The organism is Micromonospora sp. NPDC002389 (assembly GCF_040296095.1).
Taxonomy (GTDB): Bacteria; Actinomycetota; Actinomycetes; order Mycobacteriales; family Micromonosporaceae; genus Micromonospora.
Genome location: NZ_JBEOWP010000008.1, coordinates 1 through 323,862, shown reverse-complemented (window position 1 = coordinate 323,862; position 323,862 = coordinate 1). Strand labels below are relative to the sequence as shown.

285 protein-coding genes, 5 pseudogenes and 2 riboswitches are annotated in these 323,862 nt (G+C 72.5%); of the genes and pseudogenes, 123 read left to right on the top strand and 167 right to left on the bottom strand.

From position 1 onward, the window contains the following. The coding region (locus ABT008_RS18135; RefSeq protein WP_350697371.1) for a hypothetical protein at positions 1-233 on the bottom strand (233 nt) is incomplete at its 3' end. A gap of 154 nt (positions 234-387) precedes the next feature. Between ABT008_RS18135 and ABT008_RS18130 the strand changes: the two genes are divergently transcribed. After that, entirely contained in the window at positions 388-1,155 is a 768-nt protein-coding gene (locus ABT008_RS18130) for a PIG-L deacetylase family protein (protein WP_350697370.1), read from the top strand. A gap of 54 nt (positions 1,156-1,209) precedes the next feature. Here the strand turns inward: ABT008_RS18130 and ABT008_RS18125 are convergent, their stop codons facing one another. The 7 genes from ABT008_RS18125 to ABT008_RS18095 all read right to left on the bottom strand — a co-directional run bounded on the left by ABT008_RS18125 (position 1,210) and on the right by ABT008_RS18095 (position 5,970). Beyond that, complete coding sequence (locus tag ABT008_RS18125; protein ID WP_131057497.1) at positions 1,210-1,638, bottom strand: DUF2267 domain-containing protein; 429 nt, start codon at positions 1,636-1,638, stop codon at positions 1,210-1,212. Between the two features lie 468 nt (positions 1,639-2,106). Further along, the gene (locus ABT008_RS18120) at positions 2,107-2,505 is read right to left on the bottom strand and encodes a TraR/DksA family transcriptional regulator (RefSeq protein ID WP_350697400.1); all 399 of its coding nucleotides are present in this window, start codon (positions 2,503-2,505) and stop codon (positions 2,107-2,109) included. 123 nt (positions 2,506-2,628) lie between these two features. Then, positions 2,629-3,270, bottom strand: a complete 642-nt coding sequence (locus ABT008_RS18115; protein WP_350697369.1) for a nucleoside/nucleotide kinase family protein — start codon at positions 3,268-3,270, stop codon at positions 2,629-2,631. Between the two features lie 150 nt (positions 3,271-3,420). Beyond that, complete coding sequence (locus ABT008_RS18110) at positions 3,421-4,032, bottom strand: winged helix-turn-helix domain-containing protein (RefSeq protein ID WP_350697368.1); 612 nt, start codon at positions 4,030-4,032, stop codon at positions 3,421-3,423. A gap of 338 nt (positions 4,033-4,370) precedes the next feature. Beyond that, a complete protein-coding gene (locus ABT008_RS18105; protein ID WP_350697399.1) occupies positions 4,371-4,814 on the bottom strand; it encodes a winged helix-turn-helix domain-containing protein in 444 nt (147 codons plus the stop codon). A 132-nt stretch (positions 4,815-4,946) separates the two neighbouring features. After that, a complete protein-coding gene (locus ABT008_RS18100) occupies positions 4,947-5,444 on the bottom strand; it encodes a rhodanese-like domain-containing protein (protein ID WP_350697367.1) in 498 nt (165 codons plus the stop codon). A 64-nt stretch (positions 5,445-5,508) separates the two neighbouring features. Next, the gene (locus tag ABT008_RS18095) at positions 5,509-5,970 is read right to left on the bottom strand and encodes a cysteine dioxygenase (RefSeq protein WP_350697366.1); all 462 of its coding nucleotides are present in this window, start codon (positions 5,968-5,970) and stop codon (positions 5,509-5,511) included. A 143-nt stretch (positions 5,971-6,113) separates the two neighbouring features. Here ABT008_RS18095 and ABT008_RS18090 point away from each other — a divergent pair, with 143 nt between their 5' ends. Next, a complete protein-coding gene (locus ABT008_RS18090) occupies positions 6,114-6,509 on the top strand; it encodes an ankyrin repeat domain-containing protein (protein WP_350697365.1) in 396 nt (131 codons plus the stop codon). Between the two features lie 9 nt (positions 6,510-6,518). On the opposite strand, the gene ABT008_RS18085 is transcribed toward ABT008_RS18090, so the two are convergent. The 4 genes from ABT008_RS18085 to secA2 form a co-directional block, all read right to left on the bottom strand. Then, positions 6,519-7,286, bottom strand: a complete 768-nt coding sequence (locus ABT008_RS18085) for a class I SAM-dependent methyltransferase (RefSeq protein ID WP_350697364.1) — start codon at positions 7,284-7,286, stop codon at positions 6,519-6,521. A 106-nt stretch (positions 7,287-7,392) separates the two neighbouring features. Beyond that, positions 7,393-7,896, bottom strand: coding sequence for a DUF2231 domain-containing protein (locus ABT008_RS18080; protein ID WP_350697363.1), 504 nt, complete (start codon positions 7,894-7,896; stop codon positions 7,393-7,395). Positions 7,897-7,967: 71 nt separating this feature from the next. Further along, a complete protein-coding gene (locus ABT008_RS18075; RefSeq protein WP_350697398.1) occupies positions 7,968-8,708 on the bottom strand; it encodes an ANTAR domain-containing protein in 741 nt (246 codons plus the stop codon). Between the two features lie 183 nt (positions 8,709-8,891). Continuing rightward, positions 8,892-11,186: an accessory Sec system translocase SecA2 gene (gene secA2, locus ABT008_RS18070; protein ID WP_350697362.1), complete on the bottom strand. Its 2,295-nt coding sequence runs from the start codon at positions 11,184-11,186 to the stop codon at positions 8,892-8,894. Positions 11,187-11,533: 347 nt separating this feature from the next. Here secA2 and ABT008_RS18065 point away from each other — a divergent pair, with 347 nt between their 5' ends. From ABT008_RS18065 to ctaD, 3 genes are all read left to right on the top strand, one after another. After that, positions 11,534-12,520, top strand: coding sequence for a glucosyl-3-phosphoglycerate synthase (locus ABT008_RS18065; protein ID WP_350697397.1), 987 nt, complete (start codon positions 11,534-11,536; stop codon positions 12,518-12,520). 138 nt (positions 12,521-12,658) lie between these two features. Beyond that, complete coding sequence (locus ABT008_RS18060) at positions 12,659-13,384, top strand: ATP-binding protein (RefSeq protein ID WP_350697361.1); 726 nt, start codon at positions 12,659-12,661, stop codon at positions 13,382-13,384. Between the two features lie 87 nt (positions 13,385-13,471). Next, a complete protein-coding gene (ctaD, locus tag ABT008_RS18055; protein WP_350697360.1) occupies positions 13,472-15,472 on the top strand; it encodes an aa3-type cytochrome oxidase subunit I in 2,001 nt (666 codons plus the stop codon). A gap of 89 nt (positions 15,473-15,561) precedes the next feature. Here the strand turns inward: ctaD and ABT008_RS18050 are convergent, their stop codons facing one another. The 4 genes from ABT008_RS18050 to ABT008_RS18035 form a co-directional block, all read right to left on the bottom strand. Continuing rightward, a complete protein-coding gene (locus ABT008_RS18050) occupies positions 15,562-16,428 on the bottom strand; it encodes a SigB/SigF/SigG family RNA polymerase sigma factor (RefSeq protein ID WP_350697359.1) in 867 nt (288 codons plus the stop codon). Between the two features lie 218 nt (positions 16,429-16,646). Next, the gene (locus ABT008_RS18045; protein WP_350697396.1) at positions 16,647-18,068 is read right to left on the bottom strand and encodes a hypothetical protein; all 1,422 of its coding nucleotides are present in this window, start codon (positions 18,066-18,068) and stop codon (positions 16,647-16,649) included. Between the two features lie 76 nt (positions 18,069-18,144). Then, positions 18,145-19,230 (bottom strand): thiamine pyrophosphate-binding protein, encoded by a 1,086-nt coding sequence (locus tag ABT008_RS18040; RefSeq protein WP_350697358.1) that lies wholly within the window; start codon positions 19,228-19,230, stop codon positions 18,145-18,147. Beyond that, positions 19,223-20,341, bottom strand: a complete 1,119-nt coding sequence (locus ABT008_RS18035; RefSeq protein ID WP_350697357.1) for a baeRF2 domain-containing protein — start codon at positions 20,339-20,341, stop codon at positions 19,223-19,225. Before ABT008_RS18035 ends, ABT008_RS18040 begins: the two co-directional genes overlap by 8 nt. Positions 20,342-20,489: 148 nt before the next feature. Here ABT008_RS18035 and ABT008_RS18030 point away from each other — a divergent pair, with 148 nt between their 5' ends. Beyond that, on the top strand, positions 20,490-21,029 hold the full coding sequence (locus ABT008_RS18030) for a hypothetical protein (RefSeq protein WP_502890445.1): 540 nt from the start codon (positions 20,490-20,492) through the stop codon (positions 21,027-21,029). Positions 21,030-21,032: 3 nt separating this feature from the next. Here ABT008_RS18030 and ABT008_RS18025 read toward each other — a convergent pair whose 3' ends face one another. Further along, positions 21,033-21,380, bottom strand: a complete 348-nt coding sequence (locus ABT008_RS18025; protein WP_350697355.1) for a DUF3817 domain-containing protein — start codon at positions 21,378-21,380, stop codon at positions 21,033-21,035. A gap of 101 nt (positions 21,381-21,481) precedes the next feature. Between ABT008_RS18025 and ABT008_RS18020 the strand changes: the two genes are divergently transcribed. Next, positions 21,482-22,960, top strand: coding sequence for a glutamate-cysteine ligase family protein (locus tag ABT008_RS18020; RefSeq protein WP_350697354.1), 1,479 nt, complete (start codon positions 21,482-21,484; stop codon positions 22,958-22,960). Between the two features lie 86 nt (positions 22,961-23,046). Next, the gene (locus tag ABT008_RS18015; RefSeq protein ID WP_350697353.1) at positions 23,047-24,081 is read left to right on the top strand and encodes a hypothetical protein; all 1,035 of its coding nucleotides are present in this window, start codon (positions 23,047-23,049) and stop codon (positions 24,079-24,081) included. 7 nt (positions 24,082-24,088) lie between these two features. Here ABT008_RS18015 and bla read toward each other — a convergent pair whose 3' ends face one another. The 4 genes from bla to argG all read right to left on the bottom strand — a co-directional run bounded on the left by bla (position 24,089) and on the right by argG (position 28,248). Then, on the bottom strand, positions 24,089-25,015 hold the full coding sequence (gene bla / locus ABT008_RS18010) for a class A beta-lactamase (RefSeq protein ID WP_350697352.1): 927 nt from the start codon (positions 25,013-25,015) through the stop codon (positions 24,089-24,091). A gap of 114 nt (positions 25,016-25,129) precedes the next feature. Then, positions 25,130-26,104, bottom strand: a complete 975-nt coding sequence (locus tag ABT008_RS18005; RefSeq protein ID WP_350697351.1) for a hypothetical protein — start codon at positions 26,102-26,104, stop codon at positions 25,130-25,132. A gap of 213 nt (positions 26,105-26,317) precedes the next feature. Next, the gene (locus ABT008_RS18000; protein ID WP_350697350.1) at positions 26,318-26,641 is read right to left on the bottom strand and encodes a hypothetical protein; all 324 of its coding nucleotides are present in this window, start codon (positions 26,639-26,641) and stop codon (positions 26,318-26,320) included. A gap of 158 nt (positions 26,642-26,799) precedes the next feature. After that, positions 26,800-28,248, bottom strand: coding sequence for an argininosuccinate synthase (gene argG / locus ABT008_RS17995; protein ID WP_350697349.1), 1,449 nt, complete (start codon positions 28,246-28,248; stop codon positions 26,800-26,802). A 141-nt stretch (positions 28,249-28,389) separates the two neighbouring features. On the opposite strand from argG, the gene ABT008_RS17990 reads away from it, so the two are divergent. Then, on the top strand, positions 28,390-29,388 hold the full coding sequence (locus ABT008_RS17990) for a hypothetical protein (protein ID WP_350697348.1): 999 nt from the start codon (positions 28,390-28,392) through the stop codon (positions 29,386-29,388). On the opposite strand, the gene ABT008_RS17985 is transcribed toward ABT008_RS17990, so the two are convergent. Further along, a complete protein-coding gene (locus tag ABT008_RS17985) occupies positions 29,354-30,271 on the bottom strand; it encodes a LysR family transcriptional regulator (RefSeq protein ID WP_350697347.1) in 918 nt (305 codons plus the stop codon). The genes ABT008_RS17990 and ABT008_RS17985 overlap by 35 nt on opposite strands. An 81-nt stretch (positions 30,272-30,352) precedes the next feature. Here ABT008_RS17985 and ABT008_RS17980 point away from each other — a divergent pair, with 81 nt between their 5' ends. The 3 genes from ABT008_RS17980 to ABT008_RS17970 all read left to right on the top strand — a co-directional run bounded on the left by ABT008_RS17980 (position 30,353) and on the right by ABT008_RS17970 (position 34,138). Beyond that, positions 30,353-31,330, top strand: a complete 978-nt coding sequence (locus ABT008_RS17980) for a DMT family transporter (RefSeq protein WP_350697346.1) — start codon at positions 30,353-30,355, stop codon at positions 31,328-31,330. 136 nt (positions 31,331-31,466) lie between these two features. Continuing rightward, positions 31,467-31,982, top strand: coding sequence for an NUDIX domain-containing protein (locus tag ABT008_RS17975; protein ID WP_350697345.1), 516 nt, complete (start codon positions 31,467-31,469; stop codon positions 31,980-31,982). Positions 31,983-33,169: 1,187 nt separating this feature from the next. After that, positions 33,170-34,138: a hypothetical protein gene (locus ABT008_RS17970; RefSeq protein ID WP_350697344.1), complete on the top strand. Its 969-nt coding sequence runs from the start codon at positions 33,170-33,172 to the stop codon at positions 34,136-34,138. A gap of 38 nt (positions 34,139-34,176) precedes the next feature. Here ABT008_RS17970 and treZ read toward each other — a convergent pair whose 3' ends face one another. Genes treZ through glgX form a run of 3 tightly spaced genes read right to left on the bottom strand, consistent with a single transcriptional unit; the run spans position 34,177 to position 40,321 of the window. After that, the gene (gene treZ / locus ABT008_RS17965; RefSeq protein ID WP_350697343.1) at positions 34,177-35,901 is read right to left on the bottom strand and encodes a malto-oligosyltrehalose trehalohydrolase; all 1,725 of its coding nucleotides are present in this window, start codon (positions 35,899-35,901) and stop codon (positions 34,177-34,179) included. Further along, positions 35,898-38,201, bottom strand: coding sequence for a malto-oligosyltrehalose synthase (treY, locus tag ABT008_RS17960; protein WP_350697342.1), 2,304 nt, complete (start codon positions 38,199-38,201; stop codon positions 35,898-35,900). Before treY ends, treZ begins: the two co-directional genes overlap by 4 nt. A gap of 2 nt (positions 38,202-38,203) precedes the next feature. Beyond that, positions 38,204-40,321, bottom strand: coding sequence for a glycogen debranching protein GlgX (gene glgX, locus ABT008_RS17955; protein ID WP_350697341.1), 2,118 nt, complete (start codon positions 40,319-40,321; stop codon positions 38,204-38,206). 324 nt (positions 40,322-40,645) lie between these two features. Between glgX and ABT008_RS17950 the strand changes: the two genes are divergently transcribed. The 4 genes from ABT008_RS17950 (at position 40,646) to ABT008_RS17935 (ending at position 46,365) form a co-directional block, all read left to right on the top strand. Next, positions 40,646-42,049, top strand: a complete 1,404-nt coding sequence (locus ABT008_RS17950) for a glycosyltransferase family 4 protein (RefSeq protein WP_350697340.1) — start codon at positions 40,646-40,648, stop codon at positions 42,047-42,049. 630 nt (positions 42,050-42,679) lie between these two features. Beyond that, on the top strand, positions 42,680-43,336 hold the full coding sequence (locus ABT008_RS17945; protein WP_350697339.1) for a response regulator transcription factor: 657 nt from the start codon (positions 42,680-42,682) through the stop codon (positions 43,334-43,336). 131 nt (positions 43,337-43,467) lie between these two features. After that, on the top strand, positions 43,468-45,591 hold the full coding sequence (locus tag ABT008_RS17940) for a M14 family zinc carboxypeptidase (RefSeq protein WP_350697338.1): 2,124 nt from the start codon (positions 43,468-43,470) through the stop codon (positions 45,589-45,591). Between the two features lie 93 nt (positions 45,592-45,684). Continuing rightward, positions 45,685-46,365, top strand: coding sequence for a fasciclin domain-containing protein (locus ABT008_RS17935; RefSeq protein ID WP_350697337.1), 681 nt, complete (start codon positions 45,685-45,687; stop codon positions 46,363-46,365). A 77-nt stretch (positions 46,366-46,442) separates the two neighbouring features. On the opposite strand, the gene ABT008_RS17930 is transcribed toward ABT008_RS17935, so the two are convergent. From ABT008_RS17930 to ABT008_RS17900, 7 genes are all read right to left on the bottom strand, one after another. Next, complete coding sequence (locus ABT008_RS17930; protein WP_350697336.1) at positions 46,443-47,726, bottom strand: citrate synthase; 1,284 nt, start codon at positions 47,724-47,726, stop codon at positions 46,443-46,445. Between the two features lie 307 nt (positions 47,727-48,033). Continuing rightward, on the bottom strand, positions 48,034-50,103 hold the full coding sequence (locus tag ABT008_RS17925; RefSeq protein ID WP_502890448.1) for a sulfatase-like hydrolase/transferase: 2,070 nt from the start codon (positions 50,101-50,103) through the stop codon (positions 48,034-48,036). A gap of 130 nt (positions 50,104-50,233) precedes the next feature. Then, on the bottom strand, positions 50,234-51,736 hold the full coding sequence (locus ABT008_RS17920) for a class I SAM-dependent methyltransferase (RefSeq protein ID WP_350697334.1): 1,503 nt from the start codon (positions 51,734-51,736) through the stop codon (positions 50,234-50,236). A 9-nt stretch (positions 51,737-51,745) separates the two neighbouring features. After that, positions 51,746-51,895, bottom strand: coding sequence for a hypothetical protein (locus tag ABT008_RS17915; protein ID WP_191088694.1), 150 nt, complete (start codon positions 51,893-51,895; stop codon positions 51,746-51,748). A gap of 241 nt (positions 51,896-52,136) precedes the next feature. Next, on the bottom strand, positions 52,137-53,579 hold the full coding sequence (locus ABT008_RS17910; protein WP_350697395.1) for a sensor histidine kinase: 1,443 nt from the start codon (positions 53,577-53,579) through the stop codon (positions 52,137-52,139). A gap of 17 nt (positions 53,580-53,596) precedes the next feature. Continuing rightward, positions 53,597-54,343, bottom strand: coding sequence for a response regulator transcription factor (locus ABT008_RS17905; protein ID WP_350697333.1), 747 nt, complete (start codon positions 54,341-54,343; stop codon positions 53,597-53,599). An 85-nt stretch (positions 54,344-54,428) separates the two neighbouring features. After that, positions 54,429-54,653, bottom strand: coding sequence for a DUF8847 domain-containing protein (locus ABT008_RS17900; protein WP_350697332.1), 225 nt, complete (start codon positions 54,651-54,653; stop codon positions 54,429-54,431). Positions 54,654-54,821: 168 nt separating this feature from the next. On the opposite strand from ABT008_RS17900, the gene ABT008_RS17895 reads away from it, so the two are divergent. The 3 genes from ABT008_RS17895 to ABT008_RS17885 all read left to right on the top strand — a co-directional run bounded on the left by ABT008_RS17895 (position 54,822) and on the right by ABT008_RS17885 (position 57,534). Beyond that, entirely contained in the window at positions 54,822-55,766 is a 945-nt protein-coding gene (locus tag ABT008_RS17895) for a serine/threonine-protein kinase (RefSeq protein WP_350697331.1), read from the top strand. 53 nt (positions 55,767-55,819) lie between these two features. After that, entirely contained in the window at positions 55,820-56,239 is a 420-nt protein-coding gene (locus ABT008_RS17890) for an OsmC family protein (protein ID WP_350697330.1), read from the top strand. 425 nt (positions 56,240-56,664) lie between these two features. Continuing rightward, positions 56,665-57,534, top strand: coding sequence for a hypothetical protein (locus ABT008_RS17885; RefSeq protein WP_350697329.1), 870 nt, complete (start codon positions 56,665-56,667; stop codon positions 57,532-57,534). 85 nt (positions 57,535-57,619) lie between these two features. Here the strand turns inward: ABT008_RS17885 and ABT008_RS17880 are convergent, their stop codons facing one another. The 4 genes from ABT008_RS17880 to ABT008_RS17865 form a co-directional block, all read right to left on the bottom strand. Next, entirely contained in the window at positions 57,620-58,066 is a 447-nt protein-coding gene (locus ABT008_RS17880) for a response regulator (protein ID WP_350697328.1), read from the bottom strand. A gap of 59 nt (positions 58,067-58,125) precedes the next feature. Then, the gene (locus ABT008_RS17875; RefSeq protein WP_350697327.1) at positions 58,126-58,485 is read right to left on the bottom strand and encodes an STAS domain-containing protein; all 360 of its coding nucleotides are present in this window, start codon (positions 58,483-58,485) and stop codon (positions 58,126-58,128) included. A gap of 77 nt (positions 58,486-58,562) precedes the next feature. Beyond that, entirely contained in the window at positions 58,563-59,624 is a 1,062-nt protein-coding gene (locus ABT008_RS17870; RefSeq protein ID WP_350697326.1) for a cobalamin B12-binding domain-containing protein, read from the bottom strand. Next, positions 59,621-61,144, bottom strand: a complete 1,524-nt coding sequence (locus ABT008_RS17865) for a PP2C family protein-serine/threonine phosphatase (RefSeq protein WP_350697325.1) — start codon at positions 61,142-61,144, stop codon at positions 59,621-59,623. Before ABT008_RS17865 ends, ABT008_RS17870 begins: the two co-directional genes overlap by 4 nt. A 499-nt stretch (positions 61,145-61,643) precedes the next feature. Between ABT008_RS17865 and ABT008_RS17860 the strand changes: the two genes are divergently transcribed. Together ABT008_RS17860 and ABT008_RS17855 are read left to right on the top strand one after the other, a co-directional pair. After that, a complete protein-coding gene (locus tag ABT008_RS17860) occupies positions 61,644-61,994 on the top strand; it encodes an STAS domain-containing protein (RefSeq protein WP_350697324.1) in 351 nt (116 codons plus the stop codon). Between the two features lie 70 nt (positions 61,995-62,064). After that, positions 62,065-62,412: an STAS domain-containing protein gene (locus tag ABT008_RS17855; RefSeq protein WP_350697323.1), complete on the top strand. Its 348-nt coding sequence runs from the start codon at positions 62,065-62,067 to the stop codon at positions 62,410-62,412. 70 nt (positions 62,413-62,482) lie between these two features. Here ABT008_RS17855 and ABT008_RS17850 read toward each other — a convergent pair whose 3' ends face one another. Next, positions 62,483-62,785 carry a hypothetical protein gene (locus ABT008_RS17850; RefSeq protein WP_350697322.1) on the bottom strand — a complete coding sequence of 101 codons (303 nt, stop codon included), beginning with the start codon at positions 62,783-62,785 and terminating at the stop codon, positions 62,483-62,485. A gap of 230 nt (positions 62,786-63,015) precedes the next feature. Here ABT008_RS17850 and ABT008_RS17845 point away from each other — a divergent pair. Next, positions 63,016-63,660 (top strand): annotated as a pseudogene (locus ABT008_RS17845) (DUF2267 domain-containing protein); the annotation flags it as partial. 42 nt (positions 63,661-63,702) lie between these two features. Here ABT008_RS17845 and ABT008_RS17840 read toward each other — a convergent pair. The 5 genes from ABT008_RS17840 to ABT008_RS17820 form a co-directional block, all read right to left on the bottom strand. Beyond that, positions 63,703-65,004 carry an NAD(P)/FAD-dependent oxidoreductase gene (locus tag ABT008_RS17840; RefSeq protein WP_350697321.1) on the bottom strand — a complete coding sequence of 434 codons (1,302 nt, stop codon included), beginning with the start codon at positions 65,002-65,004 and terminating at the stop codon, positions 63,703-63,705. 126 nt (positions 65,005-65,130) lie between these two features. After that, positions 65,131-65,418 (bottom strand): DUF6510 family protein, encoded by a 288-nt coding sequence (locus ABT008_RS17835; protein ID WP_350697320.1) that lies wholly within the window; start codon positions 65,416-65,418, stop codon positions 65,131-65,133. Between the two features lie 12 nt (positions 65,419-65,430). Next, positions 65,431-66,153, bottom strand: coding sequence for a ferredoxin reductase (locus ABT008_RS17830; protein WP_350697319.1), 723 nt, complete (start codon positions 66,151-66,153; stop codon positions 65,431-65,433). A gap of 8 nt (positions 66,154-66,161) precedes the next feature. Continuing rightward, positions 66,162-66,761 carry a sulfite oxidase-like oxidoreductase gene (locus ABT008_RS17825; protein WP_350697318.1) on the bottom strand — a complete coding sequence of 200 codons (600 nt, stop codon included), beginning with the start codon at positions 66,759-66,761 and terminating at the stop codon, positions 66,162-66,164. A gap of 40 nt (positions 66,762-66,801) precedes the next feature. Beyond that, positions 66,802-67,818 carry a TerC family protein gene (locus ABT008_RS17820; protein WP_350697317.1) on the bottom strand — a complete coding sequence of 339 codons (1,017 nt, stop codon included), beginning with the start codon at positions 67,816-67,818 and terminating at the stop codon, positions 66,802-66,804. Positions 67,819-68,082: 264 nt separating this feature from the next. On the opposite strand from ABT008_RS17820, the gene ABT008_RS17815 reads away from it, so the two are divergent. Continuing rightward, on the top strand, positions 68,083-69,249 hold the full coding sequence (locus tag ABT008_RS17815) for a CaiB/BaiF CoA transferase family protein (RefSeq protein WP_350697316.1): 1,167 nt from the start codon (positions 68,083-68,085) through the stop codon (positions 69,247-69,249). Position 69,250: 1 nt separating this feature from the next. Here ABT008_RS17815 and ABT008_RS17810 read toward each other — a convergent pair whose 3' ends face one another. Continuing rightward, positions 69,251-69,658, bottom strand: a complete 408-nt coding sequence (locus tag ABT008_RS17810) for a DUF2267 domain-containing protein (RefSeq protein WP_350697315.1) — start codon at positions 69,656-69,658, stop codon at positions 69,251-69,253. Positions 69,659-69,800: 142 nt separating this feature from the next. Here ABT008_RS17810 and ABT008_RS17805 point away from each other — a divergent pair, with 142 nt between their 5' ends. Next, positions 69,801-70,073 carry a DUF2795 domain-containing protein gene (locus ABT008_RS17805; protein WP_350697314.1) on the top strand — a complete coding sequence of 91 codons (273 nt, stop codon included), beginning with the start codon at positions 69,801-69,803 and terminating at the stop codon, positions 70,071-70,073. Between the two features lie 268 nt (positions 70,074-70,341). On the opposite strand, the gene ABT008_RS17800 is transcribed toward ABT008_RS17805, so the two are convergent. The 4 genes from ABT008_RS17800 to ABT008_RS17785 are packed head-to-tail and all read right to left on the bottom strand — an operon-like array spanning position 70,342 to position 73,525. Continuing rightward, complete coding sequence (locus ABT008_RS17800) at positions 70,342-71,004, bottom strand: HhH-GDP family DNA glycosylase (protein ID WP_350697313.1); 663 nt, start codon at positions 71,002-71,004, stop codon at positions 70,342-70,344. A 44-nt stretch (positions 71,005-71,048) separates the two neighbouring features. Further along, on the bottom strand, positions 71,049-72,017 hold the full coding sequence (locus ABT008_RS17795) for a pirin family protein (protein WP_350697312.1): 969 nt from the start codon (positions 72,015-72,017) through the stop codon (positions 71,049-71,051). Positions 72,018-72,049: 32 nt separating this feature from the next. Beyond that, positions 72,050-73,123: a hypothetical protein gene (locus tag ABT008_RS17790; RefSeq protein WP_350697311.1), complete on the bottom strand. Its 1,074-nt coding sequence runs from the start codon at positions 73,121-73,123 to the stop codon at positions 72,050-72,052. Between the two features lie 57 nt (positions 73,124-73,180). After that, on the bottom strand, positions 73,181-73,525 hold the full coding sequence (locus ABT008_RS17785) for a MazG-like family protein (RefSeq protein WP_350697310.1): 345 nt from the start codon (positions 73,523-73,525) through the stop codon (positions 73,181-73,183). Between the two features lie 111 nt (positions 73,526-73,636). Between ABT008_RS17785 and gdhA the strand changes: the two genes are divergently transcribed. Then, positions 73,637-74,974 carry an NADP-specific glutamate dehydrogenase gene (gdhA, locus tag ABT008_RS17780; RefSeq protein WP_350697394.1) on the top strand — a complete coding sequence of 446 codons (1,338 nt, stop codon included), beginning with the start codon at positions 73,637-73,639 and terminating at the stop codon, positions 74,972-74,974. A 114-nt stretch (positions 74,975-75,088) separates the two neighbouring features. Here the strand turns inward: gdhA and ABT008_RS17775 are convergent, their stop codons facing one another. After that, positions 75,089-76,204 carry an erythromycin esterase family protein gene (locus tag ABT008_RS17775; RefSeq protein ID WP_350697309.1) on the bottom strand — a complete coding sequence of 372 codons (1,116 nt, stop codon included), beginning with the start codon at positions 76,202-76,204 and terminating at the stop codon, positions 75,089-75,091. Between the two features lie 52 nt (positions 76,205-76,256). Next, positions 76,257-76,646, bottom strand: coding sequence for a MerR family transcriptional regulator (locus ABT008_RS17770; RefSeq protein ID WP_350697308.1), 390 nt, complete (start codon positions 76,644-76,646; stop codon positions 76,257-76,259). A 63-nt stretch (positions 76,647-76,709) separates the two neighbouring features. Between ABT008_RS17770 and ABT008_RS17765 the strand changes: the two genes are divergently transcribed. Next, positions 76,710-77,306, top strand: coding sequence for an NADPH-dependent FMN reductase (locus tag ABT008_RS17765; RefSeq protein WP_350697307.1), 597 nt, complete (start codon positions 76,710-76,712; stop codon positions 77,304-77,306). A gap of 103 nt (positions 77,307-77,409) precedes the next feature. Here the strand turns inward: ABT008_RS17765 and ABT008_RS17760 are convergent, their stop codons facing one another. From ABT008_RS17760 to ABT008_RS17750, 3 genes are all read right to left on the bottom strand, one after another. Beyond that, the gene (locus tag ABT008_RS17760; RefSeq protein ID WP_350697306.1) at positions 77,410-77,928 is read right to left on the bottom strand and encodes a hypothetical protein; all 519 of its coding nucleotides are present in this window, start codon (positions 77,926-77,928) and stop codon (positions 77,410-77,412) included. Positions 77,929-78,040: 112 nt separating this feature from the next. Further along, complete coding sequence (locus ABT008_RS17755; RefSeq protein WP_350697305.1) at positions 78,041-79,825, bottom strand: DUF4012 domain-containing protein; 1,785 nt, start codon at positions 79,823-79,825, stop codon at positions 78,041-78,043. A 70-nt stretch (positions 79,826-79,895) separates the two neighbouring features. Continuing rightward, the gene (locus tag ABT008_RS17750; RefSeq protein WP_350697304.1) at positions 79,896-81,155 is read right to left on the bottom strand and encodes a glycosyltransferase family 4 protein; all 1,260 of its coding nucleotides are present in this window, start codon (positions 81,153-81,155) and stop codon (positions 79,896-79,898) included. A gap of 162 nt (positions 81,156-81,317) precedes the next feature. Between ABT008_RS17750 and ABT008_RS17745 the strand changes: the two genes are divergently transcribed. Further along, on the top strand, positions 81,318-81,872 hold the full coding sequence (locus ABT008_RS17745; RefSeq protein ID WP_350697303.1) for an arsenate reductase/protein-tyrosine-phosphatase family protein: 555 nt from the start codon (positions 81,318-81,320) through the stop codon (positions 81,870-81,872). Here ABT008_RS17745 and ABT008_RS17740 read toward each other — a convergent pair. Next, positions 81,853-83,319 (bottom strand): tyrosine-protein kinase domain-containing protein, encoded by a 1,467-nt coding sequence (locus ABT008_RS17740; RefSeq protein ID WP_350697302.1) that lies wholly within the window; start codon positions 83,317-83,319, stop codon positions 81,853-81,855. The two genes, ABT008_RS17745 and ABT008_RS17740, sit on opposite strands and share 20 nt — an antisense overlap. Before the next feature lie 366 nt (positions 83,320-83,685). On the opposite strand from ABT008_RS17740, the gene nhaA reads away from it, so the two are divergent. Continuing rightward, positions 83,686-85,014 carry a Na+/H+ antiporter NhaA gene (gene nhaA, locus ABT008_RS17735; RefSeq protein WP_350697301.1) on the top strand — a complete coding sequence of 443 codons (1,329 nt, stop codon included), beginning with the start codon at positions 83,686-83,688 and terminating at the stop codon, positions 85,012-85,014. An 18-nt stretch (positions 85,015-85,032) separates the two neighbouring features. Here the strand turns inward: nhaA and ABT008_RS17730 are convergent, their stop codons facing one another. The 9 genes from ABT008_RS17730 to ABT008_RS17690 form a co-directional block, all read right to left on the bottom strand. Next, positions 85,033-85,311 (bottom strand): hypothetical protein, encoded by a 279-nt coding sequence (locus tag ABT008_RS17730; RefSeq protein ID WP_350697300.1) that lies wholly within the window; start codon positions 85,309-85,311, stop codon positions 85,033-85,035. Beyond that, entirely contained in the window at positions 85,308-85,670 is a 363-nt protein-coding gene (locus ABT008_RS17725) for a DUF1622 domain-containing protein (RefSeq protein ID WP_350697299.1), read from the bottom strand. Before ABT008_RS17725 ends, ABT008_RS17730 begins: the two co-directional genes overlap by 4 nt. Before the next feature lie 46 nt (positions 85,671-85,716). Beyond that, positions 85,717-86,304 (bottom strand): TMEM165/GDT1 family protein, encoded by a 588-nt coding sequence (locus ABT008_RS17720; protein ID WP_350697298.1) that lies wholly within the window; start codon positions 86,302-86,304, stop codon positions 85,717-85,719. A gap of 246 nt (positions 86,305-86,550) precedes the next feature. Continuing rightward, entirely contained in the window at positions 86,551-87,516 is a 966-nt protein-coding gene (egtD, locus tag ABT008_RS17715) for an L-histidine N(alpha)-methyltransferase (RefSeq protein WP_350697297.1), read from the bottom strand. Then, positions 87,513-88,301, bottom strand: a complete 789-nt coding sequence (gene egtC, locus ABT008_RS17710; RefSeq protein ID WP_350697296.1) for an ergothioneine biosynthesis protein EgtC — start codon at positions 88,299-88,301, stop codon at positions 87,513-87,515. Before egtC ends, egtD begins: the two co-directional genes overlap by 4 nt. A gap of 22 nt (positions 88,302-88,323) precedes the next feature. Beyond that, on the bottom strand, positions 88,324-89,658 hold the full coding sequence (egtB, locus tag ABT008_RS17705; RefSeq protein WP_350697295.1) for an ergothioneine biosynthesis protein EgtB: 1,335 nt from the start codon (positions 89,656-89,658) through the stop codon (positions 88,324-88,326). Further along, a complete protein-coding gene (egtA, locus tag ABT008_RS17700; RefSeq protein ID WP_350697294.1) occupies positions 89,655-90,890 on the bottom strand; it encodes an ergothioneine biosynthesis glutamate--cysteine ligase EgtA in 1,236 nt (411 codons plus the stop codon). The genes egtB and egtA overlap by 4 nt, the downstream gene beginning before the upstream one ends. Positions 90,891-91,033: 143 nt before the next feature. Continuing rightward, entirely contained in the window at positions 91,034-91,795 is a 762-nt protein-coding gene (locus tag ABT008_RS17695; protein ID WP_350697293.1) for a hypothetical protein, read from the bottom strand. A gap of 16 nt (positions 91,796-91,811) precedes the next feature. Then, a complete protein-coding gene (locus tag ABT008_RS17690) occupies positions 91,812-92,420 on the bottom strand; it encodes an RNA polymerase sigma factor (protein WP_350697292.1) in 609 nt (202 codons plus the stop codon). 499 nt (positions 92,421-92,919) lie between these two features. Here ABT008_RS17690 and ABT008_RS17685 point away from each other — a divergent pair, with 499 nt between their 5' ends. Further along, positions 92,920-94,278, top strand: coding sequence for a serine/threonine-protein kinase (locus tag ABT008_RS17685; RefSeq protein ID WP_350697291.1), 1,359 nt, complete (start codon positions 92,920-92,922; stop codon positions 94,276-94,278). A gap of 97 nt (positions 94,279-94,375) precedes the next feature. Then, the gene (locus ABT008_RS17680) at positions 94,376-95,638 is read left to right on the top strand and encodes a nucleotide sugar dehydrogenase (protein ID WP_350697290.1); all 1,263 of its coding nucleotides are present in this window, start codon (positions 94,376-94,378) and stop codon (positions 95,636-95,638) included. Between the two features lie 193 nt (positions 95,639-95,831). Here ABT008_RS17680 and ABT008_RS17675 read toward each other — a convergent pair whose 3' ends face one another. From ABT008_RS17675 to ABT008_RS17655, 5 genes are all read right to left on the bottom strand, one after another. Next, positions 95,832-98,267 carry an ABC transporter permease gene (locus ABT008_RS17675; protein WP_502890444.1) on the bottom strand — a complete coding sequence of 812 codons (2,436 nt, stop codon included), beginning with the start codon at positions 98,265-98,267 and terminating at the stop codon, positions 95,832-95,834. A gap of 47 nt (positions 98,268-98,314) precedes the next feature. Further along, entirely contained in the window at positions 98,315-99,106 is a 792-nt protein-coding gene (locus ABT008_RS17670) for an ABC transporter ATP-binding protein (protein ID WP_350697289.1), read from the bottom strand. A 132-nt stretch (positions 99,107-99,238) separates the two neighbouring features. Then, positions 99,239-99,922: a response regulator gene (locus ABT008_RS17665; RefSeq protein WP_350697288.1), complete on the bottom strand. Its 684-nt coding sequence runs from the start codon at positions 99,920-99,922 to the stop codon at positions 99,239-99,241. Continuing rightward, the gene (locus tag ABT008_RS17660; RefSeq protein ID WP_350697287.1) at positions 99,919-101,166 is read right to left on the bottom strand and encodes a sensor histidine kinase; all 1,248 of its coding nucleotides are present in this window, start codon (positions 101,164-101,166) and stop codon (positions 99,919-99,921) included. Before ABT008_RS17660 ends, ABT008_RS17665 begins: the two co-directional genes overlap by 4 nt. A gap of 43 nt (positions 101,167-101,209) precedes the next feature. Then, positions 101,210-101,905: a DUF305 domain-containing protein gene (locus ABT008_RS17655; RefSeq protein WP_350697286.1), complete on the bottom strand. Its 696-nt coding sequence runs from the start codon at positions 101,903-101,905 to the stop codon at positions 101,210-101,212. A gap of 141 nt (positions 101,906-102,046) precedes the next feature. On the opposite strand from ABT008_RS17655, the gene ABT008_RS17650 reads away from it, so the two are divergent. The 4 genes from ABT008_RS17650 (at position 102,047) to ABT008_RS17635 (ending at position 106,159) form a co-directional block, all read left to right on the top strand. Next, the gene (locus ABT008_RS17650; protein ID WP_350697285.1) at positions 102,047-103,501 is read left to right on the top strand and encodes an LVIVD repeat-containing protein; all 1,455 of its coding nucleotides are present in this window, start codon (positions 102,047-102,049) and stop codon (positions 103,499-103,501) included. 206 nt (positions 103,502-103,707) lie between these two features. Continuing rightward, a complete protein-coding gene (locus ABT008_RS17645; RefSeq protein WP_350697284.1) occupies positions 103,708-104,922 on the top strand; it encodes an ArsB/NhaD family transporter in 1,215 nt (404 codons plus the stop codon). A gap of 144 nt (positions 104,923-105,066) precedes the next feature. After that, positions 105,067-105,807 carry a hypothetical protein gene (locus ABT008_RS17640; protein WP_350697283.1) on the top strand — a complete coding sequence of 247 codons (741 nt, stop codon included), beginning with the start codon at positions 105,067-105,069 and terminating at the stop codon, positions 105,805-105,807. Continuing rightward, on the top strand, positions 105,800-106,159 hold the full coding sequence (locus ABT008_RS17635; RefSeq protein WP_350697282.1) for a winged helix-turn-helix domain-containing protein: 360 nt from the start codon (positions 105,800-105,802) through the stop codon (positions 106,157-106,159). Before ABT008_RS17640 ends, ABT008_RS17635 begins: the two co-directional genes overlap by 8 nt. A gap of 39 nt (positions 106,160-106,198) precedes the next feature. Here the strand turns inward: ABT008_RS17635 and ABT008_RS17630 are convergent, their stop codons facing one another. The 4 genes and pseudogenes from ABT008_RS17630 to ABT008_RS30480 all read right to left on the bottom strand — a co-directional run. After that, positions 106,199-107,809 (bottom strand): asparagine synthetase B family protein, encoded by a 1,611-nt coding sequence (locus ABT008_RS17630; protein ID WP_350697281.1) that lies wholly within the window; start codon positions 107,807-107,809, stop codon positions 106,199-106,201. A gap of 2 nt (positions 107,810-107,811) precedes the next feature. Next, on the bottom strand, positions 107,812-108,783 hold the full coding sequence (locus ABT008_RS17625) for a DUF5715 family protein (protein ID WP_350697280.1): 972 nt from the start codon (positions 108,781-108,783) through the stop codon (positions 107,812-107,814). Positions 108,784-108,886: 103 nt separating this feature from the next. Next, positions 108,887-109,513, bottom strand: a complete 627-nt coding sequence (locus ABT008_RS17620; RefSeq protein WP_502890443.1) for a DUF8189 domain-containing protein — start codon at positions 109,511-109,513, stop codon at positions 108,887-108,889. Continuing rightward, positions 109,410-109,946, bottom strand: a pseudogene (locus ABT008_RS30480) (DUF8189 domain-containing protein); the annotation flags it as partial. The gene ABT008_RS17620 and the pseudogene ABT008_RS30480, both read right to left, overlap by 104 nt. 149 nt (positions 109,947-110,095) lie before the next feature. Here ABT008_RS30480 and ABT008_RS17615 point away from each other — a divergent pair. Further along, the gene (locus tag ABT008_RS17615) at positions 110,096-111,265 is read left to right on the top strand and encodes an ISAs1 family transposase (RefSeq protein WP_350697278.1); all 1,170 of its coding nucleotides are present in this window, start codon (positions 110,096-110,098) and stop codon (positions 111,263-111,265) included. Between the two features lie 157 nt (positions 111,266-111,422). On the opposite strand, the gene ABT008_RS17610 is transcribed toward ABT008_RS17615, so the two are convergent. The 3 genes from ABT008_RS17610 to ABT008_RS17600 form a co-directional block, all read right to left on the bottom strand. Beyond that, positions 111,423-112,109, bottom strand: coding sequence for a hypothetical protein (locus tag ABT008_RS17610; protein WP_350697277.1), 687 nt, complete (start codon positions 112,107-112,109; stop codon positions 111,423-111,425). A gap of 380 nt (positions 112,110-112,489) precedes the next feature. After that, positions 112,490-112,861 carry a hypothetical protein gene (locus tag ABT008_RS17605; protein WP_350697276.1) on the bottom strand — a complete coding sequence of 124 codons (372 nt, stop codon included), beginning with the start codon at positions 112,859-112,861 and terminating at the stop codon, positions 112,490-112,492. Between the two features lie 2 nt (positions 112,862-112,863). After that, entirely contained in the window at positions 112,864-122,769 is a 9,906-nt protein-coding gene (locus ABT008_RS17600) for a LamG-like jellyroll fold domain-containing protein (RefSeq protein WP_350697275.1), read from the bottom strand. Between the two features lie 591 nt (positions 122,770-123,360). Here ABT008_RS17600 and ABT008_RS17595 point away from each other — a divergent pair. Then, on the top strand, positions 123,361-125,391 hold the full coding sequence (locus ABT008_RS17595) for a tachylectin-related carbohydrate-binding protein (protein WP_350697274.1): 2,031 nt from the start codon (positions 123,361-123,363) through the stop codon (positions 125,389-125,391). Between the two features lie 54 nt (positions 125,392-125,445). Here the strand turns inward: ABT008_RS17595 and ABT008_RS17590 are convergent, their stop codons facing one another. Together ABT008_RS17590 and ABT008_RS17585 are read right to left on the bottom strand one after the other, a co-directional pair. Then, on the bottom strand, positions 125,446-126,051 hold the full coding sequence (locus ABT008_RS17590) for a response regulator (protein ID WP_350697273.1): 606 nt from the start codon (positions 126,049-126,051) through the stop codon (positions 125,446-125,448). Then, positions 126,048-127,211 carry a sensor histidine kinase gene (locus ABT008_RS17585; protein ID WP_350697272.1) on the bottom strand — a complete coding sequence of 388 codons (1,164 nt, stop codon included), beginning with the start codon at positions 127,209-127,211 and terminating at the stop codon, positions 126,048-126,050. The genes ABT008_RS17590 and ABT008_RS17585 overlap by 4 nt, the downstream gene beginning before the upstream one ends. A 133-nt stretch (positions 127,212-127,344) precedes the next feature. Here ABT008_RS17585 and ABT008_RS17580 point away from each other — a divergent pair, with 133 nt between their 5' ends. Together ABT008_RS17580 and ABT008_RS17575 are read left to right on the top strand one after the other, a co-directional pair. After that, on the top strand, positions 127,345-128,232 hold the full coding sequence (locus ABT008_RS17580) for a hypothetical protein (protein WP_350697271.1): 888 nt from the start codon (positions 127,345-127,347) through the stop codon (positions 128,230-128,232). A 104-nt stretch (positions 128,233-128,336) separates the two neighbouring features. Beyond that, on the top strand, positions 128,337-130,034 hold the full coding sequence (locus ABT008_RS17575) for a DEAD/DEAH box helicase (protein ID WP_350697270.1): 1,698 nt from the start codon (positions 128,337-128,339) through the stop codon (positions 130,032-130,034). 242 nt (positions 130,035-130,276) lie between these two features. Here ABT008_RS17575 and lon read toward each other — a convergent pair whose 3' ends face one another. Then, a complete protein-coding gene (gene lon / locus ABT008_RS17570) occupies positions 130,277-132,613 on the bottom strand; it encodes an endopeptidase La (RefSeq protein ID WP_350697269.1) in 2,337 nt (778 codons plus the stop codon). Between the two features lie 266 nt (positions 132,614-132,879). Between lon and ABT008_RS17565 the strand changes: the two genes are divergently transcribed. Continuing rightward, positions 132,880-133,224: a histone-like nucleoid-structuring protein Lsr2 gene (locus ABT008_RS17565; protein WP_350697268.1), complete on the top strand. Its 345-nt coding sequence runs from the start codon at positions 132,880-132,882 to the stop codon at positions 133,222-133,224. Between the two features lie 72 nt (positions 133,225-133,296). On the opposite strand, the gene ABT008_RS17560 is transcribed toward ABT008_RS17565, so the two are convergent. After that, positions 133,297-134,574, bottom strand: coding sequence for a hypothetical protein (locus ABT008_RS17560; protein ID WP_350697267.1), 1,278 nt, complete (start codon positions 134,572-134,574; stop codon positions 133,297-133,299). Between the two features lie 267 nt (positions 134,575-134,841). After that, positions 134,842-135,750, bottom strand: a complete 909-nt coding sequence (locus ABT008_RS17555) for a PDDEXK family nuclease (protein WP_350697266.1) — start codon at positions 135,748-135,750, stop codon at positions 134,842-134,844. Between the two features lie 78 nt (positions 135,751-135,828). On the opposite strand from ABT008_RS17555, the gene ABT008_RS17550 reads away from it, so the two are divergent. The 3 genes from ABT008_RS17550 to ABT008_RS17540 all read left to right on the top strand — a co-directional run bounded on the left by ABT008_RS17550 (position 135,829) and on the right by ABT008_RS17540 (position 137,921). Then, positions 135,829-136,554, top strand: a complete 726-nt coding sequence (locus ABT008_RS17550; RefSeq protein WP_350697265.1) for a helical backbone metal receptor — start codon at positions 135,829-135,831, stop codon at positions 136,552-136,554. Positions 136,555-136,814: 260 nt separating this feature from the next. Then, entirely contained in the window at positions 136,815-137,375 is a 561-nt protein-coding gene (locus tag ABT008_RS17545) for a hypothetical protein (protein ID WP_449952734.1), read from the top strand. A 165-nt stretch (positions 137,376-137,540) separates the two neighbouring features. Further along, positions 137,541-137,921, top strand: coding sequence for an FKBP-type peptidyl-prolyl cis-trans isomerase (locus tag ABT008_RS17540; protein WP_176094397.1), 381 nt, complete (start codon positions 137,541-137,543; stop codon positions 137,919-137,921). Between the two features lie 102 nt (positions 137,922-138,023). Here the strand turns inward: ABT008_RS17540 and ABT008_RS17535 are convergent, their stop codons facing one another. The 5 genes from ABT008_RS17535 to pdhA all read right to left on the bottom strand — a co-directional run bounded on the left by ABT008_RS17535 (position 138,024) and on the right by pdhA (position 144,225). Then, positions 138,024-138,374, bottom strand: a complete 351-nt coding sequence (locus tag ABT008_RS17535; protein ID WP_131057440.1) for an STAS domain-containing protein — start codon at positions 138,372-138,374, stop codon at positions 138,024-138,026. A gap of 193 nt (positions 138,375-138,567) precedes the next feature. Beyond that, positions 138,568-139,827: a L,D-transpeptidase gene (locus tag ABT008_RS17530; protein WP_350697264.1), complete on the bottom strand. Its 1,260-nt coding sequence runs from the start codon at positions 139,825-139,827 to the stop codon at positions 138,568-138,570. A gap of 579 nt (positions 139,828-140,406) precedes the next feature. Continuing rightward, a complete protein-coding gene (locus tag ABT008_RS17525; protein WP_350697263.1) occupies positions 140,407-141,981 on the bottom strand; it encodes a dihydrolipoamide acetyltransferase family protein in 1,575 nt (524 codons plus the stop codon). A 67-nt stretch (positions 141,982-142,048) separates the two neighbouring features. Then, positions 142,049-143,062, bottom strand: a complete 1,014-nt coding sequence (locus ABT008_RS17520) for an alpha-ketoacid dehydrogenase subunit beta (RefSeq protein ID WP_350697262.1) — start codon at positions 143,060-143,062, stop codon at positions 142,049-142,051. Then, the gene (gene pdhA, locus ABT008_RS17515; protein ID WP_350697261.1) at positions 143,062-144,225 is read right to left on the bottom strand and encodes a pyruvate dehydrogenase (acetyl-transferring) E1 component subunit alpha; all 1,164 of its coding nucleotides are present in this window, start codon (positions 144,223-144,225) and stop codon (positions 143,062-143,064) included. Before pdhA ends, ABT008_RS17520 begins: the two co-directional genes overlap by 1 nt. A gap of 164 nt (positions 144,226-144,389) precedes the next feature. On the opposite strand from pdhA, the gene ABT008_RS17510 reads away from it, so the two are divergent. After that, positions 144,390-144,836, top strand: a complete 447-nt coding sequence (locus ABT008_RS17510; protein ID WP_350697391.1) for an Lrp/AsnC family transcriptional regulator — start codon at positions 144,390-144,392, stop codon at positions 144,834-144,836. A 7-nt stretch (positions 144,837-144,843) separates the two neighbouring features. Here ABT008_RS17510 and ABT008_RS17505 read toward each other — a convergent pair whose 3' ends face one another. Further along, positions 144,844-145,815, bottom strand: a complete 972-nt coding sequence (locus ABT008_RS17505) for a DNA polymerase domain-containing protein (RefSeq protein ID WP_350697260.1) — start codon at positions 145,813-145,815, stop codon at positions 144,844-144,846. 107 nt (positions 145,816-145,922) lie between these two features. Continuing rightward, positions 145,923-146,012: riboswitch (ZMP/ZTP riboswitch) on the top strand. Positions 146,013-146,030: 18 nt separating this feature from the next. On the opposite strand from ABT008_RS17505, the gene ABT008_RS17500 reads away from it, so the two are divergent. Next, the gene (locus ABT008_RS17500; RefSeq protein ID WP_350697259.1) at positions 146,031-147,467 is read left to right on the top strand and encodes a glycine hydroxymethyltransferase; all 1,437 of its coding nucleotides are present in this window, start codon (positions 146,031-146,033) and stop codon (positions 147,465-147,467) included. 53 nt (positions 147,468-147,520) lie between these two features. Here the strand turns inward: ABT008_RS17500 and ABT008_RS17495 are convergent, their stop codons facing one another. Together ABT008_RS17495 and ABT008_RS17490 are read right to left on the bottom strand one after the other, a co-directional pair. Next, positions 147,521-147,772 (bottom strand): hypothetical protein, encoded by a 252-nt coding sequence (locus ABT008_RS17495; RefSeq protein ID WP_350697258.1) that lies wholly within the window; start codon positions 147,770-147,772, stop codon positions 147,521-147,523. Between the two features lie 121 nt (positions 147,773-147,893). Beyond that, positions 147,894-148,154, bottom strand: coding sequence for a hypothetical protein (locus ABT008_RS17490; protein ID WP_117228080.1), 261 nt, complete (start codon positions 148,152-148,154; stop codon positions 147,894-147,896). A gap of 161 nt (positions 148,155-148,315) precedes the next feature. On the opposite strand from ABT008_RS17490, the gene ABT008_RS17485 reads away from it, so the two are divergent. Beyond that, entirely contained in the window at positions 148,316-148,720 is a 405-nt protein-coding gene (locus ABT008_RS17485; RefSeq protein ID WP_350697257.1) for an MmcQ/YjbR family DNA-binding protein, read from the top strand. Between the two features lie 299 nt (positions 148,721-149,019). Here ABT008_RS17485 and ABT008_RS17480 read toward each other — a convergent pair whose 3' ends face one another. From ABT008_RS17480 to ABT008_RS17400, 17 genes are all read right to left on the bottom strand, one after another. Continuing rightward, positions 149,020-149,277 carry an excalibur calcium-binding domain-containing protein gene (locus ABT008_RS17480; RefSeq protein WP_350697256.1) on the bottom strand — a complete coding sequence of 86 codons (258 nt, stop codon included), beginning with the start codon at positions 149,275-149,277 and terminating at the stop codon, positions 149,020-149,022. 449 nt (positions 149,278-149,726) lie between these two features. Then, positions 149,727-150,290: a GNAT family N-acetyltransferase gene (locus tag ABT008_RS17475; RefSeq protein ID WP_350697255.1), complete on the bottom strand. Its 564-nt coding sequence runs from the start codon at positions 150,288-150,290 to the stop codon at positions 149,727-149,729. A 125-nt stretch (positions 150,291-150,415) separates the two neighbouring features. After that, positions 150,416-151,387 carry a glycine betaine ABC transporter substrate-binding protein gene (locus ABT008_RS17470; RefSeq protein ID WP_350697254.1) on the bottom strand — a complete coding sequence of 324 codons (972 nt, stop codon included), beginning with the start codon at positions 151,385-151,387 and terminating at the stop codon, positions 150,416-150,418. Positions 151,388-151,482: 95 nt separating this feature from the next. Then, positions 151,483-152,073: a GTP-binding protein gene (locus ABT008_RS17465; RefSeq protein ID WP_350697253.1), complete on the bottom strand. Its 591-nt coding sequence runs from the start codon at positions 152,071-152,073 to the stop codon at positions 151,483-151,485. Beyond that, a complete protein-coding gene (locus ABT008_RS17460) occupies positions 152,057-152,491 on the bottom strand; it encodes a DUF742 domain-containing protein (protein WP_350697252.1) in 435 nt (144 codons plus the stop codon). Before ABT008_RS17460 ends, ABT008_RS17465 begins: the two co-directional genes overlap by 17 nt. Further along, complete coding sequence (locus tag ABT008_RS17455; RefSeq protein WP_350697251.1) at positions 152,488-152,913, bottom strand: roadblock/LC7 domain-containing protein; 426 nt, start codon at positions 152,911-152,913, stop codon at positions 152,488-152,490. The genes ABT008_RS17460 and ABT008_RS17455 overlap by 4 nt, the downstream gene beginning before the upstream one ends. Next, a complete protein-coding gene (locus ABT008_RS17450) occupies positions 152,903-155,371 on the bottom strand; it encodes a sensor histidine kinase (RefSeq protein WP_350697250.1) in 2,469 nt (822 codons plus the stop codon). The genes ABT008_RS17455 and ABT008_RS17450 overlap by 11 nt, the downstream gene beginning before the upstream one ends. A 425-nt stretch (positions 155,372-155,796) precedes the next feature. Next, a complete protein-coding gene (locus ABT008_RS17445) occupies positions 155,797-155,979 on the bottom strand; it encodes a hypothetical protein (RefSeq protein WP_350697249.1) in 183 nt (60 codons plus the stop codon). A 230-nt stretch (positions 155,980-156,209) separates the two neighbouring features. Continuing rightward, complete coding sequence (locus ABT008_RS17440; protein ID WP_350697248.1) at positions 156,210-156,554, bottom strand: antibiotic biosynthesis monooxygenase family protein; 345 nt, start codon at positions 156,552-156,554, stop codon at positions 156,210-156,212. Further along, the gene (locus ABT008_RS17435; RefSeq protein WP_350697247.1) at positions 156,554-157,852 is read right to left on the bottom strand and encodes a beta-ketoacyl synthase N-terminal-like domain-containing protein; all 1,299 of its coding nucleotides are present in this window, start codon (positions 157,850-157,852) and stop codon (positions 156,554-156,556) included. The genes ABT008_RS17440 and ABT008_RS17435 overlap by 1 nt, the downstream gene beginning before the upstream one ends. Then, entirely contained in the window at positions 157,849-159,123 is a 1,275-nt protein-coding gene (locus ABT008_RS17430; protein ID WP_350697246.1) for a beta-ketoacyl-[acyl-carrier-protein] synthase family protein, read from the bottom strand. Before ABT008_RS17430 ends, ABT008_RS17435 begins: the two co-directional genes overlap by 4 nt. Then, positions 159,120-159,518 carry a cupin domain-containing protein gene (locus tag ABT008_RS17425; RefSeq protein WP_131054094.1) on the bottom strand — a complete coding sequence of 133 codons (399 nt, stop codon included), beginning with the start codon at positions 159,516-159,518 and terminating at the stop codon, positions 159,120-159,122. Before ABT008_RS17425 ends, ABT008_RS17430 begins: the two co-directional genes overlap by 4 nt. After that, positions 159,511-160,278: an SRPBCC family protein gene (locus tag ABT008_RS17420; protein ID WP_350697245.1), complete on the bottom strand. Its 768-nt coding sequence runs from the start codon at positions 160,276-160,278 to the stop codon at positions 159,511-159,513. The genes ABT008_RS17425 and ABT008_RS17420 overlap by 8 nt, the downstream gene beginning before the upstream one ends. Then, a complete protein-coding gene (locus ABT008_RS17415) occupies positions 160,275-161,654 on the bottom strand; it encodes an acetyl-CoA carboxylase biotin carboxylase subunit (RefSeq protein WP_350697244.1) in 1,380 nt (459 codons plus the stop codon). The genes ABT008_RS17420 and ABT008_RS17415 overlap by 4 nt, the downstream gene beginning before the upstream one ends. 11 nt (positions 161,655-161,665) lie before the next feature. Then, entirely contained in the window at positions 161,666-162,244 is a 579-nt protein-coding gene (gene accB, locus ABT008_RS17410; protein ID WP_502890447.1) for an acetyl-CoA carboxylase biotin carboxyl carrier protein, read from the bottom strand. A gap of 254 nt (positions 162,245-162,498) precedes the next feature. Continuing rightward, positions 162,499-164,187, bottom strand: a complete 1,689-nt coding sequence (locus tag ABT008_RS17405; protein WP_350697243.1) for an acetyl-CoA carboxylase carboxyltransferase subunit alpha — start codon at positions 164,185-164,187, stop codon at positions 162,499-162,501. Continuing rightward, positions 164,184-164,510, bottom strand: a complete 327-nt coding sequence (locus ABT008_RS17400) for a TcmI family type II polyketide cyclase (RefSeq protein WP_131056042.1) — start codon at positions 164,508-164,510, stop codon at positions 164,184-164,186. Before ABT008_RS17400 ends, ABT008_RS17405 begins: the two co-directional genes overlap by 4 nt. A 307-nt stretch (positions 164,511-164,817) precedes the next feature. On the opposite strand from ABT008_RS17400, the gene ABT008_RS17395 reads away from it, so the two are divergent. The 5 genes from ABT008_RS17395 (at position 164,818) to ABT008_RS17375 (ending at position 169,260) form a co-directional block, all read left to right on the top strand. Beyond that, a complete protein-coding gene (locus ABT008_RS17395) occupies positions 164,818-165,621 on the top strand; it encodes an AfsR/SARP family transcriptional regulator (protein ID WP_350697242.1) in 804 nt (267 codons plus the stop codon). A gap of 132 nt (positions 165,622-165,753) precedes the next feature. Continuing rightward, positions 165,754-166,101: a TcmI family type II polyketide cyclase gene (locus ABT008_RS17390; RefSeq protein ID WP_350697241.1), complete on the top strand. Its 348-nt coding sequence runs from the start codon at positions 165,754-165,756 to the stop codon at positions 166,099-166,101. Between the two features lie 14 nt (positions 166,102-166,115). Next, positions 166,116-167,465 carry an FAD-dependent oxidoreductase gene (locus ABT008_RS17385; protein WP_350697240.1) on the top strand — a complete coding sequence of 450 codons (1,350 nt, stop codon included), beginning with the start codon at positions 166,116-166,118 and terminating at the stop codon, positions 167,463-167,465. 218 nt (positions 167,466-167,683) lie between these two features. Next, positions 167,684-168,847 (top strand): helix-hairpin-helix domain-containing protein, encoded by a 1,164-nt coding sequence (locus ABT008_RS17380; protein ID WP_350697239.1) that lies wholly within the window; start codon positions 167,684-167,686, stop codon positions 168,845-168,847. A gap of 206 nt (positions 168,848-169,053) precedes the next feature. Beyond that, complete coding sequence (locus ABT008_RS17375; RefSeq protein ID WP_117228195.1) at positions 169,054-169,260, top strand: hypothetical protein; 207 nt, start codon at positions 169,054-169,056, stop codon at positions 169,258-169,260. 309 nt (positions 169,261-169,569) lie between these two features. Here ABT008_RS17375 and ABT008_RS17370 read toward each other — a convergent pair whose 3' ends face one another. From ABT008_RS17370 to ABT008_RS17350, 5 genes are all read right to left on the bottom strand, one after another. Beyond that, positions 169,570-171,246, bottom strand: coding sequence for a right-handed parallel beta-helix repeat-containing protein (locus ABT008_RS17370; RefSeq protein WP_350697238.1), 1,677 nt, complete (start codon positions 171,244-171,246; stop codon positions 169,570-169,572). 171 nt (positions 171,247-171,417) lie between these two features. Beyond that, complete coding sequence (locus ABT008_RS17365; protein WP_350697237.1) at positions 171,418-173,511, bottom strand: APC family permease; 2,094 nt, start codon at positions 173,509-173,511, stop codon at positions 171,418-171,420. Positions 173,512-173,516: 5 nt separating this feature from the next. Beyond that, a complete protein-coding gene (locus ABT008_RS17360; RefSeq protein ID WP_350697236.1) occupies positions 173,517-173,912 on the bottom strand; it encodes a hypothetical protein in 396 nt (131 codons plus the stop codon). A 257-nt stretch (positions 173,913-174,169) separates the two neighbouring features. Continuing rightward, positions 174,170-174,940, bottom strand: coding sequence for a DUF5995 family protein (locus ABT008_RS17355; RefSeq protein ID WP_350697235.1), 771 nt, complete (start codon positions 174,938-174,940; stop codon positions 174,170-174,172). A gap of 82 nt (positions 174,941-175,022) precedes the next feature. Next, on the bottom strand, positions 175,023-177,908 hold the full coding sequence (locus ABT008_RS17350; RefSeq protein ID WP_350697234.1) for a helix-turn-helix transcriptional regulator: 2,886 nt from the start codon (positions 177,906-177,908) through the stop codon (positions 175,023-175,025). A 137-nt stretch (positions 177,909-178,045) separates the two neighbouring features. On the opposite strand from ABT008_RS17350, the pseudogene ABT008_RS17345 reads away from it, so the two are divergent. Next, a pseudogene (locus tag ABT008_RS17345) lies at positions 178,046-179,284 on the top strand (adenylate/guanylate cyclase domain-containing protein); the annotation flags it as partial. A gap of 732 nt (positions 179,285-180,016) precedes the next feature. Here the strand turns inward: ABT008_RS17345 and ABT008_RS17340 are convergent. Both ABT008_RS17340 and paaI read right to left on the bottom strand, forming a co-directional pair. Next, complete coding sequence (locus tag ABT008_RS17340) at positions 180,017-180,583, bottom strand: dienelactone hydrolase family protein (RefSeq protein ID WP_350697390.1); 567 nt, start codon at positions 180,581-180,583, stop codon at positions 180,017-180,019. A 166-nt stretch (positions 180,584-180,749) separates the two neighbouring features. Continuing rightward, positions 180,750-181,112, bottom strand: a pseudogene (paaI, locus tag ABT008_RS17335) (hydroxyphenylacetyl-CoA thioesterase PaaI); the annotation flags it as partial. Between the two features lie 250 nt (positions 181,113-181,362). On the opposite strand from paaI, the gene ABT008_RS17330 reads away from it, so the two are divergent. After that, entirely contained in the window at positions 181,363-182,121 is a 759-nt protein-coding gene (locus tag ABT008_RS17330) for a class I SAM-dependent methyltransferase (protein ID WP_350697233.1), read from the top strand. Positions 182,122-182,148: 27 nt separating this feature from the next. On the opposite strand, the gene ABT008_RS17325 is transcribed toward ABT008_RS17330, so the two are convergent. Continuing rightward, positions 182,149-182,484: a hypothetical protein gene (locus tag ABT008_RS17325; protein WP_176094417.1), complete on the bottom strand. Its 336-nt coding sequence runs from the start codon at positions 182,482-182,484 to the stop codon at positions 182,149-182,151. Between the two features lie 85 nt (positions 182,485-182,569). After that, positions 182,570-183,847, bottom strand: coding sequence for an MFS transporter (locus tag ABT008_RS17320; protein ID WP_502890446.1), 1,278 nt, complete (start codon positions 183,845-183,847; stop codon positions 182,570-182,572). Between the two features lie 179 nt (positions 183,848-184,026). On the opposite strand from ABT008_RS17320, the gene ABT008_RS17315 reads away from it, so the two are divergent. The 19 genes from ABT008_RS17315 (at position 184,027) to yidC (ending at position 201,273) form a co-directional block, all read left to right on the top strand. Then, complete coding sequence (locus tag ABT008_RS17315) at positions 184,027-185,013, top strand: LacI family DNA-binding transcriptional regulator (protein WP_350697231.1); 987 nt, start codon at positions 184,027-184,029, stop codon at positions 185,011-185,013. Between the two features lie 215 nt (positions 185,014-185,228). Then, positions 185,229-185,981, top strand: a complete 753-nt coding sequence (locus ABT008_RS17310) for an LppM family (lipo)protein (protein WP_350697230.1) — start codon at positions 185,229-185,231, stop codon at positions 185,979-185,981. A gap of 84 nt (positions 185,982-186,065) precedes the next feature. Further along, on the top strand, positions 186,066-186,401 hold the full coding sequence (locus tag ABT008_RS17305; protein WP_131054723.1) for a hypothetical protein: 336 nt from the start codon (positions 186,066-186,068) through the stop codon (positions 186,399-186,401). Positions 186,402-186,413: 12 nt separating this feature from the next. After that, positions 186,414-187,025: a glycine zipper family protein gene (locus ABT008_RS17300; RefSeq protein WP_350697229.1), complete on the top strand. Its 612-nt coding sequence runs from the start codon at positions 186,414-186,416 to the stop codon at positions 187,023-187,025. Further along, positions 187,022-187,711 (top strand): carboxypeptidase-like regulatory domain-containing protein, encoded by a 690-nt coding sequence (locus ABT008_RS17295; protein WP_350697228.1) that lies wholly within the window; start codon positions 187,022-187,024, stop codon positions 187,709-187,711. The genes ABT008_RS17300 and ABT008_RS17295 overlap by 4 nt, the downstream gene beginning before the upstream one ends. Before the next feature lie 22 nt (positions 187,712-187,733). Beyond that, complete coding sequence (locus ABT008_RS17290) at positions 187,734-188,990, top strand: phage tail sheath family protein (RefSeq protein ID WP_350697227.1); 1,257 nt, start codon at positions 187,734-187,736, stop codon at positions 188,988-188,990. A 2-nt stretch (positions 188,991-188,992) separates the two neighbouring features. Continuing rightward, positions 188,993-189,472: a phage tail protein gene (locus ABT008_RS17285; RefSeq protein ID WP_350697226.1), complete on the top strand. Its 480-nt coding sequence runs from the start codon at positions 188,993-188,995 to the stop codon at positions 189,470-189,472. A 1,216-nt stretch (positions 189,473-190,688) separates the two neighbouring features. Further along, entirely contained in the window at positions 190,689-191,255 is a 567-nt protein-coding gene (locus tag ABT008_RS17280; protein ID WP_350697225.1) for a hypothetical protein, read from the top strand. Then, positions 191,255-191,998, top strand: a complete 744-nt coding sequence (locus ABT008_RS17275; RefSeq protein WP_350697224.1) for a CIS tube protein — start codon at positions 191,255-191,257, stop codon at positions 191,996-191,998. The genes ABT008_RS17280 and ABT008_RS17275 overlap by 1 nt, the downstream gene beginning before the upstream one ends. Then, entirely contained in the window at positions 191,995-193,590 is a 1,596-nt protein-coding gene (locus tag ABT008_RS17270; RefSeq protein WP_350697223.1) for a phage baseplate assembly protein V, read from the top strand. The genes ABT008_RS17275 and ABT008_RS17270 overlap by 4 nt, the downstream gene beginning before the upstream one ends. Beyond that, a complete protein-coding gene (locus ABT008_RS17265) occupies positions 193,590-193,928 on the top strand; it encodes a hypothetical protein (RefSeq protein WP_350697222.1) in 339 nt (112 codons plus the stop codon). The genes ABT008_RS17270 and ABT008_RS17265 overlap by 1 nt, the downstream gene beginning before the upstream one ends. Further along, the gene (locus ABT008_RS17260; RefSeq protein WP_350697221.1) at positions 193,925-194,389 is read left to right on the top strand and encodes a GPW/gp25 family protein; all 465 of its coding nucleotides are present in this window, start codon (positions 193,925-193,927) and stop codon (positions 194,387-194,389) included. Before ABT008_RS17265 ends, ABT008_RS17260 begins: the two co-directional genes overlap by 4 nt. Then, positions 194,386-196,974: a putative baseplate assembly protein gene (locus ABT008_RS17255; RefSeq protein WP_350697220.1), complete on the top strand. Its 2,589-nt coding sequence runs from the start codon at positions 194,386-194,388 to the stop codon at positions 196,972-196,974. The genes ABT008_RS17260 and ABT008_RS17255 overlap by 4 nt, the downstream gene beginning before the upstream one ends. Beyond that, positions 196,955-197,545 (top strand): phage tail protein, encoded by a 591-nt coding sequence (locus tag ABT008_RS17250; protein WP_350697219.1) that lies wholly within the window; start codon positions 196,955-196,957, stop codon positions 197,543-197,545. The genes ABT008_RS17255 and ABT008_RS17250 overlap by 20 nt, the downstream gene beginning before the upstream one ends. Continuing rightward, on the top strand, positions 197,542-198,459 hold the full coding sequence (locus ABT008_RS17245) for a hypothetical protein (protein WP_350697218.1): 918 nt from the start codon (positions 197,542-197,544) through the stop codon (positions 198,457-198,459). Before ABT008_RS17250 ends, ABT008_RS17245 begins: the two co-directional genes overlap by 4 nt. A 142-nt stretch (positions 198,460-198,601) precedes the next feature. Next, on the top strand, positions 198,602-199,057 hold the full coding sequence (locus ABT008_RS17240; protein WP_350697217.1) for a hypothetical protein: 456 nt from the start codon (positions 198,602-198,604) through the stop codon (positions 199,055-199,057). Positions 199,058-199,072: 15 nt separating this feature from the next. Next, entirely contained in the window at positions 199,073-199,843 is a 771-nt protein-coding gene (locus tag ABT008_RS17235; protein WP_350697216.1) for a hypothetical protein, read from the top strand. A gap of 47 nt (positions 199,844-199,890) precedes the next feature. Continuing rightward, a complete protein-coding gene (locus tag ABT008_RS17230; RefSeq protein ID WP_350697215.1) occupies positions 199,891-200,172 on the top strand; it encodes a DUF6412 domain-containing protein in 282 nt (93 codons plus the stop codon). A 171-nt stretch (positions 200,173-200,343) separates the two neighbouring features. Then, complete coding sequence (gene yidC / locus ABT008_RS17225) at positions 200,344-201,273, top strand: membrane protein insertase YidC (protein ID WP_350697389.1); 930 nt, start codon at positions 200,344-200,346, stop codon at positions 201,271-201,273. Between the two features lie 64 nt (positions 201,274-201,337). On the opposite strand, the gene ABT008_RS17220 is transcribed toward yidC, so the two are convergent. Genes ABT008_RS17220 through ABT008_RS17205 form a run of 4 tightly spaced genes read right to left on the bottom strand, consistent with a single transcriptional unit; the run spans position 201,338 to position 206,899 of the window. Then, entirely contained in the window at positions 201,338-203,668 is a 2,331-nt protein-coding gene (locus ABT008_RS17220) for a beta-xylosidase/alpha-l-arabinosidase (protein ID WP_350697214.1), read from the bottom strand. A gap of 60 nt (positions 203,669-203,728) precedes the next feature. Further along, positions 203,729-204,589 carry a carbohydrate ABC transporter permease gene (locus tag ABT008_RS17215; protein WP_131054785.1) on the bottom strand — a complete coding sequence of 287 codons (861 nt, stop codon included), beginning with the start codon at positions 204,587-204,589 and terminating at the stop codon, positions 203,729-203,731. Position 204,590: 1 nt separating this feature from the next. Beyond that, positions 204,591-205,595, bottom strand: a complete 1,005-nt coding sequence (locus ABT008_RS17210) for a carbohydrate ABC transporter permease (RefSeq protein WP_350697213.1) — start codon at positions 205,593-205,595, stop codon at positions 204,591-204,593. Then, a complete protein-coding gene (locus ABT008_RS17205; protein ID WP_350697212.1) occupies positions 205,592-206,899 on the bottom strand; it encodes an ABC transporter substrate-binding protein in 1,308 nt (435 codons plus the stop codon). Before ABT008_RS17205 ends, ABT008_RS17210 begins: the two co-directional genes overlap by 4 nt. Before the next feature lie 139 nt (positions 206,900-207,038). On the opposite strand from ABT008_RS17205, the gene ABT008_RS17200 reads away from it, so the two are divergent. Beyond that, on the top strand, positions 207,039-208,046 hold the full coding sequence (locus ABT008_RS17200) for a LacI family DNA-binding transcriptional regulator (protein WP_350697211.1): 1,008 nt from the start codon (positions 207,039-207,041) through the stop codon (positions 208,044-208,046). A gap of 151 nt (positions 208,047-208,197) precedes the next feature. Then, positions 208,198-209,226, top strand: coding sequence for a hypothetical protein (locus ABT008_RS17195; RefSeq protein WP_350697210.1), 1,029 nt, complete (start codon positions 208,198-208,200; stop codon positions 209,224-209,226). A gap of 54 nt (positions 209,227-209,280) precedes the next feature. Here the strand turns inward: ABT008_RS17195 and ABT008_RS17190 are convergent, their stop codons facing one another. From ABT008_RS17190 to ABT008_RS17180, 3 genes are read right to left on the bottom strand one after another with little or no spacing between them, the layout of a single operon-like run. Continuing rightward, positions 209,281-209,742 (bottom strand): hypothetical protein, encoded by a 462-nt coding sequence (locus ABT008_RS17190; RefSeq protein ID WP_350697209.1) that lies wholly within the window; start codon positions 209,740-209,742, stop codon positions 209,281-209,283. After that, positions 209,717-210,385, bottom strand: coding sequence for an RNA polymerase sigma factor (locus ABT008_RS17185; protein WP_350697208.1), 669 nt, complete (start codon positions 210,383-210,385; stop codon positions 209,717-209,719). Before ABT008_RS17185 ends, ABT008_RS17190 begins: the two co-directional genes overlap by 26 nt. After that, positions 210,382-211,686 (bottom strand): S8 family peptidase, encoded by a 1,305-nt coding sequence (locus tag ABT008_RS17180; protein ID WP_350697207.1) that lies wholly within the window; start codon positions 211,684-211,686, stop codon positions 210,382-210,384. The genes ABT008_RS17185 and ABT008_RS17180 overlap by 4 nt, the downstream gene beginning before the upstream one ends. A gap of 182 nt (positions 211,687-211,868) precedes the next feature. Between ABT008_RS17180 and ABT008_RS17175 the strand changes: the two genes are divergently transcribed. Further along, positions 211,869-214,493: a CHAT domain-containing protein gene (locus tag ABT008_RS17175; protein ID WP_350697206.1), complete on the top strand. Its 2,625-nt coding sequence runs from the start codon at positions 211,869-211,871 to the stop codon at positions 214,491-214,493. Between the two features lie 10 nt (positions 214,494-214,503). Here ABT008_RS17175 and ABT008_RS17170 read toward each other — a convergent pair whose 3' ends face one another. The 6 genes from ABT008_RS17170 to ABT008_RS17145 are packed head-to-tail and all read right to left on the bottom strand — an operon-like array spanning position 214,504 to position 220,420. Then, positions 214,504-215,415: a DUF6807 domain-containing protein gene (locus ABT008_RS17170; RefSeq protein WP_350697205.1), complete on the bottom strand. Its 912-nt coding sequence runs from the start codon at positions 215,413-215,415 to the stop codon at positions 214,504-214,506. After that, positions 215,412-216,044, bottom strand: coding sequence for a hypothetical protein (locus ABT008_RS17165; protein ID WP_350697204.1), 633 nt, complete (start codon positions 216,042-216,044; stop codon positions 215,412-215,414). Before ABT008_RS17165 ends, ABT008_RS17170 begins: the two co-directional genes overlap by 4 nt. Next, complete coding sequence (locus tag ABT008_RS17160; protein WP_350697203.1) at positions 216,028-216,912, bottom strand: carbohydrate ABC transporter permease; 885 nt, start codon at positions 216,910-216,912, stop codon at positions 216,028-216,030. The genes ABT008_RS17165 and ABT008_RS17160 overlap by 17 nt, the downstream gene beginning before the upstream one ends. Continuing rightward, the gene (locus ABT008_RS17155) at positions 216,912-217,895 is read right to left on the bottom strand and encodes a carbohydrate ABC transporter permease (protein ID WP_350697202.1); all 984 of its coding nucleotides are present in this window, start codon (positions 217,893-217,895) and stop codon (positions 216,912-216,914) included. Before ABT008_RS17155 ends, ABT008_RS17160 begins: the two co-directional genes overlap by 1 nt. 31 nt (positions 217,896-217,926) lie before the next feature. Then, positions 217,927-219,270 (bottom strand): ABC transporter substrate-binding protein, encoded by a 1,344-nt coding sequence (locus ABT008_RS17150; protein ID WP_350697201.1) that lies wholly within the window; start codon positions 219,268-219,270, stop codon positions 217,927-217,929. Between the two features lie 19 nt (positions 219,271-219,289). Further along, the gene (locus tag ABT008_RS17145) at positions 219,290-220,420 is read right to left on the bottom strand and encodes a LacI family DNA-binding transcriptional regulator (RefSeq protein ID WP_350697200.1); all 1,131 of its coding nucleotides are present in this window, start codon (positions 220,418-220,420) and stop codon (positions 219,290-219,292) included. Positions 220,421-220,656: 236 nt separating this feature from the next. On the opposite strand from ABT008_RS17145, the gene ABT008_RS17140 reads away from it, so the two are divergent. The 8 genes from ABT008_RS17140 (at position 220,657) to ABT008_RS17105 (ending at position 233,681) form a co-directional block, all read left to right on the top strand. Then, positions 220,657-221,985 (top strand): Gfo/Idh/MocA family protein, encoded by a 1,329-nt coding sequence (locus tag ABT008_RS17140; protein ID WP_350697199.1) that lies wholly within the window; start codon positions 220,657-220,659, stop codon positions 221,983-221,985. Positions 221,986-222,009: 24 nt separating this feature from the next. Beyond that, entirely contained in the window at positions 222,010-223,440 is a 1,431-nt protein-coding gene (gene uxaC, locus ABT008_RS17135) for a glucuronate isomerase (RefSeq protein ID WP_350697198.1), read from the top strand. Further along, positions 223,437-224,738: an enolase C-terminal domain-like protein gene (locus tag ABT008_RS17130; protein WP_350697197.1), complete on the top strand. Its 1,302-nt coding sequence runs from the start codon at positions 223,437-223,439 to the stop codon at positions 224,736-224,738. Before uxaC ends, ABT008_RS17130 begins: the two co-directional genes overlap by 4 nt. Next, positions 224,729-226,219, top strand: a complete 1,491-nt coding sequence (locus tag ABT008_RS17125) for a mannitol dehydrogenase family protein (RefSeq protein WP_350697196.1) — start codon at positions 224,729-224,731, stop codon at positions 226,217-226,219. Before ABT008_RS17130 ends, ABT008_RS17125 begins: the two co-directional genes overlap by 10 nt. After that, positions 226,216-227,466: a Gfo/Idh/MocA family protein gene (locus ABT008_RS17120; protein WP_350697195.1), complete on the top strand. Its 1,251-nt coding sequence runs from the start codon at positions 226,216-226,218 to the stop codon at positions 227,464-227,466. The genes ABT008_RS17125 and ABT008_RS17120 overlap by 4 nt, the downstream gene beginning before the upstream one ends. Positions 227,467-227,680: 214 nt before the next feature. Next, positions 227,681-229,039 carry a pectate lyase family protein gene (locus ABT008_RS17115; RefSeq protein WP_350697194.1) on the top strand — a complete coding sequence of 453 codons (1,359 nt, stop codon included), beginning with the start codon at positions 227,681-227,683 and terminating at the stop codon, positions 229,037-229,039. Between the two features lie 76 nt (positions 229,040-229,115). Further along, on the top strand, positions 229,116-230,678 hold the full coding sequence (locus tag ABT008_RS17110; RefSeq protein WP_350697193.1) for a pectate lyase family protein: 1,563 nt from the start codon (positions 229,116-229,118) through the stop codon (positions 230,676-230,678). A gap of 156 nt (positions 230,679-230,834) precedes the next feature. Beyond that, positions 230,835-233,681, top strand: a complete 2,847-nt coding sequence (locus tag ABT008_RS17105; RefSeq protein ID WP_350697192.1) for an AAA domain-containing protein — start codon at positions 230,835-230,837, stop codon at positions 233,679-233,681. Between the two features lie 37 nt (positions 233,682-233,718). On the opposite strand, the gene ABT008_RS17100 is transcribed toward ABT008_RS17105, so the two are convergent. Then, positions 233,719-233,958 carry a winged helix-turn-helix domain-containing protein gene (locus ABT008_RS17100; protein WP_350697191.1) on the bottom strand — a complete coding sequence of 80 codons (240 nt, stop codon included), beginning with the start codon at positions 233,956-233,958 and terminating at the stop codon, positions 233,719-233,721. A 323-nt stretch (positions 233,959-234,281) separates the two neighbouring features. Between ABT008_RS17100 and ABT008_RS17095 the strand changes: the two genes are divergently transcribed. Both ABT008_RS17095 and ABT008_RS17090 read left to right on the top strand, forming a co-directional pair. Then, positions 234,282-234,560 (top strand): DivIVA domain-containing protein, encoded by a 279-nt coding sequence (locus ABT008_RS17095; RefSeq protein WP_350697190.1) that lies wholly within the window; start codon positions 234,282-234,284, stop codon positions 234,558-234,560. Beyond that, the gene (locus ABT008_RS17090) at positions 234,557-234,850 is read left to right on the top strand and encodes a hypothetical protein (RefSeq protein ID WP_350697189.1); all 294 of its coding nucleotides are present in this window, start codon (positions 234,557-234,559) and stop codon (positions 234,848-234,850) included. The genes ABT008_RS17095 and ABT008_RS17090 overlap by 4 nt, the downstream gene beginning before the upstream one ends. 26 nt (positions 234,851-234,876) lie before the next feature. Here the strand turns inward: ABT008_RS17090 and ABT008_RS17085 are convergent, their stop codons facing one another. Further along, a complete protein-coding gene (locus ABT008_RS17085; protein ID WP_350697188.1) occupies positions 234,877-235,830 on the bottom strand; it encodes a DUF559 domain-containing protein in 954 nt (317 codons plus the stop codon). 276 nt (positions 235,831-236,106) lie between these two features. Here ABT008_RS17085 and ABT008_RS17080 point away from each other — a divergent pair, with 276 nt between their 5' ends. Then, on the top strand, positions 236,107-236,931 hold the full coding sequence (locus ABT008_RS17080) for a phosphohydrolase (RefSeq protein WP_350697187.1): 825 nt from the start codon (positions 236,107-236,109) through the stop codon (positions 236,929-236,931). Positions 236,932-237,168: 237 nt separating this feature from the next. Here the strand turns inward: ABT008_RS17080 and ABT008_RS17075 are convergent, their stop codons facing one another. Next, positions 237,169-237,654 carry a MarR family transcriptional regulator gene (locus ABT008_RS17075; protein WP_350697186.1) on the bottom strand — a complete coding sequence of 162 codons (486 nt, stop codon included), beginning with the start codon at positions 237,652-237,654 and terminating at the stop codon, positions 237,169-237,171. A 63-nt stretch (positions 237,655-237,717) separates the two neighbouring features. On the opposite strand from ABT008_RS17075, the gene ABT008_RS17070 reads away from it, so the two are divergent. The 3 genes from ABT008_RS17070 to ABT008_RS17060 are packed head-to-tail and all read left to right on the top strand — an operon-like array spanning position 237,718 to position 240,960. Next, positions 237,718-238,920, top strand: a complete 1,203-nt coding sequence (locus ABT008_RS17070) for an FAD-dependent monooxygenase (RefSeq protein WP_350697185.1) — start codon at positions 237,718-237,720, stop codon at positions 238,918-238,920. Beyond that, positions 238,913-239,446 carry a hypothetical protein gene (locus ABT008_RS17065; RefSeq protein WP_350697184.1) on the top strand — a complete coding sequence of 178 codons (534 nt, stop codon included), beginning with the start codon at positions 238,913-238,915 and terminating at the stop codon, positions 239,444-239,446. Before ABT008_RS17070 ends, ABT008_RS17065 begins: the two co-directional genes overlap by 8 nt. Continuing rightward, positions 239,443-240,960, top strand: coding sequence for a multicopper oxidase family protein (locus ABT008_RS17060; protein ID WP_350697183.1), 1,518 nt, complete (start codon positions 239,443-239,445; stop codon positions 240,958-240,960). The genes ABT008_RS17065 and ABT008_RS17060 overlap by 4 nt, the downstream gene beginning before the upstream one ends. 10 nt (positions 240,961-240,970) lie before the next feature. Here ABT008_RS17060 and ABT008_RS17055 read toward each other — a convergent pair whose 3' ends face one another. Then, the gene (locus tag ABT008_RS17055) at positions 240,971-241,537 is read right to left on the bottom strand and encodes a hypothetical protein (RefSeq protein WP_350697182.1); all 567 of its coding nucleotides are present in this window, start codon (positions 241,535-241,537) and stop codon (positions 240,971-240,973) included. A gap of 162 nt (positions 241,538-241,699) precedes the next feature. On the opposite strand from ABT008_RS17055, the gene ABT008_RS17050 reads away from it, so the two are divergent. Both ABT008_RS17050 and ABT008_RS17045 read left to right on the top strand, forming a co-directional pair. Continuing rightward, positions 241,700-242,497: an SAM-dependent methyltransferase gene (locus ABT008_RS17050; RefSeq protein WP_350697181.1), complete on the top strand. Its 798-nt coding sequence runs from the start codon at positions 241,700-241,702 to the stop codon at positions 242,495-242,497. Between the two features lie 165 nt (positions 242,498-242,662). Further along, a complete protein-coding gene (locus ABT008_RS17045; protein ID WP_350697180.1) occupies positions 242,663-242,881 on the top strand; it encodes a hypothetical protein in 219 nt (72 codons plus the stop codon). Here the strand turns inward: ABT008_RS17045 and ABT008_RS17040 are convergent. Both ABT008_RS17040 and ABT008_RS17035 read right to left on the bottom strand, forming a co-directional pair. Continuing rightward, positions 242,817-243,602 carry a DUF4184 family protein gene (locus ABT008_RS17040; protein ID WP_350697179.1) on the bottom strand — a complete coding sequence of 262 codons (786 nt, stop codon included), beginning with the start codon at positions 243,600-243,602 and terminating at the stop codon, positions 242,817-242,819. The two genes, ABT008_RS17045 and ABT008_RS17040, sit on opposite strands and share 65 nt — an antisense overlap. A gap of 140 nt (positions 243,603-243,742) precedes the next feature. After that, positions 243,743-245,083, bottom strand: coding sequence for a CE1 family esterase (locus ABT008_RS17035; protein ID WP_350697178.1), 1,341 nt, complete (start codon positions 245,081-245,083; stop codon positions 243,743-243,745). Between the two features lie 249 nt (positions 245,084-245,332). Here ABT008_RS17035 and ABT008_RS17030 point away from each other — a divergent pair, with 249 nt between their 5' ends. Then, a complete protein-coding gene (locus ABT008_RS17030) occupies positions 245,333-246,511 on the top strand; it encodes a hypothetical protein (RefSeq protein ID WP_350697177.1) in 1,179 nt (392 codons plus the stop codon). Between the two features lie 139 nt (positions 246,512-246,650). Further along, entirely contained in the window at positions 246,651-247,865 is a 1,215-nt protein-coding gene (locus tag ABT008_RS17025) for a S8 family peptidase (RefSeq protein ID WP_350697176.1), read from the top strand. 96 nt (positions 247,866-247,961) lie between these two features. Here the strand turns inward: ABT008_RS17025 and ABT008_RS17020 are convergent, their stop codons facing one another. The 4 genes from ABT008_RS17020 to ABT008_RS17005 are packed head-to-tail and all read right to left on the bottom strand — an operon-like array spanning position 247,962 to position 252,900. After that, positions 247,962-250,211, bottom strand: a complete 2,250-nt coding sequence (locus tag ABT008_RS17020; RefSeq protein ID WP_350697175.1) for a xanthine dehydrogenase family protein molybdopterin-binding subunit — start codon at positions 250,209-250,211, stop codon at positions 247,962-247,964. 2 nt (positions 250,212-250,213) lie between these two features. Further along, entirely contained in the window at positions 250,214-251,410 is a 1,197-nt protein-coding gene (locus ABT008_RS17015; RefSeq protein WP_350697174.1) for an XdhC family protein, read from the bottom strand. A 39-nt stretch (positions 251,411-251,449) separates the two neighbouring features. Continuing rightward, a complete protein-coding gene (locus tag ABT008_RS17010) occupies positions 251,450-252,439 on the bottom strand; it encodes an FAD binding domain-containing protein (protein WP_350697173.1) in 990 nt (329 codons plus the stop codon). Beyond that, positions 252,439-252,900, bottom strand: coding sequence for a (2Fe-2S)-binding protein (locus tag ABT008_RS17005; RefSeq protein ID WP_350697388.1), 462 nt, complete (start codon positions 252,898-252,900; stop codon positions 252,439-252,441). The genes ABT008_RS17010 and ABT008_RS17005 overlap by 1 nt, the downstream gene beginning before the upstream one ends. 462 nt (positions 252,901-253,362) lie before the next feature. Between ABT008_RS17005 and ABT008_RS17000 the strand changes: the two genes are divergently transcribed. The 3 genes from ABT008_RS17000 to ABT008_RS16990 all read left to right on the top strand — a co-directional run bounded on the left by ABT008_RS17000 (position 253,363) and on the right by ABT008_RS16990 (position 256,931). Next, positions 253,363-254,061, top strand: a complete 699-nt coding sequence (locus ABT008_RS17000) for a hypothetical protein (protein WP_350697172.1) — start codon at positions 253,363-253,365, stop codon at positions 254,059-254,061. A 127-nt stretch (positions 254,062-254,188) separates the two neighbouring features. Then, positions 254,189-256,324 carry a sensor histidine kinase gene (locus ABT008_RS16995; protein WP_350697171.1) on the top strand — a complete coding sequence of 712 codons (2,136 nt, stop codon included), beginning with the start codon at positions 254,189-254,191 and terminating at the stop codon, positions 256,322-256,324. Then, entirely contained in the window at positions 256,296-256,931 is a 636-nt protein-coding gene (locus tag ABT008_RS16990) for a response regulator (RefSeq protein ID WP_350697170.1), read from the top strand. Before ABT008_RS16995 ends, ABT008_RS16990 begins: the two co-directional genes overlap by 29 nt. 45 nt (positions 256,932-256,976) lie before the next feature. Here ABT008_RS16990 and ABT008_RS16985 read toward each other — a convergent pair whose 3' ends face one another. Further along, positions 256,977-257,543 (bottom strand): AAA family ATPase, encoded by a 567-nt coding sequence (locus ABT008_RS16985; protein ID WP_350697169.1) that lies wholly within the window; start codon positions 257,541-257,543, stop codon positions 256,977-256,979. Positions 257,544-257,613: 70 nt separating this feature from the next. After that, positions 257,614-258,492, bottom strand: coding sequence for a hypothetical protein (locus ABT008_RS16980; protein WP_350697168.1), 879 nt, complete (start codon positions 258,490-258,492; stop codon positions 257,614-257,616). A 140-nt stretch (positions 258,493-258,632) separates the two neighbouring features. Here ABT008_RS16980 and ABT008_RS16975 point away from each other — a divergent pair, with 140 nt between their 5' ends. Then, positions 258,633-259,817, top strand: coding sequence for an MFS transporter (locus ABT008_RS16975; protein ID WP_350697167.1), 1,185 nt, complete (start codon positions 258,633-258,635; stop codon positions 259,815-259,817). Between the two features lie 19 nt (positions 259,818-259,836). On the opposite strand, the gene ABT008_RS16970 is transcribed toward ABT008_RS16975, so the two are convergent. The 3 genes from ABT008_RS16970 to ABT008_RS16960 all read right to left on the bottom strand — a co-directional run bounded on the left by ABT008_RS16970 (position 259,837) and on the right by ABT008_RS16960 (position 263,308). Beyond that, positions 259,837-261,696, bottom strand: coding sequence for a copper resistance CopC family protein (locus ABT008_RS16970; RefSeq protein WP_350697166.1), 1,860 nt, complete (start codon positions 261,694-261,696; stop codon positions 259,837-259,839). A gap of 118 nt (positions 261,697-261,814) precedes the next feature. Next, positions 261,815-262,543 (bottom strand): hypothetical protein, encoded by a 729-nt coding sequence (locus ABT008_RS16965; protein ID WP_350697165.1) that lies wholly within the window; start codon positions 262,541-262,543, stop codon positions 261,815-261,817. Between the two features lie 36 nt (positions 262,544-262,579). After that, on the bottom strand, positions 262,580-263,308 hold the full coding sequence (locus ABT008_RS16960) for a DUF2470 domain-containing protein (RefSeq protein ID WP_502890442.1): 729 nt from the start codon (positions 263,306-263,308) through the stop codon (positions 262,580-262,582). 32 nt (positions 263,309-263,340) lie between these two features. Here ABT008_RS16960 and rpsD point away from each other — a divergent pair, with 32 nt between their 5' ends. The 4 genes from rpsD (at position 263,341) to ABT008_RS16940 (ending at position 266,765) form a co-directional block, all read left to right on the top strand. Next, positions 263,341-263,949 (top strand): 30S ribosomal protein S4, encoded by a 609-nt coding sequence (gene rpsD, locus ABT008_RS16955; RefSeq protein WP_350697163.1) that lies wholly within the window; start codon positions 263,341-263,343, stop codon positions 263,947-263,949. A 130-nt stretch (positions 263,950-264,079) separates the two neighbouring features. Then, positions 264,080-264,385, top strand: coding sequence for a DUF6403 family protein (locus ABT008_RS16950; protein ID WP_350697162.1), 306 nt, complete (start codon positions 264,080-264,082; stop codon positions 264,383-264,385). Next, on the top strand, positions 264,382-265,743 hold the full coding sequence (locus tag ABT008_RS16945) for a hypothetical protein (RefSeq protein WP_350697161.1): 1,362 nt from the start codon (positions 264,382-264,384) through the stop codon (positions 265,741-265,743). The genes ABT008_RS16950 and ABT008_RS16945 overlap by 4 nt, the downstream gene beginning before the upstream one ends. Beyond that, positions 265,740-266,765: a hypothetical protein gene (locus tag ABT008_RS16940; RefSeq protein ID WP_350697160.1), complete on the top strand. Its 1,026-nt coding sequence runs from the start codon at positions 265,740-265,742 to the stop codon at positions 266,763-266,765. The genes ABT008_RS16945 and ABT008_RS16940 overlap by 4 nt, the downstream gene beginning before the upstream one ends. On the opposite strand, the gene ABT008_RS16935 is transcribed toward ABT008_RS16940, so the two are convergent. Next, positions 266,706-268,226, bottom strand: coding sequence for a DUF2207 family protein (locus ABT008_RS16935; RefSeq protein WP_350697159.1), 1,521 nt, complete (start codon positions 268,224-268,226; stop codon positions 266,706-266,708). The two genes, ABT008_RS16940 and ABT008_RS16935, sit on opposite strands and share 60 nt — an antisense overlap. Next, on the bottom strand, positions 268,226-268,822 hold the full coding sequence (locus ABT008_RS16930) for a LemA family protein (RefSeq protein ID WP_350697158.1): 597 nt from the start codon (positions 268,820-268,822) through the stop codon (positions 268,226-268,228). Before ABT008_RS16930 ends, ABT008_RS16935 begins: the two co-directional genes overlap by 1 nt. Positions 268,823-269,050: 228 nt before the next feature. Between ABT008_RS16930 and ABT008_RS16925 the strand changes: the two genes are divergently transcribed. Further along, entirely contained in the window at positions 269,051-271,084 is a 2,034-nt protein-coding gene (locus ABT008_RS16925; RefSeq protein WP_350697157.1) for an NAD(+) synthase, read from the top strand. A 169-nt stretch (positions 271,085-271,253) separates the two neighbouring features. Beyond that, complete coding sequence (locus ABT008_RS16920) at positions 271,254-271,670, top strand: cold-shock protein (protein WP_350697156.1); 417 nt, start codon at positions 271,254-271,256, stop codon at positions 271,668-271,670. Positions 271,671-271,673: 3 nt separating this feature from the next. Here the strand turns inward: ABT008_RS16920 and ABT008_RS16915 are convergent, their stop codons facing one another. The 6 genes from ABT008_RS16915 to ABT008_RS16890 all read right to left on the bottom strand — a co-directional run bounded on the left by ABT008_RS16915 (position 271,674) and on the right by ABT008_RS16890 (position 278,548). After that, positions 271,674-272,552, bottom strand: a complete 879-nt coding sequence (locus ABT008_RS16915) for a metallophosphoesterase family protein (protein ID WP_350697387.1) — start codon at positions 272,550-272,552, stop codon at positions 271,674-271,676. 75 nt (positions 272,553-272,627) lie between these two features. Further along, the gene (locus ABT008_RS16910) at positions 272,628-273,305 is read right to left on the bottom strand and encodes a hypothetical protein (protein WP_350697155.1); all 678 of its coding nucleotides are present in this window, start codon (positions 273,303-273,305) and stop codon (positions 272,628-272,630) included. A gap of 90 nt (positions 273,306-273,395) precedes the next feature. Next, positions 273,396-274,949: an MFS transporter gene (locus ABT008_RS16905; protein WP_350697154.1), complete on the bottom strand. Its 1,554-nt coding sequence runs from the start codon at positions 274,947-274,949 to the stop codon at positions 273,396-273,398. A 91-nt stretch (positions 274,950-275,040) separates the two neighbouring features. Next, a complete protein-coding gene (locus tag ABT008_RS16900) occupies positions 275,041-277,332 on the bottom strand; it encodes an FtsX-like permease family protein (RefSeq protein WP_350697153.1) in 2,292 nt (763 codons plus the stop codon). Next, entirely contained in the window at positions 277,329-278,021 is a 693-nt protein-coding gene (locus tag ABT008_RS16895) for an ABC transporter ATP-binding protein (RefSeq protein WP_350697152.1), read from the bottom strand. Before ABT008_RS16895 ends, ABT008_RS16900 begins: the two co-directional genes overlap by 4 nt. Then, on the bottom strand, positions 278,018-278,548 hold the full coding sequence (locus ABT008_RS16890; RefSeq protein ID WP_350697151.1) for a PadR family transcriptional regulator: 531 nt from the start codon (positions 278,546-278,548) through the stop codon (positions 278,018-278,020). Before ABT008_RS16890 ends, ABT008_RS16895 begins: the two co-directional genes overlap by 4 nt. Positions 278,549-278,849: 301 nt before the next feature. On the opposite strand from ABT008_RS16890, the gene ABT008_RS16885 reads away from it, so the two are divergent. Then, positions 278,850-281,672, top strand: coding sequence for a M36 family metallopeptidase (locus ABT008_RS16885; protein WP_350697150.1), 2,823 nt, complete (start codon positions 278,850-278,852; stop codon positions 281,670-281,672). 162 nt (positions 281,673-281,834) lie between these two features. Continuing rightward, a complete protein-coding gene (locus ABT008_RS16880) occupies positions 281,835-283,982 on the top strand; it encodes an amylo-alpha-1,6-glucosidase (RefSeq protein ID WP_350697149.1) in 2,148 nt (715 codons plus the stop codon). A 20-nt stretch (positions 283,983-284,002) separates the two neighbouring features. Here ABT008_RS16880 and ABT008_RS16875 read toward each other — a convergent pair whose 3' ends face one another. Then, entirely contained in the window at positions 284,003-284,623 is a 621-nt protein-coding gene (locus tag ABT008_RS16875; RefSeq protein ID WP_350697148.1) for an L-threonylcarbamoyladenylate synthase, read from the bottom strand. 84 nt (positions 284,624-284,707) lie between these two features. On the opposite strand from ABT008_RS16875, the gene ABT008_RS16870 reads away from it, so the two are divergent. Next, a complete protein-coding gene (locus ABT008_RS16870; RefSeq protein WP_350697147.1) occupies positions 284,708-285,106 on the top strand; it encodes a hypothetical protein in 399 nt (132 codons plus the stop codon). 112 nt (positions 285,107-285,218) lie between these two features. Here the strand turns inward: ABT008_RS16870 and ABT008_RS16865 are convergent, their stop codons facing one another. The 3 genes from ABT008_RS16865 to ABT008_RS16855 all read right to left on the bottom strand — a co-directional run bounded on the left by ABT008_RS16865 (position 285,219) and on the right by ABT008_RS16855 (position 287,559). Continuing rightward, positions 285,219-285,539 (bottom strand): amphi-Trp domain-containing protein, encoded by a 321-nt coding sequence (locus ABT008_RS16865; protein WP_350697146.1) that lies wholly within the window; start codon positions 285,537-285,539, stop codon positions 285,219-285,221. Positions 285,540-285,637: 98 nt separating this feature from the next. Continuing rightward, the gene (locus ABT008_RS16860; protein ID WP_350697145.1) at positions 285,638-286,342 is read right to left on the bottom strand and encodes a YoaK family protein; all 705 of its coding nucleotides are present in this window, start codon (positions 286,340-286,342) and stop codon (positions 285,638-285,640) included. Between the two features lie 119 nt (positions 286,343-286,461). Continuing rightward, complete coding sequence (locus tag ABT008_RS16855; protein WP_350697144.1) at positions 286,462-287,559, bottom strand: hypothetical protein; 1,098 nt, start codon at positions 287,557-287,559, stop codon at positions 286,462-286,464. Positions 287,560-287,783: 224 nt separating this feature from the next. On the opposite strand from ABT008_RS16855, the gene ABT008_RS16850 reads away from it, so the two are divergent. Next, positions 287,784-289,085 carry an AI-2E family transporter gene (locus ABT008_RS16850; protein ID WP_350697143.1) on the top strand — a complete coding sequence of 434 codons (1,302 nt, stop codon included), beginning with the start codon at positions 287,784-287,786 and terminating at the stop codon, positions 289,083-289,085. Positions 289,086-289,106: 21 nt separating this feature from the next. Here the strand turns inward: ABT008_RS16850 and ABT008_RS16845 are convergent, their stop codons facing one another. Continuing rightward, positions 289,107-289,622, bottom strand: coding sequence for an acyl-CoA thioesterase (locus ABT008_RS16845; RefSeq protein ID WP_350697142.1), 516 nt, complete (start codon positions 289,620-289,622; stop codon positions 289,107-289,109). A gap of 92 nt (positions 289,623-289,714) precedes the next feature. Beyond that, a complete protein-coding gene (gene metE / locus ABT008_RS16840; protein ID WP_350697141.1) occupies positions 289,715-292,015 on the bottom strand; it encodes a 5-methyltetrahydropteroyltriglutamate--homocysteine S-methyltransferase in 2,301 nt (766 codons plus the stop codon). Positions 292,016-292,136: 121 nt separating this feature from the next. Further along, positions 292,137-292,349: riboswitch (cobalamin riboswitch) on the bottom strand. Between the two features lie 165 nt (positions 292,350-292,514). On the opposite strand from metE, the gene ABT008_RS16835 reads away from it, so the two are divergent. From ABT008_RS16835 to ABT008_RS16795, 9 genes are all read left to right on the top strand, one after another. Continuing rightward, positions 292,515-293,603, top strand: coding sequence for a FecCD family ABC transporter permease (locus ABT008_RS16835; RefSeq protein WP_350697140.1), 1,089 nt, complete (start codon positions 292,515-292,517; stop codon positions 293,601-293,603). 24 nt (positions 293,604-293,627) lie between these two features. Next, positions 293,628-294,614, top strand: a complete 987-nt coding sequence (locus ABT008_RS16830; protein ID WP_350697139.1) for an ABC transporter substrate-binding protein — start codon at positions 293,628-293,630, stop codon at positions 294,612-294,614. Continuing rightward, a complete protein-coding gene (locus tag ABT008_RS16825; protein WP_350697138.1) occupies positions 294,611-295,396 on the top strand; it encodes an ABC transporter ATP-binding protein in 786 nt (261 codons plus the stop codon). Before ABT008_RS16830 ends, ABT008_RS16825 begins: the two co-directional genes overlap by 4 nt. Then, positions 295,393-296,088 (top strand): class I SAM-dependent methyltransferase, encoded by a 696-nt coding sequence (locus tag ABT008_RS16820; protein WP_350697137.1) that lies wholly within the window; start codon positions 295,393-295,395, stop codon positions 296,086-296,088. Before ABT008_RS16825 ends, ABT008_RS16820 begins: the two co-directional genes overlap by 4 nt. A 200-nt stretch (positions 296,089-296,288) precedes the next feature. Then, the gene (locus ABT008_RS16815) at positions 296,289-297,335 is read left to right on the top strand and encodes a LacI family DNA-binding transcriptional regulator (protein ID WP_350697136.1); all 1,047 of its coding nucleotides are present in this window, start codon (positions 296,289-296,291) and stop codon (positions 297,333-297,335) included. A 36-nt stretch (positions 297,336-297,371) separates the two neighbouring features. Then, complete coding sequence (locus ABT008_RS16810; protein WP_350697135.1) at positions 297,372-298,967, top strand: FAD-dependent oxidoreductase; 1,596 nt, start codon at positions 297,372-297,374, stop codon at positions 298,965-298,967. Between the two features lie 20 nt (positions 298,968-298,987). Continuing rightward, positions 298,988-300,268 (top strand): ABC transporter substrate-binding protein, encoded by a 1,281-nt coding sequence (locus ABT008_RS16805; RefSeq protein WP_350697134.1) that lies wholly within the window; start codon positions 298,988-298,990, stop codon positions 300,266-300,268. A gap of 8 nt (positions 300,269-300,276) precedes the next feature. Next, positions 300,277-301,224, top strand: a complete 948-nt coding sequence (locus ABT008_RS16800; protein WP_350697133.1) for a carbohydrate ABC transporter permease — start codon at positions 300,277-300,279, stop codon at positions 301,222-301,224. After that, a complete protein-coding gene (locus ABT008_RS16795) occupies positions 301,214-302,056 on the top strand; it encodes a carbohydrate ABC transporter permease (protein WP_350697132.1) in 843 nt (280 codons plus the stop codon). Before ABT008_RS16800 ends, ABT008_RS16795 begins: the two co-directional genes overlap by 11 nt. Positions 302,057-302,102: 46 nt before the next feature. On the opposite strand, the gene ABT008_RS16790 is transcribed toward ABT008_RS16795, so the two are convergent. Next, positions 302,103-303,110, bottom strand: coding sequence for a hypothetical protein (locus ABT008_RS16790; RefSeq protein WP_350697131.1), 1,008 nt, complete (start codon positions 303,108-303,110; stop codon positions 302,103-302,105). A gap of 430 nt (positions 303,111-303,540) precedes the next feature. Between ABT008_RS16790 and ABT008_RS16785 the strand changes: the two genes are divergently transcribed. Beyond that, positions 303,541-304,575, top strand: coding sequence for an LCP family protein (locus tag ABT008_RS16785; RefSeq protein ID WP_350697130.1), 1,035 nt, complete (start codon positions 303,541-303,543; stop codon positions 304,573-304,575). Between the two features lie 5 nt (positions 304,576-304,580). Here ABT008_RS16785 and ABT008_RS16780 read toward each other — a convergent pair whose 3' ends face one another. From ABT008_RS16780 to ABT008_RS16730, 11 genes are read right to left on the bottom strand one after another with little or no spacing between them, the layout of a single operon-like run. Further along, positions 304,581-305,435, bottom strand: coding sequence for a TylF/MycF family methyltransferase (locus ABT008_RS16780; RefSeq protein WP_350697129.1), 855 nt, complete (start codon positions 305,433-305,435; stop codon positions 304,581-304,583). 31 nt (positions 305,436-305,466) lie between these two features. Then, positions 305,467-307,389 (bottom strand): hypothetical protein, encoded by a 1,923-nt coding sequence (locus ABT008_RS16775; protein ID WP_350697128.1) that lies wholly within the window; start codon positions 307,387-307,389, stop codon positions 305,467-305,469. After that, positions 307,389-308,603 carry a glycosyltransferase family 4 protein gene (locus ABT008_RS16770; protein ID WP_350697127.1) on the bottom strand — a complete coding sequence of 405 codons (1,215 nt, stop codon included), beginning with the start codon at positions 308,601-308,603 and terminating at the stop codon, positions 307,389-307,391. Before ABT008_RS16770 ends, ABT008_RS16775 begins: the two co-directional genes overlap by 1 nt. Beyond that, on the bottom strand, positions 308,603-309,544 hold the full coding sequence (locus ABT008_RS16765) for a glycosyltransferase family 2 protein (protein ID WP_350697126.1): 942 nt from the start codon (positions 309,542-309,544) through the stop codon (positions 308,603-308,605). Before ABT008_RS16765 ends, ABT008_RS16770 begins: the two co-directional genes overlap by 1 nt. Next, entirely contained in the window at positions 309,544-310,845 is a 1,302-nt protein-coding gene (locus ABT008_RS16760) for an O-antigen ligase family protein (protein ID WP_350697125.1), read from the bottom strand. The genes ABT008_RS16765 and ABT008_RS16760 overlap by 1 nt, the downstream gene beginning before the upstream one ends. Beyond that, positions 310,842-312,002: a glycosyltransferase gene (locus ABT008_RS16755; protein ID WP_350697124.1), complete on the bottom strand. Its 1,161-nt coding sequence runs from the start codon at positions 312,000-312,002 to the stop codon at positions 310,842-310,844. The genes ABT008_RS16760 and ABT008_RS16755 overlap by 4 nt, the downstream gene beginning before the upstream one ends. Next, positions 311,995-313,332, bottom strand: coding sequence for a glycosyltransferase family 2 protein (locus ABT008_RS16750; protein ID WP_350697123.1), 1,338 nt, complete (start codon positions 313,330-313,332; stop codon positions 311,995-311,997). The genes ABT008_RS16755 and ABT008_RS16750 overlap by 8 nt, the downstream gene beginning before the upstream one ends. Further along, positions 313,329-314,183 (bottom strand): class I SAM-dependent methyltransferase, encoded by an 855-nt coding sequence (locus tag ABT008_RS16745; protein ID WP_350697122.1) that lies wholly within the window; start codon positions 314,181-314,183, stop codon positions 313,329-313,331. The genes ABT008_RS16750 and ABT008_RS16745 overlap by 4 nt, the downstream gene beginning before the upstream one ends. Then, the gene (locus tag ABT008_RS16740) at positions 314,183-315,031 is read right to left on the bottom strand and encodes a class I SAM-dependent methyltransferase (protein ID WP_350697121.1); all 849 of its coding nucleotides are present in this window, start codon (positions 315,029-315,031) and stop codon (positions 314,183-314,185) included. Before ABT008_RS16740 ends, ABT008_RS16745 begins: the two co-directional genes overlap by 1 nt. Continuing rightward, positions 315,028-316,587, bottom strand: a complete 1,560-nt coding sequence (locus ABT008_RS16735; protein WP_350697120.1) for a lipopolysaccharide biosynthesis protein — start codon at positions 316,585-316,587, stop codon at positions 315,028-315,030. The genes ABT008_RS16740 and ABT008_RS16735 overlap by 4 nt, the downstream gene beginning before the upstream one ends. After that, the gene (locus tag ABT008_RS16730; protein WP_350697119.1) at positions 316,580-317,617 is read right to left on the bottom strand and encodes a sugar transferase; all 1,038 of its coding nucleotides are present in this window, start codon (positions 317,615-317,617) and stop codon (positions 316,580-316,582) included. Before ABT008_RS16730 ends, ABT008_RS16735 begins: the two co-directional genes overlap by 8 nt. Positions 317,618-317,919: 302 nt before the next feature. Here ABT008_RS16730 and ABT008_RS16725 point away from each other — a divergent pair, with 302 nt between their 5' ends. From ABT008_RS16725 to ABT008_RS16695, 7 genes and pseudogenes are all read left to right on the top strand, one after another. Next, positions 317,920-318,912, top strand: coding sequence for a GDP-mannose 4,6-dehydratase (locus tag ABT008_RS16725; protein ID WP_350697118.1), 993 nt, complete (start codon positions 317,920-317,922; stop codon positions 318,910-318,912). A gap of 290 nt (positions 318,913-319,202) precedes the next feature. Continuing rightward, complete coding sequence (locus ABT008_RS16720; RefSeq protein ID WP_350697117.1) at positions 319,203-319,346, top strand: hypothetical protein; 144 nt, start codon at positions 319,203-319,205, stop codon at positions 319,344-319,346. Next, positions 319,343-319,897, top strand: a complete 555-nt coding sequence (locus ABT008_RS16715) for a hypothetical protein (protein WP_350697116.1) — start codon at positions 319,343-319,345, stop codon at positions 319,895-319,897. Before ABT008_RS16720 ends, ABT008_RS16715 begins: the two co-directional genes overlap by 4 nt. After that, positions 319,887-321,527: a glycosyltransferase gene (locus tag ABT008_RS16710; protein ID WP_350697115.1), complete on the top strand. Its 1,641-nt coding sequence runs from the start codon at positions 319,887-319,889 to the stop codon at positions 321,525-321,527. The genes ABT008_RS16715 and ABT008_RS16710 overlap by 11 nt, the downstream gene beginning before the upstream one ends. Next, positions 321,515-322,372 carry a choice-of-anchor P family protein gene (locus ABT008_RS16705; protein WP_350697114.1) on the top strand — a complete coding sequence of 286 codons (858 nt, stop codon included), beginning with the start codon at positions 321,515-321,517 and terminating at the stop codon, positions 322,370-322,372. The genes ABT008_RS16710 and ABT008_RS16705 overlap by 13 nt, the downstream gene beginning before the upstream one ends. A 3-nt stretch (positions 322,373-322,375) precedes the next feature. Continuing rightward, positions 322,376-323,548: a non-hydrolyzing UDP-N-acetylglucosamine 2-epimerase gene (gene wecB / locus ABT008_RS16700; protein WP_350697113.1), complete on the top strand. Its 1,173-nt coding sequence runs from the start codon at positions 322,376-322,378 to the stop codon at positions 323,546-323,548. A 166-nt stretch (positions 323,549-323,714) separates the two neighbouring features. Then, positions 323,715-323,862, top strand: a pseudogene (locus ABT008_RS16695) (type I glutamate--ammonia ligase); the annotation flags it as partial.

Sequence of the window (323,862 nt, the reverse complement as noted above, 5' to 3'; positions counted from 1 at the left end):
CTGCCGTCCGCCCCACCGTCGTGCTGGCCCGGAGTGGCCCCGCCGTCGGCCGGACCCTCGGCGCTGCCGTCCGCCCCACCGTCGTGCTGGCCCGGAGTGGCCCCGCCGTCGGCCGGACCCTCGGCGCTGCCGTCCGCCCCACCGTCGTGCTGGCCCGGGGTCGCTCCGCCGTCGGCCGGACCTTCGAGCCCGCCGCCGCTGGTGGTCTGCATGTCATCGTCGTTGAGTGGCATCGTGCTCCCTCGGATCAACCCGCCCCCGCCGTTGGTCGGGTGCGTCGTGCGGCGGGTGTTACCCCGCGCCCGATCTTCTCTAACCACACTGCACCCCACCGTAGACGCCGGAACCGGTCCACACGTGCCGTTCCTTGGTGCGGCGGGTGGCAGGATGGACGGACCCGACCGGATGGAGGTGCCGATGGACACGCCGTTGACCCCGGTGACCGAGGACTGGCAGCGGGCGCTGGCGATCGTGGCGCACCCGGACGACCTGGAGTTCGGTGCCGCCGCCGCGATCGCCCGCTGGACCGGCCAGGGCAAGCAGGTGGTGTACTGCCTGGTGACCAGCGGCGAGGCGGGCATCGACGGGATGGCGCCGGAGCAGGCCCGCACGGTACGCGAGCAGGAGCAGCGCGTCTCGGCGGAGCTGGTCGGCGTGGACGTCGTCGAGTTCCTCGGTCTGCCCGACGGGATCCTGGAGTACGGCGTACCGCTGCGCCGGGAGCTGGCGGCCGTGGTGCGCCGGCACCGCCCGGAGATCGTCATCACGAACAACTTCCGGGAGACCTGGGACGGCGCGGTCACCCTCAACCAGGCCGACCACATCGCCGTGGGTCAGGCCACGCTGGACGCGGTCCGGGACGCCGGCAACCGGTGGATCTTCCCGGAGCAGTTGACCGACGGGGTCGAGCCGTGGGGTGGCGTACGTCAGGTGTGGGCGGCCTCGTCGCCGCGCTCCGAGCACGGGGTGGACACCACCGAGACGTTCGCGCAGGGGGTGGCGTCGCTGCAGGCGCACGAGGCGTACCTGACCGGGCTGGGTGACGGCAGTTTCGACGCCGAGGAGTTCCTGGAGGGCGGGGCGCGGCCGGTGGGGAGCCGGTTGGGCGTGCGCTACGGCACCTCGTTCGAGGTGTTCCACTTCGACCTCTGGTAGCCGACCGGCCCGCTCCACGCGGGGTGGGGCGGGCCGGTGCTGCCGGTGCACGGGTCAGGGCATGATCCGGGCGAGGTCGTCGGGCATGGTGTCCTTCACCTCGTCCCACTCGCCCTGGGTGATGTGCCGGCGCAGGGTGTCCAGCACCACCTGGACCACGCGCTCCGGGCCGCCCTGCACGTCGTACGGGAAGCCCTGACGGACCTCGTACAGGAAGTCGTCCCGGTTCAGCTTGATCGGAACGTCGGAGGGTTGCCAGCCCTCGAAGTAGATGCCGCGCACCACCATCGGCAACTGGGCGGAGAACTCCACGCTCTCCTGCACCGGCATCCGGTCGCGCAGCAGGTGCAGCACCGTGCGCAGCGCCGCGTACGACTGGTTGCGCTGCTCCTTGGGCCACCCGTACGCCTGCTCGATGTCCTTGAGGATCAGGATGGTCTTGTCCATCGAGGACTCGACCGCCGACTCGAACCGCTCAGACATCAGTCCACCCCCGTAGGTCGGTTTCCCACCGTCGGTCGTCGTGCCGTCGCGGCGGCCCCACCGGACCGCCCCGGTGCCGTACCGGGCTGCTCCCGGCTCGTGGCGCCCGCCGGGCCTGGCCGGACGCGCCGACGACCCGCAGCACCGCGCCCTGTCGCCGCTGCCGTACCACCTGAGCCGTCATCGCCCACCACCCCCACGGTGTCGCCGCCTTCCACCTTCACCCCCACCCTCCCCACCTCGCGGGTGACCCACCCTCACCCCCACCGGATGAGCCCCGCCTCCCGCCCGAGTTGATCAAGAGGTTTCGGCCCTGCTCCCGCACTCGGCAGGTCCCAAACTTCTTGATCAACAGGGTGTGGGTGGGGTGGGTGGGGTGGGGTGGGTGGGGTGGGGTGGGGTACCCACCTTGATCTCGCCCATCGGTGGGGTCCCCGCCGCGTCCCGGACCGACCGGTCGCCGTCGGCTCAGGCAGCCCGACGCTCGCGGGTCTGCTTGCAGGTCACGCAGGTGGTCGCCGACGGGAAGATCTCCAGCCGCTCCACCGGGATCGGCGAGGTGCAGCCCTCGCAGAAGCCGTACGTGCCCTCGGCGAGACGCGTCAGCGCGTGCTCGTACTGGGCGCGCCGGTCGAGGATGGTCCGCAGCAGTGACTGCGCGGTGTCCCGCTCGGCGGTCTTGGTGCCGCTGTCGGCCTGGTCGTCGCCGGCGGTGTCGCCCACCTCGACCAGCCGCAGCACGTGGCTCTGCTGCACCGCCTGCTCGTACTCCGCGGACAGCTCGTCGTGGCGGGCCTGCAGGGAGAGTCGGATCTGGTCGATCTCCGCCTGGGATCGGCCCGTGCCGACCGTGTCGTGGACGAGCATCGCTGCCTGCCTTTCCTGAGCCTCGTCAGTCATCGCGGGCGGAAGGCTCCCCACCCGGTCATACCGCCCAGGCGAGGACTCCCGGGCGCCGTGAGCCCCGCGAGTACCCAGCACGTCAGCAGGTCAAACCGAGTGGTCGTCGGATTCCACGATCGCGGGACGGCGCGGGTCGTCGGCCCGCACCACCAGGTCGGCGAAGTCGGCGGGGGCGACCTCGTCGGCGTACCGGTCGAACGCGGGCAGCGTCCAGGCCAGGTCGGGGTCGGTACGGCGGCGCAGCGCGCCGGGCGAGAGTTCCAGGTGGACGACGACGTCGAAGGGCAGTCCGCCGCCGAGCAGGAACGCGCCGCTGACCAGCACCACCCCGCCGGGCGGCAGCGTGACGTAGTCGGCGCGGCTGGCCCGGTCGGCCCGGGCGTCCCAGAGCGAGGGCAGCAGGCGGCCGGTGCCGTCCGGCCCGGCCGGGTCGAGCACCTCGCGGCGCAGGCCGGCCTCGTCGACCCAGCCCTCGTAGTAGGCGTCCGGATTGGTCCGTCCGCGCTCCAGGCGTACCGAGGCGGGGCGGAGGAAGTCCTCGGCCCGGACGTGCAGCACCGGGCGGCCGAGGGCGCGCAGCGGGTCGATCAGTGCGGTGGCCAGCTCGTCGGGGCGGGCAGCGGGAGCGCCGTCCAGGGCCACCCGCAGCCGTCGGGTCGGCGCGGCGGAGGCGAACCGTTCGGCCAGTTCGGCGACGAGCAACTCGGGCGAGACCGGACGCACACGCATCCGACCATCGTGCCCGGTCGCCGTCGGGGTGTTCGGCGCGACCCGGCCGGCGGTCGTGCTGCCGGGTCGGGGTTCGTCGGTGACGGCAGTGCCGTCGAGGTCCCGGCGGGGGGAGGTCGAGGTCCGGCGAGAGCGACGACGCGGTCGGGGTCAGGCGGTGCGGTCGAGGGTGACGCGGGCGTCGTCGGCGAGGCGGTAGCCGACGCCGTAGACGGTGGTGACCAGGGGTACGTCCACACCGACCTTGCCGCGCAGCCGGCGTACGTGCACGTCCACGGTGCGGACCCCGGCGTGCTCGTAGCCCCAGACCGCGTTGAGCAGTTGGAGTCGGGTGAACACCCGGCGGGGGTGCGCGACCAGGTGCAGCAGCAGGTCGAATTCCAGCCGGGTCAACGGCAGCGGCTCGCCGTCGCGCAGCACCGAACGGGACGAGGCGAGGATGTGCAGGGTCGGGATGGTCGGGGCGATCTGCCGTGCGGGCGCGCGGCCGGCGGGGACGCTCTCGGTACGCCGCTCCGGCACCACCGGCGGGCTGGCCACGATCGTCCCCTCGCCGCGTTCCAGTAGTTCCCGCGCCGCGTCGAGCAGCCGCCGGGCGGCCGGTGTCAACGACTCCTCGCAGACCAGCGGAATGGACAGCGTGACGGTGAGGACCGGTGTGGAGGAGTTGGCCGGACGCCGCTGACCGCCGGGCGGGCGACCGGGAACCGCAGGTTGGGACGTATGCCATCCGGCGCGCGACGATGCGGGGCTGACCGACATGGTCCTCCTTGGCTGGTCCGGGCTTTCCCCACGGCCCCGGGACGCCGCCTTGTCGATGCTTCCCGGCGCTCGTGCGAGGGTCAAGGGGCGGCTGCGTTGCATGAATGTGACAATTGACCGACACTTCGGAGCCGACCGCTCGCTCTGCGTACGAGGCCAGTTGATTACAGCAGAGTCGCAAAGTTGACCTGATGCGGGGGTGGCTGCCGGCTTTCGCATTCCCCCGATGGTGTGACGCGTCTCGACGCCACGAGAGGCGAGCCCACCACCGTCACGCGTACGGGACAGACCGGTGCGGCGCGTCCCGTGGCAGGACACGCCGCACCGGTCGGTCGGGCTCACCGCTGGACGGTCACCCGGGCGTCGTCGGCGAGGCGGTACCCCACACCGTGGACGGTGGTCAGCAGCGGCGTGTCGACGCCGAGCTTGGCGCGCAGCCGGCGCACGTGCACGTCGACGGTGCGGGCCACCGCGTGGTCGTAGCCCCAGACCGAGTTGAGCAACTGGAGGCGGGTGAACACCCGGCGCGGCCGTTCGGCGAGGAAGAGCAGCAGGTCGTACTCGATGCGGGTCAGCGGGACGTCCCGGTCGCCCTGACGCACCCGGCGTGGCCCGGTGAGGATCTGCACGGTCCGCGGGTCCTCCACCACGGTGGGCCGCTCGACGCCGTCGTCGCCCGACACCCGCCCCTCGCCCGACTCGGCGAGCTCACTCAGCAGCTCCAGCAGGCGGTTCAGGCGGGGGCTCGCGGCCGCCGAGGCGAGGTCGACGGTGATGGTCAGGGTCGGCCCGGTGCGCTGCCGCACCAGCCGAGCGCGGTTCGTGCGGCCGGGCGGAGACTGGCGCGGGCTGATCGCGACGACGGACATGGTGGCCTCCTGGGGACTACCGCCACGCCGGGTGGGCGTGGATGTTCAGCGGAACGCCCGGCCGGCGGTCGCCGGGGACGCGAGGGCGGACGGTCTGGTGGGCGGAGTGGGACCGAGCACGGGCAGTCCGGCGATCCGCCAGGCGGCGAACCCGCCGATCACGTCGGTCGCCCGGTGCAGGCCGATGTCCTGCAGCGCGGCGGCGGCCAGCGACGAGGTGTAGCCCTCCTGGCAGATCACGACCACCGGCACGTCGTACCCGACGGCCTGCGGCAGCCGGGCGGCGCAGCGGGGATCGAAGCGCCACTCCAGCACGTTGCGCTCGACGATCAGCGAGCCCGGCACGGTGCCGTGCGCGGCGCGCTGGGCGGCCGGGCGGATGTCGACCAGCAGGGCACCGGTCCGGTACGCCACGTGGGCCTGCTCGGGGTCGAGCCGGTCGAGTCGGGTGCGGGCGGCGGCCAGGATCTCGTCGATGCCCCGGGAGCCGGGGGGCGGCACCGACGCCGGACAGCGGGCGGCGACGGAACGGTTCTGCGACATCATCGGTTCCTTCCAAGGGGTACGCGGCCGGGTGCACGTTCGGGTGGCGACGCGGCGTGGGTGATCACCATGCCACGCCGGCCTCGGCCACCTCGGCGACGAGCAGCCGGCCCTGTGCGAGGCGATAGCGGGTCATCCGGCGCAGGGCCGGACGGTAGACGTGGACGCTGACCGCGGGGTCGGCGTGCCGGTTGGTCACCACGTGCACGTGCCGGGGCCCGAAGCGTCGGCCGGAGCCTGCGGCGAGCAGGTGCGGGCGCAGCCGCCCGCCGCTGACCGTCTCCTCGGTCAGGACACCCGCCGCGACCAGGAAGGCGCCGGAGGAGCCGCCGTGGTCGTGCAGGTCGGTGCCCTGCCCGGGCAGCCAACTCAGCGCCCACACCTCGTGATGGGAGTCGGCGTCGAGTCGGGCGTACCACCGGGTGGTCGGGTCGAAGCGCAGCGGCACGGGCCAGCTCGCGGTGTCGGCGGCCCACCGCCGGGCGACGGCGAGCAGGTCCGGCTCGGTGACGGGCAGAGCAGACATGGGACCTCACGAACGGTCAGCGGTGCGGATACCGGACCAGTCTAGACGGCAAACCCTATAGGTTTAGTAGGTAATCCTACATGTTGGGACGCGGATACGGACCGCGCCGAGCGACGCCGTGGCCCCACCACTAACCTGTACCGGTGAGCGAGGAACTCGACGCCGAGACCCTGGAGTTCGCGCACCGGATGTTCGACCTGGCGCGCGACGGCGCGACCACCGAACTCGCCGGTTACGTCGACGCGGGGCTGCCGGTCAACCTGACCAACGAGCGGGGCGACAGCCTGCTGATCCTGGCGGCGTACCACGCCCACCCGGAGACCGTCGCCGCCCTGCTGGACCGCGGCGCCGACTTCTCGCGTACCAACGACCGGGGTCAGACGGCCCTGGCCGCGGCGGTGTTCCGCAAGAGCGGCCCGGCGGTCCGCGCGCTGCTCGACGCCGGCGCGGACCCGGACGACGGCAACCCGTCCGCCGTGGAGACGGCGCAGTTCTTCGACCTGCCGGAGATGCTCACGCTGCTGCGCCCGACAGCCTGAGCCGACGGGTCAGGCCGCCGGGCGGGTCGCCTCGACGAGGAAGCGCCGGGCGTACGCGACGAACGGGCCCTCGGCCTGGATCCGCGCGTGCAGGCGGGCCAGCGCCGGCCGGTGCGCCGCCACGGTGAAGCCGGGTACGGTCCAGACCACCTTGCGCAGGAACCAGACCACCGCGCCGATGTCGTGGAAGACCGTCCGCAGTGTCGCCTCGCGCAGGTCCACCACGGTCAGACCGGCCGCGCGGGCCTGCGCGACCGCCTGCTCCGGATGCCGGTACGCCGGTGGCGGCAACGGCCCGAGGACGGCCTCGCTGAGTTCGCGTACCGTCCCGGGCCCGATCTGCTGCGACAGGAACGTGCCGCCCGGTCGCAGCACCCGCGCCACCTCCGGCCAGTCGGTCCGCACCGGATGCCGGCTGACCACCAGGTCGAAGCTGCCGTCGGCGAAGGGCAACGGCGCGTCCGGAGTCACCGCCACCACGGTCGCGCCGAGCGGGCGCAGTTTCTCCCGGGCCACCGCCACGTTCGGCGGCCACGCCTCGGTCGCCACCAGCCGTCGGGGCGGACGCGGCACCTCGGCGAGCACCTCTCCCCCGCCGGTGTCGACGTCCAGCGCCGCGTCGACCGTCGCCATCCGCGCCGCCACCAGGCGGGCGTACCCCCAGGGTGGACGCTCCTCGGTAGCCCGCCCGGCCAGCCAGTCGAAGCCCCACCCCTCGACCGGGGCGGACTCGCCGTCGGCGACCAGTTCCTCGAAGCTCGCTGCGGTGGACACCATCGGGCCAGCGTCCTCGGACCGGCTCCACCCCGGCAACCTGATTAGAGATGTAAGCAGGGGTCCCCTGCTATGCACCAGGCGTTAGCAGGGGACCCTTCCTTACATCTCAGTACGGGCGGGGGCGGACCACCTCGACGGTGGGTGCGTCCACGCCGCGCAGGCCGTCGAAGCCGGGCGCCGCCGCGCTGGCGGACTCGAAGTGGCGCATCAGCCGCGAGCCGAGGTGCACGCCGACACCGCCGATCGCCAGCGCGACCACCTCGACCACCAGCAGCGCGGGCGCCGCGCCCCGGTTCGGCGCGTCGGCCCGGACCAGGCAGGAGATCAGGAACAGCCCGGCCATGCCGGCGTTGACCAGGTTGAAGGTGATCGCGGTGCGGCGGACCCGGTCCGGCGGCACGTCCCACAGGTCGACCATCCCGGCGATCGCGGTCAACGCCGCCGCCACCAGCGCGGCCACCGCCGTCCAGTAACCGACCTCACCGAGGAAGACCGGACCGCCGACCACGTCGGCAAGGTCGAAGATGGTCGCGCAGACGAAGAGCCCGTACGGGAACGTCACCAGCATCGGTTGGATGGGGTGCCCCTGCACCCGCAGCCGGCTCTGCATCGATTCCCCCCTGGGTCGGATCAGCCGTCAGTCCAGGGTGCTACCCGGGTGACAGTCGGGCGAAACGACGCTCAGTTGTCACGCGGTCGGGAGACGGTGCTGACCAGCCGCTCAGCGACCTCCCGCAACGGGATGGACAGCGACGAGGCGGCGCTGCGCAGCACCTCGAGGGCGTCCTCGGCCGGGCAGCCGCGCTGCGTCATGATCACTCCGACGGCATGGCCGATCACGCCGTCGGCCAGCAGCGCGGCGTCCTGTTCACCGACCAGCGCGGCGCGCCGCTCCCGCTCGCGGACGGCGGCCAACAGCAGGCCGGCGTGCTCGGCGAGCAGCATCGCCGTCAACTGGTGACCGGTGGAGAGCACATCGGACTCCCCCGCATAGAGGTTGACCGCCCCGATCACCTGCTCGTCGATGTCGACCGGCGCGGAGATCACGCCGTGCACGCCGAGTTCCCGCGCCCGGGGCGTCCAGTCCGGCCAGCGGGACTCGGCGTCGAGGTTCTCGGCACCGACCATCTCCCGACGGCGGATCGCCTCCATCGCCGGGGTGTCCGGGCCGTAGCTGAGGTCGTCCAACCCTGCGAGCGGGGCGTCGGAGGCGGCCACCCCGGCGGGCTCGCCGGCCCGCAGCGCGGTGAAGCCGCACCAGCTCACCCCGGCCAGAGCGTCACGGGTGATGCGTGCCAGCGCGCTGAGCGCCGCGTCGAAGTCCTCCACCCCGATCAGCCCGGCGGTGAGTTCCCGCAGCAGAGCTGCCGTCTCCAGGACGCCGAGGGTCTCGGCCGGCGGAGGGCTGGTCTCCAGGTTCACCGGCAGCCCGCCCCGGTACCCGCGGCCAGCGTCGTCACCTGACTCCTCCTCGGTCTGCGCCTCGACCTGACGGCGGCTCCGGTAGCACGGACCCGCCCTACTACCCACCGAAACATGGGTCGAAACGGCGCAAACCGGAGCCCCTCCCAGGGTACGACGACCACCGGGAGGGGCGTGGCCGGGTCAGCGGGAACCGGCTCCGGACAGGCGACGGCCGACCGAGGCGATCAGTCGGTCCAGCTCGGAGCCGAACGGGTTGTCGTGCACCAGGTAGGTCCAGGTGGCACTGGGCCGGCTCAGCTCGGACTCGTCCGGCTCCCAGTCCTCGTCGAACTCGGTCTCCTCGAAGGTGGCCAGCGTGCGAGCCTCGATCTCGGGCACCAGGTTGGTGAACGCGGGCACGGCGGCGCGGTGGAACTCGTCCAACGGGTCGAGCCGGCCCAGTGCCCGCAGGTGCACGCCCTCGCGTACCTCGGAGAGCTCGGCCAGGTGCGCGGCCCAGAGCCGGTCGAGGTGGTAGAGCGCGATCGACCGGGCGGCCCGGGCGAGCAGGTCCTCGTCCATCTCGCCGGCCTTGTCGGGCATCTTGTCCAGCAGCATCAGCGCCGCGACGTCACTGGTCAGCAGCCGCTCCCGCCGCTCGGCGAGCGCCTTGCGCTGCTGCTCGATGACCACGCTGTAGCGCCAGGTGTTGCGGTGGATCTCGTGGTTGACGCCTTCCGCGACCCGCTGCGCGTGCTCCACGGCGTAGTCCACCTGCGCGTCGGTGACCAGGCCGTCGGCGTTCATCCGGGGCGAGGCCGGCACGGTGTCACCGGCGTGCCGGACCACCAGGTCGTCCTCCAGGCTGACGAAGAAGACCGACCCGCCCGGATCGCCCTGCCGCCCGGCCCGGCCCCGGAGCTGGTCGTCGACCCGGCGGCTGTCGTGCCGGCCGCTGCCCATCACGTAGAGGCCGCCCAGCTCGGCGACCTGGTCCCGGTCGGCCTGGTCGCTGCCGCCGAGACGGATGTCCACGCCCCGACCGGCCATCTGGGTGGAGACGGTCACCGTGCCGTGGGCACCGGCCTCGGCGATGATCGCCGCCTCCTCGTCGTCGTTCTTGGCGTTGAGCACCACGCAGGGCACGCCGGCCGCGTGCAGACCGGCGGCGAGCTGCTCGGACTCCTTCACGTCGAGCGTGCCCACCAGCACCGGACGCCCGTCGGCGTGGCAGCGCCGAATCTCGTCGATCAGCGCCTCCTCCTTCTCGGCCCGGGTGGCGTAGATGCGGTCCGGCTCGTCCACCCGCACGCACGGGGTGTTCGGCGGGATCACCGCGACCTCCAGGCCGAAGAACTCCCGGAGCTGGTCGCCGACCAGCACCGCGGTGGCGGTCATGCCGCACACCTTGGGGTAGAGGCCGATGTACGCCTGCACGGCGATGGTGCCCAGCACCTCGCCCTCGGCCGTGGCGTCCAGCCCCTCCTTGGCCTCGACCGCGGCCTGGAGCCCGTCGGGCCAGCGACGCCGCTGCGCGACCCGGCCCCGCATCTCGTCGATCAGCTCGACCGTGCCGTCGCGGACGATGTAGTCCACGTCGCGGTGCAGCAGGGCGTGCGCGTGCAGCGCCACGTTCACCGCGGAGAGCTGCTCGACGTTCTCCTCGTCGTACAGGTCGATGCCGAGCTTGGCCTCGACGGCGGCCAGGCCGGCGGAGGTGAAGGCGGCACTGCGGCCGTCCTCGGCGACGGTGTAGTGCTTGCCCTTGCGCAGGCCGCGTACCAGTCCGGCGGCGGTGTGCACGGGGTCCTGCTCGCCCGGCACCGAACCGGCGAGCACCATCGGCACCCGGGCCTCGTCGATCAGGATCGAGTCCGCCTCGTCGACGATGGCGGTGCGCAGCGGCGGCTGGACCCGGTCGGCGATGTCGGTGACGAGCTGGTCGCGCAGGAAGTCGAAGCCCGCCTCGCTGACCGAGACGTAGGTGACGTCGCAGGCGTACGCGGCCCGCCGCTCGATCGGGGTGGACGCCTCGTTGACCCAGCCGACGGTGAGCCCGAGCAGCGTGTAGACCGGCTCCATCCACTGGGCGTCGCGGCGGGCCAGGTAGTCGTTGACGGTGAGCACGTGCACCGGGCCGTTGCCGAGCCGGACGTGCCCGTACGCGGCGATGGCGGCGGTCAGCGTCTTGCCCTCACCGGTGGCCATCTCGGCGACCTTGCCGGAGAGCAGCGACATCGCGCCGAGGAGCTGGACGTCGTACGGCCGTTGGTCGAGGCCACGACGGGCGGCCTCGCGGCCGAGCGCGCAGATCTCCTCGTAGCTCGACGCGGCGTCGGCGGCCTCGGTGAGTTCGGCGTCGTCGAACGCCGAGACCTTCTCCTCGCGGGCCTCGATGGCCGGCAGCAGCTTCTCCAGCGGGGCCAGATCGACCGTGGTCCCCGGGCGCTGGAGGAACCGGCGGAACCTGGTCTTCAACCGTTGCGACACACCCATGAGCCGCAACGGTACGCGACCGGAGGCCGGTTGTGACGGCCCGACCGGCGTGCCGTCGCGTGAGCTGGCCCGGTCGACCGCTCCCCCGGCCGTCCGGAGGCGGTGACTGCGCAGGTCAGCGCCGTTTCGGACGCCGCGCGGTCCCGGCGGCGTTCCTCGTCGGGTACGTGCCCGGACCGCCCGCAATCAAACGTTCATCCGGCGGGAACGTACCTGGAGCACGGTGGTGATCAAGCTGGGTGATGGATCCGATTAGCGTGCGGGGGGCTGGGAAATCCGACTCCCGGTCTTCCCGCGACGATCAGGGGGTGCCTGTGCGGAACACTGAATCTCTGGTCTCGCCCGTGGTGGAGGCCTGGGCCACGTATCGGACGACCTCGGCGGCCGACTGGCCGACGCGGCGGCTACTGCGGGCCAAGGGCGACAGCCGGGTCAGCGTGGTGCTGCCGGCGCGCAACGAGGCCGCCACCGTCGGGGCGATCGTGTCGACCATCCGCGAACACCTGATGGACCGGGTGCCGCTGGTCGACGAGCTGATCGTGGTCGACTCGCGGTCGACCGACCGGACCGCCGCGGTGGCGCGGGCGGCCGGCGCCGAGGTGGTCGGCCAGGACGCGATGACCCAGGGGCTGCCCCGGCTGACCGGCAAGGGCGACGCGCTCTGGGCCGGGCTGGCCGCGGCGGAGGGTGACGTGGTGGCGTTCGTCGACGCCGACCTGCGGGAGTTCCGCCCGCACTTCGTGACCGGGCTGATCGGCCCACTGCTCACCGACCCGTCGGTCGATTTCGTCAAGGGCTTCTACCACCGGCCTCTGATCAACACCAGCGGGGTGGAGGCCGACGGTGGTGGCCGGGTGACCGAGCTGATGGCCCGACCGATGCTCAACCTGTTCTGGCCGGAGCTGGCCGGTTTCGTGCAGCCGCTGGCCGGTGAGTACGCCGGCCGCCGCGAGGTGCTGGCCCAGGTGCCCTTCGTCTCCGGTTACGGCGTGGAGACCGCGATGCTGATCGACCTGCTGGAGCTCGTCGGGCTGGACGCGCTGGCCCAGGTCGACCTCGGCGAGCGCAAGCATCGACACCAGGACACCGCCGCGCTGGGCCGGATGTCCGCGCAGATCATGCTCACCGCCTGGTCGCGGTTGCAGCGCCGGGGCTGGGCCAGCCCGGACGTGCTGCCCACCGCGCTGCTCACCCAGTTCCGCCGGGGCGGTTCCGACGCGCTGCCGAACCTGGACCGGGAGATCGTGGTCAGCGACGTGTCGGTCCAGGAGCGTCCGCCCCTGGCGGAGCTGCGGCACCGGGTGCCGCGACGCCGGGTGACCGCCGCGTCGTGACGCCGCTCGTCGCGGTAACGCTCCCACGCGGTACGGGTGGGTGACCGCAGCCCAGCACGGTTTCGCCCGATGGCCGGCCGGGTAGTTGGCAGACCTTGCGGCGGGCGTAGCAGCGGGCGAGACAGATCGAGGGCGGAGATGGCGAGCCGGATCACGTGTGAGGTAGCCGACGGAGCACCAGTCACGGTCCTCCGGCTCGCCGGCACTCTCGACCTGACCACCACGCGAGAGGCGTACGGCGTGCTGGACCGGTGCCTGTCCGCCCAGCCCGACGCGCTGGTGGTGGACCTGTCCGGGCTGCGGGTGGAGGACCCGCTGGCGGTGTCGGTCTTCGCCGCCGCCGCGCGCCGGGCCGCCGGCTGGCCGGTGGTGCCGATGGTGCTCTGCGCACCGGGCCCGACGGCGGACTCGCTGACCGACTCGACGGCCTGCCGGGTGGTGCCGATGCGAGGCTCCTGCGACGAGGCGACCCGGGTGGCCGGCGCGTCGGCCGTACCCCGGCTGCGGGTGCGGCTGGAGCCGGTGGCGGCGGCCTGCCGGCGGGCCCGGGAGCTGGTCGTGGACGCCTGCGCGCGGTGGAACCTGCCGGAGGCGGTCGGCCCGGCCTCGGTGGTGCTCAGCGAACTGGTCGGCAACGTGGTCCGGCACGCCGGCACGCCGATGCAGGTGACCGTGACGCTGCGGCGGCCGTGGCTACACCTGGCGGTGGTCGACGGCAGCAGCACGCCGGCCCGGCCCGGCCGGTCCGGGCACCGCGACGAGGGCGGTCGGGGCCTGCTGCTGGTACGCGAGCTGACCGACCGCTGGGGCAGCGCGCCGGCCGGTGACGGAAAGGCCGTTTGGGCCACGCTACCGGCCAATTGACCGAAATTCCCCCTCTCGCCTGGTTACATGGTCGACGGGGCGGGTAGCCACGCCCGTCCTTTTGCGTCGTCAGCGGGGTGAGAGCGCATGCCCAAGCGGGTAACCACCGAACCCGGACAGGACCGAGGGCCGGCCATCCTGGCCCCGGCCCGGTTCGGCGGCTACCCGGGCCCGCTGCGCACGCCACTGCCCGGCGCGAAGCTGGTCAGGTTCCTGGCCACCACCGACCACAAGCAGATCGGCCTGCTCTATCTGCTCACCTCGTTCGGCTTCTTCGTGCTGGCCGGGATCGAGGCGATGCTGATCCGCGCCGAACTGGCCCGCCCGGGTCTGCAGTTCCTCGCGCCGGAGCAGTACAACCAGTTGTTCACCTCGCACGGCGCGGTGATGCTGCTGCTGTTCGCCACGCCCGCCGCGTTCGGGTTCGGCAACTACATCGTGCCGATCCAGATCGGCGCGCCGGACGTGTCGTTCCCCCGACTGAACGCGCTGGCGTACTGGCTGTACCTGTTCGGCGGGCTGATGGTGATCGGCGGGTTCTTCACCCCGCAGGGCTCGGCGGACTTCGGGTGGACCGCGTACACCCCGTTGAGCACGGTGGAGCACTCCCCCGGCGTCGGCGCGAACATGTGGGTGGTCGGCCTGGTCGTGTCGGGGCTGGGCACCATCCTCGGCGCGGTCAACCTGATCACCACGATCTTGACCCTACGTGCGCCCGGCATGACCATGTTCCGGCTGCCGATCTTCACCTGGAACATGCTGTTCACCAGCGTGCTGGTGATCCTGGTCTTCCCGCTGCTGGCCGCCGCGCTGCTGGCGCTGACCGCCGACCGGCTGCTCGGCGCGCAGGTGTTCAACCCGGACACCGGCGGGCCGATGCTGTGGCAGCACCTGTTCTGGTTCTTCGGGCACCCCGAGGTCTATATCATCGCGTTGCCGTTCTTCGGCATCATCACCGAGGTCATCCCGGTCTTCTCCCGTAAGCCGATCTTCGGTTACACCGGCCTGGTGTTGGCCACCATCGCGATCACCGTGCTGTCGATGACGGTGTGGGCGCACCACATGTTCGCCACCGGCCAGGTGCTGCTGCCGTTCTTCAGCATCCTGAGCTATCTGATCGCGGTGCCGACCGGGGTGAAGTTCTTCAACTGGATCGGCACCATGTGGAAGGGGCAGCTCACCTTCGAGACGCCGATGCTGTTCGCCATCGGCTTCCTGGTGACCTTCCTGCTCGGCGGCCTCACCGGCGTACTGCTGGCCAGCCCGCCGGCCGACTTCCACACCCACGACACCTACTTCGTGGTGGCGCACTTCCACTACGTGGTCTTCGGCACGGTGGTCTTCGCGCTCTTCGCCGGCTTCTACTTCTGGTGGCCCAAGATGACCGGGCGGCTGCTCGACGAGCGGCTCGGCAAGATCCATTTCTGGACCATGTTCGTCGGTTTCCACGGCACCTTCCTGGTGCACCACTGGCTGGGCAACGAGGGCATGCCCCGGCGGTACGCCGACTACCTGCCCACCGACGGCTTCACCACGCTCAACACGATCTCCAGCGTCTTCTCGTTCGTGCTGGGCGCGTCCACGTTGTTCTTCATCTGGAACGCCTGGAAGTCCTGGCGGTTCGGCGCACAGGTGACGGTGGACGACCCGTGGGGTTTCGGCAACTCCCTGGAGTGGGCGACCACCTGCCCGCCGCCGCTGCGCAACTTCGACCGGATGCCGCGGATCCGCTCCGAGCGCCCGGCCTTCGACGCCAAGTACGGCGAGTTCGTCTCCGATCTCGGCCGCGACCTCCCACAACGCGCGGTCAAGCCGCCGCAGGAGTTCCGCGACGAGTTGCACCGCGAGACGCACGAGCCCGAGTCGCCCGCCGCCGGGGGTGCGCAGGGCGCCTCGGAGGCGACGGAGTACCAGCCCGCGGCGCAGTCCGGGGCCCGGCCGGTGGAGGTGCCCGAGCCGGAGGAGGTACGTCGCCCCAGCTTCGCCGACACCGACGCGCCGGAGGACCACCCGCCGGGGGCGGAGCGCCGGGAGCAGCACGACCGGTGGCGCCACCCGCGCGGGCACGGTGACGGCACCGAGAACTGAGCCGGGGCGTACCGACATCGGGGAGGCGGGTAAGGAAGTGTTAGGAGGGGTCCCCTGCTATGCACGAGGCGTTAGCAGGGGACCCCTCCTTACCGAACCGTCGTCCGCGCCGTCTTCGTGGTCGCTTCGGACTCGGCCGGGCCGTTCTGCCACGGCGGCGGCGCGTCGGCGAGCATCGCCTGGCGCAGCCAGGTCAACGCCCGGGACAGCAGCCGGGACACGTGCATCTGGGAGATGCCGAAGCGGGCGGCGATCTCGGCCTGGGTCTGGTTGCCGTAGAAGCGCATCGCCAGGATCCGCCGCTCCCGCCAGGGCAGCCGGTGCAGCAGTCCGCTGACCGTCACCCGGTCGTCGACGGACTCCAGCGCGATGTCCGACTCGCCCACCAGGTCGCCGAACTCGGCCGAACTCTCCCCGCCGACCGGCGCGTTGAGCGAGGCCGGGCTGTAGCCGGCCGCCGACTCCAGCGCGGCGAGGATCTCCTCCTCCGGCGTCTCCAGCCGCTTGGACAACTCGGCCACCGTGGGAGCGCGGGACAGCTCGCTGGTCAGCGCCGCCGTCGCCTGCCCGACCTCCAGGATCAGGTCACGCAGTCGGCGGGGCACGTGCACACCCCAGGTGCGATCCCGGAAATGCCGCTTGATCTCACCCACGATGGTGATCGCGGCGTACGCGGTGAACGAGCCGCGTTCCGGGTCGTACCGGTCGACGGCGTTGACCAGCCCCAGACGGGCCACCTGTTCCAGATCCTCCAGCGGTTCCCCGCGTCCCCGGTAGCGCCGAGCCAGCCGGCCCGCGAACGGCAACGCGAAGCGGACCAGGTCGTCCCGCGCCTCGTGGCGGCGCTCGGGCGGCAGCCCGGCGATCCGTGCCGCGTACGCGAGCGCCGCCGCGTCGAGATCCTCCAGTCCCCGATCCGTCGGTGGTGGTGTGGTCGTGGTGGTCTGTCCGAACATCCGCGCCTCCCTCAGGAAGGACCCCCGCCCGGATTCGTGGACACCGGGCACGCGCGTGGACACGCACGGGCCGAAAAGTGGGTTCGTGATTGGGATGCCAGCGGGCGACGCCACGCCACGGCACAGGTGATCAGCCTGTCGCAGCCGGCGGTGTTCCCGCTCCGTAGGTACTCAATCACGGCGGCACGGGTTCGCGAGGATGTTTCGTCAGCCCCGCCTCAACAGATGAGCAGGCCGAGCGGGGTGCCGCTGGCGCGCAGCGCGGCCAGCGCGTCGGGCACCGCCAGCGGCGGCGGGACGGGCAGGTCGTACGGCTGGGCGCGGAGCACCTCGGTGGCCCGGCGGGTGGGCACGGAGGTGACCGGGTAACCCCGGGCGGTGGCGCGGTCCAGGGCCCGACGGCGACGCCCGAACCCGGCGACGGCCAGCCACTGCGGCAGCCCGGCCAGCGCCGGCGAGCGCACCCCGGGCGGCTCGGGGAGTACGTCCACCGAGGCGAACGGCTCGCTGCCGGCCAGCCACCACTCGGCCTGCTCGACGCTGCGCCGGGTGGCGTTCTCGCACCAGTACGGCACCATCCCCGCCCGCACCACCTGCCACGGGTCGAGCAGTCGGCCGCATTCCACCACCAACCGGTCACCGGTCTTGCCGGCGGCGCGCAGCCAGCGCCGGTACAGGTCGGCGACGGCGGCGCTGAGCACCTCCGGTCCCGGGAACAGCAGCCGGTGCACCGGTCGTCCGGCGCGGGCGGTCCACTCCCGGACGGCGCGGTCCAGACCGGGCTCCACGCCGTGCTCGGCGGCGGCCGGTGGGGCGGAGATCTCCGGCGGGTCCCAGTTCACGCCGTCGCCCCCGGCCGAGCGCAGCACCTGCCGCAGCGCGTGGCTGTCCGGGTGGAAGTCGACCGGTTCCAGCCCGCTGGCCGGGGAGCCGACCTGGAAGCTGTGCCCGTCGGCGGCGTCGTGCACCGGCCAGGTCCGCGCGTCGCTGAGCACCAGCACCGGCGCGCCGGGCGTCAACCGGTCGGTCAGGAACCGCCGGTACGCGGTCGGCAGCGTCCGCCAGCGGGCGGTCAACGAGACCGTGACGCCGGCCAGCGAGCCCCGGCTGGCCGGGCAGTGCACCTGGCGTACGTGCAGGTCGGGGTTGCCGGCCAGCAGCCGTCCGGCGAGGGCGGCGCCGTGGTCCAGGGCGGCGCGGGGGCGGTCCACCGCGCCGCGCGGCCAGTGCGCGGTCATCTCGAACCCGGTGGGCAGCCACGGCATCCCGAGCGCGGTCGCCAGGTGGGCGGCGGCGCCGTGCGGCGAGCCCAGCAGCACCCCGGGGTACCGGCCGCGCGGGTACTGGTCGACGAACCACCGGGCGACCCGGGCGGCGTCGACCTCGGCGGCCTGCCCGGCGGTCAGGGCCACCCGACCGGCGGTACGGGCGGCGGCGGCCCGACGGATCGGGTCCGGGGTGCCGGCGAACCGGGACACCGGCCCGACGTGACCGATATCGGCACAGTCGGCGCCGCGTAGCGCGCGGGCGATGGCCGCGACGAGAATCCGGGAGGTGCTGCCCACCGCGACCACCCGGTCGCCAGCCAGCCCCGCACCCGCTGCCGTGAGTCCCGGTCGCGATCCTCGCGCCGGCCCCACCGTGCCCCGTTCGCTCACGCGGCCCGGCTTCCCGCCCGGATGCGGCTTAAACAGGGCAACCCTCCACCGAGCGGGATCAATCAGGTGATCTTCGTCCGTCCACCCCGACGGTGCGCAACGCCCCGGCGAGGCCCACGCCGACCGGACCGACCACCAGTTCCAGCAGGCACGGCCGATCCGCGCCGAACGCCTCGGCCCCGGCCGCCCCGATCAGCTCCGGCCGGTCGACCCGGATGCCGCGCAGACCCAGCAGGCGGGCCCAGCCCGCGTACGGGACGTCGTCGGCGGGTGGGTGGGGCGGCTGCGCGTACCGGGGGTGCCCGGAACGGGTGTTCAGCACCAGCAGCACCAGGCGCGGGTCGGTCCACGCCGCCCGGTGCCGGGCGACCGCGACCAACTCGGCCAGCCCGGAGGCGCGCATCCCCTCGTCGGCGACGACGGCGAGCACCGGGCGGTCCGGCGCGGCCAGCTTGGCGGCCAGCGCGTACGGCAGGGCGGTGCCGGGTGCACCGTCGGCCCGCAGCACCTCGACACCGGCCGGTACGCGCAGGTGGCGGGCGTACCCGGCGACGGTGCCGCCACCGTCCACGGTCACCGCGCCACCCGCCGGCAGCCGGGTGACCAGGTCGGCGAGGGCCTGCCCCGGATCGACCGCCCGGCCGGTGTTCCCGGGCGGGCGGTGGCCGGACGCGTCACCGGGCAGCACCAGGCAGACCGGGCCGCCGCCGCGCAGCGCGCTGCCCAGCGCCTCGTCCACCAGCTCCGACACCCGGGTCGGGTCGGCGGCGTACCGGACGTGCCGGCACGTCCCGGCGAAGCGGGGCCCGTCGTCGCGGTGCCCGTCGGGCTGCTGCTCGCCGAGCACCGCCAGCACCGGGAGGCCGGCCCGGCGGGCGGCGTCGAGACCGCCGATCAGCCCCAGCGCGTCCGGCCCGCCGTCGGAGAGGCAGACGCCGACCCCACCGGCGAACCGGGCGTGCCCGGCGGCCATCAGCGCGGCGCTCTCGGCGTGCCGCACGGGGACGAACTCCGGGTCGCCGCCGGCCGCGTGCACCGCCTCGACCAGTGGCGCGGTCGCCGGGCCCGGCGCGCCGTAGACCCGCGCGACCCGCCAGGCCAGCAACCGTGCGACGACCGCGTCCGCGACGACCGGGTCAGGCACCGCCCCGTCCCGGTGTGACCGGGTCGACGTAGCGCAGCACCGCTCCGACGCCCTCCGCCAGCTCCGGAGCCTCGTCCGGGCCCAACACGGTCAGCTCGGCATCGGTGCCGACCAGGGCCCGCACCAGCGCCGCGTCGGCGCGAACCCGGGCCGGGTCCGACACGGTGGCGAGCTGGCTCGGGTCGGTGGCGATGTCGGTGGCCGCCGGGCCGATCCAGAGTTCCCCGTCGGCGGACGGGTCGTCCACCAACAGCATCGTGTCGACCTGGTTGCGTTGCAGCGCGGCGACCACGGCGTCGAGTCCGGCGCCGACGTCCTCCTGCGTGCCGAAGCGGTCCAACGCGGCGGTGACCCGCTGGTCGGCCACCTCGGCGATGGTCTGCACGGTCAGGTCGTCGAGCAGGCTCTGGTCGGCGCCCTCGGCCCGGGACCCGGCGTCGGTGCGGACCACCATGTCCTGCCAGCGCGCCGGCATCTGGGCAGCGATCATGCCGGTGGCCCGGATGTCGCCGGCCACCACGACCACCTCGGCACCGACCCGTTCGGCCAGCTCCACGGTGGCGGCGGTGACGTCGCCCGCGTTGTGGTGCCAGGCCTCCATGGCGGCGCGCTGGTAGCGCGACTGTGACCAGCCACCGGGCTTGACCCGGCGCAACGGGAAGCTCTCCCGACCGGTGACGTGCGCCCGTCGGGGCACCCCACCAGCGCTGACCGACATCGCGTCGGCGCCGGTCCGGTCGGCCAGCACCCGCACCCACGCGACCTGCTCACCCCGTTGGGCCAGCAACGGCATCACGTGCGGCAGCGGCGCGTACGCGGCCAGGTCCCGCCGGGGCGGCGCGGACAGGTACTCGGAGAGCACCACCCGCCCCTGGGCCCCGAAAACGGCCAGCCCGTAGTCCCCGGGCATCGGATCGTGGCCACGCACCACCCGGTCGATGGCGGCGATGGTCGGTTCGTCGGCACCCTGCTCGGCGAGCTGCTGTTGCAGACCGCGCCAGCGCAGGTCGAGTGCGGCGTGGGCGTCCTCGGTGTCCAACGAGGCGTCCAGGTAGACCGAGCACCACGGACCCGGGCGCTGGTAGAGCGGGCGCAGGAAGGACAGCTGCATGCTCGACCCCTTTCCGGCTCGGCCCACCGCTTACCCGCACCACCCGGCTTGTCACCTGCCGGCCACCGCGTGACCGATTTTCATTCACGTCGTTCAACCCCGAGGATCGATACGATCTGTAGGCGAAAGCGGACTCTGGGTGGTGGACATGGACACGACGTCGTACTCCCGGCGCAGCCTGCATCCGACGGGTCGGATCCTCACCGCGCAGATCGTGCGGCTGATGGACGGCTACCCCCGGGAGGTGCGCGTGGGGCAGCCGGTGCTGGTGGTGGTGGTGGCCGCCGCCGGGTTGATCGGCCTGATCGCCAAGCTGGTCCGGGCCGCGCTCAGCGCCGGGTCCGGCACCGGCCGGCGCAGCTTCAAGGAACTGAAGAAGGGGCCGGAGTACCTGGTCACCCCGGTCCGCCTGCGCGACTCGGACGGCAAACTGTACGAGGTGGAGCTGCACGGGCACCTGCCGCAGAGCGCGCTGCACCCGGCCGACCACGTCCAGCTCACCCTGCGCGACCAGGGCGACCCGGACCTGGCACCGAAGATCGAACGGATCGTCAACCTGACCACCGGTCAACTGCTGCGGCCGCGCACCGCCACCGTGTGGTCGCACCTCGGCCCGCCGCTGCTGCTCCAGGCCACGCTGGGCCTGCTACTCCTGGCCGGTCTGGCCGCCTGCACCGCGCTGAGGTGAGCCTCAGCCGACCGGGGCGGGCTCCCGCTCCGGCGCGGGGCTGGTGTCGAGCATGCCGCGTCGGCGGGCCCAGCGCTCGAAGACGATGGTGGCGAACGGCGGCACCGCGCAGGCCAGCGCCACCACGGTGGCCGTCAGGCTCCACCGGTGCACCCGGGCCACGGCCAGCACGAGCAGCCCGTACACCACGAAGAGCGCGCCGTGGATCGGGCCGAACACCTTGACCCCCAGCTCGTTGTCGGGCGGGCCGTACTTCGCCGCCATGCCGGCGAGCAGGCCGGCCCAGGAGATCGCCTCCGCGATCGCCGCCACCACGAACAGTCGGGTCACCTTTTCGCGCACGTCAGCCATGGTATGTGCCGTCGGATCCGGGAACCGCACGCGGTCGGGGCTTCCGCCCGGATGCATGGACGTGTCACGTTGGGGGTACCCGGGGTGACAGGGTGGTGACCATGGGCGAGGAAGTCGGCGCGCAGACCTTCAGTCGCCAGGATCGGGCTCGCTACCGGGACAAGGTGCGGCGCTGTCTCGACGTCTTCGCCGAGATGCTGCGCGAGTCCCGGTTCGACGTCGACCGGGCGATGACCGGCCTGGAGATCGAGCTGAACCTGGTCGACGAGAACTCCATGCCCACCATGCGCAACGCCGACGTGTTGCGCGCGGTGGCCGACCCGAGTTTCCAGACCGAGCTCGGGCAGTTCAACGTCGAGATCAACGTGGCGCCCCGGCGGCTGGCCGGCACCGGCCTTCGCGAGTTCGAGCAGAGCGTACGGGCCAGCCTGAACGCCGCCGACCAGCGCGCCCGGACGGTCGACGCGCACCTGGTGATGATCGGCATCCTGCCGACCGTACGCCCCGAGCACCTGACCGCCGACACGCTGTCGAACAATCCCCGCTACGCGCTGCTCAACGAGCAGATCTTCGCCGCCCGGGGCGAGGACCTGCAGATCACGGTCAACGGGGTGGAACGCCTGTCGGTGACCGCCGACACCATCACCCCGGAGGCCGCCTGCACCAGCACCCAGTTCCACCTCCAGGTCTCCCCGACGCAGTTCGCCGACTACTGGAACGCCGCCCAGGCCATCGCCGGCATCCAGGTTGCGCTCGGCGCGAACTCGCCGCTGTTCTTCGGCCGGGAGCTGTGGCGGGAGACCCGCATCCCGCTGTTCCAGCAGGCCACCGACACCCGCCCCGAGGAGATCAAGACGCAGGGCGTACGGCCCCGGGTCTGGTTCGGAGAACGCTGGATCACCTCGGTCTTCGACCTGTTCGAGGAGAACGTCCGCTACTTCCCGGCACTGTTGCCGGTCTGCGACGACGAGGACCCCTCGGAGACGCTGGCCGCCGGTGGCGTACCGAACCTGGCCGAGTTGCGGCTGCACAACGGCACGATCTACCGCTGGAACCGGCCCGTCTACGACGTACACCGGGGCCGGCCGCACCTGCGGGTGGAGAACCGGGTGCTGCCGGCCGGGCCGACCGTGCTGGACACCGTCGCCAACGGCGCGTTCTACTTCGGACTCGTCCGGGCGCTGGCCGAGGCGGACCGGCCGCTGTGGTCGCAGATGTCGTTCAGCGCCGCCGAGGAGAACTTCACCACGTGCGCCCGGCACGGCATCGACGCGCACGTCTTCTGGCCCGGCCTGGGCTACCTGCCCGTCACCGAGCTGGTGCTGCGCCGCCTGCTGCCGCTGGCCCAGCACGGCCTGGACCGGTGGGGCGTCGACCCGGACGAGCGGGACCGCCTGCTCGGCGTCATCGAGCAGCGCTGCCTCACCGGACGCAACGGCGCGAGCTGGCAGGTGGCCACGCTGCACCGGCTGGAGTCGACCGACCAACTCGACCGACCGGAGGCGCTGCGCGAGGTGTTGCGGCACTACGTGGAGCTGATGCACAGCAACCGCCCGGTCCACGAGTGGCCGATCCCCTGACGACCTCCCGACACAGAGAGTGACGGGACGGGCACGGGCGTTAGCGTAGGAGCGACTTCCTTCCGCCGGGTCGAGAGGATCCGCCGATGCCTCCGTCACACCGTCACTCCGTCGCCCGCGCCGCCGTACCGCTGCTCGCGCTCGCCCTGGTCGGCGGCGCCGTCCATCCGCTGCCCGCCACCGCCGGTGCGCGCACCGGCACCACCGGCGCGCTACGGGCCACCGTGCGGGACGCCGCCACCGGCGCCGACGCCCGAGGCTGCCTGCACCTGGTGCCGGTCGACCGCGACCCGCTCACCGTCGTGGCCATCGGCGAGGAACAGATCGGGCGGCTCGCCGGCTGCACCGGGATCGAGGGCGGCGCGGTGGTCGCCACCGACGTGCCTCCCGGCCGCTACCGCCTGCTGGCCCGGCCCTACGAACCGCACCACGGCCTCCAGTGGGTCGGCGCGCACGGCGGCACGGGGCAACGGGAGAAGGCGACGGTCGTCACGGTGCGGGCCGGCCGGACCGTGACCGCGCCGACGGTCCGCTTCGACCCGCCGGGCGCGGTGACCGGCCGACTGACCAGGACGGACGGTACGCCGCTGGCCTATTCCGGGTACGCCTCGACGATGCCGGACGTCCCGGACCCCAAGTACGGCGGCCGGGGCGCCATCAGTGACGACGACGGCCGCTACACGCTGACCGGCCTCGGGCCGTACCACTGGCCGTTGTACTTCAGCGGAACCCGCCTGGCCAGCCAGTGGTCCGGTGGCACCGCCGACTGGCGCGAGGCTCGCACGGTCCGGGTCCGCGCCGGTCGAACCGCCACCCTCGACCAGACGCTCAGTCCCGGCACCGTGGTCAGCGGCACCATCACCGCCCCGGACATCTCCTACTACGCGCAGGTGATCGCCTTCCACGCCGTCACCGGCGACGTGCTGGGCGTGGCGGACGCGGCTTCCGACTACACGCTGCGGCTGCTGCCGGGGCAGTCGGTGGTGCTGCGCTGCGACTGCGCGTACACGCCGAGCCGCTGGCATCCGAACGCCGCGCAGATCGGCGGCGCCCAGCCCCTGCGGGTACGCGGCACCCCGTTGACCGCGCACTTCGACTTCACCGGCGCCGCCGTGCCGTGAGCCCGACTCAGCGCAGGGCGGCCAGGGTGAGCGCGGCCGCCCGAGCGAGAAGGGCGTCGTCCGACTCGGCGTCCTTCTCACCCCGGTTGGAGAGCACGGCCATCACGATCGGCGGCCGGTCCGGCGGCCAGAGCACCGCGATGTCGTTGCGGGTGCCGTAGCCGCCGGAGCCGGTCTTGTCCCCCACCACCCAGCCGTCCGGCGCACCCGCCCGGATCGTGGAGTCGCCGGTGGTGTTGCGCCGCAGCCAGTCGACCAGCAGCGCGCGGTCCGCGTCGGGCAGCGCGTCGTCGACCGCGTACGCCCGCAGCGAGGTGGCCAACGCGCGCGGCGTACTGGTGTCCCGGGTGTCACCCGGCCGGGCCTCGTTGAGCGCGGTCTCCCGGCGGACCGGTCGGGTTACGTCGTCGCCGACGGCGCGCAGCGCCCGCTGGAACCCGGCCGGGCCGCCGAGCCGGTCCAGCAGCAGGTTCCCGGCGGTGTTGTCGCTGTAGCGCACCGCCGCGTCGGCGACCTCCCGCAGCGTCATGCCGGTCGTCACGTGCCGCTGCGTGATCGGCGAGTAGGTCACCAGGTCGTCGCGGGAGTACCGGACCACCGAGTCCATCTCCTCGGGTTCGGTCGCGTCCAGCACCGCCGCCGCCGCGAGCGCCTTGAACGTCGAGGCGTACGCGAAGCGCTCGTCGGCCCGGTGCGCGACGGTGCGTCCGGTGCCGGTGTCGACCGCGTACACACCGAGCCGGGCGCCGAACTCCCGCTCCAGCGGGGCGAAGTCCACCGTCACCGGCGCGGCGGACGTGGGTGGCGCAGTGGTCGGAGACTGCGGTGCCGGTGGGGGTGTCGGCGCGGTCGAGGTGCCCGACGAGCATCCGACCAGCAGGACGGCGAGCAGGACGGCGCCGGCAGCGGCGGTACGGCGGGAGGTGCGGGGCACGGCTGGTCCTTCCGACGGCGGCCGGCCGACCGGTCACCCCCGGTCGGTCGTCCCCAGCCTGACACGACCCCGGACCCGGCTTAGCACCTCGCGGCCACGGCCCTATCCGGACCGCTACCGGAACAGCGTGGCGCGCCCGTCGCGGCTGCCCACCAGCCGACCCCGGATGTCCAGGTCGTTCACCTGGTCGGCGGTGCCGAGCCCCCGCGTGAACAGGTCGACGGTGCGACCGGCCCACCACAGCACCGGTCGCTGCGCGGACGAGGGGGTCTCGCTGACTCCGAGGACCACGCCCAGGTCGTTCACGGCGGTCGCCCGACTCGTCGGGCCGCCCAGCGTGCCCAGGTCGGTCAGCACCCCGGCACGCCAGCGGAAGGCCCGACCGTCGGCGAGACCGACCACGTGACCCAGGTTGTTGGTCGCCGTCGCCTGGTCGCCGATCCGGGTGAGGACGCCGTCCCGCAGCCGGCCACCCACGCAGGTGCACGGGTAGTCGTACGGCGCGACGTGGAACGTGCCCACCACGTCGCCCCGGTTGTTGAACCCGTCGGTCGTCTCGTAGAAGTCCTGCCGACCCAGGTCCGTGAAGACGCCGTCCCGCCAGAGGAAGCGGTGCGGGATGTCGGTGGGCGGGTTGCTCAGCCCGAGCACCTGCCCCCGGTCGTTGACGGCCACCGCCTCGCTGTAGTCGCCGCCGAGGGTGCCCAGGTCGATCATCTCACCGTTGCGCCAGAGCACCGCCCGGGTGATCCACTCCGGCCCGGTCGAGGTGCCGACCACGTCGCCGCGTTCGTTGACGTCGACGGCGGTGGACTCCACGTGCCCCGGTAACACGCCGAGGTCGGTCATCACCCCGCCACGCCACACGAACGCGTGCCGGGCACCGCCGGCCGTCAGGCTCCAGCCGACGACCGTGCCCCGGTCGTTCGTCGCGGTGGCGGCGCTGGCGGCACCACCAAGGGTGCCCAGGTCGACGGCGCGGTAGGCGAGCGGGGTGGCGTAGGCGGCAGAGGCGGGCAGGACGGTCAGCGCGGACGCGACCAGCACGGTCGCGGTCACGGCGGCGGACAGGCGGGTCGACAACCTCAACGGGTCCTCCTCGGGAAGCGGTGACCGGTCGGCGCCGCCTCTCACCGAGCGCGGACGAAACGCGACCGGACAACTACGCACAGTAGAGCGCACGCCGCGAGAAGGTCACCTCGGTCGATCGGTCATCGCTCGATGGCCGCGCGCCGCCCAGTCACACCGCCCCGGTCGCCGGGCGTACCGCCGGACTCGGCGCGGTCGACGCGCGGCAGCGGATCAGCCGCCCGCCTGCCACACCTTCCAGAGGCCGTAGAGGGCCGAGACGCCGAGCGCCACCGTGCCCAGCACGACCGCCTGGCGGCGCTGGGCACTCGGACGGACCTGGGCGACGACGGTGGCCACGTAGAGCACCGCCACGATGATCGTCCAGGCCCACGCGGTGGAGATCCGTTCGTCGACCCGACATCCGGCGGGCGCGGGGTGGATCGCCGGGCACACGTCGACGCGCGGCACGGCCAGATACCAGAAGCCGGCCCAGGCGAGGACCGCGACGACGCTCGCCACGGCGACCGCCAGCCAGGGTCGGACGGCTGCGGGCACGGCCACCTCCTTCGGGGTTCCCGAGGCGTCGGACGTGCGGGACACCCGGGGGCGGCCAGCGTACCGGTCGCGGATCTTCACGCGGAGACGGCACCGCCCGCCGTCGACGGCGGGTGACCGTCAACAGCGGGCGGGTGAGCCTGGTCGGAACCCGGCGGTCAGTCGACGCCGAACTCCATGGCGGCACGGTCGAGGGCCGCGTCCTCGGTCGAGGAGACGCCCCGGGAGGCGATGGCCTCCGCGCCACCCTCCGGCATCGCCCCGATCAGCCCGGTGGAAGCGGCCTGCGCGGCACCGAGCACCCGCTGCGGCGCACCGCCGACCATGCCCAGGTTGGCGTACTGCTCCAGCTTGGCCCGCGAGTCGGCGATGTCCAGGTTGCGCATGGTGAGCTGGCCGATCCGGTCCGCCGGGCCGAACGCCGAGTCCTCGGTACGCTCCATCGACAGCTTGTCCGGGTGGTAGCTGAAGGCCGGGCCGGTGGTGTCCAGGATCGAGTAGTCCTCGCCCCGCCGCAGCCGCAGCGTCACCTCGCCGCTGACCGCCGTGCCGACCCAGCGCTGCAGCGACTCGCGCAGCATCAGCGCCTGCGGGTCCAGCCAGCGCCCCTCGTACATCAGGCGGCCGAGACGGCGACCCTCGTTGTGGTAGTTCGCCAGGGTGTCCTCGTTGTGGATGGCGTTGACCAGCCGCTCGTAGGCGGCGTGCAGCAGCGCCATGCCGGGCGCCTCGTAGATGCCCCGGCTCTTGGCCTCGATGATCCGGTTCTCGATCTGGTCGGACATGCCCAGGCCGTGCCGACCGCCGATGGCGTTGGCCTCCAGCACCAGGTCCACCGCGCTGCCGAACTCCTTACCGTTGATCGTGACCGGGCGGCCCTGGTCGAAGCCGATCGTCACGTCCTCGGTGGGGATCTCCACCGCCGGGTCCCAGAACCGGACGCCCATGATCGGGTTGACCGTCTCGATACCGGTGTCCAGGTGTTCGAGGGTCTTCGCCTCGTGCGTGGCGCCCCAGATGTTGGCGTCCGTGGAGTACGCCTTCTCGGTGCTGTCCCGGTAGGGCAGGCCGCGCTCCTGCAGCCACTCGGACATCTCCTTGCGCCCGCCCAGCTCGGTGACGAAGCTGCTGTCCAGCCACGGCTTGTAGATCCGCAGTTGCGGGTTGGCCAGCAGACCGTACCGGTAAAAGCGCTCGATGTCGTTGCCCTTGAAGGTCGACCCGTCGCCCCAGATCTGCACGTCGTCGGCGACCATCGCGCGCACCAGCAGCGTCCCGGTGACCGCGCGCCCCAACGGCGTGGTGTTGAAGTACGCCCGCCCGCCCGAGCGGATGTGGAAGGCGCCGCAGGTCAGCGCCGCCAGCCCCTCCTCCACCAGGGCGGCCCGGCAGTCGACCAGGCGGGCCAGCTCGGCACCGTAGCTGAGCGCGCGACCGGGCACCGAGGCGATGTCGGGCTCGTCGTACTGGCCGATGTCGGCGGTGTAGGCGCAGGGCACCGCGCCCTTGTCGCGCATCCACGCGACCGCGACCGAGGTGTCGAGGCCGCCGGAGAAGGCGATGCCGACACGTTCACCCGTGGGCAGGGAGGTAAGAACCTTGGACACAAGGAAGAGTATGCACCACCCCGCATACCCATGCAAGTTGTGGCCGGCGAGCCACCCGTGCGCGGGAGATCAGGCAGACCTACGCCACCATAAATTCATTACCATCGAAGCCGTCACCCTCCGTCAGACGAGGAGCGCTCCGTGACTCAGGCTGACCGACGCACCCGCCGCCCGCACGCTGCCGATCAGATCCAGCTACCGCCCGAGCCCCGCGCCACCTCCGTGTTCGTCACCGGGCACGTACCACGCCGACGCGGCGTGATCATCCTGCTCAGCGTGCTCGTCGGCTTCCTGCTCACCGTCGTCTGGTCGGCGGAGTTCGTCGACCAGACGATCGGCGACAACATCGCCAACGCCATGCTGGGTCACGACGCCAAGGAAACCCCGCTCAGCGGAGTCCTGGCCGGTGTGCTCTTCGCGTTCGTCTCCGGCGTCGCCGGCACCTTCACCGCCTGCAACGTCGCCGCCTTCGGCGCCCTCGCCCCCTTGGCCGGTACGCCCGACAGCCGGTTGGGCCGCTTCCTGACGCCGCTGCGCCCGCTGGGCTGGATGGCGGTCGGCATGGTCGCGGTCTCCGCCGCGTACGGTGCGATCGTCGGCCTGGTCGGCACGTCGATGCCCCAGTTCTCCACCGCGCCGAACACCCCTGGATCGCTGTCGCCACGCAGCATCCAGTCCATGGTGGTCTTCGGCCTGATCGGGCTGATCATGATCTACCTGGGACTGGCAGCGCTGCGGGTGGTGCCGGACCCCTTCGCCCGGATCTCACGCCGGTACCCCAACGCCCCACTGGTCTTCATGGGCGTGCTCATCGCCGGCTTCCTGATCGGGCGACCGTTCCCGCTGTTCCGTCAGATGTTCCGCGACGCCGCGGAGAGCGGCAACCCGTTGTACGGTGCGGCGGCGTTCACCCTCCAGTCGATCGGCAACATCGTCATCATGGCGGTGCTCTTCCTGTTGCTGGCATGGTTCGCCGGCAGTCGGCTGCAGAGCTGGTTCGCCGCGCACCCGGCCCGACTCGCGGCGACCATCGCGGTGGCGTTCCTCGTCGCGGGCGTGTTCACCTTCCTCTACTGGGACGTCCGGCTGCTCGCCCGTCGGGAAATCATCCCCTGGTACCCGACCGCGCCCTGGGCATGACGTCGGCTGCCTCGCGGAGGGCGGTGATCGTGGTGCGTACGGCGGGGGTGTGCGCGACGGCGTCGTGCACCACGACGTGGATCGAGCGGATCGGTGTCGGGCGGACCACCCGGATCGGGGTCACCCCGTCGGGCAGGTGTGCGGCGCCGAGCGCGGGCAGCACCGTGAGGCCGATACCGGCGGCGACGAAGGCGAGCGCCGTACGGTAGTCGTGCGCCTCGACCCGGAACGCCGGGCTGAATCCGGCGGCGGTGCACGCTTCGAGGAGTTTGGCGCGGCACCAGCCTCGGGCGAAGTCGTTGTCGACCCAGCGTTCCTCGGCGAGTTCGGCCAGGTCCACCTCGTCGTGGCCGGCGAGGGGGTGCCCGGCGGGCAGGACGGCCACGTAGGGGTCGTCGACGATGTGCTGGGCGGTGAAGCCCGTACCGGGCTCGAAGCCGGGGTCCGCCACGACCACCTGGACGTCGGCGCGTTCCTCCCGGCTGTCCGGGATGTGCTCCCGCAGTTGCAGGTCGATCCGGACGCCGGGAAGTTCGGTGAGGATGCGCCGCACCACCAGCGGCATCCACGCCTCGCCCACCGACGCGAAGTACGCGATGGAGAGCGAGCCGGTGCGGCCGGTACGCAGGTCCGCGATCAGCGACTCGGCCGCGCCGACCCGGGCGAGCACCCGGTCCGCCTCGGCGGCGAGGGCGTGGCCGGCGGCGGTGGGGCGCAGGCCACGACCGGCGCGGGCGAGGAGGGTGAGGCCGGTCTCGCGTTGCAGCGCGGTGAGGTGTTGGCTGACGGCGGAGGGGGTGTAGCCGAGGTTGGCGGCGGCGGCCTGCACGGAGCCGGACGCGACGACGGAACGGAAGACCCGGAGGCGGTGGACGTCGAGCACCCCACAACCGTAAAGCAGAACTTAATCGTCGTGAAGAAACAATCGCTGGTGCTGAATCGTCGAGCGTTCGAGAATCGTGCCATGACGCTCACCGAAGCCCCCGCCAGGGCCGCCGCCGACAGGTCCCGTGACACGGCGTACCCCCGACCTGTGGCACCGCGCCGTCGGTCCTGGCCGATCCTGGCCGCCGCCGGGACCACGGTGGTGCTGTGGGCCTCGGCGTTCGTCGGCATCCGCTTCGCCGGACACGACTACTCGCCGGGCGCGATGGCGCTGGGCCGCATGGTGGCGGCGTCCGCCGCGCTGACCCTGTTCGTCGTCGTCACCCGGCGGTTCCGGGTCCTGCACACCGACGTGGCGGCGCCCCGTCGGGTCGCCGTCCCCCGGGGCGGCACGCTGGGGCTGATCGTGCTCTGGGGCGTGGCCTGGTTCGGCGGGTACAACGTGGCGCTGAACGCCGCCGAGCGGCTGGTCGACGCCGGGACGGCCGCGCTGCTGGTGGCGGTCGCACCCATCCTCGTGGCGATCGCCGCGACGCTGGTACTCGGCGAGCGGCTCACCGGCCGCCTCGGCATCGGCGTGACGATCGCCTTCGCGGGCGTGGCCCTGATCGCCGTCGGCGGTTTCACCGGGCATGCCGACCCGGTGGGCGTCGCGCTGGCGGTACTCGCCGCCGTGCTCTACGCCTTCGGCGTACTGCTCCAGAAACGTCTCCTGGCGCGGGTCGACGCGGTGACGATGACCTGGCTCGGCGCGTCGGCCGGGACGGCGGCCCTGCTGCCGTTCGCGCCCACGCTGCTCGCGGAGTTCGCCGCCGCCCCGCTCCCGGCGACCCTCGGCGTGCTGTTCCTCGGCGTGTTCCCGACCGCGATCGGCTTCCTCACCTGGGGTTACGTCCTGTCCCGCTGGACCGCGGGCCGCACCACCGCCGCGACCTACCTGGTCCCGCCGGTCACGGTCCTGCTCTCCTGGACGCTGCTGGGTGAGGTACCGGCGCCGCTCGCCCTGCTGGGCGGCGCGCTCTGCCTGACCGGCGTGGTCTTCGCGACGCGCCGCTGAGCCGGCCCCGCTCGCGCCCCGAAGTGTGCTCCCTCGGCCCCTTTCGAGCTGACGGCGTAGACGGATCAGCAGCAGCACCGACCGACCTCGGCGTGGAACCTCCCACCGTCGGCACCCGGGCCGTTACCGTCGGTTCGTGACCTGGACCGAACCTTCCGTCTGGTACGCCAACCTGCCGACGTTCCACGCCTCGGCCGGTGCCCTGATCACCGACCAGGCCGGTGACGTCCTGCTGGTCAAGCCCCGCTACCGCGACCACTGGGCGTTCCCCGGCGGCGGTATCGAGTCCGACGAGTACCCGCACCACGCGTGCGCCCGGGAGGTCCACGAGGAACTGGGCCTCACGCTGCCCGTCGGTGACCTGCTCGTGGTGGACTGGGCACCACCCGACGGTCCGCGCCTGCGCTCCCTGATCCACTTCACCTTCGACTGCGGCACACTCACCGGCGCGGATCGCTTCGATCTGCCCGAGGACGAACTGACCGAGGCCGCCTTCTTCCCGCCCACCGAAGCCGAGAAGCGCCTCCCCGCCACGGTGGCCCACCGGATCGGCGCCGCCCTCCACGCCCGATCCCGGCGCAGGCCGATCTACCTCCCCGCCGACCCCACCCCCGCAGCGCCCAACCCGGCAACCACCAGCCAAAGAGCCTGACGGATCGCCAGAACCCTGGGTCGAATGATCAACGAGTGAGGCCGACCAGGGCGGCCAGGCGCGCCACGCCGACCGGGGCCGGTCGCCGCCGCGCGATCTCGGCCAGGAGAGTACGCGCCGACAGCCACACCCGGACCTCGGCCGGTGCCGCCTGTCCACGCCGACCAGCATCCGACCCGCCCCGGCCAGGTCACCGGCCGACAGGTACGCCCGCACCACGGCCACCAGGTAGGTACCCCGGTACTCGGCCGTCCTGCTCCGCCACCCGTCCCGCCGGATTACCGTCTCCTGCCGAGAACCCGCCTCCGCCAGATCACCGCGTCGTGCCGAGATACCGCTCACTGCCCCGTGCCGAGAGACCCCCTCCGCCGGGTCACCCCTGCTCGGCCGCCACCGATACTCGCGCCACCTCCACGGGCACCGGATCGGGGCGTGCCCGAAACACTGCTCTGCTCACGCCGGGTTACCAGGAGCGTCGAGCCGGCACCCCGATCGCGGCCAGAAGCGGTCATTGACACCAACTTCCCCCGGCCCCCGCACTCGCCTCCCCCGCAAGATCACGCTCGATCCTGGATCGAGTGGTCATCGTCGCGCTTGGGTACCACTCGATCCGTGATCGAGCGTGATCTGCACTCCGAAAGGGCGTGCACGCTCATCGCAATGTCACCGACTCGGATCGCCGCTCGACCAGGCGGCGACCCGCCGGACGTAGACCGAACCCGGCGCCGGTGTGCACGTGCCGCCGTGCCTCTGCACTCGGACCTGTCCGCCGACAGGCGCGGACAACCGCGCCTCAGCTGCCCGATCGCCGCAACCTGGGTTCGGCGACCTGATCGTGGCAGTGTGGCTGTTCGACACGCCGGGCTGGGAACAGTTGCACTGCCACGATGATGGTGGACGCCAGTGCAGCGGCGGCGCCGACGCAGCAGCGGTGCGGGCGCGGCAACGGTGCGGGCGCGGCAACGACGCCAGCGCAGCAGCGGCGCCGACGCAGCAGCGGTGCGGGGGTCCTGGTCGAGTCGTGGGGCAGCAGCGGGGGCGGGACCGGTCGTAGACTCCCCGGGCTGCGCCGCAGCACGGCGCACCGACTCGGGAGGACGTCCGTGGCGAGTGACGCGCACGAACCGGGAAGACTCTCCCCTGCCGACGGAAGCAGCAGCAACCGCCGACCCCTGATCCTGGTGACAGTGATGGTCGTGGTGGCGGTGGTGGCGGGTCTGAGCGTGTGGGTCGCCCGACGGGCCTCGCACACGGGCGGCATCGCCACGTCGGTACCCGTCCGATTCGACCCGAGCCAGCAGCTGCTCCGCTTCGGCTATCTGCCTGGCCCCGTCGTCAGCGCCAATTACACCACCGGAGCCGAGGTACACCACCTCGACATTCATGGATCATTCGACGACGCCCCGACCACCAAGGAGGAACACGCTTCCTCATTCGACCCTGACTGGTCGATCGAAATCCGGATGGCAGCGCGGGGTGTCGATATCCGCAGTGCCGTTCCGTACGACGAGGACTCGGGCGAGGTGCCCGTTCGTGGCGAACGCCTCCGGGTGCACGGCCGTCCCGCCTTCCAGGCCACCTTCGACTCTTTTCGGGTGCTGACCTGGGAATACGCGCCGGACGCGTGGATGCATATGATGCTGTACGCGAGGAGCGCGGAGGACCGCCGGGATGAGATCGCGCGTCGGGTGGCCGAGGGGGTTCGCCTGGAAACCACGCCACGGGCCCTGCCGTTCCGGGTGAAGGGCCTGCCCGACGGCGCCGTGCTCGAAAGTACGTGGCTGTACTGGAAGGCGGACGAACACATCTCGTTCTCCGCCGACTACCTGGTGGGGCGGGTCGAGGAGAACCAGCCGGATTCGCGGCCTGTCGTTCACGTCGGTGTGAGCACCGAGAAGCTGGTCCACGCCAGACACAACGACCGAGTCACGGTGTCGGGCCGGTCCGCCACCGCGTTCGAGTCGCGAGGCAGGGGCACCATCAGCTTCTACCGGGTGGCACAACTGCCCGGTGGGTGCGCCGAGTGCGTCGCGGAGGTGCGGATCGAGCCGACCGCTACTGCCGTGATGGGGGACCGAAAGGACGGCCTGAAGCTGGCGGCCTCGATCCGGCTGGTCAAGGGCCGCGAGGATCCCACCGAGTGGCGCTTCTGGTAGCCGACGACCCGCACCGGTGGCCGAGGACGATCGGCCGGTCAGAGCGCCACGATCGCTGCCGTCTCCGCCGGCAGCTCGATCCGGTCGCGTTGCACCGTGACGCCCTCCCCGGTGGCCAGCAGCACCCGGCGGGCCACCCCGGGCAGGGTCACCCGCTGCGGCTTGTCGGCGAGGTTCGCCGCCACCAGGCAGCCACCGCGTCGCATCACCAGGAACCGGTCGCCGTGGCGGACGTCGATGGCGAACAGGTGCGGGTCGGACAGTTCGGGGCGGGACTTGCGCAGCGCGATCAGTCGGCGGTGGAACTCGTACATCTGGCGGTGTTCGGGTTTGTCCAGCTCGGCCCAGTCCAGCCGGGAGCGGACGAAGGTCTGCCGGTCCTGCGGGTCGGGCACGTCGCCGGGCGGCCAGCCGTGGGCGGCGAACTCGCTGCGACGGCCGGTGACCACGGCAGTCGCCAACTCGGGCTCGGGGTGGCTGGTGAAGAACTGCCACGGGGTCGACGCCGCCCACTCCTCCCCCATGAACAGCATCGGCGTGAACGGCGCGGTCATCAGCAGGGTCGCGCCGACGCGCAGCAGCGCCGGGGAGAGCGACGCGGAGAGGCGGTCGCCGGTGGCGCGGTTGCCGATCTGGTCGTGGTTCTGCAGGTACGCGACGAAGCGGTGGCCGGGGGTACGCGGGTCGACCGGGCGGCCGTGCTGGCGGTGGCGGAAGCTGGACCAGGTGCCGGTGTGGAAGAACGCGCCGGTGAGCACCTCGGCGAGGCACTCCATGGTGCCGAAGTCGCCGTAGTAGCCCTGCCGTTCGCCGGTGAGCAGGGTGTGCAGGGCGTGGTGGGCGTCGTCGTTCCACTGGGCGTGCAGGCCGTAGCCGCCGGCCTCGCGGGGGCTGATCAGTCGGGGGTCGTTGAGGTCGGACTCGGCGATCAGGGACAGCGGGCGGCCCAGGTGCACCGAGAGCGACTCGACCTCGACGGCGATCTCCTCCAGCAGGTGCACCGCGCGGGAGTCGGGCATCGCATGGACGGCGTCCAGCCGCAGGCCGTCGACGTGGTAGTCGCGCAGCCACATCAGGACGCTGTCGGTGATGAAGCGGCGTACGCCGTCGGAGTGCGGGCCGTCCAGGTTGACCGCCTGGCCCCAGGGGGTGTCGCGCTCGCTGAGGTAGGGCGCGAACATCGGCGCGTAGGCCCCGGAGGGCCCGAAATGGTTGTAGACGACGTCGAGGATCACCCCCAGCCCCTTGGCGTGGGCGGCGTCGACGAGGCGTTTGAGGCCGTCCGGGCCACCGTACGGTTCGTGCGGGGCGAACCAGCAGACGCCGTCGTACCCCCAGTTGTGCTCGCCGTTGAAGGCGTTGACCGGCAGCAGCTCGATCATGTCGACGCCGAGGTCGACCAGATGGTCGAGCTTGCCGATCGCGGCGTCGAAGGTGCCTTCCGGGGTGAACGTGCCGACGTGCAGTTCGTAGAGGACGCTGCCGGGCAGTTGCCGACCGGTCCAGCCACCGTCGGTCCACTCGAACGCCGCGTGGTCGTAGCGACGGCTCGGGCCGTGCACACCGGCGGGCTGCCACCGCGAGCGGGGGTCGGGCAGCGCCCGGTCGTCGTCGTCGAGCAGGAACGCGTAGTCGTCGCCGGCGTCGGGCACCTCGACCCGCCACCAGCCGCCCCGCCCGGCGCGCATCTCGTGGTCGGCGGCGCCCGGCAGGCGCAGTCGGACCCGGGACGCCTCCGGTGCCCAGACGGTGAACTCGGTCATGACGCCTTCCCGGAGCCATCGAGGGGGGCGAGCAGCGCGACGGGATAGGTGGCGAGGAGGTCGACCAGACGGGCCTGACCGTCACTGTAGACCTGCCCGGTGAACTGGCACGACATCTCGTTAACAGGCAGTGACAGGGTGGTGTCGCGCCAGCCGCCGCCGGCCGCCAGGCGCAGCGGGAGCCGGGTGGCGACGGCGAGCGCGCCGCCCCGGTCGAAGGCGACGGCGTGCCGGGCGGCCGGGCCGTGCACGACGACCGGCTGGTAGTCGCCGAACAGCTCCGGGCGGTCGCGCCGCAGCCGCAGGGTTCGGGACACCACGAGCAGCTTGGCCGCGCCGGTCTCGTCCACCGCCGGCTGCCAGCCGGCGTCGAGCCGGGCCAGCAGGTCCCGGCGTACGGCGAAGTCGACCGGGCGTCGGTTGTCCGGGTCGACCAGAGAGTCGTCCCACAGCTCGGTGCCCTGGTAGGTGTCCGGCACCCCGGGCATGGCGAGCTGCACCAGCTTCTGCCCGAGCGCGTTGGACCAGCCGGGCGGGGTGATCTCGGCGGCGAACGCGGCGATCGAGGCGTGCACCGCCGGGTCGTCGTACATGGCGTCGACCAGGGCGTGCATCGCCTGCTCGAAGGCCGGGTCGGGGTCGGTCCAACCGGTCGAGGCGGCGGCCTCCCGGGCGGCCTTCTCGGCGTACGCGTGCATCCGCTCGCGCGCGATCGGCCAGGCGCCGACGACGGTCTGCCAGAGCAGGTGGGCCAGCGCGGCGTCGGGTAGCGGCACGGCGGACGTCCAGGCGGTGACCTGCTCGGCCCAGCGGCGCGGCAGCTCGGCGAGGACGGCCAGGCGGGCACGGACGTCCTCGCCGCGTTTGGTGTCGTGGGTCGACAGTGTGGTCATGCTCGCCGGCCAGCGTTCGTGCCGGGCGGCGGCGAAGCGGTGGAAGCGGCCGGGCAGGGTGCCGAAGTGGGCGGGGCTGCCGCCGACCTCGTTGAGCGCGACGAACCGGGTCCACCGGTAGTAGGCGGTGTCCTCGACGCCCTTGGCCATCACCGCGCCGGTGAACTGCGGGAAGCGGCGGGCCAGCTCGTCGTCGGGGTCGCGCAGTCGCCGGGTCACCGCGTCCAGCGCGCCGGTCAGGTCGGTGCGTCGGCGGCCGGCCTCGGCGCGGGCGTTGGCCAGGTGCCGGGCCCCGTCGGGCGGGTAGCCCCGGTAGACCGGGAACGCGGCGGCCACCTCGGCCAGGGCGGCGCGGGCCGCGTCCGGCTCCACGTCGGGGGCGAGTGTGGCGAGGCGGGCCAGCTCGGTGGCGAGCAGTCGGGTGGCGGCGCCGAGCTTCGTGTCGTGGGTCAGGTCGGCCCAGGAGGTGGCCCGGCCGACCAGCCGGGTGTCCAGGGCGGTGAAGTCGGCCTCGGCGTCGCTGTCGACGAAGAGTCCACCGACGGCGTGGAGGGCGTCGTAGCCGGTGGTGCCCTCCACCGGCCAGGAGGGCAGCTCCTCGCCGTACTCCAGGATCTTCTCCACCACCAGCCACGCGTCCGGCGCGGCCTCGCGCAGCCGGGCCAGGTAGCCGGCGGGGTCACGCAGCCCGTCGGGGTGGTCGACCCGGATGCCGTCCACCTCGCCGGCCGCCACCCAGGCCAGGATCAGCTCGTGGGTGGCGGCGAACACCTCCGGGTCCTCCACCCGCAGCCCGGCCAGGGCGGCGATCGAGAAGAACCGGCGGTACGTCAGCTCGGCGTCCCCGCGTCGCCAGGAGACCAACTCGTAGTGCTGCCGGTCGTGCACCTCGCGGGGACTGCCGTCGCCGGTGCCGTCGGCGATCGGGAAGCGGTGTTCGTGGTAGCGCAGCTCGCCGTCGGCGATCTTCAGGTCGGCCAGCGCGTCGGGGTCGTCGGCGAGCACCGGCAGCAGCAGCCGGGCGCGTGTCCAGTCGATGTCGAACCAGCGGGCGTATGCCGAGTCGCGTCCCCGGCGCAGCACGTCCCACCAGGCCGGGTTGGCGACCGGTACGGCGACTCCGGCGTGGTTGGGCACGATGTCCACGACCAGGCCGAGCCCGGCCGCGCGCAGGGCCCGCAGCAGGCGCTGCCGGGCGGGCTCGCCGCCGAGTTCCGGGTTGACCTTGCGGTGGTCGACGACGTCGTAGCCGTGCGCGCTGCCCGGCGCGGCGGCCAGCAGCGGCGCGCTGTAGAGGTGGGTGACGCCGAGGTCGGCGAGATAGTCGGCGAGGCCGGCGGTGGCGTCCAGGTCGAATCCCGGGCTCACCTGCACCCGGTAGGTCGCCCCGACGGGGGTCACGGTCATGGTCAGTCCACCCTCTCCAGCACCACCAGCGAGCGGTCCGGTACGCAGACCGAACTGCCGGTCTCCACGGTGGTGCCCTTGTCCTGGTCGGGTTCGGCGGTGCTGATCACGAGCTCCCAGCGCTGACCGAACTCGGCCGGCGGTGGGGTGAAGTCCAGTGGCGCGTCGTGGGCGTTGAAGCAGAGCCAGAACGAGGCGTCGTGGTGGCGCTGGCCGTACTGGCCGCGTTCCCGGATGCCCTCGCCGTTGACGAACAGCGCGACCGAGCGGCCGAAGTCGTTGCCCCAGTCCTCGCCGGTCATCTCCCGCCCGTCCGGGGTGTACCAGGCCAGGTCGGGCAGGGGCTCGTCGACGCCGCGACCGTGCACCGGCAGGCCGGTGAAGAAGCGGCGGCGCTGGAACACCTGGTGCTGGCGCCGGAACTGGACCAGCCGGCGGGTGAAGTCGAGCAGGTCGCTGTCGATCGCGTCCCAGTCGACCCAGGCCAGTTCGCTGTCCTGGCAGTACGCGTTGTTGTTGCCCCGTTGGGTGCGGCCCAGTTCGTCGCCGTGGCCGATCATCGGTACGCCCTGTGACAGCAGCAGGGTGGCAATGAAGTTGCGCTGCTGCTTGGCGCGCAGCGCGCGTACGCCCGGGTCGTCGGTGTCGCCCTCGACGCCGCAGTTCCAGGACCGGTTGTGGCTCTCGCCGTCGCGGTTCTCCTCGCCGTTGGCCTCGTTGTGCTTGTCGTTGTAGGAGACCAGGTCGGCCAGGGTGAAGCCGTCGTGGCAGGTGACGAAGTTGATGCTGTGGAAGGGGCGGCGACCGTCGTCCTGGTAGAGGTCGGCGGAGCCGGAGATCCGGGAGGCGAACTCGGCGAGGGTGGCCGGCTCGCCGCGCCAGAAGTCGCGGACCGTGTCGCGGTACTTGCCGTTCCACTCGGTCCACTGCGGCGGGAAGTTGCCGACCTGGTAGCCGCCGGGGCCGACGTCCCACGGCTCGGCGATCAGCTTGACCCGGCTCACCACCGGGTCCTGCTGCACCACCTCGAAGAAGGTGGAGAGCCGGTCGACCTCGTAGAACTCGCGGGCCAGGGTGGCCGCCAGGTCGAACCGGAAGCCGTCGACGTGCATCTCGGTGACCCAGTACCGCAGCGAATCCATGATCAGTTGCAGCGAGTGCGGGTTACGGACGTTGAGGCTGTTGCCGGTGCCGGTGTAGTCGACGTAGTACTGCCGGTTCTCCTCCGACAGCCGGTAGTAGCTGGGGTTGTCGACCCCCTTGAAGCTGAGCGCCGGGCCGAGGTGGTTGCCCTCGGCGGTGTGGTTGTAGACCACGTCGAGGATGACCTCGATGCCGGCCGCGTGCAGCGCCTTGACCATGCCCCGGAACTCCTGCACCTGCTGGCCCAGGTGGCCCAGCGCGGAGTAGGCGTGGTGCGGGGCGAAGAAGCCGATGGTGTTGTAGCCCCAGTAGTTGCGCAGCCCCATGTCGGCCAGGCGGTGGTCGTTGACGAACTGGTGCACCGGCATCAGCTCGATGGCGGTGATGCCGAGCCGGGTCAGGTGCTCGATCATCGGCGGCGAGGCGATGCCCGCGTACGTGCCGCGCAGTTCCTCGGGGATGCCGGGCAGCCGCATGGTCAGCCCGCGCACGTGCGCCTCGTAGATCACCGAGCGGTGGTACGGGATGCGCGGCGGGGCGTCGTTGCCCCAGTCGAAGTACGGGTTCACCACCACGGACTTGGGCATGAACGGCGCCGAGTCGGTGACGTTCATCCGGTCCGGGTCGCCGTGCTCGTAGTCGTAGACCGCCGGGTCCCACTGCACGTCCCCGTCGATCGCCTTGGCGTACGGGTCGATGAGCAGCTTGTGCGGGTTGCACCGCAGCCCGTTGCCCGGCTCGTACGGGCCGTGCACGCGGTAGCCGTACCGCTGGCCGGGCCCGATCCCCGGGATGTAGGCGTGCCAGACGTACGCGTCCACCTCGCGGAGTTCCACCCGACGTTCGTGTCCGACGTCCCACTCGTCGAAGAGGCACAGTTCGATCTTGTCCGCCACCTCGGAGAAGATCGCGAAGTTGGTGCCCATCCCGTCGTACGTGGCCCCGAGGGGGTACCGCTCGCCCGGCCAGACCTGCATGTCGCTCCTTCGGCCACGTGTCACGAGCGCGCGCCCGCGCCCGTAGCGCACCCGTCCGGGGGAGCCCGGCCGAGGCGCGCGGCGGTAATGCCCCGCACGGTCCGCCACCAATCCATCCGATCGGGTGAATGCCCGGTATCCGGCCGACTGATGCGAGATGAACCCTTGCGGTGCCCTCCGTCACTGTGACCGTTCTCGAGGTGCATTATCGGCCATCATGCCGTTTCCTTGTTACCGGGCAAGTTCTCGCGTGCCCGAACCCCGACGCTGTTCCCCGCCGCCACCGATGCCGGCGCGTTCTCTGCTGCACGGACGGAGACTCTTGTGACGACCCTGCGGATCGGCGGGCGTACCGCCACCGCCACGGACCGAATCCACCGGCCCACCCTCACCTCGCGAACCCAGATCCCGGCCCAGCCCGGTCCGGCCACCCCGCCGCGCACCCACCGCATCCTGATGCTGTCGTGGGAGTTCCCGCCGGTGCTCGTGGGCGGCCTGGGCCGGCACGTGCACGCGCTCTCGGTGGCCCTGGCCGCCGCCGGCCACGAGGTCACCGTCGTCACACGTCACTGCGAGGGCGCTCCGCTGGAGGAGTACGTCGACGGCGTCCGCGTCGTCCGCGCCGCCGAGGACCCGGTGGCCTTCCCGCTGGCCACCGAGAGCCTGCTCGCCTGGACGATGGCGTTCAACCACACGCTGACCCGGGCCGCGCTGCGCGCCGCGTCCTCCGGTGGCTACGACGTCATCCACGCGCACGACTGGCTGGTCGCGCACGCCGCGATGACCCTGCGCGACCACCTGGACCTACCGCTGGTCAGCACCATCCACGCCACCGAGGCGGGCCGGCACCAGGGCTGGCTGCCCGAGGAGATGAACCGCACCATCCACGGCGTCGAGCACTGGCTCAGCACCGAGTCGACCCGGGTGGTGGTCTGCTCCGGATACATGCGCGAGGAGGTCAGCGCCCTGTTCGGGGTACCGACCGACCGCGTCGACGTGGTGCCCAACGGGGTGGAGCCGCACCGCTGGCGGGTGTCGGCCAGCGCGGTGGCGCAGGCCCGGGCCCGGTTCGCCGGGGACGGCCCGCTGGTCACCTTCGCCGGACGGCTGGTCTACGAGAAGGGCGTGCAGCACCTGCTCGCCGGCCTGCCCAAGCTACGCGAACGGCACCCCGGGCTGCGCGCGGTGATCGTCGGCGACGGGCCGTACCGTGGCGAGCTGGAGGCCGACGTGCACCGGCTCGGCCTGGGCGGCATGGTCAGCCTGCCCGGCTTCCTCGGCGGCACCGACCTGCCGGCCGTGATGGCCGCCTCGGACTGCTTCGCGGTGCCCAGCATCTACGAGCCGTTCGGCATGGTGGCGCTGGAGGGTGCCGCGGCCGGTGCCCCGCTCGCGGTCGCCGAGACCGGCGGGCTCGCCGAGATCGTCGAGCCGGGCGTCACCGGCATGACGTTCCGGCCGCACGACCCGGACGCGCTGACCGACGCGGTGCACGCGGTGCTCTCCGACCGGGAGCGCGCCCGGGCGCTGGCCCGTCGCGCCCGGGCCATGGTGCACGAGCAGTACGGCTGGGCGGCCATCGCCAGCCGCACCGGCTCGGCGTACGCGGCGGCCATCGCCCAGGCCCCGAACGTCGCCGCCGAACGCGCCGCGCAGCTCATGGCGCACGGCCGGTCGCGCCCGGTGGTCCCGGAGGGCAACCTGCTGGCCGCCGCCGGCCTACGCTGACCGACACCCCGCGCCGTCGCACGACACGGCCCTGGCTCCCGCCGCACGCGGGCGCCAGGGCCGTCACCGTCTCCGGCCGCCGCCGTTCGGGCCGCGTGGCGGGAGTGCCGCGTGGGCGCTGCCCGGGTGATGCGACCGCCACAGATGCCGCCACCGACCGGGACGTGGCCAGCCTGGCGGTCGGTGGCGGCGGAAGAGGTACTCCTTCGCCGCGCCTGTCGAGCTGACGGCGAGAACGGATCGTCGACGCCGTGCAGGTCCGCTCGACCGGCTGGTGGACGAGGCCGACGGATGCTCGACCTTGGCCGCGAACGGAGGCCGCCCGGATGCTCGACCCAGGCCGCGAACGCACGGACGGGTCAGCTCGACAGGCGTCGAGGGTGGTCGACCACCGCGACGGCGAGCAGCCCCCAGCGCACCGACCTGGCGGCGACGCGCGGATGACAACTCCGTCCAAGCCGGACCAAACGGGTGCGTGTCGGCCTGCGCCGGGTGGCGGCCAGAACCGTTCGGCCAGATGATTCTGTCGTTACGATCTTGTATCTGCACTGGTCACCGCTACTTAACATCCGACAGACTCGCAAGGATTCGGGGAAGGCCCCGACCTACGCGAGGTCGAGGAGGGTGTGCGTGCGGGTGCTCCTGGTGGAAGACGACCTACGCGTGTCGGCGGGTCTCTCCGCCGCGCTGCGGCGGCGGGGGCACGAGGTCGTGCAGGCGCTGACGGCCGCCGAGGCGGTCGAGGCGGAACCGGTGGACCTCATCCTGCTCGACATGAACCTGCCGGACCGCGACGGCCTGGAGGTGTGCCGGCGGATCCGCCAGCACAACGAGGGGGTCGCCATCATCGCCGTGACGGCGCGTGCCGAGGAGCACGACCGGGTGGCCGGGTTGCGGGCCGGGGCGGACGACTACGTGGTGAAGCCCTTTTCGATGGTCGAGTTGCAGGCCCGGATCGAGGCGGTGATGCGGCGGACCACGCGGACCGCCCGGCCGGCGACGTTGGTGCACGTGGGCACGCTGCGCATCGACGTGGACGCCCGGCGGGTCTGGGTGGCCGACCGGGAGGTCGGCCTGTCCCGCAAGGAGTTCGACCTGCTGCTGGCGCTGGCCCGGCAGGCGGGCACCGTGGTGCCCCGGGACCGATTGCAGTTGGAGGTCTGGCAGACCACCTGGGCGACCCGGCACAACCTCGACGTCCACGTGGCCGCGCTGCGCGCCAAGCTCGACGACGCCGGACTGGTCGAAACCGTACGCGGTGTCGGTTATCGCCTCCGGGCCGGCTGAGCGTCGACTCAGGTCCAGGGGCACGCGAACCTCAAGGCATCCTCAAGAATCCCTGCTCGCAGCCCCGTAGTCGGCCGTCTGCGGGTGTGCTGTCGGTATCCAAGCCCTCCCTCCTGTTTGGAGAACCCCCCTTGAGATACAGACGGACAACGGCCGGTGTCTTCTCCACACTTCTCGTCGCGGTACTCGCGGCGACCGCCCAGCCCGTCCCGGCGTACGGGCAGCTGCCTGCCACGGCCCTGGCCCAGGCGGAACCGAACCAGGTCCAGGGCCTGACGGTCAACCAGAGCGACGGGTACGCCACGCTGGCCTGGACCCACGTCGACGGCGCCACCGACTACCAGATCGAGCGCACCGCTCTCGCGGAGGACGGGACCCCCTCCGGTAACGGTGTGATCGTCGGTGTCTGGCGGCCGAACCGTCAGATCAACAACTCCGAGCCCACCTTCGCCGACGCCGGTTTCGTGCCGGGAAACCGGTTCCAGTGGCGGGTACGCGCCCGCTTCGGCACCGAGGCGCAGCCGTACTCGGCGGCCGTCAGCGGCGCCACCAAGGCGCACTGGGGCGACCCGAACGTCCCCGGCCAGAACCTGCGTACGCAGTGGGAGAACACCCTCGGCGCGCAGTACACCAGCGACGTCAACGAGTACGCCTACACGGCGGCCATCGACGAGCTGAGCGAGCGGGTCCGCGTCGTGGAGCTCGGCCGCACCATCAACAACCGGCCGATCAACATGTTCGTCATCGGCTACCCCACCCCGCCGGCGACCCCGGAGGCCGTGGCCGCGACGAACCCGCTGCTGCTCAACTGCAACGTGCACGGCAACGAGCCGGGTGACCGCGAGGCCTGCTTCATCATGGCCCGCCAGCTGGCCTTCACCGACGACCCGGCCACCCTCGACCGGCTGTCGAAGACCACCATGCTGATCCTGCCGACGATCAACGGCGACGGTCGGGCCGCCAACAGCCGGGGCAACTCCACCGGCCAGGACCTGAACCGGGACTACTCGCTAATCCGCCAGCCGGAGACGCAGACCTTCGTGGAGATGATCCGCGACTACCGCCCGATCGCCAGCTACGACGGTCACGAGTACGGCAACGCCAACACCGGTGACCTGCCGATGCTGCCGCCGCGGCACGCCAACGTGGCGCAGGGGATCTTCGACGAGTCGCAGAACATGATCGAGGGTCACATGTACACCCAGGGCGCCAAGGACGGCTGGTGGGCCTGCCCGTACGGGTGCACCGGGGCCAGCGTCGGCCTGGGCGAGGAAACCATCCTCCGTAACACGCTGGGTCTGAAGAACGTGGTCAACTCCCTGCTGGAGCTGCGCAGCTCGGGCGGCCCGACCCGGCCGGACGAGACCAACACGGCCAACAACCGTCGCCGCAAGACCTACTCGGCGCTGTGGACGTTCAACCAGTTCCTGGCCTACCACCAGGCCAGCGCCACCAACCTCACCAGTGCCCGGGCCGAGGCGATCAAGTTCCAGTCGGCGAACACCGGCCGGATCGTCTTCCGCGGCTCCCGCCCGATCGAGGCGCACCCCGCCCCGCACCCGGGTGACACCCCGCCGCCGGTCGACGCCCCCACGCCGGCTCGGATCCTGGAGCAGGCGCCGTGCGCGTACAAGCTCACGGAGGCGCAGTACAACGGTGCCCGCACCGACGGTCCCGCCGGCCGGCAGACCACCGTGGCCCAGCGGCTCGCCGCGCACGGCTGGAAGGTGATCAAGGTCGCCGACGGGTACGTCGTGCCGCTGTCCCAGCCCGAGCGGGGTCTGGTGCCGCTGCTGCTCGACGAGCAGGCCGTGGAGGGCCTGGTCGTCGGCGAGCGGATCGCCGCCACCGTGACCGGCACCCGTAACGGTCCGCTGACCGTCTCCGGGGTCACCTGCGTGGCCGACGCCACCCTCCGTGGTCCGATCAAGGTCCAGCCGGGTGCCGCGCTGATCGTCAACGGCAGCTCGATCAACGGGCCGGTGGACGCCAGCGGTGCGGCCGGGTTCGTCCTGACCGCCAGCACGGTGCACGGACCGGTCAACGCCACCGGCGTCCGTGGCCCGGTGGTGCTGGTCGGCAACCGCACCAACGGCCCGGTCAACGTGGTCAACAACACCGGTGACGCTCCGCTGGTCGCCGGCAACACCGTGAACGGCCCGCTGTCCTGCTCCGGCAACACTGCCGCGCCGGTCAGCCTGGAGGTCGTCAACTCGGTGAGCGGTCCGAAGTCCGGCCAGTGCGCGCGCCTGTGACCTGCTGAACCTCGACCGACCGACGTACCGGCAGGCCGGATCCGCGCCCGGCCTGCCGGTACCCCCCTCTCACCTACGCACGTGGAGGCAACCGTGACCGACACCCTCAGGCCCTCGACGACGGACCTACGACGGGCCCGACGGCGCGCGGTCCCGGTCGCCGGTGCGGCCCTGGCCACGCTGCTCGCGGTCGCCGGCTGCACCGGCGGCGCGGATCGCGACGCCGACGCGGCGGACGCCGGGACGCCCGTCGCCGTCGCCGTGACCGGCCCGCTCTGCGAGCAACTGCCGGCGGGCACCGAACCCGGCAACCCGGGCTCGCTGGTCGGCCAGCCCGCCGACCAGGCCCTCCAGTGGATTCCCGTGCTGACCACCTTCGAGGCGGCGGTCCGGGCCACCGGTCTGGGCGGCGAACTGGCCGGCGTGACCGTGCTGGCCCCCACCGACGACGCCTTCTCGGCGAAGTTCTCCCGGACCAACCTCGACGAGCTGCTCCTGCACGACGTCGACGACCTGCGGGACCTGCTGCGCGAGCACGTGGTGACCGGGCCGATGTCGGCCTCCGAACTGGTCGCCGCCGGCACCGTGCGCACCCTCGCCGACACCGAACTCACCGTCACCGGACAGGGCGAGGCCGCCCGGTTCGGCGACGAGGCGCAGACCGTCTGTGCGGACTACCAGGCCGCCGGCACCCGGATCCATGTCATCAACCGGGTCCTCGGCTCGCTGCCCACCACGGCGGGCGAGGACGACGACGGCCACCCGGCGCACTGACCGTTCGCGCGCGTCTTGGGTTGTAAGCAAGGGTCCCTTCCTAACGCCTACGGCATAGGAAGGGACCCTTGCTAACCTCAGCGCTTCTCGAAGGGGAGGTAGTCCCGCTCGACGGCACCGGTGTAGACCTGCCGCGGACGGCCGATCTTGGTCTCCGGGTCGTTGATCATCTCGCGCCACTGCGCGATCCAGCCCGGCAGCCGGCCCAGCGCGAACAGCACCGTGAACATCTTGGTCGGGAAGCCCATCGCCTTGTAGATGAGCCCGGTGTAGAAGTCCACGTTCGGGTAGAGCCGACGGTCGACGAAGAAGTCGTCGGCGAGCGCGATCTCCTCCAACTGCATGGCGATGTCCAGCAGCGGGTCCGGCTTGGCCATCCGGCCGAGCACGTCCTGCGCCGCCTTCTTCACGATCGCGGCACGCGGGTCGTAGTTCTTGTAGACCCGGTGGCCGAAGCCCATCAGCTTGACGCCGTCCTGCTTGTCCTTGACCTTGCGGACGAAGGACTGCACGTCACCGCCCTCGGCCTGGATCCGCTCCAGCATCTCCAGCACCGCCTGGTTGGCGCCGCCGTGCAGCGGGCCGAACAGCGCGTTCACGCCGGCCGAGACCGAGGCGAAGAGGTTGGCGTTGCTGGAGCCGACCAGCCGCACGGTCGACGTGGAGCAGTTCTGCTCGTGGTCGGCGTGCAGGATGAACAGCATGTCCAGCACGCGGGCCATCACCGGGTCGACCTCGTACGGCTCCGCCGGCACGCCGAACGTCATCCGCAGGAAGTTCTCCACGTAGCCCAGCGAGTTGTCCGGGTACAGCAGCGGCTGCCCGATCGACTTCTTGTAGGCGTACGAGGCGATGGTGGGCACCTTCGCCATCAGCCGGACCGTGGACATCTCCACGTGCTCGGCGTCGAACGGGTCCAGACTGTCCTGATAGAAGGTGGAGATGGCGCTGACGGCCGAGGAGAGCACGGCCATCGGGTGCGCGTCCCGGGGGAACCCGTCGAAGAACCGACGCATCTCCTCGTGCAGCAGCGAGTGCCGCCGGATGCGTTCGGTGAACTCGGTGAGCTGCTCGGTGGAGGGCAGCTCACCGTAGATCAGGAGGTACGAGACCTCCAGGAAGGAGCTCTTCTCGGCCAACTGCTCGATGGGGTAGCCACGGTAGCGCAGGATGCCCGCATCGCCGTCGATATAGGTGATCGCGGACGAACAGGCGGCGGTATTGACGAAACCGGGATCGTAGGTCGTCATCCCGGTTTCCTTCAGCAGCTTGCCCACGCCGACCCCGGCGGGGCCCTCGACCGCGGAATGTACCGGCATCGACAGCTGCCCGCCGGGGTGATCGAGCTTGACTTCCGTCATGTGGTTCCTCGCTTCGCCGGCAGATCTACGTTGAATTGCCTTCGCTTCTACCGTAATTGCGGTTGCGGCGACACCGCCTGCCGTGGTTCGGCGGTGAGGTATGCGTCACCCGATTCCCGACCACAGCGCTGGGAAACCCCGACGACGAGGACATACAGGCACGAAGAAAGCACGAAGAGTGTCGGTACGCGACGGGTGCGGAACTGTCCGAGCGCTCAGTCGCGCACCCGGCGCGGGGCGACGGCCAGGTCCCGTGCGGGCACGTCGGTAGCGTCGGCCGACGGCCGACCGGACAGCCCTCGCGACGTCAGGTGACGGTCAGCCGACGCAGGTCACCGGCGGCGTCGACCAGGTACAGGTCGAGCCGGTTGGCGCCGGGACGGAACAGCTTGTCGTCGGCGAGCAGTGCGGCGAAGCGGCGACCGCCCGGGTCCGGGGCCACCACCGGCACCACGGCCGCCACCACGCCGTTCACCGCCACCGCCAGCGAGGTGCCGTCGGCGACCTGGTCGGGCACCGTTCCCCAGACCATCGCCGGCAGCCGGCCGTCGTCCGGGTCGACGGCCCGGAAGGCGTCCTGCCCACCGACGATCGCGGTGCCGCCGGGCGGCGCGTCGCCCACGGTGGTGCCGACCAGCGGGTGCGGTGCCGGCGACGGCAGCGCGGCGGGCACTCCGCCATGGATCGCGATGGGCTGCGACGGCCGGTCGTAGAAGACCTTGCCCGGATCGGTACGCGGCGTCTGCCGGGCCGAGCGGCCGTCGACCCGCCACGGCAGCCGGATGGCCGCCTCGTCGGCGATGGTCGGCAGCAGGTCGACGTGTTCCCAGTTGCGGTCGTCCACCCGCCCGGCGCGCTGCCCCGGCGTCCGGACGAACGTCGGCACCCAGGCCACCTGCTCGGGTGTGGCCCGGATAGCGCCCTCGCCCCGGCCCTGCGCCCCCTCGGTGAAGCTGACGCCGTGGTCGGCGGTGACCACCACCAGCGCCCGGTCCCACAGTCCGCTGGCGCGCAGCGTACGGATCGTCTCGCCGATCAGCCGGTCGGTGTAGCCGAGCTGCGCCAGGTGCCGCTGCCGGGCCAGGTCCACCCACCCCCGCCCCTCGTTCGGGAAGTCCTCGGGCGCCTCGTAGCGGGCGCCGGACGGCAGGTACGCCCACGGGCTGTGCGGCATCAGCAGGTGCAGGAAGTGCAGCGTGGGCCGGGTCGACGGGGTGAGGCTGTTGAGGAAGCTGGTGAACCGGGCCGGCTGGTTGACGTTGAGGCTGTCCCAACGGAACTTCGGGTCACTCGGCACCGGCTCGGCGGCGTCGATGCCCGCCTCCTCGGCGGTGCGCTCCCGGTACGAGTCCTCCGGGTCGATCCGGCTGTCGTGCGGGGCGGTGATCTGCCGGGCCAGCGTGCCGGTCTCCCGGACCAGCACCCCGATCCCCTGTTCCGGGGTGACCGGCTGCTCGCAGCGGCTGGGCGGGCAGAGCCGGGTGATGCTCTCCTCGGCCCGGATGTCGTACAACCCGCCGAAGGCGGTGAAGAGGTTGTCCGGGTAGTGCGAGTAGTGCGGGGCGTACGGCTGGGCCGGGTAGCGGCCGGTCAGCATGGCCGGCAGCGCGTACGGCGTCCAGCCGCTGACCCCGGTCGAGTTGCGGTACCAGGTGGAGCCGGCGGCCAGCTCGGCGAAGTGCGGGAAGCGGGCCGCGTCGATGCCGCCGTCCGAGTCGAGCAGCGAGACCAGGGGCAGTTCGTCCAGCACCAGCATGACCACCGGCGGGTGCAGGTCGCCGACGGCCGTGCCGGCCGCGCCGCCGTCGCCCCGGGGCAGCACCACCGGCCCGGTCGGCGAGGCGAACAGGAACAGCCCGACGAAGATCAGCGGCCCCACGGCGGCCACCCGCAGCACCCGTCCCGGCGTCCGCCAGCGCCGGTGGGCGAGCGCCGCCCCGGCCCCGGCCACCGCCGCCGCCAGCAGCAGCGGTACGCCCCGCAGCGGCGTGACGTGCCGACCCACCTGCACCGCCAGCGCGCCGACCAGCAGGCCGAGCAGCAGCGTGTGCGTCGCGGCCCGGGTGAGCCGGCCGGCCAGCCCGGTCAGCAGGCCGAGCAACCCGAGCGCGACGGTGGGCACCACCGCGACGAGGGCGACCAGCAGCAGGATCTCGCCCCGGTCGGCGCGGTGGAACAGGAAGAAGTCCGGACTGCGGCCGAGGACGTCCAGCAGCGGCTGGGTGACCGCCAGCCCGACCAGCGCGGTCACCTCCAGCACTCGGCCGCCCTCAGCCCGCCAGCCGCCCCAGCCCCACGACCACGTGCGCAGCCTCCACCGGCGCTCCGCCTGCGCGGCCTCGACCCGGCCAGCGCCCGTCCCGTCGGCGCCGGTCATGTCGGCCCTGGTCACGTCGGCGCCCGTGCCGGTCGTGTCGGGGTCGGCACCCGTGCCGGTCATATCGGTGTCGGTCGCGTCGGCGTCGGTGGGGCCGGCGTCCGTGGGGTCGATTGCGTCGGTGGGTCGGTCAGCCACCCAGGGCCACCCGGTAGAGGGTGCGGGTGCCCGAGGGCAGCTCCAGCCGGTCCTCGACGGTGCCGTGCGCGGCGAGCAGCGCCTCGAAGGCGTCCCGCCGGTAGTCGGGGAAGAGACCGTCGGGCTTGTTCGCCAGCAGCCGGGCGGCCATCGGGTCGTCGGGATGGACGAACTCCACCACCAGCCGGCCGCCCCGGGCGGCGTACCCGGCCAGGCAGGCGACCACCTCGGGCAGCGGCACGTTGCGTCCGATGGCCAGGTGGTGCACCAGGGCCAGGGCGAGCACGGTGTCCGCCTCGGCGCGGGCGGCGAACGAGGCGCGCTCCACACCGCGCCAGCCGCCACCGGGCGACGGGTCGGCGAGGTCCATCACCAGCGGCAGGATGCGCCGCTCCCCCTCGTCGCGCAGCGTCCGGTAGAGCCGGTCGAGCACCGCCGGGTCCTGCTCGACGGCGACGACGTAGTCGGCGTGCCGGGCGGCGAGGCGGGCGTACCGGCCGTCGTTGGCGCCCAGGTCGAGCACCAGGCGCGGCCGGGCGGCGCAGGTCAGCGCGGCGGCGACGAACCGTTCCTTGCCGGCCCGGTCGTCGCCGGAGTAGCCGCAGGTGCGCTGGTAGTCCACCCAGTGGGTGGCGGTGGGCCGGTGGTCGAGGCGACGGACCAGCTTCTCGATGCCCCGCACGGTGGCCAGGGCCAGTTCCCGGGTGTAGCCGGCGGCGCGCAACTGGGCGCGGACGTCGGCGGTGCTGGTGTCGGCGCTGCGCCGCTGCACGCTGCCGTGCAGGTGCACATGGGTCGGCACGCCCGGAAGCAGCCGCCGTACGCCCCGGAACAGCGGGACCATCTGCTCCGGCTCGATGCCGTCGATCCGGGCCCGCAGCCAGGGCCGGAAGTCCATCCCCAGGTGGGCGCCGAGCATCAGCGGATAGAGCAGGGTCTGGCAGAACTGCCGGTAGCCGGCCCACGGTTCGCCGTCGCGCAGCGGGGCGAAGGACCCGACGTCGATGAAGACCGGCTCCACGCCACGCCACTGGAGGTTGTACGCCGAGCCGTCCTTGGTGGTGAAGCCGGCCGGCAGGGCCGCCCGGAGGATCTCCAGGTGCAGCAGGGCCGCGTCGCGCAGCATGGCGAAGGACCACTCGTACGGGTGGGAGACGAACGGGATCCGCTCGTGCCGCAGCACCGCCGCCCACGCCGGGTGTCCCGTACCGGTCGGGTCCGCCGTGCCGAGCGGCGCGGCGGAGGGCGGCATCTGCGCGCCCGCCGGCAGTTCCTCGGTGCCGCAGACCTTGCCGGCGGCGAGCAGGGGCGGGAAGAAGGTGCTGCCCGCGAGCGCCCGCCAGTGCTGGGCCGCGGTCTCGTCCAGCGCGCGCAGCACGTCGTCACCGGCGTGGAAGACCCGGTTGGCCGGGTCGCGGAAGGAGCCGGGTTCGGGCCGCAGCTCGACGCCGGACGAGGCCGGCCGGGTGGACCGGCCGAGGTCGGGGATCGCCATGCCGGCGGGTCAGTTCTGGTCGGTGGGCTGGCGGCGGAACCGGTCGACGAGTCTGCGCCAGTAGAGTTTGGCCGCCACCGCGACGCCGGCGACGCCGCCGACCACCGCCTGCACGATCAGGCTGCCGGATCCCGCGTCCAGGTAGGCCAGGTGCTCCACCGACCGCTCCTTCCCCTCGCCGTCCTCGTCGTTGATCCGGCACACAATTCACGTTTCGCACGTTTTGCCGGACTCCTGCCACCGTACGCGGATTACCGCTGCCTGTCGGGCACAACCGAGCACTTCCCCGCGTTCGATTCCGCACCGCCGCCCGCACCGCACCGCGCGCTCCCCCGCCAGCCGGCGTGGATGCAAGGAGGGGTCCCCTGCTATGCACGAGGCGTTAGCAGGGGACCCCTCCTTACCTGCCGTCGGCGGTGAGGTGTGGAAGGTGGACGGTGAAGACGGTCCGACCGGGCCGGGTGTCCAGGGTGACCGTCCCATGGTGGGCCTCCACCACGGCGGCGACGATGGCCAGCCCGAGGCCGGTGCTGCCGTGGGCCCGGGAACGGGAGCTGTCCCCCCGGGCGAACCGCTCGAACACCTCGGGACGCAGCTCGGGCGGTACGCCCGGCCCGTCGTCGGCGACGCGGAGTTCCGCGACACCGTCGGCCAGCCGCAGGCCGGTGGTGACGGTGCTGCCGGGCGGCGTGTGCACCCGCGCGTTGGCCAGCAGGTTCGCCAGCACCTGGTGCAGCCGGGCCGGGTCGCCGGACACCCGGACGACGGTGTCGGGCAGGTCGAGCTGCCAACGGTGCTCCGGGCCGGCCACGTGCGCGTCGCTGACCGCGTCCACGACCAGCGCGGTGAGGTCGACCGGTTCGACGGCCAGCGGCCGGCCGGAGTCGAGCCGGGCCAGCAGCAGCAGATCGTCCACGAGCCGGGTCATCCGGGTGCTCTCCGACTCGACGCGGCGCAGCGCGTGGGCCACGTCGGGCGGGACCTGGTCGCGACCCCGGCGGGCCACCTCCGCGTACCCGCGGATCGCGGCCAGCGGGGTACGCAGCTCGTGGCTGGCGTCGGCGACGAACTGGCGTACCCGGGTCTCGCTGGCCTGCCGGGCGGCGAGCGCGGCGGCGACGTGCCCGAGCATCCGGTTGAGCGCGGACCCGACCTGACCGACCTCGGTGCGCGGGTCGGTGTCGGCGGCCGGCACCCGTTCGGAGAGGGCCACCTCGCCCCGGTCCAGCGGCAGTTCGCTGACGTGGGCGGCGGTGGCGGCGACCCGACGCAGCGGACGCAGCGTGGCCCGCACGATCAGCGCCCCGGCGGTGCCGGCGACCAGCAGCCCGGCCGCGGTGACACCGGTCTGCGCGGCGACCATCCACCACACGGTCTCCCGCACCTCGGTCAGCGGCACCGCGAGCACCCGGACGGTCCCGGTGGCCGACGGGCGGGCCAGCAGCCGGTAGTCGCCCCGGCCGCCCAGGTCGACGCTGCGGGGGCGGCCGTCGCTGGGCACCTGGGCCAGCACCGCGACCTCCTCGACCGGCACCTCCTGCTCCTGGCGGTCGACGAGCGTCCACGCCTCGGTGACCCGGCCGTCGACGACCCGCGCGCTGATCGTGCCGGACGGGAAGCCGCGCGGGACCCGCACGTCGCCGTTCCACGGCCCGCCGCCCGGCCCGGGCTCCCACGGGACCACGGGACGGCCGCCGGGCATCGACTGCAACTGCTGGTCCACCCGGGAGATCAGGAACTGCCGCAGCGCCACCGTGGTCAGGCCGCCGATGGCCAGGCTGACCACGGCGAGCAGGGCGACCAGCGTGACCACCAGGCGGGTACGCAGTGACCAGCCGGCCAGCCAGCGCCGCAGCACTCTCACTCCGCCGGCTTGAGCAGGTACCCGGCCCCGCGCAGCGTATGGATCATCGGCGGGCGGCCGGCGTCGATCTTCTTGCGCAGGTACGAGATGTACAGCTCGACCACGTTGGCCTGGCCGCCGAAGTCGTAGTTCCACACCCGGTCGAGGATCTGCGCCTTGCTGAGCACCCGGCGCGGGTTGCGCATCAGGTAGCGCAACAGCTCGAACTCGGTGGCGGTGAGCGTGACCAACTGACCGTCCCGGCGTACCTCGTGGCTGTCCTCGTCCAGCGTGAGGCCACCGACGGTGAGGACCGAGTCGGGGCGGGCGGCGACCGCGAACCCGGAGCGGCGCAGCAGCGCCCGCAGCCGGGCGATCACCTCCTCCAGGCTGAACGGCTTGGTCACGTAGTCGTCGCCGCCCACGGTCAGCCCGGCGATACGCTCCTCGACCGCGTCGCGGGCGGTCAGGAACAGCACCGGCAGGGTGGCGCTCTCCGCACGCAGCCGACGCAGCACCTGGAAGCCGTCGAGGTCGGGGAGCATCACGTCGAGCACCACCGCGTCCGGCCGGAACTGCCGGGCGGCGTGGACCGCCGCCGTCCCGTCCCCGGCGGTACGCACCTGCCAGCCCTCGTATCGCAGGGCCATCGACAGCAGGTCGGTCAGCGTCGGTTCGTCGTCGACGACCAGCACGCGGACCGGTTCGCCGTCGGGCCGGCGCAACTCGACGCGGCCCGGCCCGACCGCTCCCTCGCTCATCATGGTCCCCATCGTGAGCGGACGGACTGGGCTCCGCTTGTGCGGTTGCTGTGTGCCGGCTGTGTGGAACCCCCGCGCTCGGGTTCGATCACTCGCTCACGCCGACCGGGTCGGTCCGGACGAAGCGCATCGTCCAGTCCCCCGTGCCGTCGGGCCGCTGCCGCGCGTAGAGATGGTCGGCGGCGGGGTCCGGTGCGGACTCCGGCCGGCGCAGCACCCACAGCCGGGGCGGCGCCCCGTCGGGGCCGGCCGGCAACGCCCGGACCAGGTCGTCGGCCGGGCCACCGACGAAACGTACGGTCACCTCAGTCATCGTGTGCTCCGCTCTCCGTTCGTCCGGTTCGTCGCCGTCCCGGCTCGCACGCTAACGCACCGGCCGCCGTCGGAGGCCGGTTTGCCCTGATCAACGACGGGGTACCGTGCCCGACGCCGCGCAGTCAGGTGAAGCGCGGCACGGCAACACGAGGGCGAGGAGCGGTCCATGCGGACGCTGGACGGGCGTTACCGGCTCGAACAGCGCATCGGCGTCGGCGGGATGTCCGAGGTATGGCGGGCCCACGACACGGTGCTCGACCGGCCGGTCGCGGTGAAGCTGGTGTCGCCGGGTCAGCCGGACGGGGACGCCTCGGTCGAGCGGATCCGCGCCGAGGCCCGCTCGGCGGCCCGCCTGGTGCATCCCAACGTTGCCAGTGTGCACGACTTCGGCACCTGCGCCGGCCTACCCGGGCGCGAGCAGCCGTACATCGTGATGGAGCTGGCCGAGGGGCTGACGCTCGCCGCGCACCTGCGCGCCGGGCCGCTGGACTGGCAGATCGCGGTCCGGGTCTGCGCCGAGGTCAGCGCGGCGCTGGCCGCCGCCCACGCGCACGGCATCGTGCACCGCGACGTCAAACCGGCGAACGTGATGCTCACCCCGTCCGGGGTGAAGGTGCTCGACTTCGGCATCGCCACCCCGACCGGCACCGCCGACCCCACCCCCGACGGCGTGGTGGTGGGTACGCCCGCGTACCTCGCCCCCGAGCAACTGCGCCGGGCGCCCGCCACCCCGGCCGCCGACATGTACGCCCTCGGCGTGCTGCTCTACTGCTGCCTGGCCGGGCGGCTGCCGTACTCGGCGGACAGCGTCACCCAGTTGCTCGGGCCGCACGGGCGGCAGCCACCGCGCCCCCTGCCCGAGGTGCCGGGCCTGCCCGCCGAGGTGGCCGACCTGTGCCGGCGCTGCCTCTCCGACGATCCCGCCCGGCGGCCGACCAGCCTGGTCACCGCCCTGCTGCTGGGCGAGGCGGTGGACGCCCGGGTGTACGTGCCGATGCAGCTACCCCTGCTGCCCCGTCAGCGCCCTCCGGTGAGCCCGTGGACGGAACGGGCGGCGTCCGAGGTCACCGAGGCCGCGCCGCGCGTGCAGTGGAGCCGGCATCCGCGGTGAGTTTCACCCGTTCGGGGTCGGGTAGCCGGGCGGGGAGCGACGGGAGGAACGCGATGAGTTCCTGGCTGAACGAGGTTGCCACGGCCACCGCCGAGGGTGGCCACATCCACACCGACGACGAGGCGCTCTCCACCGGCCTCGCCTCTCCGTTGGCGGCGCACTGCAGCGGGCTCACCCCGTCGCAGCTGCTCGCCGCCGCCTTCGCCTCCTGCCTGCACCACGCGGCGGTCGAGGCGGCCGGGGGGATCACCGACGAGGCGCACACCGTGCAGGTACGCGCGGAGGCCAGCCTCGGACGCGACGACGACGGCCGGTACCGGGCGGACGTGCACGCCTCGATCTCGTCGGTGGGCCTGACCCGCCAGCAGCTCAGCGAGCTGGTGGAGCAGGCCGACCGGCTGTGGCCGTTCTCCAGCGCCGACGGCGGCCGGCACCGGCTGACGGTCACCCCGGCGGAGAACGGCCGGCACTGACCCGCCTGGGCGCAGCGGCCTGCACCGCCGATCATGGCGTCGTGGCAGCCGGCTAGTCGGATTTGGGACGTTATGCCGTCGCCACAAGTCCATGATCGACGGGGCGCCCGGGGCGCTGGGGCGCGTGGGGGCGGTGGGGCGGGTGGAGACAGGGGGGCCGACCGCCTGGGCGGCGATGACACGGTGGGCCTAGGCGACCCTCCACCGTTCGGGGGAGGTGCCGCCGGTCGTCCATCGACGGCAATGAGATCCTTGTTTCGTCCTGTTCACCCCGCCAAATCCGGCATGGCGGGAACGACGGATAGCCGAGGTGCATCCGCTATCCGATGAACCGTGCAGTATCGACCGGTCGACAACCACAAATTGTGACGCATGCCACCAAGCGGGCCGGTGGCAGCGGGCCGAGGGCTTTCTAGCCTCGGCGGGTGCATCCCGACGACCCCATCGACCAGAAGCTGAACCCCGAGCGACCGGCGAGCCGTACGGCCGACGGAGCATCGTCCGAACGGGCGACAGGGCGACACCGACGCGTGGTGACCCCACGTCGTGGCGTCCGTGCCCTGCTGGCCTCCACCCCGGTCCGGGTGGCCCTCGCCACCGGCGTGACCTGCTGCCTCGGCGCGGCGGCGGTGGCGACGGCGAACCGGGACGACGACGAGACCCCCCGGGCCCAGGTCGCCGAGTCGGTGGCCGACCGCGCCCTGGCCGCCGAGGACGATCCCGCCTCCCGCTCCTTCGACCGCAGTCCCTCGCCCACGCCGGCCAGCCCGAGCCCCAGCGCGTCGCCGACCGCCTCGCCGACACCGAAGAAGACGGCCTCCCCGAAGCCGAAGAAGACGACCCCGGCCCCGCCGGCCCGCCCCAAGCCGGTCGCCGGGCTGACCCAGGCGCAGATGGACAACGCCAAGGTGATCGTGGACATCGGCGTGGACCTCAAGATCCCGCGCCAGGGGCTGGTCGTCGCCGTCGCCACCGCCATGCAGGAGAGCACGCTGCTCAACTACGCCAGCGGTGTGCTGCCCGAGTCGCAGAACTACCCGCACCAGGCCATCGGCTGGGACCACGACTCGGTCGGGCTCTTCCAGCAGCGACCCAGCAGCGGCTGGGGCAGCGTCCGCGACCTGATGCGGCCCGCGTACGCCTCGCGCGCCTTCTACGAGGCGCTGCTGAAGGTGCCGGGCTGGCAGCAGATGAGTCTGACCATGGCCGCCCAGGCCGTGCAGATCTCCGCCTACCCGTACGCGTACGCGCAGCACGAGGAGCGGGCCGCCACCATCGTGGCGGCGCTGACCTGACCCGTCGTCGCCGGTCCGGCCCGTTCTCGCGTCTGCGCGGGCGACAGCCGGACCGGCGGGGCCGGACCGACCGCGACGACGGGCCTCAGGCGCGCTTGGGCAGCACGACGACCCGGCCGAAGAACTCGTCGATGCGGTGCACGACGTCGTTGAAGTCGTCCAGGTCGATCGGCTTGGTGACGTACGCGTTGGCCTGCAACGTGTAGCTGCTGATGATGTCGGTGTCCGCGTTCGACGTGGTCAATACGACGATCGGGATGGTCCGCAGGTCCTCGTCGTTCTTGACCTCGCCCAGCACCTGACGCCCGTCCATGCGGGGCATGTTCAGGTCGAGCAGGATCACGTCCGGCCGGTGCGCCCCGGTGTGCCGCCCCTCGCGGCGCAGGAACTCCATCGCCTCCTGGCCGTCGCTGACCACGTCGATGACCTTGTCGACGGTCGAGGTGGCCAACGCCTCCTCGATCATGAGCACGTCACCCGGGTCGTCGTCGACGACGAGGATGTGTACCGGGTCAAGGGTGCGTGCGCCCATCGTTGCCTGCCCTCAGGTCGTCGAGGGCGGAGCCTCTCGGCCCCGCGCTGGCGGGAAATCTAGCCGATCCCCGGGCGGTCCGTGGCCGCCGGGTCGACGGCGTCAGCACCGTACCCCAGCACCTCGGCGAGACCCGTCACCTTGAGCACCCGCTCCACCCGGCCGGTCGCGCCGGTGACGCGCAACCAGCCGCCCTCGGCCGCCGCCCGGTTGTCCCCCCGGACGAAGACCGAGATGCCGGTGGAGTCGCAGAACGTGAGGTCTGTCAGGTCGACCAGCAACCGGCGTTCCCCGGAGTCGGCCAGCCGGTCGATGACGGCGTTGAGTTCCCCGGCGGTACTCATGTCGAGTTCGCCGGCGAGCCGGAGGCGGGTCGGCCCGCCACCGAGGCGCTCGGCGTACGTGACGGTGAACGTCACGGTGATCCCTCCCGCCGTCCAGAACCGGATGCTTGCAGTGGCGCAAGTATAGTGCCAGCCTGACGGCCGGCCGGATCCTACGCCTCGGCGGGTGCCGAGCGGGCGCAGCGCGCCGCGACCACCGAGCGCCCCGACCGGAGATATCCGGCGGCACGGGGGAAGTCCTGCAGAACGCGGGCGTAGTGGGTCAGGACGACGTCCACCGCGGCCTCCGGCACGCCGCGACTGTCCAGGACGGCCACCAGCCAGTCGACGAACTCGGCGAACAGCGTGTCGTCGTCGACGTAGAGCGCGGCGGCCAGGAAGTCCAGGATGTGGCCGAGGTCGCTGACCGTCGAGTCGAGCTGCGCCGGGCTGTAGTCCCGGGCGGCCGGATGCCGCTGCGCCAGGTCGGCCAACGCGCTGTCGATCAGCTCGCCGCGCCGGGCGACCAGGGCGGCGTACTCGTCGTCGGCGAGGTGCGCCAGGCTGGCGGCCGGCGGCCCGGCCCGCAGCGTGCGCTCGTCGGCGAGCAGACGGGCGGCGGTCGGCCCGTCCGGCGCCCACAGCACGCCCAGGCGTCGCGCCCAACGGCCGTCCACGCCGAAGCCCCGCCCGCCGACCACGACCGGCACGTCCGCGCGCTGACAGGCCTCCACCATGCGGTGCGCGTGCGGCAACCGCATCGGTAGCGCGCACGCCAGCGCGACCGCGTCCGCGTCGTGCCGGTGCAGGTACGACACCAGGTGCGCGGCGGGCACGCTGGCCCCCAGGAAGGTCACCTGCCAACCGCGCAGCCGCAGCATCTCGGCGACCAGCCGGGCCGGCAGCGCGTGCCACTCGCCGTCCATGCAGGCCACCACGATCCGGCCCCGGGTCGGCCGCACCTGGCAGTACGCGGCGACCGCCGCCACCACCCGCTCGCTGATGTGGGTGGCGGCGTGTTCCTGGGCCACGCTCCACTCGTTGCGGGCCCACCGCTCCCCCACCTCGGCCTGGGCCGGGGCGACCAGGTCGAGCAGCACCCGTTCGGCCGCCACCCCACCGTCGAGCAGGCCCCGGGCCACCTCGATGGCGGCCGGCTCGTCGGCCTCGGCGAGACAGTGCAGATACTCCTCGTACGCGGTGGCGTCGAGGACACCCCTGGTCGCGGTGGTCACGACCCGGTCGTCCCGTCTGCGGGCGGGGCGGGCACCGCGTGCAGGTGCCGGTGCGAGCGCGGGCCGGTGCCGGTGGCGCGCAGCGCGAGCACCGCGATGTCGTCGTGATCGCGGTGGGCCAGCCAGTCGCCGGTGACCTGCTCGATCCGCTCGGCCAGGGCGGGTGCGGGCATCCGCTGGCAGCCGGTGACCGCCTGCACCAGCCGGTCGGTGCCGAGCTGCTCGTCGCCCCGCCGCCCGCCGCGCGCCTCGGTCACACCGTCGCTGTAGAGCAGGCACGTCTCACCGGGGGCCAGGCGGACGGTGACCTGGCCGACGCGCGGGTCCGGCACGACGCCGATGAGCATTCCGCGCAGCGGCAACTGCTCGACCTCGCCGGAGGCCCGCAGCACCAGCGGCGGCAGGTGCCCACCACCGGCCAGGGTCAACGACAGGCCGCCGTCGCGGTGCGGCCGGACCACACCCAGCACCAGCGTGGCGAACCGGCCCTGCCCGTGGGCCAGGGTGGTCTCCAGCAGCGCGTCGTTGAGCAGTTGCAACAGCCGGGCGGGCTGCTGCTCGACCCGGTGCAGCGCGTGCAGGCACTGCCGTAGCTGTCCGGTGAAGACGGCCGCCTCCACGCCCTTGCCGGAGACGTCGCCGAGGAAGAACAGCGAGCCGCCGTCGGGCAGCCGGTGCGAGCCGTAGAAGTCGCCGCCGATGCGCAGCCCCGCCTGGGCCGGACGGTACGCCGTACCCCACTGCACGCCCGGCGCCTCCGCCGGTGCCACCGGGAGCAGGCTGGACTGCAGGGTGTCGGCCACCTCCGCCTGCTCGCGATAGAGCAGTGCGGTGGTCAGCGCGGCACCGGCGCGGGCGGCGAACGCGCGGATCAGGTCGACGTCCTCCTCGGCGTACCAGTCGGTGGCAGCCCGGGCCACCAGCAGCACACCGGCGGGCGCGTCCCGGCCGGGTAGCTGCACCAGCCGGGCACAGACGTCGGCGGCGGACGTCCCGGGCAGCCAGCCCGCCTCGACGGCCTGCTCGACGAGCCAGTCGACGGTGTGTGGCTGGACGCCCTGGAGGCTGTCGGCGACCGCCGGCGGCAGCTCGGTGGCGGAGAGCACGCCCCGGTCCACCACCGGCGCCTCGTCGTCGGCGCGGCTGGCCCGCCACCAGCGGGCCCGGCCGGAGCGCGGCGCCAGGACCAGCACCGCCACCTCCGCGAGGGTGGGTACGGCGAGCCGGACCACGGCCGCGGCGGCCCGGTCCGGATGCAGCGGGTTGCCCAGCTTCTCGCCGACCACGGCCAGGAAGGCGGATCTGGCCCGCTCAGCCGAGAGCGCGTCGGCGCGCGCGGCGCTCTCGCTGACGTCCTCCACGTACCAGCAGCTCCGACCGGCCGTCAGCGGCACCCGGCGGGCCCGGAGACGACGGCCGTGGTGGACGAACTCGGTCTGGTCGGTACGCAGTCCGTCGACCGTGCCGAGCGTGCCGCCGACGGTGATCTCCGGCAGCAGGCGCTCGGCGACCGGGCTCACGTGCCACACGGTGTCGTCGGGACCGCACACCACGAGTCCCTCACGGAGGTGCTCGACCACCTCGGGCCAGTCGGCCGTGGCGTGGGAGCGCTCCAGGGCGGAGAGACCGGCGGTCCAGGGGGCATCTGGGCGCCATGCCGAGACCCGGGCGACACTCGGCGGGGTAAACCGTCCGTCGCCGGGCTCGAGATCCCTGACGTCGGCACCCGTCACCAGCTCGGCCCTAACTCCTTGTCGATTCCGCACCCGCGTTGCGCGGAGTGCACGGTCGCGTTCCTCCACCCACCCTACGCTGCTCCCGCCGCACCGCCACCCGACAGCGATGCCGGGCGGCCGGGCCTCCGGAGGGCAGGTCGGCGGACGCGTCCGGGCCGGTCGCGCCCGAGAGGCGGGGCAGCTCAGGGATTGTTACGATCCGGAACGCCCCCTGCCAACCACCCCTGCGGAAGGCTGATCGTTGCTGTCACACGGTCGGAGACCCGAGTCGACGCCATTGAGCATGTCCGTCGACCGGGCCGATCCCCAGGCACCCGTCATCCGGGTGGGCGGCGACCTGGCCTACACCACGGCGACCCCGCTGCGGGTGGAGATCGACCGGCTGCTGGGCACCGGTCCCGCCACGCTCGTGCTCGACTTCGCCGACCTGCAGTTCATCGACAGCACCGGGCTCAGCGTCATCGTGCACGCCTGGCGCGAGGGGCAGCAGCTCGGCAGCACGGTGGAGCTACGTGCGGTGCCACGATTCCTGGAGACCATCCTCGACATGACCGGCGTCACCGGGCTGCTCGCCCGTCCGGTCGGCGGCGAACCGGCGACCGGGCCGGAGGACCAGCCGTCCATCACCGCGTGAAAAGACAGTCTCCGGTGAAAACGCCGACCCCGCGACTTGCGTCAGACGCACGGGCTGGGAGCATGGAGTCATGTCCTCCTCGCTGTTGGCCATCGAGGTCAGCCGTCTCGACGCCGGGCGCGCCGAGCTGCGGCTGACCGGTGACCTGGACTTCGACAGCGCACCCGACCTGATCGCCGCCGTCACGGAGCTGCACCGCTCCGGCTATCAGCAACTCGTCATCGACCTCGCCGGGGTCGGCCTCTGCGACTCCTCCGGGCTGAGCGCCTTCGTGGTGGCCCACCGCCGAGGGTCCGACCCGATCCGGCTGGTCAACGTCAACCCGTCCCTGCGTCAACTGCTGGACCGCACCGGCCTGGCCGAGCTGCTGCAACTGCCGCCGGCCGTGGACGGCGACGGCGTCACCGCGGTCGGCTGAGCGCGCGAGACGCGGCCCGGCAGGGGTGGTCCCCGACCCTGGGACCAGGGGCCGGGGACCGGAGGATGGCTCAGGGCGTCGGCACCGGACGGGTGCCCATGCGCTGCGGCTCGGCGGTGCTCTCCGCGTCGTCGGGAGGTCCCGCCTCCGGCGGTTGGAACAGATAACGGACGAACTCCCCGTCCGTGCCGTCGTCCTCCGCGCCGGGCCACTGGCCGGCACAGTCGACACCGATCACCTCCCGGCCGGTGCCGTCGGACTCCTCCAGCAACGCCCACAGCGTCACCGGGTAACACCGGGTGGTCTCGGCGGTCAGACGCCATCGCGCGTACCAGCCCGGTCGGGCGGGGACGATCTCGACAATCTGCTTCATCGGACCTTCCCTTCCGCGTGCCTCGGAAGTTCGTGCCTCACACCGGGTTCTCCGGCCACCCCGATCGTCCGGCCGACGCGGGTGAGCGTCCCTCACCCGGGCCGGATGAAGCCCTCCGGCCCGCCCGGGAACGGTCGGCTCGCGGCGCCGGGCGATCGTTTCCTGCTCGGGGCCAACGGGAACGCGGCACGGTGAGGCCCGACGAAGACCGACGGAAGCGAGGTGTCACCGTGCGTAAGCAGATGGAGGGCGACAACCAGCGCCGCCGTGCTCTGGCCCGGCAGGCCCGTGAGCGCGGCATGCAGGCCGCCGACACCGGCGCGAGCCTGAGCGCCTCCAAGCAGCCCACGCACCTGAAGCAGGGCAAGCGCGCTGGCCCGCCACCGGCCGGAAAGAGCCGCAAACCGGACACGACGCGAGGTGGACCCACACCTCCGCCGGCCGGCGTCGCCGCGAACCCTCGGCCCCGACCCGAGCCGGGCACGAACGCCCCAGGGATCACCAGCATGGGATACCGGGAACTCGTCGACGACGTCGTCCGGCGATCCGGCGTCGACTTCCGTACCGCCAAGGTAGGGGTCGAGTCGACCGTGCTCGTGCTGGCCGCGGCCCTGGAGGCCGGCGAGCGCCAGCGACTGCTGCGGGCGGTACCGGCCGGGCTGCACGACGTCGTACCCGTCGACGGCGTGCGAAGGCACCAGGACCTGCCCGGGTTCCTGTCCGAGGTGGGTCGGATCAGCGGCCGTACCCCGGAGCAGGCCCGCTACCAGGCCGAGGCCACGCTGGCGGCGCTCGCCGAGCAGGATCGCGACCTGATCGACTCGCTGGACGTACCGGACGGGTTGCGCGACCTGCTGGCACCGCCGGCAGCCGGCTGATCCCCGCCGCCGGGCGGGCGTCCCCCGCCCGGCGGCCGGTCAGCGGGCGTGGCTCGGCAGCTCCGGCGACTCGCTCTCCAGCGGCACCGCGTCGGCGGGGATCAGACCCAACTGCGCCGCCGAGCGGGGCAACGCGGCGTCGAGCAGCCAGTCGGCGCTGACCCGCGCCCGGTTGCCCGGCATCGCCAACAGGTGGTATCCCCGGGTCACCGCCTTCGCCGGCAGACCCGACAACGGCACCTTGAGCGGGTTCGCCGCCGCCTGCTTGCCACCGAGGTCGACCACCCAGCCGAGGTCGTGGTGCTTGTACGGCCGACGCCGCCCCTGCCCGTAGGAGGCGGCGATGTTGTACGCGGCGAGCTTGCCCTGCCGCTGGGCGTGCTGGGCGGTCATCGTGCAGATCTCGCCGGGCCGGGTCAGGTCGGGTACGGCGGCGGCGTCGCCGCAGGCGTACACCTCGGGGAAGCCGGGCACGTTCAGGTACTCGTCGACGACCAGCCGCCCCTTCTCCGTCCGCAGGCCCAGTTGCGCCACGAACGGGTCGGGGCGTACGCCGACGCACCAGATCAGGGAGCAGGTCGGCACGTACTCCCCGTCGGTGAGGGTGACCCCGTCGGCGGTGGCGACCGCCACCGAGGTGCCCATCCGCACGTCGACCCCCCGCCGGCGCAGCACCCGGTCGGCGGTACGCGACATCCGCCGGTCCAGCTCGGGCAGCACCCGGGGCGCGACGTCCAGCAGCATCCACTTCGGGCGGATCGGCAACCGGGGACGCTGGGCGGTCAGCTCGTCGGTGAAGAGCTGCCCGTGCGCGGCCACCTCGGTCCCGGTGTAGCCGGCACCCACCACCACGAACGTGGCCCGCGCCCGCTGCTCGGCCGGATCCTCGGCCTGCTCGGCCAACTCGATCTGGCGGACCACGTGGTCGTGCAGGTAGAGCGCTTCCGGCAGACCCCGGAAACCGTGCGCGTACTCGGTCACCCCGGGGATGGGCAGCAGCTTGTTCACGCTGCCGACGGCGAGGATCAGCCGGTCGTACGCCAGCCGGTTGCGCTCCCCCTCGGGCTGGGTGAACCCGACCCAGCGGTTCTGCAGGTCGACGTGGTCCGCCTCGCCGATGACCACCCGAACGCCGTTCAGCGTGCCGGTCAGCGGCACGGCGATCCGACCCGGCTCCACCACACCGGCGGCCACCTCGGGCAGCAGCGGCAGATAGAGGAAGTAGTCGGTCGAGTTCAGCAGGACGATCTCGGCCCGGTCGCGGGCCAGCCGGCTCAGCGTCTTCGCCGCGTGGTACCCGGCGAAACCGGCCCCCACGATCACCACACGAGGCTTCGTCATTCCGGGCCCGTTCCCACCCCGCAGGCCGACAAACGTCGCCCCGGCGACCCAGTGCGGTGTCCAGGATCGTTCACCGGGGGCCGCGCCGGGTCCAGACGACGACCGGCGGCGTTCCTGGACACCGCACTAGCGGCCCGACGGCCGGTCCGGAGGCATCGGGAACCGGAGGAAGGTGGCGCCCCGCAGGTCCAGCCAGGCCCGGTCCGGTGCACGGACCAGCCGCAGCATCACGTCCGCGCAGGCCGGGCAGCGGGCCACCAGCCCCGGAGCGTGCGAGTAGACCCGCAGTCCGGCCATCGGGCCGGCGGTGCCGCAGTGGGCGCAGCGGCCGGTGGCCGTGCTCAGGTCCACCGCGAACACCTCCCCCAGCGGGCCGTCGAGCATGTTCCCGTCCACGTACGGCAGCGCGGTCATCCGCGACTCCTCTCAGCCGGTCGGGCCGAAACGTTCGGTGCGTACCCGCCGTGCCGGGTGGCCCAGGCCGACGAGCAGGTCGGAGACGGTCTCCACGAAACCGGTCGGGCCGCAGACGTAGATCAGCGGCGTCAGCTCCGGCGGCCAACCGTGCGTGTTCACGTCGGCGAGGCCGAGCCGGTGCGGTTCGCCCGCCCAGCCGTCCGGCGCCTCGCGGGTGTAGACGTACGCGATGTCCAGGCCGGCGTCGTCGCGTACCCGCCGCCGCAGCTCGTCGGCGTAGAACACGTCGGTCGGGGTGCGGACGGAGTAGATCAGCCGGAACGGGGTGCGGCTGCCGGCGGCCCGGCGGGCGCGGATCATCGCCATCAGGGGCACCAGCCCCGAGCCACCGGCGACCAGCAGCACCGGGTCGGTCTGCGTCGGCCGCCAGACGAACCAGCCGCCGATCGGGCCGCGCACCTCGATCGGGTCACCCTCGCGGTAGCCGTCGACCAGGAACGGCGACACCTCGCCGTCGGGCACCCGCTGCACGGTCACCTCGATCCGGTCGCCGTCGGCCGGCGCGGCCAGCGAGTACGACCGGGCGGCCTGGTATCCGTCGGATGCGGTGAGCCGCAGGTCCACGTGCTGCCCGGGTACGTGGGCGGGCCAGCCCGGCACCTGGAGCACCAGCGTGTGCGCGGTGGGCGTCTCGACCCGGCGGTGCACCAGCCGGGCCGGCTGCCACCGCATCCGCCCGCTCAATCGCCCTGGTACCGCTGCTCACGCCACGGATCCCCGTAGTCGTGATAGCCGGCGGTCTCCCAGAAACCGGGGGTGTCCTCCAGGCCCAGCCGGATGCCGCGCACCCACTTGGCGGACTTCCAGAAGTAGAGGTGTGGCACCAGCAGCCGGGCCGGCCCGCCGTGCTCGGCGGGCAGCTCCGCGTCGTCGTAGGTGTGCACCAGCCAGGCCCGACCGTCCGTCAGGTCCTCCAGCGGCAGGTTGGTGCTGTAGCCGCCGTAGGAGTGGGCGAGGGCGTAGTCCGCAGCGGTGTCCACCCCGTCGAGCAGGGTGTCCAGCGAGACGCCCTGCCAGGTGGTGCCGAGCTTCGACCAGCGGGTGACGCAGTGGATGTCGACCGTCGGGGTCTCCTGCGGCAACGCCATCATCTCGGCCCAGGACCAGCGGTATTCCATGCCGGTCTCGGTGGTGATCACGAACTCCCAGCTCTCGCGCGGCACCTTCGGTGTGGGGCCGGCGGAGAGCACGGGGAAGTCGGGTGTCAGGTACTGACCGGGTGGCAGGTCCGGTGCCTCGGAGCGTGGCCGACCCTGGAAGCCGGGCGTGACGATACCCACCGCACAGTCGTACCACGCCCGGCTCCGCCACGGGGGCGGGTCACTTCCGTTCGGTGACGACCTCCTTGGAGCCCGGCACCACGTTGCGGGTGGCGCGCAGGCTGGTGATCGTCACGACCGTCAGCACACCGATGATGACCAGCAACGACGCCACGGTCGGGATCTCCGGCACACCCTCCCAGATCCCGTGCGCCCAGTGCAGGCCGAGCTTCACGCCGATGAACGCCAGGATGATCGCCAGACCGTAGGTGAGGTGGACCAGGCGGCTCAGCGCGGCGTGCAGCACGAAGTAGAGCGCCCGCAGGCCCAGCAGCGCGAAGGCGTTGGTGGCAAAGACCAGGTAGGGATCCTCGGTGATGCCGTAGACCGCCGGCACCGAGTCCACCGCGAAGACCACGTCGGTGGCGAAGACCGCCACCACCACCAGCGCCAGCGGAGTGAGAGCGCGGCGGCCGTCGACCCGCACGATCATCTTGGTGCCGTGGTACTCCTGGACCACCGGCATGAACCGGCGCAGCAGCCGCACCGAACGCATGTTGCCGATGTCCACCGACTGCTCGTGCCCGGTGAACGCGTCCCGCAGCAGCTTCGCGGCGGTGAACAAGAGGATCAACGCGAAGATCAGGAACGCGAAGTCCAGCGTCTGCAGCGCCGCCGCACCCAACGCGATGAAGATGCCCCGCAGCACCAACGCGCCGGTGATGCCGAACAGCAGCACCCGCTGGGCCAGCTCGGTCGGCACCGCAAACGCCGCCAGCAGCAGCATGAACACGAACAGGTTGTCCACCGACAGCGACTTCTCGACCAGATAGCCGGTCAGGTACTCGAAGCCCCGTTCCGAGCCGAACTCGGACCACACCCAGGCACCGAAGGCCAGCGGCAGCGCGATGTAGAAGGTCGACCAGCCCAGCGCCTCCCGCAGGGACACCTCGTGGGGCTTACGCGTCACCACGAAGTCGAGCACCAGCAGGGCCAGCACGCCGGCGATCGTCACCGCCCAGAGGGTGGGCGTACCCACCGACTGCAAACCGGCAGCAGCGTAGGACAATTCGGACATGGGGCCTCCTCGAACACCGTGTCATGTTCGAGGTCTCCTTCACCCACCTTTTGGTGGGCAACCACCCGAGGCACACCCGGGGTGCGCCGTACTGACCGGTATGGTTCGTGGGAAGTACTCCCCTCGTACCGCCAAGGTTAGGACAGCCCGATCCGACCCGCCAGACGGGGGCTCCTGATCGGCGTGGACCGCGTCCGACCAGGTCGGAACGCGGAGTGACGATGCCGGTACCGGACTCGGACACGAGCGCCTATCGTGATGGTGATGACCGCAGAACAGGCGGCCGGCCCACTCGCCGGAGTACGCGTGGTCGAGCTGGCCGGGATCGGTCCCGGCCCCTTCGCCGCGATGATGCTTGCCGATCTCGGCGCGGACGTGATCCGGGTGGACCGGGCCACCGACGTGGACCCCTCGGCCTTCGGCACCGCCCATCCCGACCTGCTCAACCGGGGACGACGCTCCGTCGGCGTGGACCTCAAGTCCGCCGGTGGACGCGAGGTGGTGCTGGCCCTGGTGAAGAGCGCGGACGCGGTGATCGAGGGGTTCCGGCCCGGGGTGACCGAGCGTCTCGGTCTCGGTCCGGCCGACTGCCACGCGGTCAACCCGAAGCTGGTGTACGGCCGGATGACCGGCTGGGGGCAGGACGGACCGAGCGCCCCGTACGCCGGGCACGACATCGACTACCTCGCGTTGACCGGCGCGCTGCACGGCATCGGTCGGGCCGACGATCGGCCGGTGCCTCCGCTCAATTTGCTCGGCGACTTCGGCGGCGGCGGGATGATGCTGGCCCTGGGCCTGGTCTCCGCGCTCTACGCGGTGCGCGGTGGCGCCACCGGCCAGGTGATCGACGCGGCCATCGTGGACGGGGTGGCGGTGCTCGGCACGCAGATCCACGCGCTGCGGGGACTCGGCCTCTGGCAGGACCCGCGCGGGGTCAACCTGCTCGACGGCGGCGCGCCGTTCTACGACACCTACGAGTGCGCGGACGGGCGGCACGTCGCGGTCGGCGCGCTGGAGCCGCGCTTCTACGAGGAACTGGTCCGCCGCACCGGGTTCCCGCTGCCGGGCGACGAGGCACCGGACCGGACCGACCCGGCGAACTGGCCGGCGTTGCGCGCCGCCTGGGCGCGGCTGTTCCGGACGCGTACCCGGGACGAGTGGGCGGCCCTGCTCACCGCCTCCGACGCCTGCGTGGCGCCGGTGCTGGACTGGGCCGAGGCGCCGGAGCACCCACACCTGGTCGCGCGGGACACGTTCGTGGTCCGGGACGGCGTGGTGCAACCGGCCCCGGCTCCCCGCTTCTCCGGCACCCCCACCTCGGTACGCCGCCCGCCGCCCTGGCCAGGCGAGCACACCGACGAGATCCTCGCCGAGGTCGGCTACGCCCCGGACCGGGTGGCCGCGCTGCGGGCCGACGGCGCGGTGGGCTGAGTCACCGGCGTCGCAGTGTCGCGCCGGGGGCCAGCGCGGGTTCGACCATGTCGCGGTAGTCGCGGGGCAGTTGGACCATCAGCGTGTCGAACTCACCGGCCAGCGCCTCGCGCAGCGCGGTGAAGACCGCGCGGACCCCGCCTCGGGCCGCCGACGTCTGCACCCCGAGGCGGAACGCCACCCGGGCCGCGAACTCGTCGGCGTCGAACCGCTGCGCCGCCTCGCCGTCCGGGGTTGCCCGCATCGACTGCCGCAGCGGCACCGGCAGTTGCAGGGCCAGGTCCAGGGCCTCCCCGCCGGTCAGCCGCTCGGCCAACGTCGCCAACGTCGCCCGGGTCAGGTCCACCGCCCGTTCCGGCGTGGTACCGGCCCGCCGAGCGACCTGGTCGACGAACGTGTCGTAGTCCATCGCGTACCCCCTCGGGCGGCGGTTACCCGGCGCGGCGGGCCGGAAACGGCGGCCGATTTTCCCCCGAGGCGGGCGTGACGGCAGCCGCGGCGGGTAACCGCGGCCGGTCGTGGCCCGATCGAAGCCGGGAGGAGCCGAACCCATGGCGAGTTACGCCGATGTCCTGCAGTACCTGTCCAGCCTGGACTACCCCGCCGGCAAGGACGACGTGGTCCGCGAGGCCGAACGCGAGGGTGCGCCGCCGGACGTGGTGCAGGCCCTGCGCGCGCTGCCGCCGGTGGACTACGCGAACAGCACCGAGGTGGCCCGTTCCGCGCACATCGACGCGAGCGAGGACGCCGACGACGCGCAGCGCGGCGCGGTCGGACGCGACAAGCGCCACCAACGGGTGTCGCAGCACCTGCGCAGCATCTGATCCGACGGCCGGTCGACGGGCGAACCGCCCGGACCGGCTGTCGGCGTGTCGAGGTCGGTGCACCCGACAGGGCTCCGACAGGCGGGCGCCCCGGTCGCGAACCGCGACCGGGAGCGCCGCTACGTAATCGCCTGCCCTGGTGGCACGGCGAACCCGAACCGGGTCGCCCTGACCAGACGGCGACAACCACCCGAACCGGGTGGCTGCTACTGCGACCACCCTACCCCACGCCATCAGCCGAACGGACAGGGGGTGCTGACAAAGGTATTCATCCGGCCGGTTCGGCATACCGCCGCTCCAGATCGACCCGCGCCAGCGCCCCCACGAGCCAGGCGAAGCGCTCCGATTCGCGACCACCGGACAGCGCGGCGAGGTCCTCGGCGGACCGGCCCAGACCGAGGCGACGGGCGGCGGTCAGGGCACGCCGATCGGCCACCGGCCCGACCTCCCGCCACAGCGCCTGCGCCTCGCGGAGGAACAGGTCCACCGCCTCGCCGTCCACCCCGGGAAGGGCCGCCAGCAGGGCCCGCTGCCGAGCCGGGTCGTAGCCGGCGGCGGCACGCAGCCGGCGCAGGTCGCCGCCGTACTCGTCGCGTACCGCCCGGGCGAGATCGCCGAGCAGCGTGGCCACCGCGTCGGCGTCACCGCGCCGGCCGCGCTCGCGCAGCACCCGGACCAGGTCGGCGTGGGGCGCACGGGCCAGCCGGGCCGCGCTGTCCCAACCGGCGTCGGACAGCGCGTGCGCGCTGTCCAGCGCACGCCGGAAGTCGCCCCGGCGGGCCAGCAGGACCGCCAGGCAGAGCACCTGAAACAGACTCGCAGGGTTGTTGGTGACCCGGAAGCCGTACTGCTCGGCGAAACCCCGGCCGCTGCCGGCGAGCCGCCGGGCCAGGCGTCTGCGGTCCTCGACGGTGGAGACGGTGCTGGTCATGCCGGCTGTTACCCGCGCCGACGGCGGCCACGCCTACGACGCGGTCAGTGGAAGCCGCCCGAACGGTCCCGGGCCTTGAGCCGGACCGTGGGCAGTGCCGGGGCGGGCAGCGGCGGGTCGGGGTCGTCGGCGACCACGCCGAACCGCCGACCGGCCATCCAGTCCTCCCGGGCGGTGGCGATCTCCTCGTGGCTGCGGCCGACGAAGTTCCACCACATCACCAGCGGCTCCTCGAACGGCGTGCCGCCGAGCAGCATCAGCCGGGTCCCCGGCCCGCCGCGCACGGTCAGTGCGTCCCGGCCGGTGCCGAGCCAGAGCAGCGCCCCGGGTTCCAGCGCCACCTCGTCCACCTCGGCGACGCCGTCGAGCGCCAGCAGCGCGTACTCGAAGTCGCGGCGCAACGGCACCGCGACCGGACCCGCACCGCGCAGGTCGAGCTGCGCGCCGAGCAGCGGGGTGTGCACCCGGGCCGGCGAAACCTCGCCGCCGAGGTCACCGACCAGCAGGGTGACGTCCAGGTCGCCGTCGCGCCACCGGGGCAGCTCGGCGTGGTGGGCGAAGTCGGCCGCGCCGGCCCGGGCCGGGTCCGGCAGCGCCACCCAGAGCTGCACGCCGTGCATCAGCGGCGGATGGGCGGCCGGGGACCGCTCGGAGTGGGCTATCCCGTGACCGGAGGTCATCACGTTGAGCTGGCCGGGCCGGATCGGTTGCACGTTGCCGAGGCTGTCCCGGTGCAGGATCTCGCCGTCGAGAAGCCAGGTCACGGTCTGTAGGCCGGTGTGCGGGTGCGGGGGCACCTCCATGCCCGGCCGCTGTGCCACGTCGTCCGGACCGAAATGGTCCACGAAGCACCAGGCGCCGACCATCCGGCGGGTGCGTTGCGGCAGCAGCCGACGCACCGTGGTGTAGCGCCCCAACGGCACGTCGTGGCCGGGCAACAGGACGCTGCCGGGGTCGACGGTGGCCACACCGGGCGGTCGGGTCTGCGCGGGCATCGACTCGGCACGTTCCACCATCCGACTGTACGCCGGTGCGCCGGACCCGCTCAGCCTCCGCGTACGGTCACCCGGTTCGCGCCCGCCACCAGGTCCAGGAAGATCCGGTCGGCGGCCCGGTCCCAGCCCGGCGACCCGAGCACCGTCTGCGGGGCGACGCCGTCGAGGCGCTCGTCGTACACAGCGACCGCGCCGGCACCGGCGACCGACCGGACGCGGACCGGGACGCTGCCGACCACGGTGACGTCGAAGCGGTTGACCCCGCCGGTGACCCGCACCACGACCAGTCCCTCCACGGCGGGCAGCCGCAGCGTGGTCCGGGTCGCCCCACCGGACAGTTCCAGGCCGCTGAGCCGGGCGGCGGCGAGGTCCAGCCGCCGTTCGGTGCTTCCGCCGGTGAGCGACACCTGCCAACGCACCCGGGCGTTGAGCAACACCTCGACCTCGCCCGGCCCGTCACCGTCCCGGGTCAGCCGCAGCCGCACCCGGTCGCCGGCCAGCTCCGGGCGGAGCCGGGTCACCGACTCGGCCGGGGTGATGATCCGGTACAGCTCCTCCCCCAGGTCCGTCACCCGCAGGTCGAACCGGGACACCCCGTCGACCAGCTCGAAGCTTGCCCGCTGGCGACCCTCCAACGGCGCGGTCTCGACCTGCTCGGGACGCTGCGCCGCCGCCCGGGCCGCACCGCCCAGTCCGCTGGTGCCGTCGGGCGCGGCGGTGACCTCCGGCAGGTCGCCGGAGAAGACCCGACCGAGTCGGTGCGGGTCGGAGAGGATCACCACCACTGCGGTCGCGCCCAGCCCGAGCATCAGCACCGCCGCGGCGGCGAGCAGCCGCGCCCCGGCCGACCAGGTCGGCCGACCGGCCGCCACGTCGGCCGGGCCCCCCGGCTCGTCCCGACGTGCGGGCTGGTCCCGCTCGTCCTCTTCGCCGGGCAGGCCCTGGGTCCCGGGTTCGTCCGGGGCGCCGGACTCGTGTTGACTCACGGCCGCCTCGTCACCCAGGGTCACGCCGTCTGCGTGTAGCGTCTCGTCACCGACGGTCACCGGTGGCACCGGCACCTCGTCTCCCGACCCCCGTCCCGAGGGTGTCGGACGGTACGCCTCGTGCTCCGACTCGGCCATGCCACGTCCCCTTCCACGGTCCCCTACCAGCAGGTACGCGCCAGGGGGCGGGTCGGATCAGTCAACTCGGCGACGAACCTCACCCTCGGCCGGCGACTCCAGCCGCCCGGCGACCTTGCCGGCGCAGCCGCCGAGGACCTCCCGGGCGTCCAGGCCCAGGCTCTCGATGGCGACCAGCGCGGTGAACGCCACGTCGGCCAGCTCCGCCGCCACGTCCGCCCGGGTGTGCGTGACCCCCTTGCGCGGGTTCTGGCCGAGGTACCCGATCCAGGCGCCCGCCACCTCACCCGCCTCCTCGGTAAGCTTGAGCATCCGGCAGGTCAGCTCCGCCTCCCCGGTGCCGTTGGTCGCGTCCAGCCAGTCACGCGCGGTGCGTACCGTCGTCCAGATCGTCTCGTCCACGCCGTCAGTGAACCGGACGGTGGTCACCATCCGTATCCGGGGGCACCGCTGTGACGGCGGTGACGAGGCGCGGCAACGACGCCGTGCCCGGACCGGAAGGACGTGTCGGTGATGCCGGAGACGGTCGAGTCGGTGTTCGCCAGTGTGGTCAACCGCAACCCGGGTGAGCCCGAGTTCCACCAGGCCGTACGGGAGGTGTTGGAGAGCATCGGCCCGGCGCTGGCCCGCCACACCGAGTACGCCGACGCCCGGATCATCGAGCGGATCTGCGAGCCGGAGCGGCAGGTCCTCTTCCGGGTGCCGTGGGAGGACGACCGGGGTCGGGTCCGGGTGAACCGGGGATTCCGGGTGGAGTTCAACAGCGCACTCGGGCCGTTCAAGGGCGGCCTGCGCTTCCACCCCTCGGTCTACCTGGGCATCGTGAAGTTCCTCGGCTTCGAGCAGATCTTCAAGAACGCGCTCACCGGGCTGCCGATCGGGGCCGGCAAGGGCGGTGCCGACTTCGACCCCAAGGGCTGCTCGGACCGGGAGGTGATGCGGTTCTGCCAGAGCTTCATGACCGAGCTGTACCGCCACATCGGCGCGCAGACCGACGTGCCGGCCGGTGACATCGGGGTGGGCGGCCGGGAGATCGGCTACCTGTTCGGCCAGTACAAGCGGATCACCAACCGGTACGAGTCCGGCGTGCTCACCGGCAAGGGCCTGTCGTACGGCGGCGCGCAGGCGCGCACCGAGGCCACCGGGTACGGCGCGGTGTTCTTCGCCGAGGAGATGCTCACCCAGACCGGGGACAGCATGGACGGCAAGCGGGTGGTGGTCTCCGGCTCCGGCAACGTGGCGATCTACGCGATCGAGAAGGTGCACCAGCTCGGCGGCACCGTGGTCGCCTGCTCGGACTCGGCCGGGTACGTCCTGGACGAGAAGGGCATCGACCTCGACGTGCTGCGGGAGCTGAAGGAGCGCCGCCGGGACCGGCTCGCCGACTACGTACGCGAGGTGCCGCACGCGGTCGCCGTCGCCGGGCGTACCCCCTGGGAGGTCCCCTGCGACCTGGCCCTGCCGTGCGCGACGCAGAACGAGATCGGCGGCGCCGAGGCCGCGCAGCTCGTCGCCGGCGGCTGCGTCGCGGTGGTGGAGGGCGCGAACATGCCGACCACCCCGGAGGCGGTCCGCATCCTGGGCCGGGCCGGGGTCCGGTTCGCGCCCGGCAAGGCCGCCAACGCCGGTGGGGTGGCGGTCAGTGCCCTGGAGATGCAGCAGAACGCCGCCCGGGAGTCGTGGACGTTCGCGGAGTCGGAGCAGCGCCTGCGCGAGACCATGCGCGACATCCACGCGCGGTGCTGGGCCACCGCCGAGGAGTACGGCCTACCCGGCGACTACGTGGCCGGCGCCAACATCAACGGCTTCCGCCGAGTAGCCGAAGCCACACTCGCCCAAGGCCTGATCTAACCCACCCACCCCACCCCCACCCCACCCCCCGCCTTCGCCCTGTTGATCAAGAAGTTTTGGTGCTCGATGAGCCCCGAAAGCACCGAAACCTCTTGATCAACAGCGCGGGGCGGTCTATATCGGGTGGATGGCGCTGATCGTGGGGAGGACCGCGACGACGTCGAAGCTGTAACGGGGTGACGGCAGTTCGTGGTAGTGCTCCTCGTCGCGCTCGGGGTCGTACATCCCGGAGATCACTCGGGTCCTCGCGGGCCGGCCGAGAAGCGGGGCGATCTCGGTCGGATCCGGCGCGCGCAGGTCCACGACCCGTACGTCGTCGTCCTCGCCGGTCAGCAGCACCGCCTCCAGCGAGTCCGGGCTCGCCGGGGGAAGGTCGCGGCCGGGAATCCGGCCATGGCCGAAGGTGAGATGGACGGCGGCGTACCCGTCGCCGAGAGCCGCCCGGAGATGGCCGCCGGTCATGACCTCGTGGGCCGCGACGCGCGCGCTGCCTTCCCAGAAGACGATGCGGTCACCGGTGCGCCGCTGGTGTGCGAGGAGCCGATCGGCAGCGGCCCGTTCCTCCCGCGCCAGGTCGTGTCCCACGCCGATGGCGTTGGCATGGTGCGCCACGATCGCATCGAGCATCGACAGCGCTTCGTCACGTTCCGGGCCCCGGTCGAGGCGGGCGACCAGGTCGTGGGCGGTGCGGGCGAGGTCGACGAAGGGCGTACCCGGGTGGGTGCCGCGCGCACGTCGGACATGCTCGCCGTCGTCGTGGGCGGTGCGGATCACGTCGAACACCTCATTGACCTGTGTCGCCGTCGTCGCGTCCCGCCGCGCGAGCAGCCCCACGACACGGTCGTAGTCGGCGGGCAACACGCGCGAACCACCGATCGCGACGATCCGCACCGGATCTGCCGGATGCCGCTCGTTGCGCCGGCGCAGCCGACCGAGCGCCTCGCGCATCTCGGACGTCCGCCACGGCCCCCACGCCTGGCCGAGCGCCGCGTCGAGATCGGTCTCCTGCCCCTGGACGAAATCGTCGTACCGCTCACCGATCCGCGGGTTGTCGAGCACCGCGAGGACGCGGAATCCGGACTCGATCAGCGCGTGGGTGGTCTGCTCGACGAGGCCGAAGAGTTCGTGCGCCTCGCGGGTGGAGGTGCCCAGACCGACGATCGTGGCGTGGTCGACGAGGGATGAGATGCGGTGCCCGGTCTGCCGGAGGTCGTACGTCCGTTCGCTCATACGACGCACGATCACAGTTGAACATATGGTGAAGTCAAGGCCCCACGGGTGCTCACCGGACCGGTTCGGCGCGCCCGATGTCGCACAGCCTGGTGCCGGATTCCAGGGCAGCGAGGTGCGTCCTGAGGTCGGCCAGTCGTTCCTCGGCCTCGCTGACCAGCCGGTGGGCGACCTGACCCCACTCCTCGGGCGTCGGGTTCGCCGACAGGCCGTCGAAGAGGACGGCGATCTCGCGCACGGTCATGCCGACCCGCTGGGCGACCCGGGCGATCTCGATGCGGCACACGGCCGACTCCTCGAAACGGCGTTGGTTGCCTGCGGTGCGGACTGCGTTGATCACGCCATGGCTCTCGTAGAACCGTACGGCGGACGGGGCGACGCGACTGCGGACGGCGACGTCGCCGACGGTGAGCGTCATCGAGGAAGCCGGCTTCACGGTCATGTCCGCACCGTAGTCACGCCCCGACTTGACTTCAACCAATGTTCAACATGGAACCTCACCTCTATGACCGCTTCGAATGAACAGCACGACGGCACCCCACCACCCGGCGTACGCGTGGCCGTGATCTCGGCGAGCGTGCGCAAGGACCGGATGGGGCCGACGATCGCCGACTGGGTCGTCGCCGCGCTGGGGAGCGCCGCCGACGTCGATCTGATCGACCTTGCCGGCACGCTCCTGCCCGACGACAGTCTCCTGTATCCGGGCGGTGGGCCGAAGAGCGCCGTGGCTGACCGGATCGACGCGGCCGACGCCTTCGTCTTCGTGATGCCGGAGTACAACCACAGCTACCCGGCCTCGCTCAAGCGCCTGATCGACTGGCACTACGCGGAGTGGCGCCTGAAGCCCGCGACGATCGTGGCGTACGGCGTGCACGGCGGATACGCCGCGATCGAGCAGCTCCGCGGCGTGCTGGCCGAACTCAACGTCGTGACCACCCGCCGGGTCATCGGCCTGCCCGCGCCGTGGGACTGCCTGAACGACCAGCAGCGGTACGCGCCGGACGACCGCCTCTGCCGCGGCCTGGGCGGGTGTCTCGACGAGCTGCGGTGGTGGGCCGACGTGCTGGCCGACGCACGCCGAACCCGCCCCTTCCCGACGTAGGACCCACGGCGCGGGACGGCCACGAAACGGTGCCGGTGCCCGCCGGAGGGAACGGCGGGCACCGGCACCGGTGCTCACTGCGGGACGGGCCCGCGGTGTCGGATCAGCTCGCGCTGCCGAAGCGGCGGCGGCGCCAGAGCACCGTACCGAGCAGCATGACCGCGCCTGCGGCGACGAGACCGCCACCGACCTTCATCGGCGTGCTCGTGCTGCTGCCGGTGACCGGGAGGTGCGGCTTCTTCTTGTGCAGCACGCGCAGCTCGGTCGAGGCGGTCCGGCCGGACTCCCGGCCGGTGCCGGTGAAGGTGAGCAGACCGGTCACCGACGGGGTGTACCGGCGGCTGAACTCGCCCCGCGCGTTGGTCCGGGCCGTGAAGGTCAGCGGCGCGCTGGCCTGGAAGGCGACCGGAGCCATCGCGACGGTGCTGCCGTCGCTGCGGCGGGCGGTGCCGGCGGCGGGTGCCGCCAGCGGCTGGGTGGTGACGGTGATGTCGACCGTCTCGTTCGGCCCGTAGTTGCGGCCGGTCAGGACGACCGTCTCACCGAGGAAGATGGTCGGTCGGTTCACCGTGAGCGAGGCCAGCACCGGCGTGTAGGGCGGTGGCTGGGGCGTTCCGCTCACGGATGGCGTCGGCTGCGGCTGCGCCGCCCCCGCCGCGGTCGGCACGGCTACCACGGCCAAACCGACCGTGAGCGCCATGATGATGCGGGATAGCCGCATTGTTGGTTCCCTCCTACTGAGTACAGCTTGGTGCGGTGACAACATGGGTGGTCCATGGGGTGGCGGTGGGCGTGAGCCACAGCTCGGCCGTGCCGCTGCCCGTCTTGCCGGTCAGCAACGAGACCTGCAGCGTCCGGGTTGCACCCGGTCCTGTCTCGACGTTCACCGTGGCCACCTGGCGGCGTCGCTCGGTGCCGTTGCCGACCGACGTCTCGGCACCGTCGAGGTGGGTGTCGAGCACCGCCCCGCCGGCCGGGCCGTAGACGGAGACCAGGGTCCGAACCGTGTACGGATCTCCTGCCTGGGCCAGTCCGAGCACGGACTCGGTGAGGCCCGAGGCCGGCGCGGTGGATCGCAACGTCACCCGGAGGTGCAGTTCGCGACGACCGTCGGCGTGGCAGTCGCCGACGGTGAGGTCGGCGGTCTGCCGGAGGTAGTAGCCGAGCTTCGCGCCACTGCCGTCGTTGAGGAACACGCCGACAGTGGGCACGGTGTCCTGCTCCGGAAGCGTCCCGGCCATCCGGCTCTCGCCGAACACCCGCTGTTCCTCCGGATGGGCACTCCAGAACAGTATCCGACGTTCTTGTATAGAACGACTAAAAGCGGACAATAGCCCGTTCGGGTGTGTGTTACGGGCAAAAAGGGTGTCGAACACGGTCGCGGCGGCGGCGGCGAAGAAGGCGTCCTGCTCCGTCGGGGCCATTTTCTGATAGGTGTCGCTGAGCAGGGTCCGCACCGCGTTCTCCGCGCTGAGCGACACGCCGCCGGGCACCCGGACCGGCCCGGTGGCCTGCAACAGGTACGACAACACCACCGGGTCGACGGCGAGCACCCCGTCCACGGTGTCGCCGCTGTGCCGCCGGTACATCTCCCGGTAGAGCGCGGCGGCGGTCGGGAAGTGCGGGCTGAGGTTGACGTCGGCGGGGTACATGCCGGGCAGTTCGCCCCAGAGCGCCCGCTGCTCGGCCGGGATCTTCAGCGGTGTGGCGAACATCCCCATGCCGCTGCTGGCTCCCTGGTCGCCCATCTCGATGCGGCCCTTGTTGGCCCGGATCACCGCGTACGCGCCGAACATGCCGCCGGTGGAGCGCAGCTCGGCGGAGTTCTGCGACACCAGCAGGTACTGACGTGCGCCGTCCACGCCGAGCAGCGGCGGCAGCAGTTGGGCGGCCTTGCCGGACGCCGAGGTCATGGCGGCCAACCGGTCGATCTCGCCGCGCAGGTCCTGGAGCGCCTCGCGCACCTGCCCGACCAGCCGGTCGGCGGGCACCACGGACAGTTCGGCGCGGATCCGCTGGACGGTGGCGTCCACCTCGACCAGCTCGTCACCGACGCCCCGCAGCCCGCTCAGGTCCAGCCGCCCCTCGCGCGGCACCAGACCGCCGAGGTCGATCCGCAGCAGCGCCGGGAACGCCTGGCGGGCCAGGTCGTCGACGGCGACGGAGATCTGCCGGACAGCCGCGAGGTTGGCTCCCGCGTACGGCGTGTGCTGGGCCGTCCACCAGCCGGGGTCGGCGGTGGCCTGACGGGCCGCGCCGGACTGCACCTGCAACGCGGCGAGGGTCCGCTGCGCCCGGTCGGTGTCGCCACCGACCAGGTGCGCGCTCAGCTCACCGGCCAGCCCGGCGGCGTTGACCAGGTGCGCGCGGGCCTGCCAGCCCCGGAACCCCACCCATCCGACGACGCCCGCCAGGAGCGAGCCGACCACCAGCGTGACGAGCAGGGCACGGCGCAGTCGGGCCCGCCGTCGCCGGCGGGACCGGCTGCGGGTACGGCGCGGGCTCTCGCGTTCCGTCACACCATTCTCCACTCCGAAATACGGACACAAGCCACCAATATTCCTAACAGGTAACGACCGTCTTGGTGACTTAATGACGCTCTCGGGCAATATGTGAGTTTCGGTCGTGACTCGTGTTTCGGCGGGGGTTGCCGGCCGCCGCCCGCAGCAGCGCCTCGATGCGGTCCACCCCGGCCGGCAACGCCATCTCCCGCAGGTACGCCTCACGGCCGCGTCGGCCCATCTCGGCGCGCGCCGGTGCAGGGATGTGCGCGGCCAGCCAGAACCGGTCCGCAAGGGTGGCCCAGTCCTCCGGCGGGCAGGAGAGCCCGGCACGGGTGCGTTCGACCAGGGCTGCCGTGTCGCCGCCAGTCGACGCCACGACCGGCGCACCGCAGGAGAGCGCCGCCTGGAGCTTGTCCGGCACGGCACTGCGCAGCGCCGGCAGGTCCCGGGACATGACCAGTTGGTAGTCGGCGGCGGCGTACAACTCCGGCATGTCCAGCGGCGAGCGCCGGTCGACGAACCGGACGTTGTCGGCACGCAGTTCGTCGGCGAGCCCCCGCACCCGCCGCTCGTCCGCGCCCGAGCCCACCAGGACCAGGTCGACGGTCTTCTCCAGCGCGGCCGCCGCCCGTACCGCCGTCTCCAGTCCCTGCCGCGCCCCGATGGTGCCGGCGTGCATCACCACGCACCGGTCGTCGCGACGCACCAGCCGACGTGCGGCCGGACCGGCCGTCGCGGGTTGGAAGATCCGCTCGTCGGTCCAGTTCAGCACCGTGCGGACCTTGGCCGGGTCGACACCGACCCCGATGACCGCGTCCTGCAACGAGGGCGCGGTCACCGCCACCACGGTGGCAGCCCGGTAGGTCAGGGTCATCGCCGCCCGCACTCGGGCCGCCCACCGCCCGTCGCCGCCGTCCGGCAGGTCCTCGGCCCACACGTCCGGCACGTGCAGCACCAGCGGCACCGGGCCGAGCAGGCGCAGCAGAGCCGCCGTGGCGAACGCGGTGGCCGGCGGCTGGTACACGTAGAGCACGTCGACCCCGGCGAGGAACCGGCGTCCGACCAGCGAGGCGCTGCCGGCGAAGGAGAGCCAGGAGGCGAGGCGGCCGCGCGGTGTGAGGTCACCGGTGCTGTACCGGGGCACCCGCCGCACGGTCAGACCCCGGCTGCGCGTCTCGTGACGCCAGCGCTGGTGCCACCCCGGGTACACGTGCCCGCCCGGGTAGTCCGGGAAGCCGGTCAGCACCCGTACCTCGTGGCCGCGGGCGGTCAGCTCCTCGGCCAGGCTGCCGGGGATGAAGGCCGGTTCCGGCGGGAAGTGGTACGTCAGCAGGCCGATCCGCATCCCGCCACCTCCCTGGCCGGGCGTCCGTCCGGCGCGGCGGCCGGGTACCACGGCGGCCCGGCTGCGTACGATCTCGGCAACCCCTCACCGGACGGTCGCCACCGGCGGTCGTCCCCCGTCGCGGCGCTGCCGCCGGCGGCCACGTCGTCGAAGGGGTCACCCATGCTCACCGGGGTGCTGTTCGTCTGCCACGCCAACCTGTGCCGGTCGCCGATGGCCGAGTACACCGCGCGTCGTCTGCTCGCCGGGCGCCCGCTGACCGTCGCGAGCGCCGGCACCGACGCCGTCGAGGGCCTGGAGATGCACCCGCACGCCGCCGAGATCGCCGCCGGGACCGGTGCGGATCCAGCGGCGTTCCGCAGTCGGCGGCTCGTCGCCGCGCACCTGACCGAGGCGGTGCTGGTGCTGACCGCCACCCGGCGCCAGCGCAGCATCTGCACCTCGCTGGCGCCGGCGGCGCTGCACCGGACGTTCACGGTGCGCCAGTTCGGCCGGCTCGCCGCAGCGGCCGAGCCCACGACGGACGAGCCGGACGACTCGCTGGAGGCCGCGGTGGCCGCCGCCGCCCTGGCTCGGGGACGGCTGCAACCCGCCCCGGCCGACGCCGACGACCTGCGCGACCCGGTCGCCGGTACGCCCGCCGACTTCCGCGCCTGCGCGGAGGAGATCGAGCGGTCGCTGCGCCCCCTGGCGGCGCTCATCGGGGCAGCCGGGTGAGTTCCTGGGTGTGATCGGGCAGGTCGGCCACCGGCTTACGCTCGGCGTGCCGACCGGCACCGGCCCGCTCGCCCGTCGCGGTCGTCGTCTCCGGTGTCTCGGCGACCACCCGGTACGCCTCGTACTGGTATGCCTCCGCCTTGGGCACCCGGGCCATGTTCAGCACGCAGCCGAGCAGCCGGACCGAGACCGAGTGCAGCGCCCGGGCCGCGGCGGCCACCTGCGCCCGTGAGGTACGCCCCTGCTGGGTGACCAGCAACGCGCCGTCGGCCTGCACCGCGACCACCACACCGTCGGTGACCGCGAGCAGCGGCGCGGTGTCGATGACGACGATGTCGGCGGACTCACGCAGGGCGATCAGCAGGTCGGACATGGCCTTGGAGCCGAGCAGTTCGCTCGGGTTCGGCGGGGCCGAGCCACTGGGCAGCACCAGCAGGGACTTGTCGCCCCAGCGCTGGACCACGTCGCCGACCTGGACGTCGCCGACGAGCACGTCGGTCAGCCCGACGCCGGAGTCGATGCCGAGGTAGTCGCCGACCTTCGGCCGGCGCAGGTCGGCGTCGACCAGCAGGACCCGCCAGCCCGCCTCGGCCAGGGCGATGGCCAGGTTGCACGACATGGTGGTCTTGCCCTCGCCCTGCAACGCGCTGGTGACGGCGATGACCCGGGCGGGTTCGTGCACGTCGACGAAGCGCAGGTTGGTGCGGAGCTTGCGGACCGCCTCGGCCCGCGCCGAGGTGGCGGCGTCGCCGACGATCAGCGGGGCGGTACGGGCGCTGGCGTCGATCGGGATCTCGCCGAGCAGCGGGCTGCCGGTGACCCGTTGCAGACCGGCGGCGTCCCGCAGGCGTACGTCGGCCATGCCGCGCAGGATCGCCAGGGCCACACCGGCCAGCAGGCCGATCAGGGTGCCGATGGCGGTGTTGCGCAGCGGCTGCGGCGAGACCGGGGTGGGGGTGACCCGGGGCCCGCTGACCACTTCGATCTTGATGGGTCCGGCGCTGCCGTCCGGCCGGGCCTCGACCTTCTGCACGAGTTCGACGAACTTCGCCGAGAGCGCCTCGGTCACGCGCAGCGCGCGGGTCTGGTCGGTGTCGGTCACCGACGCCCGCAGCAGGACGGTGCCGGTCTCGGTCGAGGTGCTGACCCGCTGCTGGACCTCCTCGGCGGTCAGCCCGAGCTGGTTGTCCGCGACCGCCGCCTGCGCCAGCCGGTCGCTGGTCAGCAGTTCGGCGTAGGACTTGACGCGCTGTTGCAGGAAGAGACCACCCTGGTAGGCGTCGGTGACGCCCTGGCTCGGGGTGGTGACGAAGAAGGTGACCGAGGCGACGTAGCGAGGCTGCGCCCGAACGGTGACCAGGGCGGTCAGCCCGAGGGCCACCACGAGGGTGACCAGGACGATCCACCAGCGCTGGCGGACGAGGCGCAGTTGGCGGTACAGGTCCATCAGGCGCGCCTCCGTACCGGGCCGGTAACGCCAAAGAAACTCACGAAAACCCCCAAGGTCTCTTCAATCTCGTGAACCATTAAAGCCGCCCATAAGCGTTATGTCCGGAGTTAGGGGTTTTCCTCGGTGGAGGACCGCGCCCGCAATGCCCAACCGGACCGACCGGCCGTCGGAATCGCCTCTCCTCCGGGAAAAATGCGATTTCTCCGTCGGGATGTGCTGGATCCGCGCACGGTGACCAGGTGCGGGGCACTGCCCCGGGCTCGTCGCCACCGGTGCCGCTGGATAAGGTCGTGGACGGTGTGCCGGGAAGCCTGGTCGGCGTGGCAGTCGTGCTGTCCCCGACCGGCGAGGTGAGAACCAGGCATGTCCACATCCACCCCACCACCCCGACGCCGCGGCCTGTGGCGTCTCTTCGCGCGTACCTCCTGGCCGGAGGCCCGGTTCCTGGGCGAGGTGCTACGCACCGAGACCGTCGGCGGAGCGCTCCTGCTCGTCGGCGCGGTGATCGCCCTGGTCTGGGCGAACTCCCCCTGGTCCGACGGGTACGCCGCGCTCGGCGCCTGGGTGCCGTGGCCCGGCGGCGCTCCCCTGCACCTCGATCTCGACCTGGCGACCTGGGCCGCCGACGGCCTGCTGGCGGTCTTCTTCTTCGTGGTCGGGCTGGAACTCAAGCGGGAGTTCGTCGCCGGTGGGCTACGCGACCCACGCCGCGCCGCGCTGCCGGTGGTCGCCGCCGTGGGCGGGATGGTGGCCCCCGCCCTGATCTACGTCGGAGTGAACCTCGCGGCCGGCGGCGAGGGGCTGCGCGGCTGGGCCGTGCCGACCGCCACCGACATCGCCTTCGCGCTGGCCGTGCTGGCGGTGATCGGGGCGTACCTGCCGCAGGGGCTGCGGGCCTTCCTGCTCACCCTCGCCGTGGTCGACGACCTGCTCGCGATCACCGTCATCGCGGTCTTCTACACCGATTACTTCGATCCGCTGCCACTGCTCGGCGCCGTGCTGCCGATCGCGCTGTTCGGCCTGCTGGTGCAACGCCGGCACACCTGGTGGTGGGCGCTCGGCCCACTCGCCCTACTGGCCTGGACGCTGGTGCACGCCTCCGGCGTGCACGCCACGGTGGCCGGCGTCGCGCTCGGCTTCACCGTGCCGGTGCTGGCCGGGCGCGGACGCGACGGCCGCCACCGGCCCGGCCTCGCCGCCCACCTGGAACACCGGTGGCGGCCGATCTCGGCCGGGATCGCCGTGCCGGTCTTCGCGTTCTTCGCCGCCGGGGTGTCGCTGCGCGACGCCGACCTGGGTGCGGTCGTCACCGATCCGATCGTCGTCGGCATCGTGCTCGGGCTGGTGGTCGGCAAGTGCGTCGGCGTCCTCGGCGCCACCTTCCTACTGGCCCGGTTCACCCGGGCCAGGCTGGCCGAGGACATCACCTGGCCGGACCTGCTCGGCGTATCGCTGCTGGCGGGCATCGGGTTCACCGTGTCGCTGCTGATCGGCGAGCTGGCCTTCGGCACGGCCGGCACCGCCGGGGACAACGTCACGGTGGCGGTACTCGGCGGTTCGCTGATCTCGGCGCTCTGCGCCACCCTGGTGCTGGCCCCCCGCAACCGCAGGTACCGGGCGATCGCCCGCACAGAGCGGGTGGACGCCGACCGGGACGGCGTACCCGACGTCTACCAGCGGCCCGCCGACTGAGCAGGCCCGCGCGCGCCATCAGCCCCCGGACGCCCGGCCGACCCGTTCGGCCGGGCGTGCCGACCAGCGGAAGTTCTCCGTCAACGCGCTGCTGAGCATCCGCCGCAGCAGCACGATCACGACGGTGGCGGCGAGTTCCCGCCAGGTCTGCTCCCCGGTCAGCCGCAGCAGACCGGCGGCCACCAGCATGTCCAGCAGCACCCGCAGCGCGGTCGATCGGGACCCGGTGGTGACCAGCGCGACCCCGGCACCGAGTACGCCGAGCGCCGCGACGACCGTGGCCAGCGCCGGGATCACGAGGCCCGCCCCGGCCGGCTGACCTGCTCCTGCTCGTGCTCGATCTCCCGGCCGAGCACGCGGTTCAGCACGGTCCGGATGGCGGCGATCGCGGCGAGCTGACCGATCTGGGTGAAGGTCGGCGAGAACGCGGTCCGCAGGATGTCCGCCGCCAACTGGAACTCCAGCCCGAGCACCAGGAACCGGCCGAGCGTCAGCCGGATCCGGGTGAACACGGTGGCGTCGCGGTAGCGGATCCCGTCGACCACGAACCGCAGCGCGGCCCAGGCCGCCCCGATGACGATCACCGCCGCGCCGACCAGCTCCACCGCGATCACCAGCCAGTGGTGACCGCGTTCCAGGAGCACGTCGACGTCCACGCGGGCGACTACCCGGCGGGGCCCCGGGTAGTCGGTGCCCGCCGGGTCAGGTCAGTTCCGCGACCGCCTCCACGAGCAGCCAGATGCCGCTGATCGCGAACAGGGCGGCGGCACCGTACTTGATGGTCCGCTCCGGCAGCTTGCGGCCGAGCAGCCGGCCGACGACGATGGCGAGCGCGTCGGCGGCGACCATGCCGATGGTCGAGCCGATCCAGGTGCCGAACCAGCCGTACTGGGTGGCCAACGTGATCGTGGCGAGCATGGTCTTGTCGCCCAGCTCGGCGAGGAAGAACGCGACACCGACGGCGAAGACGGCCGACTTGCCGCCCTTGGCCGCCTTGCGCTTCTCCTCCTCGGTGAGCGTGTCCCCGCGCAGGGTCCAGAGGCCGAAACCGATGAAGGCCAGACCCGCCAGGAGCGAGATCCAGCCGGTGGGCAGGGCGGCACCCAGCCCGACACCGATCGCCACCGAGGCCAGGTGCACCACGGCGGTGGCGACGGTGATGCCGATCAGGATCGGCACGGTGCGGTATCTGGTGGCGAATGCCAGGGCCATGAGCTGGGACTTGTCTCCCAGCTCGGCAACGAAAATCACGCCGAAGCTGACCGCCAGCGCGACGAGGAAACCCTCCATGACGTCCTTCCGGATCAGGCCGGGAGGAGGATACGGGGTGCCCTCGACCCGGCTGTTAAGCCTGGGTCGAAGGTCTCGCCCGCCCCGTCATGACGAGGCCGCGTGGCCGGATGCGGAACGCACCAGTATGTCGACCACGGCGTTGCGGGCTACTCCCCTTCGCTGCGGCACAGCCTAGCCGATCGTCGGCCGGCCGGGCCGCCGGGTGACCCGACACACCCCCGCCAGTCCTCTTGCCGGCCGCTCTCAGTCGGCGCGGGCCAGGGTCACGCCGAACAGGTCGTCGGGGTCGGTCCAGAAGCGCTCGGCGTGGAACCCGGCCGAGGCAAGCTCCCCGGCGATCCCCTCCGGGCGGAACTTCGCCGACACCTCGGTCCGCAGTTCCTCCCCCTCGGCGAAGGCGACGTCCAGGTCGAGCACGCGTACCCGGACCGGCCGCTGCGCCCGCAGCCGCATCTCGATCCACTCCTGCTCCGGGTTCCAGAGCGCGACGTGGGCGAAGTCGGCCGGGTCGAAGTCGGCGTCCAGTTCGCGGTTGAGCACCCGCAGCACGTTGCGGTTGAACTCCGCGGTCACCCCCGCCGCGTCGTCGTACGCGGGCACGATCACCGCCGGGTCCTTCACCAGGTCGGTACCGACCAGCAGCCAGTCCCCCACCTCCAGCGCGGCCCGCATCCGGGTGAGGAACTCGGCCCGCTCGGCCGGCAACAGATTGCCGATGGTGCCGCCGAGGAAGATCACGAGTCGCCGGCCACCGGCCGGCAGCCGGTCCAGGTGCCGGGTGAAGTCGCCGACGATGCCGCGTACCCGCAGCCCGGGATAGTCGGCGGCGAGCGCGGCGGTGGACGCGGCGAGCGCGCTGGCCGACACGTCCAGGGGCACGAACGTGCCCAGACCGCGTCGCCGGGTGAAGGCGTCCAGCAGCAGCCGGGTCTTCTCCGACGAGCCGGACCCGAGCTCGATGAGCGTCTTCGCGCCGGTCAGCTCCGCGATCTCGGTCGCGTGCGCGGCCAGCACCGTGCGTTCGGCCCGGGTCGGGTAGTACTCCGGCAGCCGGGTGATCTCCTCGAAGAGTTCACTGCCCCGCGCGTCGTAGAACCACTTCGGCGGCAGCCACTTCGGCTCGGCGGTCAACCCGACCCGGACGTCGTGCCGCAGGCTGCGCCCGATGTCCCGGTCGTCGAGGTGGACCTCCAGCGGCTCGGTGCTCATCCGTTGTCCCTTCCGTCGGGCGGTCGGTGGTGGTTCTCGGGCCGGGTCAGGGGGCGCAGGTGCATCCCGGTGGCGGAGGCGGTGACGAGGTGGTCGTCCGGTACCTCCCGCCAGGCCGGGTCGTCGTCGTGCGGTTCGGAGGAGAGCAGCACCGAGTCCGGCGTGGTGCGGACGGACAGGGCGTGCCCGGCCACGCTGGCGACCACCGTCACGCCGTCGGTCAACAGCAGGTTGAGCCGTGAACCCGGGGCCGCCGCGGCGACCGAGGTGACCGTCTCGGCGACCGCCTGCTCGGGTGGCAGGCCGGCGCGCAGCCGGTGCCGGACCAGCGCCCACAGCAGCGCCGAGTCGGTGGTGGCGTCGAGGGTGAGCAGGTCGCGGACGGGCAGGGTGGCGGCCAGTGGCACCACCGCGTCCGGCCAGCCGCGCACCACGCCGTTGTGGCTGAACAGCCACCGGCCCTCGGCGAAGGGCGCGGCGGCGGCGTCCACCACCGCCATGCCGACCGTGGCCGAGCGCACCGCGGCCAGCACCGCACCGGTCGAGGTGACCGCCGCCAGGTCGGCGATGGTCGGGTCGCTCCAGATCGGCTGCGCCCGCCGGTACCGCACCGGATCGCCGCCGGTCGCCGGGTACCAGCCGACACCGAACCCGTCCGCGTTGATCGTTCCGCCGCCCCGCATGTCGCGGGGCGCCCAGGACTGGCGTACCAGCGAGTGCGGCGGGTCGAACAGCAGCTCCCGCAGGGTCAGCGGTGGCCCGAGGTAGGCCAGGTGGCGGCACATCAGGCCACCCTGGGCACGACCGTCACCGGTCGGCCTCCTCGGGTCGAGCGTCGCGGGCGCAGCGGAAGCCGCTGAAGATCTGCCGACGGATCGGGTAGTCCCAGTTGCGGAAGGTGCCCCGACAGGCGGCCCGGTCGGTGCCGAACGACCCGCCGCGCAGCACCTGGTAGTCGTCGCCGAAGAAGACCTCCGAGTACTCCCGGTAGGGGAAGGAGGCGAAGCCGGGATAGCCGCGCAGTGGCGTCGACACCCACTCCCACACGTCGCCGACGAGCTGGTGCACGCCGAGCGGCGACGCCCCGGCCGGGTATGCGCCGACCGGTGCCGGCCACAGGTGTCGCTGGCCCAGGTTGGCGTGTGCCGAGGTGGGGTCGTCGTCGCCCCACGGGTAACGGCGGGACCGACCGGTGGCCGGATCCCACCGGGCCGCCTTCTCCCACTCCGCCTCGGTGGGCAGCCGCTTCCCGGCCCAGGCGGCGTACGCCCGCGCCTCGTGGAAGCAGACGTGCACCACCGGCTCGTCGTCGCGGACCCGGTCCCACCGGCCGAACCGCCGGTACGCCCAGCCGTCGCCGTCACGCCGCCAGTGCATCGGCGCGCCCAGTCCGGCCTCCTGCCGGTGGCGCCAGCCCGCCTCGCTCCACCAGCGCGGGTCGTCGTACCCGCCGTCGGCGATGAACTCGCGGTACGCCCCGTTGGTCACCGGGGCGGCGTCGATGACGTACGCGGGCAGCTCGACCCGGTGGGCCGGGCGTTCGTTGTCCAGCGCCCACGGGTCGGTGTCGGTGCCCATGGTGAACGGGCCGGCCGGCACCAGCACCTCCCCGGTCACCCGGGCGGCCGGCTCCGGCGGTGGCGGCGCGTGCAGCACCACGGGACCGGAGCGCAGTTGGTGGGTGGCGAGCATCGTCTCGTCGTGCTGCTGCTCGTGCTGCACGATCATCCCGAACGCGAACCCGTCGGTGACCAGTCGACGCTCCTCGAAGGAGACGCTGTCGAGCAGGTCGTACACCTTCTCGCGGACGGTCGACACGTACGCCCGGGCCTCGGTCGGCGGCAGCAACGGCAGCGACGGGCGGTCCTTGCGGGGCTGCTTGAAGGCGTCGTAGAGCTCGTCGATGTCGCACCGGACCGGTTCGCGTCCGCCGACGTCCCGGACCAGCCAGAGTTCCTCCTGGTTGCCGATGTGGGCGAAATCCCAGACCAGCGGGGACATCAGCGGCGAGTGCTGGCGGGTCAGGTCGCCGTCGTCGACCGCCTCGGTCAGCCCGACGGTGCGGGCCCGGGTGCGGTCCAGCTCTGCGGCGATCCGGGCGCGCAGCTCCTCCGCGCCGAGGTTGGTGGTGGTGTCGGTCATCGCTGCCTCCTCCGGGCGGCGTCGCGCCGTCGTCGTACTCCCTGGTCGATCTCATCGTGCAGGGCACCCGGCAGGTCGAGCCGGGGCAGCGCCGTCAGGGCCAGGTCGAGCAGGCCCACGGCGACGGTGGCCAGGCACGGGTCGTGCAGTCCGTGCCGGGCGGCGATGAGCCAGCGGTCGGCCACCGGGGCGGCCAGCGCCATCGCGGTCTCGGTGGTGTCGGTGGCGTCGAGCAGTGCGGCGAGCACCGCCAGCGGCAGCGTCCAGCCGCGCCCGGGTTGGGCGTCGACGTAGCGCAGTTCCAGGTAGCCACGGGGCCGTACCGGCGGGAACAGCGTGCTGACGTGGTATTCCAGGTCGTCGGTGGTGGGCGGGCGGGGCAACGCCCCGTCGATCCAGTCGGCGAACGTCACGTCCGGCGGTGGGGTCCAGTCGCCGCTGTCGTCGCGGACGCAGAGCAGCGGGGCGGCCAGCGCGTACCGGACCCAGGCGGCGACCGGGTCGACGCCGGCCACCTCGGGTGTCCAGACCGGGGCAGTGCGGGCCGGATCGATCCGGGCCCACGCGCCCATCCGGGCCGACGCCCACCCGGTGTTCCGGCCGGCGTGGCGGTCGGCGGTGGCGAAGGCGGCCAGCAGCGGCGGCCCGACCGCGTGCACCAGCGCCCACCGGGCGGCGACCTGCTCGGGCCGACCCGCGTCGAGGCAGACCTGTAGGCCGGCGGTGCTGTACATCATCGTCCGGCCGTCCGGGCCGTGCCGGTCGAAGACCCGGCGCATGGCCCGGTAGCGGGGTGTGTCGATCACCGGTCGCGGTGGCCGGTACGCGTCGATGCCGGCGCGGCCGAGGCGCAGGCCGGCGGCGTCGAGCAGGCGGGTGACCTGGTCGATGTCGGACTGGGTGGCGTCGATCAGAGCGGTGACGGAGGCTTGCGGCGGGGTGGAGATCTCCACCTGCCCGCCGGGCTCGACGGTCACCGTGCCGCCCCGCAGCAGTCTGCGGGCGGGGCTGGTCCGATCCAGTGTGACGGGGCTGTAGGGCCCCAGTGCCGCTCTCAGCCGGGCGGCGTCGACGGGACGCGTGGGGTCGACGGCCTCGTGGACCGTCCATTCGAGCTCGACACCGGTGTAGGTCGGTGGGCCGGTCTTGAAGCAGATCCGGGCGAGATGTCGGGCGGCTGCGGCACGATCCCGCAGCACGGGGATGTGATCGACGTCCGGTGAGGTGACCACGCAACGGCTCCCTTGTCCGATGCCGGCTCGGTAATCGTCACCGTAACGCGTCGCAGTGACATCTTCACGCTGTCGGCGCTTCCGTCGAACCGAATTCACGTTCCCGTCGCAATCGGTGCGCGGGGCGCCGGTGGCCCCCGCCGCTATCCCGTGGCCGGCGGGTCGTCCGGATCGGTGCCGTGCTTGGCCAGCCAGTCCGGGTCGACCTCGGCGAGCAGCGCCCGGCAGTACGCGGCCACGTTCTCGGCACCGCCGGCCGCGTCCCGCAGATCGGCGAAGCCCGGGCTGTCCATCGCCTTCTCCCGCTGCCGCTCGGACTTCGACAGGTACGACCGGCAGTGGCCGGTGTGACCGGAGTCGAGCGGTCCGCCGTACGTCGACGCCTCGGGGGTGCCCGTCTCGGACGGGCTGGGTGAACCGGTGGACGACGTGGTGGGCGACGGCGACGCGGGGGTGGGCGTACTCCCGGTCGGGTCGGCGGTGGTGTCCGGCCGGCTCTCGGACGGGGTCGGGCTGGCGGGCGCGGAGGTCTCGGCGGGGGCGGAGGTGGCCGGGGGCACCGGCGGCGGCTCCGGGCGGTCGAGGTTGACCGCGGCGAGGGCGGCCCCGGCGGTGGCGGTCGCCGCGACACCGGCGATCCAGGCCACCGCACCGGCGGTGAAGCGGCGGCGACGCGGCCGGACCGACGGCGACGTGACCGGCGCAGCCCCCTGCCGGGCGGCACGGAACGCGGCGAGAGCGGCCTGTTCCCCGGCGAGTTCGTGGTCGCGGGGCGGGGCGGCGGCGGCCCGCAGCAGCCCGGCGAGCGGGTCGTCCGGCCCGGACGCCGAGGGTGGGGCGGCGGTGTCGAGCAACCGGTCGTGCGCGGCCCGGGAGACGGCCGTACCCGACCGACGCCACCTCATCCACAGTCCTCTCACGTCAGCCGTCCACCGGCTCGGCGTGCGGTGCCTGCGCGGGGCCGGTACGCGGACGCGGCGGGACGTCGCCCTGGGTGGCCTGCCGGTCCAGCATCAGCGCCAACCGCCGTAGTCCCCGGTGCGCGGCGGTACGGACCGCTCCGGCGCGGCGGCCGAGCACGCGTCCGGCGGTCGCGGCGTCGAGCCCGACGACCGCACGGAGCAGGACCGCCTCGGCCTCGCGGGGTGGCAGGCTGGCGATCATGGCGAGGGCGGCCTCCGTGCCGATGGTCTCCCCGGCGCGTTCGGCGGTGTCGGCGTCACCGGCCAACTCGCTGAGTTCCTGCACCGGCACCGGGAGTGCCGGTCGACGGCGCTGCCGCCGCAGGTGGTCCATGGCCCGGTTGCGGGCGATGGTGACGACCCAGGCACGGAACTCTCCACCCGTGAAGTTGGGCAGGTCGCGGGCGACCTGCAACCACGTCTCCGAGGCCACGTCCTCGGCGTCCGCGCCGACCAGCGCGGTCAGGTACCGCAACAGCCCCGGCTGCAGGCTGCGATAGAGGAAGCGGAAGGCTTCCTCGTCCCCACTCTTGGCCGCCTCGACCGCCTGGCTCAGTTCACCGGTCATGGCACTGCCGCTTCCGTCCACCGGTTCTCTCGCGGGACGTGGGCCGGGCGGACGATCCGGTGCCGGCCCGGTCCACGACCCGGACCTCTTCCCGCACCCCGCCCCCGTGACCTGTTCGCCTACGGACCGCCCTGGCCCGGAAGCGGATTTTTCCCGACAGCGTCGCGATCCACAACCACACCGGCGGAACTTTCGCGAGCTCCCCGGATCGGGCTGACGTTAGAGCGTCCGCCCAGGTCGGACAAGCTGCTGGAGGCCGGTCGGCACAGTGACAATTCTCAACCGGCCGGTGCGGTGTTTCGCCGTAACGAACCGCGGTCCGCCGACGCTACCTCCGGCGGGCCCGGCCGCCTGACCTCGGCGGGTCGGCGAGCCACCCACACGCCATGACTCACGGTACACGTCACATCACGACACGCCCCGTGTCGGACACGGTCGGCGGTAAGATGCGTCGCCATGCCGGCGCGCCTCTCGGCCCCCTTGTGGGTACGGTGGTGCCGTGTTGTCTTCGGAGGTCGTACTCAGCGGTCGGTACCGCTTGGACGAACGCGTCGCCACCGGCGGCATGGGTGACGTCTGGCGCGCGTCCGACCTGATCCTCGGCCGGCAGGTCGCGGTGAAGGTGCTGCTGCCCTCGCTGGTCTCCGACCCCGACTTCATCGCCCGCTTCCGCGCCGAGGCCCGGATCATGGCGGCACTGCGCCACCCCGGCATCGTCCAGGTCTACGACTGCGGCGAGGACGACCTGCCCGACGGCGGCCGGGCCGACTACCTGGTCATGGAGTACGTCACCGGCCAGCCGCTGTCCAAGCGGATCGAGGCCGAGGGTCGCCTGGACGTGGGTCTGGCGATGTCGGTGGTGGCGCAGGCGGCACAGGCGCTGCACGCCGCGCACCTCGGCGGCATCGTGCACCGCGACGTGAAGCCGAGCAACCTGCTGGTGCAGGAGGACGGCACGGTCGTCCTGGTCGACTTCGGGGTGGCCCGGTCCGCCAACGTGACGAGCATCACCAGCACCAACGCGGTGCCCGGCACCGCGCTCTACATGGCGCCCGAACAGGCCGCCGGACGCCCGGTCTCCGGCGCGACCGACCTGTACGCGCTCGGCGCGGTCGCCTACTGCTGCCTGACCGGCAGCCCGCCGTTCACCGGCGACAACCCGCTCCAGGTCGCCGTCCGGCACCTCGACGACCCGCCGCCGGACCTGCCGTCCGACATCCCGGAGGCGGTACGCGTCCTGGTCGCCCGCGCGCTGGCCAAGGACCCGGCGGACCGGTTCAGCAGCGGCGCGGCGATGGCCGAGGCGGCGCGGGCCGCGGTCTCCGACGGGTCACTCCCGACCGCACTGGTCCCGGCTGCCGCCGGAGCACTGCGCGAGGCCGGCCCGGACACCCGCACGGACGTCCCGGCGGGCGGTGCCGCACCGGCCGGTCGGCGTCGGCGCGGCGCGCTGGTCGGCGCGCTCACCGCCGTGCTGGTCGGCTTCGTGGCCCTCGGCGCCGCGCTCGGCGCGACCAGCGAGGCCGACACCCCGGCGGTGAAGCTGCCGACCAGCTCGCCGAGCCCCGACGCCACCGGTCCCGCCGAGACGCCGTCGAGCACCGAGGAGAGCAGCCCCGCCCGGGTGCCGCCGCTGCGCCCGGCCGGCTCCACGGCCAGCCCGACCGAGTCGCCGTCGGCGCAGCCGAGCAGCCCGCAGCCCAGCGAGCCGACCGGGTCCCCGTCGCCGACGCCCAGCGCGACCAGCCCCGAGCCGACCACGCCCAGCCCCACGCCGTCGCAGACGCCCGGCAGCACGCCGACCACCACCACGCCCCCGCCTCCGGTCGACCCGCCGGACAACGGCGAGGCGAGCTGAGTCCCACCAGCCCCTATATCACCGAAACGGACGTACGGGGTCACACTCCGCTCTAGGCTCCTGACCAGCAGGTACTTTCTACCGGTCAGGAGCTCGGGTGAGCCTGGAGAAGTTGGTCGTCATCGGGCAGGGGTACGTCGGCCTGCCGCTGGCCATGCGCGCCGTCGAAGCCGGCCTGGACGTGGTCGGCCTCGACGTCGACACCGACCGGGTCAAGCGGCTCGCCTCGGGTGAGTCGTTCGTGGCGGACATCCCCGCCGACCGGCTCGGCCGGGCCCTGTCCAGCGGCCGGTACCGGCCCAGCAGCGAGTACGCCGACGCGCAGGACTTCGACATCTGCGTCATCACGGTGCCCACCCCGCTGCGCGACGGCACCCCGGACCTGAGCTACGTGGAGCAGGCCGGCACCGGCATCGCGCCGTACCTGCGGCCCGGCTGCACGGTGATCCTGGAGTCCACCACGTACCCGGGCACCACCGAGGAGCTGCTGCGCCCGCTGCTGGAGTCGGTCAGCGGGCTGCGCAGCCCCGGCGACTACCACCTCGGGTACAGCCCGGAGCGGATCGATCCGGGCAACCCGAGCTGGCGGCTGGAGAACACCCCGAAGGTGGTGTCCGGGGTCGACGAGGTGTCCCTGGCCCGGGTCGACGCGTTCTACCGGCGGCTGGTGGAGCAGACCGTCCCGGTCGACTCGACCCGGGTGGCCGAGTTGACCAAGCTGATCGAGAACACCTTCCGCCAGGTCAACATCGCCCTGGTCAACGAGCTGACGATGCTGTCGCACCAGCTCGACATCGACGTCTGGCAGGCCATCGACGCGGCCGAGACCAAGCCGTTCGGTTTCCTGCCGTTCCGGCCCGGCCCCGGCGTCGGCGGGCACTGCCTGCCGATCGACCCGTGCTATCTGTCCTGGCAGGTCAAGCGACGCCTGGGCCGGCAGTTCCGGTTCATCGAGCTGGCCAACGACATCAACCACGAGATGCCCGAGCACGTGGCGCAGCGGGTGATGGCCGGGCTGAACCGCTCCGGCCGGGCGGTCAGCGGCGCGCGACTGCTGCTGCTCGGGCTGGCGTACAAGCGCAACACCGGCGACATGCGCGACTCCCCGGCGGTGGACGTGGCCCGCCGGCTGCGGGACCTCGGTGCCGAGGTCCGCGCGGTCGAACCGTACGCCGAGGCGCACCACCTGCCCGACGGGGTGCTGATCGTGGACCTGACCGAACGCGAGCTGCGCGAGGCCGATGGTGTGGTGGTGGTGACCGACCACGACGCGTTCGACTACGACCTGGTGGCCCGGCAGTCCCGCTACGTCTTCGACACCCGCAACCGCTGCACCGGCCCCACCGTCGAACGCCTCTGACCGCGCACTCCATCGTGGCGCTGTAGCTGTTCCCGTATCGGCGTGTCGAGCAGCCACACTGCCACAATCAGCGGGTGGCCGGCGGACAGCGACCACCGAGGGGTGTGGCCCTGCCGTGCCCGGCGCAGGGATCAAGCCTGACCGCCCGGAGCCGGGCACGGCAGGGCCACACCCCCCACACCCCCCACCACAGTCACTGGTCAGCCAGCGCCTCGACGACCGGCCGGGACAGTGCGCGCCGCGCCGGCAGCACCGACGCCAGCAGCGCGGCCAGCACCGCGACGGCCAGCACCCCGCCGAGCCGTGCCCAGGGCACGACCAGGGTGAACTCCCCGGCGAGCCGGGCCAGCAACGCCATCGCCCCGGCGGTGACGCCGGTGCCGAGCGCGACCCCGAGCACCGCGCCGACCAGCGCGGTGAGGACCGCCTCGACGGCCAGCATGGCGCGCATCCGCCCAGCGGTCAGCCCGACGGCACGCAGCACCGCGTTCTCCCGGGTCCGTTCCACCACCGACAGGCTCAACGTGTTCGCCACCCCGACCAGGGCGATCACCACCGCCAGCCCGAGCAGCGCGACCACGAACGCGAGCAGCATGTCCACCGTGGAGGTGAGCATCCGCTTGTACGCCGCCTGATCGAGCAGGTTGACCGTCGGGTAGTCGACCAGTACCGCCTCGATGGCGGCGCGTGCCGTACCGACCGGGACGCCCGGGGCCGGATCGACCTCGGCCTGGAAGCCGCGCTCGCCGGGGAAGAGCCGGGTGTGGTCGGTGTCGACCAGACCCACCGCGTGTCCGGGTGGCACCGTCGACCCGGTGCCGCCGGAGGCCAGTCCGTCGACCACCGCCGCCACCTCGAACGGCTGGGACCGCAGGGTGACCCGGTCCCCCGCCGACCAGCCGCGTCGCTGGGCCAGCTCGCGGTCGACCAGGATCCGTCCCGGTCCGAGCCGGTCGAGCTGCCCGGTCACCACCTGCTCGATCCGGTCGCCGACCAGTGCCGGGTGGACCGTCCGGTACTCGACGTCGTCGGCGGTCCGGGTCCGTGCCTCGTGCACCACGCCCAGCTCGGGCCGGGCGGCCAACGCGCCGGTCAGCCCGGCGGGCAGGTCCACACCGATGCCGGTGACCAGGAAGTCCACCCCGACCTCGGCGTCCACGGTCCGTTCGATGGCCACCTTGGTGCTCTGCGCGCCGACCAGGAACGACGAGACCAGACCGATGCCGATCACCAGCGCGGTGGCGGTCGCGGCCACCCGTCGGGGGTTGCGCACCGCGTTGGCCACGGCCAGCGCGCCGGTGACGCCGAGGACCCGCCGCAGCGGTGCCCCGAACAGGCGGACCAGCGCCGGCACCAGCACCGGGCCGAACAGCACGATGCCGAGGAAGCTCAGCACCCCGCCCAGGGCGACCAGCACGATCTGTCCGGCGGAGGCCGCACCGGCCAGGGCGGCGACCCCGGCGGTGAGGACCATCGCGCCGCCGGCCAGCCGTACCCGGCCGGCGGGGCGGGTGACCTGCACGGCGGCGTCGGTGAGGGCCGCCACCGGGGCGACCCGGGTGCCCTGCCAGGCCGGTACGCACGCGGCGGCGACGGTGAGCGCGGTGCCGGCGACCAGGCAGCCCAGCACGGTGCCGACGGTGACGGTCAGCTCACCGCTCAGCGGCATGTCCAGTCGGGACACCAGTGCGGTCAGCGCGGCGGCGAGTCCGGCCCCGACCAGGACGCCGAGCGCCGAGGCGGCCAGACCCACCACCGCCGACTCCAGCACGGCGGCTCGGAACACCTGCCCCCGGGTGGCCCCGACCAGGCGCAGCAGCGCGGTCCGGCGGGTGCGCTGGGCCAGCACGATGGTGAAGGTGTTGCCGATGACGAAGGCCGCCACCACCACCGCCACCCCGGCGAAGGTGAGCAGCACCAGGTGGAACTGGTCCACGTCGCGGACCGCGTCGGCGACGGCGGCCTCCAGGATCTCCGCGCGGGTCCGCACGGTGGTGCCCGCCCCGGCGACGTCGGCGAGCCGGGCGGCCAGCTCGGTGTCGGTGATCCCGGGCTCGGCCGCGACCATGATCCGCCCGTACCCGGACCAGCCGGTGACGGCGAGCGCGTCGGCGCCGACCAGCCCGACGAACGGCCCGCCGATGTCGCGCGGGGTGTCGGCCACGTCGACCACGCCGACCAGCATGAACGGCTGGGCCGCCCCGGCGGCGCCGCCGACGCGTACGGTGCCGCCGAGCCGGAACGACTGGTCGTCGACGGTCCGCCGGTCGAGCACCACCTCGCCGGCCCGGACGGGCAGCCGCCCGGTCACCACGTCGTAGGACTGGAGCACCGGATCGGTCGGCACGGCGGCGAGGACGCCGAAGCCGAGGACCGGTCGCCCGTCCGAGCCGACCACCCCGGCGGTGTCGGTCAGTTCCCCCTCGGCGGCGCGGACCCCGTCGACCGCGCGGACCCGGTCGACCAGCGCCGGGTCGATCGGGTCCCGGTCGGCGTAGATCCCGGCGTCGGTGTGTCGGTCGAAGGTGCCGGCCCGGTCGTACGCGCCGGCCCGCATCCCGTCGACGAAGATCAGCGTGCCGGCGATGAAGGCCACGCCGAGCACCACGGCGAGGGTGGACATCACCATCCGTGCCGCCTCGGCACGTAGCGAGCGAAGTGTCAGCCGGAGCACGGTCACCGCCCCCGCGTCGACGCGCCGGCCACGGCGGCGGACGGGTCCAGCCCAGCGAGCACGTCGAGGACCAGCTCGGCGGTGGGCTCGGTCAGCTCCCGGACCGGGCGCCCGTCGGCGAGGAAGACCACCCGGTCGGCGTACCCGGCGGCGACCGGGTCGTGGGTCACCATCACCACCGTCTGGCCGAGGCTGTCGACCGCCTCGCGCAGCAGCCGCAGCACCTCGGCCCCGGCCCGGGAGTCCAGGTTGCCGGTCGGCTCGTCGGCGAAGATCACCCACGGTTTGGTGATCAGCGCCCGGGCCACCGCGACGCGCTGCTGCTGGCCGCCGGAGAGTTCGGCCGGCCGGTGCCGTACCCGGTCGGTCAGCCCGACCGCGGCGACCACCTGACGCAGCCAGGCCGGGTCGGCCCGCCGACCGGCGATGTCCAGCGGCAGCGTGATGTTCTCCGCCGCGCTGAGCGCGGGCAGCAGGTTGAACTTCTGGAACACGAAGCCGACCCGGTCCCGGCGCAGCAGGGTGAGCCGCCGGTCGTCCAGGCGGCCCAGCTCGGCGTCACCGACGTACACCGTGCCTGCGGTGGGCCGGTCCAGACCGGCCAGGCAGTGCATCAGCGTCGACTTGCCGGAGCCGGACGGTCCCATGATGGCGGTGAACCGGCCGGCGGCGACGTCGAGGTCGACCCGGTCGAGCGCGACGACGGCGGCCGGGCCGGTGCCGTACCGCTTGGACAGGCCCCGGGCGGTGACGGCGACACCGGCGACGGCGTGGGCGGGTGGTGCGAGGAACACGTGCGACTCCCCGTGCGGAGGACGGACCAGGACTCCTCCGACGCTAGGCAGGACACCGGCCGGTCGAGATCAACCCGCGCGCTCGACCTCGGTACGCCGCAGGTCGTCCCGGACCGGGCGGACCCGTACGCCTCAGGTCGTACGCCGGTTCTCCGCGCCCGGGGTGACCAGCCCGCTCTCGTACGCCAACACCACGGCCTGCACTCGGTCGCGCACTTCGAGCTTGGCCAGGATCCGCCCGACGTGCGTCTTCACCGTCGCCTCGGCGACGTGCACCCGGGTGGCGATCTCGGCGTTGGCCAGGCCCTGCGCGACCAGCAGCAGGATCTCCCGTTCCCGCTCGGTGAGCCGGGCCAACCGGGGGTCCTCGGTCGGGCCTGCGCCGAGCTGCCCGGCAAACCGATCCAGCAGACGGCGGGTGATCGACGGGGCCACCACCGAGTCGCCCTGGGCGACCACCCGGATCGCGGCGAGCAACTCCTCGGGCGGCACGTTCTTGAGCAGGAATCCGCTGGCACCGGCCCGCAGCGCGGCGAAGGCGTCCGCCTCGGTGTCGAACGTGGTCAGCACCAGCACCCGGGGACCGTCGGAGGGCTGGTCGGCGCAGAGTCGGCGGGTGGCCTCCACCCCGTCCATGGTCGGCATCCGGACGTCCATCACCACTACGTCGGCCTCGACGCGGGCGAGCAGCCGCAGGGCGTCGGCGCCGTCGATCGCCTCGCCGACCACCTCCAGGTCGGGCTGGGAGTCGAGCACCATCCGGAAGCCGGCCCGGACCAGGGCCTGGTCGTCCACGATCACCACCCGGACCGTCATGCCGTGACCACCTCCGTCCCGGGGGACGAGGGTAGCGGCAGTCGCGCCCGCAGCAGCCATCCCCCGCCCGGGCGGGGGCCGGCGGTGAGGCTGCCGTCGTACACCGAGACCCGCTCGCGCATGCCGACCAGGCCGTGACCGCCGGGCGGTGCCGGGGTGGCCGGGGCGCGGCCCCGCCCGTCGTCGCGGACCTCGAGCACGACGGCGTCGGCGCGGTGCGCCAGGTCGACCTCGGCGGTGGCGCCGACCCCGGCGTGCTTGAGCGTGTTGGTCAGCGCCTCCTGCACCAGCCGATAGACGGTCAGCTCGAGCGCGGGCGGCAGTGCCCCGGAGTCGCCGGTGACGGTGTGGCGCACCCGGAGTCCGGCGGCCCGGAACCGGTCCAGCAGGGCGGGCAGCTCGGCGACGGAGGGACGCCGATGCGTCGGCTCGGCAGGTTCCGGTGCCGGGTCGGGCCCGGCCGCCGGGTCCGGTGCCGGGTCGGTTCCGGCCGCCGGCTCCGGCGGGCTCGATTCGCGCAGGACGCCCACCAGCCGCCGCATGTCGCCCAACGCCTGCCGGCCGGTGTCCGCGACGATCCGGACCGCCTCCCGGGCCGCCTGCGGGTCCTTGTCGAGCACGTACCGGGCGCCGTCCGCCTGCACGATCATGACCGCCATGCCGTGCGCCACCACGTCGTGCAGCTCGCGGGCGATCCGGGTGCGTTCCTCGGCCACCGCCGCCCGCGACTGCGCCTCGCGCTCCCGTTCCAGGGTGGCCGCCCGCTCCTCCAGGCTGAGCACGTACAACCGGCGGGTCCGCACGTTCAGCGCGGCCAGCCAGACCGCGCCCACGACCAGCCCGTAGAAGACGGCGGTGAAGGGCCAGGCGACCTGGGACGGCGTCCGTGCCGCGGCGAACACCACCCCGACGGCGGCGACGACCCCGGCCAGCACCCCGTCGCGCAGCCGATCGGCGTACTTGACCACGCTGTAGAGGGCGATCAGCACCGCCACGTCGTACGGCAGGGGTGCCCAGTCGAGGGCGACCTGGACGTACGCCAGCGCCGCCACGACCACCGTCACGCCGACCGGCTGGCCCCGCCGCCACAGCAGCGCCACCGCCATGCCCAGCCCGAGGATGGTGCCCGGCCAGCCGGCGGCGCTACCGGCGGTGGACGCCAGCGCGAGCAGCGCCACCAGGCCGGAGACCGCCACGTCGAAGGCGACCCCGCGCAGCGGGCGGCCCAGGACCGTCGCTCTCATCGCCACCCAGCGTACGGGTGGCGCGGGGTCATCCCGGTGCTGGTCAGGGAGTGAGGTCGCGCATCCGGACGATCTCCACGCCCTGCTCGGTGGCGACCGAGGTGGCGAACTCCGACATCCGTTGGTCGAGACCCACCTTGAGCAGGTCGGTCGCCATCACCACGGCGCCCTCGTGGTGTTCGGTCATCATCCGCAGGAAGAGACGGTCGAAGTCGACGCCCCGGGCGGCGGCGAGCCGGCCCATCGCCTCGGGCGACTGCATGCCCTTCATCGTGGCGTGGTCGTGCCCGGACACCTCGGTGGAGAGGTGGCGCTCGGCCAGCCAGGCTCGCAGCACGCCGATCTCGGGTCGCTGGCCGGCGCGGATCCGGTCGGCCAGGGCGCGTACCCGGGGGTCGGCGGCCCGGTCCGGGGCGAGCGCGGACATCTCCAGCGCCTGCTCGTGGTGCGGGATCATCATCCGCGCGAACCAGGCGTCCAGGGTGTTGAACCGCGGTGGCGAGTCGTCGCGTACCTCGGTGCCGGGCCGCTCGACGGCCGGTTCGCCGGGACGTCCGGGCACGATCACCAGCGGCGCGTCCGGATCCGGCGACGGACCGACCGACGACGAGGCCTCGGCGGCGGGCGCCGGCCCGGGTGGCGCGGACTCGTCGCCGTCACGCAACGCGAACGCCGACACCGCGAGTACCACCACGACCGATGTGACGACAGCCAGCAGGCGTCCACGTCGGGCGGTCATGCGACACCCCCTCAGGGTCGAGGTCGCAGCGATCGTATCCATTCACGATGTTTGCTAGATGTGAGCCAGATCACATCGATGAGTGTCGTCGCGGAGTTATGGTACGGCCCATCGCCACTCGCCTCTCGAAGGGCATCGCCGATGGTCGGATTGACCCCGCCGCGGGGGCGGCAGCTACGCGTCGTCAGCGTGGCCGCCACCGGGCTCCTCCTCGCCAGCATCGCCGTCGCCACACCCGGCAACGCGCAGACGGTCACGCGGACGGTCACCGAGTCCGCCGCCGTCGAGGCACCCCTCGGTGTCGACGAGATCTCCCACAGCCCCAACCTCAAGCAGATCGCCAACCTGCCCAAGCAGGCCCCGTTCGACACCACGGCGGCGCTCGGCACCGACATCGCCTTCCAGGGCAAGTACGCCTTCGTCGGCAACTACGACGGCTTCGTCATCTATGACGTCGCGAAGCCGAGCAAGCCGAAGATCGTGTCGCAGGTGCTCTGCCCGGGCGCCCAGAACGACATCTCCATCTATGGTGACCTGCTCTTCCTGTCGACCGACGCGTCCCGCACCGACGACTCGTGCAGCAGCGTCTCCCAGTCCGCCGCGATCAAGGAGTCGTGGGAGGGCATCAAGATCTTCGACGTCAAGGACAAGAAGAAGCCGCGCTACCTCAAGGCGGTCGAGACCGCCTGCGGCTCGCACACCCACACGCTGGTGCCGGCCAAGGACAAGAAGTCGGTCTACCTGTACGTCTCCTCGTACAGCCCACAGGCCACCTTCCCCGACTGCCAGCCGCCGCACGACTCGATCAGCATCGTCAAGGTCCCGCTGAAGAAGCCGACCGACGCGGCCGTGGTCGCCACGCCTAACCTCTTCCCGGACGGCGGCTACGAGGGCCGCACGGGCGGATCGGCGACCAGCGGCTGCCACGACATCACCGCCTACCCGGAGAAGGACCTCGCCGCCGGGGCGTGCATGGGTGACGGCGTGCTGCTGGACATCAGCAAGCGGGAGGCCCCGCGCGTCCTGCACACGGTGCGCGACACGGTCAACTTCGCGTTCTGGCACTCGGCCACCTTCAACAACCGCGGCACCAAGGTCGTCTTCACCGACGAACTCGGCGGCGGTGGCGGAGCCACCTGCAACGAGGAGATCGGCCCGAACCGGGGCGCCAACGCGATCTACGACCTCACCGGCCGGGGCGACAACCGCAAGCTGGAGTTCCGCAGCTACTTCAAGATCCCGCGGACCAACGGCGACACCGAGAACTGCGTGGCACACAACGGCTCGCTGATCCCGGTCCTCGGCAGGGACATCATGGTCCAGGCGTGGTATCAGGGCGGCATCTCGGTGTGGGACTTCACCGACTCCCGCAAGCCCAAGGAGATCGGCTTCTGGGAGCGGGGCCCGCTCTCGGACAGCCAGTTGATCGTCGGCGGCTCCTGGTCGGCCTACTACTACAACGGGCACATCTACTCCTCCGACATCCAGAAGGGGCTGGACGTGCTCGAACTCAACGACTGGCGGACGTGGTCGGCCAAGCTGGTCCACTACCGCGAGTTCAACGTCCAGACCCAGCCCAGCTACCTGAGCTGGTAGCACCACCCGCGCCCACCGGGCCCGGTCCCCTGCTCGGGGGCCGGGCCCGGTCACGTGTACCGCTCACGCCGACGGCCGGATCGAGACCGAGTACACCGACCAGGGCCGACCCCTCCGCCGGCTGACCGCGAGCACCCGGCGGTACCGGCCGTCACCTCGACCGGCACCCGAGCGGATGAGGCCGCCCGGCCGTGCGAAGATGCGCCGTGACCTCCCCAGACGCCGCCCCGGCCGCACCCGGCCGACGCCGGCCGCACCCGCTGGACGTGATCGCCGTCGGGCTGGCCGTCCTGGGTGCCGCGTGCGTGGCGACCGGTCTACTGCCCCGCGCCGACGCCGCCGACACCCTCGCCCGGGTCCTGCCGCTGCTGGTCTTCCTCGGCACCGTGGTGGTCCTCGCCGAACTCACCGCCGCCGCCGGTGTCTTCGACGTGTTCGCCACCCGGCTGGCGGTCGCCGCCCGGGGCCGCTGGCCGCTCCTGTTCGCGCTCTGCGTCGGCTTCGCCGCGCTCACCACCGTCGTGCTCAACCTGGACACCACGGCAGTGCTGCTCACGCCGGTGATGCTCGCGCTGGCGGTCACCCTGCGCACGGCGGTGGCCCCGCTGGCGGTCACCACGGTCTGGCTGGCGAACACGGCGAGCCTGCTGCTGCCGGTATCCAACCTGACCAACCTGCTGGCCGCCGACCGGATCGGGCTCGCCCCACTGGCGTACGCGAGCGTCATGTGGCTGCCCCAACTGGCCGCGCTCGCGGTCACCACGGTCCTGCTCTGGTATTTCTGGTGGCGACGCGACCGCCCCGTCGACGGCCGGTTCCCGCCACCGCCGGTGCACCGGCCCGCCGACCCGGTGCTCTACCGCACCGCGCTCGTCGCCTGCCTGCTCTTCGTCGGCGCGATCGTGGCCGGCGCACCGGTCGGCCTGGCCTCGGCCGTCGCCGCCGGTCTGCTGCTGATCGTCTTCGCCTTCCGCTCCCCCGGTACGCTGCGCCCCGCCCTGCTGCCATGGCGGCTGCTGCTCTTCGTCACCGGTCTGTTCCTGGTGATCCAGACCATCGGCGCGTTCGGTCTGAACGACCTCGTCGCCCGCCTCGCCGGTGACGACGGCGGGGTACCCGGCCTGCTGCGCGCGGGCGGCACCGGCGCGCTGCTGTCCAACCTGGTCAACAACCTGCCCGCCTACCTGGCCGGCGAGGCGGTGCTGCCGGCCGGCGACCGGCAACGCCTGCTCGCCCTGCTGATCGGCACCAACATCGGCCCGCTGGCGCTGCCGTGGGCGTCCCTGGCCACCCTGCTCTGGCTGGAGCGCTGTCGGGCCGCCCGGGTACGGGTGCCGGTGGCCCGCTTCCTCGCCACCAGCGCCGCCGTCGCGACCCTCGGCACCCTCGCCGCCGTCAGCGCCCTCCTGCTCACCACCTGACCCGCCCGCGCTCCCACCGCGCAGACCGGGCCGCCGGTCGGAGTGTGGGAGCCATCGAAGTTCACCGGGGCTTGTCCGGAACGACGCGCCGACCATAGACTTTGCATTGCAAAGTTGTTGGCAGAGCAGAGTTAGGAGTGCCACATGCCCCAGGGTGCCGCCGGAGAGGCCGCGGAGACGCTCGCCCGGCTGGAGCGGATCCGCAGACGGACGCGTCGACGCGTGCACGGCGGTGCCTGGCTGCCCGCGAGCGGTTTCGCCGTCCTGCTGCTGAGCAGCATGTCCCTCTACCGGTCACCATTGACCCAACCTCACTCGATCTCCGTGGAGCACCCGTTCTGGGCCGGGCTGCCCGACGAACAGGTCAGCCCGGTGGCGTCCTACGTCTTCTGGTTCGTCGGCACGCCGTTGCTGTTCGCCGCCATCGCTGCCTGGTATGCCTGGCGGGCCCGCCGCCACGGTGTCCGGGTGGCGTGGCCGCTGGTCGCCGCCACAGGACTCGGCGTACTGGTGCTGTTCGCCGTACTGGCGGCGGTACCCACCGGCGCGTTGTCGGATGGGCTGACGAGCCGGTCCGGCCTCCACTGGGCCGGACTGCTGACCCCGTTGCTGCCGGTGGGCCTGGCGGTCGTCGTGTTGGGCTGGGCCGAACGCAGCCGCGCACTGGTCGCCGCCGGGTCGTGGATCACCCTGCTCGCCGTCTGGCTGTGCTCCGGGTTTCCGCTCGGACGGCTGCCCGGCTGGACCAGCGTCCTCATCGGCGGGGACGGTCTCGGCGGCCAGTTGTCGCTCCGGCCGGGGCACTATCTTGTCCTGATGGCCCTTCCCCTGCTGGCCGTCGCGATCGTCAACCTGGCCTCGGGCAGGTCTTCCGGACGTGACTGAACACTCCCCGCCGACGGCGAACGACCCGGCCCCGCATCCGGCCACGGTCCTCGACGACGTGGTGCACCAGCGAGTGCGCCTGGGCATCCTGACCGTGCTCAGCGAAACGGCCGAGTGCCGATTCGCCACGCTTCGCGACGAACTCGGCCTCACCGACGGCAACCTGAACCGCCACCTGCGCATCCTGGAGCAGGCCGGGCTGCTCCAGACGACCAAGGGCTACGAGGGACGACGGCCGGTCACCTGGCTACGGCTGACCCGCGCCGGGCGCATCGCGCTGCGCGCCGAGGTGACCGCGCTGGAGCAGTTGGTCCACCGCATCCGCACCGCCACCGGCGAGGACGAGGACTGAACCCCGGCACAGTCCGCGCCCGGTGTCGCCCGAGACGGTTCAGCCGGGCAGGGGTGCCTCGTCGCCCCGGGTACGGCGTGGGGTGACCAGCCGGCGGACCATCGGGGTGGCGTTCCAGCGGGCCGCGCCCACCAGGTCACGGGCATGCTCCAGGACGGTGTAGTCCGGTCGGGTCCGGCCGGCGGCGATCGCCGCGTCCAGGTCGTTGCCGCAGCGCGTCAACACGCTGTCGAAGTCACGCCGGACCGGTTCCAGCAGGTCGTAGCCGAACGAGCGGTGCAGGCGGGCGAAGAGCGGCTTGTACAGCCGGGCTCGCTCGTGCAGACCCGAGGAGTACGACATCGGGTTCTTGGGGCGGCGCCGGATGTAGTCCGGCAGCAGGTCGGCGAAGGCCCGGCGGACGATCCACTTCTCCTGACCGTCGCGCATCTTGAGGTCGAGCGGCAGCCGCATGGCCAGCTCGACCAGGGCCAGGTCCAGGAAGGGCACCCGGGCCTCCACGCCGAAGCCCATGCTGGTGCGGTCGACCCGCTGCAACTCGGTACGGCACAGGTTGCGGATCTTGTGGAGGAACAGCCGACGGGACGCCGCCGGGCCGACCTCGTGGTACATCGGGTAGCCGCCGAACAGCTCGTCGGAGCCGTCCCCGGTGAGCACCACCTTGACGCCCAACTCGCGCATCCGACGGAAGATCGGCACCGAGACCACCGCGTTGATGATGTCGCCGTACTCGGTCAGCTCGGAGATACGGATCGCCTCGCGGACGTCGGCGAGGCGGATGTCGCGCGGACGCAACTCGACCACCTCGTGCGGCACCCCGAGGTCGGTGGCCAGCCGCCGGGCGTACGCCAGGTCGGGGCTGCCCGGCGCGCCGACGGTGACCGCGACGCAGTCCGGGTGCGTCTGAGCCGTGTGCAGCAGCGCCAGCGAGCTGTCCAGCCCGCCGGAGAGCACCACGCCCACCGTGAGGTCGGTGTCCAGGCGTACCCGGATGCTGTCGGTGAGGGTGTCCCGGACGAGCAGGGCGGCCTCGTCCGGGTCCGTCACCGGCGGCAGGTCGGCGCCGAGGGAGAGCAGGTCCACGTACGGGCGGAGCCGGACCCGGTGGTCCTCGTCGACCCAGCCGTGGTGCCCCGGCGGCACCTCGGTCACCGGCGCCCGTGCCGGGACCAGCGCCTTGACCTCGCTGGCCACGTGCAGACACCCCGGTGCGCGGGACCAGTACAACGGTTTCACGCCGAGCGGGTCCCGCGCCAGGTAGACCCGGCCGGTGGCCCGTTCCACGACGGCGAAGGCGTACTCGCCGCGCAGCCGGGTCACCATCTCCTCGCCCCAGCGCTCGAAGGCGGCGAGCACCACCTCGGTGTCGCTGGCACTGGTGAACCGGTGGCCCAGGGCGGTCAGCTCGGCGCGCAACTCGTGGTGGTTGAAGACCTCGCCGTTGTAGCAGAGCAGCCACCGCTCGTCGGCGGAGAGCCAGGGCTGGACCGCACGGTCCCGATCCACCACACGCAGTCGGCGGGTGCCGGCGAGCAGACCGCTCTCGTACCGCGTCTCGGTGACCTCGCCGCGCGGGACCAGCGTGGCGAGCATCCGTCGGAAGATCGCCGGGTCGGCCTCCGGACCGACGTTCAGCACGATGCCGCACATCGTCAGATCCCCATCTCCGCCTCGTACGCGCGACGCAGCCGCCGCGTCGCCGAGGGCGCCAGGCAGATGTGCCAGGCCTGCCCCTCGTCGATCACGTTGAGTTCGCCGGCACGCTGCCGGTCCAGCAGGATCCCGGCCAGCGTGTCCCGCGCGCCGAAGCGCTCGTACCAGGCCATCTCCACGTCCACCGCCCAACCCAGGCAGTGCCCGCTCGGCACCATCGCGGCGTACCCCAGACGGCGCAGCCGGTACTGGTGCTCGGCGCTGCGGACCAGGCTGGTCACCCAGAGCGGCGGAGTGCCGACCGTGGTGGCCGCGGTGAACTCCCGGCCGATGTCGTTGAGCAGCGCCACGACCTCCCGCCGGGCCCGGCGGAACAGCAACCCGGCGGTACGCGGGGTGGCGTCCGGCAGCACCCGGCGACGCACCGCGCGTACGCCCCGGCCGAGCACCGTGCGGGGCTGTTCGGTGTAGCGGAACCGCAGCAGGCCCCGGCGACGCAGCCACTCCAGGTCGACGAGTTGGGCGCTGTGGTGCACCTCGGCGTCGGTGACGAAGGTGGACGCGTCACGCCACCACATCACGTCGATGCGCGACAGCAGATAGATCCGGACGAGCGCGGCCAGGTCGCCCGCAGAGCTGCGGGCGTTCGGCTGGTAGCGGGCCATCTCCAGCAGCAGGGTCTCCCGCGCGCCGATCAACCCCTGCGGGGTGTCGTCGAGCACCGCGGCGATGGCCGGCTCCCGCAGCCGCTGGTCGATCAGCACCTGGCGGGCCTTGGTGCTGCTCGCCGACGCGAGCGCGCCCACCTCGACCAGCAGCTCGCCCACGGCCTCCCGGTAGGCGTCCAGGTCCGGCCCAACCGGGGAGGAGTTCGCGGGCCCCCGCATCGGGGTGCGACGCCCGGCCGGTGCCGCGTACGGGACAGGAGGGCGCAGGTGTTGCCGTCTGGGGCTACGGTTGGGCACACGCATGGCCGGTCCTCCCTCAGTCGCGACATCACGGTGTATGTCACCCTCTGCGGCACCGTAACCACGCAGACGGGAAGGACCCCGAACAATCCTTCTGTATTCCTCCCTAAGGGGTCAGAACAGACCTCAACGCACGGTCATCCTGGTGAAAACGGTCCCGGCCAGCCTTGCGGGCCGGCCAGGACCGATCAGCTCTTGACTCTGCCGGTGGCAGCAGATTGTGGTGCTCGAACGACATCTCGGCGACCTCGGCGCCACGTAACCCCGTTCCGTGATCGAGACGGCGCTCGGCCAGACCGATCGCGCCGTTGCGGTTCCGGTAGGCGATGACGAAGGACTGCGTGCTTCCAGTGGAGATCGTGGCCACAGTGGGATCGGTGGCGACGTTCAACGGCGTCCACGGGTCCGGGTTGAGTGACCGCCACTGTCCCCACGTCCCCGCACCGGTTGCCGTCTCGAAGATCTGGTACAGCTCGTCATCGGCACCACGCGCCACGACGGCTACTCGGCTGAGGTCGGGATCCATTACGGCGGCAGGTGAGCCAGCGGCCGTGAAGTCCCCGATCCGCTCCCACTGCGTCGGCCAGGAGCCAGTTCCGCTCTCCACCGTTGGTGAGGACCGCGCCGTCCGAGCCCCGCACGACGGCCCTGGACCGGAATCCGGGGTGGTCGACGGCCGTCGGGGTGCCGGTGACCTGCCCACCAAGGTCGGTCCAGGTCGACAGTGCGCCATCGGGATAGTAGAGCGCCGTCCTCACCGTGCCAGTGGTGGACCGCGCAACCAGCCGTACCTCGTTGTCGCTCTCCTCGACCACGGTGACCTGACCGGTCAGACCAGCGACCCCGAGGCTCGTCCAGGACCAGGCGGTCCCGGCCTGGCGGTAGTGCCATAGGCGACCGTCCGCGTCGACGGCGAAGAGGACCTCGACGGGGCTACCACCGTTGTCGAGGCGGACTCCTGTGGGCGGCCCAGCCATGGAACCACCGAGACTCGACGGCGCCTCGAAGACACCACCGGCAGCGGACGTCTCGGCGGCAGACCAGATGTTGGTGTCGATGTTCTGCGCAGCCACCTGTACCTTGCTGTCGGGACGCTGGTGAAGCGACGGCGGACCGGTGTCAGGGCCCCGGCAAAGTCGTGGACGTGTCCGAGATGAGGCATTCAGCGGAGAAGTGCCGGATTTGCGGGCAGCAAGGCGGGCATGGCCGGTTCAGATGATCATCAGGGTGTCGAAGCCTTGATCGTCCGAAGTGAGCCATGCCCGCGCTGCCATCATCGCTGATCTCGTCCTTGTCCTGCGCACCGGCTGTCACGGTGCCCGAAACCGCTGCTGGGCTGGCCGCAGCGCTGGCCGGCCTGCCGGATCCGCGCGCCCGTCGGGGCGTGCGGCACCGGTTGGCGGTCGTGGTGACTGCGGCGGTGTGCGCCGTTGTGGCCGGCTATCGCTCGTACACCTCGATCGCCGAGTGGGTCGCCGACCTCCCGGCCGCGACCGCGCTGACGTTGGGCATCGCACCGGACCGGCGTCCGTCGGAGGCAATGATCCGCAGACTCCTTCAGGCCCTGGACCCGGAGCAGCTCACCAGGGCGATCGGTGTCTGGCTCGCCGCACGGTCGACGACTACGCCGTCAACGGCGCGGCAGGCGATCGCCGTGGACGGCAAGACCCTGCGCGGCTCCCGCACCACCGATACCGCAGCCCGGCACGTTCTCGCTGCCTGCGACCAGACCACCGGCGTGGTCCTGGCCAGCACCGATGTCGACGACAAGACCAACGAGATCACCCGGTTCGCGCCGCTGCTCGACCAGATCGACGACATGCGCGACACCGTGATCACCGCCGACGCGTTGCACTGCCAACGCGATCACGTCGACTACCTAGCCGAGCGCGGCGCGCACTGGATCCTGACCGTCAAGGCCAACCACCCCCGCCTGCACGCCCAACTCGCCGGCCTGCCCTGGCAAGCGGTCCCGGACACCGCACGCGACACCGACCGCGGACACGGCCGCCGCGAGATCCGCACCCTCAAGATCCTCACCGTCTCCACCGGCATCGACTTCCCGCACGCCGTCCAGGCTCTACAGGTCCGCCGCCGCAGACACCGCCTCGATCAGCCGAAACGCTTCACCACCGAAACCGTCTACGCCATCACCGATCTCCGCGTCCACCAGGCGAAACCCGCCCAACTGGCCGGCTGGATCCGCAACCACTGGTCGATCGAGAACAAGGTCCACTGGGTCCGCGACGTCACCTACGACGAAGACCGCAGCCAGATCCGCACCGGCACCGGACCCCAGGTCATGGCCGCCCTACGCAACGCCGCCACCGGCGCACTCCGCACCGCCGGCGTCACCAACATCGCCGCCGCCAACCGACATCACGCCCGCGACAGCACCCGCCCACTGGCACTACGGGTGTCCAGCAGCCGGCTGGCCGCCAGAATGCGCAGACCGGCACCGGTGGTCGGCGTGGCGGTGAAGTAGCCCTGCACCGAGATGACCACGTGGACTGTCCCACTACCACCATTAGTGATCACCACCCGGCCGTCGGCGGGCAGCTTCACGCTCATTCCCATCGACGTCGTACCTACCTGGTAATCCAGGGCGTTCGCAGCGCTGGCCTGGTTCGCCGGTGCAATGGTCACGAAGCTCGTCGTGGTCGCACCCGTACCCCCACGTCGATCATCGCCGCCGAAGCCCCGGCGGAAATGACACCACCGGTCAACGTGACCGTACGGGTACCACCACTGGCACCGATCGGGCCGGTCGTGGTGCCGAGGCCGCTACGGGTATCGACGACCTGGACAGGTCCGATCGGCACAAAGCCCCCGCCCGCAGTGGTCGTGACACTGGTGAAGTAGCCCTGCACGTCGAGCTTGACGTGCGTACTGCCGCTGTGGTTGTAGAGGCTGAGCTTGCCCTCGCTGCCGGGGGAGACGACGACCGAGTTGGTCAACACCTCATCCTTGGACGCGTTGAGCGAGGCCACGATCGGCCGGGTCGCACCGTTCGGGAAGACCGTCAGGTAGGTGTTCCCCGTGGGGCTGACAGCCGTGATGTCGACGAGGAGAGCGCGCACCCCGCTCGTCGGCACCCCGCCCACACCGAGCGCAGTGAAAGTGGTCGTGGACGTCGCGCCCCGCGCGCCGGTCACTCCACCTACACCGCTGCGGGTGTCCAACAGAACGGTATTGACCGGAACGAAATCCCCGCCCCTTCCGGCTGCGTCGGCTCCCGCCGACCTCGCCGGAATGACGACGATCGACCCCAATACCAACGACACGGCAACCGACAGAGCCGCCAACCGCCGCCGCCGCACTTTCCTCATAATCCACCTTCGAAAGAAAATTGGAACTCAACACAGCCTCAATCATTCCACGCCAAGCCACAGGCAAAATATCGACATCCGCCGATTAATTTAATCGCTTGGGATCACATTTTCAGTGATCACAACTAGGCCAGCCCCTTATTGCGACAGGTGTAGCACCCTCGACACGCGGAGAGACGGACATCCATTCCCCATGCTGTCGATGCGCCTGACAGCGAAGAGGCAGACACACACATCCCTAAAGTCAATACACGATTGCCCAACATCACATCTAAGGATTAGATTGCCGCCCAGAGAGCACTACAGGGGAAGGCCGACAGGCACCGTTACCCAACACCCCAGACGATGCCCTGGGCGCCAACAATGCCCCACTCTCACAATCACTCCCAACTAGTGATTCCGATTTCTGAAGCCTGTTCTCGAATTGCAGTCAACGAAGCCCTTGCTCCGTTCAGCGCCTTGTCAAACGCCTCACCCAGTTCACGCCCTGCAGTTCTATCAATTTCGAGCTCACGTTCGACCAGCGCAGCGTAACGTTTCCAGGTGGACTCGAAAAGCCCATAGGAGCACGCATAGTCACCGCTGCACCGGACCCAATCAGACCGACCGATCGCGTCCTTTGTGCGTCCAAGCAAATGATTCACCTCTGCATGCACCGCAATCATCTCGCCCACCATTGCCGCAAGACGGCCGCGCGCACCGCGGTGCAACAGCACCTCAACGAACAGACCGTAAGGCCCAGGAGATTCCATGGTCACCTTCTCGGGTAGAGCTCTGGCGGAATCATACTCTTCAGGAGATCGGTCCCAGCCTTGCCTGGCTCGAATTCAGTTCGGCCGCCAGCCCGAAGAACGTCGGCACAATAAGTGATGCAGCTATTCGAAAACGAGTTATAGTCGCGGAGGTGCCAGTTACCTGCCGTGTTCACTTGCGCATCGATGAAGTCGAATGCTCCCTGCGGATTTGAGAGCTCAAACTCGCGAGTGAATGAATTTGGTCCCGGGTTACCGCCAACCCGTGGAGTGTTGAGGTTCGACGAACCTCCAAACGGATCCGGGGCGTCCATTGGCACAGCGTGCGTTGTGATGCTTTTGCCACCTGAATTTACCTCAAGATAAGCGTGTCCCTTGTCTGGATCCCAGTGGAACCGCGCTGTTCCGCAGTTGTGTACGAGTACCGGCGTGTCACCGGCCACCACATAGTACGTGTGGATTTCGTCGACGGTGAGGTTGTGGACCTGTTGTTGCTCGGCCCACTTCCGGACGGCCACCACGGAGGCAGGACGGTGGTCGGCGGTCTCGAAGACGTAGCCGGGCCGGAGATCCTTCGCGTCGACCCAGCGGCCCTCGCTCGCCACCCAGAACGGGTGTTCGTCGGTGGCCGTGAGCTTGCCGGTCTGGTCGCCCTTGTCACCGTCGGTGTCCACGGTGATCTCGACCAGGTTCTTGCTGCCCGATCCGACGATCAGGGCGGTGACCGGTCGGATCGCGGTCCGGCCGGTCGTCGGGTCGGTGGCGACCACCTCGTCGCCGACCCTGACCTCGTCGATTCGCTTGCGGCTGCCGTCGGCCATCAGCACCCGGGTCTCCGGGGTGAAGCTGTTCCGGCTCAGGCAGCTCTTGCCGACGAGACCGCGACCGATGCTGCGAGCCTCCGCCATGCCCGCGCTGACGGCCTTGCCACCCGCAGCCCTAAGTCCGCCGCCGAGGGCGCGTACGCCTGCGCCGAGCGCTTGGCCCGCGACGGAACCCAGCGCACCACCGACCGCACCGGTCAAGGCGCCCAGGGCAGCGGTCCCGACCAGGTCGAGGCCGCGCTTGCCGTTCATGTAACCGGTGACCGCCGAGCCGACTGCCCCGGCCAGGGCCCCGCAGGCCACCGCGCCGACACCGGTCCAGCCGATCGCCGCGCCGCAGCCCAGGCCGACGACCGCGCCGACGGCGAAGCCGGCGATCTCGGCGGCGTGGTCCTCGACGAACTGAGTCGCCCTGTCCCACATCTCGCTGGCGCCCTCGACCAGGGGTGCGAGTTTCTCCGCCGCGGCGAGCATGAGGTTCTGCCGGAACTTCTCCGGGTCCTTGATCGCCTGTGCGGTGACCGCGACGACGCTCGCCGCCACCTTGACGCCGGCCGAGACCAGCTTCGCTGCCGCGATCAGCGGCTTGGTCAACGCCTTGACCACCGGTAGCTTGGTGAACTTGATGGCCTGCCTGACCGCGGCCTTGGCGGTGTTCATGACCGCGACCTTGGCCTGGTGTATTCGTTGGGCTACGGCCTGGGCTTGTTGTCGTGCCCAGTCCTTGAAGTTGCCGTTGCGGATGGCGCTGACGCCCTCGCTGACCTTGCGCACCACGGTTTGTACACCGCTGGCGACCTTGTTGGCGACCCAGCTGATGCCGTTGCCGATCGCTTTCAGCGCGGACCGACCGAAGTTCCAGACTGCGGTGGCGGCGCTGCGCACGCCCTGGTACGCGCTGTAGGCGAAGTTGCTCACGGCACTACTGACGGTCGAGACCGTGTTGGTCACGGCACGGCCGACTCGCTTCATCCACCGTGGCCAGTGGCCGTCTGGGTCGTCGAAGTCGAGCGGCGCGCCGGCGGCGTAGGTGTACCGGTTGGCCAGGATCGACTCGCCGCCGCTGTAGTTGACGCTGTCCCGTGAGGTGAAGGTGCCGGTGCCGGGGTTGTACCAGCGGGCACCCATGTCGACCTGACCGGTGTCCGGATCCGTCCAGTCCCCCTGGAAACCCAGGTTGCCGGTGTTTCCGGCACTGTCGATCTTCTTGCCGAACGGGTCGTACGCGGTCGAGTCGTTCAGTGACGTGAGGGTGGTGTTGGCCGGATCGAAGGCGGCGACCACATCGCCGTGCGCGTCGGTCAGCGAGAGCCGCTCGGTGCTGCCCCGACTCGTAGCGATCAGCTCGCCGGCCGGTCCACGGGCGAAGTACTCCACCCCGTCGGCGACCACATTGTCGTCGAGTCCGGCGTAGGTGAAGGCCATCCCGTTGCGGGACACCACCCGGTCCAGGCCGTCGTAGGCGTAGTTCTGGTCCTCCGCGACGGTGAGCCGGTCGAAGGCGTCGAAGGAGTACGGCTCGGTCAGGCCGGAACTGGTGCGGCTGCGCAGTGTGCCACGGGCGGTGTAGGCATAGGTGTAGTCGCCGTCGGACAGCAGCCGGTTGCGCTCGTCGAAGGTGGCGGTCTTGGTGCCGGCGCGGATCCGGTTGCCGCTGTCATCCCATTCGTAGTCGACCCGGCCCGCCGGGCCGCTCCAGGAACTGAGGCGGCCGGCCCTGTCGTATGTGTACGTGTTGTTGCCGGCACCCGCCGTCCCGGTGTTGTTCTTGCTGGTCAGATGCCCGTTGAGGTCGAATCCGTACGTGATCTGGGCGACCACCGACCCGGTTCCGTTGCGCAGGGTGTCAGTCGTGAGGCGACCGAAGTCGTCGTATCCGAAGCTGCGGACCCGTCCGGCACCGTAGTCGACGGTCTTCACCGCGCCGGTGGCGTCGTAGCCGATTTGCTGGCGCTGTCCGGTGACCGAGTCGGTGAGCGAGTCGAGCCGGCCCTTCACGTAGCCGAAGGTGGCGGTGCCGGTGACGTCGGTCCGGGTGGTCATCTGACCGTCGAGGTCGTAGCCGAAACTGGCGGCACCGGAGGGACCGGCGCTTGCGAGCAGGGCCCCCCGGTCGTTCCAGGTGTAGGTGTTGGTGCCGTTCGGCGCGTTCACACTGACGAGGCGGCCCGCTCGGTCGTACCTCAGGCTGCGGGCCGCAGTGGAGGTCTCGCCGCCGGAGCCGGTCTCCTCCGTGAGCCGTCCCGCCGCGTCGTAGGTCCGTTGGCGGCTGACGCCGCCCGGTGCGCTGAGCCGCACCGCGCGGCCCTCGGCGTCGTAGCCGACGGTCCAGGTGCGATCGGCCGCCGCCGGGTGGGCGGTGGTCGCCGGCTCGATCGCCGACTCCGGCAGGCCGAGGCTGTTGTACGTGTAGACGGTGGAGTTGCCACGGCCGTCCGTGTACCGGGTCCGGTTGCCGGCGACGTCGTAGCCGAAGCTGGTGGTGATCGACTTTCCGGCGGACACGGGCTCGATCTGCCGCACCAGTCGACTCGCCGCGTCGTACTCGTACCGAGTGACCGTGTCGTACGGGTCCTTCGACGAGGTCAGGTTGCCGGCCGCGTCGTACTCGTACGTCTGGCTGCGCAGAATCGTGCCGTCGGAAGTGAGGTTGGCGTCGCTGACGCGGTTGCCGAACAGGTCGTACCCGATGCGGGTGGTCCGGCCCAGCGCATCGGAGGCACGGACCTGCCGCCCGGCGTGGTCGTAGCCGAAGAGGGTCGCCTCGCCGGTCGGCGCGGTGCTGCGGATGACGTCTCCGACCGTGTCGTAGGCGTTGACCGTCGTGGCGCCCGACGGTGACACGATCGAGGTCAGATTGCCGTTGTCGTCGTAGACCATCCGGGTGACGAGGTTCTGGGTGACCGGATGGCGCTCCACCCGGGTCAGGGTGATTTGGCGGTCCAGGTCGTCGTAGGTGGACTCGACGACGGCGCCGGTCGGGTCGGTGACCGACAGCACCTCTCCGGTGCGGGTGTAGGCGTACCGGGTGACCGCCCGGTCGGCGTTGGTCGACGCCGGTTCGTCCCGCGTGACCAGGCGGTTGAGCTGGTCGTAGCCGAGACGGGTGGTGCCGCTCGGATCGATCCGCTCGACGACGTTGCCCAACCCGTCGTAGGTGCTACGGGTCTCCGGCGTGATCAGTTCGGTGACGCCCGGCGGCAGGTACGACGGGGCGACGACCCGCTTCGACCGACCGAGCTTGTCGTACTCCGTTCGGGAGATCTGCCCCCGGGGATCCCGGACGGCGATCTGCTCGCCGAAGGTGTTGTAGCTGATTCCGACCTCGGGGCGGGCTGTGGCCGGGGCGGCGCCGTTGCTCTCCACCGCGACGGCCGGGCCGGTCGAGCCGACCGGGCGGCCGAGTTCGTCGTAGCGGAAGGTACTGGTGAAGGCCGCAGGGTCGGCACCGCTGACGTTGCCGCGCGGGTCGGTGACGGAGAGCCGCAGGCCACGGCGGTCGTACGTGTAACTGGTGCTCCGGGTCTCGGTGCCGGCGACGACCCGCTCGGTGAGCAGGTTGCCGTCGTTGTCGTAGGTGTAGTCGACGGTCTCGTTGACCACGGGCACGAGCCACGGCACGTTGGACGCCTTCCCACTGTGGGTGGTCCGGCGGACGTTGCCGTTGGCGTCGTAGGTCATGGTGGTGGTTCGGGCCAGGCCGGCCGGGTCCAGCACACTGGTGAGCACCTTGCCGGCCCGGTCATAGGTGAACTGGCTGGTCCGGGTGCCGTTGGCCTCGACCTTCCGAGTGAGGTTGCCGGCCGCGTCGTAGGTGTTCTCCTCGACGACGTAGTCGCGCTTGGTGCCGTCCGGGTTCCGGAAACCCTTCATGGTGATCTTGTGTAGAAGATCGTCGCGGTAGTAGGTGTACTCCAGCCGGCGACCCATCGCGTCGGTGTCGCTGGCCAACCGACCCGCGAAGTCGTACGAGTAGGCGTGCAGCACCAGGTAGTCGCCGGTGCCGGGCGCACCGGCGGGGTCGCTGCGCCAGTCCCGCAGCCGTACCTCGGCGATCTTGTTCTGCGCCGTGTACGCCCAGTCGTAGCGGTTGCCATTGGCATCGACCATGGACGTTCGGTTACCGAAACGGTCGTAGCCGTAGCCGGTTTCGTTGCCCTCGGCGTCGATCACCTTGACCGGTCGGTTGTACTCGTCGTACTCGGTGGTGGTGACCCGCTCGGGATCGCCGCCCAGCAGATCGGTGACGATGACGGCGGTGACGTTGCCGTCGGCGTCGTAGTCGTTGGTGGTCCGGCCCTGATGCCGGACGCCGGAGATCGCCTCGGTGGTGACCGGGCCGGTCGCCGTCTTCAACCGGGAGTGCTGGTCGTAGGTGAAGGCGGTGGTGACGCCTGCGGGATACGTGTCCGACACGACCTTCTCGGTGAGCCGACGACCGAGAGCGTCATAGGTGTACTCGGTCACCAGGCCACCCGGCTCGGTGACGCGCGCCAGGTCACCGTTGCTGTAGTAGCTGTAGGCGGTGACCTTCTGTTCACCGTCGGTGCTGCTCCGCAGCAGACCGGCGGGTTGGATCCCACCGCCGACCGCCGCCTCCGCACCGGTGGTGTACACGTGCAGGACGACGCTGCCGTCCGGATTGCTCTGTCGGGTCAACTGCCCGTCCACGCCGAACTCGTGGCTGGTGCGGTACTGGGTGTCGGTAGGGCCGCTCGACCTCCCGTCGCGGGAGTCGACGGCAAGGTCGAACCGAGGGTCGAGCGGGTCGGTGACGCTGGCCGAGTAGGTGTAGTAGTTGGTGAAACATTCGGTGGCGGTACGACACGTCTTGCGGGTCGCCATGCGCCCCTGACTGTCGTAGGTCATCTCCACCGAGTCGCCGTTCTCGTTGGTGACCTTGGTCTGATAGCCGTCCCGGTCGTAGGAGTAGCTGCGGATCGCCATCCCGTCGAGCGGGTGCAGCACGAAGACAGGGCCGCCGGAGTTGCCGGGAATGATGGTGCAGAACGCGGGGTCGTTCGGGTCGGGCTGCGTGCAGGTCTCCGTCGGTGGCGGGCTGGGTGGCGTGGTCGGCTCCCCCGGCCGGTCCTCCGGTCGGGTCTCCAGGCCCAGCGGGGTGCCGGAGCGCACCAGCCGCCCAGCGAGCGCGTCGTACTCGTACAGGTAGGGGCGGTTGGCCGGGTCCAGCACCTGGATGCTGCGCCGCAGGTCGTTGTCGCCGCCGTAGATGGTCGGCGGTCCGATCTTCCAGGTGCCGCCGTTCTCGTCGGTGTACTCCGTGACCCGGTCGGTCGCGGTGTCGTAGACGGCCTCGCTGGCAACGCGGCCGCTGGGTAGCGTGACCTTCGTGAGCTGCTGCGCGGCGGGCTTGGCGTAGCGGAAGTGGGCGGCCACGGTCTCCGGGCCGAGCGGGCGCGAGTAGACGGCGACCTCGTCGATCACGCCGGCGAAGTACCGCTGGGCGGTGCTGCCCCAGCCCGGCCAGGAGACGGGGGCGGTCGCCGAGGCCACGCCGATCTGGTTGAAGGTGAGCAGCGAGTGCTCGATGGTCTGCCCGGTCCGCTCGCCGACCTTGACCCCGTCCAGGTACATGGTCTGGGTGTTGCCCATGGCGTCGAGCACGACGTGGTGCCACCGGTTGTCGTTGACTGCCGTCGCGGTGGTGATGGGCGCGACCGTGCCGCCGGCGAACTGGCCGCGTAGCCGACCGTCGGTACCCGTGTAGAGGATCGGGACACCGCTGGTGGCGGCAGTGCCGACGGCCTTGTCCTGGTAACCGATGAGCGGTCCACCGGTCTGCGTCAGCCCGATCTTGAACCACAGCTCGACGCTGGCGTCCCGGCTCTTCTTCAGCAGACTCTTCGGCAGCTCGACGTACGAGGAGGTGCCGTTGAAGGCCGCCGCCGTGTTGGTGGTGCCCTCGACCACGCCCGGCTGGGCCAGCGTCACGTTCCGGTAGGTGGCGGCGTCCTTGCCGAGGTTGATCGCGACGTCGCTGGCCGCTGCGGTGCCCTCGCTCTCGCCCAGCCGGTAGTACGAGTCAGGCCGGGCGTCGAGCACGGCGGTGCGGTAGTGCGAGCCAGCGGCGTACTCGTAGCTGGTGCAGGCGTTCGTCGGCGAACAGACCTCGGTGAGCAGGTCTCCGAGGTACGTGTACTTCCAGACGAGTGGCGCACCGTTGACAGTGTCGGTGTGGACTTCGCCGATTCGGTTGCCGTTCCAGACGAACTGCAGGGCGCGACCGGCGGTGTTGGTCTGGCTGTTGGACACCTGCGCCCGCGCCAACTTCCCGGTCATCGTGTCGTAGGTCAGCCGCACCGACCGGCCGCGCTTGTCGGTGATCAGCGTGAGTCTGCCGTTGACGAACTCGTAGGTCGTGCCCGAGCGGTCGAGCAGTCGCCAGATGGTGCCGCTCACGGTCAACCGGGCGACCCGGCCCGAGGGCGGCACGTAAGACCCGTCGGGGTTACGACCGAAACGTACCTCCTGCCCATCGGGATAGCGGATCACCACATTGCCGGAGCCGTCGTTGTCCGGCGTCAGCTTCATGTCGTACCGACTGGACCAGCCCGCGCCGAACACGCCGGACGTCCGCGGGTCAAGGCTGTTGTAGGTGCGAAGCAGGTTGAGCTCCGGCCCGACCGTCGCGACGGCGGCGTCGATCGCCGAGGTGGTGAAGTTACCGACCTGGGCGTCGAATTCCCGACCGCGTTCCGCCTGCGGCGCATTGGCGATGCGGGACAGCAGGTCGGGTTGGGGCACCGACGGCAGTAGTTCGGAGTCCTGAGACCGGACTTCGCTTGCGGTGTCCTTGACGTACGCCCGCCACAGATAGGACTTGTTCCAGGACAGCCGTCCGGCGGGGACCGCCCACGAGTGCCGGTTGAGGTAGCCGGAGTCGGTGCAGTTGGTGACGGCACCGGCGTCGGTACGGTCGCAGACCTCGAACTTGAAGGTCAGGGTCGATCCCGGCGGCGCGTCGCTGTCGACGGCCCGCGCCCAGAGCAGCGGGGTCAGGGTCGGCGCCCGGTAGCCGTTGTTCGGGTACGTCTCCTGCAGAGTGGGCGGCACGTCGAAGACCTGGAGCACGATCCGGCCAGGCGGCACCTGGTGGTCGGTGAAGACCACGCCACCGGTGCGGACCATGGTGAAGTCCAGGAAGTACGCTCCGGGCTCCAGCCGCTTCACGGTCGCGTCCAAGGTGACCTTGGCCCCACGGTTGAGCGTGGCTGGCAGGCTGGCGGCCCGTTGCTGGGTCACTGCCGCGCCCGTGCGCGCGTTGTAGACGCGGTAGGCGAGGTAGTAGTTCGCTGGCGTCCAGTTCTCGGCACCGAGGTTCGTGACCGTGACCTTCACCTTGCCGTCCTGGTTGCGTAGGACAGCCGGCTCCGGCGTCGGCTTGGGGATCGCATACCCCGCGTTGTACGGCGAGTGGGTGATGTAGAGCTTGGGCGGGTTGGCGGTTCCGGTGCCGGCGAACCGCTTCCAGGCCGTCGAGTCGGTCGTCGAGGCCCGCAGCGAGAGACCGTTGTTGGCCTGCTGGCCGTTGACCCAGCGCTGAACGAGGTTGCGGCCGGCGACGCCGAGATCGAACATCTCTCCGGCCGCTGGGCAGGCTGACTGAGACTGCCCCAGGCCGATGTGGCCGTGCGCGAAGGATCGGCTGGCCAGTGAGCCACCCACGGACGGACCGGGAAACGAGTGGCCGCTGCCTGCGGTCCACGACTCGGTCACCGGGTGGACGCTGACCGGGCGAGGCCGGCAGGAGGCCGCGTCGTAGTTGACCACCGAGAGGGCGACGCCGTGGATGGTGTGGTCACGGAGTTGGGGGACCAACCCACCGAACTTGATGTACGCGGCCGCGTTCTCCTCGATGCTCGAGCTGTTCCGCTTGACGCGGCCCACCAGCAGTTCCTGGCTGCCCGAGATGGAATTGCTGCCGTGGACGTACATGCTGCTGTCCGCGCCGATGCCGGTCACCGGCGGGCCGACCGTGGGATCGACCTCCACCGGGTACTCCCGCTCCGGATCGGCCAGCCATGCTCGGTCCAGCGTCATCCGCAACGCCGGTCGGCCACCGGTGTCGAGCAGTTCGTAGCGCACGCCGGTGGAGGTGGCCGGACCTCGGGACCCGGCACCGGCGTCGACCATGTAGCCGGGCGGGATGACGGCCCGCTGTACGCCGTCCTGGTCCGTCAGGACGACCTGGCCGTCGACGAGCTTCGCGGTCAGGTCACGCAACCGCAACGGGAACACGTATGACGTCGGCGCGGCGGCGGAGTGCAGCACCAGAGTCTCTTTGACCCCGCCGGGGCGCGGTTCAAGGCGCAGGTCCACCTCCGGCCGGACGCCCGGGTAGGTCACCGCGTCCTCAGCGGCCTCTCCGGCCACCCCGACCGCGTCGTCGAGTGTGAATCCGAACTCGGCACCACCGTCGAATCTCAGCCTGACCAGTTCACTGGCGTCGGACCGGCCAGCTAGCCACACCTGCGTCGCGTCCGCCGAGTTCTGCCAGCCCGAGCCGTCCGATGCGCGCATCAGCGCGCTGTCGATGGGCGCCCAACTGCCGTCCGGCCGCAGGTAGTTGACCGGTGCAGCGGAGAATTCGGTGGTTTGCGTGCCGTCGTCGTTGTCGTATACCCGCGTTCGCTCATTCCGCTCCGCAGGTCGTTCCCGGCTGGTCGCCTCGTCGAATCCTTTGGTGGTGACGGCCGGCACCTTCTCCACCCTGGCCTCGTTGCGTCGTGGCTTGGCCTCCTGCGCCAAGCGGTTCACCGGGTAGTGCCCGCGCTCCGTCTTCGGCAGTTCCCGGTTGACCGGCCTGGGGCCGACGTTTGCACGGCCCACAGCCGAGCCCCATGCCTGGCCAGGTTTCGCCCCGGCCGCGATCCGGCCGTCCGCATCGCGATGCCCGGTCGGTAGCGGCGACAGGGCACTCACTCCGCTGCCGCCGAGGTTGAGTGCCAACACGCCGGCCAGGGCAGCCGCCACGAGCGGACGCACCGCGACCCCGCGTTGCAGGGGCGTCCGCTTCACCGGCTGTGCCGACCGGTCGAAGGTACGCCGAAGACCGAAAGACATCGCAACCTCTGGGGTGGTGGGAGGAGTGGGCCAAGGGCCCGAACTGTGCGAAAGGGAAGCCGCTCGGAAGGCTGTGAAGAGCCAACGGGAGACGGCCGTCGAATACGAGGTGTACGCCTCGGACGTCAGCGAACGCCGGCGGCGCTAGCAGGTCGCGACGAGACCGAGCAGGTCGGACCCGTCCGTTGGCCCCTCATCGCTCGCACCATTTTTCGGCATCAATGATGCACGCCTGCGATTGGAACATTCGCCCACACCCCCGTGTGCTGCTCGCCTTCAATGCGCCGCTGTACGGTCCCAGCGCCACGGGTACCTGTCAAGACCGATCTTCACTCAGCCCGTCATGACCCCCCGCACTGCCAATCGCTACTTTTCGTAGTAGCTGCTTGCCTGATTTAAACCTGTTTAGATATTTTCGATCACATATGCCTCTGCTGCCAGGCATTGACCTCAACGCTCTTGGCAGCCCGCCCGAGGTGGGGCATGATGAGCCGCGTCGAGACGCTATATTGAGCCGACGATCCAATACGCTGACGCCGCGAAATGCTGACGGAAAGACTCGCTCAATCTTCGAGGAGGGCGTTCAAAGCCGTGTCCAACCGCACCGAAGATAGCTTCCGAAAATTGCCTGACCGAGGCGTCAAACTCTCCGCAACCATCGTGTTGGCCATTGCCGCCAACGGCCTGGCCATCACCACCGCAAGCGGTCCAGCACAGGCTGCGGACTCGTTCAGTTGCACCGGGCCGGCCGCCTTCTTCAATACCACCACCGCTGGAAAGCTCGATCGTCGGACGTTCAGCACGCCCGGACAGAGCAATGGAACGTGGACCGCCGCCACCAGCATCGGCTCCGGTGGCTGGCAGAATTTCGGACGGGTTCTGGGCGGCCCTGACGGACGGGTCTACGGGATCAACTCGAACGGGATGCACCGGTACCGATGGACGGGCTCAACCTGGGAGACGGTCAACGGTTCGCAGAGCCAGCTGATCAGTTCGAGCTTCAGGTCGTACGCGGGTACGGCGTACCGCGACAAGATTACGATCGACGAGTCAGGTGACTTCTACCTCATCGACAACACCGGGGCACTTCGCTGGTACCGCTACAGCGAGTCATCGAGCACCTGGACCATCTCTGGTCATGTACTCGACACCGGCTGGGACCGCTACAACCTCCTGGTCGCCACCGCGCCGGGCATCCTGTACGCGCGAGCCACTGACGGTCGCCTCTACCGCCACCGCTTCGATCCATCGACGCAACGGTGGATCAGCCGTAACCAACTCGTCGGCGATGCAAACTGGGCGTCGTTCACCAAGGGTCTCTTCTCGGCTGGCGGCGACACCGTCTTCGGGATCCAGGCCAACGGAGACCTATATCAATACCGGTATCGGGAGGACCCGTCAGGCTGGGCACTCACGTTCAACCGAATCGGCGTTGGCTGGAACTTCTCCAACGTCTTCACCACCACGAGTACCTGCCGCCAGGGCGCGATCAGCAGCCCGCCCCGCCCGTCGACGCCGATCCAACCGGATTCCGCGATCGCCGTCATACAGGCACCGGCCGCGACGACCGCACTCGGCACCCTGGAATTTGCTTACGCCGACAACATCGGTCAGCTACGGCACGGTCGTGTCGAGCCGGATTCCCTCGGCTCCATCCGGTGGTCGGCGGCACCGGGCGTGGAAGCCTACACCGGCATCCCAGCCCTCATCGCGGATGCGCAGAACCGGGTCAATCTGTTCGCCCATAGCACCACCAGCGACATCGCGACGCTCCGCCAGACGGCGGTAGCCATGCCGGACTGGGAGCCCTGGCTCGGGCTGGGCGGAGCAATGAAGTCCGAGCCCGCCCTGGCCCGGCTGTCTGACAACAGTCTCGTGCTCTTCGCGTTCGATGCCAGTGGAGTCCTCTGGCACCGCAGGATCGACAGCAGCGGGACCTTTCCGCAGCCCTGGACATCTCTCGGCGGGCTGACCGGCGTCACCGGCACCCCTGTCGTCATCGCCGGCCAAGACGGTGCGGCCACCATCCTGGCAGTCACAGCGGCCGGTGCGGTGATGTCTACTACCTGGCGAGCCGGCACGCTCACCAGCGGATGGGTCGGCCTCGGCGAGGCTGGCTTCACCGGCACACCCACCACGGTCGTCCTGCCGGGACGCCGGGTGATGGTCGCGGCCAGACACAGCAACGGATCGGTCCGCGCACAACTGCAGAACACCGACGGCACGTGGCCGGGCGTGTGGACGACGGTGGGCGATTCATCGATCACACCAGTCGGCTCCCCCAGCGCGACGCTCAGCCCCATCACCGGCCGCCTGTGGGTCTTCGTCCGGGCATCCGACGGCGTCATCCATGGGTCGCGGCAGACGGCGCCTGGCTCATCGACGTGGGAGCCATGGCTCGACGCCTCCCACGGCACGAGTTACGTCACTGATCCGACCGCGTTCACCTGGCAGAACGCGAACGGACAGCAACTGGGCTTCGTCGCTCGGAACGCGAACCTCGCCGTGCGGCTCTTCTGGGTGGACGAGACAGCCCAGCCCTCGGCCGCTCGAACCAGCCGAACCTCCGGCGAGACGCCGACGTTCCACGGGCAGGACATATCGGGACCGCCAGACCGCTGATCACACGTCCACCGGCGGCCGTCGGGTCACCTCGACCCGACGGCCGCCGGTCGATCACAACCAGCCGTGCTCGCGGGCGAGGCGGACCGCCTCGGCGCGGCTCTCGACGCCGAGCTTCTGCACCGCCAGCGCGAGATAGTTGCGGACGGTGCCGCTGGAGAGATGGGCGCGGCGGGCGATCACCGCGACCGACGAGCCGTCCTCGGCCAGCCGCAGCGTCTCCAGCTCGCGCGGGGTCAGCGGACACGGCGGAATGGTCAGCGCGTCGGCCGCCAGCGCCGGGTCGACGTACCGGCCACCGGCGTGCACCCGGCGGATCACGTCGGCGAGCGCCCCGCCCGGCGCGCCCTTGGGCAGGAAGCCGCGCGCTCCCGCGGACAGCGCGCGGGCCAGGTGCGGCGGGCGGCCCTGCCCGGTGAGGATGACCACCGCGCAGTCCGGCAGCACCCGGGACAGCTCGGCGGCGACTCCGAAGCCGTCCTGCCGGGGCATGGTCAGGTCGACCACGGCCACGTCGGGCCGGTGGGCGAGAGCGGCGCTGACCGCCGCCGTCCCGTCGGCCGCCTGCGCGACGACCGTCAGGTCCGCCTCCAGCTCCAGCAGGGCGGCCAGGGCGGTACGGATCAGTTCCTCGTCGTCGGCGAGCAGGACCCGGATCATGCGGTGGCCGGTACGGTCGCCTCGACGGTGAACACGCCGTCGGCCCGGTCGACGCGCAGCCGCCCACCGGCACCGGCGAGCCGCTCGGACAGCCCACGCAGGCCGTGGCTGTGCCGGTCCGCCGTCCCCGTCCCCGTTTCGGTCGCTCCGTCGTTCGTCACGGTCATCCGCACCTCGTCCTCCCGCTGGCTGATCTCGATCCGGCACCAGCCGGCCCGGCTGTGTCGCAGCACGTTGGTGCCGGCCTCGCGGAGCACCGCCGCGAGTTGGGTGGCCGCCTCCGGCGGCAGCTCACCGGCGGGCGGCACGACCGTGCACCGTACGCCGGACGACCGCAGCACCTGCGCCACCGCGGTCACCTGCTCGCCGAGGTCGACCCGGCGGTAGCCGTGCACCGTGCGGCGCAGCTCGGTCAGCGCGGTGGCGGCCAGCCGCTGCGCCTCGCCCGCCTCCCGGGCGGCCCGCGACGGGTCGGCGTCGGCCAGCCGGGCGGCCAGCTCGGCCTTCAGCGCGATCACGGTCAGGTGGTGCCCGAGCAGGTCGTGCACGTCCGCCGCGAAGCGCAACCGCTCGTGTGCGGCAGCCAGCCGGGCCTGGGCCGCCCGTCCCCGCTCCGCCTGCACCAGCAGCCCCCAGAACCACACCTGGAAGCCGTTCACCAGCGCGACGCCGGGGCCGGCGGTGCCGACGACCAGCAGCGCCTGGCCGATCGACGCGCCGGTCACCCCGGCCACCGCCCCGGCGACCACCATCGCCAGCACAGTGGCCGGAAGGGCCGCCCGCAGCGGCGCCAGCAACGGCACCCCGCCGACCGTCGCCGCGCCCAGCCAGGCCCAGGTGGGCCAGTCGCCGACGGCGACCGGTGCGGCCAGCGGGACACCGAGCACCGCGACGGCGGCGTACCCGATCCGCAGCCGTCGGCGCTGCCGGGCGGACCCGCCGGTGGTCACCGCCGCGCCCACCGCCGCCGCCAGGACCAGCGTGAACGCGACGATGGCGAGTACGCCGGAGGCCACCCGCCACGGGTCCGGCTCCCGCAGCGGGCCGATCGCCGGCAGGAACAGGGTGGCCACCATGCCGGAGGCGAGCGAGACCCGCGTCGCCGTCCGGGCCCGGCGCAGCGTCCGCTCGCCGCCCGGCACCGTCCCGTCCGTCACCACGCCGGTCAGGGTAGAACCCGCTACCCCACGGGCGTACCCCCCGTTCCGCCCGGTCCGACCGGGCGTCGTGCCCGGCCGACCGGGGACAGAACGCGGATTGTCGCCGCCGCCGCGCGCCGCCACGATCGACGTCATGACCGACGCCCTCGCCACCCCCGGCGGACCGACCCCGTCCACCCCGACGATCCAGGGGCCACCGGCGACGCCGGTCCGCCACTCGCGCCTGACGCCGCTGGCCCGGCACCTGTTGGAGATGGCGCTGGCCATGGTGGCCGGCATGCTCGTGCTCGGTCCGGCCCGCGCCGCCCTGGGCGGACTGCTCGGACTGGCCCCGGCCACCCCCGGCGTCGCGGCGCTGCTGATGGCCACCGACATGAGCATCGGCATGGCCGTCTGGATGTGGTACCGGGGACATCCCGGCCCGGCCGTCGGCGAGATGGTCCTGGCCATGTACGTGCCCGTACTGGTGCTGCTGGTGCCGTACCGGGCCGGGTGGCTCGACGGCGACGCCCTGCTGATGGGCGCGCACGTGCTGATGGTGCCGGCGATGGTGGCGGCGGTGCTGCGGCGTCGGGCCGAGTACGCCGTGCACCGCCCGAACCGCGCCGCGCCGCGACACCCGTGGGCACGGGCGGTGGCGCAGCGCTGGCCGGCCGGTCTGGCGCTGCTGATGACCGCCGACACTTGGAGCTCACCCGCGCCGCTGGCCGCGTACACGCTGCTGGTCCTGCCGGCCGGATACCTGATCATCGGTACGGTCCGACGGCAGTGGGGCGTACCGGGCGCGCTCCGGCTCCAGCTCGCCGGCCTGGCCGGCTGGTCGGGCCTGGCGCTGCTCGCCGTGCTCGTCGGCGGCACGGCTGGGCAGTGGCTGGTCGCGATCGGGTGGCTGGCCCACGCGGGCTGGGACGTGATCCATCACCGGACCGGCCAGGTGGTGCCCCGCGCCTACGCCCAGTGGTGCGGCGTGATCGACGCGGTCCTCGGGATCACCATCATCCTGGCGCTGGTCACCGCGTAGCCGACCGCCTCCGTGGGGCCCGTCGCCACCCGGAGGCGGGCCCCGACCGCGTGTTGCCGGTGGTCGCCGCAGCGGCCGGGTGGGCGTGATGAAAGGCTTGACCCATGAGTTCCACGCCCGTACCGCCCGACGCGACCATGGATCCGCCCGCCTTCACGGACCTCGGCCTGCGGCCCGAACTGCTCGCCGCGCTCTCCGCACTCGGCTACGAGGAGCCGACGCCGATCCAGCGGGAGGCGATCCCGACCCTGCTGACCGGCCGTGACCTGCTCGGGCAGGCGGCCACGGGTACGGGCAAGACGGCCGCGTTCGCACTGCCCCTGCTGCACCGGATGCCGGTCGACCGGCCCGGCGGCGAACCCCTGGCGTTGGTACTCGTGCCCACCCGGGAACTCGCCGTGCAGGTGTCCGAGGCGTTCCACCGGTACGGCAAGGACCTCGGCGCCCGGGTGCTGCCGATCTACGGCGGGCAGCCGATCGGCCGCCAACTGCGGGCGCTGGACCTCGGCGTGGACGTGGTGGTGGCCACCCCCGGCCGGGCCCTGGACCACATCGCCCGGGGCACGCTGCGGCTGGGCAACCTGGCCACGGTGGTCCTCGACGAGGCCGACGAGATGCTCGACATGGGGTTCGCCGAGGACATCGAGGCGATCCTGGAACACGCGCCCGCGGAACGCCAGACGGTCCTCTTCTCGGCGACCATGCCGGCGCGCATCGAGGGCATGGCCCAGGCCCACCTGACCGACCCGGTCCGCATCCTCATCGCCCGCGAGCAGCCGGTAGCCGGTGCGGCACCCCGGGTACGCCAGAGCGCGTACCTGGTGGCGCGGGCACACAAGCCGGCGGCGCTGGGCCGGGTGCTGGACGTCGAGTCGCCCACCGCGGCGATCGTCTTCTGCCGCAGCCGCGAGGAGGTCGACCGGCTCACCGAGACGATGAACGGGCGCGGCTACCGGGCCGAGGCCCTGCACGGCGGGATGAGCCAGGAACAGCGGGACCGGGTGATGGGCCGGCTGCGCTCCGGCACCGCCGACCTGTTGGTGGCCACCGACGTCGCCGCCCGGGGACTCGACGTCGAACAGCTCAGCCACGTGGTCAACTACGACGTGCCGTCGGCACCCGAGTCGTACGTGCACCGCATCGGCCGGGTCGGTCGCGCCGGCCGGGAGGGCGTGGCGATCACCCTGGCCGAGCCCCGGGAACACCGGATGCTCAAGACCATCGAGCGGGTCACCGGCCAGCGCATCACGATCGACAAGATCCCCACCGTCGCCGACCTGCGTACCCGTCGGCTGGAACTGACCCAGGCCGCGCTGCGGGAGAGCCTGCTGGAGGACGACCTGGAGCCGTTCCGGGTCATCGTGGAGACGCTCAGCGACGAGTTCGACCTGATGGAGGTGGCGCTCGCCGCGGTGAAGCTGTCCCACGAGGCGACCCTGCCCGGCTCCGACGAGGCCGAGGAGGAGATCCCGCAGGTGGCGGTCCGTCCGACCCGGGACGCCCGGCCCGGCCAGGACGCTCGGGGTGACCGCCGGCCGGCACGGCCCCGCACCGGCGGCACCACCCAGGTCTTCATCGGGCTGGGCCGGCGCGCCGGGGTCCGCCCGCAGGACCTGGTCGGGGCGATCACCGGGGAGACCGGCATCCGGGGCCGGGACATCGGCTCGATCGAGATCGCCGACCGGTTCTCCCTGGTCGAGGTGCCCAACGGGGTGGCCGACGAGGTGATCGCCGGGCTGCGCGGCAGCACCATCAAGGGCCGCAAGGCCACCGTACGCCGCGACCGCGACGAACGTCGCTGAGGTGCGCTGAGGTGTGCTGAGGGTGTAAGGAAGGGCCCCTTGTTAACGCCTGCGGTATAGCAGGGAGCCCTTCTCACCACGGCATGCCCCCACATGCGGCGACTGGCGCCACCCCGCACGGGATGGCGCCAGTCGGCGGTGCCTCGTGTTAGTAGGGGACCCCTGCTCTACCGCAGGCGTTAACAAGGGCCCCCTCCTTACATGCCTCCCTGCATGAATGCCGCCCTGCATGCGCACATCGGTCAGGCGGCGGCGAGCGCCTCACCGCCCAGCGACGCCGGGTCGATCTCGGCCGGGCGCAGCGCCAGGGCGAGTACGTCGGCGACGTCGGCGAGCGTGTGCACGGTCAGCGCCTCGCGGACCTCGGTGGGCAGGTCGTCGAGGTCCGGCTCGTTCCGGGCCGGGATGATCACCTCGGTCAGACCGGCCCGGTGCGCGGCGAGCAGTTTCTGCTTCACCCCGCCGATGGGCAGCACCCGGCCGGAGAGCGTCACCTCGCCGGTCATCCCGAACTCGGGGCGTACCGGTCGGCCGCTGGCCAGTGACGCCAGCGCGGTGACCATGGTGATGCCGGCGCTGGGGCCGTCCTTGGGTACCGCGCCCGCCGGGACGTGCAGGTGGATCCGCCGCCCGGCGAGGGCGTTCGGGTCCAGACCGAGCCGACGGCCGTTGGCGCGCAGGTAGGAGAGCGCGATGTGCGCCGACTCCTTCATCACGTCGCCGAGTTGACCGGTCAGGGTCAGTCCCGGCTCACCGTCCATGCTGGTCGCCTCGATGAACAGCACGTCGCCGCCGGCACCGGTGACCGCCAGCCCGGTGGCCACGCCCGGCACCGCCGTCCGCTCCGCCGACTCCGGCGTGTGCTTGGGTCGGCCGAGGTAGCGGGTCAGGTCGTCGGCGCCGACGCGGACCGGCGTCGGGTCGTCGGTGAGGGCCACCGCGACCTTCCGCATGACCTTCGCCAGGGCCCGCTCCAGTTGCCGTACGCCGGCCTCCCGGGTGTACTCCCCCGCGATCCGGGCCAGTGCCGGGGCGTCGACGTCGACCTCGTCGGTGGTCAGTCCGGCCCGCTCCCGCTGCCGGGGCAGCAGGTGGTCCCGGGCGATGGCCACCTTCTCGTCCTCGGTGTAGCCATCGAGCGTGACCAGTTCCATCCGGTCCAGCAGCGGGCCGGGGATGGCCTCCACCACGTTGGCCGTGGCGAGGAACAGCACGTCGGACAGGTCGAGGTCGACCTCCAGGTAGTGGTCCCGGAAGGTGTGGTTCTGGGCCGGGTCGAGTACCTCCAGCAGGGCGGCGGCGGGGTCACCGGCGTACCCGACGGAGAGCTTGTCGACCTCGTCGAGCAGCACCACCGGGTTCATCGAGCCGGCCTCGCGCAGCGCCCGCACGATCCGGCCGGGCAGCGCGCCGACGTAGGTGCGCCGGTGGCCCCGGATCTCGGCCTCGTCGCGTACGCCGCCGAGGGAGACCCGGACGAACCTGCGGCCGAGCGCCCGGGCGACGGACTCGCCGAGGCTGGTCTTGCCGACGCCGGGCGGGCCCGCCAGGGCCAGCACCGCACCGGAGCCGCGACCGCCGACCACACCGAGGTTGCGGTCGGCCCGCCGGTTGCGCACCGCCAGGTACTCCAGGATGCGGTCCTTCACGTCGGCCAGGCCGGCGTGGTCGGCGTCGAGCACGGCCCGCGCCGCCGCCAGGTCGGTGTTGTCCTCGGTACGCGTGCTCCACGGCATCTCCAGCACCGTGTCGAGCCAGGTACGGATCCAGCCCGCCTCCGGGGAGGCGTCACTGGCCCGCTCCAGCTTGCCGACCTCGCGCAGTGCCGCCTCGCGTACCTTCTCGGGCAGGTCGGCGGACTCGACGCGGGCCCGGTAGTCGGCGGAGCCTTCCGGGGCGTCCTCGCCGAGTTCCTTGCGGATCGCGGCGAGTTGCTGGCGCAGCAGGAACTCCCGCTGCGACTTCTCCAACCCCTCGCGGACGTCGGAGTTGATCTGCTCGGTGACCTCCTGCTCGGCGAGGTGGTCCTTGACCCAGCCGACGAGCAGTTCCAGCCGGGCGGTGACGTCCGGCGCGGCGAGCAGTTCGGTCTTCTGCGCCAGGGTGAGCCAGGGCGCGTAGCCGGCCGAGTCGGCCAGTTCGGAGAGGTCGGTCATCCGCTCCATCGCGTCGATGACCTGCCATGCGCCGCGCTGTTGCAGCACGGAGGTCACCAGGGCGCGGTATTCGCGGGCCAGTTCCCGTGCCTTGCCGGCCGGGGCGGGCTCGTCGATCTCGGTCGCCTCGACCCAGAGCGCCGCGCCGGGCCCGGGCACCCCGGAGCCGATGCGGGCGCGGGCGAGGCCGCGGACGACTGCGGCGGGCTCGCCGCTGGGCAGCCGACCGACCTTCTCGATGGTGGCGATCGCGCCGACGGAGCCGTACTCGCCGTCGAGGCGGGGCACGGCGAGCAGCCTGCGGTCGCCGGTGGCGCGGGCCGCGTCGACGGCGGCCTGGGTGGTCGGGTCGAGGGTCACCGGGATGACCATGCCGGGCAGCAGTACCGCGTCGGTCAGTGGGAGTACCGGAAGAGTTGCCATCGAACACCTGCTATCGCATTGAGTTGAGCGTGTCTGACTCAAGTCGACGCGCGCCACCGTTGTTCCACGGTGTGACCCAGCACACGAACCACCCCGACCTTCAGGTGGCGCCGACACATCCGTACCGACCACGGGAACGCCGGGTAATCGGGATTTACGCGCGGCGCAAAACGCGAGAGCCGGCAAGCAGGGGCTTTTGTTGCGCAATTGCCGGGCGATGAGTCAAACTTTGACCACACCCCGCCAGACACAGGGAGTAATCGACGATGGCGAGAAAAGTAATCACGGTGCTGACTGACGACCTCGACGGCGGAAAGGCCGATCGGACGGTCGAGTTCAGCCTGGATGGCGTGAGCTACACCATCGACGTCTCCGACGAGAACGCGGGAGTCCTGCGCAAGGCGCTGGATCCGTTTATCAATGCGGGCCGACGGCTTGGACGCGGCAGCACCGACACCGGTCGCGGTCCGCGTCGGGTCACCGCTGCGGCCCCCGGAATGAACCGCGAGCAGAACCGCGCGATCCGGGAATGGGCGGTCAGCAACGGCTACAAGATTTCCGAGCGGGGTCGTATCCCGGTCGAGGTCGTCGAGGCGTACAAGAACCGCTGAACAGCGGCATCGCCACACAACGTCGCGGGCCGTCCGGAACGAGGTTCCGGACGGCCCGCGTGTCGTTTCGGGTCAGTTGACCTGGATCCGCACCGCGTCGAAGGCGGGGGTCTGGTTGGCCCGCTCCGACATCGGGATACGGTGCGAGCCGTCACCGGCCCAGACCGCGCACTGCGCGGTGCCGGAGTCCGGCAGACCCGGGATCTGGATGACCACGCTGTCCGGCTGGCGACCGCCGCCGCCGTCCTCGGTGGCCACGAAGAAGGCCGGTACCGGATCCGCCGCCGGCGCCTCGTCGGTGTTGTTCAGCATCCGGCAGGCGGTGTGGAAGTGGCCTCGGGTCAGGCCCTCACCGTTGAGCAGCGAGCTCTCCAGGTAGTAGCCACCCTGACCGGCCGGAAGGAACCGGTCCCGGACCAGGTTGCGGGTGCTGACCCGCAGCGAGAAGCCCTCGTTGCGGTTGATCTGCTGCGGGAACTCGGTGATCAGCAGCGACGGGTTGTTCGCCGCCGAGCCGACCTCGCCGAAGGCCGTGCTGATGCAGCGGTTGCCGTTCTGGAAGCCGTCGTGCGGCTGGAGCTGGCTGTTGTTGCAGTTGTTGGCCAGCACGTCGAGGCCGTTGTTGTTGCCCCCGCCGTTGTTGCCGCCGTTGTTGTTGCCCCCGCCGTTGTTCCCACCGTTGTCGGGGTTGTTGCCGCCGTTGTTCCCACCGTTGTTGTTGTTCACCGGCTGCACCTGGCAGGCGGCCAGACCGGCGAGGCCGCGCGGCCGGGGGCCGAAGCGGTCGATGGAGATGGTGATGCGGTCCAGCGTGGCCCGCCGCTTGCTGGCCAGCGGGTCGAGGATCGCGTTGCGGATGAACGCCTGGCCCTTGTTGCCCTCGGCGGCCAGGCGCTGGTCGGCCTCGGTGATCTGGGTCTGCAGCAGCGCCAGGTTGCGGTCCACCTCGGCGCGGGCCCGGTCGGGCACCTGCGGCAGGCGGCTGACCACGTCGGGACAGGCCACGGCGAAGGCGCCGGTGGTCGCGCCACCGTTGCCGCTGCGGGTCTCCTGGCACTCCTCCACGGACTGCTGCCCGTCACCCCAGTGGTTGGTCACCCATCGACCGTTCTGGAAGGTACGGGTGGTGGTGGCGCCACGGGCGGTCGGCGCGGTCGCACCCGGGCTGGGCTCCACACACTCGGCCGAGATCGGGCGGGTCTGCTGCTTGTTCGGCCGTCGGTCACCGGCCGACGAGATCTGGGTAACGGCGACGACGCCACCGAAGACGGCGAGCGTGGCACCAACGGCCAGAAGTCGTTTGGTCCGCGTGTTACCTGATGGTCTGCGTGACCGGGTGGACCTGCGCATCGAATTGCTCTCCTTCTCGATCCGGTACCTGACGCGTGACTCGACGGACCGAACGGAATCGTGGTGGCGCGCTCGACGGAGGCCGTTCGAACGCACCGGTGGCACGTCGACAGACGACGATGCCCTTTCCGCACCGTCTCCCACGCCGCCCGGCGCGGGTTGGGGAGATCCTGTCCATTCCCGGTGAGGTACGGCCCCGCCCTGGCGGGAGTTCAAAAGAAGGTGGACTTTTTTTCGGCGGCCCGGGGCATACTGCTCCGGGGCAGGTCAGACCTGGTGCAGATGGTCGTAGGCGAAACCGTCCACGAGTTCGTCGCGGCGCTGCCCGAGTCGCCGGATGTCGTCGAGCAGATCGGCACGGCCCACCACGTCGGGAGTTTCCGTATCGAGGGTGCGCAGACGCTCACCGACAGCGAGTGCGGCGAGGTCCTCGGCCAGTCGTGCCGGATCGACACCGCAGGAGAACCGGTACGTCCGCAGGACGACCCGTTCCACCAGGAACTCGCCGGGGCGCACCTCGACCCAGCTCCACCCCTCGACCGGGCCGTCGGCCCAGCGCACGTGCAGCCCGCGCAGGATCGGATCCGCCAGTCGCCGTGCCACGTACGCCTCGACCGCCTCGGCCCGGGCGAGCGCGCCGAGGTCGTTGACCGCGCCGGTGCGCCCGTCCGGCAGCCGGCCGACGATGTCGCGGAACCCGACGGCGGGTACGTCCGACCCGGCGGCACCGTCGGCGTACCGGCGGGCGTCGAGCACGTACCCGACGATGCCCGGACCGTGGTCCACGGCGCGCAGGGTGGTCGAGCCGATCCGCAGCAGCGGCAGGCCGACGCTGGCGGTGACCGCCTCGACGATCCGGTCCACCCGACGGGCGGGGGCGTCCGGCGCCGGCTCCCGGAACTCGACCGCGAACTGCGGCAGGCCGGTGTCGTCGGCGCAGACCACGTGGTCGAGCACCACGCGGGCGGCGGTGTTCCACTGGTTGCCGGTGAGCCCCGGCGGGCGACGCCGGATCACCTCACCCAGGCGCGGGCCGGCGTGCACCCGCTGCCCCGCACGGGCCAGCACGGGCGTACGCCCACCGGCCGGAATCGTCGACAGCCACGCGTCGCCACCGGTCATCGTCGTATCCACCCAATCCTGCCGCCGACCGACCGAGTCTAGGATGACGATCATGCCGGGCGGCTCCCCCGGTGGGCCCCTGGTGACCGCCACGACGGTGACCGACCGCGCCAGAGGCGAGGAGGTGGACGGGTGCGGGTGGTGTCCCTGGTGCCCTCGCTGACCGAGGCGGTGGCGGTGACCCTGCCCGGGCTGCTGGTCGGGGCCACCGACTGGTGCACCGCTCCGGCCGATCTGGACGTGCCCCGGGTGGGCGGCAGCAAGTACCCCGACCTGGACCGGGTCCGCGCGTTGCGACCGGACCTCGTGCTGCTCAACGTCGAGGAGAACCGGCGCGAGGACGCCGACGCGCTGGCCGCCGCCGGAGTGCCGGTCCGGGTCACCTATCCGCGTACGGTGGACACCGCCCTGACCGAACTCGCCGACCTGCTGCGTGACCTGGGCGCATCCACCGAACCCGAGTGGCTGGCGGAGGCGCGACGGGCCTGGGCCGACCGGCCGGCTCCTGTGGTGCGGCACCGGGCGGTGGTGCCGGTCTGGCGGCGTCCCTGGGTGGTGCTCGGCACCGACACCTTCGCCGGTGACGTGCTCCGCCGGCTGGGCGTGGCCAATCTCTACGCCGGGCAGCCGGAACGGTATCCACGACCGACGCTGGACGAGCTGCGCGCCACCGCACCCGACCTGGTGGTGCTGCCGGACGAGCCGTACCGCTTCACCGCCGACGACGGGCCGGAGGCGTTTCCGGGCGTACGGTGCGCCCTGCTCTCCGGACGGCACCTGACCTGGTACGGCCCGTCGCTGGCCGAGGCCCCGTCGGTGCTGGCCGACCAACTGGCGAACCCGGTCGTCGTCGGCTGAGCGCCACCGGCGCCCGAACACCCCGGTGACCGAAACCCACGGCACCGCACCCGATTCATCCGGCGCGTGAGCGCCCCGACGCCGCGCCGACCGCCCTGGCGTGCGTCCGTCCCGCACCCGGTCCGACGGCCCGGGCCGGAAGGGGTCGAAGGTCCCGTCCGGTCCGGGCCCGGTCGGCCCTGACCGCACCCGACCCCACCGGCGTCCAATGGAGGTGTCACCGGGACAGCGGTGCGAAGCAGAGAAGGGACGTGGACATCATGACCGCGATGATGGAGCGGAACACCGCCGCCAAGACCCCGGGGGCCGAGACCGTTCGGGAGCAGGTCAACCGGAAGCGAGCCACCCGCTACCTGCTCGCCGGGCTGCGCCTGGCGCTGGGCTGGATCTTCCTCTGGGCCTTCCTGGACAAGCTGTTCGGCCTGGGGTTCGCCACCGAGGGCAAGAACGCCTGGATCAACGGCGGCAGCCCCACCAAGGGCTTCCTCAGCTTCGGCGTCACCGGCCCGTTCGAGGGCTTCTACCAGAGCATGGCCGGGGCGGTCTGGGCCGACTGGCTGTTCATGATCGGTCTGGCCGCGATCGGCACCGCCCTGATCCTCGGCATCGGGGTACGCGTCGCCGCCGTCGCCGGTGGTCTGCTGCTGGTGTTGATGTGGACCGCCGCCCTGCTGCCCGCGAACAACCCCTTCATGGACGACCACCTCGTCTACGCCGGGGTGCTCGCGCTGCTCGCGGTGACCAACGCCGGTGACACCTGGGGCCTCGGCCGCACCTGGGCCCGGTTGCCGATCGTCAAGCGCTTCGCCTGGCTCCGCTGACCTGTCACCTCCCTCCCCACACGGCGGGCGGCACCCCTGCGGGTGCCGCCCGCCGTCGTGCGCGGCCCGGGCCTCTCGGGAGGTCGTACCGCGTGCGACGGGCACCGCTGGCGTAGCATCCGGCAGGATTGTGCTGACCAGAACCGACGTCACAGGAGAATCCGCATGAACCAGGCAGCGAGCAAGCCCGAGATCGGTCCGATCGAGGGTGCCCCGCCCGCCGACCTCGTGATCGAGGACATCACCGTGGGCGACGGCCCCGAGGCCCAGCCCGGCCAGCGCGCCCGCGTCCACTACGTCGGGGTCTCGCACTCCACCGGCGCCGAGTTCGACGCCTCCTGGAACCGGGGGGACGCCTTCGAGTTCCCGCTCGGCGGTGGCCGGGTCATCGCCGGCTGGGACCAGGGCGTGGTCGGCATGCGGGTCGGTGGCCGGCGCAAGCTGACCATCCCGCCGCACCTGGGCTACGGCAGCCAGGGCGCCGGTGGCGTCATCAAGCCCAACGAGACCCTGGTCTTCGTGGTCGACCTGCTCGGCGTTCGCTGAGCGCCGCGTCCGGCGCCGGCCCCCGTACCCGGCGCCGGACGCGCGGTCGGCGCCGGACGCCGACCACCGCACGCCCCGGCGGGCGAACCCGCCGTCGCGGCGTCACACGCCGGCCAGCACCCGCTCGGAGCACGAGCCGACGACCGGGATGACCCGACGCAGGCCGGTGGCGCGCAGCACCCGCTCCACCACCGGCGGCGGGTCCGTCAGCACCAGTTGGCCGCCCTGCGCCCGCACCCAGAGCCGCGCCGCGATCAGCGTGCGCACCCCGGCGGCGGAGAGCACCCGCACCTCGGAGAGATCCACCCGCAGCTCCGGCCGGGCCGGTGCCGCCCAGAGCGCCGCGCGGAACGCCGCGACGGTGGCGATGTCGACGGCACCGACCACGCGGACGCACACCGCGTCGTCGAAGACCGTGGTCTCCACGTGGAACCGCTCCTCGCGCTCTGGCATGAGTTGAACCTATCCCGCACCACCGACACTCACACCCTGCGCAAAGGGGGTTCCGGGTAAGCCCAGGGCATGACCCGCAGGCCCGGTGTATCCACCCTAGGGACGATCCCCCGGCACCACCTGAGCAGCAGCGGTCCGCCGACGACGGGGGCGCCGGGTCGGCCGCGACCGACCCGGCACCCCGTTCGGGCGGTCAGCCGCCGCTGGCCGAGGGCTGCGGCTCCGGCGAGCCGCCGCCGGCGACCGCGCCCGGGTCCGCAGACGTGGTCGGTGCCGGTGCCAGTCCGGCGGGTACGGGCAGCGCGCTGCCCTTGGCGAACTGGTCCCAGTCGACGTTCCAGGCCGTCCAGCCGTTGCCCTCGCCGAGTTCGACCTCGGTGCCCTTGACGGTGACCAGGTCGCCGACCTGGGTGACGCCCATCAGCCAGTCGGCGTTGGCCGCGGAGAGGTTGGTGCACCCGTGCGACACGTTGGCGTACCCCTGGTCCCCCTCCGACCAGGGCGCGCCGTGGATGAACTCGCCGCCCCAGGTCAGCCGCTGCGCGTCCTCGACGTCGACGACGTACGGGTCGGCCGAGCCCGTGGTGTCGAACGTGGTGAAGTCGTGCTTCTCCATGATCACCATCTTGCCGCTGGAGGTCGGGGTGCTCGGCTTGCCGAGGCTGACCGGGAGCTTGCGCAGCACCTTCCCGTCCCGGATCACCGACATCTGCTTGGTCGCGTTGTCGATCTCCAACGCCACCTGCTGGCCGATCTTCGACGTGGCCCGCCGGTCGGCGTCGCCGACGTTCTCCTTGCCGATCGGCAGGCCCTCCAGCGCGGCACGCACGCTGATCGACGTGCCGGGCCGCCAGAAATCGGGCGCCCGGTAATAGACCTGACTACCGTCCGACACCCAGGACCAGGTGCCCGGCTGCGGCGGATCCGTCTTCACGAACAAACGACGTTGCACATCCGCCCTGGCCTCTTTCGGAATGGGCGGGTCGAACGCGACGGTCACCGGCATGGCCGTGCCGTACGTCCGATTACCAGCGAAATAGAGCGTACTGGTGATAGCCGGTTTGGACGTTTTCGGCTGCGTCGTGAAGGTCGTCTTCCGGGTGACGGTCTGCCCCTTCTCGCCGGTCACCGTGACCTCGGCGGTGTAGGTCCGCTTGGGCTGCAACACCTCGGTCGGCACCCAGCCGGTCCCGTCCTCGCGCGGCTCGGCCTCGACCTTCCCGCCCTTGTCGTCGGTGATCCGCACGTCGGTGACCCGCCCGTGTTTGACGGCGGTGCCGATCTCGCCGCTGATCGGTACGTCCCGAGTGCCCTCGGCCGGTGTCACGGCGAGCTCCGGAGCAGCCTGGCGGCCCTCCCCGACGACCTTCCGGTCGCCCGTGCACGCGCCCAGCGCCAGCGGCGCCGCTGCCACGGCCACCGTCAGCAGCGCCAATCGCCCCCTCAGGTTCATGATGCGTCCCCCCGTTTATTTCTCGCCCTCCGCCACATTCTGACCGGCTACCCGCCAGCGGTTTAGCAATTCTCCGAAACCGCGCTCTTATTGCGCCGGGGACGATTCCGCGTCATCGCGCCACAATAGGCCGGGAAATGCCCGAGCGCGTTATCCCGACCGTTAACCGGCGAGCTGCGACCGATGTCCGCACACCCGTTGGTCCACGACGGTTCGCCCGATCTCGGGCATACGGACGCCCGCGGGCCCGGCGTCCCTTCAGCCGCCGAGCCCACCGCCGACCCGCGCCCCGCCCCCTGCCCCGCCTCCGTCCACGTCCACGCCCACGTCCACGCCCACGCCCACGCCCACGCCCACGCCCACGCCGATCATGGACTTGTGGTTCCCGTCCGCGCCGATCATGGAGTTGTGGCCCCGCCTGCGCCGATCATGGAGTTGTGGCTGGCAATTCGACCTCTATGCGCCGTTATGCCCTCTGCACAACTCCATGATCGACGCCTGCGGGGCGGCGCGCGGGGCGGGCCGGGGGCGAGGCGCTGCGGGGGCGGGCCGGGGGGCGCAGGCCGGGGGCGGGCGGGGTCAGACTGCGGCGATCAGCAGGGCCGGTTGCTCGACGCAGTCGGCGACGTGCCGTAGGAAGCCACCGGCGACTCCCCCGTCGCACACCCGGTGGTCGAAGGTGAGGCTGAGCTGCGTCACCTTCCGCACCGCCAGTTCTCCGTCCACCACCCACGGCTTGTCCACGATGCGCCCCACCCCGAGCAGCGCCGCCTCCGGGTGATTGATGATCGGGGTCGAGCCGTCGACACCGAACACCCCGTAGTTGTTCAGCGTGAACGTGCCCCCGGTGAGGCGGGCCGGCGGCAGCTCACCGGCGCGCGCCGCGCTCGTGGTCGCCGCCAGTTCGGCGGCCAACTCGGCGGTGGTGAGCCGGTCGGCGTCGCGCAGCACCGGCACGAGCAGGCCACGATCGGTCTGGGCGGCGATGCCCAGGTGCACGGCGGCGGACTGGACGATCCGCTGGCCCTCGGTGTCCACCCGGGCGTTGAGCTGCGGGTACCGGCGCAGCCCGGACAGGCAGATCCGGGCGAGCAACGCCAGGATGCTCACCGGCTGGTCCGGCCGGGCGGCGTTGATCGCAGCCCGGGTGCTCAGCAGTCCGGTGGCGTCCACGTCGACCCAGATGGTCACCTCCGGGATCTCCCGCCGGCTGCGGGAGAGCTTGTCGGCGATCACCCGGCGGATGCCGGTCAACGGGATCACCTGGTCCCGCGTGTCGGTCGGAGCGAGTCCGACGTGCGCCGACGGGGAAGGGGTCCCGGCGGCCAGGTCCGGCGCGGCGAGACCGGTCGCGGGCGGAAGGTCCGGCGTCGCGAGGCCCGGCGCGGGCGCACCCGTCACCGAACGGTCCGACGCGCACGCGTCGGCCGCCGCCTCCACGTCGGCACGGCGGACCACACCGCCGGGTCCGGTGCCGCGCAGCGTGGTCAGGTCGACGCCGTGCTCGCGGGCCAGCCGCCGCACGATCGGCGAGATGACCAGCGCCGGAGTCGTGGACGGATCCGCGCTGAGCCCCACGGCCGGGGACGAACCGACCGCGACGGACCGGTCAGCGCCGACAGAGACGGCCGGGGACGAGCCGCTCGCCGCCGTACCGGTGATCGCCGTCGCGTCCGTCGTGCCCGGGGCAAGGCTCGTCGCGGCCGGCACGGCGGCCTGCCTGCCCGGGGCGGCGGCCGGCGCGACCGGGGCGGGGGCCTGCGTGCCAGGGGCGAGGCGGGGACGCCGACGACGGCGCGTGGCACCGTGCCCGGTGCCGTACCCGATCAGCACGTTGCCGGATCCGGCCCGCTCCTCCTCGCGGTAGACCGCGTGCCCGGTGGGCTCGGTCGGGCCGGCGGCACCGTCGGCGGCCGGGTCGGCCACGGTGATCAGCGGCTGGCCCACCGGACGCACCTCACCCTCGGCGCCGTGCAGGGCCACCACCCGTCCGGCGTACGGGCAGGGCACGTCCACGACCGCCTTGGCCGTCTCCACCTCGACCACGGTCTGGTCCACGGTGACCACGTCGCCCACCGCGACCCGCCACTGCACGATCTCCGCCTCGGCGAGCCCCTCACCGAGGTCGGGAAGAAGAAAGACCTGCTCGCTCATGCCGGTACTCCGCTCCGCCGCGTGCCGCCACGAGACTCCACCGCACCGGCCCCGATGATTCGCCCACTCATGCCGGCACCTCGGTGAGCCAGCGGGAGTCCGGCTGGTCGTCCCACTGGAGGCGGGCCACCGCGTCCAGCACCCGGTCGACCGAGGGCAGGTGGGTGTGCTCCAGCATCGGCGCGGGATACGGGATGTCCAGCCCGGAGACCCGCAGCACCGGCGCGTGCAGGGCGTGGAAGCAACGTTCCTGCACCCGGGCGGCGATCTCCGCGCCGACCCCGGCGAAGCCCTGTGCCTCCTGCACCACCACGCAGCGGCCGGTACGCCGGACCGAGGCGGCGATCGTGTCGTCGTCGAACGGCACGATGGTGCGTACGTCGACGACCTCCAGGTCCCAGCCCTCCTCGCGGGCGGCCTCGGCGGCCTCCAGCGCGACCGGCACCGCCGGCCCGTACGCGACCAGGGTGGCGTCGCGTCCGGGGCGCCGGACCACCGCCCGGCCGAAGGGTGCGGTCCGCGTCGGCAGGTCCGCCTCGGCGCTGGTGAAGTAGAGCTTCTTCGGCTCCATGAACACCACCGGGTCGGGGTCGTCGATCGCCTCCCGCAGCAGCGAGTACGCGTCGTCGACGGTCGCCGGGGTGACCACCTTCAGGCCCGGCGTGTGCGCGTAGTACGCCTCGGAGGAGTCGCAGTGGTGTTCCACGCCGCCGATGCCACCGGCGTACGGCACCCGGATCACCATGGGCACGCTCAACGCGCCCCGGGTGCGGTTGCGCAGCTTCGCCACGTGCGAGGCGATCTGCTCGAACGCCGGGTACGCGAACGCGTCGAACTGCATCTCGACCACCGGGCGCAGCCCGGACATGGCCAGTCCGACCGCGAAGCCGACGATGCCGGCCTCGGCCAGCGGGGTGTCGAAGCAGCGCTTGTCGCCGAAGCGGGCCTGGAGTCCGTCGGTGATCCGGAAGACGCCGCCGAGTTGCCCGACGTCCTCGCCGAAGACGACGACCCGCTCGTCGTCGAGCAGCGCGTCGGCGAGCGCCGCGTTGAGCGCCTTCGCCATGGTCATGGTGGCCATCAGGCGTCCTCCTCCTGCGCGGCGAGCTCGGCGCGGACCTGGTCACGCTGTTCGACGAGCTGCGGGGTGGGCTGCGCGTAGACGTGGTCGAAGAGGGTGAGCGGGTCGACGGTGGGCTGGACGTTCATCCGCTCGCGCAGCCGCGCGGCGTACTCCTCGGCCTCCTGGGCGATCGCGGCGACGGCGTCGTCGTCGAGGACCTCGCGGGAGCGCAGGTACGCCTCCAGTCGGGCCACCGGATCGCGGTCCCGCCACGCCTCCACCTCGTCGGCGTCGCGGTAGCGCGTCGCGTCGTCGGCGTTGGTGTGCGGTTCCATCCGGTAGGTGTGCGCCTCGACCAGGAACGGCCCCTTGCCGGCGCGGGCGTGCGCGACCGCCTTCTCCAGCACGGCGAGCACGGCGACCGGGTCGTTGCCGTCGACCTGCTCGCTGGGCACGCCGTAGCCGACGCCCTTGTAGGCCAGCGACGGGGCGGCGGTCTGCCGGGACAGCGGCACGCTGATGGCGTACCTGTTGTTCTGCACGAAGTAGACCACCGGGGCCTTGAACACGGCGGCGAAGTTGACCCCCTCGTGGAAGTCGCCCTCGCTGGTCGCGCCGTCACCGATGTAGACCAGCGCGACCGTGTCCCGCCCCTGGTACGTCTCGCCGTAGGCCAGACCGGCGGCGTGCACGCACTGGGTGGCCAGCGGGGTGCACTGCGGGGCGGTGCGGCGGGCGGCCGGGTCGTACCCGCAGTGCCAGTCGCCGCGCAGCAGGGTGAGCACCTCGACCGGGTCGATGCCCCGCGCGGTCAGCGCCATCGACTCGCGGTAGGTCGGGAAGACCCAGTCGTCGTCGCGCAGCGCGAGCACGCCGCCGACCTGGCACGCCTCCTGGCCTCGGGAGGACGGGTAGACCGCGAGGCGGCCCTGCTTGGTCAGCGCGGTGGCCTGCGCGTCGAACCGGCGGCCGACGACCATCCGGCGGTACATCTCGCGCAGGGCCGCCACGGGTGGCTCGGGATAGTCGGCCCGGGACGGCAGCAGGGTGCCGTCCGGGTTCAGCAGTCGGACCGGATCGGCCTGGGGAAGCAGGGCAGCCGCCGGGTCGGGCGCGGTCGGGGTGGCCGATCGGCGCTTCCGCGGGGTTGCCCTGCGGGCCGCCTGAGGGGTGGTCGTCACGGCGGTACCTCCTGGACGTGTGGTGGACCTATGCTCCTTTGGTCGGATGATTGACTCAAGATGGCCGGTGAACGCGGGATGTATGGCACTGATGGGAGGCTCAGGTGAGCCAGGAGACCGCTGACGCAGCGCCCCTGCGGGGTGGACCGGGACGAACGGCCCCGATGCTGGACGAGGTGGACCGGCGGATCCTGGACGAACTGACCCGGGACGGGCGGATCTCCGTCCGGACGCTCGCCGAACGGGTGCACGTGTCGCGCACCAACGCGTACGCGCGGATGGAACGGCTGCTGCGCGACGGGGTGGTCACCGGGTTCGCCGCTCGGGTCGCGCCGGAGCCGGCCGGGTTGGGCACCTCGGCGTACATCGCCCTGACCATCCAGCAGAACACCTGGCGGGAGGTGTCGGCGGAGCTGGCCCGGGTGCGCTACGTCGAGCACGTGGCGCTGCTCAGCGGCGAACACGACGTACTCGCCCTGGTCCGGGCGCCGGACAACGCCACCCTGCGGGACGTGGTGCTGGACCGGGTCCAGCGCATCGCCGGGGTGCTGTCCACCCGGAGCTGGCTGGTCTTCGAGGAGTACGACGGCGTCCGCAGCCCGTGGGCCTGACCGCCGCTCAGCGCTCCGGCGGCGCGGCCAGCCCCTCCCGGTCGGCCAGCTCCAGCAGCGGGTCCAGCGAGAACCGTCGCCCGTCCAGACCGGCGTGCGGGTCGCCCCGCTCGGCGAACCGGGCCGGCACGGTGGTCACGTCGAAGTCCTCCGGGCGTACGTCGTCCAGCTCGGCCCAGTCGAGCGGGGCGGAGACCAGCGCCGCAGGCGTCGGCCGGATCGAGTACGCCGAGGTCATCGTGTGGTCCCGGGCCATCTGGTTGTAGTCGACGAAGACCGGCCGGTCGCGCTGGTCCCGCCACCAGGTGGTGGTGACCAGGTCCGGCCGGCGCCGCCGCATCTCGCCGCCGAGCGCCAGCACCGCCCGCCGGCAGTCGCCGAAGCTCCACCGGGGCTCGATCGGGACGTACACGTGCAGGCCGCGACCGCCGGTGGTCTTGGGGTAGCCGGTCAGGCCCAGTTCGTCGAGGAAGCCGTGCACCTCGTGCGCCACCGGGACGACCTGGTCGAACCCCACCCCGGGCAGCGGGTCCAGGTCGATCCGGAGCTGGTCCGGCCGCTCCACGTCGGCCCGGGTCACCGGCCACGGGTGGAACCGCAGGGTGCCCAGGTTGACCGCCCAGATCACCACCGCCAGCTCCCCCGGCGCGACCTCGTCGGCGCTGCGCCCGCTGGGGAACGTGATGTGCGCGGTGCCCACCCAGTCGGGCGCGCCGGCCGGCACCCGCTTCTGATAGAAGGCGTCGCCCCGGTTGTCCTGCCGGGTGGCGACCGTCGCCCCCTCGAACACGCCACGCGGCCAGCGCTCCAGCATGGTCGGCCGGTCCCTGAGCGCGCGCAGGATCCCGTCGCCGACGGCGAGGAAGTAGCGCACCACGTCGAGCTTGGTCAGCCCGCGCTCCGGGAAGTACGGCTTGTCCGGGCTGGAGACGCGTACCACCCGCCGCCCCACCCGGATCTCCTCGGCCGCGGTCGCCATCTGCCGAGCGTACGACGCGTACGGCCGACGCGGGGGCGACCTCGCGGGCCGGTCGGGACCGGTCCGACCCGGTGTGCGCGGGGCCGGGTAGCCGACCCGCTAGGATCGGCGGGGGCCGTGACTGGCGCGTCGAGATGGAGCACCATCGGGAAGCGGCCCCGTCATGAGGACGCACGCCGAGCGCCTGGGCCTTCCGTACGTCACCAGGAGGTCGCATGCCGCCGAACGCCGAATCCGCCGCCTTCCGCAGCGCGCTGGAGGTCATCCGCGCCGTCGAGCCCCGGGTGGCCGACGCCATCGGTGCGGAGCTGGCCGACCAGCGCGAGTCGCTCAAGCTGATCGCCAGCGAGAACTACGCCTCGCCGGCCACCCTGCTGGCGATGGGCAACTGGTTCAGCGACAAGTACGCCGAGGGCACGGTCGGGCGCCGGTTCTACGCCGGCTGCCAGAACGTCGACACGGTCGAGGCGCTCGCCGCCGAGCACGCCCGGGAGCTGTTCGGCGCGACGCACGCGTACGTGCAGCCGCACTCGGGCATCGACGCGAACCTGGTGGCGTTCTGGGCCATCCTGGCCGACCGGGTGGAGTCCCCCGCGCTCAAGCGTGCGCAGGCCCGGCACGTCAACGACCTCACCGAGCAGGACTGGTTCGCGCTCCGCCGGGAGCTGGGCGACCAGCGGATGCTCGGCATGTCGCTGGACGCGGGCGGTCACCTCACCCACGGCTTCCGGCCCAACATCTCCGGCAAGATGTTCGACCAGCGCAGCTACGGCACCGACCCGGCCACCGGTCTGATCGACTACGACCGGGTCGCCGAGGCGGCCCGCGAGTTCCGGCCGCTGGTGCTGGTCGCCGGCTACTCGGCGTACCCGCGCAAGGTGAACTTCCGGATCATGCGGGAGATCGCCGACTCGGTCGGCGCCACCCTCATGGTGGACATGGCCCACTTCGCCGGTCTGGTCGCCGGCAAGGTCTTCACCGGCGACTTCGACCCGGTGCCGCACGCGCACATCGTCACCACCACCACGCACAAGTCACTGCGCGGCCCGCGCGGCGGCATGGTGCTCTGCGGCCCGGAGCTGGCCGACCAGGTGGACCGGGGCTGCCCGATGGTGCTCGGCGGCCCGCTGCCACACGTGATGGCCGCCAAGGCGGTCGCGCTGGCCGAGGCGCGTCGCCCCGACTTCGCCGACTACGCCCAGCGGATCGTCGACAACGCCCAGGCGCTGGCCGACGGGCTGCTGCGTCGGGGCGCCACGCTGGTCACCGGCGGCACCGACAACCACCTGGTGCTCATCGACGTCACCGGCTACGGGCTGACCGGTCGGCAGGCCGAGCAGGCGCTGCTGGACTCGGGCATCGTGACCAACCGCAACGCGGTGCCGCAGGACGCCAACGGCGCCTGGTACACCTCGGGCATCCGGATCGGCACGCCCGCGCTGACCACCCGTGGGCTGGGCACGGCCGAGATGGACGGCACCGCCGAGCTGATCCACACGGTGCTCAGCCAGACCAGCGCCGGCGCGAACCCGGACGGCACCGCCTCCAAGGCAAAGTACGTGCTGGACCCCGCGCTCGCGGACAAGGTCAGCCGGCAGGCCGGCGAGTTGCTCGCCGGGTTCCCGCTGTACCCGAACGTCGACCTGGGCTGACGACGGACGTGCGCCGGGCCGGTGTCACCGGCCCGGCGCGCGCCGCGAGCGGATCAGGCGTAGTCGAACGTCCAGAGGAACCACTGGGCGCTCTGCGGGGCGGCACTCTGCTCGCAGTACCACCAGTCCCACCGGTTCTCGCTGATGCCCGAGGCACCGTACGACTGACAGAAGGTGTAGCTGTAGTAGACCCCGCGCAGCGTCCCGCCGGGCGGATCCGCCGCAGCCGGTGCCGCACCGACCACCAGCGCCGCGCCCACCGTGGCGAGCGCCGCCACCGGCGCCAGCATCCTGCGTTTGCGCATGAGTACCCCCTGCAACAGACCGGTCGACGCACACGCATCGACATCTGTCGACAAGCGTGACGACGCCCGGGACGCGCCGTCAACGCGTTCCCGGGCGGTGGTCGACCGACGGTGGGGTGGACTAGTTCAGCGGGCGCTTGAGGTGGTATCGGTGCACCTCGGTGCTGCCCTGGACGTTGTTGACGTCCTCGGCGGCGGTGACCAGTTCCCAGCCTTCCCGGCCGTACCGGTTGAGGTGTGCCACGGCGGTGTCGCCGTACGCGGTGATGTCCTTACGGGATCCGTCCGGGCCGTACCAGACGAACGAGACGTGGAAATTGCGGCCCTGTCCCTGGTAACGGCGAACCAGCAGGGCGTACTCCCAGGCAACCATGCCGCCCATTATGGCCGTCCACGCAGGAGCACGGTACGGCGAAGGTCACCGTTCGCTTTCCGGCGAACGCGGTGTGTCGCCGTCGAGGTGCGCGTGGCGCCGCGTCCGACACGCCGTACGGGACCGGTGCGCGCCTCCTGCCGGCCTCGGTCGGGGCGTATGGTCGGGCGGTGGCCAGTTGGGATGACGTCCGCCGGATCGCGTTGAGCCTGCCGGAGACCGGCGAGCGCCCCTCCTACGACGGGCTGCCCGCCTGGACCGTACGGGACAAGTCCTTCGTGTGGGAGCGGCCCTTGCGCCGCACCGACCTCGACGCGCTCGGACCGGCCGCGCCGGACGGCCCGATCCTCGGCGTACGCGTCGCCGACCTCGGCGTCAAGGAGGCGCTGCTCGCTGACGACCCCGCCGTCTACCTGACCACGCCCCACCTCGACGGCTACCCGGCGGTGCTGGTGCAGTTGGACCGGATCGACGAGGCCGAACTGACCGAGATCGTCACGGAGGCGTGGTTCGCCCGCGCGCCGAAGCGGCTCGCCGCCGCCCACCGGGCCGCGACGGCACCGCCCGAAGCCTGACGCCGCACCCACCGAACCGCCCCTGCCCCGGCTGCCAGCGCCCTTCTGGTCAGGCCGTCATCCGCCGGGCCGCCTGCTGCGCGCAGAGCAGTCTGGCTGGCGACCGCCGAGGGCACCCCGCCTGCCCCACCTGCCCCGCCTGCCCCGCCGGCCCCGCCGGCCCCGCCGATCATGGAGTTGTGGTAGGCGAAATACCTCTGTTCACGGCTTTCGCGCAGGCCGTTACTCCATGATCGGCGAGGTGGCGGACCGGCATCACCGGTGGCAGGCCGGGAGTGTCCCGAGCCCGTGGCCAGCCGCTATCGCTTTTCGCAGGCGACGCCGTCCTTGTCACGGTCGAGTTTGGTGTTCGCGTTGTAGATCGCCGTCGAAACCTTGAAGTTCGTGACCGGCTTCGTTCTGCCGCGAACCTTGTCCCGTGCGCCCTTCTTGCCGACGCCATGCCGGTACTTCTTGTTCAGCGCGGTGCAGTTCTTGAACTTCGTCGGGGCAGCCTGTGCGGGCGACACCACGGCCACTGTGCCCCCGGCCAGCGCCAAGGTGACGACGAGTGCCATCCGGACCAGTCTGGAAACCAATCCATCCTCCATATCGGATAGTGGGTGGAGAAGGCACGCTACCGCCACATGAATCGGCATAGCGCCCTCCACCCGACTCGTCCGGCAGGGCTTACGGCGGCACTTCCATCACCATCCAGGCAGCACCTTCGACGCAACGCCGCCCGAGGTCTGACAGCTCGGATGACACCGAGCTGGTCACCGGCACAGAAGTCCCACCGGCCGCCGGAGAAGCCCCCGCTTACCGAAGATCACGCTCGATCCCGGATCGAGTGGTATCCGAGCGCGACGATGACCACTCGATCCCGGATCGAGCGTGATCTTGCAGTGGAGGAAGGAGGATGGGCCTGGTGCGGGCCGCGAGCGGACCGGGTGGAGCGGGTGGAGCGGGTGGAGCGGGTGGAGCCGGGCGGACGGGTGGAGCGAGCGGAGCGGGCGGGTGGAGCGGGTCAGCGTCGCATCACCCAGACCGGGATCGGGTCGGTCAGCGTGTCGACCAGCTCCCACCCGGCACGTCGGTAGATCTCGACGTTGACCGGGTTGCCGGTCTCCAGCACGGCCGGCAGGCCGTCGTCGGCGGCCCGACGCAGCCCCGCGCTCATCGCGGCCCTTCCCAGGCGGCGACCGGCGTGCGCCGGGTGGGTGCCGAGTATGCCCAGGTACCAGTGCGGATGGCGGGGCAGGACGGCACGCAGCGCCTGGTCGTAGGCGTGCACCCGGCGCAGCGCGTCGTCGGGCAAGGCCGGGCGACGTCCGTCGTCGAGGATGGCCGTACCGGCGACCGGCGGCTCCCAGATGGCGGTCGCGGCACCCCGCTCGACGGTCCAGACGGTGCCCTTGACCACCTGCTTGTCGAAGAGGTGACCGAAGAGGACGGCAGCCGACCGTGCGTAGCTCTCGTCGTCGGAAAAGAAGAAGCGAACGACGGGATCCGTGACGAACGCGGCCACCAAAGCGTCGACCACCGGCGTCCGGTCCGCTGGAGTCGCGACACCGACCTCGGGAGCATGCACGAGATCGGACTCTAGTCGTCCGGGACGCGCCCCGCTGACCGGTCGACGGCGTGGCCCGAGACCGGGCCACGCCGCCGCGCTCTGTCCGGCGGCCGATCGGTACGCGGTCCGCCGGGTGGGCCGACTCAGTCGGCGGGCAGCCAGTCCTGCCAGACGTCCGGGTTGGCGTCCAGCCACTTCTTGGCGGCCTCGTCGTGGGACAACTCGTCGACCGTGAGGTAGCGGGCCACCTCGTTCTGCTGGGCGTTGGTCCACTGGAAGTTCTTGATCAGTTCGGCGGCCGGGTTGCCGGACTCGGCGAACTCCCGGTTGGCGATCTTGTCGAGGTCGTAGGGCTGGTAGTCGCAGGCCACCTTCTCCGGGTCCACGTCACAGCCCGGGGTGTAGGGCGGCAGCTTGACGTGCACCAGGTCGACCTCGGCGAGGAACCACTGCGGCGCATAGAAGTAGCCGATCGCCGGCCGACGGTCGCGCTCCGCCTCCCGGAACGCCTCGATGAGCTTGTCTTCGCTGCCCACGGTGCTGACGGTGTAGTTCAGCTTCAGGTTGCGGATCAACGCCCGGTCGTTGGTCTCGTACGAGGGGTCGCCGTTGAGCAGGACACCCCGGCCGCCGGAGGTGGGCGTCCGGAACAGGTAGGCGTAGTCGTTGAGGTTGCGCCAGTTGGTGATGTTGGGGTGCTGCTCGACCAGCCACGGCGTCACGTACCAGCCGACGACGCCCTTGTTGCCGGTCATGCCGTGCTCGACGGCCTTGCGTTCCTCGTCGATGTACTTCTTCTTCAGTCCCTCACGGCCCCAGTTCTCCAGGATGACGTCGGTGCTGCCGGCGGCGACCTCCTCCCATGCCTCCTCTGCGGTGAGGTCCTTGACCACCACCGTGCAGTTGAGCCGGTTCTTGGCCAGGTAGCCGATCACCGCGAGGTTCGCCTCGTACCCGATCCACGGCAGGTTGGCCAGCGTCAGCGTGCCGCACTCCGTCCGCTCCGGCGGCCCCGGCGGCGCGACCCGGGGCTGGATGTCGGCTGCGCAGCCGGTCAGTGCCAGTGCGGCCACGCAGGCGAGGGCCGCCGCCCTGGTCCACCCTGATCTCTGCATCGCTGCCTCTTCTCCTCTTCGTCGTTGCGCCCGGCCGCGGGGCCGGAGGGGTGCGGCCGTCCGCTGGGCCGGAGGGGTGCTGGGGCGTCCGCTGGTCAGCGACCGGCGCCGGCCCGCGCGAGGCGTTGCGCCAGCACCACCTCGGTGAGCGCAACGAGCACCTGCTTGACCGACTCCCGCTGACGCGCGTCGCACTCCACCAGCACCACGTCGTCGGCCACGCCGAGGGCCTCGCGCACCTCGGCCAGCGCGAAGCGGCGGGTCGCCTCGAACGTGTTGACGGCCAGCAGGAACGGGATGTGATGGTCCTCGAAGTAGTCGATGGCCGGGAAGCAGTCCTCGATCCGCCGGGTGTCGATCAGCACGACCGCACCCAGCGCGCCGTCCACCAGGTCGTCCCAGAGGAAGGCGAACCGGTCCTGTCCGGGCGTGCCGAACAGGTACATCAGCAGGGACTCGTCGAGGCTGATCCGGCCGAAGTCCAGGGCCACGGTGGTGGTGGTCTTGCCGGACACCACCGAGGTGTCGTCGACCCCCACCGAGACCTCGGTCAGGTCGGCCTCGGTGACGAGCGGCTCGATCTCCGACACCGCGCCGACGAAGGTGGTCTTGCCGACGCCGAACCCCCCGCTCACCACGATCTTGACCGCGGTGGGTGTGGGCGGCTGGCTAGAGAGCGCGGACACGGTCCCTGATCCTCTCGATCATGGCGACGGAGAGCTCGCCCTGTTCCTCACGGCGCAGGTAGCCCTCGCTGAGCAGGTCTGCCACCAGCACCCGGGTGACGCCGAGCGGCACCCGCAGCGCCACCGCCAGGTCGGCCACGGTGATCGGCCGCTGGCACAACTCGACGATCCGGCGGGCCTCGAAACGCAGCGGCGCGGAGAGCGCCGCCGGTTGGGCGGAGAGCAACGTCTCCACCCGCAGGCCGTCCTGAACCGGCCGAGTACGTCCGCCGGTGAGCAGGAACGGACGTACCGCCTCCGCGTCGGACGGCTCCGGTGTGGACGGCGGTGGCTCGGGAGCCGGGCCGTCCGACGCCGGGGCAGCGGTCCAGTACGGGATCATCCGCGGGTCGGGCAGCCGCGGTCCGGCACCGCTCACCGGGGCAGCACCCGTCTCGACTCGGAGATCAAAGCGGGTGTCAGCATGCTGCCGAACCGGTCGGCGAGCAGCGAGATCTCGTAGCCGACCAGGCCCAGGTCGCAGTCCCCGTCGGCGAGCACCCCCAGGCAACTGCCGTCGCTGATCGCCGACACCAGCAGGAAGCCGCGCCTCATCTCGATCATGATGAGTTTCAGCCCGTCGAAGTCGTACTTGCGGGAGGCGGTCCGGGCCAGGCTGGCCATGCTGGACACGATCGCGGCGAGTTGGTCGCCGGCACCCCGGTTGAGACCTGCGGAGACGGCGATGAGCAACCCGTCGGACGAGACGGCGACCGCGTCCCGTACCCCGTCCGTCTGCCGGACGAAGTTCGCCAGCAGCCAGTTCAACTGGTGTGGATCGCTCTGGATGTCAACCTTCACGGGCCCCCCAAGGCTCGGTCGTGGTGTCGTCGCTGGACCGGGTCGGTGGTGCCGGCCGGTCGACCTGGCCGCGGAGCGTTCCGGCCCGCAGCGCGGTCAACCGGTTCCGGATCTCCATCGGCGAGTCGTCCATGGCGGCCGGACGCGGCGCGGACGCGACCGGGTCGGCGGCCGGTGCGGGCGCGCTGGCACGCCGCTCGCGGGGCAGGCGTTTGCGCAGCCCGTTGGTGGTGCGCTCCTCCACCGGGCCGACGGCGGACACCTCGCCGGCGATGGTGGGCGGCCGACCGGCGACGGGCCGGTCATGCCCGCGCGGCGCGGCGGGCGCGACGCGGGTGGCGTGCGGCGGCGCGTCGATGGCGGTTCGCGGACCGACCCCGGCGATGCCGACGGCGGGCGTCGGACGGGCGGCGGGCACCGACGGCAGGAGCGGCGGCGCGGCCGGTTCGGCGGCCACCCGGGCGGTGGTGGAGGTGACCGTGATGGCCGTCTGCGTGGTGCCGACCGCGTCCGCCCCGTCGTCCGGGGCGATCGCGTTCCGGTTGGTCAGCACCGTGGCGGGCAGCAGCACCCGGGCGGTCACCCCGGTCACCGGGGAGGGTGCGAGCTGCACGTCGATGCCGAGGTCCCGGGCGAGCTGACCGACCACGTGGTGGCCGAGGTAGCGGGTCGGGGCCGAGACGTAGTCGACCTCGCCGCGCAGGCGGGCGTTGGCCTCGGCCAGGTCCTCGGGCGACATGCCGATGCCCTGGTCGGTGATGGCCACGAGGTAACCGTCCCCGCTGCGCCGGCCCTGGATCTCCACGTCGGAGTCCGGCGGGGAGAAGGTCAGCCCGTTCTCGACCAGCTCGGCGAGCATGTGCGCGACCGCGCTGACGTTGGCGCCGACCACCCAGGCGTCGTCGATCCGGCGGATCTGCACCCGCCGGTACTCCTCGACCTCGGAGATGGCGGCCCGGATGACGTCGGCGATCGCGAGTGGCCGCGTCCACTGGCGGGGACCGCCGGCCCCCACCAGGACCAGCAGGCTCTCCGCGTTCCGGCGCATGCGGGTGGCCAGGTGGTCCAGCTCGAAGAGGTTGGCCAGCCCGGCCGGGTCGGTCTCCTCCCGTTCGAGCTTGGTGATGAAGCTGAGCTGGCGGCGGAGCAGGTTCTGGTTGCGTCGACCCAGGTTGGCCAGCGACTCGGTGGTGCTTCGCCGCAGCACCGCCTGCTCGGTGGCGAGGCGGAACGCCACTTCCTGGACCTGGTCGAGGGCGCCGGCCACCGAGCGGACCTCGGTGCTGGAGCGGGTCGGCACCTGGACCGGCTCCGGGGCCCGTGGTTCGCTCTCCTCGGTGCCGTCCTGGAGCTGCCGCACGGCGACGGGCAGTCGGTTGGCGGCCAGGTCACGCGCCTCGGCGGCCAGCATCGCCAGCGGCCGGGTGATCGAGCGGGAGGCGAGCACCAGCAGGCCCACCGCGCCGGCGAGGAAGAACGCCACCAACGCACCGAGCGCGAACAGCCGCCGGGTCGACTCGCCCTGCCGTTCGGCGGCCCGCGCCTCGATCTCCGCGCCGACGTACTCCTGCATGTGGCGCATGCCGTCCAGCACCGTGGTCAGGGCCGACCACCAGGCCTGCGGGTTGACCTGCACCCGGCGGCCGTCGGCGGAGTCGAGCGCGACCTGCTCGAAGAAGCCGGCCACCCGGGCGGCGCCGGTGTCCAGCACCCAGTCGTTGGCGGCCCGTTGGCCCGGGGTGGCCCGCTCCTCGAAGTCGGCCAGCGCCGTGTCGCGGGCCGCCCGCATCTCGGCGAACTGGAGGAACTCGCCGTCGGCGAAACCGCCGGCGGAGAAGACCCCGTTGAGGAAGGCGCGCTGCTGGGCGGTGCTCTCCTTGATCCGGCTCAACGCGGTGAGGGTCGCCACGTGCCGTTGCAGTTGCGGGTCCTGCGCCTGGTCCAGGTCGTAGTCGAGGCGGTTCAGGGCGGCGATGCGCTCGGTGAAGAAGTCGAAGGTCGCGGCCCGCCCGGCGCTGCCGCTGTCGGTGGCGGAGCGGACCACGTCGAGCCCGTCGAGTTCGCGCAGCGCGGCGCCGACCCGGTCGGCCACCTGTCCGCCGCCGGAGATCGCCTCCTCGACCGCCCGGCGGCGCTCGTCCACCCGCTCGCGGGCCGGGGCCACCTCGTTACGGAAGCCCTCGTTACCACCGAGCAGTGCGGCGCTGATGCCACGCTCGACCTGCAGCTCCTGGGTCAGGTCCTGCACCTGCAGGGCCAGCGACACCGACTCGCTGGCCTTGCGAACGGCCTGGTAGGACGACACCTCGACGACCGTCACGTAGCCGAGCAGGAGCAGCACGGCCGCCACCGGCAACGCGATGATGGCGGCGAGTCGACTGCGGATGCTGCCGCCGCCTGTCACCACAGGCTCCTCGGCGCCCGGGCCGGGCTGTGGTCGAACGCCGGCAGGGCGCATCGGTCGGGAACCTGTGTGGACACGCGGTCTCCAATCACCGGCATGGCCACGCAGGCCGGTGTGAGGCATCAGGGGGATTGATCACAGCAATATCCCGGCATACCCGGCCGCCCACAACCCTCAGGCGGAATCGTCACGGCCGGAGAGCTTGGGTTCTGCCCATTCGGTCAGCGTCGGCCGACCGAACGACCGACCCCGGTTTCGGGCATTGTGAAGTGCTCGGAAACCGAACGAGTCCCGGATCGTCGGCATCGGAGGAACCACCCTCACCCGACCCGGTCGGGTACCCGGTGGACCGATTCGGCACCCCGGCCGCAGACCGGTCGGCACCCCCGGCGAGCACGGTGCGCGACCGCCGGTCCGACCTGTGTGGACGACCGGCGGCACCGGATGGTCGGTGGCGGAAGAGGCCCGTCAGGCGGGCCTCACTCGTCGCCCGGGACCACTCCCACGGTCGGGCCGACGTGCCGCGCGGCCGACTCCGCACCCGCCACCTCACCGCGGCCACCCCGGACCCGCTCCGGCCGGCACTCGTCGACGGGACGCCCGAACAGGTCGGCGGACACCTGCCGGCTCGACTCGGTCGGGAGGTACAGCGGGCCCGTCATGTGATCGCCACCGTCCTGTGTCGACGTGGGCGATTCGCCCACGTGCCGCGTGCCTCGGAACGCTGCGGGAACCCTACGGCAGCCGGGACGAGCATTGCCAGATGCAAATGGCTCAAGGAGAAAGGGCGGCTGGCGGGATTGTCGACACCCCCTCCGACGGGCAGGATCGGATCCGTGTGTCGACTCCCGGTACGCACGAGGTGACCGAACGTACGATCCGATGTGGTTGGTCAGGCCGGGACCGGGGTCTGGGCGTACACCTGGAAGCGCAACGAGCGCGCGTCGGTGAAGCACTCCCGCATCGGCCGGACCAGGTCACGGTGCTCGGGACTGCGCTCCCACGCCTCGAAGTCGGCCAGGCTGGCCCACTCGCTGGTGATCAGCCACTGCTCCGGATCGGTCGCCGAGCGGCACACCTGGTCGACCAGGTGCCCCGGCACCCCGCCGGCGACCAGATGGCGCACCGCCTCGTACGCCCGCAGGAAGTCGTCGGTGCGGTCGACCGGGACCCGGACCAGGAACACCACCCGGCCGCGCTGCGGGCCCGGCCCGTCCCCGCGCTCGATCACCGTCATCACTGCTCCGTTCCGCTCGGTGGCGCGCCGCGCAGCACCAGCGCGCTGTTGAATCCGTCGAACCCTCGGGCACAGACCAGGGCCAGTCGGTGGCGCGGACGCCGGGCCGCCCGCAGGAAGCCCAGCTCACAGCCCGGTGCCACGGTGTCCGGACCGGCCGAGGCGGGCAGCGTGTCGTGCGCGAAGGCGAGCAGCGCGGTGGCCACGTCCAGCGCCGAACCGCCCTGGTGCGCCCGCCCGGTCAGCGACTTGTGCGTGGTCACCGGCGGGGCCAGCCCACCGAAGACCGACCGCAGCGCCTCGGCCTCGGAACGGTCGTAACGGGGCACCCCGAGCGCGTCGGGGAACACCACGTCCACCTCGTCCGGTTCGACCCCGGCCCGGCCCAGGGCCAGCCGCATGGCGCGGGCGTACTGCCGAGGGTCACCGGCGGACTCGGCGGTGGTGTGCGCGGCGTCGTGGGTGGCACCCCACCCGGTCACCTCGCCGTAGATCCGGGCGCCCCGGGCCAGGGCGTGACCCCGCTCCTCCACCACGAAGACCGCCCCGCCCTCGGCGGGCAGGTAGCCGCTGGCTGCGGCGTCGAACGGCCGGTACGCCCGCTCCGGGTCGGTCTCCGCGCTGAGCAGGCCGGACCGGAGCTGACAGGCCAGCGCGTACGGGCTCAGCGGGCACTCGGTCGCCCCGGCGAGCACCACGGAGGCGCCCCGCCGCACGGTGCGGACCGCGTGGGCGAGGCTGTCCAGGCCACCGGCCGACTCGGCCACCAGCACTCCGCACGGACCCTTGGCCTGGTGCCGGATGGAGAGCTGCCCGACGCTGGCCGCGTAGAACCAGGCGATCGACTGGTACGCCCCGACCGTGCGGCTCGGCGACGACCAGAGCCGTTGCAGCTCCCGCTGGCCGAACAGGTTGCCGCCGGAGGAACTGGCCAACGTGACCGCCCACGCGTACGGGTCGGGAGCCTGCTCGGGCAGGCCGGCGTCGGCCAGCGCCAGCCCGGTGGCGGCGAACCCGAGGTGGGTCCACCGGTCGGTCTGCACCAGGGCGCGGTTGTCGGCGTACCGGGCCGGGTCGAAGTCGGCCACCTCCCCACCGAGGCGGGTCGGGTAGCCACCGGCGTCGAAGAGGGTGATCGGCCCGGTGCGGCGCTGACCCGCGAGCACGGTGCGCCAGTGCGCGTCGGCACCCACTCCGCTGGGCGCGACCACGCCGATGCCGGTCACCACCGCGCGGGCCACCGTGCCGTCGCCGGACGGTCGGTCGGTCGTCGTGTCGTCGTACGCGGGGGCGGTCATCGCGTCACCTCCCGGCCGAGGCGGCGGAACAGCATGGCCGACTGGAACCCGCCGAAGCCGCTGCCCACCGAGAGCGCCACGTCCACCGGCACCTCCCGCGCCTCGTTCGGCACGTAGTCCAGGTCGCACTCCGGATCGCGGGTGGTCCAGTTGGCGGTCGGCGGCACCACTCCGAACTCGATGGCCAGCGCGCACGCGGCCATCTCGATCGAGCCGATCGCGCCCAGCGAGTGCCCGACCATCGACTTGATCGAGCTGATCGGCACCCGGTACGCGGCCGGCCCGAGGGCCCGCTTGAACGCGGCGGTCTCGTGCCGGTCGTTCTGCCGTGTGCCGGAGCCGTGCGCGCTGATGTAGGAGACCGCCTCCGGCGCGAGCCGCGCCTGCCGCAGCGCGTCGGTGATGGCCAGGCCCATCTCCACCCCGTCCGGACGCAGCCCGGTCATGTGGTAGCCGTTGCTGCGGCTGGCGTAGCCGGCCACCTCGCAGTAGACGTGCGCGCCGCGCCGCCGGGCGTGCGTGGCCTCCTCCAGCACCAGCACCGCCGCCCCCTCGGCGAGCACGAAGCCGTGCCGGTCGGCGTCGAAGGGCCGGGAGGCGTGCGCCGGATCGTCGTTGTCCGGGCTGGTGGCCTTGATCGCGTCGAACGAGGCCACCGTGACCGGGGAGATCGGCGAGTCGGCCGCGCCGGCCAGCACGATGTCCGCCTCGCCGTCGGCGATGAGCTGGTGGGCGTACCCGATGGCGTCGATGCCGGAGGTGCAGCCGGTGGAGATGACCTGCGCCGGGCCGTGCAGCCCGTGGTGGCAGGCCACGTCGGCGGCCAGGCTGCTGGGCACCAGCGCCGGATAGAGGTACGGCCCGCCGAGCGCCGCGTCGACCAGCCAGCGCCGTCCACTGTCGCTGACCGTGACGTACTCCTGTTCCAGCGCCATGGTGCCGCCGACGGCGGTGCCGAGCACCACGCCGGTGCGGTCCCGCTCGGCGTCGGTGAACTCCAACCCGCTGTCGGCGACCGCCTCGGCGGCGCAGGCCAGCGCGAACTGCACGTACCGGTCGGCGCGCTGTCGTTGGGCCGGGGTCAGCCGGGCGGCGTCCGGGTCGAAGTCGCACTCGGCGGCGATCTGCGAACGGAACGGCGACGGGTCGAAGAAGCTGATCCGCCGGGTCGCGGTCCGCCCCTCGGTGATGCCCTTCCAGAACCGGTCCCGGGTGACGCCCCCGGGAGCCACCACGCCGATCCCGGTCACCACCGTGCGCCGCCCCGTCACGACCCGTTCCGCTCGTCGGCCACCTCGGTGTCGACGTGACCCAGTTCCGGACGGGGGGCCAGCGGACCGAGGTGGAACACCACCTCGGCCGGCTCGTCACCGGTGTTGCGCAGCCGGTGCCGGACGTTGCGGGCCACGAACAGCGCCTCACCGGCGGTCAGCAGCACCGGCTCGTCGTCCAGGTCGACGGTGATCGTGCCCCGGGCGACGTAGAGGAACTCCTCGCTGTACGGGTGGTAGTGCTCGGCGATCCGCTCCCCCGGCCCCATGGTCGCCACGCCCATGAACCCCGAGGTGCTGCCGACGGTACGCGGGCCGAGCAGGACGCGCAGCTCACCGCCGCGACGGCGGTCGGCGGGTACGTCCCGGGCGGCCACCAGTGCCAGGTCACTCATCGTCGTCTCCGTTCGTCGGGGCGGTCGCCACCGCTGCGGCCCGGTCCCGGGCCAGCCGCTCGATCCGGTCCTTGATCACGGCGAGCTGCACCACGCTGTTGGTGTTGATCCGCTCGGTCATCCCGGCGTTGTCCACCGGGGCGGTCGGCTTCATCGCGAAGTCCTGCACCCAGGTCATCCGGACGCCGTCGGGCTCCTCGGTGTAGGTCCAGTGGATCCGCATGTACTCGAACGGTCCGGTCTCGACCCGACGCGCCCGCACCTGCCGGGTCGCCGGGTCGGGGGTGCGTTCGCTGACCCAGCTCCAGGCCACCCCGTTCTCGTCGGGGTGCATGGTGAGGCGGAACCGGACGGTGTCGCCGTCCCGGCCGAGGATCTCGGCCTTGGCGTACTCGGTGAACAGCTCGGGCCAACCGGCGACGTCGTTGGTGACCGACCAGACCAGTTCCAGCGGCGCGGCGATGACGATGCTGTTCTCGGTGTGCCCGGGCGGGTCGGCGGCCGGTGCGGGCGGGTCCGTCTGCTCGGCGACCAGTTCGGCGACGGCCGGGATGGTGAGCTGCGCGGCCTGCTCCGGGATGCTCACCCGCCACCGGTCGGCGACCACGGCGGAGAGTTCGAGCAGCGCGAGCGAGTCCATCCCCAGTTCCTCCAGGGAGGCGGCCGGGGCGCGGGCGGCCGCGTCCGGGTCGAGCCCGCAGTTGGTCACCAGGATGTGGGTGATCTCCGCGGTCAGCGAACGGCCATCGGTGACGGTCATCGGTTTCTCCTCTGCTGAACGGGGGTCGATCCGGCGGTCATCCGGTCGACCAGGCCGGTGGAGTAGCGCCCCTTGCGGAAGTCGGCGTCGTCGAGGACCCGCCGGACGAAGGGGATGGTGGTCCGCACACCCGGACCGGTGATCTCGAACTCGCGCAGGGCCCGGTCCAGTCGGCTCAGCGCCAGATCGCGGTCGGGGGCCCAGACGGCCACCTTGGCCAGCAACGAGTCGTAGTGCGGACCGACCAGGTAACCGGCGTGCCCGTGGGTGTCGACCCGGGTGAACGGGCCGCCGGGCGGCACGAAGCGGTCCAGCCGGCCGGGGGTGGGGACGAAACCTCGGTCCGGGTCCTCCACGTTGACCCGGCACTCGACGGCCACCCCGGTGAACCGGACGTCCTCCTGCCGCAGGCGCAGCGGTGTACCGGCCGCGATGTGGAACTGCTCGTGTACCAGGTCGATCCCGGTGATCATCTCGGTCACCGGGTGCTCCACCTGGATCCGACAGTTGATCTCCAGGAAGTGGAACCGCTCCTCGGCGTCCACCAGGAACTCCAGCGTCCCGGCACCGGTGAAGCCGACGTCCAGCGCGCCGCGCAGGGCGGTCCGCGCCAACGCGTCCAGGGTCGCCGGGGCCAGCGCCGGCGCGGGTGCCTCCTCGACAAGCTTCTGGTGGCGGCGCTGCACCGAACAGTCCCGGGTGCCCAGGTGCACACCGTTGCCGTGGGAGTCGCAGAGCACCTGCACCTCGACGTGCCGGGCGTCGGTCAGGTACCGCTCGACGTACACCCGGTCGTCGCCGAAGGCGGCCTGCGCGGCGGCCCGGGTGCGGGCGTACGCGCGGGGCAGGTCGGCCGGCGCGCGGACCACCGTCATCCCCCGGCCGCCCCCACCGGCCGCTGCCTTGACGATCACCGGGTAGCCCACCTCGGCGGCGACCACCGCGGCCTCGCCCACCGTCGGCACCGGTTGCACCGCACCCGGCGGCAGCGGCAGCCCGGCCCGGCGCATCAGCGCCCGGGCCGAGGACTTGTCCGCCAGCGCGGCCATCACCTGCGGCGACGGGCCGACGAAGGTGAGCCCGTTGTCCACGCAGATCTCGGCGAAGTCGGCGTCCTCGGAGAGGAAGCCGTAGCCGGGATGCACCGCCTGCGCGCCGACCTTGCGGGCCGCCTCCACCACGGCGGCGGCGTTGAGATAGCTGCGACGGCTGGGCGACGGTCCGATCCGGACGGCCTCGTCGGCCAGCCGCACCGCGGCCGAGTCGGCGTCCGCGGTGGAGTAGACCACGGCGGTACGGATGCCCAGCTCACGGCAGGCCCGCAGGATGCGCAGCGCGATCTCGCCCCGGTTGGCGATGAGCACCTTCTCGAACACGGTCCACCACCTCAGGCCTGGTCCAGGGCGACCAGCGGCTGGTCGTACTCCACCGGCTGGCCGTCGGCGACCAGCACCTCGGTCACCCGGCCGGCCCGGTCGGCGGTGATCTCGTTCATCAGCTTCATCGCCTCGACGATGCCGACCACCTGCCCGGGTCGTACCCGGTCGCCGACGGTCACGAAGGGCGCGGCACCAGGCTCCGGCGCCCGATAGAAGGTGCCGACCATGGGCGAGCGCACCGCGCTGCGAGGGACCGGCGGCACCGGCGGCGCACCGGCTCCGACCGGGACGGTGGGTACGGGTGGCGCGGGGTGGACGGCCGACGCGGCGGGCGCGGTCGACGTGCCGGGTGCGGAGGCGAGCGGGCCGGTTCCGGCCTCGTGCTGCCATTCCACCTCCAGCTCGGTCCCGCCGGCGCACAACCTGAGGCGGCGCAACGGACCGGGCAACTCGGCGACGAGTCGGCCGACGTGCCGACGCAACCCGGTCAGCGCGGCCTCGGTGTCCGCCTCGTCGCGCGCTCCGGACTCCGATCCGGCGAGGTCCGGCCGGTGCGGGTCCGATCGGCGTGGCTCCGGCCGGTGCAGGTCCGATCGGTGCGGGTCCGATCGGTGCGGGTCCGTCGCGCCGGGCGTGTCCGGTGCGGGTGGCGGGCAGGTGGGCTCCGGGGCGCGCTCGCCCCTCGGCGTCGGGGCGGGCGCCGGCTGCGTCACGGTCACCGGTGGCCGGTCGACCGGTGCCGCGACACCGGGCCCGGGCAGGCCGCCCTCCGGGCCGCCCGGCACCGGCGGCCGGACCGTCGGGGTACCGGCGACGGCGGGCGCGGTGCCGCCCGGGGCGCTCACCGGGCACCCGCCCGCAGGCCGCTCCGGGCCGCGCCGAACCGGCGGAACCGGCGTCGGCGGCGCTGCACCAGCGTGGCGACCGGCAGCTCCAGTAGCGGCAGCAGGTTCGTCAGCACCGCCTCGCGGACCGCGTGGGCCACCGCCTCCGGGTCGTCGGCGGCCGAGCCGGGCGGTTCGGGCACCACCTCGTCGACGATGCCGAGCCGGACCAGGTCCGGGGCGGTCAGCTTCAGTGCCCGGGCCGCCTCCGGCGCGGCGGTCCGGCCCGGCCAGAGGATCGCGGCGCAGCCCTCCGGGCTGATCACCGAGTAGACCGCGTGCTGGAGCATCAGCACCCGGTCGGCGACCGCGAGGGCGAGCGCGCCGCCGCTGCCGCCCTCGCCGGTGACCACGGTGACGACCGGGGTGGGCAGCACGCTCATCGTCAGGATGTTCTCCGCGATGGCGGCGGCCTGGCCGTGCTCCTCGGCGGCGATGCCGGGGTCCGCGCCCGGGGTGTCCACCAGGGTCACCACCGGCAGGCCGAGCCGGGCGGCGAGTCGCATCAGCCGCAGCGCCTTGCGGTGCCCGGCCGGGCTGGCCATGCCGAAGTTGCGGGCCACCAGTTCGGCACTGGTGTGTCCCTTCTGGTGCCCGATCACCATCAGGTGCCGGCCGTCGAGCCGGGCGAGCCCACCGACCACGGCCGGGCAGTCGCCGCCGAGCCGGTCTCCGTGCAGTTCGGTGAACCCGTCGAAGGCGGTCTCCAGGTAGTCCAGCGTGGTCGGGCGGGCGGGGTGCCGGGCCAGCCGTACCGTCGCCCAGGCGTCCCGGGTCGTCGGCTCCGGTTCCGCGACCGGTCCGGCGGGACGCGCCGACGTGGGCGCGACGCCGGGTCGACGCCCGCCGGCCGCGGCGGCGAGCAGCGTCGTCAGCCGGGCGCGCAGCGCGTGCCGGGGCACCACCATGTCGACCTGGCCGTGCCGCAGCAGGAACTCGGCGGTCTGGAAGCCCTCCGGCAGGTTCCGTCCGGTGACCTGGCGGATCACCCGGGGGCCGGCGAAGCCCATCCGGGCGCCGCTCTCGGCGATCACCAGGTCGGTGCAGGTGGCGAACGAGGCGGCCACTCCCCCGTACGTCGGGTCGGTGAGCACGCTGACGGTGAGCAGCCCGGCCTCCCGCAGCGCGGCGATCGCCTGGCTGACGGTGGCCATCTGCATCAGGGACAGGGCGCCCTCCTGCATCCGCGCGCCTCCGGAGGCGGTGACCAGGACCAGCGGGACGCCGGCCGCCAGCGCCTCCTCGGCGGTGCGGGTGATCAGTTCGCCGACCGCGCTGCCCAGACTGCCGCCGAGGAACCGGAAGTCCATCACGGCGAGCGCGCACCGGTACCGGCCGACGGTGGCGGTGCCGCAGAGCACCGCCTCGGCGAGTCCGGTGTCGGCGCGGGCGGCGGTGAGCCGGTGCGGGTACGGCAGCACGTCGACGAAACCGATCGGGTCCACCTCGACCGCGCGGTCCGGCAGCGGCTGGAAAGAGGACGGGTCGACCAGCTGGCGTACCCGCTCGGGTGCGGCGAGTCGGGCGTGCCGGCCACACTCGGGGCAGACGTCGAGGTTGCGCCGCAGCCGCTTGCGATACAGCAGGGTGGCGCAGCCGCCACAGCGCGACCAGAGCGTCCCGTCGGCCGGCGCGGTGGCGGTCACGACCGTGGCCCGTCGAAGTGGTAGAAGCAGCGGGCCATCGCGTCGCGGGGGGACCGCCAGGTCGGCAGGTACGGCGAGACGTACGGACTCAGCCGGGCGCTGACCCGCTGGAACTCGGGATGGTCCCGGACGGCGGCGACCGCCTCGTCGCCGGGTGACTCGGTCTCCAGCAGGTGCACGTACAGGTCGCCGAGCCGGTAGAGCGACCGGTGTCGGACGCCGACCAACCGGGGCAACTCGGTGGTGTCGGACTCGGCGAAGATCTCGGCGACGGTGGCCTCGGCGGTCGGGTCCACCTTCGCGACGATCAGCGTGCGGTCCATGCTGGACCTCCCCTTTGGGCCGGTGGTGACGCCACCGGATGCCCGGACGAATGCGGCCACGATGCGCCGCCGCGCGTCACCCGGGCGTCACCGGAACCTCGGTCCACAAGGACGGTTGGTGACGTTCCGTTGACGCATGCTGTGCCCCGCCTGTGTGTTGCCGAAGTCCATGATCATCGCAAGTGCGCAGTTCAGAGGCGGCTTCATGAAGACGGCTAAGTTACTGTGGCGACATCAGCGTTGACTCAGAGTAACTGCTATTGATAATCTTCACGACGGAACCGACCATTCCGCAGGGGGTACCGCCGTGGCCGCCGACCCACCCGCGCCGACCACCGGCGAGCACCGGACCACCGAGGTACGACTGCACCTCCTGGGCGGTTTCCGGCTCACCCACGACACCACCCCGGTGGTCGTGCCCCGGGGACTGCAACGGATCATCGCGCTGATCGGCCTCCGACCCGACGCGACCCGCGCACACCTGGCGGGCCTGCTCTGGCCGGAGGCCGGCGAGGACCGCGCCCTGTCCTCACTGCGCACCGCGCTGTGGCGGCTGCGGCAGGACCCGTACTGCCCGTTGACCACCACCGCCGACACCATCCGCCTCGACCCGCTCGTCACCGTGGACGTCGACCGGTTGGTCGAGACCGCCGCCCGGGTACGCGACGGCCAGGCGCCCGAGGACGCCGCCGAGGCGCTCGCCGCCGGACGGCACGACCTGCTGCCCGGCTGGTACGAGGACTGGGTGCTGACCGACCGGGAACGGCTGCGCCAGCTCCGGCTGCACATGCTGGAACAGGTCGCCGCCCAGCACCTGGCCGCCGGGCGGCACGGCGAGGCCCTCGAGGCGGCGCTGGAGGCGATGGCCGCCGAACCGCTGCGCGAGACGCCGCACCGGCTGGTGGTCCGCATCCACCTCGCCGAGGGCAACGCCTTCGAAGCGGTACACGCCTTCTACGTCTACCGCGACCTGCTGCTGCGGGAGCTGCGCCTGGAACCGTCCCCGGCGATGAGCGCGCTGCTCGACGAGACGCTGGAACCGATCCGCCGGGCCACCCGGGTACCGGCCGAGACCCGCCACCCGGGCGGCCCGCGGTTCCGGACCCGCTGACCCGGCGGTCGCGTCACCGGCCCGACCGGTCGCGTTGACGGGCAGGTGACAGTCCACCGGAGAGGGTGGCACCGGAAAGCCGTCCGTGGCCCGGCGAGGTGCACGGGCGGGAACACCGGTGAAAGGGGTCCGATGAGCCGTCTAGTGATCGTGAACAGGATCATCCCGGGCGCGGAGGGACGGGTGGCGCAGATATTCGCCGAGTCCGACGCGACCGAGCTGCCCGGCCTGACCGGGGTACGCCACCGGTCCCTGTACTGCCTGCACGACCTGTGCGTACACCTGATGGAGACCGACGACGTCGGCGCGGACGCCCTCGCGGCGGCCCGCAACCACCCGCTGTACCGCGAGGTCAACGAGCGGCTCTCCGCGCACACCTCGCCGTACCTGCCGACCTGGCGCTCCCCCCGCGACGCGATCGCCAGCTGCTTCTACCGCTGGGACGCCGCAGACGTCCCGGCGCCCCGCGTGGCCGGCTGACCGGCGGTCGGCTGATGTCCACCCGAGCACCGCACGTCCTGGTCATCGGCGCGGGCACCGGCGGTCTCTGCCTGGCCCACGGGCTGCGCCGGGCCGGGATCAGCGTCGCCGTGTACGAGCGGCACCGGACCCGGGCCGACGGGCTGCTCGGTTACCGGGTGGGCATCGGGCCCACCGGCAGCCGGGCGCTGCGCGACTGCCTGCCGCCCGAGCTGTTCCGGATCTACCTGGCCACCTGTGCCCGCTCGCCCCGCTACTTCAACGTGCTCACCCAGCGGATGCGGCACACCGCGTCGTTCCCGTTGCGACCGGACACCGACCCGGTGGACACCGAACGGTCGGTGGCCCGGATGACGCTGCGTCAGGTGCTGTTGACCGGCATGGAGGACGTGGTGCACTTCGACCGCACCTTCACCCACTACGAGCAGCACGACGACGGTACGGTCACCGCGTACTTCGCCGACGGCACCAGCGCCGTCGGTGACCTGCTGGTCGCGGCGGACGGCACGCACTCCGCGGTCCGCCGGCAGTACCTGCCGCACGCCACCGTCCGGGACGCCGGCACCGTCAACATCGCCACCCGGATCCCGCTCACCGCACACACCCGGGGACTGCTGCCGGAGACCGTCCGGCGCGGCATCTCGCTGATCTTCGGGACCGGTGGGGTGATGGGCGTCCTGCACGTGATGGAGTTCAAGTGGGACGGCGACGGACGACTCAAGCCGGACGTCCCGCCCACCGACGCGGCCCTGCTGGCCGACTGGCCGGGGCTGCGACACGACCCGACCCGCGACAACATCAACCTGGTGGTGTGGAGCACCGCGCGGCGCTTCCCGGCGGACGTGCTGCACCGCCGGGGCGGGGATCTGGTCCAGGTGGCGCTGGAGTTGACCGCCAACTGGCACCCGACCCTGCGCGAGCTGCTCAGCCGCGCCGACCCGGACAGCGCCCTGCCGATCCGGGTGTCCACATCAGAGCCGGTGCCGCCCTGGAAAAGCAGCACGGTCACGCTGCTCGGTGACGCGATCCACACCATGACCCCGGGTCGGGGTGTCGGCGCCAACACCGCGTTGCGCGACGCCAACCTGCTGCGGCGGCACCTGGTCCACGCGGTGGCCGGCGAGAAGACGATGGTGCAGGCGGTGGCCGACTACGAGGCGGCGATGCTGCCGTACGGCTTCGCCCGGGTGGCCGACTCGTTGAACCGTAGCGGCACCAGCGGTGACGACCGGATGTACAAGCCGGTGTTCGGCCGGCTCGCACTGCTCGGCGCACGCGGGTACTTCCGGGTCACCAGCCGGGTACCCCCGCTGCGCCGCAAGTTCGTCGACGACTTCTACACCTATCGCGGCGAGGAAGACTGATCTGTCCCCACCCGACCCCCGGCACGGCGACCCGTGCCGGGGGTCGTCGTGTACCCACCGTGTCCACACCGTCCGTTCCGTCACGGACACTTGTGGTGAACCCCGTCCCGCGAGTACGGACTGTTACATGGCCTGCCTGTTGCCCCGGCCCCACGTGTGCGAAGCTGCGGCGAGCTTTTTCGCGACGATTCGGACGTAGGACTTCAGGGAGGTTTACCGTGGGCGACTCCTTCGGGAGCTGGCTGATACTGCTCGTGGCACTGCTGGCAGGTCTGGCGGTGGGCTGGGTGCTGCTGCGCGGGCGACGGGGCGAACCTCCCGCGTCGACCACCGCGAGCACCACCACCAGCGAGCCGACCCCGGCCGCCACCGTCAGCGAGCCGACCCCGGCCGCCGTCGAGACCGCACCGGCCCCCGCCGCCGTCATCGCGGAGCCGACCCCGGCCGCCGTCGAGACCGCACCGACCTCGACCACCGCCGAGACCGAGCCCACCACCGCCGCAGAGCCCTCCGCCACTGTCGAGACCTCCGCCACTGTCGAGACCGAGGCGGCCCCGACCACCGCCGCTGTCGAGACCGAGGCCGCGCCGACGACCGCCGAGACCTCCGCCGCTGTCGAACCCGCCGCCGAGACCGCGCCTGCGGTGGACGCCGAGCCGGCCGCCGCCCAGCCGGCGATCGACGCGCCGGTGGGCACCGACGCCACCCCGGCCGAGGACGTCGCCACCGCGCCGACCACCGTCGACGCGACGGCGACCGGCGAGCCCGAGCCCGCCCCGGCGCTGTCCGCCGCACCCGCCGCCACCGCGCCGGCCAGCCCGGATCCGGTAGCCACCGCGCCGGTCACCCCGGACCCGGTCACCGAGCCGGTCGCCGTGCCCGCCGACAGCACGACGCCGGAGCCGGTGTCCGTCCTCGACGCACCCGAGACCGACTCCGCGACGCGGCCCGCCGTCGCCACCCCACCGGTACGGCCCACCCCGACCGCCGACCCCACCGAGCCGGCCGCCACCGAGCCGGCCACCACCGAGCCGGCCACGGCCGGGTCTGCGGCGTCGCCCGTTGCCACCGAGCCCACTGCCGAGCCGACCGCTGCCGAGCCGGTGGCTGCCGAGCCGACCGCTGCCGAACCGGTCGCCGCCGCGTCCTCGGTGGCCGCGCCCGCTGCCGGAGCGGCGGACGACTTCCGGCGTATCCAGGGTGTCGGGCCGAAGATGGCCGCCGCCCTGCAGGGCGCGGGCATCCTCACGTACCGGCAGTTGGCCGAGCTGGACGAGGCCGCGCTGCGGGAGGTCATCAAGGGTGCCGGGCTGCGCGCCACCGCGAGCCTGGTCACCTGGCCACAGCAGGCGAAGGTGCTGGCGGCCGGCGGCACCGACTGACGGCACGCCCCCACGGGCCGCCGACGCGGACAGGTCTTCGGACCGTCCCGGGTCGGCGGCCCGTTCCGTTGCGGTCACCGTGTTGCCGGTGATCGTGTCCGGGGACATGGCCCGTCGACGGGGACTCGCCGCCCTCCGTTTGGCCGTTCGGTCCGTCTGGGTACAAGGCCCGGCACCGTGCAACCCACCGGACCGTGGAGGAAGCCATGCGTGGCACGTCGATATTCGGAGTCCTGGTCGTGATCTGGCTCATCATCGGCGCGGTCGCCGCCGGCCAGCGCGGCTACTACGACAACGAGGAGACCAACTGTGCCGAGTTGGGCACCATACTGGTGACCATCGTCGCCGGGCCGCTCAACTACGTCGGCGCCAACCCTCAGGTCGAATGCGAGCTGCCGCAGCCCTCGCAGTGACTCTGCCCGGGTGGCGCCGGGTGACCCCCACCCGGCGCCCCCAGCACCCAGCACCCCGGCGCCACCCGACATCACCCGTCGGCGCACACCTGCACGTAGAAGATCACGCTCGATCCGGGATCGAGTGGCTGGCGTCGCGCTACGAGGCCACTCGATCCTGGATCGAGCGTGATCTTGCGGAGAAAACGACGGTCACCGGCCCAGGACGGAGGTGCCGGGCCCAGGACGGCGGTGCCGGGGCGGACGGGACCGGCCCCCCGCGCCCGGTCACGAAGGACCGGGCGGCGGAGGGCCGGGCGTACGAGTGGATCAGCGGAAGCAGTGCGCCACGGGCACACGGCTCCCCTCGCAGTTGGTGGGGCTGTTCTCGATGACGACGGTATCGTCGTCGATCTTGATCTGGGCCCGCTCGACGTGCACGCCGCCGGCCTGCCCGGTCGCCCGGTTGCCGGTCACCTGGCTGCGATAGAGCGAGGCGGTCCCGGCGGTGACGAACAGCCCGGCACCCAGGGACTGCGGCCCGACCGCCGCGTTGTCCTGCACGTCGCTGCCGCGCACCAGCAGGTTGGACTTCTCGGCGTAGATGCCGCCACCGTTGCCTCGGGTGGTGTTGTTCTGGATCACGCTGTCGTCCAGCGGCAGCAGGCCCTGGACGGTGGAGATGCCGCCACCGGCCACCGCGGCCAGGTTGTCCCGGATGGTCATCTGCCGCAACACCAGCACCGCGTCCGAGTTGGCCAGGCCACCGCCGGTCTGGGCGCTGTTGCCGATCACCGCGCTGTCGAAGACCTTGGTACGCGCGGAGAAGCTGGCCAGGCCACCGCCCTGCCCGGCGTTGTTCTGCACGAAGGTGGAGGAGTACACGTCACCGGCGGCCCGGAAGTTGGCCAGGCCGCCGCCGTAGCTGACCGCGCTGTTGTGCCGGAACTCGGTGCGGTGCATGGTCATCACGCCGCCGTTGAGCAGGCCACCCCCCTTGCCCTGGGCGCCGGCGGCACGGTTGCCGATCAGCCGGCTGTCGCTGATCTGGAGGTTGCCGTCGTTGAAGATGCCTCCACCGCCGCCCTCGGCGGAGAGCGAGGTGCTGTTAACCACGGTGACTCCCTCGACCACCGCGGTCGCGCCGTGCACCACGAAGAGGCTGCCGCCCTCCACCTTCGACCGACCGTTGCGCAGGGTCACGTCACGCAGGGTCAGCTCACCGCCGTCCCGGACGGTGAAGAACCGGAACTCCTCGGCGTCGGCGGCGCGCACGATGGAGGCGCCGGAGCCCTCGATGGTGATGCCGTGATAGATGACCGGCAGTCCGGCCTTGTCGTCGGCCGGATCGCGCGGCGGTGCCTCCGCGTCGCCCGGGGTCTCGGCGGCGTCCGCGGCCTCCCGCGCGTCGCGGATACCACCGTCGTACTCGTCGACCTGCGCGAAGGCGTGGGTCAGGGTGTAGGTGCACTCCTCGGCCAGGCGCAGCGTCGCGCCACCCTCGGCGTTGGCGCGTACCAGGGCCGCGATGAGTCGGGCGGAGTCGCACGGCACCTTGATCGTCTCGGCCCGCGACGGACGACCGTTGCGGGCCGGCCGGTCGGCGGACGCGTCGTCGCCACGTCCGGTGGCGGCGCCGTCGCGGCGGCCGTCCCACCCGCCGTCCGGTTCGCCGCCGTCGTGCCGCCACTCGGGGCGTTGCCGGTCCGGACGCTGCTGGTCCGGACGCTGCTGGTCCGGACGCTGCTGGTCCGGACGCTGCTGGTCCGGACGCTGCCGCTCGGAGTCGGGATCGGGGCTGGCGTCCGGGACGCCGGGGACGTCGGAGTACATCGCGGCGGGCCGCTCCGGGCTCGACGCCGGTGTGTTGTTCTCGGTGGCGGAGGCGACGGCGGTCACGCCCGCCGCTCCGACCACCAGGGTTCCCGCCATCAGGCCGCCGGCCAGCAGCCAGCGGGACCGCCGTCCGGGTCGACCCGACCCGGGGCTGCCTCGGTAGGTGGACATCAAGGTTCCTGCCTCTCGTGCATGCGAAGACACGGCCGCGCCGAACCGGGCGCGGGGTGGCGGACGTCGCCTCCGCCACCAGAGGTCACCGTACGGCGATCAAAGGTTCAAATCCGGCATACGTGAATAAGTACGCCACTCGCGTTCATGTTGCCTCAGAGAGGACCCGAATCATCCGCCGACGTGGATGCCCGGCCGCCGGGCCGGGTCCGGCTCGGACTTGCGCAGGATCTCCCGGACCACCGGCGGCGTGTCGCCCCGCCCCAGGATCAGATACCGCAGCAGGTGCGCGATCGGGTTGCCCTCGGACCACTCGAAGTGCGCGTGCGGGCGTACCCCGGTGGCGTCGCGCAGCGCCAGCAGGATCGCGGCGATGGCGTTCGGCGCGGCCGGGCTGCTGGCCCGCAGCACCCGGTAGCCGCCCACCTCGACGCCGCACACCCGCAGCACGTGGCGGAACCCGGACGGGTCCACCACGTCGATCTCCAGGAACAGCACGTCGGTCGCGCCCGGCACCGGGTTCAGCCCCCGCTGGGCGCGCTCCTTGATGGTGTACTCCTTGACCGCGCCGCTGCGCCGCTTGTGGGCGATCACGTGCAACCGGCCGTCGTGCGCCACCGAATCGGCGACGAAGCGCCGCGCCACCTCGTCGAACTCGACCCGCTCGGCCCGCAGCTCGGTGGTCCGGCTGACCCGGGAGACCAGCGAGACGGCGATGATGCCGAGGATGAACAGGCCGGAGATGGCGATCCCGTCCGGCTTCTCGATCACGTTCTCCACCAGGGCGTACACCAGCACCAGGGTGAGCACGGTGAAGCCGACGGAGGCGGCGCGCTGACGGCGGGCGACCGCGGCGATGGCCACCGCCACCGACGCGGAGACCATCATCGCCAGGATCCCGGTCGCGTACGCGCCGGCCTGCGCGTCCACGTCGGCGCGGAAGAGGACGGTCAGCACGATGCAGACCAGCGTGTAGACGATCACCACGGGCCGTACCGCACGTGCCCACTCCGGCGCCATGCCGTACGAGGGCAGGTAGCGCGGCACGATGTTGATCAGCCCGGCCATCGCCGAGGCGCCGGCGAACCAGAGGATCAGCACGCTGCTCAGGTCGTAGACGGTGCCGAACGCCTCGCCGACGTGTTCGTGGGCGAGGTAGGCCAGCGCCCGCCCGTTGGCCGCCCCGCCCGGCGCGAACTGCTCGGGTGGGATGAGCAGCGTGGTGACGAAGGTGGTGGAGAGCAGGTAGACCGACATGATCAGCGCGGCGACGGTGAGCAGTCGCCGGGTGTTGCGGATGCGCGCGGCCAGCCGGGCCTCGGCGTCCCGGCCCTCCCCGGCGACCAGCGGCATCATGCTCACCCCGGTCTCGAAGCCGGAGAGTCCCAACACCAGCAGCGGGAACGCCAGCGCCGCGGTCAGCGCCACGCCGCCCGGTCCGCCACCGCCCGTGGTCAGCGCCGCCGTCCAGTCCGCCAGCGGGGCGGGATCGGCGACGAGGTCGGTCAGCGACACCACCACGATCACCGCGTTCAACGCCAGGAACACGGCGACCAGTGGCACCGCCACCGCCACCGCCTCCCGGAAGCCGAGCAGGAACACCCCGCCAAGGATCAGCAGCAGCACCACGGTGACCGTGACCGCCACCGCGGTCCCGCCGAACGCGTCCGGCAGGTACGGGTTCTGCAACATGTGCACCGTGGCGTCTGCCGAGGAGAGCGTGATCGTCACGATCCACGAGGTGGCGACGAAACCGAGCAGCACCAGGACGAAGACCTTGCCCCGCCAGAACGGCAGCAGCCGTTCGAGCATCGCCACCGACCCCTGGCCGTGCGGGCTGTCCCCGGCCACCCGGCGGTACATCGGCAGCATGCCGAACAGGGTCAGCGCCACGATCAGCAGCGTCGCCAGCGGGGAGAGCGCCCCGGCGGCCAGCGCGGCGATGCCGGGCAGGTACGACAGGGTGGAGAAGTAGTCGACGCCGGTCAGGCACATCACCCGCCACCAGGCGTGCGACCGGGTCTGCCCCTCGGCCGTCTCCGGTCCGACCGGCTGCACCTGGTGCACGAACAGCCACTGGCGCAGCCGGCTCTCCGGCCGGGCCGGGCCGGACGGTACGGCGACCCGGTCGGGCACGGCGACCCGTGGACCGGCCCGTTCGCCGGGGCGGGTGGGGTCCCGCGCGGCACGCAGCGACGGTTCCGGTGTCCCGGACGCCGGGCGGCGCCGGTCCCGGCCCCGTCGCGCTCTGGTCCCGTCCCCCATCGCGGTCAGCCGCCGGGCGGTGCGGCCAGCGCGCGGGCCAGGGCGGCGGGGTCGTCGACGGTCACCGTCAGCCCGGGATGGCGCGGACGGCCGCCCGGCAGCAGCGCCGGCACCGGTCGCGCGAAGCGGACGCAGAGCCCGGTGGCGGTGGAACTGCCGAAGGTGACGCCGAGGTCGGCGGCGGACAGGCGCGGACCGACCACCCGCCACCAGCGGTACGGGCCGGTGGTCTCGGTGTCCAGGACGTTCGCCCGTTCGGTGCGCAGCCGCCAGGGCCCGAACCGCACCGTCAACGTGTCGCCGTCGACCCGTACCCAGGCGGTGGAGGGCCGTACCCCGAGCAGGGCCAGGAGCGGGCGCAGCGGCGGGTCGAACCGGAACGGGAAGCGGTGTGTGGTCATCCCCGGACCCGCCGGCCGACCCGGTCCCCCGGCCGACTCGGACGAGGCGGTGCGGCGGGGCGCGGGCGGGGCCGTGCGGCGGGACGCCGGAAGGCAGCGGTCATGGGCGCCGCGTACCCCGCGAAGGCCGGCCGACACCCCCCTGGCCGGCCGGCCTCCTGTTCCCCCCGTGCTCACAAACCGGGCGACGTCGCCCGGGCGGGTCGGATGCCCCCGTGCCTCGCCGTCGGGCGAGACGCGGGGACCCCCCGTCCCGGCTACTGCAGGAATGCCCCGAGGGGCGACAGCAGCAACCGACCGAGCGCGGAGGCCGTCTGGTCCAGCCGCGCGCGCTCGCGCTCGTGTCGATGCGGGTCGTGCCGGCATCGCCAGATCCGTTGTGCGTTGCGCCAGGCGACATCCCGGGTGTACTCGATCAGCTCACCCTGGTACCAGTCGTCGATGTCGCCGTTGACCATGTCGATGAGCAGCTGCCACTGCTCCAGGTAGCCCCGGCGCAGGCCGGGGATCTTGTCGGCGAAGATCCGGTTGATCTCCAGGTAGTCGCGGTGCTGGTCGCTGCCCTCGACCGGCTCCGACTCCAGGTAGTCGAACGTCGTGACCAGGGCGAACGGCAGGTCGAAGTTGATGTGCGCGTTGACGCCGGCCGCCGCCGACGGCAACGGCCGGGCGTCCGGGCCGCGCATCCGCTCGAACAGGCAGGCCCACGCCCTGGGCGTACCGGGGCTGGAGTCGCTCCACATCCGCAGCGCGTCGAAGTAGCGGGCGGCGAACTCGACGTCCAGCCGGGACAGGAAGACCGGGTCGACGAACCGATCGGCGTAGAGGCCGTCCAACACGCTCGTGGTGATGGTGAGGTAGAGCTTGTTGAAGTCGGCCAGCGGGCAGCTGTCCAGCAGCGGTGGCAGCCGGACCAGCATGTCCTGGAGCTTGGTCAGGTGGTCGACGACGGCGGGCACGTCGGCCGGGTGATCGGCGAGCAGGTCCACGATGTCCCGGTGCACTGGCCCCCAGACCGGTTCACTCACGCTGCCCCCTCGCTGCTCCCGGCGCCGCGATCCGACGCCGGGCACAGCCTTTCAGGCGGGGACACCGCCGACATCAGTAGAACTACGTATCCGACACCGACACCCGACTACGCAGGAAGATGGCGCTCGCCTGCACCCGGGTACGGACGTGGAGCTTGTCGAAGATGTGCGAGACGTGCACGCCGATGGTCCGTTCGCTGATGAACAGCCGCTGGCCGATCTCCTTGTTGGTCAGCCCCTCGGCCACCGCGGCGAGCACCTCGTGCTCCCGCGCGGTCAACGCGGCCAGCTCGTCGCCGGCGCCGGGCGGCGGCTCGACCCGGCCGGCGGGGCGTTCCTCCAGCTCCACCCGGGCCCGGCCGGCGAGGGTACGGATCTCCTCGGTGAACGGCACCGCGCCGAGTCCCTGCGCCATCTGGTACGCCTCCCGGAGCAGCCGGCCGGCGGTCGCCGTACGGCGGCGGCGGGCCAGCAGCGCCTCGGCCTGGCGCAGTCGGGCGTAGGCCGCCGGATACGGATGGTTGCGGCGATCCCACTCGGCTGCCGCCCGTCCCCACAGCTCCGGGTCGCTGTCGTCGAGTCGGCTCACCTCGGCGGCGCAGAGCGCCAGGTAACCGTCGACGACGTCGCGCACCGGCCGGGCCGCGGGTACGCTCCGCCCGGCTACCCGGTCGGCGATCTCCCGCAGTCGGCGTACCGCGCTCTGGTCGACCGCGACGGTGCGGCTGGCGTGCGCCTCGGCCTCGGCTCGCAGCCCGTGCCAGACCAGCACGGCGAGGATCACCAGGTCGTCGGAGCGGGTCTCGGTCAGGCCGCGCTGCACCGCATGCCGGGCCACGTCGTGCCGCCCCTGCCACATCGCCAACCCGGCGCGCAGGGTGAGCAGCGGGATGACGTGCCGGGCACCGCCGCCGGCCAGCATGGTGGCCGCCGCGTCCAGGTCCCGGTCGGCGGCCTCGACGTCGCCGTACCCGACCGACAGCTTGCACCGGGCCAGCAGCAGCTCGACCGCGTCCGCCCCGGACGGGCGGTGCCGCAGCGCCGCCGCGATGACCTTCTCCGCCTCGGCCCACTGCCCCACCCGGAACAGCCCGTTGGTGGCGACGGCCAGCAGCCGGGTCTCGTAGGCACGACCCAACCCCAGCTCGGCCACCCGCTCGGCGCCCCGGCGGGCCACCACCACCCCCTCCTCGAGGATGTTCAGCGGCCCGGTGAGCAGCTCGGCCAGGTGCAGGTAGGCCCGTGCCACGTCCTCCGGGCGACCGGCCCGCTCGGCGGTGTCCAGCGCCCGCCGCAGCACCGCCAGGCCGGCGTCCGGATCCTCCAGGTACGCCTCGGAGAAGCCCAACGCCGCGCTGGCCAGCACCACCTCGGTGGTGGCTCCGTCGACCTGCTCCGCCAGGGCCAGCGCCTCCCGCGCGCGCTGGCCCGCGTCGGCGTACCGCCCCAGGTCCACCAGCAGGTCCGCCAGGTGTGCGGCGGCGGCGGCCCGCTGTCGGGGCGTGCAGTCCGCGGCGTCCAGCGCCTGCTGGTACTCCACCTCGGCCAACGCCGACCGTCCGGCGGCGGCCAGGTATCGCGCCCGCCGGATGTGCAGCTCGCAGGCGGGTGGGCCGGTGTCGGTGGCGGCCAACTCCTCCAGCAGGGCCAGCGCCCGGGCGTACTCGCCACTCTTGTGCGCGGCCTCGGCGGCCTGACCCAGCAGCGCCGCCCGGTCGACCCCGGCCCTCCCCTGGCTCAGCTCCACCGCCACCGACCAGTGCCGGTGCGCCTCGGCGTAGCCGTACAGCCGCTCGGCCTCCTCGGCGGCGGCCACCGCCGCCGGCAACGCCCGCTCCGGCTCACCGGCCAACCGCCAGTGGTGCGCCAGCCGCGCCTGGTGCAGCTCGCCCGGCGCGGCGGTCAGCGCCTCGGCGTAACGCCGGTGCAGCAGGGCGCGTTCGGCGGGCAGCAGCTCGTCCTCCAGCACCTCGGCGACGAGCCGGTGCCGCAGCCGGTAACCGTCCTCGGAGCCGACCAGCAACCGGTGCGCGACGGCGGCCCGGATCGCGACGAGCAGGTCCTGCTCCGGCAGCCCGACCACCTCGGTGAGCAGCCGGTGCTCCACCGGCTCGACCCCGGCGGCGACCGCGTGCACGGCCTGGTGCGCCGGTTGCGGCAACGCGTCCACCCGGGCCAGGAAGACCTCGCGCAGCGTGTCGGACAGGTCGTCGCGGCCGTCGCGCAGGTCCCGGGACAGCTCCTCCACCACGAACGGGTTGCCGCCGCTGCGCTGCCACAGCCGGTCGGCCGCCTCGGGCGCGAGCGGGGCCCGGACGACCGCCGCGGCGAGTTCCTCGGTGGCGGCACGGTCCAGCGGCGCCAGGTCCAACACCCGCACCGACCGCAGCCGACGCAACTCGGTCAGCACCCGGCGCAGCGGATGCGCCCCCTGCAACGACTCCGACCGCACCGCCGCCAGCACCGACAGTTGCAGGTCGCCCAGACCGGCGAGCAGATAGAGCAGCAACTGGCGGGTGGTCCGGTCGACCCACTGGAGGTCGTCCAGGACCAGCACCAGCGGGCGACCACCGGCGATCACGCCCAGTCCCCGGGACACCCGCTCCAGCAGCGCCCCGGCACCGTCCGGCCCGGTCGCGCCCTCGGCGAACACCCCGAGCAACGCGCGCACCGACGCGGTGGCGGCCGGCGGGAGGTCGGCGTCGAGACGCCGCAACGCCTGCCGCAACGGGTGCAGCGGCGAGGCGTCGCCGATGTCCAGACAGGACCCGGTGAGCACCAGCGCCCCGCCCGCGCTCAACTGCCCGCCCACCTCGTGCAGCAGCCGGGTCTTGCCCACGCCGCTCTCGCCGGTGAGGAAGACCCCGGCGGTGTTTCCCGGCGGAACGTCGTCGAGCAGCGCGGCGCGTACCGTCGCCACCAGGTCGGCCCGACCGACGAGCGGTGTGGTGTCCACGTCGCTGGCCATGGCTCGCAGCCTAGTCACAGCCGCCGCCCCCGTTCTACCGCCGCCGCGCCGCCCCTCCCCCACTCGCGTCGACATTGCGACCGAAGGTTGCGCTCGGCCGACATACGTCGTTCGGCAGATCCGCCGTCGGACCGGGGATGACAGTCTCCGGGACATCGTTGGCACGTACGGGGGGAGAGGCAGGTGCGATCTCGATGCCCATGTCGATTGTCGCAGGTCAGCCGGCCCAGCGGAGGCGCTGGCCGGTAGCCGAGGAACGACGGACGGTCACTGTCCTCTTCGTCGACATCGTCGGGTCGACACGTCTGGTCGACCGGCTCGACCCGGAGGACGTCCGCACACTGCAACGCGTCTACTTCCGCACGGTCGCCCGGGTGCTGCGGCGCTGGGACGGCGTGGTGGAGAAGTACGTCGGTGACGCGGTGATGGCGCTGTTCGGTGCCCGGACCGGGGACGGCTTCGAGGCGTACCGGGCGGTGCGGGCCGGGTTGGAGGTCCAGCGCGCCCTGGATCGCCGGCCGCTGGCCACCGCGCCCGGGCTGCGGGTCCGCGTCGGGGTGGCCACCGGCGAGGCCGTGGTGGACCTGGCCGCCGGGCGCGACGGCGGGCACGGCATGGCCAGCGGCGCGGTGATCACGCTCGCCGCCCGCCTCCAGGAACACGCCCCGCACGGCGGGGTGGCGGTCTGCGCGGCCACGCACCGGGCCGTCGCCGGACTGATCGCGCTCCGCCCGGTGCCGGCGGTGACGGTCAGCGGCAAGACCCTGCCGGTCGGCGTCTGGCACGCCGTGGGCACCGTGGCGCCCCGACCGCCGCGCCACGACACGCCGCTGGTCGGCCGGCACCGGGAGCTGGCCGCCGTCCGGGAACAGCTCGCCGAGGCGGTACGCGGACGCGGCGTACGGCGGCTGGTGCTGACCGGTCCGCCGGGCAGCGGACGGAGCCGGTTGCTGCGCGAGCTGGCCCGCAGCACGCCGACGCTGGACGGGGTGCCGGTGCGGTGGTGCCTGACCGCCTGCCCGCCGTATCCGGACGGGCCGCTGGCACCCGTCGTGGAGCTGGTGCGGACGCTGGCCGGCAGCCGTACCCCCGCCACCGGCACCGACGTGCTCCGCGACCGACTGGCCGCCGCCCTGGGCGGATCGGTGTCGGGCGAGCACCTGGCGGCAGCATTGGACACAGTGGACGACCTGGTGACCGGCGGCGGGGCCGCCGGTGCCCGAGCGGCGATGCGCTGGCGGGACGTCCTGCTCGGGCTGGCCCGCCGACAGCCGGTGGTGGTGGCCGTGGACGACCTGGACCGGGCCGCCCCGGCACTGCGCCGGCACCTGGACGCCCTGGTCGACCTGGCCACCGCGGACGGCCTGCCGCTGGTGCTGGTCGGCACCGGGGCGGGCGTCGACTCCGCCCGGCCGACGGCCCGGGTCCGGCTGCGTCCGCTCGACGCGGTGACCGTCGGTCGGCTGCTGCGTCGCCTGCTGCGCCGGGCCGGTCAGCCGGCCGGTCTGGTGGGGCGGCTGATCCCGCTGGTCGGCGGCAATCCCGGACGGGCGGTGGCGTACGTGCGGTCGCTCGCCGGGGCGGACCCGGCGCGGCTTCCCGTGCCGGAGAGCATCCGGCGGGCCGCCGAAGCCCGGCTGGACCGGCTGGACGGCCACCGGCGGGCCGCTCTGATGGCGGTCGCCGCCCTTCCGCCCGGCTGTCCCGTCGCGGACCTGGCGCGGGCACTCGGCTGGGCGGCGGCGCAGGTGGAGGCGGCCCTGCGTGCGCTGACCGGGGCGGGCCTGCTCGTCCGGCTGCCCACCGGCGGGCGCGCGTTCGTCGACCCGGCGCTGCGGGAGGTCGCCCTCGCCCGACTTCCCCGGGCGACCCGGGCCACCTTCACCCGCCGGGCCGGTGTCCCGGCCACCGACGCGCCACCTCCCGAGCCGGCAACGGCACGGCCCGCAGTCGCGCGGGCGGCATCGACGCATCCAGGATCGGTCCGTTCGGGACCGGCACGGTCGCAACCGGCCGCGAGGTCGGCGCGGTCCGCATCGGCGGCGAGGTCGGCGCGGTCGGCACCTGCCGCGAGGGCGGCGTCGGCCGCAGGGTCGGCGAGGGCGTGGTCAGCGAGCGGCCAGGAAGGACAGCGCGCGCTCCCAGGCGAGCGCGGTGGCGGCCGGATCGTGGTCGGCCTCGGCCGGATCGGTGAACAGGTGACCCGCACCCGGGTAGCCGTACCCGGTGACGTGGGCGCCGGCGGCGGTCATCTCCCGCCGCCACTGGTCGACCTCGTCCGGCGGGTCGTACGGATCCGGGTCGGCCAGGTGCAGCTCGACCGCCAGCCCGGGCCGGACGTCGGCGGGCGCGCCGCCGGTGCCGTGGAACAGCAGCAGGCCGCCGCTGTCGGGGCGTTCGGCCAGCATCGCGCCGGCCACCCCGGCGCCCATCGAGAACCCGGCGAGCACGGCGTCGGGCGGGAGCCCGTGCAGCGCGGCCCGGGCGCGGTCCAGCACGGTCTGCTGCCCGATCCGGTCGAGCAGGGCGAATCCCTCCTCGACCGTGTCCACGGCGGGTACCCCGTACAGGTCGGGCGCGTGCACCTGGTGTCCGGCGGCGCGCAGCCGCTCGGCGGCGTCCCGCACCGCGGGCCGCAGCCCGTACACGGAGTGGAAGAGTGCGACATGTCCCATTCGCTCATCGTGCCGGACGGCACCGACACCTCCGGCCCGGCGCGCGCGGGCACCCCGGTCAGTCTCGGCCGGCGCCGCCCGGTCCGCCGGCCGGTGCCTCCGAGCCCGGTCCGTCGTCCGGCCGCGCCGGAGCCGTTACGCCATCCCGGGCACCGGCGTCCGGCCGGAGGACCCGGCTGTGCCCCCGGAACTCGGCGACCACCTGCCCGTCCGCGCGGCTCACCGTGACGTCGTAGATCCCGCTGCGGCCGTACCGGGTCCGTTCCGTGGCCCGGGCGACCAGCACGTCCCCCTCGCGGGCCGGACGGACGAAGGTGATCTCGCCGCCGGCCGCGACGGTGGCCGGGCCGTGGCTGTTGCAGGCCAGCGCGAAGGCGGTGTCGGCGAGCAGGAAGACGAAGCCGCCGTGGGCGATGCGGTGGCCGTTGACCATGCTGTCGGTGACCCGCATCCGGGCCGTCGCGGTGCCGTCCACGGCGCTGACCAACTCGATGCCGAGTCGGTTCGACGCCATGTCGGCCTCGAACATCTCGTGCGCGGCGGTGCGGGGGTCCACCTGGCTCCCGACTGTGGTCGGCGGGGCCCTGCGCCCCGGGGGACCGCCATCATGCCACCGTCGACCCGGGCCTCCGGCGCGGTGGGTCCGCGACGACGACCGGGCCGGATCGGTGTCCCCGATCCGGCCCGGCACTGATCATCGCCCCGCCATTGTCTCGCAGTTGCACATTGTTGGCAACAAGGCTGGACAACGGCCCGTCGATGTAACTAGCCTGCACGCCATGAGTCCTTACATCACCGATGCCGCCGCGTGGCAGGAGAGCTGGGACCGGCAGCAGGAGGCGTACCTGCCGGACCGGGAACACCGCTTCACCGCCATGCTCGACGCGGTCGAGGCGGTCCGCGAGACCACCCCGCCGCGACTGCTGGACCTGGCCGGCGGCACCGGCACCATCTCGCTGCGCGCGCTGCGCCGCTTCCCCGACGCCGAGGTGACCCTGGTCGACCTCGATCCGGCGCTGCTCGCCCTCGCCACCGCCTCGCTCGGTGACCGGGCCACCATCGTCACCGCCGACCTCACCCGGCCGGACTGGGTGGACGCCCTGCCGCATCGCGGTTACGACGCGGTGCTCACCGCCACCGCGCTGCACTGGCTGCCCGCCGACCGACTGACCGGGCTCTACGCCGAGGTCCGCGAGTTGCTGCGCCCCGGCGGCCTGCTGGTCAACGCCGACCACATGCCCGACGACACCCTGCCCGAGCTGACCAAGCGCCTGCTCACACGAGCCGAGGCGCGCCGGGCGGCGCGGTACGCGGCGGGTGCGGTGCCCTCCTGGGCGCAGTGGTGGGAGCACGCCGCACAGGACCCGGAGCTGCGGCCCCTCGTCGAGCGTCGCCACGCCATCTATCCGACCGGGCACAGCCAGGAGTGGAACCCGCCGGTCTCCTGGCATCTCGGCGCGCTCTCCGAGGCCGGCTTCACCGAGGTGGGCACGCTCTGGCGCGGCGGCGCGGACGCGGCGGTCGTCGCCGTCCGGTAACCGCACGGCGGCCACCGGACGGACCGGTCAGCGGGCCCGGCGTTCCGGGTGCGCCCGGTTCCAGGCCCGCATCCGTTCCGGATAGCCGACCTTGGTCGCCTCGTACAGCGGGATCGCGTGCTTACGGGCCATCTTCCCGGCGGCCCGGGGCGTCCCGGTACGCCGCCGGATCCACTCGCCGTCGTGTGCGATGGCGACCACCGTGGTGTCGGTGGCGGTGGTCTCCGGTTCGAGGTAGAACTCCACCCCCTGCCGGCTGGTCGCGAACTCCTCCAGCGAGGCGAGGTCCTCCGGGGTCGCCTCGCGGTCCAGTTTCGTCGGGGTGCCCTCTGCGGCCCGGGGCCGCCGGCTGAACCAGCCCATGCCCGGCTCCTCTCCTCGGCGTACCTCCCAGTCCAGCACCCGGACCTGGCAGTTCCCTGGACGGCCGGTGCACGGGCCCTGGTCGCTACGCCTCCGGCCGGGGCGAACCCGCCCGCTCCGGCTCCGGGGCGCCCGCCCGCTCCGGCTCCCCCGTGGCGCCGGAGACGGGCGGACGGGTGACGCGGACCAGCAGCAGGGTCGGCAGCAGCAGCAACGGCACCACCAGCAACGCGTGCAGGGTGCCGATCCGATCGCCGAGCAGCCCCAGCAACGGCGGACCGGCCAGGAACGCGGTGTAACCGATCACCGCGACCACGCTGACCCGGACGTGGGCGTGTTCCTCCTCGTCGGCGGCGGCGCTCATGCCGACCGGGAAGCCGAGCGACGCGCCGATCCCCCACAGCACGACACCGACCACCGCGACCGGACCGGAACCAGCCAGGATCGCCACCCCGGCGCCGACGATGGCGAGCAGGATCGTCACGGTCAGCACCGGCACCCGCCCCCACCGGTCCAGGGCCACCGTGCCGAGCGTGCGGCCCACAGTCATGCCGGTGACGAAGACGGCGAAGACCGCGGCGCCGGCCGCCTCGCTGAAGCCGTACCCGTCGATGAAGGCGACCGCGATCCAGTCGTTGGCGCTGCCCTCGGCGAACGCCGCCGCCAGCACCACCAGACCGATGAGCAGGGTGCGCGGTTCCCGCCAGGCGGCGAGCAGGGACGTGCGACCGCCACCGGAGCCCTCGCCCTCCGTACCGGGTGCGGCGGGCAGGAACGCGCGGGCACCCAGCAGCGTGCCGGCGAGCACCACCGCCGCCAGCACCCCGAGGTGGACGGCGACCGGCAGGCCGAGCCGGGCGGCCCCGGCGCCCAGACCGGCACCCGCCACCGAACCGAGACTCCACGCCGCGTGGAAGCGGGGCATCACCGTCCACCCCAGGCGGCGTTCGACGATCGCGCCCTCGATGTTCATCGCCACGTCGCAACTGCCGGAGCCGTACCCGAGCGCGAACAGGCCCACGGCCACCCCGGGCAGGGAGCCGGCCACCGCCGACACCCCCGCCACGCTGAGGCCGAGGGCGACCACGGTGGTGGAGAACACCACCGCGCGGGCCGCGCCGAGGCGCTGGGTGAGCAGGCCGGCGGTGGGCATCGCGACGATCGCGCCGATCGACATGGCGAGCAGGAGCAGGCCGAGACGCCCGGGGCTGAGTTCCAGCCCGTCGCGGATCGCCGGCACCCGGGAGAACCAGGTCGCGACGGCCAGCCCGTTGAGTGCGAACACCACCGCCACGCCGTTCCGGGCGGCCAGCACCGCCCGAGGCGGGCCGGAGGTGACCGGCGGTGTGGCGGGCGTGCTGATGGCGGGATCCATGGAACTTCCCGGTCCTCTCGACGGTGGTGGGGGCGCAGGCCACGATCACACACCTGGGAGCGCTACCACCACAATCCACCTCCGGTCCTTACCCCTGGACCTCCGGCGAGGCATGATGCGGGTGGGAGCCCGCGTACCCGGCGGGCCGAGCGCAACAGGGAGACACCATGACCACGGCACGCCGGCCGGCAACCCTGGACGACGTCGCCCGAGCCGCCGGAGTCTCCCGCTCCACGGCGTCCCGGGTCATCGCGGGCAACGGGTTCGCGTCACCGACCGCCCGGGAGCGGGTACGCACCGCCGCGGACGAGCTCGGCTACGTACCCAACCCGGCCGCCCGGGCGCTGGTGCACGGCACCGGCGTACGGCTCCTGGTGGCGGTGGCCGGCACCGACCCGGCGGTGCTCGACGACAGCTATGTCGACCAGGTCCTCGGCGCCACCGCGCGGGTCTGCGCACCGCACGGGCTGGGCGTCACCGTCGACTGGGTGCCGCTGCACGCGCCGGAGCGGCTGGTCCGGTTGACCGACGACCGGGGGGTGACCGGCCTGATCCTGGTCAACACGACCCCGGCGCTGCTGGAGCTGGTGCCGCGCCGGCTGCGCGGGCGGGCCGTGTCGATCGGGGTCGGCTCGGCCACCGTGCCGTCGGTGGACATCGACAACGGCGGCGCCACCGAGGCCATCGTCCGCCACCTCTACGCCGGCGGTCGCCGACGGATCGCGATGGTCACCGGTCCCCCGTGGCTGACCTGCGCCAACCGCTCGGTGGACGCGTACCGGGGGCTGATGCGCGACGCGGGCCTGCCGACGCGCGAGGTGGTCGGCGACTTCTCCGTGGAGCGGGGCCGCGCCGCCGCCCGCGAGGTGCTGCGCCGCTGGCCGGACACGGATGCGATCGTCGGGATCAGCGACGCGACCGCGTTGGGCGTGATCGGTCGGCTCCGCGCCGACGGCGTGCAGGTGCCCGGTGACGTCGCGGTGACCGGCTTCGACGACATCCCGCTGGCCGCCGTGACGGCTCCGGCCCTGACCACCGCCAGTCACCCGGTACGCCAGATCGCCAGCGCCGCCGCCACCATGGTGCTGGAGCACCGGCACGCCCCGATGTGCACCCGCTTCCCGTCCGCACTGGTACGCCGCGACAGCGCCTGACGTCACAACCTTTCAGGATATCCATTTCCGGGGTGTGCGACCTCGGTCGAATGTGACTGGTAATCGGTAAGATCGGCGACTGCCATGTGACTGATCGCTGACTGATGGCTCGGGCGGCAAACGCACAGACTGAGCCCATGAATACGGGGCTCGGACGCACCTGGATACTCCGCGGCGCGGCGTGTCTCGTCCTACTGGCGGCCCTTTCCGGCTGCATGCAACTCAACACCGGACTGACCGTCAACGCCGACGACACGGTCAGCGGGCAACTCCTGCTGACCGCCGAGCGCAACGTGCTGACCGCCAACAACAAGACGGTCGAGGCCGGATTCGCCGAGCTTCGGCAGAACATCCCGGCTCTGCCCGAAGGCACCGAGATCCGGTACGAGGACACCACCCACTACGGTTCTCAGATCAACTACCGGAACGTTCCGCTCGATCAATTCGACAGCGAAAGTCTGAGCATCGTCCGGCAGGGTGACGACCGGTACGTGTTCACTCTTCCGCTCGACCCGAAGAAGTACGGCGGAAAAGTGGCCGAACAGGATCCGGCGAATCAGGCGCGATTCATGACGCTGATGTCGTTCGAGATCTCGGTGACCTTCCCCGGACGCGTTCTGGACGTCAGCGCGGGCGGTCAGGTCAACGACCGTACGGTCACCTGGCGGGTCGCCCGCAACCAGCCGAAGCCGCCGGAACTGCGGGCCGTCGCCGAGGCACCGCCCCGGCCGTCCGCCCCGGCGGACGAGGAGGACACCGGCGGGGGCTTCCCGTGGTTGCTGGTCGGTGCCGGTGCGGTGATCCTGCTGCTGGTCGCGGCGATCGTCGTACTGCTGCTGCGCCGGTCCGGCACGGGCCCGGCGGGTGGCGGCGCACCGACGCCCGGCGGACCGGGCACCTCCGGTGGTCCGGGCACCATCGGTCCGGCACCGCACACCACGACCGGCGGTGTGCCGGGCTCCGGCTGACGCAGCTCAGCCGGCACCGCCGCCCGCCCGGCGGGCGGCACCACCTCCCACCTCGCACCACGCGAAACCGAAGGGAGATCGGCGATGAACGATCTCTTCACCTGGGCGGCCTTGGGCAGTCTCACCGGCGCGAGCGCCGCGACGCTGCTGGCCACGAACGTCATCGGCGGGCTGATCGGCCCGAGTGCCGACACGGCACGCAAGTGGATCGCGCTGGGTATCGCCCTGCTGCTGTCGTACCTCACCGCGGCCTTCGCCACCGACGCGGGCGCCGAGAAGTGGATCATCGCCTTCTTCAACGGGCTGGTCATCTTCTCCGCCGCTCTCGGCGTCAACCAACTGCCTCCCGGCAACCGGCAGGCGACACCCACCCGGCTGGCGCAGGGCAACGAGCCCCGCTTCATCCGCTCCTGGGCCTAGAGGGGAACCGTCATGGCCGTCTTCGGAGTCATCAGCGCCGCCGTCCACGTCGCGGCGGGCACGGTCCTCGGCGGGCTGCTCGGCGGACCCGTCGGGCTGCTCGTCGGCGCGGGCGTCGGTCTGGTCGTCGGCATCGTCTTCGGATGGTCGATCACCTCGGCCCGGGTCTACGGGGCCGACGCCCGAGGGATCTTCCTGTTCGTCATCGACCACACGTGGAGCCTGCTGAACACCGTGGTCGGCGCGACCTATCTCGCGGTGCACCTGGTCTTCGGTCACTCGCTGGACCGGGCCACCTCGCAGCAGAGCTGCCGGGTCAACGTCGTGGAGGGCGTCTCGCCGCGCTACGCCACCACGCTGGGCACGGTCTGCGCCGGCTCCGGGCCGGGCATCCAGCGCCACGAGGACGTGCACATCTTCCAGGCCCGGCTGCTCGGGCCGCTCTACATCCCGCTGGTCGTGGCCAACTACGTGCTGTTCACCATCGCGCCGGTGTGGCTGCTCTACCACGACCACACCGGTGCACCGATCAACCGCTTCACCCGGTACTTCGAGATCGGCGTCTACCCGCACGTGTGGAACGAGGCCATCGCGTACCGGATCCAGGGGACGCCGCCGCGATGACCGGAGGCGGTCCGATCGAGGCGGCCACCGCCGAACTGGCGCGGTGGCTGGCCGGGGCGGCGGGCGACGCCGTCCCGGTCGGCCCGCCCGCGCCCGGACCGGCGGCGGACGGGTTGACGCTGTGGCCGCTGGAGTTGCGCCCGGCCCGGCAGACCCGGGGCAGCGGCGGACCCGAGCCGTACCGGCTCATCGTCCGCTACCTGCTCGCCGCCGACGGACCGGAAGCCCTGGCGAAGCTGGACCGGGTGCTGGTCGAGGCCACCGGTCCGAGCGGACACACGCTCGTGCTGGAGGCGGGAGAGCCGGCGCTGTGGGTGGCACTCGGCGTGCCGCCCCGGCCGGCCCTGCTGATCGACGTACCGGTGCAGGTCACCCATCCGCACGAGTCGGCACCGCCGGTGCTGCGCCCGCTGCGGCTGCGGCAACTGGAGATGCTCACCTTCGACGGCCGAGTCGTCGGTCCCGCCGACCAACCACTCGCCGCGATGCGGGTGGAGGTCGTCGGTCAGCCGTACGCGACCCGGACCGATCCGGCGGGACGGTTCCGGGTCGTCGGCGTGCCACACGACCCGGAGCAGCCCGGAACGGTCCGGCTCCGGCTCACCGGTCGGGGTCAGGTGCTCACCGCCGAGGTGGATCCGACCGACCCCGACATCGTCATCGTCTGCGCGCCACCGACCCGCTGACCCGACCCGTACGGGAGGACCGATGCCCAGCTACTTCTCACCCGGGATCTACGTCGAGGAGGTGCCTGCCGGTGCCCGGCCGATCGGACCGGTCGGCACCAGCACGGCAGCCTTCGTCGGCGTGGCACCGGACCGCACCGCCCGTCTCGGCGAGGCCCTCGCCGTGAACAACTGGACCGAGTTCCTCCGCCTCTACGCCGACGGCGACGAGTTCGAGAGCACCCCGCTGGCCCGCGCGGTCTTCGGTTTCCTCGACAACGGCGGCACCCGCTGCTGGGTGGTCAACGTCGGCGAGGGCGGCGCGCTCACCGGCAGCGGCCGCCAGCGCGGCGGGTTGGACCTGCTGGAGGCGATCGACGAGATCTCCATCGTGGCCGCGCCCGGTTTCCACGACGCGGTCGCGCACGAGGCGCTGCTGAGCCTGGCCGAGCGCACCCGCACCATGGTCGCGATCTGCGATCCGGCTCCCGACATCGACGACATCTCGACGCTGACCCGAGTCGCCACGGCCGGCTCCGGCCGGGCGGCGAAGGCCGGTGACGGCGGCGACACCGCCGTCAGCAGTTCGGGCGGTACGGGTGGGGGGTCGACCGGGTCGAGCGGTAACCCGACGGCGCACCGGCCCCGGCAGTCGGACTTCGGCGCGCTGTACTTCCCCTGGCTGCGGGTACGCGACCCGCTCAGCGGCGACCTGGTGCTCACCCCGCCGAGCGGGCACCTGGCCGGCATCTGGGCCCGCACCGACGCCCTGCGCGGCGTGCACAAGGCACCCGCCAACGAGCCGGTACGCGGCGCCGTCGACCTGGGTCACCTGGTCACCCGCTCCGAGCACGACGTGCTCAACCCCAAGGGCGTCAACGTCATCCGGTACTTCCCCGGCGAGGGCATCCGGGTCTGGGGCGCACGTACGCTCGCCGCCGAGGCGAGCGAGTGGCGGTACCTCAACGTCCGGCGGCTCTCCATCGCCATCGAGCAGGCCATCGCCAACGGCACCCGGTGGATGGTGTTCGAGCCGAACGACTACACGCTGTGGCGCTCGATCCGCCGGGACATCGGCGCCTTCCTGACCCGCGTGTGGCGCGACGGCGCGCTGCTGGGGCGTACGCCCGAGGAGGCGTTCTTCGTCAAGTGCGACGAGGAGACCAACCCGGCCGACGTCCGCGACGCCGGGATGGTGGTCGCGCACATCGGCATCGCGGTGGTCAAGCCGGCCGAGTTCGTGGTGTTCAAGCTGAGCCAGTGGGCCGGTGGCACCGAGACCGAGACGATTGGAGGCTGACAATGCCGACCACGTCCACTCCGCAGCCGGGCGCCCCGGTCGACCCGTACCGGGCGTACAACTTCAAGCTGCTCGTCAACGGGGTCACCAACGGCCACTTCACCGAGGTCAGCGGCCTGGAGGTGAACATCCCCGCGCAGCCGTACCGGGAGCAGGGCAACGACCGGATCCGGATGATCCCCGGCCAGGTCGAGTACGGCCCGGTCACGCTGCACTTCGGCCTGACCGCGTCCCGGGAGTTGTGGGACTGGGTGCACACCATCGCCCGGGGCACCAGTGACCGCCGCAACGTCTCGGTGGTGCTGCTCGACTCCGCCGGCACGGCCGAGGTGCTGCGCTGGAACCTGCTCAACGCCTGGCCCACCCGGTGGCGCGGCGCGCACCTCAACACGCTCGGCCAGGAGATCGCCATCGCGGCGCTCACGCTGCGCTACGAGAGCCTGGAACTGGAGACCGGCGGTGCCGCGCCCACGCCCGCGTAGCTGGGTCGCCGGTCGGCTCCGGTCCGCCGCACGCGCCGTGGACCGTGTCGCCGGCCTGGTGGACACCACCCCCGACCCCGCGGCGGGCGGCGGGCGGCATGGCAGCGTCGGTGGCAACACGGTCGGCGGCCTGCGGGACAGCGTCCGTGGCAGCGCGATCGGCGGTCTGCGTGGCGACGCGGGCGGCAGTGCGGACCACGGTACTGACGCCGCCGCGTCGTCGGACGGGTGGGAGGCGGTCGCGTACCGGCATCCGGACCGTCCCCCGGAGCACTGGCTGCGGCTGATCGCGGCCCACGCCCCGGGGCTGCTCCGCGACCTCGCGGCCGAGTTGCCGGCCGGCGCTCTGCCGGCCGAGCGCGAGGAGTACGCCGACGACCCGCACCCGGCGGCCGAGGGAGCGGTGGACGGGACCGATCCGTGGGCCGGGCGACGGCCGCCCGGCGACGGCTGGGGCGACGAATCGTCGCCCTACGCCGCGTCGCCGGGGATCGACCGGTCCTCCCCCGCCCCCTTTGCTCTGCTTCAACCGACGCAACCCCCCGGATACGGCAGGTCAGCCGTTGCGTGGAGTGAAGCAGAGCAAAGGCGCGGCGCAGGGGTACCTTCCGGTGCGGCGGACACGCGCCGGGCCACCCCGGCGGCGCGCCATCACGGCGCACCGGGAGGCCGGCGCGCGGTGAGCGGGGCCGGCGCACCCCGGACGGGCTCCACAGCGGACAGCGCGGGCACGCCGTCTGCGGTGAGTGGGGCGGACACACCCGGAGCAGCATCGACCGTCAGCGGGGCGCCCACACCGGGGGCAGCGTCGGTCGCCAACGGGGCGCCCGCACCAGAGATCGCCAACGGGACGCCCACACCCGGGGCAGGCACACCGGGGACATGGTCGACGCCGGACGGGACGGGGGCGTCGGCGGCAGGGGCGGTACCGAGCGGGGTGGGCGCGGGTCCGGCGGTGGGCGACGCGACGATGCCGTGGGTGGGCGGACGGGGGCACCGGGCGGACTCGGCCCGGGGGTGGGCGGACACAGCGCCCACCGCCACCGGGGTGGCGGGCAGGCCGGGCCGTCGGCGGGTCGAGGGAGCCGACCGCCAGCGCGCGGACACCACTCCGGACACCGCCGCGTCGTCGCCCGGCGTCGGGTCGGCGACGGATCGCGCACGACCGGCGGCGGATCGGCAGCAAGCGCCGGATCGACACGAAGCGCCGGGCTCGGTGCCGGGCCGGAACAGGGCGGTGCTGCGGCTGGTCGACTCCGCCCCGGACGACTCGTCGTCGCCGGGACCGGGGCGGGAGGCATATCAGGCGCGGGCGTACCCCCGGACGGCCGGCACGGTAGGCGGGATCGACAGCGGCCCGGAGGTCGACGGGCTGCGGCATCCGGCGCGGTCGAGTGGGCTCGGGCCCGACGGGACTCGGCATCCGGGACGGTGGGGGACGACAACGGGTGGGGACGAGGCGTACCGGACGGCGGGTGGGGACGGTCTGTCCGGGAGGGGCGGCGAGGTCGGGCGGCGGCGCGCGGACGGCGCGTTCGGGGACGGGCTCTGGCCCGGCGCGGGGCTGCCGGCCGGTGCCGGTCGTCGGCCGGTGCTGCCGCGCGGGCCGTGGCCGGACCTGACCGGTGCCGGCGATCCCGACGTCCGGGCGGGTGACGGGCGGGACGCGTCCGACCCGTGGCCGGCGCTGCCGGACGACCGGGCGCTGTGGGTGGTTCCCGACCCGGAGGACGCCGCCGCGGCCCACCTGCGCCGCCTGGACCGGGAACAGGCGGGCGACTGATGGAACGGGTCGCCTTCCTCGTCGACGCCACCGGTGAGCGGGTGGACTGCCTGCTCAACCCGGAGACCGTGCAGGTCAGTCGGCTGGCCGGAGTACGGCACCGGGGCAGCGCCGGCAGTCAGCTCACCGGCGCCGGGCTCGCCGACGATCCGCTGGTGTTCACCGGGGGTGGGCGTACCGAACTGGTGCTCGACCTGCTCTTCGACACCGACTTCGCGGAGGGGCAGGTCCGGCCCGCCGACGTGCGCGCGCTGACGCGTCCACTGTGGATGCTGGCGGAGAACTCGGCGGTCGAGCACGGCTGGGTCCGGCCGCCGCTGGTGCGGCTGGTCTGGGGCAAGACCTGGAACGTGCCGGGGGTGATCGTGGCGGTGGCGGAACGGTTCGACGCGTTCACCGCGACCGGTTCACCGCGCCGCTCCTGGCTGCGGCTCAAGCTGGTGCGGGTCGCCGAGGACGCCACCCGGGCCGAGGAGGGTTTCGCCGAGGAGTTGGCCGAGGCGCAGACCCCGGCCGTCGCGCCGGGCACGGCCCTGGTCGCCGCCGGTGACGGCACCGCCACGGCCGACTCCACCGGCGTACGTTTCGACCTGCTCGCCCACGACGCGCTCGGCTCGCCGCTGCGCTGGCGGCTGCTGGCCGAGCACAACCGGATCACCGACCCGCTCGCCGTGCCCGCCGGCACCGCGCTGGCCGTGCCGCCGTTGCCGGGGACCGTCGCCGCCACGGGTGACGGGGCATGAGCGGCGGCGCGCCCCGGGCGCTCACCGTGCTGCTCGACGGCGGCCCGTTGGCCGGCCGTGGGAGCGGACGGGTGCACTCGGTGCGGGTGGCCGCCCGACTGAACCGGCCCACCCAGTGCGAGGTGGCGCTGGCCGCCGGGCCGGGCAGCGCCGCGCCGGTCGCCTCGGCGCGGGTCGGCGCCCGTCTGGAGGTCCGCCTCGACGGGCACCCGGCGGCGTTGTTCGACGGCGAGGTCACCGCCGTCGAGGTCGAGTACGCCGCCGACGGCGCGGCGACCCTGCGGATCCGGGCCTACGACGCGCTACACCGGTTGCGCAAGCGGCAGCGGTTGCGGGTGTTCGAGTCGGTGACCGCCGCCGAGTTGGCCGCCGACCTCTGCGCCGACCTGGGCCTGCGGGTCGACGCCGAGGTCGACGGGCCACGGCTGGACCGGCTGCCGCACCACCGCCCGAGCGACCTCGACCTGCTGCTGGAGGTGACCGGCCGGGCCGGGTTGCACCTCAGTGTCGACGAGGACGTGCTGCGTCTGCTGACGCTCGACGGGTACGGCACGCCGATCCCACTCGCCCTCGGCCACGACGTGCACGGCCTGCGGCTGTCGGTGAACGCGGACACCGCCGTGGGCGAGAGCGCCGCGCTGGGCTGGCACCCGCAGCGAGCCGAACCGTTCACGTCGCAGGCCGGGGTGGCCCGGTGCGGGCGGGACACACCGGTGGACCCGGATCCCGCCGACGTCGGCGCGGACGGCACCCGGACCGCGCTGGACCAGCCGGGCCGCAGCGACGACGAGATCGCCGCGCTGGCCCAGGCCCGGCTGGACGTACGGGCGGCGGCGCTGGTCACCGCCGAAGGCACCGCCGAGGGTGATCCCGAGTTGCGCCCCGGCCGCCGGATCCGGCTGACCGGGGTCACCGAGTCGATGGCCGGCACGTACGTGCTGACCGAGGTGGTGCACACCGTCGACGCCGACGGATACCTGAGTCGGTTCTCCACCGTGCCGCCGCCGGCGCCACCCGCCGGGCCGCCCGCCCCGGCGGTGGTCACCCTGGGCACCGTCACCGACGTGGCCGACCCGGACGGGCTGGGCCGGGTGCGGGTGGAGCTGCCCGCGTACGGCGGGGCGGACGCCGGATGGCTGGCGGTGCTCTGCCCGGGTGCGGGCCGGGGCAAGGGCCTGGTGGCGCTGCCCGATCCGCAGGACAACGTGCTGGTGGCGCTGCCCGGTGGCGAACCCGCCTCCGGTGTGGTGCTCGGCGCGCTGTTCGGCGCCGTCACGCCGTACGACACCGGGGTGGACGACGGGCGGGCCCGGCGCTGGTCGCTGCGGACCTCGGGCGGGCAGCAGGTGGTGGTCGACGACGTGGCCCGCAGCCTGCGGTTGAGCACCGACGGTGGTAGCTGGCTGGAGCTGACCCCGGAGCTGGTCACTTTGCACGCCGCCGCCGATCTGGTGCTCTCCGCGCCGGGCCGGGCGATGGTGGTGCGCGCCCGCAGCGTCGACTTCCTGCACGCCGAGGCGACCGAGGACCCGGGCACCGCCGCCGAGCGGGCCCGCAGCCTGGCCCGCGCCCATCACCAAGGAGGTGGCTGATGCGCTGGATCCATCGCGACTCGGTGATCAGGTGTGACCACGACGGCCGGGTCCGCAACGAGGAGTCACAGGGGTGGGTGCGGGTGGTGGGCGTACCGGTGCTGGTGGCCGACGACCCGAAGGGCCGCAAGATCGTCGCCTGCCCGAACTACGGCGCGACGGTCAAGCCGTGCACGAAGACCGAGCCGGTCCGGGTCGGCTACAGCGACTTCGTCCGCGTGGACGGCCACCGGGTGATGCTGTCGCATCTGGAGGGCTTCACCGACGGCAGCCCGCCGGGCCAGTTCCGATATCGGGTGCGCGATCCCCGGCAACGGGTCCTGGGGGCCGACCGGTGAGGGCCATCCGGTTCCTCGGCGCGGGTTTCGACGCCGGTCGCAGTGGTGGGCTCGGGCTGACCGCGGCCGGCGGGTTGGCCATGACCGACGGCGACGAGACGGTACGCCAGGCGCTGTTCCTGCTGCTGTCCACCACGCCGGGCGAGCGGCTGATGCGCCCCGGGTACGGCTCCCGGCTGCACCGGTTGGTCTTCGCCCCGAACGACGACACGACTGCCGGGCTGGCCATCCATTACGTCCGTGCGGCGGTGACCCGCTGGGAGCCCCGCATCGACGTGCTCGACGTGGACGCCGGGCCGGACCCGGACGACCCGTGGCGGCTGGTGATCCGGCTGGACTACCGGATCCGGGCCAGCCTCACCCCCGGGCAGCTGGTCTTCTCCGTGGACCTGCTGCCCGTCGACGACGCCCCGCCGGGGCCGGCTCCCGACCCCGGCGCCGACGCTGAGGAGGGGCGATGACCCTGCCCGTGCCGCACCTGGACGACCGGACCTTCCTCGACCTGGTGACCGAGGCCCGGGAGCGGATCCGGCAGTCCTGCCCCGGCTGGACCGACCTGTCCGCGCACGACCCGGGCATCGCCCTGCTGGAGGCGTTCGCGCACCTCACCGAGGTGATGATCTATCGGCTGAACCAGTTGCCGGAGAAGGCGTACGTCTCCTTCCTCAACCTGCTCGGCGTGACCCGGCACGCGCCGTCGGCGGCCTGGGCGGACGTCCGGTTCACCCGAACCGGCGCCGACGACGAGGCGTTGCGCATTCCGGCCGGTACCCGGGTCGCGGCGGCGCGCGGCGCGGACCCGCGACCGGTCGTCTTCGTCACCTGCGAACCGGCGCTGCTCGCCGCCGGCCAGCGCGAGGTGACCGTCCGGATGCACCACTGCGAGCCGGTCGAGGCGGAGCTGCTCGGCGTCGGCACCGGCGCGCCTGGGCAGGTGCTGCGGGCTGGGCGGGCCCCGCTGGCCCGGACCGCCGAGCCGCTGGACCTGCTGCTCGGCGTCGAGGTGCCGACCGGTTCGGTGGAGTTGGGCGCGGCGGCCCGCGAGCACGAGGGACGCACCTTCGAGATCTGGCGGGCGGTGGACAGCTTCGCCGGCCTCGGGTCGCAGGACAAGGCGTACCTGGTGGACCGGTGCTCGGGCACGGTGACCTTCGCCCCGGCGCTGGATGTGCGCGGGCCGGACTCGTCGGACGACGACGCCCCGGTCGCGGCGGTGCCGCCGGCCGGGCGGCAGGTGCGGCTCTGGTACCGCGCCGGTGGCGGCACCGCCGGCAACGTGGCGGCCGGGACGCTGACCAGTCTGCGGGACCCGCTGCCCGGGGTGAAGGTGGTCAACCCGTCACCGGCGGCCGGTGGCCGGGAGATGGAGGCGATGGAGTCGGTGCTGCTGCGCGGCCCGTACGCCTTCTTCGCCCAGCAGCGCGCGGTGACCGCCCGCGACTTCGAGGTGCTGGCCACCGGCTCCGGCGGGGTGAGTCGGGCCCGCGCCTTCACCCGGGCCGCCGTCTACAGCTTCGCCCGGCCCGGCGAGGTCGAGGTGGTGCTGGTGCCGTACGTGCCAGACGACGCCCGGCCCGGCGGCCGGCTGCCGGTGGCGGTGCTGCGCGGGCACGAGGTGGAGGAGGCGCGGCTGCGGGTCGAGGCGGATCTGGAACGCCGCCGCTCGCTCGGCACCACCTGCCGGGCGAGTTGGGCGCGGTACAAGGCGGTGTCGATCCGCGCCCGGGTGGTGGTGCGCCGGGAGGAGGACGCGGAGGCGGTGCGGCGACGCATCCACGACCGGCTGCACCAGACGCTGAGCCCGCTGCCCACCCCGCTGAACCCGGCCGGCTGGGCGTTCGGCGAGCCGCTGCGCGCCTCCAACGTGTACCGGCTGCTGGAGCACGCCGAGCCCGGGGTGCGCTACGTCGAGTCGGTGCGGTTCGTCGTCGACGAGGCCCCCGACCAGCAGGTCCGCACGATCGCCGCGGACCAGTACCAACCACGCACCTGGTACGCGGGCAGCGGCCCGGTGCTGTTCCGCTCCACCAACGCCGGTGCCGGGTGGGAGCCGGCCGGCCGGTTCGACGGGGAGACCGTGCAGCGGGTGGCGCCCGCGCCCGCCCCGGTCCGACCCGGCATCGTGCCCCGGCCCGGGTCGGTGGCGGTGGCCACGGTCCGGTCCGGCGGCGGTTCCCGGGTGCACCTGAGCGCCGACCTGGGCGAGACCTGGTCGCTGCTGGCCGACCTGGACTCCCGGATCAGCGACCTGGCCTGGATCGACCGGGACGGCGCGGGCGCGCTGCTGGTCGCCACCGACACCGGCCTGTACGAGGTGTCGCTGCTGCCCGGCGCGGTGCCGTTGCAGATCCTGGTCGATCCGGCCGACGCCGACCGGGGCTTCTACGCGGTGCGGGCGTTCGTCTCCGAGCGCGGCGCGCCCGGGGTGGCGGTGGCCGCGCAGGCCGGGTTCGGGGTCTATCTGTCCGGCAACGCGGGCCGCCCCGGCACCTTCGCCCACGTCGGCCTGGCGAACGTGGACAACCGGCTGCTCGCCGTGCAGTACGACGGCCCGGCCACGCTGCTGTGGAGCGGTGCCGGGGAGCCGGACCCGAAGAAGCCCGGACAGGGCTGCTTCCGCGCCCGACTGTTCGAGTCCGACGTGAAGTGGCAGGCGGTGCAGGCCGGTTGGGTCGGCGGCACCTGCCGGGACCTGGCCTTCAGCGGCACCCTGGCGCTGGCCGCCACACAGAGCGGCGGGGTGTTGCGGCTGGACACGGTCGCGGCGCAGCCGCAGTGGGCGTCGGTGTCGGTCAACTGCGGGCTGCCGCTGCGCGACCGCACCCGGTTCGTGCCGGTGGACGCGATCGCCGCCACCGCCGGCACGGACCGGCTGGTGCTCGCCGGTGGCGAACGCGGCGTGCACCGTAGCGGCGACGCGGTCGACTGGTCGGCCAGCGCCAACCAGGCCACCGCCGACGTGGTGACCGTCCCGGACACCTGGCTGCTCTGCTCCGGCGAGCACGACATCGAGGTGGTGCGGCAGGATGCGTCGACCGGCCATTGAGCGGCTGCTGCCCGCCGCCTACCAGCGCGCCTGCGTGCCGGGCAGCGTGCTGTGGGCGCTGCTGGACGTGATGGAGGCGCTGCACGCGCCGGACGAGGTGGTGCTGGCCGAGGTCGACGCGCTGTTCGCGCCGTACCGCGCGCCGGACGGCATGGTGGCGTACCTGGCCGGGTGGGTGGCGATGGACCACGTGGTCGCCGCACCCCGACGGGACGCCCCGCTGCCCTTGCCGTTGAGTCGGCTGCGTGACCTGGTGGCGCACGGGGCGGCGCTGGCGACCTGGCGGGGCACTCCGGAAGGGTTGCGGACCGCCCTGGAACTGGCCACCGGGGTCACCGGCTTCGTCCTCGACGAGCCGACCGACCGGCCGTTCCACCTGGTCGTCCGGGTGCCGCCGACCGCCGCCGACCAGCTCGCCCTGGTCAGCCGGATCGTGGCGGCGGAGAAACCGGCCGCCGTGACCGCCGAGGTCACCGTCGTGGCGGACGCGCCGGCGGTCGGCCGGGCCAGTGTGCCGTCCCCCTCCCCCGTACCCACCCCGCCCGATCCCGCTCCGAAGGAGCCGTCATGACCACCGAATGGACCGTCGTCGCCGCAGCCGAGCAGTTCACCCTGGACGTCCGGAACGCCGGGGAGCTGACCTTCACCGTCTCCAATCCGGGACTCGCGCCGGACACGGTGGTGTTCGACGTGGCGCCCGGCGAGGGCACGCAACGTTCCTGGTTCACCGTCACCGAACCGCAGCGGGTGGTGCCCGGGCAGGGCTCGGTGTCGTTCCTGGTGCGGCTGGCCGTGCCGGCGGGGACGCCGCCGCGTCGTTACGACATGACCGGGTTCGCGTACTCGGCGAACACCGCGCCGGAGGAGAGTTCCCGGTCCAGCGGCCGGGTCACCTACGAGGTGCGGGCGGTGGCGCCGCCGAAGCGTACGCCCTGGCCGTGGATCGCCGCTGCGGCGGCGTTGGTGCTGGTGGTCTCGGCGGTGGTGGTGTTCCTGGTGGCGCGCGACGACGACCCGCCGCCGCAGGCCCGGGTGGTGACCGTCGAGGCGGAGACGCTGGTGACCGGCGCCCGGGTCGAGTCGCCGACCGGTGCCGCGCCGACGGTGGCGGTGCAGCCGAACTGCTGCGAGGTGACCTGGTCGCAGGACAACCAGCTCTTCTTCCTGGGGCGGGCGATCAACGACCGGGTGACCGTGACGGTGGAGCTGCCGGCCCAGGCCGTCTGGCAGTTCTCCACCGTGCGGACCACCGCTCCCGACTACGCCAACACGGTGTTCCTGATCGACGGTCGGCAGGTCGGTGACCCTTTCATCGGCTTCTCTCCCACCGTGCGGGTCACCGACTGGGTCGACGTGGCGCGGGTGCCGCTGGCGGCGGGCCCGCACCAGATCACCCTGGTGGCGATCGGCAGGACGCAGAGCACCGACCGCTACTTCGCCGGGCTCGACACGATCCGCTTCACCGAGCTCCCACCGACCCCCTGACCCCTGACCCTGGTTGATCAAGAGGTTTGCGTCAGCTCAGTGCCTCTTCCCGACGCAAACCTCTTGATCAACGCGGAGAGAGAGCAGTGATGACGGCGTGGGGCGGAGTGCGGCGGAGTGGGGTGAGAGTGGGGTGAGAGTGGTGAGTGGGCGGCAGAAGGTGTTGTTGGGGGCGCTCGGTGTGCTGCTGGTGGTGCTGTTCGTGGTGGCGGTGGGGGCGGGGCGCGGGGGGCGGGGGGATCCGTCGGCGCGCAGTGGGTTGGTCGACCTGCTGGGGCGGGTTGGCGGCGGGACGTCGGCGGTGGACCCGGTCACCGTCGACGCGGACTGTGCCGAGGCGCCCGGTCGGCTGGTCGTCACCGGCGACTGCGAGCTGCGGGTGGCCGACCCGGGTGGGCTGCGCACGCTGATCCTGCGCAGCCCGGAGGCGTTCACCGTCGAGGCGCCGGCACCGGGGGACGCCGACTTCACCGTCGAGGACGACGTCACCCCGGCCGACGACGGCACCGGCGCGGTGACCCGGATCGCCGTGGACCGGGCCACCACGGTACGGGTGAGCTGCTCCGGCGGCTGCCCGGTCACGATCGCGCGGGACTGAGGCGGGGAGGCCGGGATGGGTGCGCTGCGCAAGCCGTTCCTGCTGCTGGCGATGCTGGCGCTGGTGCTGGCGGTGGGCGTCGAGGTGGGTGCCGGGCTGCTGCTGGGTGGCGGCGACGCCGGTGCGGCGCTGGCCGAGAGCGCCGGTGATCTCGGGGTCGAGGTCGGTGACGTGAGCGGGGTCGGCGAGCCGTCCGGCCGGGGCACCGGCTATCTGGCGCTCGTCGACGCGGTGGCGCTCTGGACCACCGGGCTGTTCTGCCTGGGGCTGGTGCTGCCCGAACGGATCCACGGCCGGGTGCAGGGCGTCGCGACGCTGATCTTCTCGATCATTCTGATCATCGTGGCGTTCGTGGCGTTGATCGTCGCCTTCGTCGAGTTGATGGTCATGGTGTCGTTGTTCCTGGCGCCGCCGTTCGGCACGCTGGCGTACCTGGCGTTGTGGGGGTTCTTCCCGGTCGGCGACGCGGCCGTGCTGCTCGGCCTGGCGCTGCTGCTCAAGCTCGCCTGGGCCGGGCTGCTGGTGCTGGCCCAGCCGAAGTTCCTCCAGAACAAGGGCCTGGTACTGCTGATCCTGACCAGCCTGCTCTGCACCGTGCTGCTGGAGTTCCTGCACAATCTGGTGCCGGTGATCCTGGTGAGCATCCTCGACGACCTGGGCGCGCTGCTCTTCGCGATCATCGCGATCGTCTGGGCGCTGGTGTTGCTGATCGGCGCGATCCCGGCGATCGTCAAGGCGCTGCGGGCCACCGCCGCCCTGCGCGCCGAGCCCGATCCCGACCGCTAGGCCCGACACACCGGTCGTTGGGTGCGCGGGGCGGATATGGTGGTGCCGTGATCGGGCTCGGCATGATCTGGTACCTCGTCGGCGTACTCGCCGACGTCGGTGCCTCCAGCATGCTGTCCGGCACGGCCGCGGCGACCGGTGTGCTGCTGACCGTCGTGCTCGCCGCCGCGAACCTGGTCCATCAGGTGGTCACCGCCCCGGACCTGCGGATCACCCGACGGCTGCTGCGGGAACGGGCCGGGCGCACCGGCGTGCCCCGACACCGCGATCCGGACGCCGCCGGCCGGGCCCGCCCCAGGGCGCCGACCGCGACCCTCGCGGTCGCCTGAGCACTCACCGTCGCTCGTTTCACCTGCCGCTCCTCGGCGACCGCTGCTGACTCGTCCCACCCGTCATCAGTCGTGTCGCGTTCCGAGGGGTACCCACATGTCCAATTCGTCCGCTTTCCGCCACCGGTGCGCCATCGGAGCCCTCCGGTGAGCGCCCTGTTCAGCCCACTGATGGCCGTCGTCTACGGCACCATCTCGGCCATCCTGCTGTTCTGGCACGGCGCCTGGCAGATGCTCTTCGGCGACGCCGCCGCGCTGGGCACCGACTGGGCCTGGGTGCTGGGCATCGTCTTCCTGGTGCTGACCGTCCGGGGTGTGCTGTTCCCGGTCTTCGTCAAGCAGATCAAGTCGCAGCGCGCCATGCAGGCGCTCCAGCCGCGTATCAAGGAGATCCAGGAGAAGCACAAGAACGACCGGGAGACCATGCAGAAGGAGCTGCTGGAGCTCTATCGCACGGAGAAGGCCAATCCGCTGATGGGCTTCCTCCCGATGCTGGTGCAGATCCCGGTCTTCCTGGGCCTGTTCCATGTGCTGCGGCATCTCAAGCCGACCATGCCGGAGCACATGAAGACGCTGTACGGCTGGACGGTCACCCAGTTCGACAGCGCGTCGTCGGCGACGTTGTTCGGCGCGCCGATCGCCGCCAGCTTCCGGTCCGGCGCGCAGGAGTTGTCGCTGCTTGGCACGGACGGCACGACCGTCCGGATCGTCGCCGCGATCCTGATCGTCACGATGATCGCGACGACCTACCTGAGCAGCCGGCAGATGATCCTGCGGACCGGATGGGCCGAGAACCCGCAGCAGCGGATGGTGCAGCGGCTGATGCTCTACGGCATCCCGTTCTCGCTGCTCGTCTCAGGTCTGATCTTCCCGATCGGCGTGATCATCTATTGGGTGACCACGAACCTGTTCTCCCTCGCCCAGCAGACCTGGGTCCTCCGGAAGTACCCGCCACCGGCCACCGGCGCACCGAAGGCCACGGCCGCCCCGACCCGCGCCGCCGCGTCCCCGGCCCACGCCACACCGTCCCCGGCACGGTCGCTCGCGCCCCGGCCAGGGGCGAAGCCCACCACCGCCCGCAAGGGCGCGCCGCGCGGCTGATAGACGCCGAGATCCCGGTACGCCGCCTTGCCGGGCGACGTACCGGGATCACCGGCAACGGCCGTCAGCGCACGTCGGTGGTGGTCCAGCGCGGCGAGGCGTTGGTCACCACGGCGGTGTCGCCGACCAGGGTGGTACGCGCCTCGGCGTCCCGGCGCGCACTGCTGCCCACCCACACGTCGACGTCGCCGGGCTCCACCACGCGGGTGAGGCTGCGGTCGGAGAAGGCCAGGCGGGTGGTGGGCACCGTCAGCTCGACCGTGACCGACTGGCCCGGCTCCAGGTGCACCCGGCGGTAGCCGAGCAACTGGGCCACCGGCCGGGTCACCGAGGCGACCAGGTCCCGACCGTAGAGCTGGACCACCTCGTCACCGGGCACCGCACCGGTGTTGGTGAGCCGGACGGTCACCGACAGCGCCCCGTCGGTCGGCACCGTGGCGGGGACGGTCAGGTCGGCGTACTCGAAGGTGGTGTAGGACAGGCCGTGACCGAACGGGGCCACCGGGGTCGCCGGCAGGTTGGTCACCTCGCTGCCCTCGCCGAGAGTGGGGTGCAGGTACGAGAACGGCTGCGCCCCGGCCGAACCGGGCAGGCTGACCGGCAGCCGACCGGAGGGGTTGACCCGCCCGGAGAGCACCCCGGCGATCGCGCCCGCCCCCTCCTCACCGGGGAAGAACGCCTGCACCACCGCCGCGCAGCGGTCCACCGCCCAACCGACCGCGTACGGCCGGCCGGTGAGCAGCACCAGCACCACCGGCGTACCGGTGGCCAGCACCGCCTCGACCAGCTCCCGCTGGACACCGGGCAGTTCCAGGTCCTCCCGGTCGCATCCCTCGCCGACGGTGCCCCGCCCGAACAGCCCCGCGTGGTCGCCGACCACCAGGACCGCCACGTCCGCCGCGCCGGCGGTGGCCACCGCCTCGTCGAAGCCGGACCGGTCCGCCGAGTCCACGTCGCAGCCCCGCGCCCAGCTCACCAGGTCGGCGCCGAACTCGGCACGGGCCGCCGCGAGGACCGTCGGCACCTCGATGCCGGTCTCCACGTCGGGGTGCTGGGCCAGCACGTGGTTGAGGAAGGAGTAGCAGCCGAACAGCGCACCCTCCCGGTCCGCGTTCGGCCCGACCACCGCCACCCGCCGCCCGGCCGGCAGCGGGAGTACGCCCTGGTTGGCGACGAGGACGACGGACTTCTCGGCGAGCCGGCGGGCGATGGACCGGTGCTCCGGCGAGTCGAGGTCGACCGGCTGCGGCTCGTCGTCGAAGGTGGCGTCGAGCAGCCCGAGCGCCTCCTTCTGGCGCAGGACCCGCAGCACCGCCCGGTCCACGAACGCCTCGTCGAGCCGGCCCGACCGCACCGACTCGGCCACCGTCAGGTAGGCGTCGCCGGTCGGCAGTTCGATGTCGACGCCGGCGGTCAGCGCCTGCACCGCCGCGTCGGCGTGGTCGGCCGCGACGTGGTGCAGCAGGTTCAGGAAGGCCACACCGAAGTAGTCGGCGACCACCGTCCCGTCGAAGCCCCACCGGTCCCGCAGGATCCCGGTCAGCATGGTCGGGTCGGCCGCCACCGGCACGCCGTCGATCTCCGCGTACGAGTGCATGACCGACCGCGCGTCGCCGTCCAGGATCGCCATCTCGAACGGCGGGAGCAGCACGTCGGCGAGTTCCCGGGGGCCGGCGTGCACCGGGGCGAAGTTGCGCCCGGCGCGGGAGGCGGAGTAGCCGGCGAAGTGCTTGAGCGTGGCCAGCACGCCCTGTGCCTGGAGTCCCCGCACGTACGACGTGCCGAGCGTGCCGACGAGGTAGGGATCCTCGGCGATGCACTCGTCGACCCGCCCCCACCGGGGGTCACGGATCACGTCGAGCACCGGGGAGAGCCCCTGGTGGATGCCGAGCGCCCGCATGGACGCCCCGATCGCCTCGGCCATCTCGGTGACGAGTTCCGGATCGCAGGCGGCGCCCCACGCCAGCGGGGTGGGGTAGGTCGCCGCCTTCCACGCGGAGAGCCCGGTGAGGCACTCCTCATGGACGATCGCCGGGATGCCGAGCCGGGTGCCGGTCACCAGGTCGGACTGGAACTTCCACAACCAGGACGCACGGGCCTCGGCGTCGACCGGTCGGGTGCCGTACGCCCGGGTGAGGTGCCCGAGCCCGTGCCGGGAGAAGGTCTCCAGCTTGCCGACGTCGGCGAACTCGCCCTGCAACGGCGCGACCGTCTCGCCGTCCTCCTTCTCCCAGAAGCCGACGAGCTGGGCGACCTTCTCCTCGATGGTCATCCGCCCGAGCAGCTCACGGACCCGTGCCTCGCCGTCCGGCCGGTCGGACCGGTCGTGCCGGTCGTGGCCCGGACCCGGTTGTGCCGGGACCGGTGCGCCGACCACGCCGTGGACCTCAGTCATGCTGTGCTTTCCCCTTTGTGTTGTGCTGGCGCCGCGTCGGCTCTCGTCGGGCCGCGCCGCTCAGCCCTTGACCGCGCCCTGCAGGCCACCGACGATCTGCTTTTCGGCGAACGTGAAGAAGAGAAGTGCCGGCAGCATTGCCAGCGAGGTGAAGGCGAGGATTCCGGCCGTGTCCGAGGTGTACTGGCTGGAGAAGTTCTGCACGCCCAGCGGCAGGGTGTGCAGGCTGGCGTCACCGAGGACCAGCAACGGCAGGAGGAAGGCGTTCCAACTCGCCACGAACGCCAGGATCCCGACGGTGACGAGGGCGGGACGCGACAGCGGGAGCATGATGCGCCACAGGAACCCGAGCCGACCGGTGCCGTCGATCGCGGCCGCGTCCTCCAGCTCGCGCGGGATAGCGGAGAGGAAGGGACGCAGGATCACGATCGTCAACGGCAGCGCGAAGGCGATCTGCGGCAGCATCACCGCGAAGTAGGAGTTGATCAGGTTCATGTCCCGCAACATGAGGTAGAGCGGCAGGATCGCCGCGCCGGCCGGGAAGAGCAGGCCGAGCGTGAAGAAGGTGTAGAGCACCTCACGGCCACGGAAGGTGTAGCGGGCCAGCACGAACGCGGCGCAGACCCCGAGCAGGACGACGCCGAGCGTGGTGCCCAGCGCGATCACGGCGCTGTTGAACGCCTGCGTCCAGAAGCCGCTCTGGGTCAGCACCCGGGCGTAGTTGTCGAAGACCCACGGGTCAGGCAGACCGGCCGGGTTCGCGACGATCTGCGGGGTGGTGCGGAAGCCTCCGATGATGACGTACAGCACCGGGACGATCGACACCGCCGCGACCGCGAGGGCCAGCCCGTAGGTGAGGGGATTGCCCCACGACACCGGGCGACGCCGGCGGGACGGGGACAGGGTGGCGTTGGCGGTCACGTCAGTTCGCCCTTCCGGTCGTGGCACCCTGGATGTCACGGCGCAGCAGAAACCGCTGGAACAGCAGTGCCGCGACGAACGAGATGACGAAGAGGATCACCGCCACCGCGTTGCCGTAACCCCACAGCCGGGCGAAGAACCCGTTGTCCACCATGTAGGTGGCCATGGTGGCGGAGGCGCCGAGCGAGCGGACGGCGGGCACCGAGGTCACCCAGATCACGTCGAAGACCTGCAATGAGCCGATCATCGACAGGAACATCCAGATCCGGATGGTGGGGCCGAGCAGCGGCAGGGTGACGTGCCGTTGGATCTGCCACCAGCTCGCGCCGTCGATGGCGGCGGCCTCGTTCAGCTCCTGCGGCACGTTGGACAGGCCGGCGAGCAGCAGGATGATGGCGAAGCCGACGTACTTCCAGGTGAGCACGAACAGCAGCGTCCAGATGACGATGTCCAGGTCGGCCAGCCAGGCCTGCACCAGGCCACCCAGCCCGATCGACTGGAGCAGCGCGTCCAGGCTGCCGTTCGGGGTCAGGATCAGCTTCCACATGATGCCGACGGTGACCTCGGCCAGCACGTACGGCACGAAGGCCAGCAGGCGGAACAGGGTGCGGCCCCGGAAGTGCCGGTTGAGCAGCAGGGCCACGCCGAGGGCGACCGGACCCTGGAGCAGCAGCGAGCCGAAGACGATGATGGCGTTGTTGCGCAGCGCGTCGAGGAAGATCGGGTCCTGGAACGCCATGACGTAGTTGTCGAACCCGATGAACTCGGTGGGCGGTCCGACTCCACGCCAGCGGAAGAGGCTGTAGTAGACGGCGAAGCCCATCGGCACCAGTACGAACGTCACGTAGACGACGATCGCCGGGGTGGTGAGCCCGATGATCTCGTACCACTTGCGTCGGGTCTCGGCGGCCCGGTCCTTCGAGGCGCGCCGGACGGGCCGGAGCCCCGCCGGCGGCGCGGAGGCACCGCCGGCAGGGTCCAGTGTGGTGGGGTTGGTGGCGGTCACTTGCGCGCGGCCGCCTTCATCGCCTCGACGACCTGCTCGGGCGTCCCGTTGCCGGCGAAGATGGCGACGATCGCGTCGTTCATCGCGTTACCGACGGTGCTACCGAACGCGGTGTCCAGCCAGAGCTGCACGTAGGTCGCACCGGTGGTCGCCTCCAGGATGGAGCGCAGGGCCGGGTCCTCGACGCCGTCCTCGGCGCCCTTGGCGACGGGCAGGCCGGTGCCGGTCTGCGCGTAGCCCTTCTGCACCTCGGGGCTGACGATGTACTTGAGGAACTCGACGCACTCGCCCGGGGCGTTCTTGGCGCAGGCGAAACCGTCGCCACCGCCGAGCGCCGCCTTCGGGTCACCGGCGGAGCCGGAGATCGCCGGCACCGGGAACCAACCGATGAACTTGTCGAGCGCCTCCTTGTCGTTGGTCACCGTCTCCAGCGAGCCCTTGTTCCAGTCGCCCATCAGCTCCATGGCGGCCTTGCCGTTGGCGAGCAGACCGTTGGCGCTGGTCGGGTCGTTCTGACCCGGGGTGGCGATGAAGTTGTCCTGGAACGGCTTGGTGTCGATGAAGGCCTTGAGGTCCTGGCCGGCCTTCACGAAGCACGGGTCGTCGAAGACCGTCTCGGTGCTGGCCTTCTTCAGCGTGTCCACCGAGCAGGCGCGCAGGGCGAAGTTGTACCACCAGTGCGCGGCGGGCCACTTGTCACCGGCGCCCAGCGCGATCGGGATCACGTTGATCGCCTTGAGCTTGGTGACCGCGTCGTTGAGCTCGTCGAACGTGGTCGGCGGGGCGGCGATGCCGGCCCGCTGGAACATGTCCTTGTTGTACCAGACGCCCTCGATGCCCATCCGGTACGGCAGACCGTACTGCTTGCCGTCCACCTGCCAGATCTCGGCGGCGCTGCCGATGTTGCCGACCTCCGCCTTCACCTGCTCGGTGATGTCCTTGAGGTAGTCGGCCTCGACCTGCTCGCGGATCTCGCCGCCGCCCCACGCCTGGAAGATGTCCGGCGGGTCGTTGCTCAGCAGCGCGGCGGGCAGCCGGGTGCGTTGGAGCTGGTTGGTCTCGATCCCCTCGATCTCGATCTTGACCGTCGGGTGGAGCGCGGTGAAGTCGGCGGCGACCTTCTCCCAGTAGGTCTTGCCGGGCCCATCCTGGGAGGCGTTGTGCCACCAGGTCAGGGTCACCGGGTTCTTGAACAGCTCACTCTCCGGAGGAGCTTCGGACTCACCGCCGCCACATCCGGCGGCAAGCAGTGCTGTGGTGATGGACAGCGCTATGGCGGTGGTTACGCGGCGCTTCAAAGCCATCGGTATCTCCTCGACGTATCAGTCGCGGTGCTCGGCCTGCCGGCGAGTTTTACAGCCGTGTAACTCAGTGTCAATCGGTGTCGATAACGTTTTCGACTCGCCGTTCGCGGCGCTCGTCGAGCCCTCTATCATCGTCGGCGTGGCGTTCCCGCAGCGTGTGAACATGTCGGACGTGGCCCGAGCGGCCGGCGTCTCGGTCGCGACCGTATCCAAGGTGGTGAATGGCCGATACGGCGTGGCGCAGGCGACCGTCGAGCGGGTTCAGCAGGTCATCCACCAACTCGGCTACGAAGCCAGCCTCGGCGCGCAGAGCCTGCGCAGCCACCGCACGAACGTGCTGGGCATCCTGGTGGCCGAGTTCGAACCTTTCTCCACCGAACTGCTCAAGGGCGCCTCGTCGGAGGTGACCGGCACCGGCTACCAGTTGCTGGCGTACTCCAGCGGTGACGTGGCCGGTGCCGCGGTCGGCTGGGAACGCCGCTCACTGGCCCGGCTCTCCGGGACGCTCATCGACGGCGCCGTGATCGTCACCCCCACGGTGGTGGAGACCAAGCAGGGCTTCCACGTGGTGGCCGTCGACCCGCACACCGGTCCGTCCGGCCTGCCCACCGTCGACTCCGACAACTTCGCCGGCGCCGTGCTCGCCACCAACTACCTGCTCTCGCTCGGCCACCGCCGCATCGGGCACATCTCCGGCCGCGCCGACCTGGAGTCGTCCCGGCTGCGCGAGGCGGGCTTCCGGCAGGCCATGGCCGACGCCGGTGTGACCGTCGACGAACGACTCGTCCGGGTCGGCGGCTTCCGGATCGAGAGCGCCGCCGGCACCGCCGCCGAACTGCTCGCCCTCCCCGACCGGCCGACCGCGGTCTTCGCCGGTAACGACCTCTCCGCCATCTCGACCATCGACGTGGCGCGGAGCATGGGCCTGTCGGTACCGGACGACGTCTCCGTGATCGGCTTCGACAACGTCCCGGAGTCGGCGTTGGTCAACCCGCCCCTGACCACCATCATGCAGCCGATCCAGAGGATGGGCGCCGAGGCGCTGCGGCTGCTCGTCGACCTGATCGCCGGGGTCGAGCGCGACATCCACATCCGGCTCCCCACCGAACTCGTGGTCCGCGCCTCCTGCCGCTCGTTCCCCGCCTGACACCGCACAGCAAGCGGATTCGCCCGTCCTCGCACCATCTGACGACGGGTATCACCGGCGCGATTTCCGGCTCCTGAACTACGTCATCGCGCCGAAACGGTACGGACACCCACCGTGACCGGCGCACGCTCCTTCGATAGGAGAACGTGTCATGAGCAGTGCAGGAAGACGGGTACGCGGTGCCGTGGTGGTCGGGCTCACCGCCGCGGTGCTGACCGGGCTGCTGGCCGTCACCGCCGCTGCGGCGGTACCGGTCGAGGCGGTCCCGGCGGCCGCCGCAGCGGCCCGTACCGACGTCTACATCAAGGACACCGCCGCCGACGTCGGAGTCGAGCCGCACGCGCTGAACCCGCTCTGGGCCAGCCCCGACATCAAGGTCTGCCCCACCGCCGTCGAGTGCGCCGTCAGCCAGAACCCGATCGTCGGCGTCACCAACTACCTCTTCATCAAGCTGCGCAACCCCGGCCCGTACGGCTCGGGCGGCAGCAGCGGGGTGCTCCGCGTCTACCGGACCACGCCGGGGGGCGGCGCGGTCTGGCCGACCCACTGGACCCAGATCGGCGCGGCCAACGTGGTCGCCTTCGCGGGCGTCACGACGGTCACCATCCCGTGGACCGGAGTCCCCGGGCCGGGTCACTTCTGCCTGCTCGCCCGCTGGGTGTCCGCGACCGACCCGATGACCTTCGAGGGCCCGGACATCAGCACGAACACCCGGTACAACAACAACATCGCGTGGCGCAACGTCGACTCGGTCCGGCTCACCGCGGGCGGACCGTCGGTCGTGCGGCCCTTCGCCATCGGCAACTCGCTGACCGTACCGTCCCGGAACGAGGTCGTCTTCGCGGCGGCCGAGCCGCTCCAGGCGATCGGCGGCCGGGTCGTCGTCGATCTCGGCCCGGACCTCTTCGAGCGCTGGCGGGCCGGGGGTGCGGTCGGCACCGGCGTCCGGGCGGTCGGCCGGACCCAGGTGGAGATCGTGGAGCCCACCAAGGCCAGTCTGGGCAACCTGGCGCTGAACCCCGGTGAGCGGGCGGAGTTCTCGCTGCTCTTCTCCGCTGCGGCGGACAGCCAGCGGGAGATCTCCTTCACCGTGACCCAGTTCGGCCCGGACAGCAGCGGGGCCCGGTCGACCGACCTCGGCGGTGTGCAGTACCTGATCAGCACCGGCAGACAGGGCTAGCTCGCACCGCGTCGCGGGGGTCGTGGGTCGAGGGGGCCCACGACCCTCGTGACGTCAGCGCAGGCAGACCCAGTCGGTGGCCACCGCGTACTCGCCGCTGTAGGCGCGAAGCTGCACCGGGCCGGTCGGCGGCACGCCGAGCGAGAAGAGCCCCACCGCGTCGACCGTGGCCTCGTCGTAGATCCCGCTCACGGTCCGGGCGCTGACCCGGCCACGACCGGCCGGCGAGCACTGGCCGACGATGCCGGCGTCGCTCACCTCGATCTCCAGGACGATCCCGTCGCCCCGGAAGCACAGGCTCCGCGCCGAACCGGACGAGCGGGTGAGCCCGGCCGGCTCCGCCAGCGCCGAGTCGAAGGTCAGCTCGGCCAGGACCAGCTCGGTGTCCGTCGTCCGTTCGGCGAACGCCGCCCGCGCCGCCGCCAGATGGTCCTCGGGCACTCCCGCGGAGTCCCAGAGCGCGGCGACCAGTTCAGCCGTCAACCTGTCGTCATCGACCGGCGGCCACGGCTCCATCGCGTTCACCCCCCTGCCGTCCGGCGTCCGGGCACGGCCCGAGGTACGGCGCCAGCGCCTCGCAGCCCCGCAGCCTCCGCAGGCAGCGGGCCTGGGTCGGGCCGATGCTGCCGACCGGTACGCCCAACCGGTCGGAGACCTGCCGGTAACTCGGCGGCGGCTCGGCGATCAGCAGGGCGAGCAGTTCCTGGCACCGGGGCGGTAGCTGGGCGAAGCCCTCCCGCAGCGCCTGCCGCCGTTCCGCCCGCAGCAGGTCCTCGTCCGGCGGCGCGGCGTCCGCCCAGGTCCCGTGGTAGGCATCGAGCGCACCGTCGGACGGGTCGACGGGTTGGGTCCGCCGGACGAGGCGGGACATCCGGTAGCACTCCCGCCGGGTGGTGACGGCCAGCCAGGCCGCCAGTGCCTCCGGTTCGCGGACCTGCTTCAGGTGCTCCACCAGGCGCAGCCACACGGTCTGGTTGACATCCGCCGCGTCGGCGCCGCTCAGGTCGTGCGACCGGATCACCGAGTACACCAGCGGGGTGTACCGGCGCACCAGCTCGGCCCAGGCCGACTCGTCCCCGTCGGCGGCGGCGGCGACCAGGACGCGGACGCTCCGGTCGGCCACCACGGCACCGCTCGGTGGCTCCGCTGCGCCGCTCACGTGACGAGCACGCCGTAGTCGGGGTGCCAGCGCGGCGACGCGAGCAGGGCCAACCGGGCCGCGTCGGCGCTCAGGCCACCCGCGCTCATCAGGGCGGCGAGTCGGCCGGCGACATGTGCGGTGGCGAACGACGTGCCGGCCCAGGTGGCGTACCGGTGGAACAGCCGGGTCGGTCGTCCGGGCAACGGCAGCCGCCCCTCGACGTACGTGCTGTCCCGGCGGCCGAGGGCGCAGGCGTCGACCCATGGCCCCCGGCCGCTGTAGTCCGTCGGCACCACCGCACCTGCGGCACCCGTCTCGACGGCCCCGACCGCGAGCACGCGGTCCAGCGCGGCCGGCCAGACCGGACGGTCGACACCGGCGTTGCCGGCCGCCGCCACCACCGCCGTCGTCTGCGGCATCGCCGCCAGCGCGTTGGCCAGCGGCAACGAGGGCTGGTCGTCGAGGGTGAAGCCGCCCAGGGAGAGGTTCACCACCGACACCTCGGCCGAGAGTCGGCTCAGGGCGGCCACCAGCATCGACTCGTCCCCGACCCCGGTGGGCGCCAGCGCCGTCTCGGGGTCGAGGCGTACGCCCGGGGCGGCCTGCCGCACCACCCCGGCGACGAACGTGCCGTGACCGCCCTGCGGGGCGAGCACGTCGGTGTGCACGTAGAGCGGGTCCTCGTCGTCGACCTCCGGCAGGTACGCGCCGCCGAGCCACTGCGGGTGTCGGCTGCCGGCCTGCCGGCAGATGCCGGTGTCGCAGATCCCGACCGTCACCCCCGCGCCCTCGGCAAGCCGGGCCGGGTCCGGCGGCGGCAGTGCGGCCAGTGTCCGGGGCGGCCCGCCCGGGTTGCCCATGATGTTGCCGAGGCCGAGCAGGACGTGGTGCGGTTGGACCACGGGCACCGGCGCTCCGGGCCACTGTCGGGGGTCGCGCAGCTTCGTCACGAGCGTGGGGATGTCGGCCTCCCCGGCGAACACCAGCCGGGCGACACCGGCGAAGCCGACGCCGAACGTCACCGGGTTGCCGCTGGCCCTGAGCCAGGCCGCGACCCGCTGGGCGTCGGCGGGAGCGGTGAGCAACTGCCGGGGCCGGTACAGCATCTCCCGGCCCGGTACGGCGTACCGCCGCACGTTGCGGTCGGCGTCGAGCATCTCGGCGAACGCGAGCTGGTACGCCTTGTCGTCGGCGGCGCTGTCGTCGCCGAGTGCCGACGCCGGCCGCGCGGTGGAGGCCAGTGGCGCCGCCACGGTGGCCAGTGCGGACACCGCCAGGAGGCGCCGTCGGGACAGCCGGGTGCTGACGGGTGGTGCCATGGGACGGTCGGGCAGCAAGGGTCCTCCCCCAGACGACTCGGGAGGCGGCACGTCACTGGTGGTGGTGCGGCGGATTCCCGGTCTCCGGTCAATTCTTCCCGTCGATCGGCGCATGTCAATGCCAAGCGCATACTCACCGTCACCTGTCGACCACTCGGCGGGACATCGACGATACTCATCGGGTGGTGAACTCTCCGCCGGTGCCCGACCGCACCACCGGCGGCGCCGATACCGCTCAGGCGGCACTCGACGCCGTCCAGCGCCGCCCCAGTGACGCGATCATGATCGCCGAACGGGTGCTCGCCGCCGGGACCGACGACGACGAGCGCTCGACCGCCGACCGCGCCATCGGTCTGGCGCTGCGCGAACTCAACGACCTGTCCGGCGCCCGGCGCCACCTCCGTCGGGCGGTGCGGAGCGCGGGCACGGCCCGGACCCGGGCGCTGGCCCGGATGAGTCTCGGGTACGTCCTGGCCAGTTCGGGGCACACCGCGGCGGCGCTGCGGGCCGTCACCGCCGCGCTGCCCGACCTGACCGGAGCCGACGCCGGTCGCGGCCGGATGCAACGGGGGGTGGTGCTGCACTACCGCGGCAGGTACGACGAGGCGGTGCGGGACTACGGCCTCGCCATCGACATCGCCCAACGCGAAGGCGACCTCCTGCTGGAGGCGCGCGCCCGCAACAACCGGGGCCTGCTCAACGCCCACCGGGGCACCACCGGCGGTGCCGACGACCTCTCCCGGGCGGCGACCGCCTTCGACCGGCTCGGCCTGGACCTCGCGGCGGCCGACGCCCGTTGGAACAGCGGGATCGCGGCCGGACGACGCGGCGACATCGCGGCGGCGCTGCGCTGTTTCGCCGCCGTCGGCGAGGAGTACCGACGCCTCGCCGTGCCCCGGCCGGCGCTGCTGCTGGACCGTTTCGAGTTGCTGCTGTCGGTGCCTCTGGTCGACGAGGCGGTGCAGGTCGCCGCCGTGGCGATCCAGGAACTGCGCCGCCGTGGCATGGCCTCCGACCTGGCCGAGGCGCTGCTCGCCCAGGCGCGGGCCGCGCTGCTCGCCGGTGATCTGGCCGCCGCCGCCGAGGCCGCGGCCGCCGCCCGGAGCCGGTTCCGGCGGCAGGGCCGCCGCACCTGGGCCGCGTTCGCCCGGCACGTCGAGCTACGCGCCGAGGCCCGCCGGGGCACCCGGACCCCGGCCCTGCTCACGGCGATGACGCGGACCGCCGACCAGCTCGACGGCACGGGGTGGGCCGACCCCGCGCTGGTCACCCGCATCGACGCGGGCCTCCTGGCCAGCGCGGTGGGTCGTCCCGACCGTGCCCTGGCCATGTTCACCGTCGCCGCCCGCGCGCGGACCCGGGGCACCGCCCCGCGACGCGCCCAGGGCTGGTACGCCCTGGCGCTGTCGCGCCGGCTGGGCGGTGACGAGGCGGGTGCGGCCCGCGCGCTCCGCCGTGGACTGGGCGTGCTCGACCGGCACCGGACCTCGCTCGGCGCCACCGAACTGCGGGCCAGCAGCGGGGCGTACGGGCAGGAACTGGCGGCCGAGGGTCTGGACATCGCGATCCGGGCCAGCGCGCCGGCACAGGTCCTCGCCTGGGCCGAGCGGTGGCGGGCCAACGCGCTGCGCATGCGGCCCGCCCTGCCGCCCGACGATCCCGACCTGGTCGTGGCGCTGGCCGAACTGCGGCTCGTCAGCGGTCTCCTGGAGGACGCGGTCCTGGCCGGACGTCCGGTACGCGCCCTGCGCGGTCGGCAGACCCGACTCGAACAGCGCATCCGGGACCTGGCCCGGCGGGTGCCCGGCGCGGCCGGGGTGACCACCCCGCCCGGCGTACGCCGACTGGCCGACCGGCTCGGCTCCCGCGTCCTGGTCGAACTCGTGGCCCACGGCGACCGGCTCAAGGCGGTGTTGGTCCGCGACGGCCGGGCCAGCCTGCACGACCTCGGGCCGCTCGCCGAGGCGGCGAGGCTGGCCCGATGGCACCGGTTCGGGCTGCGCCGACTGATCGTCGGCGGGGATCCGACCGCCGCACGGGTCGGGGCCGCCCACGCCGCGGCGGCGCTCGACAGTCAGCTCTTCGATCCGTTGCGGCCCCGCCTCGGCGACCGGCCCCTGGTGATCGTCCCGGTCGGTGTCCTGCACTCGGTGGCGTGGGCCGGGTTGCCCACCTGCGCCGGACGCGCCGTCACGGTCGCCCCCTCGGCGACGGCCTGGCTCCAGGCGGACCGGCGGACCACGTGGGCGGGCCCGCCCGTGCTGGCCAGTGGGCCGCGCCTGGCCGCCGGACGGGCCGAGGTGCAACGGCTCGCCGAGGTGTTGCCGGGCGCCCGGCCGCTCGTCGGGCCGGACGCCACCGCCGGTGCACTGACCGCCGCGCTGGACGGCGCCGGGATGGTGCACATCGCGGCCCACGGCACCTTCCGCGCCGACAATCCCCAGTTCTCCACGCTGGAGCTGGCCGACGGGCCGCTGTTCGCCTACGAGTGGGAGCGGGTCGCCCGGCCACCCGGCTGCGTGGTGCTCTCCGCCTGCGAGTCGGGTCTGACCGACGTACGCCCCGGCGACGAGATCATGGGTTTCGCCGCGGTGCTGCTGGCCCTGGGCACCCGGTGCCTGATCGCCACCGTCCTGCCGGTGCCCGCCGAGCCCACCACCGCGCTGATGGTGGACCTGCACCGACGGATGTGGGCGGGCGCCCGCCCGGCCTCGGCGCTCGCCGACGCCCAGCAGGCGTTCGTCGCCACCGGCGACAGCACCGCCCGCGCCACCGCGGCCGCGTTCGTCTGCCTGGGCGCCGGCTGAGCGGGTGCCCCTAGGGCGCAGCGCCGATCAGCGCGGCGGCGGTGGCGCGGTCCACCGCCCCGTCCGCCACGACGACCCGATAGCGGCCGTGCCGGCTGGTGCCGGCCGGGATCGTCGTGGTCTCCTCGAACGCGAACGCCACGCAGACCCCCGGGTACATGGTGGTCCGCACGAACCACCGGTCGCCCGGCCCGAGACCGCTGAACACCAGGGTGTACGCCGGCCCGCCCGGCGCCCGTGCCCGCATCGCCACCCACGGCTCGTCGCAGCCGTTGACCGTCTCCTCACCGTCCCGCTCGGCGGTGAACACCTCGGGTGGCCCGTCCGCCACCGCCCGCCAGAAGAACCCGCCGTAGCCGGCCCCGCCGGGGCGGCCGTTGGTGGCCGGGCTGCCAAGCGTCACGTCCCGGTCGGCGGGAGCGGTGAGGGTGCTGGTCACCTCCAGCAGCCAGGCACCGTCGCGGCCCGCTCCGGGCGTCGAGCCCGGGTGGCCGGGCAGTGCCGAGGCGGTCAGGGTGCGCCGCTCGGTGAGCAGCACCGCGCCGGACGGATCGCACCAGTGCAGCCGGTGGTCGAGCCGGCCGGGTGAGCGGTGCTCCCACCCGGCGTGCACGATCCGGCCGTGGTCGGCGCGCCAGGTATAGCCGACGTCGCGGACGTAGGTGCGTCCGCCCCAGAGGTTGGTGCCGTCGACGTCCTGCACGGCCAGCGAGGCGCCCAGGTGCCAGACGTGGTCGGCCGGGAGCGCGTCGGTCACCGGCACGCCGGCCAGCGTGCGTACCGGGTGCAGGTAGGGCCGGGGCCCGTGCTTGGCGTCGAGGTCGGGCGCGAGCACGTACCGGGCGACCGGTGTGCCGGCGACGACCAGGTGCGGATCGGTGTCGGTGGCGGGCGTACCGGCGACCGGGTCGGCGGCGGTCACGACAGCTCCGCCTCGGCGACCGGCCGGCGGCGGGCAACGGCGTGCACCGCGGCCAGCGCGTACCCGGCGAGGATCGGCACCGCGACCGGGGTGACCAGCACGCCGAGCAGCGCGGCGACCACGGTGGTGCCGGCCAGCGCGGCCCAGTGCGCGGGGTGGTCGAGGCAGGCCCGGGCGGCCCGGCTGGCGGCCGACCGCCAGCCGGTGCCGCCGGTGGAGCCCACCTCGACCACGACCGCGGCGGCGTAGCCGAGCAGGCCCGCCGCGACGACGGTGGTGACGCTCAACGCCAGCGCCCCGCCGGGCACCCGACCGGTGGCCAGCGCCACCAGGTCGGCGGCGAGCAGGCCGACGGCGGCGATCCCGAGCAGCGCCACCGGCAGGCCCGGCAGCAGTCCCCGGCCGAACCGGGAGAACGTCTGCCGGGCCGTCGGCCAACTGCCGGTGGCCAGCCAGTCGTGCACGGCCGCGCTGGCGGTGCCGACCGCGGCACCGGCGGTCACCACCGGCACCGAGGCGAGCACCGTCAGGATGCCGACCAGCGCCAGGTCGGCGGCGTCGCGGACGGTGTCCCGCCAGTCGCGGCGCGGCGGGCGCCGGTCGTGGCCGTCGTCAGCCCTTGAGTCCACTGGTGTTGATCCCCTCGACGAGCATCCGTTGGAAGGCCACGAAGAACACGAAGACCGGCAGCAGGGACAGCACCGACATGGCGAACATCGGTCCCACCGCGCTCTGGCTGGTGGAGTCGATGAACAGGGTCAGCGCCACCGGCACCGTGTAGTCACTCAGGCTGGACAGGAAGACCAGTTGCCGGAAGAAGTCGTTCCAGGTCCAGATGAACGAGAAGATCGCGGTGGTGACCAGCGCGGGCCTGCTCAGCGGCAGGATGACGTACCGGAAGATGCCGAACGCGTTGGCGCCGTCGATCCGGGCGGCCTCGTCCAGCTCGCGCGGAATGCTCCGCATGAACTGCACCATCAGGAAGACGAAGAACGCCTCGGTGGCCAGGAACTGCGGGATCAGCAGTGGGAGGTACGGCCAGTCGCCGCCGACCAGGCCGAGGCTGCGGAACAGGATGTACTGCGGCACGATCAGCACGTGCCCCGGCAGCAGCAGGGTGCCGATCATGACGGCGAACCACACCCCGCGCAGCCGGAACTTCAGCCGGGCGAAGGCGTACGCGGCCAGCAGGCAGCTCACCGCGTTGCCGACGACGGTCAGCAGGCTGACCATGGCGCTGTTGAAGAAGAACCGGCCGAAGCTGACGTCGAAGTTGGTCCACCCGTTGGTGTAGTTGCCCGGGGTGAACGTCTCCGGCAGCAGCCCGATGTTGTTGACGATCTCCTGCTGCGACTTGAACGACGTGCCGATCATCCAGATCAGCGGGTAGAGCACCACCGCGACGATGGCCAGCAGCACGATCAGCCGCAACCAGGAGCGGCTGCGCGGGCGTTGCGGGCGGGTCGCCACGGGTGGCGCCACGGTGCTCGCCACCATCAGCGGTCCTCCCCGTCGGAGTAGTGCACCCAGAACCGGCCGGTGCTGAAGAAGACGACCGTGATCAGGGCGATGGCGATCAGGAACACCCAGGCCATCGCGGAGGCGTAGCCCATCTCCAGGTCGGTGAAGCCGGTGATGTAGAGGTTCAGCGTGTACATCAGAGTCGAGTCGACCGGTCCGCCGGTGCCGTTGCTGAGCACGAACGCGGCGGTGAAGCCCTGGAAACCGTTGATGGTCTCCAGCACCAGGTTGAAGAAGATCACCGGGGAGAGCATCGGCAGCGTCACGTTGACGAACTTCCGGAACTTGCCGGCGCCGTCCACCGACGCGGCCTCGTACAGCTCGGTCGGCACCTGCTTGAGCCCGGCCAGGAAGATCACCATCGGTGCGCCGAACTGCCAGATGGCCAGCACCATCAGGGTCTCCAGGGCCCAGTCCGGGTCGTTGACCCAGGGCTTGCCCTCGATGCCGAACAGCGCCAGGAAGGAGTTGAACGCACCCTCCCGGTTGAACATGTTCACCCAGACGATGGCCAGCGCCACGCTGCCGCCGAGCAGCGACGGCAGATAGAACAGACCCCGGAACAGCCCGACTCCGCGCCAGGCCCGGTTGAGCAGCAGCGCCACCCCGAGGGCCGCGGCCAGTTTCAGCGGTACGGCGATCAGGGCGAAGCTGAGCGTGACCCGGACCGAGTGCCACCACGACGGATCGCTGGTGAACATCCGTTCGTAGTTGGCCAGCCCGACCCACTCCACCTCCGACCAGGGGGTGAGGATGTCGTAGTTGGTGAAGCTGAGGTAGAGCGACAACAGCATGGGCATCGCCGTGATGGCCATCAGACCGATGAGCCAGGGCGACAGGAAGACGTAACCGGCCAGACCTTCCGCGTGCCGGATCCGTCCGGACCGACGCCGGGTGGCGTCGGGCCGGACGGATCCGCTACCGCGGCGGGTCGGGTCGGGCGCCGTGGTCAGAGCCACGAACTGCTCCTCTCCGGGGTAGCGCGGCGGGTCAGGATGCGATCGCTGCCTTGCAGGCCTCGACGAACTGCGCCGCGGCCTCGGCGGGGGTGGCCCGGCCGTACTGGGCGTTCTCGGCGGCCTTGGTCAGTTCGGCGCGGACCTTGCTGTGGCCCTTGATCGGCACCTGCGGCGCCTCACCGAACGTCTCGGCCAGCTTGTTCTCGACCTCGATGGACTGCTTCATCGCCGGGTCGGTGGTGTCGTCGCTGACCACCCGACGCAGGTCCATGTTGGACGGCAGGCCCCGGTCGGTGCCGAGCAGCTTGACCGCCTCCGGGTCGTTGGCCAGGAAGTTGATCACGTCCACCGCGACGTCGGCGTTCTTGCTGCCGCGGAAGACCGACCAGTACATCGAGGCGCGGGCCCACTGCGCGCTCGGGTCACCCGGGTACGCGATGACGCCCAGCTCGTCGGCGGTGTTCTTCTTCAGCTCCGGCATCTGGTTGACCCAGACCCAGGAGGTGCCCGACTTACCGGTCACCACGAGCTGCTTGGTGATGTCGGTGGCGTTGCCCTCGTGGATGATGTCGGCGGTGGGCGTGGCGCCCCGGTCCCGCGCGCCCTTCCACAGCTCGAACCACTTGGTCACGTCCTCGGCGGTGAAGCCCAGGTCGGTGCCGGAGTAGAGGTCCTTGCCCTGCTGGCGCAGCCAGACCCAGAACGCCTTGTAGTCGGCGCTGGGGTCCTGGGTGCCGGGGACACCGGCCTTCTTGCTGACCTGCTCGGCCCAGGCGATGTGCTCCTCCCAGCTCATCCCGGTGGTCGGCTCGGGCAGCCCGTTCTTGGTCAGCAGTGTCTTGTTGTAGACCAGGCCCTGGGTGTTCTCCCCGGCGGCCAGGCCGGCGAGCTTGCCGTCGACCTCGCCGTACTGGAGCAGGCTGGGCGGGAACTTGCTGGTGTCCAGGTCGCCGGAGTCCGTGTACTTCTTCAGGTCCAGGGTGGCGTTGCGGGCGGCGTACTCGGCGAGGAAGTTGTCGTCGATCTGGAAGATGTCCGGCGGGTTGCCGCCGGCGGTCAGCGTGGCCAGCTTGTCGAAGTAGCCCTGGTTGGCCTGCCAGACCTTCTCGAACGTGACGTCCGGGTTCTTCTTGGTGTAGAGGTCCAGGGCCTGGTTGGTGAGATCGGCCCGGGCCTCGCCGCCCCACCAGAAGATGGAGAGTTTGACCTTGCCGTCGGAGCCGGCGTCGTCACCGCCGCAGGCGGCGGCCGCGCCGACCAGCGGCAGGGCCACGACCGCGGCGAGCATGCCGCGCAGCAACCGGCGGCGGAGCAGAGGGGTACGGTAGGTGCGCCCGTCGGACGCGTTCGCGGTGGGGTGCGTTGCGGGGTGCATGTGCGCTCACTCCTTGGCGTTAGGAGGCGACGACGTCACCGGCGGCCACGATCGGGTTGCCCGGGTCCGCACGGCGATGCGGGCCCGGGCCTACGGCAGCGGCGCCGGGACGTTCCCGGCCGGCGTATGGTCCCGGCGCGGTGGAGTCGCGGATGACCAACTCGGTCTGGAGCATTACCTGTGCGGTGGTACGACGGACGCCGACTGTCGCCCCGGCACCGCTGCCCCGCCCGGTGCGCGGAAAATCGGTGTCTTGTTGCAGCAACATGTCGACGGCCGTCCGGCCGGCGGCCGCGGTCGGCGTGGCCACCGTCGTCAGCTTGGGGCGGGTGAGCCGGCTCAGGGTGATGTCGTCGACGCCGACGACACTGACCTCCTGCGGCACCCCGACCCCGAGTGCGTCGAGCCCCTCCAGGAGCCCGATCGCGATCAGGTCGTTGTAGGCGAGCACGGCGGAGACGCCGGCCCGGCGGACCTGCTCCGCCTGGGCGAGGCCGCCGTGTTCGGTGGGCGGGTTGGGGCCGAGCACGGTCAGGTCCGCGCCGGCGGTTCGGGCCGCCGCGCTGGCGGCGCGTCGGATCTCCCGGCTGGTCCATGAGCCGCGCGGCCCTCCGAGCAGGGCGATCTGCCGGTGGCCCAGGCCGGCGAGATGCTCGATGGCGGTACGCGCGCCCTGCCCGACGTCCATCAGGACGCAGGGCAGACCGGCCAGTTGGCGGTTGACCACGACCAGCGGCACCTCGCGGCTGAGCTGCTCGATCAGGCTGTTGCTCATCCGGGGGCTGCAGAGCAGCACCCCGTCGACCTGCTTGGCCAGGGCGTGCACCAGCTCCTCCTCCGCGGCGGCGTCCTCGTTCGTGTCGGCGACGAAGACGTGGTAGTCGCGGTGGCGGGCCTGGCTCTCCGCCGCCTTGATCAGCGGCGGGAAGAACGGGTTGGCGATGTCGGCGATGATCAGGCCGATGTTGTGCGTCCGGCCGGTGATGAGGGCCCGGGCGGCGCGGTTGGGCCGGTAGCCCAGGTCCTCGGCGCAGGCCAGCACCCGTACCCGGGTCTCCGGGTTGACCAGATGTGGTGCGGAGAAGGTGCGGGAGACGGTGGAGATGTGCACGCCGGAGGCCCGTGCGACGTCCCGGATGGTGACTGGCACTCAGGCCCCCTTCATCGATGTGTCGGCGGTCACGGTGCCGCCAATTAATGCAAACGGTTGCTCCACTGTCAACGGCGCATGGTTACAGCTCTGTTTCGGCCGGACTCCTGCCATGCACTCCAAACCCCACGAATGTGGTCAAAAGACGCCGATTCTCGGCCGCTCGTTGACTCTGGCCGATCGATCGTGGTTACTTCACTGCAAAGGTTTGCACAAAGATCGAGGAGGATCGGTCTGTGTCACCGCAACCCGGCAAGCGCGCCCGGTACGCCGTGGTCGGCACCGGCGCCCGCGCCGAGATGTTCGTCCGGGCCCTGGTCCGCGACCACGCGGACACCGCCGAACTGGTCGCGTTCGCCGACGTCAACCAGGCCCGGATGGACGCCCACAACCGCTGGCTCGGCGAGCTGGGCCACCCTTGGCTGCCGACCTACCACGCCGACGACTTCACCACCATGCTGGCCAAGGAACGCGTCGACGTGGTCCTGGTGACCTCGGTCGACGTCACCCACGACGAGTACGTGGTGGCCGCGCTGGACGCCGGCTGCGACGTGGTCACCGAGAAGCCGATGACCACCGACGCGCCCCGCTGCCAACGCATCCTCGACGCGGTACGCCGCACCGGCCGACGGGTGACGGTGGCGTTCAACTACCGCTACAACCCGTTGCACGAACAGATGCGGCGGCTGCTCGCCGAGGGCGCGGTCGGCGAGATCGGCTCGGTGCACTTCGAGTGGCTGCTCGACGTACGCCACGGCGCCGACTACTTCCGGCGCTGGCACCGCGACAAGGCCAGCTCCGGCGGGCTGATGGTGCACAAGGCCAGCCACCACTTCGACCTGGTCAACTGGTGGCTGGACGCCACTCCGGTGCAGGTGTACGCGGCCGGCCGGCTGTTCTTCTACGGCGACGACGGCCGCCGGCACGGCTACGCCCGCGACTACGACCGGGCGCACGCCGCCCCCGCCGCCGCCGACGACCCGTTCGCGCTGCGCCTGGCCGAGCACCCCCGGCTGCGCGAGCTGTACCTCGACGCCGAGGCCGAGGACGGCTACCACCGCGACCGCAACGTCTTCGCCCCCGGCGTGACCATCGAGGACGACATGGCGGTGCTGGCCACCTACTCCAGCGGCGCGACGATGACCTACCACCTCACCGCGTACGCCCCGTGGGAGGGCTACCGGGTGATGGTCAACGGCAGCCGGGGCCGGCTGGAGCTGGAGGTCACCGAGAGCGAGTTCGTCAGCCCGGCCGCCGCCGGTGCGCTCAAGGGCGCCGCCCTGCACGGCACCGAGGCCGCCGCCGAGGGCGGTCAGGCCACGTTGACCCTGCGCCCGTTCTGGTCCCCGCCCCAGCGCATCGAGGTCGACGGGTACACCCGGCACGGCCACGGCGGGGCGGACGCCCGGATGACCCAGGTGCTGTTCGGCGGCGTACCCGATCCGCTGGACCGCGCGGCCAGCGCCCGCGACGGCGCGCTGGCCCTGCTCACCGGCCTGGCCGCCAACCGGTCCTTCGACACCGGCGCCCCCGTGCGGGTCGCCGACCTGCTCACCCTCGACTGACCTCGACCCCAGGAGCCGAACCCCGTGCCCACCTCGACCCGTCCCGACCTGCTGTTACCCGCCGAGCCCGGCCAACGCGCCCTGGCCCGGGAGCTGTACGCGCTGGTGGCGCGGCTGCCCGTCATCTCGCCGCACGGGCACGTCGACCCGGGGCTGCTCGCCGACGATGAGCCGTTCCCCGACCCGTCCCGGCTGCTCATCGTGCCCGACCACTACCTGACCCGGATGCTGTTCAGCCAGGGGGTGCTCCCGGCCGAGCTGGGCGTGCCCACCCGCGATGGCAGCCCGGTGGAGATCGACGGGCGGCGGATCTGGCGGCGCTTCGCCGAGCACTGGCACCTGTTCCGGGGCACCCCGTCCCGGCTCTGGCTGGAGCAGACCCTCACCGAGGTCTTCGGCCTGGACACCAGGCTGTCGCCGCAGACCGCCGACGAGGTGTACGACGCACTCGCCGCCCGCCTGGCCGAGCCGGACTTCCGGCCCCGGGCGCTGTTCGAACGGTTCAACATCGAGGTGCTGGCCACCACCGAGTCGCCCCTGGACGACCTGAGCCGGCACGCCAAGCTCGCCGCCGACGGGTGGGGCGGCCCGGGTGGCCGGGTGGTCACCACCTTCCGGCCGGACAACGTGGTGGACCTGGAGTTCGAGGACTGGTCGGCCAACGTCGACCGGCTCGGCGAGATCACCGGTGAGGACACCGGCACGTACCAGGGCTACCTGGCCGCGCTGCGCGCCCGCCGGGAGGCGTTCATCGCCGCCGGTGCCACCTCGTCGGACCACGGGCACCTCACCGCCCGCACGTTGGACCTCGGCGCGGACGCGGCGGCGCTGTTCGACCGGGCCCGCCGGGGCCGGGCCGAGCCGGGCGACACGGAGGCGTTCCAGGCCCACATGCTGCTGGAGTTCGCCCGGATGTCGCTGGACGACGGGCTGGTCATGCAGTTGCACCCGGGCGCGGTGCGCAACCACAACCGGTGGCTGCACGCCCGGCACGGACGCGACGTGGGCGGCGACGTCCCGCAGGCCACCGAGTTCGTGCACGCGCTGGCCCCGCTGCTGGACGCGTACGGCAACGACCCCCGGCTGCGGGTGGTGCTCTACACGCTGGACGAGGACACCTTCACCCGGGAACTGGCGCCGCTGGCCGGCGGGTACGCCGCCCTGGTGCTCGGCGCGCCCTGGTGGTTCCTGGACTCCCCCGAGGTGCTGCGCCGGTTCCGCGAGACGGTCACCGAGACCGCCGGCTTCTACAACACCGCCGGGTTCGTCGACGACACCCGCGCGTTCTGTTCCATCCCGGTCCGCCACGACGTGGCCCGCCGCATCGACGCCGGTTTCCTGGCCCGGCTGGTCGCCGAGCACCGACTGCCCATGGACGAGGCCGCCGAGACCATCGTCGACCTGGCGTACCGGCTGCCGAAGCAGGTCTTCAAGTTCGGAGAGAAGCAAGCATGACGACCATCACCGACGTCACCGTGCACGACGTACGGTTCCCGACCGCCGCCAGCGGCGACGGATCCGACGCGATCAACCGGGGCGACTACTCGGCCACCTACGTGGAGCTGAGCACCGACGACGGGCCGACCGGCGCCGGGTTCACCTTCACCAACGGTCGCGGCAACGAGATCACCTGCGCCGCCGTGCAGGCCCTCGCCCACCACGTGCGGGGACGCACGGTGGAGGAGATCACCGCCGAGCCGGTGGCGTTCTGGCGCTCGCTCGTCGCCGACGTGCAGTTGCGCTGGCTCGGCCCGGAGAAGGGGGTCATCCACATGGCCACCGGCGCGCTGGTCAACGCGGTGTGGGACCTGCGCGCCAAGCTCGCCGGCAAGCCGATGTGGCGCTACCTGGCCGAGCTGTCCACCGAGGAGCTGGTGGCCAACGTCGACTTCCGGCACATCACCGACGCGCTCACCCCGGACGACGCCGCCGCCATCCTGGACAAGGGACGCGACGGGCTCGCCGACCGGCTGGCCCTGCTGGAGCGGGACGGCTTCCCCTCGTACACCACCTCGGTGGGCTGGCTGGGCTACCCCGACGACAAGGTCCGGGCGCTGACCCGGGACGCGTACGCGCAGGGGTGGCGGGCGATGAAGATGAAGGTCGGCGGTCCCCCCGAGGACGACCTGCGGCGGGCCCGGATCATCCGGGCCGAGATCGGCCCGGACGCGCTGCTGATGATGGACGCCAACCAGGTGTGGGACGTCGACGAGGCGATCACCAACATGACGGCGCTGGCCGAGGTCGACCCGTACTGGATCGAGGAGCCGACGCACGCCGACGACGTCCTGGGTCACGCCCGCATCGCCCGCGCGATGACCGAGCTGACCGGCGGCCGGTGCCGGGTCGCCACCGGCGAGGTGGCCGCCAACAAGGTCATCTTCAAGCAGTTGTTGCAGGCCGAGGCGATCGGCGTGATGCAGATCGACGCCTGCCGGGTGGCCGGGGTCAACGAGGTGCTCGCCGAGATCCTGCTGGCCGCCAAGTTCGGCGTACCCATCTGCCCGCACGCGGGCGGCGTCGGGCTCTGCGAGTACGTCCAGCACCTGGCGATCTTCGACTACCTGCGGGTGGGCACCAGCCTGGAGGGCCGGATGGTGGAGTACGTCGACCACCTGCACGAACACTTCGTCGACCCGGTACGCACCCGCGACGGGCGATACCTGCTGCCGACCGAGCCGGGCTACAGCGCCACCATGCGTCCGGAGTCGATCGCGGCCTTCCGCTTCCCGGACGGTCCGACGTGGCGGTGACCGTGGGCGCGTCCCGGCTGGACCTGGGCGCCCTGCGCCGGCTGCCGGCGCAGTCCCGTCCACTGGTCCGCCCGGGCACCGTGCCGGCCGGCGTGGTGCACCTCGGGCTCGGCGCGTTCCACCGCGCCCACCAGGCCGTCTACACCGAGCAGGCGCTCGCGTCGGCCGGCGGCGACTGGGGCATCGTCGGTGTCGCGCCGCGCAACGCCGACCTGGTGCGGACGCTGACCGCGCAGGACAACCTGTTCAGCGTGAGCACGCTCTCCGCTGCCGACGAGCACACCCGGGTGATCGGGGCGCTGGCCGACGTCCGGCTGGCCGCCGCCGACCCGGGCGCGATCGTGGCGTTGCTGGCCGACCCGGCGATCCGGGTGGTGACGCTGACGGTGACCGAGAAGGCGTACCAACTGGACCCGGCGGCCGGGACGCTGCGCCCTGATCCGGAGTTGGTCGCCGACCTGACCAGCGACCGGCCACCGGCCACCGTGCCAGGGCTGCTGGTGCGCGGCCTGCTCGCCCGGGCCGCCGCCGACGCCGGACCGATCGCGCTGGTGAGCTGCGACAACCTGCCCGCCAACGGCCGCCGGCTGCGCGGCCTGGTCACCCAGGCCCTGGTGTACGCGGGCGCCGGGCAGACCGCGCTAGACTGGGTCCAGGACCAGGTCGGCTTCCCCGGCACCATGGTCGACCGGATCGTGCCGGCCAGCACCGCGCAGACCCTGGAGGCGGCCCGCCGGGCGCTCGGCGTCGAGGACCTGGCGGCGGTGGCGGCCGAGCCGTACACGCAGTGGGTGATCGAGGACGACTTCCCCGGCGGACGGCCCGCCTGGGACCGCGCCGGTGCGGTGCTCTGCGACGACGCCGGCCCGTGGGAGCGGCTGAAGCTGCGCGGGCTCAACGGCGTGCACTCGGCCGCCGCGTACCTCGGTGCGCTCGCCGGGTGCGAGACGATCGCCGACGCCCTCGTCCTGCCGCACCTGGCGACGGTGCTGCGTCGGCTGATCGCCGAGGACGTGGCGGCCAGCTTCACCCCGCCCGACGGCATCGACGTGGTCGACTACGGCGAGCAGGTGCTGGCCCGCTTCGGCAACCCGGCGATCCGGCACCGCACCCTCCAGGTGGCGATGGACGGGTCGCAGAAGCTGCCCCAGCGGATCCTGCACACCATCGCCGACCTGCGCGCCTCCGGCCGGTCCGCCCGGTGGGCGGCGCTGGTCGTGGCCGCCTGGATCCGGTTCGCCCAGGGCACCGCCGACGACGGGCGCGCGCTGCCGCTGGATGATCCGCTGGCCGAGCGGATCCGCACCGCCCTGGCCGCCGCGCCGCAGACCCCGGCCGGCGCCGTCGACGCGGTCCTCGCCCTCGACGAGGTCGTCCCGCCCGAGGTTGCCGCCGACGCGCAGGTCCGCGCCGACGTCACCGCCTGGCTGACCGACCTGCACCGCCACGGCGTCCCCGCCACCCTGGCCAGCGCCGCATGAGTGAAAGGAAGGGCACCTTCTTAACGCCTGCGGTAGAGCAGGGGTCCCCTGCTAACACCCCGGCGCCCGCCGCGCCGACAGCCGCGCCACGGGTCGCGCTGATCGGGGCGAACGGGCACGGGCGCTGGCACCGGCGGGTGCTCGGCCCGCTGCACGAGGCCGGACGACTGCGGCTGGTCGCGCTCGTGGACACCCGGCCGTTGGAGGACGAGCCGGCCGCGCCGGTACCCTCCGACGCCCGGGTCTTCACCGACCACCGCGCCATGCTCTCCGCCGTCACGCCGGACGTGGTGGTGATCTGCACTCCGCCGCACACCCACCTGCCGATCGCCCGGGACGCGCTGACCGCCGGCGCCGACCTGCTGTTGGAGAAGCCGCCGGTGCTCTGCACCGCCGAGCACGAGGAGTTGGCCGGTGCGCTGGTCAGCACCGGCCGGGTGGCGCAGGTCGGCTTCCAGGCGCTCGGGTCGGCCGCGCTGACCGCGCTGACCGACGCGGTGAGCGCCGGCCGACTGGGTACGGTCACCGGCATCGCCACCGTCGCCGCCTGGCAGCGTCCGGACGCGTACTACGCCCGCTCCCCGTGGGCCGGTCGACGGACGCTGGACGGGCGACCGGTGCTCGACGGGGCGCTGGCCAACCCGCTGGCGCACGCGGTGATGCAGTGCCTGGCCGTGGCCGAGGCGGTCACCGGTGGGCCGGTGGAGCCCGCCGCCGTGGAGGTCGAGCGCTACCGGGTCCGGCCGATCGAGGTCGACGACACCGCCGTGCTGCGGGTACGCCTGCGGCACGGCCCGCCGATCGTGGCCGCGGTGACGCTGGCCGGGGAGGACTTCGTCCCCGGCGAGGTGATCGTGACCGGGGACGCCGGACGGGCCGTGCTGGAATACCCGACCGACCGCCTGCTGCTGCCCGGCGAGGCGCAGGCACGCGAGGTGCCCGGCCGGCGGGGCCTGTTGGAGAACCTGCTCGACCACCGCGCCGATCCCCGGGTGCCGTTGATCGCGCCGCTGGCCCGGACCGCCCCGTTCACCGCGGTGCTGACCGCGCTCCAGGCGGCGCCCGAGCCGACGTTGCTCGGCGGCGGCTGGGTGGAGACGGTCGGTGACGGGCCGCAGCGGGTGCGAGTCATTCCGGGCGTCAACGACGTGCTGCGTCGGGCCGCCGAGAGCGGCGCGTTGCCGACCGAGCTGGGTGTGCCGTGGGCGGTCGCCCCATGGCGGACCGATCCGACCGGAGCAAAATAGGAGGACACCGCAACGCCACTGCAACATCGCCGGTCCGATCAGGACCAAGCACCCCGCGATGACCAGCGGTTTCCCGGCCGGGACAGGTCGGGACGATGTCGGCCGAAAGCATTTTCTGCAACAAAACTGCACATCATTAATATTGACCCCAATAAAAACACAACCGTAACCTTCGTCACATAGAGAAACAACGACGAGGGAACGGGACGAGCTGATGCGCAGAATTGCCGCCGGTGCGGCATTGATCATTCTCACCCTGACCGCCGCGCCCACCCCGGCGGCGGCACACCCCGGCCCGACGGGCCGCGCGGACACCCTGTCCGCGCTGGCCCGGCAGATCGGCCGACAGGCGCTGCCGACGAACGACGGCTGGGCGGCGGCCGGGCCGGGCACCACCGGTGGCTCCACCGCCACCGCCGACCAGGTCCACGTGGTCGACAGTCGCCAGGACCTGGTCGCCGCGCTCGGCGGGAACAACGCCACCAACGCGACCAACACCACCCCGAAGATCATTTACGTCAAGGGCGAGATCGACGGGTTCGAGGACGCCGACGGACGGCTGCTCGACTGCACCGACCTGGCCGACCCCGGGTACTCGCTGGAGGCGTACCTGGCCGCGTACGACCCGGCGGTGTGGGGTCGGGTCGCGCCGAACGGGCCGGTCGAGGAGGCCCGGGTCCGGTCGGTGACCAACCAGACCCGACAGACCCAGATCAACGTCGGGTCGAACACCACCATCGTCGGGCTGCGCGGGGCCCGGCTGACCGGCCTCACCCTGATGATCGACCGGGCGTCCAACGTCATCGTCCGCAACATCACCTTCGACGACGCCCGGGACTGCTTCCCCGCCTGGTCACCCACCGACGGCGAGACGGGCAACTGGAACTCCCAGTACGACCTGGTCTCGGTACGCCGCAGCGAGAACGTCTGGATCGACCACAACACGTTCACCGACGGCGACAACCCCGACAGCGGCCAGCCGATCCACTTCGGACGGCCCTACCAGGTGCACGACGGCGCGCTGGACATCACCCACACGGCGAGCCTGGTCACCGCCTCCTGGAACCGGTTCGACGGGCGGGACAAGCTGATGCTGATCGGCTCGTCCAACACCGTCGGCCCGGACGTCGGCCGGCTCAACGTCACCCTGCACCACAACCTGTTCGACGAGGGTCTCCAGCGGCTGCCCCGGGTCCGCTTCGGGCAGGTCGACCTCTACAACAACCAGTACCGGCTGGCCGGCGACGGTTTCGAGTACGCCATCGGAGTCGGCGTGCAGTCCGCCGTGTACGCGGAGAACAACCACTTCACCCTCGGCGCCGGCATCACCGCCGCCGACCTGCTCTACGACTGGAGCGGCACCGCGATCACCACCCGGGGCAACTGGGTGAAGGCGGCCGGCAAGCTACCCCGCCCGGTGGACCTGGTGGCCGCGTACAACGCCGCACACGACCCCGACCTGTCGCCCGACGCCGGCTGGACGCCGACGCTGCGGCACGGTCCGGTCCTCCCGGCACCTCTGGTGCCCCTCGTCGTCGGCCCACTCGCCGGTGCCGACCGCCTGCCGCTCTGACCGTCCCTCAGGCGACCCGGCGACCACACCCGGCTGTAGCAGTACCACCACCGATAGCACGGAAGGTAGGCAAGGAATGAGACGAACAGTCGCACTGCGACTCCTCGCGGGGCTGTCCGCGACGGCCGTGGGCGCCGCGGTCTGCGTGACCCTGGTGACCCCCCAGGCGTCGGCCGCCGTCGGCAGCGCCACCGGCTTCGCCACCCGCAACGGGGGCACCACCGGCGGCGCGGGCGGTCAGACGGTACGCGCCACCACCGGCACCCAGATCCACGCGGCCCTGTGCAACCGGGCCAGCAGCAGCACCCCGATCACCATCCAGGTGGAGGGGACCATCAACCACGGCAACACCACCAAGGTGTCCGGGTCGAGCTGCAACACCGCCGCCGACGTGATCGAGCTCAAGCAGATCAGCAACGTCACCATCCTCGGGGTGGGCAACGGTGCCGTCTTCGACCAGCTCGGCATCCACATCCGCGAGGCCAGCAACATCATCATCCAGAACGTGACGGTGCGGAACGTCAAGAAGTCCGGCTCGCCCACCTCCAACGGCGGTGACGCGATCGGCATGGAGAGCGGCGTCCGCAACGTCTGGGTCGACCACGTCACCCTGGAGGCGTCCGGCGGCGAGTCGGAGGGCTTCGACGGCCTCTTCGACATGAAGAACGACACCCAGTACGTGACGCTGTCGTACAGCATCCTGCGCAACTCGGGTCGTGGCGGCCTGATCGGCTCCAGCGAGAGCGACCGCTCGAACGGCTTCGTCACGTTCCACAACAACCTGTACGAGAACATCGACTCGCGGGCGCCCCTGCTGCGCGGCGGGGTATCCCACATCTACAACAACCACTACCTGCGGATCAACGAGTCCGGCATCAACTCGCGGGCCGGCGGGCAGGCCAAGGTGGAGAACAACTACTTCCAGAACGCCAAGGACGTGCTCGGCACGTTCTACACCAGCGAGGCCGGCTACTGGCAGGTCAGCGGCAACACCTTCGACAACGTCACCTGGTCGGCCCGGAGCGGCGACAACAACCCCGCCGGCCCCAACCCGACGTCCAACACCAGCGTCAGCATCCCTTACTCGTACCGGATGGACGCGGCGAGCTGCGTGCCGAACATCGTCCGGGACACGGCCGGCGCCAACAAGGGCATCCGGACGTCGAACGGCAACTGCACGCCGACGAACCCGACGACCAGTCCCACCCCCGGACCGACCAGTCCCACCCCGGGACCGACCAACAGCCCCACCCCCGGGCCGACGAACCCGCCGAGCGGCACCAACCTGAGCATCGGTGCCGGCTCCGACGGCTCCAGCAAGGCCAGCGGCACCAGCTACGGCGACGTCCGGGACGGCAACATGAGCACCGCCTGGTCGCCGTCGGGCGCGACGGGTTCCATCTCGATCAAGTGGGACTCCGCCAAGACGATCTCCCGGGTCAACATCCGTGAGGCGTCCGGCTCCGTCGGCAACATCCGTGGTTGGCGGGTCATCAACCACGGCAACGGCGCGGTACTCGCCTCCGGCACCACCGCCGGTGTGATCAGCTTCGCCTCGACCTCGCTCAGCAAGGTCACCTTCGAGATCACCAGCTCCAGCGGTACCCCGAGGGTCGCCGAGTTCGAGACGTACGCCTGACAACCGACCGCCAGGTGGGCGGGAGCCGTCGACGGCTCCCGCCCACCGCTGTGTGCGTCGCCGATAGGTGGTGCGCGTCGGCGCGACCGTCGAGGTGCCGCAGATCGGGGCACGCGGACGGCAGGTCGGGACGGCGTACGGCAGAATCGGCGGGCGATGCGCGCGGCGACGATTCTCACCGCTCTCGCCGACCTGGCTCCGGCCGGCGCGGAGCGGGTGTTCGACGTGTCCGGGACCGGGCGTCCGCTGATCTGGTTGCCCGAGCCGCACCGGGGTCCCCGTACCGCCCGACTCGATCGGCTGGCGGCGCTGGACGCGCTGCACCGCGACGAGCGGATCCTGCGGCTGGGCCTGGCGTTCCTGGTCGGCGGCGTCGACGTGGCGGGAACGCGCCGTCGGGTCCGGCTGCCGCTGCTGGCCCAGCCGGTACGCCTGGAGCGCGGGCGGCGCGCCTACCGGGTGCTTCCCGCCGGTGACCTTGAGTTGACCTCGCTGATCGAGGATCGGGACCTCGCCGCCCGACTGGAGGCCGCGCCGGGGCTCGCCGGTCCCGGCTGGTTGACCGCGCCCGGCACCGCCGCCTGGGTGACCACGGCGGCTCAGGCCGCCGGCCTGACGGTCGACCGGGTCGTGCCGAGGCCACCGCGTCGCGTCGACGAGACGACCCTGACCGGGGTGGCCGCAGCGGCGCTGTTCGTCACCCGGGACGTGTTCGCGGGCCGGCTACGGGACACCCTGCTCAACTGGGCGGGCCGCCCCGGCTTGGCCGATACGGCCCTGACCCGGATCTACCTCGGCCCGGCCGGCATGCCCGACGGCACGCCGAACCGAACCGGCACCGACAGCAGCACCGTCATCGGCAGCGGCGGCAGCATCCGCAGCGGCAGCGGCACCGGCACCGACGGCCGGGCGGACGGGGACGACGTACTGTCGCCGCTGGCGCTGAACGAGGCGCAGCGGGACGTGGTCCGGCGGACCCGGACCGAGACGGTGGTGGTGGTCTCCGGCGCACCCGGCAACGGCAAGAGTCACGCCCTGGTCGCCGCCGCCCTGGACACCGTGGGCCGGGGCGGGTCGGTGCTGGTGGCGACGCAGTCCGCGCACGCCGCAGAGGTGCTCGGCGGGCTGCTGCGGCGGCATCCCGGCCCGCCCCCGGTCCTCTTCGGCGACGCCGAGCGACGGGAGACCGTCGCCGCCGACCTCGCCGGTGGCATCGCGGCCGGAGTGGACGACGCCCAGTTGCGGGACGACGCCGCCGCCGTGGCCGCCGCCCGGGACCGGGTGAGCGCCGTCCAGGCCGGCATCAGCGCGGCGTTGGAGCAGGAACGGCTCGCCGCCACCCTGCCCGGCTGGCAGCCGCTACTGCCGGCGCTGGGCCACGACGCTCCGGGGGTCTTCACGCCGGACGCCGACCTCGCCGCGATCCGGAGGGCCCTGGCCGACACGGGCCGGGCGGGTACCGGCTGGTGGTCCCGGCTGCGTCGGGCCCGGGCCGCCCGGCGGCTTCAACGGCTGACCGGCGCCGGTCCCGAGCTACCCGCCGAACGGCTGCGGGCAGCGGTGGAGGCCGCCGAGGCGGTACGGGCGGCGGCGCGACTGCCGGCGGACGGCGGCACCGACCTGTCGGCCGCCTGGTCGGCGCTGGCCGAGGCGGACGCCGCGCTCGCCGAGACGGTCGGCACCGCGCTGCGACACCAGGTCACCAGCGCGCGACGGTGGACCGGCGACGCCCGCCGGGCCGCCGGTGCCCTGGGCACCGCGCTGCGGGCCGGTCGCAACCGTCGCCGCGAGATGCTCGCCGGGCTGGACGCCGAGGCACTGGTCCGGGCGTTGCCGCTCTGGGTGGGCACGGTGGCCGACGTGGAGGATCTGCTGCCGCCGGTGTCCGGCATGTTCGATCTGGTCGTGCTGGACGAGGCGGCGCACGTCGACCAGTTGCGGGCCGCCCCGGTGCTGGCCCGGGCCCGACGCGCCCTGGTCGCCGGTGACCCGCGCCAGTTGCGGTTCGTCTCCTTCGTCTCCGACGAGGACGTGACCGCCACCCTGCACCGGCACGGGCTGGACCGTTTCGCCGACCGGTTGGACGTACGCCGGTCCAGCGCCTTCGACCTGGCGGCCGGTGCCGCACCGGTCACCTGGCTCGGCGAGCACTATCGGTCCACGCCGCACCTGATCGGGTTCTCCGCACGGCGGTTCTATGGCGACCGGCTCAAGCTGGTCACCCGGCACCCCCGCACCGAACGTAACGACGCCATCGACGTGCTGACGACCACCGACGCCGCGGTGGTGGACGGCGTCAACCGGGCCGAGGTGGACGCCGTACTCGACCTGGTCGGGAAGCTCGCCACCCAGCCGCCCGGCGGCGGCATCGCGGTGATCAGCCCGTTCCGCGCGCAGGCCGACGCGGTGGAGGCGGCCCTGCTCTCGGCGTACGACGTCGACGAGATCGAACGGCTCGGCCTGCGCTCCGGCACGGTGCACGCCTTCCAGGGCAGCGAGGCGGACGTGGTGATCGTCTCGCTGGGCCTGGTCGACGACGACCCGCCGGGCCGGCACCGTTTCCTGGCCGACCCGAACCTGTTCAACGTCATGGTCACCCGGGCCCGGAAGCAGCTCACGGTGGTCACCTCGCTGCGCTCCCCCGACGGCATCGTCGCCGACTACCTCCGGTACGCCGCCCAGCCGCCGGTGTCCACCATTGCCGACGCACCCGCGTCCGAGCCGTGGGCCCGCGCCCTCGCCGACGAACTCGACCGGATCGGCGTGCCGGTGCGACCCGGCTACCCGGTCGGCCGCTGGCGGATAGACCTCTGCGTCGGTGCCGACGCGGACGCGGTCGGGGTGATCTGCGGCGTCCATCCGGACGGGGTGGACGCCCACGTGGAGCGGCACCGCACCCTGGCCCGCGCCGGCTGGCGCCTGCACGACGTGTTCGCCAGCCGCTGGTCCGACGACCCGATCCGCGCCGCCCTCGACCTCACCGCCCGGATCACCACCCGCTGACCACGACAGACCGTACGACCAGCGACCGAGCAACCGCCTAGGGTTCCCGCATCCAGAGCTTGGGATGGTTAACGAACACACCCTTACCCTGATGCCGCCAGATCACCCGGAGGGCCTCCAGCCGCACGTAGACCTGCTTGACCGTTGACGGACTGACCTTGTACTTCGCAGCAAGCTGCGCAATCGAGGGCAGCCTGTCCTCCGGCTTGAGCCGGTTGGCTCTGATGTCGGCAACGATCTCGTCGGCGATGCGGATGTAGTCGGCGGTGATCGGCATGACCTTCCCCTTGCGTGGCACACCAATTCGATCACGCAACGACACTCCACAACAACTCACCGTTTGACTCAGATGACTGGGACAGCTAAGTTGAATCACGCCTCTCCCCTTGCGTGGCAACAAGGACCGGAGGGGTTCCCCCTGGTCGGGGCGGGTGCGCGTGCCCGTCCCGACCCAATGAGCTGCTCTGTCGTCGTACCGCCGAACGGGCTGCGGCGGCCGAGCGGGCGGGCCGTGCGGACGCCAGCCACGCACGGTCCGCCCTTCCACGCACCACCGCACCGACCCTCCACGCTCCAGACTGCCCCGAGGAAAGGACCGTCGTGGCCCAGGTGTATCGAGGTGGCCAGCCCTACGGGACCGGTCGCCCGACCCGGTTGACCCCGCACGAGGTACGCAACCACACGTTCGCCCCGCGTCGCCGTGGGGTCGACCCCGATCAGGTACGCGAGTTCCAGGCCACGGTCGCCGACGATCTTGCTGACCTGCACCAGCAGATCCATAAGCTCGCCCAGGAGAACGAGCGGCTCAAGCGGGCGCTGCGCGACTGGCAGTCGATGCACGCCCGGCACTGCCGACCACCGAACCAGGCACGCTGGTGACCGCGCGCCCGGCCCCCGGTGACCTGGTCCGGATCGACGGTCGCGCCTCGGTGCAGTTCGCCGGGGGCCGGGCACTGACTCTGCGCGTCGTCTCGACCAGCGACCGCCAGGCGTACGACGGTTGGATCTGGCTGACCGGGTACGTCATCGACCGGCACGGCACCGCCATCGCCAAACGCGAGATCTACGTCCAGCTCGCCGGTCTCCGCCCCGCCGCCAGCACTCCGCCGCAGTCGGTGCGGCTCGTTCGCACTTCCGCGCGTCGCACCAGGGCGGTGGTCGTCGGTTGACGGATGAGCACGTGCGGTTCCGGGGATCAACGGGGTCGGCGGGTGGCCCGGATGGCGACGGCTTCTCGGCGTACGGTCTCCGGCTCGCGCACGAGCCGACGGTGGGCGAAGCGGACGACCAGGATGCCGAGGGCGGCCAGTTGGGCGTCGCGACGCAGGTCGATCTCGCGCTGTCGTGGGTCACCGTGGGTGGTGGCGCCGTCGAGTTCGATGTTGACGCGTTCCGGTTCGGCATAAAGGTCGAGGTAGACGTTGCGGCGGCCGAGCCGGATTCGCACCTGCCGCTGGAACGTCGGCATGCCCGGGCCGGTGAAGACCCGCTCGTGTCCCCAGATCTCCAACGGACTGCGGCAGCCATCGGCGAGCCGGGCCAGCAGCGTTCGCAGCGTGGATCGGCCCGCCACCCTCGCCGTTTGGTCGAGCGCGGTCTGCAACCGCCCGGGCGTGGTCAGTCGGTCGTTGACCGCCCTGATCATCGGCGTCCGTTGCTCGCCCGGGGAGAGCATCGGCCAGGAGTCGACGAGGGCACGCTCGACGGTGGTCACCGGCAGTCCCTGTCGTACCAGCACCGACGGTGGGACGAGGGTGAAGTGGCGTCGTCGGTGCACCCGGACTCCGGGCCAGTTTCGTAGGCCGCTGGCGACTGGCGCGCTCACGTGCAGCAGGTCCCCGGGCAGTTGTGCACGCAACCCCCAGACGTCGAGGGCGGTGAGGTGGCTGAACGCACCGCGTTCGCGTAACCAGGCAGCGACTGCGCGGCGGCCGAGGTCGGGGCCGATCCGGCTGAGCGGCGAGGTGCACGCCCGCCCGCCCTGTTCATCGAGCAGGTGTGCTGCCGCGAACACCTCGGGCAGTACCCGCACCAGCTCACCGTTGGTGCGCGCTCGTTGCAGGATCCACTCCGGCACGACCTGCTCGGCGACGGACCGGGTCACCAGGCCGCGCCCGCGCTCCACCAGTTCCGCCAGCACCACGTCCACGCCCCCGACCGTGCCACCCAGCCCCCAGGTCCCGCAGCTACGAGCCCCCGTACCTGTGGACGAACGGCCCCCTGTGGACAACCCCCCCACCCCCGCCCCTCCATCTGCTATGGCGGCCCGGGAATGTGCGTCGGCTTATCGTGGCAGTGTGGCTGTTCGACACGCCGCTGCGGTAACAGCCACACTGCCACGATAAGAAGGCAGCGGCGGCGCGCCGGGGCGGGTCGGCGGACTGGTGGTCCCCAGCGGGTCGGGACGATCGGTTATAAGGGACGGATGGAATTGCCACCGTATCTGGCCACCATGCCGATGCACGCGATCACCGAGATGCACGGCGAGGCCGGTCTGCGGGAGCGGTTCCGGCTGGAGATCAAGGTCTTCGACGAGGAGGTTCGGCAGCGCCTCGACGAGGCATTGGCGCTGGCCTCAAGGCTGCACCGGGACGACCGACGATCCCGCGAGCCGTACGTCAACCACCTGCTCCGGGTGTCCATCCGAATGGTGCACTACTACGAGGTACGCGACGTCGACGTGATCGTCGCCGGGCTGCTCCACGACGCCGTGGAGGACCATCCGGTCGAGTTGGCCGGTGAGCGGGCTGGATCCGGGGTCTGCGACCGGGGACGATCCGACCAGGCCCCCGCGAGCGGTGAGCGGGACCGATCCGACCAGGCCCCGACGGTCGGCGACCCGGGCGAATCCGACCAGACCGGGGCAGCGCTGGAGGTGCTCGCGGAGCGGTTCGGGGCCCGGGTGGCGCGGCTGGTGGCGGCGGTGACGAATCCGCCGTGGGATCCGGGGCGAGACCGCAACGAGCAGTACCACGAGCACGTCGCCGCCAGCCTGGAGCGGGAGCCGTGGGCGCGGGTCATCAAGATCTCCGACTTCACGGACAACGGCGTCGGCGTGATCCACTCGGTCGGGCCGAAGGTCGAGTCGTCGGCGCGAAAGTACCGGCCGCTGGTGCCGGTCTACCGTGATCTCGTCACCCGCCCGGACACTCCGCTCTCCCCTGCCGTGCGGCGGCACATCCTCGACCAGCTCGACCTGGCCGAGGAGCGCTTCAGCGCCATCCTCGACCAACCCGCCCATCCCGCCTGACCGGCCCCGACCCATTCGGCCTAACCGTTCCACCCGGCCTGATCGGTCCCACCCGACCGGCCCACCCGACCCACCTGGCCTGACCGGTCCCCCCGACCGAGCCACCCCGCCCGACCGGCCCACCCCGGCCCGACCGGGTCACCCCGCCTGAGCGGTCCCACCCGACCGGGCCATCCCGCCCGATCGGCCGGCCGATCCCGCCTGGTCTCGCCCCAGCGACCGGGCGACCAGCCCCGGTCAGGCGGTGCCCTCGGCGAGGTTGCGGGCCTCGGCGGCCTGGATCTCGGCGGCGCGGCGCTGGTACTCGGCGATCAGCGCCAACTCCTCGGTTCGGTACTCGGCGTTCAACTCGCCGAGTCGGGTCATCATGCCGATGAACAGGCGGCCGATCCGGGCGATGCCCTCCTCGGTGGCGACGATGGCCACCTTGCGGCCGTCGCGGGGGTGGGGTTCGCGGGTGACGAAGCCCTTGCTCTCCAGCCGGTCGAGGACGTCGCTGATCGAGTTCTTGGCCAGGCCGGTCTGCTCGGCCAGCTCACTCACCGACGGGTGACCGTGCCGCTGGACGAGTTCGAGGACCTTCTCCTCGGTCGGGCCGAGGCCGACCCGCCGGGACAGGTTCGTGTGGAACAGCACCATCGCCGTGCTGAGCAGGCGGCCGGAGTCGGCCAACGCGCCCAGCGCCTCGGCTCGGGCCGGTTCTTCCTGCGTTGACCCGCTCATGGCACCATGCTAACTTCCAATCGTTCGTTCGGTCGAACGAAACATTTTAACGGGGGCTTGAGCATGAGAATTCTCGTCGTCGGCGGGGGGATCGCCGGTTCGACACTTGCCGTCGCGCTGCGGCAGGCCGGGTTCGACCCACTGGTGGCGGAGTCCCGCCACAGCCGGGACGCGCTGGGCGGTGCGTTCCTGACGCTGGCGCCCAACGGGGTGAACGCACTGCGGGCGATCGGGCTCGGCGACGTGCCCAGCGCCGCCGAGGGCTTCGAGGTGTCGGGGCTGGACATGCACAACGCCCGGGGCCGGCGCATCGCGGAGCTGGCCGGGGAGCACGACCTCGACCGGTACGGTGCGCGGGGGGTGGTGCTCCGGCGGGCCCGGCTGCACGCCGAACTCACCCGGCGCGCCCAGGCGGCCGGTGCCCGCTACCGTTTCGGTGCGCGCCTGGTCGACCTGCGCCACCACGCGGCCGGGGTCACCGCCGTCTTCGCCGACGACGAGACCGTCGAGGTCGACGCGGTGATCGGTGCCGACGGGATCTGGTCCACGGTACGGCGGCTCACCTGGCCCGCCGCACCGCGACCGAGGTACACCGGCATCGTCGACTGCGGCGGCTGGACGACGGTGGACCTGCCCGACACCAACCGCCAGCAGATGTACTTCGGTCACCAGGCGTTCTTCGGCTTCGTGGTGCGGGACTCGCTCGCCTACTGGTTCACCAACGTGCCCCGGCGCGACGAGCCGGAGCGCACCGAGTTCGACAACCTCGACCACCAGGACTGGATGACGAGGATCCGGGAGCTGCACGCCGAGGATCCGCCGCCGGTCCGGGCCGTGCTCGGCGCGGCGAACCGCTCGCTCGGCGCCTGGCCGCTCTACGACCTGCCCGACCTGTCCACCTGGCACACGAGCACCGTCTGCCTGGTCGGCGACGCCGCGCACGCGGTCAGCCCGTCCACCGGCCAGGGGGCGAGCCTGGCCATCGAGGACGCGGTGGTGCTGGCACGCCACCTTAGCGAGGGGCATCGGCCGGAGACCGCCTTCGCCGGCTTCGTGGCCGAGCGCAAGACCCGCGCCGAGAAGATCGTGCGGTTCGGCCGCCAGATCGGCGACCGCAAGGTCAGCTCCGCCGCCGGCAACCTCTTCCGCGACCTCACCCTGGGCTTCTTCCTCCGGATGGGCGCCAAGGCCGCCCGCGAGCAGTACGCCTATCGCGTCCCGCACCGGCCGGAGTCGCCGTACGGTCCGGGGGCGACGCGTGCCTGAGCCCTCGACCCGCATGACCGTGTTCAACCGGATCGTGCGGGTGCTGCTCGTCGTCGGGGTCGTCGGGCACGCCGCCCTGGCCTGCCTGCAACCCTTCCTGGCCGGTTGGAGCCTGGACGGGGACGGCACGGCGCTGCTGCTGCACGGCGCGAACGGCGGCGTCATCGTCTCGTTGTCGATGGCGTTGATCCCGCTGGGTGTGCTGTGGTGGCGTCCCGGCGGCGGCAGCCTCTGGGCACCGGTGCTGGCGCTGCTGCTCTTCGCCGCCGAGACCTTCCAGCTCGGCATGGGGTACGCCGACATCCTGGTGATCCACGTGCCGCTCGGTGTCGGCATCCTCCTCGGTTCGCTGCTGCTCTGCGGCATCACCCTGCCCCGACGCCCGCGCCCCACCGCACGCGCCGAGACCCGGCCCATGAACGCCCACCTCGGCGACGTTCCGCACGCCACCACCCGGCCCACCCACGACCCACCTACCGTGACCCGAACCACCGACGGCCGGGCCGAGCGAAAGGCGCTGTCGTGAGCCGCCCCTCCCCCGGCATGAGCCGCCGCGCCCTGCTTCGGCTCGGTGCGCTCGGGGTCGGTGCGGGCGCGCTCGCCTCGGTCACCGGCTGCGATATCTTCGAGCCGAGGGGGCCGATCGACACCTCCGGCACGGTCGACTTCCGCAACCCGCTACGCATTCCCGAGCTGGCCCGGCCGACGCGCCGGGACGGGGTCACCGTCTTCGACCTCACCGCCCAGGCCGGTCGTACCGCCCTGGTGCCCGGCGGCGACGCGGAGACCTGGGGGATCAACGGGCCGCTGCTCGGTCCGACGCTGCGGGCCCGGCGCGGCGAGACGGTGCGGATCGATTTCACCAACCGGCTCGACGAGGCGACCACGCTGCACTGGCACGGTATGCACCTGCCCGCCGCCGCCGACGGTGGACCGCACCAGATGGTGCCGCCCGGTGGTGTCTGGTCACCGTCGTGGCGGGTCGACCAGCCGGCCGCGACGCTCTGGTACCACCCGCATCCGCACGGGAGGACCGAACGGCACGTCTACCGGGGCATGGGCGGGCTGTTCATCGTGGACGACGACGAGGAGTCCGTGCTGGACCTGCCCCGGGAGTACGGCGTCGACGACATCCCGGTCATCGTCCAGGACAAGACCTTCGACGCGAAGGGCCGCCTCCTGGAGACGTCCCGGCGCGACAACGGCATGGTCGGCGACACGATCCTGGTCAACGGTACGGTCGGGCCGGTGCTCGACGTCACCGCCGAGCGCACCCGGTTGCGGCTGCTCAACGCCTCGACCGCGCGCAGCTACTCGCTCGGGTTCGCCGACGGTCGCGGCTTCGCCGTGATCGCCAGCGACGGCGGACTGCTCCGCGCGCCCGTCGAGATGACGCGCGTCCTGCTCACTCCGGGTGAACGGGTGGAGGTCGTCGTCACGATGGTGGCGGGTGAGACGACGACGCTGCGGTCGTACCCGCAGCAGCTCGGTCTGGCGGCGGGCCGGGAGCGCAGCGTCGGCGCGGCCGACACGTTGGACGTCCTGCTGCTGCGGGCGGCGACCCGGCTGACGCCGTCGGCGGCGCCGCCGACGCGGTTGGCGCGCATCGACGCGCTGGACGCGTCCTCGGCTGCCGCGACGCGGCGCTTCGAGCTGCGCAACAACCTGATCAACCGCCAGGCGATGGACATGAACCGGATCGACACCGTGGTCACGGTGGACACCACCGAGGTCTGGGAGGTCTGGAACGGTCACCACCAGCCGCACAACTTCCACGTGCACGACGTGCAGTTCCAGGTGCTCAGCGTGGACGGCCGGCCGCCCGCGCCGGAGCTCGCCGGGTGGAAGGACACCATCTATCTCCCGCCGGAGGTGCGCTTCCGGCTGATCATGCGGTTCACCGAGTACGCGGACCCGACCGTGCCGTACATGTACCACTGTCACCTGTTGTGGCACGAGGACCAGGGAATGATGGGGCAGTTCGTGGTCGTCGAGCCCGGTCAGGCACCGGGCGCGCTCCACCACGACCACGGCGGCTGACCCGGCCGCGTCACCGCGACCCGGCCGGGCGGTCGACGGGGGGTCGGGTCGCGGTGGACGGGAGGTTCCGGTCGCCCAGGCGGCCCTGCAACAGGGTGGCCTGGGCGACCGAACCGCCGCCCACGCCCAGGCCGTCCCGGGCCGCGTCGTAGAAGTGGTCGCGGGCCTCGTTGGCCCGGTGCAGCAGCGCCGACAGGTCGTCGGTGGGATTCCCCTGCGCGACACGCTCGATCGCCCAGACCGCGTCGCGCCACGCCCGTGCCGCGGTGACCGTCGGGCCGTCGCCGAGCAGCAGCACGTTCTCCCAGGCCAAGGTATGGCGGAAATCGGCCTCGACGAGGTTGGCCAGCTCCCGCTCCCGGTCCACCGGGACCCCTCGCCATCCGGGCAACAGCCGGCCGGAGGTGGCGTGCACCTCCTTGAGCGCCCGGGCGAACTCCGCGTACGCGTCGAGTCGCCGCTCGTCCCAGCGCACCGTCTGGGTACGCCGCCAGCGGGACCGGTCGGCCAGCGAGGTGGCGACGATCGTGCCGACGGTGCCGATCAGCACACCGAGCAGGGCAGGCAGTTGCGCCATCAGGCTTCCCACGACCCGAAGACTGCCACCTGCGGGCAAGGTCGAGGGGCATGGGATTCCCGCCCGAGGCGGTATCTTCACCTTCGACAGTGGACGGACCCTGAGTACGATGATTTGATCAACGGCAGGTCCGTCACCCGATCCCGTCGACAGGAGCTAGGCATGGCCAGCCCGGATCCCGAACTCGCCGCGAAGCTCCAGCCCGAGGTGCCCCACGCCGCCCGGATCTGGAACTACTGGATGGGCGGGAAGGACAACTTCCAGTCCGACCGCGCCGCCGGTGACGCCGTGGCGGAGGTCTACCCCGAGATCGTGGTGATGGCCCAGCAGTCGCGCAAGTTCCTCATCCAGGCGGTACGCTACCTGGCCGCCGAGGCGGGCGTCCGACAGTTCCTCGACATCGGCACCGGCCTGCCCACGATGCAGAACACCCACGAGGTCGCCCAGGCCATCGCGCCCGACTCGCGCATCGTCTACGTCGACAACGACCCGATGGTGCTGGTCCACGCCCGCGCGCTGCTGTCCAGCACCACCTCCGAGGGCGTCACCACGTACGTGCCCGCCGACTACCACGACCCGGAGAAGATCCTCGCCGAGGCCGCCCAGACGCTCGACTTCGACCAGCCCGTCGCGGTGATGTACATGGGTGTGATGGGCTACGAGCCGGACCTGGACGTGATCCGTGCCATCGTCGGCCGGACCATGGAGGCCACCGCCCCCGGCAGCCACCTCGTGCTCTGGGACGGCACCGACACCAGCCCAGAGGTCGTCTCCGGCGCGGAACGGCTGGCCCAGAGCGGCGGTGTGCCGTACATCCTGCGCAGCCCCGAGCAGCTCGGCACCTGCTTCGAGGGGCTGACGCTGGTCGAGCCGGGCCTGGTGCCGATCCCGCTGTGGCGGCCGGCGGACCCGGACGCGGTGGCGATCGACGCGTACGGTGCGGTGGGCCGCAAGCCCTGAGCCTCGCCCACCACCGGGGCTTCGGAATGGCCCGGCCGGTCACCGGTGCACAGACCGGTCAGGAATCGAGAAGCGCAGGTCAGCGGCCCGGCCATAGCCTGATTCTCGGTCGAGCACCCACCGGCAGAGCGCCGGTGCGGCTGCTCGGTCCGGAGGGAGGCTCCGGTGAGGGGCAACGCGTGGATCCGTCAGGTACACCGGTGGACGTCGATCGTCTTCACGGTGGCCGTCGTCGTCGTCACCGTCGTCGTGGTAGGGCAACAGGAACCGGCCGAATGGGTGTACTTCCTGCCCCTGCCGCCGCTGTTCCTGCTGCTCTTCACCGGCCTGTACCTGTTCGCGCTGCCGTACGTCGCCAGACGTCGCGCCGCCCGCGCGAGCTGACCCGCACGGCCAGTCCACCGGCCAGCAGCGCCAGCGCGGCGACGTGCAACAGCCGGACGCCGGTCGGCGCGAGGAGGTCGGCACCGGGCAGCACCGTCACACCCGCCGCACCGGCGACGACGACCGCCCCGGCGACACCCCAGAAGAGGGTCGGCCGGCGGGTCGGGACCGCGAGTCCGTCCGCCTCCCGCCCGCCGCGCCGACCGATCCGGGCCGCGAGTACGACCGCCAGCGCGCTGCCGACGACCGTGCTCGTCAGGTCCGACACGGTCCACCAGGCGACGCCGCTGACCTGGGACCAGTCGACCCCGAACAGCACCCGCAGCCAGTCGTCGGTGTGCGTGAGCCAGTCCCAACCGAGGTGGCTCGCCGCGCCGACCACCGCCGACCCGACCGTAATCCACAGGCGGTGCGGCAGCACCGGTCCCCGCAGCGCGTACCCCCGCCAGCCGAACCACCGGTTCCCGGGCAGGTGGACCGCGACATCGGGACCGGCGATCCGGACCACCGCCGCGTATGCCACCGCCACCGGCAGGCACCACCAGAACAGCGCGGGCCACGAGTGGGTGTCGGCGAAGGTCCGGCCGTCCGCCCCGGCGGCCAGGTACGCGACGTCCGGGGCCACGGCACCGGTGCTCAGTGCCACGCCGTCACACCACCGTGGCCGCCAGACCTTGAGCGCCAGCACCGGCGCGAGATGCGCGGGAAAGGTCAACGGCACCGCAGCAGCCTAAGCCCATCCCTGATCGTGGCACTGTGGCTGCTCGACACGCCGACGCGCCAACAGCCACAGTGCCACGATGAGGCGGGCACCGCCACGATCAGCGGGGGCGGAGCCGTCCCGGCTCCGCCCCCGCACGATCAGGCGACGGTGCAGGTGGCGCCGTTGAGCGTGAACGCACTGGGTCGGGCCGTGTTGCCGGTGTGGTTGGCCTGGAACCCGATGCTGACCGACGCGTTGGGGGCGATGGTGCCGTTGTAGGAGACGTTCCTCGCGGTCACCTGCCCGGAGGTGGGCGAGTAGCTGGCGTTCCAGCCGCCGGTGATGGTCTGCCCGGCGGGCAGCGTGAAGACCAGCGACCAGCCGTTGATCGCCGAGCTGCCGGTGTTGGTGATGGTGAGGTCCTCGGTCAGGCCGTTGTTCCAGGCGTTGATCGTGGCGGTGACCCGGCAGGACGCGCCACCCGGCGGCGGGGTGGTCGGCGGCGGGGTGGTCGGCGGCGGGGTGGTCGGCGGGGTCGTGGTGGGCGGCGGAGTGGTCGGCGGCGGGGTGGTGCCGCCGAACTGGGTGAAGAAGCGCCAGGTCTCGCCCGGCAGCCAGGTCCGCGAACCGCTGTCACCGGGAGCGCCGTCCTGCGGGGCGGCGATGTGTCCCTCGTCGAACGCCGCCCAGACGACCGGGTAGCCGGCCGCGCATCCGGAGTACGTGGTGGTCCGGTGGGTCAGGCTGCCCTGGCTCGGCTCCGGCGGGTTCTGCGGGGTGCAGCCGTTGTTGCCGACGAACCGGTCGCGCAGGGTGCGTCCACCGGCGATGCCGAGCACGTTGTCCCGGATGCCGTGTGCCCCGAAGTAGGCGATCCGGCCGGTGCCGCCGCTGCATCCGCTGATCTGGCCACCGGCGTACACGGCGACCGCGCGGAACACGTTCGGCCGGGCGCAGGCGACCGCGTAGCTCATGCCACCGCCCCAACTGAAGCCGAGGGCGAAGCGTTGGGTGGTCTCCACGCAGAGATCCGCCTCGATAACCCGAAGCATGTCGTCGACGAAGGTGATGTCCTCGCCGCCGGAGTTGCCCCATCCGTTGTTCAGCCCCTGCGGCGCGACGAAGATGGTGCTGTTGTTCGACAGGGGCAGCAGCCCGTAGTAGGCCCAGGCGTCACGTTGCACGGTCTGGCCGGTGGCGACGTCGGTGGCCGTCCCGCCGCGCCAGTGGAAACCGAAGACCAGCCGGTACGGGTTGGTGTTCTGGTAGTTGTCGGGCACCCGCAGGATGAAGCTGCGGCTCTTGCCGTTGCTCTGGATGGTGTGCGTACCGCTGCGCAGGGTCGGGGTCTTGCCGCACCCGGCGGTCGCGGCGAGCGTGCCGACCTCGGCTGCGGCGGCGGTGCGACCGAGGTTGCCGGTCACCGCCGTGGCGGCGGCGGCCACCAGGAGAAGGGCGGCGAGCAGCACCGGCCCGAAGAACGATCTACGCCTGGACATCGTGTTACTCCATTCCGCGTCGCGTGGACGCGCGGGTGGCGCAGGGCGCCGTGGTGGTGGGTACGGCCGGGATGCCCGTCGACCGGCCTGGTGCCGTGCGCTCGGCCGCGCCGATTCGCGGGCGCGGCCGAGCGCTGGCGCGTGCCCCTCACTCCCGAAGGGACGGTAACCTGTGAGCGATAACATAGCAAGAAGTCGATAGATCTGCCCCGGCGGCGGAACAGCGCCGGGGGCGGGAGACGATGGGGCGTGCTCGACGGGCTTGACGAGATCGAGTGGCGGCGGCTCGGCCACGCCTACGGTGCCGCCGACGACGTCCCGGGACGCCTGCGGGACCTGACCTCCCCCGATCCGGACCTCCGGATCGAGACGCTCGGCAGTCTCTACACCACCATCGTCCACCAGGGAAATCGTTTCCAGGCGAGCGCGTACGCGGTGCCGTTCCTGCTGGAACTGCTCGCCGATCCGGCCGTCCCGGAACGCGGGGACGTCGTCGGATTGCTGGCCGCTCTGGCGATCGGCCAGGACGCCACGGTCCTGCCGGACGGCGTCCCGGTGGCCGCGTTCCGCCGCGCCGCCGAGGGCGGGCGGGAGTTGCTCGCCGCCACGCCGCCACCGAGGGAGTACGTCGAGTACGCGTACCTCGAATCGCTGTCCGAGGCCGACCGGGATCGACTGTGGGCGTACACGCATCTGGCGGTCTACGACGCGGTACGCGCCGGGGTGCCGCTGCTGCGCCGCCTGCTCGACGAGGCCGATCCGGGGCTGCACGTGCCGGCGGCGTACGCGCTGGCCTGGTTTCCGGAGGAGGCCGCCGGCAGCCTGCCCGCGCTGGCCGGCGCGATGGCCGGGGCCGGTCCGGCCGGGAGGGCGACCATGCTGGTGGCCGGCGGACTGCTCGGTGCCGCGCCGGACGTCGGGCTGCGGGACGACCCGGATCCGAGGGTGCGGTGGGCCGCCGCGGTCGGGCGGGCCCGGGTGCTCGGCGCGCGGGCCGACGAGGCGACCGCCGAGACGCTGCTGACCTGGGCCGCCGACCCACCCGACGAGGCGGCGCCGGACGACGGGTGGGTGCCGTTCCTCGACGGCGACCTGGCCGGGTACGCCGCGCTCGCGCTGCGGCAGCTCGGCCCCGGGTACGCCGACCGCGCGTTCGACGCGCTGCTGCACCGGCTGCCCGGCGTGGACGGCGAGCGGGCGTTGACCGTGCTGGGCGAGGCGCTGCGGTCGGCGTTCCCGGACGGGCCGCTACCGGCCGGGACCCCGGCCACGGCGTTGACGTCCCGGCAGCGGCGTCTCGCCGAGACGCTGGCCCAGGCGACCGACCCCTGGCTGATCGACGGGGTGGAGTTCGGCAACGTCTCGATGCTGGTCACCGAGCACGGACTGCCGCGCAGCCGCGTGGCGCTGCGAGGGCACCTGGACTAGGGCCTGGCGTCTGTCACCCGCGACCCACCTCGGTACCAATCCGTAACATCCACAGACTTATATGTCGGCCCGCGCACCGCTAGCCTCCTGTGACATCGAAGATCATCCACGACGGGTGGTCTGCTTCCAAGGAGGCTCCGTGTCACAAGCACGCCTACCTCGTCGGCGTCGTGTCGTGCTCGCCGCCGGCATCACCGCCACCGCCGTCGTCACCAGCCTGCTCGCGCTGCCGCAACCCGCGATGGCCGCGGGCGGACCGTACCGGGCGGTCGCCGTACCGGTCACCACCCCGCAGGCGGCCGGTGACGTCGCGGTGATCCCCGGCGCGTACGTCGTCACCATGAAGCCCGGCGCCGACGCCACCGTGCCGGCCCGCGCCCTGAAGGCCGCCCCGTCGGCCTACTTCAGCCGCGCGGTGAACGGCTTCGCGGCCCGCCTCACCGCCGCGCAGGTCGCCGAGCTGGCGCACAACGCCAACGTGCTCAGCATCGAGCGGGACGTGATCCAGTACGACGTGGTCGACGCCACCCAGACCAACCCGCCGGCCTGGGGCATCGACCGGATCGATCAGACCACCCTGCCGCTGTCGCGCAGCTACACCTACAACTCGACCGGCACCGGCGTGCACGCGTACGTGATCGACAGCGGCATCCAGGCCAACCACCCCGACTTCGGTGGGCGCGCCCAGTTCGCCTACAACGCCATCGACACCAACAACACCGACTGCAACGGCCACGGTACGCACGTCGCCGGCACCATCGGCGGCACCAGCCACGGCGTCGCCAAGAACGTCCGGCTGTACGGCGTGAAGTGGCTGAACTGCTCCGGCGGCGGCACGCTGTCGGCCGCCATCGGTGCGGTGGACTGGGTCACCCGCAACGCCAACAAGCCCGCGGTGGCCAACGCCTCCTGGAACTACACGTACAGTGCAAGCCTGGCGACCGCGCTGACGAACATGATGAACAGCGGCGTGTTCCTGGCCGCCTCCGCCGGCAACACCGGCGGCAACTCGTGTGACCGGCTGCCGCGCAACCTCACCGCCGCGCTGGTGGTCGCCGCCACCACCAACACCGACGCGCGGGCCAGCTACTCCTCCGTCGGGTCCTGCGTGGACATCTACGCCCCCGGCTCGGGCATCGTCTCGACGTACCCCACCTCGACCACCGCCTCGCTCAACGGCACGTCGATGGCGACGCCGCACGCCGCCGGGGTGGCCGCCCTCTGGAAGGCGACCAACGGCGACGCGAGCCAGGCGACGGTGCACAACTGGATCGTGGCCAACGGCACCAGCGGTGTGGTCACCGGCAGCCTCTCCGGCACCCCGAACCTGCTGCTGAACAAGAAGAACCTCTAACCGGACACCGGGCGTCCCCGCCGCTGTCCACGGCGGGGACACCCCGGGTCGGGGTGCGATCGTCCGGCGCTTCGCGCCCGCGAGTACCCCGACCGCTCAGGCCGCCGTCCCCTGCCCGGCCGACAGCAGTTTGTCGAGGGTGATCGGGAGGCTGCGGATCCGTATGCCGGTGGCGTCGTAGACGGCGTTGCCGATGGCGGCGGCCGAACCGACGGTGCCGAGTTCGCCGACCCCCCGGGCTCCCAGGGTGTTGATGACCGGGTCGGGCCGGTCGAGCCAGTGGACGTCGAGAGCGGGGACGTCGGCGTTGACGGGGACCATGTAGTCGGCCATGTTGCCGGCGGCCAACCGCCCGGTGTCGAGCTCCAGCGGGTCGTCCTCCAGCAGGGCGTGACCGATGCCGAAGATGATGCCGCCGACGATCTGGCTCCGGGTGGCCTGGGCGTTCACGACCCGACCGATGTCCACCACGGTGGTGAAGCGGGTGACGCGGGGTTCGCCGGTGTATCGGTTCACCCTGACCTCGCAGAAGTGCGCGCCGAAACTGTGGAACTCGTACTGGGAGGCCTCCGGGCCCGGCTGGGCCGTCGCGGTGGCCTCGACGGCCGGACGGCCGATCGTGCCGAGCAGGCGGCCGAAGGACATCGTGCGTCCCCTGCCGCGTAGTTGGCCGTTCCGGTAGGTCAGCTCATCGCTGCCGGCGCCGTACCAGGGTGATCCCGGGTCCGTCACCGCGACCTCGACGAGTGCGGCCAGCGCTGCCGAGACGGCGGCCTCGACCGCCGGCACGGTGGTGGACGTACCGGCCGACGCCACGGACGGGGCACCCGGCGGCAGCGCGCTGTCACCGATCTCGGACGTCACCCGGCGCAGCGGGACACCCAGTTCGTGCGCCGCGGTGATCGCCACCATGGTCATCGCGCCGGTGCCCGTGTCAGCGGTCGCGGTGGAGACCACGACGGTGTCGTCGTCGCGCAGCCGGACCCGGGCCTGGACGGGCTCCGGCCTGCGCGCTCCCGGATAGATGGCGGTGGCCATCCCGGTGCCGACCAGCCATTCCCCGTCGACCCGCCTGCGGGGCCCGGCGCGGCGGGACGACCACCCGAAGCGCCGGGCGCCCACGCGGTAGCACTCGTCGAGATGCTTGCTCGACCATCGCAGGCCCGTTCCGGGCACGGCGGTGGCGTAGTTGCGCAGTCGCAACTCGACCGGGTCGATGCCGGTGGCGACCGCGAGTTCGTCCATCGCGGTCTCCAGCGCGAAGGACCCGGGAGCCTCGGTGGGCGCCCGCATGGCGCAGGTCGGCGGCACGTCGAGCATGACGTGCCGCTGGTCGATGTGCAGGTTCGGCGTGCGGTAGAGCACGGCCGAGGTGTCCACGGCGGGCTGCATGTGCCGGTAGCCGACGAACGGCATCGAGGCGGCGGTCACGTGACTGACCGCGTTGAGGACTCCGTCCCGGGACGCGCCCAGCCTGATGGTCTGATCGATCGCACTGCGGTGCCCGACGACGGTGAAAACCTGCTCCCGGGAGAGCACCAGCCGAATCGGACGACCCAGCTCACGGGCCGCGGCTGCGGCCAGCGCCGCGTCGTACCACGGCATCACCCGGCTCCCGAAACCACCGCCGACGTACGGGCTGATCAGCCGCACCGCAGCCGGTGGCACGCCGAGCCGCACGGCGGCCGCCATGGCGGAGAGGTGGGGCAGCTGTGCGCCGCTGTACAGGTTCAGCCGGGTGCGGTCGCTGTTCCACTCGGCGAGGACGGCATGGGGTTCCATCGCGACGGCATGCTGCAACGGCTGGTGGAAGGACGCCTCCACGACGACGTCGCTGGCGGCCAGGGCCGCCTCGATCGAGGCGACGCCGGGAGCCAGGACCGTGGCGCTCGGCGCGGGCCAGGTGGGTCCCCCGTCGGCCGGTACGCGAGGCTCGTCGGCCATCGAGGTACGCGGCCGCTGTTCGTCGTAGGTCGTGACGATCAGCCGGGCGGCGTCACGCGCCTGCTCGGCACTCTCGGCGACGACCAGGGCGATGATCTGCCCACGGAACCGGACCAGGGTGTCCTGCAGCGGTGCGTAGGTCTCCCCCACACCGGGCACCACCTGCATCCCGAGCGGGTGGTGCGGGCTGTACACGGCGAGGACGCCCGGGGCGTTCCGCGCGGCGGCGGTGTCCATGGCAGCGATCGTGCCCCGGGCGATCGTGCTGGTGACCAGGTGGGCGTGGGCCAGCTTCGCGGCACTGTCCGAGGGCGGGTAGTCGGCGGAGTACCGGGCGGCACCGGTGACTTTCGCGCGGCCGTCGACGCGGTCGACGTCGCGGCCGAGTGGGGAGACGGTCATCGTCACTCCTGACTGCCAGAGAAGGACCGTGGTCGGGTGATGCCCACGCTGTGCTCGTGGTGTCCCGTCGGCCAGGCCGGAAAGCCGGGTGGGCCGACGCGACGGTGCAGCGGTACCCCACTGCGCAGCGGCAGCCCGGTGCCGCCGAGCCGGTGGGCGACGATCTCCGCCGCGATGGACAGCGCCGTTTCCTGCGGGGTGCGGGCGCCGATGTCGAGCCCGATCGGCGAGTGCAGCCGGCGGAGCTCGACCTCGCTCAGGCCGGCCTCGCGTAACCGCACCAGGCGCTGCTCGTGGGTACGCCGCGACCCCATCGCCCCCACGTAGCCGACCGGCAGCCGCAGGGCGGCGGTGAGCAGCGGTACGTCGATCTTCGGGTCGTGGGTGAGCACACAGACGACGGTGCTGCCGTCCACGCGCTGCGTACCCAGGTAGCGGTGTGGCCAGTCGACGACGACCTCGTCGGCGTACGGGAACCTGGTCGGCGTGGCGAAGGTGGCTCGTGGGTCGCAGACGGTGACCCGGTAGTGGAGGAAGGCACCCAGCCGGGCCAGGGCCGCGGCGTGGTCGACGGCACCGAAGATGAGCATCCGTGGTGCCGGACCGTGGCACTCGACCAGCATGGTCATCGGCTCCTGGCAGTAGCTGTCGGCTACCCCGATCTCCACGGTGCCGGTCGTCGCGGCGTGCAGGGCGCCGGTGACGTGCCGGACGGCCACCTCGTCGAGCTGCTCGTCGCCGAGTGTGCCCTCGGTGGGCCGCCCGGGTCGCACGACGATCGTCCGTCCGAGGTGGGCGTCCGGGCCGCGCACGATCGTGGCCACGGCGACCGGCTCGTCACCCACGACGGCGGCGTACGCCGTCTCCAGACCGGGCTCGCCCCCGGCGCGGTGGTGGCGCAGGAAGATCTCGATCGTCCCGCCGCAGGTGAGACCGACACCGATCGCGTCGTCGTCGGTGTATCCGAACCGGAGGGTCCGAGGGTCGTGGTCGCCCTGAAGCATCTCCTGACATGCCTGGTGGACGGCGGCGTCGACGCAGCCGCCGGAGACGTTGCCGAGGACGGCGCCGTCCGCGTCGACGACCAGGGACGCGCCGGGCTGGCGCGGTGCGCTGCCCTGCACCGAGGTGACGGTGGCGGTCACGAACGGTGTCCGGCCGCGGACCCGTGTGAGAAGCTCGGCGGCGAGTTCAAGCATGGCCGCCGCCATGCCGGGTCGGGGTCGGGTCCGCGCCGCTCATCGGCTCTCCACCAGGAGGGTGAGGGCCCGGAGGAGCGTACGTCGCAGCAGCGCCGGCTTGAACCCGTTGTGTGACAGGGGCCGGGCGCCGTCCGCGGCGGTGCGGACCGCCGCCTCGAAATTTTCGGCGGTGGCCGGCTGCCCGGCCAGGGCGCGTTCGACCGTCGGCAACCGCCACGGCACGGATCCGACCCCACCGACCGCGATCCGCGCCTGCGCGACCGTACGAACACGGCCGCGACCGCGCCACTCGACGGCGACCGCTGCCGAGGCGAGGGCGAACTCGTACGACTGCCGGTCACGGATCTTCAGGTAGCGGGAGTTCGGCGCCCACATCGAACGGGGCACACTGATCCCGGTGATCAGTTCGCCGGGTCGCAGCACGGTCTCGACGTGGGGAGTGCTGCCGGGCAGCGCATAGAACGTGTCGAGTGGCACCGTACGGGTGCCTCGCGCGGTGGCCAGGTGCACGTCCGTACCGAGTGCCACCAGCGCGACCGCCAGGTCGCTGGGATGGGTCGCCACGCAGGCGTCGCTGGTGCCGAGGATCGCGTGCGTACGGTTGACGCCGGTCAGCGCCGGGCAACCGCTCCCGGGCTCCCGCTTGTTGCACGGGGTGGTCACGTCCCGGAAGTAGCCGCACCGGGTGCGCTGCAACAGATTCCCGCCGATACTCGCCATGTTGCGGAGCTGGGCGGACGCACTCGACTCCAACGCCTGAGCGATCACCGGATAGTCCCGCCGGACCCGACGGTCGGTGGCGACGTCACTCATCCGTTCGAGCGCGCCGATGTGCAGTCCGTCGCGGTCGAGCGTGATGCCGCGCAGCGGAAGCCGGTTGATGTCCACGACCCGGGTCGGCGCCAGCACGTCGAGCTTCATCAGGTCGACCAGGGTGGTGCCGCCGGCGAGGAACTCGACCCCCGACCCGCCGTGTGCCACCGCCTCCGCGACGGAGCGCGGCTGCGTGAAGGTGTAGGCCCGCATCACCGCATCACCCGCTGCGCGTCGCGGATCGCGTCAACGATGTACGGATAACAACTGCACCGGCAGATGTTGCCCGACATGCGCTCACGGATCTCGTCATCGGTCGTCGCGTGCCCCTCGTGCACCATGGCGACGGCTGACATGATCTGCCCGGGCGTGCAGAAGCCGCACTGCAGACCGTCGCGCTCGATGAACGCCTGCTGCATCGGGTGCAGCCGCCCGCCCTGCGCCAGGCCCTCGATGGTGGTCACCGCGCGGCCGCCGACGGTGGCGGCCAGCGTCAGGCAGGACAGCACCCGCCGACCGTCCACGTGCACGGTGCAGGCTCCACACTGACCACGGTCGCAGCCCTTCTTCGTACCGGTCAGCTCCAGTCCGTCGCGGAGCGTGTCGAGCAGCGTTGCTCGCGGATCCACCTGCAGGGTGACCGGCTTGCCGTTGACCTCGGTCCGGACCGTCACGCGGGTGGGAGCTGCGGCCTCGGGCTCTGCCGGTGCGGCGACCGCCTCCGTCGGCACCAGCAGCGGCACCGCTGCGGCGGCAACCCCGCCACCCAGGACGCTTCGCCGGGACACACCCGTTCGGTCGCTGCCGGCGGTATCCGTTGAATCCATCGAGTCCCCTTGATCAGGTGTCGGGCGGGACACACCGGAGACCGGGTTCGGTCGACCGGTCCGGTGCTCCTCCCAGCCTCGCCACGTAGGACGGTGGCTGCCAGGGACTGTCGATCCGAGGTTGGGCGCGCCGGCATGACCGGTGCCGGGTACGGCGTCGGGACGGCCGGACGTCCCGGCTGCCCGGGACGGCCGTCCCGGACCGGTCGGGAACGTCCCAGTCGGTGGGCCGAGGTGACCCATGCGGACCGGGTCGGCTCGGCGGCAGTGTGCGGGATGACGTAGTAGACGGCCGAGAAGGAGACCACCATGCATCCCGCCACGTTGTCGGAGAACCCGCCGAGCGGTCCCCCGCCGGCACCCGTACGCCCGCCGCGCGCCTGGGCCCTGACCGGCGCCCTCGGCGGCCTGGTCGGCCTGGTCGGCATCTTCACCACCGCGGGCCTGACCGCCCCCGCCGAGCAGTACCGCGCCGACAACGCCGGCTACGTCGCCGCCCTGGCCGACCGCGCCGGGTACGTCTGGGCGCACCAGGTGGTGACCGTGGTCGCCATCGTCTGCCTGGCGGTCTTCGCGGCCGGGCTGCGGCGGTACCTCGGGGCGCAGGAGCCGGCCGGCAGCCTGGTGCCCGCGCTCGCCGCCGGTGGGGTCGGTCTGGTGCTGGTCGGACTGCTGATCGGCGGCGGGATCTCCACCGAGCTGTTCTTCTCGCTGAACGCGGCGGCGGAGTACGACCCGGACGTGATCGCACCGCAGCTCACCATCTACGCCACCATGGCCTGGCTCTGGGGCGGGATCGGGCTGACCGCCGCCGCGGTCGCGGTCGGCGGACTCCGGCACGGCTCGGTGAGTCGCTGGTTCGCGGTCTTCAGCGCGGTGATCGCCGTGCTGATCGCGGCCACGCAGCTCGCGCCGGTGCAGTACATCTCGCTGGTGCCCGGCGGGATCTGGCTGGTCGTCGCCGGGGTGGCGTTGGCGTTGCGCCCGCGCCCGGGCGGGCGGCCCTGACCGTGCGGGGGTCCCGGTCCGGCACCGGCGGGGCCACGCGCGGGCACCGGCCCACCGTGGCGACGACGGTGCCGGACCGGTCGCCCGATCCGCCGACCCGGACCCACGGTCTAGTCTCGGCGACGCCATGACCACCGAGAACACCGCCGTCGCGCCGGTCGCGGGCGCCGACCGGAGGCGAGCCGTACGCGGGCCGCGCCCCGCCTGGGCGCGCCGCGCCGCGTGGTCGCTCTGCGGCGCGTCGCTGCAACTGGCCGCCGTCGCGGTGGGTCTGGCGGTGCTCAACGGCGGCTCGGTGGGCGACATGTCGCACCTGCTGCTGGTGACGTCGTGCGCGGTCGTCGGCGCGGCGATCGCCGCCCACCGTCCGGACAACCCGATCGGCTGGCTCGCCCTGACCAGCGGATTCTGTTTCTCGCTCCAGGAGGCGTGCGGCCAGTACGCCGCGTACGGGCTGGTGGTGACGCCCGGCCGGGTGCCGTTCGCCGAGGCGCTGGCCTGGCCGCAGAACTGGCTCTGGGTGCCCGGCAACGCGGCCGTGGCACTGATCCCGGTGTTCTTCCCCGACGGCCGGTTGCTCTCGCCCCGGTGGCGGCCGGCGGTGTGGACGGTGGTGCTCCTCGGCGCGGTCGCCATGCTCACCGGGGCGCTGCGACCCGGCGCCAACGAACAGATCACCCCGGTCGGCGCGGTCAACCCGCTCGGCGTACCGGGTTGGCAGCCGATCGCCGACCTGACCGCCGTCACGGCCACCCTGGCCAGCGCGATCATCTTCGTGGCCGCCGGCTGCGCCATGGTGTGGCAGGCCCGCCGGGCCGAGGGCGTCCGCCGCCAGCAGGTCAAGTGGCTCGGGTATGCGGTCGCGCTCGCGGTCGGTGTGGTGGTCGCCCGGCTCGTCGCCGGTCTGACCGACGCCCATCCGAACATCTGGCCGCACGGCAACCTGTTCTGGGACCTGGCCGGCGGCCTGAGCGGTGCGTTGATCATGGTGGCCGTCGGTATCGCCGTCCTGCGGCACCGGCTCATCGACATCGACCTGCTGATCAGCCGGACCGCCGTGTTCGTCGCCCTGTCGGTGGCGGTCGGCGGCGCGTACGTGCTGGTCGTCGGTCTGCTCGGGGCCGGCTTCGACGCCTCGGCGAGTCTGCCGGTCTCGTTCGTCGCGGCGGCCGTGGCCGCGCTGATCCTGGCGCCGCTGCGCGGCTGGCTGCAACGCCGCGTCAACCTGCTGGTGTACGGCGAACGCGACGACCCGTACGCGGTGCTGGCCCGGCTGGGGCAGCGGCTGGACCAGACCCAGGACGCCGCCGCCGTACTCGCCACCAGCACCGCGACGGTCCGCGAGGCGCTGGAGCTGTCCTACGTGGAGATCGAGACGGTCGACGGCCGGTCGTACCGGCTGGGTGTCCCGCCACCGGACCCGGTGCGGCTGCCGCTGGCCGCCAACGACACCGTCGGTCACCTGCTGCTCGGCCCCCGGATCGGGGAGACCACGCTCGGCGCGTGGGAACTGCGGCTGCTACGCGACCTGGCCCGGCACATCGGTGTCGCGGTGCAGGCGGTCGGTGCCCTGGACCGGGCCCAGTCGCTCGCCGCCGACCTGCAACGCTCCCGCGAGCAGTTGGTGCTCGCCCGCGAGGAGGAACGGCGGCGGCTGCGTCGCGACCTGCACGACGGCCTCGGGCCGACGCTGGCCGGGTTGACCATGCGCGCCGAGGCGGCCCAGGAACTCGGCCCGGGTCCGCAGACCCAGCGGCTGCTGGAGGAGATCGTGGTGGACGCGCAGACCGCCGTCGCCGACGTCCGGCGGCTGGTCAACGGGCTACGACCACCGGCGCTGGACACCATGGACGTCATCGCGGCGCTGCGGTCGCACATCGCCGGCTGGCCGGACGACGGGCCCCGGGTGGTCTTCGACGCCCCGCCGGTGCTGCCGGAGCTCTCCGCGGCGGCCGAGGTAGCCGCCTACCGCATCGCGGTGGAGGCGCTGAACAACGCCCGCCGACACGCCCGGGCCAGCCAGGTGCAGGTGCGGCTGCGGGTGTCCGGCGGGCGGCTGTGCCTTCAGGTCCACGACGACGGCCAGGGCCGCCGGCCCGACCGGCCGGACGGCGTGGGCATGCACTCGATGCGGGAACGGGCCGAGGAACTCGGCGGCTCCTGCGTCGTCACCTCGACACCGGGCGCCGGCACGCTGGTGGCCGCTACCCTGCTCACCGGCACGGAGGAGACCGATGGACCAGATCCGGACCCTGCTGGTTGACGACCACGCGCCGTTCCGGGCCGGGTTGCGCGCGCTGCTCGCCACCAGTCCCGACATCGAGGTGTGCGGCGAGGCGGCCAGCGGCGAGGAGGCGCTGGCCGTGCTCGCCCGGCTGCAACCCGACGTGGTGCTGCTCGACCTGACCATGCCGGGGATGGGCGGCATCGCGGCCACCGAGCGGATGGTCCGGATGAGCCCGCACGTCCGGGTGCTGATCCTGTCCATGGCCGACGACGACGATTCGGTCTTCGCCGCGCTGCGGGCCGGTGCCCGTGGCTACGTGCTCAAGGGCGCCCGTCGACTGGAGATCATCCGCTCGGTACGGGTGGTGGCCGACGGCGAGGCGATCTTCGGCCCGGCCATCGCCACCCGCCTGATGGGCTACTTCGCCGGGTTGGACCGCGCCGAACCGGCGTTCCCCGAACTCACCTCGCGGGAGCGGGAGATCCTGACGCTCATCGCCGCGCACCTGACCAACCCGCAGATCGCGACCCGGCTGGGCCTGAGCACGAAGACGGTCCGCAACCACGTCTCCAACATCTTCGCCAAGCTCCAGGTCGCCGACCGGGCCCAGGCCATCAGCGTGGCCCGCCGCCAGGGACTCTGAGCCGGGGCGGGTCGGTAAGGCCGGTGCGGTAGAGCGGCGGGCGGGTCAGCGGGGCGGTGCGCCGGTCGGGCGGGGCGGCAGGGCGGCGGGTGGCAGGGCGGCGAGCCAGCTCTCCAGCGCCTGCGGGGTGTCGAACAGCAGCACCGGCGGCCCGGCCGGGTCACGCTGCCAGGCGCGCATCCGGGCGCGTTCGCGGGCGTACCCGGTGAGGTGCCAGACCAGCACGGACTCCGAGGAGAGCACGCTGCCCAGCGACTCGCGGTTGCCGTTGCAGATCTCCTCCCCCGTCTTCAGCCGGTCCATCGTGCGGCGCAGCAGCCGCCGGAAGGAGAGTCCGCGCGGATAGTCGAGGCCGATCACCAGGTCGGCCCGGGCCAGCGGTACGTCCCGCCAGCCGTGGTAGGCCCCGTCGAGGATCCACCGCTCCCGGCGGCAGATCGCCTCGATCCGGCTGCGCTGCACCGCGACCGGCACCTCCACCCAACCGGGTTCCCAGAGCAGGTCGTCGACCGGGTGCCAGGGCAGTCCGAGCCGGTCGGCCAACTGCTGCGCGAGGGTGGACTTGCCGGAGCCGTGCACCCCGTACACCAGGATGCGAGTCGGGCTGTTCATCGCGCGGCAGCCTACCGAGTGGTCCGTGCGCCGGGCGGCCGGGTCGGGTGACCGGCCGCCCGGTCGGGATTCAGCGCTTGTTCGCGAGGTCGCCGCAGTCCGACTCGTCGGGCAGCAGCGGCCGCAGGGTGACCCGCCACTGCTTGCCGTCGGAGGTCCACGGCGTCGCCGCGTTGGCGCTCGCGGCGGCACCGACCAGCGTGCGCACCTCGTCACCGGTGACCGTCACGCAGCCCAGCCCCAGGTCCTTGCTGAGGTCGGTGCCGGGCAGCGCCGGCCCCGGCCAGGTCACCTCGGGCTGCTCACCGGCCTCGCTGTCGGCCACCCACGGCTCGGCGACGGCCGCGACGGCGGTCGGCGCGTACGCGGTGGTGTCGCCCAGGGTGTCGCCGAGCGGGCCCGACGGGTCGGTCAACGACTCGGCGAAGGCCCGCAGTTTGTCCCGGGCCGACTGCTGCTCGGCGCTCAGGCCGCTGTGGGTGCCGCTGGCCTCGCCGAGCGCGTAGACCTCGGACTCCTCGACGCCCTTGTCACCCAGCAGGGTGAACCGGGTCGAGGCGGCGTCCGCGACCGGCGGGGTACCGAGATCGGAAACTCCGCCGACACCGGCCGCCCGGGCCTGCGCCACCAACTTCTCGACCTCGTCGGCGCTGATCGTGCGGACCTGGAGGTTGGGCATCGCCGGGCCGGGATACTGCAGCGTCGTCGGCCCTTCGGTGATTACCCGCCCGTCGCCGTAGACGCTGATTGCGGGCAGGCGGGTGGCCAGCATGGCCGGCGTGACGAACCCGCCGACGTAGTCCATCCGGAACACCACGGAGTCCGCCGAGTAGGAGCGCTCGGGAGAACCGGCGTCGCCCGCGCCGCCTGCCCCCTGCTGGCCGCAGGCCGCCGAGGTCAGCAACAGCAGGGGAAGGACCGCCAGCCGCCCGCTTCGATGAATCTTCATGCCGATCCGACGTATCCGGAGCCCGATCGGTTTCCACCGGACGCAGATCCACCGCGAGCGGCTTCAGGACGAGCCCTGGGAGCCGTCGAAGCCGGGGTGGTGAAGCGGTACGCCCGCCCACGACGTGCCAGGATCGCCAGATGTCGATTCGCGGCGGTTCCGCGCTGACCGCAGTCGCCGTGGCCTATGCGATCTCCTCGATGGGTGACCAGGTCGCGCTGGTGGCCTTGACGTTGCGGTTCTACGAGCAGGGCGCTTCGGCGGTCCTGATCTCCGCACTCGTGGTGGCGGGAGTGCTGCCGATCGTGGTGATCGGCCCGTTGGCCGCGCCCATGATCGATCGGGTCGAGAGCCGCCGTCTGGTCACGGCGGTCGCCCTGGTGCAGGCCGCCGTGGTGGTGGTCGTGGCACTCACCGATCACGTCGGCGTCACGCTGCTGCTCGTGGCCGCGCTGGGGGCCGGTCTCGCCGTCGTCTCGCCGGCACTGTTGCTCCTGGTGCCCGCAGTCGTCGGCGAGGAACGGGTCGCGCACGGCTACGGACGCTTGGAAGCCTTCCGGTCGGTCGGGAACGTCCTGGGACCGGCCCTGGCCGGGATACTCGTGGTCGCGTTCGGCAGTCGGGGCGCGCTGCTGGTCGACGCGGTGTCGTTCGTGCTGATGGCGATGGTCGTCACCGTCGTCGTGGTGCGCCGCGAGCCGGTGTCCGGCGCTCGTCCACGCTGGTCGCAGCAGGTCCGCGAGGGTGTCACCGTGCTGGGCCGCAACCGTCTGCTGGCCGCCGCCATCTCCACGCTGGCCGCTGCGGTCCTCTTCACCGCCACCATGAGCACCGCCCGGGTGTTCTTCGCCCGCGAGGACGTCGGCACCACCGACGTCGGCTACGGGCTGCTGCTCACCGCCCACGCCGTGGGCATGGTGGCCGCGTCGGTCCTTCTCGCGCCCCGCGTGCCGGTGGCCGCCCAGCCGCGCGTGCTCGCGGGAGCCGGGCTCCTCATGGGTGTGGCGCTGACCGTCGTCGCCGTGCTCCCCGTCCTCGCCGTGGCCCTCGTCGGCTTCGTGTGCACCGGTGTCGCCAACGCCCTGCAGAACCTGGCCGTCCGGAACCTCATCCACGCCGAGGTACCCGCCGAGGTACGTGGTCGCGCCTTCGCCTGCGCCTCGGCGCTCCTCAACGGCGCCAACCTCTCCGGCACCGCGCTGGGTGGACCGGCCGTGGTGGTCCTCGGCGGCGCGACCAGCCTCCTCCTCGCGGGCCTCGGCGCGATCGCCGTCACGCTCGCGGCAACACCGGTCCTGCTCCGCAGACGGCACGCCACCTCGTAGGGTCCTTTGGCCGGCACCGTCATTCCACGGTGACCGTGTACGCCGCGGTGTGCACCTCGCCGTCGACCTGGAAGTCGAAGAAGGCCCGGTACCGGCCAGGGCTGGGCGGGGTCAGCCAGAACGTCACCGCGCCGTCGACCAGCTCCTGCTCGGGGTGGACGTGCACGAGACCGAGGTCCCCCTCCCGGATCAGCACCAGGTGCCCGTACGCGCCCAGGTAGCGTTCCAGTCGGGCAGGCTCGGTGCCACCGGTGCGGTTGACCCGCAGTGTCAGCGGCGTGGTCACGCCCACCGTGGGCGTGCCCTCCAGCGCGACCGCGTACGGCCCGGTGGTCGTCTCCCGCTGCGGCGGCGGCAGCCCCGCCGGGGTGTACGCCCCGGGCACGTGGTGGTCCACGCCGAGCACCAACGGCAGTTGTCGACCGTCGGTGGTGGTGACGGAGAAGTCGGCGTAGACGCGGTAGTCGCCGGCCTTCGCCACGGTCAGCGGGACGCTCCAGGTGCCGTCCGACGCCATCGTCGGGTGCAGGTGTCGGTAGCCGCCGAGGTCGTTGCCGACCACGATCAGGTGCAGCGGCTTCTCGTGCACCACCGCGAACCGGGTGGCGGGCTGCCCGTCGGGGCCGACGATCCGGAACCGGTAGTCGAGGGCCTTGCCGGCCTGCTGCGTACGCAGCACCGGCTGCAGGGTGTAGCCACCCACGCTGACCTGGGTGCCGGTCGCCTGGCCGGTGCCGTCGCCCGGGTGGGTGTGCGGTCCGGTGCCCGGTGGGTGCTGGTGTCCGTCGCCGGCCATCGCTCCGTCGCCCGCCACCGCTCCGGCGACCGGTGAACCGGCGGTGGCTGCCTGCTGGCCGCCCGTGCTGGTGGTCCGTGGCTCGTCGGTGCCGAGGCGGCCCAGCCCGAACCCGGCCAGCAGGGCCACCACCAACCCACCCACCAGTAGCACCAGCCGGGTGTCGCCGCGTCGGTTCTCCGGGCCGGTGCGGACCGGTTCCGAGTCGTCCGGTGGGTCGACGACCGGCGTTACCCGTGACTTCTTCGCAGTCGTCGCCCGGACGGCGGACGCGTCGGGTCGACGTCCGGTGCCGGTCCGGCGGGTGTCACCCCGGGGGCGGGTGGGGCGGGACCGACCGGCGGAGACGCCGGTGGTGGGGCGGCGGCGCAGGACGAGCAGGGCCGCGAGCGCCGCCCCGATCGCCACCGCGCCGGTGAGCCAGGCGAACCATCCGGCGCCGTCCCCGCCGTCGGAGGAGGAGGAAGGCCCGGTCATTGCCGGTGCGGGGGCCGCCTCGGGTGAGGCGGCGGGTGTCGCGCCGGAACCGGACGTCTCGTGTTGCTGCGCTGCGGCGAGCAGTGCCGGGGCGGGCTGGTCCGTGGGCGGCTGCCATCCGGCCGGTGCGTCGGTGACCGGTCCGGTGTAGCGGAAGCTCATGGTGCCGCGTACGGTCTCGCCGTCGGAGGCCACGGAGAGGTAGCTGACCGAGTAGCGGCCGGTCGCGGGCAGGTGTGCGAGGGTCAGCACCGCCGGGAAGCCGGTGGCGTACTCGCGTGGCTCGAAGACGCCGTCGACCAGGAAGTACTCGCGGACCGGGCGGTCCAGCGGCTTGGGTGTCCCGTGCGTCCAGCCGTTGTCGACCCGGGCGCCGCCGGGCGCGGTGACGGTGAAGTACGCGTCGTCCCGGACCTGCTCGGTGAAGTACAGCTCCACCGTGGTCAGTGCGGTGTCGACGGTGGCGCCGTCCGCCGGTGTGGACACCGCCAGGGTGCCGTGGGCGGCGGCCGGTGGAGTGGACGCGAGGAGGACGGCGGCCGAGGCGAGGACGAGCGCGAGGAGGCCCGAGACCGCGCGTCGGGGAGCCGCTGGGAGTCGACGCATCAGGTCATCGTTGCGACGGCAGGGCTTCGTTCAATAGCCCGTCATCTTTTTATTCAGATAGCAAAAGTTATGCCCTGCCCGACTCAACCTGTTGGCGTCGGCGACGAAACGGTAGGGCTCAGTGCCGGTCGCACGGGTGGAACAGCGCTGCGTGCCACCGTTTCACCAGGTCCTGATGCCCGGTCAGCGGCGGGGTGAAGCAGAGCCGGTAGCAGGCGGTCCCGCCGCTGGGGGTGGGTGTCGACACCAGCAGCCCGTACCGGTCCAGCCGTAGCGGGCACGGCAGACAGTCGGCGGGCAGGTCGACACCGGCGGCGACCAACTGCCGCCGCAGGAAGGGATAGAACTGCGCGCCGTGGTGGTCGACCAGGTCGACCAGGAGCGGTCGCTCCATCGCGGAGATCGGGTCGGGTGCGGCGGCCCGGTAGTCGGCGAGGCGTACCGGCAGGTCCCGGTCTCGGCCGGTGAGCGTGACGCGCTTGGGCACCACCTCCACGATCACCGTGTCCGTACCGATGTCCAGCAGGTCCGGATCGGGCAGAGTGGCCGCCACCGCGTCGGCGGCGGCGCGGGCGGCGGCCCCGGCCAGCGGGGCGGCTCGGCCGCCGACCCGCAACCGACCCCAGGTCGGCGAGAAGGGCAGCGGCGGTACGTCCGCGACGTGCACGAGCACCGAGCCGGTGATGCCGGCAAGCGGCTCGTCCCGGCGGCACAGCAGCAGGATGCGGCCGTCGTCGGCGGCACCGTGCCGCACGTCGGTCACGGTCGGTCCGCGGTACGCCGTCACGGTGGCGAGCGTCGCGCTGCTGGCCAGCGTACGGGCGATCTCGGCGCTACTCGGTTGCATGGGCGGGCTCCGTTCGGGCGGGCGGCCGGGGTGGGGTCACGGGTGCGGGTGGACGCAGGTGGGGCAGCCGGGCTCGACGCCGAGCAGGCCGGCCAGCCCCGCGCCGACGTCGTCCGGCCCGGTGAGCGGCGCGGCGAAGGCGAGTCGGACGTCGCGGTGCCCCTCGGGTACCTCCAGGCGCAGCACGATCCCGTGCCGGTCCAGCCGCAGCGGGTGGACCCGGCCGGCACCGTCCCGCCGGTCGGCCGGCACCAGGCGGATCAGCCCACCGAGCGCCTCGGGGTGCGCGGCGTACAGGTGGCGCAGCAGCTCGGCCTCGTACGGGGCGAGCGGGTCGGGATCGGCGGCGGCCAGGTCGTCCGGGTCCACCGTGGCCTCGCCGTCGGCGTCGACGAGGTCGGCGGTGGCGAGCGCGAGGAAGGCGGTGACGTCGCCGCCGTCGAGGTCGTCCAGGGTGAGCCAGCCGGTGAGCGTGGCGCGGGCACGGACCCGGTGACGGGCCGGGAGCGGCGCCAGGTCGGTGATCTCGACCAGGGCCGGCACCTCGCCCGTGTCGAGCAGGTGTCGGGCCAGTTCGGCGCGGGCGGGCAGCGCCACCCGGAGCAGCCCGTCGGCGTCGAACGCGTGCCGTCCGATCAGGTCCGCGCGGTGGCGGGTGGTCCGCAGGCGCAGCGAGTCCGCAGCGGCGAGCAGCGTACGCAGTCGCTCGGCCGGTGTGGCGGTGGTCGCCGCCAGGGGTGCCTTGCTCAATGCCCCACCTCCCATTAGGTTAGCCTTACCTTACTAGAGAGGTGATGATGAACCAGTCCCGCCCGAAGATCAAGCGCTCCCGCCGCCTCGGCATCCCGCTCACCCCGAAGTGCGTGCGGTACTTCGAGCGCCGGCCCTACCCACCCGGTGTGCACGGTCGGGCGCGGACGAAGGAGAGCGACTACAAGGTCCGGCTGCTCGAGAAGCAGCGCCTCAAGGCGCAGTACGACCTGCGGGAGAAGCAGCTCCGGCTGGCCTTCGAACGCGCCGTGGGCCGTCCGGGCAAGACCGGCGAGGAACTGGTCGTCGACCTGGAGACGCGGCTGGACGCCCTGGTCCTGCGCGCCGGTCTGGCCCGCACCATCTACCAGGCCCGTCAGGCCGTCACCCACGGCCACGTCAATGTCAACGGACGGCGGGTGGACCGCCCCTCCGCGCGGTTGCGTCCCGACGACGTGATCGCGGTCCGCGAGGGCAGCCGCGCCAAGACGCCGTTCGTGGTGGCCGCCGCCGGTGCGCACGCCCCGGAACGGACCGCCCCCTATCTCGACGTCGACCTGGCCGGGTTGACCGCACGGCTGATCCGGTTGCCGCAGCGGGCCGAGGTGCCGGTGCGCTGCGACGAGCAACTGGTCGTCGAGTACTACTCCCGCTGACCGCAGCGGTCCGGCCGGCACCCCTAGCGGGCCCGGCCGGACCACCCGGCACCAGGGGTGGCCTGCGACGAGCTGGCACCGGTGCGCTAGACAGGTAGCCGTACCGACCCCCCTCGGATGGCGGGAGCACATGTCACCATCCCTGCTCACCTGGATCTCCGGCGGCGTGCTGCTGCTGGGTGCCGGAGTCCTCACCACCCTGCTACCACGCCTGCGTACGCGCCGGCAGGACCGCCTGGTGGCCTGGTCGACCGCGCGGGCCGCGATCGACAGCGCCACGGTCAGCCGTGACGCGACGAGCGCCCGCGTACCCGAGGCGGACGGCCTGCTGACCCGGGCCGAGCTGCTCGCCGCCGACCACGGCGGCGTCACGGCCGCCCGCGCCGCGGCCGACCTCGCCCGCCGCGCCGACGAGCTGTGGCAGGCGCAGCGGTGACCGCGCCCCGGGGCATCCGACGCACCGAACCGCTGCGCTGGGCGCTGCTCGCCGTCGCGGTGGTCGTGCTGGCGGTCTTCCTGCTCGCCCAGCAGCAGAGCATCGACGTCAGCTACGGCCAGTCACCGGCGGTGTCGAAGCAGGTCGAGGAGGGCTCCGCCGGTGAGCTGAGCGACGCGACCGTGCCGTCCACCGAGGAGATGACCGCCCTGGTCGACGCCGACCCGGTGGTCCGCCTGCCGGGCGCCGTCGCCCGGTGGGACGAGCAGCGGGTGCGGGAGGCGATCGGCGACGACGACACCCGCATCCTGGTCGCACCGCCCGGCCTGGACGAGGAGGAACGCAAGCGGGTACGGGAGGTCAGGAGCGCCACCGTCCGGGTGATCGGCACCCAGGTCAGCGGCGGCATGTTCCAGGCCACCCCGGACACTCTGCCCGGTTGGCGGGCCCAGTTCGCCACCGGTGACGTCACCGGCCAGTTGGTCACGCTGATCACCGCGCTGCGCAAGGTGCCGCGCCCCGCCGGTGAGGACACGCTGCGCTGGCGCGACCCGAGTCGGACGGAGCTCGACACGATCACCGCCGACCTGCGCGCCGACGGGCTGCACATCGCCGAGGGCTCCACGCTGCGCCAGGTGCCGCAGGACGCGCGCACCGCCTTCCCCGACGGCGCGTGGTACGTCGCCCTACCCGCCCAGCCGTACGGCGAGACGCTTCCGGCGTACGGTCCGGCGCTGCACCGGCTCTTCCCGGACCAGCCGCTGGTGGTGATGTACGGCAGTTGGATCGAGTACCACGGTCCGGGCGCGGCGGACTTCGCCGAGCTGGCCGCGACGAGCTTCTACGCCCACTTCGGCGACCGGCTCAGCCGCTACGACTACCCGCAGCAGAACGTGCTCGGTGTCTACCTGGGCCGGGTGACCGACATCCGCTATGCGGGCCTGTTCGACCGCCCGCTGCCCTACCGGCCGCTGGATCCGCTGCGGGTGGCGCTGCCCGCCCTGCCCTGGATCTTCGCGGCCTGCGTGGCGGGCTTCCTGGTGTTGTCGATCCGGTCGCTGCGCCGCTCCGGCACCCGCCCGGGTGATCCGCAACGCGGTGGCGTCCGGGCCCGGCTGACCGGGCTCACCGCGCTCGCGGTCGAGGCGTCGCTGCTCACCGACGCGCGCAGCAACCCCGCGTTGACCCGGGGCATCGGCAGGCTCGAAGCGGCCCGCCGGGCGCTCGACGAGGGACTCCCGGACCGGCACGTCCGGAAGTTGCTCGACGACGCGACGGCGGAGCTGGACGAGACCGCCCGGCTGACCGGCATCCCCGGTTACCGCCCCGACCTCTACCTGCAGGGGAGGCTGTCGTGATCGCCACGCTGCGGCGCGGCCTCGCCGCCCTGGTCGGCACCACCTTCGGCTGGGCGGTGCTGGCCTGCCTGGTGCTGGCCGGGTGGGCGCTGTGGTCGGGCGGGATCCTGGACGGCCCGATCGCCCGCGAGGTCCGCGCCTCGTCGATGTACGTCGCCCCCGGGGTGGACCTGGACCGGCCCGCCGCCGAGCGGGTCATCGGCAACCGCCGGCTGGTGGTGCTGTTGATGGCGCCCGGCGACGACCTGCGGGACGCCTGCGGCCAGACCCGGCAGGCCGCGAAGGGGACGCTGGTGCTGGCGATGAGCCGCGACGGCGACGACTGGGACACCTACGGCTGCTCGCGCATCCCGCAGCGGGACAGCAAGGACTTCGGCCGGGCGATGGTCGCGGAGACGGTCATCAGCCGGGGCGTCGACTCGTTCGTGGACCAACCGGTGGAGGCTCTCAAGGTCGTCGTGGTCAACTACGACCTGCTGGTGCGCGCCGGCACCGTCCCCGACGGGGCTCGGACGATCAGCCCGTCACTACCCCGGTACCTGCTGGCCGGCGCGGCGATCGGCGGCGTGGTCGCCGGTGCCACGGCGCTCTGGTTCGCCGGGCGGCGGGCCGGGCGGCTGGCGTCCCAGCGGCGACGCCGACGCGACGAGCAGGCCGACGAGCGCAGCGCGCTCAGTGCCGCGGCGGCCGGGCTGGCGCAGCAGATCGTCGACCTCGACCAGCGGTACGGCAAGCTCTCCGCCCGCAGCACCGGCCGGGGGTACGCGCGGCTGGTCAGCGACTACACCCGGCTGCTCGGCGAGCTCTCCGACGCCGGTGGGGGCGATGTCACCGTGCGGCGGTTGCGCGAACGGGTGGACGAGCTCGCCAGGCGGGCGACCATGCTCACCCAGGAGGCGGCGGCCCGGACCGGGAACGGTGCGCAATCCGGCGGCCGGTCCGACACGGACCACCGGCCGGCGTCACGGCGTGGCGGTCGGCGGGGGCGTCGGCGCGACCGGCCCGGTTCCACCACCGGCTGAACCGCTGCCCGGCCCGGGCGACTCGACGGCGTCGGGCACGGTCGTGCCCGTGGTGTGCCGGGAGCGGCCGTGCCCGACCACGGACAGCGCGACCACCCGCCGGGACCAGGGCCGCACCCGCAGGGTCACCACGTCGCCGTCGTGGCAGCGGGTCGCCCACTCGCTGGGCAGTCCCCACGCGGTGGTGCGGTCGGCGGTGCCGTCGTCCACGGCCAGGTAGTGCAGCCAGGGTCGGGGCGGGCGGTTCTCGCCCTGGGCGGCGCTGCGCCACACCTCGATCCAGAGCACCTCGCCGGTGACGGTGCGCTCGGTGGCCAGGTCCACCAGGGTGCGGACCACGGTGTGCAGGCCGGAGAGCAGCACCAGGACCACCACCACGGTGACGCCGTTGCGCACCAGGTCGAAGATCCGTGCGGCCTGGTTCGCCGTGGACAGGGTGAGGTCGAACGTGGGGCCGAAGGCGTCGAGCAGGAAGGCGCCGACGGCGATGCCGATCGCGCCGCTGGCCAGCAGACGCGGCACCGACCGGCCGTAGCGGGGCAGCAGCCGGGGGTAGCGGACGCGTATCCGGTGCCACCGGCCGCCGTACGACGACCAGACCGAGGTGCGGTCGCCCAGGCCGAGGTCGAGCACCGCGCTGGCCAGGCGGGTGGCCCCGACGGCGGCACCGTAGCCCAGGTAGCGGTCCCAGATCGCCACTGCGGCCGGCGGCAGTTCGTCGAACTGCTCGTGCCCGCGCAGCCAGTCCCGGACACCGAGCCAGTGCGCCGCCACCTGGCGACCGAGCACCGTGTCGCGTTCACCGGGCGACTTCCCGGCGACCGTCGAGAGCAGGACGAACGCGGCGATCCCGGCGACGAACGCGTGGACGCCCTCCAGTTGGTTCCAGTTCGCGTGGTGCAGCGTCGCCAGGCAGACCACCACGGCGGCGGTCACCGCCGCGCCGACCAGCAGACTGGTCACGCGCGGACCGAAGCGCCGCCGGGACAGGCCAGCGGCTCGGGCGTCGGCGATCACCTGCCCGTGCAGTCGCCTGTTCCACGCCCGGGCTCGGGCCTCGTCGCGAGAGGTCAGCGCGGTCAGCGGCAGGACGCCGTCCACCGCCAGTGCGCGGACCCGGTCGAGCACCAGACGCTCGTACGGGCGCAGTCCGGCCTCGTCCGGCGCACCCGCCGGCAGGTGGACGGTGCTCTGCCTCGGGTCGTCACCGGGTTGGCGGATCTCCAGGAAACCTCGGGCGGCGAGGTCGAGCAGGGTCGCCTCGGCGGCGTCCTCGGTCAGCGACCAGCGGTTGACCAGCAGGTTGACCACGGCGGGCGGTTCGGCGCCGAGATCCGGGGTGGCCGGCGCGGGCGACACGGTGGCGGGCCGGGTGACCCACCGAACGACACCGTAGAGCAGCAGCCATCCGGCGAGGGCGCCCAGGCCCACCGCCAGGTCGAGCAGAAGACGGGGGTCCATCACGTGCCGCCGCCCGGGAAGCCGACTCCGACGGCACCACGCTCGCCCGGCCCGGCCTCGAAGTAGTCCCGCGTGCGGAAGCCGGCCGCACCGGCGATCAGGTTCGTGGGCACGGACTGCACGGTGGTGTTGTACGTCTGCACCGCGCTGTTGTAGAACTGCCGGGCGTAGGCGATCCGGTCCTCGGTGCGGGCCAGTTCGGCCTGCAACGCCGCGAAGTTCTGGTCGGCCCGCAGGTCCGGGTACCCCTCGGCGAGCGCGAGCAGCCGACCGACCGCCTCGGTCAGCACGATCTCGGCACCGGCCCGACCGGTGACTCCGGGCGTGGTGGCGGCGGCCAGCGCACCGCTGCGGGCGGCGGACACCGCCGTCAACGCGTCGCGCTCGTGTGCCGCGTACCCCTTGACCGTCTCGACGAGGTTGGGGATCAGGTCGTGCCGGCGGCTGAGCTGCACGTCGATCTGGGCCCAGGAGGCCTGCACCTGGTTGCGGCGGCGGACCAGACGGTTGTAGGCGATCATCGCCCACCCGAGCACGGCGGCCACCAGCAGGCAGAGCAGCCCGCCGACGAGACTCGCCACGACGCCACTGCCCATTCCCCGCCCCTCCGCACCTGCGCGCCGCGATCTGCGGTGACCGGCGCGAACGCGACGGACCCCGGTGTCGGCGGCCCGGCCGGTCCGATCATGAGGATCGGACCCGGCGGGTGCAATCAGGCGAACGGGTGGTGACCGGGTGGAACCGGTCGCTCACCCGGCGGTGTCGATGGCGCGCCCCGGTCGGGTGCCGGCCGGGGCCGGGACGGGTTCGGCGATGATGGGGCGGTGAACTTCCGCTCCGTCTACCAGCACGGGTTCGTCCGGGTCGCGGCCTGCACCGGGCGTACGCGTATCGCCGAGCCCACCGCCAACGCCGAGGCCGTCCTGCGGCAGGCCCGCCGGTGCGCCGCCGAGGGGGTGGCCGTGGCGGTCTTCCCGGAACTGGGCCTGTGCGGCTACTCGATCGAGGACCTCCTGCTCCAGGACGCGGTGCTGGACGAGGTGGAGACGGCGCTGGCGCACCTGGTGGCGGAGTCGGCGGAGCTGCTGCCGGTGCTCGTCGTCGGCGCGCCGCTGCGGCACCGGGGCCGGGTCTACAACTGCGCGGTGCTGGTGCACCGGGGTCGGGTGCTGGGCGTGGCGCCGAAGTCGTACGTCCCGAACTACCGGGAGTTCTACGAGGCCCGGCAGATCGGCGCGGGGGTCGACGAGCGCGGCGGGACGATCCGGCTCGGCGGCACCGAGGTGCCGTTCGGGGTGGACCTGCTGTTCACCGCCGAGGACGTGCCCGGCCTGGTGCTCTACGCCGAGGTCTGCGAGGACCTGTGGGTGCCGGTGCCGCCGAGCGCCGAGGCGGCGTTGGCCGGCGCGACCGTCCTGGTCAACCTCTCCGGCAGCCCGATCACGGTGGGTCGGGCCGAGGACCGTCGGCTGCTGTGCCGGTCGGCGTCGGCCCGTTGCCTGGCCGCGTACGTCTACGCGGCGGCGGGTCTGGGCGAGTCCACCACGGACCTGTCCTGGGACGGCCAGACGATGATCTACGAGAACGGCGTCCTGCTCGCCGAGACCGACCGGTTCCCGGCCGACGAGCGGCACGCGGTGGCCGACGTCGACCTGGACCTGCTGCGGCAGGAACGGCTCCGGATGGGCACCTTCGACGACAACCGGCGGGCGCACGCGGAACGCACCGGCGGCTTCCGCGAGGTGCGGTTCCGGCTGGAGCCGCCGACCCGGGACCTGGGGCTGCGGCGGCGGGTCGAGCGGTACCCGTTCGTGCCGTCCGACGCGACGCGCCTGGCGCAGGACTGCTACGAGGCGTACCACATCCAGGTCGCCGGCCTGCACCAGCGGCTGGCGGCGACCGGCGACCCGAAGGTCGTCATCGGGGTCTCCGGCGGTCTGGACTCGACCCATGCGTTGATCGTCGCCGCGCGGGCGATGGACCGGGCGGGCCGCCCGCGCAGCGACATCCTCGGGTTCACCATGCCGGGCTTCGCGACCAGCGCGCACACCCGGGACAACGCCCACAAGCTGATGCGCTCGCTCGGGATCACCGCGGCGGAACTGGACATCACCGCCACCGCGCGGCTGATGCTCCAGGAACTCGGCCATCCGTTCGGTGCCGGCGAACCGGTCTACGACGTGACGTTCGAGAACGTGCAGGCCGGGCTGCGCACCGACTACCTGTTCCGGCTCGCCAACCAGCGCGGCGGCATCGTGCTCGGCACCGGCGACCTGTCCGAGCTGGCGCTGGGCTGGTGCACGTACGGCGTCGGCGACCAGATGAGCCACTACAACGTCAACGCGGGCCTGCCGAAGACCCTCATCCAGCACCTGATCCGGTGGGTGATCGGCAGCGGCCAGTTCGACGAGGAGGTGGGCGAGACGCTGCGCGCGGTGCTGGACACCGAGATCAGCCCGGAACTGGTGCCGGGCGCGGAGCTCCAGTCCACCGAGAGCACCATCGGCCCGTACGCGTTGCAGGACTTCACCCTCTTTCATGTGCTGCGCTACGGCTTCCGGCCGTCGAAGATCGCCTTCCTGGCCTGGCACGCGTGGCACGACCCGGCGGCGGGGAGTTGGCCGCCCCACTTCCCCGAGCACAAGCGGGTCGGCTACGACCTGCCGGAGATCCGCCGCTGGCTGGAGGTCTTCTGCCGCCGGTTCTTCGGCTTCGCCCAGTTCAAGCGCTCGGCGATGCCGAACGGCCCGAAGGTCGTCGCCGGTGGTTCGCTGTCCCCGCGCGGCGACTGGCGGGCGCCGTCGGACAGTTCGGCGCAGGTGTGGCTGCGCGATCTCGCCCGCTGGGACGCGCACTGAGTGGACGGTGTGGACCCCGGCCCGGACGATGGTCCGGACCGGCCACCGGACGTAGGCTGCACTCACCGAGGGCTTCCGCTCCACCGCCGCCGGTGAGCGGCGGCGGGCCGGCACGGGGGCGGGGCGCGGGGTACGACGGCGGGTGGCGGTTCAGCGGAGGGAAAGTGTTGTGGCGGTAGGGCGCGTGGTGCGGTTCGACGAGGTGAAGGGGTACGGCTTCATCGCCCCGGAGGAGGGCGGCGAGGACGTCTTCGTCCACGCCAACGACCTGATGGAGGGCAAGCAGGCCATCACACCGGGCACCCGGGTGGAGTTCCAGATCAAGGAGGGCGAGCGGGGCCTCAAGGGCTACGACGTGCGGGTCGTCGCGTCGGAGCGTCGTCCCGTCGCCGCCCCGGTCGCGACCGCCGACACCGAGGAGTACGACGAGGACGCCACCTGTGACGTGCTCTCCGCCGCAGCGCTGCGCGCCGAGGTGACGGAGGCGTTCATCCAGGCCGCCCCGGATCTCACCGCAGGTCAGATCGTCCGGCTGCGGGACCAGGTGATCAGGATCGCCACCCGGCACGGGTGGACCGAGGGCTGAGGGTCAGCCGGCACGCCCGCTGCCGACCTCCGGCGTACGGGTCGTGGGCGCGCCGCCGAACACCACCGTGCGCGGCAACTCGGGTCGACCGCCCCGTGGCTGCCACTCGCGCGGGTAGCCCAGCGACACCTCCTGGAACGGCACCTCGTCGTGCCAGGTCGTCCGGGGGATGTGCAGGTGACCGTAGACCACCGCCGCCGCCCGGTAGCGGACGTGCCAGTCGGCGGTCAGCTCCGTACCGCACCATTGGGCGAACTCCGGGTGGCGCAGCACGTCGGTCGGCTCGCGGACCAGCGGATAGTGGTTGACCAGGACGGTCGGCAGGCTCGGGTCGCAGGCGTCCAGCCGCTGCCGGGTGTACGCCACCCGCGCCCGGCACCACGCGTCGCGGCTCGGGTGCGGATCCGGGTGCAGCATGAACTCGTCGGTGCAGACGATCCCGGTGGCGTACGCCCGTGCCAGCGACTCCTCCTTGGTGGCGGTGCCGGGCGCCCGGAACGAGTAGTCGTAGCCGACGAAGAGCGGGGCGACGACCACCGGCCCGCCGGCGCCTCGCCAGACCGGGTACTCGTCCTCCGGGGTGTGCACGCCGAGCGTGCGGCACAGCTCGACGAGGTGGTGGTACCGCTGCTCGCCGCGCAGGTCCACCGGGTCGTGCCGGGGGGTCCACAGTTCGTGGTTGCCCGGTGCCCAGACCACCGTGTGGAAGCGCTCGGTGAGTGTCCGCAGCGTCCACTCCACATCGGCGTACGCGTCGCCGACGTCCCCGGCGACGAGGAGCCAGTCCTGGTCGGAGCGCGGTCGCAGCTCCGCCGCGATCTGCCGGTTCTCGGCGTAGCCCACGTGCAGGTCGCTGACCGCGAGAAGCGTGCCGGCACCCATGTCCTCGTCCACCCCCGGTCTGCGGCCTGTCGCCGCCCGCAACGGTAGTCCTCGCGGCGGCGGGCGCACAGCCCGTCAGCCGCCGGTGCCCTCTGCGGCGCCGTCGGGCGTGAGGGCGCCGTCGGCCTCACCGGCGTCCAGGTGCACGTGCTGGTGGCCGTTGCCGGCGTCGATGTTGATCTGGTCGAGTTGGGTCGCGGCCACCGACCAGGTGGTGGCGGCGAGGGTGGCCTGACGGGCGGCCAGCGCCAGGTGGGCGGGCCGCAGGGCGTCGGGGGCGGACGCCGCCAGGGCCACCAAGTCGACCGCGACGGTGGCCTGGGCCACCGCGCTGCGCAGGCCGCCCCGGGCGACGTTGGTGGCGGTGGTGCCCGAGGGCGGGTCGGCGTACTGCTCGGTGAGTTGGCGCATGGTCTGCCGCCACTGGTCGAGCTGCGCCGCTTCGGGAGCCCGGCCGGACTCTCCGTTCTCCCGCACGGCGACCAGGATCGGGGCCATCTGTTGGCCGGTCCGGCGCGCCAGGTCGGTCAGTTCGACGATCTGGCGCGCGTCCCGTTCGACCTCCGCCGCGCGCATCTCGGCGATCCGCGAGTCTGTGTCGTCCGGCCGTCCCAGGGTGAACCCGACCAGCCCGCCCACCAGGGCCACCACCAGCACTGCCGTGACGGCACCGAGGATCGACCAACCGGAGGTCCGCGCTGCCGAGGCCGGCGGGGTCGCCAGGTAGGAGGGCCTTCCGGTACGACGGGACATGGCCACCCCTCGGGATCGACGACGATTCGCTCGGAGCGTAGCCCGTATATCACAAGCCGTCGATACTTCTGCGCACTGCGGCGTCGACTTTCACTCGGCGGACACGAAAGCCTGCCGGCGTCGTTCGGCGCGCCGCCGCAGCGTGACGGCGACCAGCAGCGCCGTACCCGCCATCAGCACGGCGCTGGCCACGGCGGCCAGCCGGAACCCGTGCACGAACGACTCCCGGGCGGCGGCGAGGAGCCGCTCACCGACCTCGGCGGGCAGGCGGTCGCTGGCGGCCAGGGCGGCGGTGAGGTTGTCCCGCGCGGCGGTCGTCGCCTCCGGACCGGCCTCGGCGGGGACCGCCGTGGCCATGTCGTGCCGGTAGACCGCGGTGATCAGGCTGCCGAGCAGCGCGATGCCGAAGGCACCGCCGAGTTGCGGCGCCGTGGCGGAGATCGCCGCCGCCGCTCCGGCCCGCTGCGGCGGTGCCGCCCCGACGACCATGTCGGTGGCGAGCGCCATCATCGGCCCCAGTCCGGCGGAGACGACGACCGCCCCGGTCACCAGGACCGCCAGTCCGCCGACCTCGACCTGGGTGAGCAGACCGTAGCCGATCGTGGCGAGCGCCAGACCGGTCGCGGTGACGGTGGCCGGGTCGACCCGGCGGGCGATCCGTGGGGCCAGCGTGGACCCGACGATCACGCCGATCGCCGAGGGCGCGGTCCACATGCCCGCCGCCAGCGGGGACAGCCCCTGCACCAGTTGCAGGTACTGCGCGATGGCGAGGTTGGATCCCCACAGGACGAAGATGCCGAGCGCCAGGGTGGCGGCGGCGACGGTGAGTCGGCGGTCGGCGAAGAGCCCGAGGTCCAGGAACGGGTCGGGTCGGCCGCGCTGCCGCCGGACGAACAGCACGGCGGCGACCAGGCCCACCGCGACCGCCAGCAGCGACGTCGGGTGCACGCCGTCGGCGGCGATCCGTTTGAGCCCGTACACCACCGGCAGCACCGCGCCGAGCGACAGCAGCGCGCTGACCAGGTCGAGTCGGCCGGTGGCGGCACGTCGCTCGGGCAGCAGTGTCGGCCCCACCACCAGCAGCACCAGCATCACCGGTACGCCGAGCAGGAACACCGAGCCCCACCAGTACCGTTCCAGCAGCCACCCGCCGACCAGCGGCCCGACCGCCGTACCGCCGGAGACGCTGGCGATCACCACCCCGATCGCCACCGCCCGCTGCCGTGCGTCGACGAACATGACCGTCACCAGGGAGAGGATGGCCGGCATCAGCGTCGAGCCGGCGACCCCCATCAACGCCCGGGCGACGATCAGCAGTTCCACGGTGGGGGCGTACGCCGCGGCCACCGAGGCGACGCCGTAGCCGGCGGCGCCGAGCAGCAGCATGCGGCGTCGTCCGATGCGGTCGCCCCACACTCCCATGGTGATCAGGGAACCGGCGAGCAGGAAGGCGTAGACGTCGACGATCCACAGCAGTTCGGTGCTGTCGGCCGAGAGGTCCCGGCCGATCGTCGGTAACGCCAGGTGCGTCACGGTCAGTTCCAGCGAGGCGAGCAGGGCCGGCAGGGCGAGCACCGCGAGCCCGCACCACTCTCGCCGTCCCGCCGCACGGCGCGGCGGCGCCGCATCCATCGGGGTCGTCATGGAGCCGAGCGTCCACCCTCAACCGAACTTCAGGTCAAGCGGATTCGCGGCGTGCCCCGAGCCGCGCCGCGAATCCGCTGGTGACTGACGGCTACTCGCTGCGTAGCCCCTCGGCCCGGGTCAACCGCCAGAGCAGTGGCAGGCTGGCGGCGGTGACCACGAGCACGAGCACGGCGGCGGTGCCGGACACTCCGGCGATGGCCGCCCAGTTGACGCCGACGGAGATGCCGGCGACCGACTGGAGCAGGGCCGCCACCGCGCTTCCGGTCACCACCGCCAGCAGCATGCCCAGCGTCACCGGGATCGCCACCTGATAGAGCACCGACCCGGAGAGGCTGCGGCGGCGCGCACCGAACGCGCTGAGCACCGCCAACGGCCGCCGCCGCTCGCGGAGCTGTTCGAGAATGTTGACCAGCATGCTCGCGCCGATGACCAGCAGCAGGACGACCGCGCCGATCTGCAGTGCCTGTTGGTATCCGGCCAGTACCGAGGAGGTGCGGCGTTCCTCGAACGTCTGCACCACCGCCGTCGGGTCCACCTGCGCGACGGTGTTGCGCAACCGCTCCACCGTGTCCCGGTCGGCCGGGTCGTACGCGACGAGCACGCTGCTCGGATTGACCGGCGGCACCTCCACCGCTCCGGGGGTGAGCAGGAAGTCCGCCACGACCATGGTGGAGTACTGCAGGACCGTGGGGACCTCGGCGGGCACCGTCCAGCGGATCGGCGTGCCGTCGTCGTCGAAGGTGAGCGTGGTGCCCGCCTCCGTCGACGCGCCGCCCGGGCCGGCGAAGCTGTCACCGTCGGCGCAGGAGGGCAGCTCGGCGTACTGGCGCAGGGCTGCGCAGTCGGCGATGTAGACCCGGTGGACCTGCGCCGCGTCCGGGGCGGTGCCCAGGTCCGCCAGCCCGCTGGTGGCCCGGACCCCGACGGCGCCGGCCAGCACCTCGGCCCAGGTCCGCGCGGGACCGTCGGGCGTGCCCCGCTCGTACACGAAGACGACGGCCTGGAAGTCGTCGTCGGGACTCAGGTCGCTCGCACTGTACGTCTGTGCCGCGCCGAGCACCCCCTGCACGGCGATCACGCCAGCCACCGACACCGCGATGCCGGAGACAGCCCGGACCGCGGTGTCGCTGTCCAGTTGCAACCGGCGTACCGCAAGCTGCCACGCCACGCCGCCACCACCCAGCCGCCGCACCGTCGCCTGCACCAGCCACGGCAGCAGTAGGACGACGCCGACCAGCAGCAGCGTCGCCCCGGCGGCGAGCTGCAGCTCCACCAGCAAACCGCCGGCCTGCTCGGGGAGACCGCCGAGCAGTGGATAGAGCAGGAGGAGTCCGACCAGTGACGGCAGCGGCCGCCACCAGAACCGACGGTGCCGCTCGCCACCGCGCCGGACCACGCCGAGCGGCTCAATCACCACCCGCCGCAGCGCGGAGAGGGTGACCAGGACCGCGACGGTCGGCACCAGCACCACGACCAGCAGCGCCAGCACGGGCACCGGACGCAGGTCGGCGGTGAAGAAGCTGAACCCGGGCGGCAACAGGGCGCCGGCCACCCCACGGACGCCAAGGAATCCGAGCGCCCCGAGGGCCAACCCGAGCACCGCGCCGACCAGGCTCTCCCCCGCCGCCACCCGCCGGGTCATCGCGCTGTCCGCGCCGACCAGCCGGATCGCGGCGAGTTGGCGGTCGCGGGCCTCACTGCCGAACCGGACCGCCGTGGTCACGAAGATCATTACCGGTAGCAGCAGGACCACCAGGCCCAGCACGCCCAGCACCAGCAGCACCGGAGGCACTCCCCCGGACTCCTGCGGGCCATCGCCGCCGTACGCGTCGATCCGCAGGGCGCCGAGGGTCTCCTCGTCCACCTGCTCCGAGTTGAGGTAGAAGAATCGTTCGCCCGGGCCGGTCAGCCCGTCGGGGCCGATGGTGCCGACCACCCGGCCGCCCCACCGCTCCCGCAGCAACGCGCCGTCGGGCGAGTCGAGCAACTCGGCCAGGGCCGGCGAGACGACCATCTCCCCCGGGGCCAACCGGCGATCGACACCGGGTGGCAGCGGCGTCCGCTCCCCCTCCGGCCGCACCAGCCAGCCGTTGACGTCGGTCCCCCGGTAGCGGGACTCCACGTCCACGGTCAGCAGGGTGTCCGGCCCGGGTGCGGACACCACCGGACCCGGCAGGCGCGCCGCCTCCCGGTCGCCCCGCGCGGCGGCCAGCGTGGGCAGGGCGGCGGCGGTCAGCAGCAGCACCACCCCGAGGCCCACACCGACCGAGATCAGGGCCAGTCGGGCCCAGCCGGACCGGCCGCCCGCCACGCTGAGCCGTACCCCCAGCGCCAGGTCGTCCAGCCAGCCCACCGCGCCGCGCCGCGTCCCGGCGCTCATCGGACGTGCGCCGGGGTGCGGACCTTGCCGTCGCGCACCACGACCTCCCGGTCGGAGTACGCGGCCACCCGCGCCTCGTGCGTGACGAGCACGACCGCGGCGCCGGTCTGCCGGGCCGCCTCGACGAAGAGCCGCATCACACGCTCGCCGTTGAGCGAGTCGAGCGCGCCGGTCGGCTCGTCGGCGAAGATCACCCGAGGGCCGGTGATCAGCGCGCGGGCCACCGCCACCCGTTGGCCCTGGCCGCCGGAGACCTCGCCGGGGCGCTTGCCCGCCACGTCGTCGACCTCCAGCCGGGCCAGTGCGTCGCTCGCCCGACGTGCCGCCTCCCGCCGCCGTACGCCGGACAGCCGCAACGGCAGCGCCACGTTCTCCAGGCAGGTCAGCTCCGGGACGAGCTGCCCGAACTGGAACACGAAACCGAACTCGGTCCGCCGCAGCGCGCTGCGGCGCTGGTCCGACAGAGCGACGACGTCCTGCCCGGCATAGCGAACCCGGCCGGAGTCCGGCGCGACGATCCCGGCCAGGCAGTGCAGCAGGGTGGACTTGCCGGAGCCGGAGGGGCCCATCAGGGCGAGCACCTCACCGGCGTGCACCCGCAGCGACGCGCCGTCCAGCGCCGGGGTGGCGCCGTACGTCTTGACCAGTTCCTCCGCCTCCAGCAGCGGTGCGTCCGTTCCGGGGTTCATCGCGTCTCCTCTCGCACCTGCGCGCGGAGCTGGTCCAGCCGGGCGGCGGTCAGCTCCAGCCAGCGCAGGTCGGCTTCCAGGTGGAACAGGGCGTGGTCACAGACGAGCTGGTCGGCCAGGTCACCGGCGAGCTTGCGCTGGGTCAGCTCCCGCATCTGCGCCAGGTGCGCGGCGCGCTGCACGTCGAGCAGGTCGGCCGCGTCACGGTCGGTCAGCAGCGCCAGCACGACCTTGGTGTAAAGCTTGCTCTGGAGATAGACCTCGGGCTGCTCCGGTCGGGCCAGCCACTGCTCGACGTCGGTGACGCCGGCCTCCGTGATCGCGTACCGCTTGCGGTCCGGGCCCTCGCCGGGCTCGGACTGGACCTCGACGAGACCGTTCTTGAGCAGGCGCGCGAGCGTGGCGTAGACCTGCCCGTAGTGCAGCGACCGACCGCGACCGAACTGGTCGTCGTAGGAGCGCTTGAGGTCGTAACCGTGGCGCGGGCCCTGCTCCAGCAGCCCCAGTAGGGCGTAACCGACAGACATGAACGCCACTATACACGCGGGCTATACACACAGTGTCTACACCCGGTTCGGCGTCGGCCGACGGCGACTTCACCCAGGTCGGCGAGCGACCCCGACAGACGTAGGAGTCATATATCGAAATCTTTGAACACCCGTCGGATGACCGGTCGTGAGCTGGGCCGTAGCGTCGACGTGATCCACCTCGCAAGGAGACGGACACGCACCGTCACCGGATTGCGAGCGTCGCACCCCCGTGACGGACCGCCACGTCGGTAGTGGATCGGCGCTCCGTGCTGTCCTTTCCACCCCCGAAGGAGCAGAAGTGCCCCGAAACCCCCGATCGTCACGCGCGCGCCGCAGCGGCGCGTTGCTGTTGTCCACCGCCCTCGTCGCCTCGTTGACCTCGGTCGCCGCGAAACCCGCCTCGGCAGCGCCGGAGGAACCCCTCAAGTCCAACGAGATCTTCCTGACCGGCCCGAACCAGGGCGCCCCGGAGGACATCGCCGCCGCCTACCTGCGCGCCAACCCGGCCCGGCACGGCGTGACCGCCGCCGATCTCGGCGACCTGGCCGTGCTGTCCAGCTACACCAGCCGACACACCGGCGTCACCCACGTCAACCTCGCCCAACGCCACGAAAAGTTGGAGATCTTCGGGGCCACCGCGACGGTCAACGTCGCCCGGGACGGCAGCGTCATCTTCGTCGGCGACACCCTCGTGGCCGACCTGACCGGCGGCGCCACCGCCCCCGACCTGGACGCCGTGGACGCCGTCGAGGCCGCGGCCGACGCCCTCGACCTGCCCACGCCCACGAACACCCGCGTCATGAGCCGCACCGGCGGCCCGGCCCAGCGCACCGTCGTCAGCGGCAGCGGCGTCTCCGCCGAGCCCATCCCGGCCAAGCTCGGCTGGCAACCCACCGACAGCGGGCTCCGTCTCGCCTGGCAGCTCGTCATCGACGACGCCACCGACGCCCACCTCTGGAACGCCACCGTCGATGCGGAGAGCGGCGACCTGCTCGACGCCGACGACTGGACCACCCACGAGCACACGGACGACCTCGCCGAGACCCTGCACCCGGTCTCCGGCCGGACGATGCCGGCTCGGCGTTCCGCACCACTCGGCACGCCCGACCCCGTGCAGGACGGGTCGAGCTACCACGTCTACGGCTACCCGACGGAGAGCCCGAACGACGGTCCCCGCAGCGTGGTGACCAATCCGGCGGACGCGCTGGCCTCGCCGTACGGGTGGCACGACACCGACGGCGTGCCCGGCCCCGAGTTCACCACCACCCAGGGCAACAACGTCCACGCGTACCAGGACCAGGACAACAACAACGCGCCGGACTTCGGCAGCAGCCCGGACGGCGGTCCGAACCTGACCTTCAACTTCCCGCTCGACCTGAACGAGAACCCGCAGAGCTACCGGGACGCGGCCACCGCCAACCTGTTCTACTGGAACAACATCATCCACGACGTCTCGTACCGCTACGGCTTCGACGAGGCGTCCGGGAACTTCCAGGCGAACAACTACGGTCGCGGCGGTGTCGGCGGCGACTACGTCCGCGCCGAGGCCGCCGACGGCGGCGGCTCGAACAACGCCAACTTCTCCACCCCGGCGGTGGACGGCGTGGGCGTACCCCGGATGCAGATGTACCTGTGGCCGGGCAACCAGTTCGGCGCCCAGAACCAGGTCGTCGTCGACGGGGTCGGGTCGTTCGACGCCACCTGGTCGCGCTACAGCCCGGCACCGACCGGCGCCGGTCTGTCCGCCCGCCCGTTCGTGCACGGCGGCACCGGCTGCGCCGCCTCGTCGTACCCGGCCACGCTGCCCGACGGCGGCTGGGTCGCGGTGGTCGACGGCGGCACCACCGCCTGCACCTACCTGCTGCGCACCCAGATCGCCGAGTCGCTCGGCGCCGACGCGGTGGTGGTCGCGCACAACGCGGCCGGAGCCGCCCCGGTGCTCACCGGTGCCATGACGACCGCGCCGGTCACCATCCCCGCGGTGGCGGTCACCCAGGCCGACGGCACCACCATCAAGGCCGCGATCGCCGAGGGCACCGTCACCGGGTCCGTCCGCAAGCACCCCAGCCACCCGGGTATGCGCGACGGCGACCTCGACGCCGGCATCATCATGCACGAATACGGCCACGGCATCTCGCTGCGACTGACCGGCGGCCCGGGAATCAACTGCCTGACCGGCAACGAGCAGATGGGCGAGGGCTGGAGCGACTTCTTCGCGATCACCACGCTGCTGGACCCGGCCCTCGACACCGCCGACGGCTCGCGGGGCCTGGTGCCGTACGTGCTCTATCAGGAGGACCGCACCGGCAACGGGCTGCGCCCCCGGCCGTACTCGCGGAACATGGAGACGCAGCCGTTCACCTACGACAGCATCAAGACCGGCGGTTGGCTCAACGGCACCTCGCTGGCCGCGCCGCACGGCATCGGGCACGGCTGGGCCGCCGTCCTCTGGGACGTCACCTGGGACCTCATCGACCGGCACGGTCTGAACCCGAACGTGTACGGCGACTGGAACACCGGCGGCAACAACCTCGCCATGCAGCTCGTCATGGACGGCTTGAAGATGCAGGGCTGCGGGCCGGGCTTCGTGGTCGGCCGCAATGCCATCATCGCCGCCGACGCGGCGCTGACCGGCGGCGACAACGCCTGCACCCTCTGGGCCTCGTTCGCCCGCCGGGGTCTCGGCTACAGCGCGGTGCAGGGCACCACCAACCGGGACGACAACACCGAGGCGTTCGACACGCACCCGTCCTGCCGGGGCGACTTCGTCGGCCGCACCGCGGCGCCCGGGCTGAACACGCTGCCCGCCGGGGACGCGGCACCGATGAAGTTCCAGCTCGCGAGCAACCGGGGGCTGGACATCCTGGCCAGCAACTCGCCGTACTCCCGCCTGGTCGACTGCGACACCCTGCGGACGGTCAACCCGGACGGTTCGATCACGCCGCGACCGGTCCCGGTGGCGGCCGTCAACCCCGGCAACTCCCGCATGTCGGCCAACGCCAGGGGGCAGTACAACTACGTCTGGAAGACCGACCCCGCCTGGGCCGGCACCTGCCGTGAGTTCGTGCTGACCCTCGACAACGGATACCAGTACCGCACGTACTTCACGTTCACCGGCTGATCCGGTAGCCACCTGCGGGGGAGGGTTCCGAGCCACGGAACCCTCCCCCGCCGCATGCCCGCAGGTGTACCCGGGCGGCGAAGGGGTACGAAGCGCCGACCGACGCCGCCGCGTGTCACCGTCGTCGCCACGCGAGGTCCGCCGCAGGCCAGGGGGAACGGGATGAGCCGGGTCCGCAATCTGCGCGTCCGCCCCGACCTGCTCTATCTGGCCAGCGGCTGGAGCACGCTGGTCACCGACGTCCGTGGCCGGATCATCGGCACCGGGCCGCAGGGGTTCTTCGCCCGCAACACCCGGGTGCTGCACACCGAGCGGATCACCGTCGACGGGCGGGAGCCGGTACCGTTCAGCACGGCCACCGTCCAGGGGTACGCCCAACTGTCGTACGCCGAGCTGGGCGCCGGTGACGAGCTGCCCTCGCGGGCGGCGTACCTGACCGTGGCCCGGTTCGTGGGGGCCGGGCTGCGGACCCGGCTGACCGTGCTCAGCTACGCGGACGTACCGCTGGAGCTGCGACTGCGGATCGAGCTGAGCGCCGACTTCGCGGACACCGGCGAGGCCGAGCGGGGTCGGCGGGTGCAGTCCGGCACGGTCGAGCGCCGGTGGGATCCGGCGGAGCGGGAGCTACGGCTGACGTACCGCTGCGACGGCCTGGACCGGGCGGTGGCGATCCGGGCCCGGACGGACCAGCCGATCCGGTACGCCGACGACGGCTTCGAGGTCGACCTGGCACTGCCGACCCGCGAACGCCGACAGGTCGATATCCTCGTCGAGCCCGTCTTCGACGGCGAACGGCTCGTCGCGCCGCCGCCGAGCTTCACCGAATCCGGTGACCTCGCCGGCGCGGCCCGTGCCCGGCTGGAACGCGAGTTCACCCGGTTGACCAGCACCAACTTCGACGTGACGGCGGCCTGGCGATGCGCGACGGAGGACCTGGCCGGGTTGCCCCTCGGCGAGCCGGCCGGCCCGACCGCGCCGATCGCCGGCCTGCCGATCTATCAGGAGATCTTCGGGCGGGACACGATGACCGCCTCGTGGCAGGCGTTGCTCGCCGGCCCGACGATGCTCGCCGACAGTCTGCGGCTCAACGCCGAGCACCTCGGGCGGCGCATCGACGACTGGCGCGACGAGGAGCCCGGCAAGCCGCTGCACGAGGCGCGCCAGGGGCCGGTGTCCGCGCTCGGCCTGGATCCGCTCACGCACTACTACGGCGACTGGTCCACCGCGCCGGACCTCCTCGTCTTCCTCGGCCAGTACTACGCCTGGACGGCTGATCTCGACACGGTCCGCGAGCTGCTGCCGGCGGCACGTCGCGCGCTGGCCTGGCTCGACCGGTTCGGCGACGTGGACCGCGACGGTTTCCTGGAGTACCACTGCCGCTCCCGGGTCGGCGTGAAGAACCAGGGCTGGAAGGACTCCGACGACGCGGTGGTCGACGAGCACGGCCGACTGGTGCCGAACCCGATCGCGAGCAGCGAGTTGCAGGCGTACTGGTACGCCGCGCTGCGGCACGCGGCCGTGATCTTCACGGTGACCGGTCATCCCGCGACGGGCGTGGCCCTGCTGCGTCGGGCGCGTGCCCTGCGCCGACGGTTCCACCGCGCCTTCTGGATGCCGGACCGGGGTTGCTACGCGATGGCCCTCGGCCCGGACGGGCAGCAGGTCCGCTCGGTCAACTCCAACGACGGGCACCTGCTCGCCACCGGGATCGTGCCGGCCCGGATCGCGCCCGTGGTGGCCGACCGGCTGCTGGCGCCGGACATGTTCAGCGGGTGGGGCGTCCGGACGCTCTCCGACACGCATCCGGCGTACAACCCGTTCAGCTACCACCGGGGCAGTGTCTGGCCCGTCGAGGCGGGCACCATCGGCCTCGGGCTCGCCCGGTACGGCTGCTGGGACCACCTGCACCGGCTGGCCGAGGGGACGTTCGCGGCGTCGGCCCTCTTCGCCGAGCACCGCCTCCCCGAGGTGCTCAGCGGCCTGCCCCGCGACACCTTCCCGCACCCCGGGGTCTACCCGGACTCGTGTTCCCCGCAGGCGTGGTCGGCCAGCGCGGTCGTCGCGCTGGTGCAGGCGCTGCTGGCGCTGCGCCCGGCCGCGCCGCTGCGGGCGATCCTCGTCGACCCGCACCTGCCGCCGTGGCTGCCGGACCTCACGCTGGAGGGGGTACGGGTCGGCGGGCACACCTTCGACCTGACGGTGCGCCGCCGACCGGGCGGTCGGACGTCGGTGCGTACCCGGGGTGACCGGATCGCCGTGCTGCGCCGCCCCACCCGTCAGGCGTCGGCCACCCGGCGGCACCGACCCTGACCACGGGCCGGTGGTGGTGCTCAGGAGAAGCGGTCCGGGTCACCGGCGCCGACCCGGACGATCTCCGGCTCGCCGTCCGAGAAGTCGATCACCGTGGTCGGTTCGGTGCCGCACTCCCCCGCGTCGACCACCGCGTCCACGGCGTGGTCGAGGCGTTCCTTGATCTCCCAGCCCTGGGTCATCGGCTCCTCGTCACCGGGCAGCAGCAGGGTGCTCGACAGCAGCGGCTCGCCCCACTCGTCGAGCAGCGCGCGGGTGACCGGATGCGCCGGGATGCGGACGCCCACGGTCTTCTTGCGCGGGTGCAGCAGCCGACGCGGGACCTCGCGGGTGGCCGGCAGGATGAAGGTGTAGCCGCCCGGGGTGGCCGCCTTCACCGCCCGGAACACCGCGTTGTCGAGCTGCACGAACTGGCCGAGCTGGGCGAAGTCCCGGCAGACCAGGGTGAAGTGGTGACCGCTGTCGAGCTGGCGGATCTCCCGGATCCGGTCCATGCCGTTTTTGTTGCCGAGCCGACTGCCCAGCGCGAAGCAGGAGTCGGTCGGGTAGGCGATCAGGCCGTCGCGCCGGACGATGTCGATCACCTGACCGATGATGCGCGGCTGCGGGTTGTCCGGATGCACGTCGAAGTACCTGGCCATGGCCCGAAGCTTAGGCCGCCGGGAAGTGTCGCATTGGTGACAGTGGCGGCCTGCGGTCACGTGTCGACGCCCATCGTTGTCGGTATGGTCGGACGAGCCCACGACGGCGGCTACCGCGACACGTTCCGACACCCCGAGACACCCACACCCGTCCGGATCACCGTGCTCGTCTTCGGCGTACTGGCGCTGCTGTTCGCGCTGGCGACCGCACACCGCGCGGTGGTCGACGGTGGTTCGCTCGGCGCCGCCGTCTTCTTCGCCGTAATGGCCGTGTCGTGCACGCTGGTCGCGGTCAGCCTGGCCGCCCGCCGTCAGTGGGCGCCCTACCCGGCGTACGCGCTGACCGGTCTGCTGGCCGCCGCCTCGCTCGGCCTGTGGGGCGCGATCACCTGCGTCGGTGCGATCCTGCTGGTCTGGGTGCTGTGGGCGCTGAACACCCGGGTCTCCCGGGACTGGTTCGGTCGGCGCGGACGGCTGCGGTGAGCACGACGCACCGACCGGTGCCATCGGTGAGGGCGCGCCGCGTCACCGGACGGGCGGCTCGTCCCGCCCACGCCGGTCACGGCGGCCCTCCCCGAACGGGATCGGCGCGCCGCTAGGCGGTCGCCGAGGACTCCGTCTCCGGCTCCTCGTCCGCCTCGGTCGCCGCCGCCTTCTCGGCGTCGGTCTTCTCCGCGTCGGCCTTCGGCTTCTCCGCCTCGGCCGCCGGGTTCTTCCAGGAGAACTCGATCTCGATCGAGTACTCGTCCTTGCCCTCCTGCTCGATCTCCAGCTCGCAGTGCACCTGGTCGGCGACGGCGATGGTGCCGGCGGCACCGTAGAAGACCTGCCCGCTCTCCACCTGGCTCGCCACCTGCCGCAGCCACGCGGCCAGGTCCGCCCGCGACACCGTCCGCTCGTCCTCGTAGATATCCATGCCGTCATGCTGGCATTGCGGTGCCGACCGATCACGCTCAGGGTTACCCGGTGCGCGGGGTCGCAGGTGGGGTCGCCGGACCGCGCGTCGGGCGGGGTTCAGGCGGCCGGACCGGCCGCCCGCGCGTCCGTCGCGGCGGCGATCTCCCGGCGGCGGACCACCGCGATCATCGCCGTGCCGGCCGCCATCACCACACCCGCCACCAGCAACGCCCAGGACCCGTCGACCCGCAGCGTCAGCAGTGCCGCGACCAGGGCGCCGAGGCCCATCGCGACGATCGCGGCGAGCCGCCGGACCCACGCCGCGCCCGCGCCCCCGGCAGCCCGGCTGTCCGCCGAGAGGTTGACCATCGTCATCGTCACCACCACCGTGGAGAGGTCCCGGATGCCGATGTGGCGGACAGCCGCGGCCTGGGCACCGAGCACCAGCGCCAACAGCCCGGTGACGACCAACATCACGATCCCGTCCGGCGACCCGGTGCCGAGCCATAGCCCGGCCAGCACCAGCGTCGACGCGCTTCCGGCGACCAGGACGAGCAGGCCGGAACGGGGCAGCTTCGCCGGGCCCGTCGCGCCCCGGGTCAGCCGGGCGGCGAGCACCGCGCCGAGCATGAAGGCCAGCAGCGCCACCAGGTTGTTGAGCACCGGCAGGCCGGAGACCCCGGCCAGACCGAAGCCGATGAAGAGCACGTTGCCCGTCATGTTGCCGGTGAAGACCCGGTCCAGCGCGAGGAAACTGACGCCGTCGATCGCCCCGGTCGCCACGGTCAACACCAGCAGCGGTACGTCGTAGGTCTTGGTCATGAGCCTCTTCCGCAGCTCGCCAGCACCGCCGTGTGGCGCGTCGAGAGCGGCCGTGAGCAGGGCGATCGTCCGGATCGGAGTCTACGCACCGCGCACGGCCGCGTCCCGGCGCTGCCGCGTCACGGCCCGGCGGCGGCCTCCAGCAGGTCGTCGTAGTGCTGCAACCCGTGGTCCGGCGACACGTCCGCGATGGACCAGCTCTGGTAGCCGGTCCTCGTCCTGGGCAGTTCCACGGCGTTCGCGCCGTAGGTGAGGGCGAGCTCCAGGGTCTGGTTCCAGGTCGACGCCGGGCACGGGTCCTGGTTGGCGCAGACCAGGTCGGCGGTCGCGGTCTGGTAGCTGATCGGGCCGCCCTTGCCCGCGATGTACGCCCACATCGCGTAGTAGTTGTTCGGGCGGTCCGGGTACATCGAGTTGTTGCCCAGCACGCACCGGGCACCCAGCGAGGTACGGCAGTAGTCGATCATCTGCCGGGTGTACGGCATGTCCACCGACCCGGTCCAGGTCACCTCGTTGATCCGCTGGTACGGGTTGAACGCCAGGTAGGAGCGGGTCTGCTCCCACACGTCGTGCGCGTCGATCTCGTCGCGGTGGCACTGGTCGTCGGCCGCCCCGGTGTAGCCGGCCGCTTCCAGGCCGGGCCGGTTCAGGCTGAGCTGCCCGGTCTGCCGGATGTAGGGCTCGGCGAACTCGGTGGTGCAGCGGGCGATCACCACGTCCCGGATCCGGGGCTCGTCGTCGTAGCGGGCGGCCAGCCGGTCCTGGAGGTTCTGGTACGCGGTGCCGTACTCGCTGCTCCAGAAGCGGCCGATCGTCCCGGCCAGGGTGCCGCTGGTGTACCACGGGATCGGGCTGGCACCGCCCAACGTCTTCGCCCAGTCCGGCGCGTGGATGCCGCCGACCACCCGCAGCCGGGCGTGCATGCCGGCCGCGTTCGCGGCGGTGACCGCCTGGTCGATCGCCGTGGTGTCGAGCGCGCCGCCGTGGTCGGTCCCGGCTTGCTGCTGCGGTTGCAGGTCGCTCCAGTTGACCCGGATGACGAAGCTGTCCACCACCGGGGCGTACGCGCCGGTGGCCGGCTCGGCCCGGTCGACCAGGCCGCTCAGCGGCGGCTTGAGGGTGACCGCCGTCGGGGTCGACGTCGACTGCGCCTGGGCCGGTACGGCGACCGCCGTGGCCGCCAGCACCGCGGTGACGAGTACCGCGAACCTTCTCACCCGGGAACCTCCTCGTGACAGGTGGAGCCCACGCGTCCGGAGGGACCCGCCCGCGAGCGGGTGCATCGCCCGGACACCCGGGCACGAAGCGCCAGGATAGGGCCCGAACCCACCTGCCGTCACCGGCCAAGATCGCCGGAGGAATCCGGCAAGACGAGGTCCGGCCGCTGGTCACCGTGCCGCTGCGTGCCCCGACCCGTTACGGTGTACCGACCGATCTTCACATGGGGGTTCCGTTGAGCCGGTTCGAGCAGATGCGGCAACGACTGCGCCGGGCGTACGACGGGGGACGCGAGTCGGTGCGTGCGGCCCGGGAGCGGGACCGCACCCGGCGGGCCGACCGCGCGGAGGAACTCGCCCGGCCCATTCCCGAACCCCGCTCCGGCAACGGCGACGGCGAGGACCCCCATCCCTCGACGATCAGCCGCGACGACGCCGGGGTGCCGCACTCGTTGCGGATCGCCGCCGCCTGGTCGTGGCGGATCATCGTCATCGGCATCGTCGGCTGGGCGATGCTGCGGTTCATGGGCACCATCCGCGTCGTAATCGTGCCGCTGCTGGTGGCGCTGCTGCTCTCCGCGCTGCTGGCACCCGCCGTCGGCTGGCTGCTGCGGGCCCGCTTCCCCCGGACGCTGGCCACCGCCGTGGTGCTGATCGGTGGACTGGCCGCCGTGGTCGGCACGCTGACCATGGTGGTCAGCGAGTTCATCACCGGCCTGCCCGACCTCAGCCGCAACGCGGCCGACGGCATCGGGCAGATCCAGAACTGGCTGCGCGACGGGCCGTTGAACCTCTCCGACGGCACGTTGGACCAGTACATCCAGGCCGGACAGAACTGGATCAACGAGAACACCCAGGCGTTGACCACCGGCGCGCTCTCCACCGCCGGCACGGTCGTGGAGATCTTCACCGGCGCGCTGCTGGTCCTCTTCGCCATGTTCTTCTTCCTCCGCGACGGCCAGCGCATCTGGCGGTTCATCGTGGGGATGTTCCCGGCCGCCGCCCGTTGGCGGCTCGACGACGCCGGCAAGGCCTCGTGGCAGACGCTCGTCGCCTACGTACGGGCCACCGTGCTGGTGGCGTTCATCGACGCGGTGGGCATCGGCATCGCGCTGGTGCTGTTCGACGTGCCGTTCGCCTTCGCCCTGGCCGCGCTGGTCTTCCTCGGCGCGTTCATCCCGATCGTCGGTGCCACGCTCTCCGGCGCGGTGGCGGTGCTGGTCGCGCTGGTGGACGGCGGCTGGGTCACCGCGCTGTGCATCCTCGGCGCGGTGATCGTGGTGCAGCAGGTCGAGGGGAACGTCCTCCAGCCGTGGATCATGGGCAAGGCGGTGGCGCTGCACCCGCTGCCCGTGGTGCTGGCGGTCACCGCCGGTGTGGTGCTCGACGGCATCTTCGGCGCGCTCATCGCGGTACCGCTGATCGCCGTGCTCAACACCGCGGTCCGGCGGCTGGCCCGACGCCTTCCACCGGCCCAGCAACCGCCGGCCCCGGAAGCGGTCGTGGTCAAGGCCACCACACCCTGACGCTCCGGGCCCCGGTAAGAATCATGTCGGGTTCTCGGCGCCGTCGAGCAGGGCCCGCCGCAGCGTGAGCCGGTGCTCGCGGCGGATCTCCGCCTCGCGGTAACGTCGCCGGTCACCGTCGCTCTGCAGCAGCAGCGGCGGCACTGGACGCGGCTGCCCGGCATCGTCGACGGCGACCATGACCAGGTGCGCGGTGGCCACCGTGGTCGGCGGGACGGCCCGGTCCCACCGGTCGGCGGTCACCTTCACCGCCACCTCCATCGAGCTGCGGCCGGCCCAGGTGATCCGGGCATCGACGTGCACCACGTCGCCGACGCGTACGGCGCGGAGGAAGGCGGTCTCGTCGATGGCGGCGGTGACCGCCGGGCCGTCGGAGTGCCGGGCGGCGACCACCCCGGCCACCGAGTCGATGAGATTGAGGATCCGGCCGCCGTGGACCGTACCCATGAGGTTGGTGTGGTGCTGGTCCATGATCTGCGACAGGGTCAGGTGGGACGCCGACGGTGCCCGACCGGCGGCGGTGATCGTGTCCTGCATGGCGGTTCGTCCGTCCTCGCGCGCGGTCTCGGATGTGCGGTCTCCCGACGGCGCCCGCCGGTGGGGGGCTCCCACCGGCGGGCGCCACGGGGTCAGGCGTCGCTCGTCGCGGGCTGTGGCCCGCCCTCGGCGGCCAGTTCGGCGCGGACCGAGGCGGCGGCCCGGACCAGCGCGGCCAGGGCCGGGCGGACTTCGTCGTAGCCCCGCGTCTTGAGCCCGCAGTCCGGGTTCACCCAGAGCCGCTGCGGGCCGACGACCGCCGCCGCCCGGCGCAGCGCGGTGACCACCTCGGCCGCATCGGGCACCCGGGGCGAGTGGATGTCGTAGACACCCGGCCCGATCCCCCGCGTGTAGCCGACGGTGGCCAGGTCGTCGAGGATCTCCATCCGGGAGCGGGACGCCTCGATGCTGGTCACGTCGGCGTCCAGGGCGTCGATGGCGGGCAGCACCTCACCGAACTCCGAGTAGCACAGGTGGGTGTGGATCGCCGTGGCGTCGGCGACGCCGCTGGTCGCCAGCCGGAACGCCGCCACCGCCCAGTCCAGGTAGGCGGTGTGGTCCCGACGGCGTTGCGGAAGCAGCTCCCGCAGCGCGGGCTCGTCGACCTGGATGATCCGGATGCCCGCCGCCTCCAGGTCCCGCGCCTCGTCGCGCAGGGCCAGCGCGACCTGCCGGGCGGTCTCCGCCAGCGGCTGGTCCACCCGGACGAACGACCAGGCCAGGATGGTCACCGGGCCGGTGAGCATGCCCTTGACCGGCCGGTCGGTGAGCGACTGGGCGTACCGGGACCAGGCCACCGTGATCGGTTCGCGCCGGGTCACGTCGCCGTAGAGGATCGGCGGGCGTACGCACCGGGAGCCGTACGACTGGACCCAGCCGTGGGCGGTGGCGGCGAAGCCGTCGAGGTGCTCGGCGAAGTACTGCACCATGTCGTTGCGCTCCGGCTCGCCGTGCACGAGCACGTCCAGCCCGAGCCGTTCCTGTTCGGCCACCACCTCGGCGATCTCGGCCCGCATCCGCTCGGCGTAACCGGCCGCGTCGAGGCGACCGGCCCGGTGCGCGGCCCGGGCCCGGCGCAGCGCCTCGGTCTGCGGGAACGACCCGATGGTGGTGGTCGCCAGCGCGGGCAGCCCGAGGCGGCGGCGTTGGGCGTCGGCGCGCTGCGGGTACGGGCCGCGCCGGGTGTGCTCGGGCCGCAGCGCCTCCAGGCGGGCGCGGACCGCGTCGTCGCGCCACTGCGCCGGGACCGGCGGGGGCGCGGCGGGCAGCTCGCCCACCCCGTCGCGCAGCACCCGGCCGAGCGCGACCACCTCGTCGACCTTCTGCCGGGCGAACGCCAACCGTTCCCGCAGCCGAGGGTCGAGATCGGTCTCGGCGGCCAGGTCCACCGGCACGTGCAGCAGCGAGCAGGAGGTCGACACGGCGACGGTGTCGGCGAGCCCGGTGAGGGTGGCGCCGACGGCCGCGGCGGCCCGCAGGTTGGTCCGCCACACGTTGCGACCGTCGACCAGCCCGGCGACCACGGTCCGGCCCGGCAGCGCGCCGTGGCCGGCGAGCCGGTCCAGGTCACCGGGCCCGGCGACCAGGTCCAGACCGATCGCCTCGATCGGCGTGTCCAGCAGCGCGGGCAGCGCGTCGCCCAGTTCGCCGAAGTAGGCGGCGACGAACAGGCGGGGCCGGTGGGTCAGCCCGCCGAGCCGGGCGTACGCGGCACCGAGGGCGCGGATCTCGGCGTCGGACCGGTCGCCGACGTACGCCGGTTCGTCGAGCTGGACCCACGGCACCCCGACGTCGGCGAGCGCGGCCAGCAGGTCGGCGTAGACGTCAACCAGGTCCTCCAGCCGGTCGAACGGGCGGAACCCGTCCGGCGCGTCGGCCGTGGGCTTGGACAGCAGCAGCAGGGTCGCCGGACCGACCAGGACCGGGCGGGTGGTGATGCCGAGCGCCCGCGCCCGCCCGTACTCGGTCAGCGGCTTGTCGGCCCGGGCGGCGAAGACGGTGTCCGGGCCGATCTCGGGCACCAGGTAGTGGTAGTTGGTGTCGAACCACTTCGTCATCTCCAGCGGCGGCTCCTGCGCGGTGCCGCGCGCCATGGCGAAGTAGGTGTCCAGCTCCCCGAGGCCGAGCCGGCGGAACCGGTCGGGTACGGCGTCGACCGTGACGGCCGCGTCGAGCACGTGGTCGTAGAACGAGAACGTGTTGGACGGTACGGCGGACAGGCCGGCGTCGTGCAACGTACGCCAGGTCTGCTCACGCACCTGCGCGGCGGCGGCCCGCAGGGTCGGCTCGTCGATGCGGCCGGCCCAGTAGCCCTCGACCGCGGTCTTGAGTTCACGGCGCGGGCCGATGCGCGGGTAGCCGAGCACGGTGCTCGTGCCGAACGGAGTGGTCATGTCGCCAGGGTTCCCTTCCCTCGAGGTCCGGCGGTACGGCTCCGGAGGAGGGCTGGGGAGGGCACGGTGCGACGACCGACCTCGCCCTGGCCCTCCCGCGGGGCCGACGGCGGCGTGCGCGGTTGCGCACGCGGCACGGGCAGGTCTTCGGACTCGTGGGCGCGACCGGCTGGGCCGGTCCCCTACTGGCCGTCGCTTCCCGGACAGGTGTCCAGTGCGTGTGACGGCGGTCGTTCCCACTCACCGCTGCGGGGCAGTCCCGGATTCACACCGGGTTCCCTCTTACGACGCTCCGACCGGACGGCCGGGGCGAACCAGTACCGTCACGGATCCTAGCGTCCGGATCACGCGCGGCGACCGTCGCGCGGGTGTGATGTCCGCACCCCGACGGCGTGTCGAGCGGCGGGTGAACAACGACTCATCCGGCTTCCGCTGGCATGATCATGGTGTTAGTTTTTGCAAAGACTTGGCAAGAACAACGACTTTGCGTGGGAGTGCGGTGAGCGTCACCACCCTGCCGACGAGCCGGACGGACGTGCTCGGCATGGCGGCGCAGCGTCGCCGGACCGGCCTCTGGCTGCTCGCGCTGACCCTCGGCCTGGTCCTGACCGGGCTGGTCGCGGTCGGCGCCGGGGCGATCGGCATCCCCCCGCTCACGGTGGCCCGGATCATCGGGCACCACCTCGTCGGGGTACCGGGCGAGGTCACCTGGACCGGGCCGCAGCAGGCGATCGTCTGGCAGGTCCGGCTGCCCCGGGTCCTGCTCGGCATGCTGGTCGGCGCCGGGCTGGCGGTCTGCGGGGTGGCGTTGCAGGCCATGGTCCGCAACGTGCTCGCCGACCCGTACCTGCTCGGGATCAACTCCGGCGCCTCCAGCGGCGCGGCCGCCGCGATCCTGTTCGGTGCCGGTGCCGGCTTCGGCCAGTACGCGCTCTCCACCAGCGCGTTCGTCGGCGCGCTCGGCGCGTCGCTGCTGGTCTTCCTGATCGCGCGCAGCGGCGGCCGGGTCACCTCCATCCGGCTGCTGCTGGCCGGTGTCGCCGTCGGATACGCGCTGTACGCCACCACCAGCTTCCTGATCTTCGCCTCCGGATCCGCCGAGGGCGCCCGGTCGGTGATGTTCTGGCTCCTCGGGTCGCTGGGCCTGGCCCGCTGGAACGCCCTGCTGCTGATCGCCGCGGTGGTGCTGATCGGCACCATCGGCTATCTGACCGTCGTCGGGCGGCGACTCGACGTGCTGGCCATCGGCGACGAGACCGCGCACACCCTGGGCGTCTCGCCGGACCGGTTCCGGCTCCGGCTGCTGGTGCTGGTCTCGCTGAGCGTCGGCATCCTGGTCTCCGCCGCCGGCAGCATCGGCTTCGTCGGCCTGGTCGTGCCACACCTGGCCCGGCGCATCGTCGGCGCGCCGCACGTCCGCGTGGTGCCGGTGGCCGCGCTGCTCGGGGCGATCCTGCTGGTCTGGGCCGACGTGCTGGCCCGGGTGCTGCTGGCCCCGCAGGAGATCCCGATCGGCATCATCACCTCCCTGCTCGGCGCTCCCTTCCTGCTGGTCCTGATCCGCCGTCTGCACGCCTCCGGTGCCTGAACGCCCACCTGTCAAGGAGAACCGATGTTGAAGGCAACCCGCCTCGCCACCGCCGCCGCCTCCGCGTGCGTGCTGCTCGTCGCCGGGTGCGGCGGCGGCGCCGACGGGCCGGCCGAGGCCGGTCCCGGTTACCCGGTCACCGTGACCAACTGCGGCGTGGACGTCACCTTCGACGCCGCTCCGGAGCGGGTCGTGCTGCTCAAGAGCGCCGCCGTGCCGTACCTGCACGCGCTCGGCGTCCTGGACCGGGTCACCGCCCGCGCCGGGCAGTACCCGAAGGAGTACTACGACGCCCAGACCCAGGCCGGGCTGGACCGGATCCCGCTGCTGACCGACAAGACCGACACCAGCGGGCACCTGCAGATCTCCAAGGAGGTGGTGATCAGCCAGGAGCCCGACCTGGTCCTCGGCGAGGTCGACAACCTCTCCCGCGACACCCTGGAGGCGGTGGACATCCCGCTGCTGGAGGAGCCGGCGATGTGCCCGGACAGCACCGCCGTACCGAGCTTCGACGACATCTACCGGCAGATGGAGACGTACGGCCGGGTGTTCGGCCGCCAGTCCGAGGCGACGACTGCGGTCACCGCGCTCAAGGAGCGGATGACGAAGGTCCAGGCCGAGGCGGGCGACTCGTCCGGGCGTACCGCGGCGGTGCTCTACCCGACCGTCGGCGGCGGCACCACGTACGCGTACGGCACCGGCAGCATGGCCCACCCGCAGTTGGAGGCCGCCGGTTTCCGCAACGTCTTCGGCGACGTCAAGGATCGGGTCTTCGAGGTCACCGTCGAGGAACTGCTCGGCCGCAACCCGGACGTGCTGATCCTGCTCTACGGCGACGGCGACCCCCGCGCCGTCGAGCAGGGGCTCACCGGACTGCCGGGCGCGCAGCAGCTCAACGCGGTCCGTAACGGCCAGGTCATGACGCAGCTGTTCAACTTCACCGAGCCGCCGACGCCGCTGTCGATCGACGGCTTGGAGCGGATCGTGCAGCGGTTCCGGGAGCAGCCGTGATCGAGGCGACCGGCGTCACCTGGCGCTACGGCGCGAACCCGGTCATCGACGGGGTCAGCGTGACGGCCCGACCGGGACGGGTCCTCGGCCTGATCGGGCCCAACGGCAGCGGCAAGACCACGCTGCTGCGGTTGCTCTACGGCGCGCTGCGCAGCCGCAGCGGACAGGTCGTGGTGGACGGCGACGCGCTGTCCGCCCTGCCCGCCCGGGAGGCCGCGCGGCGGCTGGCCGTGGTCGTGCAGGAGACCGGTGGGGAGACCGCCCTGACCGTGGCGGAGCTGGTGCTGCTCGGCCGGGGACCGCACCTGTCGACGTTCCAGCGGGCCGGCCGGGCCGACCACGAGATCGCCGCCGACTGCCTGAGCAGGGTCGGTGCCACGCACCTGAGCGGGCGGGCGTTCGCCCAGCTCTCCGGCGGGGAGCGGCAACGGGTGCTGATCGCCCGCGCGCTCGCCCAGCAGGCCACCCACCTGCTGCTCGACGAGCCCACCAACCATCTCGACATCCGCTACCAGCACGAGATCCTGCACCTGGTCCGCACGCTGGACACCTGCTCGGTCGTCGTGCTGCACGACCTCAACCTCGCCGCCCGCTACTGCGACGACCTGGTGCTGCTCGGCGCGGGCGGCGTCGCCGCCACCGGCACCGTCGACGAGGTCCTCGACCCCGCCGTCCTGGAACCCGTCTACGGCATCGGCATCCGACGCCTGGACCTCGACGGCGCCGTCCATCTGCTGTTCCACCCGATCCACCAGAGCATCGACGAGAGGACTGCGGCATGACCACGCAGGAACGCATCAACGCCTACTGGACCGGCCGCGCGCCCGCCTACGACGAGTACCAGCAGCGCCCCGACCGCTTCGCCGACGACCAGCGGGCCTGGTCGCAGATCTGGTCGCAGGCCCTGCCGGCCGCGCCGCTGGACGTGCTCGACGTCGGCACCGGCACCGGTCAGGTGGCCATGGTCCTGGCCGGCCTCGGGCACCGCGTCACCGGCACCGACCTGTCCGAGGGCATGCTCGCCGAGGCCCGTCGGCACGCCGCCGCCGTCACCGACGGCCCGGTCATCCAGCTCGGCGACGCCGTCGCGCCGGACTTCCCGGCGGGCAGCTTCGACGCCGTCACCAGCCGGTACCTGATGTGGACCCTGCGCGAGCCGCAGACCGCCGTGGCCAACTGGATCCGTCTGCTGCGTCCCGGTGGCATCGTCGCAGTGGTCGACAGCACCTGGTTCCCGAACGGCCTCGACAACGCCTCGGAGAACTTCACCGGCCACTACGACAGCCAGGTGCAGGCCGAACTGCCGCTGGCCACCGCGACCTCCATCGACAAGACCGTGGCGGTGCTGGAGGAGGCGGGCCTGGCGGACGTCACGGCCGTTCCGCTGACGTCGATCTACGAGCTGGACCGCCGGTACGGCGTGGCACCGAACCACGAGCACCAGATGCAGTACCTGGTCACCGGCCGGGCCTGAGACCGGCCGGGACCGCCTCCGGTCACGTACGCAGCAAACAGTCACGCTCCGTGTAGCTCTCCGTGGACAGCGGGGAGCTACACGGCGTCAGCGGTCGATGCTAATACGCATTAGGCTCTTGACATCGATCGGGTTCAGCCGCGAAGCTCCTTCCCAGCCCGAACGCTAATACGCATTAGCGGCAGTGGAAGGACTCCCCCGTGCCCCCTGCACCCCGACGCGTCACGCAACGTGACATCGCACGGATGGCCGGCGTCAGCCAGGCGACCGTGTCGCTGGTGCTCAACAACCGCGCCGACGCGGAGGTACGCATCGCCCCCGAGACCCGGGAGCGGGTGCTGCGGGTGATCGCCGAGACCGGGTACGCTGCCGACCCGGTCGCCCGCCGGCTCGCCTCCCGGTTCAACCGGATCATCGGCGTCTTCACCTACGAGCCGGCGTTCCCCAGCCGCAGCCGGGACTTCTTCCACCCCTTCCTGCTCGGCATCGAGGAGTACGCCGAACGGGTCGGCTGCGACCTGCTGCTGTTCACCAGCGCACCGGTGGTCGACGGGCGGCGACGGATCTTCCACCGGGACAACCGGTTGCGCCTGGCCGACGGGTGCATCCTGCTCGGCCGCGAGATCGACGGGACCGAGCTGCTCCGGCTCAACCGCGACGGCTACCCGTACGTCGCGGTGGGCCGCCGGGACGACGCCGGAGGGCCGGTCCCCTACGTCGGCACCGACTACGCCGCGGCGGTGCGCCAACTCGTCGAGCTGGCCCTGGCACGCGGGCACCGGCGACTGGCCTACCTGGGCGTGGACGCCACCGCCGAGTCCTCGGCCGACCGCTGGCGCGGGTTCGACGCCGCCGCACCGGACGCGGAGGCGGCCCGCCGCCTGACCGGCCCGACGCACGACGCCGAGGCCGTGCTGGACGACCTGGTCGCCGACGGCAGCACCGTCGTCTTCGTGGAGGACTTCGCCACCGCCGTGGCGCTGGAGTCGGCCGCCCGCCGACGCGGGCTGCGCGTACCCGGTGACCTGTCGATCCTGACGCTCGGCGACCCGACGGTGCCGGTGCCCACCGACACCGCCTTCACCGGATTCCACATCCCCCGCGAGGAGATGGGCCGGCAGTCGGTCGAGGTGCTGACCGGGGTCATCGACGGCAGCGCCGACGGCGTCCAGCAACGGCTCCTCCCCTGCGAGTTCGTCGAGGGCGACACCCTCGGCGCCCCCGATCCGGCGGTCGACCGCCGATAGGCGGCCCGCGCGACTGGAAGGAAGCAAGTGGCACAGATGCGTGCGGACGTCCTCATCGTCGGCGGCGGGCTGGGCGGGGTCGCCGCCGCGCTCGCCGCAGCCCGGGCCGGGCGGTCGGTGATCCTGACCGAGGAGTTCGACTGGCTCGGTGGGCAGCTCACCAGCCAGGCCGTCCCGCCCGACGAGCACTCCTGGATCGAGCAGTTCGGCGCCACCGCCAGTTACCGGGCGCTGCGGACCGGCATCCGCGACTACTACCGACGGCACTACCCGCTCACCGAACGCTCCCGTTCCTGGACCGACCTCAACCCGGGTGCCGGCTGGGTCAGTCGGCTCTGCCACGAGCCCCGGGTGGCGGTCGCCGTGCTGGAGCAGATGCTCGCGCCGTACCGGGGCTCGGGTCGGTTGACCGTGCTCCAGCCGTACCGGCCGGTGGCGGCGGACACCGACGGGGACCGGGTCACCGGCGTCACGCTGGCACACCGGGACCGCGAGGACCGGATCGACGTCACCGCGCCGTACGTGCTGGACGCCACCGAGACCGGCGAACTGCTGCCGCTGACCGGCACCGAGTACGTCACCGGCTTCGAGTCGCGGGAGCAGACCGGCGAGCCGAGCGCCCCGGCCGAGGCACAGCCGATGAACATGCAGGCCGTGTCGGTCTGCTTCGCCATCGACCACGTCGACGGGGACCACACCATCGACCGGCCCGCCGGGTACGACTTCTGGCGCGACTACAAGCCCGACTTCTGGGGTGACCGGCTGCTGTCCTGGCGTTCGCCGAACCCGCGCACGCTGGAGATCCTGGAGCGCAGCTTCACCCCGAACCCGGACGACGAGCCGTGGCTGGTCAACGCCGACCAGCGCGTCAACCCCGGTGACGGCAACCTGTGGACGTTCCGCCGGATCGCCGCCCGGCGCAACTTCGTCGACGGCGCGTACGCCAGCGACATCACCCTGGTCAACTGGCCGATGATCGACTACTTCGAGGGCCCGGTCATCGACGTGCCCAACGCGTCGTGGCATCTGGCCAAGGCACGCGAGTTGTCGTACTCGCTCTTCTACTGGTTGCAGACCGAGGCACCGCGCCCCGACGGCGGTACCGGCTTCCCCGGGCTGCGGCTGCGCGGCGACGTGACCGGCAACCCGGCCGGTCTGGCCCAGGCGCCCTACATCCGGGAGTCGCGCCGGATCCGGGCCGAGTACACCGTGGTGGAGCAGGACCTCTCCCTCGCGGTACGCGGCGCGCACGGCGCCGTGCGGTACCCCGACTCGATCGGCGTCGGGATGTACCGCATCGACCTGCACCCGTCGACCGGCGGCGACAACTACATCGACGTCGGGTCCTGCCCGTTCGAGATCCCACTCGGCGCGCTGATCCCGCAGCGGATGGAGAACCTGCTGCCGGCCGGCAAGAACATCGGCACCACGCACGTCACCAACGGCAGCTACCGGCTGCACCCGGTCGAGTGGAATGTCGGCGAGGTCGCCGGTCTGCTCGCCGACTTCTGTCTGGCGCGGGGCGAGTCCCCGCGCGCGGTCCGCGGCACCCCCAGGCTGCTGGCCGAGTTCACCGACCGCGTCACGGCCGCCGGCGTCGAACGCCGGTGGCCGGAGATCGCGGGCTACTGACCCCCCGGTGAGGAGAGACGATGAGATCAGGAAAGGGAATACGCGTAGTCGCCACGGCGCTGACCGGCGTTCTCGCCATGTCCGCCTGCGGCGGCGGTGAGGCGCAGGACAACGGCCCGGCCACCCTGCGGGTCACCGTCTGGTCGGCCAACGAGGCGCATCTGGCCCTGTTCAACGAGATCGCCGACGAGTACCGCCAGAACAATCCCGACGTCACGCAGATCACCTTCGATCCGCTGCCGTTCGACACGTACACCACGGCGCTGACCACCCAGATCGCCGGTGGCAACGCCCCCGACCTGGCCTGGGTGTTCGAGAACTCGGCACCCGACTTCGTCGCCTCCGGCGCGCTGCTGCCGCTGGACGAGACCCTCGGCAAGACCGACGGCTACCAGTACGACGACATCCTGCCGGCCACACTCAAGCTCTGGCAGGACGACGGCAAGCTGTACGCGTACCCCTTCTCCACCTCGCCGTTCGGCGTCTTCGTCAACACCGACCTGCTGAAGCAGGCCGACCAGCGGACCCCGGCCGAGTTGATCGAGGCCGACCAGTGGACCTGGGAGAACGCCTTCGCCGCAGCCGGCGCCACCCAGTCCGCGACCGGCAAGGCCGGGCTGGTGATCCGCGACTTCGACTACAAGGACTGGAACAACCTGTCCACCGTCTGGACCGGGTGGGGCGCCCGGGCGTGGAGCGAGGACGGCGGGACCTGCGGCTTCGCCGAACCCGAGATGGTCGAGGCGATGACGCGGCTGCACCGCGCCGTCTTCACCGACAAGGCGTTGCCCGGGCCGGGTACCACCGCGGACTTCTTCGCCGGTGACGCCGCCATGACCATCACCCAGATCTCCCGCGCCTCGCTGCTCGAGGACGACGGGTTCGCCTGGGACCTGGTCCCCCTGCCCGCCGGGCCGAAGGGGCCGTACGCGGTGGTCGGGCAGGCCGGCATCGGGGTGCTCAAACGCAGCCCGAACGCCGAGGCCGCCGCCGACTTCCTCGCCTTCCTCACCAACCCCACCAACTCCGCCAAGCTCGCCCAGTTCTTCCCGCCGCCGCGCCAGTCCCAGTTGACCGCCGACACGCTGGCCAAGACGAACCCGAAGCTCAAGCCCGAGCAGTTGCAGAAGGTCGTCATCGACGGGATCACCAACGGCGTGGTCAAGCCCAGTCACGCCGGGCAGGCCGAGATCAGCCAGCAGGTCCGGGCCGGTCTGGACCCGCTGTGGAAGGCCGACGCGGACGTGAAGGCCGTCCTGGACGGGGTCTGCGGCAAGATCCAGCCGCTGCTGGCGAAGTAAGGCGAACGATGACCCGTACGGACACCAGGGTGGACCCGGCCACGGCCGGGTCCACCCCGGGCCGGGCCCGACCGTTCTGGACCGGCCGCCGCCGCGACCACCTCACCGGTTACCTGTTCATCGCCCCGCAGTTGCTCGGCAGCGCCGTCTTCGTGATCCTGCCGCTGGTCCTCGTCGTCTGGTACAGCCTGCACGAGTGGAACGTGCTCGCCGGCACGTTCGACTTCGTCGGCACCGACAACTACGCGGCGCTCGCCGACGATCCGAACCTCGGCTCGGTGCTGCGGGCCACCGGGCTGTTCTCCGTCGGCCTAGTGGTGTTCAACCTGGCCCTGGCGTTGCTGTTGGCCGTCATGCTCAACCAGAAGCTGCGCGGCACGATCGTGTTCCGCACGCTGTTCTTCTCCCCCGTGGTGGTGTCGCTGGTCGCCTGGACGATCGTCTGGGGCTTCCTGTTGCAGGACAACGGCGGCATCAACGGCCTGCTCGACACGATCGGCGTGGACGGACCGAACTGGTTGCGCGGCGAGGCCACCGCCATGTTCTCGGTCGTCGTCGTGCAGGTGTTCAAGAACGTCGGCCTGAACATGGTGCTGTTCCTGGCCGCCCTCCAGGGCGTACCCGCCGAGCTGTACGAGGCGGCCGAGGTGGACGGCGCCAGTCGGCTGCGGCAGTTCTGGCGGATCACCGTGCCGCTGATCAGCCCGACGATCCTGCTCACCTCGATCATCACGGTGGTCGGCTCGCTCCAGGTCTTCGCGCAGATCGCGGTGCTCACCCAGGGCGGTCCGGGCACCTCGACCACCGTGCTCGTCTACTACCTGTACCAACAGGCGTTCCAGTTCCACCACTTCGGCTACGGCGCCACCCTGTCGATCGTGCTGTTCGGCATCGTCCTCGCGCTGACCGTGGCGCAGTGGCAGATGCGCAAGAGGTGGGTCTTCCATGAGTCGTGACCTGTCGCCCCGGACCAAGCTCGTGCTCTACGGGGCGCTGCTGGTGCTGGCCGTACCCTTCGTCTTCCCGACCTGGTGGATGGTCACCTCGTCGCTGAAGCCGGTGGCGGACATCTTCGCCTTCCCGCCGCAACTGCTGCCGGTCGATCCCCGACTGGACGCCTACCAGCGGGTGTTCGACCTGCAACCGTTCGGGCAGCAGTACCTCAACAGCCTCTACATCGCGCTGCTGGTCACCGTCGGCACGCTGGCAGTGGCGGCCCTGGCCGGGTACGCCTTCGCGCGGATCAGGTTCCGTGGCCAGAACGTGTTGTTCCTGGTCGTCCTCGCCGGGTTGCTCATCCCGAGCGAGGTGACGATCGTGCCGTTGTTCCAGATGTTCTTCCGGCTCGGGCTGATCGACACGCACTGGCCGCTGATCCTGGTGCCGATCCTCGGCGCGCCGAGCGTGCTGGCGACGTTCATCATGCGGCAGTTCTTCCTCGCGCTGCCCGGGGAGTTGGAGGAGGCGGCCCGGGTCGACGGGTTGGGCCGGTTCGCCACCTTCTGGCGGATCGCGCTGCCGCTGTCCCGGCCCGCGCTGGGCGCGGTCGCCATCTTCACCTTCCTACACAGCTGGAACCTCTATCTGGAACCGATCGTGTTCCTCTCCACGCCGGAGAAGTTCACCCTGCCCCAGGCACTGACCCAGTTCGTCGACGTGTACGGCGGTCCGATGTGGGACGTGCAGCTCGCGGCGGCGTCGATGACGGCGCTGCCGGTGCTGGTGGTCTTCGTGATCGCGCAGAAACAGTTCGTGGAGGGCCTGGCGCACACCGGCCTCAAGGGCTGAGTGGTACCCCGCCGACCGGCCCGCGAAGGGCCGGTCGGCGGTGTCCCTAGACCGCGCGGGCCACGCAGATGCGGGCGTTCAGTCGGGGTCCGGCCTCATAGAGCATGTACGACACCCCGCCGTCGGTGCCGAACGCCGGTGACGCCACCCGGCCGTTGTCCGAGGCGATCGGCCGGTGGAAGACACCCAGGTGCACCTCGCGGTCGAAGTTGTTGCCGACCTCGGTGAGGTACATGTTGCCGTTGTTGCCGTGGTACGCCAGGTACGCGGTGCCGTTGCGCTTGAGCAGGTGCGGCGCGGAGATGTCGGTGAGGCCGTCTCCGGCGGGCGACACCAGCGGGTTCGGCGCGAACTGCCATCCGCTCCAGCCGTTCGGCGACCAGCCCCAGAAGATCTTCCGGGTGCCGGGTCCGATGGTGTGGGCGCCCATGAAGACCATCACGTACCGGTTGCCCTTGCCGGCCACCGAGTGCTCGAAGACCCGCGCGTACGAGGTCTCGGTGGTGTTCGGCACCAGCCGGGTCGACAGGATCGGGGTCTCGTCGGTGAACCGGACGCCGTCGGTGGAGCGGGCCACCCGGGTGGTGAAGTTCTCGCCGTGGAAGTACAGGTAGAACTGCCGGGTCGGGGCGTCCCAGACGACGTGTGGCGACGACACGTGGCTCACCGTCGTGGTCGGCAGCACCCGGTCGACGACCGGGTTGCCGGAGTACTCGGTGTAGGGGCCTTCGAGCCGGTCGGCGTAGGCGAGGCAGATGCCGCCCGGCGCGTCGTGCGGCGCGTAGTAGAGGTAGTAGCGGCCGAGGTAGTTGCTGATCTTGTCGTAGACGCCACGGACGCACGGGAAGATGAACTCGCGGGTCGGGTTGTAGCGCAGCGACGCCGGCAGCGCGTCCCGGACGTACCGGTAGGTGGGGAAACCTGCGGGGGCGGCGGCGGCCGGTGCGGACGTGACGGCGAGGCCGACGCCGGTGGTCGCGCTCGCGACTCCGGCCGCCGCCACACCGCGCAGCAGCGCGCGTCGGGTGAAGGGGCTCTCGGGGGTACGGGTCATCGTTCCCTCCGTTCAGGATGGACGACGGGGGCAGGGGACGGGACCGGGCGGGACGGGTCAGCGGACGCCGGTCACCCACGGCGAGCGGCCGATACGCTGCGAATACTCGCCCCGAACCGGTTCATTTGATCGATGAGTCTGCGCGTGCGGTTACCCGGCGGTCAAGACGCTAATACGAATTAGCACAGCGATCCCGGGAGCGCCCGACGCACCCGCGCCACCGTCGCCGGCCGCCCTTTCATCCCGCCGCCGGCCGAGGTGGGCCAGGTCGACTCCCGGCAGCCCGCCGCGGCCGCAGCATCGGAACTTTTGCACCTATTTGCACCATTTAGGAGATAATTGATAGATCACGCGGTCTGTCGCGGGGCGGCCGACGGACGGTCGCCGCCAGCGCGAGCCCCGGATCAGAGACGAGAAGGCGCTGAACGACATGACGAACGACATCGCACCGGCGAGTATCCGGCGACGGCTGACGGGATGGCAGAAGGCCACGATCGCCCTGGTCGCGCTGCTCGGCGTCGCCTGCGCCGGGCTGGTGACGCTCGGCGTCGGCCTCAAGCACCGGTACGAGAGCCGGGTGCAGCGGGAGGACATCCTCGGCCAGGGCACCGCGCCCCGCGACGACGAGCGGTGGGCCGAGGGACCGTTGAACCTGCTGCTGCTCGGCTCGGACTCCCGGGAGGGCGAGCCGGACCAGGGCCTCTACCCGGGCCAGCGGTCGGACACCATCATGCTGGTGCACCTGAATGCCGCACGGGACGCCGCCACGGTGGTGTCGATCCCCCGGGACAGCTACGTCGACGTACCGGCGCGGGAGGGGAGCTGGGCCGGGGGCAAGAACAAGATCAATGCGGCGTTGGCGTTCGGTGGGGCCTCCCTCGCGGCCGAGACCGTCCACCGGCTCACCGGCGTGACCATCGACGGCGTCCTGGTGGCCAACTTCGCCGCCGTCCGGCAGATCGTCGACGCGATCGGCGGCATCACGGTGTGCCTGCCGTACGAGGTGCTCTCCACCGACACCGGGACCCGGTGGTCGATCGGCTGCCACCAGCTCGACGGGCGCAACACCGACGACCTGATGCGGCAGCGGCACCACGTGCCCGGCGGCGACTTCGGTCGGATCCAGAACCAGCAGTTCGTGGTACGGGCCATCGTGGAGAAGGTCACCTCGGAGAACCTGCTCACCGACCCGGCCCGACTGGACCGGGTGCTGACCACCACGGCGGAGTCGTTGACCGTGGACCGGGACCTCGACCTCACCGAGCTGGTGCTGGCGGTCCGGCGGATCTCGGCGGCGTCCCTGCGGTTCGTCACCGCTCCCGCCGCCGACACCGACCTGACGACACCGGCCGGTTCGTCGGTGCTGCTGGACGAGGAGCTGTCCGCCGCCCTGTTCACGGCGGTACGCGAGGACCGGCTCGACGAATGGTTCGCGAGCCGGTCCGCCACGTCAGCGCCGAACTGAGCGGTTCACCTCGTCCGCTGCCAGTACCGGCAGGTCCAGTCGACCTGGTGCAGCTCGTCGGTGATGCCGTGCTCGGCCCGGAAGTCGTCGACCGCCTGCTTGCAGCCGCGTACCGCGTGGTAGTCGTCCACGATGACATACCCGCCGACGGAGAGCTTCGGGTAGAGGCTGCGCAGCGCGACCATGGTCGAGTCGTACAGGTCGCCGTCGAGCCGGATCAGCGAGAGCCGCTCGACCGGCGCGGTGGGCAGCGTGTCCTTGAACCATCCGGGCAGGAAGTGCACCCGGTCGTCGAGGAGCCCGTACCGGCGGAAGTTGTTCTTGACCTGGTCGAGCGAGACGGCGAGGAACGGCTGCGTCCATAGTGCGTCCTCGACGTCCTCGACCCGGTGCGCCTCCGGCTTGGGCAGGCCGCGGAACGAGTCCGCCACCCAGACCGAGCGGCTCTGGTCGCCGTACGCCTGCAACATGCCGCGCATGAAGATCACCGCGCCGCCGCGCCACACCCCGGTCTCGATCAGGTCACCCGGTACCTCCTGCGCCAGCACGTCGCGCAGGCACCGCTCCAGGTTGTCGAGCCGGCGCAGACCGATCATCGTGTCCGCCTCCGGCGGCCAGTCCCGGCCGTTGGCCCGCGCGTCGGCGTCGAACGGGAACTTCAGCACCAGTTCCAGGCCGCGCCGTTGCAGCAGGTGCTTGTACCGGGCGTACACCCGGCCGTGCAGTGACCTCGCCCGGGGCTGGTACGGCATCCACGTCTCCTGGAAGACGTATCGGGTCAGCGCCTTCTTCAACAGGTCGCAGTACATCGCCCGCGGGTCGCTGAGAGTGGACGGCAGGTGGGTGAGCGTCTCGCTCATCGGTTACTCCTTGATCGGTACTCGGTGCGGTTCAGTTGGACGGCCAACGGGGACCGTCGGGTGTGGTGTGTCGGTGGTGGTCGAGGTCGGGGACCGGCTCGCCACGGAGGTACTGCGGGGCGACCGGTGCGTCCGCCGGGCGGCGCAGCGGTGCCGGCTCGATCGGGGCCGCCGCGGCGGACCGGTGGACCCGTCCGGACGTCTCCGCGCGCGGCGCCAACGGTCGGCCCAGGGCCGAACCCACCGCCTCGCGGCCACCCGCGACCAGCGGGGTGGACCAGGGCTGCACGTCGTCGATCGGCGAGGGCGGACCCGAGCGCCAGCGGGCGGTGACCTTGACGTCCTGGTGGGACTGCCGGGGCGGCGCCGGGGTGAGGTGCTCGACGCGGGGCGGCGCCGGGGTGAGGTGGTCGACGCGGGCGGGCGTCGGCCGCACGTCGGTGACCACCTCGACCGGTACGGTCTGGTCGCCGGTGGGCGACGGGCCGGGCCGGGCCGGCTCGGGCGAGGTCGGCGGACCGGCGTGGGCCACCGGCGGCAGCTCCCGGGCCCGGTGCAACCCGCCCACCTCGCGGACCCGGTGCGCGCCCGAGGGCACCCGCCGCACGGGCCGCAGGCTCGTGCGGCCCGGCAGGGCCGGCGGCGCCACCTCGTCGGCGTCGGGCTGGCCGGCCCGGTCGATCGCCCCGACGGCGACGATGCCGGCCAGCGGCAGGTTCAGACGGCGCACCAGCCGCGCCGCCCGGGTCGCCTCGGTCAGGTTCGTGTGCCCCGCCGCCACCACGAGCAGCACCCCGTCGACGTGGTCGGCCAGGGTCGCGGTGTCACACCCGGCCAGCACCGGCGGGGCGTGCACGATCACGCAGTCCTCGGTGTCGGCCAGCACGTCGAGCACCTGGCCGAGTTCCCGCGCGTGCACGGTGGTCAGGCTCTCCCGTGGCTCGGTCGGCAGCACGGTCAGCGTCGGCAGGTCGGGCATCGGCGTCGGCGTGTGCTGCCCGGTCCGTACCTGCTGCCAGGTGAACGAGGCGTCCGGGAAGTGCCCGGCCAGGGCCGGGTCCCGCACCGCCGCGTCGATGACGGTGACCTTGCGCCGCTCGGCCGCCATCGCCAGCCCGAGCAGGGCGCTGACCAGCGTGGCGCCGTCGTCGCCGTGCACGCTGGTGACCAGCAGGCGCCGTCGGGACGAGGTGGTGAGCACGCTGAGCGCGGAGACGGCGGACCGGGTGGAGGTTGCGATGTCCCGCCGGGCGAACAGCGCGGCGGCGTGGTGCCGGGCGAACCGCTTCGGCAGGTGCGGGAGGGCGCCGACGACCGGCAGGCCGAGGCGCGACTCCATCTGCGCGATGTCGCGCAGCCGGCGGTCGAAGCGGTCACGCAGCACCGTCGCACCCCAGCCGGCCAGCAGACCGACGAGCGCGCCCAGGGCGCTGTTCAGCAGCGGTTTGGGGAACGCGGGCCCGGTCGGCACGCTCGCGGTGTCCACCACCCGTGTGGTGACCACCGTGTCACCGCCCAGCCTGAGGCGTTCCAACTGCTCGCCCATGGCCTGGCTGACGGCGTTCGCGATGGCGGCGGCCCGGCCGGCGGAGGCCGCGTCGGCCCGTACCGTGACGATCTGGAGTCCGGGTTCGAAGGTGCCGTGCACGTTGCCGGTGACCGCCCGCTCGGGCAGGCCCAGTCGACCGGCGGCGGCGAGGGCCACCTCCCGAGAGCCGATCAGCTTGGCGACGGTGGGCGCCAGGTTCTGGGCGAGCGCGAGGCTCATCTCCGCCGGGCGGTCACCCTCGGGCGTGTCGGCCACCACCAGGACGGAGGCGTGCGCCTCGTACCGGGCCGGCAGCAGCGGCGTCACCGCCTGCGCCGCCGCCAGCCCGGCGAGCAGCCCGAGCAGCGGCAGGGCGATCCGCCGGCGGCTGGTGTCCAGCAGGTCGTTGAAGTCGACGGTACGCATCACGCGGCCACCTCCCGGTCCGCGTCGTCGCGGACCTTCTGACCGGCTCGCGCCGGGACGGGTACGGACATTCGTTCCTCGTGCAGTTGTCGCCAGACCCGGTCCAGCCGGTCGGCGATCCGGTCCCAGGCGAACTCCCCGGTCGCCCGGCGCAGCCCGGCCTCGGACAGCTCGCGGGCCATAGCCGGGTCGTCGCGCAGCCGGCCGAGCCGGTCGGCGAGCGCGGTGACGTCCCCGGCGGGGAAGATCAGTCCGGCGTCGCCGACGACGTACGGAATCTCGCCGACGTCGCTGCCGACCACCGGGACGCCGCAGGCCATCGCCTCGACCAGCACCCGGCCGAACTGTTCGCGCAGCGGGATGCCGACCCACGGCAGCACGTTGCGCTGCACGATCTCCAGTGCGGGCAGCACCAGCACGCTCATCTGCGCCAGCAGGTCGGGCAGCTCGGTGTGGCCGGTCCAGCCGTGTCGGCGGACCCGTCCGGGGCGGCGTCGCGCGGCCCGGTCGACGTCGTCGTCCAGGCTGCCCCCGCCGACCAGCACCACGTCGCAGTCGACGAGTTCGGCCGCGCGCAGCAGGTCCAGCACGCCCTTGTGCGCCTCGAACCGGCCGACGAACCCGACCGTGAAGGGCCGCCCGGTGTCCGGCTCGGGACGGGGACGGAAGATCCTGGTGTCCACCCCCAGGGGAACGGTCGTGGCCGCGCCCCGGTAACCCTTGACCCGCAGCACCTGCCGGGCCGCCGGGGTGATCGGCAGGACCATGTCCACTCGGCGGTACGCGTACCGTTCCAGCAGCGGGAACGGCATCGGGAAGCGGATCACCACGTTCTGCGCGGCGTACAGGGTCGTCGGCGCCGTCGGCCAGTGCCGGCGGCACATCCGCAGGACCTGCCAGGTCGACAGGTACCCGGCCTCGCCGATGATGTGCACCACGTCCGGCGGCGGCGACACCGACGGTCCGCTCCGCCCGCCGAAGCGCACCATGACCGACGCCATGTGGCCGGTCCGCCCCTCCCCCAGCCGATGCGGCAGCAGATGCGCCCGGAAACCGGGATGCCGCCGACCGAGCCGGTCGAACTCCAGCCGCGTGGTCGCTGACACGTCGGCCGCCAGCACGGTAAGCCGGAGGTCGGGTCGCTCGCAGAGCGAGTCGAACAGGTCGATCCAGTGCTCGGTGCGCGCCCCGACGACCGTGATGAGTACGTGCATCAGTGGTTTCCTCCGATGTGGAGACGGGTGACCGCGATCCGGCCCACCCGGGTCCAGGCGCGCATCCGTGCGAGACCGGCCCGTGGTTGCAGAGACAGCCGTACGGTGGCCAGGGCCACTCCCAGCAGCGCCCGGAGCAGGACGACGGCACGCACGGCCCGTCGGGACCGGGGTCGGTGACGGCTGAAGAACACCAGCATGCTGCGGTAGAGGTGGGGCCAGATCCAGGCCGGGTCGCTGCTGCTCGCCCCGCCGCTGTGGGTCGCGGCCACCGACGGCAGATAGAGCACCTCGGCGCCCCGACGACGGGCCTGGAGGCAGAGCTCCTCGTCCTCGTAGTACATGAAGTACGCCTCGTCGAGCCCGCCGACGGCGGTGAAGAGGCTGGTGCGTACGGCGAGGCACGCGCCCGAGACCCAGTCGACCGGGGTGGGTTCGGCACCGCGCAGGCACGCCTCGTACGCCGCGCGACGGTGTCGTCCGCCGAGCAGGCGGCGTACCGGTGCCGGCACCAGCGGTCCGCCGAACCGGCTGGCCACCACCGTGCTGAGCGTCTCGAACGGGTGCGCACTGACCGCCACCCGGCCGGTGGCGTCGCGCAGCCGTGGCCCGGCGATGCCGACGTCCGGGCGGCCGAGCACCGCACCGACCAGGGCCCGCGCGGTCTCCGGCGGCACCACGCAGTCCGGGTTGACCAGCAGCAGCACCTCGCTGCGGACACCGCAGGCGGCCCGGTTGACGGCGGCGGCGAAGCCCACGTTGCCCTGGCCGGCCACGACCGTGACCTCGGGAAAGTCGGACCGGACCAGCGCCACGGTGCGGTCGGTGGAGCCGTTGTCGACCAGCCGGACCGGCAGGCCGGCCTGCCGCAGCGCGGTGAGCGCGGCGCCGATCTGCCCCGCCGAGTTGTACGTCACCACGATCGCCGTCGCCTCGCCCATCACGACACCGCCTCGGGGATCCGGGCGGGCGACGGCAGCCGTCCGGGATCTCGGTTCCGGCGCTCGCCCACGGTCAGCAACGCCAGCGCGGGCAGCAGCCCGAGTTCCCAGTGCCCGTCGGTGGGGGCGGCGAACACCGCCGCGCCGAGGAAACCGCAGCACAGGGCAGCGAACGGCAGGGCCGCGCCGTCCCGGTCGACGAGTCCGCCCCGGATGCCGCGAAGCACCGGCCAGAGCACCAGGGCCAGCCCGAGCAGGCCGACGTTGGCCAGCAACGTGACGTAGAAGGCGTGGTAGACCGGGCCGACGTCGGTGAGGGCGAAGTCGGCCAGGTAGACGTCGGCGGTGGACTGCCCGAGGCCGGCGCCGAGGACCGGCCGCTGGGCGAAGACGTCCAGCCCGACGACGGACTCCGAGGCGCGGTAGCCGGCGGACTGTTCGAGCCCGGTGGCGATCTCCTGCGCGCGCTCGCGTACGCCGGGATCGAGGGCCAGTAGGGCGGCGACGACGCAGCCGGTGGCGGCGGTCGCGGCCAGCCCGGTGCGGACCGCCCGGCCGCCGAAGACCAGCATGATCAGCAGGGTCACCCCGGCGGCGAGCCAGATCCCCCGGTACGACGCGAGCACCACGTCGATGGCGAAGAAGCCGGCGAGCAGCACCGAGGCCACCCGGCGCCAGCCTCGGGCCCGTCCGGCGTACCAGATCAGGGGCGGGACGGCGAGCAGCGTGAGCAGCCCGCCGTGCCGGCCGGGGACGGTCATCGAGATGGCGGCCAGGACCGCCACGACGCCGACGTAGAGCAGCCCGGCGGCGATCAGCCGGCGATCCGTGGTGAGGGTGTGCGTGGCCAGGAAGAAATAGAGCGGGAGGATGGCGATCTGGTATCCGGCGACGACCACCTCGGTGGGCAGGTTGCCGATGGCGAGGCCGTAGCAGGCGGCGGCGACGGTCAGCCCGATCACCACCAGCATCCCGCTGTCGGCGGCGGTCCGTCGGCCGCCCCGGCCGACGCCGAGGGCGTAGCGGATCAGCAGGGCGGTCGCGCCGACGGCCAGCAGCAGCAGGTGCGCGGCCACGTACGTGCGGACGTCTCCCCCGCCGACCAGTCCACCGGCCACCGCACCGCCGACGATCCCGACCGGCAGCACGGTCCACGGCCAGAGCAGGAAGACGGCGAGGAACACCAGCGCGCCGGTGGCGGCCATCGCCATGATCCCGGGCAGCATGGTGGCCATCGAGACGACGGTGCCGAGTGCGGCACCGGCGGTGGCCACGCCCGCCCCGACCACGACCCGGTTCACCGGGCCAGCCCCGCGAGCAGTCGGTGCAGGTGCTCTCCCCGGGCGGTCCAACTGTTCTCGGTGGCCACCGCGCGGCGGCGGGCGACCTGGTCCGGGGCGGTCGCCTCGGTCAGCGCGGCGGCGATCGCGGCGGCGAAGGCGTCGGGGCCGGCGGCGAGGCGGACCACCTCGGTCAGCGCGGTCAGCGCCGGCAGCGGTGTCGCGACCACCGGCTTGCCGAGCGCCAGGTACTCGTAGCACTTCTTCGGGTGCACGTAGTCGACCAGGCCGCCGATCCGGTACGGGATCACCGTCACGTCGCAGGTGCGCAGCGTCGCCGGCAGGTCGGCGTACGGGATGGGGCCGGTGAGCAGCACGTTGGCCAGCCCGGCCAGGGGTGCCCGGCCGGCGGGGGTGCTCGGGCCGATCAGCAGGAACGTCCAGTCGGGGTGGGCCCGGGCCACGGTGGCGACCAGTTCGGCGTCGAAGGCCCGGGTGTCGACGGCTCCGCAGTACCCGATCAACGGTCGGGACGGCGTGACCGGGCGGGGCACGGTCGGTCCCTGCGGGGCGAAGTGCTCCGGGTCGCAGGCGTTGGGCAGCACCACCGGCGCGTGCCGGCCGGCCGGCATCCGGGTCGGTAGCGCGGCCGAGGAGGCCAGCACCAGGTCGGCGGCGGCGACCGCCCGATCGAGGCTGCGGCGCAGGTGGCGTCGGTTCCACCGGCGGGTGAAGGTCCAGTCCAGGTCGGTCGCGTCGTAGACCACGGCGTCGGCGTCGAGCCGGTCGGCGCAGGGCGCGGCCAGGTCCTCGTCCAGCCAGACCAGCCGTACGCCCGCCGGGTCGTGGCGCAGCCAGCGCCGCAGCGCGGCCACCGCCACCCGCCGGTTGACCGCGTTGGCCGCCGGCAGGTGCCGGCCGAACGGGGCCGGGGTGGGCGCCACGGCGTGCCAGACGGCGGGCTCGACCCGGCGCACGGTCGTGCCGGTGCGGACCCCGAGCCCCGGCGGGTCGACGAACAGCACCCGGTATCCGGTGGCGAGCTGCCGGGCCAGGGCGTGTTGCCGGTGCGCGCCGCCGTGCCAGGGTGCGGCGCTGAAGTAGACCACCCAGTCGGCGGCGGTCCCCGCCGCGTCGGGCGGGGCGGTCCGGGATTCCCGGCTGCCCAGGTCAGTCATGGCCGGCCCGCTGTCTGACCGGCACCCGGCGGACGGCCGGCAGCACCTCGTCCTCGCCGACGCGGCCGAGCACCGGTCGGGCGGTGTCGTCGTCGAGCCGGAGCAGCCGGGCACCGGCCTGGCGGTCCAGCCAGCGCCGGACGGCAGCGGCGGCGAAGCGCCGGTTGACCGTGTCGGCGGTCCGCAGCCGCGCGCCGAAGGGCAGCGGGGTGGGCGGGGTGAGGTGCCAGGCGGTGTCGTCGATGGGGGTGATCCGGCTGCGCCAGCGTGGGCGGGGTGCCGGCGGGTCGACCAGCAGCAGGCGTCGGTCCGGGTCGTCGAGCAGCGACTCGGTGATCACCGCCTGGTCGGCCTCCGGGGTGGAGGGGGTCCGGGTGAACACGATCAGCCAGTCCCGGATGTCGCCGTCGGGCAGCGGGCCGACGTCGCCCCGCAGGGCGGCTCGCAGGTCGGCGAGGGTGAGCTGGACGTTGCGCCCGCAGATCCGCTTGACCGCGTGGTCGATCAGGACGACCATCCGGAACAGCGCGACCCGGTGACCGGGCTGGGTCAGCCGCAGGTAACCGACCAGGCTGCCGAGCAGGTGGCGGAAGCGGATGGCCGGGCCGAGCAGCCGACAGGAGGCGCCCCGGACGTGGGTCACCACGGCGTCCGGGATCATCCACAACTGCTGACCGGCCCGGTCGAGTTGCCGGGCGAGGATGGCGTCGTTCCAGTAGACCGGGAACCGCTCGTCGAAGATGTGGTGCGCGGGCAGCGCCGCGCGGCGCAGCAACATGCAACTGCCCGAGGCCAACCGGCGGGGGCGGCTGAAGTCCTGACCGCGCATCTGGAAGGTGTGCAGCGCCTGCCGGAACCCGGGGACCCGACGCAGCGCGGTGACCAGGGCCAGCGACGCCGGGAAGCTGGGCTGCTGCACGTAGTGCTGTTGGAAGGTGCCGTCGGGGTTGAGGTAGAGCGGGCTGACGCCGGCCGCCTCGGGCCGGTCGCGCAGGAACGACACCATTGTGGACAGTGCACCGGGGTGGAAGGCGACGTCGCTGTTGAGCAGCAGGATCAGCTCACCACGCGCCTGCCGGTACGCCTGGTTGACGGCGGCGGCGAAGCCGACGTTGCGGGCGTTGCGGATCAGGCGTACGCGGGGCGAGCGGGCAAGCAGGTCGGCCGAACCGTCACGGGAGGCGTTGTCCACCGCCACCACCTCGTAGTCGAGGTCGGGTGGCACGGTCGCGGCCAGCGACTCCAGACACTGCCGGGTCTGCTCCCGGGTGTTCCAACTGATCAACAGGATGGACAGCGACGGCGGCGTGTCCTGGTGTTCGGGGCTCATCGGGTCACCCCCGTGGCGTCGCGGCGGGCGAAGACGCGCAGCAGGTCACCGAGGAGCGGGTGGCGCATCCGGGGTGAGCGGCTGGCGGCGACGTCGGCGACGAGCAGGTCCCGGGCCTGCCGCAGGCGCGCCATCGGTCGCCAGTAGAACCGGGAGAAGACCGTGTCGTACGAGACGACCTCGAAGCCGGTCTGGCGGAGCATCCGGGTCAGCGTGGCCGGGGTGAAGTGCCAGCGGTGGTACTCGGGCGCCACCGCCGGCCACTGGTGACCGAGACGGTTGGCGGCGGCCGAGGCGATGTTCGGCACCTCCAACGCCAACCACCCACCCGGCGTCAACACGTCCCGCGCCGCCTGCAGGAACCGACGCGGATCGTCCACGTGCTCCAACACATGCCACGCACACACCACATCCGCCCGCAACGACGGCGCGACCTGCTCGAAATACCCCTGCCGCACCGGCACACCCAGGTGATCCACGGCAAACGCCGCCGCCACCCGCGACACCTCCACCCCGGTCACCGTGAAACCGGCACCCCGCGCCGCCTCCAGGAAATAACCACCCGCACACCCCGCCTCCACCAACACCGACGGCCCCACCACCGACGACAACCACCGCAACCGCCGCCCCGCCTCGAACCGACGCTGTCGGCTGGACGAGAAGTAGTCCTGGTAGCCGTCGGTCAGGTAGTACGCCTCGTCGTACAGCTCGTCCGGGGGCACGGCGGGGCCGGCGGTCCACAGGAAGCCGCAGTCGGTGCAGCGGCGCAGCACGCCGTCCAGTGCCGGGGCGGCCCGGCCGTCCCGTCCGCACAGCGCGCAGGTGGTCAGTTCGTCGTCTCTGAGCTTCATCAGCCGTTCCGTCCGTCTCGCGGTCTGCGGGCGATCACCCGCAGGAGGTCTCCCCGCCACCGATGGGTCAGGCGGGGCGAGCGCAGGTTGATCAGGTCCGGCGGCAGCAGCCGCCGCGCGTGTCGCATCCGGTATGCGACGGGCATGTAGAACCGGAAGACCGTGGTGTCCTGCCGGACCACCTCGAATCCGCTGGCGGTCAGCAGTCGGGTCAACGAGGTCGGGGTGAAGTGCCAGGGGTGGTACTCCGGTTGCAGGCCGGGCCAGCGGTGGCCGAGGCGACGCGCGGCGGGCGAGGCGATGTTCGGCACCTCCAACGCCAACCACCCACCCGGCGTCAACACGTCCCGCGCCGCCTGCAGGAACCGACGCGGATCGTCCACGTGCTCCAACACATGCCACGCACACACCACATCCGCCCGCAACGACGGCGCGACCTGCTCGAAATACCCCTGCCGCACCGGCACACCCAGGTGATCCACGGCAAACGCCGCCGCCACCCGCGACACCTCCACCCCGGTCACCGTGAAACCGGCACCCCGCGCCGCCTCCAGGAAATAACCCCCCGCACACCCCGCCTCCACCAACACCGACGGCCCCACCACCGACGACAACCACCGCAACCGCCGCCCCGCCTCGAACCGGCGGGGCGCGGCCAGGAAGTAGTCCTCGTAACCACCGCCGGTGAAGTAGTCCAGGTCGTAGCGGGCCGGGGCGGCGTGCGGGTCGGGCACGGTCCAGCCGAGCCCGCAGCCGGTGCAGCGGCGCACGACGCCGCCGAGGTCGTCCCGGTGCGGTTGGCCGTCGCCGCAGTTGAGGCAGGTGGTGGGGCGGACGTCGAGGCTCATCGGCGTACTCCTGGGGTCAGCGTGCGGGCCCGCCGGGCCAGCGACCGCAGCCGGGCCCGCTCGTCGGTGCTCAGGTATCCGCAGCCGACGAGCAGCGCGGCGGCGAGCGTCAGCGTCAGGCCCGCGCGGGTGGTCACGGCGAGCGCCGCCCCGAGCCGTCCCGGGCCGTCCGGCAGGGATCCGACCAGGGCGGCCGTGGCGAGGCCCGCCACGGTGGCGGCGGCGATCGGCGGCCAGAGCGTGCGCAGCACCGGCCGGATCGGACGCGCCGTGGCCCGGTGGAAGTGGGCCAGGAAGTACCCGGTGGCGAACACCACCGCCAGCGCCGTCGCGGTCGGCACGCCGAGCGGTCCGGCGAGCATCAGCAGCGGTACGGTCAGCGCCACATTGAGGGCGACCGACAGCAGCACGTAGCGGGTCTCGAGACCGGGGCGACCCTCGACCCGGGCGACGATGGTGGCCGCACCCATGATCAGGTTGAGGGCGTACGCCGGAGCCAGGATGGCGATGGTCGCCCCGGCCCAGGAGACCGGGTGTCCGAGCCAGAGCCGCACCAGCGGGTCGGCGCTGACCATCAGGGCCGCCGCCGCCGGGGCGAGGAAGACGGCCAGGTGCCGCACCGTGGTCAGGTAGAAGGCGTCGAGCCAGGCCCGCCCGCCGGTGACCGAACGCCGCACCGCGGCGGGAAAGAGCACCAGCAACGCGAAGCCGGGCGGCAGGCGCAGCAGGTTGAGCAGGCGGGTGCCGAGGTCGGCGTCACCGGCGACCGCCGGGCCGAAGAACCCGCCGAGCACCAGCCGGTCGAGTTCCACGTTGACCGCGGCGGCGCCGCTGGAGACCTGGACCCGCAGGCCGTACCCGCCGACCCGGCGCAGGTCGGGTCCGGCCAGGCGACCCCAGCGGGGCGTCAGGTCGCGGTGCCGGTGGTACGCCGCGGCGGCGAGCAGGATCGTCCGGATCGCGCCGGTGGACGCGGCAGCCGCGGCGAGCGCGACCAGCCCGCCGCCGAGCCGGACCACCGCGATCGTGAGCACCGCGCCGAGGACCGCTGTCACCGCGTTCACCAGGGCGAGTGCGCCGTAGCGCTGGACGCCTTCGAGGACCGCGCGCCAGGGCAGTTCCACGCCGCTGGCCACCACGCCGAGCAGCAGCCACAGGGTGGCGTGCCACGCGTCTCGGGTCAGCTCGCCGAGCCGCAGCAGTTGGGCGATCCACGGCCAGCCGGCGGCAAGTGCGGCGAAGGTGAGCCCGCCCAGCACGAGCCCCCAGGTCAGACCGAGACCGAGCAGTCGACGCAGGACGTCGGCGCCACCGGCCTCGGTCTCCGCCGCCGCCACCTCCCGGACCAGCGCGGAGCCGAGGCCGAGGTCGAAGAGGGCGGCGATGGCGAGCAGCCCGGTCAGCAGCACCCAGACGCCGAACGCCTCCGGCCCGAGGTGCTGATAGACGACGGGCAGCGAGACCAGGCCGGCCAGCGCCATGATGATCCGGGCGCCCAGCATGCTCAGCGTGTTGCGGGTCAGCCGCGCGCCGACCGTGCCGGCGGGGCTAGCCACGGGGGAATCCCCGGATCAGCTCCAGGGCGGTCAGCGCCAGCAGGGTCAGGTCCACCCGCAGCGATCGGCAGTTGAGGTAGAGCAGGTCACAGCGCAGCTTCTCCTCGACCGTGGCGGCGTAGCCACCGGTGAGCTGGGCGAGCCCGGTGAGTCCGGGCCGGACCAGGTGGCGCAGGTCGTAGTGCGGCAACTGCCGGCACTCGGCGATGAACTCGGGCCGCTCCGGACGGGGACCCACCAGGCTCATGTCCCCGCGTACGACGTTCCACAGTTGCGGGAGTTCGTCGAGCCGGCTACGCCGCAGCAGGCGGCCGACGCGGGTGATCCGGGGGTCGTCCGGTTGGGCGAGCACCGGCCCGGTCTCGCGTTCCGCCCCGGGTCGCATGGTGCGGAACTTGACCATGGAGAACAGTCGTCCACCCGCGCCGACGCGTTGCTGGCGATAGAACGGCGGTCCGGTGCAGGACACGACCACGGTGATGGCGAGGATCAGCGGCAGCACCAGGATCGCGCTGAGCGCGATGACGCCGAGGTCGAGGTAGCGCTTGACGCGTTCGCCGGTGCGACGGTGCGGTCCCGAGCGGAGCCGGATCCAGGGCAGCCCGCCGAAACGCCGGAGGCTGGGCGTGGGCAGCAGTCCGTAGACCGGCCGCGCCAGCACCAGGATCTCCACGTCCAGTTGCTGGCAGGCGGCCACGATCGGCTCGTCGATGCTGTCCAGCGAGTTCTTGAGCAGCAACAGCTTGGGCCGCAGGCGTCGGAGCACCGCGGTGAGCTGCTCGACCTCGGCGGGTACGGGCAGCCGGAGGACGACGTCGAACTCGTCGTTGAGCCGGTCCGGACGTGCGGGTGTCTCCACCGGCTCGATCACCAACGCACGGACGCGACCGCGTGCCGGTACCGCCGTCTGCTGTCCCGAGCCGCGCCGGTGACCGTTGAGCAGGAACTCACGGCCGTGTCGACGCACCGGCTCCGGGGCCACCGTTCGCAGATTCTCGTCGAACGGGACGGCGACCGACGGTTTCTCCATGTGGTCTCATCCCCCTCGCCACGCAGCAGCGCGCTCCCCTGAATGCCCTCGACAGCACTATGAACGATTCAGCGGCATAAACAGTTCATTTGCCGCAAAACAAAGCTTTTTCGTTTATGGTAATGGACATCCCTTTGAGGACGATATGTCAGAATGTTCCTGCTCATAGCGGAGAATTGGCTGGTCACACCGCCGATGTCCGCAGAACCGACCACCCCGCCGTCAAGGAGTTCACGATGGAAGTTCCGCCGAACGGAGCCGAGCCATCCGCGCAAGGCAGCTCGGTTCCCAATCGCGTACTGGTGACCGGTGGAGCCGGATTCATCGGAAGTCACGTCGTCGCACGCCTGATGCTGATGGGCATCCACGTCAAAGTGCTCGACGACTTCTCGACCGGTCGGGTCGAGAACCTCGCCGACGCCGCGTACGGCGGGCTGTCGCAGTCGGATGTCCTGCGGGGTGACATCCGCACCGCCGAGGCAGTCGACGTGATCCACGAATGGAAACCCGAAGTGGTGGTGCACCTCGCCGGCCAGGGCAGCCTCCAGGCCGCCCGGGAGTCGCCGCTGTTCGACGCCGACGTGAACACCTTCGGCACGATCAACGTGCTGGACGCCTGCGCCCAGAGCGGAGTCCGGCTGTTCGTGCACGCGGCGAGCAGCGCGATCTACGGCACCGTCTCCTCGGACGCGCTGCCGATCCGGGAGGACCGCCCGCTGGCGGCTACCAGCCCGTACGGCATCAGCAAGGCGGTCGGGGTCTGCTACCTGGACTGGTACCGGCGTGAGCACGGCATGGCGTACACCGCCCTGGCCTTCGGCAACGTCTACGGCCCACGCCCGTCCGGCGGCGGCACCAGCGTGGTGGCCCTGATGACCGAGGCGCTGCTGAACGGCCATCCGCCCACCATCTACGGCGACGGCGAGCAGACCCGCGACTACGTGCACATCGCGGACGTGGCCGACGCGGTGGCCCGCGCCTGCCACTATCCGGGCGCCGGGTTGCTCAACATCGCCACCGGCCGGGAGACCAGCGTCAACGACCTCTTCGAGCTGGTGTGTTCGGTGGTCGGGGTGGACTGCGATCCGCACTACGCGCCGCACCCGCACCCGCAGGAGGTACGCCGGATGGCGCTGGACAGCAGCAAGGCCCTCGCCCAACTGGGCTGGCGTCCGACCATCGGGCTGACCGAGGGAGTGCAGTTGACCGTGCGGGAGGCACGACGGCGGCGCACCGGCGGCGCCCAGCGCACCTACCAGCCGCGTCAGGGCCAGCCGGTGGGCGTCGGCCACTGACCCACCGCACCACCTCACCGACCTCTGTCATCTCGTAGCGCCCGGCAACCGGCCGGGCCGGTCGGCTCGCGTTCGCGCAGCCCGACCGGCCCGGCCGGCGGCCGGGCGCTTCGCGCTGCCCCGGCGCAGCCGCCCTGCGCCGCGTGACGGGGCCGTTTCGCGCACCCCGCCGGCCCAGCCCTGTCGCGAACTTCCGTCACGTTGGAGGAAAATCCGCTCCGTACACTCATGTCCGATATGTTCGCTTTGACCCGCTTACGGGCAGCGTTCCAACGGAGAGGTGAGGGCGGATGTACCCGACGAAAGGTCCGGCGATCGGCGGAGGTCTCGCGACGACCGGAGTGGCGATTCAGTCCTGGCTGCTCGTGGGGATCGGACTGATCCTGCTCGGTGCCGCCCTGTGGCTCGCCACCTTCGTGAGCCGACCCAGATGAGCGAGAAGCCGACCACCCGGTCCACCGTGGCGAGTTGGTTGCAGGCATCGCTCGGCGCGGTCTGCGGCGTGGCCCTGGGCGCCCTGCTGCTGAAGCGATGGCACGACGTGGCGGTGGTCGAGGCGTGGCTCAACGCGCGGCTCGTCGCCGCGATCGGGCTGGCCGACACCGACTCCATCGGCGCGGCCGTCATCTTCCCGCTGGACCAGCGCTGGGTCGGCTTCCTGGTCTCCACCGGATGCTCGGTGGCGCTGCTGCTGATTCCGCCGTTCGTGCTGGCCGCGTTGCTGGTCGGCTTCCGGCGGGTGACCCTGACCCGGGGTCTGGTCGCGGTGGCGCTGGCCGTCGGGCTGCTCGTGGTGGTCAACCAGATGCGCCTCGCCGCCGTCGTCGCGTCGATGCGGCTGTGGGGCTTCGAGGTCGGCTACCAGCGCAGCCACGTTCTGATCGGCTCGGCGATCAGCACCGTCGGGCTGATCGCCGTCGCCATCGTCTTCCTCTTCCTGGTGGGGCGCGGGGGCCGGGTACGGAGGTCCGCAGGTGCCCGTTGAGATCCAGTCCCTGGCCGTCCTGAACACGGCGGCGTTCCTGCTCTGCGTCTACTTCTGCGCCTACGTGCTGAGCATCCTGGTGCTGCACCTGCGGACCCAGCGCTCCCACGGCGGCGACCACACCGGCTTCGACTGGCACATCGTCATCCCGTGCCGCAACGAGGCCAGCGTCATCGCCGACACCCTGCACCGGTTGCTGCGTGACCTGCCGGACGTCACCGTCTGGTGCGTCGACGACGCGTCCGACGACGGCACCGACGCGGTCCTGCACTCATTCGCCGCCGATCCCCGCGTCCGGGTCGTCTCCCGCCGGCTGCCCGACGCCGTTCAGGGCAAGGGGGCGGCGCTGAACGCCGCGTGGCAGACGATCGAACGCCACCTGCCGGCGGACGCCGACCCGGAGCGGATCATCCTCGGGGTCCTCGACGCCGACAGCTACCTGGACCCCCGGTGCCGTTCCGCGCTCGCCGGCCCGCGCTACTTCGGCACCGCCACGGTCGCCGCCGTGCAGGTCGAGGTCCGCATGATCCAGTGCGCCCGGCCGACCACCGGACTGGGCCGGCTGGCCCGGCTGCTGGTCCGCCTGCAGGACATGGAGTTCCGGGCGCCGATCGCCGCGATGCAGTCGCTGCGCCGCTACACCGCGAGCGTGGCGATGGGCGGCAACGGCCAGTTCACCCGGGTGTCGCTGCTCAAGCAGCTCGCCGCCGCGCACGGCACGCCCTGGCACGGCGCCCTGCTGGAGGACTTCGAGCTCGGGCTGCACATCCTGCTCCAGGGCAGCCGCACCGAGTACTGCGCGGAAAGCTGGGTCGCCCAGGAGGCGTTGACCAGGATCCGGCCCCTGATCCGCCAACGGACCCGGTGGGCCCAGGGCTCGATGCAGTGCGGTCGCTATCTCGCCGCCATCCTCCAGTCCCGGCGGATCAGCAACTCGGCCACGCTGGAGATCGCCCACTTCCTCGCGGCACCGTGGTTCCAACTCCTCGGCACCCCGGTCTATCTCGGCTGCCTCGCCGTCCTCGGCTGGTACGTGTCGCACACGCCGGGCGGACTGACGGGCTGGTGGACGGCGGGTGGTTGGGGCGTACTGCCGCTGATCGTGGTCTTCGGGGTCCTGCCCTTCGCGATCTGGGGTCTGGTCTACCGCAACCGCTCCGAACCACACCTGTCCGTCTCCGCCGCGATCGGCCTCGGGGTCAGCCACTGGATCTACAGCTACGTCCAGTCGGTGGCCGTCTGGTTCGCCTTCGCCCGCATGCTCACCTCCCGCTCGGAGTGGCAGAAGACCGCCCGGAACGCCGATCAGACTCCGGCCCCCGACGACGTGCCCACCCCACCGGCACCCATCACCACCACCGGCAAGGCCACCACGGCCACCGCCACGGCCACGACCACCGGCAGGGCCACCGTGACGGGCAAGGCCGCCGTGCCCTTCACCGCCACCGTGCCCGGCACCGCCACTGTCCCTGGCACCGCCGCGGTGAGCGGCATCGCCACCGTTCGGCGCCCGCACTACCGCCCGCGCGGCACGGTCTCCGTGCCGCAACCCCCGGTGCAGCCCACCCCGTTCGACCGCCCCGACGTCACCGTCAGATACAGGAAGAGAGATCTCACATGCACAAAGTAAGGTCCGGCGTCGCCCGGGCTGCGACGGCGATCGCCGGCGGTCTGGTGATGGCCCTGGCCGTCGCCTCACCAGCGATGGCCGACACCTCGCAGTCCAGCGCCTCCGCACTGCAGATCAGTCTCGTCGGAGGCGGTCTGGCGAGTTCCGGCACTGCGAGCGCCACCAACGACGGCACCACGGAGTCGATCTCGGGCAACACGAATCCGCCGCTGGCGGTGCTCGGTGGTCAGACCGTCATCACCGCCGGTGTGCTCGGGCAGTCCGTCCGCGCCTACAACGACGGCACCTCCGCCGCCTGTGCCGGCGTGCTCGGCGCCGGTGGTGCCATCACCATCGGGGCCGGCGGCTCGTGCATCGTGACCCCCGGCTCCGAGGTGACCCTCACGCTGGGTACCAACGGGCTCGCCTCGATCAGCCTCGTCGCGGACGCCATCTACTCCGAGTGCACCGCGACCAGCAGCCCGTCGGCGACCGGCTCGGCGACCCTGGTCAACGCCCGCATCGTCTCGACCCTGCTGGGCATCCCGACGACGCTGCTCAGCCTGCCCGCCAACCCGGCACCCAACACCGGATTGAGCGTGCCGGGACTGCTGAACCTGACCCTGAACGGGCAGACCAGCTCCACCACCGGGCAATTGAGCGTCACCGCACTGGACCTGTCCGCGCTGGGCGGCACGCTCGCCTCGGTGGTCATCGGTTCGTCCAGCTGCGGCGTCAACGCCGTGGCACCGCCCATTCCGGTGATCCCGCTGGCCGGCGCTCCGGTCGCGCTCGGTCTCGGCGCGGTCGTCGCCGGCGCCGGCGGCTTCTTCCTGCGCCGTCACCGCGCCGCGCGCCGGAGCTGACCGATGGGTCGTGACAGAGTGGGGCTCCGCCAGATCATGGTTTTGGCCGGTACCCGTCCCGAGGGTGTCAAGATCGCGCCAGTGGTGCGCCTGCTCTGTCACGACCCACGCCTGACGGTGACGGTGGTCGACACCGGCCAGCAACCCGGCCGGGTGGACGAGGCGTTGGCGCCGTTCCGGCTCCACGCCACAGCCACCCTGAGCGTCGCCCGGGACACCGGCACGCTGGCCGAACTCGCCGCCGGGTTGAGCACCGCCGTGGAGGGTCTGTTCGCCCTCCGCCGGCCGGACGCGGTGGTGGTGCACGGGGACACCACCACCGCGCTGGTCGGCGGGCTGGTGGCCTTCTGGAACCGGATACCGGTGATCCATCTGGAAGCCGGCCTCCGCAGCCACGACCTGGCACAGCCCTTCCCCGAGGAGGCCAACCGGGCCATGCTCGCCCGGATCGCCGCGCTGCACCTGGCCCCGACCACCACCGCACGGGACAACCTGCTGGCCGAGGGCGTACCCGCCGACCGCGTCGTGGTCACCGGCAACACCGTGGTGGACGCGGTGCACACGCTGCTGCGGGAGGGCCTGGCCCGCGTACCGTCCTGGGTGGACCCGCGTCGCCGACTGATCGTGGCGACCGCGCATCGACGGGAGAACTGGGGCACCGGGATCAGCCGGGTGCTGGGGGCGCTGACCCGGGTCACCGCGACACACTCCGACGTCGAGCTGGCGCTCATCACCCATCCGAACCCACGCCTGGCCGCACAGGTCCGGGCCGGGGTCGAGGGTGCGTCGAACGTCCGCCTGCTGCACCCGCTCCCCTACCCCGACATGATCGGTCTGCTCCGCGCCGCCCGGGTGGTCGTCACCGACTCCGGCGGCCTGCAGGAGGAGGCCGCCAGCCTCGGCGTACCCGTCGTGGTGACCCGGGCCGCGACCGAACGGCCGGAGATCGTCGCGCAGCGCCTGGGCGACCTGGTCGGCACCGACCCCGACCGGATCGTCCGCGCGGTGTGCGACCGGCTCGACCACCCGACGCCGAGCACGGAGAGCCTGGCCTTCGGCGACGGCCACGCGGCCCGGCGCTGCGGGCGGGCGATCACCGCCCTGCTGGGTCTGCCGGACGCCCCGTACCCGCGCCGCCGGCCCCCGGCCGCCGTGCCGCGCGCCACCCCGGTCTGAGTCGTCCCGCCCGGACGACGGGCTCGGCGACGTCGTGATCGGGCCGGAGCGAAGCCGGGCGGATGGCCGACGCGAAGCCACGCGTCGTCGTACCGTCAGGTCATGGCTGGCCGACCGCGCAGGTCCGGCCGCCGCGCTGGCCGATGTTCGGACGAGGGAGGGCTCCGTGTTCACCGACCCCCAGGAGCTTCCGCGCTATCTGGCGACCGAGGACGTGACGTTCGTCGACGTACGTTTCTGTGACCTGCCCGGTGTGATGCAGCATTTCAATCTGCCGGTGGAGTCTGTCGACGACAACTTCTTCACTGATGGTC

What these genes read in the sequence shown, in the direction of transcription:
- ABT008_RS17820 (WP_350697317.1), bottom strand. Translation starts at nt 67,818, where the DNA reads ATGTCCGAATTGTCCTACGCTGCTGCCGGTTTGCAGTCGGTGGGTACG.
- ABT008_RS17435 (WP_350697247.1), bottom strand. Translation starts at nt 157,852, where the DNA reads ATGACCGCCCCCGCGTACGACGACACGACGACCGACCGACCGTCCGGC.
- egtC (WP_350697296.1), bottom strand. Translation starts at nt 88,301, where the DNA reads ATGTGCCGCCACCTGGCCTACCTCGGGCCACCGCTGACCCTGCGGGAG.
- ABT008_RS16755 (WP_350697124.1), bottom strand. Translation starts at nt 312,002, where the DNA reads ATGACTGACCTGGGCAGCCGGGAATCCCGGACCGCCCCGCCCGACGCG.
- ABT008_RS17075 (WP_350697186.1), bottom strand. Translation starts at nt 237,654, where the DNA reads ATGAGCGGGTCAACGCAGGAAGAACCGGCCCGAGCCGAGGCGCTGGGC.
- ABT008_RS17420 (WP_350697245.1), bottom strand. Translation starts at nt 160,278, where the DNA reads ATGACCGTCACCGATGGCCGTTCGCTGACCGCGGAGATCACCCACATC.
- ABT008_RS17100 (WP_350697191.1), bottom strand. Translation starts at nt 233,958, where the DNA reads ATGCCGATCACCGCCGACTACATCCGCATCGCCGACGAGATCGTTGCC.
- treZ (WP_350697343.1), bottom strand. Translation starts at nt 35,901, where the DNA reads ATGACCGAGTTCACCGTCTGGGCACCGGAGGCGTCCCGGGTCCGACTG.
- treY (WP_350697342.1), bottom strand. Translation starts at nt 38,201, where the DNA reads ATGACCGTGACCCCCGTCGGGGCGACCTACCGGGTGCAGGTGAGCCCG.
- ABT008_RS16980 (WP_350697168.1), bottom strand. Translation starts at nt 258,492, where the DNA reads ATGAAGATTCATCGAAGCGGGCGGCTGGCGGTCCTTCCCCTGCTGTTG.
- ABT008_RS17495 (WP_350697258.1), bottom strand. Translation starts at nt 147,772, where the DNA reads ATGCGCAAACGCAGGATGCTGGCGCCGGTGGCGGCGCTCGCCACGGTG.
- ABT008_RS17480 (WP_350697256.1), bottom strand. Translation starts at nt 149,277, where the DNA reads ATGGCACTCGTCGTCACCTTGGCGCTGGCCGGGGGCACAGTGGCCGTG.
- ABT008_RS18015 (WP_350697353.1), top strand. Translation starts at nt 23,047, where the DNA reads ATGCCTCCGTCACACCGTCACTCCGTCGCCCGCGCCGCCGTACCGCTG.
- ABT008_RS17535 (WP_131057440.1), bottom strand. Translation starts at nt 138,374, where the DNA reads ATGCCAGAGCGCGAGGAGCGGTTCCACGTGGAGACCACGGTCTTCGAC.
- ABT008_RS16780 (WP_350697129.1), bottom strand. Translation starts at nt 305,435, where the DNA reads ATGAGCGAGACGCTCACCCACCTGCCGTCCACTCTCAGCGACCCGCGG.
- ABT008_RS17740 (WP_350697302.1), bottom strand. Translation starts at nt 83,319, where the DNA reads ATGGACCTGTACCGCCAACTGCGCCTCGTCCGCCAGCGCTGGTGGATC.
- ABT008_RS17445 (WP_350697249.1), bottom strand. Translation starts at nt 155,979, where the DNA reads ATGACGGGCCCGCTGTACCTCCCGACCGAGTCGAGCCGGCAGGTGTCC.
- ABT008_RS17070 (WP_350697185.1), top strand. Translation starts at nt 237,718, where the DNA reads ATGAGAATTCTCGTCGTCGGCGGGGGGATCGCCGGTTCGACACTTGCC.
- ABT008_RS16795 (WP_350697132.1), top strand. Translation starts at nt 301,214, where the DNA reads ATGAGTCGTGACCTGTCGCCCCGGACCAAGCTCGTGCTCTACGGGGCG.
- ABT008_RS16860 (WP_350697145.1), bottom strand. Translation starts at nt 286,342, where the DNA reads ATGACCAAGACCTACGACGTACCGCTGCTGGTGTTGACCGTGGCGACC.
- gdhA (WP_350697394.1), top strand. Translation starts at nt 73,637, where the DNA reads ATGCCGGAGACGGTCGAGTCGGTGTTCGCCAGTGTGGTCAACCGCAAC.
- ABT008_RS17285 (WP_350697226.1), top strand. Translation starts at nt 188,993, where the DNA reads ATGCCGACCACGTCCACTCCGCAGCCGGGCGCCCCGGTCGACCCGTAC.
- ABT008_RS17890 (WP_350697330.1), top strand. Translation starts at nt 55,820, where the DNA reads ATGAGTTCCTGGCTGAACGAGGTTGCCACGGCCACCGCCGAGGGTGGC.
- ABT008_RS18035 (WP_350697357.1), bottom strand. Translation starts at nt 20,341, where the DNA reads ATGCAGCTGTCCTTCCTGCGCCCGCTCTACCAGCGCCCGGGTCCGTGG.
- ABT008_RS17470 (WP_350697254.1), bottom strand. Translation starts at nt 151,387, where the DNA reads ATGCAGAGATCAGGGTGGACCAGGGCGGCGGCCCTCGCCTGCGTGGCC.
- metE (WP_350697141.1), bottom strand. Translation starts at nt 292,015, where the DNA reads ATGACCACTCCGTTCGGCACGAGCACCGTGCTCGGCTACCCGCGCATC.
- ABT008_RS18085 (WP_350697364.1), bottom strand. Translation starts at nt 7,286, where the DNA reads ATGGTGTCCACCGCAGCGAGCTTCGAGGAACTGGTCGCCGACGGCGAG.
- ABT008_RS17665 (WP_350697288.1), bottom strand. Translation starts at nt 99,922, where the DNA reads ATGACGGTCCGGGTGGTGATCGTGGACGACCAGGCCCTGGTCCGGGCC.
- ABT008_RS17010 (WP_350697173.1), bottom strand. Translation starts at nt 252,439, where the DNA reads ATGCGGGCCTACACCTTCACGCAGCCGCGCTCCGTCGCGGAGGCGGTG.
- ABT008_RS17315 (WP_350697231.1), top strand. Translation starts at nt 184,027, where the DNA reads ATGACCACGGCACGCCGGCCGGCAACCCTGGACGACGTCGCCCGAGCC.
- ABT008_RS16915 (WP_350697387.1), bottom strand. Translation starts at nt 272,552, where the DNA reads ATGGGTGCCGGCACGCTTCTCGCGGTCAGCGACCTGCACGTGGGCTAC.
- ABT008_RS17560 (WP_350697267.1), bottom strand. Translation starts at nt 134,574, where the DNA reads ATGCGCAGGTCCACCCGGTCACGCAGACCATCAGGTAACACGCGGACC.
- ABT008_RS17350 (WP_350697234.1), bottom strand. Translation starts at nt 177,908, where the DNA reads ATGGCCAGCGACGTGGACACCACACCGCTCGTCGGTCGGGCCGACCTG.
- nhaA (WP_350697301.1), top strand. Translation starts at nt 83,686, where the DNA reads ATGTCCACATCCACCCCACCACCCCGACGCCGCGGCCTGTGGCGTCTC.
- ABT008_RS17815 (WP_350697316.1), top strand. Translation starts at nt 68,083, where the DNA reads ATGACCGCAGAACAGGCGGCCGGCCCACTCGCCGGAGTACGCGTGGTC.
- ABT008_RS17655 (WP_350697286.1), bottom strand. Translation starts at nt 101,905, where the DNA reads ATGACCGCCCGACGTGGACGCCTGCTGGCTGTCGTCACATCGGTCGTG.
- ABT008_RS17930 (WP_350697336.1), bottom strand. Translation starts at nt 47,726, where the DNA reads ATGACGGAAGTCAAGCTCGATCACCCCGGCGGGCAGCTGTCGATGCCG.
- ABT008_RS16800 (WP_350697133.1), top strand. Translation starts at nt 300,277, where the DNA reads ATGACCCGTACGGACACCAGGGTGGACCCGGCCACGGCCGGGTCCACC.
- ABT008_RS17450 (WP_350697250.1), bottom strand. Translation starts at nt 155,371, where the DNA reads ATGCGCCCTGCCGGCGTTCGACCACAGCCCGGCCCGGGCGCCGAGGAG.
- ABT008_RS17205 (WP_350697212.1), bottom strand. Translation starts at nt 206,899, where the DNA reads ATGGCTTTGAAGCGCCGCGTAACCACCGCCATAGCGCTGTCCATCACC.
- ABT008_RS17575 (WP_350697270.1), top strand. Translation starts at nt 128,337, where the DNA reads ATGAGTTCCACGCCCGTACCGCCCGACGCGACCATGGATCCGCCCGCC.
- ABT008_RS17580 (WP_350697271.1), top strand. Translation starts at nt 127,345, where the DNA reads ATGACCGACGCCCTCGCCACCCCCGGCGGACCGACCCCGTCCACCCCG.
- ABT008_RS17055 (WP_350697182.1), bottom strand. Translation starts at nt 241,537, where the DNA reads ATGGCGCAACTGCCTGCCCTGCTCGGTGTGCTGATCGGCACCGTCGGC.
- ABT008_RS17860 (WP_350697324.1), top strand. Translation starts at nt 61,644, where the DNA reads ATGTCCGTCGACCGGGCCGATCCCCAGGCACCCGTCATCCGGGTGGGC.
- ABT008_RS16880 (WP_350697149.1), top strand. Translation starts at nt 281,835, where the DNA reads ATGAGCCGGGTCCGCAATCTGCGCGTCCGCCCCGACCTGCTCTATCTG.
- ABT008_RS17015 (WP_350697174.1), bottom strand. Translation starts at nt 251,410, where the DNA reads ATGCTTGAACTCGCCGCCGAGCTTCTCACACGGGTCCGCGGCCGGACA.
- ABT008_RS17390 (WP_350697241.1), top strand. Translation starts at nt 165,754, where the DNA reads ATGAGCCGTCTAGTGATCGTGAACAGGATCATCCCGGGCGCGGAGGGA.
- ABT008_RS17920 (WP_350697334.1), bottom strand. Translation starts at nt 51,736, where the DNA reads ATGGCGATCCCCGACCTCGGCCGGTCCACCCGGCCGGCCTCGTCCGGC.
- ABT008_RS17675 (WP_502890444.1), bottom strand. Translation starts at nt 98,267, where the DNA reads ATGGTGATGTCCACCCTCGCCGTGGTGCTCGGCGTGGCCTTCATCGCC.
- ABT008_RS17110 (WP_350697193.1), top strand. Translation starts at nt 229,116, where the DNA reads ATGAGACGAACAGTCGCACTGCGACTCCTCGCGGGGCTGTCCGCGACG.
- ABT008_RS17765 (WP_350697307.1), top strand. Translation starts at nt 76,710, where the DNA reads ATGACCGCTTCGAATGAACAGCACGACGGCACCCCACCACCCGGCGTA.
- ABT008_RS18110 (WP_350697368.1), bottom strand. Translation starts at nt 4,032, where the DNA reads ATGTCGGTCAGCCCCGCATCGTCGCGCGCCGGATGGCATACGTCCCAA.
- egtD (WP_350697297.1), bottom strand. Translation starts at nt 87,516, where the DNA reads ATGAGCACCGAGCCGCTGGAGGTCCACCTCGACGACCGGGACATCGGG.
- ABT008_RS17235 (WP_350697216.1), top strand. Translation starts at nt 199,073, where the DNA reads ATGGGTGCGCTGCGCAAGCCGTTCCTGCTGCTGGCGATGCTGGCGCTG.
- ABT008_RS17520 (WP_350697262.1), bottom strand. Translation starts at nt 143,062, where the DNA reads ATGGCCACCATGACCATGGCGAAGGCGCTCAACGCGGCGCTCGCCGAC.
- ABT008_RS17490 (WP_117228080.1), bottom strand. Translation starts at nt 148,154, where the DNA reads ATGGGCGGCATGGTTGCCTGGGAGTACGCCCTGCTGGTTCGCCGTTAC.
- ABT008_RS17745 (WP_350697303.1), top strand. Translation starts at nt 81,318, where the DNA reads ATGCTCACCGGGGTGCTGTTCGTCTGCCACGCCAACCTGTGCCGGTCG.
- ABT008_RS17775 (WP_350697309.1), bottom strand. Translation starts at nt 76,204, where the DNA reads ATGAGCGAACGGACGTACGACCTCCGGCAGACCGGGCACCGCATCTCA.
- ABT008_RS17385 (WP_350697240.1), top strand. Translation starts at nt 166,116, where the DNA reads ATGTCCACCCGAGCACCGCACGTCCTGGTCATCGGCGCGGGCACCGGC.
- ABT008_RS17510 (WP_350697391.1), top strand. Translation starts at nt 144,390, where the DNA reads ATGCTGGACGAGGTGGACCGGCGGATCCTGGACGAACTGACCCGGGAC.
- ABT008_RS17800 (WP_350697313.1), bottom strand. Translation starts at nt 71,004, where the DNA reads ATGACCAGCACCGTCTCCACCGTCGAGGACCGCAGACGCCTGGCCCGG.
- ABT008_RS17810 (WP_350697315.1), bottom strand. Translation starts at nt 69,658, where the DNA reads ATGGACTACGACACGTTCGTCGACCAGGTCGCTCGGCGGGCCGGTACC.
- ABT008_RS16995 (WP_350697171.1), top strand. Translation starts at nt 254,189, where the DNA reads ATGACCACCGAGAACACCGCCGTCGCGCCGGTCGCGGGCGCCGACCGG.
- ABT008_RS16975 (WP_350697167.1), top strand. Translation starts at nt 258,633, where the DNA reads ATGTCGATTCGCGGCGGTTCCGCGCTGACCGCAGTCGCCGTGGCCTAT.
- ABT008_RS17330 (WP_350697233.1), top strand. Translation starts at nt 181,363, where the DNA reads ATGAGTCCTTACATCACCGATGCCGCCGCGTGGCAGGAGAGCTGGGAC.
- ABT008_RS17540 (WP_176094397.1), top strand. Translation starts at nt 137,541, where the DNA reads ATGAACCAGGCAGCGAGCAAGCCCGAGATCGGTCCGATCGAGGGTGCC.
- ABT008_RS16935 (WP_350697159.1), bottom strand. Translation starts at nt 268,226, where the DNA reads ATGGACCCCCGTCTTCTGCTCGACCTGGCGGTGGGCCTGGGCGCCCTC.
- ABT008_RS17605 (WP_350697276.1), bottom strand. Translation starts at nt 112,861, where the DNA reads ATGGAATCTCCTGGGCCTTACGGTCTGTTCGTTGAGGTGCTGTTGCAC.
- ABT008_RS16865 (WP_350697146.1), bottom strand. Translation starts at nt 285,539, where the DNA reads ATGGATATCTACGAGGACGAGCGGACGGTGTCGCGGGCGGACCTGGCC.
- ABT008_RS16750 (WP_350697123.1), bottom strand. Translation starts at nt 313,332, where the DNA reads ATGAGCCCCGAACACCAGGACACGCCGCCGTCGCTGTCCATCCTGTTG.
- ABT008_RS17590 (WP_350697273.1), bottom strand. Translation starts at nt 126,051, where the DNA reads ATGATCCGGGTCCTGCTCGCCGACGACGAGGAACTGATCCGTACCGCC.
- ABT008_RS16715 (WP_350697116.1), top strand. Translation starts at nt 319,343, where the DNA reads ATGAGCGAGAAGCCGACCACCCGGTCCACCGTGGCGAGTTGGTTGCAG.
- ABT008_RS17610 (WP_350697277.1), bottom strand. Translation starts at nt 112,109, where the DNA reads ATGAGGAAAGTGCGGCGGCGGCGGTTGGCGGCTCTGTCGGTTGCCGTG.
- ABT008_RS16830 (WP_350697139.1), top strand. Translation starts at nt 293,628, where the DNA reads ATGTTGAAGGCAACCCGCCTCGCCACCGCCGCCGCCTCCGCGTGCGTG.
- ABT008_RS17360 (WP_350697236.1), bottom strand. Translation starts at nt 173,912, where the DNA reads ATGACCACACACCGCTTCCCGTTCCGGTTCGACCCGCCGCTGCGCCCG.
- ABT008_RS17895 (WP_350697331.1), top strand. Translation starts at nt 54,822, where the DNA reads ATGCGGACGCTGGACGGGCGTTACCGGCTCGAACAGCGCATCGGCGTC.
- ABT008_RS17630 (WP_350697281.1), bottom strand. Translation starts at nt 107,809, where the DNA reads ATGTGCGGCATCGTGCTGAACGTCGGTCCGGAGGCCGACCCGGCGATC.
- ABT008_RS16930 (WP_350697158.1), bottom strand. Translation starts at nt 268,822, where the DNA reads ATGGGCAGTGGCGTCGTGGCGAGTCTCGTCGGCGGGCTGCTCTGCCTG.
- ABT008_RS16765 (WP_350697126.1), bottom strand. Translation starts at nt 309,544, where the DNA reads ATGGGCGAGGCGACGGCGATCGTGGTGACGTACAACTCGGCGGGGCAG.
- ABT008_RS17640 (WP_350697283.1), top strand. Translation starts at nt 105,067, where the DNA reads ATGCCCCAGGGTGCCGCCGGAGAGGCCGCGGAGACGCTCGCCCGGCTG.
- ABT008_RS18130 (WP_350697370.1), top strand. Translation starts at nt 388, where the DNA reads ATGGACGGACCCGACCGGATGGAGGTGCCGATGGACACGCCGTTGACC.
- ABT008_RS17270 (WP_350697223.1), top strand. Translation starts at nt 191,995, where the DNA reads ATGAGCGGCGGCGCGCCCCGGGCGCTCACCGTGCTGCTCGACGGCGGC.
- ABT008_RS17425 (WP_131054094.1), bottom strand. Translation starts at nt 159,518, where the DNA reads ATGAGTGACCTGGCACTGGTGGCCGCCCGGGACGTACCCGCCGACCGC.
- ABT008_RS17900 (WP_350697332.1), bottom strand. Translation starts at nt 54,653, where the DNA reads ATGACTGAGGTGACCGTACGTTTCGTCGGTGGCCCGGCCGACGACCTG.
- ABT008_RS17720 (WP_350697298.1), bottom strand. Translation starts at nt 86,304, where the DNA reads ATGGAGGGTTTCCTCGTCGCGCTGGCGGTCAGCTTCGGCGTGATTTTC.
- ABT008_RS18095 (WP_350697366.1), bottom strand. Translation starts at nt 5,970, where the DNA reads ATGTCTGCTCTGCCCGTCACCGAGCCGGACCTGCTCGCCGTCGCCCGG.
- ABT008_RS16785 (WP_350697130.1), top strand. Translation starts at nt 303,541, where the DNA reads ATGACGAACGACATCGCACCGGCGAGTATCCGGCGACGGCTGACGGGA.
- lon (WP_350697269.1), bottom strand. Translation starts at nt 132,613, where the DNA reads ATGGCAACTCTTCCGGTACTCCCACTGACCGACGCGGTACTGCTGCCC.
- glgX (WP_350697341.1), bottom strand. Translation starts at nt 40,321, where the DNA reads ATGCAGGTCTGGCCGGGCGAGCGGTACCCCCTCGGGGCCACGTACGAC.
- ABT008_RS17440 (WP_350697248.1), bottom strand. Translation starts at nt 156,554, where the DNA reads ATGACGGTGATCGAGCGCGGGGACGGGCCGGGCCCGCAGCGCGGCCGG.
- ABT008_RS17305 (WP_131054723.1), top strand. Translation starts at nt 186,066, where the DNA reads ATGAACGATCTCTTCACCTGGGCGGCCTTGGGCAGTCTCACCGGCGCG.
- ABT008_RS16850 (WP_350697143.1), top strand. Translation starts at nt 287,784, where the DNA reads ATGGGGGTTCCGTTGAGCCGGTTCGAGCAGATGCGGCAACGACTGCGC.
- ABT008_RS18125 (WP_131057497.1), bottom strand. Translation starts at nt 1,638, where the DNA reads ATGTCTGAGCGGTTCGAGTCGGCGGTCGAGTCCTCGATGGACAAGACC.
- ABT008_RS16950 (WP_350697162.1), top strand. Translation starts at nt 264,080, where the DNA reads ATGTCACCATCCCTGCTCACCTGGATCTCCGGCGGCGTGCTGCTGCTG.
- ABT008_RS17660 (WP_350697287.1), bottom strand. Translation starts at nt 101,166, where the DNA reads ATGAGAGCGACGGTCCTGGGCCGCCCGCTGCGCGGGGTCGCCTTCGAC.
- ABT008_RS16720 (WP_350697117.1), top strand. Translation starts at nt 319,203, where the DNA reads ATGTACCCGACGAAAGGTCCGGCGATCGGCGGAGGTCTCGCGACGACC.
- ABT008_RS17855 (WP_350697323.1), top strand. Translation starts at nt 62,065, where the DNA reads ATGTCCTCCTCGCTGTTGGCCATCGAGGTCAGCCGTCTCGACGCCGGG.
- ABT008_RS18020 (WP_350697354.1), top strand. Translation starts at nt 21,482, where the DNA reads ATGGGCGAGGAAGTCGGCGCGCAGACCTTCAGTCGCCAGGATCGGGCT.
- ABT008_RS17545 (WP_449952734.1), top strand. Translation starts at nt 136,815, where the DNA reads ATGACCGCGATGATGGAGCGGAACACCGCCGCCAAGACCCCGGGGGCC.
- ABT008_RS16960 (WP_502890442.1), bottom strand. Translation starts at nt 263,308, where the DNA reads ATGGGAGGTGGGGCATTGAGCAAGGCACCCCTGGCGGCGACCACCGCC.
- ABT008_RS18030 (WP_502890445.1), top strand. Translation starts at nt 20,490, where the DNA reads ATGGACACGACGTCGTACTCCCGGCGCAGCCTGCATCCGACGGGTCGG.
- ABT008_RS17340 (WP_350697390.1), bottom strand. Translation starts at nt 180,583, where the DNA reads ATGGGACATGTCGCACTCTTCCACTCCGTGTACGGGCTGCGGCCCGCG.
- ABT008_RS18060 (WP_350697361.1), top strand. Translation starts at nt 12,659, where the DNA reads ATGGCGAGCCGGATCACGTGTGAGGTAGCCGACGGAGCACCAGTCACG.
- ABT008_RS17160 (WP_350697203.1), bottom strand. Translation starts at nt 216,912, where the DNA reads ATGGTGGCGAGCACCGTGGCGCCACCCGTGGCGACCCGCCCGCAACGC.
- ABT008_RS17375 (WP_117228195.1), top strand. Translation starts at nt 169,054, where the DNA reads ATGCGTGGCACGTCGATATTCGGAGTCCTGGTCGTGATCTGGCTCATC.
- ABT008_RS16965 (WP_350697165.1), bottom strand. Translation starts at nt 262,543, where the DNA reads ATGCAACCGAGTAGCGCCGAGATCGCCCGTACGCTGGCCAGCAGCGCG.
- ABT008_RS17600 (WP_350697275.1), bottom strand. Translation starts at nt 122,769, where the DNA reads ATGTCTTTCGGTCTTCGGCGTACCTTCGACCGGTCGGCACAGCCGGTG.
- ABT008_RS17500 (WP_350697259.1), top strand. Translation starts at nt 146,031, where the DNA reads ATGCCGCCGAACGCCGAATCCGCCGCCTTCCGCAGCGCGCTGGAGGTC.
- secA2 (WP_350697362.1), bottom strand. Translation starts at nt 11,186, where the DNA reads ATGGGTGTGTCGCAACGGTTGAAGACCAGGTTCCGCCGGTTCCTCCAG.
- ABT008_RS17310 (WP_350697230.1), top strand. Translation starts at nt 185,229, where the DNA reads ATGCAACTCAACACCGGACTGACCGTCAACGCCGACGACACGGTCAGC.
- ABT008_RS16900 (WP_350697153.1), bottom strand. Translation starts at nt 277,332, where the DNA reads ATGAGCGCCGGGACGCGGCGCGGCGCGGTGGGCTGGCTGGACGACCTG.
- ABT008_RS17035 (WP_350697178.1), bottom strand. Translation starts at nt 245,083, where the DNA reads ATGTCCAGGCGTAGATCGTTCTTCGGGCCGGTGCTGCTCGCCGCCCTT.
- ABT008_RS17290 (WP_350697227.1), top strand. Translation starts at nt 187,734, where the DNA reads ATGCCCAGCTACTTCTCACCCGGGATCTACGTCGAGGAGGTGCCTGCC.
- ABT008_RS18080 (WP_350697363.1), bottom strand. Translation starts at nt 7,896, where the DNA reads ATGCAGAGCCGGCTGCGGGTGCAGGGGCACCCCATCCAACCGATGCTG.
- ABT008_RS16875 (WP_350697148.1), bottom strand. Translation starts at nt 284,623, where the DNA reads ATGGCCAGGTACTTCGACGTGCATCCGGACAACCCGCAGCCGCGCATC.
- ABT008_RS16970 (WP_350697166.1), bottom strand. Translation starts at nt 261,696, where the DNA reads ATGCGTCGACTCCCAGCGGCTCCCCGACGCGCGGTCTCGGGCCTCCTC.
- ABT008_RS17830 (WP_350697319.1), bottom strand. Translation starts at nt 66,153, where the DNA reads ATGCGGTGGCAGCCGGCCCGGCTGGTGCACCGCCGGGTCGAGACGCCC.
- ABT008_RS16745 (WP_350697122.1), bottom strand. Translation starts at nt 314,183, where the DNA reads ATGAAGCTCAGAGACGACGAACTGACCACCTGCGCGCTGTGCGGACGG.
- ABT008_RS17770 (WP_350697308.1), bottom strand. Translation starts at nt 76,646, where the DNA reads ATGACCGTGAAGCCGGCTTCCTCGATGACGCTCACCGTCGGCGACGTC.
- ABT008_RS17525 (WP_350697263.1), bottom strand. Translation starts at nt 141,981, where the DNA reads ATGAGCGAGCAGGTCTTTCTTCTTCCCGACCTCGGTGAGGGGCTCGCC.
- rpsD (WP_350697163.1), top strand. Translation starts at nt 263,341, where the DNA reads ATGAACCAGTCCCGCCCGAAGATCAAGCGCTCCCGCCGCCTCGGCATC.
- ABT008_RS17365 (WP_350697237.1), bottom strand. Translation starts at nt 173,511, where the DNA reads ATGGGGGACGGGACCAGAGCGCGACGGGGCCGGGACCGGCGCCGCCCG.
- ABT008_RS16790 (WP_350697131.1), bottom strand. Translation starts at nt 303,110, where the DNA reads ATGACCCGTACCCCCGAGAGCCCCTTCACCCGACGCGCGCTGCTGCGC.
- ABT008_RS16740 (WP_350697121.1), bottom strand. Translation starts at nt 315,031, where the DNA reads ATGAGCCTCGACGTCCGCCCCACCACCTGCCTCAACTGCGGCGACGGC.
- ABT008_RS17120 (WP_350697195.1), top strand. Translation starts at nt 226,216, where the DNA reads ATGAGTGAAAGGAAGGGCACCTTCTTAACGCCTGCGGTAGAGCAGGGG.
- ABT008_RS17300 (WP_350697229.1), top strand. Translation starts at nt 186,414, where the DNA reads ATGGCCGTCTTCGGAGTCATCAGCGCCGCCGTCCACGTCGCGGCGGGC.
- ABT008_RS17295 (WP_350697228.1), top strand. Translation starts at nt 187,022, where the DNA reads ATGACCGGAGGCGGTCCGATCGAGGCGGCCACCGCCGAACTGGCGCGG.
- ABT008_RS17620 (WP_502890443.1), bottom strand. Translation starts at nt 109,513, where the DNA reads ATGGCGCACTGTCGACCTGGACCGACCTTGGTGGGCAGGTCACCGGCA.
- ABT008_RS17000 (WP_350697172.1), top strand. Translation starts at nt 253,363, where the DNA reads ATGCATCCCGCCACGTTGTCGGAGAACCCGCCGAGCGGTCCCCCGCCG.
- ABT008_RS16905 (WP_350697154.1), bottom strand. Translation starts at nt 274,949, where the DNA reads ATGACGACCCCGATGGATGCGGCGCCGCCGCGCCGTGCGGCGGGACGG.
- ABT008_RS17565 (WP_350697268.1), top strand. Translation starts at nt 132,880, where the DNA reads ATGGCGAGAAAAGTAATCACGGTGCTGACTGACGACCTCGACGGCGGA.
- ABT008_RS17530 (WP_350697264.1), bottom strand. Translation starts at nt 139,827, where the DNA reads ATGAACCTGAGGGGGCGATTGGCGCTGCTGACGGTGGCCGTGGCAGCG.
- ABT008_RS16890 (WP_350697151.1), bottom strand. Translation starts at nt 278,548, where the DNA reads ATGTCTGTCGGTTACGCCCTACTGGGGCTGCTGGAGCAGGGCCCGCGC.
- ABT008_RS17220 (WP_350697214.1), bottom strand. Translation starts at nt 203,668, where the DNA reads ATGACTGAGGTCCACGGCGTGGTCGGCGCACCGGTCCCGGCACAACCG.
- ABT008_RS17625 (WP_350697280.1), bottom strand. Translation starts at nt 108,783, where the DNA reads ATGCGTGTGCCCAACCGTAGCCCCAGACGGCAACACCTGCGCCCTCCT.
- ABT008_RS17130 (WP_350697197.1), top strand. Translation starts at nt 223,437, where the DNA reads ATGACGACCATCACCGACGTCACCGTGCACGACGTACGGTTCCCGACC.
- ABT008_RS16895 (WP_350697152.1), bottom strand. Translation starts at nt 278,021, where the DNA reads ATGAACCCCGGAACGGACGCACCGCTGCTGGAGGCGGAGGAACTGGTC.
- ABT008_RS16985 (WP_350697169.1), bottom strand. Translation starts at nt 257,543, where the DNA reads ATGAACAGCCCGACTCGCATCCTGGTGTACGGGGTGCACGGCTCCGGC.
- ABT008_RS17250 (WP_350697219.1), top strand. Translation starts at nt 196,955, where the DNA reads ATGCGTCGACCGGCCATTGAGCGGCTGCTGCCCGCCGCCTACCAGCGC.
- ABT008_RS17020 (WP_350697175.1), bottom strand. Translation starts at nt 250,211, where the DNA reads ATGACCGTCTCCCCACTCGGCCGCGACGTCGACCGCGTCGACGGCCGC.
- ABT008_RS17190 (WP_350697209.1), bottom strand. Translation starts at nt 209,742, where the DNA reads ATGGAGCCGTGGCCGCCGGTCGATGACGACAGGTTGACGGCTGAACTG.
- ABT008_RS17835 (WP_350697320.1), bottom strand. Translation starts at nt 65,418, where the DNA reads ATGACCGCGCTGCCGTACGTGGACGGGAACATGCTCGACGGCCCGCTG.
- ABT008_RS17790 (WP_350697311.1), bottom strand. Translation starts at nt 73,123, where the DNA reads ATGGCCGAGTCGGAGCACGAGGCGTACCGTCCGACACCCTCGGGACGG.
- ABT008_RS17325 (WP_176094417.1), bottom strand. Translation starts at nt 182,484, where the DNA reads ATGGGCTGGTTCAGCCGGCGGCCCCGGGCCGCAGAGGGCACCCCGACG.
- ABT008_RS16805 (WP_350697134.1), top strand. Translation starts at nt 298,988, where the DNA reads ATGAGATCAGGAAAGGGAATACGCGTAGTCGCCACGGCGCTGACCGGC.
- ABT008_RS17840 (WP_350697321.1), bottom strand. Translation starts at nt 65,004, where the DNA reads ATGACGAAGCCTCGTGTGGTGATCGTGGGGGCCGGTTTCGCCGGGTAC.
- ABT008_RS17255 (WP_350697220.1), top strand. Translation starts at nt 194,386, where the DNA reads ATGACCCTGCCCGTGCCGCACCTGGACGACCGGACCTTCCTCGACCTG.
- ABT008_RS17105 (WP_350697192.1), top strand. Translation starts at nt 230,835, where the DNA reads ATGCGCGCGGCGACGATTCTCACCGCTCTCGCCGACCTGGCTCCGGCC.
- ABT008_RS17050 (WP_350697181.1), top strand. Translation starts at nt 241,700, where the DNA reads ATGGCCAGCCCGGATCCCGAACTCGCCGCGAAGCTCCAGCCCGAGGTG.
- ABT008_RS17695 (WP_350697293.1), bottom strand. Translation starts at nt 91,795, where the DNA reads ATGAGGTGGCGTCGGTCGGGTACGGCCGTCTCCCGGGCCGCGCACGAC.
- ABT008_RS16910 (WP_350697155.1), bottom strand. Translation starts at nt 273,305, where the DNA reads ATGTCCCGTCGTACCGGAAGGCCCTCCTACCTGGCGACCCCGCCGGCC.
- wecB (WP_350697113.1), top strand. Translation starts at nt 322,376, where the DNA reads ATGGGTCGTGACAGAGTGGGGCTCCGCCAGATCATGGTTTTGGCCGGT.
- ABT008_RS16810 (WP_350697135.1), top strand. Translation starts at nt 297,372, where the DNA reads ATGCGTGCGGACGTCCTCATCGTCGGCGGCGGGCTGGGCGGGGTCGCC.
- ctaD (WP_350697360.1), top strand. Translation starts at nt 13,472, where the DNA reads ATGCCCAAGCGGGTAACCACCGAACCCGGACAGGACCGAGGGCCGGCC.
- ABT008_RS18120 (WP_350697400.1), bottom strand. Translation starts at nt 2,505, where the DNA reads ATGCTCGTCCACGACACGGTCGGCACGGGCCGATCCCAGGCGGAGATC.
- ABT008_RS17400 (WP_131056042.1), bottom strand. Translation starts at nt 164,510, where the DNA reads ATGGACCGCACGCTGATCGTCGCGAAGGTGGACCCGACCGCCGAGGCC.
- ABT008_RS17555 (WP_350697266.1), bottom strand. Translation starts at nt 135,750, where the DNA reads ATGATCGTCATCCTAGACTCGGTCGGTCGGCGGCAGGATTGGGTGGAT.
- ABT008_RS17150 (WP_350697201.1), bottom strand. Translation starts at nt 219,270, where the DNA reads ATGCACCCCGCAACGCACCCCACCGCGAACGCGTCCGACGGGCGCACC.
- ABT008_RS17245 (WP_350697218.1), top strand. Translation starts at nt 197,542, where the DNA reads ATGACCACCGAATGGACCGTCGTCGCCGCAGCCGAGCAGTTCACCCTG.
- ABT008_RS17115 (WP_350697194.1), top strand. Translation starts at nt 227,681, where the DNA reads ATGCGCAGAATTGCCGCCGGTGCGGCATTGATCATTCTCACCCTGACC.
- ABT008_RS16770 (WP_350697127.1), bottom strand. Translation starts at nt 308,603, where the DNA reads ATGCACGTACTCATCACGGTCGTCGGGGCGCGCACCGAGCACTGGATC.
- ABT008_RS17850 (WP_350697322.1), bottom strand. Translation starts at nt 62,785, where the DNA reads ATGAAGCAGATTGTCGAGATCGTCCCCGCCCGACCGGGCTGGTACGCG.
- ABT008_RS17080 (WP_350697187.1), top strand. Translation starts at nt 236,107, where the DNA reads ATGGAATTGCCACCGTATCTGGCCACCATGCCGATGCACGCGATCACC.
- ABT008_RS17905 (WP_350697333.1), bottom strand. Translation starts at nt 54,343, where the DNA reads ATGATGAGCGAGGGAGCGGTCGGGCCGGGCCGCGTCGAGTTGCGCCGG.
- ABT008_RS17650 (WP_350697285.1), top strand. Translation starts at nt 102,047, where the DNA reads ATGGTCGGATTGACCCCGCCGCGGGGGCGGCAGCTACGCGTCGTCAGC.
- ABT008_RS16730 (WP_350697119.1), bottom strand. Translation starts at nt 317,617, where the DNA reads ATGGAGAAACCGTCGGTCGCCGTCCCGTTCGACGAGAATCTGCGAACG.
- ABT008_RS16705 (WP_350697114.1), top strand. Translation starts at nt 321,515, where the DNA reads ATGCACAAAGTAAGGTCCGGCGTCGCCCGGGCTGCGACGGCGATCGCC.
- ABT008_RS16845 (WP_350697142.1), bottom strand. Translation starts at nt 289,622, where the DNA reads ATGCAGGACACGATCACCGCCGCCGGTCGGGCACCGTCGGCGTCCCAC.
- ABT008_RS17690 (WP_350697292.1), bottom strand. Translation starts at nt 92,420, where the DNA reads ATGACCGGTGAACTGAGCCAGGCGGTCGAGGCGGCCAAGAGTGGGGAC.
- ABT008_RS17880 (WP_350697328.1), bottom strand. Translation starts at nt 58,066, where the DNA reads ATGGGCGCACGCACCCTTGACCCGGTACACATCCTCGTCGTCGACGAC.
- ABT008_RS17265 (WP_350697222.1), top strand. Translation starts at nt 193,590, where the DNA reads ATGCGCTGGATCCATCGCGACTCGGTGATCAGGTGTGACCACGACGGC.
- ABT008_RS17980 (WP_350697346.1), top strand. Translation starts at nt 30,353, where the DNA reads ATGACGCTCACCGAAGCCCCCGCCAGGGCCGCCGCCGACAGGTCCCGT.
- ABT008_RS17750 (WP_350697304.1), bottom strand. Translation starts at nt 81,155, where the DNA reads ATGCGGATCGGCCTGCTGACGTACCACTTCCCGCCGGAACCGGCCTTC.
- ABT008_RS17505 (WP_350697260.1), bottom strand. Translation starts at nt 145,815, where the DNA reads ATGGCGACCGCGGCCGAGGAGATCCGGGTGGGGCGGCGGGTGGTACGC.
- ABT008_RS17180 (WP_350697207.1), bottom strand. Translation starts at nt 211,686, where the DNA reads ATGGCACCACCCGTCAGCACCCGGCTGTCCCGACGGCGCCTCCTGGCG.
- ABT008_RS16820 (WP_350697137.1), top strand. Translation starts at nt 295,393, where the DNA reads ATGACCACGCAGGAACGCATCAACGCCTACTGGACCGGCCGCGCGCCC.
- ABT008_RS18100 (WP_350697367.1), bottom strand. Translation starts at nt 5,444, where the DNA reads ATGTCGCAGAACCGTTCCGTCGCCGCCCGCTGTCCGGCGTCGGTGCCG.
- ABT008_RS17805 (WP_350697314.1), top strand. Translation starts at nt 69,801, where the DNA reads ATGGCGAGTTACGCCGATGTCCTGCAGTACCTGTCCAGCCTGGACTAC.
- ABT008_RS17195 (WP_350697210.1), top strand. Translation starts at nt 208,198, where the DNA reads ATGAGCAGTGCAGGAAGACGGGTACGCGGTGCCGTGGTGGTCGGGCTC.
- ABT008_RS16990 (WP_350697170.1), top strand. Translation starts at nt 256,296, where the DNA reads ATGGACCAGATCCGGACCCTGCTGGTTGACGACCACGCGCCGTTCCGG.
- ABT008_RS16775 (WP_350697128.1), bottom strand. Translation starts at nt 307,389, where the DNA reads ATGCGTACCGTCGACTTCAACGACCTGCTGGACACCAGCCGCCGGCGG.
- ABT008_RS18115 (WP_350697369.1), bottom strand. Translation starts at nt 3,270, where the DNA reads ATGCGTGTGCGTCCGGTCTCGCCCGAGTTGCTCGTCGCCGAACTGGCC.
- ABT008_RS16870 (WP_350697147.1), top strand. Translation starts at nt 284,708, where the DNA reads ATGGTCGGACGAGCCCACGACGGCGGCTACCGCGACACGTTCCGACAC.
- ABT008_RS18025 (WP_350697355.1), bottom strand. Translation starts at nt 21,380, where the DNA reads ATGGCTGACGTGCGCGAAAAGGTGACCCGACTGTTCGTGGTGGCGGCG.
- yidC (WP_350697389.1), top strand. Translation starts at nt 200,344, where the DNA reads ATGGCCGTCGTCTACGGCACCATCTCGGCCATCCTGCTGTTCTGGCAC.
- ABT008_RS17925 (WP_502890448.1), bottom strand. Translation starts at nt 50,103, where the DNA reads ATGACCGGCGCCGACGGGACGGGCGCTGGCCGGGTCGAGGCCGCGCAG.
- ABT008_RS17370 (WP_350697238.1), bottom strand. Translation starts at nt 171,246, where the DNA reads ATGTCCACCTACCGAGGCAGCCCCGGGTCGGGTCGACCCGGACGGCGG.
- ABT008_RS18050 (WP_350697359.1), bottom strand. Translation starts at nt 16,428, where the DNA reads ATGTTCGGACAGACCACCACGACCACACCACCACCGACGGATCGGGGA.
- egtB (WP_350697295.1), bottom strand. Translation starts at nt 89,658, where the DNA reads ATGACCGACACCACCACCAACCTCGGCGCGGAGGAGCTGCGCGCCCGG.
- ABT008_RS17275 (WP_350697224.1), top strand. Translation starts at nt 191,255, where the DNA reads ATGGAACGGGTCGCCTTCCTCGTCGACGCCACCGGTGAGCGGGTGGAC.